Origin of the sequence: Mesorhizobium sp. B2-3-11, from assembly GCF_006442215.1 — a bacterium.
GTDB classification, from domain to species: domain Bacteria; phylum Pseudomonadota; class Alphaproteobacteria; order Rhizobiales; family Rhizobiaceae; genus Mesorhizobium; species Mesorhizobium salmacidum.
Genome location: NZ_VFVS01000001.1, coordinates 1 through 447430, shown reverse-complemented (window position 1 = coordinate 447430; position 447430 = coordinate 1). Strand labels below are relative to the sequence as shown.

Here is a 447430-nt window from a genome sequence, read left to right as displayed (position 1 = left end):
CGCCCTCCTTGCCGAAATCGGCATCATCGGCTTCGCGCTTCAAGCCGCGCTTGGTCTGCTTTTCCAGCTTGAGGTCACCGGCGATGACGTCGAGCGTGGCGCCGGCTTTGAGGCGCTTCTCGAGTTCGTCCGCCTTGGCGGCGAGCCGCTTGGTCGTCTCGGCCGCCGTCCAGTCGGCGACAACTTTCTGGCGCACCTCGTCAAGAGTGCGGTCGCGGGCCGGTGTGATCGAACCGACCTCATAGAAGACGAAGCCGTTGTCCGCGGTGGTCAGCGCCTCGTTTTCGGTGTTGGGTTCCGCATCAAAGACGGCCTTGATCAGCGACGGTGATTCCGGCAGGTCCTTGACGACGGAGCCATCGGGCCTCAGGCCATTGCGATCGATGGCGTCGACGGTGATGTCCTTAAGCTTCAATTTGGCGGCCGCGTCGGCCAGAGAACTGCCCGATGCACGGGTGTCCTCATAATTGTCGTGCACATCCAAAAGGATGCGGCTTGCCTCGCCCAGCGCCAGGTCCTTGCGGATCTGGTCGGACACTTCGGCGAGCGGCTTTACCACCTCGGGCTTGATCTCGGTCACGCGCAACAGCACCGGGCCGAAGGTGCCCTGAACGACCTGGCTGACTTCATTGACGTTGAGCGCGAAGGCGGCATCGGCAACCGCCTTGTCGGCGATCTTGTCCTTGGCGAGCGTGCCAAGCAGCGTGTCGGCCGGGGTCTTGCCTTCGGCGATCACCAGTTTGTCGAAGGTGGCGCCGGCCTTGAGCGAATCGAGCGCTGCCTTGGCCGCATCCGGCGTCTTGAACACAAGCTGCTCGATGGTGCGCATTTCGGGCGTGGTGTAGCGTGCCTTGTTCTTGTTGTAGTCGTCACTGACCTGCTGGTCGGTGACCGCGGTCGTGTCCATGATGTCCACCGGTTCCAGGCGGACATAGGAAAATTTGCGGTATTCAGGTGCGGCGTAGGTTTTCTTGTTGGCCTCGAAATAGGCCTTGAGCACGCTGTCGCTCGGCGCTTCGATCGGCTCGACCAGCGTCTTTGGCAATGTCAAATAGTCGACGGTGCGGTCTTCACCGCGGTAGAGCGCGACCGCCTTGAAGAACGTGTCCGGCGCCTTGAGGCCGTCCGAGACCGCTTCGACGATCTGCTGGCGCACCGCCACCTGGGCGCGGTTCTTCAGGTAATCCTCGGGCCGCATGCCGACTTCGTGCAGCATGTAGTCGAATGTCCTTCTGTCGAACTGACCGCCAGGACCCTTGAAAGCCGGATCTTCGCGGGTGAGTTCGGCCAGCCGGTCCTTGGAGAGGCCGAGGCCCAGCTTGCGTGCCTGTTCGTCGAGAACGGCACCGGAAACGAGTTGCGCCAGCACCTGGTTGTCGATGCCGAGTGCCTTTGCCTGTTCATGAGTGAGGCGCTGACCGAACTGCTGCGACATGATGGCGAGCTGGCGGTCATATGCAAGGCGGTATTCGTTGATCGATACCTTGGTGCCGCCGGCCGTTATCACCGAATCGTGGCCCGCAAGGCCGCCCATCAGCCGTCCGGAGATGCCCCACGCGGCGAAACTGACCACCAGCAGCGAAAGCAATGTCTTCGCGACCCAGGTACTTGCCGCGCTTCTCAATATACCAAGCATGGTTACTTCCGATTTATGCGCATTTTCGCATGCGCCGAGTTTGAAACAAGCGCAATAGCGCCCTTCCGGTCCACTGTCGATTGCTTTGTGGCCTGATTTTGGTAGTGAGGGCCAGAGCCTGATATCGCCCGGAGAAGCACACCATGACGCCAGGAATTCGCCCATTTGTCGCCGGCAACTGGAAAATGAACGGCACCAGCGCCTCGCTGAACGAGCTCAGGATGATCGGTAACGGTTTCATGAGCGGGCTCGACGCCGAGACCGAAGCACTGGTCTGTGTTCCCGCGACGCTGCTTTCCCATGCCGCCGAGATCCTGTCACGCACGCCGGTCCATGCCGGCGGTGAGGACTGCCATAGCAAGGAGAGCGGCGCCTATACCGGCTGCATTTCCGCGGAGATGCTGAAGGACGCGGGCGCGAGCCATGTCATTGTCGGTCATTCCGAATGCCGCGAACAAAGCGGCGAGGACGACGCCACGGTCCAGGCCAAGGCCACCGCGGCCTGGCGTGCCGGGCTGGTGGCCATTGTTTGCATCGGCGAGACGCGGCAGGAGCGTGAGGCTGGAGCCACGCTGGAGGTGCTGTCGCGCCAGGTGGCTGGCTCGGTGCCGCCAAGTGCCACGCCATCCAACACCGTCATTGCCTATGAGCCGGTTTGGGCGATCGGCACCGGCTTGACGCCAACCGCGGCCGATGTGGCCGAAGCGCATGCGCATATCCGCGAAAAGCTGTCGGAAAAACTCGGCGCCGCCGCCGCCAGGATGCGCATTCTCTATGGCGGCTCGGTCAAGCCGTCCAACGCGGTGGAGCTGCTGGGCGTCCGGAATGTCGATGGCGCGCTGGTCGGCGGCGCCAGCCTGAAAGCGGCTGATTTCCTGGGTATCGCCGAAGCCTATCGCAGCATTGCAGGCTGAGAGTCACGAGGGTGGGCGGGTCTCGTCCCGTCCAAATTCGTTGCAAAGGGCGCGTTGCTTCCCATATTCCGGCCACGGGCTTGGAAATGCCGTGAAAGCATTGTATTGAGCCGCCTCCAATTCACCGGTCGTGTCCGCGGCCGGGCAAGGCCTTGCCAGGATAAACTATGCAAACCGTACTGATCGTCATCCATCTCATGGTCGTACTCGCCCTTGTCGGCGTGGTGCTGCTGCAGCGCTCCGAAGGCGGCGGCCTCGGCATTGGTGGCGGATCGGGCTTCATGACTGCACGCGGCGCCGCCAACGCTTTGACCCGGGCGACGGCGATCCTGGCGGCTGCGTTCTTTGTGACGTCGCTGACCTTGTCGATCATCGCCCGCTACGGCGAGAAACCGATCGACATTCTCGATCGGGTTCCCACGACCTCGGACGGCAAGGGCGTGCTCAACCAACTGCCGGGGAAGACCACGCCGGCACCGGCCGGCAACGCTACGCCGACGCCGCCGTCCGGAAACGACGCCGCGGCAAAGCCTCCGGCCACGGCACCCGCCGCCGGCTCGACGCCGCCGGCGACCAATGGGACCACCAACACCGCACCGGCGGCGCCTCAGGTTCCGAACCAGTAACTTCCACTTTTCCAAACCGCGATCTGTGATCGTTTGAACACAGTCGCGGCAAATGCTGCGCGATCACGAAGATTCGACGGGCAGCGGTGCGGTCTCGCGCTTGAGGCATCCGCGCTTATTCGACTATAGATTGCACGCGGCATTTTCGGCGTCCTTGGGGGACGCCGGGCGACGCCGTGGGCAACAAGCATTGAACGATCGGATCTTCGCCATGCAGCTTCGCAGCTTCATTTTCCTGGGACTTTGCGCCGCAATCGGCATGAGTTCCCCGGCTTTCGCCGGCATGCCGGCAAATATGGCCGCACAACAGTCGGTGTCGCTTGAAAAAACCGACGCCATCCCCGTCGCGGCCAAGAGCGATGCGGCGCAGTTGAAGCTTCTCAAAAAGAAGAAAACCCCGACACCGGACGACCTCGCCCAGATCAAGAAGATCGAGGCCAAGATCGCCGCTGGCAAGGAAGACGCCAAAGCCAAGGCGCTCGAAGCCCGGAAGCTGGCGATGCGCGAGGCAGCCAAAGCCAGGGCTGACGCGGACCGGAAGGCATTCCTGGCCAGCAAGGGTCAGAAAGCACCGGCAACCGAAGTGGCCGATGCCAAGCCGGCCAAGAAGACCATCAAGATTATCGAGCCGATTGAACCGGTCACGCCTATCCAGTCGGCCGAGCCTGTCCCGGCCGAGGTGATGAATGTCGCTTTGACCGGTAACAATGGCGAATTGCGCAGCGAGGTGGTCGGCGGCCAGAAGCAGTCAAGCGGCGGCCTGTTCGCCGGTCTGTTCGGTGGAACCTCATCCGGCTCATCGATCAGCTATCTGCCCGAGACACGCGCGCTCGACTCGGCACTTGCCCAGAAGAATGCCAAGAAGCCGTTCAAGGTGAAGCCGGAATTCGTGCCTCAGGACGTGGAATTCACGGGCTACGATGCCGGCACGATCGTCATCGACACCAGTGCTCGCCGGCTCTATCTCGTCGAATCATCGACCACCGCACGCCGCTACGCCATCGCGGTCGGCCGCGAAGGCCTGCAGTTCAAGGGCACGGTCGCGGTCGGCGACAAGCAGGAATGGCCGCGCTGGATCCCGACGCTCGACATGCAGAAGCGCGAGCCCAAGCACTACGGCCAGTACAAGGACGGCATGGCCGGCGGCGGCCAGAACCCGCTCGGCGCACGCGCCATCTATCTCTATGACGGCAAGAAGGACACGCATCTGCGTATCCACGGCACCATCGCGCCGCAGTCGATCGGCACCAGTGCCTCCAATGGCTGCTTCCGCATGATGAACGAGCACGTCATGGATCTCTACAGCCGCGTCCGGGTCGGCACCAAAGTCGTCATCATCTGACGTTTCCATCATCATGCCGAAAGGGCCGGCTCAGCCGGCCCTTTTGTTTTGCTTAAGGTCCCGCTCAAACCTGTTTGGTCGTGATCTTGTCCAAAAACCGAATTCCACTTTTCGGGATCATGGTCCGAGCGCCTTTTTGGGAAAAAGCCTTCGCGGCGGTTTTTTCTCTGGCGGAATCAATCCGGCCGCGTTAAGCGATGACTCCCATGGCGCGATATGTATTCATCACAGGCGGCGTGGTTTCCTCACTTGGAAAAGGCATTGCCGCAGCGGCCCTTGGGGCTCTCCTGCAGGCGCGAGGCTATCGCGCACGCATCAAAAAACTCGACCCCTACCTCAATGTCGATCCCGGCACGATGTCGCCGTACCAGCATGGCGAAGTGTTCGTCACCGATGACGGGGCCGAAACCGACCTCGACCTTGGGCATTACGAGCGCTTCACCGGCCGTTCCGCCAACCAGCAGGACAACATCACGACCGGGCGTATCTACAAGAATATCATCGAGCGCGAGCGGCGTGGCGACTATCTCGGCGCGACCGTGCAGGTCATCCCGCACGTTACCGATGAAATCAAGAACTTCGTCCTCGACGGCAATGACGACTATGATTTCGTGCTGTGCGAAATCGGCGGCACGGTCGGCGACATCGAGGCGATGCCGTTCCTCGAAGCCATCCGCCAGCTCGGCAACGATCTGCCGCGCAACAACGCCGTCTATGTCCACCTGACCTTGATGCCCTATATCCCGACGGCGGGTGAGCTGAAGACCAAGCCGACGCAGCATTCGGTCAAGGAATTGCGCGGCATCGGCATTGCGCCGGATATTCTTCTGGTGCGCGCCGACCGCGCCATTCCCAAGGAAGAGCGCCGCAAACTGTCGCTGTTCTGTAATGTCAGGGAAAGCGCCGTCATCCAGGCGCTCGACGTGCCGCATATCTACGACGTGCCTATGGCCTACCACAAGGAAGGTCTCGATTCGGAGGTGCTGGCCGCCTTCGGCATCGACCCGGCGCCCAAGCCGCGCATGGAGCCATGGCAGGCTGTCTCCAACCGCATCCATAATCCGGAGGGCGAGGTCACCATCGCCATCGTCGGCAAGTATACCGGCCTCAAGGATGCCTACAAATCGCTGATCGAGGCGCTTTCGCATGGCGGGCTGGCCAACCACGTCAAGGTGAAGCTCGACTGGATCGAATCGGAAATCTTCGAAAAGGAAGACCCGACGCCTTGGCTGGAGAAGGTGCACGGCATCCTCGTGCCCGGCGGTTTCGGCGAGCGTGGCTCCGAAGGCAAGATCCTGGCGGCGAAGTTCGCACGCGAGCGCAAGGTGCCGTATTTCGGCATCTGCTTCGGCATGCAGATGGCCTGTATCGAGGCGGCACGCTCGCTGGCCGGTGTCGAACATGCCTCATCGACCGAGTTCGGCCCCACCAAGGAACCAGTCGTCGGTTTGATGACCGAATGGCTGAAGGGCAACATGCTGGAAAAGCGCAGGGCGAGCGGCGATCTCGGCGGCACCATGCGGCTCGGCGCCTATCAGGCCGAGCTCGCCAAAGGCTCGAAGATCGCCGATATCTACGGCGACACCCAAATTTCCGAACGTCACCGGCACCGCTATGAGGTCAATATCGACTACAAGAAGCGCCTGGAGGATTGCGGGCTGGTCTTTGCCGGCATGTCGCCCGACGGTGTGCTGCCGGAGACGGTCGAGTATCCCGACCATCCCTGGTTCATCGGCGTGCAATATCACCCCGAGCTGAAGAGCCGGCCACTCGATCCGCATCCGCTGTTCGCCAGCTTCATCGAGGCGGCGGTGGAGCAGAGCCGGCTGGTCTGATCGCTACAATGCGGACCTATGTGGCGCTTCTCTACAGCATCACCCTGGGAGAGGGGCGGCGGGTCGTCATGTCCGATCTCAAGACGATGGCGGAAGGCCTCGGCCTGAAGAATGCCCGCACCTTGGTGGCGACCGGCAACCTGGTTTTCGAGAGCGAAAAGATCTCGATCCCCGGACTTGAGAAGCGGCTGGAATCCGCCTTCGAACAGACCTTTGGCCGCCATGTCGACATCATCATCCGCGCCGCCGGAGACTGGCGCAAACTCGCAAGCGGCAATCCATTCCCGACCGAGTCGGTGGAAGCCGGCGACCAGGTCGCGGTGCGCGTGATGCGCAAACCCGTGGCCGAGGATGCCATATCGGGCCTTCAGGCCTATGCCGCAGCGGACGAGAAGGTGCTTCTGGTCGGCGGCGACATCTGGGTCGTCTTTTCACGGGAGAGGCCTAGCTCGCGGCTGCTCGCGGCCGCAAATCACAAACGCATGGGCATCGGAACCTCGCGCAACTGGAACACGGTGCGCAAGCTGGCCGAGATGATAAGAGCATAAATCTGGGGCGGCGTTGCGCCGCCCCAGAGAAGTTCGTCAGGCTTTTGCTATCTTGGCGCCTGCACCCAGGGCGGCGGTGCGCAGCACGTAGTAGATGACGCCGGCGATCGCCACGCCGAAGAACCAGCCATAGACGCCCCACCAGGACGGTAGCCAGTTGGTGAAGTTCGGCAGGATCGACGAGAAGACGGCGCCGATGCCGGCGGCTATGAAGGCATTGACATGCCAGCCACCCTGGAAGCGGAACTCGCCGTCCTCGCGATACAGCGCCTCGACGTCGACCTCGCCCTTCCGGATCAGATAGTAATCGACCATCATCACGCCGAAGATCGGTCCCATCGTCGCGCCGATGACGTTGACGAAAGAGGCGGCACTGCCTTCCCACGGTGCGAACGGATAGAGCACAAGCGCGATGACAGCGGCGATGTAGCCGCCCTTCTTGAAGTCGATCTGCCGCGGGAAGACGTTGGAGAAGTCGAAGGCCGGCGACACGAAGTTGGCCACGACGTTGATGCCAAGCGTCGCCACCGCGAAGGTCAGGGCGGCGAGGGCAGCCAGGAACCAGCTGTCGAACTTGGCCGAGATCTGGTCGGGGTGCAGCAGCACCTCATGGTAAACGTCGTAGGCGGCAATGGTGGTGACGCCGGCGACCAGCGAGAACAGGATCAGGTTGATCGGCAGACCCCAGATATTGCCCTTGCGCAGCGCCGCCTGATCGGGCGCATAGCGGGCGAAATCGCAGAAATTGAGATAGAGCGCCGAAAAATACGTCACCCAGATCGCGGCGACCGCGAACAGCGACGTCCACGAGCCCGGCGTTCCAGGCACGCCGGCATCCTTGGTCTTTTCCAGAAGCACGTCCATCGGGATGTCGCTGGTGAAGGCGAAGGTTCCGGATTTGACGCAGAGATAGATGGCCAGGAGCAGCATCATCACCCAGACGGCTGGTCCCGCCCAATCCTGGAACCGGCGCACCGTTTCCATGCCTTTCTGGATGATGAGCAGTTGCAGGGCCCATATGACCACGAAGCAGATCACCTCCAGGCCGGAATGGCCGAGGAAATGGGTGTTGGCGTTGAAGTCGGCGAACCATTGCGAGCGGATCAGCAATGCAACGATGGCGCCGGAGGCGGCGGCGGTCTGCGCGCCATACCAGAAGCAGGCGACGATGGCGCGCACCAGTGCCGGAATGTTGGCGCCCCAGATGCCGAAGGAGGCGCGGGCGAGCACGGGGTAGGGCACACCGGTCTTCACACCGGCATTGCCGACCATGTTCATCAGCGCGTAAATGATCAGCGAGCCGATGCCGATGGCGATGATGAAATTGACGAAGCCGCCACAGAACAGAAACAGGCTGGCGGCGAGGTAGTAGCCCCACAGGCTATGGACGTCCGACGTCCAGACGTTGAAGATCGAGAACGGTCCCCAGTTTCGAACCTTGGCAGGAGCGAGGTCTTCATTATACAGGTCAGGCGATGCGCCTTGTATCGTCATTGCAATGTCCCCTTCTTGCAGCACGCGCCCTCACGCGTTGACCGGGGAGGTTACGCCTGACGCAGGGGAACCGGCAAGCAATCGATTTGCCGGCTTTGACCTTAAAGATATTCAATGCGAACCGCGATTATCGACGGGGCGATGATGGTGAGCCGCTTTTGAAAAGGCCTGCCTGTTGATTCGAGTTCTCGATCCACGGCCTGAATCTGGACGAACCCGTGTTCACAACATCTGTCTGCAAGCGGGGCTGCCTAGGCGATGGCCATCACCCGCTTATGGTCCTCGACTTCGGAAAGCAGCCAGTGCTGAAAGAGGCCGGTACCCGGCTTGTTGCCGATGCTGCGGCGCTGATGCAGGTAGATGCCCGCCGGATAGGTGTGGCGGGCGCTAAACGGGGCGACCAGCTTGCCCTGCTGCAGCAGATCCTGGGCCATCATCGTGTCGGCAAGCGCTATTCCAGCGCCGTTGATCGCCTCGCGCATGATCAGCGTGCAATCCGGCGGCATGCGCCAACGGGCGGTGATCGCGATGGCGTTGTCCTGCAACCCGGCGCTGCTGATGGCGGACGAGCCGACCACGGCGCTCGACGTCACCGTGCAGGCCGGAATTCTCGATCTCGTGCGCAAGCTGCGCGCCACGCACAAATCGGCGGTCGTCTTCATCACGCATGACATGGGCGTGGTCTCCGAACTCGCCGATCGGGTCATGGTCATGTATGCGGGCCGCATCGTGGAACGCGGCAGTCGCACGGAGCTGTTTTCTGACCCGCGACACCCCTATACGCGTGCATTGCTTGGTTCGATCCCACCGCTGACCGGTGCGAAACCGCGCCGCCTGCCTGCCATTCCCGGGTCACCGCCATCGCTGCTGCGATTGCCGCAAGGCTGTGCCTTCGGTCCGCGTTGCCGGGTCCGCTACGAGCCGTGTCTAACCGGCAAGCCCGAGCTTGGCGCCGCCACGCACGCGGCGGCCTGCTTTCGAGTGGCGCAGACATGAGCGGACCGATGATCGACAACGACCGTCCAATCCTCGAAACACGCTCGCCCGGCAGCGTTTCTCGATCGGCACCCGTTTTTCCGCCGAAGGCAGGCGAACCGTCCACGCGGTCGACAATGTCTCCCTGACCGTGCGGCGCGGCGAAACCGTAGGGTTGGTCGGCGAGTCCGGATGTGGCAAGTCCACGCTGGCGCGCTGTCTGGTCAGGCTCTACGACATTTCAGACGGTGAGCTGCTGTTCGAAGGCGACGACATCACGTCGAAGTCGCTGTCTGAACTGAGGCCGCTGCGGCGGCGCCTGCAAATGGTGTTCCAGGACCCGTCGGCCTCGCTCAATCCGCGCCGGCGTGTCGGCGACCTCGTGGCGGAACCGCTGCGCATCCATGGCAAGCTTTCATCGCGCGAGATCACCAACCGCGTCGCGGAGCTCTTCGAGCTCGTCGGACTGTTACCGGACCATGTCATGCGCTTCCCCCATGAATTCTCGGGCGGGCAGCGCCAGCGTGTCGGCATAGCACGCGCCATAGCCCTCAATCCCGATCTCGTCGTTCTCGACGAACCGGTCTCAGCGCTCGACGTGTCCGTACAGGCGCAGATCGTCAACCTGCTTGCCGACCTTCAGGAGAAGCTGGACCTCACCTATGTCTTCATCGCCCACGACCTGTCCGTGGTGCGTCAGGTCTCGACCCGCATCGCGGTCATGTATCTCGGCTCGATCGTCGAGGAAGGACCAGCGGAAGAGGTGTTTTCAGCCCCGGCTCATCCTTACAGCCAGGCGCTGATCTCGGCCGTTCCCGTCGTGGAGACGACACCCAGCGGGACGCGAAGGCGCATTATCCTTACGGGCGATGTGCCGAGCCCGCTCAATCCGCCATCCGGGTGTCGGTTCCACCCCCGATGCCCGATAGCGGTTGGGCGCTGCCGTTCGGAGCGGCCGGAACTGAGGGAGTACCGACCCGGCCGCAAAGCGGCCTGCCACTTCCCGACGACATAGCCGATATCGCTCATCATCCGACCGCCAGATTTTTCAAAATTCTGTGTTCCGCGTGGAACCAACCACCGGACGGCGCGTTTCATGGGGTTCGATCGAGCGCATCTCGATCGACCGGAGGAAACAATGGACTACCTGCATTTCTTTTCGCCCGTGCGGATATCGCGCGGGCAGGGACACCCTGTAGAAGAAGTGGATAGTGTCGCCGAGGCGATGGTTTTCTTGCGTAAATGGCCGAAGGGACGGCGTGGGCCTGTGTATCAGTGTGCACTGAATTGCTGCTCGGCCGCCCTGTCGGGACAGATGTCGGCGGAGGAAGCAAGAAAGGCGTTCACCGGCTTTGCCCGGATCACGCGGCTTCTGGACGATGACATGGCTCTGCCGATAGGCAACGACAGCAAGGCGAGCATACACGCGCTGCGGCGGTAGCGTCCACGGCCTTTACTGCTGGCGGATCGCGCCCGTTGCGGGCGCGATGTCGCTGTTTGCGCTTCGGGGCAAACCGTCCCACCATCCGGTCACCAATCGACACCGCATCGATCGATCACCCAGAGCCATGATCCATCCGTTTGCCGGCGGGCGACCTAGCTTGTCATATCACCGTCCGGAAAGCGGGTCGACGTCAGCGCCGGATCACCGCTGACCAGCGCCGCACGCTGCTCGCCGACGGCAAACTTACGACCGAAGGCGGTGACGTCGGCATAGTAGCTGCGAATGGCTTCGTAGCCGCGCGGAAACCGTCCACCGCCACAGTCGATCACCGCATCCGGTTCGAACAGCGAGGCCCGATCTCGCTGAATCTGCAGGAATTGGAGTCGCTGATTGCACGGCAACATGCGGGCGACGCGTCGACCGGAATCCCGTCTCCCTAAGCAGGTATCAGGATGGCGATGCGATGTATGCCGACCACCTTGCTTGTGTTAGTCGCCTCGTCGGTCTTGCCCTTGGCGCAAGTGTACATGTCGCCTTCCTTCAGCTTGAATTCCTTGTCCGCTTTCTTGATCGTGAATTCACCGGCGGTAATCGTGCAGACCATGTCGTTGTCCATCACGGTTTGAGGAGCGTGTGCCCCGGGCTGAAAGACCACGTCGACAATCGAGATGCTCTTGTAGGCGGGAATGTCGGCGTTCCCGGTGCCGACCTCCACCACCCTGATGCCGGGAGCAATCTCCTTGCCGTCTTTCGGGCCGTATTTCTTGGTCTTTGCATGCGCAGTCAGGGCGAATAGAGGGGTTGCCGCCGCGGCCGTGAGGCCAAGGGCAATTGCAGATCTGCGATTCATGCTTTCCTCCCATATGTTGGTCGCACAGCAATGTGAGCGACAGCTAATATTACCCCTTTCCCATATGACTTTAAATGACCGTGATGGCGCCATGGCATTTTCTGCCGCCTCATGATCGACCAATGCAGCTTGTGCGGGCAGGGGCGTGTGCACTATCTGTGCACAGAAAAGACTGATGCCTCACGTCACAGTGAGCACAGTCGCAGAAGATGGTTTTTGGAACGGCTGCGGGACCAAGTTCCGCAGTTCTTCTCCTCGGGTATTGGACGGACTGAGATCGAAAAAGCTAATGAAATGAATAGTATATGTCACAAACTTGCCATTGCGCCCATGATGGATTGGACAGATAGATAAGCAATATCAGCCAGTTGCGCGGCGCTGTGTGCAAAAATCGCACACGAAACTTCTGCTTCTCTTCTTTTTTCGTTCCCACGACGGAGCCGCCGACATTCCTTTTTTGACGCTCTTCTGCCGACGATATTGACCGCTCCATGCGGATGTTCGCTGCGATATCCGTGGGCCCCGTTGTCCTCTGCGGCGTCCAGTTTGCCTGGGGGACTTTCGGACCCGAGTGCGCTGAGAAACGCGGAAATTGTGATCGTCATGATTTTCTCCAAGGCAAGCAGCGACGAGGGCTGCAACATTGCCGAGATAACCTTTGCGGCGTTGTGGTTTCTGGGTCTTGGGAAAGATTGCTGTGTTGCCGCTATCGATGCCGATCATCGTCCCACACCGCGTCCTTGATGCAGCGGATTCATTCCCTAGTTAATTCCGTGGGCACCGTATTCGCGAGTTTCTGCCTTGGGGCAGCGGCGGTTTAGACGTTCTGACCGCATGCCGCGCAAGGACGGCTGGGCTGAGGTACATTTGGAGACTGCCGTGCGTCGATCCCTTGGATTCAGCTTGGCTTATTTTGCATTCGCGTGCTCGATCGCGGCAGCTTGCGCTGGAACTGCAGCCGCCGGCCCGCACGGCGGAGGGCATGACGGTGGCGGCCATCAGGGTGATAACGGGGGTCATGGCAGCCATGACAACGGCGGCAACGGCAAAGGCAAGGGCAAAGGACCTGCCGGCGATCCCGGCGATCCCGGCGATCCTGTGGGCAACAGCGGCAGTCCGCCGTCGACCAATGACGGGATCAGCACCACTCCAACGGCCTCAATACCGTCAACTCCAGCTGACATTGTCGACCGGTCCACAGACGGCGGACATTCGCTCGACCTCCCGCCCGCCCTGCAGCCTCTCGAAGACAACACTGTTCTATCAGCGGTCCACCCGATCGAAGCGCTGCCCGGTGTCCCGGATAAGGTCGTTCGCGCCTGTCAGGACGCAATCGAGCAGGCCGCCGCCAAGTTTGGCGCGGCCAGTGTGCGCGTCAGCAGCGCAGGTTCCATACGTCGGCTGAGCCAACGTAAGATCTCGGCCCCTGTTCAGGTCAGCATCGACTATATGCATCAGGGACGGGTGGAGACGCGTCAGGCGCCGGTCGGGTGCGAATTGAACGCGAAAGGCAGCGTGATCGGTCTGACATAGCGCAGAGCGCGGAACTCCTTGCGAATTCATTCCGCTTTTCCCGGCCTCCGTGTGTTGCGAATGGTGCAGGCCAATGAATGGACCCTTCATCGTCGTCGCAATCGTTTGGAATTCAATCCGACGTCGGGTGTATTGGCCGGAGGGCAAAGGGAAGCGCGACAGTACGCACGCGGATCACCCGCGAGGAGTTGCGAAGCTTGCTGCGCGTAGTCGTCTTCTGGCTGACAGCTTTCACCTGACCGGTGCCGTCCGATGCGCGGCCAGAGCGCGGCTGCAGCGGCGGCTCAATTTGCGCGCTGCGGCGCTCAGCCCTGAGCTTGTCATTGTCCGCGCGTTTGGCAGCCAGGTCGCGGGCCAGAGAAACAGTGGCTTCGCGTTGGTTGTCCAGAGCTTCGTTCAGCCTGGTGACCTGTCCTGAAAGTGTTGGAGACGTGCCGCGCTCCAGGCGGGCTTTATTAAGGTCCTCACGGGTCGATACTGCGGCAGCGCGTTCTCGTGTCAGAGCCTGCGCGGTCTCGGCTGCGGTCTGCTCGGCACGCTCTCTTGCTGACACAGCCTTGGCTCGTTCCTGCTCAGCCGCATCGCGCTCAAGGCGGGCTTTATCGAGATCCTCATGGGCCGATGCTGCGGAAGCGCGTTCTCGTGTCAGAGCCTGCGTCGCTTCGGCTGCAGTCTGCTCCGCACGCTCTCTTGCTGAGACAGCCCTGGCTCGTTCCTGTTCAGCCGCGTCGCGCTCGAGGCGGGCTTTATCGAGGTCTTCCTTGGTCGATGCTACGGAAGCGCGCGCCAGGGCGAGAGCTTGCGCCGTCACGGCTGCGGTCTGCTCCGCACGCTCTTTTGCTGAGACAGCCTTGACTCGTTCCTGTTCAGCCGCGTCGCGCTCGAGGCGGGCTTTATCGAGGTCCTCACGGATCGATGCTGCGGAAGCGCGTTCTCGTGTCAGAGCCTGCGCCGTCTGGGCTGCGGTCTGCTCCGCACGCTCTTTTGCTGAGACAGCCTTGGCTCGTTCCTGTTCAGCCGCGTCGCGCTCGAGGCGGGCTTTGTCGAGATCCTCACGAGTCGATGCTGCGGAAGCGCGTTCCCGGGCGAGGGCCTGCGCAGTCTGGGTTGCGGTCTGCTCCACCCGTCCTCTCGCTGTGGCTGCACCGGTTCGTTCCCGCTCAGCCGTATCCGCGATCGCGGCCTTGGACAGTTCCATTGCCGCGAGGTCGCCACGAAGGTCCTTCGACTTCCGGCGCTCGTCGTCAAGCACTCCGTTCACTTGCGCAAGCGAGGCCTTGGCACTGGCGCGGTCCTCGGCGGCCGTGGCCTCAAGCTGTGAAATTTGCGCCCGCGCTTGGGATAGGTCGCGCGCCATCAGTTCGGTTCGCTGACGCTCCAGATGAGCAGCCGGCATCTGCGTAACGACATAGTTGATGCTCTCGCCCAGCAGCCTGCGAGCGTCTCCCGCAATGCGCTGCAATGCGCCATACGTGCGGGCTGCCGCGAGTTCGTTGCGCAGACGCTCCCCGTATGCGTTGTCGGCTGCTGCCATGCTTGTCCTCAGGACGTCGACCTGCTTGCGCGATTCCAAGAGCTCACTCTGCAGAGAGGCGCTTCTGGCGCGCTCTTCTTCCACAGCTCGGTGCTCCTGGCCGGCCTGATCCCTCGCAGCGGATGCCTGAGCACGAGCAGCCTCGACTTCAGCGTTGGCAGCCGCGAGATCCGGGCCAGGCGCTTCAGTATTCGTACGCCCGCCGCCCTGGGCTGGTCCCTCCATATCCAATGCAGCACTCGCCGGAACCGCGAAGGATCGCGAAAGATCGGGCGGGGAGGGATTCTGGGCTTGCGAAATGGCGGGGGCGCTTTCGACCCAATTTGGTCTCGTCATCGTATAGCCAAGCGGCACGGCCAGGCAGACTGTGGCGATGCCCAGGCGTGATACAAGACCGATAGGCCAGCGAACACGAGGAGGAGGGGGCGTAGCGATGTTGGTCGGGGAAGCGAAAGCATCGGGCAGGTCGCCTGGCGAACTCTCATAAGCTTCGGAGATCATCTCGAAATGCTCGATTCGCACCCCCAACTGACGGTAGTTTGCATCCTGAGGCCGGGCATCCGCATCTGAGGGCACGACAGCCTGAGAAGAACCAGATCCGGTTGCAAGATCGATCGGGCGTTCCCAGACCCAAGAAACCTCATCGAGAGGGACAGGCTTGCATTCTTTCAGATAGGCATTTGGATTCGGGCGACCCCGCAGCACTGCGATAAGGGCATGCCGGAGCACAAGAAAGGCGCCCGCCAATACGAGCATCGCGATCCCGCCCAGGATGGCGAGATCTGTGTCACTTGTGTAAATTCCACCAAGATGATTTGGCATCGCCGTGCCCGTGTGGTTTTTGGGTGCAATTTTAAGCTCGCGAAGCGGTTTTCGGGTCCTCTCCCTGGTGCTGGCTAAAGCCTCTGCCTGCTCTCGAAGCTGTCACTGCTTCGGGTCCGCCAGTGCCGTGCGAATGCAATTGTTGCGTTGCGGAGCGCCGGTCGTGCGCTGGCAGAAGATCCCGGCGCAGAAGATTTGCGCTCGAACCGAAACTCGAAGATGCCATGGCCGCCGGTTGTCGCCCGCCGCCAGCGCCCCGAAAAGCCGACTCGCACCTCTCCATCGTCAATATCCCAAAAGTTCTCCCACGGTGCGTTCCAATCCGCATTTTCGGGGTCCGGACGGTCCATCCTGAACTCTAGCTAGGCCACAGACCTCCACGGTCAACCATCTCGGCCAGTACTTTGGCCATGCAGAACGGCCATTGTGGTGCCTGCTCTTCGCGGGTCTGAGTCTCCAGCAGCGATCATGGACGCCGTAGCGAACCCAATTTCGGTGACGCCGATGGCGAATGGCACTACAAGATTTACCGGAGCCGGCGCAGTCGTGGTCCTTAACCCCCTTGGCCAAGTCGTTACCCTCTGGCCGAAATGACGAACCAATGGCAAACGATGATGAGTATTAAATCAATGGGAGCGGCAATCCGCACAATCCTACTATCGGATTGGGACCCGTTACTGGTCAGAGATGTGTCGGTGGCGCAAGACGGCCTTGGAGCGGCGAGGGGACTTGCCTACATCGCACATGTCGTCGATATGAAGGTCTATCAGTTCGCCGAAGGTCTTCAGGCGCGCTATACGGGACTTTGTCGGCGTCTCGCCACGATCGACTTGCCGTTCGGCATCAGTTGCCCAACGTCGTGCGTCGTCTCGGCGCAGGAAGGTTTCGCTGACGTAGCGTCCTTTGCGACGGACTTGACACGCCAGGAACCGGACGGGAGCTTTGTGTAGGTGGCCATTTTTCGTGTGCGCTCCGTGTGCACTGAGAGATCGAAACGTGGCGAAAAGGGTCGTATTCTGGCGTAAATTCGTGTTGGGCCGCTAGGACCTAAGAATTTGATGTTAAAGGAAAAATGCTGAAAAATCAAGATCATAGGCTGGCCATTGCGCCCATGATGGATTGGACGGACCGGCATTGCCGGTTCTTCCATCGCCGGCTGACGATACATGCGATGCTGTACACCGAAATGGTTGTCGCCGACGCAGTGATCCATGGCGCACGCGAGCGGCTGCTTGGCTTCGATGAGGTGGAACATCCCGTCGCCCTGCAACTTGGCGGCTCGGATCCCGCAAAACTTGCCGAAGCGGCGCGTATTGGCGAGGCCTTCGGTTATGACGAGATCAATCTCAATGTCGGCTGCCCGTCCGACCGCGTCCAGTCGGGCACCTTCGGCGCTTGCCTGATGAAAGTGCCCGACCTTGTCGCCGACTGCATCGCCGCGATGAAAGCGGCAGTGACGGTGCCGGTCACGGTCAAATGCCGCATCGGCGTCGACGAACAGGATCCGGAGCCGGCGCTCGATGCGCTGGCGAATGGGGTTTTCGATGCCGGCGCCGATACCTTGTGGGTGCATGCTCGCAAGGCGTGGCTGGAAGGGCTGAGCCCCAAGGAAAACCGCGACATCCCGCCGCTTGACTATGACAGGGTCTATCGGCTGAAGGAAAAAAAGACGAGTAAATTCATTGGCATCAATGGCGGTATTCAGTCGCTTGAAGAGGCCCGGGCGCATCTCGATCATGTCGATGGCGCCATGCTCGGCCGCGCCGCCTACCACACACCAGGCATTCTGGCCGGTGTTGACGCCGCCTTTTACGGAGCGCTGCCGGAAGCGTTCGATTTCGCGGCGCTGGTCGATGCGATGGCGGATTATGCGGCGCGCCATATCGAACGAGGCGGACGGCTCGGCCATGTCACCCGCCATATGGTCGGGCTGTTTCACGGGCTGCCCGGCGCGCGCCGCTACCGCCAGATCCTATCCAGCGACGCGACCCGGCCCGGAGCCGGACCGGACGTGCTGAAGACGGCTTTCGCGGCTGTCGAATTTGGTGGAGCGGCCGCCGAAGCGGCCTGAACTTACAGCATGTCGCGGCGAATAGGATTCGCCTGACCGGCTGTAAGCTTCTGATTTTATGCATGTCGTTGTCCCGGAACCGAGGGCACTTCCGGGCGACATGCATTAGTCCCTGAGGATCATACGGTCGCCGCGCACGTCGAAGCCCGAGAGCGAACCGATGAAGTTCATGCCGAGCAGGCTTTGGCTCAGCATGCCGGGAGCGGCGATCATTACCGACATCCTTGCGCACGATGCCGCCGATCGCCAGCTCGTGGGTTTTGACCGCTGCGGCGCGTGCCATGCCGTTGGCTGTCGAAACCTGTATTGTGTAGTTGAGCGCCGCCGGATTGAAGCCGGCGGCTTGCGCGTCTTCCGAAGTCAGGACCGTGCTGGTCGCGCCGGTGTCGACGACGGTGCGAACCGGGTTGCCGTTGACCAGGATGCGCGCTTCGAAATGACCATTGTCGGCCTTGTCCAGGGTCACGGTGGCGTGGCCGTCTTCGACGCCGAGCGCCAGCGGACTGCCGGGAACGAGGCCCGCGGTCACGCGGCTGGCGACGTCCTGCAGCTCGTAACGATATTGGTAGCCGGCAATCAGCGCGAGCACGATAGCGGCCCAGGCGCCGAGATTGCGGGCCATCACTCCGAGCGGAGCCGACCGCAGCAAGCCGGCACCGATAAGGGCGCCGAAAGCTCCAAGCCAGATCAGCCGTCCAAAATCGTAATTCTCGACGCCGAGCGTGCTGCCGGCGGAATCGTTGAGCATGAGAAGCGCTGCCCCCACGCCGATCACCGCCATCAAAATCCAGAACAGCCGGCTGCTCATCCGTCCCTCGCTAGAGTGCGTCGCGTTCGCGCGCCATGCGGGTGCGGCGTGTTTCCCGGCGCGGCCGGCGCTCGACGGTTTCCAGCCGGTCCGGCAGTTCGGCCATCACACTGCGGCGCGTCTCGGGCGTCATCGCCATCCAGGCGCCGATCTCGTCGCGCGTGCGGCCGCAACCGAAGCAGAAGCCGGTTTTCATATCGATCGAACAGACCAGGATGCAGGGAGTTTCGATGGCCGTCATGACTTTCTCTCGAGGAACCCGGTCCGGAATCCGCTCTTCCATCTCCACATGGTGCAACGGCAAAGCCAATGCAAGCCCTCGCGATAGCGCCTTCCGTGACCGCCTTTGCGGCAAATCAGCAAGGACGATCGAGGAGGTTGTGCCGATCACGCAAGGCAGCTATGCCGCTCCCTGGATCCAGGAACGATTGTTCGCGACATGACCAGTGCACTGCCTTTCGATGATTTCCGTAACCTGCTCGACAATTTGCCGGCAGCCGACCTCAAAGCCGAAGCGCGCGTGCGCACGCTGTTTGCCAAGGCCGACAAGCCGGTGAATTCGCTTGGCCGCGTCGAGGACATCGCCGCGTGGCTCGCGGCCTGGAGCGGTCGCGCTCCGCCCGCCGTGACCAGGCCCTTGATGGCTGTCTTTGCCGGTAATCATGGCGTTGTCAGGCATGGCATTTCGACGAGGCCCGTGGCGGCGACCGCCAACGCGGTCGAGCTTTGCGCGGCCGGCGGTGCGGCGATCAACCAGATCTGCATTGCCAACGACCTCGGTCTGAAGGTGTTCGATCTTGCCCTGCACATCCCGACCGGCGACATCGCCGAGGATGCCGCGCTCGATGAACGCGGTTGCGCGGCCACCATGGCCTTCGGAATGGAGGCGATTGCCGGCGGCACCGACCTGCTTTGCCTGGGCGACCTCGGCGTCGGCAACTCCACCGTCGCCGCCGCCCTGTTCGCCGCGTTGCTGGAGGGCAGGGGTGCCGACTGGATTGGTCCGGGATCCGGCGCCGATGCGGCGATGCAGGCCCGCAAGGCGGAGGTGATCGATGCGGCGCTGGCCTTTCACGGGAACCATCTGGAAGACCCGCTGGAGGCGCTGCGCCGGGTCGGCGGCCGCGAGTTCGCGGCGATAGCCGGCGCAATCCTTGCCGCGCGGATGCAGCAGATACCGGTACTGCTCGATGGCTTCGCGGCAACGGCAGCCGCGGCGGTGTTGCATGCGGCGAACCCCGCAGCGCTTGATCATTGTCTTCTCGCCAGCCTGTCGCCGGAGCCCGCGCATGCAAGGGCCGCCGAGCACCTCGGGCTGCGTCCGCTGCTCGATCTGGGCATCGGTCATGGCGAAGGGGCAGGAGCAGCCTTGGCGGCCGGGCTGGTCAAGGCAGCGGCATTGACAAGTTCAGGCATGGCGGCGGCTGTGCGGGGCTAACGTCCCCGGTCCTCGCGCGTCAACGCCGGCTATTGGGAATGCGATAGACGACCGAGGTATATTTCGAATTCGAGCGTGTCTCGACTATTGAACCGCCAAGGCCTTCCGCGATCCTTCTGCTCGCCACGTTCTCTTCTGCGGCTGGATACTCGAAGCAATCCGGATTGAGTGCGTCGGCCGCCCAAGCCGCCACGGCGGCAACGGCCTCACGGCCGATGCCGTTTCCATGTACGTCCTCCCTTAGCCAAATTCCGATCTCGGGACAAGCAGTCCTGGCCGCATGAAGGCCGACAAGCCCCAGGCAGCGACCGTCCGCCAACGAACGCACGACGAAATGCCAATCCGATCCGTCAAGGATCGGGGCCAGCCAAGATCGCCATACCTCGCCAAAAGCCGCTGGTGATCGAGGTGGTTCCCACTGCATGAAGCGGGTGATCGCGGGAGTGATGGCGGCAAAGACTTCTGCGGCATCGTCGGCCGCAAACAGCTTCAGGCGAAGCCGCTGCGATTTGATTTCGATGCTGCCGGCATCCCACTCCGCCGTCATTATGGTCCGTTCCTTTTCTCGGCTGTGTCGACGCAGGCGCCCAAGGCGCTACCGCCGTCGCGCGGCGACCGCGGCGGTCGGCAGTGCCGGCAGTTCTTCCATCACCCTGCTCAGCGGGAAGATGGCGATCGCCTCGGTGCCCTCGCGCAGCTTGGAATGAAGCTCGAACTCGCCGCCATGCATGGCGAGCAGCCCTTGCACGATCGGCAGGCCAAGCCCGGTGCCTTGCTCGGCGCTCTTGATGGCGATCGACCCCTGGCCGAAGGCTGAAAGCACGATCGGGATCTCGTCCTCGGGAATGCCGGGGCCGTTGTCCTTGATCGAAATGTACTGTCCTCCACCCGCCGTCCAGCCGACCCGGACGCGGATTTCGCCGCCGGTGGCGGTGAATTTGATGGCGTTGGACAGAAGGTTGAGCGCGATCTGGCGCACGGCGCGCTCGTCGGCGAACAGCCGCGGCAATGTCTGTTCGAAATCCTGAACGACGCGGATATCCTTATTGCGTGCCTTCAGCTCCATCATGTGGCAGCAATCCTCGACGATGTTGAGCAGCATCACCGGCTCCTCGTTGAGCTGGTATCGGCCGGCCTCGATGCGCGACAGGTCGAGGATCTCGTTGATCAGGTCGAGCAGGTGCTGGCCTGAATCATGCACGTCATGGGCATAGTCGCGATAGGTGGGATTGCTCATCGGCCCCAGCACCTCGTTCGCCATCACCTCGGAAAAGCCGAGAATGGCGTTGAGCGGGGTGCGCAATTCATGACTCATCGAGGCGAGGAAACGCGATTTTGCAAGGTTGGCGTCCTCGGCCCGCCGCCGCGCCTCGTCCGACATCGATTTCGCCGTCTCCACTTCGGCGATCAGCGCATCCTTTTCGGAGCGGAACGACAAGAGCAGCAGGGAGAAGCGATTGAGGTGACTGGCGATATAGGCGAAGAAAGGCAGCGACAGGACGAGCAGCCCGGCCATGATCGCCTCGACCGGCATCCACAACCTGGTCGCGGCATAGGCGTAGAGCGCGACTGGAAACGCGAAGGTCGCCAGCAGGGCGCCGCTCAGGGACGAGGCCATGAGCGCGGTCCCTGCCATGGCGAACAGGAGCACCACCGCCTTGATCACCTGGAACTGGTCGACCTCGCAGGCGCCGCAGCCCAGCCAGACGAACCAGGCCCAGCCTAGGCCGCAAAGGAAATGCCCGACCAGGAATTCCCTTCGCGTTTGCAATGAGTTGAGTTCAGAAGCTTCCGTGCGCTCGATGCGCCGCGCCATGAAGACGACTGTTGTATAGCAGGTGAGCGTAAACAAAGCCCAGAGCCCGATCTCATTGCCGACACCGGCCAAACGGCCGGCCGCGGCGATCACCAGGACGAGCAGCGGGATGACGACGGCACCGCTTGTCATGGTCCGGGCGTGGAGCTTCAGCAGTTCGCGATCGAAATCGGGATTGCCGGCCTGCTGCGAAAGACGGTCGCGCGTCTTGCGCACCGCGCGCGCGACATCGCTGTTGCGATGCCGTTTCCTGCGGTCCACAATGAACTTGTCCGCTGTGTTCGAGCGTTGCAAGGGCATCAAAAGCTTCAATTTATGCGCGCAGCGATTTCAAGGTGTTAAGCTACGTTCGAATGATTAACCAACCGTTTGCCATATGAGCCGTTCCTGGTCGCCAAGGTCGCGCCCGCGGTACGCGGCACCTCGCCGCAGAAGCCTGTGGCGCAAGCTGCTGGACTACGGGCTGACCGTCATCATTCTGGGGCTGTTGATCCTGCTTGCGGTGCGTCTTGACCGGGTGGAGACACGCAAGACGCAAGGTACGGCCATCATCAATGACGGCGATTCGATCACGCTCGGCGCCGAGCGCATCCGTATGCGCGGCATCGACGCTCCGGAGTATACCCAGACCTGCCGCAAGAGCGGCGCCGACTATGCCTGTGGTACTCAGGCGCGCCAATCGCTGGTGCGGCTGATCGCCGGCAGGCCGGTCACTTGCAGCGGCTGGCAGCGCGATCGCTATGGCCGGTTGCTTGGCGACTGCAAGGCCGGCGGCACCGACCTCAACCGCGCCCAGGTCGAGGCGGGCTGGGCCGTCGCCTATGGCGACTTCGAAGGCGAGGAAGCCACCGCGCGCGCCGCAAGGATTGGCATCTGGGCGGGCACGTTCGACCAGCCGCAGGATTGGCGCGACAGCCACCACGGCGATGTCGTGGAGCGAAAACATGGCATGCTGGCGTCGATCGGCGATGCCGTGCGCGAGATATTTCGGTTCTGGTGAAGCATGTCTGGCGAAAGGAAAAGGAGGATCGAAATGAAGCTGTTCGACGGCGGTCGTGCGCCCAACCCACGGCGGGTTCGCGTTTTCCTCGCTGAAAAGGGGACCACGGTTCCGTTGGTGCCCATCGACATGGGCGCACTGGAACACAAGCAGCAGCCGGTCAGCTCGCGCAATCCGCTGCGGCGCCTGCCGGTTCTGGAGCTCGATGACGGCACCATCCTTACCGAATCCGTCGCTATCTGCCGCTATTTCGAGGAGCTTTATCCCGAGCCGGCATTGTTCGGGCGCGGCGCACTTGGCAAGGCGCAGGTCGAGATGTGGCAGAGGCGGATGGAGTTCAACCTGCTCAGCAGCGTCACGCAAGCTTTCCGCCACATCCATCCGGCCATGAAGGAATGGGAAATCCCGCAGATTCCCGAATGGGGCGAGGCCAACAAGCCGAAGGCGGTGGATTTTCTCAGGCTGCTGGACGCTGAACTGGGCAGCCGCGAATTCGCCGCCGGCGACAACTATTCGATTGCCGACATCACCGGCCTGATCGCGATCGACTTCATGAAGCCGGCACGCATCAAGGTGCCGGAGGAATGCACCAATGTGCTACGTTGGCATAAGGCCGTCTCCAGCCGCCCGAGTGCCGCCGCTTGAGCGTCCAACTGGACAGGCTCGCCGCGACGGTCCGCGCCTGCCGCATCTGCGTCGACACTCCCGCCGGCAAGCCGCTGCCCCACAAGCCGCGTCCGGTGCTGCGACCCTCGTCAAGCGCCCGCATCCTGATCGCCAGCCAGGCCCCCGGAACCAAGGTGCATGTGTCGGGCATGCCATTCACCGACGCTTCCGGCGACCGCCTGCGCAACTGGCTCGGTGTAACCAGCGACGAATTCTATGACATCGAGAAATTCGCCATTGTGCCGATGGGCTTCTGCTTTCCCGGACAGGACGCCAAGGGCGGCGACCTGCCGCCGAGGCGTGAGTGCGCCCCGGCCTGGCGCGCGCCCTTGATGGCGTCGATGCCGCGGATCGACCTGGTGCTGGCGATCGGCATCTATGCGCAGACCTGGCACATGGGCGCGGCGCGCCGCCCCTCGCTGACGGAAACAGTGATGAACTGGCGCGCCATCTGGGGGAGTTCCGTCGGCCCCAAAGTGCTGCCATTGCCACATCCATCCTGGCGCAACACTGGCTGGTTGAAGCAGAATCCTTGGTTTGAAATGGATTTGCTGCCTTTCCTGCGGTCGGAAATCCGCTATCGCCTCGGTTAGGCATTCAGCAAGAAATCACTCGCTTTCGGCGCAGGCAGCAGAATTTCTTTCTTGTGAACGGCCCAAATAAAAGGGAATATAGCGAAACTATTCCACCAGGAGCCTCCGATGGATCGCCTTGACCGAAAAATTCTCCGCCTCCTGCAGGAGGACGCGACGCTCGCGGTCGCCGACGTTGCCAAGAAAGTCGGCCTGTCGACCACGCCGTGCTGGCGGCGCATCCAGAAGCTCGAAGAGGAGGGCGTCATCAAGCGGCGCGTCGCCATTCTCGACCACGAAAAGGTCAATGTGCGGGTCACCGTCTTCGTGTCGATCCGCACCAATTCGCACAGCCATGAATGGCTGCGCCGGTTCTCCGAGGTCATCCAGGAATTTCCCGAGGTGGTCGAATTCTATCGCATGAGCGGCGACGTCGATTACCTGTTGCGTGTCGTGGTGCCCGACATCGCCGCCTATGACGCTTTCTACAAGCGGCTGATCGCCAAGATCGAGATCCGGGACGTGTCGTCGTCCTTCGCCATGGAGCAGATCAAGTACACGACCGAAATCCCGCTCGACTACATGGTGCTGGACAAGGAGTCGGGCGCCAACGCGGCCTGATCCCGCAACTCAATTCTTCTTCTTGTTGAGGAAACTCCAGGGCGAGTTCACCGGCAATACGACGGAATCCGGCACCGTGTCGACGGCCATGACATCTGCCTTGCGCACGGCGTAACCGGATTGGATGACGCTGACGCCGTCGAGAATGAACAATTGGCTTTTCTCCATCTCCGGCTTCAGGGCACCAGTAACGGCGACCGGCTGGTAGGCTTTCGACATCTTGTAGGGACGGGCAGGCGTGACCAGCATGATCTGATTGGGCGGCGGCGTCGGCATGTGGCTGCACGCGCCGGTCCAAGGCACCAGCAGGAACTGATAGACGAGATCGCCGTCGCGATCGACCGGCAATGCATAGCCGGCTAATTGTACCGTTTTGCCCTGCAGGGCAACCGACAGCGTCTCGCCGTGATCCGGCAGTTTCGCCGCGATCATCGGCAGGCCGGCGTCTTCGGCAACCGCCTGGGTTACTGGGCGCAAATCCTTCCAAAAGATGTGCGTGGTTTCGGCCGAAGCGCCGGCGGTGGAGAGAGCAAGCGCGGCAGCAAGCGCCAGGATTGATTTGAAATGGGTCATGGCCGCATCCTTTGCGGGCGAGTAAAGACGCCGCCGTCGGTGGCGTCAATGCTCGAGCCGCATCATATGTCGGGCGAGAACCGGCCGCAGCACTCCTCAACCTGTCAGGTCTTTCTGGCGGCGAGGCGCTCGATTGTCCTGGCATCCGATAGTTCCTTCACAGCATCCTTGCCGATCCAGCGCGCGGTCTTGTCGGTCGATTGCGCGAGCCTTTCGGCGACAGCAAGGGCAGCACCGTGCATAACCATGGACCGTTTGCCGAGCGAACGAAGGGCCCAATTCACACCCTTCTTCACGAAATTGCGGGCGTCGGTGGCCTGCGCTTCGATGATGGGCAAGAAGGCGAGAAAGGTCGCCTCCGGCTCTTTCTTCCGGTGGACGACAGACCAGGCCATCATGGCAAAAGCCGTGCGTCGAACAAATTCCCGTTCATCGGCCGCAAATTCGCTGATCAGTTCTATCCAGGCATCCGTGTCGACGAACAGATCGGAGACGCCATCGACGATATCCCAGGAGTCGAAGCTCGATGCCCATTGCCTTGCATCCGCGGCGGAAAACCGCTTTGGGTCGGCCGTAACGGAAGCGATGAATTGCGCCTCCACGATACCTGTCTGCCACAGCGCGAACGCGCGCTCGTGGTTGCGCTTGATTTTCTTGGCAATCTGCCGCTGCACACCGTGCGAGATGCCGAGCGCACGTTCGATCTTGATGCCGTAGCGCAGCATGCCAAGACGATTTTCCGCCGAGGCGATCGAGCGCAGATACGCGACGATTTCTTCTGCACTGGATTGGGGCGAAAGCTCGGCCATCGCGATCCTATTTTTCCAGCCGGGCCAGCAACGAGGATGTATCCCAGCGTTTGCCGCCCATCGCCTGCACGTCCTTGTAGAACTGGTCGACAAGCGCGGTCACCGGCAGCCGGGCGCCGTTGCGGTCGGCTTCCGCCAGGCAGATGCCGAGATCCTTGCGCATCCAGTCGACGGCGAAACCGAAATCATATTTGCCGGCGTTCATGGTCTTATGTCGGTTTTCCATCTGCCACGAACCGGCCGCACCCTTGGAAATCACCTCAATGACTTTTTCGATGTCGAGGCCGGCCTTCTTGCCGAAGTGGATGCCTTCCGACAGTCCCTGCACCAATCCGGCGATGCAGATCTGGTTGATCATCTTGGTGAGCTGGCCGGCGCCCGCCGACCCCATCAGTCCAACCATGCGGGCAAAGGCGTCGATGACGGGCCTGGCCCTGTCGAACGCAGCCTCATCGCCACCGACCATGACGGTCAGAACGCCGTTCTCCGCGCCGGCCTGACCGCCGGAGACCGGTGCGTCGAGAAATGAGAATCCGCCCGATTGCGCGGATTGCGCCAGTTCGCGCGCGACTTCAGCCGACGCCGTGGTGTTGTCGATGAAGACCGAGCCTTTCTCCATCGCCTTGAAGGCGCCTTCCGACCCCGTGGTCACCGAGCGCAAATCATCGTCGTTGCCGACGCAGGAAAAGACGAAATCCTTGCCCTCGGCGGCCTGGGCCGGCGTCGCGGCAAGGCTGCCGCCATGTTGGGTGACCCATTGTTCGGCTTTGGCTTGGGTGCGGTTGTAGACGGTGACGTCGTGGCCGCCCTTGTTCTTCAGGTGTCCGGCCATGGGATAGCCCATGACGCCAAGACCGAGAAATGCCACCGATGCCATGCCTTGTCCTTCCGGCGAAACAGAGATTTCAGCTGCGGAAGCTCTAGGCCATGCGACGAATTCGTCAAGGCGCGCACCGCCGCATCGACTGGCACAGGCCGATCAGGAACGGTTCAGCGCTTTAGGTGGATCGTGATCCGGCGCTCGATCCATTCGACGCCGTGGCGCAGGATTTCGACCATCACAAGATAGACGATGGCGACCCAGACATAGGCCTGGAAATCGAAGGATTTGGCGTAGGCGAGCTTCGCGTTGCCCATCAGGTCGTAGACGGTGATGATGGCGACGATCGCCGAAGCCTTGATCATCAGAACCAGCTCGTTGCCGTAGGGCCGCAATGCCACGATAAACGCCTGCGGCAGGACAACCTTGCGCAGCGTCTGCAGCTTGTGAAGGCCGAGCGAGGCGGCTCCTTCCCATTGGCCCCTGGGCACGCTTTCGATGGCGCCGCGCAGGATCTCGGCCTGATAAGCCGCGGTGTTGAGGGCAAAGGCGAAGACGCCGCAGTTGAAGGCCTCGCGGAAGAACCACCACAGCCCGATGGATTCGAGCTGCAGCCGGAAAGAACCCAAGCCATAGTAGACGAGGTAGACCTGGACCAGCAGTGGCGTGCCGCGGAAGAAATAGACATAGCAATAGGCAAGGCCGGACAGGAAACGGCTCTTCGACATGCGGCCATAGGTGACGGGCAGCGAAAAGATCGCGCCGACCACCATCGAGATCGCAACGAGCGACAGCGTGGTCCACAGCCCCTGCAGATAGGCAGGCGCATATCTGGCAAAGAACTCGCCATTCCAGGCATAGATGAGATAGGCGAGGATACCGAGGCCGAAGAGAATCCAGAGGCCGACGAGCGCGTACCCGACGATACGGGTGCGTGGCCAGCCGCGTGCCTGCGGCGGCGGCCGGTCAACGGAGATAGCTTGGCTGACGCTCATCGTGCCTCCCTCCGTCCCAGCGAACGCAAGATGAACCCGGTCGCGATCGACGACAGGATCGTCAGGACGAGGAAAACCAGGGCCGCGACGCTGTAGAACAGGAACGCGTGTTTCGTGACACGCGCCGCCACCCCCGCGTTGCGCAGGGTTTCGGCGAGGTTGACGACCGAGACCAGGGCGGTGTCCTTGAGCAGGCTGAGCCAGCAATTCTCGAGGCCGGGGAAAGCGATGCGCAGCAGCTGAGGCAGGATCACCTTGCGCATGGTCAGCCATGTCGACAGGCCGATCGCGTAGCCGCCCTCATACTGGCCCTTGGGAATGGCGCGAAAGGCGGAGAGGAATACCTCGCTGGCGTAGGAGGAAAAGATCAGCGACAGCACAATCATGCCGGCGATGAAGCTGTCGACGTCGACCGTCGCCTCGGGCTTGAACAGGCGGATGACATATTGCAGCAGGATGGGCATGCCGAAGAAGAACAGGAACAGCGTCACCAGTTCCGGCAGGCCGCGAAATACGGTGGTGTAGATGTTGGCGGCCACCCGCAGCGACGGTTCTTCGGACTGCTTGGCCCAGGCGACGAAAAAGCCGATCGTCAGGCCGATCGGCAGCGTTGCAAGGGCAAGCGCGATGGTGACCAGCGCGCCATACGCAATATCGTCACTCCAGCCCTCGGGTCCCCAACTCAGCAGTGTCCATATGCTTTGGGCTGGCATTGACTGGTCTTATCCCCACGGCGCTCCTGAGATGAAAGGCGGCAGGGGTTCCCTGCCGCCTTGGTAATGATGATCAGGACTCGGCGCCGTAGACGTCGAACTTGAAGTACTTGTCGTTGATTTCCTTATATTTTCCGTTGGCACGGATGGCGTCGATGGCGGAATTCAGCTTGTTGACCAGGTCGGTCTCGCCTTTGCGAACGGCTATGCCGGCGCCAGGACCGAAAACTTCGACAGGTTGCGGCGAGGGCTGGCCGAGGATCTTGCAGCAGGCGCCGTCAGGCGAATCAAGCCACTGCTGCAGCACGACGATATCGTCCTCGATAGCGTCGAGACGGCCATTGGCAAGATCTGCCTGCTCCTCGGGACTGCTCGGATAACCTTTGACGGTGCTGTCGGTGTAGGTCTTTGAGGCATAGTTGAAATGGGTGGTCGTGGTGGCGACACCGATGCTCTTGCCGGCGAGGTCTTCCTTGGTCACGCCCTTCAGCGGCGAATCCTTCGGCACGGCGAGCGCCGACGGCGTGTTGTAGTATTTGTGCGAGAAGTCGACCTTCTCCTTCCTCTCCGGCGTGATCGACATCGAGGCGACGATGGCATCGAACTTGCCGGCCTGAAGTGCGGGAATGATGCCGTCCCAATCCTGGGCGACGAAGGTGCACTTGACCTTCATCTCATCGCAAAGCGCCTTGGCGATGTCGATGTCGAAGCCGACAAGCTGGCCATCGGCGGTGAGGTTGTTGAATGGGGGGTAGGCGCCTTCGGTGCCGATCCGCAGGGTCTTTTCCTGGGCCTGGGCTACGCCGAGCGTCAGCAGCGCAGCCGATACGGCGAGCGCGATACGCAGTGCAATACGCATGATAGTCCTCTCTTTATGGTCCCGGCCGTCGTTCCGAAACGGCTCTGTGGGGCGGTGCTTTTTGACCGCCCGCTGGGCCGATACTCCCACTCTTTCCAAGAAAAAAGCAACTGCAAAACCGCCAAAATCGGTAATGGGATTCTGCCCTTACGTTACATCTCAAGCAACGAGGCCGGTCGTGCGCTCGATGAAGTCGGCTATGGATTCTACGTCGTCGAGGTCGAACACTGGCAGGCTCTTGTCGGTGATGGCGAAATCCGCGGCGACGGCGACAATATTGGGATCACCCGCCGCAAGCGGCGTCCGGTCCCTCGCTTCCAGCCGCCTCGTTTCGATCTTGCGGTGGGATTCGCGCTTGTAGCCTTCGACCAGCACGATGTCGCACGGGGCGAGCCGCGAGAGGATCGCGTCCAACGGCGGCTCTTGCTCGCCACGCAACTCGTGCATCAGCGCCCAGCGATTGCCCGACACGATCGCAACCTCGGTTGCGCCGGCCTGCCGATGGCGGAAGCTGTCCGCGCCTGGCTTGTCGATGTCGAAATCATGATGGGCGTGTTTGACCGTCGAGACCTTCCAGCCGCGCCGCACAAGCTCGGCGACCAGCTTCTCGGTGAGTGTGGTCTTGCCGGAGTTTTTCCAGCCGGTAATGCCGAAGATGCGTCTGTTCATGGCGTCATGCTCTGCAACAGGTGTTCGGCCAGGGCAAGATCGTCCGGCACGTTGATGTTGAAGAAAGGATCGATTGGTTGTCCGGCGGATTGCAGGAATGGGAATTCCACTTCGACATAGTCGTGCCGCTCGATGAAGGCCGAAACCCGCTTGTTGTCCTCGTCGACCAGGAAATGCCGCAAGGCTTCGCGGCATCCGGTCGGCCATAGCGCGAAGGTTGGATGCCGCCTGCCTGACGAGAAAGCGACGGCGATCGAACCGGGACGCTCATCGACTGCCGCCGCCAGACGATCGACGAGATCCAGCGGCAGGAAAGGCGTGTCGCCGGCAGCAGTGACGACCGCCTTGCAAGGCCTGCCGGCAGCGGCCCATTCCAGGCCGGTGAGGATACCGGCAAGGGGCCCGGCAAAGCCTTCGATGGTATCGGCCAGCACCGGCAGCCCGAAACGGGCAAACCGTGCCGGGTCGCCGTTGGCATTAAGCGCCAGGGTCTCGAACTGCGGGCCAAACCGCGACAGGACCTGGTCAAGCAAGCAGCCGCCGCCCAGCGGCAACAACGCCTTGTCACCACCGCCCATTCGTCTCGACTGGCCACCGGCCAGAATGATCCCAGCGACATCGCGCTTCATGCCATCCAGCCTGTACGCCAGCCGCGGGAAATCGCAAGCGGCTTCAAGGGAGTGCTAGAGGCCTTCCGGCGCCATGGCCGGGCCGGTGCTTTCGGCGACGATCCTTCGCCGGCCGACGATGCGCTCGCGATAAAGCGCATAGAGGCCCGAGCCGACGACTATTGCCGCGCCGGCGATCATCGGCATGTCCGGTATGTCACCGAAGATGATCAGGCCAAGCAGTATCGACCAGAGGAGCGCGGTATAGCGGAACGGCGCGATGAAGGAGATCTCGCCCGAACGCATCGCCATGATGATGAATTGATAGCCGATCAGCACCAGCACTGCCGCCAGCGCCAGCAGCGCCGTGCTTTTGCCTGTCATCGGTGTCCAGCCGCCCAGCGGCGTCAACAGAAACGCGCCGACGACGGTCATGGCAAGCGCGGTGGCGGTTGATACCAGCATCGTCGGGATGGCCTGGGGGATGCGCTTGGTGGCGAGGTCCCGCACCGTGCAGCACGCGACGCTGGCCAGCGCCACCAGCGAATAGACGCTGAAGCCCTCGAAACCCGGCCGCACGATGATCATTACCCCGGCAAAACCGATAGCGATCGCCAACCAGCGCCGCCAGCCAACCGCTTCGGCGAAAAACAGCGCCGCGCCCATCGTCACCGCCAGCGGCAGTGCTTGCAAGACGGCCGAAACGCTGCCGATCGGCAAATGGGCGAGGGCGACCAGGAAGGACACAGTGGCGCCCGCTTCACTCAGCACACGGATCGCCACCAGCGGCTGCAGCATCAGGCGAGGCTGGACAAGCGCTCCGCGTTGCCAGGCCAGCAGGCCGACGAAGAGCGAGGCGAACGCCCCTCTGATCAGCATGACCTGCGCCATGTTCATCGACTGGGAAGAGTATTTGGTAATGGCGTCGTTGAGCGTGAAGCCAACCATCGCCACCACCATGAACAACGCGCCGCGAAGATTTGGGGAAAGGGGCAAGACATCTACCGGTTGCTTTGGCATGCAAGCCTGTAACAGCCCGCAACGAAACAGCAACAGCAAAGGGCTGGGCCAGGACCGGATACCCATCGTCGCCGGCGTGAAATCATCCTGGATCAGACACGAATTCTGTCGGAAGGCGGCATTGCCTCCCGACACCTGTACAGCCGAGGCGATCCCTATTTCTTCGGCGTCAGCACCTCGGTGCCATTCCCCTCCTTGCCGGCGATGGTCCACAGGCCATGCAGCGACCCGTCATCCTCAACCTTGTAGACGACGAGGCCGATATCCTTGCCCATTGCGTAGCCGGCGGAGAATGCGTTGTCGTTGCGCATGCAGATGCCATCGGAGGATGAGCCGCCCGTCTCCCAATGGATCGCGCAGGTGGTCCCGCTGGTCAGCGTGATGGTGGCCTCGCCGTCATAGGACGAACCGTCGAAATTGGTGCCGGCGACGGTGTAAGTGCCGCCGATCGACTGGGCAGCCGCGGGCAAGGTGGCCAAGCCGAGCAAGGCGAAAGAAAGAAGAAGTTGGCGCATAATGTTATCCCCCGAAAAAGCGATGAGCCGCTAGGGAACGGAGGCTAGGCGGGAAACCATCACCAGTAAATCAGACCGGCATTTGCGGACAAAGATTTGCTTGCGGTGTGGCTAAAATGCTCGTGACCAGCTATGGCTCATGGCCCCTTTAGGCTGCCGGCGATGACGCCGACCAGCGGGTCATATTTTGATTTCAGCGCCGGTGGGTAATCGATCCAGACCGTGCGGATGACGCCATCCCTGCCAAACAGCCGCCGCTCGTAAAAGATCTTTCCATCCTTCACGCCCGACAGCACCGCCCAGTCCTTGCCGGCCTTGCTGTAGGTGACCTCGTAGCCCGGCTCGTTGCTCGCTCTTTCGCCGGCAATGAATCCCTTCGGCGTGTCGTCATCGACATTGAATATGCCGGAGCATGTCAGGCTGGCGCTGTCCGCACTCCGCCACACCTGCCCGTCGCCATTCTCAGGCTCGGGCTGGCGATCGGTAAAGACATCGTCGGGAAAAGTGCAGACGGTGCCGAAGCGCTCGTTCACGTAGGTGGATTGCGCGGCAAACGCAGTGCTCGCCGAGCCCGCGGCGAGAGATGTCACGATCGAAAAGAGCCACCGCATGTCTGCCCCGAAGCCGAGATTGCAGGGCAATTCTCGCACAAAAAGACGAGAAGGTCAGCCGCCCGTGACACTCATATGCCGTGACACCGACGGACGGCTGGTGCGGCGGTCGATGATGAAGTCATGGCCTTTCGGCTTGCGGCCGATTGCTTCGTCTATAGCGTCGGCGACAAGTTCGTTGCCTTCGGACGCGCGCAGCGGCGCGCGCAAATCGGCCGCATCCTCCTGGCCAAGGCACATGTAAAGCGTGCCCGTGCAGGTCAGCCTGACCCGATTGCAGCTTTCGCAGAAATTATGCGTCATCGGCGTGATGAAGCCGAGTTTCCCGCCGGTCTCGCTGACATGGACATAGCGTGCCGGGCCACCGGTCTTGAACCGGATGTCGGTCAGCGTGAACTGGCGCTCGAGCGAAGCGCGCAGCAGCGACAGCGGCAAATACTGGTCGGTGCGGTCGGCATCGATCTCACCCATAGGCATGGTTTCGATGACGGTCAGGTCCATGCCCCGGCCATGCGCCCAGCGCATCATCTCGGGCAGCTCGGCGTCGTTGAAATCCTTCAACGCCACCGCGTTGAGCTTGACTTTGAGTCCCGCCGCCTGAGCCGCGTCGATGCCAGCCATGACCTTGTCGAGATGACCCCAGCGTGTGATGGCGTGGAATTTGTCGGCATCGAGCGTATCGAGCGAAACGTTGATGCGCTTGACACCACAATCGGCGAGTTCGGCGGCGAAGCGCGAAAGCTGCGAGCCGTTGGTGGTCAACGTCAGTTCTTCCAGTGCGCCGCTTTCGAGGTGCCGCGAAAGCTGGCGCACCAGATGCATGATGTTCTTGCGCACCAGCGGCTCACCGCCGGTGAGGCGTAACCGTCTGACACCCTTTTCGATGAAGACGGAGCAGAGCCGGTCAAGTTCTTCCAGCGACAGCAGGTCCTTCTTGGGCAAGAAGGCCATGTCCTCCGCCATGCAATAGGTGCAGCGGAAATCGCAACGGTCGGTGACCGACACTCTGAGATAGCTGATCGTGCGACCGAAGGGGTCGATCATGTTCATGTTCGAACGTTTCCGTGGCCGTTATCGGCATCGTTATATATAGCTATGTGATACGATCCAGCCCGCCATTCAAGATAGCTTGCCTCGATCCTTGGTAACATTCCGCGACCGACATTGCGTGTCGGACACCGTTGACGCCTTTGCGTACGGGGCGAAGCAGCGTAGGGAAGGGCATTCAGGCAGGATCGACCATGACAGCGCCAAAAGAACTGAGGGTCTCCAGGGACCGTAAGCTGCTCACCGTGACGTTTCCCGGCCATCAGCCGTTCGAGTTGCCGGCGGAATTGCTGCGCGTGGCATCGCCTTCCGCGGAAGTGCAGGGCCATTCGCCGGAACAGAGAGTGACGGTTCCCGGCAAACGCGATGTGGCCATCCTAAAGATCGAACCGGTGGGCAATTACGCCGTGCGTATCACCTTCGACGATTTCCATGACACCGGCATCTTCACCTGGAATTACCTGCACACGCTCGGCCACGAGAAGGACGCACGATGGAACGCCTATCTCGCGGAGCTTGCCGAGAAGGGCTTGAGCCGCGATCGTTAGCCGCCGTTGCGTCGTCAAAACGTCATGTGCCGGGAGTAGGGGCGGCAGATCGGGAGACGGAAAAATGTCGGTGATTATCACAGTCGAACAACTCGAAGCCCTCTACGGATTGCCCGGCGAAGCCTCCGTGGTCAAGGAACTCGACCATGTCATTCCCGAATACGCCGCCTTTATCGAAGCCTCGCCCTTCGTCGCGCTCGCGACCAGCGGTCCGGAGGGGCTGGACTGTTCGCCGCGCGGCGATCTCGCGGGCTTCGTCCGCATCGTCGATGCGAAAACGCTGATGATGCCGGACCGGCGCGGCAACAACCGTGCCGATTCGCTAAAGAACATCATCCGCGACCCGGGCGTCGGCCTGCTGTTCCTGGTGCCGGGCTCCGGCACGACGCTGCGCATCAACGGCCGGGCGCATATCACCACGGATGCAGCGCTGTGCGCGTCGTTCATGGTCGACGGCAAGCCGGCGCGTTCGGTCACCGTGATCGATGTCGATTCGGTTTATTTCCAGTGCGCCCGGGCGATCGTGCGGTCGGAGCTGTGGAATCCGGAGAGACATGTCGACCCGAAGTCGCTGCCGACACCCGGAAAGATCCTAGAAATCACCAGCCGCAAGAATATCGACGGCGAAACCTACGACAGGGAATGGCCGGAACGAGCGAAAAAATCGATGTGGTGATCTACTGAAAGGGCGGTCACGCCTCGTTCAGCACGTCATAGATCTTGCGCATCTGGTCGCCGATCATGTCGCATTGCTCCGGCGTCGACTGGCTCATCGCCTTCTCGATCAGCGCCATGTGCACTTTCAGCGCCTGCATCAGCAGCGCCTCGCCGGCTTCGGTCAGCGTAAGCCGCAAAACGCGCTTGTCCTTCTCGTCGCCTTCGCGCCGCAGCAGGCCACGTGTCTCGAGCTGCGGCAACAACATGGTGATGTTGGAGCGGCCCACGAGCAGCTTGCGGGCAAGGTCGTGCTGCGACATGCCGGGATGGCGGTAGAGATTCATCAGCACGTCGAGCTGCGCCGGCTTCAGATCGAGTGGCGCGAGTTTCACCGCCAATGTGCGCTCCAGCACATGGCAGGCGCGCGCCACCGCGACCCAGTTGCGAAAACGCGGGCTGTCCCAGGGTAGCTCTTGTTTATTGTTCATCTTTGAACTATTATGTTCATGCTTGAACGTATGGATGGATTCTGACTATGGCATCATTCGGGCTGAAGGTCATCCGAGGTGTGTTTGGTGCGGCCGAACATGTCGCGCCGCGCATCACCGGACGCGCGGCTTTCGAATTGTTCTGCCGTACGCCAAGCACCAGGACGCTGACCGACGGCGAGCGCCGCGCTATCGACCGCGCCGCGGAATTCATGGCCGAGGCGCGGCATCACCGGCTGAAGACCGCGACCGGCTGCGTCATGGTGCATGAATTCCGCCCCGAGCAGGGCCGCGAGCCTGCCGGCACCGTTCTCGTCATCCATGGCTGGCGCTCGCGTACCGAATATATGCGCGTGCTAATCGAAGGGTTTCGCGCTGCCGGCTACAAGGTCGTCTCGCTCGATCTTCCCGGTCATGGCCATTCGCAGGGCAGGCACCTCAACATGGTCAACGCCGTCGAAGCCGCAAGAGTGGCCGGCGAATGGTTCGGGCCATTCGTGGCCGCCGTCGGCCATTCCTTCGGAGGCGCTGTTGCCGCCAATGCCATCGCCGGCTCCGTCAAGGACATCCTACCACTGGCGGCCGCACGTCTTGTGCTGATTGCGGCGCCAAGCTCACTGCCGGCAATTTTCGACGACTTCAGCCGCATGCTCAATGTCGGTCCGCGCTCGCAAGTCGCGATGGCTGACCGCGTCGAATATCTCTCCGGCCGGCCGCTGCATGAATTCACCGGTGACCGCCAGCTTGCCCAGGCGCTCGTGCCGACGCTGGTCATCCACGCGCCTGACGACCGGGAGGTACCGGCTGAACACGCACGACGCTATGCCGCCGCCGGTGACCATGTGCGGCTGCACTGGGCCGACGGGCTTGGCCATCGCCGCATTCTGGCCGACAAGGGTGTGGTTGAACGCGCCGTCGGCTTCGTGACCACGCAGCGCGGGTCGTCTCTGCTCCACTGAGCGGCATTCAGGCTATTTCTTCTTTTCCCCAGGCTCTACGGGCAACCCGGCCGCTTTCCAGGCCGTGTAGCCGCCGAGAATGTGCTTGACCGGCGAAAGCCCCATGTCCTGTGCGGTCTTGGTGGCCAGCGCCGAACGCCAGCCGCCGGCGCAGAAGAAGACGAAGCTTTTTCCGGAAGCAAAGAACGGCTTGTGGTAGGGACTTTCGGGATCGATCCAGAATTCCAGCATGCCACGGGTGACATGCTTGGCGCCGGGAATTCTGCCGTCACGCTCGATCTCTCGAGGATCGCGCAGATCGACGAAAATGGTGTCTTCGTCTTCAAGCAGTCCTGCCGCTTCCTCGGGCGAGACCACTTCGATCTCGGCGTTGGCCTCATCCAGCAGTTCGCGATACCCTTTTTTCACTGTCGTCCCTCCCGGCCGCAGGTTTGCTGGCAAGGCGGATTTCGAGCACAATGAACGATGTTTGTCACGCCTCGACGGTGCCGGCCATGGTCTTCCAGGCAGCCATTGCCCCGGCCACCGTCGCCAGCAGGGCGGCCCGGGAAGCGCCGTCGCGCGCCTGGACCGACATGCCGTGCTGGACCGTTGCGAAAAAGGTCGCCGCGGCACGGCAATCGAAGCCGGCGGGCAGTTCACCCTCGGCCACGCCGCGCTCGAGACGCTTCTTCAAGGCGGCAAGATTCTCGGCGCGGCGGCGCCGCAAATCCGTGCAGATCGCGCCTCGGCTCGAGTCTTCATGCAGCGCACCCAGGGCAATCAGGCAGCCCTGCGGGCGACCCGTCTGCGAATAGGCCTTTGCAGTGCGGCGCAGAAACCGCTCGATCGCAAGGCGCGCCGTTGGCGCCTCTTCCAGCGCGAGCCAGATGTCGGCGCCCTCCACGCGGGAATAGAGATCGGTCGCCTCGAGGAACAGGGCCTCCTTGCTACCGTAGGCGGCATAGAGGCTCGGCGAATTGATGCCCATCGCGGCGGCGAGATCGCTGATCGACGCGCCTTCATAGCCCTTGGCCCAAAACACATCCATCGCGCGCCGCAGGGCCGCGGTTCGGTCGAACGTGCGGGGACGGCCTCTTTCCGACATGACGCCCTTTTCTGTGTTGATCGATACATAAATGAGTTGACGCGACTGGGCAAGGTTGGCAGATATTTATGTATCAATCGATACATAAATGGAGAAATCGATGTCATCAGGAAGTTTGAACGGCAAGGCGGCACTCGTCACCGGAGGCAGCCGCGGTATCGGCGCGGCAATCGCGCGAAGGCTCGCGGCAGACGGGGCCGATGTCGCGCTGACCTACGTGCATGGAGAGGAACTGGCTCGGTCCGTCGTCGCCGAGATAGAGACCAAGGGCGGTCGCGCCATCGCGATCAAGGCCGACAACCGTGATGCCGACGCCATAGACCAAGCGGTTGCCGATGCGGTGACCGCCTTCGGCCGGCTCGACATCCTGGTCAACAGTGCCGGCATCTGGCGCGCAGCGCCGATCGATACGCTGTCGCTTGCCGAATTCGACGAAACCATGTCGGTCAATCTGAGGGCGCCGTTCATCGCCTCGAAAGCGGCGGCAAGACACATGGGCGAGGGCGGCAGGATCATCTCGATCGGCAGCAATCTGGCCGAGCGGGTCACCGACACCAGCCTGGGAGCCTACTCGGCCAGCAAGGCGGCGCTGGTCGGCCTGACTAAGGCATTGGCCCGCGACCTCGGGGCACGCGGCATCACCGCCAATGTCGTCCATCCCGGCTCGACGGATACCGACATGAACCCGGCCGACGGCCCGCATGCCGACCATCAGCGCCAGAAGATGGCGACCCCGCGATTCGGCAAGGCGGAGGATATCGCCGGCATGGTTGCCTGGCTCGCCGGACCGGAGGGCCGTTTCGTCACCGGAGCCGCGCTGACCATCGACGGCGGCGCAAACGCTTGAGGCGCGAGGCTTCCCGTGGCCGGGGCGACAGTTCGGTCGCGCCGGCCGTCACGATGTTGTGAAACCGTTCTGCAACAGCCCTGCCGAAATTTATGAAAGCTTAACGAAATCGGTATGAATCGGTATAGTCGCGCCTTACATCCGCCATGCGGTGAGCGGGACGGTTTATCGTGCGGAACGGGAACCGGTTGCGACCGGAGCGGGTGATCCATGAAATTCCTCGGTAAAAAAGCAACCGTGATGCCGCTGGTGGCGATTACGGCGACGCTGGCCTTCGGCATGCCACAGGCAGGGGCCCAAGGGCTTTTCGACATGCTGTTCGGCGGCGGGATCAGGCATGAGCCGAAGGGCGAATTTCCGCCTCCTCCGCCAAAGCACAAGCCGAAGGCGCCGGCCGGCAGCGGCGACGGTAGCGTGAGGATCAGCGGTCCGTCATACTATACTTACAAGGCCGACAGGCTGGTGCGTGTCGACTTCTCGAAGCTAGCGACCGCGCCGCAGCCGGCGACACCGCAGGATGCCGCTTTCGTTCCTTCGGCCACCGGTGCTGCCTTCCACGATGCCATTGCCGGCCTCAGCGACTATGAACTCTACGCAGAGCCCGACATCGCCAAGGCGCTGATCGCCTATTACTCGGCCAACCCGGATTTCATCTGGGTGAGCGGAACCAGCCCCAACAGCCGTGCGCAAGATGCCGTGCGGGTGCTCGGCGAGGCTGCCAGCTACGGCCTCACGCCTGCCGACTACACCGTCGACGTGCCGGCCACCAGTTCGACCTCGACAGATGACGCAGCCAAGCTAAAGGAACTCGTCCGTTTCGAGATGGCGCTGTCGGCACGCGTCCTGCGTTACGCCCATGACGCCCAGAGCGGCCGTGTCGAGCCCAATCGTATGACCGGCTACTACGATTTCCCGGCCAAGCCGCTCGATATGATAGGCGTGCTGAAGACACTGGCGCATACACAGGAAGTTCGCACATATCTGGAATCGCGCCATCCGCAGAATGCGGAGTATCAGGCGCTGCGCGTCGAACTGGAATCGCTGCAGGCGAGTGCCGAGAACGAGATCGTCGTCGATCCCAAGCTGCTGCTGAAGCCAGGCGAAACCAGCCCCGAACTGCCAAAGCTCCTGTCGCTGATCGCGCGTAATCTCGACGACGAGATGGGCGGCAGCTATGGCGAGGTCCTGTCGCGTTTGGCGACCAGCGAAGTCTATGTTCCCGAACTGGTCCCGCTCATCAAGGCGGTGCAGCAGAAGGAAGGCATGAAGGGTGACGGCGTCATCGGACCGCGTACCGTCGCCACACTGGCTGGGACGTCGAAGGCCGACAGGCTGCTGAAGGTCGAGGTGGCGCTGGAAGAACTGCGCTGGCTGCCTTCCGATCTCGGCAGTCCGCGCGTTTTCATCAACCAGCCCGCCTTCACCGCAAGTTACATTGACGACGGCCAGGAAAAGCTGAAGACGCGTGCCGTCGTCGGTCGGGTTACCAACCAGACGGCCTTCTTCTACGATCAGATCAAGCAGGTCGATTTCCACCCCTACTGGGGCGTGCCGCAGTCGATAATCGTCAACGAAATGCTGCCGAGGTTGCGCGGCGACCCCGGCTATCTCGACCGTGCCGGCTACGAGGTGACGGATTCACGCGGCAAGCGCATTCCTTCGTCGGCAGTGGACTGGGGCGCTTATGGCGCCAACATTCCCTACAATGTGCGCCAGCAGCCGAGCGAGGCCAATGCGTTGGGCGAACTGAAGATCCTGTTCCCCAATAAGCATGCGATCTACATGCATGACACGCCGCAGAAATCGTTCTTCAAGCAGGATATGCGCGCGCTCAGCCATGGCTGTGTACGCCTGCAAGATCCGCGCGGCATGGCGGCGGCGGTGCTCGGCACCACGGTCGATTATATCGCGGAGAAGCTGAAGCACGGACACTCGACCGAGGATGTAACGCGCAAAATCCCGGTCTATGTCGCCTATTTCACCGCCTGGCCAGACATGTCCGGCAAGGTCGAGTATTTCAGCGACGTCTATGACCGCGATTCCCGGCTAAAGCAGGCCCTGGATGCGACCGAGGCGGCGCGCTCACCCTCGAGCTAATCGCTGACTCTCTGACAGCGGGCGCCGGAAGCCGGCGTCGCGCCCGGCGATCAGCCAATAGACCAGCCCGGCCACAAGACCGGCGACGGCGATGATGCCGATATCGACCCAGCGCTCCGGATCGACGTCCTCCGCCGCGCTCGGCCAGATCAGGAAGAAGCCGCCGGCCGCTGCGGCGGCGCCGAAGAGCATGTGCAGCAGCGCGCTGCGCAGGGAGAAAAACTCGGCGATCAGCGCGAAAATCAGCGTCTGTGGCGCGGTCAGCACAACCGTCAGGAAATAGATGAACATGCCGAGCGGCGGCACCACCAAGGCAGCGATCGGTGAGACGCCCATGAGGTCGAAATAGGCGGGCGCGTTGGGCAGGGAACTCAGCGCCGCATAAATCGCCACTACGGCGATCAGCCCAACCAGTATGGCGACAAGATAACCGGCCAGCATCATCAGGACGCGCTTCATCAAGTGCTTCGCAGTCGACATGCCCACCCCCGTGAAGCCCGTTCATCCTACAGTCAGCCATCAATGGCGAATTGACGCAAGGGGAGACGGAAGACCTGGCCAGCGTCGAAGCCTGACGCAGGCGGACCAGCCACTCAGGCGCCGCCGCACATATGCTGCGAATCCGGCAGAGCCCAGGAGCCTTTCGCGACGAGGTCGACGGAATAATAGACCCGGCCACGGTCGTCGTCCTTGGGGCAGTCCCTGGGAATCGCGATCAAGCACATGATGACCGGTTCTCCAACTTTCGAGGCGGCCAATCCAGGCTCGCGATCATAGGAGACAGCCCCGCCACCATTGGTGAACGTGGCCGCGCTGCCCGCGTCGGGACTGGCCGTCTCCAGCGGATCGTCGCCGAGGCGCGTGGTAAGCGTCTTGATGTGCGTCGATGCGCATTGGCCGATTGCTAAGGGCAAGGGCTGATCGTTACGCCCGGGGTTTCGCCCGGCGGCTTCGAGCGCCTTCTTGCCAATCAGCGCGACGTTGTAGTCCTGCACCCAGGATGGCGCATTCCCATAGGTCTGCAAGGCGTTGTTGAGCGCGCTGACGACACAGGCCGTATCGCTCTTGCAGGCATTGCGGTCGGCGATCAGCCCGCGGGCAATCTTGCGCTTGTCGCCGCCGAACGCCGGCTCGAAACCCTTGTACGCCTTCGAAACCAGTAGATCGATCGCCGACAGTTGCGGATCGGCGCAGATCGCCTTTTCCGCCGGCAGGCTTGCCTTGGCGCAGTCGAAGGACGGCCCATCGGCCCGCGCCGGAGAAACGGCAAGGAAACTGCCGGCTGGGACGATGGCGAGCACAGACAGCAAATAAGTTCTAACGAAACATCGCATCACGGCCCCCAAGCCGGTAGTGTCTCAGTTTGAAATTTGCGAAAGCGCCTATCGAATTTGCCGGCAAATTCTGCGCCGATCTGCACGACAGCGAAGTCCGCAACGTCGCTTCCAAGCGCGTCCAGTGTGATGAAATCTGGTCGTTCGTCGGCGCGAAGGCGAAGGACGTTTCGGACATGAAGCAGCCAGTTGACGGCGCTGGCGACGTGTGGACGTGGACCGCTCTGGACAGCGACAGTAAGCTTATCATTTCCTGGCTCGTCGGCGGTCGCGATGGCGAATATGCGTTAGCTTTTATGGACGACGTGAAAGAGCGCCTTGCCAATCGCGTCCAGCTTACGACCGATGGTCACCGCGCCTATCTCAATGCCGTCGAGGAAGTCTTTGGAGCGGACATCGACTATGCGATGCTCATAAAGCAGTACGGCGAGCCGGAAGGCAAGAAGACCTCTCCAGAGCGCCGCTATAGCCCCGCCGTTTGCACTGGCGCGACCAAGACCCGGATTGAAGGCAACCCTGATCCGGTGCATGTCAGCACGTCGCATATCGAGCGGGCCAATCTCACTATGCGCATGGCAAACCGTCGCTTCACGCGCTTGACCAATGCGTTCTCAAAGAAGTTCGAAAACCACGTCCACATGGTCGCCATTTACACCGTCTGGTACAACTTCATCAAAATGCACAAGACGCTGAAAAATGACGCCGGCAATGGCCGCTGGCGTTTCCAAGACGCTCTGGTCGATGGAGGACCTTTGCGAGAAGATGGACGCCGTTGCGCCGAAGCCGGTAAGCGCGGACCTTACAAAAAACGGCAATCTGACGTTTGAGGGGTGAGATGTTCGGGTTTTTCGACAGCGACATAACGAGGGTGCGAAAGTTGCGGCTGGAGTTCGAGGATATCCGCCAGCGCGTGCTCTACAAGATGAATCCGTATAAGCAGTATTCTTTCATATCCGGTTATCGCGGCTGGGTTGAGCAGTTTCGGGAAGCCCTCGATCAAATCAGCGAGACCGCGTTTCAGGACTGGCGACAAACCGGAGATGTCTTGAGGAAGGGCGCTCAACGGTCATGGAACGAAGCAAGGCGAATGCCAGGCATCGCGGGTGAAGGCGCAATAGCAGGCGCAGAGGCCTTAGCCATGCTGGCTTTGCTTTGCTCTGCCAAAGGCTATGGCATCGCCGAAGCTTTGACGCTTAAGAGCGACGTTGCGGCGTTCGAGGCGCACGTCGACAAGCTCGTGGCCAACCTTTCGCAAATTTCAAACTGAGACACTACCCCCAAGCCAACAGGTTTGCCCAAGGCGCGGCCCGCGCCGGCGCATAACATACCCCAAGGATGGACAATTTGGGCTCCCGTTTCGTCGTTGAGAATGCTCGTAGGCAGCGCATTCGCGACGAGGATATCCCTACGAATCCTATTTTGGTTCGGCCGTCACAGGATCGAAGTCGATTTCGACCTTTGCCTTGTCCGAGGTGTAGTAGGTGACGGTGTAGCCGTCCTTGTCCCAGTCGACCTCTTTCACGTAGCGAAACCCGTCACGCTGCTCGACCTTGGCGATGATCTCCGACAGCTTCTTGGCATTGGGTGGCGGCAGCGGAGTTTCATCCGCGGCAAAGGCAGGCCCGGCGGCGAGAAGAACGGCGACGGAGGTCGCAAGCAGAAATCTGGACATGGTTTTCCCTCAAGTTTCGACGGAGGGAAACTCGCTGCCATGCAGGTTTGTTCCGCATGTGGGCATGCCGGGTCATCCGATCCAAGGATTTGCAGTTGCGGCAAGACAAGCGTCCTATGCCAAAAACCACGATGGCCGCTTCAATACTCATGGCCATACAACGTTGGCGTCACGTCGTCGTGCCTGCATCCCGACGTTTCAATGCCTGCGCAAAAAGGCAGAACGCTGAAGGGGCGGACTGTAGCTGCCGATGTGTTGCCAGCAAATAGATGGTGGGCGATGCAGGGATTGAACCTGCGACCCCACCCGTGTGAAGGGTGTGCTCTCCCGCTGAGCTAATCGCCCGCTCGTTGCCCGAAGGCCAAGCGAGCCGCGATATAAGGGAGGCCGGCCCGTTAAGTCAAGGCAGTGTCTGGTGTTCTCACACAGATCGGATTTGCGGTCCCGCCGGGAGCCGTTCCGGAGACATTTTCATCGCCGGCGCTCAGTGTGCGGCGGCGCCGATCAGCCCTTGCGCCAGATCGAGCGTCAATGCATCAAAGTGCGATATCACCGCCGAGGGCTCGAACTCGCGCACATGACGGTCGGTGTAGCCGAAGTCGACGGCGACGACAGGAATGCCGGCGGCCTTGGCGGTGTCGATATCTGTTTGCGAATCGCCCACCATCAAGGCGCAGTGCGGATCGCCGCCGGCCCGTTTGATGGTTTCGATCAGGTGACGCGGATCGGGCTTGCGGAACGCGAACGTGTCCTGCCCGGCAATTGCCGCGAAATGCCTGGTAAAGCCAAGCGCTTCGATCAGCGCCAGCGAGTTGGCTTCGTATTTGTTCGTGCAGATGGCCAGCAGATAGCCGGCCTTCTCAAAGCGGGCAATCGCCTCGATCACGCCGGGGTAGGGGCGGGATTTGCCAGGAATATTGTCAGTGTAGTGATCGAGGAATAGTTTCAGCAGCCGGTCGTGCTCCTCAACCTTGAGAGATCGTTGCTGCGCGGCATGCGCCCGTTCGATCATCACCCGGCCGCCATGGCCGACGAAGCGTCTGAAGCCGGCTTCGTCGACGGCCGCCAGTTGGCTGGCCGCCAGGCTGTGGTTGAGGCTGTCGAGCAGGTCCGGCGCCGTGTCAATCAGCGTTCCATCGAGGTCGAACACGATGATCGGGCGACTCATGATCCATCCTGCGCAGGTTTGTGCATCGGCACGCGATAGCGGCTGCGACGCTTTAAGGCAAGCAGACTGGTGGGGCCGCCGCCAAAGGCTTTGACCCGGCCGGCAAAAGTGCTAGGAGCCCGAAACGCTAAGCGCGTTGCGTCGAAACGGACTCCCTGCGGCGCGCTTTGGGTCTTTGTTTCATGCATGTCGTTTCCCAAAACCGAGGTCACTTTTGGGCGCCATGCATTAGGTTTCGGGGCAGCAAACGGCATGGATGCGAGGCAATTGAAGGTCGAGGCCGCGCGGGCCGCACTTGCCCATGTCACCGACGGCATGCGGCTCGGCATCGGTACCGGCACCACTGCCGACGAGTTCGTGCGGCTGCTCGCCGACAAAGTTGCCTCCGGCATGACCATAACAGGGGTGCCAACCTCGGAACGCACCGCTGCGCTGTGCCGCGAACTCGGCGTGCCGCTGTCGACGCTGGAGGAAACGCCCGAACTCGATCTCACCGTTGACGGCGCCGACGAAGTCGACCCAGAGCTGACATTGATCAAGGGCGGCGGCGGTGCGCTGCTGCGTGAGAAGATCGTGGCCGCGGCCTCGCAGCGCATGATCGTCATCGCCGACCGTTCGAAGATGGTCGAGACGCTCGGCCGGTTTCCTCTTCCCGTCGAAGTCAACCGGTTCGGCCTGCGCGCGACCGAGATCGCAGTGGCCGTGGCGGCTGAAAATCTCGGCCTTTCCGGTCCGGTGACATTGAGGATGACGGGAGGCCAGCCTTTTGTTACAGACGGCGGCCATTTTATCCTCGATGCATCTTTTGGCCGCATTCCGGATACAAGAGCGCTTTCGAATGCTCTCCACGCCATTCCTGGCGTGGTCGAGCACGGTCTTTTCATCGGGCTGGCGTCAGCGGCCATAATCGCCGGCGGCGACGGTATCCAAACTGTCCATGCCGCCCGAAAACCAGGGAGTTCTACCGATCATGATGTTGCATAACCGGGTTCGCCGTCTTTCCGTCCTTGTGGCGGCTTCGGCCGTCTTCGCGTTCTCCTCGCCTGTCTTCGCGCAGGATGTCACGGAATCGCATCTGAAGGCCGCACGCGCCGCGGTTGCCGCGATCCACGCGACCGACCCGTTCGACAACATCCTGCCGCAGGCCGCCGCGGCGCTCGAATCGCAGCTCATCCAGAAGAACCCTGACATGCAGGAGCTGATCGGCAAGACGATCAACGAGAAGGCACTGGCGATGGCCTCGCGCCGCGCGGATCTCGAGAAGGAAGCGGCTCTTGCCTATGCGAAAGTGTTTTCCGAAAAGGAACTCACCGACATCGCGGCCTTCTACAGCTCCGAGTCCGGCAAGAAGCTGCTCGACAGCGGCCCGACCGTGACGCGCGACCTCGTCAAGGCCGCCGACATCTGGCAGAACGGCGTAGCTCGCGATCTTGCCCAGCAGGTCGGCGAAACGCTGGCGGCGGCGGCAAAAGCGAAGGCGCCGGCTGCGCCTGCGCCCGCCGATGGCGCCGCTCCGGCCGACAATGCGGATGGCGCCGCACCCGCCGACGGTTCGGCTCCTGCCGACGACACGCAGAACTGATCCGCATTTCAAACGCGGCCTTGCGGCCATCTGTAAAGCCCGGCCTGTCCGGGCTTTTCTTTTGGTGGTTTGCGGCCTACCTGTCACTCACATTTTGGCGTTCAAGGAGCCGCTTCATGGCCGGTTATGATTACGACCTCTTCGTCATCGGCGGAGGCTCCGGCGGGGTGAGGGCGGCACGGGTCGCGGCAGCGCTCGGCAAGCGCGTCGGCATCGCCGAAGAATACCGTTTTGGCGGCACCTGCGTCATCAGGGGCTGCGTGCCGAAAAAGCTCTATGTCTATGCCTCGCAATTTCCCGAGCATTTCGCCGACGCCGCCGGCTACGGCTGGACGGTGCCGGAAGCCAGTTTCGACTGGCAGACGCTGGTCGCCAACAAGGACCGCGAGATCAGCCGCCTGGAGTCGATCTACAAGAAAAACGTCGAGGGTTCGGGCGGCGAGACCTTTCATTCGCGGGCGATGATCGTCGACCCGCACGTGATCCATCTCCTGAGCGAGGACCGCACCGTCACCGCCGATCAGATCCTGATCGCCACCGGCGGCCGTCCGGCGGCGCATCCGGCACTGCCCGGCCACGAACACTGCATCTTTTCCAATGAGGCTTTCGACCTCAAGGAACTGCCGAAGGCGATCATGATCGAGGGCGGCGGCTATATTGCGGTCGAGTTCGCCAACATCTTTCACGGGCTCGGCGTCGACACCACGCTGGTCTATCGCGGCAAGGAAATTCTTGGCCGCTTCGACATGGACCTGCGGCGCACGCTGCATGAGACGATGGAAAAGAAGGGGATCAAAATCCTTTGCCATTCCGTCTCCGAATCGGTCAGCAAGCGGCCGGACGGGCGGCTCGACGCGCAGCTCATCAGCGGGCAGGTGCTGACGGTCGACCAGGTGATGCTGGCCATCGGCCGCATCCCCAACAGCGAGAATATGGGACTGGAAGGTATAGGCATCGAGATGGCCACCGCGACCGGTGCGATCAAAGTCGATGATTATTCCCGCACCAACATCGACAATATCTGGGCAATCGGCGATGTCACCAACCGCGTGCAGCTGACGCCGGTGGCGATCCACGAAGCGATGTGCTTCGTCGAGACGGCGTTCAAGGACAATCCGACGGCGCCCGACCACGATACAATCGCGACCGCCGTCTTCTCGCAACCGGAAATCGGCACGGTCGGCCTATCGGAGGACGAAGCCGTCAAACGCTTCGCCGACATCGAGATCTACCGCGCCAGCTTCCGGCCGATGCGGCACACGCTGTCGGGCCGTGACGAAAAGATGCTGATCAAGCTGGTCGTCGACGGCGCTTCGCGCAAGGTTCTCGGCGCCCACATACTAGGGCCGGACGCCGGCGAAATGGCACAGCTGCTCGGCATCCCCCTGAAGGCGGGGCTGACCAAGGATGATTTCGACCGCACAATGGCCGTTCATCCGACCGCGGCAGAAGAGCTCGTCACCATGTACAAGCCGACCTACCGCGTGAAGGACGGCGAGCGCATCTGACGCCTCAGCTATCGCGCCGCCGCCAGCCTTGGCCGGCGGCGGCGGTCAAACCGCTACAGCAACGTGCCGCGCAGGATGACCAGCGCCACCGAGAAATAGATTACCAGTCCGGTGACATCGACCAGCGTGGCGACAAACGGCGCGGATGCGCTGGCGGGGTCGAAACCGACCCGTTTCAGGGCGAAAGGCAGCATCGACCCCGACAGCGAACCGAAGGTGACGATGCCGACCAGTGCGGCGCCGACAGTCGTGGCGATCAGCGGCCAGTGCGGGCCATAGTCGTAGAAGCCGATATATTGCCAGAGCGCGATGCGGCAGACGCCGACCACGCCGAGCATGGCGCCGAGCACGAGACCGGTGGGCAATTCGCGCAACGCCACCCGCCACCAGTCGCGAAGGCCGATCTCGCGCAGCGCCAGCGCACGGATGACCAGCGATGTCGCCTGCGAGCCGGAATTGCCGCCCGAGCTCATGATCAGCGGAATGAACAGCGTCAGCACGATCGCTTTCTCCAGCTCGCCCTCATAGCTTTGCATCGCATTGGCCGTCAGCATCTCGCTGATGAACAGCGCGCAGAGCCAGCCGCCACGCTTCTTGATCATGGCGAGGAAGCTCATCTTCATATACGGCTCGTCCAGAGCCTCCATGCCGCCGAAGCGATGTACGTCCTCCGTGGTCTCCTCGATCATCGTGTCGATGATGTCGTCGATGGTGACGATGCCGAGGATCTTGCCGTGGTCCACCACCGGAACGGCGAGCAGATCGTATTTGGAGATCGTCTGCGCCAGGTTTTCGCGATCGGTCAGCGGGCTGACCGTCACCGGCATGCGGTCGGGCGCCACCGACAGGATCGAGTCGTCCGGCTCACCGGTGATGAGCCGACGCAAGCCGGTCGACCGCACCAGGAGGTGTGTTTGCGGATCGACGATGTAGATTGCATAGACGGTCTCGCGCGTCCGCTCGACCTTGCGGATGTAATCGAGCGTGCGCCCGACGGTCCAGTCGGAGGGAACGCTGACGAACTCCGTCGTCATGATCGAGGCGGCGCTGCCTTCGGGATAGCCCAGAATGGAAAGCAGGGTCGCGCGCAGCGGCGGCGCCAATGCGCCGAGCAGTTCGGAGCGTGCCGGCTCTTCGAGCTCGCGCAGAATGTCGGCCGCGCGGTCGACGGACATGGCGGTGAGCAGCTTGCTCGCCTTGGGACGGGGCAGGGCCTCCGCCAGTTCGGGCGCGCCCTCAAGCTCCGGCTGATCGAAAATCTCGACCAGCCGTTCGAAGGGTACGGCGCAAAGCAGCTCCGTCGCGGTTTCGCGCGATTCATGATTGAGCGCCTCGACGACGTCGGCGACGTGGTCATTGGCAAGGATGCGGGCGATGGCGACGGCCTCGTCGTCCGCTACGGGGGAAAAATCGTTCATGGTTCACTCCTTGCCGTCCGGCAGGACATGAACCATTCAGGTCACGTCTAGGCGGACGGCGGTTGCGTTCGACTGTGACTGTCGCCAGGCATGGCGCGGTGACCTTTCCGCTTGCGGGTTCGCTTTTGACTGTCTGCAAGCCGGCGCAACATAGGAGCGCGCCTTGCCGAGTCAATCGCAGTGAGGAAGTAAAACAGTGCCGAGCGTCGCCGATCGCGAGACTGTGATCACCGTCCGCCGTTTGACGCGGCAAGTCCCGGTGACGTCATCGTTATTTCTGCTTCAGCCGGCGCGAGAACCGCGTCCATTTGTCCTCGACCGGCCTTGGCTGGGCCAGGATCGTGGTGAGTTCGAGGGGCAGGCTCGGGGCGAGCGGTTTCTTCGTGGCGACACCGTCGGCAATCAGGACCATCGAGTGGTAGAACTCGGTGCCGGCAGCCGATCTCGGCGCCACGGCTTCGTGCATGACACTGATCACCGTCACATCGGGGCAGTTGTCCTTGATGGCCTGGTGGAAGGCGATCTTGCCGTCAGGGTCGAGAGCACCGGTCGCTTCGTCGAGGAACAACAGTCCCGGCTGCTGCAGTATGATACGAGCCACCACCAGCTTCTGTTTCTGGCCGCCCGACAGGACCTGATCCCAGCTTTTGCCCTCGCGACTTTCATTGGCCATGTGTTCGATGAAATCGCCAAGGCCAGCCTTGTGCAGCGCCGACGCAACCTGGGCATCGCCATGATCGCGTTCGGAGCCGGGCAGGCAGACAAGCTGCTTCAGCGACACCTGCGGCAGCTTGACCTCCTGGGCGGCATAAAAACTCTTCACGCCCTCCGGGAAGACGATGGTGCCGCGGCCGTAGGGCCACAAGCCGTTGATCGCCTTGATCAGCGAGGTCTTACCGCAACCGGATTCGCCTTTCAGGAAGGTCCATTCACCGCGCCGGAAGCGCAGGTTGGCGGAACTGAGGAATGGCGTCGCGTCCTCGCCCTGGTGCGCCAGCTCCAGCTTCTGGATGGTCAGGCCGAAAACCGGATTTTGGCTGGCGTAGTGGAAGTCGGAACGGCCGCTCTGGCTGTAGAATTCCTGTGGGTGCTGGACGTTCTCGATCGCGTTGGCGAGCTCCGTCACACGCTGGCTATTGGCGCGAAGCGTGGCGATGGCGGGCATGACATGGATGAACCACGAACACTGGCTGATGAGTTGGCCCACCATTTCGGAGCCGGTGATGTAGCCTTTATAGTCCAGGCGGCTGTGGATGAACGGCACCAGGCCAGGAGCATAGGCCACAATACGGGCGCCGATGAAATTGTAGATCAACTCGAACGACATATAGCTCGTGTTGACGACATTCAGCCGTCCCCAGGTGCGATCGATGTCGACATAGAGCCGGTCGTGCATCATTTTCTGCACGCCCTCGCCATGTGAGGCGGCGACATGGAAGCTGCGGCGCAGGAATGTCGTCAGTTCGCTACGATAGCTTCCCTCGGCCTTCTGCATGCGAATATTGAGACGTTCGAGCAGGCTGCCGAGCTTGACCGCGATCCAGGTGTTGAGGGGCACGTAAGTGGCGACCGCGAGAAGGGCAAGAACGGCGCTGCCATAGCTGCCAAGGAACTCCAGACCTTTGACCTCCACTGACGACTGCAGCAGGTTCTGGCCGATAAAGTAGAGCGAAGTCGCCAGCCCCAGCACGCCCATGGCGAGGCCGATCGCACCGCCGGTCATGTCCTTGATCGATTCCTGGATGCGCTGGTCGACATTGTCGGGCGCAACGATGCCGCCGTCCGCGGAACCATGTTGAGCATGGAAATGGGTATGGTTGCCGTCGAGCAAGGCCTGGTTGAATTTGTCATTCAGCCAGCCACGCCATTTGCGGTGCAAGGTTGCCGAGACGAGATTGCGAATACCAGTGAAGCCGGCATCCTTGAGCAGGACGAGCAGCACCAGCACGCCGCCGTTGGTCAGGATTGTCTCCAGCGGACGGGTGTTGGCGGCGTCGTGCAGGAAGGCAATTGAGTTCACCAATTCGCCCGAAGCCATGGCGAACCAGACGCTAGCCTTGCTGGACAGCGCGGTGAGCAGCGCGATCACCAGAGTCAGCGTCCAGGCTTCCTTCCAGCGGTCCGAGACCCAGTAGGCTCGCATGAGCCCCCAGAAATTGCGCATCGAGGATACCGGCGTCAAATGCGACTGCCCTGCGGCGCCGCGGTGTAGTCCATCCGGTACTGACTCTTGCGATCGTCTGCCGATCCGAATCACGATCCCGCCCAAACCTTTTTTGTTTTGTTACGGATGGTAACACCAATTGATCATTTTCCATTAATTTTAAACCGGGCCGACCAGAAAACCGCCGCGGCCGTTGCCCTGAGGCAACAGATTGAAGATCGAATTGCCATAAAAACGGTGAATGATGACCAGAAAATTTCCGTGGATTTCAGGTATTTAGGCGCCACGGCAGTGGCTGCGGCCGATCTTCCCTTAGGGAAGCTTCGTACACGGCTTTGTGACTCAAAAGCCGTGTGGGGCGGGGATTTTCTTACTGGGCCTGGCCAGAATTCCCGAAGTACGCCGCCCTTAATGTCTGATTTCTTGCCGCAGCGACGTCGCCAAACTCGCCTGTCCCGTCATCAACCAAGGGGTTGATCCGCACCAGCGCGCCAACGGTGGCTGGTTCTCTCATCAGCAAGGCCAAAATGGCGGCGAAGTGGCGTCTGCTGGCCTCAGTCGGCCTTTTCCAATTCACCACGCGCCTTGGCCGCCGCGACCTGACGGATCGCATCAGCCAACGTGTCCGCGTCCTGCGCGCCCATCACGGCATATTTACCCTCGAGCAGGAAGGACGGGACGCCTGTGATGCCCATGCGCGACGCGGTCGCGATTTCCGTGCGAACCGCTTCGACATCGGCGTCGCTCGGCAAGAGCGTTTCAACAACCGAGGCGTCCATGCCGGCCTCGCGGGCAGCTTCGACCAGTACCATATGGTCGCCGACGTTGACGCCCTCCTCGAAATTCAGCTGGAACAGGCGGCGCACCAGCCTGTTCTGAACGTCCTCGCCGGCGGCACCGGCCCAGCGGATCAACCGATGCGCGTCGAGCGTGTTCGGTGCCACCTTTATGGCATCGAAGGCAAAGGAGATGCCCTCGGCCTCGCCAAGCGGCTCGATGCGGGCATGAATTTCGCGAATGCGCTCCTCGCTGCCGAACTTGGCCAGCATGTAGTCGCGGCGATCCTTGCCTTGCGGCGGGATGGTGGGATCGAGCTGGAACGGCCGCCAGCGTATATGAACTTCGACATCTCCGGCCGCGGCGATCGCCTTGTCCAGCCGCTTCTGACCGATGAAGCACCACGGGCAGACGACGTCCGACACCACATCGACGGTTATGGCGTTCGCTTCGTTCATCTCTATCTCCGGATTTTCAGTTCGGTTTGCGCCACCAGGTCGGCAACTGGTAACCGAATATGGGCGTCTTTCGCGGATGTTCCAGATAATTCCAGTAAGCAAGCCACTGCTGCGTGTTGTATTGCAACGGCACCATGTAATTGCCGGAGATTAGCAGCCGGTCGAGAACGCGAACCGCCGCGACATAACCCTCCTTCGAACGGGCTCGCAGCATTGCGTCGATGGCCGCATCGATCGCCGGATCGGCGACGCCGGCGAGATTGAACGATCCTTCCGTCCTGGCCGCGGCGGACGACCAGCGCCCGATCTGTTCGATGCCAGGGGACAACGAATTGTTGAAGCCGCTGGAGCCGATCAGGACTTCGAAATCGAAACGCTGCTTGCGCGACTGGATCTGGTCGCCGTCGAGGCTGCGGATGCTGACGTTGATGCCAATCTTCTCCAATGTGCGCTGGTAGATGCCGGCCAGACGCTCTTCGTCCTGCGAGGCGGTCAGGATCTCGAAGCCAAAAGGTTTGCCATCGGGATCGATCATCGTGCCGTTGTTCACTTGGTAGCCGATGCTTTTCAGAAGGTCGAAAGCGGTCTTCAGCACCTTGCGGTCCTGGCCCGAACCGTCCGTCACCGGCGGTTTCCAGGTGCCGTCCATTACGTCGGCCGGCACGCGGCCGGGGTAGGGCGCCAGAAGCGCCTTTTCCCTGTCGTCAGCCGGATGGCCGAGCGCGGAAAGTTCCGAATTTTGCCAATAGCTCATCGTGCGGGTGTACTTGCCGCCGAACAGATTTTTGTTGGCCCATTCGAAATCATAAAGCATGCCGAGCGCGCGCCGAACCACCGGGTTGGAAAACTTCGGTAGTCTCGTGTTGAACAGAAAACCGGTCACGACGGGCGGAATGCCGGTGTCGAAGGTTTCAGAAACCACGTCACCCCTATGAAAGGCGGGAAAGTCGAGATCGCGCTCGCGTTTCACCGGATCGCCGTCGTCATCGATGGCGCAAAGTCCCTTCTTGAAGGCTTCGAGCTTGGCGTTGGCGTTGAGAAAATACTCGATGGTGATCTGGTCGTAATTGTCGAAACCGCGCTTGGCGGGAATGTCCTTGCCCCAGTAGTCGGGGTTGCGCTTGAAGACGATGCGTTGGCCGGGCGTCACCTGCGCGATCCTGTAGGGACCGCTTCCGATCAACGGCTTCAGCGTCGTTCTGTCGAAAGTATCGATGTCGAACGCGTGCTTGGGGATGATCGGCGTCAGCGCGATGATCAGGGGAAACTCACGATCGGCCTTGTCGTTGAAGGTGAAGCGCACGCTATGGCCGCCGGTCTTTTCGAGCTTGGCGATCCTGGCCATGCGGTCGCTATAGGGCGGGCGGCCTTTCTGCGTATAGGCATCGTAAGTGAACAGCACGTCTTCCGGCGTCACCGGCTGACCATCCGACCATTTGGCGTTCGGGTTGAGATGGAACTCGATGCTCTTGCGCTCGGGGTCCATGTCAGCTGTGTCGGCCAAAAGCCCATAGAGGGTAAAAGCCTCGTCTGCACTGCGCTGCATCAGCGGCTCGAACACCAGATTGCCGAAAATCGTGTCCATCATGCCGCGCGCCGTCGTGCGCAGGCTTTTCAGGATGAAAGGGTTTAGATTGTCGAAGCTGCCGACGACGCAATAAGTGATGCTGCCACCCTTCGGCGCGTCGGGATTGACGTAGCTGAAATGGGTGTAGTCCGGCGGCAGGGCCGGTTCGCCCTGCATCGCAATCGCGTATTTCGGCTCCGACAGCGCCGGTGGCGATGACAGGGTGAAAAACGATAGTGCGGTGACCAGCCAAACAAGAACGCGGCCCATGACCGTCTCCTTAACAGGTCGGCTTGATGATTCGGTCCGCACCCTAGCATGGGGCAACTGCGTGGCGGCCAATGGCGTCGTCAAGAATTACAAGTGGGCGGGCTGGATTCGACGCCGCTTGCAGTGTAACACGCCGTCCGAAGTCATTCTGTTGCCTCATTTTGGCAACAGGTAGCTGGACCACACGGCACGAAGAAGCCGGTCCCGGGATCATTGAGAGGAAGTACACGACATGACGAGCCTGAACAGCAACGCGTACCGCCTGTCGGTCATGGCCGCAGGCGTGGTTGGCTTTCTCGGCGCAGGACTTCCCTCTGCTTCCGCGCAGCAGCAGCCGCAGATTCCGCAGGGCTGGTTCAAGGCCTGCACCAAGCAGGAAGATGTCGACATCTGCAATGTCCAGAACATCGTCACCGCTGGCAATGGCCAGCTCGTCACCGGCGTCAGCCTGATCGAGCTCAAGGGCAAGGTGAACCGCAAGGTGTTCCAGGTGACGGTCCCGACCGGTCGCCTCGTGCCTCCCGGCATCGGCCTGCAGATCGACACCGGCAAGGCTCAGAAGCTCGACTATGTCATCTGCTTCCCGGATCGTTGCGTGGCCGAAGTGCCGCTGACCGACCAGCTCGTCGCCTCGTTCAAGAAGGGTCAGGGGATCACGCTGACCTCGATCAATTTCCAGAACCAGGCCAACCCGATCAAGATCGCGCTGCAGGGCTTCAGCGGCGCCTATGACGGCCCCCCGCTGCAGCAGTCGGACATCGAGGACCGGCAGAAGAAGCTCCAGGACTTCGTCGCCAAGAACAACCAGGACTTCGCCAAGAAGCTCAAGGACGAGCAGGATAAGGCGAAGACCGCGAACTGATCCACCATCGTGTCATTATCGAGTCAAAAAAAGCGGGGTCATGCCCGCTTTTTCATTTCTGTCCCTCTCAGTATGCCGGAAGTCAGTGCCTGGACTGCCGTTTCGGCGCGTAGCGCCCATCCGGCTTCTTGTCGAACATTTCCTTGATCTGCGGATGGCGGACGGGTTCTCCCGACTGATCCTCGAGCAGATTCTGCTCTGAGACATAGGCGATGTATTCGGTTTCCGAATTCTCGGCGAGCAGGTGGTAAAACGGCTGGTCCTTGCGCGGCCGCACGTCGGCGGGGATGGCTTCGTACCATTCGTCGGTGTTGGCGAATTGCGGATCGACGTCGAAAATAATGCCTCGGAACGGGAACAGCCGGTGGCGAACCACCTGTCCGATCGCGAATTTGGCCGTTTTCATCGTACTCACCACTGAATTCCTTGACTTTATTTGGCGCAGACTCCGCATCAATTCAATCCCGAGCGTCCGAGCGCCTTCAAAATACGCGGAATGCGCAACAAAGGTTTTGGATGAACGTCGCGATGCCGCGGCAAAGCCCGCAAAATCGCTACCGCTGCCGCGTCGGCTTCCGCAGGCCGCCCGCAAGGGCCGCAAAGCCGCTGCCGGGACGCAGCCCTTCGCGCATGAAAAAGGCGCGAAGCGGTGCAAAACCACCAAGCACGCCGAGACCGACGCCACGCGCCATTTGCGCCGGCAACATATCGGAAAGAAGCGACACGTTGAGCAGATTGACCGCGCTACTCCGCGCGAGGATGTCAGGCCGGCGTTTGAAATCGTAGGCTGCAAGGGCCTCGGCAGCGCCGGGATCTCCGCGATTTTCCGTTGCGATTCCAATTAGATCGTCGATATCCCTGATGCTTAAGTTGAGGCCTTGCGCACCGATCGGCGGGAAGACGTGCGCGGCTTCACCGACAAGCGCCACCCGTCGCGCCGCGAAACGCAGAGGGGTCACCGTCGATAATGGATAAATCTGGCGGCCCGGCTCCACGATTACTCGGCCGAGCATCGACTGCATCTTTCGTTCGATCCGCAGCGAGAGCGTTGCGTCGTCCAACGCGGCAAGCTCCCTGGCGGTCTCGGGCTTGACCACCCAGACAAGGCTGGAGCGATTGCCCGGCAGCGGAACCTGCGTGAACGGGCCGGTCTCGGTATGGAACTCCGTCGAGGTGAAGCCATGTTCGCGGCTGTGGCCAAAATTGAGGACGAGCGCCGCCTGAGGGTAGGCGCGCGCCGCCGTCGAGATGCCGGCGGCCTCGCGGGCCGGCGACAGGCGACCATCGGCAGCGACCGCAAGCGATGCATCGATCTCGCTGCCGTCAGCCAGCGCGGCATGAGCTTTGTCGCCGCCAAGATGCCAGGCCTTCACCATCGATCTGCGCCATTCGATCCCGGAATGCGCGGCCACCTTGCCGGCAAGCGCGGGTCCAAGGACGCTGTTGGGCATATTCAGGCCGAACTGTTCCTCGTCGATCTCGCTGGCGCGGAAAGTGACGACGGGACTGCGGATCAGCCGGCCGGTCGCATCGACAATGCGCATCACCTTCAAGGGTGCGGCCTCGGGCTCGATGTCCTGGAGCACGCTCAGCCGTTCGAGCACTTTCAGCGCAGGCGTCATGAGCGCCGTGGTGCGGCCGTCGGGAGCCGAAACCTCGGGCCCGGCAATCGTCACCGGAAAGCCGGCATCGGCGAAGGCAAGTGCAGCGATCAATCCCGCCGGCCCCGTGCCTGCGATCAGTATCCGCGCTGTTTCCTGATGCTCCAAGATCGGTTTCCGGCTTGCTGTGCGAGGTGGCCTTCAGACCTACCAGTCAAGAGACGCATATAGGGCAGATCATGCGGCTTGATCAACGCGGCGATTCGGCCCATTCGAGTGGAATGACCGGCCAACAGGATGATTTCAGCCACCTCGATCGTGCCGGCCGCGCCACGGCAAACGTCGCGCGCAACCCGCGCTTGACGGTCAACGTCGTCGTCGGTGTAAGCATCGCACTGGCCTGGCTGCTGCTTGCCGCGATGGCGATTCGCAGCGCCGAAGCCCAGATCAGCGCGCCAGGCGATGCTTTGTTGCGTAACTTGCCGAAACTGCCGTTACCGGCCGTCTTCGAACGATTCTTCGCGCTCTGCCTTTCACCAGCGCCGCTCGACGCAAGCATCGGCCCGCATACCCTGGCGCTCATCCTCATGTGGTTTCTCATGGCGATCGCCGCGATGCTGCCATCCGCGGCACCAATGATCCGCATTTATTGCGAGATCGCCGATACGGCGCGGATCAAAGGGGAGTCAGTCGTCCATCCGCTGGTGCTGGTTGCCGGCTATCTCTACGTCTGGCTTGCCGCCTCGATGTTGTTTGCGGCACTGACACTTGCCGTCCACGCATTCGCCGCCTCCGGAGAGATATTAGATCCGGTGCTTGGCGTTGCTGGTGGGCTCGCCTTGCTGGTTGCCGGCCTCTATCAGTTCAGCGGCCTCAAGGAGGCCTGCCTGACGAAATGCCGGAACCCGTTCTCGATCCTGTTTTCGAACTGGAGTGCCGAGACCGTCCGCGTGTTTCGGCTCGGCGCCGCGCAAGGCATCTGGTGCCTGGGATGTTGCTGGGCATTGATGCTGGTGATGTTCGCCGTGGGCGTGATGAATGTCTTCTGGATGGCGCTGATCGGTGTGTTCACTCTGATTGAAAAACAGACGACGGGCAGTCTTCCAACCCGGCTGGCCGGTGCGATACTGCTTGTCTGGGCAGCCGCGCTGCTAGTAGTCTCGCTATGACGGGGGGAAATTCGATGGCAGATCAAAGCTGGGCAATGAAAGGAGAGCTCGTACTCTCCTGCAATTGCACGGTTTTTTGTCCTTGCGTGCTGTCGCTTGGCAGTCATCCTCCGACCGAGGGCTATTGCCAGACCTGGGCGGGTTTTCGTATCGACGCCGGCCATTTCGGCGAGGTCGACCTTTCCGGCCTCAATCTTGGGCTGATCATGGAAATCCCCGGTTACATGAGCCGCGGCAACTGGACCGCGGGCCTGTTCATCGACATCAGAGCCTCGGTCTACGTGGTCAAGGCATTGACCAAGATCTTCACCGGCAAGGCCGGCGGGACGACGTCGCTGCTCTCAATCCTTGTCGGCAAATTCCTGGGCGTCGAACAGGTGCCGATTACCTACGAGACGCGGGACAAGACGCGTATTTTCCAGATACCGAAGATCATCGACGGGGCGGTCACGCCAATCGCGGGCAAGGACCGCGAGAAGGATACGGTGATCACGAATTCCGAATACTGGATCGCGCCGGAGATCATCGTGGCGAGGTCCGACAAGAGCAAGATGCGCGCCTTTGGCCGCAACTGGAATTTCGCCGGCCGCTCGGCCGAAATCTGCAAGCTGGATTGGCGGGGCCCGTGAGAAAGAACACAAAGGCCCGGAAAATCGCCGAGAAGATCACCGAGCGGATTCCGCGACCGAAGAAGAAGGTCACCTGGCCGCAGGCGCGCGCGTTTTCGGTGCATCTGCTGACCGCCTCCGGTTCGTTCCTGGCTTTCCTGTCGCTGGTCGCGGCGAGCGAGGAGCGCTGGACGGCAATGTTCTGGTGGCTCGGACTGGCGCTGTTCGTCGATGGCATCGATGGGCCGATCGCCCGAAAGCTGGAGGTCAAGGAAATCCTGCCGACCTGGTCCGGCGAACTCCTCGACAACATTATCGACTATGTGACCTACGTGCTGATCCCGGCCTTCGCGCTCTACCAACGGGGCTTCATGGGCGAAGGCCTCTCGTTCCTTTCGGCCGCCATCATCGTCGTGTCGAGCGCGATCTATTATGCCGACACCGGCATGAAGACGAAGGAGAACTTCTTCAAGGGATTCCCCGTGGTCTGGAACATGGTGGTGTTCACTCTATTCGTCATCGAACCGGGACAATGGGTTTCGTTCGCGGTGGTCGTGGTGGCCGGTATTCTGACTTTTGTCCCGATAAACTTTATCCATCCGGTGCGGGTGGAGCGGCTGCGGCCGATCAATCTCGGCATGACACTGTTGTGGTGCGCCTTTGGCGCGCTTGCGCTTGCGCAGGCGGCGCTCGCCGCTTTCTACGATCAGATCGGCGTGCTGGGCGAGCAGGTCGGCACCTTCACCAAGATCGGCATTACCGTTACCGGGCTCTACCTTGCAACCATTGGTGGCCTCATGCAGTTCTTTCCAAACCTCGGCGCCAAAAAGGCCTGACCAGCCGCTTTCAAGGAAACCCGTCCATGTCCAAAGCGATCCGCATCCATGCCAATGGCGGCCCGGAAGTCCTGACCTATGAAGACGCCGATCCCGGCCAGCCGGGTTCGGGCCATATCCTGATCAGGCATACCGCGATCGGTCTCAACTTCATCGATGTCTATCATCGCTCGGGCCTCTATCCGCCGCCCGGCGGGTTTCCGCTCATTCCGGGCAGCGAAGCCGCCGGCATGGTGCTGGAAGTCGGCCAGGGCGTCGACTGGCTGAAGCCCGGCGACCGGATTGCCTATGCCGTGACGACGGGCGCTTATGCGCAAGAGCGCGTCATCGATGCCAGCAAGGTCGTCAAGGTGCCGGACGGCATCAGCGACGAACAGGCGGCCGCCATGATGCTGAAGGGCATGACCGCGGAATATCTGCTGCGCCGGACCTTCAAGGTGAAGGCAGGCGACACGATCCTGTTTCATGCAGCGGCCGGCGGCGTCGGGCTCATTCTGGGCCAGTGGGCGAAGCATCTCGGGGCGACGGTCATCGGCACCGCCAGCTCTGCCGACAAGATCGAACTGGCCAAGGCACACGGTTTCGATCACGTCATCAACTACAAGGAGCAGGATTTCGTCGCCGGCGTCGCCGCGATTACCGGCGGCAGGAAATGCGACGTTGTCTATGATTCCGTGGGCAACGACACATTTCCGGCCTCGCTCGACTGCCTCAAGCCGCTCGGTATGTTCGTCAGCTTCGGGCAGTCTTCCGGACCCATCCCGCCGTTTTCGATGTCGCTGCTGGCGCAGAAGGGCTCGCTGTTCGCCACGAGGCCGACGCTGTTCGTCTACAATGCTAAACGCGAGGACCTCGACGCCTCCGCCGCCGCACTGTTCGAGGTTGTGCTCAGTGGTGCTGTCGAGATTAAGATCAATCAGCGCTATGCGCTGAAGGACGCGGGCAAGGCACATCAGGATCTTGAAGGACGTAGAACGACAGGTACGACCGTCTTGGTTCCCTGACGACAGTCTGCCTGGGTTTTCAGCGTCCTGCCGCAGCGGCGGGCATGGTTTGCACCAAAAGCCGGCCAGCCGTATCCTTGTGCGAGAAGGGCTAATCTTTACCCTTGAGTTTCCGCTGAAATTCTTGAAGCTCTTTCAAGTCGGGTGCTGCTTTCGCACGAGAGCCGGCCGCGCATACGATGCCTGCGGGAACACAGAACATGTCCGGTAATCCGGATGGGAGGCACTGTGAGTGCAAATCATGATGGGGCGAACCTGCTTGAGGTTCGTGGCCTGACCAAGATATTCGGCACGTTGACAGCGTGCGACCATATCGACCTCAACATCGCCAAAGGTGAAATCCACGCTTTGCTCGGCGAAAACGGCGCCGGCAAGTCGACGCTGGTCAAGATGCTGTTCGGCTCGCTGGAGCCCAATTCGGGCGAGATTTTCTGGAATGGCCAGGCGGTGCGGATCACCGACCCTGGCGCCGCCAAGAAGCTCGGCATCGGCATGGTGTTCCAGCATTTTTCGCTGTTCGAGGCGCTGACGGCTGCCGAGAACATCGCGCTGTCGCTGGATGACGGCTCGCCGATCAGCAGCATCGCGGCCAAGGCGAGGGCGCTTTCCTACAGTTACGGCTTGCCGCTCGATCCGGAATCGCTGGTCGGCGATCTTTCGGTCGGTGAGCGCCAGCGCATCGAGATCATCCGTTGCCTGCTGCAGACGCCACAACTCATCATCCTGGACGAGCCGACATCGGTACTGACGCCACAGGAGGCCGACAAGCTGTTCGAGACGTTGGAACGGTTGCGCTCGGAAGGCAAATCGATCCTCTACATTTCGCACCGGCTCGAAGAGGTCAAACGCATCTGCGACCGCGCCACGGTGCTGCGGCATGGTAAGGTGGTCGGTCACTGCAATCCGCGCGAGCAGACAGCCTCATCGCTCGCCCGCATGATGGTCGGCAGCGAGGTGCAGGCCGTGGTGCGGGCGCCGGTCGAGGGGATCGAAACCGCGCAGCCGCTGCTCGAAATCCGCGGCCTCAACCGCAAGCCGGCAACGCCGTTTTCCATTCCGCTCAAGAACATCAGCCTCAATGTCCGCGCCGGCGAGGTGATCGGCATTGCTGGCGTCGCCGGCAATGGCCAGGGCGAGTTCTTCGAATCCGTCTCCGGCGAGGTTTTGCAGCAGGATACCGCCTCGGTGCGCATCCGTGGCAAGGACGCCGGCGGCCTCACCATTACCGGGCGGCGCTTGCTGGGGGGTGCCTTCGTACCGGAGGAGCGTCTCGGCCATGGTGCCGCACCGCGCATGAAACTCTCGGAAAACCTCCTGCTGTCGCGCCACGCCACGGACGGCAAGGCCTTTGTCGGCGCCGGTGGCATGGTCAGGAGCGGCGCCGTCTACGCCGCTTCGCAACGCATCATCGAGGCGATGGATGTGCGCAAAAGCGCGCCGGATCCCGAAGCAGCGGCACTTTCGGGCGGCAATCTGCAGAAATTCATCGTCGGCCGCGAACTCGACCGCCGGCCAAGCGTCATGGTGGTGAACCAGCCGACATGGGGCGTCGACGCCGGTGCCGCCGCCCACATCCGCCAGGCCCTGATCGAGCTCTCTCGCAGCGGATCGGCCGTACTGGTGATCAGCCAGGATCTGGACGAGCTGTTCGAGATATCGGACGCGATCGCGGTCATGCACAATGGCGAATTGTCCAAGCCGATGCCGATCGCCGAGGCGACTTTCGAGAAGGTCGGCCTGTTGATGGGCGGCGCCGAACCCGGCCACGCCGAACACACGCTGGAGACGGCATGATGCGCCTCGAACTCGTCAAACGCCCGCAGCGCTCGGCGCTGTTTTCGATGCTGTCGCCGTTCATCGCCTTCGCGCTGACCATCATCGCCGGAGCCATCATGTTCGCGCTGCTCGGCGTCAACCCGCTCAACGCATTCAAGATCTATTTCATCGAGCCGATCAGCCAGGTCTGGCAATTGCATGAGCTGGCAATCAAGGCCGCTCCGCTGATCCTGATCGCTGTCGGCTTGTCGGTCTGCTACAAGGCCAACATCTGGAACATCGGCGCCGAAGGCCAGTTCATCTTCGGCGCAATCTTCGGCTCCATCATTCCCGTGCTGTTTCCGCAATTCGAGGGCCCGCTGGTGCTGCCGCTGATGCTTCTGCTCGGCATGGTCGGCGGTGCGGCCTACGCGGCGATCCCGGCCTTGCTGAAGACCCGGTTCAATACCAACGAGATTCTGACCAGCCTGATGCTGGTCTATGTCGCGCAGCTGTTCCTCGACTGGCTGGTGCGCGGTCCCTGGCGCGATCCGCAGGGACACGGCTTTCCGCAGACGATCCAGTTCGGCGACTCGGCCGTGCTGCCGGAGCTGATGCCCGATGCCGGGCGAGCCAATTGGGGCTTCGTCTTCGCCCTGGTTGCGGCGGTGCTGATCTGGATCCTGATGGGCCGCATGCTCAAGGGTTTCGAGGTCCGCGTGCTGGGCTCCAGTCCGAGGGCAGGGCGGTTCGCCGGTTTCGGCCTGAACCGCATGGTGTTCTTCGCCTTCCTGCTGTCGGGCGCGCTGGCCGGGCTTGCCGGCATCTCGGAAGTCTCCGGTGCCATTGGGCAACTGCAGCCCGTGATTTCGCCCGGCTATGGCTTCACCGCCATCATCGTGGCCTTCCTTGGCCGTCTCAATCCGCTCGGCATCGTCGCCGCGGGCCTGGTTCTGGCGCTGACCTATCTCGGCGGCGAGGCGGTGCAAAGCGCGCTCGGCATTTCCGACAAGGTGGCGAGGGTGTTCCAGGGCATGCTGCTGTTCTTCGTGCTCGGTTGCGACACGCTCATTCATTACCGCATCCGATTGATCGGCCTTGCGCTGACCAGACAGGAAGCCCCCGCGAAGCTCGAGGCCGCGCCAAAGTTGAAGGAAGCCCGCTGATGGACATTACCGTCAACATCCTCCTGACCATCGCAACGGCGGCGACGCCGCTTTTGATCGCGGCGATCGGCGAATTGGTGGTCGAGCGCTCCGGCGTGCTCAATCTCGGTGTCGAAGGCATGATGGTCATGGGCGCCGTCGGCGGCTTCGGAGCCGGTTATCTGACCGGATCGCCCTGGATCGGCCTCCTGGCGGCGATCGCCGTGGGAGCGCTTTTCTCCCTGCTGTTTGCGGTCATGACGCTGTCGCTGGCCACCAACCAGGTGGCGACCGGCCTGTCACTGACACTGCTTGGTCTCGGGCTCTCCGGCATGATGGGAACGCGCTTCGTCGGCCAGCCTGGTGTCAGGCTGCCCAATCTCGACATTCCCGGCCTTAGTTCGATTCCAATCGTGGGCAGGCTGCTCTTTGGCCAGGATCCTGTGTTCTACATTTCGATCGCGCTGACGGCCGCGGTAATGTGGTTTCTGTTCAAGACGCGTACCGGGCTGACGCTGCGTTCGATCGGCGACAGCCACACATCGGCGCATGCGCTCGGCATCAAGGTCATCCGCTTCCGCTACCTGGCGGTCATCTTCGGCGGCGCTTGCGCCGGTCTTGCCGGCGGGCATCTGTCGCTGGTCTATACGCCGCAGTGGGTCGAGAACATGTCCGCTGGCCGCGGCTGGATCGCGCTCGCACTGGTGGTGTTCGCATCCTGGCGGCCATGGCGGGTGCTGGCCGGCGCCTACATCTTCGGCGCGGTCTGGATCGGCCAGCTTCATGCACAGGCTTTTGGCATTCCGGTGCCCTCGCAGATGCTTTCTTCTCTGCCCTATCTGGCAACCGTCGTGGTTCTCGTTCTAATCTCGCGCAACAAGCGTCTGACGATGATGAACACGCCGGCCTCCCTCGGGCAGCCATTCGTTCCGGATCGTTGACAACAACAAAAAGACGGGAAGCTCCAAGGCTTAACACAGAGAGGTAACACAATGAAAAAACTGCTTATTGCCCTGATGACGACGACAGCGGCTTTGTCGCTGGCGGCGTCCGCAGAGGCCGCTGACAAGTTGAAGGCCTGCTGGGTCTATACCGGCCCGATCGGCGATTTCGGCTATTCCTACCAGCACGACCAGGGCCGCCTCGAGGTCGAGAAAGCGCTCGGCGACAAGGTCGAAACCGCCTATCTGGAGAACGTCTCCGAAGGCCCCGACGCCGACCGGGCTTTCGAGCGTCTGGCGCGCGAAGGCTGCAAGATCATCTTCGGCACCTCGTTCGGTTTCATGGACGCCGAAGTGAAGGTCGCCAAGAAGTTTCCCAAGGTGATGTTCGAGCACGCCACCGGATACAAGACCGGGGACAATCTCGGCATCTACAATGCGCGCTTCTATGAAGGCCGCTACGTGCTCGGCCAGATCGCCGCAAAGGAATCGAAGTCCGGCGTCGCCGGCTACATCGTCTCCTTCCCGATCCCCGAAGTGGTGATGGGCATCAACTCCTTCATGCTCGGCGCGCAATCGATCAATCCGAACTTCAAGGCCAAGATCGTCTGGGTGAACTCGTGGTTCGATCCGGGCAAGGAAGCCGACGCCGCCAAGGCACTGTTCGACCAGGGCGCCGACATCATTGTCCAGCACACCGACTCGACCGCTGCCCTGCAGGTGGCCGAAGAGCGCAAGCTGCACGGCTTCGGCCAGTCGTCCGACATGATCAAGTTCGCGCCGAACGCGCAGCTGACCTCGCTGACCGACGAGTGGGGTCCTTATTACATCAGCCGCGTGCAGGCAGCCATCGACGGCAGCTGGAAGCCGGACAATGTCTGGCTCGGCATCAAGGACGGCGCGGTCAAGCTCGCGCCCTACACCAACATGCCCGACGACGTGAAGGCGATGGCCGAAGCGACCGAAAAGAAGATCGCCGGCGGCTGGAACCCCTTCACCGGGCCGATCGCCAAGCAGGACGGCTCGGCTTGGCTGAAGGACGGCGAGGTCGCCGACGACGGCACGCTGCTCGGCATGAATTTCTACGTCAAGGGCGTCGACGACAAGCTGCCGCAATAAGCAGCGGATCACCTCGGATACTGAGAGGGCGCCGCGAGGCGCCCTTTTCATTTGTCGGGAAAGCGAGGAAGGGTCAGACGGCCGAACCGTAGAGATCATAGGCGTCGGCGCGCTCGACCTTGACGGTGACGATATCACCGGCGCGCAACGGCCGGCGCGACTGGATGTGGACCGAGCCGTCGATCTCAGGCGCGTCATATTTGGTGCGGCCCTTTGCCGAGTTCCCATGCGCTTCGTCGATCAGCACCGGCAGCCGTTTGCCGACCTTCCTGGCCAGCTGCGTCGCTGAGATCTTCTGCTGGCGCTGCATGAAGCGATGCCAGCGCGCCTCCTTGATCTCCTGAGGCACCTGCTCGAGCCCAAGGTCGTTGGAACGGGCGCCCCTGACCGGCTCGTATTTGAAGCAGCCGGCGCGATCGATCTTCGCTTCATCCAGCCAATCGAGCAGCATCTCGAAATCGTCGTCAGTTTCGCCGGGGAAGCCGACGATGAAGGTCGAGCGGATGGCGATATCCGGGCACACGTCGCGCCAGCCGCGAATGCGCTCAAGCGTCTTTTCGCCATGGGCGGGCCGGCGCATGTTCTTCAGCACCTGCGGCGAGGCATGCTGGAAGGGGATATCCAGATAGGGAAGGATTTTTCCCTCGGCCATCAGCGGAATGACGTCGGCGACATGCGGATAAGGGTAGACATAGTGCATGCGCACCCAGATGCCGAGCTTGCCCAACTCCTCCGAGAGATCGAGGAATTTCGCCCGCACTTCGCGGTCGCCGAACATGGACGTCTGGTACTTGATGTCGATGCCGTAGGCGCTGGTATCCTGCGAGATGACGAGGAGTTCCTTGACGCCGGCCTTGGCCAATTTTTCGGCTTCGCGCAGCACATCGGCCGCAGGCCGCGAAACGAGGTCTCCGCGAAGTGCCGGGATGATGCAGAAGGTGCAACGGTTGTTGCAGCCTTCCGAAATCTTCAAATAGGCATAGTGGCGCGGCGTCAGCTTGACGCCCTGCGGCGGCAGGAGGTCGATGTAGGGATCGTGCGAGGGAGGGGCAGCCTCATGGACGGCGGCCATCACGCTCTCATAGGCCTGCGGCCCCGTGATCGCCAGCACGTTGGGGTGCTTCTCGCGGATCACGTCCGGCTCGGCGCCCAGACAGCCGGTGACGATGACCCTGCCGTTTTCCGAAAGCGCGGAGCCGATGGCGTTGAGCGACTCGTCGCGAGCGGAATCAAGGAAACCACAGGTATTGACGACAACGAGATCGGCGCCGTCATGCTTGCGGGCGATCTCGTAGCCCTCGGCCCGCAGACGCGTGATGATGCGCTCGGAATCCACGAGCGCCTTCGGGCATCCAAGGCTGACGAAACTGACGCGAGGGGCGGACATAGGCAAGTTTCCAATGGGGGCACGGGCCGAAACGGTGCCCCGGCCTCAAGTCGCTGTAAATGTCGGTCTGTGGCGCATGGCCGGAGCCAATACGCGCGGCGCAATAGCACGGGTTCAGCAATCAAGCAAACCTGTCGATGGGCTGGTCCACGCCATCAGGGTGGCTCAGTGGCCTCCTGATCCGAACCAGGGTGCTAAAAAAGCGAAATGATCGGGGAATTGCTGCACGGCCCCATCAAGCAGCATCTTGACCGCGACATAGAGGATGATGACCAGGCCGACATAGGCAATCCAGCGGTATTTGTGCAGCAGACGCGCGACGAACGACGCGGCAAAGCCCATCAACGCGATCGACAGCGCCAGTCCGACAATCAGCACAGTCGGATGGTTCATGGCCGCTCCCGCCACGGCAAGGACATTGTCGAGCGACATCGACACGTCGGCAATGACGATCTGCCAGGCGGCTTGCGAGAAGGTCTTGCTTGGCCCCTTGCCGCCGACGACGCCATCCTTGTCGAAGTCGCCGTTCGACAGCGCTTCGGTGGCGTCGCGCTCGTCGTCGTGGCTGACACGCAATTCGCGCCACATCTTCCAGCAAACCCACAGCAGAAGCAGGCCGCCACCGATAAGCAGCATGGGACCAATGGTCAGCAGCCATTGCGTGATCAAGGCGAAGAAAATGCGAAGAACGGTGGCAGCCGCGATGCCGACAAGAATGGCTCGCTTGCGTTGGCTGACCGGCAGGCCGGCCGCCGCAAGGCCGATGACAATGGCATTGTCACCCGCGAGGGCAAGATCGATAGCGATGACCTGAAGAAGAGCCGAAAAGCCCGCGGTGGTAAAAATTTCCATCGACCTGGAAGCCCTTCGTCGAGTGTTCGTCGTCGATCGTCGCAACGGGCCTAAAGGCATGGTCCGCTGGCGTCAAGTCGCAGCACCGGACAACGCTGGAAAACCATTTTCGTGGCGGTGGAACCACGCGAGATTCTCAACAGCCGCCGACTGCAGCCAGATGCCGGCGCGAGCCCGCGAGAACCTAATCGTAGAGATTGTATTTCGCCCAGTCGGCTTCCGGGATCTCATCCCCGATCCGATAGCGGAGCTGGAGAACGTCCATATGGTCCGGTCCCGTCTGGCATTTGAATTTCAGCCGGTACCATTGTCCCTTGCTGCGGAACGCCGCACCAGGGCTCCGGATCGCGTCGGCGCTCATCTCTGGCGTCGCGAAGGCGTATGCGACGACGCGGTCGGCCTTGAACTTGCGGTCGTCATGAGAGATGCGGTCGAGGATTTCGGCGTCGCAACGCTGTTCGAGGCGAGTTTGCGGATCGAGTTTCAGGAGGCCGGCGCGCAGGGCGCTGTCCATGGCGCTGGCCGGAAAAGCCAGGGCCAAGGACGCCACGGCCGTCATACATAGTGTCTTCATGGGCGGGACTAGCAGCATGTTTTGTCTGAAAAATCAACCAACAGGCCTGGCAGGTTCCCGTGTTCAGGCGGTCGGCGCGTTCAAAATCCCGTGTCGTGTTTCATCGTCGGACGACCGCGGCCAACGGATCAGCGAGGCGTGCGTAACGCCGTCCCCAAGACTTGGCCGGCGCCAACCTGTTGTCGGAGAAACACCTTGGTGTTCTGATCGAGATTCCGCCAATCGCAGTCGCACAATGCAGCTTCCATGGCATAGAGCGCGAGGATCGTCACATGCCGGCCAAATCGAAACTTCAGGCGACGATAGGCTTCGACCGAGCCGAGATTGCGCAAATCGTCGTCGGAGACAATGTCGATTTCCGCCAACATCCGCGCCGTCGCCGGGCCAAGGTTTCGCATGTCCTGGATGCGCACCATCACCATGCATCCCCTGGTTCGATCGGCAAATCCCGCTCAAAATGACCGACGGCATAGAGCACGTTCACGATCATCCTGGCGAACTGTCCGGGGCCTGCGGCCAACGGATCAGCGAGGCACGGCCAGCGTCGGTGAGATCGTAGACGCCGCGGTCGACGCGCGCGAACCAGCCATAGACATTATGCAGCAGGATCTTTGGCGCAAGCGGCGTCAGCGCCTTCAGGTCGCGTGGGCGCTTGGGCCCGTCCGCCAACGCCGCGGCGCAGGCGAGGGCACTCTGCCGGTAGGCGGTCATGATCGGAGTGCGCGATCCTCCGCCGGCGACAGGATCGCCGCGGCGGCGCTGGTGCTCGTCGACAAGGCGAGAACGCCGTCGCGCATTCTTGCGCGGCGCCACGGCGATCGGACTGAGAAGCACTTCGACCCGATCATTGGCGGTTACGCCAATCAGGCCGAAGCCGAGCCGACGGCAAAGGTTGCGGAACCTGGCATCGCTTTCGCGCCCCTTGCCACGCGCCGACATGCGCGCCGCCAGCCACACTTCATCGCAAGCAGCCGCGCGGTCGACGCCCTGCAGAACCAACTCGAGATTGAACTGCAGTTTCAACTCGCAGATGACGACGATCGGGGGCTCTCCCTCGCGCAGCGCGACGATATCGCAGCCGCCAATTTCGCCTTTCACGACGAAGTCGAGGTTTTCGAGGAAACGCTTCACCGGCGCATAAAGTGAGGTCTCGTTCATGCCGCAAGGCTTAGCCGATTCGACGTGAAAAGCCTCGCAGGCGAAATGATGTCTCGCGTGCATGGCCCGGAGCTAGGACTCCGGAAGCGGTGCGGCAGGGCTCAAGGATGAATTTTTTTGAGGAAAGCCAGCAGCACGTGGTTGAACTGGTCGGGACGCTGCAAGGGCGCGAAATGACTGACCTCGGGCAGCATGACCAATTCCGATCCCGGTATGCTGTGGGCCAGATAGATCGCGTGCTCGTCCTTGATAAACTCGTCGTGCTCGCTTTGGACGATCGCCACGGGCACGCCGATGTCTCCCAGTTCGGCGGCGCCGTAATTGGGTTCGCTCTTCATCATCAGGCCGACAGCTTTGACAAACGCATCGAATTGACCTGGCGTGGTCGACAGCTCGGCATAGTCCTTTTTGTGCCGGCTGAAACACCGCTCGATGACCGGACTGGCCTCGAACTCCTTCGTGCCGCTGGGATCCATATTGCAGCCGAAGAAGAACACACCCGCGATGCGATCGGCGGCCTTCATCCCAAGGATCAGGGCAACGCAGGCGCCATCGCTCCAACCCACTGCGATAGCCTTGTTCAATTGCAGGCGGTCCATCACCGCCAGGACATCCGAGGCCATCAGTTCGTATTTGTACGGCCGTTCGTCGCGGGTGCTGCGTCCATGGCCGCGGCTGTCGATGGTGACGACCTGATAGCCGTGCTTGACCAATGACGGGACCTGAAATCCCCAATTGCCGCTATGGCCAAGGCCGCCATGCAACAGGATCACGGGATAACCCGTCCCAAACGTCGCGTACCAGATCTTTGCGCCCTCGTGCTCCACCTGACCTTCGTCCGCCGCGGCCGGCAAAGGAGCGGCGCCATGCGCTTCGAATTTCGTGAGGTCGTCGTCGCGATAATCCATGCCGAAACCAGCCTCGTGGCAAATTGCGCAGGACCTACATCTATCGCCGGCACCCGCCGACACCAACCCACGAAGGAATTTCTGCTGCCATCAGGCGACACGACAAGTGGGATTGTGTTGCCGCCCTGAACGCCGTTCGGCGCGAAGCAGCCAGCATCGGGCGGCAACAGCCGCGGTCAATATCTGCCGTCAGGTGTTGCTCTCCGGCATTGCCCGATTCGATCGTTTCCTGCGGCGCAGCAGTGGATAGCCAATCTGTCCGAAGTAGCTGGAGGGGACCGGATCATCGACGCCATACTTCTCAGGCACTTTGTTGCCAGTCGCATTGTAGGTGCCGAACACCACGTCGAGGAAGGGCAACTGTCCGGCGAAGTTCTTGTCATAGGCTTCGCGTTGGTTGGCATGGTGCCAGCGATGGAACTGCGGGCTGGCGATAAGCCACTTCAAGGGGCCGAACGGAATTCGCAAGTTCGAATGAACGAGCAGCGTGTGCCAGAAGTAGATGACGGAAAAGACCGCGATCGAAGCTTCGGAAAATCCGAGAAAAAAGATCGGAGTCAGCGAAATTGCCTTCGTGATTATGGAGTCGACGGGGTGAGAGTGGAATGCACCGAGCCAGTCCAGTTCCTCGATGCCGTGATGGACCGCATGGAACTTCCAAAGCGCGGGGATTTCGTGAAACGCACGGTGCGCCCAGTAGACACCTGTATCGGTAATCACGATGATTTCGGCGACCTGCAGCCAGATTGGCTGGCCGCCGATCGCGTGCGTTACCGATTGCGGGACCAGCATTGCAGCGGCTTCGAGCGTGTTCGCCGCGATCAGGACTACTACTGCCTTTATTACGAGGCCGTTGAACAGCATATAGATCAGGTCGACACCCAAGCCGTCGCGCAGGATCTTCTGCGGTCGCTCTGCAAACAGATGCTCGAACGGAACGAAGATCAGCGCGCAGATCAACAGCCCCTTGATGCCAAAGATATCCATTCGACCGCTATCGCCTTGCCTTGGCCAGCGCCAACCGCGCTTCAGTTTCCGACAGAACCACATTTCTCCTTTCGAAAGGCTTGATGCCGGCCGCCTGTGTCATGCTCACGGCTTGTCACGCACTCGCCGTGTGTCACATCCGCGTCGCAAGCTGGCGCTACTTGGTCGGCGCGCGCTTGTCGAACGCAGCGCAACGCGCGTCCTCCCAGGACTAACCCCTCCGGTCCCTGCCGGCGGGGTTTTTCATTTTCCAGAACCATATTGTCGGTCGCGAGTTGTCCTTGCTATTGTGGCATTGCGGTCAGCACAGGGACGCCCATCATGGATACAAGCGAAATGAGTGCGATCGGCGACACTCTCATGAGGATCGTCACGCCCGACATGTCTCCCAAGCAGCTTGTCAAAGCTGCCCGGAAAGCGCACCCCAAGGCCTCCAAGAAGGACATTGCGAGAGCAGCCTTCTTCTCGATCATCGCGAACGCGGACCAGGACATCGGCAAGGCCAGGAACCTGCAGGCATTTGCCATCGCGGAGCGCACACAGCAATCGGACTGAGCAAGTCGGCGCCTTGGCGTTGGACTTACTATCGCTGCGCGATCACACTTCATCGCCGGGGATAAGCCGCCCGGCAGACCGACATGACGGTATCGCGCAGCCAACGATGCGCCGGGTCGGCATCCATGCGAGGATGCCACATCGCCGATATCTTGAACTCCGGAATGGGAAGCGGGAGCTCGAAGCTCTCGAGACCCGCCGTGACGGCATGGTCGCTTGCGCCGGCGTTGCCGAAACACGAGCGCGGCACGGTCGCGACCAGATCCGATTGGCGCACGATCCGCATTGCATCGGGGTAGCCGGGCACGACAACCACGACGGTGCGTCCAAGGCCAAGCTTCACCAAGGTTCCATCGATCGGCTCGACGACATTTCCTTCCCGTGATGCCACCACATGCTTGCAGGCGGCGTAGCGTTCGGGCGTCACACAGGCGCCCGTCAGAAGCGGGTGTCCGGCCCGGGCCACGCCGACATATTTGTCGTGGAACAGGAACTGGGTGCGGATCTCGGGCGCGGACGTTCCAAGCAAACCGATCTCCAGATCGATGAGACCTTCCCGAAGCGGACGCGCGTCCTTGTCGGGCTTGGGTGTGAAGCGCAGGCGAACACGGGGCGCCGCACGGGTGACCGCAATCACGACCGGGCCGGAAAGGAATTCCAGGAATGCTTCGCTGGCGCGAATGGTGAATGTCAATTCGAGCTTGGCCAGGTCCAGGCGCATGTTTTGCGGCCGTAGAACAGCTCGCACATCCCGGCTGAGCTCATGGACGCGATCGCGCAATTCCGTGGCGCGGGGCGTGGGCACAAGCCCGCGTCCGGCCCGGACGAGCAGCGGGTCGCCGGTGGCAGCGCGAAGTCGCGTGAGCGTCCGGCTCATCGCCGAGGTGCTCAAGCCGAGCCGGCGGGCCGCCCCCGTCACGCTGCCTTCGGCAAGCAAGACGTCCAGCGCCACGAGAAGGTTCAAGTCCACATTGTCCATGGCACAGCCTTATCGCAGCTGTTCTGGCAGACATAGCGCCGGATGCAATCATAGTTTGAATTTGGCGCGTCTGGCGCGTGGCTTCCGCTTGCCCATATCTGCGGTCACCCAGCAAACGAAAGAGATTGCCCAATGTCCGCAGACGTTCTGAACACCCCATCAGGTACAGCCCTTCTTATCGGCGCATCGCGCGGCCTCGGCCACGCAATGGCGGCCGAGTTCCTCAGGAAAGGCTGGCACGTCGTTGGCACGATCCGGGAAAGCGGCGGCCGGACCAAGCTGCACGATCTCGCGGATGAGTTCGACGGCCGGCTCGAAATCGAGACGGTCGACATCTGCGAGCCCGATCAGGTCGCGGCCTTGCGCGACCGGCTGTCGGGCAGGGCATTCGACATAGTGTTCGTCAATGCCGGCGTGACAAACAACCCGGCTGAAACGATCGCTGATGTGACGACCGACGAGTTCGTTCGCGTGATGGTCACAAATGCACTCAGCCCGATGCGTGTCCTTGAGGGTCTGGAGCCATTTGTCCCGGCGACCGGTCTGATCGGCGTGATGTCGTCCGGGCAGGGCAGCATTTCCAACAACGAAACAGGTCAACGTGAGGTCTACCGCGGCAGCAAGGCGGCGCTGAACATGCTCATGCGAAGCTTCGCGGCCCGTCATGCCGCAACATCGCGTGCCATGGTGCTGATGGCGCCTGGATGGGTCCGTACTGAGTTGGGCGGACCAGATGCACGGCTGAGCATCGAGGAAAGCGTGCCCAGCCTTGTGAACGTCCTGATTGCCATGCGGGGAACCTCGGGGTTGACCTATGTCGACTATCTCGGCCGCACCGTCCCCTGGTGATATGGCCCGCCAAGCGGAACGTCGCAAACGTCACCGGCACCGCACGATGGTTCTGGAGAAAGAGGGAAAGGATCGAGCGTCGGCGCTCAATCCTTAAGCGTCGGTCCTGTGCGGAAAGTGCAGGCGTCTGAAAGCCTACATGTTGCTGGCGGCGTGATGCTGCGGCGGAGCCGGTCTGTTCTTGGCGGGCCGGGGTTTGATGTGAACCGGCCGATCGGCGAGTGTTTTCACTATCGGCGGCATCACGCGCTGCTTGGCAGCTACGCGCTCGCGTTTCACCATCTTGGCGACAAAGCTCCGCACTTCAAACATAAAGGGCTCCTCCCAGATGCCCTCCCGCGAGTCCATCCTACGCCTGCTGAAGGCCAACCGCATCTAGATTCGGCATGATCAACCCGCCTCCCTGCCTTTGCTGCCGCTCCTCGCCCTCACCGCAGCGCTGGCCGTCGTCGGCGCCCCGCTGCTGCACTGAAAGGAAACACGATCCCCCCACATCAAAACTCAATATTTGCAGGTTTAGCTCGGCTGCTCAGGTGCCCGGGCTTTCTTCGTCTGTGGCGGAAAAGTCACGCAACCCGGATAATGCGGTGCTTCAACTGGTGCGCGCTTATTATGCAACCAGGCGAGGCGTATCGTCATCGAGGGTAAAGGGGGCCACCCTTGACCGCACGCGCTTCATTTCCTCCCATGAACTAGCGCCCGCTGCGCAAAACGTAGCGGGCGTTTTCTTGATTCAGGGCGTCAAGGCGCGGCGGGTTCGGCTTCCACATTGTCAGGCTCGACAGCCGTCAAGAGGCAGTGCTTCAAGCCATCGCCGACAAATTTATAGCGCTCCACAAGGGTGATCCCGTGAAGGCGCTAAAGGAAATGATCGTGCTCAATGGGCATCTGCAACAGCGGCTCGATACGTTGTCCGAATCGCGGAAGCGCCAATGACAAGGCCTAAAGACTTTCCGCCACTGTGGTTTGGTGCATCTGATGTGCAGCAAGCAGCGCATAAGCTGATCCACCTCATGTTAATTGCGAAACGTCAGGTTGAAATTGTGCAAACAAGCATTGCTTTGGCTGATGCAGGATTTTCGGAAATCGGCCGCTATCTTTCAGCGATTGCCGATGCTGCCCCGACGGAAAGAAGGCCTGAAGCAGTCGCGAAGGAACGGTTTGAACAGGCAAAAGATTGGACCTATATAGGCGCTCACTCCGCGATTAGGAGCCTTTATTTTTTTAAAGAGACCCTTGAGGAAATGGCTGATTTTTTGGCCGGATCGCAGCTGTCATCGGCTCTCATTAATAGTTCCGTCCCCCAAAAGGCCATCGCCCAATTCGACGCCGCCTTTCCGACTATCAAAACAACTCGCAATGCATGAGCCCACTCGGCGGAAAACGCTATGAAGCCCGAAGAGCATTGGGTGACAACCGGGGCCGATGGACCTCTGATCAAAGCAGCAGCCGGTTCGACGTTCGTAGTTATGGACTCTTTCGAGAACAAAACCTTTGTCACCACGCGTCGGGAGAAATCCTCCGGCTGGATATAACATCTTCGACGTATCAGGTTATTTTGGCGACCCATGAAATGCTGATCGAAGGACTACAACCATTGCAGCCTATTTTTCGCCCCTGAAATCCTGCAATGCCTTTGCCGCCTGGGGGAATTCGGACCCAGAACCGAATCGATCTGGCTGGTAGGTTGGTTAGTTGGTCACTAACCAAAAATCGCCAAACCCTATGGTTTCCGGGCTTTTCAGGGCGTGACTTGGCGGAGGGAGTGGGATTCGAACCCACGGTGAACTTGCGCCCACGCCGGTTTTCAAGACCGGTGCCTTAAACCGCTCGGCCATCCCTCCTGCTAAGCTTTTCAAGTGCTTAGAGGCTTTGCGAACCTGCCGTTTGTGGCAGTTGGTACCGGATTGGTACCGGAGTCCTTGCAGACCGTTCGCGCTTCATTCCTCTAGGGCGCTGCGCAAGGCGATGTCAACCACTGCGGCGGCGCCTTCCTGTTGTCCTGGCAGCATGTGCGCATAAATGTTTAGCGTCACCGAGGGATTGGCGTGACCGGCCCGGGCCGAGACGACGTGCACCGGAACCCCGCTGCGCAACAAATGCGTAATGTGGGTGTGGCGTAGACCATGGAAGGTGACATGCGGAACGCCAGCGGCTTCCGCCTCCCGAGCGAACTCTTTCGAGAATGGGCGAGGGGTCCGCATCCGGCCGTCATAGGTCGGGAACACAAGATCCTTGTCGTCCTTGCCGAGCCCGAGCTTAAGGCGCTGTTCGGCGAGTTCCTTACGATGCCGGCGTAGCTCGACCACAAGGCGCGCGGGCAGGGCGATGGTGCGGCGGCTGCGATCGGTCTTCGGTTCCTTAATTGCCAGACCGGCTTTTGTTTCCTCTACAACCTGGGCGACCTGTAGGGTAGCGCGGTCGAGATCGATATCTTTCCAGCGCAACGCCAGCACTTCACCGCGCCGCATTCCCGTCGACGCGGCAGTCATCACCGGCATATAGAGGGAGCGGCCTTTCAGATGGCGCAACAGGGCTTGCAGCTCTGCGTCGTCAAGAACCTGGATTTCCTCCCTGCGAACCTTGGGCGTGGTCTGGACGGCCGCCATGGGCGATTGGCGCAGCTTCCGAGCCTTCACCGCTGATGACATGATCTGCGAAAGCAGCCGGTGGATATGCTGGACGGTTTGCGGCGCAAGCCCTCCCTTGCCATCCCGTCTGCCGGCAGTCCGTAGGTGTTGGTAAAATTCATCGATTTTGCTGCCGTCAAGCTTCTGCAGGGCAGTGGTGCCGAGGCGCGGGATAATGTGCTGCTCGACAATCTCGCCATATCGTTCGAGGGTTTTGGCCGATGCCTTGGCCGGCGCAATGGTCTTGATCCAATGCCGGCAATATTCCGCGACCGTGGCGACCGACCTTTCAACGAAGGTGCCTTCGTCGACCTGATGGAGGCGCCGGTTCAATTCGGCTTCGGCCTCTTTCTTGGTGCCGCGTATCGTTGCGACTTGGGTCAGGCGCTTGCCTGTAACGGGATCGGTGCCGAGATCGAATTTGATCCGCCAGGACGTCTTGCCGCGACGAGTGATGTTACCGCGCATCAGTTTCTCCCTCGTCGAATTTGGCCTTGATCTCGATCTTGCCGGCGCTGGCGAGGTGGTTGATGAACCGAGCTTTCAGCGACTCGATGTAAAGCGCGATATCTTCCGGGTCAGACCCAAGCGCCACGACGTCTTTGATGAGGCTATCAATGACGTCGAAGGAAGCTTTCAGCCGACAGTCAGGATCAGCCATCCATTCTTTGTCAGTCCAGTCGGTATGGCCTTTCTGAGCTGCAACGAACTGGCCCTCCTGCGCCAGCCGGCCAGCCTTCATGATCGCCCAAAACCGGATTTCTGGGCTGGTGAAAAGTCGCTCGTCACTGAACGATCTCTCTAAACGGTATTCGGCTTCCTGGCTTTGAGACCGACCGTTTTTAGAAGCCTCGGCGTCAAGGCGCTCCTTCATCTCGGCAGTAACCCTCAAGCCAAGCGACACCCTTTCACCGGGCGTCGGCGCCTTCGTGGGGCGGCCTCGCTTCTTCTCACCCACCGTCATGCTTGATACTCCCTTCCTGTGCCTATTTTCTATACGGGCACAGAAAAGGCTTGTAAAGGAGGGACGGCCAGAATATTTTCTGCGCAGGTACAGAAAAGGAGCCCCTGCATGAATGACCAACTTGGCCGCGCCACTCTCACCATTGTAGAAGCATCTCGCCGTCTGGGCATTGGAAGGAACCAGGCCTATGAGGCCGCCCGCAAGGGCGAGATCCCAAGCATCAAGATCGGCAAGCGTTTGCTGGTCCCGAAGGTCGCGCTCGAAAGGATGTTGAGCGGCGAGGCGGCATGATGAAGCACGCCGTCATGACCACAGACCACAATGACGCCGGGCCTCTTGAAGAGGCGGTCGCCTGGTTCGTCGACAATCACCAACTATGCGAACGCCCGTTCATTCCAGCGCTACGCCGCCGCTTCGGCCTTTCGGCGCGCGAAGCCATCCATGTGATGCGTATCGCCAATCTCAGAACTGATTGGCAGGGAGGCGCCAATGCTGCGACCTCCTCTTAATGCAGAGAAGCCGGCGTCGTTCGAGCAAACGACCACCGGCTTCGAAACGTCACGCTTGCCAGCAAATGACGGTTTCCACGATAGCAAATCCGATCACAGCACACAACGGCAGCTTGATCCGCGCTGGCACGCCCAGCGTGCCTGGAATGCCCGCAACCGCCACGCGCGCCACGCTCACGCCATGGTCGCCGTCGCCATAAAGAAAGGCGAGTTGATCAGGGAGCCTTGCGCCGAATGCGGTGCCGAGCCGACCGACTTTCACCACGACCCCGATCGATACGAGGACGTGTTGAGCGGGGAATTTCTCTGTCGCTTACATCATCGCCGCCGGCATGCACATCTGCGGAAGATAGGTGGCTCGTGAGCAAGCTTGCCAGGGGCTCCTTCTACTGCCTGCCCAACGCGGCGCGCCGCGACAATCGCCTGACCGGGACCGACCATCGCGTCCTTGGTGCTATCACATTCTTCGATCGCGGCGGCGCCAATGGTCGTGGCTGTTTTGCCACTCAGACGAAAATTGCAGCCGAGGCGGCCTGCGATGTTCGAGCCGTCAAGCGCTCGATTCAGCGACTTGTTGAGTTCGATCTCCTGCTAGTTGCGAAGAGTGACCAGGACGCCCGACGAAACACCCTGCATGTCGTCTACAAAGATGAATTAGGGGACAATCCTGCCCCCTATTCAGCCCCCCAAAAGGGGGCAATCCTGTCACCTATTACCCCCGAGATAGGGGACAACGGTTTTGGAGATGTCGTTGAAAATCAAAGACATGCCGAACATAAGGAAATTAGGTTAAACCTAAAAGGAAATGCAGTAGAAACTGCAGCACCCTTGGTGCCGTCCAAAGGAAATGCAGTGGAAACTGCGCCGAAGCCCTCCGGGCATTCAGCGAATTCTCCTCCAGGGAATGCAGATGACATCGTAGGTAGCGCCGTCCTCTCCATGCGGGACGACGCCCCATTCGTTGCCAAGCTCGACCGGGAAGTGAGTAGCGGCAGGCTGTTCAGGCAGGATTTGGCCGAACAGATATACAGGCGCCTGGAAAGAATTAACGAAGGCTACGAGCTCGGAGATCCCATTGCAGGCCGGGCCTATCGGCTACTTCAGACCGAACTGTGCAGAGACGGCTGTTGCTTCGATAAGGACGGCGTTCCGACGTGGGGGCAGCACCCATGAGCGAGAAGCTATTGGCCTCGAAAGCCGCCAACGGCGCAAAGAGGCTCTTGAGCGAAGGGGAGCCAGGACGCAACGCTGGCGCCCTTCGTGCCACGACCAGCACCGAACGCTCGAAAGCAAAACGCAGCCGCGATCGATCCGGGCTGGTTCCCCTGCAAATCGATGTCGATGAGGTGGCAGTTTCCGAGTTCATGATTTTGGGCGGATGGCTTCCCTGCAACCAGGCCGACAATCGAAAGGCGCTGCGCAAGGCGCTCGGAAGCTGGATTGCCGCCGCCTCATCACCGGCCGCCTACGAAGAAAGTGCAACAGCGTTGCGTCGTGCCTTTGCAGAAGCTGGCATGGTGAATCGGGCTTAAAGGAAATCGCATGGCAAAGACGCTGAAGATCATCCACGCCGCAGACCGCATCATCGAAGGCACCGCGTCATCGACCGCGCGAAACCACGGTGACGGCGAAAGACTGGATCCTGCCGGCGTGACCCTCACGAACGATTTTGTGCCGCTTTACCTATCGCACGACAAGAGCCGGCAAGTCGGCCAGGTTCTGGAATTGCAGCCCAAGGGGCAACGGCTGCGCTTCAAAGCCCGCGTTGACGATGCAGAGGTGTTCGCAGAGATCGAGCGCGGCGAATGGCCTACGTGTTCGGTGGGCTCGAAGACCGTCCGCGCCGAAAGACTGTCGGACAACAGCTACATCGCTCGCGAGTGGCAGATCACAGAAATCAGTCTGGCAAAAAAATGGACGAACGCCAATCCAGACGCTGAAGTCGACGCCGTCTACAGCGAGGAACGTTCTTCCGAAGTGGAATTGGCCGAGTCGCCGCCAGCTGTCGACGTCACCAGGCGGCTCGCTGATGGGGCCGTGAAGATAGAACCGCCCGGCTGGAAAGCTGGTGATCCGATCTTTGTTCCCGGATTGGACGCTCCGGCTCCGCCGCCGCTACCAGTCTACAAGAAGCCCCCCGGCAGTCCTGTGAGGATAGCGAGGCGTGCTCGGAAGCGCGGCGATCCCATCCTTGTTCCTGGCCTTGCCGGTCCCGGCGAAGCAGACGCCGGTCGAGATAAAGCCATCTCGCCAGATAAGGCCAAAGCCGCCGAAATCTCGCGCGTTGCAGACCGCATCAAGGAAATCGACGCAGCCGTCAAAAAATTGGAGCGACGCGCTTACTACAAATTCAAGGACGGGCAACTGATCAACGCGATCAACGCCGCAACCGATAAGTTGGCGAGGGAGCGTGCCACGCTCACCGAGCGTGAGGTCGGGCTGGAAACAGGCCTGATCGATATGCAGAAGGAAGCGGCGGCCAAGGTCGAAGCCAGGCAGCAAAAGGCGATGCCAGCCGCACCGGCCCGGCAATTTCCCGTGCAAGTGTTGCCACCGGAACCGGCTTATCCAAGCGGCGCACGCAAGGCCGGTGATAGCCAGCGCATCGAAGACGCGCGCGAGGCGTTCGACACCTATTACGAGATCAAACTGATGAATGATCTGGCGGCATCCGGCATTTCGCCAGATGCGACGGTCTCCATCGAACTGCTTGCCGTGATGCGATCGCAGGCATTGTCGGCGATGTATTGGGAGGCCAAACGCTTCAGCGAGCTGGAAGACCGGGTGCGCGAATTGGAGTCGAACGCGCTCGGCTACAGCGGCATCTTCGACGAGACTAAGACCTATCATCCAAACGAGTTCTGCACATATGCCGGCAGCTTGTGGGCCGCAACGATGGTCACAAAAGGCGTGAAACCAGGTGACGGCGCGGTGTGGCGCCTAGCAGTCAAGCGAGGCGGATGAGATGCCCAAGACGCCATCACCGCTACGGCCGCCGCAGAAGGCCGGCATCATAGCCATAAAGGAGACCAAGCCGTGACCGTTGAGACCTTCGATATCACCGGGAAGAGCCTGGACGAGGCGATGGAAATGACCGCCGCGTCGATCGACAAGCACATTGCCGAGCAACTGTTACGAGACGAGGTTTTTATCGCTGATCGTGGTGCCACCAAGCGGGAACTTGCCTCCTTCATGGAAGACCGCAAGCGCACGCTCGACACGTGGAAGACCGATGTCATCGCCGAAATACGTCGCGGCCTGGATGAGCCGACAGCACCGAGCGCGAAGCTTCAGTGAGTTCGATGCGTAACAAGGTGATGGCCGAGTCCACTACCGGCCCGGGCCACCCCCCCCGGGGGGGGCATCGACAATTCGAAAGTCATTTGGGGGCTCAGACCGCTTCGGGCCAAAGTTTGCATTCAATTGAGTTTTTTATTCAAGAGGCCGAAAAATCATGGCTAAAAACCTAAAATTGGTAGCCAACAATCCCTCGACGACCCAGGCGCCACCCCGGCCGCTGGGCGAGCACGGCATAGCGCTCTGGCAGTCGGTCCTCGGCCAATATGGGATCGAAGATGCTGCTGGTGTCGAGTTCCTGACGACCGCCTGCCAGGCACTCGATCGAGCCGAAGCCCTGAAGGCGCAAATCGATGCTGACGGTGCGGTGATCCGCACCAAGGCCGGTCTGAAGGATCACCCGGGACTGAAGCACGAAATTGCGGCGCGGTCGCTCTGCATTCGGACGCTTGCCCGTCTCGGCCTCGACCTGGAGCCGCTTCGCAGCGGTCCCGGGCGACCTACGGGCGGTGGGTATAGGGGCTGACCATGGCGACTAAACGCAAGCCGCTCCGGCGGCGCCAGGTTGGCGGCGAGGCCGAATACCAAGCCTGGCACGAAACGTTTGAATGCGGTTCTGACGGATTTCACGATCTTGACGAGTTCGGTGTTTTCGATCCTTGCGGCAGCATCATGCCAATTGCCGAAAAGGCCGCCGCCAAGGCCACGTTCCGCGCGGCGACAGAAGACGCGTGGAAGCGGTTCGGCGATCGGTTCATGGCCGAATGGAAACCGACCCACGTGCGGCAGACGCCATGGGCTTTCCTCGAATTGGGAGCGCCGTGACATGCCAGCAAAACGCACGCCTTTGCGCCGCGATGTCAAACGCCGGATCACCCCGGCCGCAATAGCGGCGTTCAAGGCCGGCGACGAAATGGCATTGCACGAGCTTCTCGGCCTTCGACCGTGGGAAATAAGCCCGATCGGTTGCGACGAGGGTGATTCGCCATACCCGCCCGGCTCCGCCGGTCACAGCACATGGCCGCAGGCGCAAGAGTTGCGCCAAGAGTTGGAGGCTTTGACGAGATGACCGTCCCGGCAGTCGGATTCATACCCCGGATTACGTCGGTTTCCGCCAATGGCAGCGGCTTCGATCTGACGTGCTGGCATGGCGTGCGGGCATGGCTCGCTGCAGGACAGGGACAAGCGACAGAGCGCTTCGGCGTCCATCCGGACGATATCGCGGCCCTCGCGGCCGCAATTAAGCAGGAGATAGCCAACGATGTTTAAGGTCAACAAGCTCATCGGTTTTGCGGCTCGCAGAACGGCGGCGGCGGCAGGTCTGCAATATGTAGCTACCGACTCAAAGACCGCCGCCACCACCAATCCAAGCTGGACTGGTGTCAGCTTCGGCCCAACGGACGCGACTCGAGAAATCTTTGTCCTTGTAGGTATGGCGAACACAGGGGGCGGCGCAGCGCTCCCAACTGCATTCTCGATTGATGGCGCAACCACGACTCTGGTTGGATCGTTTGCGGGTGCGAGTGTTAATGCGAGAGTCGCAATTTACCGAGCCGCTCCGTCCGGTACAACTGGCACGATATCTTACACCAGTGCAGCTAATCTACACACCATAGCTGTGTACCAAGTCGCTGGTGGGGTTATAACCGTCGAAGATGTTGATGGTAGAGGCTCTAGTTCTAACGAAGTTGCCAGCGTTACAATCGATTCCGCAATTGACGATGTCGTGTTGGCGATATCCGCACGTAGAACAACTGGTGCTGATATCAGCGGAGTCACAGTGGACTACAGCTTATCAACAGGCATACTTAGTTCCAAACAGGGTTCGAAGCGGGCAGATACGACGACTACAACGGTTTCATATACTGAAGCCGGGTTCACTGCTCACGCCATAATGGCGGTTTCTCTCAAGAAGACTTAGTGGACGACCCTGCCACCAAGCTTGGATTGTGGGTGACGCGGGCGATCGATCAGGGGGTAGGGTCTTCGCCGCCAGGCTTCTCATTTGATGATCGGCCGCCACATCGCGAGCCATCGGAAGCGGTATCATCCGGAAAGTCACAGGGATTGTTGTTCGCGCCCCCCATCCCAGGCGAGATGGTGCCGCGCCCCAAGGGACCGCCGGTATAGCGTTCCATGGCGCCTTGAACGCGGCGCCCGCTGCCCTCGATCCTGGTATTGTGCGCATCCGGGGGGAACGGATCGACCGTATGGATGCCCTGGTTTGCCAGCATCGCGTCGCCGGCACCGAGCGTCACGGAATCGCGGTTGCTCATATAGTCCGCGCAGCCTGCCAATGTGCAGACGCAAGCCATCAGCACCAGTGAACGCACCGTCATGGTCCCCCCGGGGAATGTTCAGTACCAGCAGCGATAATAGCCGCAGCGATAATACGGACGATAGTAGGGGCCGCTGCTAGCTGCGGCTGCCGCGACACCTATGACCGCAGCGCCTACGAATGCCGCCGCGATGGCCTGATTCTGGGCGACCCTGCGCTGCTCGCGCTGCCCAGATTGCTGCATCATACAAGTAATGAACAGTTGCGTGCCTGGCGCAATTCCGTACATCCGGCACGTGTTGTTGTCCTGTAATGCGGCCACCTGTGGTGACGTCGTCTCGCAACCGGACAGGACTGTTGCGGCCATCGCGATGATAGCCGCGGTCGAAATCCACCGCATGGGTTTTCCCCTCCATCGTGCAGATGGCGCCCCCGCTATCCCACACGTGGAAGCATAAAAGCACCTGCCGTACGGCGCGGCAAGGTAATCGTTAACGAAAGGTTAATTATCATCGCAACGTCTGAGCATCCCTTGCTGAATAGTAGCACCCATTTGGCTGGCATTAGCCGCTTCAAAGCCTTCCGGAGTCTCACGCCAGCACGCCGGGGGAGTAGACGCTGGTCTTGCTTAGTAACGGAGGGCAGAAGGCCGGACCAAGCCGCAGCCAGTGAATCTCATGCTCCTGCATCTTAGCTTGTATGATCCAGCCGTCTGGGAGCCGGCTCACGTCGATTTTCTGAATTAACCCGATCAACGCCTTCTGCGGTAACAGCGAACATCCCGTTTTCGATCTTTCCAATCCAGCCTTTCGCTTTCAGATACCAGAGGTGAAAACGAAGGTGTTCACGCGGACAGCCTGACATTTGTTCGAGTTCTACGTCGCCAATGCCAGGATGGTCGACGTCTTGTCGGCGCTTCACACAAAGCAGCGAGAGTACCTTGGCCTGAATGACCGAATCTTGTTCCTGGCTCCTGGTGTTGCCCGCCTCCTCGGTCAGCTTGGCCCGGAGGTTAAAATGGTCCTTATACTGGATATCGTACTGCGCGCGCTTGGCAGGGTCTCTGAGTGTATTGTGGGCTTCTACGATTTCGCTGAAGCGTGCTTCATCTCCGGTGTCCCGATTATCGGGATGATAGCGCATGGCAAAATAACGAAATATCCGCTCAATCGTTTCCGAGTTGGCGTTCGAACTAACTTCAAGAACTTCGTAATAGTCAGTGAACATAGTGGCGCTTCCGCAATATCAAACCGGTTCAATTCCAAGTTAGGGCAGCATTGCGCAACTGACACGCGAGCGCAAGCGGGTTCGGGTTTGCCCCCTAGACCATCTTGTGAGACATTCAAGGCGGCCTTGGGAGGGGTTGCGATGGATAGGGGTGTTCAGCCTTCGGGAAGGAAGAGTTTTAGTTGGCACTGGCAGCTTCCCGTCATTGCATTCTTAGGCGCGGGCGCAGCTACCTATGTCGCAAGCGAGGGCTTGCCGGCGATAACAGTTCCGAACGCACTCAATCCGGCCTGCAACATCAAGGGCAACATCAGCATCAATAGTGGACAGCGAATCTACCACATGCCGGGAGACAAGTTTTACTCTGAAACCATCATCCGTCCCGAGTACGGCGAGCGCTGGTTTTGTTCCCAGCAGGAAGCGCAGGCGGCAGGCTGGACTCGCGCAAGGCGGTAGCGCATGCCCTTCCTCGCCTTCGTCGCCTCTTGCGGCATTATCTTGGCGTTGGCGTGGCCTTTCTAGGTTCGTTCGCGACCACGGATGTACTGGCACGGCGGCAACCCTAGCCCGACTACTTCCGCTTGGGGAATGCGATCACCTTGGCCTCGGGCTCCGGCTCCAGCGGCTCGTGACCGGGCCGCTCATGCCAGAAGATTTGGCGCAGATCGCGCTGGTCGACCCGCTGGCCACATTCAGGGCAGTTGTAGAAGTGAAGATGCTCTGCAATATGCCGCCCTCCATGCAGTTTGCCGGGGATCGGAGGGCCAAGGTCAGATAGCTTCGTCATGCGGGCTGCAACATCCGGTCATGCTAAATGTTCCGGAACTATTTTAGCTAAAGCTTATTGAATCGGACGGTGTCGTGAGTGAGTTGATGCGTCTGAAGTTCATTAAGCCGATGGAGCCCGAGCTGGTCGACACCCCGCCCCAAGGCGATGAGTGGATCCACGAGATCAAGTTCGACGGGTACAGGACCCAGGTCATCAAGGATAACGACGGGATTCGGTTGATCACCAAAAACGGCTATGACTGGACCGGGCGCTACATCCAACTCGCCGGCGAAGCAGAGGCGATCGAAGCGAAAGACCTCATCATCGACGGCGAGGCGATCAGCATCAACGAAGCCGGCCTGTCGGACTTCCACGCACTGCAATCAGCCGTTACCAGCCGCAATCCGTCGCGCGACCTGTATCTGGTGGCGTTCGATCTCCTGCACCTCAACGGCCACGATTTACGCGACATGCCGGTGGAAGAGCGGCGTGAAATTCTCCAGCCATTGATCCCGACCGGTGGCCGCATCCAGTTCAGCGAAGCAATGCCTGGAACCGGCGATGCCGTCTATCACCTTGTCGACCAAGCCGGTCTTGAGGGAATGGTCTCAAAGCGCAAGGACAGTACCTATCGCAGCGGGCCGACGATGAACTGGCGCAAGATCAAGTGCTATACCGAAAAGGAAATGGACATCATTGGCGTGCAGCGCGAGGCGGGCAAACCCGCGATGGTCCTTATGGCAGACAAGGGCCGCTATGCTGGCGGCGCCTTCGTCACTTTCAAGGCTGACAAGCGGCAAGCGCTATGGGACCGCGTGCAAGGTAAGGTCGGCGGACCTGTTCCGATAGGCTTGGCCAAGGCAAAGGCCGAATGGCTAAGGCCTGGTCTGGTCGGCCGCGTGAGGTTCCTGAAGGGCGAGGAGAAGCTACGTCACGCCAAGCTGCTCGATTTCCGGGATAAGCAATAGCCAATGCTTGCCTGCCGTCAGGGCGACGCGATCGAATAGCCGTCCGACTAGGATAGTCAGCTTCGTCTCGGCGAGCTGGGGCGTGGTCCCCGTTGGGCTCAGATGGTGCAGGCCGCCTGCCTCCTGTCTCCTGTCAGCGCCCACGTAGCAGGCTTTTCTATGATACAGTTCCGCCCATGGCGGATCACATGGAGGGCCATTCCAGTGACTGAGCTCGCATCGGACGTTCGCACCCCGGCAGCCCAATATATCCGCATGTCCACAGAGCACCAACGCTATTCGCTGGACAATCAGTGTGCGGCCATAGCGGAGTATGCCGAGCGCCGTGGCTTTGCCGTTGTTAAAACGTATGCAGACGCCGGCAAAAGTGGGCTAAGCCTTAAAGGAAGAGATGGCCTGAAGCAGCTGCTGACCGACGTTGTGTCCGGCCAGCCTAGCTACTCGGCCATATTGGTGCTGGATGTGAGCCGGTGGGGGAGATTCCAGGATACGGACCAAGCCGCCCACTATGAATTCATTTGCCGCGATGCCGGGGTCAATGTCCATTACTGCGGGGAGCCTTTCGAGAATGACGGCAGCGTGGTCACCAGCATCGTAAAGACCCTTAAGCGGGTGATGGCAGCCGAGTACAGCCGCGAACTTTCCAGCAAAATCTGCAGAGCGCACATCCAGCAAGCTCGCCTTGGGTTCAAGCAGGGCGGTCCTGCGCTGTATGGCATAAGGCGTTTTCTAGTAAGCCAAGATGGAACACCGCGATTTTTGCTCGGACCTGGCGAACGTAAGGGGCTGAACTCAGATCGCGTAATTTTTATGCCTGGCCCTCAGAATGAACTCAAAATTCTAAGGCGAGTCTTCCGCATGTTTGTCGTCCAGAAACGGAGCATTGCGGACATCGCCAAGAGGTTGAACGACGAAAAGATACCGTCGACGGATGGCGCATTATGGAGCAGGGCACGGGTCAAAAGCGTCCTCCGAAGCGAGTTGATGATCGGATATTACGTCTTTAACCGGACCAACCATAAAATGAAAAAGCCGGTAAGTCGCAACCCTCAGGATCTTTGGGTGCGAACCAGGGTAATGGAGCCTATTGTCAATCCCAAAATATTTGCCCGAGCGCAGCGGCTACTCAGGCTAAGACGGGGCTACCACCTCCGGGAGCCCGACATGATCGCAAGTCTGAAGCGACTTTTTCGAGAGAAAAGGAGGCTTTCGCAGGCAATGATTAACGAGTGCCCCTACACACCATCCTCTCATGCATATTGGGCGCACTTCGGCAGCCTGCCGGCACTGTATAGGACCGTTGGTTTCATGTGCCCCCCGACCGGCCAACGAGGTAAATACTACTCGGATGACGAGCTGCTAAACGGCATTCGCCGACTGCACGCAAAGTTCGGATACGTCACAATGGCTTTGATCAACTCCGCTAGCGGCCTTCCAAAGTATAAGTTTTTCACGAAGCGCTTCGGCTCGATTGTGAATGCCTACGGCCTTGCTGGGTTCCCCACGACGAAGAGCGAGAGGATCGCAGCGGCGCGGCAGCGAGCAAGCGCTAGACGTGAGAATAAGAAGGTTGCCGCAGTATCGGGAGAAGAAGCGCGGCGCCCTTAAGCATGCATCCGCGCACCGGTGGCAGCATTTCATCATTCGGTGAGGAAATCGGCAGTGCCTTCGAAGCGATCGCGAAGGCGATGCAGCACCGCGATGGCAGCTTGGCCGATTCGACGATAGGGCTTGCCAACCATGTCGAGAAAAGGAATATAATCCTCCCTGTGTTGCGGCGACCCCTGTCTCAAAATCGGAGATCGCCAATGGCCAGGTCCAAACCATCCAAACAGCTTTCCCAAGCTGAAATCGAGCGCTTTCTCGTAGCGGCGGAAGCGCTGCACAAAAGCATCGTAAAGCCGTTTATATCACCACACTGCGAGCATTACCGCGCCACGCGAACCCTGCATGAGGCGCTGTTGAAGTGACGGGGAGGGAAGTCGAGTTCATCCAGTGGAATACCACCGGGCCGGTGCGGCCGGCGCCTTCTTCGTCAAGCAGTTGCTAATGTAGGAACTTGACCTCTGGTCGCGACCATGGTCCTCTTTTTGGTGGGGGAAGTATGCCGACACTGAGAGATCCACAATACCGCGCGTTTGCACGCCGTGAGCTTTCTAGACGGCAGGGCGGGAGGTGCGTCTACTGCAACCGCGAGTTCACCAAGGGCGGCCCAACCCGAATGACCATCGAGCACCGGAAGGCCAAGATGAAGGGTGGCAAGGATGATCTTAAGAACCTCGCCGCCGCCTGCTGGCACTGCAACCATCACCGTGGCGAGCAGATGAACGAGACCAAGCAGCGCAAAGAGGCAATGGCAAAGGCGATCTAAAAGCCGAAGTCGGGGCCGTTACCCGGCTACAGCGTGACCTATGGCGATTCCCAGGCCGATCGCGAAGCCCAGGACCAAGTTCGCTGCCATCTTCAGGGCAAACGCGCTGTAGCGGCTTCCCTGGCCGCTCTGAGGGGCTTTCAAGGCGCTGGCGAGATCGTCAAATACGTGTTCCATGCCGAGAATCTAGATCGGAACCGCGCGAATGTGAATCCCCGGCTGTTCTCAGGCGCGTGTGGACGCAAGCCGGCTCGTTTGTTCACGGATCGAATCCGAGTATTGCTTCGATGCGGCCCATCACTTCCCACATCAGGTCTTCGTTTGCCTTGCTGTGGAAGCGAGCATCCCGGCTGATCCAGTCCAGGGTGCGAAATTGGTAAGACTGGATAACCCCTTGTAGCTTTACGCCCCGTGGGACCGGAACCTCGAACTTGCTGCCGGTGGCGGTGTTTGTCACCGGACACACGGCAGCAAGTCCTGTCGCGATATTGAAGTCTCGCGGGGAAATGACCAAAGCGGGGCGCGTCCCGGCTTGCTCCGTGCCAGACTGCGGCGTGAAGTCGAGCCAGATAAAGTCACCTCGCTCTGGTTGATAGGCTCTGTCTTTCACCAAGTTTCATCGCCCTGCGATGTGCCCCAGTCGATTTCTTTGTTCCCTTCTGTACGAGGGGGCTCCCCGTCCAAAAGGTCTGCCAGCCGATATCTCTTGCGAGTCGGTGTGACACGGATAGACCCATCTTTGACTTCGAGCGCTACGCAAGCGCCCTCTGCCAGACGAGCCTCTTCGGCCACGTGACGCGGCAAGCGAATAGCTAGGCTATTCCCCCACTTGCTGATCGTGGCATGCATGTTAAGTCTCCCAAGGACTGCCTCTAGTTCTGTGCGCGTGCACATCCCATGTGTGTGCACAGGATGATACATAGTAGATACATGCCATTAAGGCCAGAGTAAGATTTCAAAATCGTAAACGAAGCGATCAGCCCTTCCGTAGCCTCACTCGCCGGCACCGCCGCCCCCGCTCTTAGGGAAGATGACCTGACTTTCGGGGACGCCTTGTTCCTTCGCGAGCCTCGCCAATTCCAGGCGCCATTGTTTCCGCCATGCAGGCTTTCCCTTTTTCCACCACATCAGCATCGCAAGGAGGGCAGTCTGGTCCTCCTCCGAAAACTCGTCCGCGTCTTCAACCCCGAGATCCAGTAGCTTCTCGACGACGGGGCGTTCGGCAATGAACGCGGCCAGATCGCGCAAGTTCAAATCCGCAACGCGTTGCGCTTTTGCCGGATCGGCGCCCACATACGCCGCAGCCTTCATGTAGAGCTGCGCTGTTCGCATGGAAAAGGAGCATTGCTCGCCGACCCAGGCCGCCCACTTTCCGTGCTCGACGGTGGCCTTAGCTTCTGTAAGCAGCCGACCGCATTCGAGTGCGTGGGCGATCGCCTCACGTTCGACCTTTCGACGGCATCGTGCGCTGCGTTGATCGCAACGGCGATGTTTGATCCCGTGGTCATTCGGCTGCTCCCTTCGGCAGATAGCCTCTCGCCTCAAGTTCTGTCACGATCAGCATCTCGACGTAGGCGGCAACCGTGCGCCGATCCTCTTTCGCCGCACGTTCCAGTGCCTCCTTAACGATCGGCTCAATTCGAAGTCCCAACGCCGCTGTCCGTGCCATGCAGTTCCTCTGTGTGTGCAATTGTTAGCAGATGCTAGTTGACCGTTAACTATATCCGTGTCACATCTGCTAACGTTGTAACACATTGCTAGAGGATTGCAATCATGCCGAACACCCATGTTCCGGCGGCCGGCGAAGCTATGCCCGCTGCCGAGGGAATGCACATCATCACCGGGCGATTTTCCCGCCGGCTCATCCTGGCCGGGCTTGCCTCTCTGCCGGCCATAGCTGGCGCTACAGCAGCTCTAGCCGTGCCCGCTACCATCAATCCGGACGCCGAACTGTTCGTGCTTGAGTTGAAACTGAACGCGCTCAAGGACCGGATAGACACTCTCGCAGAGACGCAAGGCCAGTTGAGTGAGCAGGCAGAGGAAGCAGCCGGGCTCAAACCAGTTCATCCGAGCAAGTGGGAAAAGCCATCGATGCCGGATGATCTGAAGGAAATGCAGAGCACATATTTTCGCTCTGTAAACTTCGGCGCCATCGACTTCGATATCGAGAAAGAAGTCGCTCGGTGCCCGGAGTTGGTGAGGGCATGGAATCGTGCCTACGCCGAGGAACAGGCCAGCGTTAAAGCCACGTGGGACGAATACCGAGCAAGGCTCGACGAGCACCACCGCCTACTCGGCTATGACGCCCAAGAGGCCGAATTCGATGATCTGGTGTCCGAGCATTGGAACCTAGGCCAGTGCATCTTTGAAGTTCCGGCGCGCACTGTCGCGGGAATGGCCGTAAAGGTCAGGACGGCAGAGAGCCTTGGCCTGATGGAGTGTGCCGAGAATGACGAAGCGCTGAAGTCGATCGCGGCTGATATCGCGCGCCTAGCGCAAGGCGGTGCAGCGTGAACGCGCCTGTCAGGCTTCTACAGCCTTACGGGATGCCAGCCGGGGTAGATCCCCGCACGTGGCGCCAGGAAGTCCAGAAGCGCCTGAACGACCTCCTAGACCGCGCCATGAGCCTCATCACGGCGCTCGACCTCATGGAAGCGGACTGCGACCTTGAGGACGGGGCAGACCATGAGCCGTGGCTTGGCTGGTGTGCGCTCGGCCCGCAGACCGTCAGCAGCGCCTTTCATGACGGCCGGGGAAGTCCCTACGACGATCGGGAACTGGACGGCAGCGACGACGAGGACGACGGTACGGTGGAGCCGACACTAGGCGCGCCGAACCGCCACCACAATCAAGAGCATTGGGCGGCTGGGGCGCGTGGCGATCATGAACGGGAGGTTTGCGTCGACTGCGAGCAGCCAGATCATTATTAACTGAAAACTGATTGATAGATTTGGCCCGGCGGCTTCGGCTTGCCGGGCCTTTTCCGAGGATCTTTTTAGCCCTCGAAGTGAACGCAGCCGTTGCCGGACGACGCGATCTTAACCAAGTCGTTGGTTGATCGCCCATTCATGCCGCGCAAGATGATTCTGCATCCTTTGTCTCTGGCGAATGACGCAATCTTCACAAGATCATCCGTGCTACGGCCCGCCGCGTCTAAGGTGAAGCCACCTCCGAACGACGCGATTTGAACCAAGTCGTTGGTGGCGCGCCCTGCGAAACTGGTCATGAAGTCCCATCCTGTTATCGACTCACCGCGCCACAGTCGCAGGAAAGAGTTGGTACCGCAATTGGTACCGGACGGGCAGGGAAGGGCAGGGACAGGATAGGACGGCAAGCCGTATGGACCAATGAAAAAGCCCGTAAAACCGGGCTATTCGGGACTGCTAAAGATCAGTCGGGATGGTTTTCACCACGTTTCAAGACCGGTGCCTTAAACCGCTCGGCCATCCCTCCAACCAGTTACAAACGCCGCGCTTTTTAGATTCTGCGTCCGGTCGAGAAATGCCGGCTGCTACGCACTTTGCAACTATTTGCGTTTTCGATCGCTGCTTATAGCCGCCTGCAACGCGACGTCAACTTGCTCCGCTACGTCGGCCTGCATTCCCGGCATTACATGGGAATAAACGTCCAGCGTGATTCCGATGTTCGAATACCCCAGGCGCTCACAGCACGCGCCGCGAAACAGAGACCAACGTTGGAACCAATCCACTGTTGTCTGTTGTCTGCGCAGCGTGGAGATGTCCCCTCAACTCCTGGCGAAAGTCCGCTGCCCGAGGCAACGGCTTTCTTGTTTTTGGAACCCGAACCTCCCGTCCTTGTTTCTGGAGAGAACTAAAGGAGGCGGATATGGAACCGAAGTCATCACGCGACGTGCCAGGTCCAAAGCCCCGCAAGGACAAAGACAGAGACACCCGAGAGGCTGTCGTCAAAACGCCCGAGAAGACGAACAATTGGGACCATGACGCCGTGCATGGAGATGGCGATACGATAGACATGCGGCCTGAGCTGGGCGTGGAGTCGAAATAGCTGACCCCGCCGCTCATCGTTGACCTATGCTGGCCTCGAACAGCCCGCTACCGTTCCTCACGCCTTGAAACCGCTTCTCACGTGTTAAGAGAGCTTGGATTTCCAACGCTCCGGCAATGTCCCTTGATTCATCCTGGGGACGCCCGGCGGGCTTTTTTGCATCTGGTGGCGGGACGGCGGCCGACGCAGCTCGCTCTATTTGCAACAACTGCAGTAACAGTTGATTCAACCATTGCTGGTATCTTCAGGCTAGTATGGTGGCGGCTCCGACAGTGCGGCGGGGGCTGTGTTGCCGGAGCCGCCTGCGCAGTCCGGATGGGACTAGACCGCGCTGTCTCAGAATAGGACAGCGCGGTCAACGATCCGTTAATTTTTGCGATCTCGCAGGCCAGGCGGGCATCAGCCGTTATCCCTCAGCTTCTCGACCGTGGCGACGATTAATACCGCCAGCGCTTAGGCTTTATCCAGAGGGCTTGGTTGCTAGTTAGGATCGCCTGACCTCGATCCTCCGTGGGATCCGCCGCCGGCGTTGTCAGAGTAGCCTCGCTCGAACAGGAACTGAGTATGGACCTGACCGGGAGGGCCGGCTTGAGGATGACCGGGAGGGCCGGCGTGGGGGTGGTTCTTGTCCCCCCCTCCGTTGCCAGGGCGTGATCCGCCTGATTTGGCAATCGCCTTGGAATTCAAGCTGGTGCCGAGCAGGAGAGTTACAGCCGGCGGCGTAACCGCGGCGAAACGCCCCGCCTTCTTAAGAAAGTCCCGGCGCGCTTGAGATTCCGATACAAGGCCCTGGTCGAGTTTCGAGCCGTTTGTGTTCTGGGTCGACATGTATAAAGCCTCCAATTCAACACTATCGTACCATTCGCGGCATCGGCCGCCAGCAAGCTAATGGGCTTAGATAGGTGTATGAAAGAAGTAGAATTCTTAGAAGAGGATTCCGCCCGCGCCGGTCCCGCCGGTGCCATGCATGAAGAAGGTTGGTTTTTTCTACTTTTTAGCCATAGCTAACGGAACCAAAACGTTCAAAATCTATTGAATTGGCAGTTGCGTAAGCGTTGCGTTGTTGAGTTCTGGATTGAGCCTATCATTCGGTAAGCCGTCGTTGCCCGCCCTCGAGAGAAGCCTCCCGAGGGCGGCGACTGAACAGCCCTTCCTGATGAGAACTACCAAATGGCAGAAACGCGACGCTCCGCGCTCGCGGGCGCGATCACCGTTGTTCCTGGCCTTGGAGCGGCTTTCCGACGCCGGCAACTTGCCGACGAAGCGGAGATCAACCGCCTGATCGCTTCCTGCAAGCAGGCTCCGCAAAGGCATACCTCTCCCTAGCCAATGACAGGACGGGCAGTGTCACAATCTTGCCCGGTTCCGGCCACAATCGGTTAATACCGTGATAAACAATTCCTGCGCACAAAGGATCGGGGTCCGAGGCGTCGTTGGCATTGTCGAGTGAGTGCTTGGCTCCTCTGATGGTCGGATACGACGTCTTTGGTTTAGACTTTAGGGGACAATCAAGAATGCAGGCTGTGACGCACCCGCGTCTTCGTCGCGTTGCCACGGTTGCGTTGCTTGCAGCGTCTGCTGCATTGCTTGCCGCTTGCGCATCGCAGCCTGAGCCGAAAGGCATGGTCTACAAGAAGACCCGCTCCAAGGAATATTTCGCCGAGACCGAATATGGCGTGAAGGCCAGTCCGCGCGCTGCCTTCATGCGGCGCGGCGGCGGCCGCGACCAGCTCGGCAAGCCCTATCAGGTGCGCGGCAAGTGGTATTATCCCAAAGAAGACAAGAAGTACGCCAAGGTGGGTCTGGCCTCGTGGTATGGCGACGCCTTCCATGGCCGGCTGACCGCCAACGGCGAAGTCTACGACACGGCGCATCTGACGGCGGCGCATCCGACCATGCCGCTGCCCAGCTATGCCCGCGTCACCAACCTCGAAACCGGCAGTTCGGTGATCGTGCGCGTCAATGACCGCGGCCCATACCATGAGGGCCGCATCATCGACGTCTCTGAGCGAGCCGCGCAGATGCTGGACTACGACAAGGTCGGCACCGCGAAGGTGAAGGTCGAATATGTCGGCCGCGCGCCGCTCGACGGCAATGACGACCAGTACCTGATGGCCTCTTACCATCCAGGCAACCGCATACCGGATCCGTCGGATGGCCTGCCGACCGGCGTCATGGTGGCCATGAACGGACCTTCGCCGAGCCTTCCGGTCGGCGCGGCCGCAGTGCCGTTTCCAGGTCAGCTGACCGATACCGCAACCCCGGTGCAGGGGCAGATGTCCGCGCAGTCGGCGGCCTTCGGCGATCTGGCGCTGCCCGATTTCGGACCGATCGTGCCGGAACGGCCGGAGATCAGCCTGCCGCCGCAATCGCCGTTCGCCATGGCCTCGCTGTCCTATGCGAATGAACGCGTCCATCACGCAGATGTCTTTGCCGCTCTGGATGACAGCGGCATGTCGCCCGCCGATATCCTGCGGTCGTGGAAAAAGAACGGCCGCCAAGCGGCACCGTCCAGCCCAGATTATGTCGCCGCCGGCACGTTCGACGATGCTACCGAAGCCAAACGCGTGGCCTCGGCACTAAAGCCCTTCGGCAGAATAGAAATCCAGCGCTCCGATCTCGACGGCAATGACTGGTATGCGGTCAACCTCTATCCGGACGGCCATGGCGGCCTGGACGAGTTGCTGAAGGCGGCATGGTCCCACGGTGCGCCCGATGCGCTGGTCGTGCGCGACTGATCCAACAGCCGGCTTTCCGCCCGGCTGTTGATCCCTCAGCGAAAAAGCCTGATAGTTTCGGCACGCCGGAGGGGCCGGCCAACGGGTCGAATTTCATGCAGTTTCGCTTGCTACAGCCTTTTGCCGGGTTCTTTCTCCTCGGCCTCCTGCTCACGCTTTCGCCGGCCCAAGCGCAGCTTTTCGAGACCAAGGCCGCACAAGCCTTCATGATCGATGCTGACACCGGCACGGTGCTGTTTTCGAAAGATGCCGACAAACCCATTCCGCCGGCCTCGATGGCCAAGCTGATGACGATGGAGGTGGTTTTCAACGCCCTCAGGTCCGGGCGCCTCAAACTCGACGATACGTTCGTGGTCAGCGAGAACGCCTGGCGCAAAGGCGGCGCGCCGTCGGGAACCTCTACGATGTTCGCCAAGCTCAAATCGGCGATCCGGATCGAGGACCTGATCCAGGGAGTGACCGTGCAGGCCGCGAATGACGGCTGCATCGTTATCGCCGAAGGCATGGCCGGATCCGAGGACAATTTTGCCGCAGAGATGACCGAACGCGCGCGCCAGATCGGCCTCAAGACATCGACGTTCGTCAATTCGACCGGCCTGCCGGCCGATGGCCAGGAGACAAGTGTGCGCGAGCTGGCGCAGCTCGCCCTGCATCTGTGGCGCGTATACCCGGATTTCTATCGCTACTATGGCCTGAAGGATTTCACCTGGAACAAGATCTCGCAGAGGAACCGCAACCCGTTGCTGGCGATGGACATCGGCGCTGACGGCCTGGCTGTCGGTGCAAGCGAGACATCCGGCTTCGGCATCGTCGCTTCGGTCAGCCACGGCGGCACGCGGGTGATCGCGGCAATGAGCGGGCTGGCCAGTGACAAGGAGCGTGCCGAAGAAGCGCGCAAACTGCTCGATTGGGGCGTTCGTTCGTTCGCGAGGACCGAGATCTTCGCCAAGGACGAGGTGGTCGGGGAGGCCCAGGTCTTTGGCGGTGCGAAATCCGGCGTGACGCTGAAGGCAAAAGGTCCGATCGACATTTTCCTGCCGATCACCAACCGCGACAAGCTGACGGCCAGGATCATCTACTTCGGCCCGGTCGCCGCACCGGTGGAGGAGGGGCAACCGGTGGGCGCACTGCGGGTCTGGATCGGCGACACGCTGAGCCAGGAGACACCGTTGTTCGCCGCCGAGTCGATCGGCGTCGGCACGTTGCCGCAACGCGCGCTCGACGCCGTCAAGGAACTGGCGGTCGGCTGGCTTCGATAGTACCGACGGCATGGACGTTTTCCCTGTCGCGGACTATCTAGAGCGCAACAACCCACTCGAACACGAACAAGGGCCTCGGTTGGCGCGCGGATTTTTCATCACCTTCGAAGGCGGCGAAGGCGCAGGCAAGTCGACACAGATCGAGCGGCTGGCCACAAAGATGCGCGCAAAGAAGTATGATGTCCTGCGCACGCGTGAACCGGGCGGCTCGCCGGGCGCCGAAGCGGTCCGGCATGTGCTGCTTTCGGGTGCCGCCGAACCGTTCGGGCCGAAGATGGAAGCGCTGCTCTTCGCTGCCGCGCGTTCCGACCATGTCGAGCAGGTCATCCGGCCGGCGGTCGAGCGCGGCTCCATCGTGCTTTGTGACCGCTTCCTGGATTCCTCGCGTGTCTATCAGGGCGTTACAGGCGGGATCGATCCGGCATTCATGGCCATGCTGGAACAGGTCGCCATCAACGGCATGATGCCCGACATGACGCTGATCTTCGATATCGACCCGGCCGAGGGCTTGAAGCGGGCGACATTGCGGCGTGGCAGCGATGCCGTCGCCGACCGCTTCGAAAAGGAGACGCTGGCTATCCACCAGGCCCGCCGCGAAGCGTTCCTGGCGATCGCGGCGGCAGAGCCGGAACGCTGCATCGTCGTCGACGCCTCCGCCGATCCGGACACGGTGGAGGATGTCGTCACGGCGACCGTGTTCGCGGCACTGGAGGCAAGGGCGCCCGAGCGCAACAGGCAGGTCGCACCGGTATGATCTTCGAACGCATCGCGCCGGAACAGCATGACACGCTGGACGGTGTGCCGGAACCTTCCGAAACGCCACGTCTGGTCGGGCACGGGCAGGCCGCCACCATGTTTGCCGCCGCCTATCGCGCGGGAAAGCTGCCGCACGCGCTGATCTTCGCTGGACCGGTCGGCATCGGCAAGGCGACGCTCGCCTTCCATCTTGCCCACCACCTTTTGAAGCATCCGGCCTTCGAGCAGGCGCCCGGCAACCTTGCGGTCCCCGATCCGGCCTCGCCGCTGTTTCGCCAAATCGCCACCGGTGCGCATCCGGGGGTGCTGCATCTTACCCGCCCCTTGAACGACAAGACCAAGAGCTTCAAAACCGTCGTCACCGTCGACGAAATCCGCAAGGTCAGCCGCTTTCTGTCGCTGACTTCGCATGACGGCAGCTACCGGGTGGTGATCGTCGACCCGGCCGACGACATGAATGCCAATGCGGCCAATGCCCTGCTGAAGAATCTCGAGGAGCCACCGGCACGGACCCTGTTCATTCTCATCGTCCATGCGCCGGGCAGTCTGCTGCCGACGATCCGTTCGCGCTGCCAGGTGGTGCGGCTGACACCGCTTGACGCCAACGAACTGATGGCGGTGCTGAAGACAGCGGAGCCGCCACCACCGGACGATCCGGTCGCGAGGGCCGCACTGGTCGAGCGGGCAGGGGGGAGCGCCCGCAGCGCAATCCTGTTGACGCAGTATGGCGGGCTGGAGATCGCGCAGACGCTCGATGGCCTGGTGGCGACGGGAAAGAGCGATATTGCCGGTGCCTACCGCCTGGCCGAGGCCCTCGCGGGCAAAGACCAGGCGATCCAGTTCGACATCTTCAACCGCCAGGCGTTGGACCTTCTGTCGGACGCGGCAAGCCAGGCGGCGCGGGCTGGCGATCTCAAGCGGGCCAAAACGCTCTCCGATACTTGGCACGAGGCCTTGGACGCCATATCTGAAACGGACACCTACAATCTCGACAAGAAGCAGCACGCCCTGACCATGATCGACCGCCTGAATTCTGCAATGCGAATGTGACGGCCTTTTTGGTGCATGCCGTTGGCCCCCCAAACAGGAGCCACTTTTGGGCGGCATGCATTGGTCTCGGGATGGCAATCGCCATTCCGATGCGATATCCACCGCCACAGCTTCCATTCAGACATTCATGACGGTTCATTCATGTCACGCGACACATTCTACATCACCACCGCCATTTCCTATCCGAACGGCAAGCCACATATCGGCCATGCCTATGAGCTGATCGCCACCGACGCGCTTGCCCGTTTTCAGCGGCTCGACGGCAAGCAGGTATTCTTCCTCACCGGCACCGACGAGCACGGCATCAAGATGCTGCAGACGGCAAAGAAGGAAGGCATTTCGGCGCGCGACCTGGCCGACCGCAACTCGGCCGAATTCAAGCGCATGGCGACCGCGCTCAACGCCTCGAACGACGATTTCATCCGCACCACCGAGGAGCGGCATTACGCGGCTTCGCAGGCGATCTGGAAGGCGATGGCCGCTAATGGCGACGTCTACAAGGGCGGCTATGCCGGCTGGTATTCGGTGCGCGACGAAGCCTATTATGGCGAGGAAGAGACCGAGGTCCGTCCCGACAATATTCGCTACGGGCCACAGGGAACGCCGGTCGAATGGGTCGAGGAAGAGAGCTATTTCTTTCGGTTGTCGGCCTATCAGGACAAGCTCGTCGCGCTTTATGAAAACCAACCCGACTTCATCGGTCCGGCCGAGCGCCGCAACGAGGTGATGAGCTTCGTCAAGTCGGGACTGAAGGACCTGTCGATCTCGCGCACCACATTCGACTGGGGCGTGCCGGTACCTGGCGATGAAAAGCACGTCATGTATGTCTGGGTCGACGCGCTGACCAACTACATTACCGGCGTCGGATATCCCGATGAAAAGGCTGACCATTGGCGGTTTTGGCCGGCTGATGCACACATCATCGGCAAGGACATTGTACGCTTCCACGCGGTCTATTGGCCCGCTTTCCTGATGTCGGCCGGCATCCCGCTGCCGAAGCGCGTCTTCGGCCACGGCTTCCTGTTCAACCGCGGCGAGAAGATGTCGAAATCGGTCGGCAACGTCATCGACCCGTTCACCATGATCGAGCATTACGGCCTCGACCAGGTGCGGTACTTCTTCCTGCGCGAGGTGCCGTTCGGGCAGGACGGCAGCTACAGCCATGAAGCGATCGTCAACCGTACCAATGCGGATCTGGCCAATGGTCTCGGCAATCTGGCACAGCGCTCGCTGTCAATGATCGCCAAGAATTGCGGCGGCGTGGTGCCGAAGCGCGGCGATCTGGCGGAATCCGACAAGGTGATCCTGGATCAGGCGGTCGACGCTCTCGCCACCGCGCGCAAGGCAATGGCCGAACAGGGCATCCATCTGGCACTGGCGGCGATCTTCGGCGTGGTTGCGGAAGCCGACCGGTATTTCGCCGGACAGGAACCCTGGGCGCTCAAGAAAACCAATCCCGAGCGCATGGAAACGGTGCTGTGGACGACGGCCGAAGTGGTGCGTCGCGTGGCGGTCATGTGCCAGCCCTTCGTTCCGGGCTCGGCCGCCAAGCTGCTCGACCTCCTGGCTGTGCCGGCGGACAATCGCGATTTCGTGCATGTCCACGCCGACCATGCACTTGTGTCCGGCACGGCGCTGCCAGCGCCAGAGGGCGTGTTTCCGCGTTATGTCGAACAGACGGACGCGAACGCCTGATGCTCGTCGACAGCCATTGTCATCTGGACTTTCCGGACTTCGCCGAGGAGCGGGCGGCCATTGTCGCCCGCGCCAAGGCGGCCGGTATCGGCCGAATGGTGACGATCTCCACGCGCGTGAAGCGGTTTCAGCAAGTCATTGAGATAGCAGAGACTTTCGACGAAGTCTATTGCTCGGTCGGCACCCATCCGCACAATGCTGCCGAGGAGCTCGACGTCACCACCGCCGACCTTGTCCGCCTCTCCACTCATCCGAAAGTGGTGGCGATCGGTGAAGCGGGGCTCGATTTCTTCTACGACAAGGCACCACGCGATGCGCAGGCGCAGGGCTTTCGCGCCCATATCGCCGCCGCCCGCGAGACCGGGCTGCCTCTCGTCATTCATTCGCGCGATGCCGACGACGATATGGCCGCCATTCTCGAGGACGAGACAGGGAAGGGCGCCTTCCCGTTCATCCTGCATTGTTTTTCGTCGGGACGGCGGCTCGCAGAGGTCGGCGTGTCGCTAGGCGGCTATGTGTCGTTCTCGGGCATCCTGACTTTCAAGAACTCGGTCGAATTGCGCGCCATCGCCGCCGATGTGCCGCACGACCGGCTGCTGGTCGAAACCGACGCGCCCTATCTGGCCCCGGTGCCGTTTCGCGGCAAGCGCAACGAGCCGGCCTATGTAGCGCAAACCGCCAAGGTGCTGGCCGAGACGATCGGCGTCAGCGAGGCTGAAATCGCAGCGTTGACCACCGACAATTTCTTTCGGCTGTTTGGAAAAATGCCACACCCGGACCAGCGGGCGCCCGAAGTATGAGCGACCGGCTGCGCCTCACCATTCTCGGCTGCGGGTCGTCGCCAGGCACGCCGCGCATCACCGGCGACTGGGGCAATTGCGACCCCGCCAATCCCAGGAACCGGCGCATGCGCACGGCCGCGCTTGTCGAGCGCATCGCCGCCAATGGCGGCCGCACCACGGTCGTCATCGACACCGGTCCGGATTTCCGCGAGCAGATGCTGATGGCTTCAGTCAGGCGCATCCATGGTGTGCTCTACACGCACCCGCATGCCGACCACATCCACGGCATCGACGATTTGCGCGGCTATGTGCAGGAGCAAGGGCATCGCATCGACATCCATGCCGACGAGCCGACCATGCTACGGCTGCGCCAAGCGTTCGGCTATTGCTTCGAGACGCCGCCAGGCAGTTCCTATCCGCCGATCGTCAACGCCCACCTCATCAATCATGCCAAGCCGGTTGTGATCGAAGGAGAGGGGGGTGCCCTCACCTTCGAGCCGCTGCCCCAGATCCATGGCGACATCATTTCGCTGGGTTTCCGTATTGGCGGGCTCGCCTACTGTCCCGATATCAGCGACTTTCCCAAGACCACCATCGAGCGGCTGGGAGACCTCGACATGCTGGTCATCGATGCGCTGCAGTACAAAACGCATCCAAGCCATCTTTCGCTTGGCCAGGCGCTGGACTGGATCAAGGCGCTTTCGCCTTGCAACGCCGTGCTGACGCACATGCACGTGCCGCTCGATTACACCGCCGTGATGACTGAGACGCCTGACAATGTCGAACCGGCCTACGATGGCATGGTGATCGAAATCCCTTGCGAGTCAGAACGATAGAGAGAGCAGCTCAGTCGGCTTTCAACCCGCCGTTCGAATGTTCGATCATGAGTTCGAGGTCGTAAAGTGCCGGCGTGGTGCTGTTCACGATGTTGCTCGTCAATGGCCGAAACCGCACAAATTCCCGGGCTGCGCCCCATGCGTTAGTTCCATAATCTATCTTATGCGGCTTTCGTCCGCAGCAGCAATTCAGTGTATTCGGCCTCGCAGCGGATTTCGAACGGCGCCCCCGATACAGACACGTCGATCGAGACAAACGCATCCGGTTTGGCGAACCGCCCGCACCCAACATATCATTGTAGATGACGCGGCGGTGCCGCGCGACGCTCACTGTGTGTTCCGATATCCGCGGCCGGATGGATCAGCGGAGCCTCCGCCGGTCGAGCAGGATGCGATGAATCTGGATGCGCTCCGGCAGCTCGATCAGGAACTCCGGATCGCGGTCGAGATGATGGACCTTGGTTGGCTCGCCCTTGGTGAAAGCCGTCATCGATTCGTGGTCGGGCCAGTACGAGATGGTGGTGAACCAGCTTTCCCCTTCGCGATCCTCGCGAAACAGCTGGACGCCCAGCGCGGTCTTCTCAAGCGGCGGAATGCCCTCGGCCCTCAAATAGACTTCGTAAGCGTCGCCCACATCAGGCCGGGTGCGGCCGCGCCAAATGCGCGCGACTGTCGGCGTTGTCGTCATCGATCTTTCTCCTTTGCACCTCTTCACAAACCTTGTGCTGAGCGATGGACGCGCGCGAGGAAGTCACGCACCAGCGGAAGCACGTCATCGAAATGGGTTTCCAGAAACCAGTGGCCGGCCCCCTCCACGAGATGGAGTTCTGCTCCCGGCAGGTCGCGTTTGTAGGCTCGGGCCGATGCGGCCGGCATGTAGCCATCTTCCGGCCCCCGGACGATGAGCGTCGGCGGCTGTCTTTCGCGCAAATAGGCCTGGTATCGCGGGAACCAGTCGAGATTCGCCTCCAGCTTCTCCATCAAGCCCACCGCCAGCCGCCGACGCAGCGGCGTATCCATGAGCGGCCAGTGGAGTTTCCATAGATCCGGTGGCATTCGCTCGGCCACGGCGTCAGCCACCTCACCGATAAACTCGTGCCGGAAACCCTCCTCGCTCACCGCCTCTTCCAGCGGACGATGCTTCTCAGGTGTTTTCTCGGTCCAATAGGCCTTGATAGCCGCATATTTCGGGCCGAGCACGTCTTCGTAGACGTGATCGGCGCCGTGGTCCGGCAGGCTTGAAACTCGACCTGAGATCGAATACGGCCCCTCTCCGGCCTGCAGGAAACTTTACCGAGGCCCCTGCTCCAGCCTGATCCGGTAACTCAGCGAACGCTTCGCGCCCGGCGCGATCAGCATCAGGCCGGGTTTGTCGGTGAACTCTCCGTCGAAATCCAGCGGGCTGGCCATGCCGTGCCAAGGCTCGATGCACAGGAACGGTGCGCCGCCGGATTTGGACCAGATGCCCAGTTCCTGAAATCCCTGCCATGAGACCTCGATCGCCGGACCAGTCTCGGCGCCGTAGCGAACGCTGTTGCTGGCCGGCCGGTCCAGGATCACTGCGTCTTCGTCGAACAGCCGTTCGGAGAGCTCGACGATATTGCCTCTGACAGGCGTCGGCTGCGGTGTTGCTGTGAGCAGGCCATCCTTCAGCCGGCGGATCGGTGTTGGCTCGTCATCGGAAAAGATCAGCCGATAATCCGTTTTGGCCAGATCCGGCAGCAGCGGCCAATTGAATGCCGGATGCGCCCCGATCGAGGTCGGCATCGGCTCGTCGCCGGAGTTGGTGACCTCCAATCCTATGTCGAGTTGCCCCTCGTCCAGTGTATAGGTCACGGCCAGGCGAAATGCGAACGGGTAATGGGTTCGGGTTTCCGCGTCATCGGTGAGCACCAGCGTACAGGATCGAGGCCCCCTCTCCGCCCACATAAACGGCTTGTCGCGGGCGAAGCCGTGCTGCGTCATCGGATAGGTCTGACCGCGATGGCGCAGTTGATCGCCCTTCAGCCGGCCGACGATCGGAAACAGCAGTGGTGAATGGCGCCGCCAGGCCGGTCCGGCCTGCCACAGGAACTCGAATCCTTGCGTATCCCTTAGCGAAACCAGTTCGGCGCCTTGCTCGGCAATGGTCGCCGATATGCCGTCGCCATGAAGCGTCAGGCTGACCTGTTCCATATGTCCTCGCGGTCCGTCTGGTGTGGCCGGCAGGCTAGCAAATGGCCAGGAGTGAACTCAAGGCGGCGGACGCAGCATTTCACACAGTCGCGATGAACTTCGATGGCGCCACGGGCCGGGCGCGGTCTCAGATGAAAAAGTGGCCGGAGGTTTCCCTCCGGCCACGGCAAGATGCCAGCTGTTTCCTGCTACGGTTCGGATTATTCCCGCTCGCCGGTGAAATTCAGCAGCAACTGGAAGATGTTGATGAAGTTCAGATAGAGCGAGAACGCGCCGAAGACGGCGAGCTTCTGCCGCGACTCCGCATCGAAATTCTCCGCATACTGCTCCTTGATCGTCTGCGTGTCCCAGGCGGTCAGGCCGATGAACACGGCGATGCCGATCACCGAGATGGCGAACTGCAGCGCGGTCGAGCCGAGGAAGATGTTGACGATGCTGGCGATCATCACGCCGATCAGGCCCATGATCAGGAAGGACGAGAACTGGGTCAGGTCGCGCTTTGTCGTGTAGCCATAGAGGCTGGTGGCACCGAACATGGTCGCGGCGATGAAGAAGGTGCGCGCGATGCTGGTTCCGGTGAAGACCAGGAACACCGAGGCCAGCGACAGGCCCATGACGGCACAGAAGGCCCAGAACATTGCCTGCGCGCTTGCCGCCGACATGGTCTGCATCTTGAACGAGAACAGGAGCACGAAGGCGAGCGGCGCCAGCATCACCACCCATTTCAGCGGGCTGGAAAAGATCGGCACATAGAGAGCCGGCGTCGACGACACCAGCAAGGCGATAAGGCCCGTAACCACCAGGCCGAGGCCCATATAATTGTAGACGCGCAGCATGTGCTGGCGCAGGCCCTCGTCATAGACGGCTCCGGTCCGGACGCCCGCGCCCACGCGGTATCCAAGATTGGGCGTATCCATTTTGAGGTCTCCTTTGTGGATGGGTCAGTAAAGCGTTCTGGCGAGCGTTTCGGCGGCGCGGTCGAGATCATGAACCCCGCTCTTCGCGACAACCGCATAGGCGACATCGCCGACCTGGAAATAGGCCGAGGAGATATCGCCCGAGGGCGCGACGGTCGGTTTGACCACATCGAAAGTGCCCGGCCGGATCGCAAACAGCGACACCAGGCCCATCTCCTTCGTTTCAACCGCGATCTCGACGCTCGGGCCGAAGCGCGACGGATAGATCTGCACGTCGCGGACCTTCCAGTCCTTCGGCAGCGACGGCATGACGATGGCGGTGGCGGCGCGGATCTCGCCGGCGTTGTAATTGGGCGCCTCGGCCTGCGAGGGCATGTTTTCGCGCAGCAACGTCGTCCTGTGTGCCTGGACAGCCTCGTCGACATAGGCGGGCGGCTGCGGCGAAGCGACGACCTTTGTCACCGACATCGGCCCGACGATACCGTTGGCGAGCCAGCCGGCGGCAACGAAGGCGGCGACGGCCGCGGCGCGTTGCAGCACGCCGAAGATGCGACCCCGGCCAAGTCCCCTCTCTAGCCGCCGCGCCGCATCGGCCGTCGCCGGCCGCGCCATGCCCTCGGAGCCGGCCAGCGCCACGCGCAGTTCGTCGCGGGTGCGCAGATCAGACATCACGCGCGCGGCCGCCTCCGGACGCGCGGACAGGAAAGCCTCGACCTCGATGCGGCGGGCGACATCAAGCTGGTCGTCGACATAGGCGTCGAGATCGGCGTCCGTAACCGGGTCGACAAGAGCGGTCATGAGTCACCTCCAACGATCCTGAGATGATTTTGGCCCCGCGCTGGAGCTTCTTCCATCTGGCGCAAGGCCGCGCGCGCCCGGCCGATACGCGACATCAGCGTGCCCAGCGGCACGCCACTGGCGTTGGCGGCCTGCTGATAGGAGAGCCCCTCGATGGCGACCAGATGCAGCGCCGAGCGCTGCTCTTCCGGCAGGCTGAAAAAGGCTTCGCGCACCTGCGCCAGGCGCACGGAATGTTCCTGCGGCGCCGGCGTGCTGCCGTCGGCCAGATATCCGGCTTGTTCGAGACGTGCCGCTTCCGAGCGGCGCGAACGCATGCGGTCGATGAAGGTGTTGTGGACGATCGACAGCAGCCATGCCCGCAGGTTTCCGCCGGAGCGGAAGGTGCCGCGCCGCTCATAGGCGCGCACCAGCGCGTCATGCACGAGATCCTCGGCCTCGACGCCTTCGCGCGTCAGCGAGCGTGCGTAGCGCCGCAGCGGCCCGAGCTGTCCTATGATGTCAAAGCGTGGCATCGACGGTTTCATGTCCTGTTTACGGAGCATGTGGGGGTTTTAATCCCGGGGGCCACTTTTCTTTGCTGGAGGATATCGCCGCGGCTCGCGTCTCAGCTCCCAAGCGGTTTTGCCGGTTTGAGAGCTGTTACGCCGCAGGCGCGCAGCATCCACCTGCGGCCATCGCTGCGAAAATCGGTGATGCTCAGCGGCTCGACGTCGATCTTCCAACTGGCGGCAAGCGGCGCGCTGAGAACATGCAGGATCGCGGTGCGGATGACGCTGGCGTGCGTCACAGCGATCGTGTGACCACGTTCGGCGATCAATCGATCCATCAATCCAGCGGCCCGTTGGGCAACGTCGGCCAGCGATTCACCACCATAGGGGGCCGCATTCGGATCCGTGCGCCAGGCGGCGATCTCGTCCGGCTGTAGCGCCTGCACCTCGTCGAAGCTCTTGCCTGCCCATCGACCGTAGTTCTGGTCTGCCAGCATCGGATCGACAGACGCATCCAGCGATAGCGCCTCCGCGGTCTGACAGGCGCGAAGCGCCGGCGCTGTCCACACACGGTCGGCCCGACGCAGCGTCCCGCGCACCGCCTTTGCCAATGTCAGCGACCGTGGCTCCAGCGGTTCATCCGAAGGAAACGATCCTTTCCGGATCGCCGCCGTGGCGCCGGCGCAGATCATGGTCAGACGGACGAGCATGGAGCATGCTTTCTCTGAAGTTTGTGGAAGCTGCAACAGGTGCCGCCTTTCGCGTCGGCGCACCGAAACCTCTGGTGAAACCTGGCCAATTTGCGTATCACTCCGCCGCGCCAATGGAACCATAATGATGTTCGAAGACCTGCAGCCAGCTCCCGCCGACAAAATTCTTGCGCTGATCGGCCTCTATCGCGCCGATCCACGCCCTGGCAAGGTCGACCTCGGCGTCGGCGTCTACAAGGATCGCGACGGCAAGACGCCGGTCATGCGCGCCGTGCGCGAGGCCGAGAAGTGGCTGCTGGAGGGACAGGATAGCAAGACCTATCTCGGCCTTGCCGGCGATACAGCTTTCAACACTGTGATGGCCAAGCTCGCCTTCGGTCCGGGTGCGGACCTGTCGCGCATCCGTGCGGCACAGGCGCCCGGCGGTTCCGGCGCGCTGCGGCTGGTAGCGGAATTGCTCAAGCGCACACGGTCGGACGCGACAGTCTGGGTCTCCGACCCGACCTGGCCGAACCATATGCCGGTGATGCGTGCCGCCGGCTTGCGGATTCGCGAATACCCCTATTTCGATGCGGCCTCGGGTGCGGTTCGTTTCGACGCCATGCTGGCGGCATTGCGGACGGCCGACAGCGGCGACGTGGTGCTGCTGCATGGCTGTTGCCACAACCCGACCGGCGCCAATCTGGATGCGGCTCAGTGGGAGGCCGTCACGGATCTGATGGTCGAGCGTGGCTTGCTGCCGTTTGTCGACATCGCCTATCAGGGCTTTGGTGACGGCCTCGAGGCCGACGCCCTCGGCTTGCGGCTGCTGGCCGCGAAAGTCCCGGAAATGGTCGTTGCGTCGAGCTGCTCGAAGAATTTCGCCGTCTACCGCGACCGTGTCGGCGCGGCGATGGTCCTGGCCAGGGACGGCGCGCAGGCAGACGTCGCGATGAGCCAGATGCTGTCGGCGGCGCGCGCTATGTATTCGATGCCGCCGGACCATGGCGCGGCCGCGGTGCGCATCGTGCTGGAAGACGCCACGCTGCGTGCCGACTGGGAAGCAGAGCTCGAAGAGATGCGCCTGCGTATGCTGAGGCTTAGGGTCGCGTTCGCCGAGGCGCTGCGCCGGCAATCCAACTCCGACCGTTTCGACTTCGTTGCCAGTCATCGCGGCATGTTCTCCCGGCTTGGCCTCACGGAAGCGCAGGTCGAACGGCTGCGCGCCGAGCACGCCGTCTACATGGTCGGCGACAGCCGCATCAACGTGGCCGGCCTGCCCGAGGACGGCATGGATGACCTCGCCAAGGCGATCGTTTCCGTGCTCGACTGACGAAGCGGATGCAGTGCAATTGTGGACAAGGTCCCCTCGCCGGCTGACAGCGTTGGCAGTGCGGCGGTTCGCGCTGTAGCATCCGCTACATGACGCCATCGAAAGACATTTCACGCCTGATCGAGATCATGGCGGCGTTGCGCGCGCCGAAGACCGGCTGCCCGTGGGACGTCGAGCAGAATTTCTCCACCATCGCCCCCTATACGATCGAAGAGGCCTATGAAGTGGCGGACGCCATCGCGCGCGGCGATCTCGACGACCTGCGCGACGAGCTTGGCGACCTCCTGCTGCAGGTCGTCTACCATGCCCAGATGGCGCAGGAGGCCGGTGAATTCGCGTTCCCTGACGTGGTCCAGGCCATCACCACCAAGATGATCCGCCGCCATCCGCACGTCTTTGGCGACGAGAAGGCTCGCAGCGCCGGCATGGCCAAGGGCATGTGGGAGAAGATCAAGGCGCAGGAGAAAGCCGAGAAGCGGCAAGCCCGCCTCGCGCGCGGCCTCGACCCGGAGGACAATGGCAAGGGATTCCTGGACAGTGTTCCGGTCGCGCTGCCCGCCTTGACGCGAGCCTTGAAGCTTCAGGAAAAGGCCGCCCGTGTCGGCTTCGACTGGAGCGAGGCTGCTCCTATCCTGGATAAAATCGAAGAAGAGATCGGGGAGCTGCGCGAGGCTCTGGCCAAGGGCGAAACGGCTGAGATCAAGGACGAGTTCGGCGACATGTTGTTTGCCGTCGTCAATCTCGGTCGTCACCTCAAGATCGATTCGGAGGCGGCGCTGAGCGGAACGAACGAAAAATTCCGCTCGCGCTTTCACTATGTCGAGCAGGCCCTGGAAAAATCAGGCGGCTCGCTAGAGGAAGCTACCCTGGAGGAAATGGAAGCGCTCTGGCAGGATGCAAAAACCGCGAAGTAAGCCTATAGCTCGGCAATCCCAGACAAAAGCCGCGATACACTTTCCCTGGAATTGCCGCGCCTTAGCCGTTGTTTTTGCGGCGCAACCGGCTTTCGATCTCTTCACGGGCGCTTTGCGTGGCCTGGAGCGAGATGGTGGCGCTGCCGTCGTCATTGTCGGTTCGCGAAACGACATCACCATTGCGGTAGAGCCAGTCGAGAAGCCCGAACTGGGCCGGCTCGATCGTCACCGTCAGATCTTGCAGCTCGCCGGCCATCCGCGTTTCGATGATCGCTTTCAGCGCATCGATGCCCTCGCCTGATACCGCCGATATTGCGATTGGCGGCTCCTTGCTGCCGTCGGCGCCGTCGGCGAGCAGCCGCTGCCTGTTGCCTTCGTCCAGCAGGTCGATCTTGTTCCAGACTTCGATCACGCGCTTGGTGTCGCTGGCGTCGACGCCGAGGTCGGCGAGGATGCGCTCGACATCCTCGGCCTGCGCCGCCGTGTCGGGATCGGAAATGTCGCGCAGATGGAGGACGAGATCGGCCTCGACCACCTCTTCCAAGGTCGCCCGGAAAGCCGCGATCAGATGCGTCGGCAGGTCCGAGATGAAGCCCACCGTGTCGGAAAGGATAATCGGCGTTCCATGCGGCAGGCGCACGCGGCGCAGTGTCGGATCAAGCGTGGCAAACAGCATGTCCTGCGCCAGCACCCCTGCTCCGGTCAGCTTGTTGAACAACGTCGACTTCCCGGCGTTGGTGTAGCCGACGATCGCCACCACTGGAAACGGCACCTTCTTGCGCTTGGCGCGATGCAGGTCGCGAGTGCGGCGCACGGTTTCCAGCTCATGCTTCAGCTTTATGATCTTTTCCTGCAACTGACGCCGATCGGATTCGATCTGCGTTTCACCGGGGCCGCCGAGGAAGCCGGCACCACCACGCTGACGCTCCAGGTGGGTCCAACTGCGCACTAGGCGGCCCTTCTGGTAGTTGAGATGGGCAAGCTCGACCTGCAGCGTGCCTTCCTTGGTGCGCGCCCGCTCGCCGAAGATCTCCAGGATCAACCCCGTGCGATCCAGCACCTTGGCGTTGAATTCCTTCTCGAGATTGCGCTGCTGCACCGGGGTCAGGGGATGGTCGACAATGACCACTTCCGCGTGACCCTCGTTCACGATTTGGCCGAACTCCTCGACCTTGCCGCTGCCGAGCAACGTCGCCGGACGTGGATCGTTGACGGTTACGACCGCCGTATGGATCAGATCGAGGTTGATGGCTCGGGCAAGGCCGACTGCTTCGTCATGGCGCGCCTCGGCCGAGCGCGTCAGCCGGGGACGGCTCGTGTCATCGTCATTACGCGGCTGGCGGGTAAGCACAGGCACAATGACAACGGCCCTGGTCGGACCTTTGGCTTCCGTCCCGGGATGATGCGCTGGTTTCCCGCGAACCGTGCCGTCCGCGTCCTTCTCACGTGCCAATCAGGCGCCCTGGCTTTCCTCGCCATCGAACATCTGAACCGGCTGGCTCGGCATGATCGTGGAAATGGCGTGCTTGTAGACGAGCTGGGAGTGGCCGTCGCGGCGCAACAGGACGCAGAAGTTGTCGAAGGAAGTGACCACGCCGGTCAGCTTCACGCCGTTGATAAGGAAGATGGTGAGCGGGTTCTTGCTCTTGCGAACTGAATTCAGGAACAGGTCCTGAAGGTTTTGCGATCGTTCCGCCATTGTTTTTGTCTTTCGCCGATCCCCTTCGGTTTGCAGCCAATGCGCCAAATTAACGGGCACATGTCAAGCGCGCAAACACCCTCTTGCCGTCAGTAACGACAAGCAGAACGAGATATATTGATGTTCATTCCACCTGTGCGGTTATCAGGCTGGACTTTTTTCCGCAATGTCAAAAAAGGCCTGCCGCAACGAAAGTGTTATTGAGCCGGGGTGCCCATTGGCTATGGGATCACCGTCGATGGTCACGATTGGCATGGCAATAGTCGTCGCCGAACTGATGAATGCTTCGCGAGCCGTCTTGGCCTCGGCAACGGAAAATCCACGCTCCTCGATCTTCAGGCCAAGTTTCGCCGCGACTTCGAACATGGTGGTGCGCGTGATTCCGCGCAGAATGCCATGTTCGGCCGGCCTGGTGACCAGAACCCCATCCCTGGTAACGATCCAGGCGTTCGACGAGCCACCTTCCTTGACGTTGCCATCCGTGTCCACGAACCAGGCTTCCTGAGCGCCGGCCTCCTTGGCCTTCTGCTTGGCCAATACATTGGGCAGCAGCCCGGTGCTCTTGATGTCGACACGGTCCCAGCGGTTCTCGGGTACGGTGATGACGGCGATACCAGTCTCAGCCCGTTTCGTGCCGGCGGCAGGATCCGCCTTCCTGGCGGTCACCACCAAGGCCGGCTTCGTGTCCGCCGCCGGAAAGACGAAATCGCGGCTGGCGACACCGCGCGTCACCTGAACATAGACCAGACCGTTGACGACACGATTACGGTTGACCACCTCGCGCAGGATCAGCGGCAACACATTGCGTGTCACCGGCCAGGTGATCGACAGTTCGGTCAGTGAGCGGTTCAGCCGGGCAAGGTGCCGCGGCATGTCGACGATGAAGCCGCGCGCCACCTCGCAGACCTCATAGACGCCATCGGCGAATTGATAGCCGCGATCCTCGATATGCACGGAAGCGTCGGCATGAGCGACGTAGCGCCCGTTGACATAGGCAATGCGCGGCATTGGCGACCCCTGGAAAATTCTCGGGCTTTCTTATGCGATTCCGCCGCCGCCGTAACCGGCAAATGCTTGGCCCAGGCGCGTCTGACGGACGCCGCGCGTCAGACGCCCAGCGACTTCAGCTTGCGATGCAAGGCGGAGCGCTCCATGCCGATGAACTCGGCCGTCTTCGAGATGTTGCCGCCGAACCGGTTGATCTGGGCGATCAAGTAGTCCTTTTCGAACTGCTCTCGTGCCTCGCGCAGGGGAAGCGCCATAATGTGCTGGTCCGACTGGTTGGGCGTGCGCGGCATGACATCGCCGATTTCGGACGGCAGCAGATCCGCGGTGATCGGCGCGTCGACGTCCTCGCCGCGCGCCAGGATCATCAGCCGCTCGACATTGTTGCGCAGCTGACGCACGTTGCCCGGCCAGTTGTGCGCCTGCAGCACGGCCAGCGCGTCGTCGCCGATACGCCGCGGCTTGATGCCGGCCTGGCGGGCGATCTGCTTCATGAAATTGTCGACGAGATAGGGAATGTCCTCGCGCCGCTCGGCCAGCCCCGGCACCATGACCGGAACCACGGCGAGACGGTGGTAAAGATCCTCGCGGAAGCGCCCGTCGGCGATCATCGCCTCCAAGTTCTGCGAGGTCGAGGAAATGATGCGGACATCGACCTTGACCCGCTTTGTGCCGCCCACCCGCTCGAACTGCTGTTCGACCAGAACGCGCAAAATCTTGTTCTGCGTCTCGCGCGGCATGTCGGCCACTTCGTCGATGTAAAGAATGCCGCGATGGGCTTCCTCCAGCGCTCCCACCTTGCGTTCGACCCCGTTCGATTCGGTGCCGAACAGTTCGATCTCCATGCGTTCGGGCGTGATGTTGGCGGCGCTCAGCGTCACGAAGGGCGCGCCCTTGCGGGTCGACAGCGTATGGATGGCGCGGGCCGCCAGTTCCTTGCCCGAGCCGGAGGGACCAATGATCATCACGCGGCTGTTGGTCGGCGCGACGCGCTCGATGGTCTGGCGCAACTGGCTCATCGCCGACGACATGCCGATCAGGTCGAAGGTCTCGCCGCTGCGCAGCTTGAGGTCGGAAACCTCGCGGCGCAATTTCGAGGTCTCGAGCGCACGTTCGGCAATGAGGATCAGCCTGTCGGCCTTGAATGGCTTCTCGATGAAGTCATACGCGCCGCGACGGATGGCGGAAACCGCAGTTTCGATGTTGCCGTGGCCTGAAATCATCACCACGGGCAGGTTCGGGTGCATGGTCTTGATCTCGTCCAGCAACGCCAATCCGTCCAGGCGCGAGCCTTGCAGCCAGATGTCCAGGAATATCAGCCTCGGCGCTCGATCGGCGATGGCCGCCAGTGCGCTGTCGGCATCGAATGCCGTGCGGGTTTCGTGACCCTCGTCGCTCAGGATGCCTGCGACGAGTTCCCGGATGTCTTCCTCGTCATCGACGATGAGAATATCAGACGCCATTATCGACCTTTTCAGTTTCTCTTTCGTGGTCCGCCCTGCTTTCGCCGCGCGGCAGCGCGGCGGCCGCGGGCGGCAGGATGACGCTGATCATCGCGCCGCGCCCGCCGTGGAAATCCGCAGGTGCATCATGGAGCTCCAGCCTGCCGCCATGGTCCTCCACGATCTTCTTGACGATAGCGAGACCAAGCCCGGTGCCCTTTTCACGTGTGGTCATATAAGGCTCCAGCAACCGTTGGCGATTCTCGCGCGGCAGGCCTTTGCCGTTGTCGATGACGTCGATGCGAATCGCGCCATTCTGACGCCCGGCTTGAATCCGGATTATGCCGTGCGAACCGTCCTTCTGTTCCAGTCCGTCGATCGCTTCGGCCGCATTCTTGATCACATTGCCGAAGGCCTGGGCCATCAACCGGCTGTCGAAAGTGCCCTTGAGCGGCTCATTGCCGAATATCCGCTCGAACGTGATATCGGCGCGGCTGACTTCGACCAGGAAGGAAGCTTCGCGCAGTGATTCGCGCAGGTCGATGGCCTTCATCTCGGGCTTTGGCATGCGCGCGAAAGCCGAGAACTCGTCGACCATGCGGCCGATGTCCTCCACCTGCCGGATGATGGTGTCGGTACACTGGTCGAAAACTTCGCGGTCTTCGGTGATGACCTTGCCATAGCGGCGCTTGATACGCTCGGCGGAAAGCTGGATCGGGGTCAGTGGATTCTTGATCTCGTGGGCAATGCGTCGCGCCACGTCGGCCCAGGCGGATGAACGCTGGGCCTGAACCAGATCAGTGATGTCATCCACCGTCACGACATAGGATTTTTCTTCAGAGCCGTCGTCGCCGGCCTCGATGGTGACTTGCACATTGAAGGTCCGCTCGGCGCCGGCGCGATAGAAAGTCACCTGCTCGCGGTAGACCGGCTTGCCGGACTTGCGTCCGATCTCGAAGACACGGCCGACATGCGGCAGGATCGCGGAAAGGTTTTGCCCAAGTGCCGCGCTGGCGGAAATGGCCAGCATCGATTCGGCAGACCGATTGACGATGGTGATGATGCCGTAAGGGTCGACGCCGATGACGCCGGCGGTGACGCCGGCAAGCACGGCTTCCGAAAAACGCCGCCTCTCGTCGATCAGGTCCTTCGCCGACAGGATCTCGTTGCGCTGTGATTTGAGCTCCAGCAGCATCTTGTTGAAGGTATCGCCGAGCGAGGCGACATCGCCATCGGACGGCCGCACCGGCACCGCGACATCGAGATTGCCGGTCGCGACTTCATCGGCGGCGCCGATCAGCTGACGGATTGGCCGCACCAGTCGGTCGGCGACGGCTATGCCGGTCCAGATCGCCGACAGGATAATGATCAGGGTCAACGACAGGTAGGGCAGCGCAAATGCCACTTGCGAGGTGCGCCTGTTGTCCTCGAGATTGCGATACTCGTCGGTGTTGGACCTGACGATCTGCCGCGCCTTGATCACCTCTGGGTCGACCAGACGGATGGTGTAGAGATAGAGGCCCTCGATCTCACGCAACTTGACGATGGCGCCCATGATGTTGCGCGTGCGCGGCTCGATCAGGACCGGCTTGCCGTCGGTGGCAGTGGCAACCGCGCCTTCCGGCGGTTCCGGCATGGCGAAATCGGCATCGGTCTTGGCGCTCATGACGAAGGAGCCGTCGGGCTTGATCAGCGCGGCGTGCGCCAGCGAGCGGCCTACGGCTTCCTTGTTCATGAGATCGAGAAAGCCGGTGCGATCGAGGCCATAAAGCGAGCGGGAGGCATCGAGATCGTAGGCCATCGACAATGTCGTGCCCTGCAGGTTGCGCGCGTTCTCCTGCACATAGGCGTCGGCGATCGAGAGTGAAGAATTGACGATTGTCTTGGTGCGAATCTCAAACCAGCGATCAAGGCCGATATCGAGTGTGATCGAGGCGATGATCGCCACCATGATGGCGGGAATGGCGGCAACCAGCGCGAACATGGCAACGATGCGCACATGCAGGCGCGAAGCCGCCTTGCCATGGCGGCGGGCCATGACGATGCGATGCACCTCGCGCCCGACCAGCGCAATCAGGAAGACCACGAAGGCGGCGTTGAGTGCGATCAGCGCCCATGTTGCCTTGGCGTCCGGCGCAATCGGCGTCGCTCCGACCAGTATGGCGAACGAAATAGCCGCCATGGCCAGGGCGCCGACGACTGCGATCACGCCGGGCAGCGCCAGCAGCCGGCGTCCGTCGCGCGCGCCGGGTTCGCTGAAAAGCGGTTGGTTGAGTACAGGTGTCTGCCGAGCCATGTCGCCGTGTAGAGCCAGTGATTGCATCCGATCTATGCAACGCATTGTGGCGATTATGCAACAAGTGTGACGGCGACGGGACTCTTTCCCCGTTCGGTCCCCTGAAAAGATCGTGTGCCCGGCGCCGGCTCAGGTCTGGCGGGATGACTTGTAGACGTTGACGCCCAATTCGCGAATCTTCTTGCGCAAGGTGTTGCGGTTGAGGCCCAAGAGCTCCGCGGCCTTGATCTGGTTGCCGCGGGTTGCCGTCATCGAAGCCAGCACCAACGGATATTCGACTTCGGACAGAATGCGCTCGTAGAGACCGGCGGGCGGCAATTCGCCCGCGAAGGAGGCGAAATAGCGCTGCAGGAAGTGCTCCACTGCCTGGCCAATGGAAAGATCGTCGGGAATGAGGTTGCCGGCGCCTGGTACCACCGGGCGCTCACCTGTCTTGAGCTCCGCCTCGATGATCTCGGCGGAAATCTCGTCCTGCGAATAAAGCGCGGCAAGCCTGCGAACGAGATTTTCCAGTTCGCGCACATTGCCTGGCCATGGATAGCGCTTCATCAGTTCGATGCCGCCGGAAGAGATACGCTTGGTCTGCAGCCCCTCCATTTCGCCAAGCTTGAAGAAATGGCGCACCAGATCGGGCACATCCTCGGAGCGCTCGCGCAGCGCCGGCAACCTGAGCGGCACGACGTTGAGGCGATAGAAAAGGTCTTCGCGGAAGAGGCCCTGGTTGATCAGCGTGCGCAGGTCCTTGTTGGTGGCAGCGACGATGCGCACATCGGTCTTGATCGGCGTGCGGCCGCCGACCGTCGTGTACTCGCCCTGCTGCAGGACGCGCAGCAGGCGCGTCTGCGCCTCCATCGGCATGTCGCCTATCTCGTCGAGGAACAGCGTGCCGCCCTCTGCCTGCTCGAAGCGGCCGGTCGAGCGGTTCTGCGCTCCGGTGAACGCGCCCTTCTCGTGGCCGAACAATTCCGATTCGATCAGGTCGCGCGGGATCGCCGCCATGTTGATGGCAACGAATGGACCGCCACGGCGGCGTCCATACTCATGCAGCGCGCGCGCCACCAGTTCCTTGCCGGTGCCCGATTCGCCCGAGATCATGACCGTCAGGTCGGTCTGCATCATGCGCGCCAGCATGCGGTAGATGTCCTGCATGGCGGCCGAACGGCCGACCAGCGGCATCGTCTCGGGCTGCTCTTCTTGCCGGGCATCGATCTTCGGCCGCCGGGGCTCGGATAGCGCGCGATTGACGATGTTGAGGAGTTCGGTCAGGTCGAAGGGCTTCGGCAGATATTCGTAGGCGCCCGTCTCGGAAGCGCGGATCGCCGTCATGAAGGTGTTCTGGGCGCTCATGACGATGACGGGCAGTTCCGGCCGCGCCTTCTTGATGCGCGGCAGCATGTCGAAAGCGTTCTCGTCCGGCATCACGACGTCGGTGATGACGAGGTCACCCTCGCCTGCCGCCACCCAACGCCACAGGGTCGAGGCGTTGGAGGTGACGCGCACCTCGTGACCGACACGCGACAGGGCCTGATTGAGTACGGTGCGGATCGCCGCATCGTCGTCGGCGACGAGAATATTGCCGCGAACCGTCATTTGCGGTCTCCTTCGCCGTCTTGATCGGCGCCCAGCGCCGTTTCTTTCCAGGCTGGCATCAGGACCCGGAACGTTGTCGCGCGCGGCGTCGAATCGCATTCGATGATGCCGCCATGTTCGCCGACGATCTTGGCCACCAGCGCCAGCCCAAGCCCCGAGCCGTTCGGCTTGGTGGTGATGAAGGGATCGAACAGGATCGGCAGGATATCTTCCGAGACGCCGGAACCATTGTCGCGCACGCAGAACTCCAGCGGCAGCGATACGCGGTCCTGCGTGCCCGGGACCGAAACCCGAATACCGGGCCGGAAGGCGGTGGACAGCACGATTTCGCCCTGCGGATCGCTGCCGATTGCCTCGGCGGCGTTCTTGATCAGGTTGAGGAACACCTGGATCAGCTGGTCGCGGTTGGCGAATACCGGAGGCAACGAAGGATCATAATCCTCCAATATCTTGATTTTCTTCGCGAAACCATTCTTTGCGATCGCTTTCACGTGATCGAGCACGACGTGGATGTTAACGGGATAGCGATCGATCGGCCGCTCGTCGGAAAACACCTCCATACGGTCGACCAGCGAGACGATGCGGTCCGTCTCGTCGGTGATCAGTCGCGTCAGCGCGCGATCCTCATCGGATGCGGACAGTTCGAGCAGCTGGGCAGCACCCCTGATACCGGAGAGCGGGTTCTTGATCTCATGCGCCAGCATCGCCGCCAGGCCGGTCACCGAGCGCGCGGCGCCGCGATGCGTCATCTGCCGGTCGATCTTGTCGGCCATCGACCGCTCCTGGAACATGACGACGACGGAGCCCGGAAATTCCGGTACCGGCGCGACATAGAGATCGACGACCTTTTCGATGCCGAGGCGCGGTGACGAGACGTCGACCCGATACTCGTTGACGGGCGCGCGGCGCTCGCGCACCTGGTCGACCAGCGTCAGCAACGGGCTGCCGAAGGGTATCAGCTTGGACAGGGTGTTGCGCGCCAGCATGGTCGCGCTGGAGCGAAAGAAATCCTCGGCATCGGCGTTGGCGAAGGTGATAAAGCCTTCCTCGCTGAGCATGATCACCGGGCGGCGGATCGTGTTCAGCACGATCTGGGCGGCATCGGCCATTTCGGTGCCCTGGCCAGCGGTGGCGGTCATGCGGCGCTCCGCAGGTTCAAGGTTTGCGGATCGCGCGAAAACACATCGCGCAGCAAGGTAATGACGCGAGCCGGCTCGAGTGCGGTCATTATCGCTTTTCTACTCTCGCCAGCGACACCGCCGGCATGTCGATCGAGATACCAGCCCAGATGCTTGCGCGCCTGCCGCAGGCCGCTCTCGATGCCGTAAAGCGCCAGTATGTCCTCGTAATGGGCGACGACATAGTCGGCGAGCCCTTGCGGGGTCTCGGGAATGCCGGATGAAAATGTCCCGCCGGCAGCCGCAGCGATGCTGCCGGCGACCCACGGCGCGCCATAATGGGCGCGGCCGACCATCACTGCGTCGGCGCCGGACTGTTCGAGAATGACCGAGGCTTCAGCCTGGGAGCAGACATCGCCATTGGCGACGACCGGGATGGAAACGGCCTCCTTGACGCGAGCGATGGCGCGCCAATCCGCCTTGCCCTGGTAGAACTGGCAGCGTGTACGACCGTGAACCGTGACCATCCTGACGCCCGCCTGCTCGGCACGGCGGGCCAGGACGGGAGCGTTAAGTGCGGCGTCGTCCCAACCCAGTCGCATCTTGACCGTCACCGGCACCTTGACGGCGGCGACAACGGCCTCGATCAGCGAGAGCGCGTGGTCGAGGTCCAGCATCAATGCCGAGCCGGCATAGCCACCGGTGACCTTCTTGGCCGGACAGCCCATATTGATGTCGATGATGTCGGCGCCCTCGCCGGCGGCGATCCGTGCGCCTTCAGCCATATGCCTGGCTTCGCGGCCGGCAAGCTGCACCATATGGACGGGCAGGCCGGAATGACGTATGCGCAGGTCGCAGCCGGCCCTGCCCTTGGCGAGTTCGCCGCTGGCCACCATTTCGGACACGACCAGACCGGCGCCATGCGTATGGGCGCGCTGTCTGAACGCCTCGTCCGTAATCCCGGACATCGGCGCGAGGAAGACGCGGTTGCGGATTCTCACGGCGCCGACGTCGAGAGGCGCGGCCAATCTGATCAAGTTAACCATGCACAAAAACCAAGCATGTCCATCCGTTGCACATTCTCTAGCCAGATCGAGAGAAATGTGCAACGCGGAATGACGCCACATTAAGGCGCAATTGGGAAAATGCTGGCCTTCGGCCTTAGCCGCGACTAGGACCAGACTGAATGACTGGCGCAACTGAAAATCAGGCTCCGGATCCGAGTGGCAAAGTCGCGGTGGTTATCGTCGCGGCTGGTCGCGGCGCGCGTGCCGGACAGACTGATGGCCCGAAGCAATATCAACGAATTGGCGGACGTGCCGTCATCGCTCGTGTCATAGATATTTTTCTGGCGCACCCGCTTATCGGCCGGATCGTCGTGGCCATTCATGCCGAGGACCAGGAGCTTTTTCGGCAAGCAGTCGGCACCGATGCCGATCGGGTGACGGCAATCGCCGGAGGCGCAACCAGACAGGATTCGGTTCGGCTCGGGCTGCACGCGCTAAGAAGCTACGCGCCGGACAAGGTCCTCATCCACGACGCCGCGCGCCCCTTTGTCGACATGGATCTGATCGACCGCACCATCGCGGCCATCGGCGAGGGCGAAGGCGCGCTTCCCGCCTTGCCCGTTGCCGACACGCTGAAACGCGAATCGGCCACCGGCATGGTCGGCGAAACAGTCCCCAGGAGCGGGCTGCACGCGGCGCAAACGCCGCAAGGCTTTCCCTTCCTCGCGATCATGACGATGCATGAGGAAGCCTATAACAGAGGCAAAACCGACTTTACCGACGACGCGTCGATCGCTGAATGGATGCAAATGCCGGTGAAGCTCGTTCCCGGCTCGCCGGACAATGTCAAACTCACATGGGCACGGGACATCGCCATGGCGCATCAGCGACTTTCCAGCGAGCGGGCACACTTTCCCGACATCCGCACCGGCAATGGCTATGACGTCCATGCCTTCGAGCCCGGCAACCATGTCACGCTCTGCGGCGTCGCCATTCCGCACGACAGAAAATTGTCGGGCCATTCCGACGCCGATGTCGGCCTGCATGCCCTGACCGACGCGCTGCTGGCGACTTGCGGGGCCGGCGACATCGGCACGCACTTCCCGCCTTCCGATCCGCAGTGGAAAGGTGCTGCGTCGCGGATATTCGTCGAACATGCGGCAAGGCTGGTGCGCGAGCGCGGCGGGCGCATCGCCAATGCCGACATCACGCTGATCTGCGAGGCACCGCGTGTCGGCCCGCACCGCGAGGCGATGACGGCGGTCCTTTCCCAGATGCTAGGCATTTCCGCCGACCGCATCTCGATCAAGGCGACAACCAACGAGAAGCTCGGCTTCGTCGGCCGCGAGGAAGGCATCGCGGCGATCGCAACCGCCAGCGTGGTGTTTCCCGGCGAGGTTCCGGAATGACCAACAGCGACCTGGCAATCGCCCTGTTTGAGGCCTGCCGGGAGCGCGGCATCATGCTGGCGACCGCGGAAAGCTGCACCGGCGGCATGATCATTGCCGCGCTGACCGATATTGCCGGCTCTTCGGCCGTGGTCGATCGCGGCTTCATCACCTATTCCAATGAAGCCAAGATGGACATGCTCGGCGTGCGCGCCGCCACGCTTGACGCGCATGGCGCGGTTTCTCGCGAGACAGCGATCGAAATGGCAGCCGGCGCGCTCGCCCGTTCACGCGCCGGGCTGATCCTGGCCGTCACCGGCATTGCCGGTCCGGGTGGCGGTTCTAGGGAAAAGCCGGTCGGGCTGGTCTGGTTCGGCGTTGCGGTGAACGGCCAGCCGGTGACGGCTGAATACAAGCTGTTTGCCGACAATGGCCGAAACTTCATCCGCCGGGAAACGGTCAACCATGCACTCGAGCTCGGCTTGCAGGCGCTTGGCGCGAGTCAGGCCGCCGGTGTCTTGCCGTAGATGACGTCGGCGCGTTTTTCGAAAGCCTCGGCGAACATGCGGAAGGCACGGTCGAACATCGTGCCCATCAGCGCACCCAGGATGCGGCTCTTGAATTCATAGTCGATGAAGAAGCGCACGTTACAGCCGGCACCGTCTGGCTCGAAACGCCAGACATTGCTCAGATATTTGAACGGGCCATCAATGTATTTCACATCGATTGCGTTGTCTTCGGGCTTGAGCAGCACCTGCGTCGTGAAGGTCTCCCGGATCGCCTTGTAGCCGATGCTCATATCGGCCACGAGGATGGTGCGTCCGTCACGCTCCTTGCGCGAGCGGACCGTCAGCGCTTCGCAAAGCGGCAGGAATTGCGGGTACGTCTCGATGTCGGCGACCAGCGCGAACATCTGCTCAGGCGTGTGGGCGACGCGGCGGGTGGCTTCGAATTTCGGCATGAAACCGGCCCTAAAGCACGTCGCGTCGAAACGGAGTCATGCGACGCGCTTCAGAGTCTTTGTCGTTATGCACGTCGTTCTCCCAAAACCGAGGTCACTTTTGGGCGACATGCATTAGAGCGCTTTCATGAGCTGCGCTTCGCGCGCCGCGCGCAGCCGGGTGAAATCGTCGCCGGCGTGATGCGACGAGCGCGTCAGCGGGCTCGACGCCACCAGCAGGAAACCCTTGGTCTTGCCGATCGTCTCGAAGGATTTGAATTCCTCGGGCGTGACGAAACGGATCACCGGATGGTGCTTTTTCGACGGCTGCAGGTATTGGCCGATGGTCATGAAGTCGACATTGGCCGAGCGCAGATCGTCCATCAACTGCAGGATTTCATTCCGCTCCTCGCCCAGACCCACCATGATGCCGGACTTGGTGAAAATCGACGGATCGAGTTCCTTGACCCGCTGCAGCAGCCGGATCGAGTGGAAATAGCGGGCGCCCGGCCGGACCTTCAGATAATTCGACGGCACAGTTTCGAGATTATGGTTGAAGACGTCGGGCCTGGCCGCCACGACGATCTCCAGCGCCCCGTCCTTGCGCAGGAAATCCGGCGTCAGGATTTCGATCGTCGTCAGAGGCGTTGCCGCCCGAATCTCACGGATGACATCGGCGAAGTGCTGCGCACCGCCATCGGCGAGATCGTCGCGGTCAACCGAGGTGATGACGACATGGGTAAGGCCCATCTGCTTGACGGCATGCGCGACCCGGGCCGGTTCGTCGGGATCGAGCGCGGTCGGGATGCCGGTGGCGACATTGCAGAAGGCGCAGGCGCGCGTACAGATCTCGCCCATGATCATGAAGGTGGCGTGCTTCTTTTCCCAGCACTCACCGATATTCGGGCAACCGGCCTCTTCGCATACGGTCACCAGCTTGTGCGATTTCACGATCTCGCGTGTCTCGGCATAACCTTTCGAAACCGGCGCCTTGACGCGGATCCAGTCCGGCTTGCGCAACACCTCCTGGTCGGGCTTGTGCGCTTTCTCGGGATGCCGCAGCCGCGGCGCGTTGGCGATCGTGTCGAGGACAGTGACCATCTGAACCCTGGCTTTTCTCGCGACCGCTCGTCGGCGATCGTCACTTTCACGTCATCTAGGACTTTTCAACACAAAGAAAAAGGCTGCGGCGGCGCATGCCGCCACAGCCGTTTTCGCATAGCCGGAGCGATATCGATTAACGGCGCACCAGACGACCGACCCAGATCAACAGGCAGGCACCGATAAAGCCGGTGATCAGATAGGCGGTCCAGCCGACGCCGAACACGCCGATGTTGAGCGCCTGCAGGATGGCATTCAGCACCACAGCGCCAACGATGCCCATGATAATATTCATGAATATGCCGGTGTTGCTCTTCATAACCATTTCGGCCAACCAGCCTGCCAGGCCGCCGATGATGATGGCTGCGATCCAGCCCACGCCGTTCAAGTGCATATGCCTTCTCCTTGCGCGAGTAAAAATGCATCCGGAAACGAACTGCCTCGCCGTCGCAATCTCGCGACTTTCGAAGCTGAGTCTCCTGCGGCGAATCTATCATGCGTTCAAGGCGCGGCCATAGGCGTCGAGCACGCTTTCCTTCATCATCTCCGACAGCGTCGGATGAGGGAAGATCGTGTGCATCAGCTCTTCCTCGGTCGTTTCGAGGTTCATCGCCACGACAAAGCCCTGGATCAATTCGGTGACTTCGGCGCCGACCATATGCGCTCCGAGCAGCTGACCGGTCTTCTTGTCGAAGATGGTCTTGATGAAGCCTTGGTCCTCGCCAAGCGCGATCGCCTTGCCGTTGGCGGCGAACTGGAAGCGGCCGACGCGGATGTCCTTGCCTTCGGCCTTGGCCTTGGCTTCCGTCAGGCCAACCGAGGCGACCTGCGGATTGCAGTAGGTGCAACCGGGGATCTTGAGCTTGTCTATGGCGTGAACACCGGGGAAATTCGCGATCTTCTCGACGCACACGACGCCCTCGTGCTCGGCCTTGTGGGCAAGCATCGGCGGGCCGGCGACATCGCCGATGGCGTAAATGCCAGGCACATTAGTCTTGCCGTAACCGTCGATGACGACGCAACCGCGATCGGTTTTCACGCCGAGTGCTTCAAGGCCGAGGCCCTCGATATTGCCCTGGACGCCGACGGCGGAGATCATGCGGTCGGCTGATATCTTCTCGACCTTGCCGTCCTTCATCTCGACATGCGCGGTGACCGAGTTAGCCCCCTTCTCGACCTTGGTCACCTTGGCTTCGAGGATAATCTTCATGCCTTGCTTCTCGAACTGCTTTTGCGCGAACTTCGAGACTTCGGCGTCCTCGACAGGCATCACGGCCGGCAGCAGCTCGACGACTGTCACATCCGCGCCCATGGTGCGGTAGAAGGAGGCGAATTCGATGCCGATGGCGCCCGAACCCATCACCAGCAGCGACTTCGGCATCTCCTTGGGCATCATGGCTTCGAAATAGGTCCAGATCAGCTTGCCATCCGGCTCGATGCCGGGCAGTGCGCGCGGCCGGGCGCCAGTCGCCAAGATGATGTGCTTGGCGGCGTAGGTGCCCTCGCCCTTGACGCCTTTCGGCACCGGCGGCTGCGGTTCCATCGGCTTCTTGGCCGTCTTGGAAACAACGATCTCACCCAATTTATCACCGGAAGGAGGCCTCGATAGCTTGGCCTCACCCCAGATAACGTCGACCTTGTTCTTCTTCATCAGGAAGGCAACGCCGCCATTGAGCCGCAGTGACACTTTCCGCGACCGATCGACCACTGCCGCCGTGTCGGCGCTGACCTTGCCGTCCAGCTTCAGGCCATAGTCCTTCAGGTGATCCGAATAGTGCATGATCTCGGCCGAACGCAGCAGCGCCTTGGTCGGGATGCAACCCCAGTTCAGGCAGATGCCGCCGAGATGCTCGCGCTCGACGATCGCCGTCCTGAAGCCGAGCTGGGCGGAACGCACCGCCGTGACATAGCCGCCGGGACCGGAGCCGATGATGATGACGTCGTAGTTCTCAGCCACGGTTTTTCTCCTTCAATCACAATTCCAGCATGACGCGCACGACCGAAGTCAGCGCCTCGCCGATGTTTCGCGTGTTTTCGGCGTCGAGGTGGACACCGTCGAGAGGTGTGGTTTGCGCCACGGTGGCTGCATCGAAGAAGCCGCAGCCGGCTTCGTCGGCAAGCGTCGAATACTGCCCTGCGAGCTGCGCCGAGGCGTCATCGCCGCCGGCAAACATCTCCTTGAAATCGGCATTCTCGGTGCGGCTTACAACAGGTGGCGAAACGATCAGTATCTGCGGCGCCGGCCAGTCGAACGGATAGTCGTGGCCACGCACGATGTCGATCAGCCGCTGGATGCCTTGCTTGGCCGCAACCGGGTTGCCATGGATCCATGGCTTCATGTCGTTGGCGCCGAGCATGATGACAATCAGGTCGATCGGCGCATGCGTCGTCAGCACCGTCGGCAGCAGCCGCGCACCGTTGCGGTCGGCTCCGGCCAGATGATCGTCGAAGGCGGTGGTGCGGCCGTTGAGGCCGTCGGCGATAACCTGAACGCCTTCGCCGAGGCCAGCTTGCAGCACGCTTGGCCAGCGATCCTCGAGCGCATGACGCCCGCCTTCGGCATTGTAACCCCATGTCAGCGAGTCGCCGTAACAAAGAACCGTCTTCATCCGTTCAACCCGTCTATGTCGGCCACACCGCGCTTCACGCGCCAGCGCACGAACAACCAATGGATGATGATCGTCACCAGGCCCGGCAGACCGAGACCGGCAACCACCGGCATGTCTTTCCTGACCACCGCGGCGCTGCTGTCGCTGTAGAGGATCAGCGCGACCAAGAGGAGGAGCAGCGCCACAAATACAATCAGCGTCCACTTTCCCGCCGTCGCCACGGCCGCGACCGGATCGTTCGTCAATTGCGCGACGAAGAAGACGAAGGTGACGACAAAAGTCACCAGCACCGAGAACATGAAGACGATGATGTATTCTTCCTCGGCACCGGTGGCGACGGCCAACCATTGCGCGATCAGCCCGCCGGCCAACCCGGAAATGAGAAAGGCAAAAAGGCTGGTGAAGAATATTCGCACAGCCTTTTCCTTCCTAGACCAGCATGCCCATCGGATTTTCGATCAGCTTCTTGAAGGCGACCAGCAGTTCGGCCCCCAGGGCTCCGTCGACGGCGCGATGATCGGTCGACAGCGTCACCGACATCACCGTGGCTATTTTGATCTCGCCGTTCTTGACCACCGCCCGCTCCTCGCCGGCGCCGACCGCCAGGATCGTCGCATGCGGCGGGTTGATCACCGCGGCAAAATCCTTGATGCCGAACATGCCGAGATTGGAGACCGCCGTCGTACCACCCTGATACTCCTCGGGCTTCAGCTTGCGGCTGCGGGCGCGGCTGGCCAGATCCTTCATCTCGTTGGAGATGACGGACAGCGTCTTTTCGTCCGCATGCCGGATGATCGGCGTGATCAGGCCACCGGGGATCGACACGGCAACGCCGACATCGGCATGCTTGTGCTTGACCATGGCGCTCTCGGTCCACGAGGCATTGGCATCCGGCACCGCCTTCAGCGCCATGGCCATCGCCTTGATCACCATGTCGTTGACCGACAGCTTGTAGACAGGCGCCTCACCCTTGTCGGTCTTCTTCACCGGCGCGGCGGCATTGAGTTGCGTGCGCAGGGCCAGCAGCGCATCGAGTTCGCAGTCGAGCGTCAGGTAGAAATGCGGGATGGTGGTTTTGGCTTCGACCAGGCGCCGCGCGATGGTCTTGCGCATGTTGTCATGCGCAATGAGTTCGTAGGAGCCTTCCTCGAACAGCTTCAGCACCTGGTCGTCCGACATTGGCTTCACCGCCGGCGCGGCGGCTGGTGCGCCAGCCGGAGCCTTGGCGGCGGGCGCTGCCTTGGCACCACCGCCGGCGATCGCGGCATCCACGTCTGCTTTTACCACCCGGCCATGCGGGCCGGTGCCGGATATGGCTGAAAGGGTGAGGCCCGCCTCCTTGGCGATGCGGCGTGCGAGCGGCGATGCAAAGGTGCGGTCGCCAGCCGCCTGACCATCGGCAGTGGCTGGAGCTGCCGAGGCAGGCTCGAGCTTCGACGCCTCGGTCTTTGGTGTCTCGGCCTTTGATGCCTCGGGCTGCGGCGCTTCAGCCTTGGCGGCTTCAGCCTTCGGCGCTTCGGCCTTCGCCGGTGCGGCATCGCCACCGCTTTTGGCGGCAGCGCCCGCATCCTCGCCTTCGGCGGCAAGCACGGCGATCAGCGCGTTGACCTTGACGCCTTCGGTTCCGGCCGGCACGACGAGCTTGGCAACCGTACCCTCATCGACAGCCTCGACCTCCATCGTCGCCTTGTCGGTCTCGATCTCGGCGATGACATCGCCCGGCGAAACCTTGTCGCCTTCCTTGACCAGCCATTTTGACAGATTGCCTTCTTCCATCGTGGGCGACAGGGCCGGCATGGTGATGTTGATAGGCATCGCTCACTCCTGGATGAATTTGAAAAGGCCACGCATGACGGTCAGCGTGGCGACAATGAACACGGGTGGCAAGACACCGAAATGGTAGCTGCCCTTGCCCATCTCGAGGACCATCATGCTGCCGGTCTGGTCGACCTTTGCGGAAGCAGTTGCCACAATAGCAAGAACCAGCGACGCGGCACCGCTGAGCATCAACAAAACCGCATCGAATTTCCCGGTCATCGATCGCACGAAAAATGCGACCACGACAGTGGGAACAATGATGGCTGCCAACGTCCAGAAAGACAGCATCCGCATTGCTCCCTAGCGATATGTGACCGCCTTAACCGCCTCGATGACCTCGCCGACATTCGGCAATGCCAGCTTTTCGAGGTTGGCCGCATAGGGCATCGGCACGTCCTTGCCGGCAATGGTGATGACCGGCGCGTCGAGGAAATCGAAGGCGCGTTGCGAGACCTGGTTGGCGATATGGTCGCCGACCGAATTCTGCGGGTAGCCTTCTTCGACCACGACCAGCCGGTTGGTTTTCTTGACCGAGGCGATGACGGTGTCGAGATCGAGTGGACGGATGGTCCTGAGGTCGATGATCTCGGCATCGATGCCCATGCCGCGCAGCTCGGCTTCAGCCTTGACGGCATAGGTCATGCCGATGCCGAAGGAGACGATGGTGACATCCTTGCCTGCCTTGTGGATGCGCGCCTTGCCGATCGGCAGCACGAAATCATCCAGCTTCGGCACGTCGAAGGATTGGCCGTAGAGGATCTCATTCTCGAGGAAGATAATCGGGTTCGGATCGCGGATCGCCGCCTTGAGCAAGCCCTTGGCGTCGGCCGCCGTATATGGCATCACGACCTTCAAGCCCGGAATGTGGCTGTACCAGGCGGCATAGCACTGCGAGTGCTGCGCGGCGACACGGGCCGCCGCGCCGTTCGGCCCCCGGAACACGATCGGCGCGCCCATCTGGCCGCCCGACATATAGAGCGTCTTGGCAGCCGAATTGATAATCTGGTCGATCGCCTGCATGGCGAAGTTGAAGGTCATGAACTCGACGATCGGCTTCAGCCCAGCCATCGCCGCACCGACGCCGACGCCGGCAAAACCATGTTCGGTAATCGGCGTGTCGACGACGCGACGCGGCCCGAATTCCTGCAGCAGGCCTTGCGTGATCTTGTAGGCGCCCTGGTATTCGGCGACTTCCTCGCCCATCACGAAGACATCGCCGTCGCGGCGCATTTCCTCCGCCATGGCATCGCGCAACGCCTCGCGCACCGTGGTCGAGACCATCTCGGTGCCGGCAGGAATATCGGGATCGGCGGCGATTTCCGTTTTCGGTGCGGCCGCGACGGGTGCGGCGGCTGGCTTTGCCACCTCCGCCTTGTCCTCGGCCGGCGCTTCCGCCATTGCCGGTGCTTCCGCCTTGGCGGGAGCCGCGGACTTGCCGACATCGGCCGCGCTCTCGCCGTCCTGCAGCAGAACGGCGATCGGCGTGTTGACCTTGACGCCTTCGGTGCCGGCGGCGATCAGGATCTTGCCCAACGTGCCTTCATCGACGGCTTCGACTTCCATCGTCGCCTTGTCGGTTTCGATTTCGGCGAGCACGTCACCGGCGACGACCTTATCGCCCTCATTCTTCAACCATTTGGAAAGATTGCCCTCTTCCATGGTCGGCGAGAGCGCGGGCATGAGAATTTCGATCGGCATGTCCTGGCCCTCCCTTACAATACGATATCGGTCCAGAGCTCGGACGGATCCGGCTCGGCGTCGTGCTGGGCAAATTCGGCGGCGTCGGCGACGATGTCGCGAACCTCCTTGTCGACGGTCTTGAGTTCGTCCTCGGTTGCCCACTTTTTCTCGATGAGCCGCGCCTTGACCTGCTCGATCGGATCATGATCGGAGCGCATCTTCTGGACTTCTTCCTTGGAGCGGTATTTCGCCGGGTCGGACATCGAGTGGCCGCGATAACGGTAGGTCTGCATTTCGAGAATGATGGGTCCGTTGCCGGCACGGCACCACTCGGTAGCCAAATCGCCGGCCGCCTTCACCGCACGCACGTCCATGCCGTCGACCTGGATGCCCGGAATCTTGAACGAGGCGCCGCGATGCGAAAAATTGGTTTCCGCCGACGAGCGCGAAACCGATGTGCCCATGGCGTAGCGGTTGTTCTCGATGATGTAGATCACCGGCAGCTTCCACAGCGAGGCCATGTTGAAGCTCTCATAGACCTGACCTTGGTTGGCGGCGCCGTCGCCGAAATAGGTCAGCGAGACATTGTTGTTGTCGCGATAGCGGTTGGCGAAGGCCAGGCCGGTGCCGAGCGACACCTGCGCGCCGACAATGCCGTGACCGCCATAGAAATGCTTTTCCTTGGAGAACATGTGCATGGAGCCACCCTTGCCCCTTGAAAGGCCGCCGCGGCGTCCGGTCAGCTCGGCCATCACGCCCCGCGGCGACAGCTCCATCGCCAGCATGTGGCCGTGGTCGCGATAGGCTGTGATCATCTGGTCGCCGTCGATCAGCGCCATCTTCATGCCGGTGACCACGGCTTCCTGGCCGATATAGAGATGGCAGAAGCCGCCAATGAAGCCCATGCCGTAGAGCTGGCCGGCCTTTTCCTCGAAGCGGCGAATGAGCAGCATGTGCCGGTAGGCGGCAAGCTCTTCGTCCTTGGTGAAGTCAGCAGGCTTGGGTGCCGACAGACCGGATTTGCCGTCGGATTTCGATTTGGCAGGCGCTTTTCTGGCTGCGTTGGCCATGCATCACTCCCTGTTGGCGTCTCTTTGCGGACACTGGAGCAAGGTCAACCTGCTCCGGGGAGATCGCCCTCCCCTTCGATTTATGGGAGGCTAACACGTAGAAAGGCGTTCCGCCATGTCGAAATTGCATAGCTGACATGCGCCTAAGCGGTTAAAATCATTGAAATATTGCCGATTAACCGAAAAGTGGTTACTTCGCCGAAACCGGCAGCATGATGGTGATCTCATCAGGTTGGGATAAATTGAGCGCTTTGCGCGCCTGCTCGTCGAGCATGTCCTTCTCCAGCGTGCCATCATGCATGAGCTTGACGCGCCGTTCGAGCTCCGTCCTGCGCGCCTTGATCGCAACGAGCTGACCCTGCAGCGCGACCGTCTCGGCCTCCAGCTTGTATTTGGAATTGATGCCGAATTCGCCATGATAGGCATGAAAGCCGAAATAGGCCAGGAACGCCACGCAGAGCGAGGGAATGATCAGCCGGCCGGTGTTTCTCTGCTTGTGCTGACGCGTCCACATGACCGATTCCCCATGGCCGCGAACTCAGACGGCTCGAAGCCTTTTTCGCCTGATTGTGCTTAACGGACGGTTACGGGAGGCCGCCCAGTCGGGCCTGAAATGAAAAAGGGCGGGATGTCCCGCCCTCTCCATATCGACAATGTGCGGCCGGATCAGCTCTTGATCACCGACTTGCCGGCGTAACGCGCCTGCTTGCCGAGTTCTTCCTCGATGCGGATCAACTGGTTGTATTTGGCCATGCGGTCGGAGCGCGACAGCGAGCCGGTCTTGATCTGTCCGCAATTGGTGGCGACGGCAAGATCGGCGATGGTCGAATCCTCGGTCTCGCCCGAACGGTGCGACATGACGGCCGTGTAGGCTGCCTTGTGCGCGGTCTCGACCGCGTCGAGTGTCTCGGTCAGCGAGCCAATCTGGTTGACCTTGACCAGTATCGAATTGGCGACACCCATGCGGATGCCATCGCGCAGGCGCGCCGTGTTGGTGACGAAGAGATCGTCGCCGACAAGCTGCGTCTTCTTGCCGGTCAGGTCGGTCAGGTATTTCCAGCCTTCCCAGTCATCCTCGGCGAGGCCGTCCTCGATCGAGATGATCGGATAATCGGCGGCGAGCTTGGCGAGGTACTTGGCCTGTGCCTTGGGGTCGCGCGTCTTCTTCTCGCCCTCATAGACATAGTTGCCGTCCTTGAAGAACTCGGTCGCGGCGCAATCGAGGCCGAGCGCGATCTCTTCGCCCGGCTTGAATCCGGCCTTCTCGATCGATTCCATGATGAAGTCGAGCGCCACCGGCGCGCTCTTCAGGTTCGGCGCGAAGCCGCCCTCGTCACCGACATTGGTGTTGTGGCCGGCATCTTTCAGCTTCTTGCGCAGTGTGTGGAAGATTTCCGAACCCCAGCGCACGCCTTCGCGCAGCGTCGGCGCGCCGACCGGCAGGATCATGAATTCCTGGAAGTCGATCGGGTTGTCGGCATGCGCGCCGCCATTGATGATGTTCATCATCGGCACCGGCAGGACATGCGCCTTGGTGCCGCCGACATAGCGATAGAGCGGCAGGCCGGCGGCATCGGCCGCGGCTTTCGCGACCGCCAGCGAAACGCCCAGAATGGCGTTGGCGCCGAGCCGGCTCTTGTTGGGCGTGCCGTCAAGCTCGATCATCGTCTGATCGATATGGATCTGGTTTTCGGCTTCCATGCCGCCGATCGCCTCGAACAGTTCGCCATTGACCGCCTCGACGGCCTTCAGCACACCCTTGCCGAGATAGCGGGCGCCGCCGTCGCGAAGTTCGACGGCTTCGTGGGCGCCGGTCGAGGCGCCCGACGGCACAGCGGCGCGGCCCATCGAACCGTCTTCGAGAACGACATCGACCTCCACGGTCGGGTTTCCACGGCTGTCCAGGATTTCACGCCCGACAATATCGATGATGGCGGTCATTACGATGTCCTCGATTGATCTGGAGAAAGGGGTCGCGCCCGTCTTAGCCAAAGCGACGCAAAAGGCAATCGGGCCCTGGCCGAATATTGCCGTTCGCTCGATTCACGAAGCGCAAGTTTCTGTCATCATAAGTCATGCCACCACACGCGAATTCCAGGTTATGGATGTTGTCGCGCGGGGCGAAACAGGAGGAGTTTCGCCATGTCTGAGTTGAGCGGTATCGTCAGTCTGTTCCTGATCGCCGCGGCGTTCCTGACGTCATGCGACAATCAGCAGTCACCGCCAAAAGCTTTTGCGCCTTTGGCGGCTTCGCACATCAGCGAGTAGCGTTGCCTTGAATCGAAAAGGGGGCCGTCGAAACGACCCCCTTTTTCGATTGTGGCGTCAATGCCAATAGGGCCTGACTTTGTAATACCGATAGGACTCGTCGCGCGCGCTCTCGCCATCCGCGCCGGCCAGTTCGTTGATCGAATGGGCAGGCGCTGCCTTCAGCTGTTCCTTGGTGAAGGGTACGACATAGCCGCCTCTTGCCTCATCATAGTCGAGGCTTGCCCAAGGAATAGCGTGGTACTTCTCGCTAATGCCGAGAAAGCCACCGAAACCGATCACCGCGAACATGATGCCATTCGACGTCTTGTCGAGCATGACATCCTCGATGCTGCCGATGCTGTCGCCTTGGGTGTTGTAGACGGTAGTGCCGATGACTCGCGAAGCGGCAATGGCTTCGGTGTGGCCTGTCTGGGTAGTCATTATCGTACTCCTCGTTGTCGTTGATCTCTGCCTGACAATGAGGGGCGCGGGCGAAAGTTCCCGACTTTTTGGTGGCTGCCTGATCACTCAGCGAGGATGAAAGTCACCTTCATGTTGACGCGATAGGCGGTGATCTTGCCGTCCTCGACAACGATCTTCTGGTCCTGGATCCAGGCGCCCTCGACGTTCTTCAGGGTCTTCGAGGCGCGCGCAATTCCCTGCTCGATGGCGTCCTGAAAGCTCTTGCTGGACGACGAGGTGATTTCGGTGACGCGGGCGACAGACATTGGCTTCCTCCTGCCAAAACGCTCATTTGCAGGACAAAGCGTATAACCGGGGCTTGTTCGCTACAAGGCGGCGGCTTTTCAGCCCTTTGCGATCCTGTCGAAGGCCATCAGCCTTTCCAGCAGTGCCGGCATGTCTTTCAGCGGCACCATGTTGGGACCATCGGAAGAGGTCGAATTGTCGGGGTCCTGATGGGTCTCGATAAAGACGCCGGCAACGCCGACGGCAACGGCCGCGCGGGCCAGCGTCTCGACAAAGCGGCGCTCCCCGCCAGACGACCCGCCCTGCCCGCCCGGCTGCTGCACCGAATGGGTGGCGTCGAAGATCACCGGGGCGCCGATCTCGGCCATGACAGGCAGAGCGCGCATATCCGACACCAGTGTGTTGTAGCCGAAAGAAGCGCCACGCTCGGTGGTCAGCACATTGGCATTGCCGGAACCGGTGATCTTGGCGACCACGTTCTTCATGTCCCAAGGCGCGAGGAATTGCCCCTTCTTGACATTGATGACCTTGCCCGTCCTTGCGGCGGCGACCAGCATATCGGTCTGGCGCGACAGGAACGCCGGTATCTGCAGCACATCGACATGCGGAGCAACAATCGCGCACTGCTCCTCGGTGTGGACATCGGTCAGCACGGGAAGCGAGAATTCCTTGCGCAATTCATCGAAGACGGGAAGCGCGGCGTCCATGCCGGCACCACGCGTTGCCGAAAGAGACGTGCGGTTGGCCTTGTCATAGCTCGTCTTGTAGACGAGGCCGATGCCGAGCCTGCCGGTCAGTTCCTTCAGCGCACCGGCCATATCGAAGGCGTGCTGGCGCGATTCAAACTGGCACGGGCCGGCGATCAGCGCGAGGGGCCCCGCATTGTCGAAGACGACATTGCCGACGGTTACCGACGAATTGGGCGCCAGGGGGTTGCTCATTGGATCTCCCGAAAGATGAAAGCCGCGCCCTGCCCGGGTGCCGGCCGCACGATAATGTCATTGCCCGACATATCGTGTTCGATGGCATTGGCCGCAAGCAGGCTTGCGGCGGCGTCAATGTCGCGGATTGAAAAAACCACGGCGGCGAAGCGCAATTCTGATGGCGCCCCGGCCGGCATTCCAAAGCGCGCCGTGAAAGAGGCGGCGTCCAGGACGGTCAAGATCGCGTTCGGCAGATGAAAAGCGCCGCCTTGCGTATCGGCGGACGGGTCGTTGACCGCCACTGAAATCAGCCGGTGCTGCTCGGCTGGGGCGCCGCCGCTGATTGCAATCACCTCGACAATTCCGTCGACGCCGTTGGGGTGAGCCTGCAATGCTGCGCGGTCCACTTTCGGCGCATTGACGCGTTGGCAGGTAAAAAGAAATGCGTCCGTTTGGCCGTGAGCCGCAGCAAAGGCGAGCTTGAACGAGGCCGTATCGCTTTTGCCCGCCGCGTCGGTGAAGGTTCGCGAGAAGCTCAGCGTGTCTCCCGCCGACAGGCCAGCTTTGACATAGCGTTCATGGTCGCCATCGGCATTGTCCGTGCCAAGAACCACCGCGGAAAATCCCTCGTTGCCATGGCTTTCGCGATAGAGGCGGTCGCGCGCAACGAAGACATTGCCCTCGGCAGCCGCCTCTGTCGCAGCCTGTTCACTGCCAATCGCAAGCGGCTCCAGATAGGTGCCGTCAGCAAGGAAAACGCAGCAGTTTTCCGTGCCAAAGGGATGGACGCCGGTCGGAGCGACGACGAAGCCAAGCGCGTCGAGCCGGGCGCGCGCGGCATCGAGGCTCTGTGTCGGCAAAACCAGATGATCGAGCGGATGAATGCCTGATGAGGTCATGGAAGCGCGATGTGCATCATTCGGAAGATCGGTTCAAGACCTTGGTCGCCGGCGGCGGCTCGTCGCGCTGGACGAATTGCGGGCCTGGCGGAAGGCCATCAACCTTCCCGGCGGCCTTCACATGCTGTCCGGTTATTTCACGGGGCGCCGCGAACGGCACCTTCTGGAGCAAGCGCTGGATCAGCTTCCGGCCACGACATCAGCGGAATAGCGCAGTTCGCGCATTGGTTTGACGTTGCTGGTGGTCTGCGCATAGAGCGGGTGCGCCTTGTAGGCGGCCAGCGCCGCGTCATCGGCGAATTCCGCGTAGACGACGACATCAACTTCATCCGACAGCGGGTCGACCTTGGTGTTCAACGTGACCTCGAAAAGGCTGGAATGAGGAATATCGCCGAGCGCCAGCAGCCCGGTGCGAACTGCTTCCACATCTTCCTTGCGCCGTGCGCTGAAGAAAACGATATGCCGGATCAATCCCGCCTCCTCGATCTGAATGTCGGGGTCTTTTGTGACGGCGGTCTCCTCGCGTCAACCGGTCATGGCGCCACACGTCCCTGCGACGCGCCTCGATCGGTGCTGGACCTCAGCTGCCAATTTGAAGGGGATGTCTAGGTCTTGCCGGTGACGTAGCGCACCGCATGGGAAACCTCCCTGACCGTGACGTCGAGATACCGGCCCTGATTGTAGAGGCCGTCCCAGATCAGGAAGAACGCGATGGCGGCAATGACAATTACATAACGCATGGCTAAAGCTATCGTACTAGCACTGCTGCTGCCATAGGCGTTTTTGATTGGGCTGCAGCGACCTTACGCAAGGCGTCAGATGCCGGGCGCCGCGTGGCACGGTCCAGCTTTCGGCATGCCTCTTGAAGTTCCCCCTCATGACGTGGAAGATTGTGGCAGGCATTCACTGGAAGCGCTGAAGCTCTGGCTAAGGGGCGCGCTTTCGTTCGAGCCCGCCTGTCGCCGGATCCGCAAGCTACCGGTCGAGGCAAGGGCGTTCGAACCCGGCGGATGATCCAAGGGAACCGTAGCTCGGCAATTGCGCCGACGCCACGGAGATCCAGGGGCATGGAATGGGACACGGGGAACATCACGGCATAGTGCCGAGCGAAGCGGTCAGGCTCGATGAATTCAATTTCGCCGAGATCGTCAAGGGCCTGCCGGCCAAGGCGCGCATGGTGCTGTCGGCGGCCATGAGCCTGCCGCGCGGATCGCTGAAGGTCAGGATGCCGGACGGCCGCGCCGTTCTCGTCGGCGGCAAGGCGCCGGGTCCCGACGCCGAACTCGTGCTCAAGAACTGGCGTCTGCCAGGCCGCGCCTTTTCCGGCGGCACGATCGGCGTTGCCGAATCCTATATGGACGGCGATTGGGAAAGCCCTGACGTCACCAGCTTCCTCGAACTGTTTGTGGTCAACTCGGCGATCGGCGAACGCGTCGCGGGCGGCGCCAGCTGGCTCATCAACACGGTCCAGCGCATCCGCCACTGGTTCAACGAGAACACCCGCACGGGGTCGAAGCGCAATATCTCGGCGCATTACGATCTCGGCAATGCCTTCTACAAGGAATGGCTCGACCCGAGCATGACCTATTCCTCGGCGCTTTATGCCAATGGCGCCAACGATCTCGAGAGCGCCCAAGCCGCCAAATATCGGGAGCTGGCCAGGGATACGGGCATAAGTGGCAAGGATCATGTGCTGGAGATCGGCTGCGGCTGGGGCGGCTTTGCCGAATTCGCGGCGCGCGAAATCGGCTGCCGGGTTACCGGATTGACCATCAGCCGCGAGCAGCACGATTTCGCCAAGGCACGCATCGCCAAGGCCGGGCTTGCCGACAAGGTCGACATCAAGCTGCAAGATTACCGCGATGAAACCGGCACTTACGATCGCATCGCCTCGATTGAGATGTTCGAGGCTGTAGGCGAGAAATACTGGCCGGTATTCTTCTCCAAGATGAAGGCTTGCCTGAAGCCCGACGGCACCGCGGGGCTGCAGATCATCACCATCAACGAAGCCGCCTACGACACCTACCGCGCCAGGCCGGATTTCATCCAGCGCTACGTCTTCCCGGGCGGCATGCTGCCGACGCCGTCCATCTTGAAGTCGCTTGGCGCAACGCACGGCCTTGCCCATCTACGCGAACGCGTTTTCCCCGAGGACTATGCCCGCACGCTTTCCGAATGGCGCCAGCGTTTCCGGGGATCGTGGGAAAAGATCGTGCCGCTCGGCTTCGACGATCGTTTCAAGAAGCTCTGGGAATTCTACCTGCATTATTGCGAGGCCGGTTTCCGCACCAGCTATATCGACGTGCGCCAGGTGGTCTACAAGGCGTAAGGCTGGCCAGGCTGACAGCGGCTTTTCCACGGATGCGCTGGATCTTGTCATGCCGGTGATCAAGGGCGATCCGCGCCGCCCACCCTCGAAAGAGCTGACTGGAGGCCTTGGGGATGCGGCCAAGACTGACCGCATCCGGCTTTGACGGCCTTATCAGAGAAAAATGCGATATCTGGCAAAACCAGCTTCGCCCTCGCCGGCAGGCTCGATCCTCAGCGACTTCACATCGGCAATGAAGTCCTTTGCCTTGACGCCTGTCTCGAAGACGACGCTGGCTCCCGGCAACGGCGCGAACGACCAGTTGCCATCCGCCGTCGGGTTGATGGTGCCTTGGCTGATGACGTAGCGGACGATGACGTCGCGGTTGGTGTCAGGCGCCTCGTAGATGATCTTCGAGGCATTGATGTCGGGAAAATTGCCACCGCCGCCGGCACGATAGTTGTTGGTCGCAACGATGAATTTCGCTGCTGGATCAATCGGCTTGCCGTCGAATTTCAGGTCGACAATTCGATTGGAACCGGCATTGGCGACGCCGCCCTTCGAATCGTATTTCGGCGGCTGCGACAGGTCTATCCTGTAGCTGACGCCATCGATGACATCGAAATTATAGGAGGGGAATTCAGGGTCGATCAGCGGCTGGTCAGCCTTCCCTGCCTCGATCTTTTTGAAGATGCCGGCCGACATCTCCAGCCATTCCTTCACCTGCGCACCCGTGATCTCAACCGCGCGAACCGTGTTCGGATAGAGATAGAGGTCGGCGACGTTCTTGATTGCGATGTCGCCCACCGGCACGTCGGTGTAGTAGTCGGCGCCGCTGCGCCCGCCAGCCTTGAAGGGCGCCGCCGCCGACAACATCGGCACGTCCTTCCACTGGGTGCTCTTCAGGATATCCTTGAGATACCAGCTCTGCGCCTGGTTGACGATTTGCACCGACGGATCATCGGCCACCAGCGCGAAATAGGAATAGAGCGGCGCCGAGGTCTTGCCGACAGGGCGGCGCACATAGGCGAGCGTCGCCTCGTGGTCCTGCTCGACAGCGGCAATGATGCGCTTGTCGTCCGGGACGATCGGCTTGTTCTTGTTGTCGACACGCTCGAAGATCGGCCGCGCCTCCGATGTCGCCGAGACCACTTTCCACTTCGACCCGTCGCGTTCCAGCATCAGGTCGATCAGGCCCATATGCGAGCCCCAGAAACCGCCCATGACGGCGGGTTTGCCTTGCAGCGTCCCCTTCTGTGCGTCAACGCCCTCTAGCGCCTGGAAATCCTTCTTGCCGGGGAAGACCAGGTGCTGGTGGCCGGTGAAGACCGCGTCGATGCCTTCGACGCCGGCGACGAAGAACGAGGCGTTCTCCATCATGTCACCCTGTTTGACGTCGATGCCGGAATGCGAGAGCGCGATGACGATATCGGCACCCTCCTCCTTCATCTGCGGCACCCAGGCCTTCGCCGCCTCGACGATGTCGCGCGTCTTGACGTTGCCTTCGAGATTCTTGAGGTCCCAGATCATGATCTGGGGCGGTACGAAACCGATGATGCCGATCCTGATCGGCTGTTCCGCGCCTGACCCGTCCTTAATCTTCTTGTCCAGGATTATGTAGGGCTTGAGGTAGAGCTTGTCGTCGCGCGGGTTGGCGGCAAGCTCGGTGCCCCGGATGAGATTGGCGCAGACGAACGGGAAGTTGGCGCCGGCCAGTACCTTGTCCAGAAAGGACAGGCCGTAGTTGAATTCGTGGTTGCCAAGTGTCGAACACTCATAGCCGAGCAGGTTCATGCCTTTCATGATCGGATGGAGATCGCCCTCCTTCAGGCCCTTTTCATAGGCGATGTAGTCGCCCATCGGATTGCCCTGCAAAAGGTCGCCATTGTCGATCAGCATCGAATTCGCGGCTTCCTTGCGGACGGCGTCGATCAGGGACGCCGTGCGCGACAGGCCCATCGTGTCATTGGCTTTGTCGGCGTAGTAATCATAGGGCAGCACGTTCACATGGATATCGGTGGTTTCCATGATTCTCAGATGCGCCTGGTTGGCCTGCGCACGGGCGGAGAAGGGATGAAGCATGATCAGCGCCCCTGTGGCAGCGGCCCCCGCAAGGAGACCACGGCGAGAGACGGGATGGAGCAGTTGCGACATGTTTTCTCCTTACTTCGACGACCTGACAAGCCCTGCCCCGAGGCGAACTTCGCGCTGAAACCGGCTCAAGTCCACTCAAGAAGTCGCGCGCATCGGCACGCCAATCCATCAGCTACAGATGACGGCCCGATGAAAAGCGCGGTGAAGAAAGTCAGCTCTTGTCGTCGTCGCCCTGGGTGATCAGCCGGGCGCTGCGCTGGCCTGTGACGTAGATCCATAGCCAGCTCAGCGAAACCGCAAGCCGGTTGCGGAAACCGATCAGGAAATAGATGTGGGCGATGCCCCAGAGCCACCAGGCGAGCCAGCCGGTCAGCTTGATCCAGCCGAAATCGATCGCGGCCGCGCGCTTGCCGATCGTCGCCAGATCACCGGCATGCTTGTAATGGAAAGGCCGCGGGCTCGTGTCGCCGGCAAGCCTGGCCTTGACAGTCGCGGCAACATGCCGTCCCTCCTGCTTGGCGGAAGGTGCCACGCCGGGCACCGGCCGTCCGTCGGGCCGCAGCACAAGCGCTGCGTCGCCGATGACAAAAATTTCCGGGCTGCCGGGCACACTGAGATCAGGCTCGACCAATACCCTGCCGGCTCGGTCCGCCTTCGCTCCCAGCCATTCGGCGGCGGGCGAAGCGGCGACGCCGGCTGCCCACAGGATCGTGCGTGCCGGCAGAACCGTGTCGCCAAAAACCACGCCTTCGGCATCGCAGCGCGTGACGGCCCGGCCAAGCTCGACCACAACACCAAGCCGTTCGAGCGCCTTCCCGGCATAGTCGGAGAGCGTCGGCGCGAAATTGGCCAGAATGCGGTCGCCGGCCTCGATCAGCACCACGCGCGTCTGGCGCGTATCGATGTTGCGGAATTCGCCGCGCAGCGTGTCATGCGCCAGTTCGGCAATGGTTCCGGCAAGTTCGACGCCGGTCGGCCCGCCGCCGACGATGGCAATGGTCAGCAGCGCCTGGCGCCTGGCGGGGTCGGGTTCCCGCTCCGCTTGCTCGAAGGCCAGAAGAATGCGGCGCCGAATGGTGGTGGCGTCCTCCAATGTCTTCAGGCCCGGTGCGAAAGGCTCCCATTCGTGATGGCCGAAATAGGCGTGGCGCGCGCCGGTGGCGAGCACCAGCGTGTCGTAGGCGACGGTGCTGCCATCGTCGAGCAAAACACGTTTGCCGGCCCGGTCGACTCCCGTGACATTGGCCAGCAGCGTGATCACATCCTTGCGCTTGCGCAGGAGATGGCGGATCGGCCAGGCAACCTCCGAGGTCGCCAGCGCCGTGGTTGCCACCTGATAGAGCAGCGGCTGGAACAGATGATGGTTGCGCTTGTCGATCATGGTGATGCGCACTGGTACACCGGCCAGCGCGCGGGTGAATTCAAGGCCACCGAACCCGGCGCCGACGACGACGACATGGTGTCTGGCATCGCTCATTTCGTTCACCCTTGATGGGCAAGATTGCCTGCCTAGATGTAGGTATTTTTGTGCAATGCAACAATGGCAGGACAGTGCGCGAGACTCGTCGTGCCATGTCGTGAATGCGCATGTTGTATCGTATCGCGAGGTATAGCGTCATCGAAGGCGAGATGAGGTGAGGCATGGCTAAAGATCATGACGAACAGGGTCCGGCACAGTATGCCTCGCCACCCTGCTTCCTGCATGAGCTCGATCCCGCGTTCCAAGCACCGCTCAGCGACTGGACCGACGTCAGGCGCTGGCGCAAGGCCGAGCGTGAGCGTCTGATCGCGGCGCGCCTTGCCGTTTCCGCCGAAGCGCGAACGGCAATGTCGCAACGCATCGCGGAAGGCCTCGAGGCAGTGATCGGTGGCGTAGCAGGCCGGATGGTCAGCCTCTACTGGCCGTTTCGCGGCGAGCCGGATTTGCGGCCATGGATGGCGTCGATCAACGCGCAAGGCGGCCGCACCGCGTTGCCCATCGTTGTCGAAAAGGGTCAGCCGTTGATCTTTCGCGCCTACAAACCGGGCGACCGGCTGGAGAAAGGGGTGTGGAACATCCCGATCCCGGCCGAAGGCGATCCGGTGCTGCCGGACATCGTGATCTCGCCCATTGTCGGCATTGATCCGGCAAGCTATCGGCTGGGCTATGGCGGCGGCTTCTTCGACCGCACGCTGGCCGCCATGTCGTTCAAGCCACTGGTCATCGGCGTCGGCTACGAATTGCAGCGCATCGCCACCATCTATCCGCAGTGGCACGACATCCCCATGGACCGGATCGTGACGGAGGCTGCCACGGCGTAAGTTAGAGCCCGTTTCGAAGCTCGTTCATGTGAGTCATATGGAGGTGTTTCGAGAACCGGAGCGCAGCGGACATTTGGGTCCGTGAGCACCGGAGCGCAGAAAACGCCTTCAGATGGCCATAGGAACGAGGTTTCGGTCGGGCTCTAAGCCATTTCCGGCTTCAACCCCATGGCCGTTCGGTCGACGATTTCGCGCAAGGCGAAGGACGAATTGATCTTCGTTACGTGCGGCATCGCCGACAACCATTCCTTGTGGATGCGCTCGTAGTCGACGAGATCCTTCGCCGCGATCCTCAGGATATAATCGTACTCGCCCGACATCAGGTGGCACGACAGTACGTTCGGACAGCGTTTGATCGCCGCTTCGAAGTCCGACAGCGTCTTCTCGAACTGGCCGGAGAGCGATATGTGGACGATCGCCGTCATCTGGTGGCCAAGGGCTGCATTGGACAGCCGGGCGTGGTAGCCGCGAATAGTTCCGGATTTTTCCAGATTGTCGAGCCGGCGCGAACAGGCCGACTGCGACAGGCCGACCTTTTCGGCAAGGGCCGCGTTCGGCATCCGACCATCCTTCTGCAATGTCTCCAGAATGGCGATATCAATCCTGTCGAGCGGCATTCTTCGTGATTCCTGCGAATATCGGTACATTTTTCGCAACGATTATCGAAGGACGCGCGCTCCTGCAAGCGCATTCGCAAACACCTGCGCGCCGATTCATGGTTCACTGCGTCCATACAGGGAGTGAGCCCAAAAGGGCCCGGATCAGGAGAAGAAAATGCGCGTCGGCTGCCCCAAGGAAATCAAGAACCACGAATACCGTGTCGGCCTCACGCCGGGCTCGGTCCGCGAATATGTCGCCCATGGCCATGAAGTTCTGGTCGAGGCCGGCGCGGGCGCCGGCATCGGCGCCGATGACAATGCCTATCGCGCCGCCGGCGCCACCATCGCCAAGACGGCCGCCGACGTGTTCGCCAAGTCGGACATGATCGTCAAGGTCAAGGAGCCGCAGCCCAATGAGTGGGTACAGCTGCGCGAAGGCCAGATCCTCTACACCTATCTCCACTTGGCCCCGGATCCGGAACAGACCAAGGGCCTGCTCGCTTCGGGCGTCACCGCGATTGCCTATGAAACCGTGACCGACGATCGTGGCGGGCTGCCGCTTCTGGCGCCAATGTCGGAAGTCGCTGGCCGCCTGTCGATCCAGGCCGGCGCCACGGCGCTGCAGAAGGCCAATGGCGGCCGCGGCGTGCTGCTCGGCGGCGTGCCCGGCGTGCTGCCCGGCAAGGTCACCGTGCTCGGCGGTGGCGTTGTTGGCCTCCACGCGGCCCGCATGGCCGCCGGCCTTGGCGCAGATGTCACCATCATCGACCGCTCGATCCCGCGTCTGCGCCAGCTCGACGATCTCTTCGCCGGCCGGGTCCACACCCGTTATTCGACCGTCGAGGCGCTCGAGGAAGAATGCTTCTCGGCCGACATCGTCGTCGGCGCCGTGCTCATCCCGGGCGCTGCCGCGCCGAAGCTTGTCACCCGCGAAATGCTGTCCGGCATGAAAAAGGGCTCGGTACTGGTCGATGTCGCCATCGACCAAGGCGGCTGCTTCGAGACCTCGCACGCGACCACCCATGCCGAACCCACCTACGAAGTCGACGGTGTCATCCACTACTGCGTCGCCAACATGCCTGGTGCGGTGCCGGTCACTTCGGCCCATGCGCTGAATAACGCAACGCTGCACTATGGCCTGCAGCTCGCCGACAAGGGCCTGAAGGCCCTGGTCGACGACCATCACCTGCGCAACGGCCTCAACGTCCACAAGGGCAAGATCACCAACCGCGCGGTCGCCGAAGCGCTCGGCTATGAACTGGTCGAGCCGAAGGCAGTGCTCGCGGCTTAATACACCCGAAAGCTTCCTTCAGTCCCCGCCGGCTCAAACCGGCGGGTTTTTTCTTGAGCGATCGGTGCAGGCAACAAAAAAGCGGAGCCAAAGCCCCGCTTCCTCGATATCGAGATTTGCCGCCGGTTCATCCGCGGTCGGCCAATCGATCGACAACGGCTTTCTAGCGCGTCCATGCGACAGCAGTGCGACAGAAGCTTTCTATCGGCAATCGTTGCATCTCATGCGCGCTCGATACGGCACTGGTAGCAATTGTTGCGCGCCGAGCGGACATGCACATAGGCAATGTCTTCACGCTCGAACAAGGTCTCGGCTCGTGCGGCAATTGCTTGGGTCGGGATGACGCCACCGCTACCGTAGACGATACGATCATCGCTGCCATAGCCGCGCACGATATAGTCCGGGCTATCGAGAATCTCCGGCGGCAGTCCTGCCCCGGCGGCACGCTCGCACTCCTGGGCATGCAGGAAGATCGGCCCTGTTTCAGCGTAGGGCTGAGGGTTCGGAAATGGCCGGTAGGCGAGGATTAGGTAGACATCCCCGGCGGCGATATTCCTAAGGCAATGCCGGCAAGGCATGCCATCACCGTCAGAGATTTTCCGCTCGGGCGTCTGGCCATAGGCATCGGGACCGCCGCGCTGCAGGGCCCTTACATCTTCGGTCGGCAGAGCTGTGAACTGGATGGTCATGGCAAGATCTCCGCTGCTGTCGACCGGAAATTACCCGCTCGCGACAGGGCTTCCCACCCGATTCCCGCCAAGCATCCGGGAACCGATCCGATGTGAGGATAGGTCCCCGTAGACCTTCGATGGGATCCCCGGCATCTCCAGACATAAGCCGGCTAATCAGTGCGACAAATCACTTGATGAAATCGTCGAAGCGGCGGTTCAGATTCCGGCTGGAGTTACGGCCGCATGACGCTGGCCGAGCGCTCGGCGAAAGGTAGGGGATGCACGACCTCTTTCTTCTGAGCGACCGGCTTGAAACCGAGCTTCTGGTAGAGCGGCAGCGCTGCGGGGTGGTCGAGCGTGCAGGTCTGCACCGTCACCCGTTTCGGCCCATACGACCACGCCGCCGCAATCGCCGAGCCAAGGAACCAGCGGCCGATGCCTTGCCCGGTGGCGTGTTCCATCATGCCGAAATAGGCGAGTTCGACTTCCTCGGGCAGATGCGGCTTGAGGTCGAAGAAGCCTGCCGGCGAACCGTCGAGATAGAGCACCCTGATGTCGCGATCCTCGCGGTGGATTCCGGCCGACAGCTCGTCGTCATTCAGCCTTAGAACATTCACCCAGTGCCATTTGCGCCCCACCCGGTCCATCAGGTAGCGGTAGAAATGCAAGGGAATATCCCTGGTCTTCAGCAGTGCGACCTGACGGTTGTAGGGCACCGGTGGCGAGGCGGCCTGTGGGGCATGCATCTCCAGAAAAGTCACCGTGACTTCAATATCCTGCAGCACGCCGTTTTCCATCAATTCATTCCTTGCCGGTCTTCGCTGGGCCGGTCACGACCGGCGTATCGGACAGCCCGCCCCACTCGGTCCATGAGCCGTCATAAAGCCTGTTGTCGGTGTGGCCAAGCGTCTCCAGCGCCAGCGTGACCACCGCAGCGGTGACGCCGGAGCCGCAGGATGTGACCACTGGTTTGGACAGGTCGATACCGGAGTTCTCTATCACCTTGCGCAAACGGTCCTTCGGCAGCAGCCTGCCGTTTTCGGAAAGCGCCGAATAAGGGATGTTGCGTGCGCCCGGCATATGGCCGGAGCGGATGCCAGCGCGGGGCTCGGGCTCGGCACCGGTAAAGCGGCCCGGTCCCCGGGCGTCGGCAATCTGGCTTGCTTTCGTATCGACGATCCGGCGCATGTCGGCCAAACCGACGACGCGACCGGCATCGAAATCAGCATGAAAGACGCTTGGCGCGATCTTGGTCGGCTCGGCTGTTACCGGCCGGTCGGACGCCTTCCAGTTGTCGAAACCGCCGTCCAGAATATAGGTCTGGAAGACGCCCATGATGCGGAACATCCACCATGCCCGGGGCGCCGAGAAGAAACCCGGGCCATCATAAACGACGATGGTGTCATCGGCCGAAACGCCCATTGAGCCGACATACTGGGCGAAATGCTGCGGCGATGCCAGCGTATGCGGCATGGCGGCGTCGGGATCCGAAACGGCATCCTGGTCCAGGAAACGGGCGCCTGGAATATGGGCAGCATCATACTCGGCGCGCGCGTCGCGTTTTTGCGCCGGCAGATACCAGGAGGCATCTATGATCGTTAGGCCCGGCTGGCCCAAGCGCTCCTGCAGCCAGTCGGCGTCGACGGTGAAAGGACTGTCTTCGGCCATTTTCTCTCCTACCGCCTTTTGACGGTGTCTGTCTGTTCAGTTCGCCGGCATGGGGCCGAAGCGGATGCGGAAGCGCCTGTTCTCCCGGCCTTTCTTCTCGATCTTGCCGATGTGGACCTCGCCGATTTCGCCGGTGCTCTTCACATGCGTGCCACCGCAGGGCTGGCTGTCCACCGAGGCGCTTTCGCCGATGCAGACGAGGCGGATATTGCCCGTGCCAACGGGCGGTCGGACATTCTTGGATTTCACCAGGCCGGGATTGGCGGCCAATTCCTCGTCGCTGATCAGCCTGGTGAAGATGGGATGATCAGCCCTCACCAGGTCCATCATGCCGGCAGTCACATCTTCCTTGGTGAAGCTGGCGTCCGGAATGTCGAAATCGACACGGCTGTCGTCCTCGGAAACCGCCGCACCGGTGATCGGGAACGGGCAGACGACTGTCAGCAGGTGGCAGGCAGCGTGCATGCGCATCAGCAGGTGCCGCCGCTCCCAGAAGATTGCCAGCTTCACCCGCTCGCCAACGGCCAGTGCCGTCTGCGCGGGCGCCGGCACGTGGATGATCTCGTCCTTGGTTTCGCCTGTAATCGTGGCGGCGATCTCGATGCGGCTGCCGTCGGCACACTCCAACGTGCCGCTATCACCCGGCTGGCCGCCAGAGGTGGCATAAAAGATCGTCCGGTCGAGGATGATGCCGCCGCGCTCATTGATGGCGACGACCGTGGCGTCAGCCGTCCTGAGATAGGCATCGTCGCGAAACAGCGCTTCTGTCTTGTGCGCCATCACGCGACCTTTTCGAACGGCACCGAGATCTTGCTCTGCAGTTCCATCCAGCCCGGCACAGGAAGCTTCTTGTCGCGCAGGAATTCCGGGTTGAACAGCTTCGACTGATAGCGCGTGCCGTAGTCGCAGAGGATCGTCACGATGGTGTGGCCCGGGCCCAATTCCCTGGCCAGCCGCATCGCGCCGGCAATGTTGATGCCAGTCGAGCCGCCGACGCACAGGCCTTCCTCCTGGATCAGGTCGAAGACGATCGGCAGCGCGTCCTCATCCTTGATCTGGTAGGAGAAGTCAGGCGTGAAGCCTTCGAGATTGGCGGTGATGCGCCCCTGCCCGATGCCTTCGGTGATCGAACTGCCTTCGGACTTTAATTCGCCGCTGGTATAGAAGCTGTAGAGGGCGGCGCCGAGAGGATCGGCGAGCGCAATCTTGACGTTCTTGCTCCTGGCCCTCAAACCGAGCCCGACACCGGCCAGCGTTCCGCCCGAACCCACCGCCGAGACGAAACCGTCGACCTTGCCGCCGGTCTGGGCCCAGATTTCCTCGGCCGTGGTACGGATATGACCATCGCGGTTGGCGACATTGTCGAACTGATTGGCCCAGATGGCGCCGTTCGGCTCAGTTCTCGCCATCTGCTCGGCCAGCCGCCCCGACAGCTTCACATAATTGTTGGGGTTCTTGTAAGGCACGGCGGGCACTTCGATCAGTTCGGCGCCGAGCAACCTGATCGTGTCCTTCTTTTCCTGGCTCTGCGTATCCGGGATGACGATGACCGTGCGATAGCCGAGTGCCTTGGCGACGAGCGTCAACCCGATGCCGGTGTTGCCGGCCGTCCCCTCGACGATGACACCGCCCGGCTTCAACAGGCCACGTTGTTCGGCATCGCGGATGATGAACAGCCCGGCGCGATCCTTGACCGACTGGCCCGGATTCATGAACTCGGCCTTGCCCAGGATCTCGCAGCCGGTCTCTTCGGAAGCTTTATTGAGGCGGATCAGAGGCGTGTTGCCGATCGCGTCGATCACAGAACGGGGCATTCAGGATTCCTTGTGTACGTGCGCCGAAACCCTAGAAACCCAACGCTTCGGTTTCAAGGCAAGAATTCGTCTGGTCCAGTCGCATTTCCGGCGCTGCGGTGCATGGATGTCGCTGGGGACCATTTGCACCTGGCGTCGAGAAGCACCCTTTTCATTCGATTTCTCCACCGCTAGAGCAAGACACTAATAACTCCGCGGGGCGCAAGCATGACACTCTATCGGGCCGATCCGAAACACGGCGTCGCATGGGTCACGGGCGGCAGCAGCGGCATCGGCCGCTCGCTGGCCAGGGATCTGGCGTCACAAGGGTATGCGGTGGCGGTGACAGCGCTGGACGACGATCCGATCGACACGCTCATCGTCGAGACCGCACAGATGCCGGGCAAGGTCGTGTCCTTTCCCTGCGACGTCACCGACGAGCCGCGCATGGCAAAGACGGTGGCGGCGATCGAGAAGGACCTCGGGCCGATCGTGCTCGCCATCTTCAATGCCGGACACTACATCGCGACACCTGGAGAGTCGCTCGTCGTCAAGGACTTCCGCCGCTCCTTCGAGGTCAACTATTTCGGCATCATCAATGGGCTGGTGCCTGTGGTCGAGTATATGCGGGTGCGCGCGCGTGGCCATGTCGTTCTGGTCGGCTCGGTGACCGCCTATTTCGGCTGGCCGACCACGGCGGCCTATGGTGGCACCAAGGCGGCGATCAACATCCTGGCCGAGTCGCTGAAATATGATTTCGACAAGATGAACATCCGCGTCCAGGTGGTAAACCCCGGCTTCGTCGACACGCCACTGACCGAAAAGAACATGCTGCCGATGCCGGGCCTGATGCCGGTTGGCCGTGCGACGCGCCGCATGGTGAAGGGAATCAAGTCCGGCGGCTTCGAAGTCACCTTCCCGTATAGAACGAGCTGGCCGCTGAAAATTCTTGGCATGCTGCCAAGGCCTTTATGCAGATGGGTGATCAACCTGACGACCAGCTGGAAGGCACGGCCGCTGTATTATGAGCGCAAACCGCCCAACAAGTAGATGCCCACAGGATTGGTGGCTTGGCTGCCTGAACGGCCGTTGCCTGTGCATGGCCACCACCATAGCTTGAATGTTGTTGCGTGGAGTCTGCGATGGGGCGACGGATCGTGTTTGCTGTGCTGGGCCTGATCGCCATCCTCGCACTGGCCTCCGTATTGGGTCCACGCGTACCCGTCGACACCACGATCCGTTTCGATCCTTCCGTCATCGGTGACGACCCACAAGCCTATGTGGCAAAGGTTGAAGCCGCCATGCCCGGTATTCGCGACGGGCTGGAGAAGGAGATCGTCTGGGCGAACCCGATGGTGCACGCCAAGACGCCGCTGTCGATCGTCTACGTCCATGGCTTTTCCGCATCGAAGGGCGAGGTCCGGCCCTTGCCCGACGACGTTGCCGACCAGCTCGACGCCAACCTGTTCTACACCCGCCTCACCGGTCACGGCCAGGACGGCGCGGCGATGACGCAAGGCAGTGTCAATGCCTGGATCAACGACTATGAGGAGGCGCTCGCCATCGGCCGGGCGATCGGCGACAAGGTGATCGTCATCTCAACGTCGACCGGCGGCTCGCTGGCGGCCTGGGCGGCGACGCAGGCCGGTGCATCCGAGGGCGTGGCGGCCATTGCATTCATCTCGCCTAATTTCGGCGTGAAGGCATCCGGCGCCGAGGTCCTGACCATGCCATGGGGAAAGCAGATCGCCGAACTCGTCGCCGGCAGGGAACGCAACTTCGCGCCGCGCAACGCGCTGCATGAGAAATTCTGGACCACCAGATATCCGATCGCAGCGACAATGCCGATGCAGGCCCTGACGGAGCTAGCCTATGGCGCGCCCGTGGAGAAGGCGACCATCCCGGCTTTGTTCATCTTCTCGGATTTGGACAGAGTGGTGCGGGCCGACCGTACCCGCGAAATCGCCGCGCGCTGGGGTGGCCCGCATGAGCTGGTCCCCATCGAAAGCAGTGGCGATCCCGACAATCATGTCATCGCCGGCGACGCGCTGTCGCCATCCACCACGGCTTTCCTGGCGCAACGGATTGCTGTCTGGGTCGAGGCGGTGGCGAAGTAAGGTTCGGAGACGAAAAGGGCTGATGAAGCATTGCTTCATCAGCCCCTTTCTTTGTTGGTCAGTCACCAGCCAACCACCAAGGGTTGGCCAACTGCATAAGGCGTATTAAGCAGCTCGCGCCGCCGGACGCTTGCCGCCGAAGCGGCGCTTGTTGTTCCCCTTGAAGGGCTTGGCGCCTTCGGGCTTGCGTTCGCCGGCAAAGGCTGGCTTGTCGCCGAAACGCTTGTTGCCGAAGCCGTTGTTCTGCTTCTTCTCGCCGCCCGGTCGCCGGCCGTCGCGACGCCCATTGCGGTCGCTGCGATCATTGGCGGGTTCGAAGCGCTCGTTCTTTTCCGCCGGATTGCGTGCCGGATCGGGGCTGCCGAGATGGTCGGCAACAACAGGCAGCTTGGTGCGGATGATCCGCTCGACCTGGCGCAGCTTGCTGTTCTCCGAAGGATCGCAAAGCGTGATCGCGATGCCATCCATCCCGTTGCGACCGGTGCGGCCGATGCGGTGGACGTAGCTTTCAGCCTCGTCCGGCAGGTCGAAATTCACGACATGGCTGATGCCGGGCACGTCGATGCCGCGCGCGGCGATGTCGGTCGCGACCAGGATGCGCACCGAACCGTCGCGGAAATCATTCAGCGCCTTCTGACGGGCATTCTGCGACTTGTTGCCGTGGATAACGGCGGCCTTGAAGCCGTCGCGCTCGAGGTCCTTGGTCACCCGGTCCGCACCATGTTTGGTACGCGAAAAGATGATGACGGACTTCATCGCCTCATCGGCGAGCATCGTCGACAACACCTGGCGCTTCTGCTTGGTGCGGGCGAAGACGACGCCCTGGACGATTTCGGCGGCCGCAGTGCTTTGCGGCGAGACTTCGACACGGACAGGGTTCTTCAGGAGGCCCTTGGCGAGTTCAGCGATCTCGTCCGGCATGGTGGCCGAGAAGAGCGCCGTCTGGCGATCGGGCGCGGTCGCCTTGGCAATGCGCTTGACGTCGTTGATGAAGCCCATGTCGAGCATGCGATCGCCCTCGTCCAGCACCAGCCATTTGGTGTCGGAGAGGATGAGGTCGCCCTCGCGCACGAGGTCGGTCAAGCGACCGGGCGTGGCGATGAGGATATCGACGCCGGGAGCAACCTTCTTCACCTGGCTGAAGCGCGAGACGCCGCCCAGCACGAGTGCCGTCGAGACATGCGCGCCTTTGGCGAGGATCTTGATGGTGTCCTCGATCTGCACCGCAAGTTCGCGGGTCGGCGCCAGGATCAGCGCGCGGGTCGTCTTGGCGCGCCGCTTGGTGCCGAGCGCGATGATCTTCGATAGGATCGGCAGCGCAAAGGCCGCGGTTTTGCCGGAGCCGGTCTGCGCAATGCCGAAAATGTCACGGCCTTCCAGCTGCGGCGGGATGGCCTGCATCTGGATCGGCTTCGGTTCGGCGAATCCGGCATTGTGGGTGGCCTTGAGCAGCGCACCCGTAATTCCCAGCGCCGCGAAACCGGAGAGTTCCGCGGTGTCGTTGCCGGGCAAAGTGTTTTCGTTGGTCAAAATAATCTTCTTTCACGCGGCCTCTGGCCGCAAACGTCAATCGCGGCAGGGCGCAACCTGCCGTCGAAAATTTGATATGGAACGACAAGGCGGGCGGACACGTGCGTCCACTCGGCTGCGCTGTCGTGCCCGCAGGCATCATGCCACGGGGCTTTTTCGCCACTTTGTGATGTACCGGAAAGAGGGGCCGATATACCGGAAAGAGGGAAAACAGACGCAACCAGTCTCATTTGTCGAGAAGGCCGGAATCTCCCGGCCCAAGCGCCTATGGGTTGCATATGGCTGAGTTCGCCCCGGAATGCAAGAGGCGCGATGTTGCGGTGCAGCAAAAACCAACCAAAAGCCGACGCTTGCGCTCCCCGACGGGCATCATTACCACAAACGCAGCTTCCGTTTTCTGGGGACCGAGCGATGAAAGACGTGCTGAAGGAACTCGAGCGGCGGCGTGACATCGCCCGCATGGGTGGCGGCCAGGCCCGCATCGACGCCCAGCACAAGAAGGGCAAGCTCACAGCGCGCGAACGCATCGAGGTGTTCCTCGATGAGGGTTCTTTCGAGGAGTTCGACATGTATGTCGAGCACCGCTCGACCGACTTCGGCATGGAGAAGACCAAGATCGCAGGCGATGGCGTCGTCACCGGCTGGGGCACGGTCAACGGCCGGCCGGTCTATCTCTTCGCCAAGGATTTCACGGTGTTCGGGGGCTCGCTGTCGGAAGCCCATGCCGAAAAGGTCATCAAGGTGCAGGAGATGGCGCTGCGCAATCGCGCGCCGATCATCGGCCTCTACGATGCCGGGGGCGCGCGCATCCAGGAAGGCGTCGCCGCACTCGGCGGGTATGCCGAGATCTTCCAGCGCAATGTGCTCGCTTCGGGTGTCATTCCGCAGATCTCCGTCATCATGGGCCCTTGTGCCGGCGGTGACGTCTATTCGCCCGCGATGACCGATTTCATCTTCATGGTGCGCGATACCTCTTACATGTTCGTCACAGGGCCGGATGTGGTGAAGACCGTGACCAACGAGACGGTGACCGCCGAGAGCCTCGGCGGCGCTTCCGTCCACACAACGAAATCCTCGATCGCCGACGGCGCCTATGACAATGACGTCGAAGCACTCTTGCAGATGCGCCGGCTGGTCGACCTGTTGCCAGCTTCCAATACGTCGGAGCTCCCCGAGATCGAATGCTACCAGTCGGTCACCGACCATGACATGTCGCTCGACCGGCTGATCCCCGACAATGCCAACAAGCCCTACGACATCAAGGAGCTGATCCTGAAGGTCGCCGATGAGGGTGATTTCTTCGAGATCCAGCAGAGTTTTGCGAAGAACATCGTCACCGGTTTCGGCCGGGTAGAGGGCCGCACGGTCGGCTTTGTCGCCAACCAGCCAATGGTTCTGGCGGGCGTGCTCGATTCCGACGCCAGCCGCAAGGCGGCGCGCTTCGTGCGTTTCTGCGACTGCTTTTCAATCCCGATAGTCACCTTCGTCGATGTTCCCGGTTTTCTGCCCGGCACGGCGCAGGAGTATGGCGGTCTGATCAAGCATGGCGCCAAGCTGCTTTTCGCCTATGCCGAGGCAACCGTGCCGAAGATCACCGTCATCACCCGCAAAGCCTATGGCGGCGCCTACGACGTCATGGCGTCGAAGCATCTGCGCGGCGACATGAACTATGCCTGGCCGACGGCGCAGATCGCCGTTATGGGGGCGAGAGGCGCGGTCGAGATCATCTACCGCAAGGACATCGGCGATGCCGAAAAAATCGCTGCCCGTACAAAGGCTTACGAGGACCGCTTCCTGTCGCCGTTCGTAGCCGCCGAGCGCGGCTATGTCGACGAGGTGATCATGCCGCACTCGACCCGCCGCCGTATCGCCCGGGCGCTTCGCATGCTGCGCAACAAGGATATGCAGAACCCCTGGAAGAAGCACGACAACATTCCGCTGTGAGCTGGTGTCGCGGGCATCGCGGTTGATCAGCGCCCGCCTCCGGCAGCAACCAGTTCGCGCAGCACCGGCATCATCGCCTGCTGCAAATCCTCGGCGACCAGCCCCGGCCCGAACCGACTGCCGGTCTCGGCGTGAATCCAGACCGCCGCGCAGGCCGCTTCGAAGGCCGGCATGCCTTGGGCAAGCAGTCCGGCCGTGATGCCGGACAACACATCGCCCGACCCAGCGTGGGCAAGCCAGGCCGCGCCATTGGAATTGATCGCTGCCCTGCCGTCCGGAGCGGCGATCACCGTATCGGCGCCCTTGTAGACGATGACGGCATTGGCGCGCGCTGCCCCCGCGCGTGCCTTGTCAAGCTTCGATGAGGCATTGTCATCGGCGATGCCAGGTAACAGCCTGGCGAACTCCCCTTCATGCGGTGTCATCACCAGCGCGGGCGCGTTCGGCCCGCGGGCGGCTTCGAACAAGACATCTGGCGCCTCACGAAACGAAGTGATCGCGTCGGCGTCGAAGACCAGGCCGGCAATTCCAGTGGACGCGGCCGCTGGCTTGCCCAACGCGAGTAGCGCAAGCGCGAACGCCTGGGTTTTTTCACCGACGCCAAAGCCAGGCCCGAGAACAAAGGCCGATGGCCGGCGCTCCTCGACAAATGCCTCAATGTCGGCAGCGTCGTCGGCCCTGCGCAGCATGATCGAGGTCAGGTGCGCGGCATTGACCTGCATGGCGTTGCCCGGCGACAGGACCGTCACCGCCCCTGCCCCGCTTCGGGCAGCGCCAAATGCAGAGAGCCGCGCCGCGCCGGTGGCATTGGGGCCACCGGAAAAGACACCGACATGGCCGCGCTTGTATTTGTGCGCGTCGACGGCCGGCACCGGCAAATAGCGCAACCAAAGCGCTGGTCCATTCTCGAACGTCCGGGGCTGGAGCCTTGCAATGATCTCCAGCCCAATGCCGATATCGGCAAGCACGATCTCGCCGCATCGCTCCCGGCCGGGCAGGAGCAGATGGCCGGGCTTCTTGCGCGCAAAGGTCACTGTGAGCTCGGCCGAAAACGACCTGCCGAGCACCTTGCCGCTGTCGCCGGCAATGCCGGAAGGAAGGTCGACCGCGACAACCGGCAAATGCAGGTCGGTGACCAGATCGACCGCCCTGGCGGCCTCACCCGACAGCCGCTTGGACAGCCCTGCCCCGTAAAGCGCATCGACGACGATCGAGCCGGGTCCGGCATCAAAGTCCGATAGCGGCCGGGGCTTGATTGGGCATTCGGCGGCGGCGAGTGCCGCATCGCTATGCGGCTTCGGCGGGGCAGACGCCCAGACCGTGGTGGCGACGCCGCTGCCGGCGAGGATCCGGGCAACGACATAACCGTCGCCACCATTGTTGCCCGGGCCGCACAACACATGGACGCGCGCCGCCGCTGGATAGCGCCTGAGCACTTCGGCCGCGACGGCTTGCCCTGCACGTCGCATCAATCCAATGCCGTCGGTTGGACCTGCTGCAATTGTCAGCCGATCCGCCTCGTCCATCTCGGCGGAAGTAAGAAGTTCGTGGCTCATGGATTGCCGATCCGCATTCGATCAAGCATTGTCCAGTTTTCGGCTCGATGCAAACGGGGAGGAGCTGGCGCTGTCATGACCATGTCGATCGGCGCAAGGATCGCAGGCACCAAGCTGCGCACCAGATGAGCAATTTGCCCAGATATTGGGCAGACATGCACAGGAGTGCCGGATAGGCTACAGCCATTCATACCGCTTCCAATGCAGCGCATGACGCGAATTTGCATCTGGGGGTGACATGGCTTTGAAATCGTATGACACCGCTTCTGTTCCCTCCGACTGGCACAGTTCGTGCTTGATTGAGGCGCAAGCGGGGGCTCACAACCCGTTTTTTTGGCAGTGGAGGCCACTTTTTACATGAAAAAGATCGAAGCGATCATCAAGCCATTCAAGCTGGACGAAGTGAAGGAAGCGCTTCAGGAGGCCGGACTGCAAGGCATCACCGTGACCGAGGCCAAGGGGTTCGGGCGCCAGAAGGGTCACACCGAACTCTACCGCGGCGCCGAATATGTCGTCGACTTCCTGCCCAAGGTGAAGATCGAGGTCGTGCTCGGCGACGATGCCGTGGAAGGCGCGATCGAGGCCATCCGCAAGGCGGCCCAGACCGGCCGCATCGGCGACGGCAAGATATTCGTCTCCAACATCGAGGAAGTCGTGCGCATCCGCACCGGCGAAACCGGAATGGACGCGGTTTGATCCGAGCCGGCCATCCTCTAAGACCGGCCATCCTCTAAGAAACGTCATCCATCAAAAAACGTCAGCACACAGGGATACATGACATGACGACAGCCAAAGACATCATGAAGCAGATCAAGGACAACGACGTGAAATTCGTCGACCTGCGCTTCACCGACCCGAAGGGCAAGCTGCAGCACGTGACGATGGATGTTGTCGAGGTCGAGGAAGACATGTTTGCCGACGGCGTCATGTTCGACGGCTCCTCGATCGCCGGCTGGAAGGCCATCAATGAGTCCGATATGGTACTGATGCCCGATCCGGACACGGTCCACATGGATCCGTTCTTCGCGCAGTCGACCATGGTCATCCTGTGCGACATCCTCGATCCGGTCTCGGGCGAATCCTACAACCGCGATCCGCGCGGCACGGCCAAGAAGGCCGAGGCCTACATGAAGTCGGAAGGCATCGGCGACACCATCTATGTCGGCCCGGAAGCCGAGTTCTTCGTGTTCGACGACGTCAAGTACAAAGCGGATCCCTACAACACCGGCTTCAAGCTGGATTCGACCGAACTGCCGTCGAACGACGACACCGATTACGAGACCGGCAATCTCGGTCACCGCCCGCGCATCAAGGGCGGCTATTTCCCGGTGCCGCCGATCGATTCGGCACAGGACATGCGCTCCGAAATGCTGACGGTGCTCGCCGAAATGGGCGTGCGCGTCGAAAAGCATCACCACGAGGTGGCCGCCGCCCAGCACGAACTCGGCATCAAGTTCGACACGCTAGTCCGCAACGCCGACAAGATGCTGATCTACAAGTACGTCGTGCACCAGGTCGCCAATGCCTATGGCAAGACGGCGACCTTCATGCCGAAGCCGATCTTCGGCGACAACGGCTCGGGCATGCACGTCCACCAGTCGATCTGGAAGGGCGGCAAGCCAACTTTCGCCGGCAATGAGTATGCCGGTCTGTCGGAGAGCTGCCTGTTCTACATCGGCGGCATCATCAAGCATGCCAAGGCGATCAATGCCTTCACCAACCCGCTGACCAACTCCTACAAGCGTCTGGTGCCGGGCTACGAGGCGCCGGTGCTGCTCGCCTATTCGGCGCGCAACCGTTCGGCGTCCTGCCGCATCCCATTCGGCAGTTCACCGAAAGCGAAGCGCGTCGAAGTCCGCTTCCCGGATCCGGGCGCGAACCCCTATCTCGCTTTCGCCGCCATGCTGATGGCCGGCCTCGACGGCATCAAGAACAAGATCCACCCGGGACAGCCGATGGACAAGGATCTCTACGACCTGCCGCCGAAGGAGCTGAAGAAGATCCCGACCGTCTGCGGTTCGCTGCGCGAAGCGCTCCAGAGCCTCGACAAGGATCGCGGCTTCCTGAAGGCCGGCGGTGTCTTCGACGACGACCAGATCGACAGCTATATCGAGCTCAAGATGGCCGAAGTGATGCGCTTCGAAATGACCCCACATCCGGTCGAATACGACATGTACTATTCGGTCTAAGATTCCGTTCGGATAGTGTTTCGAAGCTCTTGAAGGATTTCCCCCTTCAAGGGCTTTTTGCTGATCCAAGGAGGACGCATCTCAGCTGGGGCAGCCGGCCCTCTTGGCCGCCGCAGAAGACCTCCGATTGGGTGGCAAAAAACCCGTTCGAGCAAGTTGGCGGATGGCCTTTCGGGACGCAATCGAACGCCAGGAGCGAGCGGCGCACTGCCTCAGGCTGCAATGCCCGCTCGTCCGGCGCCCCGCCAATGCCGTCGTTCACGAAACCCCCGCCCCGTTCGAACAGCATCGCTTTGGCGTAACCCCCAAGGCGACGAATACGCATGCCGCGGCGTTACCTGTCAACGCCGCCTGCCGGAGGCACAAATCGCCGATTTCAATGCATGAACAGTGGCTTATATAAAGGATCGGTGTGTACGGACGAGCTGAAACAGGCTGTTTTCCGGGCTTTTTCAATGAAACTCGGAAATGCAAGAGACGAGTGGCGGCAAGGGGCGTCAACCAAAGCCTCTCGTTCGGCTGAAATTGCCCGTCCCTTTTCAACCTGACTTTTTTTGGGGGAATTCGCCGTTCCGGCAAAAAAGGCCCGGGCGTTTCCGCCGGGCCTTTTCCACAATGAACATCCGCGTGCGGCGCGGAGCTGACCACGCCGCAAAGAGAATCAGGCAGCGGCCGAAACCTCTGCGCTCGCCGGCACCGAAGCGATCGTCTTCAGGATCTGCGAGGCGATCTGGTAGGGGTCGCCCTGAGAATTCGGACGGCGGTCTTCCAGATAGCCCTTGTAGTCGTTCTTGACGAACGAATGCGGGACGCGGATCGAGGCGCCGCGATCGGCGATGCCATAGCTGAACCTGTTCCACGGCGCTGTCTCGTGCTTGCCGGTCAAACGTTTGTCGTTGTCCGGGCCGTAGACGGCGATGTGGTCCATCAGGTTCTTGTCGAAGGCCGCCATCAGCGCTTCGAAATAGGCCTTGCCGCCGACTTCACGCATATAGGACGTCGAGAAATTGGCATGCATGCCCGAGCCGTTCCAGTCGGTGTCGCCGAGCGGCTTGCAGTGGTATTCGATGTCGATGCCGTACTTCTCGGTCAGGCGCTGCATCAGATAGCGGGCCATCCACATCTGGTCGGCGGCCTTCTTGGACCCCTTGCCGAAAATCTGGAATTCCCACTGGCCCTTGGCCACTTCGGCATTGATGCCTTCGTGGTTGATGCCGGCCGCGAGGCAGAGATCAAGATGTTCCTCGACGATCTGGCGCGCAACGGAGCCGACATTCGAATAACCGACGCCGGTATAGTACGGGCCCTGCGGCGCGGGATAGCCGCTTTCGGGGAAGCCGAGCGGACGGCCATCCTTGTAGAAGAAATACTCCTGCTCGAAGCCGAACCAGGCGCCTTCGTCGTCGAGGATGGTGGCGCGCTTGTTGGATGCATGCGGCGTAACGCCGTCGGGCATCATGACTTCGCACATGACGAGCACGCCGTTGGTGCGGGCCGGATCGGGATAGACGGCGACCGGCTTCAGCACGCAATCGGAGCTATGCCCCTCGGCCTGCTGCGTCGAGGACCCGTCGAAACCCCACAGCGGCAGCTGATCGAGCGTCGGGAACTCGGCGAATTCCTTGATCTGCGTCTTGCCGCGAAGATTGGGGACCGGGGTGTATCCATCGAGCCAGATATACTCGAGCTTGTATTTGGTCATTCTAGAGCCTCTCGTTGCTTGGACACCGCAAGCAGGCGATGTCGATGCATGGCCGAAACAGGCCGGCCTGCCGATGATTAAAAAGCAATTCGTATGCCACTCGGCCTCGGACGGGTGCGGCAAAATGGTCATGCCAAGGCTTTGATTTTGCTGAGCCGTCTCAGCAATGCGTCGAGATCGTCCAAACGGCAATACTGCTTAAATCATAGGCAAATCATGATCTTTTCATGAGCATATTGCCTAAATGAATCGCAGAACCTATTTTAATGAGAACTGAATCGGCAAGCTTCTGAAAAAGCAGGGAGACCGGCAATGCAAGTCACGCAATCGCGTCCGTCGGCGAAAATCCTGATGTTCCCGCTGGCAGCGCGCAAATCTGCCTTAAATTTAGGCGCCAAGGCCAAATTCGCGGCAGAGCTTGCCGCGCTTCGCGGCGAGCACGCCGATTCCGATGGCTGGTATCACGAGGCCGCCGTCGAGGAAGAGAACCCGCAACGGAAGAGCTGAAGCCCTCCACGTCGATCTCACATGAAAAAGCCCGGCGCGATCGCTCGCGCCGGGCTTTTCGCTCGTATCGGCCGATCGGCTACTCCTTGGCGTGCAGGTCGGTACCGAGCGTATCCTTGACGAAGATCATGCCGATGATCAGCGTCATTGCCGCGATTACCACCGGATACCAGAGGCCATAATAGATATCGCCCTTGTAGGCGCTGAGCGCGAACACCGTCGCCGGCAGCAGGCCGCCGAACCAGCCATTGCCGATGTGGTAGGGCAATGACATGCCAGTGTAGCGAATGCGAGTCGGGAACATCTCGACAAGGATCGCCGCGATCGGCCCGTACACCATGGTCACGAACAGCACCAGGATGAACAGGATACCGATTGTCATCGGCCAGTTCACCGCCGCCGGATCGGCGAACATGGCGAAGGCGCCGCCGCCCGGTATGTTGTAGACGGTGACCTCGGGTGCGCCCGCTGCCTCCTCGGTAGTCAAGAGCTTGTCCTTGACCGCCTGATCAATCGGCACAGTCGCCTTCTCACCGGCACGGATCGCGGCAGCGTCCAGCTTCAGTTCCGGGTTGGCGGCAACAAACGCATCGAGTTTCGGGTCCGCAACCTTGATCGCCGCACGCTTCAGCGGATAACCGCCGTCCCGCAGGGACATGTTGACAGCCTTGGCGAAGGCCGCGTCCTTGGCCTTGGCCTGATCGCCGGCGGCGACCGCGTCGTAGGACGCCACCGTCTCTGTACCAATCTTGACTGACGCGGCCGTCCCGGGCGCGGCCGTCGACACCACATCGTACGGAACCGAGTTCTTGGTCAGGAACGAAGTCGCGATGTCGCAGGACGTCGTGAATTTCGCGGTTCCGACCGGATTGAACTGGAACCTGCAGTCGCCGGGTGCTGCCGTCACAGTTGCCCGAGTGCTCTGCTGTGCCTTGGCGAGCGCCGGATTGGCGGCCCAGGTCAATGCCTTGAACAGCGGGAAGGTGCAGACTATGGCAAGCGCCAGGCCAGCCATGATGATCGGCTTGCGGCCGATCTTGTCGGAGAGCCAGCCGAACACGACGAAGAAGATCGAGCCGAGCGCCAGCGCGACGGCGATCATGATGTTGACCGACTGCGCGTCGACCTTCAGTACGTTTTGCAGGAAGAACAGCGCGTAGAACTGGCCATTGTACCAGACGACGGCCTGACCGGCGGTGAGGCCGAGCAGCGCCAGGAGAGCGATCTTTGCGTTTTTCCACTGACCAAAGGCTTCCGAGAGCGGCGCCTTGGAGCCCTTGCCCTCGTCCTTCATCTTCTGGAAGGTCGGGGACTCCGAGAGAGACAACCGGATCCAGATCGAAATGGCGAGCAGCAGGAAAGAGACGATGAAAGGAATGCGCCAACCCCAGGCGGCGTAGCTCTCCTTGCTCAGCGATCCCTGCACAATCAGGATGACGATCAGCGACAGAAACAGGCCGAGCGTCGCTGTCGTCTGGATCCAAGAGGTGTAAAAGCCGCGGCGGTCATCGGGCGCGTGCTCGGCGACATAGGTCGCCGCACCACCATATTCGCCGCCCAGCGCCAAACCCTGCAGCATGCGCAGGGCAATCAGGATCACCGGAGCAGCGATGCCCAGGGTTGCATAGCCGGGCAACAGGCCGACCAGGAAGGTCGACAGGCCCATGATCGTCATGGTGACCAGGAATGTGTATTTGCGGCCGACGAGGTCGCCGATGCGACCGAACAGCAGCGCGCCGAACGGACGCACCAGGAAACCTGCGGCAAAGGCCAGCAGCGCGAAGATGTTGCGCGTTGCCTCGGGAATCGTCGGACTGAAAAAGGTCGAGCCGATGAAAGCCGCCAGCGAGCCGTAGAGATAGAAATCATACCATTCGAAAACGGTGCCGAGCGAGGAAGCGAAGATGACTTTCTTCTCCTCCCGCGTCATGCCCCGGCTCCTTCCGCCGACGGTCGATGCCATTGCCATTGAGTTATCCTCCCGTGAGACCCAGCCCTAGATGCTGTGCGCCAACGTCCGCGTTCTCCTCCGAACGCGGACTCGAAAAGCGCAGCCAGCACATGAAAAATGGCAGAAAGCGCCGGGGAAAGGCACCGCGACGATGGGATTATGACTTTCGTATTAGGTGCAGTGCGAAGGCGGAGCGAAGCGCTCAGGCCCGCAGCGCTTCGAGCAAGCTGACAGCGGCCATCATGTCTCGTTTGCGGGCGGCACGACGCGCGGCTGCTTCGGCGTCCTGTCCCCAATGCGCGATCTGCCAGTCCTCGTCGACATGGCCGGCGGCCCAGGCCTCCTCGCCATCGAGCTCGCCGAAATCGACCGCCAACGCCAGCAATGCCGATCCGGTCAGCGATGTCATGACATGAATGGCGGCCAGGCGCAGCGGCTCGGCGCGCTGCGCCAGATGGCTGCCCAGCACGGCAATGGTTTCGCGCGGCTGCTCGACATGGATGATACCCTCGGCAAGGTTGAAGCGAACCCCAAGCGCGGCGCGTGCCCAGTCGATGACGGGATCCCACTGCTCGTTTTGCCGCGCGACCAGCCCTTGCGGGGCATCGGCGCGGTAACAGAGCAGATCCGACGAGGCAAAACGCAGAATGTCTTCCAGCACCGCCTGAGGATCGCTGGCCACGCCATCGATGGCGGTGTTGACCAGCCGCATCACCGGCATCGTCACCGGATTGATCGTCTCGCCCTGTTCCGCGAACTCGCCGGCAACCAGTGCCGCGGCCGTTTCAGTCGGCAGCGCCAGCAGCGCCTTGCCCGGCGTGCGGACCGGCCTGCCGTCGAGTTGCACCGCAAAACCAGCTTCCACCGGCACGACCGAGACCTCCTTGTAGAAGCGCTTGGGCAGCGGCGTCTTCATCTGGATCTGGGCGCGACGTACCGGATCCGGATCGGAAAGATACTTGCCCGCTTCAAGGTCGTTGAGGATGTCACGCATGAAGTCTCTTTCTCACACCGGTGTCAGCTTGCGTGCCGGCCGGTTGACGATGATCAGCCCCGCCGCAATCAAGCCAAGTGCCAGAAAAATGCGAATGGTCAGCGACTCGTTCAAGATGATCGCACCGCATAAAACACCGAACACCGGCGACAGGAAGGTGAAGCTCGACAGCCCTGAGGCCGGATAGCGGCGCAGCAGCCAGAACCACAGCACGTATGTAAAGGCGACGATATAGATTGCCTGGAAAAGCAGCGCCAATGTCGGCAGCAAGGCTGGGTCGCGAACGGGTGGGCCAGCGAGAGGCATTACCAACACGCCAACGATCGCCGCGCCGGCGAGCTGATAGAGCAGCAGTTTTTCCGCACTCGCCTCGACCAGTTTCGATCGTTTGATAAGGATGTTGGTCAGGGCCCAGAAAAACCCCGAACCGAGGCTCAGGAGATCACCGAACAGCATGTCTCCGCTACCGCCGAGCTTGTCGGAAAAGACCGCGGCAAGACCGGCGAAGGCCAACAATAGTCCGAGGAACTTGCGCATGGTGATCTGTTCGCCGAGCAGGAAGTGGCCGCCGATCAGCATCCAGAACGGCATTGAGTTGACCAGCAGCGTGTTGCGCGCCACGGTCGTATGCTCCAGGCCAACGTAGAGACAAAGGAACTCGACGCCGAAAAGCACGCCGACCGCGATGCCCGCCGGCAATGTCCCATCCCTGGTGAACAGCGCAATGCCGCGCCAGCGGCACCAGAGGAAGACGCAGAAGCCGCCAATGACCGAGCGTGCGATTGACAGGAAGACTGGGTCGTAGCCGGCGTAGGAGATCTTGGCGGCGACGTAGTTCAGGCCCCAGGAAAAGGTCAGCCCGACCATGATGGCGGCGGCGGCCATATCGACCGTGTCGCGCCGATCGAGCGCGTCGGTGGCGCCGCTCACGGTCAATCCTCCGCGCTGGCGTCGTCGAAGCCGATCAGGTTCCAGCTCTGGCGCATGTGCGGCGGCATCGGCGCGGTGACGTCGATAACGCCCTTGTCCGGGTGCGGGATAATGATGCGGCGTGCGTGCAGGTGCAGGCGGTTTTGAATGCCGCCGGGAAAATCCCAGTTGGTGTCGGCTTCGAAGTATTTCGGGTCGCCGATGATCGGGCAGCCGATATAGGCGGCATGGACGCGGAGCTGGTGGGTGCGGCCCGTATAGGGCTCCATCTCCAGCCAGGTCATGGTCTGCGCCGCCTGCTCGATGATGCGGTAGTAGGACACGGCATGGTCGGCGCCCTTTTCACCATGCGCGGCCACGCGCACGCGGTCACCATCCTCTGTCGGCTCCTTGATCAGCCAGGTCGAGATCTTGTCCTGGCGCTTGGGCGGCACGCCTTTGACCAACGCCCAGTAGGTCTTCTTGGTTTCTCGCGCCCGGAACGCCTCCGAGAGCTTCATGGCGGCAAGCCTGGTACGGGCGACAACCAGCACGCCCGACGTATCGCGGTCGAGCCGATGCACCAGCCGCGGCTTCTCGCCCTTCTGGCTGCGCCAGGCTTCCAGCATGTCGTCGACATTGCGCGTGACGCCGGAGCCGCCCTGAACCGCAAGGCCCGCCGGCTTGTTGAAGACGAAGACCTTCGGGTCCTCATGGAGCAGCATCTTGGCGAGCACATCGGCGTCGCCCTGGTTGCGGATCGAGTGGCCCGTGAGCGCACTCTCGCCCTTCTTGTCCACCTCGAGCGGCGGCACACGCACCATCTGGCCCGGCTCGACGCGGGTGTCGGCCTTGACCCGGCCGCCATCGACGCGGATCTGGCCGGAGCGCAGCAGCTTCTGCAGATGGCCGAAGCCAAGTCCCGGGAAATGCGTCTTGAACCAGCGATCGAGCCGCATGCCCGCCTCGCCGGCCTCCACCGTGATCTGTTCAACGCCTGCCATTTTTTCGCTATCCATTTTCCCGAGCAGGGCTCTTGGCCTGCGCTTGGCGCGGCAATAGCACTAATGCATGCCGGCCAAAACCATAAAGCATGCCATGGCGTGCTCTATGACAGGCTTCTTGCGAGCCAAAGTCCCAGAAACAGGGCAATGATCGCGCCAATGACGCTTGCAAGCGCGTAAGCGAACGCAGGCAGCGTGGCTCCCCGTTCCCACAGCGCCGCGAAATCGAGCGAAAAGGCGGAAAAAGTGGTGAAGCCGCCAAGGATGCCGGTGGCGACGAATAGCCTGAGCTCGTTCGATCCGCCGCGGCGCGCCAAAATGGCGATGAACAGGCCCATCGCAAAGGAGCCGATGATGTTGATCGCCATCGTTCCCCAGGGATAATTGGGGCCGACGAGGCGCAGCGCGCCCATACTGGTCAAATGGCGGATGCCGGCACCGATGCCGCCGCCGACCATAACGAGAAGCAGATTGAACATGGAAGTTTACTGCCTCACACGGTAGCCTCGGTCAATGCCGATCGACCGTCACCACTCAGGCGTTGTCCAGCCTGGATATTTCTTCCTGAATTCGCCATACAGGGCATCGATTTCCGGTTTGCTGACCGGACGCATCTGCTCGTAGAGATAGCCGGTAACGTTGCCCGACAGCCGGTATTCCGCAATGCGTCTGTATGCGGCTCCGATGCCTTTCCCCCGAAACAATGTATTGCGCAGGCATTGTAATGCAGATCTGCGCACCCGGCTGCAGGTGGGTCACTGGCGTTCAGAGACAGGATCTCATAAGATCCAATGTTCAAAATGCATACTAAGATGGTGCGAGCGGCCACCAAAATGCCGCTCCTTGCGCAGGAAGCGGCTGCGCTGCCGGCGGACCAGGCAGCTTCAGCCGCTCTTCAGATCAGGTGGTTTTCGGCTTTGTGGAGCCGATCATCTTCCAGTTCTTGTAGAACATCGAATTGATGCGCTCGACGCTCACCGAGACGACCGCAAGCATGCCAGCGATCAGGCGAGGCACCGGGGACGGCCTGATAATATCCATGAACACGCAGTAGCGGCGGCCATCATATTCGTTGACCGAGCGATGCAGCAGCGTGTCGTCGAAAATGAACTGCGGATTGTCGTACCAGTAGTTCTTGACATTGCCGCATTCGACGAAAATCTCAGCTTTCACCGGGATCAGATTGTAGAGGATGCGCAGGCTGAGCCGCAGCGGCCCGAAATGCCAGGAGGTCGATTCGCGCTTGCTGAAGACGGAAACGGCGATCGTCTTGATGTATTTGAAATCCTTGTTGAATTCCTCGACGTTGTCTATCCTGTGCTTGCCGTACCACTGGTAGACATACATGCCGCGCCGGCCGGCGCCGAAATTGGCGTCGATATCGGCGATGATCTCATCCTTGCGCGCCTTGAAGACATCAAGGACCTCGTTGACCTCACGCTGATAGTCGGCGGGAAACTGCTCCAGCTTCCACACGCCCGGATTTCTGTAGCACAGAAGATCGACCAGCAGGTTGAAGGGTGAGAGCAACCAGGTGAAAAGCCCGTTGCCAAGGAAGTAGCCGCTGAACAGCGCCAGATCCTTCCTGTCGTTGCGCAGCACATCGATCAGACCACAGACGATGAAGATCGTCGTCAGGATCGGTATGAAATAGAAGCCAAGGGCAAGAATCGGGATGGCAATAGCGAATTTGCGAAGCGATTTGCGAAGGGTTTTTGTCATTTTTCCACGCGCGATGCGCGATCCTGTTGCGAATGAGGTGCCCAAATCATGGCAACGGCCACCGCCCGACCGTGCGCCTTGATAAGGTTTTTTGGGTCACCGCACAACGGCCATGGTATCCGGCCGGGCTGGCTGCCTGGTGGAGCCTGCCGGGCTGTCAATGCACCGCCGGCAAGCCAAGCTCGTCCCATTTGTCCCTGGCCACGGGATCGCCGACCAGGAACTCAAAGCCAATGACGCTTTCGCCGTCCTGTGCGAGCTGGCATTTGAACTTAAGACTGTACCAGTTTTTGCGGCTGCGAAAAGCCGCACCATCAGCGGCGATCGTCGTGCCGGTGATCTTTCCTCGGCGGTTGCGTAGGGCACCACCCGCTCCGGCTGGAAATCCGCATGCCATTGGCGGATCTGATCCATGGCCTCCAGATTGCAAAGCTGCACCATCCCCTCGTCGGATGCGAAGGTCTTGAGATCGGCGCGCGCCTGCCTGCTGCGCGGATCGGCCAGGGTCTTGGCCGACAGCATCCGCGTCGGGCGAATCATGGCAGGCGCGGCGGGCGGTTGAGGTTTGGGCGGGTTCGAAGCAGGCGCTGGCTCTGCCGCCCTCGCCTCCGGCACTGCAGCAGCGGCGGAGGCCGGCGGCGGTCTCGCCGATGCCTCGAACTGTTCAGGCGCCAGGATGTTGACCGACACCCGCTCTTCCTCCAGCCGGTTCGGCCGCTTCGGCAACGGCATCAATGCCAGTGTCGCGGCGAACAGTGTATGGAGGACGACCGAAGTTGAAATGCCCCAGGGCGAAGCCTCGTCCCGAAGCGTGACGACCACCGGGCGACGCAAACCGGCTATTCCCGCTCTTTGCGCAGCTTTGCCCAGTAGTCGAGCCGCTTTCTGATATCGCGCTCGAAACCACGCTCAGGCGGATCGTAAAAGGTCTGTCGACCCATCTTTTCGGGAAAATAGTCCTGGCCTGAAAAGGCGTCCGGCTCATCATGGTCGTAACGGTAGCCGGCGCCGTAGTCCTCCTCTTTCATCAGCTTGGTCGGTGCGTTGAGGATATGTTTGGGCGGCAGCAGTGAGCCATGTTCCTTCGCGGCCCGCGTGGCTGCCTTGAAGGCCGTATAGACGGCGTTGGATTTGGGCGCGGTGGCGAGATAAACGGTGGCCTCGGCGAAAGCGAGTTCGCCCTCCGGAGAACCGAGATAGTCATAGGCATCCTTGGCGGCATTGGCGATGACCAGTGCCTGCGGATCGGCAAGCCCGATGTCCTCCATCGCCATGCGTACCAGCCGGCGGCCGAGATAGAGCGGATCCTCGCCGGCATCGAACATGCGCGCGAGATAGTAGAGTGCGGCATCCGGATCCGAGCCGCGCACCGACTTGTGCAGCGCCGAGATCAGGTTGTAATGGCCGTCCTGGCCCTTGTCGTAGATCGGCGCACGACGCTGGACGATGCGCTGCAGCCCTTCAGGATCGAATATCTCGCCAGGCTTGGCGGCACGCCAGACTTCCTCGGCCAGCGTCAGCGATGCGCGCCCGTCGCCATCGCTCATGCGGATGAGCATCGCCCGCGCCTCGTCATCGAGCGGCAGCGCCCTGCCCCCTGTCTCCTCCGCCCGCGTCATCAGCTTGGCGATACTGTCTTCGCCGAGCGAATGGAAGACCATGACCCGCGCGCGCGATAACAAGGCCGCGTTGAGTTCGAAGGACGGGTTTTCGGTTGTGGCGCCGACCAGGACGACCGTCCCATCCTCCATGACGGGGAGAAAAGAATCCTGCTGGGCACGGTTGAAGCGGTGGATCTCGTCAACGAAAAGCAGGGTTTGGCGGCCGTTGGCGCGGCGCAACTTGGCCGCCTCGAACACTTTCTTCAGATCGGCGACGCCGGAAAAGACGGCCGATATCTGCTCGAAGGCAAGGCTGGTCTCGCCGGCGAGCAGCCTCGCCACCGTGGTCTTGCCGGTGCCGGGCGGCCCCCAGAAGATCATCGAGCCCAGCGAACCGGAGCCGATCAGCCGGGTCAGCGCGCCATCGGGGCCCGTCAAATGCTCCTGGCCGACGACCTCGCCAAGGTTCTTCGGACGCAACCTGTCGGCCAGCGGCCGCCCGGGCGGCACCTTATCCGGTTCGTCGACGCTGAACAGATCGGCCATGCACTTCCTCAGAGCAATCCCAGGAAAACCGTGAAGCGGTTTTCCGTCCGGAATTGCGTCAAAACAAGGAGATAGAGCAGATCGGCGTTTCGGCAAAACGCTGATCCGCTGTAAGTTTGAAGCGCGATCCCTTCAGGGGCTCGAACTCAGTAACGCAATACCTGGCGCAGTATCTGCCCACCGCGCTCGACGGTAAAGCGCCACCAGCGCGTATCCTGCTGCGCTACCTGCGCCAGCGTTGCGGCGGTGTCGATGCTGGTGCCGTTGACCTCGCGCACGACGTCGCCCGGCTGGAAGCCGAAATCGGCGGCCGGCGAATCACGGTTGATGTCGATCACGGTCACGCCCTTGAGATCGGTGCGCAGGCCGAGCTTCTGGGCAAGCCGCGGCGACAGTTCCGAGACCTTGGCGCCCGAGAACGGGCTGCGGCCATGCAGCGTCACTTCCGAGGCTTTTGCCCCCTCCGGCGCGCGCTCCAGCGCGATGTCCATCGCCGCCTGCTGGCCCTTGGTCAGGATCGCGAAATTTGCCTTGGTGCCGATCGACAGCGTCGCCATGCGATAGTCCAGCGCCTCGATGCTCTCGACCGGCTTGCCGTTGATCTGCAGCACGACATCGCCCGGCTTCAGCCCTGCCTTGCCGGCGGGACCCGTCGCGTCGACCGAGGAGACCAGCGCCCCGATTGGCTTTTCCATGCCGAGCGATTCGGCGATCTGCGGCGTCACCGCTTCGAATTCGGCGCCAATATAGGGCCGTTCGAAGAAATCGAGGCCGGCCTTGGCGGCATCGGCGAAAGCCCGCACCATATTGGCGGGGATGGCAAACCCGATACCGATCGAGCCGCCGCTGCGGCTGTAGATGGCGGTGTTGATGCCCACAAGTTGGCCGCCCATATTGATCAGCGCACCGCCGGAATTGCCGGGATTGATGGCGGCATCGGTCTGGATGAAATAGCCAGAGTCCGAAACGCCGATATGGCTGCGAGCAAGGGCGGAAACGATGCCGCTGGTGGTGGTCTGGCCGACGCCGAAGGGATTGCCGATGGCCAGCACCAGGTCGCCGACCTCGAGCGCGTCGGAATCGCCGATGGCGATGACCGGAAACGGCTTGTCGGACTCGATCTTGAGCACGGCCAGATCGAGCGTTTCGTCCTTGAGCATCACCTTGCTGGCGAATTCGCGGCCGTCGGCGGTCGCCACCTTGACCTCGTCGGCGTCCTTGATGACATGGAAGTTGGTGACGATGACACCGCTCGGATCGACCAGCACGCCCGAGCCCAGCGAAGACTGCGCACGCGGCTGGGCGCGGCCGAAAAACTCCTCGAAGAAGGGATCGCCTTCGAAAGGCGAGGTCACCTTGGCCGTCTGCGAGGCATAGACATTGACCACGGCCGGCGCCGTCTGCTTGACCAGCGGCGCGAAGGAAAGCTGGACCTCCTCGCGGCCGAACGGCACGCGCTTGTCCGGGCCGGAAGTGGCATTCTCGCCTTCGACGCCATGCAACAAGTCGGTCAGTACATCGGAGAGCCCTGGATCGGCTGGCTTGGCGGCGTCCTCGGCCAGCGCCTGCCGGACTGCCGGTGCGGCTGCGAACACCATGAAGGCGCAGAGCAGAACAAGGGACAGTTTTTTGGCGCGCATTGCGAATCCTCCAAGCGAGTTCGGGCGCATTGTCCCCACGAATGTGCAAAATGAAAGACTAAGCCGCTGGAATCCGATTATTTTCGCGGCAATCAATATTTTTGGGTACGCCTTGCGCGCGGAATATGAAAAGGGGCCCGCGGGCCCCTTTAAATCAATCTGGAAAGACGAAACCTTATGCGGCTGCGGCTTCGTCCGTGCCTTCGGCTTCGATGCGGGCGCGGTCGCCGGCGCCCTTGGCCGAGGTGTCGCGGTCGACGAACTCGATGACCGCCATCGCGGCATTGTCGCCGTGACGGAAGCCGGCCTTCATGATGCGCAAATAGCCGCCGTTGCGGGTGGCGTAGCGCGGGGCGATGGTATCGAACAGGCGCTTGACGACGCCTTCATTGCCGATCTGCGCGATCACCTGGCGGCGGGCGTGCAGGTCGCCGCGCTTGCCGAGCGTCACCAGCTTCTCGACGATTGGACGCAGGTCCTTCGCCTTCGGCAAGGTGGTGACGATCTGCTCGTGCTCGAGCAGCGACACCGCCAGGTTGGCGAACATCGACTTGCGGTGGCTTATGCTGCGGGCGAAGCGGCGGCCTTTGAAACCGTGGCGCATGGCTCTCTTCCTTCTTCAGTTCAAGAGGCCACGGCCTCTGATGGTTTTCCGCACGACCGTCGGATCGAGCGGCTCACGCCGCCGATCCTTGGAGTTCATGCTCAATATTGGTCTTCGTAACGCTTTGCGAGGTCTTCGATGTTTTCCGGCGGCCAGTCCGGCACTTCCATACCGAGGTGCAGGCCCATCGCCGCCAGAACTTCCTTGATCTCGTTCAGCGACTTGCGGCCGAAGTTCGGGGTGCGCAGCATCTCGGCTTCGGTCTTCTGGATGAGATCGCCGATGTAGACGATGTTGTCGTTCTTCAGGCAGTTGGCCGAACGCACCGAAAGCTCGAGTTCGTCGACCTTCTTGAGCAGCGCCGGATTGAAGGCGAGCTCGGTGACGGCTTCCGCGGCGACTTCCTTCTGCGGCTCGTCGAAGTTGACGAACAGGCCAAGCTGGTCCTGCAGGATGCGGGCGGCGAAAGCCACCGCATCCTCGCCCGAGATCGAACCGTCGGTCTCGATGGTCATGGTCAGCTTGTCATAGTCGAGAACCTGGCCCTCGCGGGTGTTCTCGACCTTGTAGGAGACCTTCTTGACCGGCGAATACAAGCTATCGACCGGGATCAGGCCGATCGGCGCGTCTTCGGCGCGGTTGCGCTCCGCAGGCACATAACCCTTGCCCGTGTCGACGGTGAATTCCATGCGGATTTCAGCGCCTTCGTCCAGCGTGCAGATGACGTGGTCGGGGTTGAGGATCTCGACGTCGCCAACCGTCTGGATGTCGCCGGCCAGAACCGCGCCCGGGCCCTGCTTGCGCACGACCATGCGCTTGGGGCCATCGCCTTCCATGCGGATGGCGATTTCCTTGATATTCAAGACGATGTCGGTCACGTCCTCGCGCACGCCGGCGATGGACGAGAATTCATGCAGAACACCGTCGATCTGCACGGCGGTGACAGCCGCACCGCGCAGCGAAGACAGGAGCACGCGGCGCAGCGCGTTGCCGAGCGTCAGGCCAAAGCCGCGTTCGAGCGGCTCAGCGACCAGCGTGGTCAGCGTCTTCTTCTTCGACGAGAACTCGATCTTGTTCGGCTTGATCAGTTCCTGCCAATTTTTCTGGATCATGATGCTTTCCTTCCGTTGACCCACCACCATCCAATCGTGGCGGGCGACCTGGAATACCGCGGAGGAGCGCCTTGGGCGCTCACGCGGCGTTCGATAAATTGCTTAGACGCGGCGCTTCTTGCGCGGGCGGCAGCCATTGTGCGGGATCGGCGTCACATCACGGATCGAGGTGATGGTGAAGCCAGCCGCCTGCAGGGCGCGCAGCGCCGATTCACGACCGGAGCCCGGTCCGCAGACCTCGACTTCGAGCATGCGCATGCCGTGTTCCTGGGCCTTCTTGGCAACGTCCTCGGCAGCCATCTGGGCGGCGAACGGGGTCGACTTGCGCGAACCCTTGAAGCCCTGGGCACCGGCCGACGACCAGGCGATCGAATTGCCCTGCGCGTCGGTAATGGTGATCATCGTGTTGTTGAAGGTCGAATTGACATGGGCAACGCCCGACGAGATGTTCTTGCGTTCGCGGCGGCGAACACGTGCGGCTTCCTTGGCCATGGTAGTCCTTTCAGTTGATCTCTACACCGCCGTAATGCCAGCGGCTCCACCTGGAAAAGTGAATAGTGAATTGGTGAGTAGTGACGAGGTGCAGGCGTTAACGCCGGTTCTCACTACTTACTAACAGCTACTCACCCCCAATTACTTCTTCTTGCCGGCGATCGACTTGGCCGGGCCCTTGCGGGTACGTGCATTGGTGTGCGTGCGCTGACCGCGAACCGGCAGCGAGCGGCGGTGACGCAGGCCGCGGTAGCAGCCGAGATCCATCAGACGCTTGATGTTCATCGACACTTCGCGGCGCAGGTCGCCTTCGACCTGGTAATCGCGGTCGATGGTCTCGCGGATCTGCAGCACTTCCGCGTCGGTCAGCTGGTTGACGCGGCGCTCGGCCGGGATGCCGACCTTGTCGACGATCTCCTGGGCGAACTTCTTGCCAATGCCGTGAATGTACTGAAGCGCGATGACGACGCGCTTGTTGGTCGGAATGTTGACGCCGGCTATACGAGCCATGTTCTTCTCTTCTCCATATCTGCCGGCCAACCCTCAAAAAGGCAGATCCGGCGCTATCCACATTGCCCCGCGTCCGGTGGAGGCCGGCCCTTGCGGGAGTTTCCAGTTCAAAGCGACTGCCTTGCCCTTGCGGGCAAGCAAAGTGCGCACCTGATAGGAAGACGGGCCGCCATACCGCAGCGAGCCGCCTCCGTCAAGCTTAATCTTTAAATTCCCTTACCGCGCCTTCGCCGCCGCCACGACCACGGCTTCGATCTCCGCGGTCACCGCGTCGATACTGGCCATGCCGTCCACCGTCTTGAGCTTGCCCTTGGCGTAATAGTAGCCCGTCAGCGGAGCGGTTTTCTTGTAGTACTCCCGCAGGCGCTCTTCGAACACAGCGGGATTGTCGTCCTTGCGCACCGGCTGGCCAGCCGCCTTGGCATCATCGGCGCGCTTGACGATCCGACCGACCAGGGCCCTGTCGTCGACGACAAGTTCGATGACCGTATCGAGACCAATGCCGCGCTCCGAGAGCATCGATTCGACCGCATCGGCCTGCACCAGCGTACGCGGATAACCATCGAGGATGAAACCCCTGGCGCAGTCGGCCTGATCAATACGCTCAGCGACAATGGCGTTGACGATGGTGTCCGAGACCAGCTCGCCGGCATCCATCACCGCCTTGGCGCGCTTGCCGACCTCGGTACCCGCCTGGACGGCGGCACGCAGCATGTCACCCGTCGAGAGCTGGGGTATGCCGTGTTTTTCTACCAGTCTTTGTGCTTGTGTCCCCTTGCCCGCCCCCGGCGGCCCAAGCAAAATCAACCTCATCTGGCTTTCTTCCCCCCGCGCAGCTTCGACTTCTTGATCAGCCCTTCATACTGGTGCGCGATCAGGTGACCCTGAATCTGCGCAACCGTATCGAGCGTGACACTGACCACGATCAGAAGCGATGTGCCACCAAGGTAGAATGGTACGCCAGTCGCCGAGATCAGGAACTCCGGCAGCAGGCACACCAGCACCAGGTAGATGGCGCCGACGACGGTGATGCGGGTGAGAACGTAATCGATGTAGTCGGCGGTGCGCTCGCCCGGGCGGTAGCCCGGGATGAAGCCCGAATGCTTCTTGAGCTGGTCGGCGGTGTCCTTCGGATTGAAGACAATCGCGGTATAGAAGAAGGCGAAGAACACGATCATCGCCGCGTAGAAAGCCATGTAGAGCGGCTGGCCGTGGCCGAGCGAGGCCAGGATGGTGCTCGCCCAGGCCGGCATGTTGGTCGTCTGCGAGAAGCCGGCGACGGTGGCCGGCAGCAGGAGCAGCGACGACGCGAAGATCGGCGGGATGACGCCCGACGTGTTGAGCTTGAGCGGCAGGTGCGAGGTATCGCCCTGGAACATGCGGTTGCCGACCTGGCGCTTCGGATACTGGATCAGCAGGCGGCGCTGCGCGCGCTCGAAGAAGACGATGAGCGCGATGACGACAATGGCCAGCACGATGATCGCCAGGATCAGGCCGGTCGACAGCGCGCCGGTGCGGCCAAGTTCCAGCGTGCCGGAAATGGCACGCGGCAGGCCGGCGACGATGCCGGAGAAGATGATCAGTGAAATGCCGTTGCCGATGCCGCGCGCGGTGATCTGTTCGCCAAGCCACATCAGGAACATGGTGCCGCCGACCAGCGTGACGACGGTCGAGAGACGGAAGAACATGCCGGGATCATTGACAATGCCGTTACCGTTCTCCAGCCCGACCGAAATGCCGTAGGCCTGCACCAGCGCCAGGAGCACGGTGCCGTAGCGCGTGTATTGGTTGATGACCTTGCGGCCCTGCTCGCCTTCCTTCTTAAGCCCTTCCAGCGAGGGAATGACCGAGGTCATCAGCTGCATGATGATCGAGGCGGAGATATAGGGCATGATGCCGAGCGCGAAGATCGCCATGCGCTGCACGGCACCGCCGGCGAACATGTTGAACATGCCGAGCACGCCCTTGCTCTGCGAGGAGAAAGCCTGGGCGAAGGCGTCGGGATTGATGCCGGGAAGCGGGATGTAGGTGCCGAGGCGATAGACGAGCAACGCGCCGATGGTGAACCAGATGCGCTTCTTCAGGTCCTCCGCCTTGGCGAAGGCCGAGAAATTCAGATTCGAGGCTAGTTGTTCAGCAGCCGAAGCCATGCCTGATTCTCCGCTTGGTAACGCTTGATGGCCCGTGGGGTCAGGCGGTGCGTTTCACCGAAGCTCACGAGATAAGCTCCGGGCTGTAAACATGCAAGCGGCCGCGTTGACGCGGCCGCTAAATTGAGCAGATCAAAGCGCGATCGAAAGCAAAAACGAATGCCACACTTGCCGACCGCGTTTCAAATTGCCGTTACTCGGCAGCTGCCTTTTCCGGCAGCTTGACCGAACCACCGGCCTTTTCGATCTTCTCGATCGCGGCCTTGGAGGCGCCGGCGACGTCGAAGGCAAGCTTGGCCTTGAGTTCGCCGTCGGACAGCACGCGCACGCCATCCTTGACGCGACGGATGACGCCGGCGGCGACAAGCGTTTCGGCCGTCACGGTTGCCTTGACGTCAAGCTTCTTGGCATCGACGGCTTCCTGGATGCGGGCCAGCGAGACGACAACGAAGCTCTTGGCGAAGATGTTGTTGAAGCCACGCTTCGGCAGGCGCCGGTAGAGCGGCATCTGGCCACCCTCGAAGCCGTTGACGGCAACGCCGGAGCGCGCCTTCTGCCCCTTGACGCCGCGACCGGCGGTCTTGCCGGAACCTGAGCCGATGCCACGGCCGAGACGCTTCTTGGAGTGCGTCGCGCCGTCCTTGTCACGCAGATCGTTGAGTTTCATCTTGCTTCTCCTGCGCTTTGGCTCAGCCCTCGTCCACGACGCGGACGAGATGCTGGACGGCAGCGATCATGCCGCGCACGGAGGGCGTATCCTCCAGCGTGCGCTGCTTGTGCATCTTGTTGAGGCCGAGGCCGACCAGCGTCGCGCGCTGTTCCTTCGGACGGCGGATCGGCGAGCCAATCTGCTCAACGGTGATGGTCTTGGTTGCTTTCTTGGCCATGGTCAAAATCCCTGGTCAGGTCGACTATTCTTCAGCCGCAACGGCGGTGCCGCGGCGGGCCTGAAGGGTCGAATACTTGATGCCGCGCGCCGCAGCCACATCCTTGGGATGCATCTGGCTTTTCAGCGCGTCGAAGGTGGCGCGAACCATGTTGTAGGGGTTCGACGAACCCATCGACTTGGCGACCACGTCATGCATGCCGAGCGTCTCGAAGACGGCGCGCATCGGGCCGCCGGCGATGATGCCGGTACCCTGCTTGGCGGCGCGCAGCAGCACGCGCCCCGCACCCCAGCGTCCTTCGACGTCGTGATGCAGCGTGCGGCCCGAGCGCAGCGGCACGAAGATCATGTCGCGCTTGGCCGATTCGGTTGCCTTGCGAATGGCTTCCGGCACTTCGCGCGCCTTGCCGTGACCAAAGCCGACACGGCCCTTCTGGTCGCCGACGACGACGAGTGCGGCGAAGCCGAAGCGGCGGCCACCCTTGACGACCTTGGCGACGCGATTGATGTGGACGAGCTTGTCCACCATGCCGTCATCGCGCTCTTCACGCTCGCGGCCGCGGCCGCCTTCCCTACGTTCCTGTGCCATATCCTGTTCCTTGTTCTTTTCCGGAAGCACGGGTTGCTGATTGCTGATGCCGCTTTTGGGTCATCAGCGGTGAACTTCTCCTTTGCATGATCTTGTCCGAAAAGTCTGCAACTTTTCGGGATCATGCATTAGAAGCTGAGACCGCCTTCGCGGGCAGCCTCGGCCAGCGCCTTGACGCGGCCGTGATAGATGTACGGGCCACGGTCGAAGACGACTTCCTTGACGCCGGCCTTGGCGGCGCGCTCGGCGATCAGCTTGCCGATCGCGGCGGCGGCGGCGGTGTCGGCGCCGGTCTTGAGCGAACCCTTGAGGTCCTTCTCGAGCGTCGAGGCGGCAGCGATAGTGTGCCCCTTGGCGTCGTCGATCACCTGGACGTAGATGTTCTTCGATGTGCGGTGCACAGAAAGGCGCGGACGCTCGCCGGCGACTTTCTTGATCTGGCGGCGGACGCGTTGCGCACGGCGCTGGATGGCTTCCTTGGTACCCATGATGTCTTCCTTGCCTTCAAAAAACGGGGGCCGCCATATGCGGCAGGCAAAGCGCCTCCCGCGACCGCTCCCCGCGGCGTTACCACTTCCGTGGCCTGGCCCTGTCCGAAAAGTCTGCAACTTTTCAGGGCCAAGCAGACTACTTCTTCTTGCCTTCCTTGCGGACGATCTTCTCGCCGGCGTAACGGACACCCTTGCCCTTGTAAGGCTCGGGACCGCGGTATTCGCGGATTTCCGCGGCAACCTGGCCGACCTGCTGCTTGTCGATGCCGGCCACGGTGATTTCGGTCGGCTTGGGCACGGTGATCGTGATGCCGGCCGGCGTCTCGTAGACGACATCATGGCTGAAGCCAAGAGCCAGCTGCAGGTTCTTACCCTGCAAGGCAGCGCGATAGCCGACGCCGGTGATCTCGAGCTTCTTCTCGAAGCCGTCCTTGACACCCTGCAGGATGTTGACGATCTGCGTGCGCGACATGCCCCACTTGGAGCGAGCTGTCTTGGTCTGGTCGCGCGGCTGGACAGCGATCTCGCTGCCTTCCATCTTGACCAGCACTTCGTCGTTCACCACGAACTTCAGCTCGCCCTTGGGGCCCTTCGCCGTCACGGTCTGGCCGTTGACGGTCGCGGTCACGCCCTGCGGCAGCGAAACGGGTTTCTTTCCAATACGAGACATTTTGTTGTCCTCGTCACTTCTCTTGTTTCAGGTCTCTGTCTTCGGAACGATCCGAAGACCGGATTCCAATTTGCGGTGAGCTGCCAGATCAGAAGATCTGGCAGAGGATCTCGCCGCCGACGTTCTGCTCGCGTGCTTCGTGGTCGGCCATCACGCCCTTCGGCGTCGAAAGGATGGCGATGCCGAGGCCGTTGGCGACGTGCGGGATCGACTTGGCCGAAACGTAAACGCGGCGGCCGGGCTTCGAAACGCGGGCGATTTCGCGCACGACCGGAGCACCGTCGAAATACTTCAGCTCGATTTCGATCTCGGACTTGCCGTTGTCGAAGTCGGTCTGGCTGTAATCGCGGATATAGCCTTCAGCCTTCAGCACGTCGAGGACGCGGGTGCGCAGACGCGAGGCCGGCGTCGAGACACTCGACTTCTTGCGGCCATAGGCGTTGCGGATGCGGGTCAGCATATCGCCGAGAGGATCGCTCAATGACATGTTATGTCCTCCTTACCAGCTCGACTTGACCAGGCCCGGGATCTGGCCGTTATTGCCGAGGTCCCGAAGCGCGATGCGCGATACTTTGAGCTTGCGATAGTAGGCACGCGGACGGCCGGTGACTTCGCAGCGGTTGCGGATGCGGATCTTGGCCGAGTTGCGCGGCAGGGCAGCAAGCTTCAGCTGAGCGCGGAAGCGCTCTTCCATCGGCTTGGACTGATCCATGATGATCGCCTTCAGCGCGGCGCGCTTGGGACCGTACTGGTCGGCAAGCTTGCGGCGCCTGTTGTTCTTCTCGACTGAGCTGGTCTTTGCCATTTCAGATTTTTCCTTTTCTCGCTGCCGTTACTGGCGGAAGGGGAAGTTGAAAGCCTTGAGCAAAGCCCTGGCTTCGTCGTCCGTCTTCGCAGTCGTACAAACGATGACGTCCATGCCCCAGATCTGATCAACCTTGTCGTAGTTGATCTCCGGGAACACGATGTGTTCCTTGATGCCCATGGCGTAGTTGCCACGGCCATCGAAGCTCTTCGGATTCAATCCGCGGAAGTCGCGGACGCGCGGCAGCGCAATGTTCACGAGGCGATCGAGGAACTCGTACATGCGTTCCTTGCGCAGCGTGACCTTGGCGCCGATCGGCATCTTCTCGCGAACCTTGAAGCCCGCGATCGAATTGCGGGCGCGGGTCACGACGGCCTTCTGGCCGGCGATCATCGCCAGGTCCTCGGCCGCAACCGAAGGCTTCTTCGAATCGGCGGTCGCTTCGCCCACACCCATGTTCAGCACGATCTTGTCGATGCGCGGAACCTGCATCTCGTTGTCGTAGCCGAATTGCTCCTGCAGCGCCTTGCGGATGGTCTCGTTGTAGACCTGCTTGAGGCGCGGCGTGTTGTTGGCAGTCGCCTGCTTGGTTTGAGCCTTAGCCATTGATGACTTCTCCCGAGCGCTTGGCGACGCGCACCTTCTTGCCGTCCTTCTGGAAGATGAAACCGACGCGGGTCGGCTTGCCATCCTTGGGGTCGGCCAGCGCGATGTTCGACAGCTGGATCGGCGCTTCCTTGGTGATGATCCCGCCCTCTTGGGACTGGGACTGCTTCTGGTGACGACGGATCATGTTGACGCCGCGCACCAATGCGGTGTCATCCTTCGGCTGAACCGAGAGGACTTCGCCCGAACGGCCCTTGTCCTTGCCGGCCAGCACGACGACCTTGTCGCCTTTTCTAATCTTTTGCATTGGTCCGGCTCCTTACAGCACTTCAGGCGCGAGCGAGATGATCTTCATGTGGTTCTTGGCGCGGAGTTCGCGCGGAACCGGTCCGAAGATACGCGTGCCGATCGGCTCTTTCTTGTTGTCGACGAGAACGGCCGCGTTCTTGTCGAAACGGATCACGCTGCCGTCCGGGCGGCGGATGTCCTTGGCCGTGCGAACCACGACCGCCTTCATCACATCGCCTTTCTTAACGCGGCCGCGCGGAATGGCTTCCTTGATCGACACCACGATGATGTCGCCCACGGAAGCGTATTTCCGCTTCGAGCCGCCCAGCACCTTGATGCACATGACACGACGCGCGCCGGAATTATCCGCCACGTCGAGGTTTGTTTGCATCTGAATCATGACTGGCCGCCTTCTTCTTTTCTAACGGGACGGGCTCGAAGCCCCTCCCCGGTCTGTCCAAAATTCGTTGTTTACGCCCGGAGGTCAGGCTTGGTCCGAGGACACGACGATCCAGCGCTTGTCCTTGGAAATCGGCTTCGATTCCTGGATGAACACCTGATCGCCGACCTTGTGGGCGTTGTTCTCGTCGTGCGCCTTGTACTTCTTGGTCATGCGCACGGTCTTCTTCATCACGGGATGCGTGAAGCGCCGTTCGACCTTGACGACAACCGTCTTCTCGTTCTTGTCGCTGACGACGGTGCCCTGCAGAATGCGCTTTGGCATGGTTTTCGTCCTTAAGCCTTCTTGGCCGCGGACTTTTCCGCAGCGATGGTCTTGATACGCGCAATGTCCTTGCGAACCTGCCTCACGCGCGCGGTCTTCTCGAGCTGGCCGGTGGCCTTCTGGAAGCGCAGGTTGAACTGCTCCTTCTTCAGGCTGGCCAGGTCGTCGGTCAGCTGGTCCTGGGTCTTGGTCCGGATGTCTTCGGCTTTCATGATCAGCCCGTCCTTATTCTGCGATGCGCTGTACGAAGCGCGTCCTGACCGAGAGCTTGGCCGCGCCGAGACGCAGCGCCTCACGGGCGGTTTCTTCATTGACGCCATCGATCTCGAACATGATGCGGCCCGGCTTGACGCGCGCCGCCCAGTAGTCGACCGCGCCCTTGCCCTTGCCCATGCGGACTTCGGTCGGCTTCGACGTGACCGGGACATCCGGGAAAATACGGATCCACACGCGGCCGGCGCGCTTCATTTCGCGAGTGATCGCGCGGCGGGCCGCCTCGATCTCACGCGCGGTGACACGGTTCGGCTCAAGCGCCTTCAGCCCGAAACCACCGAAATCCAGGTTGGTGCCGCCCTTTGCGGTACCATGGATACGGCCCTTGAACTGCTTGCGGAACTTTGTGCGCTTTGGCTGCAGCATCGTTCTAACTCCAAATTCCTAAATGTCTCAGGCGTTTTCGCGACGACGACCGCGTTCGCGATCACCACCACCGCCATGCGCAGCATCACCCTCGGTCGCACGACGCTCCGAAGCCATCGGATCGTGCTCGAGGATTTCGCCCTTAAATACCCAGACCTTGACGCCGCAAATGCCGTAGGCCGTATTCGCCTCGGCCGTGCCGTAGTCGACATCGGCGCGCAACGTATGCAGCGGCACGCGACCTTCACGGTACCATTCCATGCGCGCGATCTCGGCGCCGCCAAGGCGGCCGGCGCAGTTGATGCGGATGCCTTCGGCACCGAGGCGCATGGCCGACTGCACGGCACGCTTCATGGCGCGGCGGAACGCGATGCGACGCTCGAGTTGCTGTGCGATCGACTGGGCGACCAGGGTCGCGTCGATTTCCGGCTTGCGCACTTCGACGATGTTGAGGTGCGTCTCGGACTTCGTCATCTCCATCAGCTTCTTGCGAAGCTTCTCGATGTCGGCGCCCTTCTTGCCGATGATCAGACCCGGGCGCGCGGCATGGATGGTGACGCGGCACTTCTTGTGCGGACGCTCGATCACGACCTTCGAGATCGCGGCCTGCTTGAGCTCCTTCTCAAGATACTTGCGGATCTTAATGTCCTCATGCAGCAGCTTGCCGTACTCGCCGGTGTTCGCGAACCAGCGCGAATCCCAGGTGCGATTGATGCCGAGGCGAAGACCGATCGGATTGACTTTCTGGCCCATTATGCGGCCTCCCCTTTTTCTTCGACTTCACGAACGACGATCGTGAGGTGCGAGAACGGCTTCTCGATACGGCTGGCGCGACCACGGCCACGAGCGTGGAACCGCTTCATGACGATTGACTTGCCGACATAGGCTTCCGCCACGATCAGAGCATCGACGTCGAGGTCGTGGTTGTTTTCCGCGTTGGCGATTGCCGATTCCAGCGTCTTCTTGACCGTGCCGGAAATCCGCTTGGCCGAGAATTCGAGATCGGAAAGCGCTGTCGCGACCTTCTTGCCGCGGATCAGCGCGGCAACCAGGTTCAGCTTCTGCGGGCTGATACGGATCGTGCGCAACACGGCGCGCGCTTCGTTGTCAGCAAGCCTGCGCGGAGCTTTGGCCTTGCCCATGATTATTTCCTCTTCGCCTTCTTATCCGCGCCGTGACCGTAATAGGTCCGCGTCGGAGCGAATTCACCGAACTTGTGACCGACCATGTCCTCGTTCACCGAGACGGGAACATGCTTCTGGCCGTTGTAGACACCGAAGGTGAAGCCGACGAACTGCGGCAGGATGGTGGAGCGACGGCTCCACATCTTGATCACCTCATTGCGACCACCTTCACGAACCTTGTCCACCTTCTTGAGAAGGTAGCCGTCGATGAAGGGGCCTTTCCAAATAGAACGAGTCACTTGGCGTTACCTCTTCTTAGCTCTTGCGCTGATGGCGCGAGCGCAGGATGAACTTGTCGGTCGCCTTGTTGGACCGCGTCTTCTTGCCTTTGGTCGGCTTGCCCCACGGGCTGACCGGATGACGGCCACCGGAGGTGCGGCCTTCGCCGCCGCCGTGCGGATGGTCGACCGGGTTCATGGTCACGCCGCGATTGTGCGGACGCTTGCCACGCCAAACCGTGCGGCCGGCCTTGCCATCGTTGATGTTGCCGTGGTCCGGATTAGACACGGCACCGACGGTGGCCATGCAGGAGCCGTGAACGACACGCTGTTCGCCCGAGTTGAGGCGCAGGATCGCCATACCCTGGTCGCGGCCGACCAGCTGGCCGTAACCACCTGCCGAACGGGCGACCTGGGCGCCCTTGCCCGGCTTCAGCTCGATGTTGTGGACGATGGTGCCGACCGGCATCGAGGCCAGCGGCATCGCGTTGCCCGGCTTCACGTCGACCGCTTCGCCTGCCACGATCTTGTCGCCGGGAGCCAGACGCTGCGGAGCGATGATGTAGGACAGCTCACCATCATCATACTTGATCAGCGCGATGAAGGCGGTGCGGTTCGGATCATATTCGATGCGCTCGACCGTGCCGACAACGTCGAACTTGCGACGCTTGAAGTCGATGATGCGATACGAACGCTTGTGACCGCCGCCGATGAAGCGGGCGGTGATGCGGCCGTGATTGTTGCGACCGCCCGATTTGGTCAGGCCTTCGGTCAGGCCCTTGATGGGCTTGCCCTTGTAGAGGCCCGAGCGGTCGACGATGACCAGCTGGCGGGTGCTCGGCGTTATCGGGTTGAATTTCTTAAGTGCCATTGTCCTGTCCTCGCGGCCTTGCTCAGAGACCCGTCGCGACGTCGATCGACTGGCCGTCGGCCAGCGTCACGATCGCCTTCTTGACGTCGCTCTGGCGGCCGATCGTGCCGCGGAAGCGCTTGATCTTGCCCTTGCGGACAAGCGTGTTCACGGCCATCACCTTGACGCCGAACAGCGCTTCGACGGCGGCCTTGATTTCCGGCTTCGACGCCTTCTTGGCGACGTTGAAGACGACCTGGTTCTGCTCGGAGGCCATGGTCGACTTTTCGGTGATCGCCGGCGAGACGATCACGTCGTAGTGACGAAGGTCGGTCATTTAAAGCGCTCCTCGAGAGCCTCGACGGCGGCCTTCGAAAGGACCAGCGTGCCGCGGCGCAGAATGTCGTAGACGTTGATGCCCTGGATGGGCAGCACGTCGATGTTGGGGATGTTGGTGGCTGCCAGCTTGAAGTTCTTGTCAAGCTCGGCACCGCCAATCACCAGGGCGTTGGTCAGGCCCAGCGTCGCGAAATTCGCGATCAGCGCCTTCGTCTTGGCCTCGGTCAGCTTCAGCTCGTCGATGATGATGATCGACGCGCTCTTGGCCTTGGCGGAGAGAGCATGCTTGAGGCCAAGCGCACGAACCTTCTTGGGCAGTTCATGCTCGTGGCTGCGAACGACCGGGCCGTGGGCCTTGCCGCCGCCGCGGAACTGCGGAGCGCGTGCCGAGTGGTGACGGGCGCGGCCCGTACCCTTCTGCTTGTACATCTTGGCGCCGGTGCGCGCGATTTCGGCGCGGCCCTTTGCCTTGTGCGTGCCCTGCTGCTTCTTGGCAAGCTGCCAGCGCACGACGCGCTGGAGGATGTCTTCGCGCGGATCAAGGCCGAAAATTCCGTCGGAAAGTTCCACCTTGCCGGCGTCTTTACCGCCGAGCGTTGTGATCTTGAGATCCATTATTCCGCTCCCTCTGTGGCCGGAGCCTCGTTCTTCGCAGCTGCCGCAACAGCGCGGATCGCGGCGGGCTTCGGCGCATTGGCCGGCAGCGCCACCTTGGCCGCATCGCGGACCAGGATCCAGGCGCCCTTCGATCCGGGAACCGCACCGCGGATCAGGATCAGGCCGCGGTCGGCGTCGGTCGAGACGATCTCGACATTCTGCGTGGTGACGCGGGTGTCGCCCATGTGGCCAGCCATATGCTTGCCCTTGAACACCTTGCCCGGGTCCTGACGCTGGCCAGTCGAACCGTGAGTACGGTGCGAGACCGAGTTACCGTGCGTCGCACGGCCACCACCCATGTGGTGGCGCTTGATGACGCCCTGGAAACCCTTGCCGATCGTCGTGCCCGTCACATCGACCTTCTGGCCGGCGACGAAGTGCTCGACGGTGATCTCGGCGCCAACATCGATCATGTTGTCGGCGGAGACGCGGAACTCGGCAACCTTCGCCTTCGGCTCGACGGAAGCGGTCGCGAAATGGCCGCGCATCGCCTTCGACGTGTTCTTCACCTTGGCGAGGCCAACGCCGAGCTGAACGGCGGTGTAGCCATTCTTCTCCTGCGTGCGCTGTGCCACGACCTGGCAGTTCTCCATCTGGAGAACGGTGACGGGAACATGTTCCCCGGCATCATTATAGATGCGGGTCATTCCCACCTTCTTTGCAATCACACCTGAACGCATCGGTTCAATTCCTTTAGAGTTCCGGGCCAGGGACACCGCCCCCTACCGCGCTCTCATTCCCTTAGAGCTTGATCTCGACGTCGACGCCGGCGGCCAGATCGAGCTTCATCAAAGCATCGACGGTCTGCGGGGTCGGATCGACGATGTCGAGCAGACGCTTGTGCGTGCGCATCTCGAACTGCTCGCGGCTCTTCTTGTCGACGTGAGGCGACCGGTTGACCGTGAACTTTTCGATCCGCGTCGGCAGCGGAATGGGCCCGCGGACGTTTGCACCGGTGCGCTTGGCCGTCGACACGATTTCCTTCGTCGAGGCGTCGAGCACGCGGTGGTCAAACGCCTTCAGGCGGATGCGGATATTCTGTCCGTTCATGCGTCACTTCCTTGTTCTGGCGCGGCGCGGGCAACTGCGGCGCCCGCGACAGATCGGTTTAAGTCCAAATTACTCTTTGATGGTGACGACGATGCCGGCACCGACGGTGCGGCCGCCTTCACGGATGGCGAAGCGCAGCTTCTCTTCCATGGCGATCGGCACGATCAGCTCGACATCGACCGTGATGTTGTCGCCGGGCATCACCATCTCGGTGCCTTCCGGCAGCGATACGATGCCGGTCACATCGGTCGTGCGGAAGTAGAACTGCGGACGGTAGTTGGTGAAGAACGGCGTGTGACGGCCACCTTCGTCCTTGGTCAGGATGTAGGCTTCGGCCACGAACTTCTTGTGCGGCTTCACCGTGCCGGGCTTCGCCAGAACCTGGCCGCGCTCGACACCTTCACGGTCGACGCCGCGCAGCAGCGCGCCGATGTTGTCGCCGGCCTGGCCCTGATCGAGCAGCTTGCGGAACATTTCCACGCCCGTGCAGGTCGTCTTGGTCGTCGGACGGATGCCGATGATTTCCAGCTCCTCGCCGACCTTGACCACGCCGCGCTCGACGCGGCCGGTCACGACCGTGCCACGGCCCGAGATCGAGAACACGTCCTCGATCGGCATCAGGAACGGCTTGTCGAGCGGACGAACCGGCGTCGGGATGTAGGCGTCGACCTGAGCCATCAGCTCGCGGATCGCGTCCTCGCCGATCGTCTTGTTCGAATCCTCAAGCGCTGCCAGCGCCGAACCCTTGACGATCGGAATGTCGTCGCCGGGGAATTCGTTCTTCGACAAAAGTTCGCGAACCTCGAGCTCGACCAGTTCGAGCAGCTCGGCGTCGTCGACCTGGTCGACCTTGTTCAGGAACACCACGATCGACGGCACGCCGACCTGACGGGCAAGCAGGATGTGCTCGCGGGTCTGCGGCATCGGGCCGTCGGCGGCCGACACGACCAGGATCGCACCGTCCATCTGCGCGGCACCGGTGATCATGTTCTTCACATAGTCGGCGTGGCCGGGGCAGTCGACATGCGCGTAGTGGCGGTTGGCCGTCTCGTATTCGACGTGAGCCGTCGAGATCGTGATGCCGCGCGCCTTCTCTTCCGGCGCCGCGTCGATCTGGTCATAGCGCTTGTATTCGCCAAAATACTTGGTGATCGCAGCCGTCAGCGACGTCTTGCCATGGTCGACGTGACCAATCGTGCCGATGTTCACATGAGGCTTAGTGCGCTCGAATTTACCTTTTGCCATGTGATGTCTCCATTTCCTGCTCGCCCATGCGGGCTTTGAATTGCGTTACCGCGGCAGCTCTTTCGAGTTACGCGTATTTCTTCTGGACTTCCTGAGCGACCGCGGTCGGGACCGGCTCATAGTGATCGAACTGCATCGTGTAAGCCGCGCGGCCCTGGCTCATCGAGCGCAGGTTGTCGACGTACTTGAACATGTTGGCGAGCGGCACCATCGCGTTGATGACGACGGCCACGCCGCGCGCTTCCTGGCCCTGGATCTGGCCGCGACGGCCGTTCAGGTCACCGATGACGCTGCCGACGTAATCTTCCGGCGTCACCACCTCGACCTTCATGATCGGCTCGAGCAACTGCACGCCAAGCTTGGGAGCAGCTTCACGGAAGCAAGCACGGGACGCGATTTCGAAGGCAAGAACCGAGGAGTCGACATCGTGGTAGGCGCCGTCGATGAGCGTTGCCCTGACGCCGATCATCGGGAAGCCGGCGAACGGACCAGCGCCCATGACGCTCTGGATGCCCTTTTCAACGCCCGGAATGTATTCCTTCGGCACCGCGCCGCCGACGATCTTGGACTCGAATACGAAGTCCTCGCTCTCGGAATTCGGCTCGAACACAACCTTGACGCGCGCGAACTGGCCGGTACCGCCGGTCTGCTTCTTGTGCGTGTAGTCCTGCTCGTGCTTGCGGGTGATCGTCTCGCGATAAGCCACCTGCGGCGCGCCGACATTGGCTTCGACCTTGAACTCGCGACGCATGCGGTCGACGATGATGTCGAGGTGCAGTTCGCCCATGCCGGAGATGATGGTCTGGCCGCTTTCCTCGTCCGTCTTGACGCGGAAGGACGGGTCCTCGGCAGCCAGGCGATGAAGGGCGAGCCCCATCTTTTCCTGGTCGTTCTTGGTCTTCGGCTCGATGGCGATCTGGATAACCGGATCGGGGAATTCCATGCGCTCGAGGATCACCGGGTGCAACGGATCGCACAGCGTGTCGCCGGTGGTGGTGTCCTTGAGGCCGGCCAGGGCGACGATGTCGCCGGCGAAAGCCTCTTCGACGTCGGCGCGCGAATTCGCATGCATCTGCAGCATGCGGCCGATGCGCTCCTTCTTGCCTTTCACGGTGTTGTCGACAGAGACGCCCTTGGTGAGCTTGCCCGAATAGATGCGGGCAAAGGTCAGCGAACCGACGAACGGGTCGTTCATGATCTTGAAGGCGAGCATCGACAGCGGCTCGTTGTCGTCCGCATGACGCTCGATCTCGGCGTCGGTCTTGGCATCGACACCCTTGATGGCCGGAACGTCGGCCGGCGACGGCAGGTATTCGACAACGGCGTCGAGCAGCGGCTGCACACCCTTGTTCTTGAAGGCCGAGCCGCAGAACATCGGGTAGAACTTGACTGCGATCGTGCCCTTGCGGATCAGCGAACGGATCTCGTCATTCGACGGCATCTTGCCTTCGAGGTAGTTCTCGAGCGCCGTCTCGTCCATTTCGACGGCGGCTTCGATCATCTTCTCGCGATATTCCTCGGCACGCGCCTTGAGGTCGGCCGGGATCTCGACGACGTCCCAGGCAGCACCCAGGGTTTCATCGCGCCAGACAAGCGCGTTCATCTCGACGAGGTCGACGACGCCCTTGAATTCGGTCTCGGCGCCGATCGGCAGCTGCATGACGACAGCCTGCGCACCGAGGCGCGAGCCGATCATCTCGACCGAGCGGTAGAAGTCCGCGCCGATCTTGTCCATCTTGTTGCAGAAGATCATGCGCGGCACGCGGTACTTATCGGCCTGACGCCAGACGGTTTCCGTCTGCGGCTCGACACCGGCGTTGGCATCGAGCAACGCAATGGCGCCGTCGAGCACACGCAGCGAACGCTCGACCTCGATGGTGAAGTCGACGTGTCCAGGGGTGTCGATGATGTTGAAGCGGTGCATCTTGCCGTCACGAGCCTTCCAGAAGGTCGTGGTCGCAGCGGACGTGATGGTGATGCCGCGCTCCTGCTCCTGCTCCATCCAGTCCATGGTGGCAGCGCCGTCGTGCACTTCGCCGATCTTGTGCGACTTGCCCGTGTAATAGAGGACGCGCTCGGTAGTCGTCGTCTTGCCGGCGTCAATATGCGCCATGATACCGAAATTGCGGTAGTCTTCGATTTTGTATTCGCGGGCCATCGTAGCTGCCTCTCAGTCCTGTTCGCGCTTTACCAGCGGTAGTGTGCGAAAGCGCGGTTGGCTTCAGCCATCTTGTGGGTGTCTTCACGCTTCTTCACGGCAGTGCCGCGGTTGTTGGCCGCGTCCATCAGCTCGCCGGAGAGGCGGTCGACCATGGTGGTCTCGTTGCGGTTGCGGGCCGCGGCAATCAGCCAGCGGATCGCCAGCGCCTGGCGGCGCTCGGGGCGCACGTCGACCGGAACCTGGTAGGTGGCGCCGCCGACGCGACGCGAACGCACTTCCACATGCGGCGCGACATTGTCGAGCGCCTGGTGGAAAACGGTGACCGGCTCCTGCTTGGTCTTCGACTGGACCTGGTCCAGCGCGCCATAGACGATGGTCTCGGCGACCGACTTCTTGCCGTCATACATGACGGCGTTCATGAACTTGGTGACGATCAGATCACCGAACTTGGGATCCGGGTTGATCTCACGCTTTTCTGCACTGTGACGACGCGACATGGCTTTTGTCTCTCAATCTCGTAGCCTTGCGCCGGAAAGCGACAAGGCCGGAAAATCTTACTTCGGACGCCCCTTACTTCGGACGCTTGGCGCCGTACTTCGAACGGCGCTGCTTGCGGTTCTTCACGCCCTGCGTGTCGAGCACGCCGCGGATGATGTGATAGCGCACGCCCGGAAGATCCTTGACGCGGCCGCCGCGGATCATGACCACGGAGTGTTCCTGAAGGTTGTGACCTTCGCCGGGGATGTAACCGATCACTTCAAAACCATTGGTCAGGCGGATCTTGGCCACCTTGCGCAGCGCCGAGTTCGGCTTCTTCGGCGTCGTCGTATAGACGCGCGTGCAGACGCCCCGCTTCTGCGGGTTCTGCTGCATGGCCGGGACCTTGTTGCGCTTCACCGGCGCAATGCGCGGCTTGCGGATCAGCTGGTTGACGGTAGGCATTAAACCCTCTTGTCTCTCAATTCCGTGTCTCGTGCCGGTCAAGGCTCGCTCAAAGCGTCATTTCCATACGCAAATTCGGGCCACAAACCGCGCCTTGCGGTCTTGCCCGAACAAATCGCAGAGGAAGCGGAAACCGCTTCGTGCACGCCGGAGATGTCTTTTCGCTCGTAAAACGAACCCTGTTTGAGGCAAACTCCAAAGCGTGTCGCTTCGGAAGCAAGAGCCTCACATCGGTTCTGACTGGGCGGCTTCTACTCGTAAGCCCGCGAACCGTCAAGCCCGCAGTGGCAAATATTGCATTGAAGGCGGGGCTTGGCAGCCATGCGAAAACCGCAAGTAATTTTCTTTCGCCGTTTTGCAAGGGCGAGGAAGAAAGTGACCGGCCTTTGGCTGTTGCGGGGCCTTGCTTCATGCGAAAAAGGCCGCATGAACACTGACAATCCCTCGCCGCGGAGGAATCGGCCCGTGAACGACAATGAAGAACGCCCGGTCACCATCATCACCGGCCGGGTGTGGAAGAAGAAAGGCGGCAAGCCGGAAGGCGTGCATGTCATGCTGGTGGCGCCCGATGACGATTCGGCGGTGCGCCGCGCGCTCGAATCGCTCGCGGCGGAAGGCTATGCCGAAGCCGAACTCGACCAGATCGGCGACATGGAGGGCGAGCCCGACGATGAGCCGCATCTTTCGGCCTTTCAGGGCGCGCTCGAAGGCGAAGTGTCGATAGTGACCTTCGACGTTCCGATCTGATCGCAAGCGTGATGCCCCTCACCTGCCCTGGGCCGCAGTGCCGATTCGTTCGGATAACTGGCATGGCCGGTGCTTGCCCGTCATGTCCGATCTGCTAAGAGACGCGCAGTCGTCCAAACCCGGCGGAGCCTCATGTCCTCATCCATCTCGCCCATAAGAATCGGCATTGTCGGCGTCGGCAAGATCGTCCGCGACCAACACCTTCCGGCACTGGCCAAGGATCGGGACTACCAGCTGATCGCGGCGGCCAGCCGGCACGGCAAGGTCGACGGCATCGCGAATTACCCTGATATTGAGACGATGCTTGGCGCGGTTCCCGAACTCGACGCCGTGTCGCTGTGCATGCCGCCGCAGTTCCGCTATGACGCCGCGCGCAAGGCGCTCGAGGCCGGAAAGCACGTCTTCCTGGAAAAGCCTCCGGGTGCCACGGTCAGCGAAGTCGAGGACCTGAAGGCGTTCGCGACGAAACAAGGCGTCTCTTTGTTCGCCAGCTGGCACTCGCGATACGCGCCGGCGGTGGAAGCCGCACGGACATTCCTGGCTTCGACTAAAATCAAATCGGCGGCGATCGTCTGGAAGGAAGATGTACGGCGCTGGCATCCGAATCAGGACTGGATCTGGCAGCCTGGCGGCTTCGGCGTCTTCGATCCCGGTATCAACGCGCTGTCGATCGCAACCTACATCCTGCCGGCCATGTACATCACTTCGGCCGTGCTCGATTTTCCCGAGAACCGTGATGCGCCGATCGCGGCCCAGGTCGCCTTCCGCGCCGCGAACGGATCTGATGTGACGATGGACCTCGACTGGTTGCAGACCGGACCGCAGAGCTGGGACATCCTGGCCGACACGGATGCTGGACAGATGGTGCTCTCGGGTGGCGGCTCGAAACTCGCCGTCGACGGCAGTGTCGTACACCAGGAGCCGGAAGCGGAATATCCGATGCTCTACCGGCGTTTTGCCGAGATCGTGCACGCCGGCGTATCGGACGTGGACCTGGCGCCGCTCCAGCACGTCGCCGACGCCTTCATGCTCGGCAAGCGCAACGTGGTCGAGGCGTTTTTCGACTGACGATCGCCCGGCGCGCCTGGCCTCAGTCGACAATGGCGATGGCAAACCCGTCATAGCCCTTGGCGCCCACGGTCTGGATGGCGGTGCCGTCCAGCCGTTTGTCGCCGCCGATGAAGGAAAACGCCGCGCGTGCGCCTTCGACATTGGCATCGCGACCATCCTCATCCAGCACGGCACCGTCACGGATGACGTTATCGCAGATGATGATCGTTCCGGAGCGCGATAGCCGCAAGGCCCAGGACAGATAGTTCGGGTTGTTCGGCTTGTCGGCATCTATGAAGATGAGGTCGAACGGACCGGCGTTCTCGCCACCCAGTGCTGCAAGCGACTGGAGCGCCGGGCCGACGCGCAATTCCACACGGTCCGCAACTGCTGCCCGCACGAAATTCGAACGCGCGACGCTGGCATGGTGCGGATCGAGTTCGAGCGTCACGACCTTGCCGTCGGCGGGCAATCCCCGCGCCATCCAGATGGTCGAATAGCCGCCCAGCGTGCCGATCTCGAGCACCTTCTTCGCGCCGCTGATGCGCACCAGCAGCGAGAGCAGTTTTCCTTGCGCCGCCGAGACGTCGATCGCCGGCAGGCCGTTGTCGCGGTTGGCCGCCAGAACCGCGTCGAGAACGGGATCCGCCTCGAAAAGCGAGGCGACGATGTAGTTATCGGCAGCCGTCCAGATCTTCGTGCTCATCTGTTTTCCTCCGATTATAGAAATGAAAAAGCCGCCGGGTTGCCCCGACGGCTTCTGTTGCCTGAGATTTTTGCCGCCTCGCTTACTGCGCGGCGGTTGTCATGTCCGCCAGCATCGGCTCGGCGACTTCCACACCGGAGGCCTTGCGGCGCTCGTCGATGATGAGTTCGTCGCGCGAGGTGGCGATGCGCCGGATCTGGCTCATCGTGCCGCCGGTACCGGCCGGGATCAGCCGGCCGACGATGACGTTTTCCTTCAAGCCCTGCAGCATGTCGGTCTTGCCGGCAACCGCGGCTTCCGTCAGCACCCTGGTCGTCTCCTGGAAGGAGGCGGCCGAGATGAAGGACGGCGTCTGCAGCGATGCCTTGGTGATGCCGAGCAGCACCGGCTGGCCCTCGGCCGGCTTCTTGCCGTCCTCGACCAGACGCTCGTTGACCTCTTCCAGTTCAATCACGTCGACATGATCGCCCGGGATGTAGGTCGAGTCGCCCTGCACCGTGATCTCGACCTTCTGCAGCATCTGGCGAACGATCACCTCGATGTGCTTGTCGTTGATCGACACGCCCTGCAGGCGGTAGACTTCCTGGATCTCGTTGACGAGGTAGGAAGCAAGTGCCTCCACGCCCTTGATCGCCAGGATGTCGTGCGGCGCCGGATTGCCGTCGAGGATGTAGTCGCCCTTCTCGATGACGTCGCCGTCCTGGAGATGGAACGGCTTGCCCTTCGGAATCAGGTACTCGACCGGCTCAAGCGTCGAGTCGTGCGGCTCGATGATGATGCGGCGCTTGTTCTTGTAGTCGCGGCCGAAGCGGATCGTGCCATCGATCTCGGCGATGATGGCGTGATCCTTCGGACGACGTGCCTCGAACAGTTCGGCGACACGCGGCAGACCGCCGGTGATGTCCTTGGTCTTGGCGCTTTCCATCGGGATACGCGCCAGGACGTCGCCGGGGCGAACCTGGGAACCCGGCTCGACCGAGAGAATGGCCTCGACCGAGAGCAGGAAGCGGGCATCGCCACCCTTCGACAGCTTGCCGACCTTGCCCTTGGAGTCCAGGATGGCAATCGCAGGCTTGAGGTCGTTGCCGCGCGGCGTCGACCGCCAGTCGATGACCTCACGCTTGGTGATGCCGGTCGACTCGTCGGCCGTTTCCTGAACGGAAATGCCGTCGACCAGATCCTCATACGACACCTTGCCCTCGATTTCAGTGAGGACAGGACGGGTATAGGGATCCCACTCCGCGATACGCTGACCGCGCTTCACCTTGTCGCCATCGTCCACGAAGATGCGTGAACCATAGGTGACACGGTGCGTCGCGCGCTCCTTGCCGGCTTCGTCGAGGATCAGCACCGCCATATTGCGGCCCATGACCATCTGCTGGCCGTCCGAGTTGCGCACCACGTTGCGGTTGCGGATCTCGACCTTGCCCTCATAGGAGGCTTCAAGGAACGAGCTGTCCACCACCTGCGCGGTACCGCCCATGTGGAAGGTGCGCATGGTGAGCTGCGTGCCCGGCTCGCCGATCGACTGCGCCGCGATGACGCCGACGGCTTCGCCCTGGTTGACCGGGGTGCCGCGGGCCAGATCGCGTCCGTAGCAGACCGCGCAGACGCCGATCCTGACCTCACAGGTCAGGGCCGAGCGGATGCGGACCGACTGCACGCCGGCCTTTTCGATCTGCTCGACGTCACGTTCGTCCATGAGCGTTCCGGCCTTGACCAGAACCTCGCCCGACACCGGATGGGTGATATCGTCGAGCGATGTACGGCCCAGCACGCGCTGGCCGACCGAAGCGACAACCTGACCGGCATCGACGATCGGCTGCATGGTGAGGCCCTTGTCGGTGCCGCAATCCACGGAGTTGACGATGCAGTCCTGCGCCACGTCGACCAGACGACGGGTGAGGTAACCCGAGTTCGCCGTCTTCAAGGCGGTGTCGGCCAGACCCTTGCGGGCGCCGTGGGTCGAGTTGAAGTACTCGAGCACGGTCAGGCCTTCCTTGAAGTTCGAGATGATCGGCGTCTCGATGATTTCACCCGACGGCTTGGCCATCAGGCCGCGCATGCCGGCAAGCTGGCGCATCTGGGTGGGCGAGCCACGCGCCCCGGAGTGCGACATCATGTAGATCGAGTTCATCGGCTTCTGACGGCCATTGTCTTCGAACTCGACCGCCTTGATGCGGGCCATCATTTCGTCGGCGACCTTTTCCGAGCACTTGGCCCAGGCGTCGACGACCTTGTTGTACTTTTCGCCCTGCGTGATCAGGCCGTCATTGTACTGCTGCTCGTACTCTTTGGCCAAGGCCTCGGTGTCCGACACCAGCTTGATCTTGGTGTCCGGGATCAGCATGTCGTCCTTGCCGAACGAGATGCCGGCACGGCACGCATGAGCAAAGCCGAGCGCCATGATGCGATCGCAGAAAATGACCGTCTCCTTCTGACCGCAATGGCGGTAGACGGTGTCGATCATCTTGGAGATGTTCTTCTTGGTCATCTCCTGGTTGGCGGTCTCGTAAGGCACATTGACGTTCTTCGGCAAGAGCTCGCCGATGATCATGCGGCCAGGCGTGGTGTCATGGATCTTCGACACGACCTTGCCTTCGGCGTCGACCGTGCGGAAGCGGCCCTTGATCTTGGCGTGCAAGGTCACGGCCTTGGTCTCGAGCGCGTGCTGGAGTTCGCCCATATCGGCAAACACCATGCCCTCGCCCGGCTCGTTCTGGTTGACGATCGAGAGGTAGTAGAGACCCAGAACCATGTCCTGCGACGGCACGATGATCGGCGCGCCGGAGGCCGGGTGCAGGATGTTGTTGGTCGACATCATCAGCACGCGGGCTTCCAACTGCGCTTCAAGCGACAGCGGCACGTGAACGGCCATCTGGTCGCCGTCGAAGTCGGCGTTGAAGGCCGTGCAGACCAGCGGGTGAAGCTGGATCGCCTTGCCTTCGATCAGGATCGGCTCGAACGCCTGGATGCCGAGGCGGTGCAGCGTCGGCGCGCGGTTCAAGAGAACCGGATGCTCGCGGATCACCTCGTCGAGGATATCCCAGACTTCCGGACGCTCCTTCTCGACCAGCTTCTTCGCCTGCTTGACCGTCGAGGAGTAACCCTTGGCGTCGAGACGGGCGTAGATGAAGGGCTTGAACAGTTCGAGCGCCATCTTCTTCGGGAGGCCGCACTGATGCAGCTTGAGCTCCGGACCGGTGACGATGACCGAACGGCCGGAATAGTCGACGCGCTTGCCGAGCAGGTTCTGACGGAACCGGCCCTGCTTGCCCTTGAGCATGTCGGACAGCGACTTCAGCGGACGCTTGTTGGCGCCGGTGATGACGCGGCCGCGACGGCCGTTGTCGAACAGCGCATCGACGGCTTCCTGCAGCATGCGCTTTTCATTGCGCACGATGATGCCCGGCGCCCGCAGCTCGATCAGCCGCTTCAGGCGGTTGTTGCGGTTGATGACGCGACGATAGAGATCGTTCAGGTCGGACGTCGCGAAGCGTCCACCATCCAGGGGAACCAGCGGGCGCAGGTCCGGCGGGATCACCGGAACGACCTTCATGATCATCCATTCCGGACGGTTGCCGGATTCCATGAAGTTCTCGACGACCTTGAGCCGCTTCAGATATTTCTTCTGCTTCAGCTCGGACGTGGTCGAAGCCAATTCCGAACGCAGGTCGCCGGCGATCTTCTCCAGGTCCATGCCGGCCAGAAGGTCATGAATGGCCTCGGCGCCGATCATGGCGGTGAACGAATCCTCGCCATACTCGTCGACGGCGATCATGTACTCTTCCTCGCTGAGCAGCTGGTGCTCCTTCAGCGCGGTGAGGCCAGGCTCGGTGACGATGTAGTTCTCGAAGTAGAGGACGCGCTCGATGTCCTTCAGCGTCATGTCGAGCAGCGTGCCGATGCGCGAGGGCAGCGACTTCAGGAACCAGATATGGGCGACGGGTGCCGCCAGCTCGATATGGCCCATGCGCTCGCGGCGAACGCGCGACAGTGTGACTTCGACGCCGCACTTCTCGCAGATGACGCCCTTGTACTTCATGCGCTTGTACTTGCCGCACAGGCATTCGTAGTCCTTGATCGGGCCAAAAATGCGCGCGCAGAACAGACCGTCACGCTCCGGCTTGAAGGTGCGGTAGTTGATGGTCTCCGGCTTCTTGATCTCGCCGAACGACCAGGACAGAATCTTCTCAGGGCTGGCAAGCGAAATCCGGATGGAATCGAACACCTGCGCAGGCGCCTGCGGATTGAAGAGATTCATGACCTCTTGGTTCATGCCGTTCTCCTTTTCGGGGTCCTCGAAAACCCCTTGCATCTAACGCGGGCCGAATGCCCGCTGAGTGGTCGGCCCACCGGCCGTCGAATTTCGTGGACGCGCCGCGGCATTCCGCGACGCGCCGTAGCCGTTACTCGGCTGCGTCCGGCAGTCGAACCGGAGCTTCGTCGAGCTTGGTGTTCTCCAGCTCGACATTGAGGCCAAGCGACCGCATTTCCTTGACGAGCACGTTGAAGCTCTCGGGAATGCCTGCCTCGAACGTGTCGTCGCCACGCACGATCGCCTCGTAGACCTTGGTGCGGCCGGCGACGTCGTCCGACTTCACCGTCAGCATTTCCTGCAGCGTGTAGGCGGCGCCGTAGGCTTCCAGCGCCCAGACCTCCATTTCGCCGAAGCGCTGGCCACCGAACTGCGCCTTGCCGCCCAGCGGCTGCTGGGTGACGAGCGAGTACGGGCCGATCGAACGCGCGTGGATCTTGTCGTCCACCAGGTGGTGAAGCTTGAGCATGTAGATATAGCCCATCGTCACCTTGCGATCGAACGGCTCGCCGGTGCGGCCGTCATAGAGCTGCGACTGACCGCTGGTATGCAGGCCCGCCTGCTCCAGCATGATGTTGATGTCAGCCTCATGCGCGCCGTCGAACACCGGGGTCGCGATGGAGACGCCGCGGCGCATCTGCTCGCTGAGGCGAACGATGCTCTCGTCGTCATACTCGCGGACCGGCTCGTTGCGGTCATTGGCCGGCATGAAGCTTTCCAACGTCTTGCGCAGCGGTTTGATATCGCCGGCAGCCTTATACGTGTCGATCAGCTCGCCGATCTTCCTGCCCATGCCGGCACAAGCCCAGCCCAGATGCGTTTCCAGGATCTGGCCGACATTCATGCGGCTCGGCACACCCAGCGGGTTGAGCACGATATCGGCATGCGTGCCGTCCTCGAGGAAAGGCATGTCCTCGACCGGAACGATGCGCGACACGACACCCTTGTTGCCGTGACGGCCGGCCATCTTGTCGCCGGGCTGCATCTTGCGTTTCACCGCCACGAAGACCTTGACCATCTTCATGACGCCCGGAGGCATTTCGTCGCCGCGCTGCACCTTCTCGACCTTGTCCATGAAGCGTTGCTCAAGCGCCTTCTTGGAATCGTCGTACTGGCCACGCAGGGCTTCCAGTTCGCTCTGGAGCTTTTCGTTCTCCACCGCGAACTGCCACCACTGCGAACGCGGATACTCGTCGAGCGTGTCCTTGGACAGCGTAGAGCCCTTCTTGAAGCCCTTCGGTCCAGCGATCGCTTCCTTGCCGACGAGAACGTCGGAAAGACGCGCATAGACGTTGCGATCCAGGATCGCCTGCTCGTCGTCACGGTCCTTGGCGAGGCGTTCGATCTCCTCGCGCTCGATCGCCATGGCGCGCTCGTCCTTCTCCACACCGTGGCGGTTGAACACGCGCACCTCGACGACGGTGCCGAAGGTGCCCGGAGGCATGCGCATCGAAGTGTCGCGCACGTCGGAAGCCTTTTCACCGAAGATGGCGCGCAGAAGCTTCTCTTCCGGCGTCATCGGGCTCTCGCCCTTCGGCGTGATCTTGCCGACCAGGATGTCGCCAGGCTGAACTTCCGCACCGATATAGACGATGCCGGCTTCGTCCAGGTTCTTCAGCGCTTCTTCCGAGACGTTGGGAATATCGCGCGTGATTTCCTCCGGACCGAGCTTGGTGTCGCGGGCCATGACCTCGAATTCCTCGATGTGGATCGAGGTGAAGACGTCGTCGGCCACGATACGCTCGGAGAGCAGGATCGAGTCCTCGTAGTTGTAGCCGTTCCACGGCATGAACGCGACCAGCACGTTGCGGCCGAGCGCCAGATCACCGAGCTCGGTCGACGGACCGTCGGCGATGATGTCGCCCTTGTTGACCCGGTCGCCCATACGCACCAGCGGACGCTGGTTGATGCAGGTGTTCTGGTTCGAACGCTGGAACTTCATCAGCCGGTAGATGTCGACGCCGGACTTGCCCGGGTCGAGATCCTCGGTGGCGCGGATAACGATACGCGTCGCGTCCACCTGGTCGACGATGCCGCCACGACGGGCGCCGATGGCGGCACCTGAGTCACGGGCGACGATCGGCTCCATGCCGGTGCCGACGAACGGCGCCTCGGCGCGCACCAGCGGCACGGCCTGACGCTGCATGTTCGAGCCCATCAGAGCGCGGTTGGCGTCGTCGTTCTCGAGGAACGGGATGAGCGCCGCGGCAACGGACACCATCTGCTTGGGCGACACGTCCATCAGGTCGACGTTTTCGCGCGGCGCCATCATCACTTCGCCGGCGCTGCGGCAAATGACGAACTCGTCGACGAAGCCGCCGTTCTTGTCGAGCTCGGCGTTGGCCTGCGCGACATGGTGCTTGGCCTCTTCCATCGCCGAGAGATAGACGACGTCATTGGTCAGCTTGCCGTCGACGATCTTGCGGTACGGGCTTTCGATGAAGCCGTACTTGTTGACGCGCGCGAAGGTCGCCAGCGAGTTGATCAGACCGATATTCGGGCCTTCCGGCGTCTCGATCGGGCAGATGCGGCCGTAATGCGTCGGGTGCACGTCGCGCACTTCGAAGCCGGCGCGCTCGCGGGTCAGGCCGCCCGGTCCAAGCGCCGACAGGCGACGCTTGTGGGTGATCTCCGACAGCGGATTGGTCTGGTCCATGAACTGCGACAGCTGCGAGGAACCGAAGAACTCGCGCACGGCGGCTGCCGCCGGCTTGGCGTTGATCAGGTCCTGCGGCATGACCGTGTCGATCTCGATCGAGGACATGCGTTCCTTGATCGCGCGCTCCATGCGAAGCAGGCCGACGCGGTACTGGTTCTCCATCAGCTCGCCGACCGAACGCACGCGGCGGTTGCCGAGATTGTCGATATCGTCGATCTCGCCCTTGCCGTCACGCAGTTCGACCAGCGTCCTGACCACGGCCAGGATGTCGTCCTTGCGCAGCACGCGCACGGTGTCCTCGGCCTTGAGCTCGAGACGCATGTTCATCTTGACACGGCCGACGGCAGACAGGTCGTAGCGCTCGCTGTCGAAGAACAGCGAGTTGAACATGGCTTCGGCGGTCTCGAGCGTCGGCGGCTCGCCCGGGCGCATGACACGGTAGATGTCGAACAGCGCGTCCTGGCGGCTCTCGTTCTTGTCGACGGCGAGCGTGTTGCGGATATAGGCGCCGACATTGACATGGTCGATGTCGAGGACCTGGATCTCCTGCTCGCCGGTGCCGAGCAGCACCTTGAGCGTCTTGTCGTCGATCTCGTCGCCGGCCTCGAGGAAAATCTCGCCGGTGGCATAGTTGACGATGTCCTCGGCAAGGTAGTTGCCGAGCAGATCCTCGTCGGTCGCCTTGATCGCCTTGAGACCCTTCTCGCCGAGCTGACGTGCCTGGCGGGCGGTGATCTTCTTGCCCGCCTCGACGACGATCTCGCCGGTGTCGGCGTCGACCAGGTCGCCGACGGCCTTGAGGCCGCGGAAACGCTCGACGTTGAACGGAATGCGCCAATGGTCGCCGGCGCGCTTATAGGTGATCTTGTTATAGAACGTCGACAGGATCTCCTCGCCGTCCATGCCGAGCGCCATCAGCAGCGAAGTCACGGGGATCTTGCGGCGGCGGTCGATGCGGGCGTGCACGACGTCCTTGGAATCGAACTCGATGTCGAGCCACGAGCCACGGTAGGGGATGACGCGGGCGGCAAACAGAAGCTTGCCCGACGAGTGCGACTTGCCCTTGTCATGGTCGAAGAAGACGCCCGGCGAGCGGTGCATCTGCGAGACGATGACGCGCTCGGTGCCGTTGACGATGAAGGTGCCGTTGAGCGTCATGAGCGGCATGTCGCCCATGTAGACGTCCTGCTCCTTGATGTCCTTGATCGACTTGGCACCGGTATCCTCGTCGATATCGAACACGATGAGGCGCAGCGTCACCTTCAGCGGCGCGGCATAGGTCAGATCGCGCTGACGGCATTCGTCAACGTCGAATTTCGGTCCTTCGAACTCGTACTTCACGAACTCCAGCATGGAGGAGCCGGAAAAATCGGAGATCGGGAAGACCGACTTGAAAACAGCCTGCAGCCCTTCGTCGGGACGTCCGCCCTTGGGCTCGTCCACCATCAGGAACTGGTCATAGGACGCCTTCTGGACCTCGATGAGGTTCGGCATCTCCGCAACTTCCGGGATCTTTCCGAAAAATTTGCGTACGCGTCTGCGGCCATTGAAAGTCTGGGTCTGGGCCATCGTCGCTCCTTAGCTCTAAACTCGGGACGAACCTCGCCGCGGTTCGTCTTGCATACTGAGCCACCTGGGCGGCGGCTCTCTGTCTGTTCTCCGGCCGCCTCTCCAATTGCTTGGCGGTTACCGGCTAAAACGGGAGAAAACCCGTTTCCTGAAGGCCGGTTTACGGCCCTCAGGAAAGAGGTTTTCGTACATCTCGCGTCACGCAGCCTCCCCTGTCACCCAAGGGAGTGGCGGACGGCGCGAGGCCGCCCGCCGCTTGATACGCTTACTTCAGCTCGACCTTGGCGCCGGCTGCTTCCAGCTGGGCCTTGAACTTGTCGGCGTCGGCCTTGGAAACGGCTTCTTTGACCGGCTTCGGAGCCGCTTCGACCAGGTCCTTGGCTTCCTTGAGGCCAAGACCGGTGATGGCGCGGACTTCCTTGATGACGTTGATCTTCTGAGCGCCGGCGTCGGTGAGGACGACGTCGAATTCCGTCTTTTCCTCGACGGGAGCAGCAGCAGCGGCAGCACCGCCGGCAGCGGCAACCGCGACCGGAGCAGCAGCCGAAACGCCCCACTTTTCTTCCAGAAGCTTCGACAGCTCAGCCGCCTCGAGGACGGTCAGCTTCGAAAGGTCGTCTACGATCTTTGCGAGATCAGCCATTGTTGTATTCCTTCGTTAGGTTCGAACGTGTGTTTTTGATAGCGAGGAACGGCCTCATGCCGCCTCGTCCTTCCGGGCGTAAGCGCCGATGACGCGCGCGACCGAGGCCGCTGGCGCATTGACGATCTGGGCGATCCGGGTTGCCGGCGTGGCGATCATGCCAACCAGCCTGGCGCGCAGCTCATCGAGCGACGGAAGTGTGGCGAGTGCCTTCACACCGTCGGCGTTGAGCGAGGTGGTGCCCATTGCGCCGCCGAGGATGACGAGCTTGTCAGTCCCCTTGGCGAAATCGGACGCGACCTTCGGCGCCGCAATCGGATCCTCCGAATAGGCGATCAGCGTCTGTCCCTTGAACAGGTCGATGATCGATGCGGAGTCCGTGCCCTGAAGAGCGATTTTGGCGAGACGGTTCTTCGCGACTTTAACGGTGCCACCGGCGGCGCGCATTTTCGACCGAAGGTCGTTCATTTGCGCGACGGTGATACCGGCATAGTGGGCCACGACGACTGAACCTGCGCCCGAAAACGCATCATTCAGGCCCGTGACGAGTTCGCGTTTTTCCGCTCTGTCCACTGCCTATCTCCAGTTGACCCCAGTCCCGTTAATGGGAACATTCCCATTTTCGAGGACAGGCGTCGGGTTGCCTTTGCCGGCCGGGCCATCCAGTAACGGATCTCCCGAACGACGCTCGAGGATCCTGCCCCCTTTCGCCACATCGACGGCCAAGCCGGCGATGCGCAGACAAAAGGCAAACACGGTTCGAACCTTTCATTGGAGCTTGTTGCTCCGTTGTCCGGTTTTCACCCGTCTCATGCAGGCCCACATGAATTAAGGCCCTCCTCTTGAATCAAGGTTCGGGCCGCCCGCAATCTCGGACAGGATGTCCGGAAGCCTTCCGGCTTCCGGTACCGGGCCCAGGATTAATCCAAGGCCCGGAATTCAGTCACGGACCGGCCTTCGAGAGGCCGATCCAAATGGTCCAATCATGACGCGGCGAGCGTCGAGACGTCGAGCTTGAGGCCCGGGCCCATCGTCGAGGTGACAGACACCTTCTTGACGTAGTTGCCCTTGGCGCCGGTCGGCTTTGCCTTGGTCACCGCATCGGCGAAGGCACGGATGTTCTCTTCCAGCGCCTTGACGTCGAACGAGACCTTGCCGACGCCGGCATGAACGATGCCGGCCTTTTCGACGCGGAACTCGACAGCGCCGCCTTTCGATGCCTTGACGGCCGCGGCGACGTCGGTGGTGACGGTGCCGACCTTCGGGTTCGGCATCATGCCGCGCGGGCCGAGCACCTTACCGAGACGGCCGACGAGCGGCATCATGTCCGGCGTGGCAATGCAGCGATCGAAATCGATCGTGCCCTTCTGGACGATGTCGACCAGATCCTCGGCACCGACGATGTCGGCACCGGCGGCCTTGGCCTCTTCAGCCTTGTCGCCACGGGCGAACACGGCAACACGGACCGAGCGGCCGGTGCCGTTCGGCAGGTTGACCACGCCGCGGACCATCTGGTCCGCGTGACGCGGGTCGACGCCGAGGTTCATGGCGACTTCGACGGTCTCATCGAACTTGACCGAGGAGCGATCCTTGAGCAACTTCAACGCATCACCGAGCGCGTAAGCCTTGTTGGGATCGATGCCTTCACGGGTCTTCGATACACGCTTTGCAATCTTTGCCATGATCTTAGCCCACCACTTCCAGACCCATCGAGCGGGCCGAGCCCTCGACCATACGCATGGCCGCTTCGACGTCGTTCGCGTTCAGATCCTTCATCTTGGCGGTCGCAATTTCGCGAACCTTGTCGCGCGAAACGGTACCAGCCTTGACCTTGCCCGGCTCCTTCGAGCCCGACTTCAGGTTCGCGGCCTTCTTCAGGAAGTAGCTCACCGGCGGCGTCTTCATGACGAAAGTGAACGACTTGTCCTGGTAATAGGTGATGACGACCGGAACCGGCGATCCCTTTTCCATTTCCTGGGTCTGCGCGTTGAACGCTTTGCAGAACTCCATGATGTTGATGCCGCGCTGACCAAGCGCCGGGCCGATCGGGGGCGACGGCGTAGCCGATCCCGCGGAGACCTGGAGCTTGAGCTGGCCTGCAATTTTCTTAGCCATCTCTTTTCCTGCCTTTGTCTATGCCGGCCCCACGATCTGGGAAACACCGGCGGTTGCAGTCTGGTGGTGCGGTTCTTGCGGCCGGCTAAAGCCGCCTTCGCCTCCCACCGTTCTCAAGGCCGCGCGTTGCCGCACCGCCTCACCTGATCGCCAGACCGGCATCAGGGATTTCGGATCAGCCCTTTTCGACCTGCCCGAATTCCAGATCGACAGGCACGGCGCGCCCGAAGATCGAAACTTCCACCTTGAGCCGCGCCCGCTCCTCGTCCACTTCCTGGACGAAACCGTTGAACGACGCGAAGGGACCATCCGAAACGCGGATCGCCTCGCCGATCTCGAAGGTGACCGAGGGCTTCGGCCGCTCGACGCCTTCCTGCACCTGGTTCAGGATGCGCTGCGCTTCCGCCTCGGTGATCGGCACCGGCTTGGAGTCGCCGAGGAAACCGGTGACCTTCGGCGTGTTCTTGACCAGCGAGAACACGGCGTCGGTCAAATTAGCCTTCAAGAGCACGTAGCCCGGGAAGAACTTGCGCTCGGCGTCGACCTTACGGCCGCGACGAACCTCGACGACCTTCTCGGTCGGCACCACGATCTGCTCGATATCGGCGGACAGACCCTTCTGCTTGGCCTTGTTCTCGATGTCCTCGGCAACCTTCTTCTCGAAGTTCGAATAGGCGTGGACTATGTACCAGCGCGTAGCCATTTTTACGACTTCTCCTAATCGCCGGACTTAGCGTCCAATGCCCAGAATCTGCTCGACCGCGAGGCCCATGAGCTGATCGGCGGTGAAGAAGAAGATCATCGCGATCACAGCGAAGGCCAGGACCATGATCGTCGAGATCATCGTCTCGCGGCGCGACGGCCAAGTCACCTTGGCTGTCTCCGCGCGCACCTGCTGGAGAAAGACGAAAGGATTTGTGGTTTTCGAAGCCATATGCCGCCTGTCTTCAAGACCCGTTGGCCGGGTCCCCTGGATGATCCCGCTGGCCGGGACGTGCCGCCTGAGCCCAATCTCGCGCCGAATCAGCGCAATCATTTCGCCCATGCAAATCAGACGCGTAAAGCCGGCTTCCCAGCTTCACGCGTCGCGTGTCTGTTTCGTCTACATAAAACCGATTCTTGATCCACGCAAGTGGCAAGTGTCCGCTTTATGACCAAACGCCGCCTCGGAACCATCCAGTCGTTCCGTTCCGGCTATGGCACCTTTATGCCCCAATGAGCCTAATATGGCAAGCGGGTCACCGATTTTCAAAGGCCGCCTGCAAAATCGTTGTGATGCCATCTTGGAAAATGGCACGGGCAGCAGGGCTCGAACCTACGACCTGCGGTTTTGGAGACCGCCGCTCTACCAACTGAGCTATGCCCGTACACGTGCGCCTCGGCGCAGGCGCTTCCTAAAAGCTTCCGCACGCTCTGTAAAGAGCGGTTTGCAAGCAAACATGCCTTAACCCTGCGCCAGAAATCGGGATAGTCGGCAACTCAGCCAGAAACCGCCCCGCCTGCCCCCCGCGGCACAAGATGTTCGAAGCCCGTTCCATCCCACTCGCGCCGGCGCACGACCTTGGCATCTGCGGCACCGGTCATCCACCTCCCCGGCAACCGGTAGCTATTTTTCGTCCGGCACCCGGTACGGCCCGCCGGGCACGCCCCAGCCCCAGGCGGGCATCGGTTCGGTCTCGGGATCGCAGGTCTCGCCGAGATTGGAATTCATCTTGGCCAGCCGCGATCCCCATTCGATGTAGCCCATGAAGGCGGAACGGAATTCGGGATCGTCCGGCAAACCAACCTCATCCGCCGCGTCGGCGAGAAGATTGATCCAGCGGCGGCGCTGCTCCTCGGTCAAATGCTTGCCCAGATGATGCATGACCATTTCGCGATGGCCGCCAAAGTTTTGGCTGTAGGTTTTCGGTCCGCCGAAGACCTCGCCGATGAAGGCGGCGACATGGGCGGGGTGATCCGGCGACATATGTTTGAACACCGGGCCAACGACCGGGTCTTGTGCCACCTTGTCATAGAAGGTTTGCGTCAGCCGGTTCAGCGCCTCGGCGCCGCCGGCCCATTCGTAGAGTGTCGGAACGTCCTGGCTCATTCTTGATCCTTCGCCGGCCCCGCGGCCGCGACGATAGCGGAAATCGGATATGGCTCAACCTGCCTCGATGGGCAGTTTCGACGGCGCCGTGCTCTACAGCCTGGCAGGTGCGTCGGCCTGTGCATTGGCGGCTGGCAGGCCTCGGCAATTGTCGGGCTTGGCAACGGCCTTGCAAATCGTGGAGCCGGTCAACGCGTCGACCGATTGCGGTCCCGTTGTCAGTCCAACCCTGCGCATCATGTCTGCGTCAAGTTGCCCCTTGGCCGAGCGTCGCTCGACCGCGGCGAACAGAGCAGGACCGATCGCCATTTCGTCGAGATACGCCTTGACCACCAGCTTCTGTCCCATCGGATACAGGCTGAGCCGCGCCCGGGGACCGACAAGCCGTCTGGCGCCGCCGGCAAACACGAGCGCACAGGCAGAATCGCACTCCGCCCCCGCATCGATGCTCAATCCGGCATAGGCTCCTTCGGTGGCGAGGCAATTCCACACGCCGGGGTCGCAGTCGACGAAATCTGTCCGGGCAACGGCTATGTCGAGCTTTCTTTCATGGACAAGTCGTCCCATTGCGAGAGCGCTGGACAGGTCGCCTCCGCGTGAACTGATGACGATAGGCAGTCGCCGATTGCCAAGCGTGGCCAGCAACTGCCGCAGCTTCTGCGGCGTCTGGCCGGTGATCGCACCTTCCGCCGATATCCATTCCGGACAATCGGGGTTGCACAGCGGATTGCTGCCGCGAACCACGACAAAGCGCATGTCCCCGCCGGCCTTCGCGGCGTCCGGTTGAACCGGTACGGCAATCATGGGCTTGAGGGTGGCCGACGGCGTCGTCTTGTTTGCAGATCCAGCTATTTCCCGGCAGTTCGTGGCCGGCTGGCCAAGCCCGCAGAGGCTTGCCGTGGTCAACACATCCACTGCGTCCCGGCTGGTGACCAGCTTCATCGTCAACATGGCGTCGAGCGGAATCTGACGAATCTCGCTGGCCGGCGTAGCCTTCATGATTTCCAGCACGCCGTCGCCTATCCCCATTTCCCTCAGGTACGCCGAAAGCGTCTTCTCGACGGCCCTGCTCATCTCGTAGGTTTTGTAGCTGCCTGCGCTTTTACGGCTGACCACCTTGGTGCTGATGATCTTCTTCTTGCCGTTCACGATCCGGTACGTGGTCCGGTAGAGCAGTTTTTCCCGGTGATATATGGTGGTGATCTGGTGGACGCCGAGATAGCCGAAATCTCCGATCACGCGGCGGACACCGCCGGAAAACATCAGCGGACAGGCCGAATTGCACATGGCTCCGTCGTCATGGACTATCCCGAAATAGTCGGCGCTCTTGCCCTTGTTGCCCTTGTTGCTCTTGTAGTTCTCAATTTCCGGCTGACCACCGGAAAAAACCGTCACGCCGACGGCCACATCGAGCTTGTTCTTGCGGATCATCCGGCCAAGTGCCAGCGCCGCATCGACATTACCGCCAGGCGAATTGACGACCACCGGCAATTGCCTTCCCTTGAGCGCCTTGAGCGTGCGTTTGAGGAGCGCCGGCGTGCCCGCGGCGATGGTGCCGTCCGCCGATATCCACTCAGGACAGTTGGGTTCGCATCCCGGAGCGTTGCTGCGCACGACGACGAAGCGCATGGGCGGGATGTCGGGAGGCCCATCCTCCGCTCGCGCTGTCAGAACAGGCAGCAGCATAACGACGACGAGGCAAACCAGTGCCCACAACCGCCATGCCTTCCCATCAAAACAGCGCCTTGGAACCACTGTTGGCAAAGCTCCCTCAGTGCAACCTATACTAGTTGCAGCCATGGCGCTTGCAACAGGTTTGAACCGACCCTGGCAATACTTGCGCTGCCAAGCGCAAGTAAACGAAAAAGGGCGGCCCGAAGACCGCCCTTTCCTCGATCCGGCAGAGCCGGTCTCGATTATTCCTTGATGGTGACGACGATGCCGGCACCGACGGTGCGGCCGCCTTCACGGATGGCGAAGCGCAGCTTCTCTTCCATGGCGATCGGCACGATCAGCTCGACATCGACCGTGATGTTGTCGCCGGGCATCACCATCTCGGTGCCTTCCGGCAGCGATACGATGCCGGTCACATCGGTCGTGCGGAAGTAGAACTGCGGACGGTAGTTGGTGAAGAACGGCGTGTGACGGCCACCTTCGTCCTTGGTCAGGATGTAGGCTTCGGCCACGAACTTCTTGTGCGGCTTCACCGTGCCGGGCTTCGCCAGAACCTGGCCGCGCTCGACACCTTCACGGTCGACGCCGCGCAGCAGCGCGCCGATGTTGTCGCCGGCCTGGCCCTGATCGAGCAGCTTGCGGAACATTTCCACGCCCGTGCAGGTCGTCTTGGTCGTCGGACGGATGCCGATGATTTCCAGCTCCTCGCCGACCTTGACCACGCCGCGCTCGACGCGGCCGGTCACGACCGTGCCACGGCCCGAGATCGAGAACACGTCCTCGATCGGCATCAGGAACGGCTTGTCGAGCGGACGAACCGGCGTCGGGATGTAGGCGTCGACCTGAGCCATCAGCTCGCGGATCGCGTCCTCGCCGATCGTCTTGTTCGAATCCTCAAGCGCTGCCAGCGCCGAACCCTTGACGATCGGAATGTCGTCGCCGGGGAATTCGTTCTTCGACAAAAGTTCGCGAACCTCGAGCTCGACCAGTTCGAGCAGCTCGGCGTCGTCGACCTGGTCGACCTTGTTCAGGAACACCACGATCGACGGCACGCCGACCTGACGGGCAAGCAGGATGTGCTCGCGGGTCTGCGGCATCGGGCCGTCGGCGGCCGACACGACCAGGATCGCACCGTCCATCTGCGCGGCACCGGTGATCATGTTCTTCACATAGTCGGCGTGGCCGGGGCAGTCGACATGCGCGTAGTGGCGGTTGGCCGTCTCGTATTCGACGTGAGCCGTCGAGATCGTGATGCCGCGCGCCTTCTCTTCCGGCGCCGCGTCGATCTGGTCATAGCGCTTGTATTCGCCAAAATACTTGGTGATCGCAGCCGTCAGCGACGTCTTGCCATGGTCGACGTGACCAATCGTGCCGATGTTCACATGAGGCTTAGTGCGCTCGAATTTACCTTTTGCCATAGTCTCTTTCCTTGGACGGCCTGGACCTTCAGTTCAGTCGAATGCGGGGCGATTAGCGAGAAAGGCCAAAAAACACAAGCGTCTTTTGCCCGGACGCCATCTCACTCGGCCAGAACCCATGATCCGATTGCGGGGATTGGCGCTGATATAGGGTCCCGCCGTTGAAAAGGGAATGGGCGAAGGTCCGACGGAACAATCGGAGGATTCCGGGGCCTGCGTATCTGTCGCTGTCGGATCTGCCGGCGGCCCCATGGCCCATTGCGGCGGCGATCCGGGTCTGATTTCCTGCGCCGATGCATTTCATCCCGACTGCCATTCGCGGCCCGCTGTTCATGATCGTCTCGACCGGGTCATATCTGGTCAACGACACGATGATGAAGCTCGCCACTGCGGGCTTGCCGTCCTACGAAGTGCTCTTCCTGCGCGGTGCCGCGGCAACGCTGTGGGGCTTTCCGCTGCTGTTTGCGCTCGGCTACGGCAAGCAGATCCCCCTGATCTTCGACAAGCGGGTGCTGCGCAGGAACCTGCTCGAACTGGCGGCGATCCTCTGTTACGTCGTCGCGCTCGCCAACATGCAGATCGCCGATTCCACCGCGCTGGGGCAGATCACGCCGCTGCTGATGCTGGTCGGATCCTCGATCCTGTTTGGCGAGCGCATCGGCGGCCAGCGCATGGCGCTGATCGGGCTGGGCTTCATCGGCGCGCTGATGGTGGCGCAGCCGACCATGCAAGGCATTTCGGTCTACGCCTTGCTGGCGCTAGGCAACGCGACATTCGCCGCCGCCCGCGATCTGGCCGGCCGCAAGATCACCGCCGAAGTGCCAGGAATGATCGTGGCGATCTCGGCGGTCGTCGTGGTCCTGATCGGCGCCGGCGCCGCGCATCTGGTTTCCGAGCGCTGGGTAGCGCCGGAGGCGCACCACCTGCTGCTGATGGCGGGAGCCGGTTTCTTCCTGATCTTCGGCCACTTCTTCATCTTCATGGCCTATCGCGTCGGGCCGACCGGAGCGGTAGCGCCTTTCTACTACTGCTTCACGGTCTGGGCCGTCATTTCGGGCCTGCTGGTGTTCGGGCAATTCCCCAATGCACTGGCGGTCTGCGGCATCCTGCTGGTCGTCTGCAGTGGGTTGACCATCGTGTCGCTGGACCAGCGCAAGCGCCGGCTGGCCGTGGTCGCCTGATCGGCGGGGCGCACCGGCATTGTAGGTTCCAACACCGTGAGTGCAGGCAGCACCAACGGCGGATTATCGCAATTCAGGATTCGGCAGAGCTGGTAATCTGCCGACACGTCTAGATGGTGCGCTTGCCCGCGAACTGATGGTAGGCCCACAACACCACGACGGCACCCACGACCGCGACGATCAGGCTGTAGATGTTGAGGCCGGTGACGCCCGAAGCACCGAAGGCACTGAAGATCAGGCCCCCGACGATGGCACCGACAATGCCGAGCACGATATCCATGATCATGCCCTGACCGGTCTTGTTGACGATCTTGCTGCCGATGAAGCCGGCGATGACGCCGAGAATGATCCAGCTGATGATACCCATTTTTTCCTCTCCATTCCTCCGCCAACCGAACATTTTCATATGAATGTCAAAACCACAAGCCAGGTTGAAATTCCGCCCGATTGCGTCATTGTTGAAGATGGGCCGGGCTTGGCCAGATGGAGGATCCACTATGGGACTTTTTGACAACGCCGTTCCCGGCGGCAACATCACCAAACCGCTGATGATCGCGCTCGGTGCCCTGCTGGTCGGAAAGATGCTGAGCGGCAGAAGTGCCGAACAGCCGGAGCAGCCCCAAGCTCCCGCGCCGGCCGATCCCACACCCGTCGGAACCGCGTCCGGTGACGGCGGCCTGCTCGGCGGACTGGGCGGCCTGCTCGACAAGCTCAAGAACGCCGGCCATGGCAATGTCGCCGACTCCTGGGTCGGCACAGGGCAGAACCAGTCGATCAACGCCAACGAGCTGGGCAACGCGATCGGACCGCAGGTCATTCGCGAGATCGCCCAACGGACAGGGCTCGACGAGCAGGAACTGCTCAAGCAACTATCCGCGGCCCTGCCCGGCATCGTCGACAAGCTGACGCCGAACGGCCAGATGCCGCAACAGCACCAGGTCGCGTCAGCGTTCAACAGCTAGCGCGGCGCACACCGATGCCTGAAGCGCTGCGCGCTTGCCGCGCAGTGTTTCGGCTTGCCGACGGTGTCGCTGGAAACCTGGAGCGGGTAGCGGGAATCGAACCCGCACCAAGAGCTTGGAAGGCTCATGTGATACCATTTCACCATACCCGCGCACGCATGCCCTAGCTATTCGACAAGGTTCCGAAGGTCAAGGAGCCTCTCGCGACCCCGCCGAAATTGCAGGCCAGGCTCGACCTCATTGTCCGATCAACATCTCATGCAAAAGCATGGGAAGCAGAGCCCGAAGGTTGAAAAGTAAGCTAGGTTCAAGGCGGAGGAACGAGAATGGACACCCATCTCTGGTTTGCCTTTGTCGGTACCGTGATCCTGTTGCAGATGCCACCTGGCCCCGACAGCATGCTTGTGATGGCCCGTGGCATCGGGCAAGGGCGTGGCACGGCGCTGTTTACGGTCGTGGGAATGACATTGGGCGCCGGGTTGGTGCAATTGCCTCTAATCGCCCTGGGTGTCTCCTCGCTGTTGCGTGCATCACCACTGGCATTCGATGCGCTCCGCTGGGCCGGAGCAGCCTATCTGGTCTGGCTGGGCATACGTTTACTGTCCGGGACGAAGGAGGACCTGGAGGTCGATCAGATCAGGCGCGTGGGGCCGCTCGCCGCGATGCGCGAAGGCATGATCGCCAATCTCATAAATCCCTGGCCCATGACCTTCATGATCGCCTTTCTGCCTCAGTTCGTCGATCCGACCCGCGGCTCGGTCTGGCTGCAGATGCTGTTGCTTGGCGCGACCCAGAAACTGACCGGCGTGCTGGTTCTGGGAACCTATGCAGTCGCATCCGGCACACTGGGTGAATGGATCATGCGGCGGCCGGGCATCAGGCTTTGGCAGCAACGGATAGCTGGCTGCTGCATCGTCGGTCTTGGCGTCCGGATGGCCGTCGGAGGCGGTAAATAGCACGGACCTTTCAAGAGAGAACAGGATCCGATCCGACATCGGTCTCGAGGCTGCGGCCACGGAACACCAAATGCCAGACATCCACGTTCAGCTGGTCAGGGGGAATGAGCGCGCCAAGGCGGAGGCGGGCGCCGCCCTCTATCGCTACAATGTGGCCAAAACCGGCGTTGACGACCGCGTGCCGATCGGCGCCGTATTGCGCGACACCTCGGGAAACATCCTTGGCGGCCTGTGGGGCAGGACCGAACTCGGCTTGCTATTCCTCGACATGTTCTTCGTGCCTGAAAGCATTCGGGGCAGATCACATGGCAGCCGCCTGCTCTCTGCCGTGGAAGCGGAAGCGAGGAAGCGCGGTTGCCAACGTGCGGTGGTCGAGACCAGCAGCTTCCAGGCGCCCGGCTTCTATGTCCGCCACGGCTACGAGGAATTTGGCAGGGTTGAGTTCGGCCCTCAGGGCACTGCCCGCATCTTCCTGCGCAAAACCCTCTGATGCTGGCGCAAGAGGCCGCGATACCCCTGATCGGCAGGCATGGTCGCGCGACGAGGGTTGCTCTTGAAAAGCCGCAGGATCTTTGCGCCTACGCGTCAGTCACCCCCTGTCGCGACCTGTGATCGTCAGCTTATCAAATCGTCTATCCTGATCGGCAAGTCTCGAATGCGCTTGCCCGTGGCATGGTACACGGCGCTCGCCACGGCCGCCGCGGTCCCGACATTGCCGAGCTCCCCCAAGCCTTTGACGCCGGCCGGATTGACGTCCAGGTCGACCTCGGGAACGAGGATGACGTCGACCTGTTTGATGTCGGCGTTGACCGGCACCAGATAGTCCTGCAAATCACGATTGACGTAACGGGCGTTGCGCCGGTCGATTTCCGTCGCCTCGTGAAGGGCTTGGCCGATACCCCAGATCATGCCGCCCATCAGTTGGCTGCGCGCGGTGCGCGTGTTCATGATGCGTCCCGCCGCAAAGGCACCGACCACGCGCGGCACCCGGATTTCTCGTGTGTAGCTGTTGACGCGCACTTCGACGAATTCAGCGCCAAAGGCATATTTCACGGAGTCCTTGTCCTGATCGCCGCCGTGGAACTCCGCTTGCCCGGCATAGAGCTTCTTCAGTGCTTCCGGGGTCGAACCCTTTGGCGCAAACTCGGCGTATTCCTCTATCGCGCCGATCTGCATCGCCTTGAAGACATCCGACAGCTTGGCGGATTTGCCGCCGCTTGCCACGATCTTCTCCTGCTCCATCTCCAGCTTGGCATTGCCGGAACCGGCCAGCGGCCCGTCTCCAGCGACGGCTGCCGCGAAAAGTTTGGCACGCACCGCGTCACAGGCCTTCAGAACCGCCGAGCAGACGCTCGCTGTCGAAATCGAGCCGCCCGAGACCGGCGCCGGCGGCAGGGCGCTGTCGCCCATCTCGACGCTGATCTTGTCCATCCCTATCCCCAGACGTTCGGCGGCCATCTGCCCGGCGATGGTGCGCACACCAGTGCCGATCTCATGCGAGCCGCACTGAACGCGAACTTGTCCATCGGCGGTCAGGCGAACACGGGCCGCGCATGGCGCGCTTGCCGTGGGATAGATTGCGGTCGCGCACCCCATGCCGACCAGCCAGTCGCCCTCCCGCATCGATCCGACCGCCGCATTACGCTTCGACCAGCCGAAGGCCTCCGCAGCCTGGTCGTAGCATTTGACCAGCGACCGGCTGGAGAATGGCTTGCCGCCGATAGGCTCTCTTTCAGGCTCGTTGATGCGCCGAAACTCGACGGGATCCATGCCGAGCGCCACAGCCATTTCGTCCATGGCGTTCTCAAGCGCGTAGACGTAGGGCGTCTCCGGCGGTGAGCGCATGTAGCCCGGTGTGTTGCGGTCGGCATGGACGACCGAAACATGGGTGAGCACCGAACCGTAATTGTACATGCGGCCGGTGGCGGACGTGCCGCCGACGACATAAGGGTCAGGGCGTGACGTCACCTCCCAGCCCTCATGTCCGAACGCCGTGATGCGGCCGTCCTTGCTGGCGCCTATGCGAATTCGATGCCTGGTCTCGGCGCGATAGGTCTGGGTGTTGAACGCCTGCATGCGGCTGACGACGCAGCGTACCGGCCGCCCAACACGACGCGCGGCAACCGCGACAATTGCCGTGCGAGCCGTCATCGGTCCCTTGGAACCAAAGGCGCCCCCGACATAAGGGCTGACAATCCGCACATTGGCAGGGTCGACCTTCAACTGCCGGGCAAGTTCGATTTTCCAGCCGGTGACATTCTGGCTTGGCTCATGGACGGTGAGTTTATCGCCTTGCCACATCGCCGTGGTCGAGAACAGTTCGATCGGATTGTGATGCTGGGTCGGCGTGGAGTATTTTTGGTCGATCTTGACGGCAGCGGATGCATAGGCAGCGTCGAAGTCGCCTGCTTTGACATCCTCCTGCAACATCGGGCTTTTGCCGGCCGCCGGTTCCACTTTCACGCCTTTGGAATCGAAGCTGGCGCTGGGCGGTTCGTCTTCGTAGTCGGCGCGGATCAACATCGACGCTTCCTCCGCCGCCTCGAATGTCTCGGCAACGACCAGAGCGATGATCTGGCCGTCGTGGAAAATCGTCTTGTCATGCAGGGGTGCGATAGAGCTCGCACCGGTGTTGCCAAATTTCGGAGTGTCCGTCTCATCCATGTCGCCATAGGTGATGATGTCCAGCACTCCGGGCACGGCCCTGGCGTCATCGGTATGGAGTTTGGAAACCTTGCCCCGAGCGATGCTGCTGGTGGCAAGAGCGCCATAAGCGACATTGGCCGTGGCGATGTCGGCCGGATAGCTGGCTTGTCCGGTAACCTTCAGCCTGCCGTCGATGCGGACAACCGGTTGGCCTTGGTTTTCTTTTGGAACTGGCGCGGCTTGATTCATGGCTCAGACCTTCATGTCACGGGTTTCGAGCAGCGCTCGCACCAGCGTGCGCTTTCCCAGCGGTATCTTGAATGCGTTGTGTTCTCGTGGCCTAGCATCGGCGAATGCGGCTTCGGCCGCAGCTGCCGCGGTCTTGTCGTCAAGGGCATTGCCGCGCAGCGTATCCTCCGCCGCCCTCGCGCGCCACGGCACCGTCGCGACGCCGCCGAGCGCGATGCGCGCTTGCCCGACCGTGTTTCCATCCATCTCCAGCGCAACCGCCGCCGAAGCCAGCGCGAATGCATAGGATTCGCGGTCGCGTATCTTCAGGTAGCGCGAGCGACGGCTCCATGCGCCAAGCGGAACATCGATGGCGACGATGACTTCATCGGCGGCCAGATCCGTCTCGATGTTGGGCGTGTCACCGGGAAGCCGATGCAGCTCGGCGATCGGGATCTTGCGCTGGCCACGCCGCCCTTCCACTTCAACGACCGCGTCGAGCGCAATCAGCGCCTGCGCGAAATCACCGTGATAGGTAGCGATGCAGGCATCGCTGACGCCGAGCACGGCATGTTGGCGGTTTACCCCTTCCATCGCCGCACAGCCGGAGCCGGGCTCCCGCTTGTTGCACGGCCAGGAGGTTTCGCGAAAATACTCGCACCGCGTTCGCTGCAGGATATTGCCGGCTAGGCTGGCCATATTGCGAAGCTGGCCGCTGGCGGCGAATTTCAGACTGTCGGCAAGAAGCGGGCAGCGGCGCCTGACTTCATTGTTATCGGCTGCCTCACCCATGCGAACCAGCGCACCGAAACGGATGGTGTCGTCGTCGGTTTTGATCTGACGCAAAGCAGGCTCGGCAAGCTCGTTAAGGTCGAGCAACCGCTCCGGCTGCGCGACACCCAGCTTCATGTAGTCAGCCAGATTGGTGCCGCCGGCGATGAACTGGGTGTTGGCCTGTGTTGGCGCAACATGCCTGGCCTCAAGATGAGACGCCATGGCGATCGCCGCCGAGACGCTCGTTGGTCTTTCATAGAGGAAGGGACGCATCTAGGCTCTCCTGATCTCGTCGCGTGCCTGGATGATCGCCGCAACGATGTTCGGATAGGCCGCGCACCGGCACAGATTGCCGCTCATATATTCGCGGATGTCATCCTCCGAACCGGCATGGCCTTCATCGATGCAACCGATGGCGGACATGATCTGGCCCGGCGTGCAGTAGCCACATTGAAAGGCGTCATGATCGACGAACGCCTGCTGTACCGGGTGCAGTTCGCCGTCGGCCGAAGTCAGGCCTTCGACAGTCGTGACCTCGCGTCCTTGGTTCATGACGGCGAAGCTCAGGCAGGATAGCACCCGCTTCCCATCGACAAGAACGGTGCAGGCGCCGCACTGGCCGTGGTCGCAACCCTTCTTGGTACCAGTCAGACCAACATGATCACGCAGGGCGTCAAGCAGGCTCGTTCGATTGTCGAGTGCTAGGGTGTAGGCCTGCTTGTTGATCCGAAGCGAGATCGTCGACAGGTCGCGCGGTTCGACCGCTCTGGCGGGCGATGGCTCGGCGGCTCTTGTCGAGGTGACCATGAGAGGCACTGCGGCTGCCGCCGTAACAGAACCCGTCATGAAGGTGCGTCTGCTCAGGCCGCTGGGATTTGTGGAATTGGACATGGCTGGCTTTCCGGCTGGCTGGAGTCTCAAGCGGACCAAACTGCTCGTGGGAGGCAAAGTTCCCTCCTCACACCGCTGTGATCGTTTCTTTTGCAGGACGGCCGTGCGGAACTTAAGCCGCAAGGCCGTGGTTGTCCTCGACAGGTTTCCAGGAAGGAGGCGATCATGAGCAATGATCCGAGCGATCGGCGCAGCGATCGAAATGGTGACGAAGGCCCTGTCTTTTCGGCTGAACAGGCGCGGCAAGGTGAGATCATCCTGCGCACCCGCACACGCCGGATCATCTTCATCGCAGGACTGGTCGGCATCGTGATCCTCATCGCGGTGATCAGATTTGCCGTCCGTTGAGTGGCTTTGGAGCTGATCCCCGACCAATGCCGCCCAGCCTGTTCGTCAGGAACTTTTGTGAAGAGCTGTCGTTTAGTCGGTCGTTAAAGCGGTTGGCGCCATCCTTGAAAGTTCTCCCCGTGGACGCAAAAACCGAGACTGAAGAACCAGACAGAATCAGGAATGCGCGCGGCGCTTCGAGCAAGGCCGGACCGGATGCGTCGCTAAAACGCATGGGCGATGTGGCGCAGCCTAACGCTCCGGAGCGCGAAACGCGGGACAAGGAGGCGGATGAACAAAAGCCCAGCCTCCTAGCTTTCCCCCGGCAGCATCCTTACGCGTCCATTGCAATCCTGATCGTGCTGCTGCTGGCCGCGGTGGGGCTGGTCATATGGTGGCTGAATGCCCGCCAGTATGAATCGACCGACGACGCTTTTATCGACGCCCGCACGATAACGGTCAGCGCCGAGATATCAGGACGGATCACTGACCTTGCGGTGACCGACAACCAGCCGGTCAAGGCGGGTGACGTCCTGTTGCGCATCGATGACAGCGACTATCGGGCCAGCCTCAAGCAGGCCGATGCCGGGGTAGCCTCGGCGCAGGCCGACATTGTCGACGTAGGGGCTCAGATCGCAGCTCAGAACGCAAAGATCGATGAAGCGCAGAAGCAGGTGGCGCAAGCGCAGGCCGCCCTCGATTTTGCCAAAGCCGAGGACCAGCGGAACCGTGAACTTCTTGCCAAGGGCACGGCCACCCAGCAGCAGGCGGAGCAGGCCGCTTCCACGCTGCGCCAGGATCAGGCTGCTCTCGACAGCGCCCAAGCCAATGTGGCTGCGGCCAAGAGCCAGATCGCTGTTTTGCAGGCGCAGGCCAAGAGCGCCGAAGCCAAGCTCGATCAGGCCAGGGCCAGCCAGAACCAGGCGAGTACGATGCTGTCCCGCACAACCATCACCGCACCGGTCGCCGGGCGGGCAACCAGCATTTCGGTCGCCAACGGCACCTATGCCCAGCCAGGCCAGGTTCTGATGATGTTTGTTCCCGACGAAGTCTGGGTGAAGGCCAACTTCAAGGAGACACAGCTCGATCTGATGCGGCCGGGACAGCCGGTCGACATCGACATCGACGCCTATCCGGAAAGATCTTTTCATGGCCGCGTCGACAGCATCCAGGCGGGTAGTGGCACCGCCTTCAGCCTGCTGCCAGCCGAAAACGCCACCGGCAACTTCGTCAAGGTGGTGCAACGCGTGCCGGTGAAGATCGTCTTCGACAAAGCGCCCGGCGTGCTGCTGGGGCCGGGCCTGTCGGTGGTGCCGACGGTCAAGGTGCGATGACTGGCGAAATCTCCGGCGACCAAAGCGAAAGCCGGTCCGCCGCCGGCGGGCGCAACCCGTGGCTGATCGCCATCGTCGTCTCCATCGCCACCTTCATGCTGGTGCTGGATACCTCGATCGCCAATGTGGCCCTGCGCAATATCGCCGGCAGCCTGGCTGCCGGGATGGACGAGAGCACCTGGGTGATCACTACCTATCTGGTCGCGAATTCCGTAATCATCCCGGTCAGCGGCTGGTTGGCCAGCGTGATCGGGCGGAAGCGCTACTACATGCTTTGCGTGGCAACGTTTACCATCGCATCGCTGTTGTGCGGCCTCGCGCCCAATCTGGAAATGCTTATTTTCTTCAGGATCCTGCAGGGTCTCGGCGGCGGCGGCATGGCGCCGAGCGAACAGTCCATCCTTGCCGATACCTTTCCGCCCGAGAAGCGTTCCCAGGCTTTTGCCCTTTATGGCGTCGCCGTCATTGTCGCACCGACAGTCGGGCCGACCCTCGGCGGCTGGCTGACCGACCATTTCTCCTGGCACTGGATATTCTTCATCAACGTGCCGTTCGGCATCGTGTCGCTTGCCTTGGTGCAGTGGCTGCTTGTCGAGCCGGACGTGATCGAGCGCGAACGTCAGGAGCGGCTGAAGGGCGGCCTCAGAATAGATTGGGTCGGGTTCATCCTGGTCGCCACCGCTCTTGGCTGCCTGGAAATCTTCCTCGATGAGGGTCAGCGCAACGACTGGTTCGCATCGGGTTTCATCACGACTTTTGCCGTGATTTCGGCGATCTCGTTCCTGCTGCTCATCCCATGGGAGTTTAGTCACCGCGATCCGATCGTCGATATACGCCTGCTCTTCAGCCGCCAGTTCGGTACGTCGTTCCTGGTAATGATGGCGGTCGGCGCCGTGTTGTTCAGCACCACGCAGCTGATGCCGCAGCTGCAACAGACCGCCTTCGACTATACGGCCACCCTGTCGGGCCTTTCCATGATGCCCGGCGGCATCGCCATGCTGATCCTGATGCCGATTTCCGGATTTGCCGCCGGATTGGTGCAGCCCAAATATCTGATTGTGATGGGCATGTCCGTTGTCGTGGTCGCCTTGTGGCACATGACGTCGCTCACCCCCGATGCCAGCTTCCGCTTCTTTGCCTTCGCGCGCATCTTCCTGATGATCGGCCTGCCGTTCCTGTTCATTCCCATTTCGACAGCGGCCTATGTCGGCCTCGCTCCGCAGAAGACCAACCAGGCGTCGGCGCTGATCAACGTCGCCCGCAACATCGGCGGGAGCATCGGCGTGTCATTGTCGAACACCGTGATCGCGCAAAACGCGCAGCTGCATCAATCGAACCTTGTCAGCCATACCGCGCAATCGTCGTCCGCCTATCAGCAGTTGCTGCGTCAGGTGACGGATCACTTTGTCGCCCAGGGCTCGAACATGCTTGAGGCCAAGCAGCAAGCCGTCGGCTGGCTCGGGCAGTTGATCGCGCGCCAGGCCTCGCTGCTCGCCTATATCGACGTTTTTCGCTACTGCGCCATCGCGACGGCACTGTTTGTTCCCCTCGCCTTGCTGCTGCGGTCTCCAAAACCCGACAAGCGCCAGCCGAAATAACCGCGCCCCGCCGATCTCTTCCAGAACTTCTGCCGCCTGCGTTTTCCCGGCACTTATTGCAAGTCGCCGGCATTGAATGTGGCGAATGACCGGCAACGTCAGATCCAGTTCGAGAGAACCGTCTCCATCTCGACGGTCTCCACCTGCTGCGCGAACCGTTGGTGATAAACGGTCAGCAGCGCGTCATGCGTTGCGTCGGAAGAACTGCACAGCGCATCCGTAACGAGAACCACGCGATAGCCGAAATCGATCGCTCCGAGCACCGTAGCCAGAACGCACACGTCGGTTTCGCCGCCGGTGATGACCAACGTATCGATGTCGCGTTCGTTCAGAAAAGCCCGGAGGTGACCTTCGAACCAAGGCGAGTATATGTGCTTGTCGATGATGGCCGCTGGCGGGCAGTAAGCGGCTAATGCCGGCAACAGGGCGACCATTTCGGGACCAATATTCTCGATCGCCATCGAGGCCCAGCGCTCATAATAGCGCTTCCATGTACCAACGCCCTGCCCCGGCTTTTGCGCGGGCAGGAAGCGCGTGAAGACGGTCTGTGGCGCTCGTCTTTCGACCAACCTTTCGATATGAGGAAGGACACGGGTGATCCAGGGGGTCGCCCACTGCGACGGCTCGGCAAACAGCTTTTGCATATCGACACAGACATGCATGCACCGATGCCCCAACGGACCATATGCCAAGCCCGACATCGACATCGAAGATAGTCCTATTCCATGACATGCGGGGTGTGCCGTTTGTCCTCCACCGGGTCGACATCGATGCGCGCCTTTTGCGGATCGAAGGTGCCATGACCTGCGATGGCTCGCGCTGCCGTATCGGGCGTCTCGTATGCCCACATGAAGTCATCGGCCGAGCTACCGACGGCATGGACCCGCCAATAGCTCGCGGTTCCCTTGAGCGGTGAGCTGCTTGTGGTGTTGGTCTTTTCGAAAAGCTCGAAATAGATGTCCTCGAAAGGGATAAAGAACGTCGGCTCCTGTCCCTCTTCCCTGACTAGCTTCGCGCGCTCCGTGGCTGCGACCACAGCATCGGAAAATCGCACGGTCACCGTTCCGGCAAACGGCTCTATGGTCAGTGGACGAAAGTCGTGTTCTGACATTGCAACTGAAGTTTGCATCCGAATTCTCCCTGGCTATCGTTTGATCGTCAGACTGCGTTTCGATCCATCAATGAAAACGAAATGCGCGGCGATGCATCAGGTTCCAGCTTGTGCGGTGAAGCCAAATGGACCGCCGAGCCAAGCGATTATCGGCTACCGAAACTGTCGAGAAAGCTCGCCAACAGCCGCGAAACCTCGTGTGAAGCCTCACGTGTCGGGAAGTGCCCGACCGCGTCCAGGACCACTCGTTTGTAGGGCGCCGTGAAATGCTCCTCCAGTCCTTCCGACGATGGGGGCAGTACAACACGGTCGTCGCCACCATGAAGCGTCAAGGTCGGAACCGTGATGATCTTGACCGATGTTTGCCGGCGGGCCAGCTCCGCGTAGCACGGATCGGGCTCCGCCTCACCCCAGCGAACCCGATAGGAATGCAACGTTACGTCCGGCCAATCCGGGTTGTCGAAGGATACGGCCACTTTATCGAAAATGGTGTCGTCGAACCACCCCAACGGGCTCCAGCTGTCCCATTGGAATCTGGCAAATTCCTTGCGGTTCTTTCGCACGAACTCGGCGCCGCGCGCTGTTGCCATGAACCATTGATACCAAAACGCTTTCGCCTGTTCAGGCGCCGGCGTTGCCGGTTTGCCGGGTTGCCAGCCAAGCGATAGCGCAGCGCAGCAACTGATGCGATCGGGAAAGATCGAGGCCAGGAGGTAGGCGATCCGTGCTCCCCAGTCGTGACCGACGATCGCAAAGCGGCTGAGGCCAAGCGCATCGGCAAAGTCCAGCACGTCCTGCGCCATTGCGGCAATTTCGCCGGATCGCATGGTTTCTTTCGACAGGAACGACGTCTGTCCAAAACCTCGCAGCCACGGCGAAAACGTCCGAAAGCCGGCCTCGTGAAGGACCGGCGAAATGCGCGCGTAAGTGGTCGCGTCGTCCGGCCAGCCATGCAGCAGGACGACCGGCGGATCGTCTTGCAGGCCACCATCGAGATAGGCGATGCGCAGCAGTGGCGTATCGCAAAATGAGACAGGGTTCATTTGCTCTCCGGCGCTGTTACCGGCTGGTCGCCGCCAGTCGTCGACTTGGGTCTGGCATCCTGGTCAACCTGCGGATTCTTGTTGATGGCGTCGGTGTTGGCTTTCGTCGGTTCGGTGCTGTCATCACAGGCACCGAGCGCGAGGGCAGCAGCCGACACTAGAAGCGACAAGGATTTCTTCATCGAAACCTCCTCTGGCTGATGTTCGACAACGAGGCTCTGCGAATTTGGTTGCCCGGTTTGCCGCTCGGGCGCCCGCCGATCAGCCATCCGCAAAAAGGGTTGCCGCAACGGCGATTGAGGTCAGGCTCGTCATTGCAAGGAATGCTCTGATGACGTGCGACATCTCCCACATATTCCGGAAATCTCTCCAATCACCATCTTGCTTCCGAGCGAACATCGAGAAAAACGCCACGCCCGATCTCGGCATGGCGACGTCCTGCACCCAGAAATTATTGACGGGGTGTGTGAGCAACCAATAGGTCGCGTGTTGCGCGGCCAGGAAGAATAGCGACGCGAGCGTCCACCAGAAACGAGTACTTGCAGAAGGCGTCAAATAGAGCAGGATGGCGAGCGCGAGGATGCCTCCGATTTCGGCAAAACCGCCGATCGTGAAGCCGGGATAGTAGATCGTCTGCACTGCCTTGTAGGTCGCCTCTTTCAGGCGTATTTTGCCCGGTAGCTCCAACGCATGTGCAAGCGAAAGCGCTGTTGCGATTGCAACCAGCAGGAGCGTGAAAACCATCAAGACGCGCATGCTGTTACTCTTTAACCGTGCCCTTTCGCAATCGGCATAGGGAGACGGTTAGCCGTAGCCGGCAGAACGCAGGGAAGTCATCGTGCAGCCGTTCGGCTATGCCACGAGCACAGGGATTGATCGACAAGACGGGTCAGGTGGGGTCGCACCGCGCGCGGTTGCGAACAGGAGACGATCCTCACCTAAGCCGCCCGGCGCGTCAGAACATGATCCTTTGCCTCAACCAGGTAAGAAACCTGTTGCCGCCAATTGTCGCGCGGACCCGAGCCGCAGCCCACCGCGCTTTCATAGTAGCGCCTACGTGACAATCGCAAACGATGTCATGCAGTTGCCAGTCGTTCAGTTCGAAGAAGCGCTTGGCCTCGCCATAGGTGTCATCCCTTAGACCCGACGCGCGCAGCATCGGGTCTTCGAAGGCAACAGTTATTGCCGACCCTTCGCCGCGTGCCATGGCGCGTGCTTCCGGATGCATGTGTTCGGTGCCTGTAAACGCGCCAAGGCATCGCTCGGGATTCTGATCGAGAAGTTCAGCCCATCGCGCGATGCGCTCATCTCGCGTCATTTCCGTATGTGGCGCCGAGGGTTCAATCCTGGCGACGGCCTGCAGTTGATCGAGTGTCTGGTGTTTCATGGTCAGCTCCTGTCGTGGAGGGAGAAGTGCCCACGCCTTCAAGGGAATTATCGCGCGGCGGTGCTTCGACAAGGGCGCAAAACCGGAGAATTCGGCCCCCACCAAAATGCGGCTGGGCGGATCATAAACGCGCTGACAGCGTTCACCGAATGGAGGGCCTTTCCATAAGCCACTGATCCAGGATCAGGATGCATCCATGCTCATCCAGCCGATCGACTATTTCCTTGCCATCTGGTTCTCTGTTGCCGCTGCCTCCACTCTCTATGTCGGCTTCGACCAGTACCGCAACAATCCCGAACCGGTGGTGATGAAGTGGGGCTTCATCCTGGTGACCCTCTATATGGGCCCAATCGGCCTGCTGCTCTATGTGTTGGCCGACAAGGAACCACGACCGGGCGAGCACGAGGACTTTATACGGCCGCTGTGGAAGCAGGGCGTCGGCTCGACCATTCACTGCGTTGCCGGGGATGCGACAGGCATCATTCTGGCCGCCGTCATCACGGCGATGCTCGGCTTGCCGATGTGGCTCGATCTCGTCGTCGAATATGTCTCCGGCTTCGCCTTCGGCCTGTTCATCTTCCAGTCGCTGTTCATGAAGTCGATGATGGGCGGCACCTATTGGCAGAATGTGCGCAAGAGCTTCCTGCCCGAGTTCATCTCGATGAATTTCATGATGGCAGGAATGGCACCTGTCATGAGCTTCTTGATGATGGGACGTGACATGCGCGCGATGGAGCCGACGGAACTTCTGTTCTGGGGCGTGATGTCGATCGGCGTTATCGCCGGCTTCACGCTCGCCTATCCCGCCAATGTCTGGCTGGTGGCGCGCGGATTGAAGCATGGGCTGATGACGCTGCACCCGCAGACCACCGGAACGAGCAGCCGAGAACCGTCTGCGCACCAACGGCAAGGACGACACCACGACAAAACCTCCCACGGGGCCAAAAGCAGTGGCCACCAGATGAATTCGGACGCTACGACCACGCAGATCGCGGCCCTTGGCCTGGTGTCCTTGATCACGCTGGCGGTCGGCATGGCCGCGCCGGCGAACTGGCTGAACTTGACGCTATCGGCGCGTGACGTCGGTGGGGTGATCATGCCGCAAGGCATGATCATGGATCGCGAAACGCCGGCCGAGGCCATGCGTGACATGGCGGCAACCGATCCGCGTCGGGTGACAGCGTCCTACGATCTCGCTGCCAGAGGCGACCAGGAACTGCCGTTTCGCCTGGAGAACGGCATCAAGGTGTTCGAGCTCAGGCCGTCGGTGATCCGTTGGCAGATATTGCCCGACGTCGCGGTCGATGCCTATGCCTATAACGGACAGATTCCCGGGCCGCGCATCCACATCAGACAGGGCGACAGGGTCCGCATCAATGTCACCAATGACCTACCGGAGGAAACCACGGTGCATTGGCACGGCATGATCCTGCCGAACCAGATGGACGGCCCCGCCGAGATTACTCAGGCGCCGATCGAGCCCGGGCAATCCTATTCCTATGAATTCACCGCCACCCAGCATGGGACCTATTTCTATCATCCGCACGCCAAGCCCGACCGCACCCAGGCGCTCGGCCTCTATGGCGCGCTGATCATCGACCCCTCCAACCCCGCCGATGAGGTTCAGGCCGACCATGACTACGCGCTCGAACTACAGGAATGGCTGGTGCGCGATGGGCTGACCTATCCCTCGATGCCGATGGAAGGCGGCATGCCGAATTTTTTCACCATCAACGGCAGGGCCTATCCCTCAACCGATACGATCCACATGAAGCTCGGCGAGACGCTGAAAGTGCGTTTCATCGGCACCAATAATGGCTTTATCCATCCAATGCATATCCATGGCGGCCCCTTCGAGGTCGTTGCCCGCGATGGCGAAACACTTGCCCCGCCGGCGCGTTTCCTGGCCGATACGATCAACGTTGGGCCGGGGCAACGCTATGACGTCGTCTGGAAGGCGCGACAGCGCGGCAAATGGCTGATCCACTGCCACATTCCGCATCACACGACGAACAACAATGTCGAGGAAAAGGGCGGCGGCGGGTTGATGGTCATCATCGACGTCAGCTAATCGAGACTGAGCCGATAGCCGAACAGGTGCGCTCTGCCGACAGAGGAGCGGTCCCATGGCGACCCGGCACCCCCGCGACAATCCGGAGGTTGCGTTCATCGCATCCTACTTCTTGATAATGTTGCCGTCGCGCAGGTCGAATGCCTCGGCGTCGCGAGCCTGGCGGTAGAAATCGTCCTGCAATTCACCCCATTCGCCGAGAAAAGCACCGCAATTGCTGCAATAAATTGGCGTCGACTCCGTGGCGTCGTCGGGAATGTCCATCTGGATCGTCCCACAAGTCTTGCAATCGAGTTTGTCGTCCAATTTGCGTGCCATTTTCCAATGATCGCGCATTTTCACACAGGAGCCAATTGTCGATTTCGTACAGAGCGGTGCCTGCGATCACCCTCTGCTTCGTTTTGATCCGGTCCAAGATTCGGATCAAGCGATGGCACGTTTCCGTGCGAGCGGCTCAGACGGCAAGCTGACGTCGGTCCGATGTTTTTCGCGTTCAGGGCTTCCGGGCCGGCAGTGGTGGAGAGGGTTGGATTCGAACCAACGTAAGCTAAGCTAACGGATTTACAGTCCGTCCCCTTTAACCACTCGGGCACCTCTCCAATCTGCCGCCGCAGCCATGCAACGAGGCATTCGCGCCAATTTCGGACCCGAGTTGTGTCTTCTCCGAAACCAGCGAAGCGCCTTATGGCGGCAAGGCCAGTGGGTGTCAACCGCGCAGGAAGGGTTTTTCGATGTTGTTCGCCGGCTGCGGCGACAGGGCATATCCTTGGCGGGAGGAGACGGCTATAGAAGCCGGCCATGAGCAACAATTCCAATACCCCGAAAGACACCCACTACGCCAAGCTGCGCCGCGCCTTTCGCGACGAGAAAAGCGGCGGCGCGCCGGCGTTCAAGCCCCGGCAACCCGTGCCACCAGGCGAAAACGCGGCCGACGGGCTGGTGCGGCTCTACGGCCTGCATACGGTGCGTGCGGCACTCGACAATCCGCGCCGCCGGATCAAGAAAATGCTGGTGACGCGCAATGCGGCCGAGCGCCTTGAGATAGCCGATCTCGCCGCCTTGCCCTTCAAGGCGGAACTGGTCGAACCCAGGGACATCGACAAAGTCACCGGCTCGGACGCCGTGCATCAGGGCGTACTGATCGAGGCGGAGCCGCTGAAGCCCAAGCGCCTCGACGCACTCGGCGACGCCAGGCTGGTGCTGGTGCTCGACCAGGTCACCGATCCGCACAATGTCGGCGCCATCCTGCGTTCGGCGGTGGCTTTCGGCGCCGGCGCGTTGATCACCACGGCCCGCCATAGTCCGCAGGAATCCGGCGTGCTGGCAAAATCCGCCTCCGGCGCGCTGGAGCATATCGATCAGATCGAGGTCAAGAACCTCGCCGATGCGCTGGGCCAGTTGCACGAGGCCGGCTTCCAGACCATCGGGCTTGATTCGGACGGGCCGGCGGAACTCGAAATCAGCTTTGCCGGAGACCGGATAGCGCTGGTGCTCGGCGCCGAAGGCAAGGGCCTGCGCCAGAAGACGCGCGAGACCGTGACGACGTTGGCCCGCCTCGACATGCCCGGCGCTATCCGCTCGCTCAACGTGTCGAACGCAGCGGCGGTCAGCCTTTATGCAGCGCGGGCATTTCTGAAGCGCGGCTGACTGGGAGCGGCAAGCCTCTCGCCAGGAACCAAAACGGGTTCCGGCGACGCTTGCCGGAACCCGTTCCTGGGTGAGGACAAAAGGTGACGGCTTGGGAACGTTATGCCGCCCTCTCCCGACCTATGCCGCTTTGCCTTTCACTTCGGCTGGCTCGCCACCGATCTCGAAATTCGCCATCCGCTCCAGCGCCCTCACCAGCGCGGAATGATCTTCCTTCGCGCCGCCATTGGCCGCACAGGAATTGAACAGCTGCTGGGTGGTCGAGGTGTTGGGCAGTGACACACCGAGCGCTTTCGCACCCTCCAGTGCCAGGTTGAGATCCTTCTGGTGCAGTTCGATGCGGAAACCCGGAGCGAAGGTGCGCTTGACCATGCGCTCGCCATGCACTTCGAGGATGCGTGACGCTGCCAGCCCGCCCATCAGCGCCTGCCTGACTTTGGCCGGATCGGCGCCGGCTTTCGATGCAAAAACAAGTGCTTCGGCGACGGCTTCAATGGTTAGCGCGACGACGATCTGGTTGGCGACCTTGGTGGTCTGGCCGACACCGTTCGGCCCGACCAGCGTGATGTTCTTGCCCATCTTTTCGAAAACCGGTTTCGCACGCTCGAAGATCTTTTCGTCGCCGCCGACCATGATGCTGAGGGATGCTGCCTTGGCGCCGACCTCACCGCCCGAAACCGGCGCATCGAGATAGGCGCAACCGAGATCGTTGATCCTTTTTGCGAATTCCTTTGTCTCGATCGGCGAGATCGAACTCATGTCGATGACGAGTTTGCCCTTGGTCAGGCCGGACGCGACGCCGTTCTGGCCGAACAGCACCTCGGCCACCTGTGGGGTATCCGGCACCATGGTGATGATGATCTCGGCGGCCTTGGCCACGGCGGCATGGCCGGCAACCGTCTTCAGGCCCTTGGCAATGAGATCGGCCGGCGGCTTGGAGCGGTGGTCGCTGGCGATGACGCTGTAGCCGGCGTCGAGCAGATGCCCCGCCATAGGCGCGCCCATGATGCCGAGGCCGATAAAGCCGATAATTTCCATTGTTTCTCTCCGTCTCTGTCAGGGCGGCGTGCCGTGGCGCGAAATTCCCACTACGCCGCCGCGCTTCCCCGCCCGGTCAGTTCCCTGAACCAACCCAGTCCGGCTTCCGTCCCCGCCTTCGGCTTGTATTCCGCCCCCACCCAGCCGGAATAGCCAATCCGATCGATATGGTCGTAAAGGAAAGGATAATTGATCTCGCCCGTCCCCGGCTCGTGACGGCCGGGATTGTCCGCAAGCTGGATATGCGCGATGCGGCCGAGGTTTGCCTCGATTTTACGGGCGAGATCCCCCTCCATGATCTGCATGTGATAGATGTCGTATTGCAGGTACAGGTTCTTCGAGCCGACGCGGTCGATCAGGGCCAGCGCCTGGTCGGAATAGTTCAGGAAGAAGCCGGGAATATCGCGCGTATTGATTGGTTCGATCAGCAGCTTGATGCCGGCCTGCTCCAGCTTCTCCGCCGCGAAGGCGAGATTTTCGGCAAAGACATTTCCAAGCGTATCCCGTGCAATGCCCTGCGGCGCGATGCCGGCGAGGCAGTTGACCTGCCCGCAGCCAAGCGCCTGCGCATAGGTGATCGCCTTGGCTATGCCCTGGCGGAATTCCGGCACGCGATCCGGCAGCACGGCGATGCCGCGCTCGCCCTTGGCCCAGTCACCCGCCGGCAGGTTGAACAGCACTTGCGTCAGGTCGTTCTTCTTCAGTCGTGCGGCCACCACATCGGGCGCGTGATCATAAGGGCCGACATATTCGACACCCTTGAAGCCGGCGCGGGCGGCGGCATCGAAACGGTCGAGGAAATCATGCTCGCCAAAGAGCATCGACAGATTGGCTGAAAACCGCAGCATTCTTTTTCTCCCTGGGGCATCGGACCCAAAAGTGGAAACCGGTTTTGGGATAATCCGATGTTCAAACAAAATTAGTCGAGCATCACGATCGCGGTCGGCGCGTCTTCCTGACGTTCGGCAAGGTCCTCGAATTCGGTGATCTTGTCGATCTCGGTGCCCATCGAGATGTTGGTGACCCGTTCGAGAATGAATTCGAGCACGACCGGAACCTGGTGTTCCCTCATCAATCGCTCCGCTTGTTTGAAGGCGCCGGCGAATTCCTCCGGCTTGCGCACCCTGACCGCCTTGCAACCCATCGCCTCGGCGACGGCGACATGGTCGACGCCGTAGCCGGCCTCGGGATCGCCGATACGGTTGATGTTCTCGAAGGCGAGGCTGACCTCATAATCCATCGAGAAACCGCGCTGGGCCTGACGGATCAGGCCGAGATAAGCATTGTTCACGACGACGTGGATGTAGGGCAGCTTGTGCTGCGCGCCGACCGCCAGTTCCTCGATCATGAACTGGAAATCATAGTCGCCCGACAGCGCCACGATGGTGCGGTCTGGATCGGCGGCGCGGACGCCAAGTGCTGCCGGCAGCGTCCAGCCGAGCGGACCGGCCTGGCCGCAATTGATCCAGTTGCGCGGCTTGTAGACATGCAGGAACTGCGCCCCGGCAATCTGCGACAGGCCGATGGTGGTGACATAGGTAACGTCACGGCCGAACGCCTTGTTCATCTCCTCATAGACACGCTGCGGCTTCAGCGGCACCTGGTCGAAATGCGTCTTGCGCTTCATCGTCTTCTTGCGGCCCTGGCATTCCTTGGCCCAGTCCGACCAGTCGCGCAGCTTGCCCGCCGTCTTCCACTCGGTGGCGACGTCGAGCAGCATCTTCAGCGCCGCGCCCGCATCGGAGACGACGCCGAGATCGGGCGCGAAGACACGGCCTATTTGAGTGGGCTCTATGTCGACATGGATGAATTTCCTGCCGTTGGTGTAGACGTCGACCGAGCCGGTGTGGCGGTTGGCCCAGCGGTTGCCGATGCCGAAGACGAAATCGGCTTCCAACATGGTGGCGTTGCCGTAGCGGTGCGAGGTCTGCAGCCCGCACATACCGGCCATCAGCCGGTGGTCGTCGGGGATCGTGCCCCAGCCCATCAGCGTCGGGATCACCGGAACGCCCGTGATCTCGGCAAATTCGATCAGCAGGTCGGAGGCGTCGGCATTGATGATGCCGCCGCCGGCGACGATCAGCGGCTTCTCGGCCGCGTTGAGCATCGCCAGCGCCTTTTCGGCCTGGGCGCGTGTCATCGCGGGCTTGAATGGAGCCAGCGGCTCATAGGCATCGATGTCGAACTCGATCTCGGCCAGCTGGACGTCGACCGGCAGGTCGATCAGCACCGGACCCGGCCGCGACGAGCGCATCAGATGGAACGCCTTCTGCAGCGCCATCGGCACCAGATAGGGCTCCATGACCGTCACCGCCCATTTGGCGACGGGCGCGGCGATGGCGGCGATGTCGACAGCCTGGAAATCCTCCTTGTTGAGGCGCGCGCGCGGCGCCTGTCCGGTGATGCACAGGATCGGAATGGAATCGGCCGCGGCCGAATAGAGCCCGGTGATCATGTCGGTGCCGGCCGGCCCCGAAGTGCCGATACAGAGACCGATATTGCCTGCCTTGGCGCGGGTATAGCCTTCGGCCATATGCGAGGCGCCTTCGACGTGGCGGGCAAGGACATGGCGGATGGTGCCCCTCGCCTTCATCGCCGAATACAGCGGATTGATCGCCGCGCCCGGCACGCCGAAGGCACAGGAAATGCCTTCCTTTTCGAGAACGAGAACAGCGGCATCGACAGCGCGCATCCTTGCCATTTCCAGCCTCCACGAGATGATTGTTGGATGGCTAAGGATGTCACCGGGCCGGCTATTTTTCAATTTTTTCAGAATATTTTTTCATTTTAAGAAAACGATGACTATCCAGTGATTTCATTGACTTTTCTCTTTTCCAGGGATTTGCGCTCGGGAATTCCTGAAAAACTTTTTCATTGCATCTTGGAAGAAACGCCCGAGAATGCCGGCCATGGAAACGAACGAAAAACGTCAGCGCGGGCGTCCGCGCTCCTTCAATGGTCCGGCCGAAGCTGCCTCGGTGCAGTCGCTCGACCGTGCCTTGCGCATTCTGGCCATTGTCGCGGAAGGCAGCGGTCTGTCGCTGAGCGAGATATCGGCGCAAAGCGGGCTCGCCGCCTCCACCGTCTACCGCATGCTGACGACGCTCGAAAACCACGGCATGGTCGAGTTCGATACATCAGACCAGCTCTGGTCGATCGGTGTCGAGACCTACCGCATGGGCGCGGCGTTCCTGCGCCGCCGCAAGCTTGTGGATCGTGCCCGCATCGTCATGCAGGAACTGATGGAGAAGACCGGCGAGACCGCCAATCTCGGCGTCGCCGAGGACGACTGCGTGGTCTTCGTCAGCCAGGTCGAAACACACCAGGCGATCCGCGCCTTCTTTCGGCCGGGAACGCGCAGTCCCTTCCATGCCTCGGGCATCGGCAAGGCGGTGCTGGCGCATCTCGAACCGGAGCGCGTCGGAGCCATCCTGCGCAAGGTGGGCCTGCAGCGCTATACGGACAACACCCTTTCCGACATCTCCTCCCTCGCCCATGATCTGGCGGCCACCAAGCATCGCGGCTGGTCGGTAGACGACGAGGAGCGCCACCCCGGCATGCGTTGTGTCGCCGCCGCCATTTTCAACGAGTATGGCGAACCGATCGGCGGCGTTTCCGTTTCCGGACCGACGGTACGGGTCACGCCCGACCGACTGGCCGAGATCGGCCCGCTTGTGCGCGACGCCGCGATCCAGGTGACCAAGATGATAGGCGGCGTGGCGGTCAGTTGATCACCAAGTGCATGGCAAGGTGTTTGGAGCCGCATGTCCGACATGGCGCGCGCTGAATAGAATTGGCCGTCTTGCCGTGGCGCCCGAATGCATGCGACAGGGCGCGAATGAGGAAAATGGTTCAGCTTCTGCTCGCCGCTTCGCTTTGCGGATGCGTGGCGACGACGCCACGACCCGATACCGGCGGCCAGCGGGTCAATCCCATCCCGATCTCACTCGCGCTGGAAGAGATCATCACGACCGGTATTCGCCAGCGCCTGCTGGATTCGGCCTCCGCCAGATTCGGGACCATGCTCGCCGGCGAGCGAACGCTTGATGGCCGCCAGGAGATCGTGGTCTGCGGCACCGTCAACGCCAAGACCTCGCCTGGCGTCGATGGCGGCGACAAGCCATTCATCGCCAAAGTCTATCCGCAAGCCGCAAGCAGCTTTGAACTGGTCGCGATGGGCGACGATACGGAGGCTGCCCGGCTTCAAATTGGCGGCTCCTGCCGCGCGGCCGGTTTGCCGATCCTCGACCCGAAGACGCACCTCTAGAAGACGGCCTTCAAACGACGAAGAAGGGCTGCCTCGCAACCCCTCTTTCCTGTCGCCCGCCTCCCCTCAGAGTCGGCAGTAATGGCTGTAGCCGTCATGGCCGATATAGGTATCGGAATCCGGGTCGTAGCTCGCGTAACGGTCGAAGCAGCGGCGAACGTGCCAGGAACCGCCGTCTTCGTCGGTATAGACCGTACGCGGTTGCTGCTGGGCAAGCAGGCTGCCGAGGACGAAGCCGCCGACGCCGGCGGCGATGCCGATGCCGAGGTCGTGGTGATGGGAGTGAGCCGCCGATGGCTGGACGGTGCCGACCAAAGCGGTGGCGGCGATGGTGGTGGCGATGAGGCTGGAAACGAGTGTGCGCTTGAACATGATGATCTCCTTGCTTCGTTAACCGAGGCGATCCATCCGCCTCTTGATCATCTGTCGCCGCGGCATTGAAAAAGGTTCGACGGGGTTTTGATTTTTTTCGAGGAAGCTGGGATCCGCTGCCTGAAGGCGCGGCGGCCCGCCGGCGTTGATCATCCAGATTCCGGCGCTTCAGGCACCTTGCGCGCCCAATCGCGTCATCGGCCGTGACGGCGACAGATCGATGCAAAAAGGGCGGCCGAAGCCGCCCTTTTCTGGATTGGTTTTCAATCACGCCGTCAGGCTGCGCTCAGTAGATGATGATGCGGTGGTGGTGATGACGGTGATGATGATGGCCATAGATCCACCAGTAATCCGGGTAGTCCGGGTAATCCTGATAGTAGAGGTAGTCGTCGAAATGACGATGATGGTGATGCATGCCATGAGCCGACGAAGACTGGACGGTGCCGGCGAGCACGCCGGATGCAACGACGATGGCGACGAGGCCGGAAACAAGACTGCGCTTAAGCATAATGATCTCCTGGATCCTTTGATCGAGGCGACCATTCGCCTCCAAGGATCAGTCGGCGCACCGCGGCGAAAGGTTCGACAGTTCCGGAGATTTTTTTGAAACACGGTGGGCGTGTAGTGAGCAGGCAGTTCGCGCCATGACCACTTTACTCACCACGGGCTCAGCCCATGCCGGTGATATGGCGAAGCCAGAAGGCAAGCGCGATGAAACCGATGATCGTTGTGACGCCCGTCCAGTCGACATTGGCCTTCTTCACATCGCTGATGAGCTTCACCAGCAGCATCCACGCCACGATGACGATAGGGAGAATGATGACAAGCCTTATCATGCGACACTCCAATCCGAAGCGATTGCACCCTCATCCTCATGTAGGAAGCGCGTTTGCGGATTTCAGCACGGGCCATGGCGTCATCCACCACGGCCGACGCCCAAAAACGGAGTTTTGTCTTTACTGGCGCAACAAATATGCTAACCGGAGCGCCGTGCCCTTGTAGCTCAGCTGGTAGAGCAGCGGTTTTGTAAACCGAAGGTCGGCGGTTCGATTCCGTCCGGGGGCACCAGCCTTCGCTCTTCGAGCTCCGGGTGGCGGGCCACCCCAAGCCCTTAGACGCAGGTCCTCCGAAACCCCGGTGTAGAGCGATTACGAGCGCCGCCACTCTCTATGAGGCGCTCGCGATTTGGGCCGACACGTTCGTCCTGGTGAACGTATTCCTCACCCTCACAGACTTGTAGACATAAGCAGCCCAGATGCCGACCCCCACGAAAGACGCGAGGGGTGCCACCAGCGCATCGCCTGCGAGCACCTGGTTCACCGGAACGCCCAGAATTGACGAAGTCCAGATCGTATCCAGGACAAAAACGACAGGGATCGCAAGGCACTGAAGCAGAAACAATTGCGGGAACCGGCGGCTTCGCCGCAGCATCGAAACCAGCACAACCAGCTGAAGCGCCAGAAATGCGAGATTGAGGGCAATCTCCCCATACACCGCCAGCGGCCCATTTGGGAGAGTCATGAGTTGCCGGTAGCCGTCGGCCGAATTGGCGAAGTCGGCGAGCGTGCGCAGCGGTGACAATGTCTGACCGATCGCCAGCAGCATCAGCCAGCCACCGAAGCCCACAAGAGCCTCAGGATTCTGTGACGGCTTCGCGGCTGACCGGACAGCAAAGAAAACAGGCACGCCGATCAGCAGCAGCACGATCACCCAATGCCAGATGGAAAACGTTCCCATTTATTCCCCCCCCTTTTTAATACCCTCCTAAGTTGTATCAGATTTCAAGTTCAACTCAAGAGCTGAATTTTCGTAGACAACGATACCGAAGCGACGATTTCTCCTGCCTGCTCCCTCACACCCCGATCGCCGCCACCAATATCCTGCCCTGTCCCGGAAGCGGCAGGCTGCCATCTGCGGGAACACTCCTGAAAAACGGCAAGCGCCGCCGGGCGTCGGCGAAGACTTGGTTGGTGCAGGATCGATGAGCCTATTTTGGCGGCCTACAGCGCTCTTTGCGGGCAAGGCATCCCGGCGGCATCACCGCAGCGTGAGGCCGTGGGGACCGGCCTGGCGCTCATTTGTTCCGACTGGCGCACCAGTTCGGCGAAGACAAGCGCGAAACTTCCCAACATGACAAAGACGATGATCAGGCGTGCTACCGGCAATATGTCGGCCTCGTCTGGCTGGCGCATGTCCCCCGGCATCAGGATCCGCGGGATCACGCGCACAAATCTAACGTGCCGCAGCGCCCTTGCGTCCCGAAGGATAAGGTAGATGCTGCGGGCGCCCCACGCCACCCATGCCGGCTAACATGATCGGTCCGGCTTTACGAGACCTTAAGCCTGGCATTAACCATCACATTCGGTCGCGCCACGACATCAACCGCGACCGCCCCATGCGGCGGCACTGCCGCACCGTCGCTTCGTGAACCGGCAGAGGCTCTCTTTGCAGACCCGCCCGCCTCATGCTACCCCGGCGCTGGCGCGGCCGGAACCTGCCGGCGCCAATCGGTCGCGATCGGGAAGCCATGAGCACAGCCGCCAACAGCATCGCTTTCGTCTCGTCCGAGACAACAGACGCCAAGGCGGCGCTGGAGAGCCTGTCGGCGCGCTATGGCCAATGTTCGGTCGCCGAGGCGACTGTTGTGGTGGCGCTGGGGGGCGACGGCTTCCTGTTGCAGACCTTGCGCGACACGATGGGTACGGGAAAAAAAGTCTACGGTATGAACCGTGGCACAATCGGCTTCCTGATGAATGAGTACCGGTCCGGAGGACTCACCGAGCGCATCGCGGCCGCTGTCGCCGAAACGATCCGCCCGCTGGAGATGCTGGCAACCACCTCGGATGGCGAACAAGTCACGGCGCTGGCGATCAACGAAGTTGCGCTGTGGCGTCAATCCTATCAGACGGCCAAGATCCGCATCAGCGTCGATGACCAGATACGGCTCGAGGAACTGAACTGCGATGGCGTCATGATCGCGACGCCAGCCGGATCGACCGCATATAATCTTTCCGCGCACGGCCCTATCCTTCCGCTCGACGCGCCCCTTCTGGCTCTCACGCCGGTCAGCCCGTTTCGTCCGCGACGCTGGCGCGGCGCATTGCTTTCCAACAAGGCGACCGTGCGCTTCGACATTCTGGAGTCGGAAAAGCGGCCGGTGAACGCAGCCGCCGACCACACGGAGGTCAAGGCGGTGACCTCGGTCACGGTACGGGAATCGCCGACTGCCACCGCGACTTTGTTATTCGATCCCAACCACTCCTGGAACGAACGCATCCTGGCCGAACAGTTCCGTTACTGAGCCGGCACAGAGACAAGCGGCCGGATTAAGCATCGCGATTAAGGTTACAACTTCACAATCGCGCCAATCCTGCCCGTTTCTGTTGACAAATCGTGGGCTTGCGCCTAATCGCAATACCAATCTTGCAGGCGCGTGGCGCTTGCCGCGACGAATGACGTTGCGCTTCCCCGAACCAGCCAAAGACAGCAACACTTGTCCTCAGACACGACGATCGCTCAAGAAGCGTTGACCTTTTCAGACCTCGGCCTATCGCCGAAGGTGCTTTCCGCAGTCACCGATGCCGGCTACACCCAGCCGACCCCGATCCAGGCTGGCGCGATCCCGCACGCCTTGCTCGGCAAGGACGTGCTGGGCATTGCCCAGACCGGCACCGGCAAGACCGCCTCCTTCGTGCTGCCGATGCTGACCCGGCTCGAAAAGGGCCGCGCCCGCGCCCGCATGCCGCGCACGCTGATCCTGGAGCCGACCCGTGAGCTTGCCGCGCAGGTCGAAGAGAACTTCGTCAAATACGGCAAGAACCACAAGCTCAACATCGCGCTGCTGATCGGCGGCGTGTCGTTTGACGAGCAGGACAAGAAGCTGGAGCGCGGCGCCGACGTGCTGATCGCTACGCCAGGCCGTCTGCTCGACCACCGCGAGCGCGGCAAGCTGCTGCTCAACGGTGTCGAGATCCTGGTCATAGACGAGGCCGACCGTATGCTCGACATGGGTTTCATTCCCGACATCGAGCGTATCTGCGAGATGATCCCTTTCACCCGGCAGACGCTGTTCTTCTCGGCGACCATGCCGCCAGAGATCACCAAGCTGACGGAAAAATTCCTGCATGCGCCGGTGCGCGTCGAGGTCTCCAAGGCCGCGTCGGCGGCTACCAACATCACCCAGCGGCTGGTCAAATCGGGCTCGAAGCCTTGGGACAAGCGCGAAACACTGCGCAACCTGATCAAGGCCGAGGACGCGGAGCTGAAGAACGCGATCATCTTCTGTAATCGCAAGATCGAGGTTTCGGAGCTGTTCCGCTCGCTGCTGAAATATGACTTCGACGCCGGTGCGCTGCATGGCGACATGGACCAGCGCGCGCGCATGCAGATGCTGGCCAATTTCCGCGACGGCAAGCTGCGCTATCTCGTCGCCTCGGACGTCGCCGCGCGCGGCCTCGACATTCCCGATGTCAGCCATGTCTTCAACTACGACGTGCCGATCCATGCCGAGGACTATGTCCACCGCATCGGCCGCACAGGCCGCGCCGGGCGCTCAGGCAAGTCCTTCACCATCGCGACCAAGTCCGACACCAAGTATATCGACGCCATCGAACGGCTGATCGGCACCAAGATCGAATGGCATGACGGCGACCTGTCGACGGTGGTTGCCAGCGAAGGCGAGGACGATGCTCCGCGCCGCGGCAAAGGCGCGCCGCGCCGCGCCGGCCGCAAGGACGAGGACCGCAGCGACAGGGGTGGACGCAAGAAGGGCGGCGAGCGTCGCGGCAGACACAGCGAGGAAGATGCCGCGACCGCGGTTGCTCAACCGCAGCCCGATGTGGCCGAGACGGCCGATATTGTCGAACGGCGCGCGCGCAAGGATGCAATCCGTTCGGAAAACACCGAACGCAAATCATCCGACCGCAATGAGCCGCGCGCACCTGAGCATGGTGACACCAGGCCGCAGCGCAGCAACAACCGCCCTGCCCGCCACCATCAGGAAGACAACGACACCACAGTCGGCTTCGGCGACGACATGCCGGCCTTCATGCGCATCGTCGCCAAGGTCTGATTCCAACCAGCAAGCCGGCTACCCGGCTTGCCTCCTTTTTTGCCCTGCCGCCAAGAGCAATTCGAGGAAAAGCCGCCTAGCGCTTTTCCGTCCGGAATTGCGTCGAAACGAAGCATTGGCGCGGTTCGGCAATTCTATTGGACGCTGGTCCGCTCCAGGTCACATCGGTCCGGGCATCATCTTGGTCGGTTTCTCCAGCATCGGAAACTCGGCCTTGTTGCATTTCACCTTCGGATTCGTCGGACTGAACATGCCGTTCGGATTGTCATCGAGCCAGGCGTGAAGATCGTAGTGGACGAACTCCTTCGGGATGAGCGGATAGTGCCCCTCCATCGGGCCCATGAAGGTTTGACCAAACAGCTTTGGTGGCTCCTTGACGTCCGGGGTCAGCGGCACCAGCCACTCCACCCCAACCAAATGCAGGCCTTTTTTCGTTGGTTCGTAGATCAACACATTGGGATGCATCGGATCTAGTTTCTGGCCGACACTTGGAACGTTGACGAAATGGATGCCCATGGCGCCCTTCGGATAATCCATGGAGCCGGGTATCTTTTCCCCGCTGTAATAGACGCAGCCGACTGTCGACAGGTAGAGATCGCGGACGGCGGCGGTGTAGTCCTGATATTTGGCGAGCGATTTCTTCAACGCGTCGATGTCGGCCTTGTCGGCGTCCTCGGCATGAGCCGTGGCGAGGCCTAACCATGCACCTACAACGCTTGTCAAAGCGAGGACGCCCCAGCGCCCAAGACTGGCTGTTCTTGTCATGCATTCCTCCCAGATTTCATGATCTGGCCGTGCAAGACCGAGGCGGCAAAGATGTTGATTGCGCGGCCGATTGAACCGCCCCATCCCCTCTGGAACAGCGTCGATGCTAATCCTTTCCACGGCTGCGGAAAAGCACTTATTAGATATTGCTAATTTTATTTGATCGCCGTCATGAAACCGGGCGCCAAAATACGCCTGGATAAAAAAACGGCCCCGTTGGGGGCCGTTTTTCGCATGAGACGCCATTCTGCTCAGGTGAGCGGCGACAGCTGGATCTCGACGCGTCGGTTCTGGGCCCGGCCCTCGGCAGTGGCATTGGAGGCGACGGGCCGCGTCTTGCCAAATCCGGTGACGGCGAAGCGGCGCTGATCGACGCCCTGGCCGGACAGATAATTCGCGACCGCCAGCGCACGGCGCTGCGACAGATCGAAATTGTGCTGGTCGCCACCGGTCGAATCGGTATGGCCGAAAACGTCGACCGTGGTCTGCTTGAACTTCTTCAGCACCAGCGCCACCGAATTCAGCACCTGGTAGAAGCCGGGCTTCACCGCGTCCTGGTCGGTGTTGAAGGTGATGTCGGACGGCATGTTGAGGATGATCTGGTCGCCGCTACGGGTGACACTGACGCCGGTGCCCTCGAGCTGCCGGCGCAATTCAGCCTCGTTCTGGTCCATGGTGGCGCCGATGGCGCCGCCTGCCAGCGCGCCGATGCCGGCGCCGATCAGCGCATTGCGGCGGTCATTGCCGCCGGCAAGCAGACCAAGGCTGGCGCCTGCCAGGGCGCCAAGACCCGCCCCTGCGGCCGTGTTGGAAATCTTCTGGTCGCCCGTATACGGATCGGTGGTGGTGCACGCGGTCACGAGCAGAGCCGTCGCCATAACGACGAGCACGGTCTTCTTCATAGGATGGTCCCTCTCCAAGTCACGCCTTGCGATGGCGCCAAATCAGCCCTTGTCGCGACTTGTACCACGAAATGCGGCGAAAAACGGAACGGGAAAAGTGGCCGTCGCGGCTTTTCCCCCGGGTCCGTTGCGCATCGAAGCACCTTGGCGGGCTACCAGAGATTCTTGCCGTCAATGACCACCACTTCGACCTTGTCGAGGTCGAAGTCATCGAACAGCCGCGAGTTGACGCTGATCTTCGGATTGTCGAAATCCGGCTCGCCGGTCGACCAGTCCGGCGTTTCGGTGAAGGTGCCGCAGCCGCAGGTTGCGCAAAAACCATGCTTTACGGTCTTCGAGCCCCATTGGTAGAAGGAAACGTTCTTCAGCGGCGTGATGAGCTTGAACTGGGACGGGGTGTAATAGGCCCAGAGCGAGCCGCGTTTCGAGCAGAACGAACAGGTGCATTGTGTCACCGTCCGCGGCGCCTCCGACACCTCGAATATCGTCGCCTTGCAGTGGCAGCTTCCCTTGATGGCCATGAACATCACCTCTCCATTGTCCGTCGCCCAAGCGGCAAGGCACCATAAAGAAGCGATCCTGACAACCGTCCGTCAGCAGATGCGTCTGCCGAATGGCGTTGGCCGCCGGCGCAGCATCAAAAAGAGCGCGGCGGCACGAACAGGCATATCGTCTTGCCGGCGTCGAGACCGGCCTGATGAGCGCACCAGTGAAACTCGCCGTCAGGGCTGTCCTTGATGCGCTTGTCCGTCATGGGAACCACCTCGCCGGTGCCGGCGATCACGTAGCCCTCGGGTTTCTCCAGCACCTCGCCGGTATGCGTGGCACGACAGTCATAGTTGGCGCAGCAGGCGAATGGATAGCTCCAACCCTGCGGCTTTGCCGCCGTGGGCGTGGCGTCATGAGCAAAGGCAGCTGGCGCGCACATCGCGATCACGCCGACGGCGAACAGGGAAAACATAAGTCGGCCGACCGGTTGAACGGCTCGGGCCGATCTGGGAGTGGCAGCGGACATAGGACGTTCCTTTCGAGCGTCAAGCATTTCGCCTGCCCGTTCCCGGAACGTTTCTTCCCAGTGGCCGGATCGTCAGGTCGCAGATATGCCGCGTCCGGCCATAAATGCTTTTTGTCTCCCAGCGCTTGGATGCTGGGCTGATTCCTTGGTCGGCGCAAGAAGCCGCAGCGCCCGGATATGGGCGCAAGCGCATGACATACTGCTACCGCTGACGAGATTCAGGCCAGGTTTGTTCCCGGCAGGCGGGGCATGCAAACAACGGGATTGATCCGGAGTGGTTCCAGCCGGCCGATCGTCAGATGCGGGCAATCACATGCTCTTGATCACTGGTGACATTGCCGCAGATCGTCCGCGATGGAGAACCAGCCGCCCTGCAGCCACGAAGATGTGGGCAGCCGGACGAATGACAAACATGCGACGCGCCCGTTTTGGGGACAGGAAAAGACCCTCTTCCCGCACGAGAGCAATACGCCGAACCAGAAACCTTGCGATAGCCGGCGCGCTTGTTGCTGGCACCGGCGGAAAGCGTGTGGTCAACCGCTCACCGCACGGCGATACGTCCGCTTTTGCGACGAGCTCGCCGTCATTGCCCGCATGAGCAGCCTAATCCAGGTCGGCTACCACTTCGCCCGCGCCGCCCTCGATGCGTTGCGACAGCGAGGCTTCCATGAAGTCGTCGAGATCGCCATCGAGCACGCTAGACGGGTTGGTGCTTTCGGCGCCGGTGCGCAGATCCTTCACCAACTGATAGGGCTGCAGCACGTAGGAACGGATCTGGTGGCCCCAGCCGATATCGCTCTTCGACGCCTCGGTCGCGTTGGCGACCGCTTCGCGCTTCTTAAGCTCTTCCTCGTAGAGTCGCGAGCGCAGCATTTCCCAAGCCTTGGCCTTGTTCTTGTGCTGCGAGCGTTCGGCCTGGCAAGCGACCGCGATGCCGGTGGCGATATGGGTGATGCGCACGGCCGAATCGGTGGTGTTGACGTGCTGGCCGCCCGAGCCGGACGAACGATAGGTATCGATGCGCACGTCGGATTCGGAGACGTCGATCTCTATCCTGTCGTCGACGACGGGATAGACCCAGACGCTGGAGAAGGACGTATGACGGCGCGCATTGCTGTCATAGGGTGAGATGCGCACCAGGCGGTGGACGCCGGATTCGGTCTTCATCCAGCCATAGGCATTGTGCCCCTTGATCAGCAAGGTGGCGGACTTGATGCCGGCCTCTTCGCCGTCATGCACTTCCAGCACCTCGACCTTGAAGCGGCGGCGCTCGGCCCAGCGCGTGTACATGCGCAACAGCATCGAGGCCCAGTCCTGGCTTTCGGTACCGCCGGCGCCGGCATGGATTTCGAGATAGGTGTCGTTGGCGTCGGCCTCGCCCGAGAGCAACGTCTCGACCTGGCGGGCCTTTGCCTCCCCCTGCATCGAGCGGATCGCGGCCTCGGCCTCGGCGATGACGCCTTCGTCGCCCTCTTCCTCGCCAAGCTCGATCAGGCCGATATTGTCTTCCAGCGCCTGGGTCAGGCCCTTGACCGCCGCGATGCCTTCCTCGAGGCCCTGGCGTTCGCGCATCAGCTTCTGCGCTTCCAGCGGTTCGTTCCAGAGGCTTGCGTCCTCGGCCCGCACGTTCAGGTATTCAAGCCGCTTTATGGCCTGATCCCAGTCAAAGATGCCTCCTCAGCAGGGTAATCGCCTGCCTGATCTCATCGACAATATTCTGCGTTTCCGCGCGCATGGCCTGATATTTTGTCCTGTTGCTGAATGACGCTTCGGTCGGCGCGATACATAGGGACGGTGCCGCCATGTGTAAAGCGAAATGGGCCAGCCTCAGGCTGGCCCGTTCGGACGTTTGAATTCGTCAGTAAAGGCCGCCGCCGCCGTCCTGGATGGCCTGGTTGGCCTGCGGCGACAGTGCCCCGCCGGAAGCGTTGGAGCCGTCGGCGCCCATGCCGATCACCCAGTAGCTGTCGGCGGGGCCGGTGCCCGGCTTGAAGGCCTCGATGATGGTGCCGGGATCGCCCGAGGAGGCGCGCATGCCGGTCTTGCGGTTGATGGCGATCAGATTCATGCCGTCGGGCACCTTGAAGTCGACATTGGGCGTGCCGTCCAGCGCCACGCGCATGAAATCCTTGAAGATCGGGGCGGCAAGGCCGCCACCGGTGGCGCCATGGCCAAGGCCGCGCGGCGTGTCGTAGCCCATGTAGAGACCAACCACGAGGTTCGGCGTATAGCCGATGAACCAGGCGTCCTTCTCGTCATTGGTGGTGCCGGTCTTGCCGGCGATGTGGCGGCCAAGCTCGCCGATGGTGGCGCCTGTGCCGCGCTGGACGACACCTTCCATCATCGAGGTGATCTGGTAGGCGGTCATCGGATCGAGCACCTGCTCGGAATTGTCGACCAGTTCCGGCTCCGGCTGGTTTTTCCATTCAGGCGCGTTGCAGCCTTCGCAGCCACGCTCATCCTGCTTGAACACCGTCTTGCCGTAGCGGTCCTGGATGCGGTCAATCAGCGTCGGTTTGATCGACTTGCCGCCATTGGCCATGATCGAATAGGCCGAAACCATGCGCATGACGGTCGTCTCGCCCGAACCCAGCGCCATCGGCAGGTATGGCGCCAGATGATCATAGACGCCGAAGCGCTCGGCATATTCGACGACCAGCTTCATGCCCATGTCATTGGCAAGCCGCACCGTCATAAGGTTGCGCGACTTCTCGATGCCGGAACGCAGCGTTGCCGGGCCGGCGACCGTGCCGTCATAGTTCTTCGGCGTCCAGGTTGTGTTGCCGCTCTGGATGGTGATCGGTCCGTCCATGATTACCGAGGCCGGGGTATAACCATTGTCGAGCGCGGCCGAATAGACGATCGGCTTGAACGACGAGCCCGGCTGGCGCATCGCCTGCGTGGCACGGTTGAATTCGGATTGCGAATAAGAGAAACCGCCGACCATGGCCAGCACGCGGCCGGTGTGCGGATCCATCGCGATCAGGCCACCTGCCACCTCGGGAACCTGGCGCAAGCTGTAGGTATTGTCGGAACCGTCGTTCTTCTGGACGAAGATGACGTCGCCCGGCTTCAGCACGTCGGCCGGCGACCTGGCCTTGACCGTCTTGCCGTCGACCACATGGCGCATGGCAAAGCCCATGTCTTCCTTGCTGACGGTGCCTTCGACGCGTTCCTTCACGATATCGCCCGACGCCTGGCGTGCGGGCTGAAGGCCGATCGACAGCCCGGACGCCGAACTGTCGAGCACGACGGCCAGCGACCACTCGGGAACGTCTTCCAGTCCCTTGACGGCACCCAATGGCACACCCCAGTCGCCGGAGACGTCGATCGTCTTCACCGGCCCGCGATAGCCGCGCAAAGTATCGTATTTCATCAACCCATTCTGCATCGCCTTGCGGGCAATGAGCTGGACCTTCGGGTCAAGGGTGGTGCGAATCGACAGCCCGCCCTCATAGAGGGCGTTCTCGCCGTAGCGGGCGATGATCTGCCGACGAACCTCTTCCGTGAAATACTCGCCGGCGAAAAGGTAGGAGCCGGTGCGGCGCGGAGCAACGCCAAGCGGCTCGGCCTTCGCTTTCGCGCCCTCTTCGGGCGTAACGTAACCGTTTTCGACCATCTGGCCGATCACCCAGTTTCGCCGTTCAATTGCCCGGTCGGCGTGCTTGAAGGGATTGTAGTTGGCCGGACCTTTCGGGAGCGATGCCAGATAAGCGGCCTCGGCCACGGTCAGTTCGTTCACCGATTTATCGAAGTAGGTCAGTGCGGCACCGGCAACGCCATAGGCATTGAAGCCGAAGAAAATCTCATTGAGATAGAGCTCGAGGATACGATCCTTGGAATAGGCCTGCTCGATGCGGAACGAAAGGATGGCTTCCTTGACCTTGCGTTCCAGGGAGCGCTCGTTGGTCAGCAGGAAGTTCTTGGCAACCTGTTGGGTGATCGTCGAGCCGCCCTGCATGGGGCCACCCGAAACGTAAGTCATCACCGCTCTGCCCAACCCCGTTATGTCGACACCAGGGTGGCTGTAGAAGTTCTTGTCCTCCGCGGACAGGAAGGCAGCCTTGACGCGATCCGGGATGGCCTGGATCGGCAAATAAAGGCGCCGTTCCCGTGCATACTCCGCCATCAGCGCGCCATCCGAGGCATGGATACGGGTGGTCACCGGAGGCTCGTACTTGGCCAGCACTTCGTAGTCTGGCAGATCCTTTGCCACATGGCCGATGTAAAGGGCAACGCCCGCCGCGGCCAGGAGGGCCAGCGTCGTGCCGATGCCGAAGAAATAGCCAATGAGACGAATCATACCCGCTCCAGTCCTTGGTTCGGGAATTTCCTAAACGAAGCCGCCTTCCACGCAAGCTTTCGAGCCGGTCCCAACCCGTAATCGAAAACCCATGTCGCCACCATGTGGACAAAATACGGCAGGGCCGCGTTTCGCGGCCGCAAGCCGGAAATAAAAGCGGCGAGTGTTGTCATCCCGCAACGCCGCCTCTGGTTGCAGGCGCTGCCGGGCATTGTCAACCTCCGGTTCGGGCCCCGGCACGGGCGGAAGCGAACAACGCGACGGCGTTGGTGATGCTTTGCGCTGCCTTGCCGCGCCACTCGGTGTCGAGCAGTTGCGCCTCGTCCTTGGCGTTGGAGAGATAGCCGAGCTCGACCAGCACGGACGGCACGTCCGGGGCCTTCAGCACCTTGAATCCGGCCGAACGCTGCGGATTGTTGATAAGGCCGACGCTGGTCGAGAGCTGACCGACCAAGGTGTGGGCAAAACTCATCGAGAAATTGTGCGTCTCGCGGCGGATCAGGTCGATCAGGATGTCGGTCACTTCCTTGTTGTCGTCTTTGATGACCATGCCGGCGAACTGGTCCGACAGGTTTTCACGGTCGGCAAGCGCCTGTGCTTGAGGGTCGGAAGCCTTGTCGGAGACCGTATAGACAGTGGCGCCGCGGATGCCCTTGACGCTGATCGTGTCGGCATGGATCGAAATAAGCAGATCGGCCTCATGCTGGCGCGCAATGCGGACGCGGTCGTCCAGGCGCAGATATTCATCGGTATCACGGGTCATGAAGACATCGTATCTGCCGACGGCCGCGAGCTTGTCGCGCAGCTCAGTGGCAAAGGCCAGTGTGACGTTCTTCTCGATGGTGCCGTTCAGGCCTTCGGCGCCGCCGTCCACGCCGCCATGGCCGGGGTCGATGACGACGGTGAACCTGTGGCCGGGATTGGAGACAGGTCCCGTGCCGACCCGGCCGCCTTTATCGGTCGAAACCGTGGAACCGGTGGTCAGCGCCTGATTGGCAAGCGCGGCGTCAAACTCACGTTCGGACGCCGCCGACATGTCGATGGCAATGCGGTAGCCGGTTCCGTCCTCGTTCTTGAGCACATCGAGCTTGTCGACGGCGAACGGTCCCTTGCCTGTCAGGATCAGTCGCGAAACGCCCTCGCCGAGTTCGCCGAGCCGCACGCCCTTGACCAGGCCACGCGGCTTCAAATCCTTGGCATCGATGGCAAATCGGGTGTTCGCAAGATCGATGACAAGGCGGTTGGGTCCGCGCAGCAGGAACCATTTGATGTCAGGCTCGCGATCGAAATCCATGACGATGCGCATCTTGGTGGCATCGCCGGCCATTTTGTAGCCCTTCGCCACAAGCGGCGCGTCGGCGGCACTGGCAATCGTGGAAAAGGCGGACGAAAACACCACCAGCAACACGAGACAGAAGGCACGGAGAATCTGGCCGCCAACACGACATCCCTTGTCTGTGAAGTCCGCCAGTCCCATCTCTCTTCTAGTCGCTCCCGCTTTGGCGCCAGGCGCCGGCTCGTTTAGTCGAAGTGCCGGTTAGGCCGCGAACTCGATTAACGATTGGTATCCAGAGAAGGTTAACCAAGCCTTTTCACGCAAGGATCGGAACCAGGCTTACGCTACGGAACTGCTTTTTGCCGGCATCGGAAATCGGGGTTGCCTTCCAACCCGCCAAATCATAAAAGCGATGGTGGATCACTGCAATCCTGGAACCGCCCTCCTCCGCAGCTTCCTGCTACAGGGTCAGATGAAAGGCGGCTCCTTTCGCTTCACGCGAAAAGGCTTCAGGTGATTGCGACGAATTTCGCAGGTGTGCTCCCGTGGCGGGGGAATCACCTGCGTGAGGAAAACGGCCGGGTTTGTTCCCGCGCCGGCTCTGTATGAGCAAACAAGCTGGTCCGGTTTCCGGGCTTTGGTTCAAAAGGTTCTGCTGGTGACGATGGCTTCAAGCGCAATCATGGAAAGGTCCGCATCAAACCGCGCCAATATGGCTGCGGGCGGCACCGCCATGACACGCAGGCAGCGTCCGGCGGACGTTCAATTATCCGGCACCCACTCTCATCCAGACACACAGCAGCGGGCTTTGCCCCGCCAGCTGCGGCTGACGGCTGCCGGGGGGAAACGAAATAATGCCCAACAAAATGCTGATAGACGCCTCCCACCCGGAGGAAACACGCGTAGTCGTCGTACGCGGTAACCGTATCGAAGAATTCGACTTTGAATCCCAGGACAAGAAGCAGCTCAAAGGAAACATTTACCTCGCCCGCGTAACGCGCGTCGAACCCTCCCTTCAGGCAGCCTTTGTCGAATATGGCGGCAACCGTCACGGTTTTCTCGCCTTCAGTGAAATACACCCCGATTACTACCAGATTCCGGTCGCCGACCGTCAGGCACTGCTGCGCGCGGAAGCGCAGGAGGCCGAGGACGAGGAGAACGAGGACGGCGAAGGCGACGATCGCCAGAGCCGGGATCGTGGACGGCGCGGTCGTCGGCGCGGCGGCAAGACCCGCGACCGTGGTGAAAACAGACGCGATGCCGGCACGGCCGATTCCGGCGAGGCAAACGAAGCCGCCGGCGAAACAGACGAAAACAACGACAATGGCCCGGATGCCGTAGCCGAGGACCTGTCCGACGTTTCAGGGACCGCGGAATACGCGTCCGATGCCTCGGAAGACGCCGGCGCATCCGAACATGACGGTGCACCCGAACATGACGGGGGTTCTTCCGAACAGGATGAAAACGAGGCCAGCGAGGGAGGCCCCAAGTCGATCGCCGCCTCCGTCGAAGGCGATGTGATTTCCGAACCCGTCCCGCAGGCGGAACAGGGCAGCGAGGCCACTTCCTCCGACAATGATCGCGGGATGCTCGAGGAGGTATCCTCTTCCCATCCAGACGATCATGAGATCGAATCGGTCGGCGCCGAGGACGCGCTCGAGGAAGTGCGCAACCGCCGCAAGCCGGTGCGCCGCCAGTACAAGATCCAGGAAGTGATCAAGCGCCGGCAGATCCTGCTGGTGCAGGTCGTCAAGGAGGAGCGTGGCAACAAGGGGGCGGCGCTCACCACCTACCTGTCTCTCGCCGGCCGCTATTCGGTGTTGATGCCGAACACAGCGCGCGGCGGCGGAATTTCGCGCAAGATCACCAGCGCGGTCGACCGCAAGCGCCTCAAGGAAGTCGTTGCCGATCTCGAAGTGCCGCAAGGCATGGGCGTCATCCTGCGCACCGCCGGCGAGAGCCGCACCAAGGCCGAGATCAAGCGCGACTATGAATATCTTATGCGGCTGTGGGAGAACGTGCGCAGTCTCACGCTGCAGTCCACGGCCCCTGCCCTCGTCTATGAGGAAGGCAGCCTGATCAAGCGCTCGGTGCGCGATCTCTACAACAAGGATATCGACGAGATCCTGGTTTCCGGCGAAGAGGGCTATCGCGAAGCCAAGGACTTCATGCGCATGCTGATGCCGAGCCACGCCAAGGTGGTTCAGCCGTTCCGTGACACGACGCCGATCTTCGTGCGCAACGGTATCGAGGCGCAGCTCGACCGCATGCTGCAGCCGCAAGTGACGCTAAAGAGCGGCGGCTACATCATCATCAACCAGACCGAAGCGCTGGTCGCTATCGACGTCAATTCGGGACGCTCCACCAAGGAGCACTCGATCGAGGACACCGCGCTCCACACCAATCTGGAAGCGGCCGAGGAAGTCGCCCGCCAGCTCCGGCTGCGCGACCTTGCCGGCCTGATCGTCATCGACTTCATCGATATGGAGGAGAACCGCAACAACCGCTCCGTCGAAAAGCGGCTTAAGGATCACCTCAAGAACGACCGCGCCCGCATTCAGGTCGGCCGCATTTCGCATTTCGGCCTGATGGAGATGTCGCGTCAGCGCATCCGCGCCAGCGTGCTGGAATCGACCATGAAGCCGTGCCCGCATTGCGGCGGCACCGGCCATGTGCGCTCCGATTCGTCGGTGGCGCTGATGGTGGTGCGGGCGATCGAGGAGTTCCTGCTCAAGGATTCGCGCAGCCACATCACGGTGCGCACGCCGGCCGCGACCGCGCTCTACGTGCTTAACCACAAGCGCGGCACGCTGGTGGAACTGGAAAGCCGCTTCGGCCTGACCGTCACCATCGAGGCCGACGATGCGGTCGGTGCCCAGCACTACGCGATCTTCCGCGGCGCGCTGGCCGAAAAGCCGGAAGGCTTCGTCGAGGCGCGCAGCCTGCCGGCCTATGTCGAGCCGGAAGAGCCCGAGGACGAGATTGTCGTTGTCGAGGAAGATGACGAAGCACCGGTACCGGCCGAGCAACCACGGCACGCCCAGCCGTCACAGCATCAGCAGCCCAGATCCGGCGAGGAAGGCGAAGGCCGCGACCGCAAGCGCCGCAAGCGTCGCAGGCGGCGCGGCGGCAAGGATCGCGAACGCGAGCATGGCGCCCCGACGGACGGCGCGTCCCTCTCCACGTCGGATGACGGCTTCACCGCGTCGGAAGGCGCGGCGGACCATGACGATGCCGAGGCAGACGACGAAGCTGCGGTCGCCGCAAGCGAGACCGTCGAAACGGCGGAAGCATCCGACGATGGCCAGGGCAAGAAGCGCCGGCGCGGCAAGCGCGGTGGCAAGCGCAATCGTCGCGAAGACGGTGAAGGCGAGACCGAGGCGGCGGCAGGCGAAACGACCGAGCCTGCCGAAGCTGACGCTTCCCTGAGCGAGCCTGCGGCGATCGAGCCGGTGGCTGCCGCTGCCGTCGAAGAACCGGCGGCTCCAGTCAGCGATGAGGTGCCAAGCACCGAGAAGCCCAAGAAGCCACGCCGCGCAGCCAAGCCGAAGAAGGCAGCAGCCGAGGCTGTCGCCGGGGAGCCGACCGCGGAAGTGGCACTCGCCGAAACGCCAGCCACGGCATCGGACGAGGCGGCGGTCGCCGGAGAGACACCGAAAGCCCGGCCATCACGCCGCAAGGCGGCAGCCGCCGATACACCTGTCGTACCGGTGGTTTCCTCGACCGTCGCCGATGAGCCGGAAGCCAAGACCGAAGAAAAGCCCAAGCGTGCCGGCTGGTGGCAGCGGAAAGGCTTTTTCTAAGCTTTTCAAGTGCTTGAATTGGTTTTCTAATAAACCAATCCCGCGCCGATCGAAAACGGCGCGGGATTTTTCATATCCGGCAGGTCGTGATCCCTATGGCGCGAAGATCGACCAGTTCATCATCCTGGCGAGCTTTTCCAGCGCGAGCGAACCCAGCTTGGAATTGCCGTTGGCGTTGAGGCCGGGCGACCAGACGGCGAGCGAAGCGACACCCGGCACAATACCTAATATGCCGCCGCCGACGCCGCTCTTACCGGGGATACCGACACGGAAGGCGAAATCGCCGGAGCCGTCATAGTGGCCGCAGGTCAGCATCATGGCGCCGATGCGCCGCGCCCGCTCCGCCGATACCACGGAATGTCCGGTTGCCGGGTTCTTGCCGCCATTGGCGAGAAAGCGGCCGGCCATCGCCAACTGTCGGCAGCTCATGGCGATGGCGCAATGGTGGAAATAGACACCCAGCGCCAGTTCCGGCGCATGATGAAGATTGCCGAAGGATTTCATATAATTGGCGAGCGCAAAGTTGCGGTAGCCGGTGGCGCGTTCCGACGCCGCGACCTCGCGGTCGATGATGATTGTCTCATCGTCGCAGAGGAACTGGATGAAGCGCAGGATCTCGCCGATCGCCTCGCGCGGCTGGTGGCCTGCAAGCAGGATGTCGGAAATGACGATGGCGCCGGCATTGATGAACGGGTTGCGCGGAATGCCGTTCTCATGCTCGAGCTGGACAATCGAGTTGAACGGGTTGCCGGAGGGCTCGCGCCCCACCCGCTTCCACAGTGCGTCGCCGACATTGCCGAGCGCCAGCGTCAGGGTGAACACCTTCGAGATGCTCTGGATCGAAAAAGCCTGGTCGGCATCGCCGGCCACCAGCGTGCGGCCGTCATTGGTAACGGCCGCGATGCCGAATTTCTTCGGATCGACCTTGCCCAATTGGGGAATATAGGTCGCGACATCGCCGCGATCGGTGCGTTCAGCCATTTCCGCCGCGACTTCCGCCAGCGCCTGTTCGAGCGGCATGGCGTTACCTCAACCAGCGTTCGATGCGCGCCATCGCCTCGACCATGTCGTCGTGGCTGCCGGCATAGGAAAACCGCATCGTGCGGTGCCCCGCCCGAGTGTCGAAGTCGCGGCCGGGCGTCGCCGCCACATGCGCCTCGGCCAGCATCTTGCGGGCAAAGGCCATGCTGTCATTGCTGTGCCGGGTGACATCGCAAAAGGCATAGAAGGCGCCATCCATGGGTGCCGCCAGGGGAAAACCCAGATCCGGGAGACGCTTCATCAAGAGCTCGCGATTCCAGGCATAGCGCCGTTTTACCGCCTCCAATTCCTCGGTTGCGGCAAAGGCCTCGATCGCCGCGATCTGTGACAGCTCCGGCGGCGAGATGTAGAGGCTCTGGCCGATGCGTTCGACGGGGCGCACGAGTTCGTCCGGCAACACCATCCAGCCGATGCGCCAGCCGGTCATGCAGTAGTATTTCGAGAAAGAGTTGATCACAGTCACGCTGTTGCTAAAGGCGAGAGCCGTGGTGTCGGGGGCGCTATAGGCCAGCCGATGGTAGATCTCATCGCAAATGACGGCGATACCGAGCGACTCCGCCGTGGTGACCAGGATCGCCAGCTCGTCGGCCGGTATGACGGCGCCGGTCGGATTGGCCGGACTTGCAAACAGCACGCCCTTCAGCGGCTTCTCGCGATGCGCGGCCTCCAGATGGCCGGCATGCAGATAAGCCGCGTCACCGAGCTCGATTTCGACCACGTCGATGCCGAGGGCTGCCATGATGTTGCGATAGGCGGGGTAGCCGGGAGCGGCGATGGCGACCCGATCGCCTGGATCGAACATCGCCAGGAAGGCAAGATTGAAGGCCGCCGACGATCCGGTGGTCACCGCGATCCGGCCGGGGTCGACATCGAGGCCATAATGATCCGCGCAGTGCCCGGCAATCGCCTTGCGCAGCGAGGCCAGACCCAAGGTGTCGGTATAGCCTATGCGTCCATCCTCCAGTGCCTTGGCCGCGGCGGCGCGAACCTGTACAGGCGCTGGATCGGATGGCTGGCCAACCGCCATGGAGATCACCGGTATGCCTAGGGCCTTCAGCCGGTTCGCTTCGGCCAGCACATCCATGGCGTGGAACGGCTCGACATTGCCGCGATGGGAGAGCGAAACGACCATTTTTACCCCTGTCCCGAGGATTGAGCGCGCCAGGTCCTGACGCATGCGCCGCACAAATGCCCGATTGATGTGAGGATCACAAGTTGAGGAAGTTTTTCAGGCGCCGACTTTTCATCTTTCGCCCGCTCGTCTACCAGTGGACACATTATGTTGAGCCGACCCAGATCGACGATTGCCAACGCGACGCGTGTCTTCGCGACGATTTCGCTTGCCGCCGCAGTTGCCGTGGCCGGTTCGGTGGCCGCCTTCGCCCAGGGTGTGCCAGTCGTACGCGACGCCGAGATCGAAGCTCTGGTGCGCGATTATGCACGGCCGATCTTCAAGGCGGCCGGGCTCGCGAATGACGGCATCGACATCGTGCTGGTCAACGATTCCAGCTTCAACGCCTTCGTCACCGGGCGCCGGCTGTTCATCAACACCGGCGCACTGATGACGGCTGAGACGCCGAACGAAATCATCGGCGTCATCGCGCACGAAGCAGGCCATATCGCCGGCGGCCACCAGCAGAAACTGCGCGAACAGCTCGAACGCGCCAAGACAATGGCCATCATCGCCACCTTGCTCGGTGCCGGGGCCATGGTTGCCGGTGCGACCACCAACAGCCGCGGCCTTGCCGGCGCCGGCATGGGCGTGGCGGCTGGCGGCGGCGAGATGGCGCAGCGCAGCATCCTCGCCTATCAGCGCACCGAGGAAATCACGGCCGACCGCTCGGCCATCACCTATCTCAACGCCACCGGCCAGTCCGGCATGGGCATGCTGAAGACCTTCCACCGCTTCCAGACAGCGCTGTCGCTGTCGGGCGCGCAAGTCGATCCCTACCGGATCAGCCATCCCATGCCGCAGGACCGCATCGCCAACCTCGAAGTGCTGGTCAAGCAGAGCCCTAATGTCGACAAGCTCGACCCGCCGACGCTGCAGCAGCGCCACGACATGATGCGGGTGAAGATTGCCGTCTACATGGAGGGCCAGGCCGCCGCGGCGCGGCTGATGCAAAAGATGCGGGGCAGCATGGCGGCGCTCTATGGCGATGCCCAGTCGACCTATCTCTACGGCAATCTCGCCTCGGCGCTCGCCAAGACCAACGCCCTGATCAAGGCGCAGCCCAAGAATGCCTACTTCCAGGAACTGCGCGGCGATATATTGATGAAAGCGAACAAGCCCAAGGATGCGGCCGACGCCTACGCCAAGGCGGTCAGCCTCGATCCGGCACGGTCCGGCCTGCTGCCTGTCTCACTTGGCCAGGCGCTGATGGCGGTCGGCACGCCCGACTCGCTCAAGAAAGCTGTCGTGCAGATCAACAATGGCCTGGGGCGCGACAAGGAAAATTCCACCGGCTATCGTTATCTGGCACAGGCTTACGGCGAGCTGGGAGACATACCGGGCGCCGAGCTTGCCACCGCCGAAGGCCATTTCTATTCCGGCGACTACAAGGATGCGAAGATCTTCGCCATGCGGGCGCAACAGCAGATGAAGCGCGGTGAGCCACGCTGGATACGCGCCCAGGACATCATAAACTACAAATCATCAGGCAAGAGCCAGTAATCTCATGAACCCTCCGGCCGCGTGCTGCGACAGACCGGAAAACAGGCAGAAGGAACGAGAACAATGAAAAAGGCACTGCTGCTGGGCACCACGGGGGTTGCGGTCGCCCTTGCCATGCTGGCTTTCGGTTTCGTGGCCGGCAGTCCGCAAATTGCGAAGGCCGGAACGGCACAGCCTGTCCAGACGGCTCAGCCTGTCCAGACGGCACAGCCTGTCCAGACGGCACAGCCTGTCCAGACGGCCGGGGCCGACACCAAAATCGACCGCACCGAGGTCGAGGGAATCATCCGCGACTATCTTCTGAAGAATCCGGAAGTGCTGCTCGAAGTGCAGGACGCGCTCGAGGCCAAGCAGAAGGAGGAACAGCGGCTCGCGGCGCTCGGCGTCATCAAGAACGCCAAGGACCAGATCTTCAACTCCACCTTCGACGGCGTCGTCGGCAACCCGAACGGCAAGGCCACGATCGTGGAGTTCTACGACTACAATTGCGGCTTCTGCAAACGCGCCATCGAGGACATGCGGGCCCTGACCAAGTCCGATCCGGATCTGCGTTTCGTGCTCAAGGAATTCCCGATCCTTGGCCCGGATTCGCAGAAGGCCAGCGTCGTTTCGATGGCGTTCCACATGATGATGCCGGAGAAGTACGGCGAGTTCCACAATGCGCTGCTTGGCGGCCAGGGGCGCGCCACCGAGGCAACAGCGATCAAGATCGCGCTTTCGCTCGGCGCCGACGAGGCGACGCTGCGCGAGAAGATGAAGGACGCGTCGATCCCCGAGGCCTTCTCCAAGACCTACGATCTTGCCAATAAGCTGCAGATCACCGGAACCCCTTCCTACGTCGTCGGCAACGAGGTCGTGTTCGGGGCACTCGGGCAGGAAGTGCTCGCCGAAAAGATCAAGGCGGCGAAAGCCGCGCTTTGACCGGCGAGCGGTTTTCTTCACGGGCGCATTTCGGCCTGTTGTGGACAGTGAAAGAACGCACTTGCGCTCTTTCCGCAGGCGACTATGCCCGGTATAGAGGCCCAGCGCGCCGGCTTGACGCCGGCGCCGGAAAAGGTCGGCTTTCTTGAAAACGGTTTTCGTCCTGAACGGTCCCAATCTCAACGCGCTCGGCAAGCGCGAGCCGGGCATCTATGGCGGCAAGACGCTCGCGGCCATCGCGGACGACTGCAAGCAAGCAGGCAAATCGCTTGGGATCGAGATCGATTTCCGCCAGTCGAACCATGAAGGGGAGCTTGTCGACTGGATCCAGGAAGCCGGCGACAAGGCCGCCGGCATCGTCATCAACCCAGGCGCCTACAGCCATACCTCGATTGCCATCCACGACGCCATCCGCTCGATCGCGCCACTGCCGGTCGCTGAAGTTCACCTTTCCAACATTCACGCGCGGGAACCGTTCCGCCACGTCTCCATGGTCGCGCCGGTCGCTGTCGGCATGATCTGTGGCTTTGGGCCGCTCGGCTACACGCTGGCGCTGCAAGCGCTGGCCGCACGCCTATGACCGGCCAACAAACAGAAGGCTCGAAAATGTCGATAAAGAAGACCGGTGTTGACCAGCAACTGATCCGCGATCTGGCGGGCATACTGAACGACACCAACCTGACCGAGATCGAGGTTGAACTCGGCGACCTGAAGGTTCGGGTGTCACGGCAGGCGCCCACCGTCCATGCGATCGCCGCACCGCAACCGGCCTATGCGCCGGCAGCGGCCGCCCAATCTGCAACGGCGGCTGCCCCGGCCGCTGTCGACGTGTCGAAGAACGCCGTCCCTTCGCCCATGGTCGGCACCGCCTACCTGGCGCCGTCTCCTGACGCAAAGCCGTTCATCGAGATCGGCCAGAAGGTCAAGGAAGGCCAGACGCTGCTGATCATCGAGGCGATGAAGACAATGAACCAGATCCCCTCGCCGCGCGCCGGCACTGTCACGGCGATCCTGTTCGAGGACGCGACGCCGGTCGAATACGGCATGCCGCTCGTCGTGATCGAGTAGAGCGGACCTGATGTTCCAGAAGATCCTCATCGCCAATCGCGGCGAAATCGCGCTCCGGGTGCTGCGCGCCTGCAAGGAACTCGGCATCCAGACCGTGGTGGTGCATTCGACCGCCGACGCTGACGCCATGCATGTCAGGCTCGCCGACGAAAGCGTGTGCATCGGTCCGCCGCCGTCGCGCGACAGCTATCTCAACATTCACCAGATCGTCGCGGCATGCGAGATCACCGGCGCCGACGCCGTGCATCCTGGCTACGGCTTCCTGTCGGAGAACGCCAAGTTCGCCGACATCCTGGCGGCGCACAACATCACCTTCATCGGCCCGTCCGGCGACCATATCCGCATCATGGGCGACAAGATCGAGGCCAAACGCACGGCAAAGCGCCTCGGCATTCCGGTGGTGCCCGGCTCCGATGGCGCGGTGACCGAAGAAAAGGAAGCCAGGCGCATCGCCGCCGAGATCGGCTACCCCGTTATCATCAAGGCGTCGGCCGGCGGCGGCGGACGCGGCATGAAGGTGGCGCATACCGAGGCAGACCTCGAAATCGCCCTGCAGACGGCGCGCTCGGAAGCCGGCGCGGCCTTCGGCGACGACGCGGTCTACATCGAGAAGTATCTGGAGAAACCGCGCCACATCGAGGTGCAGGTGTTCGGCGACGGCTTCGGCGGCGGCGTGCATTTCGGCGAGCGCGACTGTTCGTTGCAACGGCGCCACCAGAAAGTCTGGGAAGAGGCCAATTCGCCGGCGCTCAACGCCGAGGAACGGTCGCGCATCGGCGGCATCTGCGCCAAGGCGATTGCCGATCTCGGCTATTCGGGCGCCGGCACCATCGAGTTCCTGTACGAGAATGGCGAGTTCTATTTCATCGAGATGAATACGCGCCTCCAGGTCGAGCATCCGGTGACGGAAGCGATCACCGGCATCGATCTGGTCCACGAACAGATCCGCGTCGCTTCCGGCGGCGGCCTTTCGGTCAAGCAGGAAGACATCAAGTTCAACGGCCACGCCATCGAATGCCGTATCAACGCCGAGGATCCGCGCACCTTCACCCCCTCGCCCGGCACGATCACCCATTTCCACACGCCCGGCGGCCTCGGCATCCGCGTCGATTCCGGTGTCTATTCCGGCTACAAGATCCCGCCCTACTATGACAGCCTGATCGGCAAGCTGATCGTGCATGGACGCAACCGCGTCGAATGCATGATGCGGCTGCGGCGGGCGCTCGATGAATTCGTCGTCGACGGGATCAAAACGACATTGCCGCTGTTTCGCGATCTCGTCGGCAATGCCGACATTGCCAATGGCGACTACGACATCCATTGGCTGGAAAAATATCTGGCCAAGGGCGAATAGCCCCAACTTAGCGCTATGATGACGCGATGACCCGACCCTACGCGCCAGGCTATCGCATTCCCACCGACCTTCTGCTCAAGGCATACGCCTCGGGCGTCTTTCCGATGGCCGAGAGTGCTGGTGATCCGGAGGTCTTCTGGGTGCGGCCGGAGACGCGCGGCATCATCCCGCTCGCAGGTTTTCACATACCCAGAAGCCTGAAGAAGACGATCCGCAAGCACGCATTCGAAATTCGTTTCGACTTCGATTTCGAGGCGACGATCGACGGTTGTGCCGAGAAGCGCGAAGAGCGCCGCTCGACCTGGATCAATGCGCCGATCCGCGAGGCCTACGTGCAGTTGCACCGCATGGGGCACTGCCATTCGGTCGAGGCCTGGCGCGAGGGGCGTCTGGTCGGCGGGCTCTATGGAGTCTCGCTGGGGCGGGTGTTTTTCGGCGAAAGCATGTTTTCCAAGGAGACGGACGCGTCGAAGACCTGCCTGGTGCATCTCGTCGAGCGCCTGAAGGCTCGGGGCTTCGCGCTGCTCGATACGCAGTTCACCACCGAACACCTCAAGCGCTTCGGCGCCGTCGACGTGCCGCGCGGCAAATACGAAAAGATGCTGGCCGACGCGCTGAAAGGTGAAGCGGTCTTTTTTCCGTAGGAATCAAGGCCTATTTGGCGGTGGCCGCCAGCGGCGTCTGCGCATGGAACATCATCTTCCAGCCGTTGGCGCGATGGACGTAGCCGGTGCTGACCAGCGCTGCATAGGGCTCGCCATTCTCCCTCGTCGCGCGCGCTTCGTAAGTCAGCATGACAATATCGCTACCGGGTTCGATTATTCCCTTGAGCTCGATGTCGAGGTCGCGCCAGCGGTTGGGTTTGGTTGCGGTCTTGGCCAGATCGGCATTGTCCATCGCCTGTGCCATCTGCGGAAACGCTACCAGGCATTCGGTATCAACATTGGCAGCATAGTAGCTAGCGTCACCCGTCCAGAACCCTTTTTCGAGTTCCAGCAACTCGGCCTTGTTGGCCATGATCCGCTTGCTGTCCGACATTGGCGTGTCCTCCACGCGCGTGGTGATTGTCCAACGCGCGCCAGCCATGGCGGTTCCAAGAGATCAGTTGGTGTCCGTCGTATCCGGTTCCGCGGCGTCGTCGGGCTGTGCCGCGTCCGGACTGACCGTGGGCTTTGGCTTGGCCGAGGCAGACTGGGTTGCGGCTGGCTTCGAAGCGTCGGTTTTCGCCCCGTCGGCCTTGGTCGCACCACTCTTGCCAGCGTCGGGCGCCGGCACATCCGACTTCTGCTTGCACGCCTTCAACCAGACGTCATAGACGGCATGTTCGACGGCATTGAGACCCGGGCTTTCGGCGAACATCCAGCCAGTGAAGATGCGGCGGATCTTGCGGTCGAGCGTGATCTCGTCCACCTCGACGAAGGAGTCGGTCTTCGGCTCTTCGTTCTCCGGCCGGGAATAGCAGACGCGTGGCGTAACCTGCAGGGCGCCGAACTGCACAGTCTCATCGATATAGACATCGAAAGTAATGATGCGGCCGGTGATCTTGTCGATGCCAGCGAACTCGGCGACCGGGTTGGTGATGCGATCCGATCCCGCGGGCGCCGTCGGCGCCGGAGCGGCGGGTGCAGGTGCGGGTGAAGCCGAAAAGGCGACGGTGCTGACGGCGAGGCTGGCGGCTAGCGCCAGACCGCCTGTCGATATCAGGTTGAAAAAGCTCATGCAGGGGTACCGGTGGTTCGCGCCCAGGTGATTCCGTCGATCGCCAAGGCTAGTCGCCGTTTTCTGATCAGCAAGCAGCTAAACACCAATTGTGGCGATAAAGGACCGGCCTGCACCTTACCGTTACAACCCGCGCCGTTACGACCCCGGCGTCCATGCGTCGTAATCGCCGGTGACCTGCGGGCGATGTTGATTGGTCAGCAGCGAGCCCTTCGGACGATAGGCTGCCGGCGTGCCGGTCAGATTTGGTAAATGCGGCTTTTGCCAGTCGCGCGGCCGGTAGTCATCGCTGGGGGGAGCGACATCGACCCGATGGTGAATCCAGCCGTGCCAGCCAGGCGGGATGGCCGAGGCTTCCGAATAGTTGCGGTAGATAACCCAGCGACGCGTGCGGCCTTCCGAATCGATGCCGCCTTCGTAATAGACATTGCCGGCCTCGTCCTGGCCGACTTCCTTGCCGTGCCGCCAGGTGTGCAGGCGCGTTCCCAGCGTCTGGCTGTTCCACCAGGTGAAAAACTGCGTTAGGAAAGTCTTCATTTCAGAACCCTCGCGCTGGCGGCGCCCGTTCCCTGCTTATGGCGTCAGGCCTTCGGGAAGGCAAGGGTTTTGCCACGGGGAGCGGCAAATGGCGCGCCAGGGCCCGACACAAGCCTGTGATCCCAAGGGGTGGCCGGATGCGCGCTTGCCAAGCCTTGCCGCTCTTTCTAAAGCTCTGCGCGCCCATGCGGAAATCCTATCCGGCCGGGGCAGAAGGAGGCGACGATTGGCCACGCAATTGCCGACCACCGATATCCGCATCGGCGCCGACCTGATTCGCCGCCGCAAGGGCGGCACGCCGATCGTCTGCCTCACCGCCTACACCTACCCGATCGCCCGCCTGCTCGATCCCTATGTCGACCTGCTCCTGGTCGGCGACAGCGTCGCCATGGTCCTGCATGGCCATGAGACGACGCTGGGCGCCTCGCTGGAGATGATGATCGCGCACGGCCAAGCCGTGATGCGGGGCTCGGCCAAGGCCTGCGTCGTCGTCGACATGCCGGCCGGTACTTATGAGGATTCAGCCGCGCAGGCCGTGGCCTCGGCGCGGCGCATCGTCGGCGAGTGCGGCTGCCAGGCAGTGAAACTCGAGGGAGGCGTCGGCATGGCCGCTCAGATCGCGGCGATCGTGGCCGCCGATATCCCGGTCATGGGCCATATCGGCCTCCAGCCGCAATCGGTGGAAAAGGACGGCGGCTACAAGATCAAGGGTCGCACGGACGAGAATGTGGCCGCCCTGATCGCCGACGCGAGCGCGGTCGAGAAAGCCGGTGCGTTTTCCCTGGTCATCGAAGGAACGGTAGAGACGGTCGCCGCGGACATCACCCGCCGCATCGCCATTCCAACGATTGGCATCGGCGCCAGCGGCGAGTGCGACGGCCAGATCCTGGTCATCGACGACATGGTCGGGCTAACAGTCGATCGCGTGCCTAAATTCGTCAAGCAATATGCCGACCTGCGCAGTGTGATCCAGCATGCCGCCGAGCGCTACGCATCGGAGGTGCGGGACCGCGATTTCCCCGGCCCCACCCACGTCTTCTCGAGAACAAATGGCGGGGATGAATCATGAGCCGGCCCGACGTCGTCGACAGCGTTGCCGCGCTTCGCGCGCGAATTAGCGACTGGCGGCGCGATGGGCTGCGCATCGCCTTGGTGCCGACCATGGGGGCATTGCATGACGGGCATCTTTCGCTGATCAAGATCGCGCTCGAAAGAGCGGATCGCTGCGTGGTGTCGATCTTCGTCAATCCGACGCAGTTCGCGCCGAGCGAGGATCTCGACAAGTACCCGCGCCAGTTGGCCCGCGACCTCGACATGCTGGCGACGGCCAAGGCAGATCTTGCCTTCACGCCTGATGTCAGCGAGATGTATCCCGCCGGTTTTGCCACGAGAATCTCGGTCGGCGGCCCGTCAGCCGGGCTCGAAACGGACTTTCGCCCCACCTTTTTCGACGGCGTCGCCACCGTGGTGGCCAAGCTTCTCCTGCAGGCTGCACCCGACGTCGCCATCTTTGGCGAAAAGGATTATCAGCAGCTTTGCGTCGTCAGGCAGCTTTGCCGCGACCTCGACCTGCCTGTCGAAGTCATCGGCGCGCCGACCATACGCGATGCGCATGGCCTCGCCATGTCGTCGCGCAACGCCTATCTCGATGAAGCCGAACTCCGGATCGCGCGCCAGCTCAACCTTATCCTGCGCAAGGCGGCGGCGGCGCTGGCGGCGGGCGCAGGTCAAGAGGAAACGATCGCAGACGCAAGCCGCGCCCTGATGGCGGCCGGCTTCCAGAAGGTCGATTACGTCAAGGCCCGCGAAAGCCTGACACTTACGCCATGGCGGCACGACCGAGCGGGCCGCGTTCTCGCTGCCGCCTGGCTGGGAAAAACCAGGCTGATCGACAACGTGGAAGTTCCCACCGCCTGATCGGCGCGCGCTGAAAGCTCCGGCCTGAGCCGCTGCCTGGCAGGATCCGGCTACGTTGCCTTCTTGTATTTTTCGAGAAGTTTATCGAGGTCATTGACGTCCAGAGGCAGATGTCCCGCCGCCGGATCGTCTGCCGGGTTGAATGTGACGACGATGTCGCGCCCCAAATCATAGTGGGCGGCGACGGCGGGCGGGTCCCGCCAGGGCACGGCCGATCACTTATGCAATAACCGTAAGGTCAAAGCCCACGCTCAGGCCGCTTCGTCGGCGCGCTTCTTTTCGATCTGGCCGATGGCGTCGACCACGGCATCGAAGGTCAGCATGGTTGACGCATGGCGCGCCTTGTAGTCGCGCACCGGCTCCAAATAGCCGAGGTCGGCGAAGCGTCCTTCGGGTGGCGCGCCGTTCTCCTTCAGCATCTTCAGCATGGTCTCGCGCACCGCGCGCAATTCCTCGGCACTGGCGCCGACGACATGTTGCGCCATGATCGAGGACGATGCCTGTCCGAGCGCGCAGGCTTTCACGTCATGGGCAAAATCGGTTACCACGCCGTCCTCCATCTTGAGGTCGACGGTAACGGTCGACCCGCACAGCTTGGAATGCGCCTTCGCGGTCGCGTCGGGATGATCGAGCCGGCCGATGCGGGCGATGTTTCCGGCAAAACCGAGAATTTTCGCGTTGTAGACGTCGTTGATCATTATTTTCCAATCCATCGCCGCCAAGCAAACAGCGATTGCCGTTGTTGCGTCTTTCATTCGCCCGGCACGACCATATATAATGCTGGCAGTCCGGTATCGACAAGGCGGCGAGAGCCACTGTCCTTGCCGGGAAGTTCACGCCGCTTACGGGGCTGGAAACGGGGCGAGTTTCCGACACCGAAAGGTCGTGGTCCGTTCAACTCGTTCCTCCTGAGAGAGGGACTACGGGAGACGCCTTTTATGGATGCCGTCATCAAGAAACTCATGCCCCAGTCGGCGTATATGGAAAAGCCGGTCACCGACCGCCCGAGCGAGGTCGAAGTCGAGGCCGCCGTGCGCACATTGCTGCGCTGGACCGGCGACAACCCGGATCGCGAGGGTTTGATCGATACCCCCAAGCGGGTGGCCAAGGCGTTCCGTGAAATGTTCGGCGGCTACGATATGTGCCCAGCCGAGGAGCTTGGCCGTACTTTCGAGGAGGTCGCCGGCTACGACGATCTCGTGATCGTCAAGGACATCCAGTTCCATTCGCATTGCGAGCACCACATGGTGCCGATCATCGGCAAGGCGCATGTCGGCTATCTGCCCGACGGCAAGGTCGTCGGCCTGTCCAAGATCGCGCGCGTCGTTGATATCTTCGCCCATCGCCTGCAGACCCAGGAAGCCCTGACCGCGCAGATTGCCGGGGTCATCCAGGACGTGCTCAACCCGCGCGGCGTCGCTGTCATGATCGAGGCCGAGCACATGTGCATGGCCATGCGCGGCATCCGCAAGCAGGGCTCAACCACGCTGACCTCCACCTTCACCGGCGTTTTCAAGGATACGCCCGAAGAGCAGGTTCGTTTTGTCACCATGGTGCGCGGCGGCAGGGCGTAAGCCCCTTGCCGACGTCACGGTCAACAGGAAAATGGACCAGCAATGTCGGCACTGGAATTTCCGAAAGCTCCCTCGGACAAGAAGATCCTGGAAAAAGGCACGGTGTTCTCGCCGCGCTTCGATGCCGCTGGTCTTGTCACCGTCGTCGTAACCGATGCCGCCGACGGCATGCTGCTGATGGTCGCGCATATGAATGCGCAGGCGCTGGCGCTGACGCTGGAGACCGGCATTGCCCATTACTGGTCGCGCTCGCGCAACGCACTCTGGAAGAAGGGCGAAACCTCGGGCAATTTCCAGCATGTCGTCGAGATGCTCACGGATTGTGACCAGGACGCCATATGGTTGCGCGTCAAAGTGTTGGGCCACGACGCAACTTGTCACACTGGCCGGCGTTCATGCTTTTATCGGACGGTGGGGCTGATCGACGGCAAGGGGACGCTTGCCGACGACGGCAGCAAGCCGCTGTTCGATGCGGAAAACACCTATCGAAAGCCATCAGCTTGAACCTTCTGCCTAACACCGATCACATAGATTCATCATTTCGATACGGCCCATCCGTATAGTAGCCTGGGACAAGGGAGATCATGATGCTCGAATGGGCGTCATTGCCTAACAGACCAGATGTCAGGGAGGCCAACGGCCTGTCCTCGGCCGGCGGCGCATCCGCGACAAAATCTCCAAAGAAAACCGGCATTTCGCTCGCGCTCGGCGGCGGTTGCGCCAGAGGCTGGGCTCATATCGGCGTGCTGCGGGCGCTCGATGAAGCCGGCATCGAAGTTTCCATGATCGCCGGCACCTCGATCGGTGCCCTGGTCGGCGGCTGTTATCTCGCCGGCAAACTGAATGAGCTGGAAGAGTTCGCCCGGAGCCTCACAAGGCGGCGCATCTTCGGCCTGCTCGATCTCAACCTGCGCGGCAGCGGCCTCTTCGGCGGCATGAAGCTGGACGCGCGCCTGCGCGAGCACGTGGCTGGTATCCGCTTCGACGATCTGCCCAAGCCATTTGTCTGCGTCGCGTCGGAAATCCGCACCGGCCACGAGATCTGGCTGTCGAGCGGCTCGCTGATCACGGCCATGCGCGCATCCTACGCGCTGCCGGGCGTGTTCGAGCCGGTCGATTGCAACGGCCGCGTGCTGGTCGACGGAGCGCTGGTCAATCCGGTGCCCGTTTCGGTCTGCCGCGCCTACGAGCAGCCGCTCGTCGTGGCGGTCAACCTCCACTACGACCTGTTCGGCCGCGCCGCCGTGATCAAACACAGTGCCGGCGAGCTGGTTATCGAAAAGGATGCGCCAAGGCCCGGCCAGGTCAACTCCCAGCACCAATCGCACCAGACGCGTCTGGGCATCACCGGCGTGATGGTGGAAGCCTTCAACATCATCCAGGACCGCATTTCACGGGCGAGGCTTGCCGGCGATCCGCCCGACATGTCCCTGCAGCCCAAGCTCAGCCATATCGGCCTCACCGAGTTCCACCGGGCCGACGAGGCGATCCAGATCGGCTATCAAGCCACGATGGCGCAGATCAGCGAACTGACGCGGCTGCAGACGGTTCTCGCCTAGATCATCTCATCAAGCTCTATTCGCTTCGGCATAAACTGATTGCAAATGCAATTAGTTATGGTGATCTGGGCCGATCGAAGCGGAGATGCCGATGGCCAGGATTGTCTATTCCATGCTGACGTCGTTGGACGGCTATATCGCCCGATCGGACGAGGACATCGGCTTGCCGGTGGCCGAAGCGGAGCTGCACCAGCATTTCAACGACATGATGAGACAGGCCTCCGCCGTACTCGCGGGACGGCGCATGTACGAAACGATGCGCTTCTGGGACAGTCCTGAGCGCGAGACCGGTACCGACGAGGTCGAGCGGGATTTTGCCCAGGCATGGCGCGAAACGCCGAAGATCGTTTTCTCGACCACGCTTCGGCAAGTCGGGTTCAATGCCCGCTTGGTGGATGACGATGCCGAGAACACGGTACGAACCCTCAAGGCGCATGCCGATGGCCTCGTCATCCTCGGCGGTGCCGACCTTGCGGCCTCTCTGATGCGAGCCGGTCTCATCGACGAATACCGGCTCTATATGCATCCTGTGGTGCTGGGTGGCGGCAAGCCTTATTTCCAATCCGGCCTGTCGCTGGCGCTGAAACCGCTCGGTACGGAAAGTCTTACCCAGGGCGTGACGTTGCTGCGTTATGCGCCGGCCGGCTGAATTGCCCGGTTTCCGCCGCGCGCCTACGCCCGTGCGGCATCGATAATGCGAATTTGCACCGTACGGTTGCCGTTCCAGTGATTGCCCGACAGCGAGCCGGCGACATGCATCGTCTTGCCCCGGTTCTTGAACAGGAATTCGCCAAGCACCGTGTCGACGGCGCGAAAGGCGATCGCCTGGATGCGGCCGCCGCTCTCCGACTGTAAGTCGGCGCGAATATGATTGGTGCCGACCGGCCTGATATCGACGAGCCGATGGCGCGGCAAAGCGAAAACCGGCGCGATATGCCCGGCGCCGAAAGGGCCCGCCTTCTCCAGGGCGTCGAGCAGGCCTAGCGTCGCGCCTTCCGCGGCAAGCGCGCCATCGATGGCCAGGGTTTCCTCATCCTGCAACCGGAAGACGTCGGCCGCCGCCCGCTCCTCGAAGAAGGCCCTGAGCTCGCCCAGCCTTGCGCGCTCGACTGTGATGCCAGCAGCCATACCATGGCCGCCGCCCTTGACGATGAGCCCGGCATTGGCGGCTTCGCGCACCAGCCGGCCAAGGTCGAAACCCGACACCGACCGGCCCGAGCCGGTGCCGGTGCCGCTGGCGTTGAAGGCGATGGCGAAGGCCGGCCGCCGAGCGTGATCCTTCAGTCGTGAGGCAAGCAGGCCGACAATGCCGGGGTGCCAGTTGTTGCTGGCGGTGACGACGATTGCCGGGCCGCTGCCACCCGCGAGCTCGGCATCGGCCTCGGCGCGCGCGGCGGCGAGCATCTCCTGCTCCATCAGCTGCCGTTCCTGGTTCAGCCGGTCGAGCGTCTCGGCGATGCTCTGCGCCTCGACCGGATCGTCCGTTGCAAGCAGCCGGCTGCCGAGCGCCGCATCGCCGATGCGCCCGCCCGCATTGATGCGCGGGCCGATCAGATAGGCGAGATGGAAGGTGCTGATCGGCTCGCCGATGCGTGACACCCGCGCAAGGGCAGCCATCCCCTCATTCTTCTGCTGCCGCGCCACTTGCAGGCCCTTGACGACGAAGGCGCGATTGACGCCCGTGAGCGGCACCACGTCGCAGACGGTGGCAAGCGCGACGAGATCGAGCAGCGAAAGCAGATCCGGCGGCGTGGCGTCGGTCATCGCGCGCAGCACCTTCGCGGTTTGCACCAGAGCGAGAAAGACCACGCCGGCGGCACAGAGATGACCCTGTCCGGAAAGGTCGTCGTCGCGGTTTGGATTGACGACGGCATGCGCCGCCGGCAGCGCACCGCCAACCTGGTGGTGGTCCAGCACCACCACATCGGCGCCCGCCTCCTTGGCGGCCTCGACGGAGGCGGCGCTGTTGGTGCCGCAATCGACGGTGACGATCAGCGTCGCGCCGCGCGAGACCAGTTCGCGCATGGCGTCGGGATTGGGACCGTAGCCCTCGAAAATACGATCAGGGATATAGATTTCCGACGGCACCGAGAAATGCATGAGAAACCGCTTCAGCAAGGCCGAGGAGGCCGCGCCATCGACGTCGTAATCGCCGAAGATCGCTATTTTCTCCCGGGCAATGACGGCGGCGGCGATGCGGATAGCAGCCTTGTCCATGTCGGTCAGCGAGGCCGGATTCGGCAACAGGTCACGGATCGTCGGGTCGAGAAACCGTTCGGTCTCATCGACGGCAACGCCGCGTCCGGCAAGAACGCGCGCGACGATGTCGGGCACGCCATGACCCTGCGCGATGGCAAGCGCGATCATGTCCTGCCGTTCGGTCAGCCGGTGCTCCCAGGAGAGACCGGTCGCCGACTGCCTGACATCGAGGAAGAGGCGCCTGTCGCCCATCATGCGCTTTGCCAACTCATGGTTGGCGGCAGGATAATGCATGTCGCCCAAAAGTGTGCAGCGGTTTTGGGATAACGACATGCAGGCGTCGCAGAAGAATTCAAGAAAAACTACGCTTTCCGCTTTTCAGCCTGGCGCCGGACCCACTCGTCGGCTGCATCTCCCATCGTCTTTTCCCGACCGTCCTTGAGCCATGCCATGAAGGGTCGATCGAACCTGAACCTGTCGCCGCATTCGCGGGTAAGAAAGCGGCGCGCGTTCTGGGTGTTGCGGTAGGATTTCGTCACAGGAGTGGCACGCGAAATCGGATCCGCGTGCCAGTCGAACACCGTCATCGTTAGTCCTTGCGCGGCCAGCTTCAGATGCAGCCAATGGCTAACAACTGCGGCCCGGCTTCGCAAGCAGGTCTAGAACTTATCCAGATCCTGGTGCCGGGCCTTGATCTCCCGCACGGTACGCGACGAGGAGCGCAGCACGATCGTATGCGTGGTGATGTAGGTTCGGCCGAACTTGACGCCGGCCAGCATGTTGCCGTCGGTGACGCCGGTGGCCGCGAACAGCACATCGCCGCGCGCCATGTCCTCGGCCCGATAAACCCGCTTCGGATCGGCAATCCCCATATTGGCCGCGCGGGCGACCTTCTCGGGCGTATCGAGGATCAGCCGGCCCAGCATCTGGCCGCCGGTGCAGCGCAGGGCGGCCGCGGCCAGAACGCCTTCCGGTGCGCCTCCGGTGCCGAGATAGATGTCGATTCCGGTTTCTTCCGGGTCGGTGGTGTGGATGACGCCGGCGACGTCGCCGTCGCCGATCAGCCGGATCGCGGCGCCGGTGGCACGCACGGCGTCGATCAGCTTGGCGTGGCGCGGCCGGTCGAGGATGCAGGCCGTGATATCGGACACAGCGACGCCCTTCGCCCGGGCGAGGCTGGCGATGTTCTCGGCCGGCGTGGCATCGATGTCGATGACGCCTTCGGCGTAACCCGGACCGACCGCGATCTTGTCCATGTAGACGTCGGGCGCGAACAGCAGGCTGCCCTTCTCGGCGATCGCGATCACGGCAAGCGCGTTCGGCAGGTTCTTGGCGCAGATTGTCGTGCCTTCGAGCGGATCGAGCGCGATATCGACCGCCGGGCCTTTGCCGGTCCCGACCTCCTCGCCGATATAGAGCATCGGCGCCTCGTCTCGCTCGCCCTCGCCGATCACCACCGTGCCCTTGATGGCGAGGCGGTTGAGTTCCTCGCGCATGGCGTCGACGGCGACCTGGTCGGCAGCTTTTTCGTCGCCGCGGCCGCGCAGCCGGGCGGCCGCGACGGCGGCCCGTTCGGTGACGCGCACCAGTTCCATGGTGAGTATCCGGTCAAGGCCGGCGACGATGTTCTGGGCCACATTCATTTCGGCAAATCCTCGTTTGATGCCGCCTCCCGCCGGAGGCGCGCCTGTTTTGTCAAACGAGCATGACAACGGCAAGACCTACCGGCAGCTTTATCGAAAGGACAGCAATATCAATCGATTGAACCGCATTCCTGAAACAATGCCTACCCGGTTCGAGACGACCCGGGCCAATACGAACGGGAAATTCCCGTTCCTCGCAGGCTAGAAAACCGCGAGGTATTTGAGCAGCGAAACAATGCCGATGATGATGACGATGATCTGCACGATCTGTCTCATTCTGGCGTCGAGCGGCAGTCGCTGGACGAGATACAGAACCAGGATAATGACCAGGAATGTAATGAGAATGCCGATCAGCATGGACGACGCCATGATACCCTCCCCGAGACGGCCGTGTTGAAAAACGTAGCGAGATGGTGCGGCCGGCCAAGCTGGCCGCCCTTGCGGCTAATGGTACCAGCGGCGCGGCGTGTCGTTCATCGACTGGCCGATCGCGAGGCCGGCCAAGAAGCCAAGTAAGCCGATCACCCCAACCACTGCGGTCGTCGTGCCCGGATTTTCGCGCGCGGCTTCTGAAACGGACTGAGCCTGGCTGCGCAACTGCTGCGCTGTCCGCGAGGCGCGGGAAGCGGCTGTATCGTAGAAATCCGATGCCTGTTCGCTGGCGTCATCGAGCATTTCCGCGCTGCGCGCCGAAATGCTCTTGTTGATCTTGGTGATCTCCTTGCGCAGGTCGGCGATCTGCTTTTCCAGCGTCTTCTGGATGTCCTCGATGTCAGGAGGGCCGGATTTGTTGGTATCAGCCATGAAGCGGCTCCCTTGGTTGCTGACCAAGAGAACGGTGCCGACGCCAATTCGTTCCGGGCGGCAGTGGGATCCTCACAGAACGGAAATGCGCCGCCGGTGGTTATGCCCGCGACGACGAGGCCGCTGCTACCCTGCTCGCTCGATGCGGATGACCTGCGGCTTGTCGGTCAGATGGCCGTCTTTGGTGATGCCGTCGACGGCCTTGCGCACGGCGGCCTCGGTGGTCTCGTGGGTGACGAGGATCACCGTCTTCTGCGCCGCCGCCTCACCGCTGACCGCGTGCTGGACGATCGATTCCAGCGAAATATCATTGTCGGCCATGCGCTTGGCGATTGCTGCGAACACGCCGATGCGGTCATGCACGGTCAGCCGGATGAAGTAGCCGCCGGCGTGGCTGCGCATCTGCGCCTTCTTATACGGTTTCAGCTCCTTCGCCGGCAGGCCGAAGACAGGACCATGCTGAAAGCCTGGCCGGCTCTTGGCGATGTCGGCGACGTCGCCGATGACCGCCGAGGCGGTGGCGTTGCCGCCGGCGCCGGGACCGGAGAGCAGCAATTCGCCCAAAATGTCGGTCTCGATCGCCACCGCATTGGTGACGCCATGCACCTGCGCGATGACGGAAGCCGTCGGCACCATGGTCGGATGCACGCGCTGCTCGATGCCGCTTTCGGTACGCTGGGCGACGCCGAGCAGCTTGATCCGGTAGCCAAGATCGCCTGCCGCACGGATGTCGGCCTGGGTGATGTTGGAAATGCCTTCCATGTAGATGTCGTTGGCGGCAATCCTGGTGCCGAAAGCAAGGCTGGTCAGGATCGACAGCTTGTGCGCGGTGTCATGGCCCTCGATGTCGAAGGTCGGATCGGCTTCGGCATAACCCAGCCGTTGCGCGTCCTTCAGCACGACGTCGAAGGAAACGCCCTCGGCCTCCATGCGCGTCAGGATATAGTTGCAGGTGCCGTTGAGAATGCCGAACACACGGCTGACCGAGTTGCCGGCCATCGCTTCGCGCATCGTCTTGATGACGGGAATGCCACCTGCCACCGCGGCCTCGTAGTTGAGCAGCACGCCCTTCTTCTCGGCGATTTCGGCAAGCGCCACGCCATGCTTGGCAAGCAGCGCCTTATTGGCGGTGACGACATGGCAGCCGGCTTCGAGCGCCGCCTTCACAGAGGCACGCGCCGGCCCCTCATCGCCGCCGATCAGCTCGACGAAAACGTCGATCTCAGCGGTCTGTGCCATCTTCACCGGATCGTCGAACCAGTTCGCGGAGCTCAGATCGGTGCCACGGTCGCGTTTCCGGTCGCGTGCCGAAACCGCCGACACGATGATGTCGCGCCCGCATTGGCGGGTCAACTCCGCCGCCTTGTCGCGCAACACGCGCGCCACCGATGCACCGACCGTGCCAAGTCCGGCAATTCCAACACGCAGTGCTTCAGCCATGGAAGGCGGCGCCCCTCAAATCAGATCGAATTTGTATTTACCGGTGGGCGGAAAGCGGCACCACATTGTTGGGCTGCTTGGCGCTGGCAGACAGGAAGCGCTTGATGTTGCGCGCCGCCTGGCGGATCCGGTGCTCGTTCTCGACCAGCGCCACGCGCACGAAATCGTCGCCATGCTCGCCGAAGCCGACACCGGGCGCCACCGCAACGTCGGCATGCTCGATGAGCAGCTTGGAGAATTCGAGGGATCCCAGATGCCGGAACGGCTCCGGGATCGGCGCCCAGGCGAACATCGAGGCCGCCGGTGCCGGAATGGTCCATCCGGCGCGGCCGAACGCATCGACCATCACGTCGCGGCGCTTGTGATAGATGTCACGCACTTCGGCGACGTCGGCGCCGTCGCCATTGAGCGCGTGCGCGGCCGCCACCTGGATCGGCGTGAAGGCACCGTAATCGAGATAAGATTTGACCCGGGTCAGCGCCGAGATCAGCCGTTCATTGCCCACGGCGAAGCCCATGCGCCAGCCGGGCATGGAAAAGGTTTTCGACATCGAGGTGAACTCGACGCAGACATCGATGGCGCCCGGCACCTGCAGTACCGAGGGTGGCGGATTGCCGTCGAAGTAGATTTCGGAATAGGCAAGGTCGGACAGGATGATGATGTCGTTCTTCTTGGCGAAGGCCACCACGTCCTTGTAGAAATCGAGCGAGGCGACCAGCGCCGTCGGGTTCGACGGGTAGTTGAGGATCAGCGCCAGCGGCTTCGGGATCGAATGGCGGACGCCGCGCTCGAGCGCGGGAATGAAGCCATCATCTGGCTCGACCTGCAGCGAGCGGATGACGCCGCCCGACATGATGAAGCCGAAAGCGTGGATCGGATAGGTCGGGTTGGGGCACAGGATCACGTCGCCCGGCGCGGTGATCGCCTGCGCCATGTTGGCGAAACCTTCCTTCGAGCCAAGCGTGGCGACCACCTGGGTGTCGGGGTTGAGCTTCACGCCGAAGCGGCGGGCATAGTAGTTTGCCTGGGCGCGGCGCAGGCCGGGAATGCCGCGCGATGAGGAATAGCGGTGCGTCCGCGGATCGCGCACCACCTCGCACAATTTGTCGACGATGGCCTTGGGCGTCGGCAGGTCCGGATTGCCCATGCCGAGGTCGACGATATCGGCACCGCGCGAACGGGCGCTGGCCTTGAGCCGGTTGACCTGCTCGAACACGTAAGGCGGAAGCCGGCGGACCTTGTGAAATTCTTCCATGGCAGTTCCAGACAGCAAGGGAGCGTTGGGCGCGCGCTATATACTCATTTGCAGGTAGGGTCGAGGGCGGGGTCGCATTTGCCTTCGATCTGCTTCAGCGTCTGCGGGCCATGTTTCTTGGCGAGATCGGTCAGCGCCGCCTGGTTGGTGACGGCCGCGCCGCCGCTCTTGGCGCCTTGCCCGTTCTCGTCGGCCTTCAGTTGGGCGAGCTTGGCGTTCTTCTCGGTCTCGGTGAATTGTTTCGCCGCCACTTGCGGCGGGATGTTCAGGTTCGGAAAGGTACCGGTGTCCTTCGGACCCGCGTCGGTGGCCATCGGCACCGGACCGCCGGTATTTGTGCTCGAGCATCCGGCAACGCCCAGGAGCATGATTGTCGCGCCGATGCGGCAAAAGTGGCCGGCACCGAAAAAAACAGTCTCGCCAAACTTAATCGTCATATTGTTTCCTTGGCAGCCGGGGTAGAGCGAGATTGGACCCTGTCGGATGTCCCATGTTAATATGTCAAGAAAACGCTTCCGGAGGAACCCCGCGAACCATGTCCAAAACACCCGATTCGGGCAAAGCGGAAGATGGCGGACCTTCGACGGTCGAGCAATATCTGGTGAAGGACCCGGAACGCTTTGCGCTGAACATGGCGCGGATGATCGAGCAGGCCGGCAAGGCGGCGTCCGCCTGGGCCGAACCGCGCGAAAAGGGTGAGGTGCGCGACCACGTCGCCGAGCCGGTCGTCGACATGGTCAAGACCTTCTCGAAGCTCAGCGAATACTGGCTTGCCGATCCGCAGCGTGCGCTCGAAGCGCAGACGCGGCTGTTCGCCGGCTATATGACGGTTTGGGCGAACGCCATCCAGCGCGTCAGCCCGAACGCCGAGGGTGCCGACGATGCCGTCAAGCCGGAGCGCGGCGACAAGCGCTTCCAGGATCCGGAATGGGGCCGCAACGCCTTCTTCGATTTCCTCAAGCAGGCCTATCTCGTCACCTCGCGCTGGGCGTCCGAACTGGTCGAGCACGCCGAAGGCCTGGACGAGCATACCCGCCATAAGGCGAGCTTCTACGTCAAGCAGGTATCCAACGCCATCTCGCCATCCAATTTCATCCTGACCAATCCGGAATTGTTTCGCGAAACCGTCGCCTCCAACGGCGAAAACCTGGTGCGCGGCATGAAGATGCTGGCCGAGGACATCGCCGCCGGCAAGGGCGACCTGAAATTGCGCCAGGCCGATTATTCGCCCTTCGAGATCGGCAAGAACATCGCCACGACGCCCGGCAAGGTGGTCGGCCGCAGCGACGTCGCCGAGATTATCCAGTATGATCCGGCAACCGAGACAGTGTTGAAACGCCCGCTGCTGATCTGCCCGCCCTGGATCAACAAGTTCTACATCCTCGACCTCAACCCGCAGAAATCCTTCATCCGCTGGGCCATCGAGCAAGGCCACACCGTTTTCGTCATCTCCTGGATCAATCCGGACGAACGTCATGGCGCCAAGAACTGGGAAGCCTACATCCGGGAAGGCCTGCAATACGGCCTCGACACGATCGAGAAGGCGACCGGCGAGCGCGACGTCAACGCCATAGGTTACTGCGTCGGAGGCACGCTGCTGGCGGCGGCACTGGCGCTGATGGCTGTAGAAGGCGACGACCGCATCAAGTCGGCGACCTTCTTCACCACACAGGTCGACTTCACCCATGCCGGCGACCTGAAAGTGTTCGTCGACGAGGAACAGGTCGCGGCGGTGGAAAAGGCGATGAACGAAAAGGGCTACCTCGACGGCACAAAGATGGCCACCGCCTTCAACATGCTGCGCTCGGGCGACCTGATCTGGCCCTATGTCGTCAACAACTACATGCGCGGCAAGGATCCTCTGCCCTTCGACCTGCTCTACTGGAACGCTGATTCGACCCGCATGGCGGCGGCCAACCACTCGTTCTACCTGCGCAACTGCTATCTCGAGAACAACCTCTCGCGCGGCACGATGGAACTTGCGGGCCACACGGTCTCGCTCGGCGATGTCACCATCCCGGTCTACAACCTCGCCTCGCGGGAAGATCACATCGCGCCGGCGCTGTCCGTCTTCCTCGGCTCGAAATATTTCGGCGGCAAGGTCGAGTACGTGATGGCGGGATCGGGGCATATCGCGGGCGTCGTCAATCCGCCCGCATCCAACAAATATCAGTACTGGACTGGCGGCCCGCCGAAAGGCGACTTCGACCAGTGGATAGAAAGCGCCACGGACCATCCCGGGTCCTGGTGGCCACACTGGCAAAGTTGGATAGAGGCCAAGGACAACACCCGCGTACCTGCCCGCAAACCCGCCAAGCATATGAAAACCTTGGGCGATGCTCCCGGCACCTATGTCAAGGTACGTGTGTAACGGACTGTAATGTCTGGTGAGTTGACGCCCCCGCAAAAGCGGGCGAAATGGTGTCGTCAACCATTAAGCAGCCGCAATTCGGCATTCGCTGCAAAAATACTTACAGGCTTGCTGATTTGACACAGGTCTCGTTTCCGGATCGGAGACAAGGGTCACCCTGACGCAGACATACCAGTCAGCGCCAAGGATACACCGACCGGACATCGAGGGGGAATTTGACTTTGAAATCAGCAGGATGGAGCCTCGCAAAGGGAGAACGCCGCGTCATCGTGGCAGCGTTCTGCTCGATGCTTCTGGCCTCCTGCACATCGGCCGGCGATCCGACAATGTCGGTCGGAATGCCCGGCTACAATGCTTCCGCATCCGACATCCACGCCGCCTCCACGGGCAAGCCCCTCGCCGCCGATTCGTCGTCGCAGGTAGCGACGGAGCAGACGACGGTGATGAGCGAAAGCGACACGGCACTCCCCGAAAAGGTTGCCTACCTACCGATGGCCAAGCCTGGGGCCACTTTCCCGCTCACCATACCAGCCAGCGCGGAAACGATCGCGGGTCAGACGCCGCAGTCCTTGCAGCAGCAGGTACAGACGGCGCAGCAGACCGACGCGGTCGCCCAGAAGATCGCCGCCGCCGATGCTGCCGCGACGGCGCCGAAGCCGGCCGCGGCACCGGTAATGAACAATCCGGTTTATGTGACCGCTGGCGACGCGCCGCAAGCCGAGGCGCCGAAGAAAAAAGGCTTCCTGGCCTCGATGTTTGGCGCCACCCCCGCTTCGGCAACACCCGCTCCGCTGGTCAACACACGATCGGGCGAACAGCCTGCCGCGCAGGCCAAGCCTGCCCCGGCGGCAGCAAAGCCGATCATCACACTGGCCTCGGCCGATTCCACGGCAAAGCCGATACAGTTGGCTTCGACCGGGGACGATGCCGGTCACATTACGGGTAGCGATGCCCTGCCTGGCGTGCGCCAGACAGCCCTGTTCGAGATCAAACGCAAATCCGGCCTCGACGACGAAAGCGACGTCGACCTCAATGAGGACGAAGGCTCGGGCGGCAGCTATCAGGTTGCGTCTGCGGCCGGCATGGCGCGCCTGGCGCCCAACGGACTGCTGAAGCAGAATGAGAGCGTGGACGTCGCCTGCCTGAAGCCATCGCTGGTGCGCGTGCTGAAGACGATCGAAGGCCACTACGGGCGCAAGATGATGGTGACCTCGGGCTATCGCGACCCGGCCCGCAACCGCCGTGCCAACGGCGCCAAGAATTCGTTGCACATGTATTGCGCCGCCGCCGACATCCAGGTGCCCGGCGTCTCCAAATGGGAGCTTGCGAGCTACATCAGGACCATGCCCGGCCGCGGCGGCGTCGGCACCTACTGCCACACCGAATCGGTCCATGTCGATGTCGGCCCCGAGCGCGACTGGAACTGGCGCTGCCGCCGGCGCAGCGGCGGTGACGACGGCTAGCAGCGATTTGACGGACCGGAACCTCAGCAGGCCAGAGTCGTTCCCATGTCGTCACCCTTGGCTAAGCAGGAGCGAAGCTCCGTCGCGAAGACCCGAAATCCATGCCGTGACCCTGGCAAAGATCGCAACGGGAGCAGAATTCTGCACCACGGCAACGCGTTGAAGTCGCGGCATAATTCTCGGGTCTGCGCCGCTTCGCTACGCTCCTTGCTCCGCCCGTGGATGGCGAAGCGACTAATGTCACCGCTGATCGCCAAGCCCTGCCGACCCCTCGCGAAATCGCTGATTTGGCAGGCTGGAAAAAAGTTGTCCAAGGCGGCACCTAACGGGTTGCCGGTTACGCGCAACGCCAGTATAAGCCGCTTCGTCTGAGCGCGCCCATCGTCTAGCGGTTAGGACACCGCCCTTTCACGGCGGTAACAGGGGTTCGATTCCCCTTGGGCGTACCAGATCTTCCGGACCTCCAGTCCCTCTTCCGATTCTACGCAGCGAACGCCTGGCCGATGCAATTTGGCAGGGGCGCATCGCGTCGACAACATTGCGGGTTACGGCATCCGTTGCAGCCGATACCCCATGCCTTTCGCGCTAGTCTAGCGCCCGGCTCCTCTGTCTTGTCGATCAGACGGGCCAGTGGTTAAATGGAATACGAAGGGAGCGCTCATATGACAGTTCACCTTTCGGCGGATATACGCGCTCCCGCGGCAACGCCGCCAAGATATCTCTTTGGTCCGCTCGCGGACTTTCTGATGCTCGGCGGCGGCGCATTCCTGATCTTGCCGGCGCTGTACTTCGTGCCGCTGAGATACGAAGGTCTCGTGGCGGCGACGATGCTTTTCCTGGCTTATCTGATCAACTATCCGCACTTCGCCCACTCATACCAACTCTTCTACCGCAATTTTGGGCGGAAGCTGCGCGGCGACGGCTACGACAGGAACCTCCAGATCCGCTACATCGTCGCCGGCATCATCGTTCCCCTACTCATGGGTGCATTTTTTGCCTACGGCTCGATAACGGCGAACGCCCGGCTGCTGGGCAACGCAACCAACGCGATGTTCTTTTTCTTGGGCTGGCACTACGTCAAGCAAGGCTACGGTATGTTGATGGTGGATGCCGTCCTGAAGCGCAGGTTCTTCACCGATCCGGACAAGAAAATCCTGCTGATCAACAGCTATGCCGTTTGGCTGTTCGCATGGCTTCAGACGAACACGGCGGTCAGCCAGGGAAAATACCTGGGGCTGGAATATTATACGTTTGCCACCCCTGCATGGCTCAACGCGATTGCGGTGGCGGCCGCGGCCGCTTCCACGGCCGCCACTGCCGTGATGCTGATCAATCGTTGGAGCAGGAATGGCGGCAGCCTGCCGTATAACGGCGTCATCGCCTACATCGCATCCCTATATCTCTGGATTCTGATCGTAAGGACAAATCCGCTCTGGCTGCTTGTGGTGCCGGCGCTCCATTCCTTGCAGTACCTGGCGGTGGTCTGGCGTTACCAGAGCAATGTCGAGCGTGACGGGCGCGATGCCGAGAAAGTTCCGCCATCCAGAATCCTGTCCGTCCTTGGTCCGGCTTACAGGGTGCGGCTTCTGGAGTTCATCAGTGCTGGCCTTCTCCTCGGCGGTCTGGGTTTCTGGCTGGTGCCGACCGTGCTGACGGCCCTTGTCCCCTATGACCGGGAAGTCCTGGGATCGTCGCTGTTCTTCTTCATCGTGTTGATCTTCATCAACGTGCACCATTACTTCCTCGACAATGTGATATGGCGCCGCGGCAACCCCGAAGTGTCGAAATATCTGTTCCGTTAGAACTTTTTTGCGCTCAAGCGGAAACGCTTGGCGTAATGCGGAAATGGACCAGGGATGGATCCACTCCCGCCCGATCCACCAGTCCATCAGCTTCGGAATTTTGGAGGCCTCGCCTCGGAATCGAACCGAGGCTTCCGAGATTTGCAGTCTCTAGCGTAGCCGCTCCGCCACGAGGCCATATGTGCTCTGGTAACGGGCAGAAGTTTAAAGATCCTTGATGTCTTGGATAAAATTTCGGCTACGCCCCACTGTGAAAAAGAGCCCGTCACGCCAGAAAGCGCCGACCCATGACTCCTTTACCAGACTTGAATTGCATGCTCGTCAACGAGGGGAACTCATACAGCCCGGCCGCAGGGCTCGAGGCCAGCAGATTCGCGGTCTGGCGGACTACGTGGCTAACCGCCGACCAGCGGCACGGCAACGGTCGTCGCGTAATTGATCGGGTAGGCGTTGAAATATGGGAAATCTATGACGAACGCATAGGCAGCGGTCAGGTGCGCCATGCGAAAGCCGCCGGTCGCCGGGTCGGTGGCGATCGTGACGTTCACATTCTTCAGACCCAGCGCAAGCAGCTTCTGTGTCGCGATCGCCTGGATGTCGGCCTGGGTCAGCGTGTTGTTAAGCTGCAGGGACCGTGCGGACGCCTCCAGCGTGTAGCGAACGCTGGAGGCCGTATTCATCGACCAGCCGAAGGCGAAGATTCCGAATAGCAGCATGATAAGGAACGGTGCGATCAGCGCGAATTCGAGCGCGGCTCCGCCCGATCGATCGTCCCTGAAGCCTCCCGTATTACCGAACACGGATCAGCTCCTGCTGGCCGATCGCGCTGGGGGCGGAAAACACGCCGAAGGTAAAGGGCGGAGTCCACGTCGCCGATGCGTCGATCTGGACAAAGACCGACGGTGCCTTCGGCCCGCTGCACAAGGTCGAAGCGTCGACCACGGTCGTGCCGCATTTGTAGATCCGGCTCAGCGTGACCTGACCGTCGTCCGGCATCCTCTCCCAGTTCGCCATTGCCGCGGCCCGTGTCGCGCTGTCGTCGGCGGAGCCCGCCAAGACCATGTTCGCCGCCGTCTTCACGCCGGCGCGCATAGACAACGAACTCGTGACGTATGACCAGCCGTCGGCGATGCCGAGCAGTACCAGGCAAAGGATGGGCAGGACCATCGCGAACTCAACCGCGGCTGCACCCGCGTCTTCGCGAATGGCTGGGATCAATCGATAGGCCACGCGCTTCATTCGACAATCGCGACCGACGCCGCCGCGGGGATGTCCTTCATTCCCAGGCTCGAGCAGTCCTGGTTGATCGTGGAATTGCCGGACCACTGGATAGTGTCGGCCACAATCTGCGTGCAGCCATTGTTGCCTGAGAAGTTGCCCAGGTAGTTCACTTGCTGCTTGGAGAAATAGATGGCGCCGGTCAGCAAGGATGTTGCCGTACCGTTGAAGGTACTCTGCGCCGCCGTGCCTGTCCTGTCACCGTAGAACAGCATGCCGGAATAGGTGCCCGACTGCGGCGCGCTGAGCGTCACGGTCGCGTTCCCGTTCATGCTGACGGTGCTGCTGCCCGCCATGAAGATGGTCACGCCGTCGCCCTGGATGACCGCGCCCGCGTTGATTTTCAAATTGCCCTGGACAACATAGACGCCGGGAGAAAGCGTGACATTGCCGTTGAGGCTCATGCCACTGCAATAGGTCCCGGGCTGGATCGTTTGGGTCGACTTGCCTCCGTTGACATTCTGGCATGGGTTGCTGGCGGCGGGCGCCGGCACGCTGGCGAACGGATCGGGTACGGGCAAGGCCTGGGTGATCGGCGCCTTGCAGGTCGTGGTCACCGGATTGTTCAGCACGACGCCGCCCGCCGAGATCAGGCAGTCGGCCGTGAGAGCCGCCGATCCCTGCACCTTGATGGCGTCGCTGGCGATCGAATTCGTCATGATGACGCAGCCGTTGAGCGTCATGCTGGTGCTGCCGGAGAAGAGCACCGACTGCGGTGCCGACGGATTGAGCGCCCGGAGGCAAGCCTTGGAGGCGTCGGTGATGAGCGCCACCGCCCTCGCCTTTTCTGGAACCTGGCTCTGAGTGAAGATCAAGGTGAACATCCGGTCGAGATTCTGGCCGAGGACCACCTCGACGGCCTTTTTGGCAATGTTCGGCCCTGACGTCGGCGGCGTATTGACGACGATGGTGCCGTTCCCGAGGCCGTTGTCGGTCGCCGACTGGGTCGCGGCCGCGACGATCGTCGGCGTGTCGGAACCCGCGATCTTCTCCAGCGCGCCGGCATAGGCCGCGGCATCCGCCGTGGCCTGCAATCTCAAGCTGTTGTAGTACCAATAGGAGGTTTCAACGCCAAAACCCGCCGCACCGATAACGATCGGCAGGGTAAGGGCAAAGATGGTGGCGACGTTCGCAGCTCTGCTGCGGCGCATGCCGGCCGCCACGAGCCGAATCCGGGTGAAGCAGTTGAACAGCATAATCAATTAGAAAGCACGCATGTATGAAAGAACGGCTAAAAAGTTCGATTCACTTTCTACGAGACAACCATTGGCCAGCAGCCATTGGCTCCAACAGCCGGCCTCGGTACGCGCACCTGATGCATTTCCGGCGTCGCCAAGCGTGCAGCCTGCTTGCGGGCAGGATTTACTTCAGGCGGTAAGGATCGGGACCTCTTCCACGGTCGCACCAGCCAATAACTCTCTTTGAACGGCAAGGAAGAACCTGCGCACTTCGTCACCGGCTGCCGTTCTGTCCCTGCCCGTCCCGACAATGAGATCGAGCAATTCCGCCGCCTTTGTCTTCCAGAACGAGGTGGCGGTCTCGCCATGCAGATTGCCGAGCTTGGCGGCAACTTCCCTGACCAAGAACAGCTGACGATCGATCGGGAACGCACGGACTTTTTCTGAGGACATCTTCCGACCCATGAAACTGACGCAACGAATCAACCATTGCCGAACAATCAATGGCTAACCGCGAAGGTGGAAACGGAAGCTTAACAGCGCCGGCCAATGCATCGGCGCAAGCGAATCGTCATGCACACTCAAGCTGAACTGGTTCCCCCACTCGATGACGCCCTCAGGCCTGCAGCGCTCTCGCCTCGCCGCCGCGCTTGCGCGGCGCCATCATGTCGCCGGCCATCAGTCCGGCGACGCGGCAGAACGCCATGAACGCCCGGCAGGCGTCTTCGGTCTCGACCACATCGACCGTGGCACCGAAACAGGCATTGAAGGCTTTCTGATACGCCGGTCCCTGCCGGCGCGCCGGCCAGTCCTGCAGAAAATCGAGCGCCTGCTCGACGCTGTAGATTTCCTCGACGGGCAAGCCGGGGCCTGGTGCGATGCGCACCGGCACCTCGAATTGCAATCTGTCCATCCGACATCTCCCGACCGGCATCGCCCAAGCAACGCCGCTCATCGTCAAAAGTTGCTTTGTGCGGTGTGCCACGGAAATGTGTCGTCACTGCGGAAAACTGTCTCCTTTGCTGCATCTGGCAAGGGAAGGTCTGCCGGCATCGAGCGGCCCGGCAGGCCTTGCCGGCGGCGGTGATTACTGGTTGGCCGGGTCGGTCTCCGCGTCGAAGGCCGTGCGCCTGACCGGCGGGGCAAGCGAATATCCGGGCCGTTGGGGCCGCATCAGGCAGTTCGTCCTTGAACCTTTCGCCCTCAGGTGCCAAATCTGGTGACATCTCCGCGCCCGCGCTCCTGCGGCGCGCCACCTTCTATATGGGCAAAATGGTCACCTATCTCGACGCCGCCACGGCACCGCTCAGAAACACCGGCCAGATCCGCCTTTATGGCGAGGAAGGCTTTGCCGGCATGCGCAAGGCATGCGACCTCACCGCGCGCTGCTTGGACGAGCTGGTGCCGATGGTCGGTCCCGGCGTCACCACCGACACCATCGACCGTTTCGTCTTCGAGTTCGGCATGGACCACGGCGCACTGCCGGCCACGCTCAACTATCGCGGCTACACGAAATCGTCCTGCACCTCGATCAACCATGTCGTCTGTCACGGCATTCCCGACAACAAGCCGCTGAAGGATGGCGATATCGTCAACATCGACGTGACCTACATCCTCGACGGCTGGCACGGCGATTCCTCGCGCATGTATCCGGTCGGCACGATCAAGCGGGCAGCCGAACGCCTGCTCGAGGTCACCCACGAATGCCTGATGCGCGGCATCGCCGCCGTCAGGCCGGGCGCGCGCACCGGTGTCATCGGCGCCGCCATCCAGACCTACGCCGAAGCCGAGCGCTGCTCGGTGGTGCGCGATTTCTGCGGCCACGGCGTCGGCCAGCTTTTCCACGACGCCCCCAACATCCTGCACTACGGCAATGCCAATGAAGGCGTGGAAATGCGCCCCGGCATGATCTTCACCATCGAGCCGATGATCAATCTCGGCCGGCCGCATGTGAAGGTGCTGTCGGATGGCTGGACGGCGGTGACACGCGACCGCTCGCTGTCGGCGCAATACGAGCACACGATCGGCGTGACCGACACCGGCTGCGAGATTTTCACGCTGTCGCCCAAAAAGCTCGACCGCCCTGGCTTGCCGGTTTAGGAGGCCGTGGCGAGGTCTTGGATGGCGGCCTATTTCCAGTGTTTGCGTGGCCGCCAGTCTTCGTCCTCGTCCTGGTCTCGTAACCAGCGCATTATTTCGCGGCAACTGCGCGGACGGCCATCGCTGACCCTGCCATCGGTGCATGGATCGTAGCGTTCGCGCGGGTACGGGTAATAGTCGTGCCTTTCCCGATAACGCCCCCGGCGATCCAGCATGCGCAGGATCTCGCGGCAATTGTGCGGCCTCCGGTCGCTGTAACGGCCGTCCGTGCAAGGATCATCATATTGGATGAAATGGATCGGGTTCCGATCAGCGCGGCCACCGGCCGGGTACGGCATCGATCACCGGGGCAGCCATTGCAGGACTGAAGCTCAGAAGCAGCCCGGCGGGCAGCAGGATACGAATGGGCCTGGGCATCTTGGTTGTCTCCGAATGGGGCGTCATCGATGATGACACCGAGAGCCTGCGCGACTGCCATTGCCGCAACATTGCGTAGAAGTCGGAGGCTTACTCATTCCTTGCCGCCGAAAAAACCTCGACCGCCCCTGCCCGCCGTCCTAGTATTTCGCGGGGATCAGCGATCATTGCTCAGCTGCGACTGGATATGGGCGGCACATGGCGACACAAGGCGACGACGACGAACGGAGCTTCTTCTCCGAGGTGCCGGTGCGGCCGGCGGCGAGAGCCAAGGCGGCAGTCGATGAAAAGCCGCATTATCTCGGCCATCGCGATCGTCTGCGCGAGCGCTTTGCCTCGGCCGGTCCGGATGCCTTGCCCGACTATGAACTTCTGGAACTCCTGCTCTTCCGCCTGATCCCGCGCGCCGACACCAAGCCGGTCGCCAAGGCGCTGCTGGCCCGCTTCGGCACCTTGGCCGAAGTGCTCGGCGCGCCCATCGGCCTGTTGCAGGAGGTCAAGGGCATCGGCCCGGCCGTGGCGCTCGAGCTGAAGGTCGTCGCGGCGACCGCGCAGCGCATGGCGCGCGGCGAGGTCCATGGCCGCGAAGTCCTGGCCTCATGGCAACAGCTTCTCGACTATTGCCGCTCGGCCATGGCGTTCGAAGCGCGCGAGCAGTTCCGCATCCTGTTCCTCGACAAGAAGAACGCGCTGATCGCCGACGAAGTGCAGCAGACCGGAACGGTCGACCACACGCCGGTCTATCCCAGGGAAGTGGTCAAGCGCGCGCTCGAACTGTCGGCCACCGCGATCATCCTGGTCCACAATCATCCCTCCGGCGACCCGACGCCGTCGCGTGCCGATATCGAGATGACGAAAGAGATCATCGAAGCCGCCAAGCGGCTGGGTATTTCCGTGCACGATCACATCATCATCGGGCGGAAAGGATACGCCAGCATGAAAGGCCTGCTGCTGATCTAGGTCCAAAATCCCGCGAGGCAGCACCGCCACTGCGCTGGCGATTATCCTGGCCGGAATTTGAAATCATTCAATCGTGGAAAGAATGATGCTGATACCACGCAGTTCGCGGATCAATCTTCCAGGTGACGACAGCCCAAACGACCGCCACTTTTCGAAATCAAGGCGGATCGGTCTTGCAGTTGCCGGCAATCTGGCTGACCGCCTCACCGAAGCCGGCCAGGTCGAAATCGGCCTGACCGCGCCCGGACAGCAGCCCGAAGCGCCACGACAGCAGCAGGCGGTTTGCCGGAACGAGGCGCTTGATGCCATCGGCCCCGTCGCGCATCAGCAGCCTGCCGCGCGTGCCGACGGACCAGCTCTCATCGAATTTGCTGTCGCCGTCGATGGTGACCGACATGGTGATTTTCCGGCTGGCGGAGACGGCGTCGTTCAATTGCAGCCATTCGGTCCAGACCGGCTCGCCGTCTGCCCGGCAGGCAATGGTCAGCACCGGGCTGTAGCTCAACGCGCCGCCCCCGGTGATTAGCTTGTTGGTGGCATAGACCGATGCGGTGACGAGGCCGTCATTGCCGGTGTCGAAACGCCAATTGTCCGTGCCGGCCCCGGCAGCGCCGCAGGCCAAGGCCAGGAAAAACACCGTGGCGGCAGCGCGCCTCATTTCCACCCCCAGCGACATCACCAATTACCTCTGGTCTTCCAACCAATCAGATAATGATCAAGGCTTCGTATCGCCACTGGCGCCCATCACGAGCCAATTCGATGTTGCAGTTTCGCAACGAAAAAGGCCGCCCGAAGGCGGCCTTTCGGAATTCGTCGGAACGTGCGCTCTACTCGGCGTCCTTGGCCGCTTTTTTCTTCGGTGCGGCCTTCTTCTTCGGCTCTTCCGCGTCGTCGGCTTTCTTGTCGTCAGCCTTCTTCGCGGCGGCCTTCTTCGCCGGCTTCGCCTTGGTCGCGGTTTCGGCCTCCTCGTCGTCGGCCATCAGCTCTTCCTTGCTGACCTTGACGTCGGTGACCGAGATCTGTTCGAGCAGGTGGTCGACAACCTTCTCCTCGAACATCGGCGCCCTGAGCGCGTTCAGCGCCTCGGGGTTGCTGCGGTAGAACTCGAAGGCTTCCTGCTGCTGGTTGGCCGGGAAGCGGCGAACCTGCTCGAACAGGCCGCGCTGCAGTTCCTCGTCCGACACGGTGACACCGGCCTTCTCGCCGATCTCGGCCAGCACCAGGCCAAGGCGCACGCGGCGCTCGGCAAGGCGCATGTATTCGGCGCGTGCCTCTTCCTCGGTCGTCTCTTCGTCGGCGAAGGTGCGACCGGCGGCTTCCAGGTCGCGGTTGACCTGTGCCCAGATGTTGTTGAATTCCGCCTCGACGAGCTTCGACGGCGCTTCGAACGAATAGGCTGCATCGAGTTGATCCAGCAGCTGGCGCTTCACCTTCTGGCGCGTCATCGAGCCGAACTGGTTCTCGATCTGGCCGCGCACGATGTCACGCAGGCGCTCGAGCGACTCCAGGCCAAGGTTCTTGGCGGTCTCGTCGTTGATTTCCAGTTCGCCGGGCTTCGACACTTCCTTGACAGTGACGTCGAAGGTCGCTTCCTTGCCAGCCAGATGCGCTGCCTGGTAGTTGTCCGGGAAGGTCACGGTGACCTGCTTCTCGTCGCCGGCCTTGGTGCCGATCAGCTGTTCCTCGAAGCCCGGAATGAACTCCTTGGAGCCCAGCACCAGCGGCTGATCATTGCCGGCGCCGCCTGCGAAAGCCTCACCGGCGATCTTGCCGACATAGTCGATCGAGACGCGGTCACCTTCGGCGGCCTTGCCGGTCTTCGGCTCGTAGCTGCGCGCCGATTCAGCGACGCGCTTGACCTGGTCGTCGATCTCCGAATCCGGAACGTCGAACACCTGGCGCGTTACCTTGATGTCGGAGAAATCCTTGATCTCGATCGCCGGAATGACCTCATAGTTGAGGCGGAATTCGAAGTCGGCGCCGCCGGCCAGGATCTTCTCGGCTTCCTTCTCGTCCTCGGTCATGATGACCTCGGGCTGCATGGCGGCCTTTTCGCCGCGCCCGGTGATGATCGAACGGGTCGAGTCGTTGAGGATCTCGTTGACCACCTCGGCCATGAACGACTTGCCATAAACCTTGCGCAGGTGCTGCACCGGCACCTTGCCCGGACGGAAGCCGTTGATGCGAACCTTGTCGCGGGCGTCCGACAGCCGCGCCATCAGCTTGGCTTCCATATCACCGGCCGGCACGGTGATCTTGATCTCGCGCTTGAGACCGGAATTGAGTGTTTCGGTGACCTGCATCGTAAAACCTTTGTTTTCACCAATGAGGCTGCCAAACGGCTCCCTGCCGTTCACAGCCTGCCGGTAATTCTTGCCGGGAATGGCTTTTGGTACGGAACCTGGCGATTTGACCGGAAATACGGCTCAAACTCTCCCAAACTGCGTTCCAAAATGTGAATAAGTTCTTGTTTTTCCTACTTCTTATCACATCTTGTAGAAGCGGATCGTCGCGTCCCGTCACATTTGACACGCCTTTTGTCACAGGCGAGCCTAATTTTCAACAGTCTTCGCGTTTAGGCGAATAACCAACATTTCGGCCCTGACCCGATATCTTGTCTCCGACATTGACAGAATGATGGCTACATGGGATTGCCGGGTCATGCGGATGTGGCGGAACTGGTAGACGCCCTGGATTTAGGTTCCAGTGCCGAAAGGCGTGGGGGTTCGAGTCCCTTCATCCGCACCAACCCCACATGACCGTTTGGCTCCGCCTCATCCCGGATCTGTTGCCATTGTTCCGCGGCCGAAACCCTGTGAAAAGTCCTACCGATCGATCGCTTGAGAGATTGCCGATAATGAGGTCAACTCATTGTCGGGAATGGCGGGACAATGATGATGCTTGAATACTGGAACAAGGCCCACATCTGTGGGCTGCTCTCGGTGCGCTTCGGGCTCACGAGTTACCTGGAGATCAACACGAGCACTACTGGCTTCAGGTATATAGAAGCGGCACAATTGGGTTTTCAGCCCTGCATGCGCCTGGTGTATCGGGCAACTGAGCCGCCAGTCGATGGCCTCCCCGTAGATTTCACCTCCACAGACGAGGATATTGCGGCATGTCTCAATGACCTGCGCCTAAAGGGGCAGACATTCGACATTGTGTTCGTTGATCCGCACCACACATACGAATGCTCGGCGCGCGATATCCGGGAAGCCTTCCGCATGGTCTCGCCCGGGGGTGCCGTGGTGGTGCATGACTGCCTGCCCCCAAACCGGACCGCGGCCAATCCCTCCTTTTTCCGCGGTGAGTGGTGCGGCGTGACCTACAAGGCATTTATTGATTTCGTTCTGGGCAATCCGGATCTCGACTATTTCACTGTGGATGCCGACTACGGCTGCGGCGTCATCCTGAAACCCAAGGGGGCCGTCGCCAAGGTAAAGAACTGGCTGCGCGCACGGCGCGTTCGCGCGTTGAGAGACGAATGGCGAGCGATCGGGAATGATTTCGACGCGGCATTCGACAGATTCGTGACCGACAAAATCAGACTCCTCCGCATTGTCGACTTTCGACTGCTTCGCCGAAAACTTCTCTGAAATCACATTATGGGCGCGATGGACATCAATAAAGCGGCTCCTCGAACAGCGTCTTGTCGCCATCCACCAGCGCCTTGATCTGCGCCGTGCCATCGGCGGCGAGCGCCAGCTTGATCCCGAATGGCCGTACCCGCATGTCGCCCTGAATCGCCAGCCCCTCGCCTTCGGGCAGGTAGAACCGTTCGATGCCGTAATCCGGCGCGATCGTCATGCCCTCGCTGCGCAGATCCCAGCCTTCGGCGACATGGCCTGCAATATCAGCCTCGTCGGCAGCGGCTGGCGCCGGCGCCTTGCCGAGCCAGGCGGTGGTCGGCGTCCAATAGCCGTCAGCACCCTTTTTCAGGCGGACCACGATCGACGTATCGTCGCTGGAGAATTTGCCGGCGGGAATGTTGGCGATCATTTTCACCGGAATGCGCGAAATCGCGTAGCCGAGGATGATGTAGTCGCCGCGCAGCAGATCGCGCGGATCGACGGGTTCGATCTTCAGCAGCACTTCCTTGCCGTTGCGCAGGATCGCCGCCCGGCCGGCGATGATCCAGCTCAGGAACCCGATCTGGACGAGCGCCAGCACCAGCGCCGAGATAACAGGCCTCTTTCCGGTCATCATGCGGTGGCTCCCCCCGTTGCCGGACCCTTCATGCGTTTTTCGACGCGGATGATGATGATCGCCAGGATGCCGAGCAGCACCGCGGCGGCAAGGAAGAAGCCGGCCGTGTCGAGCATCGACTGCAAGGTCACGACATAGATCATGGCGAGTTCGAAGGCGAAGCCGAGATAGGCAAGCCAGCGCAGGCCACGGCTCTCCCGTCCCGCCAGCACGATGGCGGCGACGATGCCGGCCAGCGCGACGACCGAGGTAATGGCGAAACCGCTGTTGTAAGTGCTTTCGTCGGCCAGTTCGAACTGGATGATGGCCAGTCCGGTAAGAAAGCCGAGTAGCGCATGCAGGGGCAAGAGGCCGCCGAGCTGCACGATCCTGTCGACCGGTTCCGGTGCGAAGACAGAAGCCGCGAAGAGCACGGCGGAGACGATGACCAGAGGGATCGCCACCGGCAGCGTCGCGTGGTCCATCGCCAGCAATACGAGATAGAAGAGCAGCGACAGGATGATCAGGTGCCGCGCGGCCTGGCTGCGGGTCCAGAACGAGACGGCAAACAGCACGATGGCCATGACGACGAAGGCATGCGGAAACTCACTGCGGCTGTAATAATCGAACCCCTTCAGGAATAGCCAGGCGTCGGCGATGCCGACCGAAGCGACGGTCAGCGGGTTCGACCGCAGCGCGACCGCCGCCAGCGCCGTTCCGGCGCCCCAGGTGACCAGCGCGGAAGCCTCGTCGCCGGACAGATGGTACATCTGGCCGATCAGCGCGATCGAACCGCCAAAGGCAGCCGCCGCCACGATCCACAGGGCTTCGGCGATCGCCGCGTGGTCGCGCGTCTTCAGCACCGCGCCGCCGACATAGCCGCCAAGGATGATGGCAAACAGCGCCGCGACCCGCGCCAGCCGCGGAATGGCATCCCAGTTGGCAGCGACGAAGATCAGGATGGCCGCGCCGAACAGCAGGGCCGCCATCATGGCCAGGATCGAACCGAAGCTCAGCGACTTGCGCGTATTCGCCTCGACGTCACGCGTCAGGGCGTCGGCCGTCGCGGCGTCGATCAGGCCTGCCTGGAGCCACCGGGCAATGTCGGATCTGACCCGTGTCGAATAGCCCGCCATGTCCTGCATCCCCCGCTAGATCGTTTTTTTAGCCGAACCAGCCAAACCGTTGACGTCACGGCACTTTCCGATTCTGGCTTCTTTGTGTCAGGTCCGTGAAGGCGCATTAATGTTGCATTGCACAATTTGCATTGCTGCCATGCAGCCATAGCGCTTTTAAATCGATATGAGCCCGCCTATTTATGGTTCGTACACAAACGGAATGATCCGCAAGAAAGACGAAACGAGAACTACCATGAACCTGATCCGCAACTATCGCAACTGGCGCCGCTACAGGGACACCGTGTCCGAGCTGAGCCGCCTGAGCAACCGCGAACTGACCGACCTCGGCATCAGCCGCAGCGACATTCCTTACGTCGCTCGCAAGGCGGTCTAATTCTTCGGACCGCGAATGGTCCGAACAAGTTTCTGAAAAGAGAACGACAATGAACCTGATCCGCAACTATCGTAACTGGCGCGTATATCGCGAGACGGTTACCGAGCTGGGTCGCCTTTCGAACCGCCAGCTGCATGATCTCGGTATCGTCCGCGACGAAATCAAGATCATCGCCCGCCGGGCGATCTAACGGAATTTCGCTGGGGTCGACCTCCTCCCCGACCTTCAGCGAACGGTCAGCCCTTATCCTCCTCCCGAGGGTTGACCACCAAAACGGCGCCCGCCGCACCTCCTCCCGCGGCGGGCGCTGTTCCCGGGGCAAATGAATTTTGCTCCAAAGGGTTTTGCCCCTTTTAAAAGATGGCAAAAGAGATTTCGTCAAAGCCGACCTCCTCCCCGGCAATGACGAATAGGTCCAACCTTCACCTCCTCCCGAGGGTTGGCCAACCAAACGGCGCCCGCCGCACCTCCTCCCGCGGCGGGCGTTGTTTCCCCGGGGCAAAATGAATTCTGCTCCAAAGGGTTTCGCCCCTTTTCAAAACGCGAAAGAGATTTCGTCAGAGCCGACCTCCTCCCCGGCGATGACGAATACGGTCGATCTTCACCTCCTCCCGAGGATCGACCCCCAAAACGACACCCGCCGGACCTCCTCCCCCGGCGGGTGTTGTTGTTTTCGGCGCCCGGTTCACCATCTGCGGTTTGCCCGCACCAAGCACGGCAATTGCAATCGCCGCCCCAAGCGATTATTCCGGCGCTCATGAGCAAAAATCCCATACACATAATCGGCGGCGGTCTCGCCGGTTCCGAAGCCGCATGGCAGGCCGCGCAGGCCGGTGTTCCCGTCGTGCTGCATGAGATGCGCCCGGTTCGCGGCACGGACGCGCACAAGACCGATGGCCTGGCCGAACTCGTCTGTTCCAATTCCTTCCGCTCCGACGACGCCGAGAACAACGCGGTCGGCCTGCTGCACGCCGAGATGCGACTGGCCGGCTCGCTGATCATGAGCGCCGGCGACGCCAACCAGGTGCCGGCCGGCGGCGCACTGGCCGTCGATCGCGACGGCTTCTCCGAGGCCGTGACGAAAAAACTCGAGGCGCACCCGCTAATCACCATCCAGCGCGAGGAAGTTCCCGGCCTGCCGCCGGCGGACTGGGACCAGGCGATCATCGCCACGGGACCGCTCACCGCCCCATCGCTGGCCCAGTCGATCGCGGAGGCGACCGGCGCCGATGCGCTCGCCTTCTTCGACGCCATCGCGCCGATCGTCCATTTCGACACGATCGACATGGATACCTGCTGGTTCCAGTCGCGCTACGACAAGGTCGGCCCGGGCGGCACCGGCAAGGACTACATCAACTGTCCGATGGACAAGGAGCAGTATCTCGCCTTCGTCCAGGCGCTGGTCGACGGCCAGAAGACCGAATTCAAGCAATGGGAAGGCACGCCCTATTTCGACGGTTGCCTGCCGATCGAGATCATGGCCGAACGCGGCGTGGAGACGCTGCGCTACGGACCGATGAAGCCGATGGGCCTGACCAACGCGCACAACCCGACGGTGAAGGCCTATGCGGTCGTCCAGCTGCGCCAGGACAACGCGCTGGGCACGCTCTACAACATGGTCGGTTTCCAGACCAAATTGAAGCACGCCGAGCAGGTGCGCGTGTTCCGCACCATTCCGGGCCTGGAAAACGCCGACTTCGCCCGCCTGGGCGGCCTGCACCGCAACACCTACATCAATTCTCCGATCTTGCTCGACGGCTCGCTGCAGCTGAAATCGCGTCCCGGCCTGCGCTTTGCCGGCCAGATCACCGGCTGCGAAGGTTATGTCGAGAGCGCCGCGATCGGCCTGCTCGCCGGACGCTTCGCCGCCGCCGAGCGACTTGGCCATGCGTCATCGCTGCCGCCGCTCACCACCGCCTTCGGTGCGCTGCTCAACCACATCACCGGCGGCCATATCGTCTCCGACGACGAGCCCGGCAAACGCTCGTTCCAGCCGATGAACGTCAATTTCGGCCTGTTCCCGCCAGTTGAAGCGCAGAAAGTCGAAGGCAAGCGCCTACGCGGCAAGGACAAGACCGTAGCCAAGAGGCATGCCATCACGTCGCGTGCGCGGGCCGATTGCCGGCAATGGCTGGGTTTGCCGGCACAAACGGCCGAAGCAGCAGAATAATTTATGGCTGACAGGCTGCCCCAAGTCTTGCCGCCGGTTTGCCGACAAGCGATGAAGCTTTCACCGGCGACTATGAGGTTATCTGGAGCATCTACATCAGATGCAACAACCTGCAAAAGCTACGCGCGGTTCACATACCGGCGCTCGAGGCGCTGATCGGCCAACCCCATGGCGGCGAAGGTTGGTTGTACGAAAATGCGCGCGGCGCTCCGCGCCTTCCAGCGCGAAGAGGAAGAGCATGCAAAGCTGATGGCATCGATCCGGGCACTGGTGAGGGCGTCGATGGGGGACACGAGGCCTGCCGTTCCGCTCGACGAAGCAATCGACCGGGTAAAGAGCCGGATTTCGCAGCTGGCACAAGACAATGATCCAGCATCTCGTCGTCGTTCTTAGCGAAAAACCACACTGGCTCTACTTCATGGCGGAGGCTCCAATGGGCATCAGGTGGCGGGAGATCGCTTTCCAACTTGAACCGGATATCGCGCAGGCGGCAGCGAGAGCGTGGTCATGGCTTTTGCCAGAGCCGTGGGCCCCGCTTGTCTGCTCAATGGTGGGAGGCATGTTTGTCGAGCGACCGAACAACGCGGTTCATTGCCTGGACACGGGAACGGGCTTGGCCGAGCAGGTAGCTCACAGCAGGACGGACTTTGAGGAGATGATCAGGACTGCTCCTGATCTGGTTAATGAGTGGTTCCTTCCGCCGCTTGTCGAACGCCTTCACGCCGCAGGCAAGAAGCCGAAGGTGGGAGAATGCTACGGCTTCACCATCTTGCCCGCCTTTGCCGAGGGCAAATTCGATGTCGAAAACATGTTTGTGGTCCCCGTGAGTGAGCAGTTCGTAGGGATGGCCGATATTCATCGCCGGCTGAGCGAATTGTCCGACGGCTCAAGGGTACGGCTCAAGGTGATCGATTAGGCGCGTAACGCTACTCGGCCGGGTCGGCACCTACCCTCGGCAATCCCGGCTTCCCCCCTTCGCTGGGATTCCGCCTGACATAGGCGGCCTTCAGGCTTTCCGAAGTTTCACGGGAGCCGTCATGGCTCCAGCCGGGCGGCTTGATCAGGTAGTTCAGGCGATCGCTGAGTGCAAGCCCCGGTGCAAACGCATCCCTGAACATGCCGATCCACTCGTGGAACGCCACTTTCAGCGGATTGAAGGTGCCGAGATTCCTGACGATGCCGTAGCGCGGCCGGTCCTCCTCCAGCTCTTCGACGAAGGTGCCGAACATGCGGTCCCAGATGATCAGCGTGCCGGCATAGTTGGCGTCGAGATAGCGCGGATTGGTGGCGTGATGGACGCGGTGGTGCGAGGGCGTGTTGAAGACGAATTCAAACCAGCCCCACATCTTGTCGATCGTCTCGGTGTGGATCCAGAACTGCCAGACCAGGTTGAAGCCGAAGGTGAAGGCAATCACCGCCGGGTGAAAGCCGAGCAGCACCAGCGGCGCCTGCAGCACGAACATGAAGGTGAACAGTCCGGTCCAACTCTGCCTGAGCGCCGTCGACAAATTGTAGTGCTGGCTGGAATGGTGATTGACGTGCTCCGCCCACACCCAGCGCACCCGGTGCGCAATACGGTGATAGACGTAGTAGCGCAGGTCATCGAGCAGGAAGGAGGCCAAGAATACCCAGACCGATAGGCCGAGATTGAAGATACGGAACTGCCAGAGCCAGAGCAGCGCCCAGAAGGAGACGACGCCAAGCAGCAGCCCGACAACGACATTGCCGGTGCCCATCATCAGGCTGGTCAACGTGTCGCGCGTCTCGAACGAGCCCTTCGCGCGACCTGTGCGCACCAGCCATAGCTCGATCAGGATCGCGGCGACGAAAAACGGGATAGCGAGTTGGGTGACCTGCGGAAAATCGTAGCTGTCGATCACGCGGCCTCCCTGGCGGAACTCGTGTCTCGCGGCTCAAGGGCCTTCAGCAAGGCCCGCGCGTCGGCGGTATTGGCGAAGCGGAAGCGGCCGCCCTTCCAGGTGAAGTCCGTCAGCCGCATCAGAATTGTGTTCGTCTCGTCAGGTTCGGACACCGCGGCGTCCGCAGCAGTGACGATACGCGTCAAGAAACAGTCGCCGATGCCATGAACGATACCGATGCGCCCTCGCCCGATATCCAGAAACGCCGTCTTGGCATCTGTCGTTAGGCAGACTGTGACGGCCATCTCGTCCGGAAAATCTTCCGCGAAACGGCCCAACACCTGGTCCGCGCCAGCCAGCGTTGCTTCCTTGCTGCCGCCGGTGAAATGCACGGCGGCAACCGACAGCGCAATGCCCAGCACGACGATCGCGACCAGCACGGGCAAGCTCATGGATTTCCTCCTGGCCAGCCTGTCGTCTTCGGCAACAGTTCTCGGCAGGCCGACTCCTTAACACGATTTACGTCAAAGTGTCGGCCAGCCCTTGCCTGCACGACGCAGCAGCAACCAATGCCGGCGCAATGCCGACAGCCGTGCCACGCCGCCGAGCGGTGCGTGGCGCGGGCCTTCCATCTTGTCGAGATAAGCGCGTGACAGCGCCAGCGGCAGGAATGCCGGACGCAATGACCCCGGCAGCGCGGCGGCACCCCGCTCGAAGGCCGAAAGATGTTCGCGCGCCAGCGCGATCATCGCGGCCACCGCACGCTGGGCGCCAGACCCGCCGTCACCGGCAACAAATTCTTCCGGCGACGAGCCCGCCGCCGCCAGGATGTCAGCCGGGATAAAACACTGCCCGCGCCTGCGGTGCAGCGGCAGCAGAAGCAACAGCCCCGTCATTGTCTGGGCGCAGCCCGCCCTGCCCGCCAGTTCGGCAAATCCTGGCGCCTCGGCGGAATCGAGCACCATCGCCGCGAGTTGAATGAGCGCGGCCGCCGTCTCGCCGCAATAGCCCTCCAGATCGGTGCGCGATGGCATCGGGTCATCATAGAGATCGAAGATACGTGCCTCAAGCATGTTCTCGAAGGCCAGTTTCGGCAGCTTGAATGCTGCAATGGTGGCGTTCAAGGCTTCGGCAACCGGATGACCAGCGCCCGCCTCGCCGCCGGCGTCAATGACATCGCGCCACCATTGCAGCCGCACCTCGCCGGGCAACGCCTCATGGATGCGGTCACGGATGCCGGCGATCTCGGCATTGAAAGCGTAAAGCGAAAACAGCGCGTCGCGCTTGTCGGCAGGCGCGTAGAGGCCGGTGAGATACCGGTCATGGTCGGCGGCGCGCACCGCCTCCATGACGATTTTGGCATTCTGCGACATATCAGTCGACGGCGATGAGCGCGGCAGCCACGGCGCGGTTTTCCGCCAGAAGGACGTTGTAGGTCCGTACTGCTGCCCCGGTCGACATCGGGTCGAAGGCTATGCCTGCATCCTTCAATGCCCCCCGCAGTGCCGCCGGCAACGGCCGCAGATCCCTGCCCATGCCCACCAGCAGGATCTCGACCTTGCCGGCCTCGGCCAGAAGCCGGTCGAAATCCGCAACCGTCAGCGCCAGGGGGTTTGCCGGCTCCCAGCCGTGGATGCCGGACGGCAGGCACATGAGCGAGCCGCGATGCGACATGTCGGCAAAGCGGAAGCCGCCATTCCCATAAGCCTCGATCGGGGCGCGGCCAGGGAAATGCGCCTCGCGGATGACGATGCCTTTGCCGGTCACCACTCTGTCACCCCTTCGGGCCCGCGCGTCAGGTCGCGACCGCCTTGCCACCGTTGACCGGCTTTTCCTCATCGGCTGAAGCCTGCGGCCGCAGCTTGAACAGGATCAGCAGCGGCGCCGCGATGAAGATCGACGAATACGTGCCGAACACGACGCCGAACAGCATCGCCAGCGTGAAGGAGCGGATCACTTCGCCGCCGAACAGCACCAGCGCCAGCAGCGCCAAGCTGGTCGTCACGGACGTCAGCGTCGTTCTCGACAACGTCTCGTTGATGGCGTTGTTCAACAGTTGCGGCAATGGCATTCGCTTATATTTTCGCAGATCCTCGCGGACGCGGTCATAGACGACGATCGTGTCGTTCAGCGAATACCCGATGATGGTCAGGATCGCCGCAAGGGACGACTGGTTGAATTCGAGCCCGCTGATGACGAAGAACCCGAGCGTCATGACCACATCGTGCACCGTCGCGACAATGGCGCCGACCGCGAACTGCCATTCGAAACGGAACCAGACATAGACCAGGATGCCGACCAGCGCGACGATCATGGCTATCGTTCCTTGCTTGGCCAGTTCGCCCGAAACCGTCGGGCCAACCACTTCGACGCGGCGGAAATTATACTGGTCCTGCAACTCGCCGCGCACCTTGTCGATCACGGTCTGCTCGGCATTTTCACCCGCGTCTTGCGTGCCGACGCGGATCAACACGTCGTTGGGCGCACCGAACTGCTGCACCTGCACTTCGCCGATGTTCAGTTCCGTCAATCTGCCGCGGATGTCGGCGAGATCGGCAGTGCCCGACTTGGATTGTACCTCGATCAGCGAGCCGCCCTTGAAATCGATGCCGTAATTGATGCCGACACTCATGAACAGCACCACGGACAGTATCGACAATGTGCTCGACAGCCCGAACGTCCACCGGCGGATACCCATGAACGGAATTTTCGTGCCCGGTGGAACGAAGGTCACCGGTGCTTTCGGCAATTCCTTCGGACGGGCACGCCGCAGCCAGATCGAGACCAGCAGGCGGGTGAAGGTGAAAGCGGTGAAGACCGTGGTCAGGATGCCGATGGCATAGGTGATGGCAAAGCCCTTCACCGGTCCGGTTCCGAGATAGAACAGCACCACGGTCGCAATCAGCGACGTGACGTTGGAATCGACGATGGTCGCCAGCGCCTTCGAGAAGCCGGTGTCGATCGCCTGGATTACCGAGCGACCGGCGCGTCGCTCCTCGCGGATACGCTCGTAGATCAGCACGTTGGAATCGACCGCCATACCGATGGTCAGCACGATACCGGCAATACCCGGCAAGGTCAGTGTCGCGCCAAGCAGCGACAGCAGCCCGACGATCATCGCCACGTGCACCGCCAGGGCGATGTTGGCGAGGAAGCCGAGGAAACCGTAGGCGACGAACATGAACGCCACGACGAGGATCGAACCGATGATGCCGGCGACCTTGCCTGCATGGATCGAATCCTGGCCAAGGCCCGGACCCACGGTGCGTTCCTCGATGACGGTCAGCGTCGCCGGCAGCGCACCGGCGCGCAAAAGCACGGCCAGATCATTGGCGCTCTGGGCGGTGAAATTGCCGGAGATCTGACCCGTGCCGCCGAGGATCGGCTCGCGGATCTGGGGCGCCGAGATCACCTGGTTGTCGAGGATGATGGCAAACAGCTTGCCGACGTTCTGCGCGGTGGCCTGGCCGAAGCGTGCGGCGCCCTTCGAATCGAAGCGGAACGAAACCACCGGCTCGTTGTTCTGCGAATTGTATGTCGCCTGTGCGTCGACGAGGTTTTCACCCGATACGATGACGCGGTTCTCGATCAGGTAGGGAACCGGCGGATCGTCCTGCGAATAGAGCACCGAAGAGCCGGCCGGCGGGCGCCCCTTGAGCGCGTCCTGCACCGGCATCGACTGGTCGACCATCTGGAAGGTCAGCTTCGCGGTCTGGCCGAGGATTTCCTTCAGCCGCTGCGGATCCTGCAAGCCAGGCACCTGGACGAGGATGCGGTCGTCGCCTTGCCGCTGCACGATAGGCTCGGTCGTGCCGAGTTCGTTGACGCGGCGCTCGACCACTTCGATCGACTGCGCCAATGCGGTCGAAGTGCGGTATTTAATGCCGGCATCGGTGACGGTGAACTTGAGCAGGCCCGGCTCGGAATCGTCGAGCGACATTTCCTGGATGGAACCGCCGGTGAACAGGCCGGCAGCCACAGGATCGGTCAGGGTCTTCAACGCTTTCTTGGCGGCTTCGAGCTGAGCAGGATCGGTGATGCGGACCTGCAAGGTGCGTCCCGTGCCGCCCAAGCCGGTATAGCCGATCTTGGCATCGCGCAGCAGTGTACGGATTTCATCGCGCGTCGTCTCGAGCCGATCCTTGATCAGATCGTTCTGATTCATCTCCAGCAGGATGTGCGAACCGCCCTGCAGATCGAGGCCGAGCGTCATCTGCCGCTTCGGCACCCAACTGGGGAGCTGGGCCAGCGTGCTGGCGGGGAACAGATTGGGCGCGGCGAGGATCACTGTGGCGGCCACGGCCAGCCAGATCAGGATCATCTTGAAGCGCGAAAAATAAAGCATATGGCGTCGTCCGTCAGAGCGTGTCCGCGGATCGCTCCGCCTGGAATTTGGTTATTTCTTGGCGTTCTGGTTAGCGACCGGTTCGCCCTTGACGCGCACGTCGGCGATCGTCGAGCGCAGCGCCGTCACCTTGGTGCCGCCGCCAAGATCGATCTCGAGCTCGTTGTCGTCGATCACCTTCGTCACCTTGCCGACGAAACCGCCGCCGGTGACGACGGTGTCGCCGCGACGAACCGCCGCCAGCATCTCGCCGCGCTTCTTCAGCTGCGTGCGCTGCGGGCGGATAATCAGAAAATACATGATCACGAAAATCAGGACAAACGGCAAAATGCTGATGAACATATCGGGAGAGGCGCCGCCGATGCCTTGGGCGTATGCCGGTGTCACGAACATCGAGGTACTCCTGAATTTTGAAAAGCAGCCGCCAAACAGTTAAGCGAGATTTGGCGGCCCCGCGAAATTTGGCCGGAATATAGTCGGTAAAGTTGCCAATGCAACTGCGCGGCCGGCCAAATCCGCTGCTTTTCCGGCCTGTTTAGCCGTGTTAGAGCAGGATCACGAAAACCGACACCCGGTTTTCGGAAAAGATCACGTTCGAACAAATGGTTGCAACCGGTTTCGAAACCGCCGGAATCGAACCGGGTCCGCCTGCCATCGCAAGAACCAAAGCAAAAAGACCTGATATGACCGATACCAGCATCGACGCCCTGAACCAGAAACTGGACCGCCTGATCGAGGCCGTCAGCCGCCTCGCTCCGCCGCCGGTGCCTGAAACCGACCTCAACGTAGCCGATTGCTTCGTCTGGCAGGCCGATCCCGGTTATCTGGAGCCGGTGGGCAAGGTAAACCGCGTCGACATTGGCCTGATCCGCGGCGTCGACCGCGTCCGCGACATCCTCGTCGACAATACCGAGCGCTTCGCCGCAGGCTTCGCTGCCAACAACGTCCTGTTGTGGGGCGCGCGCGGCATGGGCAAATCGTCGCTGGTCAAGGCCGTGCATGCGCAAATCAATGCCAAGGCCCACTCCGGCCTGCCGCTGAAGCTGATCGAAATCCACCGCGAGGATATCGATACGCTGCCCAAGCTGATGAGCCTGCTGAAGACGGCTCCCTTCCGTGTCATCCTGTTTTGCGACGACCTCTCCTTCGATCATGACGACACGTCCTACAAGTCGCTGAAGGCAGCGCTCGAAGGCGGCGTCGAGGGCCGCCCGGCCAACGTCATCTTCTACGCCACCTCGAACCGCCGCCACCTGTTGCCGCGCGACATGATCGACAATGAGCGCTCGACCGCCATCAACCCGTCCGAAGCGGTCGAGGAAAAGGTCTCGCTGTCCGATCGTTTCGGCCTGTGGCTCGGCTTCCACAAATGTTCGCAGGACGAATATCTCGACATGATCAATGGCTATGCCAGCCACCACGGCCTCGACATCGACCCCGAGCAGCTACGGGCAGAGGCGCTGGAATGGGCAACGACGCGCGGCAGCCGCTCCGGCCGCGTCGCCTGGCAGTTCACGCAGGACCTGGCCGGCCGGCTTGGCAAGCCATTGAAGGATTGAGGCGTTGGGCGGCTGCGCCCGTCGCAGGTCGCGCGGCGTTTGGCCGATCTCGCGGCGCATCCAGTGCGCCAGATGTGACTGGTGCGCGAAGCCCGTCATTTCAGCCACTTCGCTTGTGCTGAGATCGCCTCGCTGCAGCAGAACACGTGCGCGTTCGACGCGACGTCGCAACACATAGCGGTGCAGGGTGACGCCCGTCGCCACCTTGAACCATATCCGCAAATGCGAGCTGCTCGCGCCGGCAACACGGCTTAGTTGATGGATCGAAAGCGGCTCGTGGAGAGCCGCCTCGATGTGTTCCAGCACGCGCTGGAGCTGGGCATTCGACAATCGGTTCGTTCGATCGATATCAGGTTCACCAAGACCAAGCAGCCTCACCGCCAGTGCGGCGCCAATACTGTCGGCAAACAAAGGATCGCTCGGCGAATTTGCGTTCAGCTCACTCTCGAGCGCTCGAGCGAGATGTTCGATGCGCTGGTCACGAAGCAAGTGACGCGTGTCGAGCCGCAATGCTTGCGCCTTGCCGCCAAGCTCCGCCGCCACCCTTTCCATCAAGGCTGGCTGCAACGCGATCTCGATCGTGTCGAACGAGGTTTCGGCCTCGAAGCCGCCCTCCTGACCGGCCGGCACCAGATCAATATCGCCGGCGCGCCTGACGAAATATCGTCCGACCTGATTGCAGTAGGAGCGCGTCGCAGCGCTGGCATGCACCATGATGCGATGGTGTGGCGCCCGGGACAGGCAGTGGACGCCGGCTTCGATATGCCGGGAGGCTATTGTTACGTCGGACGCGACTTGGGCCGGAGCGTATTGCGAACGCATGCTCTCTCGATTCATGGCAAAACCTGTTCAAGATTTGGCAGTTCCCGCGCGATTTTCAATGCCTTGGACCTGTACTCACGCCTCTCCATCAAACTTGGACGAGAGGTTATGCCATGAGTTTCTATGTTGTTGTCGGAGCCGGCCCGGTCGGTCGCGAAACCGCTCGCCTTCTTGGCGAGGAAAGAGATGATGTCGTCCTCACCAGCCGGAGTGTCGGTTCGAACGCATTGCGGAATGTACGGGTCGTACAGGCCGACGCCACCGATGCGTCGGAACTCGCGCGTGTCTGCCAAGGCGCCGATGCCATCTTCATGTGCGCCATGGCCGCCTATCACAGGTGGCCGACCGATTTTTTCCCCATCATCGACGGCACCGTGCGCGCGGCGGAAGCGGTCGGCGCGAAGCTCATCGTGCTGGGAAACCTGTATGGCTATGGGGAAAATGCCGACAGCCCGCTTCGCTCCGACCTTCCTCTGGACCCGACTTCAAAGAAAGGAACCGCGAGGACAATCATGTGGCAGCGGGCGGTCCGTGCCGACGTACCGGCGATCGAAGTGCGGTCGAGCGACTATCTCGGGCATGGCGCCATCAGCTACTTCTCGCTGGTCGCTCTGCCCTCCATCATCGAGGGAAAGCCCACCGCTTTCATCGGAGACCTCGATGCGACGCATGCGTGGACCTTCACCAAGGACGTCGCCAGGACGCTTGTCGCGGCCTCCCGTTACGCGGGCGAATGGGGGCGCGCGTTTCACGTCCCCTCGCAATACGCCTCACCCAGGCAGCTCATCCAGAAAACCGCTGCGATGCTTCGACGAGAGGTTTCAGAAATCCGATCCTATTCCACTGCCGAGATGGAGGCATCGGGCATGCATGAACTCATCGAGATGAGCTATCTTTTCGAGAACCCCTTGCTGGTCGATTCTTCCGACGCCGAGATGCTTCTCGGTATCAAGGCCAGCAGCCTTGAGGTTATGATCGCCGACACGCTACGCGATCATCTTTGAGCCTTGAGAAGAAGGCATCCGACAAAACTGAAAAAGCCCGCTCCTTTCGGGGCGGGCCTGAGCCGGCGGGCCGGACTGGAGGTCAGACGGCCCGCAAATCGCTTTTTTTATTCTATTCGAGATAGCCTGACGGATCGACCGGAGCCGAGTTCTTGCGCACTTCGAAGTGCAGCTTCGGCGAATCCGTCGTGCCGCTCATACCCGAGAGTGCGATTTCCTGGCCGCGCTTGACCTTCTGGCCGCGCTGCACCTCGATCGAGCTGGCATGCCCATAGACGGTGACCAGACCATTCTCGTGACGCACCAGCACCGTGTTGCCGAATTCCTTCAGCCCGTCGCCGGCATAGATGACGACGCCGTTCTCGGCCGCCTTGACCGGCGTTCCTGCTGGCACGGCGATGTCGACGCCGTCCTTGCCGGACCCGAAACCGGAAATCACCCGGCCGCGAACCGGCCAGCGCATCTTGCCGATCCCAGTGGCACCCGGCGCCACCGCGTCGTCGTCCTCGGCCTGCTGGATGACCTTCGCGTCCTTCTTCGGCGGCGTGTAGGATGCCAGCGTTTCCGACGGCGTGGTCTTTGCCGGAGCTTGCGTGGTTGCCGTGGTCACCGGATCGACCTTGGCCGGCTTGGCGTTGGCTAATGTCGCTGTTCCGCCCGCCGGCACCTTCAGGGTCTGGCCGATTTTGAGCAAGCCATCCTTCATGCCATTGGCCTGCTTCAGCGCGACGACGCCGACGCCGGTCTTCCTGGCAATCGAGGACATCGTGTCTCCCGACTGGACCGTATAGGTGCCCGCGGAGCCGGTTCCCTTGGCCAGCTGCGCCGGCTTGGGCTCCTTGGGCTCCTTGGGCTGGCTCGCGGCGGCCGACGCGTCGACCTGAGCCGCGGACTTACCCTCCTTGAGCTTAGGCTGCTGCGGCAGCACGGCGACCTTGTCCGGCGCGGTGGCCGGCAGATCGTGCTTGCCGTCTTTCGCCGGCTTTGCGTCGGCAACCTTCGGCTCGCCCTTGCTTGAATAGCCATAGGCCGGGATGACTATCTTCTGGCCGGTCTTCAGCCCCTTGGTTGGGCTCAGGCCGTTCACCTTCATGATGAGATCGGCCGGCACCTTGTAATGCGTAGCCAGGCCGGAAATGGTCTCGCCGTCCCTGACGACGATTTCTGTCGCGTGCGGTGTGCCTGCCTGGGCCATCCTCGGCTCGTCGGGCTGGGCATTCTTGAAAGGCTTGGCGGCCGGCGCGACAGCACCGGTCGTCGTCCTGTCGACATGAGGAGCGGGCCGAACCAGGGCCGGCGCCGATGCGACGCGCACCGGATTGGCGGCGGGCGCGAGCGCTGGAGCCGGCTGCGCCTGCGCGGAAGCCGGCGGCGGCAATGGCCGGCTGGAAACCGGTTCGAGACTGGAGCGACTGACCGACTGCGTATGGCTGCCGTCGAGCGGAGCTGCCGAGACATCGCCCGGATAGGGCTGCACCGCATCCTGCTTGTTGATGATGGCGCGCTGATTGTTTGTCGAGGAGGTGAAGACGTCATCGACACTGTTGAACCGCGAAGCCTGGGAACTGCACCCGGCCGCCGCGCCCGCAATCATCAGAACAGCGCAGCCCCGCGCCAGATTGCGACTATTTGCCTTCAAAACACTGAGTTGCATCGCACTAACCCGCACAAACGCTGCACCAACTGGACAGGATTAAAGCGCGTTAATGTTACTGGCCGGTTAACCCATTATAATCCGACGAAAATTTTCTTAAAACATTTGAGGATGGTCAGCGATGCCGATAGCCGGGCCCGAAAGGGATCTGGCAGCCGGCCTGAAACTAGATAACCGCTGCCAGGCTGCGCAGAATTGGTTGCAGCCGCACCATGCCGATATCCTCGCGTTCGAAACGGCTGCCGACCTTGGTGAGCTTGGCCAGCACCTGCTCGCCCTCCTCCGGCCCGATCGGCGCGATGACGATGCCGCCGCTCGACAACTGGTCTAGCAGGAAACGCGGCAGGCTGTCGAACGCCGCCCAGGCCACCATGCGGTCAAACGGCCCCTCATTGGGCAATCCGTTGGAACCATCGGCCTGGCGCACGATGGCATTGCCGATGCCGAGCGCCTCGAATCGCTGCCGGGCTTGCTCGACCAGCGTTTTGTAGCGATCGACGGTCACGACGCGCGCCGCCAGCCGCGACATGACAGCCGCCGTGTAACCTGAGCCGGTGCCGATTTCGAGCACGCGGTTTCCCGCTTCGATGGCGAGTGCGGCGATCACCGCCGCCTGCATGTCAGCCCCTTCGATCGCTTCGCCGCATTCGATCGGCAGCATGCGATCCGACCAGGCGATCGGGTGGAACTGCGCCGCCAGGAAGCCGCGCCGCGGTGTCGCCTCGAAAGCCGCGACCAGCGCCTTCGGCACCGTTCCCCTGCCGCGCAGGCGCAGCAAGAAAGCGGCAAATCCTTCGCGATCGTCGATTGGAAAGCCTTGGTTCATGCAAGCGCCTTGCTCAATTGGTCACGGGTCTCATGCGCGGTAAGGTCAAGCTGCAACGGCGTCACCGACACCAGCCGGTTGCGCAGGGCAAAGAGATCGGTTCCCTGCTTGCCTTCGACCGGCTCGCGGCCGAAGCGCAGCCAGTAATAAGGCAGGCCACGGCCGTCGCGGCGCTCGTCGACCCACAGGCTGTGCACCAGCTTGCCCTGCGTGGTGACCACAGTGCCGGCCACCTCCTCGGGAAGGCAGTTGGGGAAATTGACGTTGAGCAGGACGCCGTCGGGCAGCGGCGCCGCGACGAGCTTCTTCAGCAGCGCCGGCGCCAGCGCTTCGGTCGTCTCGTAAGGGACGACACGGTCCTCGCCGACATAGCTGTAGCCCTGGCTGAGAGCGATCGACCTGATGCCGAGCAGCGCGCCTTCCATGGCACCGGCGACGGTGCCCGAATAGGTCACGTCATCGGCGATGTTGGCGCCCGAATTGATGCCGGACAGGATCAGGTCGGGGGCATCGGGCAGGATCTTCCTGACGCCCATGATGACGCAATCGGTCGGCGTGCCGCGCACGGCAAAATGCTTCTCGCCGATTTTTCGCAACCGCAGCGGCTCCGAGATCGACAGCGAATGGGCATAACCCGACTGGTCCTGCTCCGGCGCCACCACCCAGACATCGTCGGACAGTGTGCGGGCGACGCGCTCGAGCGATGCCAGGCCCTCGGCATGAATGCCGTCGTCGTTGGTCAGAAGAATGCGCATTATTTCGATTCGATCTTTTCCAGACCGCCCATGTAAGGCCGCAGCACTTCAGGAATGGTTACGCTGCCATCCTCATTCTGGTAGTTTTCGATGACAGCAATAAGCGCGCGGCCGACAGCGGTGCCCGAACCGTTGAGCGTATGGACGAAGCGGTTGCCCTTGCCGTCCTTGTCCTTGTAGCGGGCGTCCATGCGGCGCGCCTGGAAATCGCCGCAGACCGAACAGGACGAGATTTCGCGATAGGCGTTCTGGCCGGGCAGCCAGACCTCGATGTCATAGGTCTTGCGCGCGCCAAAGCCCATGTCGCCGGTGCACAGCACCATGGTGCGGAACGGCAGGCCGAGCCGCTTCAAGACCTCCTCGGCGCATTGCGTCATCCGCTCGTGCTCGGCCAGCGAGGATTCCTGGTCGGTGATCGACACCAGCTCGACCTTGTAGAACTGATGCTGACGCAGCATGCCCCGCGTGTCGCGGCCGGCCGAGCCTGCCTCCGAACGGAAGCAGGGCGTAAGCGCGGTGTAGCGCAGCGGCAGTTTCTCATGCGCGGTGATCTCCTCGCGCACGAGGTTGGTGAGCGGCACTTCGGCGGTTGGGATCAGGCCAAGCCTGCCCTCCCCGTGCGGCGTGAAGAACAGATCCTCCTCGAATTTTGGCAACTGGTTGGTGCCGAACAGAACGTCGTCCTTCACCATCAGCGGCGGGATGATCTCCTCATAGCCGTGCTCGGTCGTGTGCAGGTCGAGCATGAATTGGCCGATCGCGCGTTCCATCCGCGCCAGGCCGCTCTTGAGCACGGTGAAGCGCGAGCCCGACAGCTTTGCCGCGCGCTCGAAATCCATCATGCCGAGAGCTTCGCCGATCTCGAAATGCTCCTTCACCCAGTTGGGCCGCGTCGGCGCCTTGCCAACGACATGCCTGACGACATTGTCATGCTCGTCCTTGCCGACCGGCACATCGTCGAACGGCACATTGGGCAGCACCGCCAGCGCGTCGTTCAGCGCCTTGTCGAGCTCGCGCTCGCGCGCCTCGCCGTTCTGGATGAAGGTCTTGATCTCGCCGACTTCGGCCTTGAGTTTTTCAGCAAGTGCGGCATCGCCCGAACGCATGGCGTTGCCGATCTCCTTCGAGGCGGCGTTGCGGCGCTCCTGCTTGGTCTGCAGTTCAGTGACGTGCTCCCGCCGCGCCTCGTCCTTGGCGATTAGCTCGTCGACCGTGGACTGCGCCTCCTCGGGCGACCACGAGCGCTTGACCAGCGCCTCGACAAGGGCCTTCGGGTTGTCGCGAATCCATTTTATGTCAAGCATGGTCTATCCGTCCTCAAACTAGGCTTGAGGGGCGTAAACCGCATCCTTGATCGATGCAAGATGGGCTGATTGCTGTTTTCCGCTGCTGTCGCAGCCCCTGTTGTCCTACGAAGCAGCTGGCGCTGGCGGCTCGTCCGGCGCCTTGTCCGCCACGGTCTCGTCGGCTTCCTGCTTCTCGCGGGCAAGCCGCTGTTTTTCCTGATCCCGCTCGATCCATCGCGCGGCCCAGATGGAGACCTCGTAGAGAAGGATGGTCGGAATGGCCAGACCGATCTGGCTCATCGGATCTGGAGGTGTCAGCACCGCGGCCACGATGAAGGCGATGACGATCGCCCATTTGCGCTTTTCCGCCAGCGCTTTGGACGACAGCATGCCGACACGCGTCATCAAGCTGGTCACCACCGGCAGCTGGAACACCAGACCGAAGGAGAAGATCAGCGTCATGATGAGGCTGAGATATTCCGACACTTTCGGCAGCAGCGAAATCTGTACCTGGTCGTCCGTGCCGACCTGCTGCATGGCGAGGAAGAACCACATCACCATCGGCGTGAAGAAGAAATAGACCAGCGAGGCGCCCATCAGGAACAGGATGGGCGATGCGATCAGGAACGGCAGGAAGGCATTGCGCTCGTTCTTGTAGAGGCCGGGCGCGATGAATTTGTAGATCTGCGTGGCGATCAACGGAAAGGCGATGACCATGCCGCCGAACATGGCGAGCTTGACCTGGGTGAAGAAGAACTCTTGCGGCGCGGTGTAGATCAACTCGACCTTGTGCGGGTCGAGCCCCGCCCATTTCGTCGCCCATTTGAAGGGGACGACCAAAATGTTGAACAGCCTCTTGGCGAAAAAGAAGCAGACCAGGAAGGCTACGAAGAAGCCACCGAGCGACCAGATCAACCGCCTGCGCAACTCGATCAGGTGCTCCATCAGCGGCGCCGACGATTTTTCGATCTCGTCCTTTTCCTTGTCCGAAACGCTCACTTGGCGGCTCCAGCCGTCTTTTTGGTCGCCTGCTTCTTCGCCGGAGCAGGCTTCGGTTCGGCTTTCGTCCCAGCCTTGGCGGCGGTCGACTTGGCGGCAGGCTTCGTCACGGCCGCGGCTGCAGGCGTTGCCGCTGTCGTGGCCTTCGTCGGCGCCTTGGGCGGGGGTACGGCTTTTGCCGTCGGCGCGGGTGCGGCTTTTGCCGTCACGGCCTTCGCGGACGTCGAGGCCTTGGACGGCGCCTTCGCAGCCGGTGCCGTCTTCGCGGTTTTCTTAGCTGCCTTCGGCGCAACGGCAGATTCCGTGGATGCCGCCACCACCGATTCATCGGTCATCGCCGGCAAAATCGGGGCTGGTGTCGTGGCTTCAGGCCCGTTGACGCCAGGCATGGTCGTTGCACCGTTCTTCAACGGCTCGGCCGCCTGTAGCGTCGAAGCGGCGGGGGCCGACGGATCGGCCGCTGGTTTCGGCTTCATCACGGCGTCGACGCCGGCGCGCACATCGGCCGCAGCCTGCTCGAACGGATTAAGCTGCTTCTTGATCTCGGCAACCGGGCTCAGGCCCCTGAGCTCGTCGACCGACTTCTTGACGTCGTCGAGCTCGGCTTCCTTCAACGCCTCGTTGAACTGCTTCTGGAAGTCGCCCGCCATGGCGCGCAGCTTCGCCGCCGTGCGGCCAAAGGTGCGCAGCATGTTGGGCAAATCCTTTGGCCCGACGACCACGATCATGACGATCGCGATCACCAGCATTTCGGTCCAGCCGACTTCAAACATGGCAATCTGTTCCGACTAGAACTCTTTGGCTCAGCTCTTGCTGGCCTTTTCCTTCGCGGCCGAAACGGTCTCATCGGCACGGTGTTCGACGGTGCGCTTGTCGTCGGCGACGTCGTCGTCGGCCATGCCCTTCTTGAAGCTCTTGATGCCCTTGGCCATGTCGCCCATCAGCTCGGGGATCTTGCCGCGGCCGAACACCAGAAGCACGATGACCAGCACGATCATCCAGTGCCAAATCGAAAATGAACCCATAGCAAATCTCTCTCGAATAGTTTCCCTGGCGATGATCTATGCGTTTTCGCGTTGGGATTCAAACACAACCGCGACAGAGTTTATGAAAGGGTGTCGGATGTCACGCATTTTCAGCGAAGCGGCCCGCTACCAAACGGCGCATGTAAAGGCGTAAAGCGGCTTTTGATAGGCGCTCGTGGTCAATCTTCCGTGACGCGCGGCGTCAGCAGACCGAGCTCCTCGAGATCGATGTCGGTCAACGGATCCTCGTCCTCCGTCAGCACGTCGGGATCGGCGGGCGGCTGCGGTATGGAGAAGTTCGATGGCATGCGGCCTGAGAGCAGACCAGCGCCCTTCAGTTCCTCCATACCCGGAAGATCGCGGATCTCCTCGAGCGCGAAATGGTCGAGGAAGGTTTCGGTGGTGCCATAGGTGACGGGACGGCCGGGCGTTTTGCGCCGGCCGCGCATGCGCACCCATTCCGTCTCGAGCAGCGTATCCAGCGTCCCCTTCGAGGTCTCGACGCCTCTGATGTCCTCGATCTCGGCGCGCGTCACCGGCTGGTGATAGGCAATGATCGCCAGCACCTCGAGCGCCGCCCGCGACAGTTTTCGCTGCTGCACCGTATCGCGGCTCATCAGGAAGGCCAGGTCGCCGGCGGTGCGGAACGCCCAGGCGTCGCCGACCCGCACCAGATTGACGCCGCGCCGGGCGTAGATCTGCTGCAGCTCTGTCATGGCGAGGGCGACGTTGATGCCATCGGGAAGCCGTGCGGCGAGCTGCTTTTCGCTGACGGGCCCGGCGCTGGCGAACACGATCGCCTCGGCCATGCGCACGGCTTCCGCCATATGCAGCCGCTCGGCCGGATTCTGTACCGAAGCCTGGTCGATCTCACCCACTTCCGGCTCGTCGTCCATCTTGAAAGGAATGACCGAAGCGTTGGCGCGTTCGCTCATGATGCCACCTCGACTGCCTTGATTGTCTGTGCGCGGTGGTCGCGCAGATAGATCGGTGCGAACACCTCGTCCTGCCGCATATCCATCTTGCGCTCGCGCACCAGTTCCAGTGTGGCCGCGAACGAACTGGCGATCGCGGTGCGCCGCTCTTGCGGGCTGGTCAGATATTGGATGAGGAAGCTGTCGAGCGTCGTCCAGTCGCGCAACGAGCCGATCAGCCGGGTCAGGATGTCGCGAGCATCCTTGAGTGACCAGACGCCGCGCCTGGCGATCGTCACATTGGTGATCGCCTGCTTCTGCCGCTGCTGGGCATAGGCGGTCAAGAGATCGTAGAGCGAAGCCGAATAAGTGTTGCGCTTCTCGATGATGACCATTTCCGGCATGCCGCGCGCGAACACGTCGCGGCCGAGCCGGTTGCGGTTGACCAGCCGCGCCGACGCGTCGCGCATAGCTTCGAGCCGCTTCAACCGGAATTGCAGCACCGCCGCCAGTTCCTCGCCGCTTTCGCCCTCTTCGCCCGGCTGCTTGGGGATCAGGAGCTTCGATTTGAGAAACGCCAGCCACGCCGCCATCACCAGATAATCGGCGGCAAGTTCGAGCCGCAGCGCCCTCGCTGTCTCGACAAAGGTCAAATATTGCTCGACCAGCGCCAGGATCGAAATGCGCGCCAGGTCGACCTTCTGGGTGCGGGCAAGATGCAAGAGAAGATCCAGCGGGCCTTCGAAGCCGGCCACGTCGACGACCAGCGCCGGGTCGCCCGTCAACCGTGACTCATCGTTCTCGGCCCACAGACGGTCCATCGGTGCAGCCTTCGCGGCCTTGCTTTCCAATGCTTCCGCCACTGCCTGTCACGTCCTCTTGCTAGGCCACCGCGTCGAAATAGGTGGCGAATTCGGCACGGATCTCGGTTTCTTCGGCCGCGTCGCGCTTGCTTATATAGGTCATCGCCCGCTTGGCGCGCTCCAGCGACTTGCCTTCAAGCCCCGCGGTGCGCGATGCGATGCCAGCCATCTCCTCAAAAACACCGTTGCAGTGAAGGACCAGATCGCAGCCCGCCGCAAGGATCGAGGCCGCCTTTGTCGGGAAATCCCCAGAAAGTGCCTTCATCGATGTGTCGTCGCTCATCAGCAGTCCATCGAAGCCGATCTCGCGTCGAATGATCTCGTCGATGACCTTGCCGGAAGTCGTCGCCGGGTTCTTGGGGTCGATCGCGCTGTAGACGACATGCGCGGTCATTGCCATCGGCAGATGGTTGAGCTCGCGGAACGGAGCAAAGTCGTGCCGCTGCAGATCGCTGAGCGAGGCGTCGACGACAGGCAGTTCGAAATGCGTGTCGGCAAAGGCCCGGCCGTGCCCCGGAATATGCTTCATCACGGGCAGCACGCCACCCGACATCAGGCCCTCGGCCGCGGCGCGGCCGAGTTCGATGACCGGACGCGGATCCTTGCCATAGGCGCGCGCGCCGATGACATCGCTGGCTCCTTCGATCGGCACGTCGAGCACCGGCAGGCAATCCGCCGATATGCCGTAGCGCAGCAGGTCGAAGGCATGCAGTCGCGCCATCAGCCAGGCGGCGCGGGCACCGGCGTCGTGGTCATCGCGCCACAGCGCCCCAAGCGCGCCACCGGCCGGATAGTTCGGCGCCAGCGGCGGCCGCAGGCGTTGTACCCTGCCGCCTTCCTGGTCGATGAACACCAGCCCGTCGGGGCGTCCGATACAGTCGCGCATTTCGGCGACCAGATCGCGGATCTGCTCGGCCTCGCCGATATTGCGGGCAAACAGGATGAAGGCCCACGGGCATTCGTTGCGATAGAAATTGATTTCTTCGCGGGTGAGCGATTTCCCGGCACAGCCGAGGATCATGGATTTTGATTCGGTCATTTCAGAAGTCTAGGGCTTCGCGCGATCAAAGGGAATCATGCCTGACCGCATGCGGCGGACTGCAAGACATGCTTCCACATGAAAAAGTCAGGCATATGAAGGTCGCCATATGAAAAAGCCGGCGTGGCCTTGGGCCGCGCCGGCTTTGGGAGATGGATCGAGGTCTAGCGCGAGACGAAGCAGTTGCCGCCCGCAGCCTTGTAGCTGGTGCACAAATTGATGGCATCGTTGCGCGACTGGGCCGGAACGCGGACGCGGTAGAACGTGCCCTTGCCGGCAATCTCGGCCTTGACGATGTTGGCCGTGCGGCCGGAAAGCACGCTGCCATAGCGGCGCTGCAGATCCTGGTAGGTCGATTGGGCGCTGTCCACCGTCGGCTGCGAAGCGATCTGTATCGACCACGAACCGCTGCCGGTCGCGGTCGAGGCCGGATCGATGGAAGCGACCTGATCGGGCTTGACCTCGCCGACCACGTCGACCGGCTGGTCGGACGGACGCTGCGGCGCGATCGCAACCTTGGCTGGCGTATTGGCCGACTGCGTCTTGGCCTCAGCCTTGGCAGGCTTGGCGGCGGGCTTCAGAGCCGGCTCGTCGTCGGCCCGCGCGGCGGCGGGCGCCACGGTGCCGGTCTGGTCGGTGCCAGTCTGGTTAGTGCCAGTCTGGTCAGTGCCAGTCTGGTCGGCCTCGGCCTGACCGGCAGGCGCCACATGCTGTGGCGCCGGATCGGTCGGCTCCGCCGCGGCCACCTGAGGTGCCGCCGGTGCCGGGTCTTCGCGCGCCACCAGTGAGCCGTCGGATTTGACCACCATGGTCCTGACCTTGCGCGGCGCAACGGCAACAACATTATTGTTGGTGCCCTTGTCGGCGTCCTGCAGGACCTGGGCGATGCGATCCTCCGACTTCGGCGAGGGCGTCGCATTGTCGGCCGAGGCCGCGCCGGCGGTCGAAACATCGCCACCACTATCCGTGCCGGCGGCGGCGTTCTGGTCGGGGGAAAGATCGACGGCGCGGGCCGCGTCCTTCGCCTGCACGTTCACCGGTTCCTCGACGTTGGTGACAAGCTTCTGCTGGACCGGCTCGGCGGGCTTCGCACCCTTGACCACCGCGTCATAGACCTTGTTGTCCTGGTTCGGCACCACGGTGCCGCCCGGATTTTCCGGCTTGATCTTGATCGGCGAATTGTCGGCCTTGACGATCACCGGAGCTTCGCTGCCGCCCTTGCCGCCGAAGGAAAGCGCGAAGGCGCCAAGACCGCCAGCGACCGCCACGGCACCGACAATCGCGGCAATGAACAGGCCGCGCCGGCCCGACGACCTGGCGGCTTCCCGCTCGCCGAGGCCCGGAACCGACATCGCTTCGTCCAGTTCGGGATCGTAGTCGAGTTCATCGACGGTAAAATCGTCCGCCTGCGAGACCGGCTGGCTGCCGGGCAGATTGTCGAGATCGAAGCCTTCGGCAGCATCGGCATAGGCCGAAGCCGCCGACGCACGGGCAGCCATTTCCGCCGGCCGTGCCGCATAGGTCCGCGCCTCCGGCTGATAGGCTTGCCTGGGCTCTTCGGATCCCGGATTGGCTGCGCCATATCCCGGATTGGCCGCGCCATATCTGGGATTGACGCTGTCATAGCCCGGATTGACCCTGTCATATCCCAGATTGACGCCGTCATATCCCGGATTGTACCCGGCATTGTAGGATTCGTCGGCATAAGCGGCGGCGCTGGCGTCGGCAGGCGCGACCTCCACGGAATTCATCTCAGTCAGAAGACTGGCGAATTCTGCGTCGAGATCGTCATAACCGGACGCTGCCGGCTGATCTTCCTCGAAATGCAACTCTGGAATGTCTAGATCGTCAGCCAGCGCCACGACACGCTCCGGCACATCGACCGTCTCGACATCGGGCATCTCTTCATAGCTTGAGGACTGCGGCGCCTGCGGTGCCGACACCGGAGCCATATAGGGAGCAGCTGCAGCCGGCTCGGCCGAACGGTAGGAAGGCACCGTGGCCACTTCCGGCGCTGCCGTCCTGGCCGCCGTCGAGGCGACAGGCTGCGCGGCAAATGCCGGCTGTTGGGGGACCGGTGTCACGCGGCTCCAAGAACGGGCAGGCTCCGACTGTGCGGAGCGATCCGCCAGCCAATCAAGCGAATCGGCCTGATCCCGCCGGGACGCTGTTTCGTCATGCGAATCGATGCTTTTGGCCAGGGCGGCATCCAAGGCATCATTGTCGAGATCGACATCGCCCAGTTCAGCGCCATCCGAACCGAAATCCTGGTCCTGAAGTTCATCGAGCAACAGGTCGTCGACGTTGGCGCCGGCGGCCTGGGCGGATCCGGCGTGATGCACATCCTCGGATACTGCTTCATCGAGATCCCAGTCGAGATCACCAACAAGATCGGCGGGTTCCTCCGCGACCTTTGCTGTCGCGCCGAGAGGCGGCTGAACGGGTACCGCGGCCGGCTGGTTCACGACAGGCTGAGCCATGACCGGCTCCTTGGCCGATGGCGGCGTGCGCGCGGTCATGGCGCCAAGAAGCGCGTTCAACTCGTCTTCGAGGCTTCGTTCGTCCGCGATGGGGGCTTGCACTGGCGGCACAATGGTTGCCACGGGCGCTGCCGACTGCGCCGGAGCCGCGGCGATTTCAGCGACGGGCTCTTCGCCAGGTAGGGCAAACGCCTCGTCCAAATTCAGGTCGAAAGAGTGGTCCGAAATGGCTTCAACACCTGGAATCTCGTCCGTCGTGTCGACGGCATCGGCAAGCAACTGGTGCGCTTGCGTGTCGTCAAAAGCCTCTGGCTCATCCGCCTGAACATCCACGTCGACATCTGCCATGGCGTCTTCGAAGTGACCCACGAAATCCTCTTCGGAGATCGCCTGGGTCTCACTCGCGGCGGCCAGTACAGGTTCTGGATATTCGACAGCAGCCTCTTGGCGCTGATGGTCGTCGAGCATCAGCTCGTCTTCGAGCGAGATGGCGACCGCATCGTCGACTTCATGATTGGAGGCCGGCTCGACGGCCACCGGCACTTCGGCAACCGGCGATTCAACGGCATACCGGGTCTCGGCTGCCTCGTCCTCGATATGGAAATCCTGGTCGAGCGAGGCGGCAAGCTCGTCCTCTATTGGCAGATCGTCGTCGAAGGACGAAACGTCTTCGAGAGAACTGGCGACGGCACTGTCGAAAGCGGCGTCCAAGGCAGGCTCGACGGACAGCACGGCTTCCGAGGCGCCAGGGTTCGCATGGCTGGCGGCGACCGTCTGGTCATCGACTTCAGCCATGTCCAGGTGGAAATCGTCATCGAGCGACAGCGCAAGATCGTCGTCCGCCACATCGACGGCCATCGGCTCGAATGCCGGCTCACGAGCTTCGACAACTGGAGCAGCAACGCTATCGACAGCGTCGAACTCGCCCATCAGTTCCTTCTCGAGATCGATGTCGAAATCGCTCTCTCGCGCAGCCCCATCGGCGACAGCGGCTTTCGGCTCGGCCGGCTTGACCGGCTGGCGTGGGTCAAATCCCATGATCCTGGTCAGTTCCGCGAACGGATCATCCTCGCCGATATCGTTGTTGTCGGCTACTCTCAGCTGGGTTCTGTCTGCCATTATTGTTCCCGAACTCGCACTCATTCGGACGCCTTGGACGTCGCGCAGGGTTGGCCCTTACCAGCGCAATGTGGGCAAAAGGTGACAGGTTTTTTAGTCAAACCTAACGCATTTCGGTGGGCGCGGCGGCTCCGATCAACGTCAGGCCGGACGTCAGAACATCCGAAACAGCCTGCACCAGCCCTAGTCTGGCATGCGTCAATTGTCGGTTGTTAACCTTAACAAAACGTAAGTCCGGATTATCCGTGCCACGGTTCCAGTGTCCATGGAAACTGGAAGCCAGATCATAGAGATAAAATGCCAGCCGATGCGGCTCGAGCGCAAGAGAGGCGGACTCGATCAGACGCGGATATTCAGCGAGTTTTCGGATCAGGCCGATTTCACCTTCGTCGGTCAGCGACGTTACCGCGGCCGCCAGGCCGTTGCGATCGAAATTCGCCTCCCCCAACTGTTCGCTCGCTTGCCGGAACACCGAATGGCAGCGCGCCGAGGCATACTGCACGTAGAACACCGGATTGTCCTTGGACTGCTCGGTCACCTTGGCGAAGTCGAAATCGAGCGGCGCATCGTTCTTGCGATAGAGCATCATGAAGCGGATCGGATCGCGTCCGACTTCCTCCACCACCTCGCGCAGCGTCACGAAGTCGCCGGACCGCTTCGACATACGCACCGGCTCGCCATCGCGAAACAGCTTGACCAGGTTGCACAAGAGGACGGTGAGCTTGACGTCGTCGCCGGCAATCGCCCGCGCCAAGGCTTCCAGGCGCTTGACGTAGCCGCCATGGTCGGCACCGAGAACATAGATCAGGTCGACGAAGCCGCGATCGACCTTGTCCTTCAGATACGCCACATCGGCGGCGAAATAGGTGAACGAGCCATCGGACTTGACCAGCGCCCGGTCCATGTCGTCGCCGACGGCGGTCGAGCGGAATAGCGTCTGTTCGCGGTCTTCCCAGTCGTCCGGCTTCTCGCCCTTGGGCGGCGGCAGCTTGCCCTTGTAGATATGGCCCTTCAGCGTCAGGTCGTTGATCGCAGAGCGGATCTTCCGGGCATTGTCTGCATGCAGCGTGCGTTCGGAGAAAAACACGTCGTGGTGGACGTTGAGCAGCGCCAAGTCCTCGCGGATCATCGCCATCATCGCATCGATGGCGCGATCCTTGACGATAGCCAGCGCCTCCTCGTCCGGCATCTGCAGCAGGCCCCGGCCAAATTCCTTGGCTAGCGCCTGGCCAAGAGGGACGAGATAGTCGCCCGGATAAAGCCCTGGTGGTATCTCGCCGATGTCGTCACCGAGCGCCTCGCGGTAGCGCAGTATGACCGAGCGGCCGAGCACGTCGATCTGCCCACCGGCGTCGTTGATGACATATTCCTTGGTCACGTCGTAGCCGGCGAACGCCATCAGGTTGGCGAGCGCATCACCGACGACGGCACCCCGGCAATGGCCGACATGCATCGGCCCGGTCGGGTTGGCCGAGACATATTCGACGTTGGTTTTGTGGCCGGCGCCGATCGTCGAACGGCCATAATTGCGCCCCTCGCCCAGAAGCGCCGACAGATGCGCCTGCCAGAAACCGTCCTTGAGCCGCAGATTGACGAAACCCGGACCGGCGACCTCGGCGGCGGCGACGTCCCTGTCGGCCCGTAGCGCTTCCGCCAGTTTCTCGGCCAGCGCGCGCGGGTTTTGTCCGGTCGGCTTGGCCAGCACCATTGCCGCGTTGGTCGCGAGATCGCCGTGTGTGGCGTCGCGCGGCGGCTCGACGGCGATACGCGACAGATCAGGCGAAACGCCGTCCTTGTCTTTCAGGTCAAGCGCTTCGACAGCTTTTATGACTCGCGCGGTGAAATCGGCGAAGATGTTCATGGTGTATGCTCTGGCGGCTTTGTGACGAATCCGGCCCGTTGGCCGGCAAATCGAGCCCGCCCTAGCTCAAATCCGGGGTGCGGTCAAACAAACGCCTGTGTTCCTTGAGCGCGTAGGTGTCGGTCATGCCGGCCAGGAAATCGGCGACGCTGCGCGCCTTGATGCGATCCTGCGCGCGGTCCAGCCCTTCGCGCCAGCCGTCCGGCATGGCGCGCGGATCGGCAAAATAGACATCGAACAGGTCCCTGACGATCTGCTCGGCGTCCGCGCGCACCCGCATGACCTCCTCGTGCCGGTAGAGGTGCTTGTAGAGGAAGGCCTTCAGTTCCTGCTCGGCTTCCGCCATCTCGGCCGAAAAGGTCACCATCGTCTCGCCCGCCGCCCTTACCGCGTCGGCACTCGGCGGCCTGATCCGCTCCAGATTGGCGGTCGTCGACTTGATCACATCCTCGACCATGGCCGTGATCTGCCGCCGCATCAATTCGTGGCCGGTGCGCACGTCATCAAGCCTGGGATAGCGCTCACGCACACTCTTCAGGATCGTTCCGGGCAGCGAAACGGCCTTCAGCATGTCCAGCGTCAAAAGCCCTGACCGCAGCCCATCGTCGATATCATGCGTGTTGTAGGCGATGTCGTCGGCAATCGCCGCGCACTGCGCCTCGATGCCGGCGAACCGGTCAAGTTCGAGATCCTGCAATTGCGAGTAGTCGCGGATCGCCTGCGGTACCGGCCCTTTCAGGCCCTGGCCGCTGCTGTCGGTGAGCGGACCATTGTGCTTGACCAGGCCTTCCAGCGTTTCCCAGCTCAGATTGAGCCCATCGAATTCGGCGTAGCGAGCCTCCAGCCTGGTCACGATGCGCAGCGATTGTGCGTTGTGGTCGAAGCCGCCCCAAGCCGCCATCTTTTCGTTCAGCGCGTCCTCGCCTGTGTGGCCAAAGGGCGTGTGGCCGAAATCATGCACCAGCGCCACCGCCTCGGCGAGATCCTCGTCGCCGCGCAGCGCCCGCGCCAGCGCACGCGCGATCTGCGCCACTTCGATCGAATGGGTCAGCCTTGTGCGGTAGTGGTCGCCTTCATGGGCGATGAAGACCTGCGTCTTGTGTTTGAGCCGCCGAAACGCCGTCGAATGGATGATCCGGTCGCGGTCGCGCTGGAACGGCGTGCGGGTCCGACTTTCCACCTCATCGAACAGCCGGCCGCGTGAGCGGGCCGGATCCGTGGCATAGGCCGCGCGTGGCCGATAGCCGAATCCGATGTCGCCAAGCTCATTTGTCATGGCTGATGCTGCCGCAGTTGACTTGCCCCGTCGCGCTTCATACCTATCATGTGAAACCGAAAGCAAGGTGACGCCTATGGGCGCGGATGCCAAGACCGCCATGAAAGTCGAGATGACCGAGGCTGCCGCCAAGCGGATCGCCAGGATTGTTTCGGCCGAAGCCGGCAAGACAGCGCTGCGCGTTTCGGTCGAAGGCGGCGGCTGCTCCGGCTTTTCCTACAAGTTCGACCTAGTCGACACACGCAACGACGACGACGTCGCTATCGAAAAGGACGGTGCCACGGTGCTGATCGACGATCTGTCCCTGGTCTATATGGGCGGTTCGGTCATCGACTTCGTCGACGATTTGATGGGCCAGTCGTTCCAGATCAGGAACCCGAATGCGGTCGCCTCCTGCGGCTGCGGCACCAGCTTCTCCATCTAGGACCGAGATGCCCGCAACCGGCGCGGTTCGTCAGGTTGCGCTCTCCGCCGGTCGCGACCTCGACGCGACGTTGGCCTTTTGGCGCGATGTCCTCGGCATGAGCGTTCATGCCCGTTACGATCCGCCCGGCATCGCCTTCATCATGGCCGGCGATGTCAGGCTGTTGTTCACCGATGGCATCCCGGCCGGCACCATCTATCTCGATAGTGTTGACCTCGAAGCCTTCCACGCCGAGGCAAGGGCAGCCGGTATTCCCTTCACCGCGCCCCCGATGCTGGTCCATCGCGACACCGAGGGGCAGTTCGGTCCGGCGGGGGAAAGCGAATGGATGGCCTTTATAAAGGACCCGGCAGGCAATACGATCGGACTCGTCGAACGCCTTCCGCCGCAGGAACAATGAGACCGTCATGAAAATCGTCACCTGGAACATCAATGGCGTGCGCGCCCGCATCGGCAACCTGACCCATTGGCTGACCGAAAGCGCGCCCGACATCGTCTGCCTGCAGGAGATCAAGACGGTCGACGAGCAGTTCCCGCGCGCCGAGATCGAGGCGCTTGGCTACAATGTCGAAATCCACGGCCAGAAGGGCTTCAACGGTGTCGCGCTGCTGTCGAAGCTGCGCTTCGACGAAGTTATCAAAGGCCTGCCGGGCGACGATGCCGACGAACAGGCGCGTTTCATCGAAGGCGTGTTCTCGACCGACAAGGGGGCGCTTCGCGTCGCCTCGCTCTATCTGCCGAACGGCAACCCGATCGATGACGAGAAGAAATTTCCCTATAAGCTGTCCTGGATGGCGCGGCTGGAGCGCTGGGCGCAGGAGCGCCTGAGGCTGGAAGAGGCGCTGGTGCTGGCCGGGGACTATAACGTCATCCCCGAGCCGGTCGACGCGCGATTTCCCGAGAACTGGCTGGGCGACGCGCTGTTCCAGCCGCAGACGCGGCAAGCCTTCCGGCGGCTTTTGAACCTCGGCTTCACCGAGGCGGTGCGCGCGGTCACCGATGCCTCGGACACCTACACCTTCTGGGATTATCAGGCCGGCGCCTGGCAGAAGAACAACGGCATCCGCATCGACCATCTGCTGTTGTCGCCGGAAGCCGCGAACAGGTTCTCATCGGCCTCGATCGAAAAGCATGTGCGCGCTTGGGAAAAACCGTCCGATCACGTCCCGGTTGCCATCGACCTCGCCTTGCTGCCGGCCTGACCTGGGGCCTGCCGCTGCGGGCTAGTGCCGGGCGCGCCGATACCGGAGGACCTCATATCGCCACATTCCGACGCATGATGGGAGATCATCATGGCGGCCGGGGTTCCCATGACCATTCGATTTGCTCTTTGTCCGATCGGCTTGGCATTCGCCACGGTCGCGATCGTGCCGGCTCTCGCCGCGCAGGAATGTCTTGCCAATGGAAAATCCTATCCGGTCGGCCAGGTCGCCTGCCTGACGGTCGCCGATCAGAGTCATTTGGCTCGCTGCGACATGGTGCTCAACAACACATCCTGGACCAAGGTTGGCGATAGCTGCCCCGCAAACACCATGGCGCCGCCCGTGCACGTCACGCCGATCTCGACACCCGCGCCAAGCATGGTGCCGACGGAACCGACCGAAAACTGATTTTCTTCTGGATTGCCTCGCCTTCAGGTCGAGACGAGCCTTGATAGGCCGACGCTGCCCCTCGGTGCCTTGCTGGCGTTTGTCGCTCGAAAAGCCAAGCAGTTGGCTTTTCGTCCACTACACGGATCGCTCCTCCGCTCGTCGCATGGTAACGGGAGAAAGAGCCTACTGATCGGTGTTGTTGCCCTTGGTCAGGATATCGTCCGCCAGCGAGATCGCGGTGCGGCGGTCGGCTTCGCCGGCCGCGGCGAACGCCTCTTCCTGCATGCCGCGGATCCAGGGCTGATCGGCCGGCGACGCACGCTCGAGGGCCGCGGTCATCATCGCCAGGCCACGCACGATCTTGCCGCTCTGGAACAACAGGTGGCCAAGCGTCGCCTGTGCGCCGGCATGGCCCTTCTCGGCGGCGAGCTGGAACCAGCGCCCGGCCTGCTTGACGCTGGCCTTCACGCCGCCCTCGCCCTTCAGGAACATCTGGCCCATCTCGAACTGGGCGTTCGGATTGCGGTAGTTGGCGGCGGCGCGCATGTAGTATTCCTGCGCCGCCACCTCGTTCTCGGTGACCGGGCTGCCGGGAATGCCCGTGCGCAGATAGTCACCGAGCGCCACCAGAGCGTCGGAGACGTAGCTTTCTTCCGGAGAGCCGGGCTCGACGTCCTGGTCGACGATCTCCGAGAAGAACTTGAACGCCTCATAATCGTCGCGGGCCACGCCGTCGCCTTCGGCATACATGCGGGCAAGCTTCCAGGTGGCGCCGATCTGGCCGTTTTCGGCGGCGTATTTATAGGCCTCGGCGGCCTGCTCCTTGTGGCCACTCTTGTAGGCGGAGAAACCGAACTGGAACACCGCCCAGGGGCTCGACTGCGGCTTCACGCCGGTCTTGTCGTCGAACACCTTGTCGTCGAAGGCCATGGCCTGGCCCACGGCGCCAAAGATCGCAACCGCGACCAGTGCCGAAAGGACGGATGACCTCAACAACTCTGGTGTTGACTTCAACAACTCAGATATCCGCATAGCAGTGTGTTTCTTTCGCACCGCCCGGATGGGTGACCGCGCCATCCCTGGCGGACCCTACCGTTTGTGCGTATTTCCATATCGCGCCAGACTGATAGTCGGTCGTGCGCGTCTTCCAAGTCTTCGCTCGCGCCGCCAGCTCGCTCTCGGACAGCGCCACCTCGATCGTGCCGTTCACCGCGTCGATCGTGATCACGTCGCCATCCCTGATGAGACCGATCGGGCCGCCCACCGCCGCTTCCGGCCCGACATGGCCGATGCAGAAGCCGCGTGTCGCGCCCGAGAAGCGGCCATCGGTGATCAGCGCCACCTTGCCGCCCATGCCCTGGCCGTAGAGTGCCGCCGTCGTCGACAGCATCTCGCGCATGCCCGGGCCGCCGCGCGGTCCTTCATAGCGGATGACCAGAACCTCGCCTTCCTGATAGGCGCGGTTCGTCACCGCCTCAAAACATTCCTCTTCCGAATCGAAGCAGTGCGCCGGGCCGGAGAATTTCAACTCCGCCATGCCCGCGACCTTCACGATCGCGCCTTCGGGGGCAAGGTTTCCCTTCAACCCCACGACACCGCCGGTTTGGGTAATAGGTCTGTTGGCCGGGCGGACCACATCCTGGTGTTCATTCCAGGCAACGTGCTCCATATTTTCGGCCAAAGTACGGCCAGTGACCGTCAGGCAATCGCCATGCAGATAGCCGTGGTCAAGCAGCGTCTTCATCAGCAGCGGGATGCCGCCTGCCTCGAACATGTCCTTGGCGACATATTTGCCGCCTGGCTTGAGGTCGGCGATGTAGGGCGTCTTCTCGAAGATTTTCGCCACGTCGAACAGGTCGAACTTGATCCCCGCCTCATGCGCGATCGCCGGCAGATGCAGTGCCGCATTGGTCGAGCCGCCGGTGGCCGAAACCACGGTCGCCGCGTTTTCCAGCGCCTTCAGCGTGACGATGTCGCGCGGGCGGATGTTTTTCCCGATCAGCTCCATGATCTTTTCGCCCGAGGCGAAATTGAAACGGTCGCGCATTTCGTAGGGCGCCGGTGCGCCGCAGGAATAGGGCAGCGCGAGGCCAATTGCCTCCGCGACGGTGGCCATGGTGTTGGCGGTGAACTGGGCGCCGCAGGAACCGGCCGACGGACAGGCGGCCTGCTCGATTTCAAGCAGTTCGGCATCGTCGATCGTACCGACCGAGTGCTGGCCGACCGCCTCGAACACATCCTGCACGGTGATCTGGCGGCCGCGATAGCTGCCGGGCAGGATCGAACCGCCATAGATGAAGATCGACGGCACGTTGAGCCGCACCATGGCCATCATCATGCCGGGCAGCGACTTGTCGCAGCCGGCGAGGCCGACCAGCGCATCGTAGCAATGGCCGCGCATCGTGAGCTCGACCGAATCGGCGATGACCTCGCGCGACACCAGGGACGACTTCATGCCTTGGTGGCCCATGGCGATGCCATCGGTGACGGTGATGGTGCAGAACTCGCGCGGCGTGCCGTTGGCGGCTGCGACGCCCTTCTTGACCACCTGCGCCTGGCGCATCAGCGAGATGTTGCAGGGTGCTGCTTCGTTCCAGCAGGACGCGACGCCGACCAGCGGCTGCGCGATCTCGGCCGCCGACAGGCCCATGGCATAGAGATAGGACCGGTGCGGCGCACGCGCCGGACCGACAGTCACATGGCGGCTAGGGAGCTTAGCCTTTGAAATGACCTTGGCGTCCATTCTCATCCTTGCCGCGGGCGGTGCGGCCTGTCCCATCGCCGAGCCTTTTGGAGCATGTCCCGGGACAAGATCGAGGTGCGCCGGGTTTATGGCGGGAAATAGGCAATTTCCCCGGCCTGCCCCTTAGCGGAGGGGTTGTTCAGAAAGTGTTGCTGAAACGTCACAATTGCGCGAGGCGGCCGGGAGTGCGGCTTATATGCAACGCCGCTTGGATACCGGACATACCAGTGATGTCGGCTTAAATGAAAAAGGCCGGGCAACGCCCGGCCTTTTCCAATAACATTCAATAGTTTAGAACTTTATCTTTACGCCACCGGAAATTGCCGTGACCAGATCATTGCCGAAGTCGTAGCTGGCATCCTCGCCGGCAATATAGCCGTTTTCACCGGCCAATTCTCCTGAGTGACCGCTGGTCAACACGCCGACCGCTCCCGCCAAACGAATTTCGACGCTCGGCGACGGCGTATAGGCCACGCCACCACCCAGCGTCCATGTATCAGTCTGCGCGCCATAGCCATGCGAGGTGCCACGATCCCACGAAAGCTGGCCGGCGGCACTCCACTGATCGTTGAACTTGTGGCCCAGACCTCCTGTGACGGTCCAGCCGTCACGATACATCAGATCGAGCGAAGTCACCGCGGCCGGCGAACCGGTGAAGCATGACGAAGCGGGGAAACCCACCGGGCAGATCGGAACGCTTTGCAGCACGCTCCAGTTGACCCACTTGACCGAGCCAAAGGCGAGCCAGCCGGGCGCGATGCCTGACTGAAGTTTCAACTCCAGGGTATCAGGCATGTACTGCGTTGAGCCGTAGATGGGGGTAATACCCCTGCCGATACTGGTGAGATCCAGTGTTCCCTCGATATTGTCGAGCTTGACTTTCGAGTTGTAGACCAAGCTTGCGCGCAACGCGATGTCGGGGATTTCGTAAGCAATTCCCGCGCGCCAGCCCCAGCCGCTGGTTTTCAGGTCGACACGACCCGTCAGTGCCGGAAAAACATTCACCAGGCTTTCCTTAAAGCCCGAGATATCCTGGTAGAACAAACCGCCGATAAAGCGGAGTTGGCCCTTGCCGGCATCCATCTTGTAGGAGCAGGTACCTGCGTAGTTGTCGCTCCTGATATCGGTTTCGATATTGGAGAGCGCTCCGTTCCATATACCTGGCGCTGTGTGCGCGCCCCAGGGTTGCGAATAGTCGACCATGCAATCGACGCCTTGCACAACTTGGACCTTGGCCCCAATGCGCGGAACCCAATAACCCTCGGCACCATCGGCTGAGGTGCCCAAGCCGAGATTTGCTCCGCCCGGACCACGCGCATTCTCATACTTGCGATCTGGCATCACATAGGTCGCTTCAGCTTCCGTAGCGAATGGCGCCGGATCGAACAGCAGGTCAATATCGTAGCCGCCGCGCTCCAGACCGCCGGCATGCGCCGGATGAATAACCGAACCCATCAAGGCCAACGAAAAGCACCCTGCCCCCAGCAGCGCTTTCAGACGCAAATTGTTCATGGACATCCTCCCCGAATAACTAGTGGATCAAGCTAGAACCAATTCACGTTAACGGCGCAATAACGAATACATTGGGCGTACATGTACAGGTTCGCCCAACGTATTTCGGGCAGAATGCAGGCGGACGTCGCGACGCCAAAAAACGGTCTTTGGTGAGGTTCACCGCTCCAAAAAAAGGAAAAAGCGACCGGAAAGGCTCAAAAAAGGCCGATTTAAGCGGTCTGCGGCCCCATTGTTACATTATGGCAACAATGGGGCAAAAACTTCCGTTTACGTCAACATTAACGCAGCGGAATGCCGGTTTTCGAGGCACGAGACCGCCCATTTTAGAGAGCCCTAAAATCTCCCGAATCTGCCCTTCAGCCGGCGTCACGAACCCTGGTCAGCGCCACCGAAAGCTTGTCCTGCGCGTCGCGATATTCTGCGAGCTTTTCTCGTTCGCCTTCGACGATCTCCGCCGGCGCGCTGGCGACGAATTTCTCATTCGACAGCTTCTTGTGCAGGCGCGCGATTTCCTCGGTCACCTTGACCAGTTCCTTTTGCAGCCGCACGGCCTCCGCCGTGAGGTCGATCAGGCTGCCAAGCGGCAGGCAGATCGTCGCCTCGTTGAGCACGATCTGCGCCGACCCCTTGGGTGCCGCATCGGCGAGCGAGATGTCGCCGACGCGCGCCAGCCGCTTGATCGCGGACTCCTCGCGAACCAGTCGTTCGCGCGTCACGTCGTTGGCGCCGACCACCACGAGCGGCGCAATGGCCGCCGGCGGCACGTTCATCTCAGAGCGCACCGAGCGGATGCCGGAGACAAGATCGACCAGCCAGTTGATGTCGGCGGCTGCTTCCGCGTCCTCGAAATCCGGCGACGGCCATGCGGCATGGCACAGCAGCGAGGCCCGTTCCCTGCCTTCGCCCGCCGTCTGCGCCCACAACTCTTCGGTCATGAACGGCATCATCGGATGAAGCAGCTTGTAGATCTCGTCGAGCACGAAGGCGACGCAGGCGCGGCTTTCAGCCTTGGCTGCCTCCTCCGTGCCCATGAACACCGGCTTCAGCAGTTCCAGATACCAGTCGCAGAACAGGTTCCAGACGAAGCGGTAGGCCGCTCCAGCCGCCTCGTTGAAGCGGTACGAGGTGATGCCGTCGGTGATCTCGCGCGCGGCGCGCGTCAACTCGGTCAGGATCCAGCGGTTGACCGCCAGCTTGGCGTCGTTCAGCCAGAAATCGTCATTGCGCGCGACTTCGTTCATCTCGGCAAAGCGCGTCGCGTTCCACAGCTTGGTGCCGAAATTGCGGTAGCCGGCGATGCGCGCCGGGTCGAGCTTCACGTCGCGCCCCTGCGCCGCCATCACGGTCAGGGTGAAGCGCAATGCGTCGGCGCCATATTCGTCGATGAGATCGAGCGGGTCGATGACGTTGCCTTTCGACTTCGACATCTTGGCGCCGTTCTTGTCGCGCACCAGCGCATGTACATAGACGGTGTGGAACGGTTCCTCGTCCATGAAGTGCAGGCCCATCATCATCATGCGGGCAACCCAGAAGAAGATGATGTCGAAGCCGGTGACCAGCACGTCGGTCTGGTAATAGGTTTTCAGTTCCGGTGTCTGGTCCGGCCAGCCAAGCGTCGAGAACGGCCACAACGCCGACGAAAACCAGGTGTCGAGCACATCCTCGTCGCGGATCAGTATCTCGCCCGGCTTGAAGTTCTCGAGCTTGTCCTCGACCCAGGCCTTCCATGGCCCTTCCAGAGCCAAATAATATTCGATCGCCGCACTCAGCGCCTCTTCCTCGGTCTTCTCGACGAACACGCGCCCGTCCGGCCCATACCAGGCCGGAATCTGATGTCCCCACCACAACTGGCGTGAAATGCACCAGGGCTGGATGTTCTCCATCCAGTCGAAATAGGTTTTTTCCCAATTTTTCGGGACGAAGTTGGTACGACCTTCGCGCACCGAGGCGATCGCCGGCTTGGCGAGCTCGGCCGCATCGGCATACCACTGTTCGGTGAGGAAAGGTTCGATCGGCACGCCGCCGCGGTCGCCATGCGGCACCGCGTGGCGATGCGGCTCGACCTTGTCGAGGAAGCCGCCGGCCTCCATCAGTTCGACGATCTTCTTGCGCGCGACGAAACGGTCGAGGCCGTCGAGTTCGTCCCATACCGCCTGACGCTCCGGCGTCACCTCGAGGCCGGCGAGGAAGTCCTCATTATCCCTGAGCTTGATGGCGGCTTCGACGGTGAGGATGTTGATCGCCGGCAACTTGTGGCGCTTGCCGACCTCGAAGTCGTTGAAATCATGCGCCGGCGTGATCTTGACCGCTCCGGACCCCTTTTCCGGATCGGAATACTCGTCGGCCACGACAGGTATCTTGCGCCCGACGATCGGCAGGACGACGTTCTTGCCGATGAGATGCTGGAACCGCTCGTCGTCGGGATTCACCGCGACAGCCGTGTCGCCCAGCATCGTCTCGGGACGAGTCGTCGCCACGATGATGAAGGTTTTCGGGTTTTCCGGATCGAAGGCCGCGCCTTCGATCGGATAGCGGAAATGCCAGAGATTGCCGTTGACCTCCTGCTGCTCGACCTCGAGATCGGAGATTGCGGTCAACAGTTTCGGGTCCCAGTTCACAAGGCGTTTGTCCTTGTAGATCAGCCCTTCCTTATAGAGCGTGACGAACACTTCGAGCACGGCCTTGGACAGGCCCTCGTCCATGGTGAAGCGTTCGCGCGACCAGTCGGCGGAGGCACCGAGACGTTTCAGCTGGTTGAAGATCAACCCACCCGATTCGGCCTTCCATTCCCACACCTTCTCGATGAATTCTTCGCGGGTGAGATCGCGGCGATGGATCTGGTTTTCCATCAGCCGGCGCTCGACCACCATCTGCGTGGCGATGCCGGCATGGTCCATGCCGGGCTGCCACAGGACGTTCTTGCCACGCATGCGCTCGAAGCGCACCAAGATGTCCTGCAGCGTGTTGTTGAGCGCATGGCCCATATGCAGCGAGCCAGTGACATTGGGCGGCGGAATGACGATGGTGAAGGCCTCGGTCCCCTCCTCCGCCCCAGCGCCGGCCCGAAACGCATCGGCTTCCTCCCACACCCTGGCGATCTTCGGCTCGACGGTCTTGGCGTCGTAGGTCTTTTCAAGCATGGGGAACGGTCCGCGCTGTCGGGATTTTGCTGGTTCGGTGTAAATCGGAAGGTCTTGCTCAAGTCAACCGCGAGGACGGCTGGCGGGCACTCGCCGGCCTAGAGATAGACGGCCTCCAGGTCGCGGGCAATGGCGTCAGCGGCTGCGGCGCATTTCGTTCAGGTGCGGCTGCGATGAGCGGGGGCAACGGTGCCGGACATCATCCCGCGACGCGCGCCGTCGCTGGCGAATGCCCTTGCCAGCAGCAGCATCCGGCGCACCGCAGCTTGACCGCGTATGGCAGCGGCGCGTAAGTTGCCATTGCTGCTGTAGGGCGCATCGGCTTCCGGCCGGAGGGGCATTGCCCGCCTACGCTACCCTCAACATCAACGCGCCCATGCCCACACTCGAGCACTATAAGAAACAGGCGAAACTCTACCTGAGATGGCATCGCCAGCGGTATTATCCCGTCGCCGATGCAATCGGCTCGCTGTTGCCGCGCTTCCGTCATCTGACCGACAGCCAGATCCTGGATCACAGCTTCAAGCTCACTGACGCCCAGGAACTGGTCGCTAAGAAGGCGGGTTTCGAGACTTGGCAGGCGCTGAAGAAAGGCCTTCAGACCATGATCGACAGCACCACAGCCGATGCCTCGCAGCCGTTTCTCGCCGTGGCCGAGCCTCAGCTTTTCGTTTCCGACATCAAAGCCGCCTGTTCGTTCTACGAACACAAACTCGGCTTCAAGACGCGCTTCACCTATGGCGAACCGCCCTTCTACGCGCAGGTGTTTCGGGACGGTGCGCGGCTCAACCTGCGCCATGTCGACCAGCCTCTTGTCGACGTGGGTCTACGAGCGAAGGAGGACCTGCTCTCGGCAACGATCGTCGTTGAGGCGATCAAACGGCTGTTTCTTGAGTATCAAGCGGCGGGCGCCAGCTTCCATCAAACGCTGCGCGCGGAGCCTTGGGGCGCCCGCACCTTCATTGTCGGCGATCCCGACGGCAATCTGCTCGCGTTCGCAACATCGGCGGAGAGCTGAGCCTGGCAAAAGCGGGGGCTCAGGGCGGCACTTTGATCCCGACGCGAGCCTTACTGCGCCCCGCGTGCCACGCGCTCGATCTCTTCGCGCACCAGCCTTTCGACCAGCGTCGGCAGATTGTTGTCGAGCCAGTCCTGCAGCATCGGCCGCAGCATTTCTTCGGCCATCTCGTCGAATGTCTTCTTGCTGCGGCTTGCAAAGGCGTCGGACAGCTCGCCGAAGGCGGCAGCAACCTGCCGGCCCGTATGTTCGGAAAGAATCGCGGGACGCACCGCATGCGCTTCGTTTGCCGCCGCGCGCGCCTGAGCCGTGCCCGGAGCATCGCTCGACGAAGACCGCTCGGTCGCGGGGTCCACCGCCGTTTCGCTCGCCGCCACGTCCGGCCGTGCCGCTGGCTTGCGGATGCCCCGGTCCGGCATCGCCTTGGCTTGCTCGCCAACCGCCGCGATCTCGCGACGCCAATCGGCGATAATGGCTTCACTCGCCGCAAGCTCCGCGGGAGCCGCTGGCGCGCCGCGGCTGGGCACCGGCCCGGCGGCAACCCGGGCGCTGACCTCGGCCAATGTCGTCGGCGTCCTGCCAACAGCCGGATCGGCACGTGGCGGCGCTTCGGTGCGTGCGATCGCCGGCTGTACGGCTGGCGCCTGGACTTCCGCCATAGCGGCCGGTTTCCTGACCTCGGGGACGGCATGCAGTTCGGCGCGGAACGCGTCTATGTCGGCGGCCGCAACAGCACTCGGCGCGGGCTCCAAATCCTGCTGCAACTCATCGGCCTCGCCGGGCTGCTTGCGGCCGTTGTCGCTATCTTCGATGATCCTCCTGATGGAAGCCAGTATCTCTTCCATGGAGGGTTCGCGCTGTGCGCTGCTTGCCGTTGCCATCGTCACATCCGCCGCCCTTGTGACCCGTTGCAGGTTTCCGCTCCGGCAAAAGCCGGATTCGAATCATGACGACAGCGTAACCGACGGATCGCCGCACGAGAATCCCCAATCTGGGGACATGTGGGATTTCAACAGATTAGAGCGATTCCGCCAAAGCCGTGTGACGGTCCCCGTCAGCAACCCACCGAAGGACAACGACGGTCAGGCGTTTCCGATCGAACCGCTCAGCCCGGAAACGCCGTTCGAACGAAAGGCCTAGCGGCCGTCCGGCGTGCGCAGGCCGATCCACTTGTCCTTGACGGCGTTGTAGTGCTCTTCGGGCTTGTACTTCGTCACCTGCAGCGCAAGCCGGTCGACCGACAGGTGGCCGATCGCGGAGAGGATGGCATAGCTCGCCACGACCACGTCGTGTTCGGAATTGGCCTGGTTGATCTTGGCGGTGATGAGGGTAGCTTGGGCATTGAGCACGTCGAGCGTCGTGCGCTGGCCGACATTGCGCTCTTCGATGACGCCGTTCAGTGCCAGTTGTGCGGCTTCGATCACCTGCCTGTTGGCGGATACGCTTTGCTGCGCGGCGGTGTATTGCGACCATGCCGTGGCGACAGCCTGGCGGACCTGGTCGCGGCTGACGTCGACCTGGATACGCGCTTGCCCGAGTGACTCCTTGTTCTGCCGCACGATCGCCGAAGTCCGGCCGCCTGAATAGATCGGGACGGTCAGCGTTGCGCCTATATTGGCCGAGGTCGAATTGCCGTTGGAACCCGCCACGTCGGGGATGGCTTTGCGGTAGTTTTCCGAAATACCGGCCGAGGCCGACAGCTGCGGCAACAGCGCGCCCTCGGACGATTTCACCGAGAAAGCCGCGGCGTCGACCAGATGCTGGGTGGCAAGGATGGCCGGATGTTCGGCCGAGCCGATGGCGATCGCGGCGTCGAGGCTCGACGGCAGCAACCGTCCCAATGGCGCGGCTGGCTTGAGCTTGCCCGGCTCGTCGCCGACAACCTGGTGATAGGTCGCGGCACTGGCCAATGCCTGCGCACGCGCAGCACTGAGCGAGGCCACCGCCGAGGCGCGCTGGGCATCGGCCTGCGCGACATCGGTGCGCGTACCTTCGCCGACGTCGAAGCGCGAGCGCGCGGCGCGCGCCTGCTCGGTCAGGAACTGCAGGTTCTGCTCGGTCAACACCGCGATCTGCCGGTCGCGAATCACGTCCATATAGGCGGTGGCCGCGCTGAACAGCGTGTTCTCCTCGGTGTTGCGCAGGCTTTCGACCGACGCCTTGACGTGGGATTCAGCCGCCGCCACGTTGTTTCTCGTCTGGAAACCGTCGAACAGCGACTGGTTGATCTGGATGCCGTAGCTGCCGCTTGTCAGCTTCGAATTGCCGCCGTCATTTGCCCGGCGCGTGTTCGTGTAGTCGATGTTGGCCGATCCGGTAACCGTCGGACGCCAGCCCGATTTGGCAATGGCCACGCTCTCGTCGGTCACACGCACGCCGGCACGCGACGCATTCAGTGTGGAATTGTACTGATAGGCTTTTGCAAGGGCACCGGTGATGGTCTCAGCCGATGCAGCCAGTGGGGATAGTGCGGTCGCCGAAACAAGGACGGCGGTGAAAAATGATTTGCGTACTGACGGCACGGTATATCCCTCATTCGTTTTCCATGGGAACCGCGCCGCGCCGGCTCCTCCTTCTGGAGCAGCCGGCGTGGCGTGTTTCATGTTCCCTGTCGCTCCGCCCAAAGTGCCCCCAGTCTGGGATCAGCAACGATCGTTCAAATGCAAGCGACCATGACAACGCCTTTGCTGCAAGGCCAAATCATTCAGAATTCGAAAGCATGCTCACGTTCGAAGCCGGGTAGTGGCTTAATTGCCGCATTAAATGCCCTTCTCCCGGTTACAACCCCTCCAGCCTTGACAAAAAGCCGCGCCACGCCGGAATTGCCCAGTCCTTCGACCGCGACCAGGCGTCCGCCCTCGGCGAGCTGGTCGAGCAGCGACGCCGGCACTTTGCCGACACTGCCGCCGATGAAGATGACATCGTAAGGTGCCTTTGCCGCATGGCCTTGCGCCAGTGCGCCCTGAACCACGGTCACATTGCCGCAGCCCAGGCCGGACAGGGTCGACGCGGCGGTTTGCGCCAAGGCCGAATCGCTTTCGAGCGCCACGACGAATCTCGCCAGGCGCGACAGGATCGCCGAGGCGTAGCCGGTGCCGCAGCCGACATCGAGCGCCGAATCGGTGACGCTGATCTCGGCCAGTTGCATCAGCTTGGCCAGCGGCGAAGCTTCCATCAGGTAGCGCGGGCCATCGGCGCTGCCGGTGATGCGGATGTCCTCGTCGATATAGGCCAGATCGCGCTGGCGATCGCCAACGAAAACCTCGCGCGGCACGGAAAGCATCGCGTCGAGCAACGGCGCGCTGGTCACGTCGGTGGTGCGAACCTGACCATCGACCATCTTGACGCGAAGTTCGGAAAAATCAGCGCTCATGCTCCAAGCCTCGCTTTCCGCGACACAACCGCGGTCCATTGGACAGGACGCTCAGGCTCCGGCGCTGACGCGCGGGAGCCTGGCCTGGAGATTGGAGGCCTCGCCCGGAATCGAACCGGGGTGCAAGGATTTGCAGTCCTCTGCGTAACCACTCCGCCACGAGGCCTCGTTGCTCCCGGCGTTCCACCCGGTTCCAATAGGTTGCGGCGAAAATGCCGTCAAGCGGCCACGACGTATTCCGAACGCTTTCCTCTGCGCCGGCTCCGCCCCTGTCAGATCGCCGTCACAACCGCCCTATTAGCAATCCGTTAAGCATGGCGGATGATCGAACGAAACGCCGCGCACCGGCTTGCGTTAAGAAACAGGGAGGACTGCGCCATGCCCACGGCAAAGCCAAGGGACGAAACGCACGAAACGGAAAGCGTGTCGCTGCTGGGATGCGAGGAATTGGTGCGCTATGCCATCGACTGCCTGAGAATTGAAGGCACCGGCAGCCTGTCGCCGCGTGATCGCGCGCGTCTGGCCTCGGCTTCCGCGGTCCTGAAGGAGATCAGCGAGGATTTGAAGGCAGGCGCACAACCCGATTCGGAGGAATCCGTCGGCGGCACGGAGAGACGGCGCCAGGATTGATTCTCTTTCGAAGGCCACCGCCGTGCGAGATGCGCCGGCAAGGCCGCTCAGTCCGGCCGGCGTCGCCGCTCCCACCAGACGACCAAGCGGCGCCGCTGGCGACGGACCATGGCTATTTCGTAGGAGAGTACCAGCAGTCCGAGCGGCACCATCCAGAAGCCAAGGATCGGCAGGAACCCGAGAAGGCCGCCAATCGTCAAAAGCACGCCGATAGTGATTCTGAGACCGCGCGACTGCGGCATGGTGAATTCGCGCCCGAAAACCGAGATTTTTCGTTCTGGTATCCGGTTTTCGTCCGCTGCCGTCATTGCGAAAAACTGCCTGTCTGGGGGCTCGATAATGCCATCTTACGAAAGCCGCGACCGCCCTTTCGGTTCCGCGCCCGTCGCCAAGACGGCTAATATGTGGGTGGGCAAAGCCGATTGCGAGAAACCACCGCGCGAAAAAGTCTCGGCAAAATGCGAAATGCTGCTTTGCAAAGCCGAAACGGGTTTGCTATAGGCTGCGCCACTTGCTCAGAGAGCGTCCGTTCCCCGGTAGCTCAGTGGTAGAGCAACCGGCTGTTAACCGGTTGGTCGCTGGTTCGAATCCGGCCCGGGGAGCCAATCTTTTCAAAGACTTATCCGGTTCTGGCTTTCCCACCGACCGGCGGGTTGCATGGTTGTGGCAACGTTGTGGCAACACAACCTAAAACCGAATCTCGACACGGCAGCCTTAGAGTGGACCCAACGAGCCACGCAAATCGCGCCTAGAAATTATTGTTTGTGCTGCCAGTAGCGCGGGTCGTTACCAAAATCGTCCACCTTTAGCCGCCCGAGCTTCAGGCATGAAAAAAGCGCGCGATGGACGGACAGGGTCTCAGATCGATCAAATTCGCGGTTATCACGATAAAACCAGGTCTGATGCGTCGGATACACCACCCGTCCGTCATTGTTCGTATATGTCTTTCCTGCCCTTACTGACTGCCCCAACACGCCGACATGATATAAGTCGCGGCATATCCCCTCCGCCCCAAGCGTCTTGACTACCTGCATGACTAGCTGGTCCCGCGCAGCAATTGACTCAGCGCGCCTTGTGAACTGGTCCACAGTGAAATGGCGCTCCCAACCTGCGAGGATTCGCCTCATGACATTGACCACCGACATGTTATGCGCAGCGTTCAATTCCTCGGCGCGCTCAGTCCATGCGATATCAGAATATTCAACTAAGACATCTGCAAATACGTTTGTGTTGTATTGGGTAGCACCAGGAGTAACATTGGTCGCAGCATTAAATAAATTTACAATATCTCGCGGATTGCACCAGGTAATCTCACTGATAAATTGCTTAGGCGACACCCCGAAAATGTCACGAGAGAAATACGACGTCCATATCTCGTTATTTGTATTACATTTTCCAAAATGCTTCATTTCGATAGCGGATATCCGCTTTTCGATTATGTCGAATATCGGGTATTTTGTAACATCGGCTCCCTTGTGCCAATCAAGGTGAAAACCATGATCGACCAGATATTTATCTATCTCGTTCCGAGAAATGCTGGCAGCTTTTGCTATTTCAACCCTAACAGCCGTGTAAAGGTAAACAGGAATTCCGGCTTCTATAAACCTCCTATTTAACTGCCCGACTGTAATTATTAGATCCCTGATAAGTATACTGTCTCGTTTGTGCTGTTTCTGCCCAATCATAGACAAATTCAGCTCATCTAAATAAACAATAAACTTGATATCGCTTGGGTAGTGAAATTTGCATATCTTTTCAATAACAAGATCAGCGAATCTGTTATAGTTTATACTACCGTCTTCAGGCTTTTCCCAGTTAAGCATAGCTTCCATTTCTGCAAAATCGCCAGCTTTTCCCTTTAGGGTGAGCTGACCCGCCTTAATACCCGACAGTATCCTTTGCAATCCTCGCACCTTGTTGTCATCAAATATCTTACTAATAACCGCATGAAGCCTACTCGCGTCTTTGCAGGCATCGAACATTCGGTTGTCGCTCGACAATAGTTCAGCAATTTTCTGCGCCAAGTATACGCGCCACATATCCCTCGTATCTACGTCATCGCCAATGTCGGGTTTAACTTCGTTGTCGAACTCTAGATTTTGGGCGATCTTGTCCCGTTCCTGTGCGCTTATATCTTCGGAAAACACAATCGCCTTCGTTACATTACCCGCATTCTTTTCCATCTCCAACATATATCGAAGCAGCGCGGTTTTACCTGAGCCCTTCGTTCCGTAAAATATGAAACGGTCGCCGCTGCGGATGGCATCGATTTCGTGCTGCTCTGGCGATGCGAATGCATCTATGAAGAGCTTCTTCGCGGACTGGTCGCGAGTTATGAAGGAACTTTTGGCGTCGGTTTTACCAAACTCGATTTGGTGACGGCGCAATAACTGGGGCATAGCGACTCTCTGCAAGGCGGCATTGTACTTGAAGGGAAAATAGGCACGCTCGCCCACATCCCTGCAAGGCCCATTTTTGAAAGTTGGCTATCGATTCGACAAAACTCCCTCCACAATACTGGACTTCTATCGTAGCCGGGGCTCCACACCGCGACTTAGCCTTTCATGCAATCGCAACAGCATGAGAGGAAAAACCATGCAACTGCTCGGCTACGAAGCGCTCAAGACCAAAGGGATTGGTTTTAGCCGTCCCCACATTTGGCGGTTGATGAAGGCCGGCGAGTTTCCAAAGCCAATCAAGCTTGGATCGTCCCGCAACGCCTGGCTCGAAAGTGAGATCGACGCGTACATAGAACGGAAAATCGCAGCCCGCGACCGGGAGGTGGCGTAATGGGGCTTGCAAAACGAAGGGGGCCGGCTCGCGTTCACAGCGCGACCAGCCCCGAAACGGCAAAGCTGACCGGCCATGCCAAACCGAAACTTATGCTAGGCGGCTCCAATCATCAAGTGCCGTGGTGTGACGGTGTGTGTTGGCACGGTCTAAGCATACGAGCTTCCAACCCCGCTGATTGCCGGTTCTTCCAAGCGAATCCGCAATCGCGATATCACGTTAGACAGTTAGACGATTGGGAGGCAACGTGCACAAGCCGGACGGACGGACCTACTTGGGTAATCGTGATCCGCTCGCGGCATGATCATAGCTGGAACACCGTTGCGTTCCCATTCCACAGCGGCTCGAAGCTATGGGACGAACCGCAATCCGAAGATTACGTTTTGGACATTGTCGGCAGGCTAAATCCGCGCGTCATGGTACACGCGGCTTTGCTGGCGATCAGCTATCGGTATGTTGCCGAAGTCTTTTCCGGTTTCGACCGTGGCGTTCGCGATACGTGACGCAATGACCAGTCCGAATTGGAATTTCGATAACATTCCGCGTGAGCTTAGACAGCTTATTCAATGGGTCGTGTGGGAACCGACAAAGGCTCCCTTCAATCCGAGCTCGGGCAAGCCGGCTTCGACAACCGATCCGCAAACGTGGTGTTCATTTGAGGAAGCCGTTTCAGGGTATCACAACGGGAATGGCCGATATGCCGGCATCGGCTTCGTGTTTTCAGCACATGACGATTATTGCGGCATCGATCTAGATTACCCCTACGCTTTGAGGGACGACGGGACGCCCAAATTCCCGCCCGAGAAACAGGCGGAAATCGTGGCGCGGCATAATTCCATTGTGGAAGCGTTCGATAGCTACGCCGAATTCTCGCCAAGCGGGAAAGGCGTGCATATCATAATTAAGGCGGAGATTTCGAGCGGGCGTAGACGCGAAGCGGTCGAGATTTATTCGCGCGGTCGGTACTTCACTATGACCGGCAACGTCTATCGGGCTTCGCCAATTGCCGAACGCCAGAACTTGGCGAATACGCTTTGCGAGCAAATGGGCCGGTCAATATCAACCGTCGAAGATACCAGCCAGTTCTACGCTACCGCGACCGAAACCGATGCTGCGATCTTCGATATGGCATCGACGGCGAAAAATGGCGAAAAGTTCCTGGCCCTTTGGAACGGCGATGGATCGGTCATCAATTCCAAGGACGAAAGCGCTATCGATCAAGCTCTAGTGAACATTCTGCAATTCTACGCGAAAGACCCCGCTCAAATTGAACGGCTTTGGCTCGCCAGCCCACACGGACAGCGACGGAAAACACAAACGCGGAGAGATTATCGCGACCGCACCATTCGACGTGCGTTCGACGGGGAGTTGCCGCCAATGGACATTTCCGGCGTTGTGAATTCATTCAAACCGCCAATTCAGGCGATAAGCCCACAAGGATTAGGGCCTATCTCGGCACGCGATCTTGCCAGTATGGAATTCGCGCCGATCAAGTATGTTGTTCCTGGAATTGTCGCCGAAGGGCTTTCCCTCTTGGCGGGAAGACCTAAGCTCGGGAAATCCTGGGCTTGCCTCGAAATCGCTATCGCCGTGGCTGGGGGCGGCAACTGTTTGGGTAACTTGCCTTGTGAGCGCGGGGAAGTCCTTTATCTCGCGCTTGAGGATAATCGCCGCCGCTTAAAATCTCGCCTCCATAAACTGTCCAACGACGGTGCGCTGGAAATTCCGGACGGTCTTTTCTTTGAGACCGAATGGCCGCGTGACCCAGACGGCGTGAGCAAAATCCGCGAATGGCTGTCGCGGTATCCTGGCGCGAAATTGGTCATCGTTGACGTGCTTGCAGCGTTTAGGGGACTGAAAAAGCCTAACCAGCAACAACAATACGATGCGGATTACGGCGCGATAAAAGGATTGCAGGCGTTAGCATCGGAATTCGGCGTCGCGATTATCGTTGTGCATCACACTCGCAAAGCTAAAGCCGAAGTCGATCCCGTCGAGTCGGTGTCCGGTACGCTCGGATTATCCGGTGCCGCCGACACCATAATTATCCTCGACCGCGACACAAACGGTTGCACTCTCTACGGTCGCGGACGCGATATTCAGGAATTCGAGTTTGCCGTGCAGTTCGACGCCGAAACTTGTCGCTGGCAATTGCTAGGTAACCCACGCGAAGTGCGGCGAAGCGACGAACGAACAAAGATCATCGAATTCCTCAAATCGTCGGGCGGAGTGAAGTCGCCTAAGGAAATTGCCTACGTAACGAACATGCCTAGCGACAATGTTCGCAAATTGCTCGGATCGATGGTCGAAGCGGGAGAGGTCGTGAAAACTGCCCCCGGAAGCTACCGCTGCGTACCTGTGGGGAACGGTTTCTTCTAAAGATCAATCACATTTATCACAGCGATCACGGTGGTCACACTCATCACATTGTGATTGGTGTGATCGGTGTTAATAGACCGTCACGGATGATCTCCCTCCCGGCCCTGGACAATGTCGGCGAACTGAAATTATTGCCGCTTCGATAATCTGTATGCAACGGACACAATCCCTCGATTTTTCCGCGCTCAGCGAGGCCCTAGTACGCGCCTTCCGGGCCAAGGCCAAACTTCATCGCTCGAAGGCCAAAACACGTCCCTTGCGGCTCGTTTGCAGGCAAATCAGGGCTCCCTTGGCCCTGGCGCGCAAATCAACCGCAACGTCATCCAATCTTTCGGCAACCGGTCCGTAACCGTTTGGTCTATATGACTAACACGTTGATATTTCTATACGTTGTCAATTTCGAATGACCATTTGACTTATTTGGCAACAGCATGGCAACATCAAGCATTAAAACGGCCCATGTAGCCCATGAAAAGACCCGCCATAGCGCACGCAAGACCGACCGCTAGCACCCGGATAGGCAACGGGTCCGCCTTGCTTGACGGCATCGACGGTCGCACTGCCGGCGCTCGCCGTTATCGCGAAATCCTGTTCCAACTTAACGGCGAATTGAAATTGGGACTCTCTCGGGTCGGTCGGCGCATGACTACGCAACAGGAATTGTTGCTCCGACGCGCCGCTTTCCTAGTGATGTGGTGCGAAGCGACTGAAGCGAGATTGGTCAATGGCGAAGTTGTCGACATTGACGCGTTTAACGTTGCGACGAACACATTGCGCCGAATTCTCAACGATACCGGCCTCCAACTCGATTGATATGCCGAAAGGAATTTCCAATGGCTCTCACACAAAACCAGCGTGCGCCGTATCTCACTCCTGAACAGCGCGAACCGCTTATCGACTTCCAGGCCGTTGATCAGGCCGGCGGCGACTATCTGCTAGGCGAGCGATATCTAGAGCCAGATTTGGCGGAAGCCGCGAAGACTGATGCCGTTGTGAGCCAGATGAGAGCGGCGCACGACAGTTACCGGAACGGGTTCAAGGCTTTGAAAGAGGCGCTGCGATCCCAAGACCCTGCGATGACACCAGAAGCCAATTTGATGGACATGAAAAAGCGCTCCGATAGCTGGCTTGAAGACATCACCAAGCGCGCTACGGAAGCTACGGCGACTGCGAGTCGGACGATTGAGGGTATCGAGAGCGATATCCGCGCAAAGCTCGAAATTGAGGACGGCCCGCGTTCGCATGAGATTCGTCGTCATCTTCTCGGCCTGAAGGAAAATGACCGTCTTTCAGTCGCTCTGAAGGCCATTGATGCAGGCGACAAGGAAACTATGGCCGCCGTTCTGATCGGGCCGGCGTTTCTAACGGGGTTTACGGATGAGCAGCGCGCCATGCTCCGCAATCGACATGCCGAGAAAATGGCCGGCGACCTGATCGCCCGCAAAAGGATCATTGAAAAAGCCAAGGCGACCAATATGCGGACGCTTGATGAGTTGCTACCGGCTCTCGAGGCGATCTTTCCGCGCCATCGCGTTGAAGAGATCACGAAGAGGATGAAGGCGACGAAGGCCGTTAGGGACGAGTTTTACAAAGCTTGATTGGACCTTCCCTGCGATGCAGACTGACGGTCGAATCGGCTGGTCGTTTGGGAGAGAAAACATTCATGCGAGACCCAAAAGTCATCGCTAAACTTGAGAAAATGGCCGCTGAGGCAGCGAAGTCTATACCCAGCGGAGTGCAACCCGAAGATCAACAAGCGTTCAACATCGGCGCTTCGTTTCATATAGCGGCGTTGAGATGCGGCGAGTCCAGGAAACTAGCCGGAAAAATTCAGTCCCCAACGTCACCAATGATTGTGAATTTCGCTTTCGCAATCGAGCTTTACTTCAAGAGCTTGTTAATCGCCTCAAACGGAACGCGGCGGGGGCACGATTTGCAGGTGCTATTTAACAGCCTCCGCGACACAGATCGGCAGGAAATTGAAAAACGATTTGAAGCTCTGAACGGCCGCGATGCAAAACAACTCGCTGACGATCTCGCCTCGTACGCGAGGGCATTTGAGGAATGGCGCTATTTGTTTGAGACACGCCGCGTGATGCCCATCGCAGTATACAGCCTTTCGGACTTGGCTCGCGTTTGCTTTCTCATGATCAACGAGCGGCATCCGGGTTGGGCGGATGAGGCCACGGTGGTTACCTTGTCACCGGCTCCAGACGATAAGATCGTCTGTATAATCAATCTATCCGGCGGGGTGATGGTCAGAGCCGTGCATGATTAATCCAGTGGCTAAACCTCGCTAACCGTCAGGCGATACGTCGGCCAAGGTTTTCACAAGCGAGTTCGCCCCGTATTATCCGAATTTTGCGGCGATCTTGCCGCGATTGAGCTTCATCACATCTTTGATTTGCCGCGCTATGCCGGGCTCGCTGTCATTTCGCCTGGCATCAAGGTCTATGCCGGTGGCCCGGTGATAGAATTCGCGACAGAAAATGCTGAAAGCTCCATCTGGATTTTCGGTGGGCTTCCGAGTTCCGAACGCAAGAAAGAACTCGAAACCCTTTTCGACAATTCGGCGCTTTCCAGTTTTAAGAGGTGCACCGTTTGCGCTCCCAATCGTCGATTTCCGAGCACTTTTTTCGATGTTGTCGAGCGTATCGAGCAAAGCGGTTTGCTGGGGGGAAATGTGATTTATCCCCCAAGCGGCTCCCATGAATTTCAGAGCTAGATGCGGGTGACAGATTCCGGGCTTAGTCAAAGCTTCAATCGAGCGAGCCAGAGCGGCGGCTTGGTCCGCCAACTTCACCATAAACACGTTGTCTTTGCTCTTCGGATGCGGAAGCGTCCGATCCGCTTCGAATGCACCCAAGAAGCAATTCCGCAACGTCAACTCGAAGCCTTCAGCGAACAAGCCGCTATCTTGGTCCGCTACCCACGCGAATAGTTTCGGCAATTCACTCTCGAAAGTCCTTTCATCAGCCATTCCGCGCGCTCCGCAAGCTGACAACGTTGGCCGGCGGCGGATTAACAATCGAACGCAATTTCCCTGCCCACAATTCATGAGCTTCGCGCATTTCATCCGCGAATTGATGCTGGTCATAGATGCGGGCAATGCCCTTTTTGGCATGGCCGATGATCATTTCGGCAATCTCGGTGGGAATGCGAAGCGATGAGAGGCGAGTGCGAACTGTGCGGCGGATATCGTGCAAGACGAAATCGGGCAGAATGACCTTTGCATAATCGTCACCGCGCTTCCGGGCCATCGCTTGCAACGTGCGGAGCATCCGCGCATCAAGCCGCTCTTTGGCCTTGCTGAAGCCGTTTACCGGCAACACGCCCGCCGTGGTCGAAAACAGATGATCGCCGCTCCCCTTGCCGGCCCAATGCGGCAAGGCTTCCAAGATCGTCAGTGCGTCGTCAGTCAGCGGCACCATGTGGGTTGCATCCGACTTGAAGCGCTCAGGCGGCACCGTCCAGACCCTCGCGCCTTTTTCGAGGTTGCTCCAATCTATCGGTCCGTCGCCTGGCTGGCGCGAGCGCAGTAGCCGAACCAAGTCGGGATGGAATTCCCTCCAGCGAGCCTCGCCGACTTCGCTCTTGCGCTGCCCCGTGATAGCCAGGAGCCGGAAGAGTGGGCCGTAGGGATACCCCAAGCGCGCGGTCGCCCGCCAGAAAGCCGCAAGCTCATCGTCGCCTAAAACGCGCTGGCGGGGCTTCTTTTCCCCAATCAGCGCCTTGGGCTTCAGACGATCGCATGGCGACAATTTGAGGCCGTAGGGCTGATTGATCGCCCAATTGAAGAACGAGCGAATATTGGTCAGGACGTTGTGCGCGTGAGCTAACTTCCCCTGCTTCGTAAGCCCTTTAATCAACGCCTTAACGTCATCGTCGGTGATATCGGTGATCGGCCTATGTTTCCAGAAAGGAAGAACTTCCTTCCTCAACTCGTACTCGACAACCTTGCCACGCCGTTGCTTTTTAAGTTTGTCAGAAATGAAATCCTCAACGACGATACCGAAGCGCAAATCACGCTTGCGCTCCGCATCTTCCTTGGCTTTCCGCTGAGCCTCGCGCGGATCAACGTTTTGTTTGATGAGTTTGCGCCATTCGTCAGTACGTTCGCGGGCTTCCTCAAGTGTGAGATCGCCTTTTCCGCTCTCGCGATATTCGCCAAATGCGTGGCGCGTTGGATGCTTCGATCCCGGAAAACGAGTGACCATTACAAAGGTCCGGCGAAACTCGCCTTTCTCGTTTTTCGGGCCAACGCGAACCATTAGATTGCGCGTCTTCTCGTCCTTAACGTCATACCAATTGCCAGCAGGCCGCAACGCCTTCAACTCGCGGTCGGTGCTGTAGGATCGATTTTCCATGCCCTGGGCTCCCATGGCAACGTCGTGGCAACACTTTTGATGCAATACCATGTTGCCAGATGCAACACAATGAATGGTGATGCGAGGGCATCCATCTGAAATGACTATGGTTTATGAGAGGCGGCGAAACGGTAAGAGATGCTGCGAAACCCGCGCCTATACGTCTGTTAACCGGTTGGTCGCTGGTTCGAATCCGGCCCGGGGAGCCAACATTTCCAAAGAGTATGCGCGGGCACCACACACGGCGGCGTAGTGGGCTTGACTGGTCGGCTACCCGTACTGAGCTGCGGCAGCGACACCTCTGGGCAGTGCCGCTGCCGTGTCGCAGCTAGGCGGCTATCCCACCGCGGCCTGATTTGGTACCACTCATCCAGGGCAGCGGAGCAAGCGGCTCCTGCAGGATCTTGACAGATCTCGCGAAGCCAGCGACGGCATCGCGCGCGACCGACAGTGGTATCTGGCCATCGTAAGCACGCTGGCAAGCCCGGAAAGCCGTTTCGAAAATCGGGCCCCGCCGCTCCCGCGGCCACTCGTCCAGGAAATCGAAGGCATCCTCAAGACTTCCTACTTCGTGAATGAACTGGCCATCCTTGACCAACACCGGTCGATCGAACGTCCTGTCGTCCATGTAGTCCTCCATTGGGTTGAACGAATTGGTTTGCCGATTCAGGTTTTCACGCGACGGCATGCTCAGGCTCCGCGAACATGCCGCCATCACCACATCTGGGCGGAACGCCGGCATACGCCGGAACCGGCGGCGGATCATCGTCATCGTCATCTCGCCAGGGGTACCGTATCCAACCGCGCCTGGCTTTGTTGCGACGCCGGTCTGAAGACGGACTGCGGTCAACCGGTGCCCTGGCTGGCGGCTTGCGCCCGATCTCGTCCAGGGTGCGGAGCGCATGAAGAATCTCTCTGACCTGCGCAACGGCACCGCTGTCCAACTGGCGTAGGGCGGGATTGTCAGGAACCGCATTGGCGTCCGAAGCCCAGAAGGCGAGCAAAGCCCTCTTTTCGTCGATCGTCATTTCTTCGTTCAGGACGTCCTCCGGTGTACGCACGGCAGCGAATCCCGCAACGTGATCTGTCAGTTTGGATTCATGAAAACAGTAAGCTTGCGATCTCATCTCCATTCTCCGCGATCTGTGCCTCCCGGCCAAGCCGGGAGGCGGACCACAGACTGAGGTTTCCGGTATCAGGCCACCTTGCGTTGCGGCTCTGAATCTATGGACTGCTTGTTGCCGCTGTCCTGAAGCGGAACCGCTCTGGCTTCGGAGCCGATCTCGATGCGCCGAGGCTTGAGTTCATCGGGCACTTCGCGGACCAGGTCCACCGACAGCAGGCCATTATGAATATTGGCCGCCTTGACCTTGACGTGGTCCGCAAGTTTGAACACCTGCTTGAAGTTTCCTGTCGCAAGGCCGCGATGGAGGATTTCCCGATTTTGCTGATCGGGCTTCCTCTGTCCGGTCACGGACAATTCAGGGCCGTTCTGCACAAGCTCGACTTCGTCAACACCGAAGCCGGCGACGGCCATCGTGATACGATAATCGTTGTCGCCATTCTTCTCGATATTGTAGGGAGGCCAGTCGGAGCGCACGCCGTTTTCGAGCATGTCGAACAGTCGGTCGAAGCCGACCGTGGTGCGGTAAAGGGGGGAATAATCAAAGCTTCTCATAGCCATATCCTCCGTGAAGCAACATGGGTCGCGGCAGCGCCGCCGCGACGAACTATGTCGAGCCGAAGCCTCGACGGAAACGATCTGGGAATCACGTTTTTTTTGTTCAAGAGGTCGCCCGAATTTTTTTTGGAGCGGCACCACGGTCGTTCATGATCGGCATACGTCCGACTTTCGCGGCGAATTTTGCGGCGAAAGCGTTCGGTTCGAAGCGGGAAAATGGTTTCTGTGATGGAACGCCTGCCCGTGCGAGTGCGCGCCAGGTTCGGCCTCTGGTCAGGAGCGGTCACACGCCCAGCCACCTCTTGCGTGATGAGAGGGTTCTCAGCAGCCGCGCGGCGCGGAGCGGACTTGCTCGGTGAAGACTGGCGCAACCTCACGGGCAACTCAACGTGCAATCCGGACGCCTTTCCATCCACGCTCACAAAGCGCCTGAGCTCGCTCTGCAGCCGCACGCCGGTGTGTACCAGTGAAAGACATTTCTTTGCGTCGAAAACGAAACTATCGGGACGCAGCGAGAAGCGCGGCGTTGGGATCGTGAAGGGACGGCCGTCCCTGCCGCCGTAAGGCCGGCATCGGACAGGCTGTTATCGGAGTATCCGTCATGCGAACTCTCATCGTCATTGCGGCGTTTTCGCTGCTTGCCGGCCCCGCGTCGGCAGCCGATCACCTCTTCACCGCCACGTCGGCCGGGGGCCTGACGACCTCGAGCCAGCCGTTCATGAACGGCATAAACAACAGCGCGCCGACAGCCGACGCTGTGCCGGGCCAGGGCAGTCCGCTGTCGGGCGAGGAGCATACCGTACCGGCCACTGATACGCAGACCGGTGCCTCACTCAGGACCCCGCCGTCGGTGACTCAGGGTAAGACGGCACCATCGGCCAAAGCCCGGTAACAGCCCTGTCGCCTGACGGACGCGCAAGGCGGCACCCATCATCAGCGAGTGCCGCCCTCGGGTCCTAAGCGGACTGCACCCCCCGGAGGTTGATCGTCACTCGCGACCGCTGACCGGAACCGGCCAGGCCCGCGGCACGATGGACTAGCTCCACAGGTATTGCTCTGCGGCGCGGGCTCTATGGCCTGGACCTCAATACGCTGTCGCAGGTGGTGGCGGTCTGCTGCTGAACCCGGCAGTGACCTTCCAGCAGGGGCGCAAAAGGCGATCAATAGGCCATCTCAAAGGATTCGCCTGCGACGATTTTCTCTAACAGCCGCGTCACGGCGTGGGAGCCGCCGTGATCTGCAATCCACCTGCTTACCCGGCAGGCAGCTTTCGCGTACAGGCTGGCCGATGCCGCACTTTCAATCCAGGCGCTCCTCGTCGTCGGCAGCGCGCCATCCGGTTCAACCAGGCAACGATCGGGCGATGATATTGGCTTCAGGTAGCGGTCGTCATCCGAAACCAGGACCGCAACGCCCTCATCAAACCATTGCGGCACATCACGACGGAAAGTCTTGACCAGCCCGATCCGGACATGAAGTTCGATGTGCGACATCTCGTGTGATGCAATGGTAACGATCACGCCTTCGGGCGAGAGGAACAGCGCGAGATTGAGGACAGCCATGCCGCGCGATTTGCCACCGCCGATCATGCGGTAACAATTGTCGTCACCGCAGACGAAGATCTCGGGATTACTTTCTGTCGCCCCGTAGAACTGGCGAAGCCGTTCGCGAGCCATGGCGATTGTCTCAAGCGCTGCTGCCTGCTGCTGAGGCGTCATCCCCTCCTCGACATAGACTTGACCCGAGGCCTTTTTGAACCCCAGGCAGCTCGGGCACGCTATAGCGGCCGCCGTGGGATATGCGACCGCGAGGCCGGCGGCTGTCGTCACAATCAGAAGGATTGCGAGTGCGGTTGCTTTCATCGATCTCGACACCATGCTCCGTCAGTCCCGCGCGGGTATGAGCTTATACAGTGGCTTTCGCGGCGATGCGGGTTGGCGAGCCATCACGAAGCACAGAAGACGGAGAGCGCTAGGACCCGGCCGCATCGCCGACGCCGGACGAAACGGTGTTCAACTGAGAACGCGCGAGCAGATAGAATGCGGTGAGATGTGAGATCATCTGCAACGGCATATAGATGATCAGGAACGCGTACATGGCGCCGAGTTCGCCCGCGGCTGCAGGAAGATTGACCTGGACTGCGTGGTAGGAGTCGAGGGCAATGTCCGCCACCCCTATAAGGTTGAAGGCGAGCACGAGCAGCCAGAACAGCGGACGCATCCTGATCGCGAGCAGCGCCAGCATGGATAACGCCCCGGTCGCGAAGTTGCCATAGGCCGCGAACGTGGCGAAGCCGTCAGGCAGGTTGGAGCCGACGACCCCCGGAAGGAGAAAGGCAAGCCCGATGACGCGGAAAATGTGCACGGCCGCAATAGCACGTTGCGCATCGAAGTGATCCATCGCGTTGAGCCTTGGCCAGATGTACGCGCCAAAGAAAAGCAGCCACGAGACATACCCCAGGACGAGCTGGGTTAGGAACACGGTTTGCGACGACATGTGAGCTCCTATAAGCTGGTCTCGTTCGTCAATCCGCCGGCGGCCTCGAACGTCGCGTTCGGTGGCCGAGCAGCCTTCCTCGACTAAACGGTCCGAAGGAAGTCGATCATGGCGGCGTTCACCTGCGGCGCACGTTCTTGCTGGGTCCAATGACCGCAGCCCGGCAGCATGACTGCGGGCCGGAGCTTGGGAACCATTGCCGACTGTTTTGCGATGATCGGTTGAAATAGCTCCACGATCATGTCGTGTTCGCCCGCAATGTAGAGCGCCGGAACAGTCACCACCGCCTGGCTGAACGCGGCCATGAGCTCCCAACTGTGATCGATGTTGCGCCACCAGTTCAGAGCGCCGCGAAATCCGCTGCGCGTGAATTCCTCGACATAGATATCGATGTCGGCCTCACTGACCCAGGAAGGCAACGACACCGGATTGGTCAGGAAATCTCCGTTCCGGGGCACCATTCCGGCGGCAAATCCTCCGGCGCCTGCCTGTGGCGGGCTGTCGCCCGAGAGCGAGTAGAACATGGAACGGAAGGTGCGACGCAGGTCGCCTTCGAGCGCCGCCTCAGCCTCGGGGGTCTGGAAATAGAGTTGATAAAACAGGGCGTCCTTGGTGTGTGGCATCAGCGTCGTCGGCGGCCCTGAGTCGCCGAACCCTCGCGAGCGGAACGGCGGGCTGAGCGCGACAACAGCCCGGAAGCGATCGGGGCGCAGAAGCGCTGTTTGCCATGCTATCGCAGCACCGATGTCGTGGCCGGCGATCACGGCTTGTCTGGCGTCAAGGGCGTCGAGAAGGCCCACCATGTCGCCGATATTATGGAGAATCGTATATTTCTCCACATCCTCCGGGCGGTCGCTCCGCCCGTAGCCGCGCAAGTCGGGCGCTACCGCACGGAACCCGGCGTTCGCCAGCGCGCCAAGCTGGTGCCGCCAAGAATACCAGCATTCGGGAAAGCCGTGACAGAGGATGATAAGCGGACCTTCACCCTGTTCGGCCACGTGCAGCCGGATGCCGTTTGTCTCGATCATGCGATGCGTAACGTCGGGCATCGTCGGATCCACCCACGACGTCGGCTCTGGGCCGCCTACGGCGAGTTGAGCGGCAGCGGCTTCAAGTGGCTTTGCGAGAGTAGCGCCGACTGTCAGCGCGCCCCCTGCCAAGAGCACCTCGCGTCGGGAAAATGTCGCGTCGGCCATTGTGTGTCTCTCTTGATCCTCGCGCATCTGGAGCATCGACGACGTCGCAGGCTCGAATTGCGGCGCGAGTCCAGATTTCCACGGGAGAGGTACCGCCGCTCCCTGCGATCGACTATTGGCGATAACGTCGATGAGCTATGAAGTAGAACTTCACAATCAAGCGCTGAGCGCCGGACTCGCGCCTCGTTCGGGCGTGCCGTGAGTCCCGTAACTTTCAATGGACAGATCGATCCAGACCGATCCGACAGGATTGTTGGGCCCGGCAGCGTCGGGCGCGCAAATGTAAACTTCGGCACCGCTGGGGAGGCAGCAGACTTGCGTTGAGGGATATGTGCGGCCGCGTTTGAGATGGATACGGGCTCGAACTGCTTCGCTCAGAGGGGTTAGCGCGCTCCCCTCGCCGCCCCGGCCGCTGCGACCGGCTCCCGATAAGTGGTTCCGTAAGCAATTCCGGACGGAAACCGCTCACGCTTTTCCTGGAATTGCTCTTCCTGGAATTGCTCTTCCTGGAATTGCTCTGGTCCTTGCCACAAGTGCCAGTATCAGCACGGCCGGCATGGTCAGCATCGTCGTCTTGGCGCTTATGCCGACGCTGGTGGAGTTGATCAGCAATGCGAAAAAGAGCGGCAGGATCGCGCCACGGCCGCCGACCCGCAGCATCTCGATAAACCAGCTCAAGATGCCCAGCCACAGAACCGACGAGAAGACGAGACCATAGCGCAACAGGTGGCCAGCCCACGCGTTCTCGATACCCTCGCTGAGGCCGTTTATACGTACACTGGTCTCCAGTTCGTCCTGATTAAATCCGATGAGCAGTTCGCGCAGCCCGAAATTGTCGAACAGGCGAAACAACTGAATGCGAGTCGCCGCACTGCCGCTGTCATTGGTAAAACGCGCGAGGAAATTATCGAAATAGCCGAATTGGTACATTGCCGCGACAGCGACTACGCCAAGCGGTGCAAGAACGAGAATGGCGAGCAATGCGCGCACTGAAATCGCGCCGCCGCGCATCAGCTTCAAAATGAAGAGCAGGCCCATCACCGCCGCCACGCCATAGACAACAGCAAACGAGGTTCGGGCGCCGAGAAGCGGCATCGTCGCCATGCACAGGAGTATGATGGGCAGGCGCCAGCGCGGGCTCAGCCCGCGAACATCTTTCACAGTCATCAGGATCACCGCGTAGACGCCAGTGACCAGCGCACCACCAAGCGGGTGGCCAAGCAAAGCCGTGGCCCGATGATCCCAGGTCTGGACCCGATCCTCAATGAGGAAGGGAAACAGTCGCCACGATGTCAAGCCTTCGGCGATCGCAATCAGGCAATTGAGGACTATCAGCATGTGAAGGCAACGGGCAGCATAAAGCCGCAGCTTCTCGCCCGAGTCGCAAAACAGCATGGTAATAACGGCCGCGACCATCAACGCGTCGATCAGGAAGGAGGCGGATTGATCGGGCTTGTAACGGGAGATGAAGTACCAGAGCAGCAGGCAAGCGGCGAGCAGGCTGGTCGATCCGGCGCAACGAACGAGAAGGGAGACCGCGTAGCCGACCGGGTTTCGATTGGCGAGCACCGCCAGGACCAGCGCCAAGCCAAATGTGTAGGTTGCCGGATGGATCTTGGTGACGATCGATCCGCTCGATGAATCATACGGGATGCCGAGAAAGTCGAGCGCATAGTTTGATAGGGAGAATAAAAGTACCGTGGCCAGCAGAATGAGCGGATCGACCAACTGCCGCCAGGACGCAGGGTCGCCTTGCACCTCTAGAGGGAAATCGGCCACGTTCAGCCGATACTCTATTGATCCCATTGTCATTGACTTTCAGTGGCCGCGTTGGGCCGATGAATGCCTTTCGCCGCGTCGCAATTTCTTGGCCAGGGGAACTTCATGCGGCCTGATCGATAGCCACGTCCTTCTCAACCGACACCACCGAAACATCCATGTCGCCATCGCCGGCCAACGCATTTAAAGCCTGGCGTTCGCGTAGGCCAAACACACCGTCCCGCACCGCCAACACCGACCGGCTGGAATATCCGGCAATCACATCGGCCATGGGACCGGGGCTGGCCTCGAGTGTCCCTCCATTGACAACGATGTGGTCATATTCCTGAATTATCGCCCCAAGGACCGCTTCCACTTTTCCGGGCGACAGGCGCGCGACAGTATCCTTGCGCCCGGCGTTGAGCATCTGAAGTCCCGATTTACGGCCGATCCGGATCGCTTTCGCGACCGGGGATTCACCAATTGCTAGTTCTGCAAGTCCGGCTATGTCGGAAGGTGCATCAGACGCGAGATCGATGAAAATGACCTTCTGGTCGGCCGCCATTGCGTCTCGCGCCAACTCGAACGCGGCCTGACGGGCAAGGGCGGGATCATGGATGGAGACGACTGTTACAAGCCCGCCGCCGATGTCCGCCTTGGCAGGCTCCAAAGGCTGAGCCTGAGGACGCGCGGCGAGCGCGCCGGCAGCCAGATCCCGCAATATCGCGGCAAAGACGCCTATGAACAAGCCCAACAGTCCGGCGGCGATAAGCAGCGGCAACTTAGGTGGATACGAGGACGAACCTGGAACCGCCGCTTCAGCGATAATACGGGCATTGGGCGGTGAAATATTTTCCTGCTCGGCGGTTTCCTTGGCGCGGACCATAAACGCCTCGTAGACGACCTTGCTGGACTGCGCCTTGCGCTCAAGTTCACGCAGCTTGATCAGATCCTGGTTGGTATCGAAGGAAGCTGTCTTGGCGGCATTAAGGTCTCCGGTGACCTTGTTCAGCGTGTCAACAGCTGCGCGATAGTCGTCTTGCGCGGCTTGCACCAGCCGCTCACTTTCCGCACGGATTGTCGCGCGAGCTTGCATAACCTGCCCTTCGGCAGCCGTGACGCGCGGATGACGTGGTCCGAGGATCTGCTGGAGCTCGGCCAAGTTTCGCTGCGCCTCGCCAAGCTGGGTGCGCAGGTCGACCATGGCGCTGTCGGTACCGGTGATGACCGTGCTGACATCTCCGCGCGTCTTCAGCGCGGCCTGCATAACCTCGAACCGGGCCTTTGTTTCGTTGACTCGCGCAGCACTAGCCGACTGGCGAGCCGAAAGGTCCGTCAGTTCGCGATCGCCGAGCAATCGTCCGTCCGATTCCGAAACATTGTGGTCGCGCTTGAAGGCTTCGACCTCTTCCTCCGAGCTATTCAACTCGCTTTGCAATTGTGCGAGGCGGTCACGGATCGACGTGCTGGCGTCGCGTGCGGTGCCGGAAGTTGTTTCGGCCTGATAGCCCAAATAAGCGGCAGCCACGGCGTTCGCGAGACGAGCCGACTTGATGGCTTCTTTGCTGGTGACGCTGATCTGAAGCACGTAAGTGTTTTCGGGCCGCACGACCTTGGTCGCTTGCGCCAGCGCTTCAAGCGCAACGACGGAGGGATCTTGCCCGCTTTTGATGGCGGATATGAATTCCGGATCCGTGGCAAGACCGCTGCTCTGGACAACCCGCTTGAGCACCGCTTCCGAGGTGATCACCTCGATCTGGCTTTCCACCAGCGCCATGTCGGAGCCGAAGCCTTGCTGCACCACCTCGTTCTGCATGACCCGCTGCTCACGCGGGTCGATAAGGATGCGCGACGTCGCTGTATACCGCGGCGAAATCAGGAACAACGCCAACAGTCCCAAGGCGACGAAGGTCAGCGTGAACGAAAGAACGATCCAGCGCCGGCGGATTAGCGTATCGGCAAGGCCGAGCAAATCCACCGAGGTATCGACCTGCGCTCGCCTGACGGCAGATCGATCGCGTGAAATGCCGCCCATGGAGGTCGCCATAGTCTCGTCTCCACCGCACTAAAATCATCGTGCGCATATCGCCAATAATCCATGCGCGGATATGCTTAATATCGGGTTACAGGATATTCCTCAGCCGCGATGCCGGAGCCACCCTCATCGGGAAGACGCCGGTCAGGGCGAGGTCTCAGTCCGGGATCTGACTGACATCTGGTCAGCGACGGATGTGCTCCCAAGGAGAGGCCTCATGCGGCTCCTCAATCGTGCCGTAGTCCGTGGAAGCACCCTTCGAAAATCCACGTCCGACATAGGCTGAGCTTGCAATTTTAGCTTGTCCGTTGCTTGAAGATTGCATCAGTTCGGCCACGCTGGCGTGCAGTTCGGCGAGCTCGGCATGAATGCTGTGGATGGTTTCAGCAGTATTCTCATCCTGGTCTTGGAATATCTCGTTGTCATGAGGAAAGTAGTCCAGTTCCAGTGGATCAAGGAGCCGTAGTCTGGCAGGCGAGCCGGCAAAATCGTCATCCCCGTAGATCACGCCGGTCTGTGAAGCCGCTATATTGCCGCTCCTCTTGCGCAGCAAATTGGTGATCAAGGACAGCAATCTCAATTTTTTCTCGCTCGACGGTGGCAAATCTGAGTTTTCACCCGGCCTGACGGCTGTGTTTCGCGCGTTGGACATTCCGCGATATCCATGAAGATAAAAAGCCTCTCCCAATTGGTATGCCAGTTTGGGAAATAAAGAATTAAAGTGCCGGCTGTCGATTGGCCGTCGAGCAGGCCCCAGGTCCCTACCGCCCATCGGCGGCGGGGCTTAACAACTGTGTGACGTGCTCGACAAGCCGAGAGCGTGCATGGGCCGGCGTCAATGTATGATCGGCGGCATCCAGACGCACGAGAGTGACACCTTGCATGCGCCTCAAACGCTCGCCGTCCGGCCCGAAGTGACGAGCAATTTCATCCAGGCTCCGATCGCTTTCGGCGCTTACCACCAAGACGCGCGTTCCACGCGCGGTCAGATTTTTCATCCAGGTTTCCACGGACTGGCTTCCCGAACCGCGCCTGCGCCAAAAATTGGACGTCGTGGATTTCGACAGTTCCAGGCCGAAGCGCAGGGTGCGCCCACCAAGTCTCGACAAGAGCGCTTTCAAGCGAGGTGATCTCAAGGCCGTCCCGTGTGAATGCGGCTCAGCCACATCCGCCTCGCCGGCGCCGTCCTCTGGTTTGAGTGAGCCACGCGCATTGTCCCTGACTTTCGACAGTTCCATGTCCAGGGCATATGAACTGTTCCATGCGAAGCACAAAGGATTGACCATGGTCAACGAGGCAATACGGCGATCGAATCGCGCGGCATGGAACGCCTGATAGGCCCCGGCGCATGTGCCGATCGCGCTGACCTGATCAAATCCATGCTGCTCGAGCCAGTTTACAATACGCAGCATGTCATCGCGGCCGCGCTCATCGTAGAGAAACAGCCGCTTCTCGTCCGGCGTCCCGCTCTGGCCGAGGCCCGGCAGATCGACCCTCAGCGAGGCTATGCCATCTCGGGCGAGTGAACGCGCCATGTCGACCGCACCACGTGCCCAACCGATATGCGGTATCGCGCCGGCATTGAGGATAAGGGCGACCTGTCCCTGGGGCTTGGCCTGGGCAGGCATGCACAGCACGCCGCAAATCTCCGGCGCGGGCGCGAGGACCAGTGGCCATTCGTTATATCCACCCGCCGCCAGAAACACTGGCGCGGTGGCCACCGGCTCGTGGGAAGCCGCGCCGACGGGCTTTCGGCGCTCGACTGCCCACCCCACGACCATCTCAAGGGTGGATTGCGGGATGTCGTTGGCGGTCGGGTTGCTCATCAGCCGGGCAAAACCGGCAAATGTCTCGATCCGCACGCTGCCACCGGCCGCGGCCACGCCTTCGGCGAGCGCCGAATGCGACGTGGCGGGTTGTGTCGTCACAAGGAGAACATCCTGGCGCAAGGAACCGGCGAGTTCACGCCACTCAAGCGTCCGCAGATCCGCGATCGTCTCGGCGCTCATCCTGAAGCCGGCGGTTTCGATGCCGTCGAATGGCTCGACCTCAGTGCCGTATGGCGGCAGGGCTGCGTCGATCATTCTTGCCAGGCCTGCCATCTCGCGCACATAGGCCTTGCCCGATATTGGCGGCGCAAGCAGTGCCAGACCGGCAACGTCATCCCGTCCGACTATGGCCGATGGAGCAAGGAGAGCACCGAGACGGAAGCCGATCACCAGCACATCGGTCACGCCGGTTTCGGCTTTCAGTCGCGCTATCGCCGTCTCGATGCTCGACACCCAGGCAGCCACGCGATGGGGCTCGGTGTGATCGCCGGTGGCGTCTCCACAACCTGGATAGTCGAATTGCAGAACCGGTAGACCAGCTTGGGCCAACCGCCTTGCCATCAACGTGAGAAAACGCCGGCTGCAAAGGTCTTCGAAACCGTGCGCGCCCGCTATAACCACGCCCCGGCTGTCCCCTGCGGGATGAACCCAGCCGACAGTCCCTTCGAAGACGATCGGCCTCACGAAATGCCCCTGGCTGCACCCTTTTTAGGGAACGGCTCGGTCAGGTCGAAAACAACAGGTTGCTGCGCATTGAGGGCTGTAACGGTCCCGATAGGCATCGGTGCGCCTGTCAACGCGACCAGCCGCACTGTTTTTTCGCGACCAGGCAACAGATGAAAATAATCCTCTTCGGCCCGATAATGGGGACCGCCGACATGGACATAATACGCGGCTCTGTCGCAGGCGAGCCGAAGTCGCCAGCAATCGCTGCCAGGTTCGATCTTGGCGCGAAGGCCGACATCGCACCGTTTCGTCATGATATTGGGCAGAACATGGAAGGCTTCCGCCAACTGGGTTCCCTGCGAATCCGTAAACTGCCCCACGCTCAACTCATGCGCAACCGGACCGAAGCGATAGGCGTAAGAGATATCGAAGAACGCACCGAACAGCTCGAAGGCCGAAACCGTCACGGCATCATGCGCCGCAACCGCGATCTCGCGTTTGCCTGTGACGACCGGTGTCAAACCATCGCGCAGGCAGGTCAGGGTGAGCCTGCCTTCAACCAGGTCCGGTCCATCGTTGATCACATGCACATAGAGGCCGTTCAAGCCTTCATCGCTAAGGATCAGGCGCAGCGGATGGAAGGCCCGCTTCATCGCATGCCAAACCGATTTTGGCCGGCCGGTCGCATCGATCGCACCCCAGCCGGCGCCGACGGCCAGATCTTTCCAGAACAAGGTCAGTGCACCCGCCGTCGGCGAGGCCGGTCGGCGCCATTCGTCAATCGTGCGCTCCACAATCTCGGCCGTCACGGCACGCGAGAGGTCGAGGTAGCGTGCACCGTCCTGCAGCCTCAACGCACGGGCGTCGACGCCGAAGACGTTTTCCAGATAGTGGTCGCGTACATCCTCGAAATCCCAAGACGCCCCAACGTCCCTCGGCGTCGCGGCTTTCCAGCGTGGGTCATGCACGGGCGCAACGGCCAGGAAGGCGTCCAGCGTCTCCTGATCCGGCACGTTGGCGAAGGCAAGGCACTCGCTGGCGAAGCGGACCTCGGCACGGCGCGCATCCTCCAGCGGCCGGCAATAAGCGCCCACGCCGTAATAATGCACCGGTCCGGCTTCAGCGGTGAAAGACAGGCTGCCGCCATGCGGCGAGGAAGCAACCTGCACGAGATCAGGTCTAATGGCGCCCGCAAGCGGCCTCACCACCGTGTCGAACCATGGCGTCGGGTCCATGGACGCTGGAATTCCCATCATCGACGCCTGCTGGGCGATTTCGCTGCCGCCGCAAATCACAGCAAGCGAAGGCGAGTGCCGCAATCGTCGCAGCAATGCTTCTACCTCCGCCGCCAGCGCAGCGCACCATTCGTCATCCCGGGCGGGATAGTCGAAATTCGCCAGCATCAAATCCTGCCAGACGAGTATGCCGAGTTCGTCACACAGGGCATGAAAGGCGTTGGATTCATAGACGAAGGGGCCGGCGACACGCAGCATGTTCACACCGGCATCACTTGCCAGGCGCAAGGCGGCGTCCAAAGGCGCCGCGCTCCCGTCCAAGGACACTATGTCCGACGGTGTCCAAACCGCGCCGCGACAAAAGACCGGGATGCCGTTGACGATCAGCCGAAAGTCGCGCCCGTCACGGCCGCGATCCAGCTCCAGGCGTCGAAAGCCGACACGTCCGAGGTTTACCTCGTTACTCCCGATGGTAGCGCTGACACCATGAAGATCCGGCGTTCCATGGCTGTGCGGCCACCAAGCCGCAATGTTGGCGATGTCAAGGCGCGCATTCAGCTTCTCGCCATCGCTGGTGAGCGTCGCGGTTTTTCCGGCACAGCTGATAAAGGCGGTTTCGCCGTCGACAAGCGGCGTGAAGAGCGTCAGCTCGACATCGAGCCTGCCTGTAGTCCCTTCGAGATCGGAATGCATGTCGACGCTAGCGACGCGCGAAGCCAAATTCTCGCGCACCAGCAGAACCGGCCGCCATGCGCCGACCACGTCGAAGGCCGGGCACCAGCCCGGCATGTGGCCAAGCAGGGTCGTGCGAACGAGCCGCAAGCGCTGATCGTCAATCATGCGCGCCTTCCAGCGGGCCCGCGGACCCTTGAGGCCGTCCATATAGGCGTCAAGACTGCGAAACGCGATGGCAAGCATTTCGCCGCCTTTCAGCGTCAGCGACGTCTGACAAGGCGCGAACATGGAGGTGGAGACAAGGACCAATCGATCGTCGATGTAGATTTCGGCAATCGTCGCAAGGCCTTCGAAGACAAGCCGCACCGGCCCGCTGGCTTCAAGGCGACAGCGATACCAGATGTCCTTGTCGTGCAATGGCATCGGTGCTTGCCGATCCCAAAGGCCGCCCGCCTCGAGCGCCGCCGCCGCGGTACCAGGACATGTGGCGCGCAGCCATGTTGCCGAAGGGTCAGCATCGCCCGGCCCGCGCCATGCACCAGCCGGCGTCAGGGCAAGCTGCCATCCTGCTTCCAGCAACTCAGCTGAATCGGCGACGGAGATCACTGTCGTCATGGATCTGATCCAGGCTACGGCAGCCGAATTCCGCTCGCCGTTCAGGCCGCCTCCGCCAGGGTTGCCATGCGCGCGTCAAGCACGTTGATGATAACATCATAAGCGCTGGCCATCGGTTCCAGCGTCGCCTCCAGGCCATCGAAACGCCCGCGCGCCATGGCCCTGGCGAGTTTGAACTGCATGACCTTGGCGCCTTCGGCGATATCGCCGGCGGCCTTGGCCGCTTGCTCGAAACTCTCGCGGCGATTTTTCCCGAGCCACTCCAGATGGCTGCCGAGAAGCTCGAAATTCGCGCCTAGCTGCCGCAACGTGTTGAAGGAGTAGATATGAAAATACTCCGGCGGGCGGTGGATCAGCATATCGACATGGCGGCCGAACGCAGCAGCGTAGGATCGCAACGGATTGTGCTTCGGGCGGCGTGACAGGTGATGTGAGAGCAGTGTCGCGGCTGCTCGTGCCATGTCTTCCGGCGGCTGCGTGACGCCGAATTTCACGAACTCCGCGTAGGGAAACAGTGGCAACGAGCCCGCGCTTGCAAGGTCCGCGCCGCCGAAGATGCCTTCATAGTCCTCACCACCCAGTGCGAAGACACCATCATTGTGAAAATAGACCATCCGCTGCGTCCGCGGATCGACCTCATTGATACCGATGGTCGTCTTGGAATGGGCCGCGCGATAGGTGATTCCCCTTGTGTCGGGCAGGTAGAAAGCATCGACTTCCACCAGCGGCAGGCGTCCGAGGTCGATCTGCGTCGCAACATGCGTTTCCAGCCGGTCGAAGATCGCCAGTTCCTGGATATCGAGACCCGCAAGCCGCTGCAGATCGGCGATCGGAAACTTGAAGAAGGTGAACTGATCGCCTTCGAAATCCTGGGCAAGGGTAAAGCCGAGCGCGGCCACCGGGTCATGGCCGGTCGCATGCATGACTTCAATCAGCAGGTCGACGTAGCAATTTGTCTGCGGCCAGCGTCGTTCGGCGCTGTGCAATTCATGCGGCCTGTAGCCCGCCGGGTCGAGACCGGGGATCACGGCGTTCATGTCAGGCATCCCAGAGAACCGCGCGGACAGCCGGCGGCCAGGCATTAGCGTCGGGGCCATGATGACGAAACAGCGCCAGCGCCACCCGTTCCAGGCCGAAGCCGACGCAGGCCGAATGGCACAGGCTGCCATCGGCGAACTTCAATCCCCAGGTCTGGCCGAAATGATCCTGGTGATAGTTGAAACTCAGGCAGGCTGTCGGCTTTTCCTGGCTGCTCACCGGTATCAGCAGCTCGAACTTCAGCCCCTGGTCGCGCTGGTTGTTGGCCAGCATCTTGCCGCCGCGACCGAAGAACGGGTCGTTGGCAAGATCCAGCTCACAAGGCAACTCCAGCGACTCGATCATCGCCTTGCCACGCTCAAGCCAGCTCTGGCGAAACGCATGCACATGATCGGCCGTACCGATGCAGACGAATTCCCGCATTCGGAAAAGCTGCATGCGGGCCGGGTCCTGCGATGGCTCATGCCGGAAACAATAGGATGAGAGTTCAAACAGGAGACCGTCCATCGGAACTGGTCCGCGCGCGGCGACCGTCGGATAAAGCGGATAGCAAGCAGCAGGCGTCAGCGCCAACTCCGTTGGCTGCTGCAGTTCGGTCCAGTCCTGGCCGGCGTCCATCATGCCAAGCAGCTTGGCATGGTCGCGCTCGCCGCCCATGAAGGAGTGCACACACCCGGCAAGCTGCGGAAAGCTTTTCATGTAGCCGCTTTTTTCCAGCGTCGCGCGGCTCATGCCAGGCGGAAAGTGGATACGGGTAGGCTTGTCGACCGCGCCGAGGCGCGTGACCAGGCGCTCGAAACGTTCGATGACTTCCTCGAACATGCCGGAGCGGCCATAGAGGCCGTCGACGCCGGTCTCAAACAGGATGCCGTTATCGAACAGCTTGTCGAGCAGGTCCTTTGAGGTGAATGTCCCGGTATCCATCTCAACCTCCCAGCCCGGCATCGAAGCGGCTCATCAGGAGCAGCGTCGATGTGTTCGCATGAATGCGGTCGTTCGAAATCATCACTGTAGCGGAGGTGATGTCGCGCAGATGCCGGCCGACGCTGAACGGCGTGCCGTTCTTATAGCCAAGGATGCCGCAGATCAGCATTGCGAGCCGCACGATTTCGCCCGCCTTTTCGCTCGCGGCCACCTTCAGCGCGTTGATTTCAGCGGCAAAGCCTATCGAGGAGAGATCGTCCTCATTGCGTTCGGCGATCTCAAAACGGCGGATGGCGGCAACGAGATGTCCCTTCATTTCCTGCAGCTTGGCGGCTGCCTCCGACAGGCGGAGCGCGCCTGGCGGCGTCAGGTTTGGCTGCTTGCGGGCGGCTTGCTTGACGAAGGCCTGGGCACGCCCGAAGGCATCGGCCGCGATGCCAAACCATGTCGCTGCCCAGTAGATGTGCGAACTCGCCAGCATTGATTGGGCAGCGATCTCCGAAAACGGCTTGGTGAATATCTGCGCGGCATCGCCGGTTGCGGTCAGCAGAAAGCCGTCGGAACAGGTGCCGCGCATGCCGAGCGTGTCCCAAACGGACTTGCGCTCCAGCGTGCGGTTGGCGTCGGCGGGTATGACGATCATGGACTGATCGGTGCCGGCTGCGTCCGGTGCCCGGCGCGCTGTGGCCAGGATGGCGTCGGCAAAGGCGCCGTAGGAAATCACGGTCGCATCCTTGGTCAACGAGAAGCGGCCATCGATGACGTTGAGCGCGCAGATAGAATTGCGAAGATCGCCACCAATGCCCGCCTCGGAGGTAGCGGATGCCATCAGCAGCTGCTCGCTCGCAATGCGACGCATGTAGGCACGATGCCATTCGCTGCCGGTCCCATGGCTGGCCAAGCTCGCAATCTGAATCTGGTGCATGCCATAGATCATCGCGCTGGAACCGCAGGCCTGCGCCAGCTGGACGATCAGGTCGGCAATAGCGGCATGGCCCATTCCCTGGCCGCCGAATTCAATCGGCACAGCCACGCCAAGAAGGCTTTCCTGCTTCAATGCATCGAAGACTTCGTGGGGGAAACGGGCGTCGCGATCGACGGAATCGGCCGCCTTGGCCGCAACCTCGGCAACACGGGCCATGCGCGCCGTGGGGGCGTCACTGTGCATGCCGGCAGGGGCGACGCCAATTGCTTTCGCGACATTCATGGTCAGACTGCCTGCCTCGCAAGTTTGGAGACCGCCTCGGCGATGTTGGCAAGCGAGGCGAATGTGCGCCGTGTCAACATTTCCTCTGGAAATTCGGTGTCGAATTCCTCCTCGATCGCCAGCATGATCTGGACGGAGGCGAACGACGTCATCCCCGCATCATAAAGGTTGTCATGATCGGAGAGTGTTTCGATGTTGAATGAAAGCGCCTCGTTGCGGGCGAAAAGTGCACGAATACGATTGATCATCTGTCCAAGTCTCCCTGTCTGGAAGATACGCTTCAACTCTAGCGGCGCAGTTAATGCGAAATCGTATCCGCGATTATGCTTAACCAACGACTTCCGGATCCATTATAATGCCTATGTTTCACACCGAAGCACCATCAGGCATCCAAGGATGCCGACTTGGCGGGCGCAGTGGAAAGGTCACGATCGCGAAGCAACGTGCCCTTTTCACCGCACGTCCGGCCAATGGCGAAGCGGGTGAACCCGATATAGACCACCGTCTGCAGTGACCAGGCGATGGCGCGGGCTATAACGATGCCGAGAGCGCCACGATCTTGCAGAAACCACGTTGCGATGATGAATGTCAGCGCCCATCCAGCCGTGATCGAAAGTCCGGTCCACATGTAACCGGAGGACACCGGGACCTGTCCGAGCGGCAGGGCAGCGGCGATGATGGCGGCCGCGAGCACCACGATCATGAAAATCGGCCAGTGCTGGGCGGGATCGAGCTTGAACAGCACAAGGAACCAGTTGCCGAACGTCATCATGACCACGACGAAGCCTATGGCTATGGCTATATTGGTGCCGATGCCCATGCCAAGCACGTTGATCACACGCCGGCGGTCGGCCTCGCCAAAGCCGGTCGACAGCATCGGGATAACCACTTGCACCACGATCTGCGGCACGAACAGCAGCAGCGTCTCCAACTGCATGGCAATGAAGTACAGGCCGACCTGGGCAAGACCGTCGGGATTGTTGACCACCATCGCCGTGCAGATCCAGTTCACCGGCTCGTACAGCAGGCTGGCAAGCAGCGCCGGCACCGCATAGCGTGTAACCAGCCGCCACTGCGAAAATGCCTCCCGGAACGCAATCTCAATACCGCGCCGGCGAAGCGCTGCCACTACGGCCGGATAGGCGATGAGGCATCCACCCAGATAAGCGCAGCCCAAGGCGATAAAGCTGCCCGAGAGGCCGTAAAAGTAAAGCCCGACAGGCACCAGCGTGATCATCAATCCACCAAAGATCACGTTGAGGCGAGCGATGGTCCTGAAGGCCTGGATACCGCTCAGGATGGCCGTCTGGACCGTGTTCATCGCGTTGACCACAATCACAGGCGCGATGATCTGGAGATAGAAAGCGAGTTCCGGTTGCTTCAGCAGCCGACCGGCGATCTCATGCGCGAACAGGAAGATCATCAGGCCGATCAATGCCGCGGCGCCACCGGTGAGGAGGAATGCCATGCCGGCCAGGCGGCCCGCCGTGGCGGGGTCGTTTATCGAGTAGGCGGCGATATTGCGCGTCGCCATCAGGCTCACACCGGCGGATGCCAGCAGGCTGCTCGACATCAGTGTGCCGTAGGTCACTCCGAATTTGCCGACGAATTCAATGCCGAACCAGTGTGAAATCAAAATGGTGGTGATCATCGGCGTCAGCCGAACGATCACCGTTCCAAAGGTCGACCAGAGCAGCCCGGCGCTGAATACCCGAATGTCTGCGGATCGACCGATCAATGTTCTGAGCGACGCAATCAATTCTCGTCCTGTCGATTGGATAATTCTCGCCGACTGCTAACAGGAATGTATGAGCTAAGCGATTACCGCCGAGGCGACCGGTTCGAAAGGTTAACGAACTCTCTGCGCTTGCCTTTCCGCCGCCCGAGAAAACGCGATCCATGGGGTATGAAGAACATCTGTCTGAGGTATTGTAGAGGATTGCTAGACCATTCCTTAAGTCGTGCGGGATAAAGTAGTTTGGAACCTGGCATGCATACCCAACAGTTTTCTCAACGCAGATTGCCAGCAGCCGGCGCCAAGGGTCGCGAGAATGAACTCACGGTTGAACACGGCAGCCGATGGAGAGGCACAGGCTGTCTGGTCCGACAGACCTTGTGGTCGTTTCGAGGTCGCGGCTTTTACCAACCCTTCGGATATCGAGCGCGAATGGCGCCAACTCGAGTCGACCGGCGTGGCAACGATCTTTCAGCGCTATGATTGGGTCGATGCCTACGCCCGGCATGTGCTGCCAAAGGAGAAAGCCACGCCAGCCATAGTATTGGGGCGGCTCGACGGCAATCCGGCCTTCATCCTCCCGCTGGCGACCTCGACGTTCGGACCCGTTCGCGTCGCGACCTGGATCGGCGGAAACCACTCCAGCTACAATTTCGGCCTGTGGAGCCACGAAGCCGCGGCGGTCATGGCCAGCATGAGGCGCACCCAGATTGAAGCCATGTTGCGCGCCGCGCTCGATGGAGTGGACTATGCGGTGCTCAGGAGAATGCCCAGGATCCATGACGACATGGCTCAGCCGCTCGCCGCGCTGTCGCGCAGCCCATCGCATACGGAAGGCTACTCCTTCGCTCTTGCCGGGGGATTTGCGGCTGTGCTGCAGAAAAGAAACGGCGGTTCGCGCCAACGCAAAATCCAATCGAAAGAGCGTAAAATGCGAGAGGCAGGCGTGCTGGAATATGGCACGGTTCGGTCTCTCGAGCGCGGCAATGCCGCTCTCGACTTCTTTTTCGAGCAGAAAGCCTTGCGCCTTGCCGAACAAGGCCAGCTCAACAGCTTTGGTGCTCCAGGGGTGACGGATTTCTTCCGCGACCTTCTCGATCGCTCCCGGCACATGAGCGAGCCGTTGCTGGAAATGGCGGAGCTTCGGGTGGGCGGCAAGATCTGCGCCGTCATCGGTTCGGCGATACATCGCAAGCGGGTCAACGTATATTTCATGACCTTCGCCAGGGATGAATTGGCGCCACAAAGTCCGGGCCAAGTGCTGACTTTCAGGCAAATCGCGGAGTGCTGCGAACGCGGCATGGCCGCCTATGACCTGGGCGTCGGCTTCGAAGACTTCAAGACCCATTGGTGTGACGTCATCCATGAACTGGATGATGCCTATGTGCCGCTCACATCACGCGGCAATGCCGCTATCGCGGCGATCCAGCTTGGTCGGGCAGCGACGGATCAACTGCGTCGAAACCCATTTCTGTGGCAGCGCCTTAAATGGTTGAGGACATATTTGGCGCGCCATGCATTCGCAGGGAACAGATGACAGTCTTGGCCTCGAAACAATCCATCGCGACCGCTGACGTGACATCGCCACAGCAAAGTCCGCTGGCTGGAGTCCGCGTCCTGTTCGTGGCGCCAGACGACTACCCGGCATTCCGTGTCGATCTGGTGGAACTGTTTTCAAACCATCTGGTTGGCCGTGGGCTGAAGATTGACTGGAGCCTGCGGCCTTACGCGGATGGTCCCAAACGTGTCGACGTGCGCGGCGCCCAGCGGTTCTATATCGCTCGTCGCCAGATGACGGAGAAATTCGGTTCGCTCCGTTATATGATGGCGGAAACCCGGCTTCGCCTGAAGCTGGCCTGGCGGGCAATGCGTGGCGAATATAACCTGATACAGATACGCGATCAGCCGCTGTGGGGCATCGTGTACGGCATCGCGGCCAGGATCTCCGGTACGCCCTTCGTGTTCTGGATGAGCTATCCCGTGCTGGAAGCGCGCATGCGTATCGCGCTTCACAATCTCGTGCCCATGAGCCTGCCGGCCCGATTTGTTCGACTTGCCTATGCTGTTATCGGCAGCGCCCTCTTCTACCGGATCGTGCTGCCGCTGTCGGACCATGTCATTGTCCAATCGAAAAGGATGCTTGAGCGCGTTGCCGAACGAGGCATACCGACGAAGAAGATGACGCCGGTACCGATGGGGGTCACGGTTGAGCGCTATAATCCCGCGTCGATCCCTGCCACTGACGACCCGCGGCTCATCGGCAAAAAGAGCATGGCTTATATGTGCGCCGATGTTCTGAACCTGACCACCCGCCTGACATTCGAGGCATTGGCCCTGCTGGTAGCCAACGGTTACGACACAGTGCTGGTGATCATTGGGGCCGTTGCGGCGCACGAGCGTGAACAACTTGCCTCTCAACTCGACAGGCTCGGCCTGTCCGAGAGGGTGATCTTTACCGGACGTCTTCCCCTGGTCGAGGCGCTGGGCTGGGTAAAGCGTGTCGACGTCTGCCTGTCACCGTTCGAGATGGATGCGGCCCAGCAGGTAGCCACGCCCACAAAGCTGGTTGAATATATGGCCATGGGACGGCCGATCGTTGCCACCGTCCACTACGATCAGAGCGAGGTGGTCAACCGCAGCGGCGCCGGTATCGTCACGGCATTTTCGGGCGAAGCAATCGCGGAAGGTGTCGCGCGATTGTTCGACGACCCGGACAAGGCCCGGACGATGGCCGCCAAAGGGCCCGTGTGGGTCAAGGCCAACCGTGACTACGCCCGTCTGGCAGACGAAGTTGAGCGCGTCTATACCAGCCTGCTTGCCCGACAGTGGTCGCGGGAGTTGAGGCTCTAACTCTTGTTTTTACATAATCTTGGACGGAATAGTGCTGGCAAGCATCGCTGCGGCGGTCTCAAGGCGGGGATTGCTTTCAGCATGTCGTGGCGGATAGGATTCGGTCGACCTGCCGTAAGCTTCTGATTTTATGCATGTCGTTATCCCGGAACCGAGGACACTTCCGGGCGACATGCATTAGCCTGGCATCCCCAATGCCTCGACGATCGAAGGATCGATCCGGTTGTCGTCGGCCCGCTGAATACCAAATTCCCGGCCGTTGATTTCCCAGAGCGCCCAGCCAAATCCCTGCGTCTGCGCAATGCCTGTCACATCCGAAAGCCAGGCCCGGCGATAGGTCGGCTCGGCTCCCGTGAAAATCCGATCGCGCCGCGTCACCCCGCACTCGCCCATCACTATGCGACTCCTCGCGATGCCGTTACGATCTGCCCAGTTCGCCACACGCACGAAGTCTTTCTCGATGCGGGCGCGGTTCCAGCCGTCGGCCAAGAAACCATCGAGAATCCGACGCGCATCGGCCATGGCAGCCATCTTTGCAGCCTGGTCAAGCGCCGTGTTGGCGGCAATGCGAGCTTCTATTTTCGCCGATATCTCGTCGGGCGAGACAGCGTCGTAAGGATAAGGAAGATCGACGACGTAGGGCGAAGAGGGTGCGTCCGGCGTCCCAAAATCGATGCCCTGATGGGTGAAGCTGAGCGGCATGTAGTAGTGGTAGGAAAACAGCGTATTGCTATCGATGAATGGTGATGGATCCAGATCCGTAAGTCCACTGATGCCGCCATAGTCCGCGCCGGTCAGCAGGATCGGCAGATCGACCGCCGCCCGCCGCGCCGCATCGTGCAGAACCAGCTGCGCCGCGCCCCAGACTTGGACCTGGGTTCGATGACTCGCCTCCCCGATCACCGGCTCATTCATGAGTTCCAGCGCGACCCGCTCCGACCGCAGTTCACCCAGCAGAGCCGCCAGCCGGCTAATCATCGCGGTGTATTGAGCAAAAAGCGGCGCCTCCAGATCCGCCAGGATTGACTGACCCGAATAGGCCGGCACCTGCTCGACCGGATGGCAATCCACGATCACCGAAAGCCCGAGCTCCTGGAAGAGTTGCAAATTGTCCATGAGCTTCCGCTCCAGCGCGTCCCTGTCGCTGCCCTGCAACTGGATGAACGGGCCAACGTCCAAGGTGAGTCGGATAAAGTCGAATCCGACCTGCGCAAAATCGCGCACCAATTCGGCTGGGAAGACGTTTCGGGCCGTTTCGAACGGGCGCGCCAGATAGTGTTGTGGATCGCCGTCGCGCAACGCTCCCCAATTCATCATTGTATGGATCGAACCGCCGTGTTGAAAACGGGAATTCGTTTTTGGCGCCGCGGCAGCACGCACCGACAGGGCCGTCAGCGCGGCAATCGAAGCTGAAAGAAGCTGGCGTCGTGAGAATTCCATATGGCGGCGCTCCTGCGAGGCCCTGCAAGCCCGCGCCTATAAAGATACGGTACCCGGCCGGTGCGCGCGAGAACAACGCGACAAAGATGCCGATTAAGGTTAGCGGAGCCGTCTGCCCGATAGCCTGCCGATGTTAATCTCAAGGCAATGGCAGTCCGTTAGAATCTGCTCCATGTTGAGACGTTTGACCTGGTATGCACGACGGCTTGCCGTGATGGAACATGGCGAGGTCCGTCATCGGTTTCGTGAGCAGTTGGAGCGCAGGCGCGCGCGGCGCGAGCGCCACAACTGGTCCGACTTTGCAACGGCCGGTGCGCGACCCAGCGTGTTGCCGCTGTTTGCGCCCCTGTTCGAAGCGGACTTGCCGCTGCCCGTCGCACAGCAACTGCAAACCGCCGCTGCCGCGTTTCGCGCCGGCCGGCTGAGACTGCTCAATCGCGACTGGCCTGTATCGATGCTGGACAGTAGCGGCCGTGTCGATCCGGTGATCTGGCGACTGGACCCGGTGAGCGGCGCAAGCTGGCCTGGCGCCGAGCGATCGACCTTCGACATCAATTTCCGCTTCGGCGGGGAGCATGGAGACGTCAAGTATGTGGCCGAGGCAAGCCGGCTGCATTTTCTGGCGGCGCCGGCAATCCATGCCCGCCGGGAAAACGACGCAAGCCTTGCCCACGCCATACTCGGCTCCGTCTTCTCGTGGATGGAAGCGAATGTTCCCGGCCGCGGCATCAATTGGTATTCAGGCATCGAGGCCGGTTTTAGGCTGATCTCGCTGTCCATCATCATAGCGTCGCTCGATCCATGGATCGACCGGGCTGCCGGCGAGCGGCTGGCATCCTTTGTCTGCGCCCACGGCCTGTGGCTCGCCAGGTTTCCCTCACTCCATTCCTCGGCCAACAATCACCTCGTCGCCGAGGCGGTGGGCCTTGTGCTTGCCGCACGCATGCTGCCGGACCACTCGGACGCCTCACGCTGGTCGACACACGGTCGGACACATCTTGAAGACAGGGCGCTGGCCCTGTTCCATAAGGACGGCGTGGGCAAGGAGCAGTCGCCGGCCTACAGCGCTTTCACGCTCGAAATGCTGCTCATCGGCTTCAGCGTCTTGGGCGGCGCCACAGAAACCGCACGTAAGCGCATGGCTGAAGCCGCCCGCGCCTTGAACTTCTTTCTCGATGATGCCGGCCATACGCCGTTGATCGGCGATGACGACCAGAGCCGGGTCCTGTTGGCATTCGGCAGCGATGAGCCGCGTTATGTCACGTCCATCGTCGGCGCGATTGCCGGTTTTCTGGATCAGCCCGAACTCGGACCGGCTATACGCGATCCGCATTGGCGCGATGCTGTATTCGCCACCCCATCGTTGACGCCGCCGCCCGCCGACGGCGCGATTACCCTTGAAGAGGGCGGCTATACCATCCGGCGCGGTGCCATAAAGGGCCGCCGTGTCCATTTTGTCTTCGATCACGGACCGCTTGGATTTGGCGCCTTGGCCGCACATGGCCACGCCGACGCGCTCGCGGTATGGCTCTCACTGGATGGCCTGCCGCTGCTGGTCGATGCGGGCACGCATCTTTATCATTCGGAAGGCGAAAGTCGCCGGCGCTTCCGGGTCAGCGCCGTACACAATACCCTTACCATGGACGGCGTCAGCCAAAGCGAGCCGTCAGGTGCTTTCAACTGGATGCCACGGCGTGCCCGAGCAAGATTGGACGCTAGGTCGCAAGCGTCCCGGCTGAAAGTATCCGCCTCGCATGATGGTTACATGAGGCGCTTCGGCGTCATCCACCATCGGGATATAGAAGAAACCGCCGAGGGTTTTCTGATCACGGACCGGCTGGTTGGCACGAAGCCGTCGGGGACGGTCGAGATCGCTTTCCTGATTTCGCCGGAACTCGGCGTGTCGGTCGAGGGCAATTGTGTGGTGGCACGCCGCAACGGCCGGTCGGAACTCAGCATAGTAGCGCCCGAAAGCGCCGAGATCGAGATTGTACGCGGCGACCAGGCATCCGGACGCGGCCTGCAGTCGGCTGGATTCGGGCTCCTCGATGAGGCGGCAACCGTTGTTTTCAAGGCGCCTGGCCACCGGATGCGGTGGCAAAGCAGATTACTGATCGGTTTGCTAACCTGACCTTTACTTGTATTTTTTATGTTCTTCGAAAACAAGCGTGAAGGTGGCTCGATCCGCCTTTCGAAAGAAAGAACAGGACGGGCGAGCCATGAAAGTTTCCATCTTCGGATTGGGATATGTCGGTACTGTTTGTGCCGCGTGCCTGGCCGAGCGCGGGCATGACGTCATCGGCTGCGACGTCAGCGAGGCCAAGGTCGATCTCATAAACAGTGGCCGAAGCCCTATCATCGAGAAAGACGTCGGCGAACTTGTCGCTGCCAATGTCGCGTCGGGTCGTCTAAAGGCCTCATCCTCGACCGAGGAAGCCGTGATGAACAGCGACTTGTCGTTGCTTTGCGTCGGCACGCCCTCACGCCCCAACGGCTCACTGGATCTGTCGGCGGTTCAGGCGGTATCGCGCCAAATCGGATCGTCTCTTTCCAGAAAGGCCGACTATCACTCGGTTGTCGTTCGCTCGACCGTGCTGCCGGGGACGTTGTCCGACATCGTCATTCCGGCGCTCCAGGCAACTGCATCAAGGAAACTGGGCGAAACGTTCGGCGTGGCCTCAAACCCCGAATTCATGCGCGAGGGATCGGCGGTCGCCGATTTCAATAATCCAGCCAAGACCGTGATCGGCGTTGACGATGAGATAACCCGGGATCGGCTGTTGGAGCTCTACGCAGGCCTGCCTGGCCGCGTTGTCGTCACAGAGCCCCGGCTGGCTGAACTGGTCAAATACACAGACAACACCTGGCATGCGCTTAAGGTCGCCTTCGGCAACGAAATCGGCAATATCTGCAAGGCGGCGGGCGTTGACAGCCATGAGCTGATGGAGGTGTTCTTCGCCGACACCAAGCTGAATATCTCGAATGCCTATCTTCTGCCCGGCTTTGCGTTCGGCGGCTCCTGCTTGCCAAAGGACGTACGTGCGATCAACGCCTACGCGATCCAGAACGATGTGGAAGCACCGCTGCTTAAATCCCTGCTGCCGTCGAACAAGCAGCAGGTCGAGCGCGCACTGGACCGCTTGCTGAGCTATGGCAAGCGCAAAATCGGCTTCCTCGGCTTCTCCTTCAAGGCAGGCACGGACGATTTGCGCGAAAGCCCGTATCTGGAACTTATCGAGCGGCTTGTCGGGAAGGGCTGCGACATCCGCATTTTTGACCCGAACGTGTCGTTGGCAAAGCTGATGGGCGCCAACAAAACATACCTAATGAACGCGATCCCGCACGTTACGCAGCTGATGGTCCCCTCGCTCGACGAGATGGTGATGCATTCGGACGTTGTCGTGGCCACCAGTCGTTCGCCCGAATATGAAACTGTGGTTGACAAGATGAATGCAGACCAGACGCTTCTCGACATGGCCAGGCTGCCGAACACGAACCGGTTTGCGGGGACCTATGACGGCATCAACTGGTAAGCGCATCCTCATCATCGTCGAAAACCTGCCTGTCCCCTTCGACCGCCGCGTCTGGTCAGAGGCAACCACGCTGGTGAAAGCCGGCTATCAAGTGTCGGTGATCTGCCCGAAAGGCAAGGGCGCGACCGCGCCCTACGAGGCGATCGACGGCGTCCATATCTATCGCCATTCGCTGCCGCTCGACGCCGAGGGCTTCCTTGGCTATGTGCTGGAGTACAGCACCGCGTTGTTTTGGGAATTCCTGCTGTCACTCAAAGTGGCGCGGCAGCGCGGTTTCGACGCGATCCATGCCTGCAACCCACCAGATACGATTTTTCTCATCGGCGGGTTCTACAAGTTGTTCGGCAAGAAGTTCCTGTTCGACCATCACGACATCAATCCAGAGCTCTACGAGGCCAAGTTCGGCAAGCGCGGCATCGGCTGGAAATTCATGGTCTGGCTGGAGCGGCTTTCGTTCCGAACCGCCAATGTCTCGATCGCCACCAATGAAAGCTACCGCGACATCGCCATCAGACGGGGGGGCATGCTCCCCGAGAAGGTGCATATCGTGCGTTCTGGCCCGAATCTGGACCGGGTCAGAGAGGTTGCGCCCGATCCGAAATGGCGCAATGGTCGCCGCTTCGTCGTCGGTTATGTCGGCGTCATCGGCAAGCAGGAAGGACTCGACCTTCTGCTCGACTCGGTCGACCACCTGGTGAATGCCAAAGGCCGCCAGGATATTCAGTTCGTGATCTGCGGCGGCGGTCCCGAGCTTGATGCCATCAAGGCGGATACAATCGCGCGCGGGCTCGACGAGTACGTCACCTATACCGGTCGTTGCCCGGACGAGATTCTGTTTTCCGCGCTCTCGACCGCCGATGTCTGTGTCAATCCCGACCGGCCCACGGCGATGAACGACAAATCGACCATGAACAAGATCATGGAATATATGGCGCTTGGCAAACCGATCGTGCAATACGATCTGCGGGAAGGCCGCTTTTCGGCGCAAGGCGCCTCGCTCTACGCAACCTGTACGGAGCCGACCGACTTCGGCGACAAAATCGCCGAACTCCTCGACGACAACGAGCGCCGCGCGACCATGGGCGCGTTAGGCCGTGAGCGGGTACGCAAGGAACTCGCCTGGAGCCACGAGGGTCCGAAGTTGCTGGCCGCCTATGACGCCTTGTTCGGCACGCCTTCCAGGAGCCAAATCCAGAAGCCAAGTTCGGGGTCCGACCCGGCCATGTGCAGCGGTCAGGGCTAGCCGCGATGTGCGGAATTTTTGGGTTCCACGCCCGATCACGCTTGCCTCTCGCCCAAACGCTGGATGGGGCCACGGATCGGCTGGCCCATCGCGGTCCGGACGGGCGCGGAACATTGATCATGCGGAGCCCGGATGGCGAGTGGCAGGCCGGACTCGGTCATCGTCGGCTGTCGATCCTTGATATCGAAGGCAGCCCGCAGCCGATGCATTCGCATGACGGCCGATATGTCATCGTCTACAATGGCGAGGTCTACAATTATATCGAATTGCGCGCCGAACTCATGGAACGCGGACATCGCTTTGCCACGCAAGGCGACACCGAAGTCGTGATCGAGGCCTGGCGCGCCTGGGGCGACGACTGCCTGCCGCGCCTCAACGGCATGTTTGCCTTTCTGCTTTGGGACAGCGAAACCGGCCGCCTCTATGCCGCGCGCGATCCTTTCGGCAAGAAACCGCTCTTCCTGGCTTCCGGGGACGGCTTCCACGCCTTCGCCTCCGAAATCGATTCGCTGCGCCATTTTCCAGGTGTCGACGACCGTCTGGATCAGGATTCGCTGCGCGAATTTCTCAGCTATCGCTATGTCCCTGGACCGGCCACGTTCTTTCGCGGCATCTCCAAGGTTCCGCCAGGAACCTTCATGGTGGTCGATGGCGCCAACATCCGTGCGGAGCGCTATTTCACGACGCCTTTTTCGCGCACGTCGCCCACCGTCGAAAGCTTCGACGAGGCGGTGAGGCTTTTTGGCGAGAAGCTTGATGAGGCGGTACGGCTCAGATTGCGCTCGGATGCGCCGTTTGGCGCATATCTTTCCGGCGGGCTCGATTCCTCGATGATCGTTGCGCTGATGAGCCGTCACATGGGCAAGCCCGTGGCGACCTATTCAGTAGGGTTCGATGTGCCCGGCTCCTCCGAATTACCCTATGCCAGGCAAGTCGCCGACACCTTCGGCAGCTACCACAGTGAGCTCGTCGTGAACATGGATGCGTTCACGTCGGTGTGGGAGGAGGCGGTGCTGCGGCGGGGCGCGCCGGTATCCGAGCCGTCGGACCTGCCGGTTCTCCTTTTGTCACGGCTGGCGAGCCGCACCGTCAAGATGGTGCTTACCGGCGAAGGCGCCGACGAGCTCTTGGGAGGCTATCCCAAGCATCGCGCCGAGCCGTGGGTTTCCATGTACCAGAGTCTGGTGCCGGGCGGCTTGCACGAAGCCCTTGTGGGTCCTGGCGCACGCGCCCTGCCCTATGCGGCGCGGCGACTGAAGATCTTGGCCGGCGTCGCCGGCATTCGCGATGCACAGGCCCGTATGGTGGCCTGGTTCGGCGGAGCAGACGGCGGACAAGCCGAGGCGCTCTATTCCGGTCCGCCCCAATCGCGCGATCTCGATCCGCTGCCGTTCACGACCGATGGCGAAATCAGCCCGCTCAAACGCATGCTGCATTTCGATCAGACGTCATGGCTGCCGGACAATCTTCTCGAGCGCGGCGATCGCATGATGATGGCGGGGTCAATCGAAGGACGCATGCCATTCATGGATGTCGGCCTGGCCGAACTCGTCGCCCAATTTCCCGATGCTTTCCTGACCGGCGCGCCAAAGGGCAAGCGCGTGCTGCGATCGCTTGCAGCGCAATTGCTTCCCCGCCAGATCCTGGAGCGCAAGAAGGTCGGCTTCCGGGTACCTGTCGAGCAATGGTTCCGTACCGGCATGTCGGATCAGCTTCGAGATCTGCTGCAGAGTGACAGCGCCACAGTGCGCAATGTCTGCAATGCGCGCGAGATAGATCGACTGATGAGCGAGCACCTGGGTGGCGCTCACAATCACGAGAAGATACTGTGGGCGCTTGCCAATCTGGAGCAGTTCTTCCGGGTGTTCCGGCCGACGCTCGATGCTGAACAGCCGCAAGCCGCTCAGCGACGGGTCGCCAGCGCCTTCCGATAGGCTCCCTGAAGACCTTCGATCATGGTTTCGAGGCGGAAACGCGCGTTATAGATATCGCGCGACGCGGTTCGAAACGCTTCGCGGCGCGCGCCGTTTTCAATCAATTGCGCAAGGGCATGCGCAAGCTCTTCCGCATCGTCCGGCTTCACGCTTAGACCGTTCCGACCTTCCCTCAATACGTCGGGCACCGAGCCAACCGATGTCGCGACCAGGGCTGCGCCCGCACACGCACCCTCCAGCAGGCAAACCGGCAGGACCTCATTGCGTGACGGCAGGACGACGATGTCGGCCTGCCGATAGAGCGGCAGGATCGTCTCGAGCGCCAGCCAGCCGGTGAATTCTACCTGGCCGAAAAGCCCTGAACTTATGGCGCGGTCGCGGAAGGCGGCGACATCGCCGGCACCCGCGAAGGTCGCGCGCCATCGCGGCAGATCCTTCGGCAGCAGCGCAAGTGCCTGAAGCAATACCCCGGCGCCTTTGGCCTCGGTGAGGTTGCCGGCAAACAACAGTCGAACGGGCGCATTCTCCTCGCGCGGTTGCGGTGCATCAAAAGCGAAGTCGGCGACGCCATTGGACACGACATCGAAGCGATCCGGCGGCATGTGATAAAAGTGAGCGACGAAGTCTCGCCAGTAATCGCCAAGCACGATGATGGCGTCGGCTCGCTCAAAGACAAGGCGCAAGACACGGACCCAGCCGCGTTGCGCATCTCCGGGCTTGGGAAAGGCCGAGCCATGAAAATGGACGACCGTGGCCGCGCCGGCCAATCGCGCCATGGACTGCATGACCCATTTCCTCCACGACGATGCATTCGTCGCGGTGTTGAGGTGGACGATGTCATATCGGCGGGTTGCCAGCAGCCAGCCATAGCGGATCAATGCGAACGGGAAATGTGCCAGCCAACCGACACTGGACGCGTCGCCACGCGAGGCCAGGAAATCCATCTCGATCGCACTGCCAGCTGTCGAACGAAGCTGTTCATCAACGTGAGAAAACAGCGTCTCGATCCCGCCGCGGCCTTTCAGGCCCCGTGGAACGACACAGAGGACCCGTATTCGATCCAAAAGGTCACACAACCCTTCGAAGCGCCGACCTGGGCGCGGGTGCACGACAGTCGATGACTTCAAGATGATCGCTGCTGTTGAGAGTATGGATCATCGGATAAGGTCTCTTTGCCGACGCAAGAATGGGCACTGGTAAGGTCAAACGCACCTTCGTCTCGTCCAACTCGACAAGATCGGCAAGTCCGAGCCCGCCGCCATAATTGTCCGTGCCGTTCTGCAATGGCAATATGATGCGATCGCCCATCCGCACAAAACAGCCTCCGGGCCGGGCTGCGGCGCGATCGATTCTCACCGGATTGCTCCGGTGCGGGAACCATGGTCCCTCCAGGGCCTGCGCATAATAGACCACGAGGGTGTCCGAGGCGCTGCCGTAGCCGTCGCGTTCGGTCGCGAACAGCCAAAGCTTGCCGCCATGCTCCAGCAAGGTCGCATCGAAAAGTTCGCGATCCGGAATCAGGACCGAATGCCGAACCCACCGGTCCGGGAACGACTCAGCCCGGTATAGAACCAGATCTCCACCCGAACCGCCCTCGGGAAGCATCCAGATCTGGCCGCCATGACTGAACACTTGCGGATAGGACAGATGATAGGGTTCCTCGATCACCACACGCGGCACGGTTGGAGTGCCGTCCCGGAAGACCTCGGTCACGGAAATCACCGCTTTGGTACTGGCATGGCAAAAGTCTTCAATGAATATGAAATATCGCCCCTGCCATTCGAACGGAAACGGATCAGCATAGAAACGATCGCCATCATCGGGCAGATCGATCCAGGGTTCTCCGGCCAGGAGACCCGTGGCCGCGACGGTCTGGCCATTGTGAAACCGGTAGCTCACCCGCCAACGATTGAGGCGGAACCCCAAGCGCTTGGCCGCCCCTGCTGTTTGCCGGGGTATGGTTGAAAGAAGGTAGGTACCGATCAGCTGTCCATTGGTTGGACACTGATGCGCGCGCCCTGTCGGTTCGGATCGGGCCTTGTGGCCCTTGAGGAAATGATCCGTCGTATCCACCAGCAGTGTGCACATGCGCGCCAGAATGTCATTGAGCCCGCGAAGGATCGAAAGCCGGCTGTCGACCATGGGGGCCGCGCGCGCGATGCGTTCACCATCCAGAATGATTTCGATATCGGGAAGGCCGCCGGCCATCAACACCCGGGCTGCTTCGGCAATTGACGCGGAGCCCGCGAAGCCCGGGCGAAGGCCGGGAGAGGCAATAGGCAGCATGACGCCGGTCAGATCGATACGCAGTTCAGCGTCAGGCCGGGACCGAGACAGTTCCACGCCCTCGACAGGTTCAAGAAGGTCATGGCCCCGAATCTGCACTGCCTTGCGCTCAAGGCGCAGAATATAGCCAAGCGGCCATTGTACCCCGGGCGCCGCAACGCCGACCAGCGCAACGTCATGACCTTTCTCGGCCAGCCGCTTGGCGACAAGCATGTGCACCGAACACACGTTGTCATCAGGAACAAGTATATCAATTCTGCTCATCGGGGATTCCGTCAGCGAAGGTCGAGAGACTATGAGAACCAGTTGCTAAGTTCGGCTTAATACCGCGGACTCTGTAAGGTGTGTTCGGCGGTGTGCGTTCTGCCTATCACCGAGACGTGCGACAGCATGGCTTTCTCACTCGATGCCAGGTGGCAATGGGTCGAGCCATTCCGACGGTCTCACCGGCAGGCTTGCGCATGGGGAGTCTCCCGAGCAATGCTGCGGCAGTGGAGGAATCATGCGGAAAGTCCTGATAGCGGTACTGCTGACCGCGGCCGCACTTTATGCAAATTGTGCCCTGGCATTGGACAGCAGCGGAACCCCCGTCGTCGTGACGCCACTCGCATCACGCACGACCACTGCATCAGGTCAGCCGATCCCGCTGCCGCAGAAGAACGTGCAGGTGCTGGTCTCGACCTATGACATCAGGCCCGGCGCGACCTTGCCGGTCCATCGCCATCCCTTCCCGCGCTACGCCTATGTCGAGGCCGGAACACTGAAGGTCACCAACGTCGAGACCGGCAACAGCAACGTCTACAAGACAGGTGATTTCATCATCGAGATGATCGGCCAATGGCATCAGGCCACCAATATTGGTGACGGGCCGGTCAAGCTCCTGGTGATCGATCAGGTCGAGGAAGGCGCCAAGAACACGGAATTGCGCCAGTAGCCACCAAGACTAAGCCCGCGCCCGAGGGCGGGAAGGCAAAGCCCCGCCCGCCCTCGCCTCGCGGACCATTCGAACCAGGCGCCTAGCCCCAGGCGCCAACCGGCTGCCGGGTCGTTGCGTTCAGCCTATTGAAGGCGTTGATCAGGGCGATCTGGATGACCAGTGCGGCAAGCGCCTTCTCGTCATAATGCCGCGCCACTTCGTCCCAGACATCGTCCGGCACTGCGTCCGGCCGGTCGGCGAGCCTGGTGCCGGCTTCTGCCAGCGCCAATGCCGCGCGCTCGGCGTCGGTGAAATACGGCGTCTCCCGCCAGGCCGCCAGCGCAAAGATGCGCTCGTCCTTTTCTCCGGCCTTCTTCAATTCGCGCGCATGCATGTCGACGCAGACGCTGCAATTATTGATCTGGCTGGCGCGCAGATGAATGAGCTTGCGCGTCACATAGGGCACGTCGGCCGCCTCGGTCGACTTGTCCAGCGCCAGCAGCGCCTGCACCGAACCGGGGATGAGCATCACCGGGTTCTTGATCCTTGCTTGCATGATCCTTCTCCTTTTGAATTGTTTCTCCGGGCGTGTCTTCCCGGCCCGGACGCCTCGCATCCAGGATTCGAACTTGATAAAACTGTTAGCTGCCTGCCGCGTATCAGGCCTGCGTTGCGGTAACCTGTTCGAGCCGTTCGAGAATGCGCGGCCAGCCACTTCCCATGCCGATATAGCCACGCTCGTCGGCCGGCCGGAATCCCGACTGCTCCATTCGCACCCGGGTCGCCACACCCTCGGGCGTCAGTGACCAGGTCACCACGGTTTTCAACCCGCTGTCCGATTCCGTCCCATCGCCCCAACTGTAGGCCAGCAGCCGCGGCGCCTCGACTTTCAGCACCACGCAGTTCGTTACGCCGGACCATCCGGGAATTGGTGTGGCACGCAGTGTGAAGCGATGCCCCTCTTGCGCAGCGAAGTCATTCTGCATGAGCCATTCGCCGACGAGCGCTGGCACGGTCAGTGCCCGCCATATCTTTTCCGCCGAATATGGAACCAGCCTTTCGACGACAATCGATTTGGTTTCCGTCATGCCTTGCTCCTCTCGTTGTTGTCGTCGTGCCACGCACGCGCAATCAATAACCCGTCAGCTATACATTACTCATAACCATGTGGTTATGCGATTGTCAAGTAAGGAATCTGCCATCTGGTCCAAATGGCGGCATAGGGTTCGCGCTTTCGCGTCAGCCGTCCTGGTGCTAGGGCTCTCCACGACATCATGAACTGGATTGCCCCTTGACCATGGAAACTCGCCCGCCGCTGATCGAAATCTGTGTCGAAGGCATCGATGGCCTGCTCGCCGCGCAGGCCGCAGGCGCCGACCGGGTCGAACTCTGCGCCAGTCTGGTCGAGGGCGGCATCACGCCGAGTGTTGGCACTGTGCACGCCGCGCTCGACCAGGCGACCGTCCCGTTCCACGTCATGGTGCGGCCACGCGGCGGTGATTTTCTCTACAGCGAGACTGAATACCGCTCGATGCTGGCCGACGTCACCGCGCTCCGCGAGCTCGGTGTGCCCGGCGTGGTATTCGGCTGCCTGAACGCCGACGGCACCATCGATGAGAAGCGAATGGGCGAACTGACCGAGGCCGCAGGGCCCTTGAACGTCACCTGCCACCGCGCCTTCGACATGACGCGCGATCCGGCCAAGGCACTGGAAGCGCTGATCCGCTGCAAGGTCGGCCGCGTGCTGACCAGCGGTCAGCGCGACACGGCGATCGAGGGCTTGCCGTTGCTGGAAGAGCTGGTGCGTCAGGCCGGCGACCGGATCATCATTCTCGGCTGCGGCGGGCTCGATCTCGGCAACATTGCCGAGGTGCGCGCAAGGACCGGCCTGGCCGAAATGCACTTCGCCGCCCTCAAGGACGTGCCGAGCGCCATGCGCTACCGCAATCCGAAGGTCGGCATGGGCGGCTCCGATCTCGACCGCGAGTATCGCAACACACTGACCGACACACCGCTGGTGGCGGCGACAATCGCGGCGGCCAAGGCATGACCTCTCCCATAGACCGCATAGCGCAGGACGACGAAGCCGCCATACTGGCGCTCAACAACGAGCACGCCGCCGAATTGTCGTGGCTCGAAGCCGAACGGCTGTCCTTCCTGCTCGGCGAGTCCTTCTATGCCCGCCGCATCGGCGATCTCGAAGCCTTCATCATGACCTTCGACCAGGATGCGAATTACGACAGTCCGAACTTCGTCTGGTTCCGCGATCGCTACGAACGCTTCATCTATGTCGACCGCGTCGTCGTGGCGGCGCACGCAAGAGGCCGCGGCCATGCTCGCCGGCTCTATCGGGACATGTTCGACCAGGCGGAGAGCGCCGGCCACACACTGGTCACCTGCGAGGTCAACACCGACCCGCCCAACCCAGCCTCGGATGCCTTCCACGCCGCTCTCGGCTTCGCCGAAGTCGGCGACGCGGTGATCCATGGCGGCAAGAAGGCGGTGCGCTATTATATCAGGCAGATCGCCGCCTGATCCGATGGCGCCCGGCGCTCATTCACCAATTGCGGTTGAGCCATTCGCGCGCTGGGCGCTCGATGAGATAGTAGCTGCAGAGCGCGCAGGCGAAAACCCCGGCCAGCATCGGCCATGGATTGCTGCCCTGCTCGTAGACGAATTTGTAGAAGGGCTGCTGCCACAGATAGAGCGAATACGACCACAGACCCAGTGTCGTCATCGGCAGGGATGACAGCCATCCGGACAAGAACCGCGTGCTGAAATCCAGCGCATTGATAGCAGTCGCCAGCAATGGCACCGCGACCAGGTAGTGGATCGGTGTCGGTACTGAATCCATGAACAGGAAAACCGCGCCAACGGTCGCCGCAACGGCGACATAGGGCCCCTTCAACATGGCCGGCAGCTTGCCGTCGGCCTTGAGCAGGCAGACCGCGGCCGACAGCAGGATCGAGGCGATGTGCACATCGGTGCGCCAGTACGTGGCTTCATAATCCATGTGCAGGAACCAGTAGGAAACCGCGCCATTGGCCATGGCCAGCAAGGCCAGGACCAGCAGCAGCGGGACGACACGGCTGCGGCTGGCAACGATTGCGCTGATCGCTGCCAGGATGATGTAGGCATGCTCTTCGATACAGAGCGACCAGATGTGGTCGAGTGCGCCGGCCCGGTTCAGGAGAATTCCGGCATAGTTGTAGGTGAATGTCAGCGCCGTCAGGGCCGCCTTCCATTTGAAGACGATGAACGTGCCTGAGAGCGCGATCATGGCGACGACGACAAAGACCAGAAGCGCCGGATAGATTCGCGAGAAGCGGCGTTTGAAGAATTTCTTCAGCGGATAGCGTTCGATGAACAGGATTTCGGCCATCAGCCGGCCGCTGAGCACGAAGAAGAATTCGACGCCCAGCACGCCCAGATTGATTCCGGGAACGGGAAAAAAATGCCCAATCAGCACCAGGGCGATCGACAGACCGCGCCAGCCGTCGAGATAGGCAAGCCTTGTCCTGGCCGATCGGTCGACGATCGTTTGGGACGGAACCAAATGGGTCGCGGAAATTTCGGACATGCCGATCCCTTCGCATTGATATGCGAAAGGGCACGGCTGCACGCATTCCGAACCCGGCTCGCATTCTCCGCCCGCCCCATACTGCAGTGCAATATAAGTTTGTGCAAGTGCGAGATTGGCGCCGGTGCATTCCCGGGCAGGCATGGGTCAGAATCGTTTCAACCAAACATGGGAATGCGGCGGCCGGGAACCGGGCAGCTACAGGCGCCAGGAACGAAAAAGGGGCCGTGACAGCCCTTTCCCTGTCCGCAATCGATCGTGTGTCAGGCGTTGGCTGCCGCCACCGCGCGCTTGGCCATGACCGCGATCAGGTTGGCGCGGTAGTCGGCGGAAGCGTGGATGTCGCTCATCAGGTTTTTCGCCGGCACTTTCACGCCATTGAACGAAGTGGCATCGAAGCTCTTGGCAAGTGCCGCCTCGATCTCCTTCGAGCGGAAGACGCCGTCATCGCCGGCGCCGGTGACGGCAACGCGGACGCCATCCTTGCCCTTGGCCACGAACACGCCGACGATCGCGTAGCGCGAGGCCGGGTTGCGGAATTTTTCGTACGCAGCCTTTGCCGGCGCCGTGAAGGAGACCGCCGTGACGATCTCGCCATCCTTCAAGGCCGTCTCGAACAGCCCCTTGAAGAACTTGTCGGCTGATATGTTGCGCTTGTTGGTGATGATGGTGGCGCCCAGCGCCAGAAGTGCGGCCGGATAATCCGCCGCCGGATCGTTGTTGGCGATCGAACCGCCGATCGTGCCCTTGTGGCGTACCGCCGGATCGCCGATCAGCGACGCCAGATGGGCAAGCGCCGGGCAGGCCTTGCGCAGCTTCTCGTCATTGGCGACGTCGAAATGCGTGGCGGCGGCGCCGATCGTGACCGTCTTGCCTGACACCTTGACGCCCTGCAGGTCCTTGATGCGTGACAGGTCGACCACGTCGGAAGGGGCCGCCAGCCGCGTCTTCATGGCGGGGATCAAGGTCATGCCGCCCGACAGCAGCTTGGCGTCGCCGTTTTTCACGAGCTTGGCGGCTTCAGCGACCGAGGCGGCACGGTGATAGTTGACTGCGTACATGGGATCCTCCCCCTAAGTGGTTAGGCAGTAGTGGTAGTCAGTAGTAGGTAGGGACTGGCTGCCGCCGGAGCTGGATACGGTGCCCTTTTTCGCTACTCACTACTCCTTACTCACTCATTCGCGGCGCGGATCGCGGCCCACACGGTCGACGGTGTGGCCGGCATGGCGATATCGGCGATGCCGATGGCGTCGGTGATGGCATTGATCACCGCCGGCGGCGAACCGATGGCGCCGGCCTCGCCGCAGCCCTTGATGCCGAGCGGATTGCTCGGACATGGCGTGTTCGATGTCGAGACCTTGAACGACGGCAGGTCGCCGGCACGCGGCATGGTGTAGTCCATGTAGCTCGCCGTCAGCAGTTGCCCGCTGGCGTCGTAGTGAGCGCCTTCCAGCAGCGCCTGGCCAACGCCCTGGGCGATGCCGCCATGCACCTGCCCTTCGACGATCATCGGATTGATGATGTTGCCGAAATCGTCCGCCGCCACGAACTGGACGATCTCGGTCGTTCCGGTTTCCGGATCGATCTCAACCTCGCAGATGTAGCAGCCCGCCGGGAAGGTGAAGTTCGCCGGATCGTAGAACGCCGTTTCCTTCAGTCCTGGTTCCATGCCGGCCGGCAAATTGTGCGCGGTATAGGCGGCCAAAGCCACCTGGAACCACGGCAGGCTCTTGTCGGTACCGGCGACCTTGACTTCGCCATTCTCGATGACGATGTCGCCCTCGTCGGCTTCGAGCAGGTGCGCGGCGATCTTTTTGGCCTTGGCCTCGACCTTGTCGAGCGCCTTGGCAATCGCCGACATGCCGACCGCGCCCGAGCGCGAGCCGTAAGTGCCCATGCCCATCTGCACCTTGTCGGTGTCGCCGTGGACGATCGACACCGAATCGATCGGCACCCCAAAACGCTGGTTGACCAGTTGCGCGAAGGTCGTTTCGTGCCCCTGGCCATGGCTGTGCGAGCCCGTCAGCACCTCGATAGTACCGACGGCATTGACCCTTACCTCAGCCGATTCCCACAGGCCGACGCCGGCGCCAAGCGAGCCGACCGCAGCCGACGGGGCGATGCCACAAGCCTCGATGTAACAGCTCATGCCGATGCCGCGCAGCTTGCCCTTTTTGGCCGCGTCCGCCTTGCGCCTGGCAAAGCCTGCATAATCGGCGGTCTTCATGGCCGCGTCGAGCGAGGTCGCATAATCGCCGGCGTCATAGTTCATGATCACCGGTGTCTGGTGCGGGAAGGTCGTGATGAAGTTCAGGCGCCGCAGCTCGGGCGGAGACACGCCGAGCTCGCGTGCAGCGGCTTCCATGGTGCGCTCCAGAAGATAGGTGGCTTCTGGCCGCCCTGCCCCGCGATAGGCATCGACAGGTGCCGTGTTGGTGTAGACGGTGCGTACATTGGCGTGAATGGCCGGGATGTCGTACTGCCCTGACAGCAGTGTCGCGTAGAGATAGGTCGGCACACAGGACGAGAACAGCGACATGTAGGCGCCGAGATTGGCGATGGTGTCCACCTTCAGCCCGGTGATCCTGTTGTTCTTGTCGAAAGCCATTTCCACGGTCGAGACGTGGTCGCGGCCATGCGCGTCGGTGAGGAAGCTTTCGGTGCGATCGGCGACCCATTTGACCGGCACGCCGGTCTTCTTCGAGGCCCACAGGCAGACGATCTCTTCCGGGTAGATATAGATCTTGGAGCCGAAGCCGCCGCCGACATCCGGCGCGATCACGCGCAGCTTGTTTTCGGGTGCGACGTTGTAGAAGGCGCTCATCACCAGCCGCGCGACATGCGGGTTCTGCGATGTCGTCCAGCAGGTGTAATGATCCTCGGCCTTGTCGTAATGGCCAAGAGCCGCGCGCGGCTCCATCGCGTTCGGCACCAGCCGGTTATTGACGATCTTCATGCGGGTGACATGCGCCGCCGCCTTGATGGCGGTATCGGTCGCCTTGGCATCGCCGATCTCCCAGTCGAAGATCAGGTTGTTCTCGGCCTCGGCATGGACTTGCGGCGCGCCCTTTTCGAGCGCCTTGGTCGCGTCGACGACGGCCTTCAGTTCCTTGTAGGTGATGTCGACCGCCTCGGCCGCATCGCGTGCCTGGCCCTTGGTTTCGGCCACCACCACCACGACCGCATCGCCGACATAACGGACCTTGTCGACGGCCAGCGGCGACCATGCGCCCATCTTCATGGGCGAACCGTCCTTGGAATGGATCATCCAGCCGCAGATGAGGTTGCCGATACCATCGGCCTTGAGCTCCTTGCCGGTCAGCACGCCAATGACGCCCGGCATGCCTTGAGCCGTTTTCACGTCGATCTTCTTGATCTGCGCATGCGCGTGCGGGCTGCGCACGAAGGCTGCATGCTTCATGCCGGGCACCACCATGTCGTCGACATAGCGGCCGGCGCCGGTGATGAACCTTTTGTCTTCCTTGCGCGCGACCCGAGCGCCAACACCTTCGATGCCCATGCAGAGATTCCTCCCGAAAAGTGAATAGGAAGCAGTGAGCAGTAAGTATAGCCGCCGGTTCAGACCGACTACTGACTACTCACTACTCGCTCTTCTCTCACGCCGCCTGTTTCGCCTTGTCCTTGGACCCCTTCGACATCGTCTTCGATGCGGCGAGGATCGCCTTCACGATGTTGTGGTAGCCGGTGCAGCGGCAGATATTGCCTTCGAGTTCTGCACGAACCGTGGCCTCGTCGAGGCCTTCGGGATGACGGTTGATCATGTCGATTGCGGCCATGATCATGCCTGGCGTGCAGAAGCCGCATTGCAGACCATGATGTTCCTTGAAGGCCGCCTGCACTGGATGCAGGTCGGCGCCGTCGGCGAGGCCTTCGATCGTAACCACGGTCGATCCGGACGCCTGGACCGCGAGCATGGTGCAGGACTTGACCGCCTTGCCGTCGACATGCACGACGCAGGCTCCGCACTGCGAGGTGTCGCAACCGACATGGGTGCCGGTCAAGCCGAGATTCTCCCGCAGGAAATGGACGAGCAGCGTTCGATCCTCGACGGCACCGCCGATCCGCTTGCCGTTCACCATCAACGAAACGTCCGACATAGCCCCTCCCTGGGTGTCAACCTTGGTCATCAGGTTGCCGACGCGCCGCTGGCACTTCGGCCATGCGTTAGTCGTACACCGCACAACGCACAAAAAACAACACGAGGGAAAAGTCGGATTATTGTACTTTCGGCCATGGCCAGGACCAAAGTGCATTTTTCCGGCCCCATTGCCAAAACGCCTCCTGGCGGCAAGAATGCCTTCGTCGCTCGCGCGCCAGAAGCACTTGAAAAGCCGCGCACAAGAAGGCGTCGGAGGAAATGCGGGAGAACGCCGCTGACCAGTTCACTGACGCGCTACGCATGCGGGTTGTCGGCGCTGACCACGGACGAGCCCGACCCGGACGTCTTCGCACGCGCGGTAGCCGCCGAGGCCGCTGCCATCGATGCCGGCTTTGCCCTCGTGTTCTTTTCCCAAAGCCTCGTCGAGGCAAGCACCCTCTCGCAGGCGCTCGCGACGTGCGCGCCGGGGCTCCACCATGCCGGCTGTTCCACCGCCGGCGAGATCACGCCGCAGGGGCTCGAGGAAGGCCATATGCTGGCGATGCTGCTGCCCTCGGCGTCCTTCACGGCGGTCAGCACCATGGTCGACAATTTGTCGACGTCGGGCATGGACAGGATCACCGAAGAGGTCGAGGCCCTGCGGCGCACGCTGCGCGCCCGGCCCGGCGGCGAGCGGACCAGGAACACCTTCGCGCTCTGCTTCATCGACGGGCTGTCCTATGCCGAGGAAGCGGTGAGTTCGGCCATCCACTGGGGTCTTGACGACATACCGCTGCTCGGCGGCTCGGCCGGTGACGATTTGAAATTCGAGACGACGCGTCTGATCTCGAACGGCGCCGTCACTTCGGACAGCGCCATCATCGTGCTGATCGCCACGGAAATTCCGTTCCACGTCTTCAAGACCGACAACTTCGTTCCCACCGACGAAAAGCTGGTGGTGACCGCGTCCGATCCGGATCATCGCATCGTGCGGGAGTTCAACGCCACCAATGCGGCGGAGGAATATGCCGCTTCCGTCGGCATCCTCCCGCAGACCCTGACGCCGCTGAGCTTCGCCTCGCATCCCGTGGTGGTGAAGGTGGGCGGAGAATATTACTGCCGCTCGATCCAGAAGATGCACGCGGATGGCTCGCTGTCGTTCTTCTGCGCCATCGACGACGGTGTCGTGCTGTCGATCGCCCAGCCCAAGGACATGGTGGAAGCGACACGAGCGGCATTGCGCGAGGTCGAGGAAAGGCTGGGCGGTATCGATATGATTCTTGGCTTCGACTGCGTGCTGCGCCGGCTGGATGCGCGCAACCGGCAGGTCTTTCGCGACATTTCGGAGCTCTACAGGGTCAACAATGTCATCGGCTTCGGCACCTATGGCGAGCAATATCGGTCGATGCACCTGAACCAGACTTTCACCGGCATCGCCTTCGGTGACCGGCAATCGGCTGAATAGGCTCAACAAAATGCCGCTCAGGGACATAAACGATCTCGACAGGCTGAAGAAGATCAACGCCGCCCTGGTCAGCCGCGTCGAGCGCTCGATGGACCAGCAAGGCAATGCCTTTTCGTTGTTCCAGACCGCGATCTCGCTGGAAAACCGGGTGCGCACGCGCACCGAGGAACTGCATTCGACCTTGCGCAGGCTGGAACAGTCGAACATCGACCTCAGCGCCGCCAAGGAGAGTGCCGAGCTGGCGAACCTGTCCAAGACAAGGTTCCTCGCCGCCGCCAGCCACGACGTGCTGCAGCCGCTGAACGCCGCCCACCTCTCCGTCTCGGCGCTCGCCGAGGTGCAGACCAGCGAAGAGGGAAAAAAACTGGTTCGGCAGGTCGAGCGCTCGCTGGAGACGATGGAAGACCTGCTGCGCACCTTGCTCGACATTTCCAAGCTTGACGCCGGCGTGGTCCGGCCCGACATCGGAGATGTCAGCCTGGAGGCGTTGTTCTCGTCGCTGCGCTCGGATTTCCAGCCGGTGGCGGAGTTGAAGGCGCTGTCGCTGAAATTCCGGCCGGTCAATGCGGTGGTCCGCTCGGACAGGACCTTGCTGCGCCGCATCCTGCAAAACATCCTGTCCAACGCGCTGGGCTATACCCGTTCGGGTGGCGTGCTCGTCGGCACACGCCATCGCGGCGACACCATCCGCATCGATGTCGCCGACACGGGCTGCGGCATTCCCGAGGACCAGCGCGAAGCGGTGTTCGAGGAGTTCCATCGCGGCACCTCGCCGGCCAACGCCGAACTCGATGGCGGCGGACTTGGGCTCGGGCTCGCCATCGTGCGCCGCATGGCCGGCGCGCTCGGCCACCCCGTGACGTTTTCATCCAAGGTTGGCCGTGGCACCATCTTCCATATCGATGTCCCCGTCGGCCTCGGCGCGCCGGCCGATGCCATCGCCAGCGCCGCCAGCCTGGAACGACCGCGCGGCTACGGCCTGTTCGGTACCAAGGTGCTGCTGGTCGAGAACGATGCCGAGGTGCTGGAGGCCATGACCTTCCTGCTTGAGCGCTGGCAGTGCCTGGTGCGGGCCGCGACCTCGACCGACGATGCGCTGGACCTGCTCGGCGATACCGATTGGGTGCCCGACATCGTCATCGCCGACCAGCATCTCGACGGCGGCGACCTCGGCACCGCCACCATATCGGAAGTCCGCGACTATCTCGGCCGCGCCGTGCCGGCGCTGATCGTCACCGCCGACAGTTCCGAAGCCGTGGCCAAGGCAGCGCGTGCCGGCGGCATCGAACTGATGCGCAAGCCGTTGAAGCCGGCGCAACTGCGCGCGCTGCTGGCGCATTTGCTGGCCTAGAGTCCCCAGCGGAGGACTAATGGCTCAAAAACCGGCCTGATCGCGAAACAGCTCGGCACTGTCCAGCTTCGACACCTCGATCACCGCTTGCGTGCGGCTGTAGACGTTGAGCTTGCGCAGGATCTCGGAGACATGCGCCTTCACCGTGGTCTCGCCGACCTGCAGCTCGTAGGCGATCTGCTTGTTGAGCAGGCCCTGGCGCAGCATCTGCAGCACGCGCAATTGCTGCGGCGTCAGCTTGGAGAGGCGCTGGAGCATGTCGGCGCGATCGGGACTGTCGGCGCCCGGCGGCACGCCCTCATAGGTTTCCGGCACATAGATCGTGCCGTCCATCACCGAACGGATTGCCGCGGCCAGATCGCTCTTGCGCGCTGATTTCGGAATGAAGCCGGCAGCGCCATAGGACAAGGCCTCGGAGATGATCCTCGGCTCCTCATAGCCCGACACTATCACCACCGGCAGGCGCGGATAGCGGGTCCTGAGCTGCAGCAGCCCGTCGAAGCCGTGCACGTCGGGCATGCTGAGGTCGAGGAGCGCCAGGTCGAAAGGCTTTGCATCGGCCAGCAGATCCAGCGCCTCGGTGATCGATCGCGCTTCGACCGTGTCGACCTCGGGATAGGCCATTTGGACGGCGCTGTGCAGCGCCTCGCGAAACAGCGGATGGTCGTCGATGATAAGAAACCGGGCACGATCGGTGGGAGGGGTCATAGGGCTCGTTCCGGTTTACCGGGCACACCATAGTCTCCTGACCATGGCCGGATTATTGGCAAATAGTCTATCGCCTGTTGACGGGATTCATCGCTGCAAAAATGATCGGAAGCCTGAATTCCTCATCCAGCCGCGGCAAAGCCCATGCTTTATGAAAAGCGACGCCTTGCCCGACCCCCGAAATCGGCCGAATGTATCGCCATCATATGCAGAGATCGCCATGACCGCCTTTGTCCTTCCCGTCCCGCCAACGCCTTCTGTCGCCATTGCGGGTTCCGGCGAACGCTTTGCCGTGCGGCGCATCTTCTGCGTCGGCCGCAATTATGCGGCGCATGCGCGCGAATTCGGCAATGACGAGCGCGATCCGCCTTTCTTCTTCACCAAGCCGGCCGACGCGGTGGTCGATTCCGGCACTCATATCCCCTATCCACCGCTGACCGAAAATCTCCACTTCGAGATCGAGCTGGTGGTGGCGATCGGTACATCGGGCTTTCGCATTTCCCGCGACAAGGCGCTGGACCATGTCTGGGGCTATGGCGTCGGCATCGACCTCACCCGCCGCGATCTGCAGGATGCCGCCAAGAAGGCGGCGCGGCCCTGGGACTGGTCGAAGGCGTTCGACCGTTCCGCGCCTTGCGGCCCGCTGTTTGCCGCGCGGAAATCCGGGCACCCGGCGAAGGGCCGTATCTGGCTCGCCATCGACGGCGCGGTGAAACAAGATGCGAACCTCGCCGAGCTGATTTGGCCGATCGCCGATATCGTCTCGATCTGCAGCCAAGGCGTGGAATTGCAGGCCGGGGACCTGATCTTCACCGGCACGCCGGCCGGTGTCGGCGCGGTCAAGCCGGGTGAAACGATATCAGGCGGCGTCGACGGCATCGGCACGATCGAAGTGACCATCGGCCAGCCGAAGTCATGAGCAAGATTGTCCTGCACAACTACTTCCGCTCCTCCACCTCGCACCGGGTGCGGATCGCCCTGGAGATGAAGGGGCTGAGCTACAATTATGTCCCGCATCATCTGCGCCATGGCGAGCATCTGGAACCATCCTATCTCGCGGTCAATCCGCAGGGGCTGGTGCCGGCGCTGATCTGGAGCGACGGCATGCTCCTGACGCAATCGCTGGGGATCATCGAATTTCTCGACGAGACCATACCTGAACCCCCGCTATTGCCGAAAGACCCGCCCAGCCGGGCACGGGTGAGAATGCTGGCGCAGATCATCGCCTGCGACATCCACCCGGTGAACAATCTGCGCGTGCTGACCTCGCTGCGCACGCTGTTCGGCGCCGGCGACCAGGATGTCGCCAACTGGTTCCGGCATTGGGTCAATGAGGGTTTTGCGCCGCTCGAGCAATTGCTGACGGCTTCGCCCGAAACCGGCGCATTCTGTCACGGCGACACGCCGGGGCTGGCCGACATCTGCCTTGCCGCGCAAGTCACCAGCAACGCCCGCTTTGGCGTCGATATGATGCCCTACCCGACAATCGCGCGCATCAACGCCGCCTGCATGGCGCTAGCCGCCTTCCAGAAAGCCGCGCCACAGAACCAGATCGATGCCGAATAGAGAAGCCACCGATGCCGACGAGGCAAAGGCGCTGGCCGATATCGAGTATGGCTGCCTCTACGTGCTGGAGGAAGATGACGAACCGCCATTCGCCTCCTCCGTTGGCATCGCGGAATCGATTTCCGCTTGAACGGTCAAGGAATCGGCTATCGTTTCCCCGTGCAGTCTCAAGGGTGGAGTGACCGATGAAAGCCGTCGTCTTCGAGAAATTCGGCGAAGCGCCGACGATCCAGACCGTGCCCGATCCGAAGCCGGCTGCCGATGGCGTTGTCATCAAGGTCGAGGCTACCGGGCTATGCCGCAGCGACTGGCACGGCTGGATGGGCCATGATGCCGATATTCGCCTGCCGCATGTACCGGGCCACGAACTGGCGGGAATCGTCGTCGCCGCCGGCAAGCACGTCACCCGCTGGAAGGCGGGCGAACGCGTCACCGTGCCGTTCGCCGTCGGTTGCGGCCGCTGCTTCGAATGCACATCAGGCAATCACCAGGTTTGCGAACATCAGTCGCAGCCGGGCTTCAACGCCTGGGGCTCATTCGCCGAATATGTCGCCATCGAATATGCCGACACCAATCTCGTGCGGCTGCCCGACGAAATGGAATTCGCCACCGCCGCCAGCCTCGGCTGCCGCTTCGTCACGTCGTTCCGCGCCATCGTCGACCAGGGCCGGGTGACGCCGGGCGAATGGGTGGCGGTGCATGGCTGCGGCGGCGTCGGCCTGTCGGCGATCATGATCGCCAGTTCGATGGGCGCCAATGTCATCGCCATCGATCTCACCGAGGAGAAACTGGACTTCGCCAAAAAGATCGGTGCCGTGGCGACCATCAACGCCTCCACGACGCCGAACGTCGTCAAGGCGGTCAAGCAGATCACCAATGGCGGTGCCCACATGTCGATGGACGCACTCGGCCACCCCACGACGTCCTTCAACTCAATCGCCAACCTGCGCCGGCGCGGCCGTCACGTACAGGTCGGCCTGATGCTGGGCGAGCACGCCCGCCCGCAAGTGCCGATGGACAAGGTGATCGCCTTCGAGCTCGAAATCCTCGGCAGTCACGGCATGCAGGCCTATCGCTACCCCGCGATGATGGAGATGATCCGCCACGGCAAGCTGAAGCCCGAATTGCTGGTCGGCAAGAAGATCAGCCTCGACGAGGCGCCAGCAGCCTTGATGGCGATGGGCGGTTTCGAGGGCATCGGCATCGGCGTGGTGACGAAGTTCTAAGGTCGAGACTCAATCACAGCCCGAACGCTATTATGGCAGCGAGGGTGAGCCCGATCCTCTTGGAGAGAGTGTATGATCGCGACAGACCGGTTGAAGCTCAGGGCCTGGCGAGAGGCGGATAAGCCCCTATTGGGCGTTATCCACGCCGATCCGGAGGTGATGCAGTTCCTCGGCGGCATGAAGACCGCCTCTGAGACCAGCGACATCGTCGAACAACTGATGCGGCTTTCCGAAGTCGGCGAGCCGATTTTCTGGGCCGCCGAGCGTATCGGCGACGGAGCGTTGCTCGGCGCGGTCGGCCTGCACCGCCTCGGGACCGATTTCCCTTTCGGCCCGGCCCTGGAGGTGGGCTGGCGGCTTGCTCGCGACCATTGGGGCAAGGGTTATGCGACCGAAGCCGCTCGCGCCGCCCTCGACTATGCATTCGGCAGCCTGGATGCGCCGCGCGTCTACTCATTCACCGCATTGGCGAACACGCGGTCCGAAGCCGTCATGCAGCGGTTGGGGATGAAGAAAATCGAGGGCGGGGAATTCGCTCACCCTGACCTGCTGCCGACCGATCCGAGCTCAATGCACATGCTGTATGTCGCCGAAAGGATGGTGCCGCAGTCGGGTACCTAGAGCTTAAACTCGTTCAGAGCCAAAAGGCGGTGAAAGCGAAGCAACAATCGGATGGCCGCTAGGCCATGCTCGACAAGAAAGCGCCGCTGGTACTTCATCGATAATGTCGCATTTGAGCGCCAGCTCGGCGCATCTCATGGCGACTCTCCAACTACGCTCGGTACAACTTATTGGGTCAGTGACTTAAGGAGAGTTTGCATGCGTGGTCATTGCTTATGCGGCGCTATTGCTTTTGAAGTCGATGGGCCGGCGCAAGCATGCGTGGTCTGTCATTGTGAAAGTTGTCGGCGGCAATGTTCCGCGCCGATGACCACCTACATTGGCGTCTTGGACGGCCACTGGCGATGGTTGGGCAAGCCACCGAAGGTATTCAACTCTTCACCCGGTGTGGAAAGAACATTTTGCGATCACTGTGGCTCGCCGCTGTCCTTCCGCTCAACGAACATGTCCGGTGTCATGCATTTTTTTGCAGCGGGGATGGAGGAGCCGGAAAAATTTGCACCCACGCTGCATGTCGCTTTTGAGGAGAAACTCCCTTGGTTGAAACTCGCCGACGGCCTGCCGACACGGGTTGGGCCTAACTATACGAAAAACTAGTCAGGGTCGGCATCATCACTATGCAGTCGCACGCCGCGGCAAATCCCGCTTGGCGAATTTCTTCGCGCCGAACACGCAGGTCACCACGCCCAGCGTGACGACGATCATCATTGGGCTGACCTGCTCGTGCAGCAGCGTCGCCGCCAATGCGAGCCCGAAAAACGGCTGCAGAAGCTGCAACTGCCCCACCGCTGCAATACCGCCTTGCGCCAGGCCGCGATACCAGAAGACGAAGCCGATCAGCATGCTGAACAGCGAGACGTAGCCAAGACCGATCCAGGCATTGGAGCCGACGCTGGCGAAGGATGGCGGCAGGGTCGCAAACGTCAGCACCAGCATGATCGGCAGGGACAGCACCAGCGCCCAGCAGATCACTTGCCAGCCGCCGAGCTTGCGCGACAGTGCGGCACCCTCGGCGTAGCCCAGGCCGCAAGCGATGATGGCCGCAAGCATCAGCCCATCGCCGACCGGCGAAGCCGTCACGCCTTGCGCAAGTGCAAAACCCGCCACCAGCGCACTGCCGAGGCATGAGAACAGCCAGAAGGCCGGCCGGGGCCGTTCACCGCCGCGCAACACACCGAAGATCGCAGTCGCCAGCGGCAGCAGGCCGACAAAGATGATGGAGTGGGCCGAGGTGACATGCTTCAGCGCCAATGCCGTCAGCAAGGGAAAGCCGACCACCACGCCAAGAGCAACAATGACGAGCGACAGCAAGTCATGACGCCCAGGGCGTTCCTCGCGGAATGCAAGTAGCAGCGCCAGACCAAGCAGGCCGGCTATGACCGCGCGGGCCGATGTCAGGAATATCGGATCGAGATCCATCACCGCCACGCGCGTCGCCGGCAATGAACCGCTGAAGATCAGCACGCCGATAAATCCGTTCACCCAGCCGCTCGCCGTCTTGTCCATCGCAGGCTCCATTGCTTTCACCCTCTATCGGGCGGACGCCCATGGTGCGGCCAGAGACAATGGGGTACAATTCGATGAAACTGTAATGGAGGATTGAGCAGTACGGATGACAGACCTTACTTTGGAACCCGACAGCGCGCGCACCCTTGTGGAAAGCGTCATGGCGACCATCCGACAGCGGATCGCAGCGCGCAGCCTGACACCGGGAACCCGATTGCCGTCGATCCGTGCCTTCGCGAAGTCCATGCAGGTGTCCAAATCCACCGTCGTCGAAGCCTATGAGCGGCTCGCCGCCGAAGGCGCGATCCGCTCCCGGCCGGGTTCCGGTTTTTATGCCGCCGGCTCGCTGGCGCCGCTGTCCCTAGCCGAGATCGGCCCCCGGCTCGATCGTGCCGTCGATCCGCTCTGGGTTTCGCGCCAGTCGCTGGAGGCTGGCGAGGAGGTCCTGAAACCCGGCTGCGGCTGGCTGCCGGCATCATGGATGCCCCAGACCGGGCTGCGCCGGGCACTGCGTACGGTCGCGCGAGCCGACGATGTCGCGCTTGCCGATTACGGCACGCCGCTCGGGCTGCCGCCGCTGCGGCAATTGCTGGCGCGGCGCATGGCCGGGCACGGCATCGAAGTTTCCCCCGAACAGATCATGCTGACTGAATCGGGAACCCAGGCCATCGACCTGCTCTGCCGGTTCCTGATCGAGCCCGGCGACACGGTGCTGGTCGACGACCCCTGCTATTTCAATTTCCACGCTTTGCTGCGTGCCCACCGCGCCAAGGTCGTCAGCATTCCCTACACACCATCGGGACCGGACATCGAACTGTTCGCACAGGCGCTGGCCGAACACCGGCCGCGCCTCTACATCACCAACTCCGCCATCCACAATCCGACCGGCGCGATCTTGTCTCCGGTCACCGCGCACCGTTTGCTCAAGCTTGCCGATCAGTCGGACCTGACCATCGTCGAGGATGACATCTTCGCCGATTTCGAGCACACCCCTGCCCCAAGGCTGGCGGCGTTCGATGGCCTCAGTCGCGTCGTCCAGATCGGCAGTTTCTCCAAGACGCTGTCGGCGTCGGTCCGCTGCGGCTTCATCGCCGCGCCCCGAGATTGGATCGAGCGCCTAGCCGACCTCAAGATCGCCACGACTTTCGGCGGCGGACGGCTGGCGGCCGAACTTGTGCTGACGCTGCTGAAGGACGGCAGCTACCGCAAACATATGGATCTGCTGCGCACCAAGCTTGCGCGCGCCATGGTTGAAACCAGCGCCCGACTGAAAGCGATCGGCATCATGCCCTGGATCGAGCAGCCGGCCGGCCTGTTCCTGTGGTGCGGCCTGCCGGACGGGGTGGACGCCGCCGAAATCGCCCGCCGCGCCCTGGCCGACAACATCGTGCTGGCACCCGGCAATGCGTTCAGCCTGTCGCAGTCCGCCAGTCGCTTCCTACGCTTCAACGTCGCCCAGTGCGCGGACGAGCGGATTTTCAAGGCGCTCGAAACGGCGATGGCTCGCTGATTTGGCACGAAATCGTCAGTGCTTCGAACAAACCGCGCGCACGCACTCACGCAACCAGCGTTGTGCCGGATCGGCATCGAGGCGCGGATGCCAGAGCATGGAGATGGTAACGTCCAAGGTGGCGACCGGCAGGGGAAAACTGTGCATGCCGGCGCGCGCTCCTGTCGTATGTCGCTCCGGCACGCTGGCGATCAGGTCCGAGGCTCGGGCCATGGCAAGTGCCGCCGAAAAGCCCGAGACCATGCACACCACCGTCCGCCGCAAGCCAAACCCATTCAGCGCTTCGTCGATCGGCCCCTTCTCGCGGCCGCGCCGCGAAACACTAATGTGCCGGCCGGCCGCATAGCGCTCGGGCGTCACCTTGCCCTCGCTCAGGGGATGGCCTGATCGAACAGCGCCGATGAAACGGTCGCGAAACAGCGCCTGGATGCGCACTTCGGGTCCGGTCTCGCCGGCAACGCCAATTTCTAGGTCAATCGCCGCTTCGCGCAGCGACATCGCATCCTTATCGGACTTCGGCGCAAAACGCAGCCGCACCCCTGGCGCATCGGCCTCGATGCGGGCGACGAGACGGGGCGCGAACTCCTCGACGAAGCTTTCGTTGGTGCGCAATGTGAAGATCCGGTCCAGACTCCGGGGGTCAAGCAACTCGGCAGGGCGCAGGAGCACTTCCGCGTCCTGGACGACACGGCCGACTTGTGACCGCAATTCCTCCGCACGCGGCGTCGCCACCAGACCGCGCCCGGCGCGCACCAGCAGAGGATCGCCCGTTGCCTCGCGCAGCCGCGCCAGCGTTCGGCTCATCGCCGAGGGGCTGAGGCGCAGACGGCGCGCCGCGCGCGCCACACTGCCCTCGGCCAGCAGGACATCGAGGGCAAACAGCAGATTGAGATCGGGTGATGTCATCGGTCTATCCTAGCATGATATGGCGTTTGACGCACGGATAAGATGCAAATGCTGCACCTTCCGCCATACCAGCCACAAGACTAGATCTCCGACAGCTCCGCTTCGGGAGCAGACAGAAGGAGATCGCCTTGGCACTCGCTGAGCAAAATCGGGAACTGATATCGGCGCCGCAACAGGCCCGGTCCACCGGCCTGGCGCTGACGAGCCTGTCGCTCGCCACGCTGCTATCGTCCTTGGGAACCAGCATCGCCAGCGTCGGGCTGCCCTCGCTCATGCAGGCTTTCGATGCATCGTTCCAGTCCGTGCAATGGGTGGTTCTCGCCTATCTGCTCGCCATCACGACACTGATCGTCGGCGCCGGGCGGCTGGCCGACATGTTCGGGCGCCGGCCGTTGCTGCTCGGCGGCATCGCGCTGTTCACGCTGGCATCGGCGCTCTGCGGCCTGGCACCGACGCTCTGGCTGCTGATCACGGCACGCGCCATGCAGGGGCTTGGCGCCGCGCTGATGATGGCGCTGACGTTGGCCTTCGTCGCGGAAACCGTGAGCAAGGAGCGAACCGGCAGCGCCATGGGCCTGCTCGGCGCCATGTCCGCGATCGGCACGACGCTCGGGCCTTCGCTTGGTGGCTTTTTGATCGCTGGCCCTGGCTGGCGGGCTATCTTTCTGGTCAATGTCCCGCTGGGCCTTCTGACCTTCGCTCTCGCCTGGCGTGCCCTGCCGGCGCGCAGCGGGACAATGGAGGTCGCTCGAGGCACGTTTGACGTCACGGGCACCGCCCTGCTGGCCCTTACCTTGGGCGCCTATGCCCTGGCATTGACGCTTGGCAGAGGCAATTTCGGCATGCCCAATTTGGGCCTGCTGGTCGTGGCCGGTGTCGGCGTTATCGTGTTCGCCATTGCGCAGGCGAAGGCGAAGGTGCCCCTTGTCCAACTCGCCCGCTTCCGCGACCCACGGCTGAGCGCCGGCCTTGCCATGAGTCTCATCGTCGCGACGGTGATGATGGCAACCCTCGTGGTTGCTCCGTTCTATCTGTCGCGCGGGCTCGGATTGGATGCCGCGATGGTCGGAATGGCGCTTTCGACCGGGCCGCTTGTCTCGACCCTGTCGGCGCTGTTGGCCGGCCGCCTGACCGATCGCCTCGGCGCCCACGCGATGATGGTCGCCGGCCTGGCCTGCCTCGCCACGGGGACGTTCCTCCTGTCGCTTGCCCTGACCAAGTTCGGCATTGCCAGCTATGTCGTTCCAATCACCGTCACATGCTTCGGCTACGCCCTGTTCCAGACCTCCAACAACGCGAACGTCATGGGCGGTGGAAGCGCAAACGAACGTGGCGTCGTTTCCGGTCTGCTCAACCTGTCGCGCAATCTCGGCCTCATCACCGGCGCATCGTTGATGGGCGCCATATTCGCGATTGCATCGGCCGGTACGCGGCAAGGAACAGGTCAGGACGTCCTGAGTTCCGCTTCGGCCGCCCGGGGCATGCAGGTCACCTTTCAGACGGCAGCGGCCTTAGCGCTGGTTGCGCTGTTGCTCGCGCTAATCTCACTACGCTTTGCCGGCCGTACCCGGCCCGGGATTGCGTGACCTGTTTGGCCGGCGTAGGGCGTCCCAAAGGACCGCCGTTCAGGCCCCTGCCCGTCTGCGGCGCTCATAGAGCATGACCAGCGTTTCAGCCATCAGCGCCGGCTTTTCCTCCCCTTCGATCTCGACCGTATTGGCTGCCTTCATCAGATACTGGCCCGGGCCTCTGTCTTCCATGGAAAGCAGCGTTGTGCGCAGGCGAATGCGTGCGCCGACCTTGACCGGCGCCAGGAAACGCACCTTGTCGAAACCGTAATTGAAGGCGGCCTGCGTATTCTCGGGAACGATCCCCATGTCGAGGGCCAACGCGCCGATGATCGACAACGTCAGATAGCCATGCGCGATCGTGGTGCGGAACGGGCTTTGCCGCCGCGCCCGTTCAGGATCGACGTGGATCCATTGATGGTCGCCGGTACAGTCGGCGAACTGGTTGATACGGTTCTGGTCGACCGTGGTCCATTCCGAGACGCCGAGCTCCTGTCCGGACATCGTTCTCAGCTGCTCGTAGCTAGGCGGCGTTTTAGGCCGTACTTCCGTCATTCCTGCTTTCCCGATCGCTTCCAAAGCTTCCGGACCACGAACCGGCGGCCTCTGTCAATTCATCCTGCGCAAATCCGTTCCGGCGGAGTCGAGCTCACTCGTGCCATGCATTGCCACGCGATGGCAGGCCGAATTCGGATTTTCCAACCTTCCAGGCTGCCGGGAGCTTATGCTGTGGCGCTAATACAACTATGCGCAAGGTTGCGGAATCGCGAACCGGCGTGCTTGGCCGAGGACGGAACGACAGCCGATGAGAACCTACTTCTGCCCGTAACCGGCGCGGACCTCCTCCATCGCTTCCTTGATGCGCGCGCGCAGGATATCGATCGATTCGGTGCCTGATTTCCTTGCCAGTTCAGCCACTTCACCGGCGTTCTTGAGCGCCGCCTCGAAGGATTTTCTGGCAAATTCCGTCTGCTTGGCCATGAGCTCCTGCGGATTGCCCGGTGCGCGGTAGCTCTGCGCCATGTCGGCGACTTCCCGCAGCGTGTCCTGCAGCATTTCGCGCTGCCTCGACAACAGCGAGGATGCCCCGGCCGCACTGGTCCGTGCCGCCTTCTCCAGCGCTTCCAGATTCTTGCGATGGTGCGCAAGAATCGCCTCGACATCGACGTTGGGCACCTTGAGGTCACGGCCGAATCTGCCGAACATCTCCATGAAGGAATCGGATTCCGGTTGCCTGGCCATGCTTGTCTTCTCCCCTGTTGCCGCGGGTGCGGACGCCCTCGACTGGAGAATAGCACTCGAATGCCGTGTGTCCATTTCGAACGCACGCCTGGCGGTCGATACGGATCAATTGACCGGGAGCAGCAACTCGATCGTATAGAGCACGATGCCGGCCAGCCCGCCGATGATCATGCCGTTGAAGCGGATATATTGCAGGTCCCTGCCGATGTTCATCTCGATCAGGCGCGTCAGTTGCGCCAGATCCCAGCGCTTGACCTGGTCGGCGATGAATTTCGATACGCCGCTCTTCTGGCTCTCGACGAAAGAGGCCAGCGCAACCACGAATCCTCCGTTCATGTCGGCCCGGATCTGCGCATCGCCGGCAAGATGGCGGCCGACCTCGACGAACATGTTGGCGAGATGCTCCCGGATCACCGAATTCGGCGCCTTGGCATCCTGCTCGATGAACAGGCTGAGGCTCTCCCACATGTCGCCGGCCAGCGCCCTGACTTCGGGTCTGGCGAGGAAATCGCGCTTCATTTTCTCCGCTCGCTTGGCATATTGCTTGGACGTGCGCAGCCGCTCGACGAAGCCTAGCGCGAAACGGTCGAATTCGGCGCGCATCGGGTGGTCGGGATCGGCACGCACCTCGTCCAGCAGGGAGCCCGCCGAGGCGACGATCTTCTTCAGGAGATAGGCGTCGGCGCGGAACAGGTTGAACAGCGACGGCAATTCCTCACGGATCTTGTCGCGCATCGTCGCCAGCGCCTGTTCGTCGTTGAGAAACCGGCCGATGACCTTGATGAACTCGTCGAACAGCTTTTGGTGGCGGCGATCGTCGGTGAGCGCCGACAAGAGTTCGGCGGCCAGCGGCGCCAGCGGCACCTTTTCGATCTGTTCGAGCATGCGGCTGGTGACGAAACCGCGCAGGCCGGATTGTTCGACGGCGGCAAGCGTCTGCGGCACAAGCCGCACGACGAAGCGCGACAGGTCGGCGGCGCGCTCGGCATCGGCCAGCCAGTCGGCGACGAGTGCCGAAAAATCGACCTCGGCGAGTTTTTCACGCACCGGCTCCGGCGCCAGGAAATTGACCTCGATGAAACGGCCGAGATTGTCGGCGATACGATCCTGGTTTTCCGGGATGATGGCGGTGTGGGGAATGGGCAGCCCAAGCGGCCGTTTGAACAGCGCCACCACCGCGTACCAGTCGGCAAGGCCGCCGATGGTTGCCGCCTCGGCGAAGGCGGCGACGAAGCCGAGCCACGGATAGCTGCTCTGGAAGGACTTGGCCAGGGCAAAGACCAGCACGCAGAGCGCCAGTGCCGCCGTGGCGACGAACTTTGTCCGCCGCAGCGCGGAAAGCTTGGCGCCCGCGTCGGCATCGAACCGCACTGGCGCCAGGGACTGGTCCGATTGAGCCATGGATGGGCCGCTCCTCGTCGATCTCAGCCTATTTAGTGTTTCGACCGCCAGAATGCCCGTGACAGCGATTACCCCCGGGGTCTCACCTGGTCAGGCACATAAAGTTGACGAGAATGTTCAGCTATAACTCGAAGCTAGTCTGGAATTATTCCAAGGTATAGGCCATATTCCGTCGAAGCCAGTGTGGAGACTCCGAAAATCCGGATGAAGCCGCGCCAGCAAGTCTACACTCTGGCATGGTTGCACCGTGCCAGCGCTTTGTGAGGATGAAATGCGGCTTACCCGCCAAACCAACTACGCCATGCGCATCCTGATGTATTGTGCCGCCAACAATGAACGGTTGAGCCGCATCCCGGAGATCGCGGCCGCCTATTCGGTGTCGGAACTGTTCCTGTTCAAGATCCTGCAGCCTTTGGTCGAGAACGGCTTGGTCGAGACTGTCCGCGGCCGGAACGGAGGGGTACGGCTCGGCCGTGCCGCCGAAGCGATAAGCCTGTTCGACGTTGTGCGCGTGACCGAGGAAAGCTTTGCCATGGCGGAGTGCTTCGAGAACGACGCGGCCGAATGCCCGCTCGTCGACAGCTGCGCGTTGAATTCGGCGCTGCGCGAGGCGCTCAACGCCTTCTTCGCCGTGCTTGCCCGCTACACGATCGCCGACCTGGTGGCGGCGCGGCCGAATGTGCGCAACCTGCTCGGCATCGATCTGTTGATGGAGCGCCGCGCGCCGGCAGCTTGATCCCTGTCGCGTCGTGGGAGGTCGGCTGAATATCAGCTGACCGACGATTGCGGGAGCACGAACGGCATGTCGCTAGCCGGCAGCACGCCGACCTTGAGCCGGCAATCGAACACCTTTTCGATCAGCTCATCGCTTAGCACCTCCCGCGGCGAGCCGGTCGCGGCCAGCCGGCCGCGATGCATCACGAAGATGCGGTCGGCATACATGGCCGTCAGATTGAGGTCGTGCAGGATCGCGACCACGCCCCCGCCTCTTCTGGCGAAATCGCGGGCGATGTTCATGATGATCAGCTGATGCTTGATGTCGAGGCTGGAAACCGGTTCGTCGAGGAAGAGATAGCGCGGCCTGCCGTCGAGCACTGGCGCCCAGACCTGGCACAGCACGCGCGCAAGCTGGACGCGCTGCTGCTCACCACCCGAAAGTTCCTGGTAGAAACGCCCGGAAAAGCCATCGAGATCGACCCGCGCCAGCGCCCGCTCCGGCAGGCGTTCGTTCTCGCCGGGCAGCACCCCCGCGCGGCCACCGACCAGGCCAAGCCTGACGATCTCGCGCACCGTGAAGGGAAAGGACAAGGTCGTTGCCTGAGGCAACACCGCTCGCACCGTCGCAGCCTCGACCGGCTTCATCATCGACAGCTCGCGACCGTTGATGACGATCCGTCCGGTATGGGCGAGATCCCCCGACATCGCCTTGAGAAAGGTCGTCTTGCCCGAGCCGTTGGGACCGACGATGGCCGAGATTTCACCCGGCCCGACTTCGAAATCGACATCAACGACAATACGCTTCTTGCCGATCGCCACAGAAACATCGCGCGCTTCGATCATGAAACACTCCAACAGGGTCCCAACTCACAGGTCGATCACGCCGCGCTTGCGCAACAGGATCCACAGGAAGAGCGGCGCGCCAGCGACGGCGGTGACGATACCGATCGGCAATTCGGCCGGCGCCACGATGGTGCGGGCGACGGCATCGGCGAGCAGCAATAGCGAGGCGCCGAGCAGCGCCGAGGCCGGCAGCAGGTAACGATTGTCCGGGCCGATCAGCAGGCGCAACAGATGCGGCACCACGATGCCGACGAAACCGATGCCGCCGCTGACGGCGACGGACGCCCCGACCGCCGCCGAGACACCAATGATGGCTGTGTATTTCAGCCGCTGCACCGGTATGCCGAGATGGCCGGCGGTGGCCTCGCCGAGCGCCAGCGCATTGAGGCCGCGGGCCAGGAATGGCATCGCCGCCAGCGCCAAGATGATGATGGGCCCTAGGGAAGCGATCTTGGCCCATGTCGCACCACCGAGCGATCCCAGTGACCAGAAGGTCAGGTCGCGCAACTGGCGATCGTCGGCCATGAATATGAGGATTCCGGTCAGCGCCATGGCAAGTGCCGCCAGGGCTATGCCGGCGAGCAGCATGGTGGCGACCGAGGTTTGCCCGCGTCGCGTGGCGACCTCATAAAGCACCAGTGTGGTGGCGAGGCCGCCGAAAAACGCCGCAAGCGGCAGCGCGAGCGTTCCGAGCAATGCGGTCGCCGGTACGAGCACGGTCCCGCCGAGCACGATGACGGCCACCGCGCCAAGGCTGGAGCCGGCTGAAACCCCAATCAGGCCGGGATCGGCGAGCGGATTGCGGAACAGCCCTTGCATGACGGCGCCGGAAACCGCGAGCGCCGCGCCCACCAGCATGCCGAGGATGACGCGCGGCAGGCGGATTTCGTAGACGATCAGACTGTCACGCGCGTTGAGGGCCGCATCGCCAGGGACGGTGCCAAAGAGCCAATCCCTGATGACGTTCACGGCGGATGCGTCCGACGCCCCGGATGTGAGCGAAAGCAAGACGGCGATCGCCAGGCCCAGGCACAGCAAGAGGATGACGGCACGGGCGCGACCGGAACGATCGCCTTCGGATGCACCCATCGCCTTCACTGGACCGGCGATCGACTGGTCGGCCATGATGCTCAGTCCGTGACCTGTGCGCCATAAAGCGACACGGCGAGGTCGTGGATGGCGTCGGCCGTGCGTGGCCCGAAGCCGAGCAGATAGGCGCCATCGATGCGGATCAGCTTGCGCGCGGTGCCGGCCGGCGTCGAGGCTATGGATGGATTGCCGAACACTTCGTCGTCCGACACCGGCGGCCCGGCATTGCTCATCATCAGGATCACGTCCGGCCTGGCGGTGACGATCGCTTCGTCGGACATCTGCTTGTAACCGGAAAAGCCTTCCACCGCATTGACCCCGCCCGCCAGCTTGACCATGCCGTTGGCCGCGGTTTCGCTGCCGGCCGCCATGATCTTGCCGCCCTGCATCGAGAGCACGAACAGGACGCGCTTGCGCTCCTTGATCGATTCTGTCTGCTTTTTAGCGGCCGTGAGTTTGGCATCGAGCGCCTTGGCCAGCACCTCCGCCTTGGCCTCGACCCCGAGCGCCTTGCCGACAATGCGGACCTTCTGGAGGATGCCTTCGTGGTTGTACTGCTCGGGCACTTCGATGAAGGGAATGCTCGTCTTCTTCAGCACGTCGACGGCTCCCTTGGGGCCGCTGCCCTGCAATGCCAGTATGGCTGTCGGATTGACCGACAAGACGCCTTCCGGCGACAGCTGGCGCATGTAGCCGACATCGGGCAATTCGAGTGCCGCTTTCGGATAGAGGCTGCTGGAATCGCGCGCTACGAGACGCTTTTCCTCGCCAAGCGCATAGACGATTTCGGTGATTGAACCGCCAATGGCGGCGATCTTCGAAGGGTCGGCGAAGACCGAAACGCCTTCGGTGGCGCCGGCTGGTTGCATTGCCGCGAAAGCCAGGGAAAGGCCGATCGCGGAACCGATGATCGATCCGCGCAGGGCGGATGGTCTCGAAACAGAACGCATTGCACTTTCCTCAGGCTGCCGTCGGGCTTGGAATGCGCGGCAGGTGCTCGGCCAGGAAACGCCAGTCGTCGCGTTCGCCCTCGCCTTCATGGCGCTTACCGAAGAACTGGATAATCATGTCACCATTGGCGGCATAGACCTCGAGCGAGGTGACATGGCCGTCCTTGGTCGGCTTGCGCACCGCCCAGACCTCATGGATGTGGTCGATTCGCAGGTGCAGATGAAAGGCCTCGTCCAGCACATTGATCCACGGTCCCATCGTCTTGATCGACTTGACCGGGCCGGAATGGATCTGGATGCAGCCGCGGTTGCCCACGAAGCACATGATCGGCATCTCGCCTTCGGCGGCGTGATGGAACATGGCCCGGACCGCGTCATTGTCGAGCAGCCAGGCATAGTCCTGGCCGATCATGCGCACCGCCTGGCGGCGGCTGAGCTTCAACGTCTTCAGCATGCCGAAGAACTGGTGCACGTCCGTCAGCTGGCTCCAGCGGTCACGCAGATCGTCCAGGCTTGCGGTCCCTGCCTCGCTTTCCACATCGAGAACGGGCCGTGAAACGGCGGTTGTCGGCTCCTGGTTCGACGATTCCAGTGAGGCGACCAGCTTCTGGTAGGCATAGAGGCTGGAGGCCGGGCGCAGATGCACCTTGTGCACCGCCTCGCCGGCCGCATCGAAGAACTGCAGGCTGCGGCGGATGTCGTCGCCGTCCCGCTTCTCCACGGCGAAGCCATGCGCCCAGACTTTCGGGAAGATGCGCAGGTCGATGTTCTCGCCAAGCACCATGGCATTGTGGTTGCCGGTGACGGCCTTGTCATAGACCCCGATCTTCTCGTGCACCGCACTTTCGTTGCGGGTCAGCGCCATGACCTCGCCAACGGCCTCGAGACCGATCAGGAGGTCGTTGACGCGCGGTTCGATGCGGACGGCGCCGTCGCCGCAATGCGCGGCGACCAGCTCGGCCTCCGAAATGCCGAGCTGGGCGGCAAGATCACGCTCGCGCGTTTTCGGATTCTCGGTCCGTGCCCGCCGGATTTCATGCGGAGCGGGTTTTACGCGCTGGTCCATGTCTTTACCCCTGGTGCCTTGCCTTACTTGTTGAGAATGAGCTTGCCCTGGCGGGTGATCTTCAGCCGGTAGAGCGCTCCATGATGTTCGATGCCGATCTCGTGCTCGCCCTGAAACAGCGTGTTGCTGGACAGCGTTCGCACCGCCAGCGGAATCCGATCGAAACGGGCGGAGGCATCGTCCGAACGGCGGACGCGATAGCGAAAATCGTTGGGATTGTGCGTGTTCATCTGGGTCGATCCCTTTCCTGTGCCGGGCATCTGGCTAGGCGTTGCGAAATTGCCGATTCATTTCTTGACTCGAATAATCATGTTTACTAGTCAGTGCAATACCGGACTAAATGAGTCAACATTTAAGATGCCGGATACGATCGAAAATGCCAGCAAGCCCCGGGCCAGCCAGCATGGAACCTGGAATTTGGAGTTGGGGCATGGGGTTGATGAATTGGGAATGGCGCGGCCGGTCGAAGGCGAACCGTGCAATGGCTTTGCTTGCAAGCGTGGCGGCGATCGCCCTATCCGCGCCATCGGCGCACGCGCAACAGGCAACGCAGCCGGCGAGCGAGCAGACCAGTCAATCGAAAAAGACTGATCAGGAAAAAGCAGCTCCCTCGGGCGCGACGCTACTCGACAAGATCCTGGTGCTCAGCCGCACCGGCGAAACAGCGATCGAATCGCTGGCTTCGGCCAGCCACGTCGACCAGGAGCAACTCGACCGCCGCATGGCGACGACGCCAAACGAAATGCTGCTCGGCGTACCAGGTGTCGCCGCGCAGGCCGACGCCAGGCGCGTCAGCACCAGCATCAACATCCGAGGCCTGCAGGATTTCGGCCGCGTCGCTGTAATCGTCGATGGCGCGCGCCAGAATTTCCAGCGTTCCGACCACGGCACCCAGTCGACCTTCTACATCGATCCCGAACTGGTCAAATCCCTCGACGTGATCCGCGGTCCGGTCGCCAACACCTATGGTTCTGGCGCCATTGGCGGCGTCGTCTTCTTCGATACCAAGGATGCGCTGGATTTCCTCAACCCTGACGAAACCTGGGCAGGCTCCGTTACTGGACGCTACGAAAGCAACGGCAAGGGCTGGACATCAAGCGCATCCGGCGCCTATCGGATCAATCAGAACTGGGACGTGCTGGGCAACATCGTCTACCGCGACTACGACAACTACAAGGACGGCGACGGCGACACCGTCAACGGCACTGGTTTCGACGTGCTGAGCGGCCTGCTCAAGACCACCATCCGGCCGACCGAGAACAGTGAACTGAAGCTTGGCTGGGTCGGCTCTAGCGATGGCTGGAACGAGACCAGCGGCGGCCTCTCTGTGAATGATGTCGACCTGAAGTCGAACACCTTCACGGCCCGCTACAACATCACGGACGAAGACAAGAGCTGGCTCGATCTCCACATCAACACCTCCTACAACAAGACCAATCTCGACCTGACCAGTCTTGTGCCGCAGAACCGCGTCGATCCGGTGACCGGTCTTCCCGTGATGCTGCCGACAGGATCGCGGTCGACATTCGATGTCGGCACGACCGGCATCGATATCTGGAACACGTCACGGTTCGAGACGAGCGGCATCGCGCATGAACTGACCTATGGCGGTGACTGGGTCGGCGACAGCGTCAAGACGGGCGGCGCTGCCGGCGGCGACAGTTTCTACACCCCTTCTGGCAAGCGGAATGTGTCGGGCGCCTACGTCCAAGACAAGCTCAGCTGGGACTGGCTCGAAGTCATCGCCGGCCTGCGCTACGACAGCTATAGCCTGAAGGATGACACGCACGATATTTTCGGCGACAGGCTATCGCCGCGCGTCACGGTCGGTGTCTCGCCGTTCGAGAGCGCCGGGCTTGCCGGCCTGCAATTCTACGGCACCTACGCGGAAGGCTATCGCTCGCCGTCGATCACGGAAACGCTGATCAGCGGCAACCATCCGGCTGGCGTCAGCTTCCCGTTCCTGCCCAATCCAAATCTGCGGCCTGAAACCGGCAAGACGACCGAGTTCGGCGTCAACTACAAGCAGAACGACATCTTCGAGGCTGGCGACGCACTCCGTATCAAGGCGGCCTATTTCAACAACGATGTCGACGACTATATCGACGGCGTAACGCTGTCGCCGTTCGCTCCAGGCAGCGGCTGCCCCTTCGGCCCCGGCATCCCGATCTGCTTCCAGTACCAGAATTTCGCCAAGGCCAAGATCGACGGCCTCGAGCTGGAAGGTGTCTACGACGCGGCATGGGGCTATGCCGGCCTCTCGGCTACGATCACAAATGGCCACACGGTTTCCTACAAGGGTGTGGAAGCCGACCTCGCCACCATTCCTTCCTCTCAGGTCACCGCTCAGCTCGGCTTGCGCTTCCTCGAGGACAAGCTGACCGTCGGCGGCGAGGTACAGTATAACGGCAAGCCGAAGGGCAATGCGGTGGCCACGGACTACATACTGGTCAACGCGTTCGCCAGCTATCAGGCGACCGACAATCTGAAAGTCGATTTCCGTGCCGACAACCTGTTCGACGTCAAATACGCCAACCCGCTGAACGGTGGCACGACGGTCGCTGTCCATGAACCGGGCATCACGCTGAAGCTGGCCGCAACCATGCGATTTGGAGGCTGAGCACGACGAGCTTGACGACATCCCTTCGTCTGCTGACCTCGACGCTGGCGATGTCGCTTGCGATCGTTCCGGCGTGGGCTGAACAGTCCGCGCCGGTCCTGATCCTCGAACTCAATGCCGCGCAAGCTTCCGACAAGGGCTGCCGGCTGACCTTCCTGGTCAACAACAATCTCGGCGCCGACCTCACCAAGGCGGCGTTCGAGATCGCCCTGTTCAACGAGGCCGGGGTGGTCGACCGGCTGACGGTGCTCGACTTCAAGGATTTGCCATCGGGCAAGACAAAGGTGACGCGCTTTGACCTGGCCGGCACCGACTGCATCAAGGTCAGCCGTGTGCTGATCAACAGCGCGACGGAATGCGCCGGCACGGGCCTCGAACCGGCCGCCTGCTTGCGCAAGCTGAAGACGGACACCAGGACCGGAGTTGCTTTCGGCGTCTGATGTGGGACCAGAACTGCTGTTCGAGCCAGCCTATCTTGATTTGACAATGGCGCCTGGGCCGCTGCATTTTCCGCCGCGCGACATGCAGGAAATCAGTTCCTTCCCCACTGCCGGCGACGAGTTGGCCATCGTGCCGGCCGAGCCGCTTGCCCAGACGGGCCGCCTGCCGGCACCGGCAAATGGCCGGCTGCGATCGTCGTCTCCTGCCTGCTCCACGCAGGCGTGGCGGCGGCCTTTTTTATATCGCCAACGGGAACGTTCGATCTCCAGGGCGGGGTGCAGTCGGAAGGCAGCGATCACTCAGGAGACAAGGTGGTCGGTAGCGCCCTGGACAAGGACCCGGCGGCGATGAATGTCACGCTGGTGCCGAATCCGCAGCCGGCCAAGCAGCAACCGGCAAAGGCAGCGGGGTCAATGCCACCGACACAACCTCCACGTCCCGCGCAGGAAGGCGCGAAGCCCCCTCCCGAGCCTCTGCCGGAACCTGTCAAGCTGCCGGCGGTCACGCCGGACATACTGGTGGCGGGGACGCCGCGTTCCGATGACCAGAGCGTGGCGCCTCCCAGAACTGAAATGCCGGCGCAACCGACCGTGCAGGCCGAGGACACCGAAACGCCTGCCTCGGTTCCAGAGCAGCCGCAGGTTCCCATCGCAAGGCCGAGCCCGGAAAGAGCTCCAGCAAATGCCGGCGAACCATACGAGAAGCGCGGCTCGGCTGACGGCCATGAAATCAAGGCGGCCATTGCCAGCAAAGGGAGAAAGCAAAGCGAGGCCGGCAACGCGGCGGCTTCCCGCTATAGCGGCGAAGTGGCCAGCAAGTTGGCTCGCGCCAATCGCCGTGTATCGAAATCCGCGCAAACGACAGCCCGCAACAACGCGATGGTGGCATTTGTCGTGCTTGCCGATGGCAACGTTGCCGACTTGCAACTTGCCAAGAGCTCCGGCTCGCCGGAGCTTGATCAATTCGCATTGGAGCTGGTGCGAAAACAGGCGCCATTCCCGCCAATCCCGCCCGAGACCGGGATGTCGATCTGGCGCTTCAAGGCGCCAATCGGTCCGTTCTGAGCCGTGGCCATTCACTCAAGCCATCAATCATCAACGTTCGAGACCTGCTGAAAGGAACCCCATGTATATCGCCATGAACCGCTTCAAGGTGCAGACCGGCTCCGAGGCCGAGTTCGAAGCCGTGTGGAAGAACCGCGATTCCAGCCTTGCCGAGATGAAAGGCTTCCGCGAGTTCCATCTGCTGCACGGTCCGGTCAACGAGGCCGAAGGCTACACGCTTTTTGCGTCGCATACGGTCTGGGCCAGCCATGACGATTTCGCCGCCTGGACCAAGTCGGAGAATTTTCGCGCCGCCCACCGCAATGTCGGCACGACAAAGGTCCACTATTTCGGCCACTCGCAATTCGAGGGCTTTTCCGTTGTCGAAGGCGCGTAAGTATCGACCAGTCTATGCAGCGGCCAACAGGCTGGCATTGCCGCCCGCTGCCGTCGTGTCGACGCAGACCGCCCGCTCATGCGCATAGGCCGCCGGATTGAGCACCTCGCTGACCAGCGGCACGATCGGCCCGCTGCGCTCGGCGATGACCTTGCGCACGATGCGCGCCGCCTCGGGCGTGCCTGAAAAAGCAACGACATCGACGCGCAGCGAGCGCGCCTCGACCGGATCGGGGCGGCCATCGATGGCCGCCAGCGGCAGGCCTTTCCCCGTCAATGCGGAGAGGGTAGCCGGGGCACCTGGCGCCACCGCCAGCACCGCATTGCCGGCGGCGAGCGCCTGGATGGTCTGGGCTAGCAGCGTGTCGGCGTCCGGCCCCAGACACAGCACCCGGCCGCGCGGCGACAGCGACAGCGTGTTGGCCTCGCCGGTCGGACCAGGCAAATCGACCTGGCCGAAATCGATGCTGGCGGCGGCACCGATCGCGGCCGCGCCCTTGCCACGCAGATGCTTCCTCAGGATGGCGATCCGGTCCGGCCGCGTCGACCAGCCGCCAAGTGCCGGATCGGGCAGATTGTCGGCAAGCTCGGTCGCCGTAACCTTGTGGCCTTCGCCAACTTCCGTGCCTGCTTCCGGGCCCTTGCGGAAGCGCCTGACATAGTACGGACCGCCTGCCTTCGGCCCGGTGCCGGAGAGGCCCTCGCCGCCAAATGGCTGCGAACCGACGACGGCGCCGATCTGGTTGCGGTTGACATAGATGTTGCCGGCATGGATGCCGTCGACGAAATGCTGCACACGCCCCTCGATGCGGGTGTGCAGACCGAAGGTCAGGCCATAACCCTTGCGGTTGATGGCGGCGATGACGCTGTCGATCTGATCGGCGTCGAAACTGGCGACGTGCAGCACCGGCCCGAACACCTCGCGCTCCATCTCCTCGATGCCCTTGACCCGGAAGACATGCGGCGCGACGAAGCGGCCGTCCTTGGGGGCTTCCAGTTTGGCGATCAGCCGCCCTTGCAGCCCCATCGTCGTGCAATAATCGCGGATCGAGGCCTGCGCCTCGTTGTCGATGACCGGCCCAATGTCGGTCGAGATCAGCCAGGGATCGCCGACATTGAGCGCCTCCATGGCGCCCTTCAGCATCTCCAGCATCTTCTTCTCGACGTCTTTCTGCACATAGAGCACGCGCAGCGCCGAGCAGCGCTGGCCGGCACTCTGGAAGGCCGACGCCAGGATATCGCGCACCGCCTGTTCGGGCAGCGCGGTAGAATCGACGATCATGGCATTGAGACCACCGGTCTCGGCGATCAGCATGGCGTCCGGCACCGCGGTCTCGGCCAGTTGTTTTTCGATCAGCTTGGCAACCTCGGTCGACCCGGTGAAGCAGACGCCGGCAATACGCGGATCCGCAGTCAGCGGGCCACCGACCGATGGGCCGTCGCCGGGCAGGAGCTGGATGACGTCCTCCGGCACACCGGCCTCGCGCAGCATCTCGACGGCGCGGAAGGCGATCAGCGGCGTCTGCTCAGCCGGTTTGGCGATCACCGAATTGCCGGTGACGAGTGCTGCCGCGACTTGGCCGGTGAAGATGGCGAGCGGGAAATTCCATGGCGAAATGCAGACAATGGCGCCGCGCGCTTGCGTGCCCGCCTCGGCATTCGCCGCCTCGGTGGCGTAATAGCGCAGGAAGTCCACGGCCTCGCGCACCTCGGCGACGCCGTCTGCCAACGATTTGCCGGCTTCGCGCGTAGCGAGCGCAAAGAACTCGACGGCGTTGGCCTCGTAAAGGTCAGCCGCGCGGTTGAGGATGCCGGCACGCTCGGCGACCGGCCGTTTTGCCCAGGCCGGCTGCGCCTCCACCGCGATGCGCACGGCGGTCGCGACTTGCTTGGCGGCGGCCTCGTGAACCATGCCGACGACCTCGGAAGGTTTTGCCGGATTGACGATCGGGCGCTGCTTGCCGTAGCCGGCGGCGCGCGTGATCGGCTTGGCGTGCCAGCGATCGGGACCCGCGAATGCCGCTTTGGCCTGGTCGATAGCAGCCAGCGTCACCGCATCGGTAATGTCGAACCCTTTCGAGTTGCGACGGCCCGCGCCAAATATCTGGGAAGGCCGGGCAATCGCCGGATTGGCGGCGGTACCCTGGCGTTCGACCGTTTCCAATGGATCACGCGCGATGTCCTCCGGCTTGACGTCCTCATCGGTCAGCTGATGCACGAAGGAGGAATTCGCCCCGTTCTCCAACAGTCGACGGACCAGATAGGCAAGCAGGTCCGAATGCGCGCCGACCGGCGCGTAAATGCGGCAACGCGTGCCCTCCGACCGGCGCACGGTTTCGTGCAAGGCCTCGCCCATACCGTGCAGGCGCTGGAATTCGAAGGTGTCGCGGTTGTCCGCCATCGACAGAATGGCGGCGACGGTGTGGGCATTGTGGGTGGCGAATTGCGGATAGATTCGGTCGGTCATCCCAAGCAGTTTTTTCGCGCATGCGATGTAGGAAACGTCGGTGTTGGCCTTGCGCGTGAACACGGGATAGCCTGACAGTCCGAGTGTCTGCGCCCGCTTGATCTCCGTGTCCCAATAGGCACCCTTGACCAGACGGATCATGATGTTGCGATTATGCTTCTTGGCCAAGGCATAGAGCCAATCGATGGTGAAAGCCGCGCGCGGACCATAGGCCTGCACGACGACACCAAAGCCGTTCCAGCCGGCGAGTTCCGGTTCGGCCAGCACCCGCTCGATGACGTCGAGCGACAGATCCAGACGATCCGCTTCCTCGGCATCGATGTTGAGGCCCATCCGCGAATACCGTGCGGCCAGAGCCAGCGACAACAGCCGCTCGGCCATCACAGGCAGCATCTTTTCCTTCTGCGCCACCTCGTAGCGAGGATGCAGCGCGGAGAGCTTGACCGAAATGCCGTGGTTGTACCGGATATCTGGCCCGTTCGAGCCGGCATCGAGCGAGGAAATGGCGTCGGCATAGGCCTTGTGGTAGCGCAAGGCGTCGGCCTCGGTGCGAGCCGCTTCGCCCAGCATGTCGAAGGAATAGAGATAACCCTTCTGGGTCATCGGCCGGCCGCGCTTGACGGCTTCCGCGATCGTGCGGCCAAGCACGAATTGTTCGCCCATCTCGCGCATGGCAGCGGCCACCGCCTTGCGGATGACGGGTTCGCCCAGCCTTCGCACCATCGAGCGCAGCGTGCCTTCGATGCCCCCCTCGCCTTCGTCGAGCACCCGGCCGGTCAGCATCAATGCCCAGGTCGAGGCATTGACGAAAATGGAACTCGAACCACCGGAATGCGCCGACCAGTCGTGCGGCGCGATCTTGTCGGCGATGAGATCGTCCATCGTCTCGGTGTCGGGCACGCGCAACAGCGCCTCGGCCAGGCACATCAGCGCCACGCCTTCCTTGGTGGAGAGACCGTAGGCGGAGAGGAAGACCTCCATCAGCCGGGGATCGGCGGAGCCCCGTACCGCCCGCACCAGGTCGGCCGCGCGGGCCGAGATCGCCTTGCGGTGTCCGGCAGAAAGCCCGGTCGCCTCGGCCAATCGCTTAACCGCTGCGTCTTCGTCGGGCAAATAATTGGCACGGATCTGCTGGCGGATGGCGTCGAGCGGCATGGCGGTCCTATGAGCAAGCATAAGGGAGCGGCCGGCGGTCACCGGACCGAATGGCGCAAGCTAGCACAAGTGCCAGATTTCAGGCGGTCTGAAAAAATCGACACGGCAGCTCAATCGACTTATCATGTTGCCGAAAATTGCTGATTCAGGCTGCGGTTTCGATGACAGAAGACCAATTAGACCGCATCGACAGGAACATCCTGTCGGCATTGGCCAGCAACGGCCGGCTTTCCATGTCGGAACTGGCCGCCAGGGTCGGCTTGTCGAAGACACCGGTGCAGGCGCGGGTGAAGCGGCTGGAGAAGGACGGCTATATCAGGGGATACCAGGCGATCATCGACCGCGAACGCATGGGCGAAGGCCATGTCGCCTTCGTCCAGGTGAAATTGTCGGACACCCGATCCGCCGCGCTCGATGCCTTCAACCGGTCCGTAAAGGCCGTGCCGGAGATCGAGCAGTGCCACATGATGGCGTCGAGCTTCGACTATCTCCTGAAGGTCCGCACCCGCGACATCGCCGCCTACCGCCGCGTGCTCGGCGAGCGCATCTCGGCCCTGCCCCACGTCGCCCAGACCTCGACCTTCGTGGCGATGGAAACGGTGAAGGATAGGTAACCTATTCCGACAACGTCTTCAGGAACGCCACCAGTGCGGCGCGCTCGTGGTCGGACAGCTCAAGCGGGTGAATTTCAGAGGTGCCCTCAACACTTCCTGCTGCTTTGGCGTAGTGCGCCACAACCTCGTCGAGCGATGAAAACTGCCCGGCATGCATGTAAGGCGGACGCGTCGCCGCACCGCGCAGCGACGGCGTCTTGTAGGCGCGCACAAGTTCCGGCGCATCCTTGACCATGAAGCGCAGTTCGCCGCAGGCACTGGCGTCGCCATCGCGATAAGCGCCGAAGCAGTTGAACGGGTCGGCCTCGACTTGGGCCACCGCATCGACGCGCCCACGATCCGCCGGCAGGCCGGCAACAGGCGGCACGCCCGTGTTGTGAAAACCGTTGTCGCTCAAGCGCGGGCCGTTGTGGCAGGTCACGCAATTGGCCTTGCCGATGAACAGTTTCAGCCCAAGGATTTCTTCTTGCGAAAAGGCCGCATCGCCTTTCGGCTCGGCACCTGTGGCAAGGTCCAGTGCAAAGCGGTCGAAGCGCGTCGGCGACGGCTCGATCGAGCGTTCGAAAGCGGCGATCGCCTTGCCTATATTGGCGTAGACGCGGTTCACCGCATCACGCTGCGCGCCGCTCATCGCGTTCCAGGCTGTCCTTTCGGCATCGCTTCCGAGCGGGCTGGCATTCGGCGGAATGCCGGACAAATCAGGCAATGGCCCGAAGATCCGTTCATAGCGTTCGCCGAAGCGTGTCTTCATGTAACGCGCATAGGCGGTGCGGTTTCCAGCCTGTTCCAACGGGTTTTCGAGGGGGGTCAGCGCCTGCGCCCATAAGCTATCGCGACGTCCGTCCCAGAAGAACCAGGGGTCGCGCGCCACACCGGCCAGTGGCATGGTGCGCCGGTTGGTGCGCCCAACGCCGACCGCCTGCGGCAGGTCGTCCTGGAACTGGCGGTCGATCTTGTGGCAGGTCGAGCAGGACACCGTACCGTCGCGGCTCATCCCGACGTCGAAGAACAGCGTCGAGCCAAGTGCGGCGGCGGCTGGCACATCCGCAAAGCGATTGGTGGTGTCCGGCTTCAGCGCTGGCAGTGTGTTCAATGCCAGCGAAGCAATCATTTTCTTCTCGGCATCGGAAAAATCCGGCTTGCCGCAACCGGCAAGGATGGCCGCCACCGTCAGCGCAAAAAAGCAGAAAAAGCGCCTCATCGACCGCTCACAGCACCACGTTGAACAGCACAGTGTCGGAGCCCGCGCCGGACGATATGGCGAAACGCAGTTGCCACCAGCCGCTCATGGTGAATTTCACCCCTTCGATGCGGTAGCGTCCCTCGCCCAGATAATCGGTCGCCTGCGGGCTGGTCGGCAGACCGTGATTGTGTTGCGGCATGCCGCCGGAGATGGTGATCGCGGCTCGCTCCACCGAAGCCCCTGTCTTTGTCTTCAGCGTCAGCAGCCAGGATTCCAGCTCGCCCTGCCGCACCACGCCGCGTTCCGGCACGAAACTCGCTACGTACAATCCATTGTCGGTTTTCTTGGTCCGCGAGACATCCGGGCCGACGGGCTGTGCCGAATGCGGCGCCGTCAGATAGACGGCCGCGAGAACGCCGACCAGCAAAGCAGCCAGACCAAGACCTGCCAGGAAATAACGCCATAATGATGCCAAACCGGTTCCTCTTCTGCGGATAACGTTCTGCCGGGCGGATCGCATCCCGCCAGCCTGTGGGAAAACGCTGTGGCGGAAAAAAGCCTGCTTGCCAAGCATGGCGCTGCGTCGGCCAAAAAGCTACAGCACCGAAATCACTGGAGGATTGCAGATGGTGGGAAACGGCGTCGCCTCGATCGGCGAATGCATGCTCGAACTGTCGGGACAGACCGGCCCGAACTGGCGCATGGGCTTTGCCGGCGACACGTTCAACACGCTGTGGGCGCTGCATGCGCTGAGCGCTGACCGGCCGGCAACATATGTCTCGGCCTTCGGCGACGACCCCTTCTCACAGGGCCAGATCGCCTTCTTCGCAGAAAACGGCATCGGCATCGGCTCCAGCCCGGTCGTACCGGGCGCGCGCCCCGGCCTCTATGCGATCACGCTGACCGGCGCCGAGCGCTCCTTCACTTACTGGCGCGGCGACGCCGCCGCCAAGCAGCTCGCGTCGGATCCAGCGGCGTTGTCGAAAAACCTGGAAAATCAGGCGCTTGTGTATTTTTCCGGAATCACTTTGGCAATTCTCGACGAGGCCTCGCGCAAGGCACTGCTGGTTGCCGTGGCTAAGGCACGCTCGGCGGGCTCGCTGATCGCCTTTGATCCGAATTATCGGCCACGGCTCTGGCGCCGCCGCGAGGATTCGCAGGCAGCGATCGTCGAAGCGCTCGCCGTCACCGACATTGCATTGCCGACTTTCCCGGACGAACAGATGCTGTTCGGCGATGACACACCGCAGGCGACCGCTGATCGCCTCGGTCAATTGGTCAAGGAGGTCGTGGTCAAGAACGGCGAAGCGCCGGCGTTGATTGCCGAGGGTGGAGCGCTGCGGGAGGTCGCCGCAATCCATGTCGCGGTGCCCGTGGATACGACAGGTGCCGGGGATTCCTTCAATGGCGGCTATCTCGCCGCACGGCTTGCCGGGTTTGGTCCGACGGACGCTGTCCGCCACGCGCACCGCGTTGCCGCTGCCGTGGTGCAGGTCCGCGGGGCGCTGGCGCCGTTCGAGACGCTACGAGCGGCGTTCGACAAGCCCTGAAAAAGCTAACTCTGCCGGAAGCGATATTCGGTCACGTGGTGGTAGATCGCGCCCGGCCATAGCGTCGCCTGCGGGAAATAGGGCCGGTTCGGCGCGTCCGGCCATATTTGCGGCTCCAGGCAGAAGCCGCTGAAGGCCTTGTAATTCCGTCCTTCCAGACCGATGCGCGGCGTCACATATTGCCCGGTGTAGAGCTGGACACCGGGCTCCGTGGTCCAGACTTCCATCTCGACGCCGGAATTCGCTCCTTGCACCCACGCTGCCTGCTTGAGCGGCCCGCGCGCCGCGGCCAGGCAGAAATTCTGGTCGTAGGGCAGCTGTTCGCCCTCGGTCTCCATGCGCAGCGGCCGCGCCTGACGAAAATCGAAGGGCGTGCCGTCGACCGGCTTGACCACGCCGGTCGGGATCATGTCGCCGTCGACAGGCAAATAGGCGCCGGCGTTCAGCATCATCCTGTGGTCGAGAATGTCGCCCGTGCCGCCATCATCAAGGTTGAAGTAGGAATGCTGGGTGAGATTGCACGGCGTCGGCTCCTCGCAGGTCGCCGTCAGTTCGACGCTGAGCGTGCCGGGAATTTTCAGCCGGTAAGTGCAGGTAACGTCGAGCGCGCCGGGAAAGCCCATCGCGCCATCGGGATCGTGCAATGTCAGCGTGACGAAGTCCCTGCCATGCAGTGAAACCGCCCATGGACGGTGCGAGTAGCCTTGCGAGCCGCCATGCAGCGTATGCTTGTCCAGGAAGTTGCGCTCGGTCTGGTAGCGGTTGCCGCCAATTGTGAAGCGGCCGTCGCCGATGCGGTTGGCGTAGCGCCCAACCACTGCCCCGAAGAAGCCGGTGTCGGTCTCATAGGCCTCCAGATTGTTGTAGCCGAGGACCAGCGGCGCGTCGTGCCCGATCAGGCGCAGGTCCTGGACGATGGCGCCAAGCCCGATGACGTTGGCGCTGAGGCCGCCGCCCCTGATCGTAAAGCGGCGGATCGGTTCGCCTGCCTGCGTCGTGCCGAAAACCTCGCCGTCCTTCATCATCATGCCCGCAAATGCCAGTGGATCCAAAGGACTTCGGCTGGTTATTCAGCCTGGGGCAGGTTTACCAGCCTGCCCCAACACCAGCCTATCAGAGGCCGAGGCCGCCGATGCACACATATTTGGTATCGAGGTAATCCTCGATGCCCTGATGTCCGCCTTCCTTGCCAAGTCCGGATTCCTTGACGCCGCCGAACGGCGCTTCCGGAGTGGTGATCAGCCCTTCATTGACGCCGACCATACCGTATTTCAGGCCTTCCATGACCCGGAAGGCGCGGCCGAGATCGCCGGTGTAGAAATAGCAGGCAAGGCCGAACTCAGTGTCGTTGGCGAGCGCGACGGCCTCTTCCTCGGTTTCGAACTTGAACACGGGTGCGACCGGGCCAAAGATCTCTTCCTTCATGAAGCGCATTTTCGGCGTCGCGTTGGCGATGACCGTCGGCTGGAAGAACGAGCCGCCCAGCGCATGGCGATGACCGCCGGCGACGACCTTGCCGCCCTTCGAGGTGGCATCGGCGATCAGCTCCTCGACCTTCTCTACCGCCTTCTCGTCGATCAGCGGCCCCTGCTGGACGCCCTCTTCGAGGCCGGAACCGACCTTCAGGCCGTTGCTGGCTGCAGCGAGCTTCTCGACGAACTTGTCGTAAACACCGGCCTGGACGAGGAAGCGATTGGTGCAGACGCAGGTCTGGCCGGAATTGCGATATTTGGCGGTGATCGCGCCGGCCACGGCACGCTCGACATCGGCGTCGTCGAAGACGATGAACGGCGCGTTGCCGCCGAGTTCCATCGACACCTTCTTGACGGTGACCGACGATTTCTGGATCAGGATCTTGCCGACCTCGGTCGAGCCGGTGAAGGTGATCTTCTTGACCAGCGGATTGGCGCAGATCTCGTCGCCAATCTCGCCGGCGGCGCCGGTCAGGATATTGACGACGCCCTTGGGAAAGCCGACTTCCTCGGCCAGCGCTCCCCAGGCGAGACCCGAATACGGCGTCTGCGAGGCCGGCTTGACCACGGCGGTGCAGCCTGCGGCAAGTGCGGGACCGAGCTTGCGGGCCAGCATCGAGGACGGGAAATTCCACGGTGTGATGGCGGCAATGACGCCGACCGGTTCCTTGGTCACCAGGATGCGACGGTCCGCCCATGGCGAGGGCACGACGTCGCCATAAGTACGGCGGCCTTCTTCGGCGAACCACAGGATGTAGGCGGCGGCCGAACCGATCTCGCCCTTGGACTCGAACAGCGACTTGCCCTGCTCGATGGTGAGCAGTTCAGCCAGTACGTCCTGATTGTCCATCATCGCATCATGCAGCTTGCGCAGCAGCTTGGAGCGTTCGAGCGCGGTCGTCTTGCGCCAGGTCTTGAAAGCTTCGTCGGCCGCCTCGATGGCGCGGCGTGTCTCTGCCTTGCCCGACTTCGGCACCGTGCCGATCTTGAGGCCGGTGGCTGGATTGTTCACATCGACCGTCTGGCCGCTGTCGGCCTGCACCCATTCGCCGTTGATGAGATTGGCCTGGCGCATGAAATGGCTGGTTTTCTGAAGCATGGTCTAGCCTCCGTTCGGCGCTCACGGGCCGCTATCTGGATGTCTTCGGTAAAGCGCAGGCAGGGCCGCACGCTGGAGCCATTGCTCTTAACCTAGGGAAAGCCTCGCAAGCAATCGCAAGATGGCATATAGGGGTTGGACCAGCGCAAGACGAGAGCGGGTTGGCATGCGCCGTCGTCAATCTCACCCGAAGACATGCAGGACCACCATCAGCCAGAAGGCGGTGGTGAGGACCGCGCAAGCCGTGGCGATGGTCATCTGGTTCGATGCCAGCGCCTGGCCGGTGTTGAACTGCACGGCGATGAGATAGGAATTGATGCCGGACGGCAGCGCCGCCACCACGACCGCCACCTTGGCAGTCAACGGCGGCAGGCCGAGCAGCCAGACGAAGGCAAGAACCAGCGCCGGCATCAGGAACAGCTTCAGCGCCGAAAGCGCCAGGGCCGGCCGGACATTGCCTGATATGCCGAAGCGGCGCAGGCTGAGCCCCATGGCAAACAGCGCCACCGGCCCGGCCGTATTCGCCAGCGCATCGACCAGCCGCATGACGAGACCGGGCAACGGCACGCCGCTGAGCCGCCATGCCAGCCCCAGGATAATGCCGATGATCAGTGGGTTGATGAACAGCCGCCTCAGGAAGCTGCGGATGACGCGCAACGGATGCACATGGTCGCCGCTGCCCCGGCCGAACATCTCGAACAGCACGATCGAAGCCATCATCATGATCGGCAGATGCACCGAGACCAGCAGCGACAGCACTTCGAAGCCGCTCGGACCAAATATGCCAAGGATGAAGGGGGCACCGAGCAGCACCACATTGGAATAGGCCGATGACACCCCGCCGACGACCCCGGCGCGTGCATCGCGACCAAAGATTCGCGTGGTGACGACATGGCCCGCCGCCCAGGTGATCGCCACGGCGGTGAAATAGGCACCCCATAGCGGCCATGGTGCCACGCCATGGAAATCGGCCTTGACCATGGTCTGGAACAGAAGCAGCGGCATTGCCACGGAGACCGCGAAGTCGGATATCCCCTCGCCGCTCGCCGGTCTCAGATAACCTGTGTACCCGGCGAGATAGCCGAGCGCGACAAGACTGAAGACGAACAGGACGGTTTCGGTGAGCGGAGACATTTTTCAGGGATAGGCGAGCCACGGTCGCGGCGCAATCGCGCCCGAATTTGATCATCGTCGGCTGCCAGGGTTATAGAGGACTTGGATCATCAGGGCGGAACGACAAATGACCTCTGTCGAAACCTCGAAACTGCGTCTTTTCCGGCGTGCGTGGCTGACGTTGTTTGTCGCCATGCTTGTCTCCGTTGCCGCGTCGATGCTTCAGGCTGCCGAGGCAAAAGACCTCAAGGGCGTGGCGCTGATCGTCGGCCAGTGCATTGACGGTGTTCACCAAGCAGCGCTTCCCGATGGATTGGGCGTCGGCGCAGAACAATCTCGGCTCGACGCAGAACAATCTCGGCTCGATCTACCAGACGCTTGGCCAGCGCACCCGCGACGCATCCAGGCTGGAGCAGTCGGCCGCGGCATTCCAGGCGGCCCGCCAGGTCTATGTCAGACGGAAATTTCCCCTCGATTGGGCGATGAGCTACTATAATCTCGGCAACACGCTCCAGCTTCTTGGCAGCGTGACGGACAAGCCCGAACACTACAGCGAGGCGATTGCCGCCTACCGCCATGCCTTGCGCGAGTACAAACGCGAGACCAATCCGCGGCAATGGGCGCTGAGTCAGGCTGGCCTCGGCTCGACGCTGCATTGGTTGAGCATGAGCAATGCCGACCCCAGGACCTTGCAGGATTCGATCGCCGCGCGGCGTGCGGCGCTTGAAGTGCTGACCATCGAGACGGCACCCGTCGACTGGGCCAACGCCCAGAACGGTATCGGTATGAGCCTCCTCAACCTCGGCAACATCGAACGGACCGGCAAATATCTCGATAACGCCGAGGCGGCTTTCACGGCGACGCTGAAAGTGTTCACCAGGGAAAGTCAGCCCATGCAGTGGGCCCTCGAACAGAACAACCTTGGCGACATCCACTGGAACCGCGCCAGCTATGGCGGCGGCAAGCCGGAATACCTCAAGGCGATCGCGTTCTTCGAGAACGCCAAACAGGGCTTTACCGAAGCCGGCTACACAATCCCCATCCCGCTCACCGACCAGAAGATCGATCTGGTGAAGCAGCAGCTCGCCAAAAAGTGAGGCTTGAGACGCGGCCGACGCCCGGCTTGTCTTTGTGCCCGCTTTCCAATCTCTATATGCGAATGGTTGGCTCTATATGCGAATGGTTGGAGCCCGATACGGACTCATGGAAGGGTGGCGATGATCCGGTTAGCCTTGGCGTTGTTCCTGCTTGTCGTCCCCGCCGCCGCGCACGCGACGGACGCCGGCTGGGCGCTGCTGCGCGACGGCGGCCATGTCGTGCTGCTGCGCCACGCCATGGTCACCGGCACCACCGACCCGGCCAATTTCGAGATCGGCAATTGCGCCACCCAGGTCAATCTGTCGGCGCGCGGCAAGCAGCAGGCAAGCAAGATCGGCGCCCTGTTTGCCGCCCGCGCGGCTCCCATCGAGCGCATTCTGTCCAGCCGCTACTGCCGCTGCCTCGACACGGCGCGCACCGCCTTCGAGGCCGAGCCGGAGCTTTTTGCACCCCTCGATCTTTTGAAGAGCGATGCGGCGGAGAAGGCGGCGCAGATCGCGGCGGTGATGAAGGAAATCCGCGCCTATACCGGTTCCGACAATATGGTCATGGTCACCCATCTCGAAAACATCGTGGCGCTGACCGGCGTATCGCCGCGCGAAGGCGAAGCAGTGGTGGTCGAGCCGCAAGGCGACGGCTTGCGCGTGCTCGGCCGCGTCACCTTCTGAGACCGCAACTCCCCGATCGCAGGCGCGGCAACCAGTGTTGCCGAAATGCCACCGCCGCAAGAAGCCGCGATTTGGCCGCGACAATGCCGCTTGCGACAACCCGTCGCAGGGGCTATAGGCGCGCTCCCGGTCACGAAAACCGAAGCGAGCACAACGGTTGGAGCTTTCGTCTCCGCCCGTGCAGGCGGCTTTGCCGCCCTGTATACGGCGCAGCTTTGGGGATTGGGATCGCGGATGTAGCTCAATTGGGAGAGCGCCGGACTTAATCCGGAGGTTGTGGGTTCGAGTCCCGTCGTCTGCATCACGGATAGCTCAGTTTGGTTAGAGCATCAGACTCATAATCTGATTGTCGAAGGTTCGATTCCTTCTCCATTGGCCTGATAAGCCAGCACCCTGCCAGGTGTTATCTGAAAACGGTCCGGGGACTGGAATGCTGAAGACCTGACGGACGGCCGAAGCCTTCGGGCCAAAGCCGTATCGAAAGGTCCGATGCCATCGGCTCGCGGCCAGGCTCGCGGTGATGGTCAAGGCGCAGCGTCGCCGGCAAGGGAGGTTTTGGCCTCCGGCGCCCGCTTCGCTGCCCCGCGATCCGCTCCCGAAGGCCCGCCACGGATTGATGCCACCGGTCCCTGGATCATTCGTGCCGGAATTCGAAGCGAAACGAGAAACGAAGGGAAGATCGACGCATGACGTGACGCCTCGCATGGGGCCATGCCCGACAGGAGTAAGACAATGACGACTATTCTCGACAAGGTTCTTGGGCGCGAGCGCGTCCTCGTAAGGGAAAACGAACGTGCCCTCACCCTCCACAAGGGGGAGATCAAGGCTGTCCTGCTGCCGGGTGAGCACTGGCTCGCCAACCGGAACCAGAGCCTTGAGGTGTCCCGGCACGATTTGAAGAACCCGGAATTCGTTTCGGCGTACGAGAAGGCGTTGTTCGACAAGCTCCCGGACGTGGCTGCGCGTCATTTTACCGTCATCCGCACCGGACGCACGGAAGTCGCCGTCATCGAGCGTGACGGCAACCTCCATTCCGTGCTGGCGCCGGACCGCAAGCTGGTGCTGTGGACCGATGCCGGACCGTGGAAGGTGATGGTGGTCGACACCTCGGCCGATCTTGCCATCGATCCGGCGGTCATGCGCCGGCTCGGCCAGGCTCGGAAGGCGGAATTGATGTCCGTTCACCCCGTTGTCGACGGCCAGGCCGGGCTGCTGTTCATCGACGGTGTCCTTGTGCGGACACTTGCCGCTGGCGTGCACGGCTTCTGGAACGTCGGACGGATGGTGCAGATCAAGGTCGTCGACCTCAAGCGCCAGTCGCTCGACGTCGCCGGGCAGGAAGTGCTGACCAGGGATCGCGTCACGATCCGAGTCAACATCGCCGCCGAATACCGGGTCGTCGATCCGGTCAAGGCGGTGAGCGCGGTGAAGGATTTCTCCGAGGCCCTCTACCGTGCCCTGCAGTACGCCTTCCGCAAGACGTTGGGCGCGCTCACCCTCGACCAGATCCTTGAAAAGAAGGTGACGGTCGACGAAGAGGCGGCGGCCAAGGTCCGGGCCGACATGGCCGAGATCGGGGTCGAGGTCAGCGATATCGCGCTCAAGGATGTCATCCTGCCGGGCGAGATGCGCGAGATCCTCAACCAGGTGGTTTCGGCCGAAAAGCAGGCCGAGGCCAACGTCATCCGCCGCCGTGAGGAGACGAACGCCACGCGTTCCCTGCTCAACACTGCCAGGGTGATGGCGGAAAACCCGGTGATGCTGCGGTTGAAGGAGCTCGAGGCTCTGGAAACCATCGCCGGCAAGGTCGAGCGGCTGACTGTCCACAACGGAACGGGCGGGCTGCTGAACGACCTGGTCAAGCTCCGCGACAGCTGAGCTTACGTTACGTCAATGGAAGAGCCGCCGGGTCAACCGGCGGCTCTTCTTGCGTTTCCTGGGCGCCCTGCCCATCCGCGCCCGGCTATCAGGCCTTTTCCTGCCGGAAAAAACCGATTAGACAGCGCCCAAACGAATGCGGACAGATTCCGCCCGCAAAGAAGGAAAAGCCCTTGTCCACCACGAACTCCACCACGTTCGACAAAGTCGCCAAGATCATTGCCGATACCAGTGAGATCGATATCGACACGATCACGCCCGAGAGCCACACCATTGACGATCTCGGTATCGACAGTCTCGACTTCCTCGACATCGTCTTCGCCATCGACAAGGAATTCGGCATCAAGGTGCCGCTGGAAAAGTGGACCCAGGAAGTCAATGACGGCAAGGCTTCGACCGACGATTACTTCGTCATGAAGAACCTGTGCGCCAAGATCGACGCGCTGGTTGCCGCCAAGACCGCCTGAGGTCATCAGGGCGCGTGACTTGACGCGCTCCGCCGCCTGACCCACAAAGCCGCCCATGAGCAGCCCCCACGACGTCGTCATCACAGGTATCGGCCTTGTTTCCTCGCTGGGGGAAGGTCCTGACGCCCATTGGCAGAAGCTGGCGCAACCCGGCCGGGAGCCGGTGCTCGAAGCCGCGCGCTTTGCACCCTACACCGTCCATCCGCTGCCCGAGATCGACTGGAACCTTCAGATCGCCAAGCGCGGCGACCAGCGGCAGATGGAGACATGGCAGAGGCTCGGCACCTATGCCGCGGGCCTCGCCCTGGACGATGCCGGCATCAAGGGCAATGACGAGCTGTGCACCACCATGGACATGGTCGTGGCAGCCGGCGGCGGCGAGCGCGACGAAGCGGTCGACGCTGACATTCTCGCCGCTTCGGAAAGCCGCAACGACCGCGACGTGCTGCTCAACGAGAAGCTGACCACAGAGCTGCGCCCAACTCTGTTCCTGGCGCAGCTTTCCAATCTGCTCGCAGGCAACATCTCCATCGTCCACAAGGTGACGGGCTCGTCGCGCACCTTCATGGGCGAGGAAGGCGCCGGCGTCGCCGCCGTCGAGACGGCGGCCGCGCGAATCCGCTCCGGCCAGTCGACGCACATCCTGGTCGGCGGCGCCTTCCAGACTGAACATTCCGACATGCTGCTCGGCTATGAACTGGCCGGTTATCTGCATCGCGGCCCGTGGAAGCCTGTCTGGCAAAGGCAGGGCGCCGAGGGCGGCGGCGTGGTGTCAGGTTCCGGCGGGGCCTTCCTGGTGCTTGAGCAGCGCGAACACGCGGCAAGCCGCGGGCGCAAGATTTACGCGGAGCTCGGACAAATCGTGTCCGGCCGCGCCAGGCGGTCGCGCGGAGAACTCGACGCCGAGATCGCTCTCCTGCTTAAACAGGCGGCGCCGCCGAACGGCAAGCTGCTCGCCATGTCCGGCGCGTCCGGCGCACATGCGGCAACCATTGCCGAGAAATCAGCGCTCGATGCCGATCCGGCAATCGCCACGCGCGGTTTCTCGACGCTGACCGGGCATATGAAGGAAGCACAGTTCCCCTTCGCCGTGGCGCTGGCGGCATTGGCTGTCGACCGCAAGGCCGCCTACCCTGTTTTTGACGCTACGGCCGAAAAGCCATTCGAAGGCATTCCCGCGAGCGTCCTTGCAACGGCGATCGGCTATCACCAATTCGAGGGCATGGCGCTGGTCAACGCCGTCTGAGGCGCGTTTCGCGATCATGCCGCAGAGATGAGAGGGGCTCCCGGATGGCCAAGTTCAGAGATCACATGGGCAGGCCCGTTGTCGCCGTCACCGGCATCGGGGTTGTGACCTCGCTCGGCGTCGGCAAATCAGATAATTGGGCAGCACTGACTTCGGGCAAGTCGGGCATTCACCCGATCACCCGTTTCCCGGTCGATCACCTCAACACGCGTATCTCCGGCATGGTCGATTTTCTGCCGTCGAGCTCCAAGGGAGCAAGCCTCCTCACCTATGAGCTTGCGGAAACCGCTGCGCAGGAGGCCGTTGGCGAAGCCGGCCTGAATTCCGGTGATTTCGGCGGCCCTCTGTTCCTCGCCTCGCCACCGGTAGAACTCGACTGGCACGACCGCTTTTCGCTCTACAATTCCGACAAGCAGGATTCCGGCGCCGAAAGGCTGCTGCGTGTGGCGCGCGGCCTGAAGGAGCTTGATGTTTTCGAAACCACCCAGTTCGGTTCGATCGCCGACCGGCTCGCCGACCGGTTCGGCACGCGCGGCCTGCCGATCACGCTCTCGACGGCTTGCGCGTCCGGCGCGACCGCCATCCAGCTCGGCGTCGAGGCGATCCGCCGTGGCGAATGCGACCGGGCCCTGTCGATCGGCGCCGACGGTTCGGCAACCGCCGAGGCGCTGATCCGCTTCTCGCTGCTGTCGGCTCTTTCCACTCACAACGACAATCCGGGAAAGGCTTCCAAGCCGTTTTCCAAGGACCGTGACGGCTTTGTATTGGCGGAGGGGTCCGGCGCTCTGGTGCTGGAATCGCTGGAGGCGGCGCTCGCCCGTGGGGCCGCCGTTCTTGGCATCCTCAGCGGCTGTGGCGAAAAGGCCGACGATTTCCACCGCACCCGCTCCAAGCCGGACGGTTCGCCGGCGATTGCCGCTGTCCGGGCCGCACTTGCCGATGCGGGCCTCGGCGAAGACGAGATCGACTATGTCAACGCCCACGGCACCTCGACGCCGGAAAACGACAAGATGGAGCACCTATCGCTGTCGACGGTGTTTGGCGAGCGCATCGGCTCTATGCCGATCTCGTCCAACAAGTCGATGATCGGCCACACACTGTCGGCGGCGGGCGCGGTCGAAGCGGCGTTTTCGCTGATGACGATGCGCGAAAGCGTCATTCCCCCGACCATCAATTATGACAATCCCGACCCTGCGATCGTGCTCGACGTCGTGCCGAACAAGAAGCGCGATGCGCAGGTTCGCACTGTACTGTCGAACTCCTTCGGCTTCGGCGGCCAGAACACTTGCCTTGTCATGGCGCGGGAACCGGTCTAAGCGAGCCCTTTCCGCTTAACAGAACCGACAGGCTCCATGCGCGCACTGCAACTTATCGAGGATCGCCGCCTTGAAACGGTGGACCTGCCACCCCCGCCACCCCCCGCGCTTGGCGAAGTCACGCTGCGCATCAAGGCAGTGGCGCTGAACCATATCGACGTCTGGGGCTGGCGTGGCATGGCCTTCGCCAAGCGCAAGCTGCCGCTGGTCGTCGGCGCCGAGGCTTCCGGCGAGGTTGAGACGGTCGGTCCCGGCGTTTCCGGCCTGCTTCCCGGACAATTGGTGTCGATCTACGGCGCGCGCACCTGCGGCCTCTGCCGCGCCTGCCGCGAAGGCCGCGACAATCTGTGCGAACATGTTTCGGGCGTTCACGGCTTCCATCTCGACGGCTTCGCGCAGGAGAAGATCAACCTGCCGGCGCGCCTGCTGGTCCCCGCCCCGCCCGGCGTGACCGACATCGGGGCCGCGGTAGCACCCGTTACTTTCGGCACCGTCGAGCACATGCTGTTCGACAATGCCAGGCTGCAGCCCGGCGAGACGATCCTTGTCCATGCCGGCGGATCGGGCATCGGTTCGGCGGCTATCCAGTTGGCCAAGCGGATGGGCTGCACGATCATCACCACGGTCGGCTCGAACGACAAGGTCGACAAGGCCAAGGCGCTCGGCGCCGACCATGTCATCAACTACCGCGACGACCGCTTCGAAGGCGTCGTGCGCAAGCTGACGAAGAAGAAGGGCGTCGACGTCGTGTTCGAGCATGTCGGCACCGACACCTTTGCCGGCTCGATGCTGTGCCTGAAGCGCGGTGGCCGCCTGGTGACCTGCGGCTCGACCTCGGGCGTGTCGACGCAGATCAACCTGATGCAACTCTTCCAGCAGCAGTTGAAACTGCTCGGATCCTTCGGTTGCCGCATGGAGAACATGGCCAACGCCATGCAGAAGATGGCTGCGGGGCAGGTCGCGCCGGTCATCGACACCGAGGTCGGCTTCGACGATATCGATGCCGCGCTGAAGCGCATGGAAGGCCGCGACGTCTTCGGCAAGATCATCCTGCGCGTCGCCTAGAGCCTCGATTTCCGTGCTCAAGAAACTTCGCCGCGATCTGACATTTCGCTATGGCAGACAACTGCGCCAGATGAATTACTGGCTTGTCGCGCGCGCGGCGATGATCATCATGTCGCTGCTGCGCCTGCTGCCGGTCGACAGCGCGCTGAATTTTGCCGACCGCACGGCTCGCCTCATCGGCCCAAGGGTCGGACGCCACCAGGTCGCCATCGACAATCTGCGCAAGGCCTATCCGGGAAAGAGTGATGGCGAAATCCAGGCCATCGCCTCCGACATGTGGGGCAACATGGCCCGCCTTGCCGCCGAATACATCTTTTTGGACGCCCTGTTCGACTATGACCCCGCCGCCGGCAAGCCGGGTCGGGTTGAGGTCAAGGGAACAGAGCACTTCGTCGAGATCGCGGCCGAGAAGCAGCCGCATATCGTCTTCACCGGCCATCTCGGCAATTTCGAGCTGCTGCCGGTGGCGGCCGCGACCTTTGGCATGAACATCACGGCGCTGTTTCGGCCGCCCAACAACCCCTACCTGGCCGACTACATCCTTTCGACAAGGCGATCGACCATGGGAGGCTTGCTCCCTTCGATGGCTGGCGCCTCGTTCGCGCTGGCGGGAGTCTTGGAGAATGGCGGCAATATCGGCGTTCTCGTCGACCAGAAATTCTCCAACGGCCTGGACACGACCTTCTTCGGCCGTCCCTGCCAGAGCAACCGCGTGCTCGGCACCCTTGCCCGTCACTATGACTGCGATGTCTATCCGGCGCGTTGTGTCAGGTTGCCAGGCAACCGCTTCCGGCTCGAGATTGAGGACAAGCTGGTCTTGCCGCGCACGGCCGACGGCAGCGTCGACGTCCACGCCACCACCCAGATGCTGAACGACGTCGTCGAGCGCTGGGTGCGCGAGGATCCCGGCCAGTGGATGTGGTTCCACAAAAGGTGGGAGATCAGCAACTGGCGGCGAAAAAAGCGGCCGAACCCGGCTCCCGCCTCAAACACCTGAGCAAGCCGCTGGCGGGAACGTGAGTTCCTCCGCCAGCAGACAAAGCCAATATCAGTGAACCGCCAATTGCCTAATTGGTGACGACAATGCGCGTATTGCCGTATCCGACCTCGCGCACCATCGAATAGAAGGTTGCGGCATTTGCCGTATGCAGCCTCACGCAGCCATGCGAAGCCGGGCGGCCGAGCTGCCTGACGGCGCCTGTTCCATGGATGGCATAGCCGCCATGGAAGAATACGGAATAAGGCATCGGCGACATTTCGTATTTGCGCGAATACCACATCCGCGCCGTGCGTTGCGGCCGGTAGGTGCCGCGTGGCGTGAAATAGCCTGGCCGAGCGGTCGACACGGCCCACCGATAGACCGAAGCGCCATAGCGGACCGTCATTGTCTGCGACGACACGTCGATATTCGCCACCAATGTGGCCGCCTCACTTGCGACCGATGCGCCAAACAGCGCAACAACCAATACTGCTGCCTTGAGAAATGACATTTTCATGCGATCAAACCCCTTTGATTGCCCCTTGCCTGCTCGCCATCACGTTCTTTTTCACCTTTTTAATGGCGGTGAACGGATAACACACAGTCCTTGATCAATTCGCCAATCCAAAGCAGCTAATTTGAACGATTTCCCGCGATAGTTGCCGCAGGGACGCGCTGCACGGGTTGATCGACGGGCTTGCAAAACCACGGCGATCGCTGCTCAAATCGCGGCATGAACGAGCGACTCCTCAAGGCAATCGATATCAGGCGCGACGAGTTGGTGGCGCTGACCGCCGACCTGATCCGTTTTCCGACCGTCAATCCACCCGGCGAAGCCTACAGGCCATGCGCCGACTATATCGGTGCGCGGCTAAGGAAACGTGGCTTTGAGACCGAGTTCATCCGCGCCGAAGGCACGCCCGGCGACACCGATCGCTATCCGCGCGTCAATGTCGTCGCCCGTTTCGACGGCCGGTCACCCGGCGCCTGCGTCCACTTCAATTCGCATATAGACGTGGTTGAGGCCGGCGAGGGCTGGACCGTGGATCCCTTTGCCGGCGTCATCAGGGACGGCAGGGTCTATGGCCGCGGCGCCTGCGACATGAAGGGCGGCCTCGCCGCCTCCATCATCGCTGTCGAAGCCTTCATGGAAGTCTTCCCCGATTTTCCCGGCGCTATCGAGATCTCGGGCACGGTCGATGAGGAGTCCGGCGGCTTCGGCGGCGTCGCCCATCTGGCCAGGCTCGGCTATTTCTCGAAACCCAAGGTCGACCACGTCATCATCCCCGAGCCGTTGAACAAGGACCGCATCTGCCTTGGCCATCGCGGCGTCTGGTGGGCGGAGATCGAGACCAAGGGAGAGATCGCGCACGGTTCGATGCCGTTTCTCGGCGACAATGCGGTGCGCCACATGGGCGCCGTCCTGCGGGCCTTCGAGAACGAGTTGTTTCCGGCGCTCGACCGCAAGATCACGCGCATGCCGGTGGTGCCGGAAGGCGCCAGGCGCTCGACCATGAACATCAACTCCATCCATGGCGGCCAGACCGAGGATTTCCGGCCCGGCCTGCCCTCGCCCAACGTGCCCGATTCCTGCCGGCTGACCATCGACCGCCGCTTCCTGCTCGAGGAGGATCTCGCCACGGTCAAAGCCGAAGTGACCGGCATTCTCGACCGACTGAAGCGCGAGCGCGAAAAGTTCGATTATGAAATCCGCGACCTGATGGAAGTACTGCCGCTGATGACCGAGCGCGACGCGCCCGTGGTCAAGGCGGTGGCGCAAGGCATTCATGCGATCTTCGACCGCGAGCCCGACTACGTCATTTCGCCCGGCACCTACGACCAGAAGCACATTGCCCGCATCGGCCACATCTATGACTGCATCGCCTACGGACCCGGCATTCTCGATCTTGCCCACCGGCCGGACGAGTGGGTCGGCGTATCGGACATGGTGGAATCAGCCAAGGTGATGGCGATCGGGCTCAACGTGCTGCTGCGTGGCACTGCCACGGAATAACCCAGCATCGCGACAAGCTTCGACCTGCCGACAGGGCTGGCACGGCAGAAACATTCCCGGCCATCCTGCCCGGCAGCACGAAACGCAATTTACTCCCGCGCGAAATCACGCTTCTATCGCCCGGTTTGAGCACGTGTCCTGAACGCATGGGGAGTTGCACGATGAGACTGTGGAAAACCATTCTGGCCGCGGCGGTCCTTGCGCTGGCCGCCGGAAGTCAGGCCTTTGCGGCCCGGACCGACCTGGTCATCGGCATTCCGCTCGAACCGCCCCATCTCGATCCAACAGCGGGCGCTGCGGCGGCGATCAAGGAAGTGCTCTACGCCAATGTCTTCGAGGGTCTGACCCGGATCGGCCCCAATGGCGAGGTTCTGCCGGATCTGGCCGAGGGCTGGACAATTTCCGATGACGGCAAGATCTATACGTTCAAGCTGCACACCGGCGTCAAATTCCACGACGGCGCCGATTTCAGCGCCGACGATGTGAAATTCTCGCTCGACCGGGCCCGCGCCGACAATTCGGTCAATGCGCAGAAGGGCCTGTTCGCAGCCATCGACAAGGTCGAGATCATCGATCCGGCAACGGTCAAGATCACGCTGAAGAACCCGCAAGGGTCTTTCCTCTACAATATGGGATGGGGCGACGCAGTGATGGTGTCCCCCAAATCCGCCGATACCAACAAGGAAAAACCTGTTGGCACCGGCCCGTTCAAATTCCAGAACTGGGCCAAGGGATCATCGATCACTTTGGTAAAAGCCGACCATTACTGGGGCGCTCCGGTGTTCCTCGACAAAGTCGAGTTCCGTATCGTGCCGGATGCCGCGGCCTATGTGCCGGCGCTGCTGTCCGGCGACATCCAGGCCTTCCCCTTCTTCGATCCCGACAGCCTGGCACAGGTCAAGGACGACCCGCGTTTCAAGGTGGTGATCGGCTCGACCGAGGGCGAGACCATCCTGGCGATCAACAACAAGAAGCCGCCTTTCGACAAGCTGCAGGTAAGGCAGGCGATCTCGTACGCGCTCGACCGCAAGGCGATCATCGACGGCGCCTCGGCCGGCCTTGGCCTGCCGATCGGCTCGCATATGTCGCCAGCCAACAAGGACTATGTCGACCTCACCGGCCTCTATCCGCACAACATCGACAAGGCCAAGGAGTTGCTGAAGGAAGCCGGGCTGGAGAACGGCTTCAAGGCAACGCTGAAACTGCCGCCGCCCAGCTATGCACGGCTGGGTGGCGAGATCATCGCCTCGGAACTTCGCGATGTCGGAATCAACCTCGAAATCATCCCGGTCGAATGGGCGCAGTGGCTGGACCAGGTGTTCACCAAGAAGGACTACGACCTGACCATCGTCTCCCACACCGAACCCAACGACATCGATATTTATTCGCGCAAGGACTACTACTTCAACTACGACAATCCGACCTTCGACAAAATAATCGCCGACCTCAACCTCACCTCCGACGAAACCAAGCGCAAGGAACTGCTTGGCGAGGCACAAAAGATCCTGGCCGACGACGCCGTGGTCGGCTTCCTCTACGAACTGCCCAAGATCGGCGTCTGGGACGCCAAATTGCAGGGATTATGGGAAAACGCGCCTATCCAGGCCAATGATCTCACCAAGGTGAAGTGGAGCGAGTGAGGCTTGTGGTGCGGCAGCGGTTGCGCGGGACTGCCCTTCTCCCCTTGTGGGAGAAGGTGGATTGGCGCAAAGCGCCAAGACGGGTGAGGGGTGCTGGAACAAACTCAACCTGCAATTCGTCCAGTACCCCTCATCCGACCTCGCTTCGCGAGGCCACCTTCTCCCACAAGGGAAGAAGGAAGAACGCCACGCTCCCTCGCCTTCCATGACAGCCTACCTCCTCAAGCGCCTCGCCATCGCTTTCGCCACGTTGGTGCTTGCCTCGATGGTGGTGTTCGCCGTGCTGGAGATCCTCCCCGGCGATCCCGCGCGGCTGATGCTGGGTATGAATGCCAGCGCCGATCAGGTCGAACTCTTGCGCAACCAGATGGGTCTCAACGCGCCACTTGTCCTGCGCTACCTGCATTGGGTCGGTGGCCTGCTCAGCCTCGATTTCGGCCGCTCCTATACCTATTCGGTGCCGGTCATCGACCTCGTGCGTGAACGGCTCGCCGTCTCGCTGCCGCTGGCGCTGATCGCGCTGGCGCTCTCTACCGTCATCGCCATTCCGGTCGGGCTTTATTCCGCCAGCCGGCGCGGACGGGCCGGCGACACGATTTCAATGGGCGTGGCGCAGCTTGGCGTAGCCGTCCCCAATTTCTGGTTCGCGCTGATGCTGATCTATGTCTTTGCCGTCTGGCTGCGCCTGGTCCCAGCCGGTGGTTTTCCCGGTTGGGGAGCCGGCGCCTGGCCCGCGCTGAAATCGCTGCTGTTGCCGGCGGTAGCGCTTGCCCTGCCACAAGCGGCGATCCTGGCGCGCGTCACCCGCTCGGCGCTGATCGAGGTGCTGAACGAGGACTATATCCGCACCGCCCGCGCCAAGGGCCTGCCCTATCGCGCCGTGCTGTGGCGGCACGCGCTGCGCAACGCCATGATCCCGGTGCTGACCATTCTTGGCCTGCAATTCGCCTTCCTGCTCGCCGGTACCATCATCATCGAGAATGTCTTCTATTTGCCCGGTCTCGGCCGGCTGGTGTTCCAGGCGATCACCCAGCGCGACCTGATCGTCGTCGAAAGCGTGGTCATGCTGCTGGTCGCCGCCGTCATTGTCGTCAATCTCGTCGTCGACCTTTCCTATGCGGCGGTCGATCCTCGCCTGAGGACCCGGCAATGACGCTGCGCATCGACATCCCCGAAGAGACGTTCCGCAGCATCCTGGCCAAGGCGTTTGGGAACGCCGCATTCGTCGCCGGCTTCGTCATCACGGTGCTGATCCTGGCAATGGCCATCGTCTCCTATGCCTGGACACCTTACGATGTGACGAAGCTGGTCATAGCGGACAAGACGCAAGGCCCATCGCTGGCGCATTGGTTCGGCACCGACCATTTCGGCCGCGATATCCTGTCGATGCTCATGATTGGCGCGCGCAATTCGATTGCCGTGGCGCTGGTCGCCGTCGGCATCGGCATGGGGGTCGGCGTGCCGCTTGGCGCCTTCGCCGCGGCGCGCGGCGGCCTCGTCGACGAGGCGCTGATGCGCGTCAACGATCTCGTCTTCGCCTTCCCCGCGCTGCTGTCGGCCATAATGATCACCGCCATTTTCGGGCCGGGCGCCGTCAACGCCATCATCGCCATCGGCCTCTTCAACATTCCGGTCTTTGCCCGCGTCGCCCGTGCCGGCGCGCTTGCCGTCTGGCCGCGCGAATTCATCCTTGCCGCGCGCGCCGCCGGTAAGAGCAGCACGCAGATATCGATCGAACATGTGCTGCCCAACATCGCCACGCTGCTCCTGGTGCAGGGCACAATCCAGTTCGCGCTGGGTATCCTGGCCGAAGCCGGGCTTTCCTATCTCGGCCTCGGCGCGCAGCCGCCAATGCCGAGCTGGGGCCGCATGCTGTTCGACGCCCAGACGCGCATGGTGGTGGCTCCGTGGATGGCGATCTTCCCCGGCATGGCGATCGTTGTCACCGTGCTCGGCCTGAATCTTCTGGGCGACGGCATCGCCGACATTCTCGACCCGAAATCACGGCGGCGGCGATGAGCCTGCTCGAAGTCGATAATCTGTCGCTGACCATCGGCGATACGCAGGTCCTGAAGGACATGGAGCTCTCCGTCGCGCCCGGCGAAGTGATGGGGCTGGTCGGCGAATCCGGCTCCGGCAAATCGATGACCGCGCTGACGGTGATGCGGCTCCTGCCCCCTGCCGCACGCCCCACCGGGCGCGTCACATTCGACGGCATCGATATTCTGACGGCGACCGAGGACCAGATGTGTGCCCTGCGCGGCGACGACATCGGCATGGTGTTCCAGGAACCGATGACAGCGCTCAATCCGGTCAAGACGATCGGCGAACAGGTCGCGGAAGGCATACGCTGGCACGCCAGGGCAAGCCGTGCCGATGCCGAGGAGCGCGCGCGAAAAATACTCGACCGCGTTGGTCTGCCCTCGGCAAAGTTCCCGCTGTCGCGCTATCCCCACGAACTGTCAGGCGGCCAGCGCCAGCGCGTCGTCATCGCCATCGCCTGCGCGCTGAAGCCAAAGCTGCTGATCGCCGACGAGCCGACGACGGCGCTCGACGTGGTGCTGCAGGCGCAGATCCTCGACCTCTTGCGCGACCTCGTTGCGGAGAACCGCATGGGCCTGCTGCTGATCTCGCATGATCTCGCTGTCGTGACCGAGATGGCGGACCGCATCACCATCCTGCGCCATGGCGAGGTGATGGAAGCAGGCGACACGGCGCGCACGCTCTCCGGTCAGCTTCATCCCTATACGCGCCAACTGGCGCAGGCTTCGATGCATGTTCCGACGCGCGCCAAGCCTCACCGTGTCGGGACAGACCAATCCTTGCTCCAGGTCGAAAGCGTCACCCGCGATTACCCCGGCCGCCGCATCTCGCTGTTCAGCCGTGCGCCGGCGATTCGCGCCGTCGACGACGTCTCCCTTTCGATGGCGCCGGGCCAGTCGGTGGCACTGGTCGGCCGCTCCGGTTGCGGCAAGTCGACCCTTGCCCGCATGATCCTGGCACTGGACCGGCCGGGTTCGGGCGAGATCCGGTTTCGCGGCGAAGCCATCACCGGCAAGAGCGAAGCCGAGCTGAAGCCGGCCAGGCGCGATATGCAGGTCGTGTTCCAGGATCCCTACGGGTCCTTCGATCCACGCCAGAAGGTCGAAAAACTGGTTGCCGAGCCGCTTCATGTCCTGCAGAAAAAACCGACGCGGGCCGAACGCCGCGAGATGGTAGCGCACGCGCTCCACGAGGTCGGCCTCGACCAACGCGACATGGACAAATACCCGCACGAGTTTTCGGGCGGCCAGCGTCAGCGCCTGTCGATCGCCCGCGCCATCATCACCCGCCCGAAACTGGTGGTCGCCGACGAGCCGGTCTCGGCACTCGATGTCTCGATCCGCGCCCAGATCCTGGACCTGTTCGCCGATCTTAACCAGAAGCTTGGCATCGCCTATCTCTTCATCACCCATGACCTGACCGTCGCCCGCGCCATCACGGACGAAGTGCTGGTTATGCATGACGGCAAGATCGTCGAGCGCGGCAAGACGAGCGAAGTACTCGATCACCCACAATCAGAGGCGGCCAAGGCGCTTGTCGCTGCGGCCCCCGACCTGCACAGGGCAATCGCCCGGCGAATGCAGGAACAGGGTTAGGATATCTCAAATCATCTGGAATTCTCCGGTGGTCTTGAACCGGAGATAGGCCTCGACGCTGCGCGCCATGTTTGGCAGCATCTCAGGCAGGCTGTCGAGCGCGAACCATTCGACGGCGCTACTCTCGTCGTCGGCGACGGCCGCCTCGCCTTCAAAGGCGCGCGTATAAAATATCAACGCGAAGAACTGGGCGCGATCGCCATTTGGAAATTGGACGGTCTCATAGCGTGGGTTACAGCCGAACCCGAACGGCTCGATATCCCTGACGACCAAGCCGGTTTCCTCAAGTACTTCTCGGACCAGCACCGCTTCCAGGCCCTCGCCTTCTTCGGCGTTGCCGCCAGGCAGACCCCACAAGCCAAAATCGGTTCGTTTCTGCAGGAGAATGCTGCCGTCTGCGCGTTCAATAACAATACGAGCACCCGGCATCAGCACCAGACGGTCGCCGATCAGCGCGCGCAATTGTCCCAGGTAGCTATCGGCAAAGCTCACACAAACAGCCCCTCGGCGCTGGCGATTGGGTGTCTCACGCAGTGTCAATCTTCCGGCTTCACCACATCGACCGGGCTGATGTCGAGCAAATCGAGCGTGCGGCGGAGCAGCCGCACCTCGGTTTCGGCCAGCTGCGAATCCGCCTTGGCGATCTCCGCCATGTGCTGGGCCAATTGCTTGCGCCGCTCGACGTCGAGATCGCGGAACAGCGCGATCGCCTGCGAGCCGTTGGTCTCGTAGCCGAATTCGTTGAGATATTCGATGACGGCATCGATGCTGCTCTCCGGAATTCCGAAGGCATCCTTGCAGATGCGCCGGAAGGCAACCATCTCGCTCTCGCTCACTGTGCCATCTGCCAGGATCATCCGGAACAGCATCAGCAGTTCCGCCGACAGGACGGGATCGTCCGCGACCTTGCGCACGCCCGGGTCGCCGTCGAAGATCGAGCGTATCTGGTCCAGCAACGCGAATGCCATGAACGGCCCCTTTCCGATTCCTCTTCAATAGAATTAGCGCGGAATCGGCCTTGCGCAAACGGGGTGGTCGTGGTCGAACGCGCGCTATCTCAGCCGACCGGACATCTCGACAGATCAGATGATCGACCTCAGCATCCAGTCCATCGCCATGCTTGCCCTCGCGGCTTTTGCCGCGGGCTTTGTCGATTCGATTGCCGGCGGCGGCGGACTGATCACCATTCCGGCGTTGCTGCTTGCCGGTTTCTCGCCGGTCGAAGCGCTTGGAACCAACAAGCTGCAAGGCATGTTCGGCTCCGGGTCGGCGACGATCCACTATGCCTCGAAAGGCCATGTCGACCTGCGCCGGCAATTGCCATCGGCGCTGCTGGCACTTGCCGGCGGTGCCGTCGGCGCGTTGCTGGCCACGATCGTGCCCGGCGACCTGTTGCGCGCGGCCCTGCCGCTGGTGCTGATTGCCATCGCGCTATATTTCGCGCTCAAGCCCAACATGAACGATGTGGACCGGGCCGAGCGCCTCTCGCCCTTCCTGTTCGGCGTGACCGTGGTGCCGGCCATCGGCTTCTATGATGGCGTGTTCGGCCCGGGCGCCGGTTCCTTCTACATGCTGGCCTTCGTGACGCTCGCCGGCTACGGCGTGCTCAAGGCGACGGCGCACACCAAACTGCTCAATTTCGCCTCCAACATCGGCGGCTTCATCGTCTTTGCCGCCGTCGGCGTCATCTCGTGGAAGATCGGCCTGATGATGGGCGTTGCCCAGTTCCTCGGCGCCCGCGTTGGCGCGAGCTTGGCCATGCGCATCGGCGCCAAGCTGATCAAGCCGCTGCTGGTCATCGTCTGCGTGGCTCTGGCGGTGAAGCTGCTGGCCGATCCGGCCAACCCGCTTCGCGTCATGATTGGTGTGTGATCACGCGCCTGTTACAATATCGCTGTTCGAATCATGTTGGAGGAGCCAGACATGAATCTCAGCGCGCCTACTCAGATTGTTTTCATCATTTCCCTGGTCATCGCCATCATCGGCCTTCTTGCCGCGCTTGGCGTTTTTGCGTTCATTCCGCTCGCATCGGTGTGGATCGTGCTAGTCGCCTACATCGTGCTCGCCGCCGGCTGCCTGATGCGCGGCGCCTGACAAGTTTCCCTCGACAAGCGGGGACCGAGAGCGCCCGGCCAAAGCCGGGCGTTTTTTGATTCCAATGCGGGCTCTGCTAGATTCGCTTGGCGGAAGGATGGCCAATGCCAATCGAGATGCAGCGCCGGAAAGAACAGGATCGCTCCATATCGGGACTTTTCGAAATGCGCCGGCGGCTTCCCAACCCAGCACTTGACGGCGTTGTCACCGATATCTGCGGTTATCGCGAGACCGCGCCTGGCTATTTCCATACATCGAATATGCCTCGCTGACCGTGCCGCTGGTGATCAGCTTTGCCGAACCCTTCGCCATCGGGCTTGGCCGAACCCCCGGCGACAACGACCGTTTCGCCAGCTTCGCCGCGGGCCTTTATGCCGGACCGGTGATGATCCAGTCTTTCGGCGGCGCCTGCTGCGTCCAGGTCAACTTCACGCCGCTGGGCGCACGCCGGTTTTTCGGCCGGCCGATGAGTGAATTGGCCGATCGCATGGTAGCCCTCGACGACGTGCTCGGTCTCGAAGGCATCGCCCTGCGCGAAAAGCTTGGCAACGCGCCGGATTGGAACATGCGTTTCGACTTGGCGGAAATGTTCGTCGCCGGCCGGCTGGCCGCTACCCGCGAGACCCCGGCCGAGATCGCCTGGGCTTATGACAGGATCGTCTTTTCGGGCGGCCGCACGCGCATTGCCTCTCTTGCCGAAAAGCTGGGCTGGAGCCGCAAGCATCTTGCCGGGAGATTCACCGACGCCGCCGGCATCGGTCCGAAAACCCTGTCGCGCATCGCGCGCTTCAACCGAGCCCTCGGCCTGTCCAGGCAACAGGCGAGCGGCTGGGCCGACATCGCCGCCGATTGCGGCTATGCTGACCAGGCGCATCTGGCCCGCGAGTTCCGCGACCTTGCCGGCGAAACGCCGACCGCCCTGTCGATGGGCGTGTAGTTCCGAACAAGCCGCAGCGCACTGGCTGGCAGGTAACATTTCTTCAAGACGCCGGAACGGCCTTCGAACAGACTGGGTTATCGACCAATCCGGATGAAGGAGGCAGCCATGCCCACAACCACAACCAATGAAGCACCCCGGCTCTACCCTGCCCTGCGCTACAGAAACGCGGCGAAGATGATCGACTGGCTGGGCGAAGCCTTCGGCTTCAGCGTCCGTGCCTGCTATGGCGAAGGCGATGTCGTGCATCATGCCGAACTGGTCTTCGGCTCTTCGATGATCATGCTGGGCACGGTGCGCGACGACGACTACGGCAAGATGGTCGGCGAACCCGGTTCAGGCGGCGGCAAGTCGATCTATATCGCCGTCGACGATGCCGACGCCGCCTACGCCAAGGCCAGGAAGGCCGGCGCGACGATCATCCAGGAACTGACGAACCGCGATTACGGCAGCCGCGAATTCATCTGCCGCGATCCCGAAGGCAATGTCTGGTCGTTCGGCACCTACCGGCCGAAAGCAGATGAAAAGGCCTGATTCGGACCTTCAACGTGCCAGCGCGAAAATCGCATCGCAGTCGAGATGGTTCTCCAGCTCGGCCGCGACTTCGTCCAGCGCCCGCTCGACTTCGGCGCGATAGTCGATGCCGCCCCCCTTGATGCCGAGGCTTTCGAGGAATTTTCCCCGAAAGCCGTCGGCGCCGAACAGGCCATGCATATAGGTGCCGATCACCTTGCCGTCGGCGGAGATCGCACCATCCTCGATGCCGTTGATGATCGCCGACGGCCGCATGGTGTCCGGGCCGGTGGTGCGGCCGAGATGGATCTCGTAGCCCTCGAGCGGCAAGTCGAACGGCACAGAGCGGGCACTGACATTGCGCACCATCTTTTCCGGCTCCATCACCGTTTCGGTATCAAGCAAGCCAAGCCCTTCGGCATCGGTGACGCTGCCTTCGATGCCGTTGGGGTCGCGCACCATTCGGCCTAGCATCTGGAAGCCGCCGCAAATGCCGACGACATGGCCGCCGCGCTTGCGGTGCGCCGCCAAATCCCGGTCCCAGCCATTCTCGCGAAACTTCAGGAGATCGCCGATCGTCGACTTGGAGCCGGGAATGACCACCAGCCCGGCATCGGCCGGCAGCTTCTTTCCCGGCGGCACGAACACCACCTCGACCTGCGGTTCGGCCTTGAGCGGGTCGAGATCGTCGAAATTGGCGATGCGGCCAAGCATCGGCACCGCCACCTTCAACGCGCGCGCCTCACCGGACGCCAGCCGCTCCAGCACCACCGAATCCTCCGATGGCAGCCGCGCCGCCGCCTTCAGCCACGGCACGACGCCAAAACAGCGCCACCCGGTGAATTTCTCGATCGCCTTCAGGCCGTCATCGAACAGCGAAACGTCACCCCGGAACTTGTTGATAAGGTAGCCGACGATCATGCACCGATCCTCTTCCGGCAGGATCAGATGCGTGCCGGCGACCGAGGCGATGACGCCGCCGCGATCGATGTCGCCGACCAGCACCACCGGCACGTCGGCGCGCGTGGCAAAGCCCATATTGGCGATGTCGCGGCTTCTGAGGTTGATTTCGGCTGGCGAACCGGCGCCCTCGACGATGACGAGGTCGGCGCCCTCGCCGACCTCGCCCCAGGAATCCAGCACGGCATCCATCAGCCGGCCCTTCAGCGCCTGATAGTCACGCGCCCGCGCTTCGCCGAACACCTTGCCCTGGACGATGATCTGGGCGCCGACATCGGTCTGCGGCTTAAGCAGCACCGGGTTCATATGGACCGACGGCGCAACCCCGCAAGCGATCGCCTGCAGCCATTGCGCACGGCCGATCTCGCCGCCATGGTTGTTGTCACCGGGAATATCGGCAACGGCAGCGTTGTTCGACATGTTCTGCGGCTTGAACGGCCGCACCTTCAGGCCGCGATTCCTGGCGGCGCGGCACAGCCCGGCGACGAGCACCGTCTTGCCGACATCCGAGCCCGTGCCTTGCAGCATGATCGCTTTGGCCATCAGCTCTGGCCCTGCGTCGCATTTCCAGTGACCGTGGACTTCTGCGCCAGCGGCCCGCCGCGCCAGATATAAAGCGCCAGCAGAGGTTCCTTGCCAGTCCGCATAGCGTGATTGACATTGGAGGCATGGTGGACGACCTCGCCGGCTTCACGCGTGCGAAAACCGCCCTCGCCCATGCGCCATTCCGTACGGCCGGTCAGCGGAATGTAGATCTCCTCGGCGACGTGATGATGGTCGGGATAGACGATCCCGGGCCCCAGGATCAGCAGCCCGGCCGCAACCTCGTCATTGGCGAAATGGCCGCGCGTGCCGAACATTTCCAGCCAGCCATAATTGTCGATGAAATCTTTCCCGATATCCGCTTCGCTGTAGGTCTGCCCCCAATGGAGGTCGTTGCGCTGCCGTGCCAGCAATTGCACCAGGGGTTTCGCGGCCATCGGCGCCAGCTCAGCCGAGCGATCGAGATGGCGCAGGCAACCAAGCGCATACGGCTCCAGATCGCGGGCCGGCATGTCCCAGCCTATGCGCGCCACGGCCTCGCGCACCAGGGCGTCGTCGACGGAAGCAAGGTAGGCGTGGAACTGTTCCAGCAGTTCGTCGAATTTTGTCGTCACATCTTTCTCCGGACATGCATTGGTGCACAGCCGCTCCGCGGCAGGTCGGGTTGCGCGGCGGCATCATTGGTCTAGATTGGTGCGCGCGCAAAGCCAAAAACGACAGGCCAGCGGGCTAGCTGGCCAACATATAGGGAGCACGCCATGGACGCCGCGGTCGATGCGAGCACCAGCCAGTTCGAACTCAACGAGGAACAGCGCGCCATCCAGGAGATGGCGCAGGCCTTCGCCGCCGATCGCGTTGCGCCGAATGCACTCGACTGGGACCGCAGGAAACACTTCCCCGCCGAGGTGATCCGGGAAACCGGACCGCTCGGCCTCGGCGGCATCTATATCAAGGACGACGTCGGCGGTTCCGCGCTCAGCCGACTCGACGCGGTGCTGATCTTCGAGGCGCTGTCACATGCCGACCCGGCCTTTTCTTCCTTCATCTCGATCCACAACATGGTGGCCTCGATGATCGACCGTTTCGGCAATGAAGAACAGCGCCGGCGTTTCCTGCCGAAGCTCACCTCCATGGAATGGCTGGCGAGCTATTGCCTGACCGAGCCGGGTTCCGGCTCCGATGCCGCTGCATTGAAGACCCGCGCGGTGAAGAGCGGCGGCGACTATGTTCTCAACGGCGCCAAGCAGTTCATCTCGGGCGCCGGCGACAGCGATGTATACGCCGTCATGGTGCGCACCGGCGCCGACGGCCCGAAAGGCATCTCCACCATTGTCGTGCCCAAGGATGCGCCCGGCCTCTCCTTCGGCGCCAACGAGCACAAGATGGGCTGGCATATGCAGTCGACCCGCCAGGTCATCTTCGAGGACTGCAAGGTGCCGGCGGAGAATCTCCTGTCGGGCGAAGGCGCCGGTTTCGGCATCGCCATGGCCGGGCTCGACGGCGGCCGGCTGAACATCGCCGCCTGTTCGCTGGGCGGCGCGCAGTCGGCGCTCGACAAGGCACTGGCCTACACGGCCGAACGCAAGGCCTTCGGCTCGAAGATCAACCAGTTCCAGGCGCTGCAGTTCAGGCTTGCCGACATGGAGACAAAGTTGCAGGCCGCGCGCATCTTTCTCTACGCGGCGGCCTCGAAGCTCGACCGCAAGGCGCCTGACGCCGGCAAATGGTCGGCGATGGCCAAGCGCTTCGTCACCGACACCGGCTTCGACGTCGCCAACGATGCGCTGCAATTGCTCGGCGGCTACGGCTATCTGCATGATTATGGCATCGAGAAGCTGGTTCGCGATCTGCGCGTGCACCAGATTCTGGAAGGCACCAACGAGATCATGCGCGTGATCATCGCGCGCGCGCTGATCGGCCGCTGAAGCCAGCAAACTCCGGGAGAGAGACAATGACGACGACCGCCTTCATCGGCCTCGGCAATATGGGCAATCCGATGGCCGCAAACCTGGTCAAGGCGGGCCATACGGTGCATGGCTTCGATCTGATGCCGGAAAACCTCACCATCGCGCGTGAACATGGCGTCGTTGTCATGGCCAATGCGCTCGCGGCGGTGAAGGATGCCGACGTGGTGATCACCATGCTGCCCGCCGGCAAGCATGTTTTGTCGGTCTACGAGGACATCGCTCCCAAGGCGAAGAAAAATGCCTTGTTCATCGATTCCTCGACCATCGACGTGGACTCGGCACGCAAGGCGCATGCGATTGCCGCGAAGCATGGCCTGCTGTCGATCGATGCGCCGGTTTCGGGGGGCACCGGTGGTGCCACGGCCGGTACATTGACCTTCATGGCCGGGGGATCCGATGGGGCCTTCGCCGCCGCCGAGCCGATCTTGAACCCGATGGCCGGGCGCATCGTCCATTGCGGCAGCGACGGCGCCGGCCAGGCCGCCAAGATCTGCAACAACATGATCCTCGGCATTTCGATGATCGGCGTCGCCGAGGCCTTCGTGCTGGCGGAGAAACTCGGCCTGTCGCATCAGGCGCTGTTCGACGTCGCCTCGACGTCGTCAGGCCAGTGCTGGTCGCTGACCACCTATTGCCCGGTGCCCGGCCCGGTTCCCACTTCGCCCGCCAACAAGGATTACAAGCCGGGATTTGCTGCGGCTCTTATGCTGAAGGACCTGAAATTGTCCCAGGAAGCAGCGCTTGGCGCCGGCGCGGTGACGCCGCTCGGCGCCGAAGCGGCGCAGCTCTATGCCCTGTTCAATGCCCAGGGACATGGCGGCGCGGATTTCTCCGGCATAATTAATTTTCTGCGCGGCAACCCGGCGTAACCGGCGGATCGGATTGACTTTTTTCCGGTCCTTCCAGTCGAAGGGCCGCAAATTTAGATTTGCTTAAGCTCTCGATAACTCCGCGGTAACGATGTCCCTATAAAACCGATTGCGAGGCGGATATATCGCATCCGCCCGGCGCTCCGGATCAGGTCTCGCGTGCCGGAGCCCGTAAGTTTCGCAAGTGTCTTCGTAGCGAAACGCCATGCGTATCTGGCAAAGCCGCGTTCCCGGTGGGGCGCGGTTTTTGCGTTTCCGACCCCTTTATTATCGATGATCCGTCTATATTCCGATCGCCGCGCCCGGGATCGGCACGTGATCTTCATTGGTCAGCACGATCGGTGCATCGACGCCGTCCACGCGGACCACGAGCAGGCGCGTGCTCCAAGTGCCGGCATTGCGAACGAGATGAGAGAAGACGGTGCCCTTGCCCTTGGCGCCGTGGACGGGAATGCTGAACTGGGCATCGCCCGCCCCATTCGCATTGACGTTGAGGTGGCCTCCGATCCAGAATTTGTCGGTCACATCGTCGCCAATGGCGGCCTTCACCCGGGTGTCGGCGCGGACGGCGTCCATGGTCATACTGAAGGCGTCGCTCCCTTTGAGCACGAAGGGGATGCTGCCGACCATGGTCGCACAGCCGCCGATGCTGACCACCCAGACGGCAAGGCCGGCAATCGCCCAATTGCGCTGCGTCTTGCGGAACTGCTCGGCGTCGCGCCAGGCACGGTTCCGCCAGGCCCAGCGGCTGCCGCGCGCGCCGAGCACGAAGATCATGATGAGGTTGACGACGGGGATCAGCGCCAGCAGCGCGATGAAGGTGCTGTTGCCGATGCCCCAAATCCAGTTGAGGAAGAAGGCGCCCCAGTTCCAGCGATCGAGTTCGGCTGGAATTTCAGCCGGCTGGTTGAGCGGTTGTCCGGCCATGTTGTCCCCCATCGATGCGTATGCCGATTGGTTCTAGCGCATGACTTCGACGATGCGCAAAGAAGTTCCGCGACGCCCGCTTCAACCCTTTGTCGAAAGCCGGCGAAAATTTGCCTTCACGGCGCGGTTGGCCGGCTTCAGCGCGGCGCTGATCGACCGTTCGGCCGCGACGCAGTTGAACAGCGACGGCGTGCGGCCAGAAGAGAGCGCCCGATCAACGGACGCCCGGTTCCGTTTTACCGCCTGCGCAGGTCGGCCTGCGCCAGGTCGAGCGCCTTGCCGATGCGCTTGCAGGCCATGTCGATGGTGTCGCGGGTCCAGATCAGCGGCGGCGACAGGATCATCGTGTCGCCGGTGGCGCGCAGCATCATGCCATTGGCGATTGCATGATCGCGCACCGTCACCGCGGCACTTCCCGACGGCAGGAAGCGTTCCTTCGTCGCCTTGTCCTTGACGATCTCGATCGCACCCATCAGGCCGATGGAACGCACCTCGCCGACCAGATCATGCCCGGCGATACGCTCCTGCAAAGCCTTGGCGAAATACGGTCCGGTGTCGTTCCTGACACGATCGACCAGGCCTTCACGTTCGATGATCTCGAGGTTCTTCAGCGCCACGGCGCAGGCCACTGGGTGCCCCGAATAGGTGTAGCCGTGGTTGAACTCGCCGCCCTTCTCGACCAGCGTCGAGGCAATGCGATCGCCAACCAGCAGCGCCGAGAGCGGCTGATAGCCCGATGTCAGCGCCTTGGCCGTGGTGATGGTATCCGGTTCGATGCCGAAGGTCTGGGCCGCGAACCACTCACCTGTCCGGCCATAGCCGGTGATGACCTCGTCCAGCATCAAAAGCACGTCGTATTTGCGGCAGATGCGCTGCACTTCGGGCCAGTAGCTCGCCGGCGGGATCTTGACGCCACCCGCCCCCATCACCGGCTCGCCGATGAAAGCCGCGACCTTGTCGGCGCCAGCCTCGATGATGGCATCCTCGACGGACTTTGCCGCGCGCAGGCCGAAATCGTGATCGCTTTCGCCAGGCAGAGCCAGCTCATAAGCATAGGGCATCATCACATGGACGATATTGGGCACCGCGCCGTTGAGCTGCTTGTGCATGGCATCCATGCCGCCGAGCGAAGTGCCGGCGATGGTCGAACCGTGATAGGCCATCTTGCGCGAGATGACGCGGTTCTTCTCCGGCTTGCCTTCCAGCACCCAATAGTGGCGCACAAGGCGCAACGCGGTGTCGTTGGCCTCCGAACCGGACGAGCCGTAAAACACCTGGTTGACGTTGCGTGGCGCGATCTCGGCGAGCTTTTTCGACAACAGCACCGGCGTCGGCGTCGAACATTTGAAGAAGGAATTGTAGTAAGGCAATTCCTTCATCTGGGCATAGGCGGCCTCGGCCAGTTCGTCACGGCCGTAGCCGATATTGACGCACCACAGGCCGGCCATGCCGTCCAGCAGTTCCGTCCCTTCGGAATCGTAGATGAACGGGCCCTTGGCGTGGGTGATGACGCGCGCCCCGGCCTCACGCAGCTCCTTATGGTCGGTGAAAGGATGCAAGTGATGCGCGGCGTCGATCTGCTGAAGCTGCTTCAGCGAATAATTCTGATAGGTCATTGATTTGATCTTTCCTCTGAAATCCTTCCGGCGGTGCCGGGGCGAATTCGTCAGAGGACGGCAGGTGGCGAATAACCAATACGGGCGCACAGCCGCAAAAGCTCGGCGCGCAGCGTGCGTGACGATGGCGTCACCGCGACCCGGAATGCGCGAGCTGATAATTTAGCGAGAGCCATGAAGGCACCTTAGAGCAAAGGGCGGTCGAGGTGAACCACCCTTTGCTCAAGTGGCGCCATGGCATGATGTCAGGCTTCGCCGCTCAGCGCCCGCTGCAGGAACACATACTTCATCGCCGTCTGCGCCGCCTGCGGCCGTCGGTCGCCGCGTCCGCCATGACCGCCTTCGGTCTCCTCGAAGAACAGCGTCTTGCCGTGTCCGGCTTCCTGCAGGCGGGCCGCCATCTTGCGCGCATGGCCCGGATGGACCCGGTCGTCCGCGGTCGAGGTGGTCAGCAGCACCGGGGGATAAGCGGCATCCGCCTTGACATGCTGGTAGGGTGAATAGGCGGAAAGCCATTTGGCGTCTTCAGGCTTTGACGGATCGCCATATTCGGCCATCCACGAAGCGCCCGGCGGCAGTTCGGTGTAGCGCAGCATGTCGAGTAGCGGCACATCGATGATGACTGCGCCGAAAAGCTCGGGATGCTGCGTCAGGGAGGCGCCCGTCAGCAGGCCGCCGTTGGAGCCGCCCTGAATGCCAAGCGACGCAGGCGTTGCGATGCCACGCCTGACGACATCCTCAGCCACCGCGGCAAAGTCGTCGAATCCGGTCTGGCGCTTGCCTTTCAGCGCAGCCTGATGCCAGGCCGGACCGAACTCGCCACCGCCGCGAATACAGGCCTGCACATAGGCATTGCCTTTCTCCAGCCACAGCCTGCCGCGCACGCCGGCATAGCCGGGCAACAGCGGCACTTCGAAACCGCCATAGCCGTAGAGCAGCGTCGGCACCGGCCCATTCTGGTCGCGCCGCCTGACGACGAAGTAAGGGATCATCGTGCCATCTTTCGAGCGCGCCTCGAACTGTTCCGAGACAAGCGGCGAGGCATCGAAGCGCGCCGGCTGCGACTTCACGGTGGCGAGCGTCTCGCCATCGTCATCGGACCAGATGATCGAACTCGGCGTCAGGAAATCGGTGAAGGAGAAGGAGACGGTGGAGCCGAAATGCTCGGCATGGCTGATGCCGACAGTGCCGTTTTCGGGCAGCGCGACAGGTTTCAGCGACCAGGCGTCGTCCCTACGCTCGCAAACGAGAACCTTGCCACGCACATTGTCCATCAGGTTGATGAACAGGCGGTCCTGCGTGCGGCTGATACCGGCGATCGAGACGCGATATGCCGGCGCCAGCAACGTCTCGATCGTACCAAAACTGCCGGTTTCGATCCAATACGCGAAATCGATCGAATAAAGCCCGTCCGGCTGGCATGCGGTGCCGTCCGGCGCCGTCCATGGCGTCCGCACTCCAAACACCAGTTGATCCCTAAAGAGCGCGGTGTCGGTGACGTCGTCGGGCAGGGGGATGCGGCGGTTCTCTCCCGAAGGGATGCGCAGGAAACTGTGCGACGCGAAGAAGTTGAGTGTCCGCGCCAGAAACAGGTGACGCTTCTCGCCATCGAACTCGACCCCGGCGCCAACGGCAAGATCCTCGGTCTTTCCCTCGAAGATCGGCGTCGCCTCTTCCAACCTCGTGCCGCGCTTCCAGAGCTTGACCACACGCGGATATCCGGACTCGGTCTTGTCGGCCTCTTCGAATGCGGCCGAGACGATCACCGTATCCTCGTCCAGCCAGCCGAAGCCCGATTTCGAGGCCGGCGCCTGAAAACCGCCTTCGACGAAGTACTTGGCCGCGATGTCGAACTCGCGCATCGCGCTGGCGTCACCGCCATCGGGCGACATCGAGACCAGGCAGCGATTGAAATCGGGGTAAAGCCTGACAGCGCCGCCGAACACCCACTTTATCCCCTCCTTCGTCGCCAGTTGATCGAAGTCGATGATCGTCTCCCAGTCGGGCTTGTCGGTTTTGTAGGAAGCGATCGTCGTGCGCCGCCACAGGCCGAGCGCATTGTTCTTGTCCTGCCAGAAATTGTAGACATGGCCCGCGATTGCCGTGCCAACCGCGATATTGTCCTCGGCCGTCATCAGGTCGAGTGCCGTCTGGAACGAAACCTGGTAGGATGGATCGCCCTGCAATTCCGCCACCGTGACCTCGTTCTGGCTATGCACCCAGTCGAGCGACTGTTTGCTGGTCCTGTCTTCCAGCCAGAGGAAGGGATCGCCGGCCTTCTGAGAGGGCTGGGCTTTGGTCGTCGAAAAGGTCATGCAGGTCTCCGGGGATTCTGGGCGGCCTTGCCTACATCGCGTTGGCGGCGCTGACATTCAAGATGCGATATGGTCTTTTGCGGTCCGCATCACATTGCTTCACAGCACCCGCCGGCGGATGATCGTCGCCAAGGCCAGCGTAGCGCAGATCGCACCAAGCGTGACCGGCAGGCCGACCGCGCCAAACACATCCATCACGCCGCCGGTAAGCGGCGGAACCAGAATGCCGCCGACGCCCCACATCAGGGAGAATGCCGCATTGCCGGCAACCAGCGCCGAGCCGGTAAAGCGCTCGCCAAGCTCGATGATCGACATCGTGTAGATGCCGTAGGACACCGCGCCCCAGACGAACACACAGGGCCAGACCAGCGGGGTTTCGATCAGAACCGGCAGCAGCGCACAACCGAACACAGTCAGCGAGACGCAGATGAAGCGCACCAGGCGGGCCGTCAGCCGCTCGGCCAGCAGGCCAAGCGGCACCTGCATGGCAATGTTGCCGGCAATCATGACCGACAGCAGCGCGGACATGCGAGCCTCCGCGATGCCATGATACGTGCCATAGACAGGCAGCAGCGCCAGCACCGCCTGCTCGAAGCCGGCGGCCACGACCACCGCCGACAGAAGCAGCCAGGCGAGAGGCATGAAACCCATCACCGAAACCTGATGCTCTGCCTCGTCCACCCTGGGCAGCCGCGGCAGAACCGATGCCAGGCAGAAGCCGCAGAGCACGAAGGCGCCAATGCCGACAAGGAACGGCGGCCAGCCTTCCGTGCCGACGGCAAGCAGGCAAAGCGGGCCGGTCGCGAAGCCAGCGGAAATGATCGTCGAATAGAGACCCATGATGCGGCCGCGCCGGGCCGGCGGTGCGAGCGCGATCACCCAGATCTCACTGAGCACATAGAGTGGGTTGGTCACTACGCCGATCAGGAAGCGCAGCGGAAACCAGAGATAGACGTTCTGCGTCCAGCCGATCAGCGCCAGCACGACAGCCGAGAGTGCGGCACAGGTGAGCGCCGTGCGCCCTGCCCCGAACCGCCTTGCCAGGCCAGGTATCAGTGGCGATGACAGGATGAAGCCGACAGGCGTCATTGCCGCCGACAGGCCGATCATCGCCGGCGAGACACCCTGGCGCTGCAGGATGAAGCTCAACAGCGGGTAGGACAGGCCCTGCGCGATGGCGAACACGGACACGGTTGCGATCACACCGGTGATCGCCGCCCACTGCATTGTCTCGTCGCTTCTCGTGTCCACCAAGTCCATGATCCATAATGCTGTCGTGGTTGCAGACTTAGCGGTTCGGTCAGGCCCGGGTAAGCCCCGCGGCCCGAACCGACGCCCGGCTCCAGCCAAACCCTGCCAGGAGCCTCTGCGGCTGGCCGATCTATAGACAGCGAAGGCGACCAGCAAAGCGTCGAGGGCGACGATCACGGTCGGCAATCCCAGTGGTCCGATCGCTTTTCCCGCTTCGCCTTCGCTCGAGCCGGTTGCGACCATGCTGCCATTCCATGTGACGTGCCGGCTAACCTCCCTGCCGACAGGCCCCACTAGCTACGGCTTCGATCGGCGGAAAGAAAGGGCCGGCAAGCAAGATCCGCTTGCGCCAACGGGTGGATGATCAAGGCGGATGTCGCGTCCACGCAACTGCCGTTCCGGCATGTCGCTTCCCTCGCCCTAGTGGTCGCCGCCTCCGCAATGGCCGGGCGGGCGCCGGTCCATTATGCCGCCCGTTATCGCATCCTACGAGGACCATCATGACCGCCGCCCTACAACCCTCAGAGCCGGCTTTGGCGCCCGACCGTGCCCGCAGGGGCGGTCGCGCCGGAAAGCGCGCCGGTGGCTCGGCCGCGTTCGAGCAACCGGCTTTCCGCCAGCTGAAAAATCCGCTGACGCCGACCAAGCTGGTTTCTGAGGACGAGCTGGAATCGATCCACCTCGCTTCCTTGCGGGTGTTGCGCGAAATCGGTGTCGACGTTCTGCACGACGAAGCCCGCAGCATCATGAAGGCGCATGGCGCCGATGTGCGCGAGGGCTCGGAGCGCGTGCGCTTCGACAGCGACATGATCCTGGAGCTGGTGTCGAACTGCCCGTCCGAATTCACCATCCACGCCCGCAACCCTGCCCACAATGTGCGCTTTGGCGGCGACAATCTGATCATCTCGATGATGGCGTCGGCGCCCAATTGCTCCGACATCGATCGTGGCCGCCGGCCGGGCAACCAGCAGGATTATCGCAATTTCCTGCGGCTGGCCCAGATGCACAACATCCTGAATTGCACGGGCGGCTATCCGGTCGAACCGACCGACATCCACCCTTCGGTGCGCCACCTCGAATGCATCCGCGACCTCGCCACGCTGACCGACAAGGTGTTCCACATCTATTCGCTCGGCAAGGAGCGCAATGTCGACGGCATCGAGATCACCCGCATCGCGCGCGGCATCAGCCATGAGCAGTTGCTCACGGAGCCATCCGTCTTCACCATCATCAACACCAATTCGCCGCTCAAGCTCGACGTGCCGATGATGGAAGGCATCATCCAGATGTCGAGCAAGGGCCAGGTCGTCATCGTCACGCCCTTCACCCTGTCGGGGGCGATGGCTCCTGTCACCATCGCCGGCGCGCTGGTGCAGCAGAATGCCGAAGCACTGTCCGGCATTGCCTTCGCCCAGATGGTCAGGAAGGGCGCGCCGGTCGGCTACGGCGGCTTCACCTCCAATGTCGACATGAAGTCCGGTTCGCCGGCCTTCGGCACGCCCGAATACATGAAGGCGCAGCTGGTCGGTGGCCAGCTTGCCCGCCGCTACAACATTCCCTACCGCACCTCCAACACCTGCGCCGCCAACACGGTCGACGCGCAGGCCGCCTATGAAAGCGTGTTCTCGCTGTGGGGCGCCATCCAGGGTGGCGGCAATCTGATGATGCATGCCGCCGGCTGGCTCGAGGGCGGCCTGCGCTGCTCCTACGAGAAGACCATTCTGGATATCGACCTCTTGCAGATGGTGGCCGAATTCCTGACCCCGCTCGACCTCTCCGAAGAGGCGCTCGGCTTCGATGCCATCCAGTCGGTCGGCCCCGGCGGGCACTTCTTCGGCACCCAGCACACGCAGGACCGCTACAAGACCGCCTTCTATTCGCCGATCCTCTCGGACTGGCGCAATTTCGAAACCTGGGCGGAAGCCGGCTCGCCGACGGCGCTGGAAAAGGCCAACAAGGTCTGGAAGGAGCGGCTGGCGTCCTATGACGAGCCCTACATGGATCCCGCCATCCGCGAAGAACTCAACGCCTTCGTCCAGAAACGCACGGCCGAAGGCGGCGCGCCGACCGATTTTTGATCTGTATTGATGAACAGTCGACCCCCACTCCGTCGAGCTTCGCTCGCCACCTCTTCCCCGATCGACGGGGGAGAGGAAAGGCGCGAGCTTAGGCCGTCTGGCGCCCTTCCTCTCCCTCCTGAGGGGCCCGTTGCGCAATATTGCGGGAGGCTTGTTGTGAGGATTGAGGGCGGCCATTTTCGTTGCTTTGGAGGCTTTTC

The 447430-nt window shown here is 61.7% G+C and carries 455 protein-coding genes, 12 tRNA genes and 8 pseudogenes (1 of these 475 cut by a window edge); 182 read left to right on the top strand and 293 right to left on the bottom strand.

Going from position 1 to position 447430, the window contains the following annotated elements; all coding sequences use genetic code 11:
* A protein-coding gene (locus tag FJ960_RS02395; protein WP_140711631.1) for a SurA N-terminal domain-containing protein crosses the window boundary here: on the bottom strand, positions 1–1636 show its 5' portion. It extends 257 nt beyond the left edge of the window; the window shows 1636 of its 1893 coding nt (coding positions 1–1636); it begins with the start codon at positions 1634–1636; its stop codon lies off the left edge, out of view.
* 143 nt (positions 1637–1779) lie between these two features.
* On the opposite strand from FJ960_RS02395, the gene tpiA reads away from it, so the two are divergent.
* From tpiA to FJ960_RS02370, 5 genes are all read left to right on the top strand, one after another.
* Positions 1780–2550 (top strand): triose-phosphate isomerase, encoded by a 771-nt coding sequence (gene tpiA / locus FJ960_RS02390; protein WP_140711629.1) that lies wholly within the window; start codon positions 1780–1782, stop codon positions 2548–2550.
* A gap of 167 nt (positions 2551–2717) precedes the next feature.
* Entirely contained in the window at positions 2718–3176 is a 459-nt protein-coding gene (gene secG / locus FJ960_RS02385) for a preprotein translocase subunit SecG (protein WP_140711627.1), read from the top strand.
* 211 nt (positions 3177–3387) lie between these two features.
* A complete protein-coding gene (locus tag FJ960_RS02380) occupies positions 3388–4518 on the top strand; it encodes a L,D-transpeptidase (protein WP_140711625.1) in 1131 nt (376 codons plus the stop codon).
* Positions 4519–4715: 197 nt separating this feature from the next.
* Positions 4716–6353 carry a CTP synthase gene (locus FJ960_RS02375; protein ID WP_140505430.1) on the top strand — a complete coding sequence of 546 codons (1638 nt, stop codon included), beginning with the start codon at positions 4716–4718 and terminating at the stop codon, positions 6351–6353.
* 8 nt (positions 6354–6361) lie between these two features.
* A complete protein-coding gene (locus tag FJ960_RS02370) occupies positions 6362–6901 on the top strand; it encodes a DUF1697 domain-containing protein (protein WP_140711623.1) in 540 nt (179 codons plus the stop codon).
* A 36-nt stretch (positions 6902–6937) separates the two neighbouring features.
* Here the strand turns inward: FJ960_RS02370 and FJ960_RS02365 are convergent, their stop codons facing one another.
* Together FJ960_RS02365 and FJ960_RS02360 are read right to left on the bottom strand one after the other, a co-directional pair.
* The gene (locus FJ960_RS02365) at positions 6938–8395 is read right to left on the bottom strand and encodes an NCS1 family nucleobase:cation symporter-1 (protein WP_140711621.1); all 1458 of its coding nucleotides are present in this window, start codon (positions 8393–8395) and stop codon (positions 6938–6940) included.
* 251 nt (positions 8396–8646) lie between these two features.
* Positions 8647–8940: a hypothetical protein gene (locus tag FJ960_RS02360; protein ID WP_246672605.1), complete on the bottom strand. Its 294-nt coding sequence runs from the start codon at positions 8938–8940 to the stop codon at positions 8647–8649.
* Here FJ960_RS02360 and FJ960_RS02355 point away from each other — a divergent pair.
* From FJ960_RS02355 to FJ960_RS02345, 3 genes and pseudogenes are all read left to right on the top strand, one after another.
* Positions 8891–9391, top strand: a pseudogene (locus FJ960_RS02355) (ABC transporter ATP-binding protein); the annotation flags it as partial. The gene FJ960_RS02360 and the pseudogene FJ960_RS02355 sit on opposite strands and share 50 nt — an antisense overlap.
* A gap of 8 nt (positions 9392–9399) precedes the next feature.
* Positions 9400–10385: pseudogene (locus tag FJ960_RS02350) on the top strand (oligopeptide/dipeptide ABC transporter ATP-binding protein).
* A 123-nt stretch (positions 10386–10508) separates the two neighbouring features.
* A complete protein-coding gene (locus FJ960_RS02345) occupies positions 10509–10811 on the top strand; it encodes a DUF982 domain-containing protein (RefSeq protein ID WP_140505424.1) in 303 nt (100 codons plus the stop codon).
* A 155-nt stretch (positions 10812–10966) separates the two neighbouring features.
* Here FJ960_RS02345 and FJ960_RS02340 read toward each other — a convergent pair whose 3' ends face one another.
* From FJ960_RS02340 to FJ960_RS02330, 3 genes are all read right to left on the bottom strand, one after another.
* Complete coding sequence (locus FJ960_RS02340) at positions 10967–11218, bottom strand: hypothetical protein (protein WP_181174132.1); 252 nt, start codon at positions 11216–11218, stop codon at positions 10967–10969.
* 32 nt (positions 11219–11250) lie between these two features.
* Positions 11251–11664, bottom strand: a complete 414-nt coding sequence (locus tag FJ960_RS02335) for a hypothetical protein (protein ID WP_140505422.1) — start codon at positions 11662–11664, stop codon at positions 11251–11253.
* A 308-nt stretch (positions 11665–11972) separates the two neighbouring features.
* Positions 11973–12269: a hypothetical protein gene (locus FJ960_RS02330; RefSeq protein ID WP_140711619.1), complete on the bottom strand. Its 297-nt coding sequence runs from the start codon at positions 12267–12269 to the stop codon at positions 11973–11975.
* Positions 12270–12567: 298 nt separating this feature from the next.
* Between FJ960_RS02330 and FJ960_RS02325 the strand changes: the two genes are divergently transcribed.
* Positions 12568–13197 carry a hypothetical protein gene (locus tag FJ960_RS02325; RefSeq protein ID WP_181174131.1) on the top strand — a complete coding sequence of 210 codons (630 nt, stop codon included), beginning with the start codon at positions 12568–12570 and terminating at the stop codon, positions 13195–13197.
* A gap of 112 nt (positions 13198–13309) precedes the next feature.
* On the opposite strand, the gene FJ960_RS29740 is transcribed toward FJ960_RS02325, so the two are convergent.
* Positions 13310–15553 carry a hypothetical protein gene (locus tag FJ960_RS29740; protein ID WP_246672593.1) on the bottom strand — a complete coding sequence of 748 codons (2244 nt, stop codon included), beginning with the start codon at positions 15551–15553 and terminating at the stop codon, positions 13310–13312.
* 1072 nt (positions 15554–16625) lie between these two features.
* On the opposite strand from FJ960_RS29740, the gene dusA reads away from it, so the two are divergent.
* A complete protein-coding gene (gene dusA, locus FJ960_RS02310; RefSeq protein WP_140711618.1) occupies positions 16626–17624 on the top strand; it encodes a tRNA dihydrouridine(20/20a) synthase DusA in 999 nt (332 codons plus the stop codon).
* A 105-nt stretch (positions 17625–17729) separates the two neighbouring features.
* Here the strand turns inward: dusA and FJ960_RS02305 are convergent.
* Positions 17730–18432, bottom strand: a pseudogene (locus FJ960_RS02305) (TIGR02281 family clan AA aspartic protease).
* A gap of 10 nt (positions 18433–18442) precedes the next feature.
* Positions 18443–18673, bottom strand: coding sequence for a DUF1289 domain-containing protein (locus FJ960_RS02300; RefSeq protein ID WP_140711617.1), 231 nt, complete (start codon positions 18671–18673; stop codon positions 18443–18445).
* A gap of 198 nt (positions 18674–18871) precedes the next feature.
* On the opposite strand from FJ960_RS02300, the gene FJ960_RS02295 reads away from it, so the two are divergent.
* A complete protein-coding gene (locus FJ960_RS02295) occupies positions 18872–19870 on the top strand; it encodes a nicotinate-nucleotide--dimethylbenzimidazole phosphoribosyltransferase (protein ID WP_140711616.1) in 999 nt (332 codons plus the stop codon).
* Positions 19871–19889: 19 nt separating this feature from the next.
* On the opposite strand, the gene FJ960_RS02290 is transcribed toward FJ960_RS02295, so the two are convergent.
* The gene (locus tag FJ960_RS02290; RefSeq protein ID WP_140711615.1) at positions 19890–20417 is read right to left on the bottom strand and encodes a GNAT family N-acetyltransferase; all 528 of its coding nucleotides are present in this window, start codon (positions 20415–20417) and stop codon (positions 19890–19892) included.
* 48 nt (positions 20418–20465) lie between these two features.
* Positions 20466–21986 carry a HAMP domain-containing sensor histidine kinase gene (locus FJ960_RS02285; protein ID WP_140711614.1) on the bottom strand — a complete coding sequence of 507 codons (1521 nt, stop codon included), beginning with the start codon at positions 21984–21986 and terminating at the stop codon, positions 20466–20468.
* 76 nt (positions 21987–22062) lie between these two features.
* On the opposite strand from FJ960_RS02285, the gene FJ960_RS02280 reads away from it, so the two are divergent.
* The 4 genes from FJ960_RS02280 to FJ960_RS02265 all read left to right on the top strand — a co-directional run bounded on the left by FJ960_RS02280 (position 22063) and on the right by FJ960_RS02265 (position 24545).
* On the top strand, positions 22063–22686 hold the full coding sequence (locus FJ960_RS02280) for a thermonuclease family protein (RefSeq protein WP_140711613.1): 624 nt from the start codon (positions 22063–22065) through the stop codon (positions 22684–22686).
* Between the two features lie 33 nt (positions 22687–22719).
* Positions 22720–23331 (top strand): glutathione S-transferase, encoded by a 612-nt coding sequence (locus tag FJ960_RS02275; RefSeq protein ID WP_140711612.1) that lies wholly within the window; start codon positions 22720–22722, stop codon positions 23329–23331.
* Entirely contained in the window at positions 23328–23945 is a 618-nt protein-coding gene (locus FJ960_RS02270; protein WP_140711611.1) for a uracil-DNA glycosylase family protein, read from the top strand. Before FJ960_RS02275 ends, FJ960_RS02270 begins: the two co-directional genes overlap by 4 nt.
* A 108-nt stretch (positions 23946–24053) precedes the next feature.
* Complete coding sequence (locus FJ960_RS02265) at positions 24054–24545, top strand: Lrp/AsnC family transcriptional regulator (protein WP_006205209.1); 492 nt, start codon at positions 24054–24056, stop codon at positions 24543–24545.
* A gap of 9 nt (positions 24546–24554) precedes the next feature.
* On the opposite strand, the gene FJ960_RS02260 is transcribed toward FJ960_RS02265, so the two are convergent.
* From FJ960_RS02260 to moaA, 12 genes are all read right to left on the bottom strand, one after another.
* Positions 24555–25118 carry a DUF3299 domain-containing protein gene (locus FJ960_RS02260; RefSeq protein ID WP_140711610.1) on the bottom strand — a complete coding sequence of 188 codons (564 nt, stop codon included), beginning with the start codon at positions 25116–25118 and terminating at the stop codon, positions 24555–24557.
* 104 nt (positions 25119–25222) lie between these two features.
* Positions 25223–25927, bottom strand: coding sequence for a DNA alkylation repair protein (locus tag FJ960_RS02255; RefSeq protein ID WP_140711609.1), 705 nt, complete (start codon positions 25925–25927; stop codon positions 25223–25225).
* 7 nt (positions 25928–25934) lie between these two features.
* The gene (locus tag FJ960_RS02250; protein ID WP_140711608.1) at positions 25935–26804 is read right to left on the bottom strand and encodes an NAD(P)-dependent oxidoreductase; all 870 of its coding nucleotides are present in this window, start codon (positions 26802–26804) and stop codon (positions 25935–25937) included.
* A gap of 113 nt (positions 26805–26917) precedes the next feature.
* The gene (locus FJ960_RS02245; RefSeq protein ID WP_140505397.1) at positions 26918–27742 is read right to left on the bottom strand and encodes an ABC transporter permease; all 825 of its coding nucleotides are present in this window, start codon (positions 27740–27742) and stop codon (positions 26918–26920) included.
* Complete coding sequence (locus FJ960_RS02240) at positions 27739–28455, bottom strand: ABC transporter permease (protein WP_140505395.1); 717 nt, start codon at positions 28453–28455, stop codon at positions 27739–27741. Before FJ960_RS02240 ends, FJ960_RS02245 begins: the two co-directional genes overlap by 4 nt.
* Positions 28456–28528: 73 nt before the next feature.
* On the bottom strand, positions 28529–29314 hold the full coding sequence (locus FJ960_RS02235) for an ABC transporter substrate-binding protein (RefSeq protein WP_140711607.1): 786 nt from the start codon (positions 29312–29314) through the stop codon (positions 28529–28531).
* A 159-nt stretch (positions 29315–29473) separates the two neighbouring features.
* Entirely contained in the window at positions 29474–29983 is a 510-nt protein-coding gene (gene mobB / locus FJ960_RS02230) for a molybdopterin-guanine dinucleotide biosynthesis protein B (RefSeq protein WP_140711606.1), read from the bottom strand.
* Entirely contained in the window at positions 29980–30612 is a 633-nt protein-coding gene (gene mobA, locus FJ960_RS02225; RefSeq protein ID WP_140711605.1) for a molybdenum cofactor guanylyltransferase MobA, read from the bottom strand. Before mobA ends, mobB begins: the two co-directional genes overlap by 4 nt.
* A gap of 54 nt (positions 30613–30666) precedes the next feature.
* Complete coding sequence (locus FJ960_RS02220; RefSeq protein ID WP_140711604.1) at positions 30667–31587, bottom strand: DMT family transporter; 921 nt, start codon at positions 31585–31587, stop codon at positions 30667–30669.
* A gap of 179 nt (positions 31588–31766) precedes the next feature.
* Positions 31767–32126 carry a hypothetical protein gene (locus FJ960_RS02215; protein WP_140505387.1) on the bottom strand — a complete coding sequence of 120 codons (360 nt, stop codon included), beginning with the start codon at positions 32124–32126 and terminating at the stop codon, positions 31767–31769.
* Positions 32127–32263: 137 nt separating this feature from the next.
* Positions 32264–32737: a hypothetical protein gene (locus tag FJ960_RS02210; RefSeq protein ID WP_140711603.1), complete on the bottom strand. Its 474-nt coding sequence runs from the start codon at positions 32735–32737 to the stop codon at positions 32264–32266.
* A 54-nt stretch (positions 32738–32791) separates the two neighbouring features.
* Positions 32792–33787, bottom strand: a complete 996-nt coding sequence (gene moaA / locus FJ960_RS02205) for a GTP 3',8-cyclase MoaA (RefSeq protein ID WP_140505383.1) — start codon at positions 33785–33787, stop codon at positions 32792–32794.
* Positions 33788–33978: 191 nt separating this feature from the next.
* Between moaA and FJ960_RS02200 the strand changes: the two genes are divergently transcribed.
* Positions 33979–34332 carry a DUF971 domain-containing protein gene (locus tag FJ960_RS02200; RefSeq protein ID WP_027142676.1) on the top strand — a complete coding sequence of 118 codons (354 nt, stop codon included), beginning with the start codon at positions 33979–33981 and terminating at the stop codon, positions 34330–34332.
* Between the two features lie 64 nt (positions 34333–34396).
* Entirely contained in the window at positions 34397–35008 is a 612-nt protein-coding gene (locus FJ960_RS02195; protein ID WP_140711602.1) for a pyridoxamine 5'-phosphate oxidase family protein, read from the top strand.
* A gap of 16 nt (positions 35009–35024) precedes the next feature.
* On the opposite strand, the gene FJ960_RS02190 is transcribed toward FJ960_RS02195, so the two are convergent.
* On the bottom strand, positions 35025–35477 hold the full coding sequence (locus tag FJ960_RS02190; protein WP_140711601.1) for a MarR family transcriptional regulator: 453 nt from the start codon (positions 35475–35477) through the stop codon (positions 35025–35027).
* Positions 35478–35524: 47 nt separating this feature from the next.
* Here FJ960_RS02190 and FJ960_RS02185 point away from each other — a divergent pair, with 47 nt between their 5' ends.
* Positions 35525–36436, top strand: coding sequence for an alpha/beta fold hydrolase (locus FJ960_RS02185; protein ID WP_140711600.1), 912 nt, complete (start codon positions 35525–35527; stop codon positions 36434–36436).
* Between the two features lie 12 nt (positions 36437–36448).
* Here the strand turns inward: FJ960_RS02185 and FJ960_RS02180 are convergent, their stop codons facing one another.
* Entirely contained in the window at positions 36449–36844 is a 396-nt protein-coding gene (locus tag FJ960_RS02180) for a rhodanese-like domain-containing protein (protein ID WP_027142680.1), read from the bottom strand.
* Positions 36845–36908: 64 nt separating this feature from the next.
* A complete protein-coding gene (locus FJ960_RS02175; protein ID WP_140711599.1) occupies positions 36909–37523 on the bottom strand; it encodes a TetR/AcrR family transcriptional regulator in 615 nt (204 codons plus the stop codon).
* Positions 37524–37623: 100 nt separating this feature from the next.
* Between FJ960_RS02175 and FJ960_RS02170 the strand changes: the two genes are divergently transcribed.
* Positions 37624–38370: a 3-oxoacyl-ACP reductase family protein gene (locus FJ960_RS02170; protein ID WP_140505373.1), complete on the top strand. Its 747-nt coding sequence runs from the start codon at positions 37624–37626 to the stop codon at positions 38368–38370.
* A gap of 210 nt (positions 38371–38580) precedes the next feature.
* Positions 38581–40467, top strand: a complete 1887-nt coding sequence (locus tag FJ960_RS02165) for a murein L,D-transpeptidase (RefSeq protein WP_140711598.1) — start codon at positions 38581–38583, stop codon at positions 40465–40467.
* On the opposite strand, the gene FJ960_RS02160 is transcribed toward FJ960_RS02165, so the two are convergent.
* Together FJ960_RS02160 and FJ960_RS02155 are read right to left on the bottom strand one after the other, a co-directional pair.
* The gene (locus FJ960_RS02160) at positions 40453–40947 is read right to left on the bottom strand and encodes a hypothetical protein (protein WP_140711597.1); all 495 of its coding nucleotides are present in this window, start codon (positions 40945–40947) and stop codon (positions 40453–40455) included. The two genes, FJ960_RS02165 and FJ960_RS02160, sit on opposite strands and share 15 nt — an antisense overlap.
* A gap of 113 nt (positions 40948–41060) precedes the next feature.
* Entirely contained in the window at positions 41061–41801 is a 741-nt protein-coding gene (locus tag FJ960_RS02155; RefSeq protein ID WP_140711596.1) for a lysozyme inhibitor LprI family protein, read from the bottom strand.
* A gap of 95 nt (positions 41802–41896) precedes the next feature.
* Between FJ960_RS02155 and FJ960_RS02150 the strand changes: the two are divergent.
* Positions 41897–42628 (top strand): annotated as a pseudogene (locus FJ960_RS02150) (IS1 family transposase); the annotation flags it as partial.
* Between the two features lie 8 nt (positions 42629–42636).
* On the top strand, positions 42637–43068 hold the full coding sequence (locus FJ960_RS02145) for a hypothetical protein (RefSeq protein WP_140711594.1): 432 nt from the start codon (positions 42637–42639) through the stop codon (positions 43066–43068).
* Positions 43069–43215: 147 nt separating this feature from the next.
* Here FJ960_RS02145 and FJ960_RS02140 read toward each other — a convergent pair whose 3' ends face one another.
* The 3 genes from FJ960_RS02140 to FJ960_RS02130 all read right to left on the bottom strand — a co-directional run bounded on the left by FJ960_RS02140 (position 43216) and on the right by FJ960_RS02130 (position 44641).
* Entirely contained in the window at positions 43216–43473 is a 258-nt protein-coding gene (locus tag FJ960_RS02140; protein WP_027142686.1) for a PepSY domain-containing protein, read from the bottom strand.
* A 270-nt stretch (positions 43474–43743) separates the two neighbouring features.
* Positions 43744–43818: transfer RNA gene (locus FJ960_RS02135), tRNA-Val, on the bottom strand.
* Positions 43819–43957: 139 nt separating this feature from the next.
* Positions 43958–44641 (bottom strand): phosphoglycolate phosphatase, encoded by a 684-nt coding sequence (locus FJ960_RS02130; RefSeq protein ID WP_140711593.1) that lies wholly within the window; start codon positions 44639–44641, stop codon positions 43958–43960.
* 252 nt (positions 44642–44893) lie between these two features.
* On the opposite strand from FJ960_RS02130, the gene rpiA reads away from it, so the two are divergent.
* The 3 genes from rpiA to gor all read left to right on the top strand — a co-directional run bounded on the left by rpiA (position 44894) and on the right by gor (position 47731).
* Positions 44894–45625, top strand: a complete 732-nt coding sequence (gene rpiA / locus FJ960_RS02125; RefSeq protein ID WP_140711592.1) for a ribose-5-phosphate isomerase RpiA — start codon at positions 44894–44896, stop codon at positions 45623–45625.
* Positions 45612–46223 (top strand): DUF2059 domain-containing protein, encoded by a 612-nt coding sequence (locus tag FJ960_RS02120; RefSeq protein ID WP_140711591.1) that lies wholly within the window; start codon positions 45612–45614, stop codon positions 46221–46223. Before rpiA ends, FJ960_RS02120 begins: the two co-directional genes overlap by 14 nt.
* Positions 46224–46339: 116 nt before the next feature.
* Entirely contained in the window at positions 46340–47731 is a 1392-nt protein-coding gene (gene gor / locus FJ960_RS02115) for a glutathione-disulfide reductase (protein WP_140711590.1), read from the top strand.
* Positions 47732–47784: 53 nt separating this feature from the next.
* On the opposite strand, the gene mgtE is transcribed toward gor, so the two are convergent.
* From mgtE to FJ960_RS02095, 4 genes are all read right to left on the bottom strand, one after another.
* Complete coding sequence (gene mgtE / locus FJ960_RS02110) at positions 47785–49149, bottom strand: magnesium transporter (RefSeq protein WP_140711589.1); 1365 nt, start codon at positions 49147–49149, stop codon at positions 47785–47787.
* Between the two features lie 271 nt (positions 49150–49420).
* Positions 49421–51313: an ABC transporter ATP-binding protein/permease gene (locus FJ960_RS02105; protein WP_181166014.1), complete on the bottom strand. Its 1893-nt coding sequence runs from the start codon at positions 51311–51313 to the stop codon at positions 49421–49423.
* Between the two features lie 554 nt (positions 51314–51867).
* A complete protein-coding gene (locus FJ960_RS02100) occupies positions 51868–52548 on the bottom strand; it encodes a DsbA family protein (RefSeq protein WP_140711587.1) in 681 nt (226 codons plus the stop codon).
* Between the two features lie 16 nt (positions 52549–52564).
* Positions 52565–54385, bottom strand: coding sequence for an extracellular solute-binding protein (locus FJ960_RS02095; RefSeq protein ID WP_140711586.1), 1821 nt, complete (start codon positions 54383–54385; stop codon positions 52565–52567).
* A 232-nt stretch (positions 54386–54617) separates the two neighbouring features.
* Here FJ960_RS02095 and FJ960_RS02090 point away from each other — a divergent pair, with 232 nt between their 5' ends.
* The gene (locus FJ960_RS02090; protein ID WP_015317881.1) at positions 54618–55247 is read left to right on the top strand and encodes an invasion associated locus B family protein; all 630 of its coding nucleotides are present in this window, start codon (positions 54618–54620) and stop codon (positions 55245–55247) included.
* A gap of 82 nt (positions 55248–55329) precedes the next feature.
* Here the strand turns inward: FJ960_RS02090 and hspQ are convergent, their stop codons facing one another.
* Together hspQ and FJ960_RS02080 are read right to left on the bottom strand one after the other, a co-directional pair.
* On the bottom strand, positions 55330–55653 hold the full coding sequence (gene hspQ / locus FJ960_RS02085) for a heat shock protein HspQ (RefSeq protein WP_027142695.1): 324 nt from the start codon (positions 55651–55653) through the stop codon (positions 55330–55332).
* A gap of 148 nt (positions 55654–55801) precedes the next feature.
* The gene (locus FJ960_RS02080) at positions 55802–57016 is read right to left on the bottom strand and encodes a UbiH/UbiF family hydroxylase (protein ID WP_140711585.1); all 1215 of its coding nucleotides are present in this window, start codon (positions 57014–57016) and stop codon (positions 55802–55804) included.
* 71 nt (positions 57017–57087) lie between these two features.
* Between FJ960_RS02080 and FJ960_RS02075 the strand changes: the two genes are divergently transcribed.
* The 8 genes from FJ960_RS02075 to FJ960_RS02040 all read left to right on the top strand — a co-directional run bounded on the left by FJ960_RS02075 (position 57088) and on the right by FJ960_RS02040 (position 65425).
* A complete protein-coding gene (locus FJ960_RS02075) occupies positions 57088–58017 on the top strand; it encodes a DUF2182 domain-containing protein (protein WP_140711584.1) in 930 nt (309 codons plus the stop codon).
* Between the two features lie 14 nt (positions 58018–58031).
* Positions 58032–58646: a DUF1326 domain-containing protein gene (locus FJ960_RS02070; RefSeq protein ID WP_140505343.1), complete on the top strand. Its 615-nt coding sequence runs from the start codon at positions 58032–58034 to the stop codon at positions 58644–58646.
* Positions 58643–59461: a phosphatidylcholine synthase gene (pcsA, locus tag FJ960_RS02065; protein ID WP_027142699.1), complete on the top strand. Its 819-nt coding sequence runs from the start codon at positions 58643–58645 to the stop codon at positions 59459–59461. The genes FJ960_RS02070 and pcsA overlap by 4 nt, the downstream gene beginning before the upstream one ends.
* A 26-nt stretch (positions 59462–59487) precedes the next feature.
* Positions 59488–60465 (top strand): quinone oxidoreductase, encoded by a 978-nt coding sequence (locus FJ960_RS02060; protein ID WP_140711583.1) that lies wholly within the window; start codon positions 59488–59490, stop codon positions 60463–60465.
* A 216-nt stretch (positions 60466–60681) separates the two neighbouring features.
* Complete coding sequence (locus FJ960_RS02055; protein WP_181174130.1) at positions 60682–62259, top strand: ABC transporter ATP-binding protein; 1578 nt, start codon at positions 60682–60684, stop codon at positions 62257–62259.
* Entirely contained in the window at positions 62256–63386 is a 1131-nt protein-coding gene (locus FJ960_RS02050; protein WP_140711581.1) for an ABC transporter permease, read from the top strand. Before FJ960_RS02055 ends, FJ960_RS02050 begins: the two co-directional genes overlap by 4 nt.
* The gene (locus tag FJ960_RS02045; RefSeq protein ID WP_140505335.1) at positions 63386–64306 is read left to right on the top strand and encodes an ABC transporter permease; all 921 of its coding nucleotides are present in this window, start codon (positions 63386–63388) and stop codon (positions 64304–64306) included. Before FJ960_RS02050 ends, FJ960_RS02045 begins: the two co-directional genes overlap by 1 nt.
* 51 nt (positions 64307–64357) lie before the next feature.
* Positions 64358–65425 (top strand): BMP family ABC transporter substrate-binding protein, encoded by a 1068-nt coding sequence (locus FJ960_RS02040; protein WP_027142704.1) that lies wholly within the window; start codon positions 64358–64360, stop codon positions 65423–65425.
* Between the two features lie 73 nt (positions 65426–65498).
* On the opposite strand, the gene rimO is transcribed toward FJ960_RS02040, so the two are convergent.
* From rimO to FJ960_RS02005, 7 genes are all read right to left on the bottom strand, one after another.
* A complete protein-coding gene (gene rimO / locus FJ960_RS02035) occupies positions 65499–66812 on the bottom strand; it encodes a 30S ribosomal protein S12 methylthiotransferase RimO (RefSeq protein WP_140711580.1) in 1314 nt (437 codons plus the stop codon).
* A gap of 165 nt (positions 66813–66977) precedes the next feature.
* Positions 66978–67664 (bottom strand): TerC family protein, encoded by a 687-nt coding sequence (locus FJ960_RS02030; RefSeq protein WP_140505329.1) that lies wholly within the window; start codon positions 67662–67664, stop codon positions 66978–66980.
* Between the two features lie 184 nt (positions 67665–67848).
* Positions 67849–68256, bottom strand: a complete 408-nt coding sequence (locus tag FJ960_RS02025) for a DUF930 domain-containing protein (RefSeq protein ID WP_032935075.1) — start codon at positions 68254–68256, stop codon at positions 67849–67851.
* A 110-nt stretch (positions 68257–68366) separates the two neighbouring features.
* Positions 68367–68654 (bottom strand): TfoX/Sxy family protein, encoded by a 288-nt coding sequence (locus FJ960_RS02020; RefSeq protein WP_181174129.1) that lies wholly within the window; start codon positions 68652–68654, stop codon positions 68367–68369.
* A 70-nt stretch (positions 68655–68724) separates the two neighbouring features.
* A complete protein-coding gene (locus FJ960_RS02015; protein WP_140711578.1) occupies positions 68725–69396 on the bottom strand; it encodes a DUF2161 family putative PD-(D/E)XK-type phosphodiesterase in 672 nt (223 codons plus the stop codon).
* 101 nt (positions 69397–69497) lie between these two features.
* A complete protein-coding gene (locus FJ960_RS02010) occupies positions 69498–70304 on the bottom strand; it encodes an alpha/beta hydrolase (protein ID WP_140711577.1) in 807 nt (268 codons plus the stop codon).
* A 189-nt stretch (positions 70305–70493) separates the two neighbouring features.
* Complete coding sequence (locus FJ960_RS02005) at positions 70494–71291, bottom strand: sterol desaturase family protein (RefSeq protein ID WP_140711576.1); 798 nt, start codon at positions 71289–71291, stop codon at positions 70494–70496.
* Positions 71292–71612: 321 nt separating this feature from the next.
* On the opposite strand from FJ960_RS02005, the gene FJ960_RS02000 reads away from it, so the two are divergent.
* Complete coding sequence (locus tag FJ960_RS02000; protein ID WP_140711575.1) at positions 71613–71846, top strand: hypothetical protein; 234 nt, start codon at positions 71613–71615, stop codon at positions 71844–71846.
* Between the two features lie 49 nt (positions 71847–71895).
* On the opposite strand, the gene FJ960_RS01995 is transcribed toward FJ960_RS02000, so the two are convergent.
* Positions 71896–72825: a LysR family transcriptional regulator gene (locus tag FJ960_RS01995; RefSeq protein WP_140711574.1), complete on the bottom strand. Its 930-nt coding sequence runs from the start codon at positions 72823–72825 to the stop codon at positions 71896–71898.
* A gap of 132 nt (positions 72826–72957) precedes the next feature.
* On the opposite strand from FJ960_RS01995, the gene FJ960_RS01990 reads away from it, so the two are divergent.
* Entirely contained in the window at positions 72958–73674 is a 717-nt protein-coding gene (locus FJ960_RS01990) for an SDR family oxidoreductase (protein WP_140711573.1), read from the top strand.
* Between the two features lie 135 nt (positions 73675–73809).
* On the opposite strand, the gene FJ960_RS01985 is transcribed toward FJ960_RS01990, so the two are convergent.
* A complete protein-coding gene (locus tag FJ960_RS01985) occupies positions 73810–74022 on the bottom strand; it encodes a hypothetical protein (protein WP_140711572.1) in 213 nt (70 codons plus the stop codon).
* A gap of 584 nt (positions 74023–74606) precedes the next feature.
* Here FJ960_RS01985 and FJ960_RS01980 point away from each other — a divergent pair.
* Positions 74607–75041: a hypothetical protein gene (locus tag FJ960_RS01980; protein WP_140711571.1), complete on the top strand. Its 435-nt coding sequence runs from the start codon at positions 74607–74609 to the stop codon at positions 75039–75041.
* 387 nt (positions 75042–75428) lie between these two features.
* On the opposite strand, the gene FJ960_RS01975 is transcribed toward FJ960_RS01980, so the two are convergent.
* The 3 genes from FJ960_RS01975 to FJ960_RS01965 all read right to left on the bottom strand — a co-directional run bounded on the left by FJ960_RS01975 (position 75429) and on the right by FJ960_RS01965 (position 77268).
* Positions 75429–75518 (bottom strand) — tRNA-Ser (locus FJ960_RS01975).
* A 96-nt stretch (positions 75519–75614) separates the two neighbouring features.
* The gene (locus FJ960_RS01970; RefSeq protein ID WP_140711570.1) at positions 75615–76772 is read right to left on the bottom strand and encodes a site-specific integrase; all 1158 of its coding nucleotides are present in this window, start codon (positions 76770–76772) and stop codon (positions 75615–75617) included.
* Positions 76762–77268: a TraY domain-containing protein gene (locus FJ960_RS01965; protein ID WP_140711569.1), complete on the bottom strand. Its 507-nt coding sequence runs from the start codon at positions 77266–77268 to the stop codon at positions 76762–76764. The genes FJ960_RS01970 and FJ960_RS01965 overlap by 11 nt, the downstream gene beginning before the upstream one ends.
* 108 nt (positions 77269–77376) lie before the next feature.
* Here FJ960_RS01965 and FJ960_RS01960 point away from each other — a divergent pair, with 108 nt between their 5' ends.
* Both FJ960_RS01960 and FJ960_RS01955 read left to right on the top strand, forming a co-directional pair.
* Positions 77377–77559, top strand: coding sequence for a helix-turn-helix domain-containing protein (locus FJ960_RS01960; protein ID WP_140711568.1), 183 nt, complete (start codon positions 77377–77379; stop codon positions 77557–77559).
* Positions 77556–77777 carry a hypothetical protein gene (locus FJ960_RS01955; RefSeq protein ID WP_140711567.1) on the top strand — a complete coding sequence of 74 codons (222 nt, stop codon included), beginning with the start codon at positions 77556–77558 and terminating at the stop codon, positions 77775–77777. Before FJ960_RS01960 ends, FJ960_RS01955 begins: the two co-directional genes overlap by 4 nt.
* A gap of 49 nt (positions 77778–77826) precedes the next feature.
* Here the strand turns inward: FJ960_RS01955 and FJ960_RS01950 are convergent, their stop codons facing one another.
* Positions 77827–78042, bottom strand: coding sequence for a hypothetical protein (locus FJ960_RS01950; RefSeq protein ID WP_140711566.1), 216 nt, complete (start codon positions 78040–78042; stop codon positions 77827–77829).
* 95 nt (positions 78043–78137) lie between these two features.
* On the opposite strand from FJ960_RS01950, the gene FJ960_RS01945 reads away from it, so the two are divergent.
* From FJ960_RS01945 to FJ960_RS01905, 9 genes are all read left to right on the top strand, one after another.
* A complete protein-coding gene (locus FJ960_RS01945; protein WP_181174128.1) occupies positions 78138–78950 on the top strand; it encodes a helix-turn-helix domain-containing protein in 813 nt (270 codons plus the stop codon).
* Entirely contained in the window at positions 78947–79309 is a 363-nt protein-coding gene (locus FJ960_RS01940; protein ID WP_140711564.1) for a hypothetical protein, read from the top strand. The genes FJ960_RS01945 and FJ960_RS01940 overlap by 4 nt, the downstream gene beginning before the upstream one ends.
* A gap of 10 nt (positions 79310–79319) precedes the next feature.
* Positions 79320–80741 carry a hypothetical protein gene (locus FJ960_RS01935; RefSeq protein ID WP_140711563.1) on the top strand — a complete coding sequence of 474 codons (1422 nt, stop codon included), beginning with the start codon at positions 79320–79322 and terminating at the stop codon, positions 80739–80741.
* A 72-nt stretch (positions 80742–80813) separates the two neighbouring features.
* Positions 80814–81074 (top strand): hypothetical protein, encoded by a 261-nt coding sequence (locus tag FJ960_RS01930; RefSeq protein WP_140711562.1) that lies wholly within the window; start codon positions 80814–80816, stop codon positions 81072–81074.
* Between the two features lie 157 nt (positions 81075–81231).
* On the top strand, positions 81232–81600 hold the full coding sequence (locus tag FJ960_RS01925) for a P27 family phage terminase small subunit (protein ID WP_140711561.1): 369 nt from the start codon (positions 81232–81234) through the stop codon (positions 81598–81600).
* 2 nt (positions 81601–81602) lie between these two features.
* The gene (locus FJ960_RS01920; protein ID WP_140711560.1) at positions 81603–81899 is read left to right on the top strand and encodes a hypothetical protein; all 297 of its coding nucleotides are present in this window, start codon (positions 81603–81605) and stop codon (positions 81897–81899) included.
* Between the two features lies 1 nt (position 81900).
* Positions 81901–82143, top strand: coding sequence for a hypothetical protein (locus FJ960_RS01915; protein ID WP_140711559.1), 243 nt, complete (start codon positions 81901–81903; stop codon positions 82141–82143).
* Positions 82140–82343, top strand: a complete 204-nt coding sequence (locus FJ960_RS01910; RefSeq protein WP_140711558.1) for a hypothetical protein — start codon at positions 82140–82142, stop codon at positions 82341–82343. Before FJ960_RS01915 ends, FJ960_RS01910 begins: the two co-directional genes overlap by 4 nt.
* Positions 82336–82995 (top strand): hypothetical protein, encoded by a 660-nt coding sequence (locus FJ960_RS01905; RefSeq protein WP_140711557.1) that lies wholly within the window; start codon positions 82336–82338, stop codon positions 82993–82995. The genes FJ960_RS01910 and FJ960_RS01905 overlap by 8 nt, the downstream gene beginning before the upstream one ends.
* A 49-nt stretch (positions 82996–83044) precedes the next feature.
* On the opposite strand, the gene FJ960_RS01900 is transcribed toward FJ960_RS01905, so the two are convergent.
* The 3 genes from FJ960_RS01900 to FJ960_RS01890 all read right to left on the bottom strand — a co-directional run bounded on the left by FJ960_RS01900 (position 83045) and on the right by FJ960_RS01890 (position 84579).
* The gene (locus FJ960_RS01900; protein WP_140711556.1) at positions 83045–83413 is read right to left on the bottom strand and encodes a hypothetical protein; all 369 of its coding nucleotides are present in this window, start codon (positions 83411–83413) and stop codon (positions 83045–83047) included.
* Positions 83414–83431: 18 nt separating this feature from the next.
* A complete protein-coding gene (locus FJ960_RS01895) occupies positions 83432–83752 on the bottom strand; it encodes a hypothetical protein (RefSeq protein ID WP_140711555.1) in 321 nt (106 codons plus the stop codon).
* A gap of 290 nt (positions 83753–84042) precedes the next feature.
* Complete coding sequence (locus FJ960_RS01890; RefSeq protein ID WP_140711554.1) at positions 84043–84579, bottom strand: J domain-containing protein; 537 nt, start codon at positions 84577–84579, stop codon at positions 84043–84045.
* A gap of 141 nt (positions 84580–84720) precedes the next feature.
* Between FJ960_RS01890 and FJ960_RS01885 the strand changes: the two genes are divergently transcribed.
* Entirely contained in the window at positions 84721–85035 is a 315-nt protein-coding gene (locus tag FJ960_RS01885; protein WP_140711553.1) for a hypothetical protein, read from the top strand.
* A 115-nt stretch (positions 85036–85150) separates the two neighbouring features.
* Here the strand turns inward: FJ960_RS01885 and FJ960_RS01880 are convergent, their stop codons facing one another.
* Complete coding sequence (locus FJ960_RS01880) at positions 85151–85366, bottom strand: hypothetical protein (protein WP_140711552.1); 216 nt, start codon at positions 85364–85366, stop codon at positions 85151–85153.
* An 86-nt stretch (positions 85367–85452) separates the two neighbouring features.
* Here FJ960_RS01880 and FJ960_RS01875 point away from each other — a divergent pair, with 86 nt between their 5' ends.
* The 4 genes and pseudogenes from FJ960_RS01875 to FJ960_RS30125 all read left to right on the top strand — a co-directional run bounded on the left by FJ960_RS01875 (position 85453) and on the right by FJ960_RS30125 (position 88687).
* Positions 85453–86316: an ATP-dependent DNA ligase gene (locus FJ960_RS01875; RefSeq protein WP_140711873.1), complete on the top strand. Its 864-nt coding sequence runs from the start codon at positions 85453–85455 to the stop codon at positions 86314–86316.
* 204 nt (positions 86317–86520) lie between these two features.
* Positions 86521–87924 carry a recombinase family protein gene (locus FJ960_RS01870; RefSeq protein ID WP_181174127.1) on the top strand — a complete coding sequence of 468 codons (1404 nt, stop codon included), beginning with the start codon at positions 86521–86523 and terminating at the stop codon, positions 87922–87924.
* A 200-nt stretch (positions 87925–88124) separates the two neighbouring features.
* A pseudogene (locus tag FJ960_RS01865) lies at positions 88125–88366 on the top strand (hypothetical protein).
* A gap of 54 nt (positions 88367–88420) precedes the next feature.
* Positions 88421–88687 carry an HNH endonuclease signature motif containing protein gene (locus FJ960_RS30125; RefSeq protein ID WP_140711550.1) on the top strand — a complete coding sequence of 89 codons (267 nt, stop codon included), beginning with the start codon at positions 88421–88423 and terminating at the stop codon, positions 88685–88687.
* A gap of 259 nt (positions 88688–88946) precedes the next feature.
* On the opposite strand, the gene FJ960_RS01855 is transcribed toward FJ960_RS30125, so the two are convergent.
* The 3 genes from FJ960_RS01855 to FJ960_RS29380 form a co-directional block, all read right to left on the bottom strand.
* The gene (locus FJ960_RS01855) at positions 88947–89297 is read right to left on the bottom strand and encodes a type II toxin-antitoxin system PemK/MazF family toxin (protein ID WP_246672589.1); all 351 of its coding nucleotides are present in this window, start codon (positions 89295–89297) and stop codon (positions 88947–88949) included.
* A gap of 383 nt (positions 89298–89680) precedes the next feature.
* Positions 89681–90232, bottom strand: a complete 552-nt coding sequence (locus FJ960_RS01845; protein WP_140711547.1) for a DUF3102 domain-containing protein — start codon at positions 90230–90232, stop codon at positions 89681–89683.
* The gene (locus FJ960_RS29380) at positions 90192–90356 is read right to left on the bottom strand and encodes a hypothetical protein (protein ID WP_181174126.1); all 165 of its coding nucleotides are present in this window, start codon (positions 90354–90356) and stop codon (positions 90192–90194) included. The genes FJ960_RS01845 and FJ960_RS29380 overlap by 41 nt, the downstream gene beginning before the upstream one ends.
* A gap of 104 nt (positions 90357–90460) precedes the next feature.
* On the opposite strand from FJ960_RS29380, the gene FJ960_RS01840 reads away from it, so the two are divergent.
* Complete coding sequence (locus FJ960_RS01840) at positions 90461–91201, top strand: hypothetical protein (RefSeq protein ID WP_140711546.1); 741 nt, start codon at positions 90461–90463, stop codon at positions 91199–91201.
* A 107-nt stretch (positions 91202–91308) separates the two neighbouring features.
* Complete coding sequence (locus tag FJ960_RS01835) at positions 91309–91617, top strand: hypothetical protein (RefSeq protein WP_140711545.1); 309 nt, start codon at positions 91309–91311, stop codon at positions 91615–91617.
* A gap of 65 nt (positions 91618–91682) precedes the next feature.
* Here the strand turns inward: FJ960_RS01835 and FJ960_RS01830 are convergent, their stop codons facing one another.
* On the bottom strand, positions 91683–91913 hold the full coding sequence (locus tag FJ960_RS01830; RefSeq protein WP_140711544.1) for a hypothetical protein: 231 nt from the start codon (positions 91911–91913) through the stop codon (positions 91683–91685).
* Positions 91914–94227: 2314 nt separating this feature from the next.
* On the opposite strand from FJ960_RS01830, the gene FJ960_RS01810 reads away from it, so the two are divergent.
* The 7 genes from FJ960_RS01810 (at position 94228) to FJ960_RS01780 (ending at position 101829) form a co-directional block, all read left to right on the top strand.
* The gene (locus tag FJ960_RS01810) at positions 94228–95451 is read left to right on the top strand and encodes a septal ring lytic transglycosylase RlpA family protein (protein WP_140711541.1); all 1224 of its coding nucleotides are present in this window, start codon (positions 94228–94230) and stop codon (positions 95449–95451) included.
* A gap of 95 nt (positions 95452–95546) precedes the next feature.
* On the top strand, positions 95547–96710 hold the full coding sequence (locus FJ960_RS01805) for a D-alanyl-D-alanine carboxypeptidase family protein (protein WP_140711540.1): 1164 nt from the start codon (positions 95547–95549) through the stop codon (positions 96708–96710).
* 79 nt (positions 96711–96789) lie between these two features.
* Positions 96790–97464: a dTMP kinase gene (gene tmk / locus FJ960_RS01800; RefSeq protein WP_027142727.1), complete on the top strand. Its 675-nt coding sequence runs from the start codon at positions 96790–96792 to the stop codon at positions 97462–97464.
* Complete coding sequence (locus FJ960_RS01795; protein ID WP_140711539.1) at positions 97461–98516, top strand: DNA polymerase III subunit delta'; 1056 nt, start codon at positions 97461–97463, stop codon at positions 98514–98516. The genes tmk and FJ960_RS01795 overlap by 4 nt, the downstream gene beginning before the upstream one ends.
* A 141-nt stretch (positions 98517–98657) precedes the next feature.
* A complete protein-coding gene (gene metG, locus FJ960_RS01790) occupies positions 98658–100211 on the top strand; it encodes a methionine--tRNA ligase (RefSeq protein ID WP_140711538.1) in 1554 nt (517 codons plus the stop codon).
* Positions 100211–101011, top strand: coding sequence for a TatD family hydrolase (locus FJ960_RS01785; protein WP_140711537.1), 801 nt, complete (start codon positions 100211–100213; stop codon positions 101009–101011). Before metG ends, FJ960_RS01785 begins: the two co-directional genes overlap by 1 nt.
* Positions 101008–101829 carry an MBL fold metallo-hydrolase gene (locus FJ960_RS01780; RefSeq protein ID WP_140711536.1) on the top strand — a complete coding sequence of 274 codons (822 nt, stop codon included), beginning with the start codon at positions 101008–101010 and terminating at the stop codon, positions 101827–101829. Before FJ960_RS01785 ends, FJ960_RS01780 begins: the two co-directional genes overlap by 4 nt.
* Before the next feature lie 361 nt (positions 101830–102190).
* Here the strand turns inward: FJ960_RS01780 and FJ960_RS01775 are convergent, their stop codons facing one another.
* From FJ960_RS01775 to FJ960_RS01745, 7 genes are all read right to left on the bottom strand, one after another.
* Positions 102191–102517: a hypothetical protein gene (locus FJ960_RS01775; RefSeq protein WP_140711535.1), complete on the bottom strand. Its 327-nt coding sequence runs from the start codon at positions 102515–102517 to the stop codon at positions 102191–102193.
* Positions 102518–102540: 23 nt separating this feature from the next.
* Positions 102541–103029, bottom strand: coding sequence for an alpha/beta hydrolase (locus FJ960_RS01770; RefSeq protein ID WP_246672587.1), 489 nt, complete (start codon positions 103027–103029; stop codon positions 102541–102543).
* Positions 103030–103119: 90 nt separating this feature from the next.
* Positions 103120–104004, bottom strand: coding sequence for an aldose 1-epimerase family protein (locus FJ960_RS01765; protein WP_140711534.1), 885 nt, complete (start codon positions 104002–104004; stop codon positions 103120–103122).
* A 200-nt stretch (positions 104005–104204) separates the two neighbouring features.
* The gene (locus FJ960_RS01760) at positions 104205–104921 is read right to left on the bottom strand and encodes a Bax inhibitor-1/YccA family protein (RefSeq protein WP_140711533.1); all 717 of its coding nucleotides are present in this window, start codon (positions 104919–104921) and stop codon (positions 104205–104207) included.
* A 24-nt stretch (positions 104922–104945) separates the two neighbouring features.
* Entirely contained in the window at positions 104946–105719 is a 774-nt protein-coding gene (locus tag FJ960_RS01755) for an anti-sigma factor (protein WP_140711532.1), read from the bottom strand.
* Positions 105716–106234 (bottom strand): sigma-70 family RNA polymerase sigma factor, encoded by a 519-nt coding sequence (locus FJ960_RS01750; protein WP_246672585.1) that lies wholly within the window; start codon positions 106232–106234, stop codon positions 105716–105718. The genes FJ960_RS01755 and FJ960_RS01750 overlap by 4 nt, the downstream gene beginning before the upstream one ends.
* A 92-nt stretch (positions 106235–106326) precedes the next feature.
* Entirely contained in the window at positions 106327–106920 is a 594-nt protein-coding gene (locus tag FJ960_RS01745; protein WP_140711869.1) for a histidine phosphatase family protein, read from the bottom strand.
* Between the two features lie 127 nt (positions 106921–107047).
* Between FJ960_RS01745 and FJ960_RS01740 the strand changes: the two genes are divergently transcribed.
* Both FJ960_RS01740 and mazG read left to right on the top strand, forming a co-directional pair.
* On the top strand, positions 107048–108232 hold the full coding sequence (locus tag FJ960_RS01740; RefSeq protein WP_140711867.1) for an amino acid aminotransferase: 1185 nt from the start codon (positions 107048–107050) through the stop codon (positions 108230–108232).
* A gap of 89 nt (positions 108233–108321) precedes the next feature.
* Positions 108322–109146 (top strand): nucleoside triphosphate pyrophosphohydrolase, encoded by an 825-nt coding sequence (gene mazG, locus FJ960_RS01735; RefSeq protein ID WP_140711530.1) that lies wholly within the window; start codon positions 108322–108324, stop codon positions 109144–109146.
* A gap of 61 nt (positions 109147–109207) precedes the next feature.
* Here mazG and hflX read toward each other — a convergent pair whose 3' ends face one another.
* The 8 genes from hflX to dusB form a co-directional block, all read right to left on the bottom strand.
* The gene (gene hflX / locus FJ960_RS01730; RefSeq protein WP_140711529.1) at positions 109208–110599 is read right to left on the bottom strand and encodes a GTPase HflX; all 1392 of its coding nucleotides are present in this window, start codon (positions 110597–110599) and stop codon (positions 109208–109210) included.
* Positions 110600–110845 carry an RNA chaperone Hfq gene (gene hfq / locus FJ960_RS01725; protein WP_006202172.1) on the bottom strand — a complete coding sequence of 82 codons (246 nt, stop codon included), beginning with the start codon at positions 110843–110845 and terminating at the stop codon, positions 110600–110602.
* 144 nt (positions 110846–110989) lie between these two features.
* Complete coding sequence (locus tag FJ960_RS01720) at positions 110990–111853, bottom strand: D-amino-acid transaminase (protein ID WP_140505276.1); 864 nt, start codon at positions 111851–111853, stop codon at positions 110990–110992.
* A gap of 98 nt (positions 111854–111951) precedes the next feature.
* Positions 111952–113313, bottom strand: a complete 1362-nt coding sequence (locus FJ960_RS01715; RefSeq protein WP_027142744.1) for a sigma-54 dependent transcriptional regulator — start codon at positions 113311–113313, stop codon at positions 111952–111954.
* Positions 113303–115588 (bottom strand): PAS domain-containing sensor histidine kinase, encoded by a 2286-nt coding sequence (locus FJ960_RS01710; RefSeq protein ID WP_181174125.1) that lies wholly within the window; start codon positions 115586–115588, stop codon positions 113303–113305. The genes FJ960_RS01715 and FJ960_RS01710 overlap by 11 nt, the downstream gene beginning before the upstream one ends.
* Positions 115589–115717: 129 nt before the next feature.
* Positions 115718–117178, bottom strand: coding sequence for a nitrogen regulation protein NR(I) (ntrC, locus tag FJ960_RS01705; RefSeq protein WP_027142746.1), 1461 nt, complete (start codon positions 117176–117178; stop codon positions 115718–115720).
* Positions 117175–118317, bottom strand: a complete 1143-nt coding sequence (locus FJ960_RS01700) for a nitrogen regulation protein NR(II) (RefSeq protein WP_027142747.1) — start codon at positions 118315–118317, stop codon at positions 117175–117177. Before FJ960_RS01700 ends, ntrC begins: the two co-directional genes overlap by 4 nt.
* Positions 118314–119342: a tRNA dihydrouridine synthase DusB gene (gene dusB / locus FJ960_RS01695; RefSeq protein WP_140711528.1), complete on the bottom strand. Its 1029-nt coding sequence runs from the start codon at positions 119340–119342 to the stop codon at positions 118314–118316. Before dusB ends, FJ960_RS01700 begins: the two co-directional genes overlap by 4 nt.
* Before the next feature lie 140 nt (positions 119343–119482).
* On the opposite strand from dusB, the gene FJ960_RS01690 reads away from it, so the two are divergent.
* Both FJ960_RS01690 and FJ960_RS01685 read left to right on the top strand, forming a co-directional pair.
* Positions 119483–120712, top strand: a complete 1230-nt coding sequence (locus FJ960_RS01690) for a bifunctional 2-C-methyl-D-erythritol 4-phosphate cytidylyltransferase/2-C-methyl-D-erythritol 2,4-cyclodiphosphate synthase (RefSeq protein WP_140711527.1) — start codon at positions 119483–119485, stop codon at positions 120710–120712.
* Positions 120709–121218 (top strand): CinA family protein, encoded by a 510-nt coding sequence (locus FJ960_RS01685; RefSeq protein WP_140711526.1) that lies wholly within the window; start codon positions 120709–120711, stop codon positions 121216–121218. The genes FJ960_RS01690 and FJ960_RS01685 overlap by 4 nt, the downstream gene beginning before the upstream one ends.
* Here the strand turns inward: FJ960_RS01685 and FJ960_RS01680 are convergent.
* The 12 genes from FJ960_RS01680 to eno form a co-directional block, all read right to left on the bottom strand.
* Positions 121194–121652, bottom strand: coding sequence for a type II toxin-antitoxin system RatA family toxin (locus tag FJ960_RS01680; protein WP_140711525.1), 459 nt, complete (start codon positions 121650–121652; stop codon positions 121194–121196). The genes FJ960_RS01685 and FJ960_RS01680 overlap by 25 nt on opposite strands.
* Positions 121653–121766: 114 nt before the next feature.
* Positions 121767–122732, bottom strand: coding sequence for a lipoyl synthase (lipA, locus tag FJ960_RS01675; protein ID WP_140711524.1), 966 nt, complete (start codon positions 122730–122732; stop codon positions 121767–121769).
* A gap of 136 nt (positions 122733–122868) precedes the next feature.
* The gene (locus FJ960_RS01670; protein ID WP_027142753.1) at positions 122869–123126 is read right to left on the bottom strand and encodes a GlsB/YeaQ/YmgE family stress response membrane protein; all 258 of its coding nucleotides are present in this window, start codon (positions 123124–123126) and stop codon (positions 122869–122871) included.
* Between the two features lie 99 nt (positions 123127–123225).
* Entirely contained in the window at positions 123226–124689 is a 1464-nt protein-coding gene (gene lpdA / locus FJ960_RS01665; protein WP_140711523.1) for a dihydrolipoyl dehydrogenase, read from the bottom strand.
* 16 nt (positions 124690–124705) lie between these two features.
* Positions 124706–125341 carry an SGNH/GDSL hydrolase family protein gene (locus tag FJ960_RS01660; RefSeq protein ID WP_140505263.1) on the bottom strand — a complete coding sequence of 212 codons (636 nt, stop codon included), beginning with the start codon at positions 125339–125341 and terminating at the stop codon, positions 124706–124708.
* On the bottom strand, positions 125338–125757 hold the full coding sequence (locus FJ960_RS01655) for a hypothetical protein (RefSeq protein WP_140505261.1): 420 nt from the start codon (positions 125755–125757) through the stop codon (positions 125338–125340). Before FJ960_RS01655 ends, FJ960_RS01660 begins: the two co-directional genes overlap by 4 nt.
* A 13-nt stretch (positions 125758–125770) precedes the next feature.
* On the bottom strand, positions 125771–127156 hold the full coding sequence (locus tag FJ960_RS01650) for a pyruvate dehydrogenase complex dihydrolipoamide acetyltransferase (RefSeq protein WP_140711522.1): 1386 nt from the start codon (positions 127154–127156) through the stop codon (positions 125771–125773).
* Positions 127157–127159: 3 nt separating this feature from the next.
* Positions 127160–127447 (bottom strand): hypothetical protein, encoded by a 288-nt coding sequence (locus FJ960_RS01645; protein ID WP_140505258.1) that lies wholly within the window; start codon positions 127445–127447, stop codon positions 127160–127162.
* A 12-nt stretch (positions 127448–127459) separates the two neighbouring features.
* On the bottom strand, positions 127460–128857 hold the full coding sequence (locus tag FJ960_RS01640) for a pyruvate dehydrogenase complex E1 component subunit beta (protein ID WP_140711521.1): 1398 nt from the start codon (positions 128855–128857) through the stop codon (positions 127460–127462).
* Between the two features lie 14 nt (positions 128858–128871).
* Positions 128872–129909: a pyruvate dehydrogenase (acetyl-transferring) E1 component subunit alpha gene (pdhA, locus tag FJ960_RS01635; RefSeq protein WP_027146759.1), complete on the bottom strand. Its 1038-nt coding sequence runs from the start codon at positions 129907–129909 to the stop codon at positions 128872–128874.
* 190 nt (positions 129910–130099) lie between these two features.
* Complete coding sequence (locus FJ960_RS01630; RefSeq protein ID WP_140711520.1) at positions 130100–130423, bottom strand: septum formation initiator family protein; 324 nt, start codon at positions 130421–130423, stop codon at positions 130100–130102.
* Between the two features lie 152 nt (positions 130424–130575).
* On the bottom strand, positions 130576–131850 hold the full coding sequence (gene eno / locus FJ960_RS01625) for a phosphopyruvate hydratase (RefSeq protein ID WP_140505252.1): 1275 nt from the start codon (positions 131848–131850) through the stop codon (positions 130576–130578).
* A gap of 201 nt (positions 131851–132051) precedes the next feature.
* Between eno and FJ960_RS30120 the strand changes: the two genes are divergently transcribed.
* On the top strand, positions 132052–132177 hold the full coding sequence (locus FJ960_RS30120) for a hypothetical protein (protein ID WP_084636826.1): 126 nt from the start codon (positions 132052–132054) through the stop codon (positions 132175–132177).
* A 57-nt stretch (positions 132178–132234) separates the two neighbouring features.
* Here FJ960_RS30120 and FJ960_RS01615 read toward each other — a convergent pair whose 3' ends face one another.
* The 6 genes from FJ960_RS01615 to FJ960_RS30115 form a co-directional block, all read right to left on the bottom strand.
* Positions 132235–132600 (bottom strand): PRC-barrel domain-containing protein, encoded by a 366-nt coding sequence (locus FJ960_RS01615; RefSeq protein ID WP_140711519.1) that lies wholly within the window; start codon positions 132598–132600, stop codon positions 132235–132237.
* Positions 132601–132683: 83 nt separating this feature from the next.
* Positions 132684–132887 carry a dodecin family protein gene (locus FJ960_RS01610; protein ID WP_027145611.1) on the bottom strand — a complete coding sequence of 68 codons (204 nt, stop codon included), beginning with the start codon at positions 132885–132887 and terminating at the stop codon, positions 132684–132686.
* 78 nt (positions 132888–132965) lie between these two features.
* Positions 132966–133808 (bottom strand): 3-deoxy-8-phosphooctulonate synthase, encoded by an 843-nt coding sequence (kdsA, locus tag FJ960_RS01605; RefSeq protein WP_027145610.1) that lies wholly within the window; start codon positions 133806–133808, stop codon positions 132966–132968.
* A complete protein-coding gene (locus FJ960_RS01600) occupies positions 133805–134689 on the bottom strand; it encodes a VOC family protein (RefSeq protein ID WP_140711518.1) in 885 nt (294 codons plus the stop codon). Before FJ960_RS01600 ends, kdsA begins: the two co-directional genes overlap by 4 nt.
* 180 nt (positions 134690–134869) lie before the next feature.
* Positions 134870–135160, bottom strand: a complete 291-nt coding sequence (locus FJ960_RS01595) for a Dabb family protein (RefSeq protein ID WP_027145608.1) — start codon at positions 135158–135160, stop codon at positions 134870–134872.
* Between the two features lie 134 nt (positions 135161–135294).
* On the bottom strand, positions 135295–135429 hold the full coding sequence (locus FJ960_RS30115; protein WP_263489212.1) for a hypothetical protein: 135 nt from the start codon (positions 135427–135429) through the stop codon (positions 135295–135297).
* Positions 135430–135761: 332 nt separating this feature from the next.
* Between FJ960_RS30115 and FJ960_RS01590 the strand changes: the two genes are divergently transcribed.
* A complete protein-coding gene (locus tag FJ960_RS01590) occupies positions 135762–137018 on the top strand; it encodes a cyclopropane-fatty-acyl-phospholipid synthase family protein (RefSeq protein WP_140711517.1) in 1257 nt (418 codons plus the stop codon).
* Between the two features lie 153 nt (positions 137019–137171).
* Here the strand turns inward: FJ960_RS01590 and FJ960_RS01585 are convergent, their stop codons facing one another.
* Both FJ960_RS01585 and FJ960_RS01580 read right to left on the bottom strand, forming a co-directional pair.
* A complete protein-coding gene (locus FJ960_RS01585) occupies positions 137172–139151 on the bottom strand; it encodes a bifunctional 2',3'-cyclic-nucleotide 2'-phosphodiesterase/3'-nucleotidase (protein WP_140711516.1) in 1980 nt (659 codons plus the stop codon).
* Between the two features lie 151 nt (positions 139152–139302).
* The gene (locus tag FJ960_RS01580; RefSeq protein WP_140711515.1) at positions 139303–140568 is read right to left on the bottom strand and encodes an NAD(P)/FAD-dependent oxidoreductase; all 1266 of its coding nucleotides are present in this window, start codon (positions 140566–140568) and stop codon (positions 139303–139305) included.
* Positions 140569–140732: 164 nt separating this feature from the next.
* On the opposite strand from FJ960_RS01580, the gene FJ960_RS01575 reads away from it, so the two are divergent.
* Positions 140733–141392, top strand: a complete 660-nt coding sequence (locus FJ960_RS01575) for a 5-formyltetrahydrofolate cyclo-ligase (RefSeq protein WP_140505244.1) — start codon at positions 140733–140735, stop codon at positions 141390–141392.
* Between the two features lie 143 nt (positions 141393–141535).
* On the opposite strand, the gene FJ960_RS01570 is transcribed toward FJ960_RS01575, so the two are convergent.
* On the bottom strand, positions 141536–142009 hold the full coding sequence (locus tag FJ960_RS01570; protein ID WP_015317948.1) for an Lrp/AsnC family transcriptional regulator: 474 nt from the start codon (positions 142007–142009) through the stop codon (positions 141536–141538).
* Between the two features lie 157 nt (positions 142010–142166).
* Between FJ960_RS01570 and ald the strand changes: the two genes are divergently transcribed.
* On the top strand, positions 142167–143282 hold the full coding sequence (gene ald, locus FJ960_RS01565; protein WP_019858003.1) for an alanine dehydrogenase: 1116 nt from the start codon (positions 142167–142169) through the stop codon (positions 143280–143282).
* A gap of 221 nt (positions 143283–143503) precedes the next feature.
* Here ald and FJ960_RS01560 read toward each other — a convergent pair whose 3' ends face one another.
* The 5 genes from FJ960_RS01560 to FJ960_RS01540 all read right to left on the bottom strand — a co-directional run bounded on the left by FJ960_RS01560 (position 143504) and on the right by FJ960_RS01540 (position 147435).
* Positions 143504–143971, bottom strand: a complete 468-nt coding sequence (locus FJ960_RS01560; RefSeq protein WP_027145602.1) for a DUF1203 domain-containing protein — start codon at positions 143969–143971, stop codon at positions 143504–143506.
* Positions 143972–144186: 215 nt separating this feature from the next.
* Positions 144187–144750, bottom strand: coding sequence for a GNAT family N-acetyltransferase (locus FJ960_RS01555; RefSeq protein WP_027145601.1), 564 nt, complete (start codon positions 144748–144750; stop codon positions 144187–144189).
* 4 nt (positions 144751–144754) lie between these two features.
* Complete coding sequence (gene sseA, locus FJ960_RS01550) at positions 144755–145621, bottom strand: 3-mercaptopyruvate sulfurtransferase (RefSeq protein ID WP_140505242.1); 867 nt, start codon at positions 145619–145621, stop codon at positions 144755–144757.
* Positions 145622–145657: 36 nt separating this feature from the next.
* Positions 145658–146401 (bottom strand): alanyl-tRNA editing protein, encoded by a 744-nt coding sequence (locus FJ960_RS01545; protein WP_140505240.1) that lies wholly within the window; start codon positions 146399–146401, stop codon positions 145658–145660.
* Positions 146401–147435 (bottom strand): cysteine synthase A, encoded by a 1035-nt coding sequence (locus tag FJ960_RS01540; protein ID WP_140505239.1) that lies wholly within the window; start codon positions 147433–147435, stop codon positions 146401–146403. The genes FJ960_RS01545 and FJ960_RS01540 overlap by 1 nt, the downstream gene beginning before the upstream one ends.
* A gap of 207 nt (positions 147436–147642) precedes the next feature.
* Here FJ960_RS01540 and FJ960_RS01535 point away from each other — a divergent pair, with 207 nt between their 5' ends.
* Positions 147643–148464, top strand: a complete 822-nt coding sequence (locus FJ960_RS01535; RefSeq protein ID WP_140711514.1) for an SDR family oxidoreductase — start codon at positions 147643–147645, stop codon at positions 148462–148464.
* A 92-nt stretch (positions 148465–148556) separates the two neighbouring features.
* On the top strand, positions 148557–149531 hold the full coding sequence (locus tag FJ960_RS01530) for an alpha/beta fold hydrolase (protein ID WP_140505236.1): 975 nt from the start codon (positions 148557–148559) through the stop codon (positions 149529–149531).
* 105 nt (positions 149532–149636) lie between these two features.
* Here the strand turns inward: FJ960_RS01530 and FJ960_RS01525 are convergent, their stop codons facing one another.
* Positions 149637–151061 carry a DEAD/DEAH box helicase gene (locus FJ960_RS01525; protein WP_140505234.1) on the bottom strand — a complete coding sequence of 475 codons (1425 nt, stop codon included), beginning with the start codon at positions 151059–151061 and terminating at the stop codon, positions 149637–149639.
* Between the two features lie 411 nt (positions 151062–151472).
* Here FJ960_RS01525 and FJ960_RS01520 point away from each other — a divergent pair, with 411 nt between their 5' ends.
* Positions 151473–153005, top strand: a complete 1533-nt coding sequence (locus tag FJ960_RS01520) for an acyl-CoA carboxylase subunit beta (RefSeq protein ID WP_140711513.1) — start codon at positions 151473–151475, stop codon at positions 153003–153005.
* A 26-nt stretch (positions 153006–153031) separates the two neighbouring features.
* Here the strand turns inward: FJ960_RS01520 and FJ960_RS01515 are convergent, their stop codons facing one another.
* The gene (locus tag FJ960_RS01515; protein WP_140711512.1) at positions 153032–154561 is read right to left on the bottom strand and encodes an NAD(P)H-hydrate dehydratase; all 1530 of its coding nucleotides are present in this window, start codon (positions 154559–154561) and stop codon (positions 153032–153034) included.
* Positions 154562–154918: 357 nt separating this feature from the next.
* Between FJ960_RS01515 and FJ960_RS01510 the strand changes: the two genes are divergently transcribed.
* On the top strand, positions 154919–155257 hold the full coding sequence (locus FJ960_RS01510; protein WP_006205430.1) for a P-II family nitrogen regulator: 339 nt from the start codon (positions 154919–154921) through the stop codon (positions 155255–155257).
* 83 nt (positions 155258–155340) lie between these two features.
* Positions 155341–156750 (top strand): type I glutamate--ammonia ligase, encoded by a 1410-nt coding sequence (gene glnA, locus FJ960_RS01505; RefSeq protein WP_015317961.1) that lies wholly within the window; start codon positions 155341–155343, stop codon positions 156748–156750.
* A gap of 661 nt (positions 156751–157411) precedes the next feature.
* Here glnA and FJ960_RS01500 read toward each other — a convergent pair.
* Positions 157412–158452: a glutamine synthetase beta-grasp domain-containing protein gene (locus tag FJ960_RS01500; protein ID WP_140505231.1), complete on the bottom strand. Its 1041-nt coding sequence runs from the start codon at positions 158450–158452 to the stop codon at positions 157412–157414.
* A 312-nt stretch (positions 158453–158764) separates the two neighbouring features.
* Here FJ960_RS01500 and FJ960_RS01495 point away from each other — a divergent pair, with 312 nt between their 5' ends.
* Positions 158765–158959: a DUF2735 domain-containing protein gene (locus FJ960_RS01495; RefSeq protein ID WP_140505229.1), complete on the top strand. Its 195-nt coding sequence runs from the start codon at positions 158765–158767 to the stop codon at positions 158957–158959.
* Between the two features lie 79 nt (positions 158960–159038).
* On the opposite strand, the gene FJ960_RS01490 is transcribed toward FJ960_RS01495, so the two are convergent.
* The 40 genes from FJ960_RS01490 to rpsL all read right to left on the bottom strand — a co-directional run bounded on the left by FJ960_RS01490 (position 159039) and on the right by rpsL (position 188538).
* Entirely contained in the window at positions 159039–160928 is a 1890-nt protein-coding gene (locus FJ960_RS01490; protein ID WP_140505228.1) for an MFS transporter, read from the bottom strand.
* A gap of 184 nt (positions 160929–161112) precedes the next feature.
* Complete coding sequence (locus FJ960_RS01485) at positions 161113–161904, bottom strand: ATP12 family chaperone protein (RefSeq protein ID WP_140711511.1); 792 nt, start codon at positions 161902–161904, stop codon at positions 161113–161115.
* A 12-nt stretch (positions 161905–161916) separates the two neighbouring features.
* Positions 161917–162789 carry a DMT family transporter gene (locus FJ960_RS01480; protein WP_181174143.1) on the bottom strand — a complete coding sequence of 291 codons (873 nt, stop codon included), beginning with the start codon at positions 162787–162789 and terminating at the stop codon, positions 161917–161919.
* Positions 162790–162836: 47 nt separating this feature from the next.
* Entirely contained in the window at positions 162837–163817 is a 981-nt protein-coding gene (locus tag FJ960_RS01475) for an RluA family pseudouridine synthase (RefSeq protein WP_140711509.1), read from the bottom strand.
* Positions 163818–163921: 104 nt separating this feature from the next.
* Entirely contained in the window at positions 163922–164296 is a 375-nt protein-coding gene (crcB, locus tag FJ960_RS01470; RefSeq protein ID WP_140711508.1) for a fluoride efflux transporter CrcB, read from the bottom strand.
* A 421-nt stretch (positions 164297–164717) separates the two neighbouring features.
* Positions 164718–165539 carry an aspartyl/asparaginyl beta-hydroxylase domain-containing protein gene (locus tag FJ960_RS01460; RefSeq protein WP_181166124.1) on the bottom strand — a complete coding sequence of 274 codons (822 nt, stop codon included), beginning with the start codon at positions 165537–165539 and terminating at the stop codon, positions 164718–164720.
* A gap of 157 nt (positions 165540–165696) precedes the next feature.
* Entirely contained in the window at positions 165697–165936 is a 240-nt protein-coding gene (locus FJ960_RS29730; protein WP_246672581.1) for a DUF930 domain-containing protein, read from the bottom strand.
* Positions 165937–166378: 442 nt separating this feature from the next.
* Positions 166379–167686: a replication-associated recombination protein A gene (locus tag FJ960_RS01450; protein WP_140711507.1), complete on the bottom strand. Its 1308-nt coding sequence runs from the start codon at positions 167684–167686 to the stop codon at positions 166379–166381.
* 146 nt (positions 167687–167832) lie between these two features.
* Positions 167833–169326, bottom strand: a complete 1494-nt coding sequence (locus FJ960_RS01445; RefSeq protein WP_140711506.1) for a DegQ family serine endoprotease — start codon at positions 169324–169326, stop codon at positions 167833–167835.
* A 175-nt stretch (positions 169327–169501) separates the two neighbouring features.
* A complete protein-coding gene (gene rplQ / locus FJ960_RS01440; RefSeq protein ID WP_027145580.1) occupies positions 169502–169930 on the bottom strand; it encodes a 50S ribosomal protein L17 in 429 nt (142 codons plus the stop codon).
* A 101-nt stretch (positions 169931–170031) separates the two neighbouring features.
* Positions 170032–171042: a DNA-directed RNA polymerase subunit alpha gene (locus FJ960_RS01435; RefSeq protein WP_006205443.1), complete on the bottom strand. Its 1011-nt coding sequence runs from the start codon at positions 171040–171042 to the stop codon at positions 170032–170034.
* Between the two features lie 102 nt (positions 171043–171144).
* Positions 171145–171534: a 30S ribosomal protein S11 gene (rpsK, locus tag FJ960_RS01430; RefSeq protein WP_006205444.1), complete on the bottom strand. Its 390-nt coding sequence runs from the start codon at positions 171532–171534 to the stop codon at positions 171145–171147.
* Between the two features lie 141 nt (positions 171535–171675).
* Complete coding sequence (gene rpsM / locus FJ960_RS01425; RefSeq protein ID WP_006205445.1) at positions 171676–172044, bottom strand: 30S ribosomal protein S13; 369 nt, start codon at positions 172042–172044, stop codon at positions 171676–171678.
* A gap of 216 nt (positions 172045–172260) precedes the next feature.
* Positions 172261–172857 (bottom strand): adenylate kinase, encoded by a 597-nt coding sequence (locus FJ960_RS01420; protein ID WP_140505216.1) that lies wholly within the window; start codon positions 172855–172857, stop codon positions 172261–172263.
* On the bottom strand, positions 172854–174194 hold the full coding sequence (gene secY, locus FJ960_RS01415; protein WP_027145578.1) for a preprotein translocase subunit SecY: 1341 nt from the start codon (positions 174192–174194) through the stop codon (positions 172854–172856). The genes FJ960_RS01420 and secY overlap by 4 nt, the downstream gene beginning before the upstream one ends.
* A 193-nt stretch (positions 174195–174387) precedes the next feature.
* Positions 174388–174861, bottom strand: a complete 474-nt coding sequence (gene rplO / locus FJ960_RS01410) for a 50S ribosomal protein L15 (RefSeq protein ID WP_140505214.1) — start codon at positions 174859–174861, stop codon at positions 174388–174390.
* A gap of 22 nt (positions 174862–174883) precedes the next feature.
* Positions 174884–175081, bottom strand: a complete 198-nt coding sequence (rpmD, locus tag FJ960_RS01405) for a 50S ribosomal protein L30 (RefSeq protein ID WP_006205449.1) — start codon at positions 175079–175081, stop codon at positions 174884–174886.
* Between the two features lie 24 nt (positions 175082–175105).
* Positions 175106–175669 (bottom strand): 30S ribosomal protein S5, encoded by a 564-nt coding sequence (gene rpsE / locus FJ960_RS01400; RefSeq protein ID WP_032933400.1) that lies wholly within the window; start codon positions 175667–175669, stop codon positions 175106–175108.
* A gap of 128 nt (positions 175670–175797) precedes the next feature.
* The gene (rplR, locus tag FJ960_RS01395; protein ID WP_140505212.1) at positions 175798–176157 is read right to left on the bottom strand and encodes a 50S ribosomal protein L18; all 360 of its coding nucleotides are present in this window, start codon (positions 176155–176157) and stop codon (positions 175798–175800) included.
* 139 nt (positions 176158–176296) lie between these two features.
* Positions 176297–176830, bottom strand: coding sequence for a 50S ribosomal protein L6 (rplF, locus tag FJ960_RS01390; RefSeq protein WP_013895694.1), 534 nt, complete (start codon positions 176828–176830; stop codon positions 176297–176299).
* A gap of 88 nt (positions 176831–176918) precedes the next feature.
* Positions 176919–177317, bottom strand: a complete 399-nt coding sequence (gene rpsH, locus FJ960_RS01385) for a 30S ribosomal protein S8 (RefSeq protein WP_006205453.1) — start codon at positions 177315–177317, stop codon at positions 176919–176921.
* Positions 177318–177329: 12 nt separating this feature from the next.
* Complete coding sequence (gene rpsN / locus FJ960_RS01380) at positions 177330–177635, bottom strand: 30S ribosomal protein S14 (protein WP_010909282.1); 306 nt, start codon at positions 177633–177635, stop codon at positions 177330–177332.
* Between the two features lie 27 nt (positions 177636–177662).
* Positions 177663–178241 (bottom strand): 50S ribosomal protein L5, encoded by a 579-nt coding sequence (gene rplE, locus FJ960_RS01375; protein ID WP_032935916.1) that lies wholly within the window; start codon positions 178239–178241, stop codon positions 177663–177665.
* A complete protein-coding gene (rplX, locus tag FJ960_RS01370) occupies positions 178234–178548 on the bottom strand; it encodes a 50S ribosomal protein L24 (protein WP_006205456.1) in 315 nt (104 codons plus the stop codon). The genes rplE and rplX overlap by 8 nt, the downstream gene beginning before the upstream one ends.
* Positions 178549–178560: 12 nt before the next feature.
* Positions 178561–178929, bottom strand: coding sequence for a 50S ribosomal protein L14 (gene rplN, locus FJ960_RS01365; protein WP_006205457.1), 369 nt, complete (start codon positions 178927–178929; stop codon positions 178561–178563).
* Positions 178930–179013: 84 nt separating this feature from the next.
* Positions 179014–179253, bottom strand: a complete 240-nt coding sequence (gene rpsQ / locus FJ960_RS01360) for a 30S ribosomal protein S17 (RefSeq protein ID WP_010909280.1) — start codon at positions 179251–179253, stop codon at positions 179014–179016.
* Positions 179254–179264: 11 nt separating this feature from the next.
* Positions 179265–179465 carry a 50S ribosomal protein L29 gene (gene rpmC / locus FJ960_RS01355; RefSeq protein WP_006205459.1) on the bottom strand — a complete coding sequence of 67 codons (201 nt, stop codon included), beginning with the start codon at positions 179463–179465 and terminating at the stop codon, positions 179265–179267.
* A 13-nt stretch (positions 179466–179478) separates the two neighbouring features.
* Complete coding sequence (gene rplP / locus FJ960_RS01350) at positions 179479–179892, bottom strand: 50S ribosomal protein L16 (protein ID WP_006205460.1); 414 nt, start codon at positions 179890–179892, stop codon at positions 179479–179481.
* A gap of 27 nt (positions 179893–179919) precedes the next feature.
* Complete coding sequence (rpsC, locus tag FJ960_RS01345; protein WP_013895697.1) at positions 179920–180645, bottom strand: 30S ribosomal protein S3; 726 nt, start codon at positions 180643–180645, stop codon at positions 179920–179922.
* Positions 180645–181034: a 50S ribosomal protein L22 gene (gene rplV, locus FJ960_RS01340; RefSeq protein WP_006205462.1), complete on the bottom strand. Its 390-nt coding sequence runs from the start codon at positions 181032–181034 to the stop codon at positions 180645–180647. Before rplV ends, rpsC begins: the two co-directional genes overlap by 1 nt.
* Before the next feature lie 2 nt (positions 181035–181036).
* Positions 181037–181315 carry a 30S ribosomal protein S19 gene (gene rpsS / locus FJ960_RS01335; RefSeq protein WP_006205463.1) on the bottom strand — a complete coding sequence of 93 codons (279 nt, stop codon included), beginning with the start codon at positions 181313–181315 and terminating at the stop codon, positions 181037–181039.
* 16 nt (positions 181316–181331) lie between these two features.
* Positions 181332–182165, bottom strand: coding sequence for a 50S ribosomal protein L2 (rplB, locus tag FJ960_RS01330; protein ID WP_140505210.1), 834 nt, complete (start codon positions 182163–182165; stop codon positions 181332–181334).
* Positions 182166–182187: 22 nt separating this feature from the next.
* The gene (locus FJ960_RS01325; protein WP_010909275.1) at positions 182188–182481 is read right to left on the bottom strand and encodes a 50S ribosomal protein L23; all 294 of its coding nucleotides are present in this window, start codon (positions 182479–182481) and stop codon (positions 182188–182190) included.
* Positions 182478–183098, bottom strand: a complete 621-nt coding sequence (gene rplD / locus FJ960_RS01320) for a 50S ribosomal protein L4 (protein ID WP_015317984.1) — start codon at positions 183096–183098, stop codon at positions 182478–182480. The genes FJ960_RS01325 and rplD overlap by 4 nt, the downstream gene beginning before the upstream one ends.
* On the bottom strand, positions 183098–183820 hold the full coding sequence (gene rplC / locus FJ960_RS01315; protein ID WP_023757978.1) for a 50S ribosomal protein L3: 723 nt from the start codon (positions 183818–183820) through the stop codon (positions 183098–183100). Before rplC ends, rplD begins: the two co-directional genes overlap by 1 nt.
* Before the next feature lie 61 nt (positions 183821–183881).
* Positions 183882–184190, bottom strand: coding sequence for a 30S ribosomal protein S10 (gene rpsJ / locus FJ960_RS01310; protein WP_010909272.1), 309 nt, complete (start codon positions 184188–184190; stop codon positions 183882–183884).
* Between the two features lie 69 nt (positions 184191–184259).
* Positions 184260–185435 (bottom strand): elongation factor Tu, encoded by a 1176-nt coding sequence (tuf, locus tag FJ960_RS01305; protein ID WP_013895701.1) that lies wholly within the window; start codon positions 185433–185435, stop codon positions 184260–184262.
* 67 nt (positions 185436–185502) lie between these two features.
* The gene (gene fusA / locus FJ960_RS01300) at positions 185503–187593 is read right to left on the bottom strand and encodes an elongation factor G (RefSeq protein WP_027146624.1); all 2091 of its coding nucleotides are present in this window, start codon (positions 187591–187593) and stop codon (positions 185503–185505) included.
* A 29-nt stretch (positions 187594–187622) separates the two neighbouring features.
* Positions 187623–188093 carry a 30S ribosomal protein S7 gene (rpsG, locus tag FJ960_RS01295; RefSeq protein WP_008875664.1) on the bottom strand — a complete coding sequence of 157 codons (471 nt, stop codon included), beginning with the start codon at positions 188091–188093 and terminating at the stop codon, positions 187623–187625.
* A gap of 73 nt (positions 188094–188166) precedes the next feature.
* Positions 188167–188538 carry a 30S ribosomal protein S12 gene (rpsL, locus tag FJ960_RS01290; protein ID WP_006333356.1) on the bottom strand — a complete coding sequence of 124 codons (372 nt, stop codon included), beginning with the start codon at positions 188536–188538 and terminating at the stop codon, positions 188167–188169.
* 465 nt (positions 188539–189003) lie between these two features.
* On the opposite strand from rpsL, the gene FJ960_RS01285 reads away from it, so the two are divergent.
* Both FJ960_RS01285 and FJ960_RS01280 read left to right on the top strand, forming a co-directional pair.
* Positions 189004–189285, top strand: coding sequence for a transcriptional regulator (locus tag FJ960_RS01285; protein ID WP_127277968.1), 282 nt, complete (start codon positions 189004–189006; stop codon positions 189283–189285).
* Positions 189286–189429: 144 nt separating this feature from the next.
* A complete protein-coding gene (locus tag FJ960_RS01280) occupies positions 189430–190353 on the top strand; it encodes a Gfo/Idh/MocA family oxidoreductase (protein WP_181166172.1) in 924 nt (307 codons plus the stop codon).
* A 22-nt stretch (positions 190354–190375) separates the two neighbouring features.
* Here the strand turns inward: FJ960_RS01280 and FJ960_RS01275 are convergent, their stop codons facing one another.
* From FJ960_RS01275 to tuf (FJ960_RS01215), 13 genes are all read right to left on the bottom strand, one after another.
* The gene (locus FJ960_RS01275) at positions 190376–191041 is read right to left on the bottom strand and encodes an O-methyltransferase (protein ID WP_140711504.1); all 666 of its coding nucleotides are present in this window, start codon (positions 191039–191041) and stop codon (positions 190376–190378) included.
* Positions 191042–191123: 82 nt separating this feature from the next.
* On the bottom strand, positions 191124–195320 hold the full coding sequence (gene rpoC, locus FJ960_RS01270; RefSeq protein WP_027146628.1) for a DNA-directed RNA polymerase subunit beta': 4197 nt from the start codon (positions 195318–195320) through the stop codon (positions 191124–191126).
* A gap of 130 nt (positions 195321–195450) precedes the next feature.
* Complete coding sequence (gene rpoB / locus FJ960_RS01265) at positions 195451–199587, bottom strand: DNA-directed RNA polymerase subunit beta (protein ID WP_027146629.1); 4137 nt, start codon at positions 199585–199587, stop codon at positions 195451–195453.
* Between the two features lie 265 nt (positions 199588–199852).
* Positions 199853–200230, bottom strand: a complete 378-nt coding sequence (gene rplL / locus FJ960_RS01260) for a 50S ribosomal protein L7/L12 (RefSeq protein WP_027146630.1) — start codon at positions 200228–200230, stop codon at positions 199853–199855.
* 54 nt (positions 200231–200284) lie between these two features.
* The gene (gene rplJ / locus FJ960_RS01255) at positions 200285–200803 is read right to left on the bottom strand and encodes a 50S ribosomal protein L10 (RefSeq protein WP_140711503.1); all 519 of its coding nucleotides are present in this window, start codon (positions 200801–200803) and stop codon (positions 200285–200287) included.
* 410 nt (positions 200804–201213) lie between these two features.
* Positions 201214–201912 carry a 50S ribosomal protein L1 gene (gene rplA / locus FJ960_RS01250; RefSeq protein ID WP_027146632.1) on the bottom strand — a complete coding sequence of 233 codons (699 nt, stop codon included), beginning with the start codon at positions 201910–201912 and terminating at the stop codon, positions 201214–201216.
* 4 nt (positions 201913–201916) lie between these two features.
* On the bottom strand, positions 201917–202345 hold the full coding sequence (rplK, locus tag FJ960_RS01245) for a 50S ribosomal protein L11 (protein ID WP_010909262.1): 429 nt from the start codon (positions 202343–202345) through the stop codon (positions 201917–201919).
* Between the two features lie 175 nt (positions 202346–202520).
* Complete coding sequence (gene nusG, locus FJ960_RS01240) at positions 202521–203048, bottom strand: transcription termination/antitermination protein NusG (RefSeq protein WP_015317996.1); 528 nt, start codon at positions 203046–203048, stop codon at positions 202521–202523.
* Between the two features lie 27 nt (positions 203049–203075).
* On the bottom strand, positions 203076–203279 hold the full coding sequence (secE, locus tag FJ960_RS01235) for a preprotein translocase subunit SecE (RefSeq protein ID WP_027146633.1): 204 nt from the start codon (positions 203277–203279) through the stop codon (positions 203076–203078).
* Positions 203280–203636: 357 nt separating this feature from the next.
* Positions 203637–203712, bottom strand: a tRNA-Trp gene (locus FJ960_RS01230).
* 239 nt (positions 203713–203951) lie between these two features.
* On the bottom strand, positions 203952–204434 hold the full coding sequence (locus FJ960_RS01225) for a group II truncated hemoglobin (protein WP_140711502.1): 483 nt from the start codon (positions 204432–204434) through the stop codon (positions 203952–203954).
* Positions 204435–204527: 93 nt separating this feature from the next.
* A complete protein-coding gene (locus FJ960_RS01220) occupies positions 204528–206189 on the bottom strand; it encodes a hypothetical protein (protein ID WP_140711501.1) in 1662 nt (553 codons plus the stop codon).
* Positions 206190–206350: 161 nt separating this feature from the next.
* Positions 206351–207526 (bottom strand): elongation factor Tu, encoded by a 1176-nt coding sequence (tuf, locus tag FJ960_RS01215; protein WP_013895701.1) that lies wholly within the window; start codon positions 207524–207526, stop codon positions 206351–206353.
* Positions 207527–207819: 293 nt separating this feature from the next.
* Between tuf (FJ960_RS01215) and FJ960_RS01210 the strand changes: the two genes are divergently transcribed.
* Positions 207820–208707, top strand: a complete 888-nt coding sequence (locus FJ960_RS01210; RefSeq protein WP_140508871.1) for a DMT family transporter — start codon at positions 207820–207822, stop codon at positions 208705–208707.
* A 109-nt stretch (positions 208708–208816) separates the two neighbouring features.
* Here FJ960_RS01210 and FJ960_RS01205 read toward each other — a convergent pair whose 3' ends face one another.
* Positions 208817–209074: a GlsB/YeaQ/YmgE family stress response membrane protein gene (locus tag FJ960_RS01205; protein WP_015318000.1), complete on the bottom strand. Its 258-nt coding sequence runs from the start codon at positions 209072–209074 to the stop codon at positions 208817–208819.
* Between the two features lie 130 nt (positions 209075–209204).
* On the opposite strand from FJ960_RS01205, the gene FJ960_RS01200 reads away from it, so the two are divergent.
* Positions 209205–209669 (top strand): YidB family protein, encoded by a 465-nt coding sequence (locus tag FJ960_RS01200; protein ID WP_027146890.1) that lies wholly within the window; start codon positions 209205–209207, stop codon positions 209667–209669.
* Between the two features lie 78 nt (positions 209670–209747).
* Here the strand turns inward: FJ960_RS01200 and FJ960_RS01195 are convergent.
* Positions 209748–209821: transfer RNA gene (locus tag FJ960_RS01195), tRNA-Gly, on the bottom strand.
* Positions 209822–209995: 174 nt separating this feature from the next.
* Here FJ960_RS01195 and FJ960_RS01190 point away from each other — a divergent pair.
* Positions 209996–210625, top strand: coding sequence for a LysE family translocator (locus FJ960_RS01190; protein ID WP_140508867.1), 630 nt, complete (start codon positions 209996–209998; stop codon positions 210623–210625).
* A gap of 70 nt (positions 210626–210695) precedes the next feature.
* Positions 210696–211115 (top strand): GNAT family N-acetyltransferase, encoded by a 420-nt coding sequence (locus tag FJ960_RS01185; protein ID WP_140711500.1) that lies wholly within the window; start codon positions 210696–210698, stop codon positions 211113–211115.
* Between the two features lie 125 nt (positions 211116–211240).
* On the opposite strand, the gene FJ960_RS01180 is transcribed toward FJ960_RS01185, so the two are convergent.
* From FJ960_RS01180 to FJ960_RS01170, 3 genes are read right to left on the bottom strand one after another with little or no spacing between them, the layout of a single operon-like run.
* Complete coding sequence (locus FJ960_RS01180) at positions 211241–213520, bottom strand: xanthine dehydrogenase family protein molybdopterin-binding subunit (RefSeq protein WP_140711499.1); 2280 nt, start codon at positions 213518–213520, stop codon at positions 211241–211243.
* A 3-nt stretch (positions 213521–213523) separates the two neighbouring features.
* Positions 213524–214546 (bottom strand): xanthine dehydrogenase family protein subunit M, encoded by a 1023-nt coding sequence (locus FJ960_RS01175; protein WP_140711498.1) that lies wholly within the window; start codon positions 214544–214546, stop codon positions 213524–213526.
* Positions 214547–215164: a (2Fe-2S)-binding protein gene (locus FJ960_RS01170; RefSeq protein ID WP_140508859.1), complete on the bottom strand. Its 618-nt coding sequence runs from the start codon at positions 215162–215164 to the stop codon at positions 214547–214549.
* Between the two features lie 165 nt (positions 215165–215329).
* Between FJ960_RS01170 and FJ960_RS01165 the strand changes: the two genes are divergently transcribed.
* The 3 genes from FJ960_RS01165 to FJ960_RS01155 are packed head-to-tail and all read left to right on the top strand — an operon-like array spanning position 215330 to position 218423.
* Positions 215330–215512 (top strand): hypothetical protein, encoded by a 183-nt coding sequence (locus FJ960_RS01165; RefSeq protein ID WP_140711497.1) that lies wholly within the window; start codon positions 215330–215332, stop codon positions 215510–215512.
* Between the two features lie 26 nt (positions 215513–215538).
* Positions 215539–216825, top strand: a complete 1287-nt coding sequence (locus tag FJ960_RS01160; RefSeq protein ID WP_140711496.1) for an HlyD family secretion protein — start codon at positions 215539–215541, stop codon at positions 216823–216825.
* Positions 216822–218423 (top strand): DHA2 family efflux MFS transporter permease subunit, encoded by a 1602-nt coding sequence (locus tag FJ960_RS01155; protein WP_181174124.1) that lies wholly within the window; start codon positions 216822–216824, stop codon positions 218421–218423. Before FJ960_RS01160 ends, FJ960_RS01155 begins: the two co-directional genes overlap by 4 nt.
* A gap of 98 nt (positions 218424–218521) precedes the next feature.
* On the opposite strand, the gene FJ960_RS01150 is transcribed toward FJ960_RS01155, so the two are convergent.
* The 6 genes from FJ960_RS01150 to FJ960_RS01125 all read right to left on the bottom strand — a co-directional run bounded on the left by FJ960_RS01150 (position 218522) and on the right by FJ960_RS01125 (position 221964).
* Positions 218522–219130: an isochorismatase family cysteine hydrolase gene (locus FJ960_RS01150; protein ID WP_140508853.1), complete on the bottom strand. Its 609-nt coding sequence runs from the start codon at positions 219128–219130 to the stop codon at positions 218522–218524.
* An 11-nt stretch (positions 219131–219141) separates the two neighbouring features.
* Positions 219142–219552: a DUF427 domain-containing protein gene (locus FJ960_RS01145; protein WP_140711495.1), complete on the bottom strand. Its 411-nt coding sequence runs from the start codon at positions 219550–219552 to the stop codon at positions 219142–219144.
* Positions 219553–219680: 128 nt separating this feature from the next.
* A complete protein-coding gene (locus tag FJ960_RS01140) occupies positions 219681–220577 on the bottom strand; it encodes an alpha/beta hydrolase (protein WP_140711494.1) in 897 nt (298 codons plus the stop codon).
* Positions 220574–220759 (bottom strand): hypothetical protein, encoded by a 186-nt coding sequence (locus FJ960_RS01135; RefSeq protein WP_140711493.1) that lies wholly within the window; start codon positions 220757–220759, stop codon positions 220574–220576. The genes FJ960_RS01140 and FJ960_RS01135 overlap by 4 nt, the downstream gene beginning before the upstream one ends.
* 79 nt (positions 220760–220838) lie before the next feature.
* A complete protein-coding gene (locus FJ960_RS01130) occupies positions 220839–221333 on the bottom strand; it encodes a DUF1772 domain-containing protein (RefSeq protein WP_140508847.1) in 495 nt (164 codons plus the stop codon).
* Positions 221334–221532: 199 nt separating this feature from the next.
* A complete protein-coding gene (locus FJ960_RS01125; protein ID WP_140711492.1) occupies positions 221533–221964 on the bottom strand; it encodes a hypothetical protein in 432 nt (143 codons plus the stop codon).
* Between the two features lie 196 nt (positions 221965–222160).
* On the opposite strand from FJ960_RS01125, the gene FJ960_RS01120 reads away from it, so the two are divergent.
* Positions 222161–224035, top strand: a complete 1875-nt coding sequence (locus FJ960_RS01120) for a DUF4396 domain-containing protein (RefSeq protein ID WP_140711491.1) — start codon at positions 222161–222163, stop codon at positions 224033–224035.
* Positions 224036–224140: 105 nt separating this feature from the next.
* Here the strand turns inward: FJ960_RS01120 and FJ960_RS01115 are convergent, their stop codons facing one another.
* Both FJ960_RS01115 and FJ960_RS01110 read right to left on the bottom strand, forming a co-directional pair.
* Positions 224141–224353, bottom strand: coding sequence for a hypothetical protein (locus FJ960_RS01115; RefSeq protein ID WP_181166063.1), 213 nt, complete (start codon positions 224351–224353; stop codon positions 224141–224143).
* A gap of 196 nt (positions 224354–224549) precedes the next feature.
* Positions 224550–224634 (bottom strand) — tRNA-Tyr (locus tag FJ960_RS01110).
* Between the two features lie 199 nt (positions 224635–224833).
* Here FJ960_RS01110 and FJ960_RS01105 point away from each other — a divergent pair.
* Entirely contained in the window at positions 224834–225682 is an 849-nt protein-coding gene (locus tag FJ960_RS01105; protein ID WP_140711490.1) for an RNA methyltransferase, read from the top strand.
* 120 nt (positions 225683–225802) lie between these two features.
* Here the strand turns inward: FJ960_RS01105 and FJ960_RS01100 are convergent, their stop codons facing one another.
* The 3 genes from FJ960_RS01100 to gcl form a co-directional block, all read right to left on the bottom strand.
* The gene (locus tag FJ960_RS01100; RefSeq protein ID WP_140711489.1) at positions 225803–226720 is read right to left on the bottom strand and encodes a 2-hydroxy-3-oxopropionate reductase; all 918 of its coding nucleotides are present in this window, start codon (positions 226718–226720) and stop codon (positions 225803–225805) included.
* A gap of 50 nt (positions 226721–226770) precedes the next feature.
* Complete coding sequence (hyi, locus tag FJ960_RS01095) at positions 226771–227568, bottom strand: hydroxypyruvate isomerase (RefSeq protein WP_140711488.1); 798 nt, start codon at positions 227566–227568, stop codon at positions 226771–226773.
* A gap of 71 nt (positions 227569–227639) precedes the next feature.
* Positions 227640–229421 carry a glyoxylate carboligase gene (gene gcl / locus FJ960_RS01090; RefSeq protein ID WP_140711487.1) on the bottom strand — a complete coding sequence of 594 codons (1782 nt, stop codon included), beginning with the start codon at positions 229419–229421 and terminating at the stop codon, positions 227640–227642.
* 208 nt (positions 229422–229629) lie between these two features.
* Between gcl and bhcR the strand changes: the two genes are divergently transcribed.
* Both bhcR and FJ960_RS01080 read left to right on the top strand, forming a co-directional pair.
* A complete protein-coding gene (gene bhcR / locus FJ960_RS01085; RefSeq protein ID WP_140711486.1) occupies positions 229630–230451 on the top strand; it encodes an HTH-type transcriptional regulator BhcR in 822 nt (273 codons plus the stop codon).
* A gap of 116 nt (positions 230452–230567) precedes the next feature.
* Positions 230568–230987 (top strand): hypothetical protein, encoded by a 420-nt coding sequence (locus tag FJ960_RS01080; protein ID WP_246672579.1) that lies wholly within the window; start codon positions 230568–230570, stop codon positions 230985–230987.
* 66 nt (positions 230988–231053) lie between these two features.
* Here FJ960_RS01080 and FJ960_RS01075 read toward each other — a convergent pair whose 3' ends face one another.
* The 3 genes from FJ960_RS01075 to FJ960_RS01065 all read right to left on the bottom strand — a co-directional run bounded on the left by FJ960_RS01075 (position 231054) and on the right by FJ960_RS01065 (position 232195).
* Complete coding sequence (locus FJ960_RS01075; RefSeq protein ID WP_140711485.1) at positions 231054–231359, bottom strand: BA14K family protein; 306 nt, start codon at positions 231357–231359, stop codon at positions 231054–231056.
* A gap of 286 nt (positions 231360–231645) precedes the next feature.
* Positions 231646–231867, bottom strand: a complete 222-nt coding sequence (locus FJ960_RS01070; protein ID WP_140711484.1) for a hypothetical protein — start codon at positions 231865–231867, stop codon at positions 231646–231648.
* A 160-nt stretch (positions 231868–232027) separates the two neighbouring features.
* The gene (locus FJ960_RS01065) at positions 232028–232195 is read right to left on the bottom strand and encodes a hypothetical protein (RefSeq protein WP_140508825.1); all 168 of its coding nucleotides are present in this window, start codon (positions 232193–232195) and stop codon (positions 232028–232030) included.
* A gap of 156 nt (positions 232196–232351) precedes the next feature.
* Here FJ960_RS01065 and FJ960_RS01060 point away from each other — a divergent pair.
* Positions 232352–232427 (top strand) — tRNA-Thr (locus FJ960_RS01060).
* A 99-nt stretch (positions 232428–232526) separates the two neighbouring features.
* Here FJ960_RS01060 and FJ960_RS01055 read toward each other — a convergent pair.
* On the bottom strand, positions 232527–233096 hold the full coding sequence (locus FJ960_RS01055; protein ID WP_140711483.1) for a DUF2569 family protein: 570 nt from the start codon (positions 233094–233096) through the stop codon (positions 232527–232529).
* A 263-nt stretch (positions 233097–233359) separates the two neighbouring features.
* Positions 233360–233581, bottom strand: a complete 222-nt coding sequence (locus tag FJ960_RS01050; protein ID WP_246672578.1) for a hypothetical protein — start codon at positions 233579–233581, stop codon at positions 233360–233362.
* 305 nt (positions 233582–233886) lie between these two features.
* On the opposite strand from FJ960_RS01050, the gene FJ960_RS01045 reads away from it, so the two are divergent.
* A complete protein-coding gene (locus FJ960_RS01045) occupies positions 233887–234660 on the top strand; it encodes an NAD kinase (protein ID WP_027146866.1) in 774 nt (257 codons plus the stop codon).
* Between the two features lie 192 nt (positions 234661–234852).
* A complete protein-coding gene (locus tag FJ960_RS01040; RefSeq protein WP_181174123.1) occupies positions 234853–236430 on the top strand; it encodes a DEAD/DEAH box helicase in 1578 nt (525 codons plus the stop codon).
* A 159-nt stretch (positions 236431–236589) separates the two neighbouring features.
* Here the strand turns inward: FJ960_RS01040 and FJ960_RS01035 are convergent, their stop codons facing one another.
* The 7 genes from FJ960_RS01035 to FJ960_RS01005 form a co-directional block, all read right to left on the bottom strand.
* Positions 236590–237441, bottom strand: a complete 852-nt coding sequence (locus FJ960_RS01035; RefSeq protein WP_246672576.1) for a hypothetical protein — start codon at positions 237439–237441, stop codon at positions 236590–236592.
* A gap of 5 nt (positions 237442–237446) precedes the next feature.
* Complete coding sequence (locus tag FJ960_RS01030) at positions 237447–238097, bottom strand: OmpA family protein (RefSeq protein ID WP_015318025.1); 651 nt, start codon at positions 238095–238097, stop codon at positions 237447–237449.
* Between the two features lie 152 nt (positions 238098–238249).
* A complete protein-coding gene (locus FJ960_RS01025) occupies positions 238250–238618 on the bottom strand; it encodes a GFA family protein (RefSeq protein WP_027146857.1) in 369 nt (122 codons plus the stop codon).
* A gap of 116 nt (positions 238619–238734) precedes the next feature.
* A complete protein-coding gene (locus FJ960_RS01020; RefSeq protein WP_140508820.1) occupies positions 238735–239112 on the bottom strand; it encodes a hypothetical protein in 378 nt (125 codons plus the stop codon).
* Between the two features lie 603 nt (positions 239113–239715).
* Positions 239716–240847 (bottom strand): peptide chain release factor 2 gene (gene prfB, locus FJ960_RS01015; RefSeq protein WP_140711481.1). Its coding sequence is split into 2 segments (ribosomal slippage): positions 239716–240780 and positions 240782–240847, totalling 1131 coding nucleotides; the frame shifts between segments, so codons are not numbered across the junction.
* A gap of 123 nt (positions 240848–240970) precedes the next feature.
* The gene (locus FJ960_RS01010; protein ID WP_140711480.1) at positions 240971–243415 is read right to left on the bottom strand and encodes a penicillin-binding protein 1A; all 2445 of its coding nucleotides are present in this window, start codon (positions 243413–243415) and stop codon (positions 240971–240973) included.
* 214 nt (positions 243416–243629) lie between these two features.
* Complete coding sequence (locus FJ960_RS01005; RefSeq protein ID WP_140508816.1) at positions 243630–244892, bottom strand: N-acetylmuramoyl-L-alanine amidase; 1263 nt, start codon at positions 244890–244892, stop codon at positions 243630–243632.
* A gap of 653 nt (positions 244893–245545) precedes the next feature.
* Here FJ960_RS01005 and FJ960_RS01000 point away from each other — a divergent pair.
* Positions 245546–248494: a ribonuclease E/G gene (locus tag FJ960_RS01000; RefSeq protein WP_140711479.1), complete on the top strand. Its 2949-nt coding sequence runs from the start codon at positions 245546–245548 to the stop codon at positions 248492–248494.
* A gap of 93 nt (positions 248495–248587) precedes the next feature.
* Here FJ960_RS01000 and FJ960_RS00995 read toward each other — a convergent pair whose 3' ends face one another.
* Complete coding sequence (locus FJ960_RS00995) at positions 248588–249514, bottom strand: glutaminase (RefSeq protein ID WP_140508812.1); 927 nt, start codon at positions 249512–249514, stop codon at positions 248588–248590.
* 4 nt (positions 249515–249518) lie between these two features.
* Positions 249519–250667, bottom strand: a complete 1149-nt coding sequence (locus FJ960_RS00990) for an aminotransferase class I/II-fold pyridoxal phosphate-dependent enzyme (protein WP_140711478.1) — start codon at positions 250665–250667, stop codon at positions 249519–249521.
* A gap of 147 nt (positions 250668–250814) precedes the next feature.
* Here FJ960_RS00990 and FJ960_RS00985 point away from each other — a divergent pair, with 147 nt between their 5' ends.
* The 6 genes from FJ960_RS00985 (at position 250815) to aat (ending at position 256196) form a co-directional block, all read left to right on the top strand.
* The gene (locus FJ960_RS00985) at positions 250815–252209 is read left to right on the top strand and encodes a M48 family metalloprotease (protein ID WP_140711477.1); all 1395 of its coding nucleotides are present in this window, start codon (positions 250815–250817) and stop codon (positions 252207–252209) included.
* A 63-nt stretch (positions 252210–252272) separates the two neighbouring features.
* On the top strand, positions 252273–253130 hold the full coding sequence (locus FJ960_RS00980; protein ID WP_140711476.1) for a DsbA family protein: 858 nt from the start codon (positions 252273–252275) through the stop codon (positions 253128–253130).
* Between the two features lie 145 nt (positions 253131–253275).
* Positions 253276–253710: a type II 3-dehydroquinate dehydratase gene (aroQ, locus tag FJ960_RS00975; RefSeq protein ID WP_140508807.1), complete on the top strand. Its 435-nt coding sequence runs from the start codon at positions 253276–253278 to the stop codon at positions 253708–253710.
* A gap of 26 nt (positions 253711–253736) precedes the next feature.
* Positions 253737–254198, top strand: a complete 462-nt coding sequence (gene accB, locus FJ960_RS00970) for an acetyl-CoA carboxylase biotin carboxyl carrier protein (RefSeq protein ID WP_140508805.1) — start codon at positions 253737–253739, stop codon at positions 254196–254198.
* 10 nt (positions 254199–254208) lie between these two features.
* Positions 254209–255552: an acetyl-CoA carboxylase biotin carboxylase subunit gene (gene accC / locus FJ960_RS00965; protein WP_015318039.1), complete on the top strand. Its 1344-nt coding sequence runs from the start codon at positions 254209–254211 to the stop codon at positions 255550–255552.
* 26 nt (positions 255553–255578) lie between these two features.
* Positions 255579–256196 (top strand): leucyl/phenylalanyl-tRNA--protein transferase, encoded by a 618-nt coding sequence (gene aat, locus FJ960_RS00960; RefSeq protein WP_140508804.1) that lies wholly within the window; start codon positions 255579–255581, stop codon positions 256194–256196.
* 10 nt (positions 256197–256206) lie between these two features.
* On the opposite strand, the gene FJ960_RS00955 is transcribed toward aat, so the two are convergent.
* The 3 genes from FJ960_RS00955 to FJ960_RS00945 all read right to left on the bottom strand — a co-directional run bounded on the left by FJ960_RS00955 (position 256207) and on the right by FJ960_RS00945 (position 257808).
* Complete coding sequence (locus FJ960_RS00955) at positions 256207–256590, bottom strand: hypothetical protein (protein WP_140711859.1); 384 nt, start codon at positions 256588–256590, stop codon at positions 256207–256209.
* 63 nt (positions 256591–256653) lie between these two features.
* Positions 256654–257271: a DUF2155 domain-containing protein gene (locus FJ960_RS00950; RefSeq protein WP_140508802.1), complete on the bottom strand. Its 618-nt coding sequence runs from the start codon at positions 257269–257271 to the stop codon at positions 256654–256656.
* 138 nt (positions 257272–257409) lie between these two features.
* On the bottom strand, positions 257410–257808 hold the full coding sequence (locus tag FJ960_RS00945) for an NADH:ubiquinone oxidoreductase subunit NDUFA12 (RefSeq protein WP_140711475.1): 399 nt from the start codon (positions 257806–257808) through the stop codon (positions 257410–257412).
* Between the two features lie 226 nt (positions 257809–258034).
* On the opposite strand from FJ960_RS00945, the gene panB reads away from it, so the two are divergent.
* Positions 258035–258877, top strand: a complete 843-nt coding sequence (gene panB / locus FJ960_RS00940) for a 3-methyl-2-oxobutanoate hydroxymethyltransferase (protein WP_140711474.1) — start codon at positions 258035–258037, stop codon at positions 258875–258877.
* The gene (panC, locus tag FJ960_RS00935) at positions 258874–259725 is read left to right on the top strand and encodes a pantoate--beta-alanine ligase (protein ID WP_140711473.1); all 852 of its coding nucleotides are present in this window, start codon (positions 258874–258876) and stop codon (positions 259723–259725) included. The genes panB and panC overlap by 4 nt, the downstream gene beginning before the upstream one ends.
* A 50-nt stretch (positions 259726–259775) precedes the next feature.
* Here the strand turns inward: panC and FJ960_RS29375 are convergent, their stop codons facing one another.
* Both FJ960_RS29375 and FJ960_RS00930 read right to left on the bottom strand, forming a co-directional pair.
* Positions 259776–259934, bottom strand: coding sequence for a hypothetical protein (locus tag FJ960_RS29375; RefSeq protein ID WP_181174122.1), 159 nt, complete (start codon positions 259932–259934; stop codon positions 259776–259778).
* A 42-nt stretch (positions 259935–259976) separates the two neighbouring features.
* Complete coding sequence (locus tag FJ960_RS00930) at positions 259977–260423, bottom strand: iron-sulfur cluster assembly scaffold protein (protein WP_015317578.1); 447 nt, start codon at positions 260421–260423, stop codon at positions 259977–259979.
* 240 nt (positions 260424–260663) lie between these two features.
* On the opposite strand from FJ960_RS00930, the gene folE reads away from it, so the two are divergent.
* From folE to FJ960_RS00910, 4 genes are all read left to right on the top strand, one after another.
* Positions 260664–261299 (top strand): GTP cyclohydrolase I FolE, encoded by a 636-nt coding sequence (gene folE, locus FJ960_RS00925; RefSeq protein WP_140508795.1) that lies wholly within the window; start codon positions 260664–260666, stop codon positions 261297–261299.
* A gap of 42 nt (positions 261300–261341) precedes the next feature.
* Positions 261342–261803: a phosphoribosyl-AMP cyclohydrolase gene (gene hisI / locus FJ960_RS00920; protein ID WP_140711472.1), complete on the top strand. Its 462-nt coding sequence runs from the start codon at positions 261342–261344 to the stop codon at positions 261801–261803.
* Between the two features lie 83 nt (positions 261804–261886).
* Positions 261887–262858 carry a patatin family protein gene (locus FJ960_RS00915; RefSeq protein ID WP_140711471.1) on the top strand — a complete coding sequence of 324 codons (972 nt, stop codon included), beginning with the start codon at positions 261887–261889 and terminating at the stop codon, positions 262856–262858.
* Positions 262859–262949: 91 nt separating this feature from the next.
* Positions 262950–263507, top strand: a complete 558-nt coding sequence (locus tag FJ960_RS00910; protein WP_140711470.1) for a dihydrofolate reductase family protein — start codon at positions 262950–262952, stop codon at positions 263505–263507.
* 23 nt (positions 263508–263530) lie between these two features.
* Here FJ960_RS00910 and recJ read toward each other — a convergent pair whose 3' ends face one another.
* The 8 genes from recJ to FJ960_RS00865 all read right to left on the bottom strand — a co-directional run bounded on the left by recJ (position 263531) and on the right by FJ960_RS00865 (position 270636).
* On the bottom strand, positions 263531–265312 hold the full coding sequence (recJ, locus tag FJ960_RS00905; protein WP_140711857.1) for a single-stranded-DNA-specific exonuclease RecJ: 1782 nt from the start codon (positions 265310–265312) through the stop codon (positions 263531–263533).
* Positions 265313–265419: 107 nt separating this feature from the next.
* The gene (locus FJ960_RS00900; protein WP_140711469.1) at positions 265420–265644 is read right to left on the bottom strand and encodes a DUF6434 domain-containing protein; all 225 of its coding nucleotides are present in this window, start codon (positions 265642–265644) and stop codon (positions 265420–265422) included.
* Between the two features lie 72 nt (positions 265645–265716).
* Positions 265717–266700 carry a class II fructose-bisphosphatase gene (glpX, locus tag FJ960_RS00895; RefSeq protein ID WP_140711468.1) on the bottom strand — a complete coding sequence of 328 codons (984 nt, stop codon included), beginning with the start codon at positions 266698–266700 and terminating at the stop codon, positions 265717–265719.
* A 201-nt stretch (positions 266701–266901) separates the two neighbouring features.
* Complete coding sequence (locus FJ960_RS00885; protein ID WP_084637105.1) at positions 266902–267069, bottom strand: Thivi_2564 family membrane protein; 168 nt, start codon at positions 267067–267069, stop codon at positions 266902–266904.
* A gap of 75 nt (positions 267070–267144) precedes the next feature.
* Positions 267145–267504 (bottom strand): hypothetical protein, encoded by a 360-nt coding sequence (locus tag FJ960_RS00880; RefSeq protein WP_140508787.1) that lies wholly within the window; start codon positions 267502–267504, stop codon positions 267145–267147.
* A gap of 126 nt (positions 267505–267630) precedes the next feature.
* A complete protein-coding gene (locus FJ960_RS00875; RefSeq protein WP_140711466.1) occupies positions 267631–268944 on the bottom strand; it encodes a homoserine dehydrogenase in 1314 nt (437 codons plus the stop codon).
* Between the two features lie 37 nt (positions 268945–268981).
* A complete protein-coding gene (locus tag FJ960_RS00870) occupies positions 268982–270199 on the bottom strand; it encodes an LL-diaminopimelate aminotransferase (protein WP_140711465.1) in 1218 nt (405 codons plus the stop codon).
* A gap of 44 nt (positions 270200–270243) precedes the next feature.
* Positions 270244–270636, bottom strand: coding sequence for a hypothetical protein (locus FJ960_RS00865; RefSeq protein ID WP_140508781.1), 393 nt, complete (start codon positions 270634–270636; stop codon positions 270244–270246).
* 98 nt (positions 270637–270734) lie between these two features.
* Between FJ960_RS00865 and phaC the strand changes: the two genes are divergently transcribed.
* From phaC to FJ960_RS00845, 4 genes are all read left to right on the top strand, one after another.
* On the top strand, positions 270735–272570 hold the full coding sequence (phaC, locus tag FJ960_RS00860; RefSeq protein ID WP_140711464.1) for a class I poly(R)-hydroxyalkanoic acid synthase: 1836 nt from the start codon (positions 270735–270737) through the stop codon (positions 272568–272570).
* A gap of 215 nt (positions 272571–272785) precedes the next feature.
* On the top strand, positions 272786–274033 hold the full coding sequence (locus tag FJ960_RS00855) for a YcbK family protein (protein WP_140711463.1): 1248 nt from the start codon (positions 272786–272788) through the stop codon (positions 274031–274033).
* Positions 274034–274407: 374 nt separating this feature from the next.
* Positions 274408–274482: transfer RNA gene (locus tag FJ960_RS00850), tRNA-Glu, on the top strand.
* A 213-nt stretch (positions 274483–274695) separates the two neighbouring features.
* The gene (locus FJ960_RS00845) at positions 274696–275835 is read left to right on the top strand and encodes a hypothetical protein (RefSeq protein WP_140711462.1); all 1140 of its coding nucleotides are present in this window, start codon (positions 274696–274698) and stop codon (positions 275833–275835) included.
* 101 nt (positions 275836–275936) lie between these two features.
* On the opposite strand, the gene FJ960_RS00840 is transcribed toward FJ960_RS00845, so the two are convergent.
* The 6 genes from FJ960_RS00840 to FJ960_RS00815 form a co-directional block, all read right to left on the bottom strand.
* Positions 275937–276012 (bottom strand) — tRNA-Cys (locus FJ960_RS00840).
* A gap of 218 nt (positions 276013–276230) precedes the next feature.
* A complete protein-coding gene (locus FJ960_RS00835) occupies positions 276231–276635 on the bottom strand; it encodes a TadE/TadG family type IV pilus assembly protein (RefSeq protein WP_140711461.1) in 405 nt (134 codons plus the stop codon).
* Complete coding sequence (locus tag FJ960_RS00830) at positions 276625–277074, bottom strand: TadE/TadG family type IV pilus assembly protein (RefSeq protein ID WP_140508775.1); 450 nt, start codon at positions 277072–277074, stop codon at positions 276625–276627. The genes FJ960_RS00835 and FJ960_RS00830 overlap by 11 nt, the downstream gene beginning before the upstream one ends.
* On the bottom strand, positions 277071–278309 hold the full coding sequence (locus FJ960_RS00825) for a pilus assembly protein TadG-related protein (protein WP_181174141.1): 1239 nt from the start codon (positions 278307–278309) through the stop codon (positions 277071–277073). Before FJ960_RS00825 ends, FJ960_RS00830 begins: the two co-directional genes overlap by 4 nt.
* Before the next feature lie 171 nt (positions 278310–278480).
* Positions 278481–278744: a DUF6074 family protein gene (locus FJ960_RS00820; RefSeq protein WP_140508886.1), complete on the bottom strand. Its 264-nt coding sequence runs from the start codon at positions 278742–278744 to the stop codon at positions 278481–278483.
* A gap of 163 nt (positions 278745–278907) precedes the next feature.
* Positions 278908–279204, bottom strand: coding sequence for a DUF982 domain-containing protein (locus tag FJ960_RS00815; protein WP_140711459.1), 297 nt, complete (start codon positions 279202–279204; stop codon positions 278908–278910).
* A 359-nt stretch (positions 279205–279563) separates the two neighbouring features.
* On the opposite strand from FJ960_RS00815, the gene map reads away from it, so the two are divergent.
* Both map and radC read left to right on the top strand, forming a co-directional pair.
* Positions 279564–280391, top strand: coding sequence for a type I methionyl aminopeptidase (map, locus tag FJ960_RS00810; protein WP_027146820.1), 828 nt, complete (start codon positions 279564–279566; stop codon positions 280389–280391).
* A 615-nt stretch (positions 280392–281006) separates the two neighbouring features.
* Positions 281007–281768, top strand: a complete 762-nt coding sequence (gene radC, locus FJ960_RS00805) for a DNA repair protein RadC (RefSeq protein WP_140711458.1) — start codon at positions 281007–281009, stop codon at positions 281766–281768.
* 157 nt (positions 281769–281925) lie between these two features.
* On the opposite strand, the gene FJ960_RS00800 is transcribed toward radC, so the two are convergent.
* Complete coding sequence (locus FJ960_RS00800) at positions 281926–282426, bottom strand: hypothetical protein (RefSeq protein WP_246672574.1); 501 nt, start codon at positions 282424–282426, stop codon at positions 281926–281928.
* A gap of 169 nt (positions 282427–282595) precedes the next feature.
* Positions 282596–284071: a trigger factor gene (tig, locus tag FJ960_RS00795; RefSeq protein ID WP_027146817.1), complete on the bottom strand. Its 1476-nt coding sequence runs from the start codon at positions 284069–284071 to the stop codon at positions 282596–282598.
* A 360-nt stretch (positions 284072–284431) separates the two neighbouring features.
* On the opposite strand from tig, the gene FJ960_RS00790 reads away from it, so the two are divergent.
* Together FJ960_RS00790 and FJ960_RS00785 are read left to right on the top strand one after the other, a co-directional pair.
* A tRNA-Leu gene (locus FJ960_RS00790) sits at positions 284432–284516 on the top strand.
* A 143-nt stretch (positions 284517–284659) separates the two neighbouring features.
* Entirely contained in the window at positions 284660–285364 is a 705-nt protein-coding gene (locus tag FJ960_RS00785; RefSeq protein WP_140711457.1) for a class I SAM-dependent methyltransferase, read from the top strand.
* 25 nt (positions 285365–285389) lie between these two features.
* Here FJ960_RS00785 and FJ960_RS00780 read toward each other — a convergent pair whose 3' ends face one another.
* Together FJ960_RS00780 and FJ960_RS00775 are read right to left on the bottom strand one after the other, a co-directional pair.
* Complete coding sequence (locus FJ960_RS00780; protein ID WP_140711456.1) at positions 285390–285974, bottom strand: GDYXXLXY domain-containing protein; 585 nt, start codon at positions 285972–285974, stop codon at positions 285390–285392.
* Positions 285971–287089 (bottom strand): DUF2157 domain-containing protein, encoded by a 1119-nt coding sequence (locus FJ960_RS00775; RefSeq protein WP_140711455.1) that lies wholly within the window; start codon positions 287087–287089, stop codon positions 285971–285973. Before FJ960_RS00775 ends, FJ960_RS00780 begins: the two co-directional genes overlap by 4 nt.
* 235 nt (positions 287090–287324) lie before the next feature.
* Between FJ960_RS00775 and FJ960_RS00770 the strand changes: the two genes are divergently transcribed.
* The 5 genes from FJ960_RS00770 (at position 287325) to FJ960_RS00750 (ending at position 290551) form a co-directional block, all read left to right on the top strand.
* Positions 287325–287465, top strand: a complete 141-nt coding sequence (locus tag FJ960_RS00770) for a DUF1127 domain-containing protein (RefSeq protein WP_013531315.1) — start codon at positions 287325–287327, stop codon at positions 287463–287465.
* Positions 287466–287514: 49 nt separating this feature from the next.
* On the top strand, positions 287515–287655 hold the full coding sequence (locus tag FJ960_RS00765) for a DUF1127 domain-containing protein (RefSeq protein ID WP_019858543.1): 141 nt from the start codon (positions 287515–287517) through the stop codon (positions 287653–287655).
* 567 nt (positions 287656–288222) lie between these two features.
* A complete protein-coding gene (trmFO, locus tag FJ960_RS00760) occupies positions 288223–289635 on the top strand; it encodes a methylenetetrahydrofolate--tRNA-(uracil(54)-C(5))-methyltransferase (FADH(2)-oxidizing) TrmFO (protein WP_140711454.1) in 1413 nt (470 codons plus the stop codon).
* Between the two features lie 168 nt (positions 289636–289803).
* Positions 289804–290028 (top strand): hypothetical protein, encoded by a 225-nt coding sequence (locus FJ960_RS00755; RefSeq protein WP_246672572.1) that lies wholly within the window; start codon positions 289804–289806, stop codon positions 290026–290028.
* On the top strand, positions 290000–290551 hold the full coding sequence (locus FJ960_RS00750) for a T6SS immunity protein Tdi1 domain-containing protein (RefSeq protein ID WP_140711453.1): 552 nt from the start codon (positions 290000–290002) through the stop codon (positions 290549–290551). The genes FJ960_RS00755 and FJ960_RS00750 overlap by 29 nt, the downstream gene beginning before the upstream one ends.
* A 10-nt stretch (positions 290552–290561) precedes the next feature.
* Here the strand turns inward: FJ960_RS00750 and FJ960_RS00745 are convergent, their stop codons facing one another.
* The 6 genes from FJ960_RS00745 to yajC form a co-directional block, all read right to left on the bottom strand.
* Positions 290562–291512 (bottom strand): sterol desaturase family protein, encoded by a 951-nt coding sequence (locus FJ960_RS00745; RefSeq protein ID WP_181174140.1) that lies wholly within the window; start codon positions 291510–291512, stop codon positions 290562–290564.
* Entirely contained in the window at positions 291512–291946 is a 435-nt protein-coding gene (locus FJ960_RS00740) for a hypothetical protein (RefSeq protein ID WP_140711451.1), read from the bottom strand. Before FJ960_RS00740 ends, FJ960_RS00745 begins: the two co-directional genes overlap by 1 nt.
* A 72-nt stretch (positions 291947–292018) precedes the next feature.
* Positions 292019–292867 carry a phytoene/squalene synthase family protein gene (locus FJ960_RS00735; protein WP_181166554.1) on the bottom strand — a complete coding sequence of 283 codons (849 nt, stop codon included), beginning with the start codon at positions 292865–292867 and terminating at the stop codon, positions 292019–292021.
* 1 nt (position 292868) lies between these two features.
* Complete coding sequence (locus FJ960_RS00730) at positions 292869–293264, bottom strand: Mth938-like domain-containing protein (RefSeq protein WP_181166058.1); 396 nt, start codon at positions 293262–293264, stop codon at positions 292869–292871.
* Between the two features lie 25 nt (positions 293265–293289).
* The gene (secDF, locus tag FJ960_RS00725) at positions 293290–295839 is read right to left on the bottom strand and encodes a protein translocase subunit SecDF (RefSeq protein ID WP_140508752.1); all 2550 of its coding nucleotides are present in this window, start codon (positions 295837–295839) and stop codon (positions 293290–293292) included.
* A 51-nt stretch (positions 295840–295890) separates the two neighbouring features.
* The gene (yajC, locus tag FJ960_RS00720; RefSeq protein ID WP_010909882.1) at positions 295891–296232 is read right to left on the bottom strand and encodes a preprotein translocase subunit YajC; all 342 of its coding nucleotides are present in this window, start codon (positions 296230–296232) and stop codon (positions 295891–295893) included.
* Positions 296233–296522: 290 nt separating this feature from the next.
* Here yajC and FJ960_RS00715 point away from each other — a divergent pair, with 290 nt between their 5' ends.
* Entirely contained in the window at positions 296523–297398 is an 876-nt protein-coding gene (locus tag FJ960_RS00715; protein ID WP_140711450.1) for an ATP-binding protein, read from the top strand.
* A 6-nt stretch (positions 297399–297404) separates the two neighbouring features.
* On the opposite strand, the pseudogene FJ960_RS00710 reads toward FJ960_RS00715, so the two are convergent.
* Positions 297405–298220: pseudogene (locus tag FJ960_RS00710) on the bottom strand (AraC family transcriptional regulator); the annotation flags it as partial.
* A gap of 113 nt (positions 298221–298333) precedes the next feature.
* Between FJ960_RS00710 and FJ960_RS00705 the strand changes: the two are divergent.
* Positions 298334–299224, top strand: coding sequence for an NAD-dependent epimerase/dehydratase family protein (locus FJ960_RS00705; RefSeq protein WP_140508747.1), 891 nt, complete (start codon positions 298334–298336; stop codon positions 299222–299224).
* Between the two features lie 112 nt (positions 299225–299336).
* On the opposite strand, the gene FJ960_RS00700 is transcribed toward FJ960_RS00705, so the two are convergent.
* The 13 genes from FJ960_RS00700 to FJ960_RS00640 form a co-directional block, all read right to left on the bottom strand.
* Entirely contained in the window at positions 299337–300878 is a 1542-nt protein-coding gene (locus FJ960_RS00700; RefSeq protein ID WP_140711449.1) for a peptidoglycan DD-metalloendopeptidase family protein, read from the bottom strand.
* A gap of 166 nt (positions 300879–301044) precedes the next feature.
* Entirely contained in the window at positions 301045–301704 is a 660-nt protein-coding gene (locus FJ960_RS00695) for a protein-L-isoaspartate(D-aspartate) O-methyltransferase (RefSeq protein ID WP_140711448.1), read from the bottom strand.
* The gene (surE, locus tag FJ960_RS00690) at positions 301701–302459 is read right to left on the bottom strand and encodes a 5'/3'-nucleotidase SurE (protein ID WP_140508741.1); all 759 of its coding nucleotides are present in this window, start codon (positions 302457–302459) and stop codon (positions 301701–301703) included. Before surE ends, FJ960_RS00695 begins: the two co-directional genes overlap by 4 nt.
* Positions 302459–303763, bottom strand: a complete 1305-nt coding sequence (serS, locus tag FJ960_RS00685) for a serine--tRNA ligase (protein WP_140508740.1) — start codon at positions 303761–303763, stop codon at positions 302459–302461. The genes surE and serS overlap by 1 nt, the downstream gene beginning before the upstream one ends.
* A 105-nt stretch (positions 303764–303868) precedes the next feature.
* A complete protein-coding gene (tatC, locus tag FJ960_RS00680; RefSeq protein ID WP_140711447.1) occupies positions 303869–304744 on the bottom strand; it encodes a twin-arginine translocase subunit TatC in 876 nt (291 codons plus the stop codon).
* Entirely contained in the window at positions 304741–305517 is a 777-nt protein-coding gene (gene tatB / locus FJ960_RS00675; RefSeq protein ID WP_140711446.1) for a Sec-independent protein translocase protein TatB, read from the bottom strand. The genes tatC and tatB overlap by 4 nt, the downstream gene beginning before the upstream one ends.
* Before the next feature lie 30 nt (positions 305518–305547).
* Positions 305548–305769 (bottom strand): twin-arginine translocase TatA/TatE family subunit, encoded by a 222-nt coding sequence (locus FJ960_RS00670; protein WP_015317533.1) that lies wholly within the window; start codon positions 305767–305769, stop codon positions 305548–305550.
* Between the two features lie 179 nt (positions 305770–305948).
* A complete protein-coding gene (gene scpB / locus FJ960_RS00665) occupies positions 305949–306704 on the bottom strand; it encodes an SMC-Scp complex subunit ScpB (RefSeq protein WP_140711445.1) in 756 nt (251 codons plus the stop codon).
* Entirely contained in the window at positions 306701–307504 is an 804-nt protein-coding gene (locus FJ960_RS00660; RefSeq protein ID WP_140508733.1) for a ScpA family protein, read from the bottom strand. Before FJ960_RS00660 ends, scpB begins: the two co-directional genes overlap by 4 nt.
* Before the next feature lie 61 nt (positions 307505–307565).
* On the bottom strand, positions 307566–308585 hold the full coding sequence (gene nagZ / locus FJ960_RS00655; RefSeq protein ID WP_140711444.1) for a beta-N-acetylhexosaminidase: 1020 nt from the start codon (positions 308583–308585) through the stop codon (positions 307566–307568).
* 164 nt (positions 308586–308749) lie between these two features.
* On the bottom strand, positions 308750–312184 hold the full coding sequence (locus tag FJ960_RS00650) for an SPOR domain-containing protein (protein ID WP_140711443.1): 3435 nt from the start codon (positions 312182–312184) through the stop codon (positions 308750–308752).
* Between the two features lie 103 nt (positions 312185–312287).
* Complete coding sequence (gene argS, locus FJ960_RS00645; protein WP_140711442.1) at positions 312288–314045, bottom strand: arginine--tRNA ligase; 1758 nt, start codon at positions 314043–314045, stop codon at positions 312288–312290.
* A 61-nt stretch (positions 314046–314106) separates the two neighbouring features.
* Positions 314107–315321, bottom strand: a complete 1215-nt coding sequence (locus FJ960_RS00640; RefSeq protein WP_140711441.1) for a deoxyguanosinetriphosphate triphosphohydrolase — start codon at positions 315319–315321, stop codon at positions 314107–314109.
* 76 nt (positions 315322–315397) lie between these two features.
* Between FJ960_RS00640 and erpA the strand changes: the two genes are divergently transcribed.
* From erpA to FJ960_RS00620, 4 genes are all read left to right on the top strand, one after another.
* Positions 315398–315745 (top strand): iron-sulfur cluster insertion protein ErpA, encoded by a 348-nt coding sequence (erpA, locus tag FJ960_RS00635; protein ID WP_140508725.1) that lies wholly within the window; start codon positions 315398–315400, stop codon positions 315743–315745.
* 7 nt (positions 315746–315752) lie between these two features.
* The gene (locus tag FJ960_RS00630; RefSeq protein ID WP_140711440.1) at positions 315753–316145 is read left to right on the top strand and encodes a VOC family protein; all 393 of its coding nucleotides are present in this window, start codon (positions 315753–315755) and stop codon (positions 316143–316145) included.
* A gap of 7 nt (positions 316146–316152) precedes the next feature.
* Entirely contained in the window at positions 316153–316947 is a 795-nt protein-coding gene (gene xth / locus FJ960_RS00625) for an exodeoxyribonuclease III (RefSeq protein ID WP_140711439.1), read from the top strand.
* A 90-nt stretch (positions 316948–317037) separates the two neighbouring features.
* On the top strand, positions 317038–317355 hold the full coding sequence (locus tag FJ960_RS00620) for a hypothetical protein (RefSeq protein WP_181174121.1): 318 nt from the start codon (positions 317038–317040) through the stop codon (positions 317353–317355).
* A 165-nt stretch (positions 317356–317520) separates the two neighbouring features.
* Here the strand turns inward: FJ960_RS00620 and FJ960_RS00615 are convergent, their stop codons facing one another.
* The 4 genes from FJ960_RS00615 to FJ960_RS00600 all read right to left on the bottom strand — a co-directional run bounded on the left by FJ960_RS00615 (position 317521) and on the right by FJ960_RS00600 (position 324735).
* On the bottom strand, positions 317521–318369 hold the full coding sequence (locus FJ960_RS00615) for a tetratricopeptide repeat protein (protein ID WP_027146788.1): 849 nt from the start codon (positions 318367–318369) through the stop codon (positions 317521–317523).
* Positions 318356–320080: a dihydroxy-acid dehydratase gene (ilvD, locus tag FJ960_RS00610; RefSeq protein WP_140711437.1), complete on the bottom strand. Its 1725-nt coding sequence runs from the start codon at positions 320078–320080 to the stop codon at positions 318356–318358. Before ilvD ends, FJ960_RS00615 begins: the two co-directional genes overlap by 14 nt.
* Before the next feature lie 291 nt (positions 320081–320371).
* Positions 320372–321592 (bottom strand): OmpP1/FadL family transporter, encoded by a 1221-nt coding sequence (locus FJ960_RS00605; RefSeq protein ID WP_140711436.1) that lies wholly within the window; start codon positions 321590–321592, stop codon positions 320372–320374.
* A 359-nt stretch (positions 321593–321951) separates the two neighbouring features.
* Entirely contained in the window at positions 321952–324735 is a 2784-nt protein-coding gene (locus FJ960_RS00600; protein ID WP_140711435.1) for a valine--tRNA ligase, read from the bottom strand.
* A gap of 376 nt (positions 324736–325111) precedes the next feature.
* Between FJ960_RS00600 and FJ960_RS00595 the strand changes: the two genes are divergently transcribed.
* A complete protein-coding gene (locus FJ960_RS00595) occupies positions 325112–325753 on the top strand; it encodes a VOC family protein (RefSeq protein ID WP_140711853.1) in 642 nt (213 codons plus the stop codon).
* 50 nt (positions 325754–325803) lie between these two features.
* On the opposite strand, the gene FJ960_RS00590 is transcribed toward FJ960_RS00595, so the two are convergent.
* The 4 genes from FJ960_RS00590 to FJ960_RS00575 form a co-directional block, all read right to left on the bottom strand.
* Positions 325804–326634: a PopZ family protein gene (locus FJ960_RS00590; protein ID WP_140711434.1), complete on the bottom strand. Its 831-nt coding sequence runs from the start codon at positions 326632–326634 to the stop codon at positions 325804–325806.
* A 255-nt stretch (positions 326635–326889) separates the two neighbouring features.
* Positions 326890–328275, bottom strand: coding sequence for a TolC family outer membrane protein (locus FJ960_RS00585; protein ID WP_140508710.1), 1386 nt, complete (start codon positions 328273–328275; stop codon positions 326890–326892).
* A gap of 182 nt (positions 328276–328457) precedes the next feature.
* A complete protein-coding gene (locus tag FJ960_RS00580; protein WP_140711433.1) occupies positions 328458–329126 on the bottom strand; it encodes a protein-L-isoaspartate O-methyltransferase in 669 nt (222 codons plus the stop codon).
* A gap of 92 nt (positions 329127–329218) precedes the next feature.
* A tRNA-Cys gene (locus tag FJ960_RS00575) sits at positions 329219–329292 on the bottom strand.
* A 212-nt stretch (positions 329293–329504) separates the two neighbouring features.
* Between FJ960_RS00575 and FJ960_RS00570 the strand changes: the two genes are divergently transcribed.
* Entirely contained in the window at positions 329505–329756 is a 252-nt protein-coding gene (locus FJ960_RS00570; protein ID WP_140508706.1) for a hypothetical protein, read from the top strand.
* Between the two features lie 47 nt (positions 329757–329803).
* Here the strand turns inward: FJ960_RS00570 and FJ960_RS00565 are convergent, their stop codons facing one another.
* Positions 329804–330064 carry a hypothetical protein gene (locus FJ960_RS00565; protein WP_140711432.1) on the bottom strand — a complete coding sequence of 87 codons (261 nt, stop codon included), beginning with the start codon at positions 330062–330064 and terminating at the stop codon, positions 329804–329806.
* Positions 330065–330286: 222 nt separating this feature from the next.
* Between FJ960_RS00565 and FJ960_RS00560 the strand changes: the two genes are divergently transcribed.
* Positions 330287–330361: transfer RNA gene (locus FJ960_RS00560), tRNA-Asn, on the top strand.
* 150 nt (positions 330362–330511) lie between these two features.
* On the opposite strand, the gene FJ960_RS00555 is transcribed toward FJ960_RS00560, so the two are convergent.
* Positions 330512–332155: a hypothetical protein gene (locus tag FJ960_RS00555; RefSeq protein WP_140711431.1), complete on the bottom strand. Its 1644-nt coding sequence runs from the start codon at positions 332153–332155 to the stop codon at positions 330512–330514.
* A gap of 196 nt (positions 332156–332351) precedes the next feature.
* On the opposite strand from FJ960_RS00555, the gene FJ960_RS00550 reads away from it, so the two are divergent.
* The 5 genes from FJ960_RS00550 to FJ960_RS00530 all read left to right on the top strand — a co-directional run bounded on the left by FJ960_RS00550 (position 332352) and on the right by FJ960_RS00530 (position 337203).
* Positions 332352–332546 (top strand): AlpA family transcriptional regulator, encoded by a 195-nt coding sequence (locus FJ960_RS00550; RefSeq protein ID WP_140711430.1) that lies wholly within the window; start codon positions 332352–332354, stop codon positions 332544–332546.
* A gap of 507 nt (positions 332547–333053) precedes the next feature.
* Positions 333054–334925, top strand: a complete 1872-nt coding sequence (locus FJ960_RS00545; RefSeq protein ID WP_181174120.1) for an AAA family ATPase — start codon at positions 333054–333056, stop codon at positions 334923–334925.
* A gap of 534 nt (positions 334926–335459) precedes the next feature.
* A complete protein-coding gene (locus tag FJ960_RS00540) occupies positions 335460–335738 on the top strand; it encodes a hypothetical protein (RefSeq protein ID WP_140711428.1) in 279 nt (92 codons plus the stop codon).
* Between the two features lie 20 nt (positions 335739–335758).
* Positions 335759–336523 (top strand): hypothetical protein, encoded by a 765-nt coding sequence (locus FJ960_RS00535; RefSeq protein WP_140711427.1) that lies wholly within the window; start codon positions 335759–335761, stop codon positions 336521–336523.
* 65 nt (positions 336524–336588) lie between these two features.
* On the top strand, positions 336589–337203 hold the full coding sequence (locus FJ960_RS00530; RefSeq protein WP_140711426.1) for a hypothetical protein: 615 nt from the start codon (positions 336589–336591) through the stop codon (positions 337201–337203).
* A 72-nt stretch (positions 337204–337275) separates the two neighbouring features.
* Here the strand turns inward: FJ960_RS00530 and FJ960_RS00525 are convergent, their stop codons facing one another.
* The 5 genes from FJ960_RS00525 to FJ960_RS00505 form a co-directional block, all read right to left on the bottom strand.
* A complete protein-coding gene (locus FJ960_RS00525; protein ID WP_140711425.1) occupies positions 337276–337905 on the bottom strand; it encodes a hypothetical protein in 630 nt (209 codons plus the stop codon).
* Complete coding sequence (locus tag FJ960_RS00520) at positions 337898–339292, bottom strand: site-specific integrase (protein WP_181174119.1); 1395 nt, start codon at positions 339290–339292, stop codon at positions 337898–337900. The genes FJ960_RS00525 and FJ960_RS00520 overlap by 8 nt, the downstream gene beginning before the upstream one ends.
* 328 nt (positions 339293–339620) lie before the next feature.
* Positions 339621–339920 carry a DUF982 domain-containing protein gene (locus tag FJ960_RS00515; protein ID WP_140711851.1) on the bottom strand — a complete coding sequence of 100 codons (300 nt, stop codon included), beginning with the start codon at positions 339918–339920 and terminating at the stop codon, positions 339621–339623.
* Positions 339921–339966: 46 nt separating this feature from the next.
* Entirely contained in the window at positions 339967–340419 is a 453-nt protein-coding gene (locus FJ960_RS00510) for a hypothetical protein (RefSeq protein WP_140711423.1), read from the bottom strand.
* A 68-nt stretch (positions 340420–340487) separates the two neighbouring features.
* On the bottom strand, positions 340488–340970 hold the full coding sequence (locus tag FJ960_RS00505) for an Hsp20 family protein (RefSeq protein ID WP_140711422.1): 483 nt from the start codon (positions 340968–340970) through the stop codon (positions 340488–340490).
* Positions 340971–341574: 604 nt separating this feature from the next.
* Here FJ960_RS00505 and FJ960_RS00500 point away from each other — a divergent pair.
* Positions 341575–341865 (top strand): hypothetical protein, encoded by a 291-nt coding sequence (locus FJ960_RS00500; protein WP_140711421.1) that lies wholly within the window; start codon positions 341575–341577, stop codon positions 341863–341865.
* Positions 341866–342133: 268 nt separating this feature from the next.
* Here the strand turns inward: FJ960_RS00500 and FJ960_RS00495 are convergent, their stop codons facing one another.
* The 14 genes and pseudogenes from FJ960_RS00495 to FJ960_RS00430 form a co-directional block, all read right to left on the bottom strand.
* Positions 342134–342835 (bottom strand): hypothetical protein, encoded by a 702-nt coding sequence (locus FJ960_RS00495; protein WP_140711420.1) that lies wholly within the window; start codon positions 342833–342835, stop codon positions 342134–342136.
* A 109-nt stretch (positions 342836–342944) separates the two neighbouring features.
* Positions 342945–343469, bottom strand: coding sequence for a hypothetical protein (locus tag FJ960_RS00490; protein WP_140502751.1), 525 nt, complete (start codon positions 343467–343469; stop codon positions 342945–342947).
* Between the two features lie 83 nt (positions 343470–343552).
* Complete coding sequence (locus FJ960_RS00485) at positions 343553–344665, bottom strand: alpha/beta hydrolase (RefSeq protein WP_246672569.1); 1113 nt, start codon at positions 344663–344665, stop codon at positions 343553–343555.
* Positions 344666–344851: 186 nt separating this feature from the next.
* Positions 344852–344929, bottom strand: a pseudogene (locus FJ960_RS29725) (L,D-transpeptidase); the annotation flags it as partial.
* Positions 344930–345130: 201 nt separating this feature from the next.
* A complete protein-coding gene (locus FJ960_RS00475) occupies positions 345131–346477 on the bottom strand; it encodes a VpsF family polysaccharide biosynthesis protein (protein ID WP_140711419.1) in 1347 nt (448 codons plus the stop codon).
* 70 nt (positions 346478–346547) lie between these two features.
* A complete protein-coding gene (locus FJ960_RS00470; protein WP_140711418.1) occupies positions 346548–348470 on the bottom strand; it encodes a GumC family protein in 1923 nt (640 codons plus the stop codon).
* 172 nt (positions 348471–348642) lie between these two features.
* The gene (locus FJ960_RS00465; protein WP_140502747.1) at positions 348643–349110 is read right to left on the bottom strand and encodes a hypothetical protein; all 468 of its coding nucleotides are present in this window, start codon (positions 349108–349110) and stop codon (positions 348643–348645) included.
* 109 nt (positions 349111–349219) lie between these two features.
* On the bottom strand, positions 349220–350971 hold the full coding sequence (locus tag FJ960_RS00460; protein WP_140711417.1) for an alpha/beta fold hydrolase: 1752 nt from the start codon (positions 350969–350971) through the stop codon (positions 349220–349222).
* The gene (locus tag FJ960_RS00455) at positions 350968–353478 is read right to left on the bottom strand and encodes a glycoside hydrolase family 2 protein (protein WP_140711416.1); all 2511 of its coding nucleotides are present in this window, start codon (positions 353476–353478) and stop codon (positions 350968–350970) included. Before FJ960_RS00455 ends, FJ960_RS00460 begins: the two co-directional genes overlap by 4 nt.
* Positions 353479–353519: 41 nt before the next feature.
* Positions 353520–354515, bottom strand: coding sequence for a DUF1839 family protein (locus FJ960_RS00450; protein ID WP_140711415.1), 996 nt, complete (start codon positions 354513–354515; stop codon positions 353520–353522).
* Between the two features lies 1 nt (position 354516).
* Positions 354517–355440 (bottom strand): amino acid--[acyl-carrier-protein] ligase, encoded by a 924-nt coding sequence (locus tag FJ960_RS00445; protein WP_140711414.1) that lies wholly within the window; start codon positions 355438–355440, stop codon positions 354517–354519.
* 1 nt (position 355441) lies between these two features.
* A complete protein-coding gene (locus FJ960_RS00440) occupies positions 355442–356647 on the bottom strand; it encodes an acyl-CoA dehydrogenase family protein (RefSeq protein WP_140711413.1) in 1206 nt (401 codons plus the stop codon).
* A gap of 2 nt (positions 356648–356649) precedes the next feature.
* Positions 356650–356895: an acyl carrier protein gene (locus FJ960_RS00435; RefSeq protein WP_027144021.1), complete on the bottom strand. Its 246-nt coding sequence runs from the start codon at positions 356893–356895 to the stop codon at positions 356650–356652.
* Between the two features lie 134 nt (positions 356896–357029).
* Entirely contained in the window at positions 357030–358298 is a 1269-nt protein-coding gene (locus FJ960_RS00430; protein ID WP_246672567.1) for an oligosaccharide flippase family protein, read from the bottom strand.
* On the opposite strand from FJ960_RS00430, the gene FJ960_RS29370 reads away from it, so the two are divergent.
* The 3 genes from FJ960_RS29370 to FJ960_RS00420 all read left to right on the top strand — a co-directional run bounded on the left by FJ960_RS29370 (position 358285) and on the right by FJ960_RS00420 (position 361232).
* On the top strand, positions 358285–358446 hold the full coding sequence (locus tag FJ960_RS29370) for a hypothetical protein (RefSeq protein ID WP_181166167.1): 162 nt from the start codon (positions 358285–358287) through the stop codon (positions 358444–358446). The two genes, FJ960_RS00430 and FJ960_RS29370, sit on opposite strands and share 14 nt — an antisense overlap.
* A 162-nt stretch (positions 358447–358608) precedes the next feature.
* Positions 358609–359919, top strand: coding sequence for a GNAT family N-acetyltransferase (locus FJ960_RS00425; protein ID WP_181174118.1), 1311 nt, complete (start codon positions 358609–358611; stop codon positions 359917–359919).
* The gene (locus FJ960_RS00420; RefSeq protein ID WP_181174117.1) at positions 359916–361232 is read left to right on the top strand and encodes a glycosyltransferase; all 1317 of its coding nucleotides are present in this window, start codon (positions 359916–359918) and stop codon (positions 361230–361232) included. Before FJ960_RS00425 ends, FJ960_RS00420 begins: the two co-directional genes overlap by 4 nt.
* A 177-nt stretch (positions 361233–361409) precedes the next feature.
* Here FJ960_RS00420 and FJ960_RS00415 read toward each other — a convergent pair whose 3' ends face one another.
* On the bottom strand, positions 361410–362672 hold the full coding sequence (locus FJ960_RS00415; protein ID WP_140711409.1) for a cellulase family glycosylhydrolase: 1263 nt from the start codon (positions 362670–362672) through the stop codon (positions 361410–361412).
* Positions 362673–362844: 172 nt separating this feature from the next.
* Here FJ960_RS00415 and FJ960_RS00410 point away from each other — a divergent pair, with 172 nt between their 5' ends.
* The 4 genes from FJ960_RS00410 (at position 362845) to asnB (ending at position 369382) form a co-directional block, all read left to right on the top strand.
* Positions 362845–364803, top strand: coding sequence for a heparinase II/III-family protein (locus FJ960_RS00410; protein ID WP_181174116.1), 1959 nt, complete (start codon positions 362845–362847; stop codon positions 364801–364803).
* 88 nt (positions 364804–364891) lie between these two features.
* Complete coding sequence (locus FJ960_RS00405) at positions 364892–366205, top strand: UDP-glucose/GDP-mannose dehydrogenase family protein (RefSeq protein ID WP_027144026.1); 1314 nt, start codon at positions 364892–364894, stop codon at positions 366203–366205.
* Positions 366186–367448: a glycosyltransferase family 4 protein gene (locus tag FJ960_RS00400; protein ID WP_140711407.1), complete on the top strand. Its 1263-nt coding sequence runs from the start codon at positions 366186–366188 to the stop codon at positions 367446–367448. The genes FJ960_RS00405 and FJ960_RS00400 overlap by 20 nt, the downstream gene beginning before the upstream one ends.
* A 5-nt stretch (positions 367449–367453) precedes the next feature.
* The gene (gene asnB, locus FJ960_RS00395) at positions 367454–369382 is read left to right on the top strand and encodes an asparagine synthase (glutamine-hydrolyzing) (RefSeq protein ID WP_140711406.1); all 1929 of its coding nucleotides are present in this window, start codon (positions 367454–367456) and stop codon (positions 369380–369382) included.
* Here the strand turns inward: asnB and FJ960_RS00390 are convergent.
* Positions 369352–370491, bottom strand: coding sequence for a glycosyltransferase family 4 protein (locus tag FJ960_RS00390; RefSeq protein ID WP_140711405.1), 1140 nt, complete (start codon positions 370489–370491; stop codon positions 369352–369354). The genes asnB and FJ960_RS00390 overlap by 31 nt on opposite strands.
* The gene (locus tag FJ960_RS00385) at positions 370451–371932 is read right to left on the bottom strand and encodes a hypothetical protein (protein WP_140711404.1); all 1482 of its coding nucleotides are present in this window, start codon (positions 371930–371932) and stop codon (positions 370451–370453) included. The genes FJ960_RS00390 and FJ960_RS00385 overlap by 41 nt, the downstream gene beginning before the upstream one ends.
* 238 nt (positions 371933–372170) lie before the next feature.
* Here FJ960_RS00385 and FJ960_RS00380 point away from each other — a divergent pair, with 238 nt between their 5' ends.
* Complete coding sequence (locus FJ960_RS00380; protein ID WP_140502729.1) at positions 372171–372602, top strand: cupin domain-containing protein; 432 nt, start codon at positions 372171–372173, stop codon at positions 372600–372602.
* 82 nt (positions 372603–372684) lie between these two features.
* Here the strand turns inward: FJ960_RS00380 and FJ960_RS00375 are convergent, their stop codons facing one another.
* Together FJ960_RS00375 and FJ960_RS00370 are read right to left on the bottom strand one after the other, a co-directional pair.
* Positions 372685–373140, bottom strand: coding sequence for a carboxymuconolactone decarboxylase family protein (locus tag FJ960_RS00375; protein ID WP_140502727.1), 456 nt, complete (start codon positions 373138–373140; stop codon positions 372685–372687).
* A gap of 103 nt (positions 373141–373243) precedes the next feature.
* The gene (locus FJ960_RS00370) at positions 373244–373672 is read right to left on the bottom strand and encodes an SRPBCC domain-containing protein (RefSeq protein ID WP_140502726.1); all 429 of its coding nucleotides are present in this window, start codon (positions 373670–373672) and stop codon (positions 373244–373246) included.
* 209 nt (positions 373673–373881) lie between these two features.
* Here FJ960_RS00370 and FJ960_RS00365 point away from each other — a divergent pair, with 209 nt between their 5' ends.
* Positions 373882–374634 carry a copper homeostasis protein CutC gene (locus tag FJ960_RS00365; protein WP_181174139.1) on the top strand — a complete coding sequence of 251 codons (753 nt, stop codon included), beginning with the start codon at positions 373882–373884 and terminating at the stop codon, positions 374632–374634.
* On the top strand, positions 374631–375119 hold the full coding sequence (locus FJ960_RS00360; RefSeq protein WP_140711402.1) for a GNAT family N-acetyltransferase: 489 nt from the start codon (positions 374631–374633) through the stop codon (positions 375117–375119). Before FJ960_RS00365 ends, FJ960_RS00360 begins: the two co-directional genes overlap by 4 nt.
* Positions 375120–375141: 22 nt before the next feature.
* Here FJ960_RS00360 and FJ960_RS00355 read toward each other — a convergent pair whose 3' ends face one another.
* The 4 genes from FJ960_RS00355 to FJ960_RS00340 form a co-directional block, all read right to left on the bottom strand.
* On the bottom strand, positions 375142–376164 hold the full coding sequence (locus FJ960_RS00355; protein WP_140711401.1) for an acyltransferase: 1023 nt from the start codon (positions 376162–376164) through the stop codon (positions 375142–375144).
* A 263-nt stretch (positions 376165–376427) separates the two neighbouring features.
* On the bottom strand, positions 376428–377225 hold the full coding sequence (locus FJ960_RS00350) for a xanthine dehydrogenase family protein subunit M (protein WP_140711400.1): 798 nt from the start codon (positions 377223–377225) through the stop codon (positions 376428–376430).
* A 110-nt stretch (positions 377226–377335) separates the two neighbouring features.
* Positions 377336–379684, bottom strand: a complete 2349-nt coding sequence (locus FJ960_RS00345) for a xanthine dehydrogenase family protein molybdopterin-binding subunit (RefSeq protein WP_140711399.1) — start codon at positions 379682–379684, stop codon at positions 377336–377338.
* Between the two features lie 97 nt (positions 379685–379781).
* Positions 379782–380282 carry a (2Fe-2S)-binding protein gene (locus FJ960_RS00340; RefSeq protein WP_140502721.1) on the bottom strand — a complete coding sequence of 167 codons (501 nt, stop codon included), beginning with the start codon at positions 380280–380282 and terminating at the stop codon, positions 379782–379784.
* 309 nt (positions 380283–380591) lie between these two features.
* Between FJ960_RS00340 and FJ960_RS00335 the strand changes: the two genes are divergently transcribed.
* Together FJ960_RS00335 and FJ960_RS00330 are read left to right on the top strand one after the other, a co-directional pair.
* On the top strand, positions 380592–381728 hold the full coding sequence (locus FJ960_RS00335; RefSeq protein ID WP_181174115.1) for an FIST signal transduction protein: 1137 nt from the start codon (positions 380592–380594) through the stop codon (positions 381726–381728).
* A 10-nt stretch (positions 381729–381738) separates the two neighbouring features.
* Positions 381739–383079: a hybrid sensor histidine kinase/response regulator gene (locus tag FJ960_RS00330; protein WP_140711398.1), complete on the top strand. Its 1341-nt coding sequence runs from the start codon at positions 381739–381741 to the stop codon at positions 383077–383079.
* Between the two features lie 24 nt (positions 383080–383103).
* On the opposite strand, the gene FJ960_RS00325 is transcribed toward FJ960_RS00330, so the two are convergent.
* On the bottom strand, positions 383104–383787 hold the full coding sequence (locus FJ960_RS00325) for a response regulator transcription factor (RefSeq protein WP_140502719.1): 684 nt from the start codon (positions 383785–383787) through the stop codon (positions 383104–383106).
* A gap of 220 nt (positions 383788–384007) precedes the next feature.
* Here FJ960_RS00325 and FJ960_RS00320 point away from each other — a divergent pair, with 220 nt between their 5' ends.
* The 6 genes from FJ960_RS00320 (at position 384008) to FJ960_RS00295 (ending at position 387797) form a co-directional block, all read left to right on the top strand.
* Entirely contained in the window at positions 384008–384706 is a 699-nt protein-coding gene (locus FJ960_RS00320) for a fumarylacetoacetate hydrolase family protein (RefSeq protein ID WP_140711397.1), read from the top strand.
* Positions 384703–385353, top strand: a complete 651-nt coding sequence (gene maiA, locus FJ960_RS00315; protein ID WP_140711396.1) for a maleylacetoacetate isomerase — start codon at positions 384703–384705, stop codon at positions 385351–385353. Before FJ960_RS00320 ends, maiA begins: the two co-directional genes overlap by 4 nt.
* On the top strand, positions 385343–385483 hold the full coding sequence (locus FJ960_RS00310; RefSeq protein WP_181167482.1) for a hypothetical protein: 141 nt from the start codon (positions 385343–385345) through the stop codon (positions 385481–385483). The genes maiA and FJ960_RS00310 overlap by 11 nt, the downstream gene beginning before the upstream one ends.
* A 55-nt stretch (positions 385484–385538) precedes the next feature.
* Positions 385539–386579, top strand: coding sequence for a zinc-dependent alcohol dehydrogenase family protein (locus tag FJ960_RS00305; RefSeq protein ID WP_140502716.1), 1041 nt, complete (start codon positions 385539–385541; stop codon positions 386577–386579).
* Positions 386580–386651: 72 nt separating this feature from the next.
* On the top strand, positions 386652–387200 hold the full coding sequence (locus tag FJ960_RS00300) for a GNAT family N-acetyltransferase (protein WP_140711395.1): 549 nt from the start codon (positions 386652–386654) through the stop codon (positions 387198–387200).
* Positions 387201–387251: 51 nt separating this feature from the next.
* The gene (locus tag FJ960_RS00295) at positions 387252–387797 is read left to right on the top strand and encodes a GFA family protein (protein WP_348642343.1); all 546 of its coding nucleotides are present in this window, start codon (positions 387252–387254) and stop codon (positions 387795–387797) included.
* Positions 387798–387815: 18 nt separating this feature from the next.
* On the opposite strand, the gene FJ960_RS00290 is transcribed toward FJ960_RS00295, so the two are convergent.
* The gene (locus FJ960_RS00290; RefSeq protein ID WP_140711393.1) at positions 387816–388706 is read right to left on the bottom strand and encodes a DMT family transporter; all 891 of its coding nucleotides are present in this window, start codon (positions 388704–388706) and stop codon (positions 387816–387818) included.
* Positions 388707–388812: 106 nt separating this feature from the next.
* Between FJ960_RS00290 and FJ960_RS00285 the strand changes: the two genes are divergently transcribed.
* The gene (locus tag FJ960_RS00285; protein WP_140711392.1) at positions 388813–390216 is read left to right on the top strand and encodes a PLP-dependent aminotransferase family protein; all 1404 of its coding nucleotides are present in this window, start codon (positions 388813–388815) and stop codon (positions 390214–390216) included.
* A gap of 15 nt (positions 390217–390231) precedes the next feature.
* Here the strand turns inward: FJ960_RS00285 and FJ960_RS00280 are convergent, their stop codons facing one another.
* Positions 390232–391122 carry a LysR family transcriptional regulator gene (locus FJ960_RS00280; RefSeq protein ID WP_140711391.1) on the bottom strand — a complete coding sequence of 297 codons (891 nt, stop codon included), beginning with the start codon at positions 391120–391122 and terminating at the stop codon, positions 390232–390234.
* Positions 391123–391250: 128 nt separating this feature from the next.
* Here FJ960_RS00280 and FJ960_RS00275 point away from each other — a divergent pair, with 128 nt between their 5' ends.
* Positions 391251–392708 carry an MFS transporter gene (locus FJ960_RS00275; protein ID WP_140711390.1) on the top strand — a complete coding sequence of 486 codons (1458 nt, stop codon included), beginning with the start codon at positions 391251–391253 and terminating at the stop codon, positions 392706–392708.
* Positions 392709–392747: 39 nt separating this feature from the next.
* On the opposite strand, the gene FJ960_RS00270 is transcribed toward FJ960_RS00275, so the two are convergent.
* The 3 genes from FJ960_RS00270 to FJ960_RS00260 form a co-directional block, all read right to left on the bottom strand.
* On the bottom strand, positions 392748–393245 hold the full coding sequence (locus FJ960_RS00270; protein WP_140502708.1) for a MaoC family dehydratase: 498 nt from the start codon (positions 393243–393245) through the stop codon (positions 392748–392750).
* Positions 393246–393503: 258 nt separating this feature from the next.
* Entirely contained in the window at positions 393504–393932 is a 429-nt protein-coding gene (locus FJ960_RS00265; RefSeq protein ID WP_140711389.1) for a phasin family protein, read from the bottom strand.
* Between the two features lie 105 nt (positions 393933–394037).
* A complete protein-coding gene (locus FJ960_RS00260; RefSeq protein ID WP_140711388.1) occupies positions 394038–395333 on the bottom strand; it encodes a DUF445 domain-containing protein in 1296 nt (431 codons plus the stop codon).
* Between the two features lie 271 nt (positions 395334–395604).
* On the opposite strand from FJ960_RS00260, the gene rirA reads away from it, so the two are divergent.
* Positions 395605–396069: an iron-responsive transcriptional regulator RirA gene (rirA, locus tag FJ960_RS00255; RefSeq protein ID WP_027144053.1), complete on the top strand. Its 465-nt coding sequence runs from the start codon at positions 395605–395607 to the stop codon at positions 396067–396069.
* A gap of 32 nt (positions 396070–396101) precedes the next feature.
* Here rirA and FJ960_RS00250 read toward each other — a convergent pair whose 3' ends face one another.
* The 5 genes from FJ960_RS00250 to hemP are packed head-to-tail and all read right to left on the bottom strand — an operon-like array spanning position 396102 to position 400228.
* Positions 396102–396893: a heme ABC transporter ATP-binding protein gene (locus FJ960_RS00250; protein ID WP_140711387.1), complete on the bottom strand. Its 792-nt coding sequence runs from the start codon at positions 396891–396893 to the stop codon at positions 396102–396104.
* 24 nt (positions 396894–396917) lie between these two features.
* A complete protein-coding gene (locus tag FJ960_RS00245) occupies positions 396918–398018 on the bottom strand; it encodes an iron ABC transporter permease (RefSeq protein ID WP_140711386.1) in 1101 nt (366 codons plus the stop codon).
* Between the two features lie 5 nt (positions 398019–398023).
* Complete coding sequence (locus FJ960_RS00240) at positions 398024–398932, bottom strand: hemin ABC transporter substrate-binding protein (protein ID WP_140711385.1); 909 nt, start codon at positions 398930–398932, stop codon at positions 398024–398026.
* A 10-nt stretch (positions 398933–398942) separates the two neighbouring features.
* Positions 398943–399998, bottom strand: coding sequence for a hemin-degrading factor (locus FJ960_RS00235; protein WP_140711384.1), 1056 nt, complete (start codon positions 399996–399998; stop codon positions 398943–398945).
* Positions 399999–400021: 23 nt separating this feature from the next.
* A complete protein-coding gene (gene hemP / locus FJ960_RS00230; protein ID WP_027051401.1) occupies positions 400022–400228 on the bottom strand; it encodes a hemin uptake protein HemP in 207 nt (68 codons plus the stop codon).
* Between hemP and FJ960_RS29720 the strand changes: the two genes are divergently transcribed.
* The 5 genes from FJ960_RS29720 (at position 400221) to FJ960_RS00210 (ending at position 404499) form a co-directional block, all read left to right on the top strand.
* Positions 400221–400589, top strand: a complete 369-nt coding sequence (locus tag FJ960_RS29720) for a hypothetical protein (protein WP_246672565.1) — start codon at positions 400221–400223, stop codon at positions 400587–400589. The genes hemP and FJ960_RS29720 overlap by 8 nt on opposite strands.
* Positions 400480–402618 (top strand): TonB-dependent hemoglobin/transferrin/lactoferrin family receptor, encoded by a 2139-nt coding sequence (locus FJ960_RS00225; RefSeq protein WP_246672564.1) that lies wholly within the window; start codon positions 400480–400482, stop codon positions 402616–402618. The genes FJ960_RS29720 and FJ960_RS00225 overlap by 110 nt, the downstream gene beginning before the upstream one ends.
* Before the next feature lie 50 nt (positions 402619–402668).
* Positions 402669–403058: a hypothetical protein gene (locus FJ960_RS00220; protein ID WP_140711847.1), complete on the top strand. Its 390-nt coding sequence runs from the start codon at positions 402669–402671 to the stop codon at positions 403056–403058.
* A gap of 222 nt (positions 403059–403280) precedes the next feature.
* Positions 403281–404123 (top strand): energy transducer TonB, encoded by an 843-nt coding sequence (locus FJ960_RS00215; RefSeq protein WP_246672563.1) that lies wholly within the window; start codon positions 403281–403283, stop codon positions 404121–404123.
* Positions 404124–404184: 61 nt separating this feature from the next.
* Positions 404185–404499 (top strand): antibiotic biosynthesis monooxygenase, encoded by a 315-nt coding sequence (locus FJ960_RS00210; protein ID WP_140711382.1) that lies wholly within the window; start codon positions 404185–404187, stop codon positions 404497–404499.
* A 12-nt stretch (positions 404500–404511) separates the two neighbouring features.
* Here the strand turns inward: FJ960_RS00210 and putA are convergent, their stop codons facing one another.
* Complete coding sequence (gene putA / locus FJ960_RS00205; protein ID WP_140711845.1) at positions 404512–408120, bottom strand: bifunctional proline dehydrogenase/L-glutamate gamma-semialdehyde dehydrogenase PutA; 3609 nt, start codon at positions 408118–408120, stop codon at positions 404512–404514.
* Positions 408121–408281: 161 nt separating this feature from the next.
* Here putA and FJ960_RS00200 point away from each other — a divergent pair, with 161 nt between their 5' ends.
* The gene (locus tag FJ960_RS00200; RefSeq protein WP_140711381.1) at positions 408282–408734 is read left to right on the top strand and encodes an Lrp/AsnC ligand binding domain-containing protein; all 453 of its coding nucleotides are present in this window, start codon (positions 408282–408284) and stop codon (positions 408732–408734) included.
* A gap of 1 nt (position 408735) precedes the next feature.
* Here FJ960_RS00200 and FJ960_RS00195 read toward each other — a convergent pair whose 3' ends face one another.
* Both FJ960_RS00195 and FJ960_RS00190 read right to left on the bottom strand, forming a co-directional pair.
* Positions 408736–409935 carry a cytochrome c peroxidase gene (locus FJ960_RS00195; RefSeq protein ID WP_140711380.1) on the bottom strand — a complete coding sequence of 400 codons (1200 nt, stop codon included), beginning with the start codon at positions 409933–409935 and terminating at the stop codon, positions 408736–408738.
* A 7-nt stretch (positions 409936–409942) separates the two neighbouring features.
* Entirely contained in the window at positions 409943–410392 is a 450-nt protein-coding gene (locus FJ960_RS00190; RefSeq protein WP_140502693.1) for a FixH family protein, read from the bottom strand.
* A 151-nt stretch (positions 410393–410543) separates the two neighbouring features.
* Between FJ960_RS00190 and FJ960_RS00185 the strand changes: the two genes are divergently transcribed.
* Positions 410544–411467, top strand: a complete 924-nt coding sequence (locus tag FJ960_RS00185) for a sugar kinase (RefSeq protein WP_140711379.1) — start codon at positions 410544–410546, stop codon at positions 411465–411467.
* Between the two features lie 5 nt (positions 411468–411472).
* Here the strand turns inward: FJ960_RS00185 and FJ960_RS00180 are convergent, their stop codons facing one another.
* From FJ960_RS00180 to FJ960_RS00165, 4 genes are all read right to left on the bottom strand, one after another.
* Entirely contained in the window at positions 411473–412495 is a 1023-nt protein-coding gene (locus FJ960_RS00180) for an aldose epimerase family protein (protein WP_140502690.1), read from the bottom strand.
* Between the two features lie 85 nt (positions 412496–412580).
* Positions 412581–414038, bottom strand: a complete 1458-nt coding sequence (locus tag FJ960_RS00175; protein WP_140711378.1) for an NAD-dependent succinate-semialdehyde dehydrogenase — start codon at positions 414036–414038, stop codon at positions 412581–412583.
* A gap of 183 nt (positions 414039–414221) precedes the next feature.
* Positions 414222–415172, bottom strand: coding sequence for an AEC family transporter (locus tag FJ960_RS00170; RefSeq protein WP_140711377.1), 951 nt, complete (start codon positions 415170–415172; stop codon positions 414222–414224).
* A 70-nt stretch (positions 415173–415242) separates the two neighbouring features.
* Positions 415243–415443: a hypothetical protein gene (locus tag FJ960_RS00165; RefSeq protein ID WP_140711376.1), complete on the bottom strand. Its 201-nt coding sequence runs from the start codon at positions 415441–415443 to the stop codon at positions 415243–415245.
* Here FJ960_RS00165 and FJ960_RS00160 point away from each other — a divergent pair.
* From FJ960_RS00160 to FJ960_RS00120, 9 genes are all read left to right on the top strand, one after another.
* Positions 415430–416248 (top strand): tetratricopeptide repeat protein, encoded by an 819-nt coding sequence (locus FJ960_RS00160; RefSeq protein WP_348642342.1) that lies wholly within the window; start codon positions 415430–415432, stop codon positions 416246–416248. The genes FJ960_RS00165 and FJ960_RS00160 overlap by 14 nt on opposite strands.
* A 120-nt stretch (positions 416249–416368) precedes the next feature.
* Positions 416369–416917: a histidine phosphatase family protein gene (locus FJ960_RS00155; protein WP_140711375.1), complete on the top strand. Its 549-nt coding sequence runs from the start codon at positions 416369–416371 to the stop codon at positions 416915–416917.
* A 306-nt stretch (positions 416918–417223) separates the two neighbouring features.
* Positions 417224–417293, top strand: a tRNA-Met gene (locus tag FJ960_RS00150).
* A 356-nt stretch (positions 417294–417649) separates the two neighbouring features.
* Complete coding sequence (locus FJ960_RS00145; RefSeq protein WP_181166081.1) at positions 417650–418795, top strand: slipin family protein; 1146 nt, start codon at positions 417650–417652, stop codon at positions 418793–418795.
* Positions 418796–418968: 173 nt separating this feature from the next.
* A complete protein-coding gene (locus FJ960_RS00140) occupies positions 418969–419262 on the top strand; it encodes an acyl carrier protein (RefSeq protein WP_027029416.1) in 294 nt (97 codons plus the stop codon).
* Positions 419263–419317: 55 nt separating this feature from the next.
* Positions 419318–420508, top strand: a complete 1191-nt coding sequence (locus FJ960_RS00135; RefSeq protein ID WP_140711374.1) for a beta-ketoacyl-ACP synthase — start codon at positions 419318–419320, stop codon at positions 420506–420508.
* 44 nt (positions 420509–420552) lie between these two features.
* Positions 420553–421824: a beta-ketoacyl-ACP synthase gene (locus FJ960_RS00130; protein ID WP_140711373.1), complete on the top strand. Its 1272-nt coding sequence runs from the start codon at positions 420553–420555 to the stop codon at positions 421822–421824.
* Between the two features lie 36 nt (positions 421825–421860).
* The gene (locus FJ960_RS00125; RefSeq protein WP_140711372.1) at positions 421861–422889 is read left to right on the top strand and encodes a zinc-binding dehydrogenase; all 1029 of its coding nucleotides are present in this window, start codon (positions 421861–421863) and stop codon (positions 422887–422889) included.
* Positions 422890–422902: 13 nt separating this feature from the next.
* Complete coding sequence (locus FJ960_RS00120) at positions 422903–423886, top strand: lipid A biosynthesis lauroyl acyltransferase (protein ID WP_181166080.1); 984 nt, start codon at positions 422903–422905, stop codon at positions 423884–423886.
* 70 nt (positions 423887–423956) lie between these two features.
* On the opposite strand, the gene FJ960_RS00115 is transcribed toward FJ960_RS00120, so the two are convergent.
* Positions 423957–424385, bottom strand: coding sequence for a L,D-transpeptidase (locus FJ960_RS00115; protein ID WP_140502679.1), 429 nt, complete (start codon positions 424383–424385; stop codon positions 423957–423959).
* A gap of 216 nt (positions 424386–424601) precedes the next feature.
* Between FJ960_RS00115 and FJ960_RS00110 the strand changes: the two genes are divergently transcribed.
* The 5 genes from FJ960_RS00110 (at position 424602) to FJ960_RS00090 (ending at position 431160) form a co-directional block, all read left to right on the top strand.
* Positions 424602–425882 (top strand): acetylornithine deacetylase/succinyl-diaminopimelate desuccinylase family protein, encoded by a 1281-nt coding sequence (locus tag FJ960_RS00110; protein WP_140502678.1) that lies wholly within the window; start codon positions 424602–424604, stop codon positions 425880–425882.
* Positions 425883–426043: 161 nt separating this feature from the next.
* Positions 426044–427522, top strand: a complete 1479-nt coding sequence (locus FJ960_RS00105) for an ABC transporter substrate-binding protein (protein ID WP_140711371.1) — start codon at positions 426044–426046, stop codon at positions 427520–427522.
* A gap of 205 nt (positions 427523–427727) precedes the next feature.
* Positions 427728–428675, top strand: a complete 948-nt coding sequence (locus FJ960_RS00100; protein ID WP_140711370.1) for an ABC transporter permease — start codon at positions 427728–427730, stop codon at positions 428673–428675.
* Positions 428672–429541 carry an ABC transporter permease gene (locus tag FJ960_RS00095; RefSeq protein WP_140711369.1) on the top strand — a complete coding sequence of 290 codons (870 nt, stop codon included), beginning with the start codon at positions 428672–428674 and terminating at the stop codon, positions 429539–429541. The genes FJ960_RS00100 and FJ960_RS00095 overlap by 4 nt, the downstream gene beginning before the upstream one ends.
* Entirely contained in the window at positions 429538–431160 is a 1623-nt protein-coding gene (locus FJ960_RS00090; RefSeq protein WP_140711368.1) for a dipeptide ABC transporter ATP-binding protein, read from the top strand. Before FJ960_RS00095 ends, FJ960_RS00090 begins: the two co-directional genes overlap by 4 nt.
* 6 nt (positions 431161–431166) lie before the next feature.
* Here FJ960_RS00090 and FJ960_RS00085 read toward each other — a convergent pair whose 3' ends face one another.
* Both FJ960_RS00085 and FJ960_RS00080 read right to left on the bottom strand, forming a co-directional pair.
* Entirely contained in the window at positions 431167–431652 is a 486-nt protein-coding gene (locus tag FJ960_RS00085) for an NUDIX domain-containing protein (protein WP_140711367.1), read from the bottom strand.
* A gap of 44 nt (positions 431653–431696) precedes the next feature.
* Complete coding sequence (locus FJ960_RS00080; protein ID WP_140711366.1) at positions 431697–432128, bottom strand: TerB family tellurite resistance protein; 432 nt, start codon at positions 432126–432128, stop codon at positions 431697–431699.
* A 118-nt stretch (positions 432129–432246) separates the two neighbouring features.
* On the opposite strand from FJ960_RS00080, the gene FJ960_RS00075 reads away from it, so the two are divergent.
* The 4 genes and pseudogenes from FJ960_RS00075 (at position 432247) to FJ960_RS00060 (ending at position 434725) form a co-directional block, all read left to right on the top strand.
* Positions 432247–433032: a TSUP family transporter gene (locus FJ960_RS00075; protein WP_140711365.1), complete on the top strand. Its 786-nt coding sequence runs from the start codon at positions 432247–432249 to the stop codon at positions 433030–433032.
* 51 nt (positions 433033–433083) lie between these two features.
* Positions 433084–433254, top strand: a complete 171-nt coding sequence (locus tag FJ960_RS00070; protein WP_140502668.1) for a hypothetical protein — start codon at positions 433084–433086, stop codon at positions 433252–433254.
* Between the two features lie 104 nt (positions 433255–433358).
* Positions 433359–434191: pseudogene (locus tag FJ960_RS00065) on the top strand (AraC family transcriptional regulator).
* A 108-nt stretch (positions 434192–434299) separates the two neighbouring features.
* Positions 434300–434725, top strand: coding sequence for a VOC family protein (locus FJ960_RS00060; protein ID WP_140502666.1), 426 nt, complete (start codon positions 434300–434302; stop codon positions 434723–434725).
* Between the two features lie 9 nt (positions 434726–434734).
* Here FJ960_RS00060 and FJ960_RS00055 read toward each other — a convergent pair whose 3' ends face one another.
* Positions 434735–436207 (bottom strand): cobyric acid synthase, encoded by a 1473-nt coding sequence (locus tag FJ960_RS00055; RefSeq protein WP_140711364.1) that lies wholly within the window; start codon positions 436205–436207, stop codon positions 434735–434737.
* A complete protein-coding gene (locus tag FJ960_RS00050) occupies positions 436207–436821 on the bottom strand; it encodes a dimethylsulfonioproprionate lyase family protein (protein WP_140711363.1) in 615 nt (204 codons plus the stop codon). The genes FJ960_RS00055 and FJ960_RS00050 overlap by 1 nt, the downstream gene beginning before the upstream one ends.
* Positions 436822–436965: 144 nt before the next feature.
* Here FJ960_RS00050 and FJ960_RS00045 point away from each other — a divergent pair, with 144 nt between their 5' ends.
* Both FJ960_RS00045 and mmsB read left to right on the top strand, forming a co-directional pair.
* Positions 436966–438132 carry an isobutyryl-CoA dehydrogenase gene (locus FJ960_RS00045; RefSeq protein ID WP_140711362.1) on the top strand — a complete coding sequence of 389 codons (1167 nt, stop codon included), beginning with the start codon at positions 436966–436968 and terminating at the stop codon, positions 438130–438132.
* Positions 438133–438158: 26 nt separating this feature from the next.
* The gene (gene mmsB / locus FJ960_RS00040) at positions 438159–439043 is read left to right on the top strand and encodes a 3-hydroxyisobutyrate dehydrogenase (RefSeq protein ID WP_140711361.1); all 885 of its coding nucleotides are present in this window, start codon (positions 438159–438161) and stop codon (positions 439041–439043) included.
* Between the two features lie 282 nt (positions 439044–439325).
* Here mmsB and FJ960_RS00035 read toward each other — a convergent pair whose 3' ends face one another.
* From FJ960_RS00035 to FJ960_RS00015, 4 genes are all read right to left on the bottom strand, one after another.
* Positions 439326–439970, bottom strand: a complete 645-nt coding sequence (locus FJ960_RS00035) for a cytochrome c oxidase assembly factor Coa1 family protein (RefSeq protein WP_140711360.1) — start codon at positions 439968–439970, stop codon at positions 439326–439328.
* A gap of 236 nt (positions 439971–440206) precedes the next feature.
* Positions 440207–441586, bottom strand: a complete 1380-nt coding sequence (locus tag FJ960_RS00030; protein WP_140711359.1) for an aspartate aminotransferase family protein — start codon at positions 441584–441586, stop codon at positions 440207–440209.
* Between the two features lie 245 nt (positions 441587–441831).
* Complete coding sequence (locus FJ960_RS00020; RefSeq protein WP_140711357.1) at positions 441832–443901, bottom strand: prolyl oligopeptidase family protein; 2070 nt, start codon at positions 443899–443901, stop codon at positions 441832–441834.
* 99 nt (positions 443902–444000) lie between these two features.
* Complete coding sequence (locus tag FJ960_RS00015) at positions 444001–445161, bottom strand: MFS transporter (protein WP_140711841.1); 1161 nt, start codon at positions 445159–445161, stop codon at positions 444001–444003.
* Positions 445162–445652: 491 nt separating this feature from the next.
* On the opposite strand from FJ960_RS00015, the gene FJ960_RS00010 reads away from it, so the two are divergent.
* Positions 445653–447230 carry a trimethylamine methyltransferase family protein gene (locus FJ960_RS00010; RefSeq protein WP_140711356.1) on the top strand — a complete coding sequence of 526 codons (1578 nt, stop codon included), beginning with the start codon at positions 445653–445655 and terminating at the stop codon, positions 447228–447230.
* The last annotated feature ends 200 nt before the right edge of the window (positions 447231–447430 follow it).

Excerpts from the sequence above, each read along its gene's own strand:
- FJ960_RS01920 (WP_140711560.1), top strand. The coding sequence starts at position 81,603 with ATGGCGACTAAACGCAAGCCGCTCCGGCGGCGCCAGGTTGGCGGCGAG.
- FJ960_RS01115 (WP_181166063.1), bottom strand. The coding sequence starts at position 224,353 with ATGGCACGCAAATTGGACGACAAACTCGATTGCAAGACTTGTGGGACG.
- FJ960_RS00110 (WP_140502678.1), top strand. The coding sequence starts at position 424,602 with ATGAACGAGCGACTCCTCAAGGCAATCGATATCAGGCGCGACGAGTTG.
- tatB (WP_140711446.1), bottom strand. The coding sequence starts at position 305,517 with ATGTTTGAAGTCGGCTGGACCGAAATGCTGGTGATCGCGATCGTCATG.
- rplP (WP_006205460.1), bottom strand. The coding sequence starts at position 179,892 with ATGCTGCAGCCAAAGCGCACAAAGTTCCGCAAGCAGTTCAAGGGCCGT.
- crcB (WP_140711508.1), bottom strand. The coding sequence starts at position 164,296 with ATGTTCAATCTGCTTCTCGTTATGGTCGGCGGCGGCATCGGTGCCGGC.
- tuf (WP_013895701.1), bottom strand. The coding sequence starts at position 185,435 with ATGGCAAAAGGTAAATTCGAGCGCACTAAGCCTCATGTGAACATCGGC.
- eno (WP_140505252.1), bottom strand. The coding sequence starts at position 131,850 with ATGACCGCCATCATCGATATTGTCGGGCGTGAAATCCTGGACAGCCGT.
- FJ960_RS02160 (WP_140711597.1), bottom strand. The coding sequence starts at position 40,947 with ATGTCGACTGCGAAGCACTTGATGAAGCGCGTCCTGATGATGCTGGCC.
- FJ960_RS00705 (WP_140508747.1), top strand. The coding sequence starts at position 298,334 with ATGAGTTTCTATGTTGTTGTCGGAGCCGGCCCGGTCGGTCGCGAAACC.
- FJ960_RS01200 (WP_027146890.1), top strand. The coding sequence starts at position 209,205 with ATGGGACTTTTTGACAACGCCGTTCCCGGCGGCAACATCACCAAACCG.
- FJ960_RS00885 (WP_084637105.1), bottom strand. The coding sequence starts at position 267,069 with ATGGCGTCGTCCATGCTGATCGGCATTCTCATTACATTCCTGGTCATT.
- FJ960_RS00200 (WP_140711381.1), top strand. The coding sequence starts at position 408,282 with ATGACAGAAGACCAATTAGACCGCATCGACAGGAACATCCTGTCGGCA.
- rplE (WP_032935916.1), bottom strand. The coding sequence starts at position 178,241 with ATGGCTAAGGCTCAAACCAAGCAGGCGACTGCCAACAACACGCCGCGC.
- FJ960_RS01560 (WP_027145602.1), bottom strand. The coding sequence starts at position 143,971 with ATGACCATCCAGTTCACAGCTCTGCCGACCGAAGATGTAAGGGCCCTG.
- FJ960_RS02165 (WP_140711598.1), top strand. The coding sequence starts at position 38,581 with ATGAAATTCCTCGGTAAAAAAGCAACCGTGATGCCGCTGGTGGCGATT.
- FJ960_RS02200 (WP_027142676.1), top strand. The coding sequence starts at position 33,979 with ATGACAGCGCCAAAAGAACTGAGGGTCTCCAGGGACCGTAAGCTGCTC.
- secE (WP_027146633.1), bottom strand. The coding sequence starts at position 203,279 with ATGGCTTCGAAAACCACAAATCCTTTCGTCTTTCTCCAGCAGGTGCGC.
- FJ960_RS01180 (WP_140711499.1), bottom strand. The coding sequence starts at position 213,520 with ATGAATCAAGCCGCGCCAGTTCCAAAAGAAAACCAAGGCCAACCGGTT.
- FJ960_RS01985 (WP_140711572.1), bottom strand. The coding sequence starts at position 74,022 with ATGGACTCGCGGGAGGGCATCTGGGAGGAGCCCTTTATGTTTGAAGTG.
- FJ960_RS01775 (WP_140711535.1), bottom strand. The coding sequence starts at position 102,517 with ATGACGACAACGCCGACAGTCGCGCGCATTTGGCGCGGCCGCACCCGG.
- FJ960_RS01580 (WP_140711515.1), bottom strand. The coding sequence starts at position 140,568 with ATGAGCGATGCCAGACACCATGTCGTCGTCGTCGGCGCCGGGTTCGGT.
- FJ960_RS01900 (WP_140711556.1), bottom strand. The coding sequence starts at position 83,413 with ATGACGGTGCGTTCACTGGTGCTGATGGCTTGCGTCTGCACATTGGCA.
- FJ960_RS02005 (WP_140711576.1), bottom strand. The coding sequence starts at position 71,291 with ATGGATATCTTTGGCATCAAGGGGCTGTTGATCTGCGCGCTGATCTTC.
- FJ960_RS00870 (WP_140711465.1), bottom strand. The coding sequence starts at position 270,199 with ATGGAAGAATTTCACAAGGTCCGCCGGCTTCCGCCTTACGTGTTCGAG.
- FJ960_RS00330 (WP_140711398.1), top strand. The coding sequence starts at position 381,739 with ATGCCGCTCAGGGACATAAACGATCTCGACAGGCTGAAGAAGATCAAC.
- FJ960_RS00265 (WP_140711389.1), bottom strand. The coding sequence starts at position 393,932 with ATGGCCAGGCAACCGGAATCCGATTCCTTCATGGAGATGTTCGGCAGA.
- lipA (WP_140711524.1), bottom strand. The coding sequence starts at position 122,732 with ATGGTCACTGTCCTCGACACGATCGCCAACGCGCCGCGGCTGCGGCAT.
- FJ960_RS00535 (WP_140711427.1), top strand. The coding sequence starts at position 335,759 with ATGGCTCTCACACAAAACCAGCGTGCGCCGTATCTCACTCCTGAACAG.
- scpB (WP_140711445.1), bottom strand. The coding sequence starts at position 306,704 with ATGAGCGAACGCGCCAACGCTTCGGTCATTCCTTTCAAGATGGACGAC.
- FJ960_RS00615 (WP_027146788.1), bottom strand. The coding sequence starts at position 318,369 with ATGCGGATATCTGAGTTGTTGAAGTCAACACCAGAGTTGTTGAGGTCA.
- FJ960_RS01555 (WP_027145601.1), bottom strand. The coding sequence starts at position 144,750 with ATGGAAAACGGCGTGCTGCAGGATATTGAAGTCACGGTGACTTTTCTG.
- FJ960_RS01830 (WP_140711544.1), bottom strand. The coding sequence starts at position 91,913 with ATGACCAGTTTCGCAGGGCGCGCCACCAACGACTTGGTTCAAATCGCG.
- FJ960_RS00075 (WP_140711365.1), top strand. The coding sequence starts at position 432,247 with ATGATCGACCTCAGCATCCAGTCCATCGCCATGCTTGCCCTCGCGGCT.
- FJ960_RS01715 (WP_027142744.1), bottom strand. The coding sequence starts at position 113,313 with ATGGCGTCTGATATTCTCATCGTCGATGACGAGGAAGACATCCGGGAA.
- FJ960_RS01150 (WP_140508853.1), bottom strand. The coding sequence starts at position 219,130 with ATGTCGATGTCGGGCTTGGCATATGGTCCGTTGGGGCATCGGTGCATG.
- FJ960_RS00700 (WP_140711449.1), bottom strand. The coding sequence starts at position 300,878 with ATGCAACTCAGTGTTTTGAAGGCAAATAGTCGCAATCTGGCGCGGGGC.
- dusA (WP_140711618.1), top strand. The coding sequence starts at position 16,626 with ATGCTGAAAAATCAAGATCATAGGCTGGCCATTGCGCCCATGATGGAT.
- FJ960_RS01450 (WP_140711507.1), bottom strand. The coding sequence starts at position 167,686 with ATGGCCGATCTGTTCAGCGTCGACGAACCGGATAAGGTGCCGCCCGGG.
- FJ960_RS02195 (WP_140711602.1), top strand. The coding sequence starts at position 34,397 with ATGTCGGTGATTATCACAGTCGAACAACTCGAAGCCCTCTACGGATTG.
- FJ960_RS01640 (WP_140711521.1), bottom strand. The coding sequence starts at position 128,857 with ATGCCGATCGAAATTCTCATGCCCGCGCTCTCGCCGACCATGGAAGAG.
- FJ960_RS00670 (WP_015317533.1), bottom strand. The coding sequence starts at position 305,769 with ATGGGTTCATTTTCGATTTGGCACTGGATGATCGTGCTGGTCATCGTG.
- FJ960_RS01435 (WP_006205443.1), bottom strand. The coding sequence starts at position 171,042 with ATGATCCAGAAAAATTGGCAGGAACTGATCAAGCCGAACAAGATCGAG.
- mgtE (WP_140711589.1), bottom strand. The coding sequence starts at position 49,149 with ATGAACGATTTTTCCCCCGTAGCGGACGACGAGGCCGTCGCCATCGCC.
- FJ960_RS00950 (WP_140508802.1), bottom strand. The coding sequence starts at position 257,271 with ATGAGCTTTTTCAACCTGATATCGACAGGCGGTCTGGCGCTAGCCGCC.
- FJ960_RS00080 (WP_140711366.1), bottom strand. The coding sequence starts at position 432,128 with ATGGCATTCGCGTTGCTGGACCAGATACGCTCGATCTTCGACGGCGAC.
- FJ960_RS02375 (WP_140505430.1), top strand. The coding sequence starts at position 4,716 with ATGACTCCCATGGCGCGATATGTATTCATCACAGGCGGCGTGGTTTCC.
- FJ960_RS02300 (WP_140711617.1), bottom strand. The coding sequence starts at position 18,673 with ATGACGGCCATCGAAACTCCCTGCATCCTGGTCTGTTCGATCGATATG.
- FJ960_RS02185 (WP_140711600.1), top strand. The coding sequence starts at position 35,525 with ATGGCATCATTCGGGCTGAAGGTCATCCGAGGTGTGTTTGGTGCGGCC.
- FJ960_RS01520 (WP_140711513.1), top strand. The coding sequence starts at position 151,473 with ATGAAAGACGTGCTGAAGGAACTCGAGCGGCGGCGTGACATCGCCCGC.
- FJ960_RS01210 (WP_140508871.1), top strand. The coding sequence starts at position 207,820 with ATGCATTTCATCCCGACTGCCATTCGCGGCCCGCTGTTCATGATCGTC.
- FJ960_RS00945 (WP_140711475.1), bottom strand. The coding sequence starts at position 257,808 with ATGAAGACTTTCCTAACGCAGTTTTTCACCTGGTGGAACAGCCAGACG.
- rpsE (WP_032933400.1), bottom strand. The coding sequence starts at position 175,669 with ATGGCACAGGAACGTAGGGAAGGCGGCCGCGGCCGCGAGCGTGAAGAG.
- FJ960_RS00430 (WP_246672567.1), bottom strand. The coding sequence starts at position 358,298 with ATGATCACCACCATTTTGATTTCACACTGGTTCGGCATTGAATTCGTC.
- FJ960_RS00525 (WP_140711425.1), bottom strand. The coding sequence starts at position 337,905 with ATGGCTGATGAAAGGACTTTCGAGAGTGAATTGCCGAAACTATTCGCG.
- FJ960_RS01795 (WP_140711539.1), top strand. The coding sequence starts at position 97,461 with ATGATCTTCGAACGCATCGCGCCGGAACAGCATGACACGCTGGACGGT.
- serS (WP_140508740.1), bottom strand. The coding sequence starts at position 303,763 with ATGCTTGACATAAAATGGATTCGCGACAACCCGAAGGCCCTTGTCGAG.
- FJ960_RS00770 (WP_013531315.1), top strand. The coding sequence starts at position 287,325 with ATGAACCTGATCCGCAACTATCGCAACTGGCGCCGCTACAGGGACACC.
- FJ960_RS02145 (WP_140711594.1), top strand. The coding sequence starts at position 42,637 with ATGTTCGGGTTTTTCGACAGCGACATAACGAGGGTGCGAAAGTTGCGG.
- FJ960_RS02190 (WP_140711601.1), bottom strand. The coding sequence starts at position 35,477 with ATGAACAATAAACAAGAGCTACCCTGGGACAGCCCGCGTTTTCGCAAC.
- FJ960_RS00365 (WP_181174139.1), top strand. The coding sequence starts at position 373,882 with ATGGAAACTCGCCCGCCGCTGATCGAAATCTGTGTCGAAGGCATCGAT.
- FJ960_RS01500 (WP_140505231.1), bottom strand. The coding sequence starts at position 158,452 with ATGACCAAATACAAGCTCGAGTATATCTGGCTCGATGGATACACCCCG.
- FJ960_RS01170 (WP_140508859.1), bottom strand. The coding sequence starts at position 215,164 with ATGTCCAATTCCACAAATCCCAGCGGCCTGAGCAGACGCACCTTCATG.
- FJ960_RS02265 (WP_006205209.1), top strand. The coding sequence starts at position 24,054 with ATGGATCGCCTTGACCGAAAAATTCTCCGCCTCCTGCAGGAGGACGCG.
- fusA (WP_027146624.1), bottom strand. The coding sequence starts at position 187,593 with ATGGCCCGCGAATACAAAATCGAAGACTACCGCAATTTCGGTATCATG.
- FJ960_RS29730 (WP_246672581.1), bottom strand. The coding sequence starts at position 165,936 with ATGGCATGCGGATTTCCAGCCGGAGCGGGTGGTGCCCTACGCAACCGC.
- FJ960_RS00170 (WP_140711377.1), bottom strand. The coding sequence starts at position 415,172 with ATGTCTCCGCTCACCGAAACCGTCCTGTTCGTCTTCAGTCTTGTCGCG.
- FJ960_RS02370 (WP_140711623.1), top strand. The coding sequence starts at position 6,362 with ATGCGGACCTATGTGGCGCTTCTCTACAGCATCACCCTGGGAGAGGGG.
- FJ960_RS29370 (WP_181166167.1), top strand. The coding sequence starts at position 358,285 with ATGGTGGTGATCATCGGCGTCAGCCGAACGATCACCGTTCCAAAGGTC.
- argS (WP_140711442.1), bottom strand. The coding sequence starts at position 314,045 with ATGAACATCTTCGCCGATTTCACCGCGCGAGTCATAAAAGCTGTCGAA.
- FJ960_RS01740 (WP_140711867.1), top strand. The coding sequence starts at position 107,048 with ATGTTCGAAGACCTGCAGCCAGCTCCCGCCGACAAAATTCTTGCGCTG.
- rirA (WP_027144053.1), top strand. The coding sequence starts at position 395,605 with ATGCGGCTTACCCGCCAAACCAACTACGCCATGCGCATCCTGATGTAT.
- FJ960_RS00060 (WP_140502666.1), top strand. The coding sequence starts at position 434,300 with ATGCCCACAACCACAACCAATGAAGCACCCCGGCTCTACCCTGCCCTG.
- FJ960_RS00095 (WP_140711369.1), top strand. The coding sequence starts at position 428,672 with ATGACGCTGCGCATCGACATCCCCGAAGAGACGTTCCGCAGCATCCTG.
- FJ960_RS00405 (WP_027144026.1), top strand. The coding sequence starts at position 364,892 with ATGAAAGTTTCCATCTTCGGATTGGGATATGTCGGTACTGTTTGTGCC.
- FJ960_RS00740 (WP_140711451.1), bottom strand. The coding sequence starts at position 291,946 with ATGAGCTTGCCCGTGCTGGTCGCGATCGTCGTGCTGGGCATTGCGCTG.
- accB (WP_140508805.1), top strand. The coding sequence starts at position 253,737 with ATGTCGATAAAGAAGACCGGTGTTGACCAGCAACTGATCCGCGATCTG.
- FJ960_RS00595 (WP_140711853.1), top strand. The coding sequence starts at position 325,112 with ATGCCCACACTCGAGCACTATAAGAAACAGGCGAAACTCTACCTGAGA.
- accC (WP_015318039.1), top strand. The coding sequence starts at position 254,209 with ATGTTCCAGAAGATCCTCATCGCCAATCGCGGCGAAATCGCGCTCCGG.
- metG (WP_140711538.1), top strand. The coding sequence starts at position 98,658 with ATGTCACGCGACACATTCTACATCACCACCGCCATTTCCTATCCGAAC.
- mazG (WP_140711530.1), top strand. The coding sequence starts at position 108,322 with ATGACGCCATCGAAAGACATTTCACGCCTGATCGAGATCATGGCGGCG.
- FJ960_RS00130 (WP_140711373.1), top strand. The coding sequence starts at position 420,553 with ATGGCCAAGTTCAGAGATCACATGGGCAGGCCCGTTGTCGCCGTCACC.
- glnA (WP_015317961.1), top strand. The coding sequence starts at position 155,341 with ATGACGACAGCCAAAGACATCATGAAGCAGATCAAGGACAACGACGTG.
- FJ960_RS02240 (WP_140505395.1), bottom strand. The coding sequence starts at position 28,455 with ATGCCAGCCCAAAGCATATGGACACTGCTGAGTTGGGGACCCGAGGGC.
- FJ960_RS00605 (WP_140711436.1), bottom strand. The coding sequence starts at position 321,592 with ATGAACAATTTGCGTCTGAAAGCGCTGCTGGGGGCAGGGTGCTTTTCG.
- FJ960_RS01545 (WP_140505240.1), bottom strand. The coding sequence starts at position 146,401 with ATGGCGCACAAGACAGAAGCGCTGTTTCGCGACGATGCCTATCTCAGG.
- rplA (WP_027146632.1), bottom strand. The coding sequence starts at position 201,912 with ATGGCAAAGATTGCAAAGCGTGTATCGAAGACCCGTGAAGGCATCGAT.
- FJ960_RS02130 (WP_140711593.1), bottom strand. The coding sequence starts at position 44,641 with ATGAGTCGCCCGATCATCGTGTTCGACCTCGATGGAACGCTGATTGAC.
- FJ960_RS29740 (WP_246672593.1), bottom strand. The coding sequence starts at position 15,553 with ATGCCAAATCATCTTGGTGGAATTTACACAAGTGACACAGATCTCGCC.
- FJ960_RS01805 (WP_140711540.1), top strand. The coding sequence starts at position 95,547 with ATGCAGTTTCGCTTGCTACAGCCTTTTGCCGGGTTCTTTCTCCTCGGC.
- FJ960_RS02090 (WP_015317881.1), top strand. The coding sequence starts at position 54,618 with ATGACGAGCCTGAACAGCAACGCGTACCGCCTGTCGGTCATGGCCGCA.
- FJ960_RS00440 (WP_140711413.1), bottom strand. The coding sequence starts at position 356,647 with ATGAATGTCGCGAAAGCAATTGGCGTCGCCCCTGCCGGCATGCACAGT.
- FJ960_RS00565 (WP_140711432.1), bottom strand. The coding sequence starts at position 330,064 with ATGACGGCAGCGGACGAAAACCGGATACCAGAACGAAAAATCTCGGTT.
- FJ960_RS00260 (WP_140711388.1), bottom strand. The coding sequence starts at position 395,333 with ATGGCTCAATCGGACCAGTCCCTGGCGCCAGTGCGGTTCGATGCCGAC.
- FJ960_RS01670 (WP_027142753.1), bottom strand. The coding sequence starts at position 123,126 with ATGCACTTGAACGGCGTGGGCTGGATCGCAGCCATCATCATCGGCGGC.
- FJ960_RS01065 (WP_140508825.1), bottom strand. The coding sequence starts at position 232,195 with ATGATAAGGCTTGTCATCATTCTCCCTATCGTCATCGTGGCGTGGATG.
- rpsK (WP_006205444.1), bottom strand. The coding sequence starts at position 171,534 with ATGGCCAAGGAAGCCGCACGTGTTCGCCGCCGCGAACGCAAGAACATC.
- FJ960_RS01100 (WP_140711489.1), bottom strand. The coding sequence starts at position 226,720 with ATGGAAATTATCGGCTTTATCGGCCTCGGCATCATGGGCGCGCCTATG.
- FJ960_RS00030 (WP_140711359.1), bottom strand. The coding sequence starts at position 441,586 with ATGACCTATCAGAATTATTCGCTGAAGCAGCTTCAGCAGATCGACGCC.
- FJ960_RS00235 (WP_140711384.1), bottom strand. The coding sequence starts at position 399,998 with ATGGACCAGCGCGTAAAACCCGCTCCGCATGAAATCCGGCGGGCACGG.
- FJ960_RS01185 (WP_140711500.1), top strand. The coding sequence starts at position 210,696 with ATGCCAGACATCCACGTTCAGCTGGTCAGGGGGAATGAGCGCGCCAAG.
- FJ960_RS02010 (WP_140711577.1), bottom strand. The coding sequence starts at position 70,304 with ATGGATTATCGCGACGACGACCTCACGAAATTCGAAGCGCATGGCGCC.
- FJ960_RS02000 (WP_140711575.1), top strand. The coding sequence starts at position 71,613 with ATGGATACAAGCGAAATGAGTGCGATCGGCGACACTCTCATGAGGATC.
- FJ960_RS01750 (WP_246672585.1), bottom strand. The coding sequence starts at position 106,234 with ATGCCACGCTTTGACATCATAGGACAGCTCGGGCCGCTGCGGCGCTAC.
- FJ960_RS01720 (WP_140505276.1), bottom strand. The coding sequence starts at position 111,853 with ATGCCGCGCATTGCCTATGTCAACGGGCGCTACGTCGCTCATGCCGAC.
- tpiA (WP_140711629.1), top strand. The coding sequence starts at position 1,780 with ATGACGCCAGGAATTCGCCCATTTGTCGCCGGCAACTGGAAAATGAAC.
- rplD (WP_015317984.1), bottom strand. The coding sequence starts at position 183,098 with ATGGATCTCAAGATCACAACGCTCGGCGGTAAAGACGCCGGCAAGGTG.
- FJ960_RS00600 (WP_140711435.1), bottom strand. The coding sequence starts at position 324,735 with ATGCTTGAAAAGACCTACGACGCCAAGACCGTCGAGCCGAAGATCGCC.
- FJ960_RS01485 (WP_140711511.1), bottom strand. The coding sequence starts at position 161,904 with ATGCGTGACATCCTCAACGACCTTGAAGCGGGCAAGTATCTTTCCGAT.
- aat (WP_140508804.1), top strand. The coding sequence starts at position 255,579 with ATGACCCGACCCTACGCGCCAGGCTATCGCATTCCCACCGACCTTCTG.
- FJ960_RS01890 (WP_140711554.1), bottom strand. The coding sequence starts at position 84,579 with ATGTTCACTGACTATTACGAAGTTCTTGAAGTTAGTTCGAACGCCAAC.
- FJ960_RS01420 (WP_140505216.1), bottom strand. The coding sequence starts at position 172,857 with ATGAGGTTGATTTTGCTTGGGCCGCCGGGGGCGGGCAAGGGGACACAA.
- FJ960_RS01225 (WP_140711502.1), bottom strand. The coding sequence starts at position 204,434 with ATGAGCCAGGACGTTCCGACACTCTACGAATGGGCCGGCGGCGCCGAG.
- FJ960_RS00485 (WP_246672569.1), bottom strand. The coding sequence starts at position 344,665 with ATGGCCGACGCGACATTTTCCCGACGCGAGGTGCTCTTGGCAGGGGGC.
- rpmC (WP_006205459.1), bottom strand. The coding sequence starts at position 179,465 with ATGAAAGCCGAAGACATCCGGACCAAGACCCAGGACCAGCTGACCGAC.
- FJ960_RS02040 (WP_027142704.1), top strand. The coding sequence starts at position 64,358 with ATGAAAAAACTGCTTATTGCCCTGATGACGACGACAGCGGCTTTGTCG.
- FJ960_RS01070 (WP_140711484.1), bottom strand. The coding sequence starts at position 231,867 with ATGCTTAAGCGCAGTCTTGTTTCCGGCCTCGTCGCCATCGTCGTTGCA.
- FJ960_RS01495 (WP_140505229.1), top strand. The coding sequence starts at position 158,765 with ATGCAAGTCACGCAATCGCGTCCGTCGGCGAAAATCCTGATGTTCCCG.
- FJ960_RS01660 (WP_140505263.1), bottom strand. The coding sequence starts at position 125,341 with ATGAAGACGGTTCTTTGTTACGGCGACTCGCTGACATGGGGTTACAAT.
- FJ960_RS02380 (WP_140711625.1), top strand. The coding sequence starts at position 3,388 with ATGCAGCTTCGCAGCTTCATTTTCCTGGGACTTTGCGCCGCAATCGGC.
- FJ960_RS02340 (WP_181174132.1), bottom strand. The coding sequence starts at position 11,218 with ATGTTGCCGTGCAATCAGCGACTCCAATTCCTGCAGATTCAGCGAGAT.
- FJ960_RS00295 (WP_348642343.1), top strand. The coding sequence starts at position 387,252 with ATGGCCGCTAGGCCATGCTCGACAAGAAAGCGCCGCTGGTACTTCATC.
- rpsN (WP_010909282.1), bottom strand. The coding sequence starts at position 177,635 with ATGGCAAAGACCAGCTCAGTCGAGAAGAACAACAGGCGCCGCAAGCTT.
- FJ960_RS00550 (WP_140711430.1), top strand. The coding sequence starts at position 332,352 with ATGCAACTGCTCGGCTACGAAGCGCTCAAGACCAAAGGGATTGGTTTT.
- FJ960_RS00475 (WP_140711419.1), bottom strand. The coding sequence starts at position 346,477 with ATGACAATGGGATCAATAGAGTATCGGCTGAACGTGGCCGATTTCCCT.
- FJ960_RS02255 (WP_140711609.1), bottom strand. The coding sequence starts at position 25,927 with ATGGCCGAGCTTTCGCCCCAATCCAGTGCAGAAGAAATCGTCGCGTAT.
- FJ960_RS01125 (WP_140711492.1), bottom strand. The coding sequence starts at position 221,964 with ATGAAACACCAGACACTCGATCAACTGCAGGCCGTCGCCAGGATTGAA.
- FJ960_RS01515 (WP_140711512.1), bottom strand. The coding sequence starts at position 154,561 with ATGAGCCACGAACTTCTTACTTCCGCCGAGATGGACGAGGCGGATCGG.
- FJ960_RS01885 (WP_140711553.1), top strand. The coding sequence starts at position 84,721 with ATGGATAGGGGTGTTCAGCCTTCGGGAAGGAAGAGTTTTAGTTGGCAC.
- FJ960_RS01645 (WP_140505258.1), bottom strand. The coding sequence starts at position 127,447 with ATGCTGTCTTTCTGGACGTTGGCAGCCATCATTGTTCCCACTGTCGTG.
- rplB (WP_140505210.1), bottom strand. The coding sequence starts at position 182,165 with ATGGCACTTAAGAAATTCAACCCGATAACGCCGAGCACCCGCCAGCTG.
- FJ960_RS01035 (WP_246672576.1), bottom strand. The coding sequence starts at position 237,441 with ATGGCGTCTCATGCGAAAAACGGCCCCCAACGGGGCCGTTTTTTTATC.
- FJ960_RS01135 (WP_140711493.1), bottom strand. The coding sequence starts at position 220,759 with ATGAAGAAATCCTTGTCGCTTCTAGTGTCGGCTGCTGCCCTCGCGCTC.
- FJ960_RS02215 (WP_140505387.1), bottom strand. The coding sequence starts at position 32,126 with ATGCGCCAACTTCTTCTTTCTTTCGCCTTGCTCGGCTTGGCCACCTTG.
- FJ960_RS00900 (WP_140711469.1), bottom strand. The coding sequence starts at position 265,644 with ATGACGGTGTTCGACTGGCACGCGGATCCGATTTCGCGTGCCACTCCT.
- FJ960_RS01000 (WP_140711479.1), top strand. The coding sequence starts at position 245,546 with ATGCCCAACAAAATGCTGATAGACGCCTCCCACCCGGAGGAAACACGC.
- FJ960_RS01965 (WP_140711569.1), bottom strand. The coding sequence starts at position 77,268 with ATGACGGTGGGTGAGAAGAAGCGAGGCCGCCCCACGAAGGCGCCGACG.
- FJ960_RS01780 (WP_140711536.1), top strand. The coding sequence starts at position 101,008 with ATGAGCGACCGGCTGCGCCTCACCATTCTCGGCTGCGGGTCGTCGCCA.
- glpX (WP_140711468.1), bottom strand. The coding sequence starts at position 266,700 with ATGAATGTGGCCCAGAACATCGTCGCCGGCCTTGACCGGATACTCACC.
- secG (WP_140711627.1), top strand. The coding sequence starts at position 2,718 with ATGCAAACCGTACTGATCGTCATCCATCTCATGGTCGTACTCGCCCTT.
- recJ (WP_140711857.1), bottom strand. The coding sequence starts at position 265,312 with ATGATGGGCGACAGGCGCCTCTTCCTCGATGTCAGGCAGTCGGCGACC.
- FJ960_RS00285 (WP_140711392.1), top strand. The coding sequence starts at position 388,813 with ATGACAGACCTTACTTTGGAACCCGACAGCGCGCGCACCCTTGTGGAA.
- rplK (WP_010909262.1), bottom strand. The coding sequence starts at position 202,345 with ATGGCTAAGAAAATTGCAGGCCAGCTCAAGCTCCAGGTCTCCGCGGGA.
- rpsC (WP_013895697.1), bottom strand. The coding sequence starts at position 180,645 with ATGGGCCAGAAAGTCAATCCGATCGGTCTTCGCCTCGGCATCAATCGC.
- FJ960_RS01030 (WP_015318025.1), bottom strand. The coding sequence starts at position 238,097 with ATGAAGAAGACCGTGCTCGTCGTTATGGCGACGGCTCTGCTCGTGACC.
- bhcR (WP_140711486.1), top strand. The coding sequence starts at position 229,630 with ATGGAAACGAACGAAAAACGTCAGCGCGGGCGTCCGCGCTCCTTCAAT.
- FJ960_RS01895 (WP_140711555.1), bottom strand. The coding sequence starts at position 83,752 with ATGCGGTGGATTTCGACCGCGGCTATCATCGCGATGGCCGCAACAGTC.
- FJ960_RS01835 (WP_140711545.1), top strand. The coding sequence starts at position 91,309 with ATGAGCCTCATCACGGCGCTCGACCTCATGGAAGCGGACTGCGACCTT.
- FJ960_RS00930 (WP_015317578.1), bottom strand. The coding sequence starts at position 260,423 with ATGATCAACGACGTCTACAACGCGAAAATTCTCGGTTTTGCCGGAAAC.
- FJ960_RS00640 (WP_140711441.1), bottom strand. The coding sequence starts at position 315,321 with ATGACAAATGAGCTTGGCGACATCGGATTCGGCTATCGGCCACGCGCG.
- FJ960_RS00185 (WP_140711379.1), top strand. The coding sequence starts at position 410,544 with ATGGTGGGAAACGGCGTCGCCTCGATCGGCGAATGCATGCTCGAACTG.
- nagZ (WP_140711444.1), bottom strand. The coding sequence starts at position 308,585 with ATGACCGAATCAAAATCCATGATCCTCGGCTGTGCCGGGAAATCGCTC.
- FJ960_RS01055 (WP_140711483.1), bottom strand. The coding sequence starts at position 233,096 with ATGGGAACGTTTTCCATCTGGCATTGGGTGATCGTGCTGCTGCTGATC.
- FJ960_RS00495 (WP_140711420.1), bottom strand. The coding sequence starts at position 342,835 with ATGAAAGCAACCGCACTCGCAATCCTTCTGATTGTGACGACAGCCGCC.
- rplV (WP_006205462.1), bottom strand. The coding sequence starts at position 181,034 with ATGGGCAAGGCCAAAGCTCCGCGCAGGCTTGCTGACAACGAAGCGCGC.
- FJ960_RS01590 (WP_140711517.1), top strand. The coding sequence starts at position 135,762 with ATGGGACACGGGGAACATCACGGCATAGTGCCGAGCGAAGCGGTCAGG.
- secY (WP_027145578.1), bottom strand. The coding sequence starts at position 174,194 with ATGGCTTCGGCTGCTGAACAACTAGCCTCGAATCTGAATTTCTCGGCC.
- rplN (WP_006205457.1), bottom strand. The coding sequence starts at position 178,929 with ATGATTCAGATGCAAACAAACCTCGACGTGGCGGATAATTCCGGCGCG.
- FJ960_RS00590 (WP_140711434.1), bottom strand. The coding sequence starts at position 326,634 with ATGGCAACGGCAAGCAGCGCACAGCGCGAACCCTCCATGGAAGAGATA.
- rplC (WP_023757978.1), bottom strand. The coding sequence starts at position 183,820 with ATGCGTTCAGGTGTGATTGCAAAGAAGGTGGGAATGACCCGCATCTAT.
- FJ960_RS01120 (WP_140711491.1), top strand. The coding sequence starts at position 222,161 with ATGCTCATCCAGCCGATCGACTATTTCCTTGCCATCTGGTTCTCTGTT.
- hyi (WP_140711488.1), bottom strand. The coding sequence starts at position 227,568 with ATGCTGCGGTTTTCAGCCAATCTGTCGATGCTCTTTGGCGAGCATGAT.
- hemP (WP_027051401.1), bottom strand. The coding sequence starts at position 400,228 with ATGAACACGCACAATCCCAACGATTTTCGCTATCGCGTCCGCCGTTCG.
- FJ960_RS00105 (WP_140711371.1), top strand. The coding sequence starts at position 426,044 with ATGAGACTGTGGAAAACCATTCTGGCCGCGGCGGTCCTTGCGCTGGCC.
- FJ960_RS02070 (WP_140505343.1), top strand. The coding sequence starts at position 58,032 with ATGGCAGATCAAAGCTGGGCAATGAAAGGAGAGCTCGTACTCTCCTGC.
- FJ960_RS01490 (WP_140505228.1), bottom strand. The coding sequence starts at position 160,928 with ATGGCAATGGCATCGACCGTCGGCGGAAGGAGCCGGGGCATGACGCGG.
- FJ960_RS00865 (WP_140508781.1), bottom strand. The coding sequence starts at position 270,636 with ATGACGATTAAGTTTGGCGAGACTGTTTTTTTCGGTGCCGGCCACTTT.
- FJ960_RS01445 (WP_140711506.1), bottom strand. The coding sequence starts at position 169,326 with ATGCGCGCCAAAAAACTGTCCCTTGTTCTGCTCTGCGCCTTCATGGTG.
- rplL (WP_027146630.1), bottom strand. The coding sequence starts at position 200,230 with ATGGCTGATCTCGCAAAGATCGTAGACGACCTTTCGAAGCTGACCGTC.
- FJ960_RS00800 (WP_246672574.1), bottom strand. The coding sequence starts at position 282,426 with ATGAGGCGCGCTGCCGCCACGGTGTTTTTCCTGGCCTTGGCCTGCGGC.
- ntrC (WP_027142746.1), bottom strand. The coding sequence starts at position 117,178 with ATGACGGTTCGCGGCAATATTCTCGTCGCCGACGACGATGCGGCGATC.
- hspQ (WP_027142695.1), bottom strand. The coding sequence starts at position 55,653 with ATGAAAACGGCCAAATTCGCGATCGGACAGGTGGTTCGCCACCGGCTG.
- FJ960_RS02170 (WP_140505373.1), top strand. The coding sequence starts at position 37,624 with ATGTCATCAGGAAGTTTGAACGGCAAGGCGGCACTCGTCACCGGAGGC.
- ald (WP_019858003.1), top strand. The coding sequence starts at position 142,167 with ATGCGCGTCGGCTGCCCCAAGGAAATCAAGAACCACGAATACCGTGTC.
- FJ960_RS00910 (WP_140711470.1), top strand. The coding sequence starts at position 262,950 with ATGGCCAGGATTGTCTATTCCATGCTGACGTCGTTGGACGGCTATATC.
- FJ960_RS01575 (WP_140505244.1), top strand. The coding sequence starts at position 140,733 with ATGGCTAAAGATCATGACGAACAGGGTCCGGCACAGTATGCCTCGCCA.
- FJ960_RS01535 (WP_140711514.1), top strand. The coding sequence starts at position 147,643 with ATGACACTCTATCGGGCCGATCCGAAACACGGCGTCGCATGGGTCACG.
- FJ960_RS01325 (WP_010909275.1), bottom strand. The coding sequence starts at position 182,481 with ATGACCGACCTTCGTCACTACGACGTGATCGTCTCGCCGGCGATCACC.
- FJ960_RS01615 (WP_140711519.1), bottom strand. The coding sequence starts at position 132,600 with ATGACTACCCAGACAGGCCACACCGAAGCCATTGCCGCTTCGCGAGTC.
- FJ960_RS01995 (WP_140711574.1), bottom strand. The coding sequence starts at position 72,825 with ATGGACAATGTGGACTTGAACCTTCTCGTGGCGCTGGACGTCTTGCTT.
- FJ960_RS29380 (WP_181174126.1), bottom strand. The coding sequence starts at position 90,356 with ATGGCACGGACAGCGGCGTTGGGACTTCGAATTGAGCCGATCGTTAAG.
- FJ960_RS01690 (WP_140711527.1), top strand. The coding sequence starts at position 119,483 with ATGACTGGCGCAACTGAAAATCAGGCTCCGGATCCGAGTGGCAAAGTC.
- FJ960_RS01165 (WP_140711497.1), top strand. The coding sequence starts at position 215,330 with ATGAGCAATGATCCGAGCGATCGGCGCAGCGATCGAAATGGTGACGAA.
- FJ960_RS00090 (WP_140711368.1), top strand. The coding sequence starts at position 429,538 with ATGAGCCTGCTCGAAGTCGATAATCTGTCGCTGACCATCGGCGATACG.
- FJ960_RS00545 (WP_181174120.1), top strand. The coding sequence starts at position 333,054 with ATGACCAGTCCGAATTGGAATTTCGATAACATTCCGCGTGAGCTTAGA.
- FJ960_RS00780 (WP_140711456.1), bottom strand. The coding sequence starts at position 285,974 with ATGATGACCGGAAAGAGGCCTGTTATCTCGGCGCTGGTGCTGGCGCTC.
- trmFO (WP_140711454.1), top strand. The coding sequence starts at position 288,223 with ATGAGCAAAAATCCCATACACATAATCGGCGGCGGTCTCGCCGGTTCC.
- FJ960_RS01915 (WP_140711559.1), top strand. The coding sequence starts at position 81,901 with ATGCCAGCAAAACGCACGCCTTTGCGCCGCGATGTCAAACGCCGGATC.
- tig (WP_027146817.1), bottom strand. The coding sequence starts at position 284,071 with ATGCAGGTCACCGAAACACTCAATTCCGGTCTCAAGCGCGAGATCAAG.
- FJ960_RS00630 (WP_140711440.1), top strand. The coding sequence starts at position 315,753 with ATGCCCGCAACCGGCGCGGTTCGTCAGGTTGCGCTCTCCGCCGGTCGC.
- FJ960_RS00320 (WP_140711397.1), top strand. The coding sequence starts at position 384,008 with ATGACCGCCTTTGTCCTTCCCGTCCCGCCAACGCCTTCTGTCGCCATT.
- maiA (WP_140711396.1), top strand. The coding sequence starts at position 384,703 with ATGAGCAAGATTGTCCTGCACAACTACTTCCGCTCCTCCACCTCGCAC.
- FJ960_RS02025 (WP_032935075.1), bottom strand. The coding sequence starts at position 68,256 with ATGCTGCTAGTCCCGCCCATGAAGACACTATGTATGACGGCCGTGGCG.
- FJ960_RS01630 (WP_140711520.1), bottom strand. The coding sequence starts at position 130,423 with ATGTGGACGCGTCAGCACAAGCAGAGAAACACCGGCCGGCTGATCATT.
- gor (WP_140711590.1), top strand. The coding sequence starts at position 46,340 with ATGGCCGGTTATGATTACGACCTCTTCGTCATCGGCGGAGGCTCCGGC.
- rpsL (WP_006333356.1), bottom strand. The coding sequence starts at position 188,538 with ATGCCTACCGTCAACCAGCTGATCCGCAAGCCGCGCATTGCGCCGGTG.
- FJ960_RS01045 (WP_027146866.1), top strand. The coding sequence starts at position 233,887 with ATGAGCACAGCCGCCAACAGCATCGCTTTCGTCTCGTCCGAGACAACA.
- FJ960_RS00785 (WP_140711457.1), top strand. The coding sequence starts at position 284,660 with ATGATGATGCTTGAATACTGGAACAAGGCCCACATCTGTGGGCTGCTC.
- FJ960_RS01190 (WP_140508867.1), top strand. The coding sequence starts at position 209,996 with ATGGACACCCATCTCTGGTTTGCCTTTGTCGGTACCGTGATCCTGTTG.
- FJ960_RS00220 (WP_140711847.1), top strand. The coding sequence starts at position 402,669 with ATGTCGCTTGCGATCGTTCCGGCGTGGGCTGAACAGTCCGCGCCGGTC.
- FJ960_RS00695 (WP_140711448.1), bottom strand. The coding sequence starts at position 301,704 with ATGAACCAAGGCTTTCCAATCGACGATCGCGAAGGATTTGCCGCTTTC.
- FJ960_RS30115 (WP_263489212.1), bottom strand. The coding sequence starts at position 135,429 with ATGCGTTATGTAATTGTCATTGCCGCCATCGCGTTCTTCCTGATCTGG.
- FJ960_RS01990 (WP_140711573.1), top strand. The coding sequence starts at position 72,958 with ATGTCCGCAGACGTTCTGAACACCCCATCAGGTACAGCCCTTCTTATC.
- yajC (WP_010909882.1), bottom strand. The coding sequence starts at position 296,232 with ATGTTCGTGACACCGGCATACGCCCAAGGCATCGGCGGCGCCTCTCCC.
- FJ960_RS00410 (WP_181174116.1), top strand. The coding sequence starts at position 362,845 with ATGTTGAGACGTTTGACCTGGTATGCACGACGGCTTGCCGTGATGGAA.
- rplF (WP_013895694.1), bottom strand. The coding sequence starts at position 176,830 with ATGTCTCGTATTGGAAAGAAACCCGTTTCGCTGCCGCAGGGCGTGACC.
- FJ960_RS01760 (WP_140711533.1), bottom strand. The coding sequence starts at position 104,921 with ATGGATACGCCCAATCTTGGATACCGCGTGGGCGCGGGCGTCCGGACC.
- rplR (WP_140505212.1), bottom strand. The coding sequence starts at position 176,157 with ATGGGTACCAAGGAAGCCATCCAGCGCCGTGCGCAACGCGTCCGCCGC.
- FJ960_RS02055 (WP_181174130.1), top strand. The coding sequence starts at position 60,682 with ATGGGAGGCACTGTGAGTGCAAATCATGATGGGGCGAACCTGCTTGAG.
- FJ960_RS01685 (WP_140711526.1), top strand. The coding sequence starts at position 120,709 with ATGACCAACAGCGACCTGGCAATCGCCCTGTTTGAGGCCTGCCGGGAG.
- FJ960_RS00070 (WP_140502668.1), top strand. The coding sequence starts at position 433,084 with ATGAATCTCAGCGCGCCTACTCAGATTGTTTTCATCATTTCCCTGGTC.
- FJ960_RS02140 (WP_027142686.1), bottom strand. The coding sequence starts at position 43,473 with ATGTCCAGATTTCTGCTTGCGACCTCCGTCGCCGTTCTTCTCGCCGCC.
- FJ960_RS02365 (WP_140711621.1), bottom strand. The coding sequence starts at position 8,395 with ATGACGATACAAGGCGCATCGCCTGACCTGTATAATGAAGACCTCGCT.
- FJ960_RS00375 (WP_140502727.1), bottom strand. The coding sequence starts at position 373,140 with ATGCAAGCAAGGATCAAGAACCCGGTGATGCTCATCCCCGGTTCGGTG.
- FJ960_RS02245 (WP_140505397.1), bottom strand. The coding sequence starts at position 27,742 with ATGAGCGTCAGCCAAGCTATCTCCGTTGACCGGCCGCCGCCGCAGGCA.
- FJ960_RS01530 (WP_140505236.1), top strand. The coding sequence starts at position 148,557 with ATGGGGCGACGGATCGTGTTTGCTGTGCTGGGCCTGATCGCCATCCTC.
- FJ960_RS00845 (WP_140711462.1), top strand. The coding sequence starts at position 274,696 with ATGACAGTTCACCTTTCGGCGGATATACGCGCTCCCGCGGCAACGCCG.
- FJ960_RS01875 (WP_140711873.1), top strand. The coding sequence starts at position 85,453 with ATGCGTCTGAAGTTCATTAAGCCGATGGAGCCCGAGCTGGTCGACACC.
- FJ960_RS00280 (WP_140711391.1), bottom strand. The coding sequence starts at position 391,122 with ATGACATCACCCGATCTCAATCTGCTGTTTGCCCTCGATGTCCTGCTG.
- FJ960_RS00100 (WP_140711370.1), top strand. The coding sequence starts at position 427,728 with ATGACAGCCTACCTCCTCAAGCGCCTCGCCATCGCTTTCGCCACGTTG.
- FJ960_RS00735 (WP_181166554.1), bottom strand. The coding sequence starts at position 292,867 with ATGTCGCAGAATGCCAAAATCGTCATGGAGGCGGTGCGCGCCGCCGAC.
- FJ960_RS02060 (WP_140711583.1), top strand. The coding sequence starts at position 59,488 with ATGTCCAAAGCGATCCGCATCCATGCCAATGGCGGCCCGGAAGTCCTG.
- rpsG (WP_008875664.1), bottom strand. The coding sequence starts at position 188,093 with ATGTCGCGTCGTCACAGTGCAGAAAAGCGTGAGATCAACCCGGATCCC.
- FJ960_RS02120 (WP_140711591.1), top strand. The coding sequence starts at position 45,612 with ATGATGTTGCATAACCGGGTTCGCCGTCTTTCCGTCCTTGTGGCGGCT.
- rpiA (WP_140711592.1), top strand. The coding sequence starts at position 44,894 with ATGGATGCGAGGCAATTGAAGGTCGAGGCCGCGCGGGCCGCACTTGCC.
- FJ960_RS02100 (WP_140711587.1), bottom strand. The coding sequence starts at position 52,548 with ATGAACGAAGCGAACGCCATAACCGTCGATGTGGTGTCGGACGTCGTC.
- erpA (WP_140508725.1), top strand. The coding sequence starts at position 315,398 with ATGGGCGCGGATGCCAAGACCGCCATGAAAGTCGAGATGACCGAGGCT.
- FJ960_RS01905 (WP_140711557.1), top strand. The coding sequence starts at position 82,336 with ATGTTTAAGGTCAACAAGCTCATCGGTTTTGCGGCTCGCAGAACGGCG.
- FJ960_RS00360 (WP_140711402.1), top strand. The coding sequence starts at position 374,631 with ATGACCTCTCCCATAGACCGCATAGCGCAGGACGACGAAGCCGCCATA.
- FJ960_RS01610 (WP_027145611.1), bottom strand. The coding sequence starts at position 132,887 with ATGTCTGTCGCCCGCGTCACCGAAATCACCTCGTCGTCCAGCAAGAGC.
- FJ960_RS02175 (WP_140711599.1), bottom strand. The coding sequence starts at position 37,523 with ATGTCGGAAAGAGGCCGTCCCCGCACGTTCGACCGAACCGCGGCCCTG.
- mobA (WP_140711605.1), bottom strand. The coding sequence starts at position 30,612 with ATGAAGCGCGATGTCGCTGGGATCATTCTGGCCGGTGGCCAGTCGAGA.
- FJ960_RS02095 (WP_140711586.1), bottom strand. The coding sequence starts at position 54,385 with ATGGGCCGCGTTCTTGTTTGGCTGGTCACCGCACTATCGTTTTTCACC.
- putA (WP_140711845.1), bottom strand. The coding sequence starts at position 408,120 with ATGCCGCTCGACGCCATCCGCCAGCAGATCCGTGCCAATTATTTGCCC.
- rpsH (WP_006205453.1), bottom strand. The coding sequence starts at position 177,317 with ATGTCATTGAGCGATCCTCTCGGCGATATGCTGACCCGCATCCGCAAC.
- FJ960_RS00225 (WP_246672564.1), top strand. The coding sequence starts at position 400,480 with ATGGCTTTGCTTGCAAGCGTGGCGGCGATCGCCCTATCCGCGCCATCG.
- FJ960_RS00310 (WP_181167482.1), top strand. The coding sequence starts at position 385,343 with ATGCCGAATAGAGAAGCCACCGATGCCGACGAGGCAAAGGCGCTGGCC.
- FJ960_RS01755 (WP_140711532.1), bottom strand. The coding sequence starts at position 105,719 with ATGACCGCTCTTGTCGACCCGGTTACGGACGCCGATCTCGACGCCTAT.
- FJ960_RS00345 (WP_140711399.1), bottom strand. The coding sequence starts at position 379,684 with ATGGGCATCGAAGGTGTTGGCGCTCGGGTCGCGCGCAAGGAAGACAAA.
- FJ960_RS00520 (WP_181174119.1), bottom strand. The coding sequence starts at position 339,292 with ATGGAAAATCGATCCTACAGCACCGACCGCGAGTTGAAGGCGTTGCGG.
- rpoB (WP_027146629.1), bottom strand. The coding sequence starts at position 199,587 with ATGGCCCAGACCCAGACTTTCAATGGCCGCAGACGCGTACGCAAATTT.
- map (WP_027146820.1), top strand. The coding sequence starts at position 279,564 with ATGGTCACCTATCTCGACGCCGCCACGGCACCGCTCAGAAACACCGGC.
- FJ960_RS00990 (WP_140711478.1), bottom strand. The coding sequence starts at position 250,667 with ATGGTCGTTTCGCTCTCCCATCGCGGCAATGTCGAGCCGTTCCACGCC.
- FJ960_RS00015 (WP_140711841.1), bottom strand. The coding sequence starts at position 445,161 with ATGGACTTGGTGGACACGAGAAGCGACGAGACAATGCAGTGGGCGGCG.
- rpsM (WP_006205445.1), bottom strand. The coding sequence starts at position 172,044 with ATGGCTCGTATAGCCGGCGTCAACATTCCGACCAACAAGCGCGTCGTC.
- FJ960_RS01460 (WP_181166124.1), bottom strand. The coding sequence starts at position 165,539 with ATGACAAAAACCCTTCGCAAATCGCTTCGCAAATTCGCTATTGCCATC.
- FJ960_RS00470 (WP_140711418.1), bottom strand. The coding sequence starts at position 348,470 with ATGGCGACCTCCATGGGCGGCATTTCACGCGATCGATCTGCCGTCAGG.
- moaA (WP_140505383.1), bottom strand. The coding sequence starts at position 33,787 with ATGAACATGATCGACCCCTTCGGTCGCACGATCAGCTATCTCAGAGTG.
- FJ960_RS01175 (WP_140711498.1), bottom strand. The coding sequence starts at position 214,546 with ATGCGTCCCTTCCTCTATGAAAGACCAACGAGCGTCTCGGCGGCGATC.
- FJ960_RS00750 (WP_140711453.1), top strand. The coding sequence starts at position 290,000 with ATGATCCAGCATCTCGTCGTCGTTCTTAGCGAAAAACCACACTGGCTC.
- rplQ (WP_027145580.1), bottom strand. The coding sequence starts at position 169,930 with ATGCGCCACGGTTTCAAAGGCCGCCGCTTCGCCCGCAGCATAAGCCAC.
- FJ960_RS01005 (WP_140508816.1), bottom strand. The coding sequence starts at position 244,892 with ATGGGACTGGCGGACTTCACAGACAAGGGATGTCGTGTTGGCGGCCAG.
- rpmD (WP_006205449.1), bottom strand. The coding sequence starts at position 175,081 with ATGGCCAAGAAAGCAACCAAGACCATCACCGTTGAGCAGATTGGCTCG.
- FJ960_RS01130 (WP_140508847.1), bottom strand. The coding sequence starts at position 221,333 with ATGCGCGTCTTGATGGTTTTCACGCTCCTGCTGGTTGCAATCGCAACA.
- FJ960_RS00515 (WP_140711851.1), bottom strand. The coding sequence starts at position 339,920 with ATGGACGACAGGACGTTCGATCGACCGGTGTTGGTCAAGGATGGCCAG.
- FJ960_RS02290 (WP_140711615.1), bottom strand. The coding sequence starts at position 20,417 with ATGACGGCGGAGTGGGATGCCGGCAGCATCGAAATCAAATCGCAGCGG.
- FJ960_RS00510 (WP_140711423.1), bottom strand. The coding sequence starts at position 340,419 with ATGAGATCGCAAGCTTACTGTTTTCATGAATCCAAACTGACAGATCAC.
- nusG (WP_015317996.1), bottom strand. The coding sequence starts at position 203,048 with ATGGCTACGCGCTGGTACATAGTCCACGCCTATTCGAACTTCGAGAAG.
- FJ960_RS00650 (WP_140711443.1), bottom strand. The coding sequence starts at position 312,184 with ATGGCAGACAGAACCCAGCTGAGAGTAGCCGACAACAACGATATCGGC.
- FJ960_RS02275 (WP_140711612.1), top strand. The coding sequence starts at position 22,720 with ATGAAGCTGTTCGACGGCGGTCGTGCGCCCAACCCACGGCGGGTTCGC.
- FJ960_RS01475 (WP_140711509.1), bottom strand. The coding sequence starts at position 163,817 with ATGGCAGGCGTTGAACAGATCACGGTGGAGGCCGGCGAGGCGGGCATG.
- FJ960_RS01155 (WP_181174124.1), top strand. The coding sequence starts at position 216,822 with ATGACTGGCGAAATCTCCGGCGACCAAAGCGAAAGCCGGTCCGCCGCC.
- rplO (WP_140505214.1), bottom strand. The coding sequence starts at position 174,861 with ATGAAACTCAACGATCTGCGTGACAAGGACGGCGCGACGCACTCCAAG.
- FJ960_RS02285 (WP_140711614.1), bottom strand. The coding sequence starts at position 21,986 with ATGCCCTTGCAACGCTCGAACACAGCGGACAAGTTCATTGTGGACCGC.
- FJ960_RS01935 (WP_140711563.1), top strand. The coding sequence starts at position 79,320 with ATGGCAAAGACGCTGAAGATCATCCACGCCGCAGACCGCATCATCGAA.
- FJ960_RS00145 (WP_181166081.1), top strand. The coding sequence starts at position 417,650 with ATGACGACTATTCTCGACAAGGTTCTTGGGCGCGAGCGCGTCCTCGTA.
- FJ960_RS00715 (WP_140711450.1), top strand. The coding sequence starts at position 296,523 with ATGACCGATACCAGCATCGACGCCCTGAACCAGAAACTGGACCGCCTG.
- FJ960_RS02295 (WP_140711616.1), top strand. The coding sequence starts at position 18,872 with ATGACCAGTGCACTGCCTTTCGATGATTTCCGTAACCTGCTCGACAAT.
- FJ960_RS01925 (WP_140711561.1), top strand. The coding sequence starts at position 81,232 with ATGGCTAAAAACCTAAAATTGGTAGCCAACAATCCCTCGACGACCCAG.
- FJ960_RS01025 (WP_027146857.1), bottom strand. The coding sequence starts at position 238,618 with ATGGCCATCAAGGGAAGCTGCCACTGCAAGGCGACGATATTCGAGGTG.
- FJ960_RS00340 (WP_140502721.1), bottom strand. The coding sequence starts at position 380,282 with ATGTCGGACGTTTCGTTGATGGTGAACGGCAAGCGGATCGGCGGTGCC.
- FJ960_RS02020 (WP_181174129.1), bottom strand. The coding sequence starts at position 68,654 with ATGGTGCGCATCCAGGACATGCGAAACCTTGGCCCGGCGACGGCGCGG.
- hfq (WP_006202172.1), bottom strand. The coding sequence starts at position 110,845 with ATGGCGGAACGATCGCAAAACCTTCAGGACCTGTTCCTGAATTCAGTT.
- xth (WP_140711439.1), top strand. The coding sequence starts at position 316,153 with ATGAAAATCGTCACCTGGAACATCAATGGCGTGCGCGCCCGCATCGGC.
- FJ960_RS00455 (WP_140711416.1), bottom strand. The coding sequence starts at position 353,478 with ATGACGACAGTGATCTCCGTCGCCGATTCAGCTGAGTTGCTGGAAGCA.
- hisI (WP_140711472.1), top strand. The coding sequence starts at position 261,342 with ATGTCGGCACTGGAATTTCCGAAAGCTCCCTCGGACAAGAAGATCCTG.
- FJ960_RS00825 (WP_181174141.1), bottom strand. The coding sequence starts at position 278,309 with ATGCTGTTCAACTGCTTCACCCGGATTCGGCTCGTGGCGGCCGGCATG.
- FJ960_RS01160 (WP_140711496.1), top strand. The coding sequence starts at position 215,539 with ATGCCGCCCAGCCTGTTCGTCAGGAACTTTTGTGAAGAGCTGTCGTTT.
- FJ960_RS00830 (WP_140508775.1), bottom strand. The coding sequence starts at position 277,074 with ATGAAGCGCGTGGCCTATCGATTGATCCCAGCCATTCGCGAAGACGCG.
- FJ960_RS01960 (WP_140711568.1), top strand. The coding sequence starts at position 77,377 with ATGAATGACCAACTTGGCCGCGCCACTCTCACCATTGTAGAAGCATCT.
- FJ960_RS01910 (WP_140711558.1), top strand. The coding sequence starts at position 82,140 with ATGACCGTCCCGGCAGTCGGATTCATACCCCGGATTACGTCGGTTTCC.
- rpoC (WP_027146628.1), bottom strand. The coding sequence starts at position 195,320 with ATGAACCAAGAGGTCATGAATCTCTTCAATCCGCAGGCGCCTGCGCAG.
- FJ960_RS00290 (WP_140711393.1), bottom strand. The coding sequence starts at position 388,706 with ATGGACAAGACGGCGAGCGGCTGGGTGAACGGATTTATCGGCGTGCTG.
- FJ960_RS01145 (WP_140711495.1), bottom strand. The coding sequence starts at position 219,552 with ATGCAAACTTCAGTTGCAATGTCAGAACACGACTTTCGTCCACTGACC.
- FJ960_RS01585 (WP_140711516.1), bottom strand. The coding sequence starts at position 139,151 with ATGTCGCAACTGCTCCATCCCGTCTCTCGCCGTGGTCTCCTTGCGGGG.
- mobB (WP_140711606.1), bottom strand. The coding sequence starts at position 29,983 with ATGAACAGACGCATCTTCGGCATTACCGGCTGGAAAAACTCCGGCAAG.
- FJ960_RS30125 (WP_140711550.1), top strand. The coding sequence starts at position 88,421 with ATGCCGACACTGAGAGATCCACAATACCGCGCGTTTGCACGCCGTGAG.
- folE (WP_140508795.1), top strand. The coding sequence starts at position 260,664 with ATGGATGCCGTCATCAAGAAACTCATGCCCCAGTCGGCGTATATGGAA.
- dusB (WP_140711528.1), bottom strand. The coding sequence starts at position 119,342 with ATGGTTAACTTGATCAGATTGGCCGCGCCTCTCGACGTCGGCGCCGTG.
- FJ960_RS01940 (WP_140711564.1), top strand. The coding sequence starts at position 78,947 with ATGAGCGAGAAGCTATTGGCCTCGAAAGCCGCCAACGGCGCAAAGAGG.
- FJ960_RS01510 (WP_006205430.1), top strand. The coding sequence starts at position 154,919 with ATGAAAAAGATCGAAGCGATCATCAAGCCATTCAAGCTGGACGAAGTG.
- FJ960_RS01650 (WP_140711522.1), bottom strand. The coding sequence starts at position 127,156 with ATGCCTATCAACATCACCATGCCGGCCCTGTCGCCCACGATGGAAGAA.
- FJ960_RS00500 (WP_140711421.1), top strand. The coding sequence starts at position 341,575 with ATGCGAACTCTCATCGTCATTGCGGCGTTTTCGCTGCTTGCCGGCCCC.
- FJ960_RS00125 (WP_140711372.1), top strand. The coding sequence starts at position 421,861 with ATGCGCGCACTGCAACTTATCGAGGATCGCCGCCTTGAAACGGTGGAC.
- FJ960_RS01570 (WP_015317948.1), bottom strand. The coding sequence starts at position 142,009 with ATGCCGCTCGACAGGATTGATATCGCCATTCTGGAGACATTGCAGAAG.
- panC (WP_140711473.1), top strand. The coding sequence starts at position 258,874 with ATGAGCCGGCCCGACGTCGTCGACAGCGTTGCCGCGCTTCGCGCGCGA.
- FJ960_RS00195 (WP_140711380.1), bottom strand. The coding sequence starts at position 409,935 with ATGAGGCGCTTTTTCTGCTTTTTTGCGCTGACGGTGGCGGCCATCCTT.
- FJ960_RS01540 (WP_140505239.1), bottom strand. The coding sequence starts at position 147,435 with ATGCCCCGTTCTGTGATCGACGCGATCGGCAACACGCCTCTGATCCGC.
- FJ960_RS00450 (WP_140711415.1), bottom strand. The coding sequence starts at position 354,515 with ATGAACGCCGTGATCCCCGGTCTCGACCCGGCGGGCTACAGGCCGCAT.
- FJ960_RS00995 (WP_140508812.1), bottom strand. The coding sequence starts at position 249,514 with ATGCCGCTCGAACAGGCGCTGGCGGAAGTCGCGGCGGAAATGGCTGAA.
- FJ960_RS00875 (WP_140711466.1), bottom strand. The coding sequence starts at position 268,944 with ATGGCTGAAGCACTGCGTGTTGGAATTGCCGGACTTGGCACGGTCGGT.
- FJ960_RS01710 (WP_181174125.1), bottom strand. The coding sequence starts at position 115,588 with ATGGCTCGGCAGACACCTGTACTCAACCAACCGCTTTTCAGCGAACCC.
- FJ960_RS02260 (WP_140711610.1), bottom strand. The coding sequence starts at position 25,118 with ATGACCCATTTCAAATCAATCCTGGCGCTTGCTGCCGCGCTTGCTCTC.
- FJ960_RS02105 (WP_181166014.1), bottom strand. The coding sequence starts at position 51,313 with ATGCGCAATTTCTGGGGGCTCATGCGAGCCTACTGGGTCTCGGACCGC.
- FJ960_RS00435 (WP_027144021.1), bottom strand. The coding sequence starts at position 356,895 with ATGATCAATCGTATTCGTGCACTTTTCGCCCGCAACGAGGCGCTTTCA.
- FJ960_RS00505 (WP_140711422.1), bottom strand. The coding sequence starts at position 340,970 with ATGAGAAGCTTTGATTATTCCCCCCTTTACCGCACCACGGTCGGCTTC.
- secDF (WP_140508752.1), bottom strand. The coding sequence starts at position 295,839 with ATGCTTTATTTTTCGCGCTTCAAGATGATCCTGATCTGGCTGGCCGTG.
- FJ960_RS00985 (WP_140711477.1), top strand. The coding sequence starts at position 250,815 with ATGTTGAGCCGACCCAGATCGACGATTGCCAACGCGACGCGTGTCTTC.
- FJ960_RS01080 (WP_246672579.1), top strand. The coding sequence starts at position 230,568 with ATGGTTCAGCTTCTGCTCGCCGCTTCGCTTTGCGGATGCGTGGCGACG.
- tuf (WP_013895701.1), bottom strand. The coding sequence starts at position 207,526 with ATGGCAAAAGGTAAATTCGAGCGCACTAAGCCTCATGTGAACATCGGC.
- FJ960_RS00660 (WP_140508733.1), bottom strand. The coding sequence starts at position 307,504 with ATGGACCGTCTGTGGGCCGAGAACGATGAGTCACGGTTGACGGGCGAC.
- FJ960_RS01600 (WP_140711518.1), bottom strand. The coding sequence starts at position 134,689 with ATGACCTCATCAGGCATTCATCCGCTCGATCATCTGGTTTTGCCGACA.
- FJ960_RS00765 (WP_019858543.1), top strand. The coding sequence starts at position 287,515 with ATGAACCTGATCCGCAACTATCGTAACTGGCGCGTATATCGCGAGACG.
- FJ960_RS00465 (WP_140502747.1), bottom strand. The coding sequence starts at position 349,110 with ATGTCCAACGCGCGAAACACAGCCGTCAGGCCGGGTGAAAACTCAGAT.
- FJ960_RS00755 (WP_246672572.1), top strand. The coding sequence starts at position 289,804 with ATGGCGGCGAAGGTTGGTTGTACGAAAATGCGCGCGGCGCTCCGCGCC.
- FJ960_RS00775 (WP_140711455.1), bottom strand. The coding sequence starts at position 287,089 with ATGGCGGGCTATTCGACACGGGTCAGATCCGACATTGCCCGGTGGCTC.
- FJ960_RS01205 (WP_015318000.1), bottom strand. The coding sequence starts at position 209,074 with ATGGGTATCATCAGCTGGATCATTCTCGGCGTCATCGCCGGCTTCATC.
- FJ960_RS01680 (WP_140711525.1), bottom strand. The coding sequence starts at position 121,652 with ATGCCGAAATTCGAAGCCACCCGCCGCGTCGCCCACACGCCTGAGCAG.
- FJ960_RS00820 (WP_140508886.1), bottom strand. The coding sequence starts at position 278,744 with ATGTCCTCAGAAAAAGTCCGTGCGTTCCCGATCGATCGTCAGCTGTTC.
- mmsB (WP_140711361.1), top strand. The coding sequence starts at position 438,159 with ATGACGACGACCGCCTTCATCGGCCTCGGCAATATGGGCAATCCGATG.
- FJ960_RS00115 (WP_140502679.1), bottom strand. The coding sequence starts at position 424,385 with ATGAAAATGTCATTTCTCAAGGCAGCAGTATTGGTTGTTGCGCTGTTT.
- FJ960_RS02250 (WP_140711608.1), bottom strand. The coding sequence starts at position 26,804 with ATGGCATCGGTGGCATTTCTCGGTCTTGGCGTCATGGGCTATCCCATG.
- FJ960_RS02155 (WP_140711596.1), bottom strand. The coding sequence starts at position 41,801 with ATGCGATGTTTCGTTAGAACTTATTTGCTGTCTGTGCTCGCCATCGTC.
- FJ960_RS02075 (WP_140711584.1), top strand. The coding sequence starts at position 57,088 with ATGCGGCTTGATCAACGCGGCGATTCGGCCCATTCGAGTGGAATGACC.
- FJ960_RS01840 (WP_140711546.1), top strand. The coding sequence starts at position 90,461 with ATGCCGAACACCCATGTTCCGGCGGCCGGCGAAGCTATGCCCGCTGCC.
- FJ960_RS02030 (WP_140505329.1), bottom strand. The coding sequence starts at position 67,664 with ATGGAAATTTTTACCACCGCGGGCTTTTCGGCTCTTCTTCAGGTCATC.
- FJ960_RS02235 (WP_140711607.1), bottom strand. The coding sequence starts at position 29,314 with ATGCGTATTGCACTGCGTATCGCGCTCGCCGTATCGGCTGCGCTGCTG.
- FJ960_RS01700 (WP_027142747.1), bottom strand. The coding sequence starts at position 118,317 with ATGACCGCCACCGCTGGCCAGGGCACCGAAATGGCCGATGCCGCCCAG.
- FJ960_RS02345 (WP_140505424.1), top strand. The coding sequence starts at position 10,509 with ATGGACTACCTGCATTTCTTTTCGCCCGTGCGGATATCGCGCGGGCAG.
- FJ960_RS00580 (WP_140711433.1), bottom strand. The coding sequence starts at position 329,126 with ATGAGCGCTGATTTTTCCGAACTTCGCGTCAAGATGGTCGATGGTCAG.
- FJ960_RS00305 (WP_140502716.1), top strand. The coding sequence starts at position 385,539 with ATGAAAGCCGTCGTCTTCGAGAAATTCGGCGAAGCGCCGACGATCCAG.
- FJ960_RS00980 (WP_140711476.1), top strand. The coding sequence starts at position 252,273 with ATGAAAAAGGCACTGCTGCTGGGCACCACGGGGGTTGCGGTCGCCCTT.
- radC (WP_140711458.1), top strand. The coding sequence starts at position 281,007 with ATGGCGACACAAGGCGACGACGACGAACGGAGCTTCTTCTCCGAGGTG.
- FJ960_RS00445 (WP_140711414.1), bottom strand. The coding sequence starts at position 355,440 with ATGGATACCGGGACATTCACCTCAAAGGACCTGCTCGACAAGCTGTTC.
- FJ960_RS00045 (WP_140711362.1), top strand. The coding sequence starts at position 436,966 with ATGGACGCCGCGGTCGATGCGAGCACCAGCCAGTTCGAACTCAACGAG.
- FJ960_RS00325 (WP_140502719.1), bottom strand. The coding sequence starts at position 383,787 with ATGACCCCTCCCACCGATCGTGCCCGGTTTCTTATCATCGACGACCAT.
- FJ960_RS00300 (WP_140711395.1), top strand. The coding sequence starts at position 386,652 with ATGATCGCGACAGACCGGTTGAAGCTCAGGGCCTGGCGAGAGGCGGAT.
- FJ960_RS01810 (WP_140711541.1), top strand. The coding sequence starts at position 94,228 with ATGCAGGCTGTGACGCACCCGCGTCTTCGTCGCGTTGCCACGGTTGCG.
- FJ960_RS30120 (WP_084636826.1), top strand. The coding sequence starts at position 132,052 with ATGTCTGAGTTGAGCGGTATCGTCAGTCTGTTCCTGATCGCCGCGGCG.
- FJ960_RS00915 (WP_140711471.1), top strand. The coding sequence starts at position 261,887 with ATGCTCGAATGGGCGTCATTGCCTAACAGACCAGATGTCAGGGAGGCC.
- FJ960_RS02045 (WP_140505335.1), top strand. The coding sequence starts at position 63,386 with ATGGACATTACCGTCAACATCCTCCTGACCATCGCAACGGCGGCGACG.
- surE (WP_140508741.1), bottom strand. The coding sequence starts at position 302,459 with ATGCGCATTCTTCTGACCAACGACGACGGCATTCATGCCGAGGGCCTG.
- FJ960_RS02210 (WP_140711603.1), bottom strand. The coding sequence starts at position 32,737 with ATGCGGTGGCTCTTTTCGATCGTGACATCTCTCGCCGCGGGCTCGGCG.
- FJ960_RS00570 (WP_140508706.1), top strand. The coding sequence starts at position 329,505 with ATGCCCACGGCAAAGCCAAGGGACGAAACGCACGAAACGGAAAGCGTG.
- FJ960_RS00020 (WP_140711357.1), bottom strand. The coding sequence starts at position 443,901 with ATGACCTTTTCGACGACCAAAGCCCAGCCCTCTCAGAAGGCCGGCGAT.
- FJ960_RS01105 (WP_140711490.1), top strand. The coding sequence starts at position 224,834 with ATGAGCAACAATTCCAATACCCCGAAAGACACCCACTACGCCAAGCTG.
- FJ960_RS00415 (WP_140711409.1), bottom strand. The coding sequence starts at position 362,672 with ATGGAATTCTCACGACGCCAGCTTCTTTCAGCTTCGATTGCCGCGCTG.
- FJ960_RS00135 (WP_140711374.1), top strand. The coding sequence starts at position 419,318 with ATGAGCAGCCCCCACGACGTCGTCATCACAGGTATCGGCCTTGTTTCC.
- FJ960_RS01745 (WP_140711869.1), bottom strand. The coding sequence starts at position 106,920 with ATGCTCGTCCGTCTGACCATGATCTGCGCCGGCGCCACGGCGGCGATC.
- FJ960_RS01880 (WP_140711552.1), bottom strand. The coding sequence starts at position 85,366 with ATGACGAAGCTATCTGACCTTGGCCCTCCGATCCCCGGCAAACTGCAT.
- FJ960_RS00010 (WP_140711356.1), top strand. The coding sequence starts at position 445,653 with ATGACCGCCGCCCTACAACCCTCAGAGCCGGCTTTGGCGCCCGACCGT.
- kdsA (WP_027145610.1), bottom strand. The coding sequence starts at position 133,808 with ATGAGCAACCCCCTGGCGCCCAATTCGTCGGTAACCGTCGGCAATGTC.
- FJ960_RS01140 (WP_140711494.1), bottom strand. The coding sequence starts at position 220,577 with ATGAACCCTGTCTCATTTTGCGATACGCCACTGCTGCGCATCGCCTAT.
- FJ960_RS00420 (WP_181174117.1), top strand. The coding sequence starts at position 359,916 with ATGACAGTCTTGGCCTCGAAACAATCCATCGCGACCGCTGACGTGACA.
- FJ960_RS00530 (WP_140711426.1), top strand. The coding sequence starts at position 336,589 with ATGCGAGACCCAAAAGTCATCGCTAAACTTGAGAAAATGGCCGCTGAG.
- FJ960_RS02280 (WP_140711613.1), top strand. The coding sequence starts at position 22,063 with ATGAGCCGTTCCTGGTCGCCAAGGTCGCGCCCGCGGTACGCGGCACCT.
- FJ960_RS01010 (WP_140711480.1), bottom strand. The coding sequence starts at position 243,415 with ATGATTCGTCTCATTGGCTATTTCTTCGGCATCGGCACGACGCTGGCC.
- FJ960_RS00180 (WP_140502690.1), bottom strand. The coding sequence starts at position 412,495 with ATGATGATGAAGGACGGCGAGGTTTTCGGCACGACGCAGGCAGGCGAA.
- FJ960_RS00385 (WP_140711404.1), bottom strand. The coding sequence starts at position 371,932 with ATGAGCAGAATTGATATACTTGTTCCTGATGACAACGTGTGTTCGGTG.
- rpsQ (WP_010909280.1), bottom strand. The coding sequence starts at position 179,253 with ATGCCAAAGCGCATTCTGCAGGGCACCGTCGTCAGCGACAAGAACGAG.
- FJ960_RS00380 (WP_140502729.1), top strand. The coding sequence starts at position 372,171 with ATGCGGAAAGTCCTGATAGCGGTACTGCTGACCGCGGCCGCACTTTAT.
- rimO (WP_140711580.1), bottom strand. The coding sequence starts at position 66,812 with ATGTCCGCCCCTCGCGTCAGTTTCGTCAGCCTTGGATGCCCGAAGGCG.
- FJ960_RS02330 (WP_140711619.1), bottom strand. The coding sequence starts at position 12,269 with ATGACGATCACAATTTCCGCGTTTCTCAGCGCACTCGGGTCCGAAAGT.
- rpsJ (WP_010909272.1), bottom strand. The coding sequence starts at position 184,190 with ATGAACGGACAGAATATCCGCATCCGCCTGAAGGCGTTTGACCACCGC.
- FJ960_RS01970 (WP_140711570.1), bottom strand. The coding sequence starts at position 76,772 with ATGCGCGGTAACATCACTCGTCGCGGCAAGACGTCCTGGCGGATCAAA.
- FJ960_RS00355 (WP_140711401.1), bottom strand. The coding sequence starts at position 376,164 with ATGTCCGAAATTTCCGCGACCCATTTGGTTCCGTCCCAAACGATCGTC.
- FJ960_RS00250 (WP_140711387.1), bottom strand. The coding sequence starts at position 396,893 with ATGATCGAAGCGCGCGATGTTTCTGTGGCGATCGGCAAGAAGCGTATT.
- FJ960_RS00880 (WP_140508787.1), bottom strand. The coding sequence starts at position 267,504 with ATGGCTGATACCAACAAATCCGGCCCTCCTGACATCGAGGACATCCAG.
- FJ960_RS00240 (WP_140711385.1), bottom strand. The coding sequence starts at position 398,932 with ATGCGTTCTGTTTCGAGACCATCCGCCCTGCGCGGATCGATCATCGGT.
- FJ960_RS00815 (WP_140711459.1), bottom strand. The coding sequence starts at position 279,204 with ATGGACAGATTGCAATTCGAGGTGCCGGTGCGCATCGCACCAGGCCCC.
- FJ960_RS00490 (WP_140502751.1), bottom strand. The coding sequence starts at position 343,469 with ATGTCGTCGCAAACCGTGTTCCTAACCCAGCTCGTCCTGGGGTATGTC.
- FJ960_RS00350 (WP_140711400.1), bottom strand. The coding sequence starts at position 377,225 with ATGTACGCAGTCAACTATCACCGTGCCGCCTCGGTCGCTGAAGCCGCC.
- FJ960_RS01480 (WP_181174143.1), bottom strand. The coding sequence starts at position 162,789 with ATGGCCGCCGCCGCCATCATGGTCGGGCTGACCTTTTCCTGGGGCCTG.
- FJ960_RS00155 (WP_140711375.1), top strand. The coding sequence starts at position 416,369 with ATGATCCGGTTAGCCTTGGCGTTGTTCCTGCTTGTCGTCCCCGCCGCC.
- pdhA (WP_027146759.1), bottom strand. The coding sequence starts at position 129,909 with ATGGCCAACGCAGCCAGAAAAGCGCCTGCCAAATCGAAATCCGACGGC.
- FJ960_RS00175 (WP_140711378.1), bottom strand. The coding sequence starts at position 414,038 with ATGCTTCAGAAAACCAGCCATTTCATGCGCCAGGCCAATCTCATCAAC.
- FJ960_RS02015 (WP_140711578.1), bottom strand. The coding sequence starts at position 69,396 with ATGAACGAGACCTCACTTTATGCGCCGGTGAAGCGTTTCCTCGAAAAC.
- FJ960_RS01020 (WP_140508820.1), bottom strand. The coding sequence starts at position 239,112 with ATGTCCGCTGCCACTCCCAGATCGGCCCGAGCCGTTCAACCGGTCGGC.
- FJ960_RS01075 (WP_140711485.1), bottom strand. The coding sequence starts at position 231,359 with ATGTTCAAGCGCACACTCGTTTCCAGCCTCATCGCCACCACCATCGCC.
- FJ960_RS00210 (WP_140711382.1), top strand. The coding sequence starts at position 404,185 with ATGTATATCGCCATGAACCGCTTCAAGGTGCAGACCGGCTCCGAGGCC.
- phaC (WP_140711464.1), top strand. The coding sequence starts at position 270,735 with ATGTCCAAAACACCCGATTCGGGCAAAGCGGAAGATGGCGGACCTTCG.
- FJ960_RS00035 (WP_140711360.1), bottom strand. The coding sequence starts at position 439,970 with ATGGCCGGACAACCGCTCAACCAGCCGGCTGAAATTCCAGCCGAACTC.
- FJ960_RS00955 (WP_140711859.1), bottom strand. The coding sequence starts at position 256,590 with ATGTCGGACAGCAAGCGGATCATGGCCAACAAGGCCGAGTTGCTGGAA.
- asnB (WP_140711406.1), top strand. The coding sequence starts at position 367,454 with ATGTGCGGAATTTTTGGGTTCCACGCCCGATCACGCTTGCCTCTCGCC.
- FJ960_RS00270 (WP_140502708.1), bottom strand. The coding sequence starts at position 393,245 with ATGACGGAAGTACGGCCTAAAACGCCGCCTAGCTACGAGCAGCTGAGA.
- FJ960_RS00055 (WP_140711364.1), bottom strand. The coding sequence starts at position 436,207 with ATGGCCAAAGCGATCATGCTGCAAGGCACGGGCTCGGATGTCGGCAAG.
- FJ960_RS02335 (WP_140505422.1), bottom strand. The coding sequence starts at position 11,664 with ATGAATCGCAGATCTGCAATTGCCCTTGGCCTCACGGCCGCGGCGGCA.
- FJ960_RS02050 (WP_140711581.1), top strand. The coding sequence starts at position 62,256 with ATGATGCGCCTCGAACTCGTCAAACGCCCGCAGCGCTCGGCGCTGTTT.
- FJ960_RS01785 (WP_140711537.1), top strand. The coding sequence starts at position 100,211 with ATGCTCGTCGACAGCCATTGTCATCTGGACTTTCCGGACTTCGCCGAG.
- FJ960_RS00245 (WP_140711386.1), bottom strand. The coding sequence starts at position 398,018 with ATGGCCGACCAGTCGATCGCCGGTCCAGTGAAGGCGATGGGTGCATCC.
- FJ960_RS01955 (WP_140711567.1), top strand. The coding sequence starts at position 77,556 with ATGATGAAGCACGCCGTCATGACCACAGACCACAATGACGCCGGGCCT.
- FJ960_RS00620 (WP_181174121.1), top strand. The coding sequence starts at position 317,038 with ATGGCGGCCGGGGTTCCCATGACCATTCGATTTGCTCTTTGTCCGATC.
- sseA (WP_140505242.1), bottom strand. The coding sequence starts at position 145,621 with ATGGCCGAAGACAGTCCTTTCACCGTCGACGCCGACTGGCTGCAGGAG.
- rplX (WP_006205456.1), bottom strand. The coding sequence starts at position 178,548 with ATGCAAAAGATTAGAAAAGGCGACAAGGTCGTCGTGCTGGCCGGCAAG.
- FJ960_RS00555 (WP_140711431.1), bottom strand. The coding sequence starts at position 332,155 with ATGCCCCAGTTATTGCGCCGTCACCAAATCGAGTTTGGTAAAACCGAC.
- gcl (WP_140711487.1), bottom strand. The coding sequence starts at position 229,421 with ATGGCAAGGATGCGCGCTGTCGATGCCGCTGTTCTCGTTCTCGAAAAG.
- ilvD (WP_140711437.1), bottom strand. The coding sequence starts at position 320,080 with ATGGACGCCAAGGTCATTTCAAAGGCTAAGCTCCCTAGCCGCCATGTG.
- FJ960_RS01765 (WP_140711534.1), bottom strand. The coding sequence starts at position 104,004 with ATGGAACAGGTCAGCCTGACGCTTCATGGCGACGGCATATCGGCGACC.
- FJ960_RS01980 (WP_140711571.1), top strand. The coding sequence starts at position 74,607 with ATGACAAGGCCTAAAGACTTTCCGCCACTGTGGTTTGGTGCATCTGAT.
- FJ960_RS01275 (WP_140711504.1), bottom strand. The coding sequence starts at position 191,041 with ATGAGCACGAAGATCTGGACGGCTGCCGATAACTACATCGTCGCCTCG.
- FJ960_RS00370 (WP_140502726.1), bottom strand. The coding sequence starts at position 373,672 with ATGACGGAAACCAAATCGATTGTCGTCGAAAGGCTGGTTCCATATTCG.
- FJ960_RS00400 (WP_140711407.1), top strand. The coding sequence starts at position 366,186 with ATGACGGCATCAACTGGTAAGCGCATCCTCATCATCGTCGAAAACCTG.